The 458,223-nt window shown below is 41.7% G+C and carries 452 protein-coding genes, 4 pseudogenes, 3 riboswitches and 1 other annotated feature; of the genes and pseudogenes, 331 read left to right on the forward strand and 125 right to left on the reverse strand.

The window, feature by feature from the left end; genetic code table 11:
• Window positions 1–93 precede the first annotated feature (93 nt).
• Entirely contained in the window at window positions 94–1,077 is a 984-nt protein-coding gene (locus ACRRMM_RS09830) for a Gfo/Idh/MocA family protein (RefSeq protein WP_428828690.1), read from the reverse strand.
• Window positions 1,078–1,221: 144 nt separating this feature from the next.
• Window positions 1,222–1,581, reverse strand: a complete 360-nt coding sequence (locus tag ACRRMM_RS09835; RefSeq protein ID WP_007498034.1) for a MerR family transcriptional regulator — start codon at window positions 1,579–1,581, stop codon at window positions 1,222–1,224.
• 311 nt (window positions 1,582–1,892) lie between these two features.
• Between ACRRMM_RS09835 and yidA the strand changes: the two genes are divergently transcribed.
• Complete coding sequence (gene yidA, locus ACRRMM_RS09840) at window positions 1,893–2,705, forward strand: sugar-phosphatase (protein ID WP_428828689.1); 813 nt, start codon at window positions 1,893–1,895, stop codon at window positions 2,703–2,705.
• A gap of 35 nt (window positions 2,706–2,740) precedes the next feature.
• Here the strand turns inward: yidA and ACRRMM_RS09845 are convergent, their stop codons facing one another.
• Window positions 2,741–3,748 (reverse strand): helix-turn-helix transcriptional regulator, encoded by a 1,008-nt coding sequence (locus ACRRMM_RS09845; RefSeq protein ID WP_272511262.1) that lies wholly within the window; start codon window positions 3,746–3,748, stop codon window positions 2,741–2,743.
• 125 nt (window positions 3,749–3,873) lie between these two features.
• Here ACRRMM_RS09845 and ACRRMM_RS09850 point away from each other — a divergent pair, with 125 nt between their 5' ends.
• The 3 genes from ACRRMM_RS09850 to ACRRMM_RS09860 all read left to right on the forward strand — a co-directional run bounded on the left by ACRRMM_RS09850 (window position 3,874) and on the right by ACRRMM_RS09860 (window position 7,129).
• Complete coding sequence (locus ACRRMM_RS09850; RefSeq protein ID WP_342494391.1) at window positions 3,874–4,581, forward strand: class I SAM-dependent methyltransferase; 708 nt, start codon at window positions 3,874–3,876, stop codon at window positions 4,579–4,581.
• Window positions 4,578–5,675, forward strand: a complete 1,098-nt coding sequence (locus tag ACRRMM_RS09855; RefSeq protein WP_428828688.1) for a saccharopine dehydrogenase family protein — start codon at window positions 4,578–4,580, stop codon at window positions 5,673–5,675. Before ACRRMM_RS09850 ends, ACRRMM_RS09855 begins: the two co-directional genes overlap by 4 nt.
• A 182-nt stretch (window positions 5,676–5,857) precedes the next feature.
• Entirely contained in the window at window positions 5,858–7,129 is a 1,272-nt protein-coding gene (locus tag ACRRMM_RS09860; protein WP_428828687.1) for an MFS transporter, read from the forward strand.
• A 95-nt stretch (window positions 7,130–7,224) separates the two neighbouring features.
• Here ACRRMM_RS09860 and ACRRMM_RS09865 read toward each other — a convergent pair whose 3' ends face one another.
• Window positions 7,225–9,048 (reverse strand): acyltransferase family protein, encoded by a 1,824-nt coding sequence (locus tag ACRRMM_RS09865; RefSeq protein ID WP_125589275.1) that lies wholly within the window; start codon window positions 9,046–9,048, stop codon window positions 7,225–7,227.
• 239 nt (window positions 9,049–9,287) lie between these two features.
• Here ACRRMM_RS09865 and ACRRMM_RS09870 point away from each other — a divergent pair, with 239 nt between their 5' ends.
• The 11 genes from ACRRMM_RS09870 (at window position 9,288) to ACRRMM_RS09920 (ending at window position 19,971) form a co-directional block, all read left to right on the forward strand.
• Window positions 9,288–10,163 (forward strand): aldose 1-epimerase family protein, encoded by an 876-nt coding sequence (locus ACRRMM_RS09870; RefSeq protein WP_428828686.1) that lies wholly within the window; start codon window positions 9,288–9,290, stop codon window positions 10,161–10,163.
• A 60-nt stretch (window positions 10,164–10,223) separates the two neighbouring features.
• Window positions 10,224–11,168, forward strand: coding sequence for a sugar-binding transcriptional regulator (locus tag ACRRMM_RS09875; protein WP_171465926.1), 945 nt, complete (start codon window positions 10,224–10,226; stop codon window positions 11,166–11,168).
• Window positions 11,169–11,252: 84 nt separating this feature from the next.
• Window positions 11,253–11,924, forward strand: a complete 672-nt coding sequence (deoC, locus tag ACRRMM_RS09880; protein ID WP_428828685.1) for a deoxyribose-phosphate aldolase — start codon at window positions 11,253–11,255, stop codon at window positions 11,922–11,924.
• 167 nt (window positions 11,925–12,091) lie between these two features.
• Complete coding sequence (locus ACRRMM_RS09885; protein ID WP_268382032.1) at window positions 12,092–13,273, forward strand: NupC/NupG family nucleoside CNT transporter; 1,182 nt, start codon at window positions 12,092–12,094, stop codon at window positions 13,271–13,273.
• A 24-nt stretch (window positions 13,274–13,297) separates the two neighbouring features.
• A complete protein-coding gene (locus ACRRMM_RS09890) occupies window positions 13,298–14,599 on the forward strand; it encodes a pyrimidine-nucleoside phosphorylase (protein WP_035702607.1) in 1,302 nt (433 codons plus the stop codon).
• A gap of 547 nt (window positions 14,600–15,146) precedes the next feature.
• Window positions 15,147–15,590, forward strand: coding sequence for a MarR family winged helix-turn-helix transcriptional regulator (locus tag ACRRMM_RS09895; protein ID WP_045033720.1), 444 nt, complete (start codon window positions 15,147–15,149; stop codon window positions 15,588–15,590).
• A gap of 13 nt (window positions 15,591–15,603) precedes the next feature.
• Window positions 15,604–16,242 carry a nitroreductase family protein gene (locus ACRRMM_RS09900; RefSeq protein ID WP_017368360.1) on the forward strand — a complete coding sequence of 213 codons (639 nt, stop codon included), beginning with the start codon at window positions 15,604–15,606 and terminating at the stop codon, window positions 16,240–16,242.
• Between the two features lie 25 nt (window positions 16,243–16,267).
• Window positions 16,268–16,561: a putative quinol monooxygenase gene (locus tag ACRRMM_RS09905; RefSeq protein ID WP_046526801.1), complete on the forward strand. Its 294-nt coding sequence runs from the start codon at window positions 16,268–16,270 to the stop codon at window positions 16,559–16,561.
• Between the two features lie 189 nt (window positions 16,562–16,750).
• Window positions 16,751–19,132 carry an immune inhibitor A domain-containing protein gene (locus tag ACRRMM_RS09910; protein WP_428828684.1) on the forward strand — a complete coding sequence of 794 codons (2,382 nt, stop codon included), beginning with the start codon at window positions 16,751–16,753 and terminating at the stop codon, window positions 19,130–19,132.
• Window positions 19,133–19,339: 207 nt separating this feature from the next.
• Window positions 19,340–19,603, forward strand: coding sequence for an ORF6C domain-containing protein (locus tag ACRRMM_RS09915; RefSeq protein ID WP_008345710.1), 264 nt, complete (start codon window positions 19,340–19,342; stop codon window positions 19,601–19,603).
• Window positions 19,600–19,971, forward strand: coding sequence for a DUF1304 domain-containing protein (locus ACRRMM_RS09920; protein WP_007498006.1), 372 nt, complete (start codon window positions 19,600–19,602; stop codon window positions 19,969–19,971). Before ACRRMM_RS09915 ends, ACRRMM_RS09920 begins: the two co-directional genes overlap by 4 nt.
• A gap of 143 nt (window positions 19,972–20,114) precedes the next feature.
• Here ACRRMM_RS09920 and ACRRMM_RS09925 read toward each other — a convergent pair.
• Window positions 20,115–20,306, reverse strand: a pseudogene (locus tag ACRRMM_RS09925) (hypothetical protein); the annotation flags it as partial.
• A 227-nt stretch (window positions 20,307–20,533) separates the two neighbouring features.
• On the opposite strand from ACRRMM_RS09925, the gene ACRRMM_RS09930 reads away from it, so the two are divergent.
• From ACRRMM_RS09930 to ACRRMM_RS09980, 11 genes are all read left to right on the forward strand, one after another.
• Window positions 20,534–21,190, forward strand: coding sequence for a type 1 glutamine amidotransferase domain-containing protein (locus ACRRMM_RS09930; protein WP_017358640.1), 657 nt, complete (start codon window positions 20,534–20,536; stop codon window positions 21,188–21,190).
• Window positions 21,191–21,331: 141 nt separating this feature from the next.
• The gene (locus ACRRMM_RS09935) at window positions 21,332–22,459 is read left to right on the forward strand and encodes a hypothetical protein (protein WP_008345703.1); all 1,128 of its coding nucleotides are present in this window, start codon (window positions 21,332–21,334) and stop codon (window positions 22,457–22,459) included.
• A 56-nt stretch (window positions 22,460–22,515) separates the two neighbouring features.
• Window positions 22,516–22,619, forward strand: a riboswitch (TPP riboswitch).
• Window positions 22,620–22,706: 87 nt separating this feature from the next.
• On the forward strand, window positions 22,707–23,393 hold the full coding sequence (gene tenA, locus ACRRMM_RS09940; RefSeq protein ID WP_428828683.1) for a thiaminase II: 687 nt from the start codon (window positions 22,707–22,709) through the stop codon (window positions 23,391–23,393).
• Window positions 23,390–23,989, forward strand: a complete 600-nt coding sequence (locus ACRRMM_RS09945; protein WP_035702599.1) for an ECF transporter S component — start codon at window positions 23,390–23,392, stop codon at window positions 23,987–23,989. The genes tenA and ACRRMM_RS09945 overlap by 4 nt, the downstream gene beginning before the upstream one ends.
• The gene (locus tag ACRRMM_RS09950; RefSeq protein WP_074041773.1) at window positions 23,964–25,556 is read left to right on the forward strand and encodes an ABC transporter ATP-binding protein; all 1,593 of its coding nucleotides are present in this window, start codon (window positions 23,964–23,966) and stop codon (window positions 25,554–25,556) included. Before ACRRMM_RS09945 ends, ACRRMM_RS09950 begins: the two co-directional genes overlap by 26 nt.
• Window positions 25,546–26,280: an energy-coupling factor transporter transmembrane component T family protein gene (locus tag ACRRMM_RS09955; RefSeq protein WP_428828682.1), complete on the forward strand. Its 735-nt coding sequence runs from the start codon at window positions 25,546–25,548 to the stop codon at window positions 26,278–26,280. The genes ACRRMM_RS09950 and ACRRMM_RS09955 overlap by 11 nt, the downstream gene beginning before the upstream one ends.
• Window positions 26,281–26,813: 533 nt before the next feature.
• Complete coding sequence (locus tag ACRRMM_RS09960) at window positions 26,814–27,269, forward strand: methyl-accepting chemotaxis protein (RefSeq protein WP_255201823.1); 456 nt, start codon at window positions 26,814–26,816, stop codon at window positions 27,267–27,269.
• A 173-nt stretch (window positions 27,270–27,442) separates the two neighbouring features.
• Window positions 27,443–28,258 (forward strand): YwqG family protein, encoded by an 816-nt coding sequence (locus ACRRMM_RS09965; protein WP_035702594.1) that lies wholly within the window; start codon window positions 27,443–27,445, stop codon window positions 28,256–28,258.
• Window positions 28,259–28,483: 225 nt separating this feature from the next.
• Window positions 28,484–29,317, forward strand: a complete 834-nt coding sequence (gene licT, locus ACRRMM_RS09970; RefSeq protein ID WP_017368351.1) for a BglG family transcription antiterminator LicT — start codon at window positions 28,484–28,486, stop codon at window positions 29,315–29,317.
• A 325-nt stretch (window positions 29,318–29,642) separates the two neighbouring features.
• Window positions 29,643–31,550 (forward strand): beta-glucoside-specific PTS transporter subunit IIABC, encoded by a 1,908-nt coding sequence (locus tag ACRRMM_RS09975; RefSeq protein WP_428828681.1) that lies wholly within the window; start codon window positions 29,643–29,645, stop codon window positions 31,548–31,550.
• Window positions 31,522–32,940 (forward strand): glycoside hydrolase family 1 protein, encoded by a 1,419-nt coding sequence (locus tag ACRRMM_RS09980; RefSeq protein ID WP_144683306.1) that lies wholly within the window; start codon window positions 31,522–31,524, stop codon window positions 32,938–32,940. The genes ACRRMM_RS09975 and ACRRMM_RS09980 overlap by 29 nt, the downstream gene beginning before the upstream one ends.
• 54 nt (window positions 32,941–32,994) lie before the next feature.
• Here ACRRMM_RS09980 and ACRRMM_RS09985 read toward each other — a convergent pair whose 3' ends face one another.
• The 5 genes from ACRRMM_RS09985 to ACRRMM_RS10005 form a co-directional block, all read right to left on the reverse strand.
• Complete coding sequence (locus ACRRMM_RS09985; RefSeq protein WP_046344784.1) at window positions 32,995–34,119, reverse strand: 5-methyltetrahydropteroyltriglutamate--homocysteine S-methyltransferase; 1,125 nt, start codon at window positions 34,117–34,119, stop codon at window positions 32,995–32,997.
• Between the two features lie 87 nt (window positions 34,120–34,206).
• Window positions 34,207–34,319: riboswitch (SAM riboswitch) on the reverse strand.
• Between the two features lie 81 nt (window positions 34,320–34,400).
• Window positions 34,401–35,720: a gluconate:H+ symporter gene (locus tag ACRRMM_RS09990; RefSeq protein WP_008345676.1), complete on the reverse strand. Its 1,320-nt coding sequence runs from the start codon at window positions 35,718–35,720 to the stop codon at window positions 34,401–34,403.
• 50 nt (window positions 35,721–35,770) lie between these two features.
• A complete protein-coding gene (locus ACRRMM_RS09995) occupies window positions 35,771–37,192 on the reverse strand; it encodes a four-carbon acid sugar kinase family protein (protein WP_144683309.1) in 1,422 nt (473 codons plus the stop codon).
• A gap of 6 nt (window positions 37,193–37,198) precedes the next feature.
• Window positions 37,199–38,092, reverse strand: coding sequence for a 2-hydroxy-3-oxopropionate reductase (gene garR / locus ACRRMM_RS10000; protein ID WP_048001182.1), 894 nt, complete (start codon window positions 38,090–38,092; stop codon window positions 37,199–37,201).
• A gap of 200 nt (window positions 38,093–38,292) precedes the next feature.
• Complete coding sequence (locus ACRRMM_RS10005) at window positions 38,293–39,150, reverse strand: MurR/RpiR family transcriptional regulator (protein WP_196297668.1); 858 nt, start codon at window positions 39,148–39,150, stop codon at window positions 38,293–38,295.
• Window positions 39,151–39,311: 161 nt separating this feature from the next.
• On the opposite strand from ACRRMM_RS10005, the gene ACRRMM_RS10010 reads away from it, so the two are divergent.
• Window positions 39,312–39,989 (forward strand): DUF3298 and DUF4163 domain-containing protein, encoded by a 678-nt coding sequence (locus tag ACRRMM_RS10010; RefSeq protein WP_017368341.1) that lies wholly within the window; start codon window positions 39,312–39,314, stop codon window positions 39,987–39,989.
• A gap of 78 nt (window positions 39,990–40,067) precedes the next feature.
• On the opposite strand, the gene ACRRMM_RS10015 is transcribed toward ACRRMM_RS10010, so the two are convergent.
• Together ACRRMM_RS10015 and pepT are read right to left on the reverse strand one after the other, a co-directional pair.
• Window positions 40,068–40,247, reverse strand: coding sequence for a hypothetical protein (locus tag ACRRMM_RS10015; RefSeq protein WP_008345664.1), 180 nt, complete (start codon window positions 40,245–40,247; stop codon window positions 40,068–40,070).
• A 289-nt stretch (window positions 40,248–40,536) separates the two neighbouring features.
• Window positions 40,537–41,769, reverse strand: coding sequence for a peptidase T (pepT, locus tag ACRRMM_RS10020; protein ID WP_008345662.1), 1,233 nt, complete (start codon window positions 41,767–41,769; stop codon window positions 40,537–40,539).
• A gap of 226 nt (window positions 41,770–41,995) precedes the next feature.
• Here pepT and ACRRMM_RS10025 point away from each other — a divergent pair, with 226 nt between their 5' ends.
• From ACRRMM_RS10025 to ACRRMM_RS10045, 5 genes are all read left to right on the forward strand, one after another.
• Window positions 41,996–42,319, forward strand: coding sequence for a WXG100 family type VII secretion target (locus ACRRMM_RS10025; protein WP_008345659.1), 324 nt, complete (start codon window positions 41,996–41,998; stop codon window positions 42,317–42,319).
• A 4-nt stretch (window positions 42,320–42,323) separates the two neighbouring features.
• Window positions 42,324–43,520 (forward strand): DUF6861 domain-containing protein, encoded by a 1,197-nt coding sequence (locus ACRRMM_RS10030; RefSeq protein WP_407974547.1) that lies wholly within the window; start codon window positions 42,324–42,326, stop codon window positions 43,518–43,520.
• A gap of 12 nt (window positions 43,521–43,532) precedes the next feature.
• Window positions 43,533–44,291, forward strand: a complete 759-nt coding sequence (locus tag ACRRMM_RS10035; RefSeq protein WP_035702567.1) for a hypothetical protein — start codon at window positions 43,533–43,535, stop codon at window positions 44,289–44,291.
• Between the two features lie 21 nt (window positions 44,292–44,312).
• Complete coding sequence (locus tag ACRRMM_RS10040; protein WP_144625502.1) at window positions 44,313–44,831, forward strand: YfjD family protein; 519 nt, start codon at window positions 44,313–44,315, stop codon at window positions 44,829–44,831.
• Between the two features lie 105 nt (window positions 44,832–44,936).
• A complete protein-coding gene (locus ACRRMM_RS10045) occupies window positions 44,937–45,392 on the forward strand; it encodes a helix-turn-helix domain-containing protein (RefSeq protein WP_007497964.1) in 456 nt (151 codons plus the stop codon).
• 51 nt (window positions 45,393–45,443) lie between these two features.
• Here the strand turns inward: ACRRMM_RS10045 and ACRRMM_RS10050 are convergent, their stop codons facing one another.
• Window positions 45,444–45,791, reverse strand: a complete 348-nt coding sequence (locus ACRRMM_RS10050; RefSeq protein ID WP_017368336.1) for a helix-turn-helix domain-containing protein — start codon at window positions 45,789–45,791, stop codon at window positions 45,444–45,446.
• Between the two features lie 206 nt (window positions 45,792–45,997).
• Between ACRRMM_RS10050 and ACRRMM_RS10055 the strand changes: the two genes are divergently transcribed.
• From ACRRMM_RS10055 to ACRRMM_RS10080, 6 genes are all read left to right on the forward strand, one after another.
• Window positions 45,998–46,987, forward strand: a complete 990-nt coding sequence (locus ACRRMM_RS10055; protein ID WP_017358664.1) for an asparaginase — start codon at window positions 45,998–46,000, stop codon at window positions 46,985–46,987.
• A gap of 28 nt (window positions 46,988–47,015) precedes the next feature.
• Window positions 47,016–48,437 (forward strand): aspartate ammonia-lyase, encoded by a 1,422-nt coding sequence (gene aspA, locus ACRRMM_RS10060; RefSeq protein WP_017368335.1) that lies wholly within the window; start codon window positions 47,016–47,018, stop codon window positions 48,435–48,437.
• Window positions 48,438–48,580: 143 nt separating this feature from the next.
• On the forward strand, window positions 48,581–49,987 hold the full coding sequence (gene nhaC, locus ACRRMM_RS10065; RefSeq protein WP_017358666.1) for a Na+/H+ antiporter NhaC: 1,407 nt from the start codon (window positions 48,581–48,583) through the stop codon (window positions 49,985–49,987).
• A 294-nt stretch (window positions 49,988–50,281) separates the two neighbouring features.
• Window positions 50,282–50,707: a YwqH-like family protein gene (locus ACRRMM_RS10070; protein WP_008345637.1), complete on the forward strand. Its 426-nt coding sequence runs from the start codon at window positions 50,282–50,284 to the stop codon at window positions 50,705–50,707.
• Between the two features lie 37 nt (window positions 50,708–50,744).
• Window positions 50,745–51,011, forward strand: coding sequence for a YwqI/YxiC family protein (locus ACRRMM_RS10075; RefSeq protein ID WP_008345634.1), 267 nt, complete (start codon window positions 50,745–50,747; stop codon window positions 51,009–51,011).
• A gap of 284 nt (window positions 51,012–51,295) precedes the next feature.
• On the forward strand, window positions 51,296–51,721 hold the full coding sequence (locus tag ACRRMM_RS10080; RefSeq protein WP_007497950.1) for a YwqH-like family protein: 426 nt from the start codon (window positions 51,296–51,298) through the stop codon (window positions 51,719–51,721).
• Between the two features lie 47 nt (window positions 51,722–51,768).
• Here the strand turns inward: ACRRMM_RS10080 and ACRRMM_RS10085 are convergent, their stop codons facing one another.
• Window positions 51,769–51,966 (reverse strand): hypothetical protein, encoded by a 198-nt coding sequence (locus ACRRMM_RS10085; RefSeq protein ID WP_125589303.1) that lies wholly within the window; start codon window positions 51,964–51,966, stop codon window positions 51,769–51,771.
• A 138-nt stretch (window positions 51,967–52,104) separates the two neighbouring features.
• Here ACRRMM_RS10085 and ACRRMM_RS10090 point away from each other — a divergent pair, with 138 nt between their 5' ends.
• From ACRRMM_RS10090 to ACRRMM_RS10120, 7 genes are all read left to right on the forward strand, one after another.
• Window positions 52,105–54,063, forward strand: a complete 1,959-nt coding sequence (locus ACRRMM_RS10090) for a BglG family transcription antiterminator (RefSeq protein WP_428828680.1) — start codon at window positions 52,105–52,107, stop codon at window positions 54,061–54,063.
• 89 nt (window positions 54,064–54,152) lie between these two features.
• A complete protein-coding gene (locus tag ACRRMM_RS10095; protein WP_024719533.1) occupies window positions 54,153–55,463 on the forward strand; it encodes a PTS sugar transporter subunit IIC in 1,311 nt (436 codons plus the stop codon).
• A 15-nt stretch (window positions 55,464–55,478) separates the two neighbouring features.
• Window positions 55,479–56,543: a mannonate dehydratase gene (gene uxuA, locus ACRRMM_RS10100; protein WP_428828679.1), complete on the forward strand. Its 1,065-nt coding sequence runs from the start codon at window positions 55,479–55,481 to the stop codon at window positions 56,541–56,543.
• A complete protein-coding gene (locus ACRRMM_RS10105; protein WP_367637020.1) occupies window positions 56,540–57,973 on the forward strand; it encodes a glycoside hydrolase family 1 protein in 1,434 nt (477 codons plus the stop codon). The genes uxuA and ACRRMM_RS10105 overlap by 4 nt, the downstream gene beginning before the upstream one ends.
• 12 nt (window positions 57,974–57,985) lie before the next feature.
• A complete protein-coding gene (locus ACRRMM_RS10110) occupies window positions 57,986–58,309 on the forward strand; it encodes a PTS sugar transporter subunit IIB (RefSeq protein ID WP_428828678.1) in 324 nt (107 codons plus the stop codon).
• A 19-nt stretch (window positions 58,310–58,328) separates the two neighbouring features.
• On the forward strand, window positions 58,329–58,658 hold the full coding sequence (locus tag ACRRMM_RS10115) for a PTS lactose/cellobiose transporter subunit IIA (protein ID WP_035389946.1): 330 nt from the start codon (window positions 58,329–58,331) through the stop codon (window positions 58,656–58,658).
• 65 nt (window positions 58,659–58,723) lie between these two features.
• Window positions 58,724–59,578, forward strand: a complete 855-nt coding sequence (locus ACRRMM_RS10120) for a polysaccharide deacetylase family protein (RefSeq protein ID WP_428828677.1) — start codon at window positions 58,724–58,726, stop codon at window positions 59,576–59,578.
• Window positions 59,579–60,545: 967 nt separating this feature from the next.
• Here the strand turns inward: ACRRMM_RS10120 and fosM are convergent.
• From fosM to ACRRMM_RS10140, 4 genes are all read right to left on the reverse strand, one after another.
• Window positions 60,546–60,968 (reverse strand): FosM family fosfomycin resistance protein, encoded by a 423-nt coding sequence (gene fosM, locus ACRRMM_RS10125; protein WP_041091552.1) that lies wholly within the window; start codon window positions 60,966–60,968, stop codon window positions 60,546–60,548.
• Window positions 60,969–61,032: 64 nt separating this feature from the next.
• Window positions 61,033–62,124, reverse strand: coding sequence for a bifunctional diaminohydroxyphosphoribosylaminopyrimidine deaminase/5-amino-6-(5-phosphoribosylamino)uracil reductase RibD (gene ribD / locus ACRRMM_RS10130; protein ID WP_396467747.1), 1,092 nt, complete (start codon window positions 62,122–62,124; stop codon window positions 61,033–61,035).
• Window positions 62,111–62,872: a GTP cyclohydrolase II gene (locus ACRRMM_RS10135; protein WP_008345606.1), complete on the reverse strand. Its 762-nt coding sequence runs from the start codon at window positions 62,870–62,872 to the stop codon at window positions 62,111–62,113. The genes ribD and ACRRMM_RS10135 overlap by 14 nt, the downstream gene beginning before the upstream one ends.
• Window positions 62,850–63,743: a VOC family protein gene (locus ACRRMM_RS10140; RefSeq protein WP_428828676.1), complete on the reverse strand. Its 894-nt coding sequence runs from the start codon at window positions 63,741–63,743 to the stop codon at window positions 62,850–62,852. The genes ACRRMM_RS10135 and ACRRMM_RS10140 overlap by 23 nt, the downstream gene beginning before the upstream one ends.
• Before the next feature lie 179 nt (window positions 63,744–63,922).
• Between ACRRMM_RS10140 and ACRRMM_RS10145 the strand changes: the two genes are divergently transcribed.
• From ACRRMM_RS10145 to cydC, 15 genes are all read left to right on the forward strand, one after another.
• Window positions 63,923–64,255: a winged helix-turn-helix transcriptional regulator gene (locus ACRRMM_RS10145; RefSeq protein ID WP_007497926.1), complete on the forward strand. Its 333-nt coding sequence runs from the start codon at window positions 63,923–63,925 to the stop codon at window positions 64,253–64,255.
• Between the two features lie 371 nt (window positions 64,256–64,626).
• On the forward strand, window positions 64,627–65,085 hold the full coding sequence (locus ACRRMM_RS10150) for an NEAT domain-containing protein (protein WP_007497924.1): 459 nt from the start codon (window positions 64,627–64,629) through the stop codon (window positions 65,083–65,085).
• Between the two features lie 20 nt (window positions 65,086–65,105).
• Window positions 65,106–65,762: a heme uptake protein IsdC gene (isdC, locus tag ACRRMM_RS10155; RefSeq protein ID WP_035702537.1), complete on the forward strand. Its 657-nt coding sequence runs from the start codon at window positions 65,106–65,108 to the stop codon at window positions 65,760–65,762.
• Window positions 65,763–65,781: 19 nt separating this feature from the next.
• Complete coding sequence (locus ACRRMM_RS10160; protein ID WP_428828675.1) at window positions 65,782–67,590, forward strand: NEAT domain-containing protein; 1,809 nt, start codon at window positions 65,782–65,784, stop codon at window positions 67,588–67,590.
• A 76-nt stretch (window positions 67,591–67,666) separates the two neighbouring features.
• A complete protein-coding gene (gene isdE / locus ACRRMM_RS10165; RefSeq protein WP_428828674.1) occupies window positions 67,667–68,554 on the forward strand; it encodes a heme ABC transporter substrate-binding protein IsdE in 888 nt (295 codons plus the stop codon).
• A gap of 33 nt (window positions 68,555–68,587) precedes the next feature.
• Window positions 68,588–69,574 (forward strand): FecCD family ABC transporter permease, encoded by a 987-nt coding sequence (locus ACRRMM_RS10170; protein WP_007497915.1) that lies wholly within the window; start codon window positions 68,588–68,590, stop codon window positions 69,572–69,574.
• Window positions 69,561–70,331, forward strand: coding sequence for an ABC transporter ATP-binding protein (locus tag ACRRMM_RS10175; RefSeq protein WP_024719523.1), 771 nt, complete (start codon window positions 69,561–69,563; stop codon window positions 70,329–70,331). Before ACRRMM_RS10170 ends, ACRRMM_RS10175 begins: the two co-directional genes overlap by 14 nt.
• Window positions 70,332–70,357: 26 nt before the next feature.
• Window positions 70,358–71,107, forward strand: a complete 750-nt coding sequence (gene srtB, locus ACRRMM_RS10180; RefSeq protein ID WP_057078874.1) for a class B sortase — start codon at window positions 70,358–70,360, stop codon at window positions 71,105–71,107.
• Between the two features lie 18 nt (window positions 71,108–71,125).
• Window positions 71,126–72,064, forward strand: coding sequence for an ABC transporter substrate-binding protein (locus ACRRMM_RS10185; RefSeq protein ID WP_008345587.1), 939 nt, complete (start codon window positions 71,126–71,128; stop codon window positions 72,062–72,064).
• Window positions 72,061–73,074, forward strand: coding sequence for a FecCD family ABC transporter permease (locus tag ACRRMM_RS10190; RefSeq protein WP_008345586.1), 1,014 nt, complete (start codon window positions 72,061–72,063; stop codon window positions 73,072–73,074). Before ACRRMM_RS10185 ends, ACRRMM_RS10190 begins: the two co-directional genes overlap by 4 nt.
• A gap of 1 nt (window position 73,075) precedes the next feature.
• Window positions 73,076–74,197, forward strand: a complete 1,122-nt coding sequence (gene isdG, locus ACRRMM_RS10195) for a heme oxygenase (protein ID WP_046526783.1) — start codon at window positions 73,076–73,078, stop codon at window positions 74,195–74,197.
• Between the two features lie 328 nt (window positions 74,198–74,525).
• Window positions 74,526–75,941, forward strand: coding sequence for a cytochrome ubiquinol oxidase subunit I (locus ACRRMM_RS10200; protein ID WP_008345582.1), 1,416 nt, complete (start codon window positions 74,526–74,528; stop codon window positions 75,939–75,941).
• Window positions 75,928–76,944, forward strand: a complete 1,017-nt coding sequence (cydB, locus tag ACRRMM_RS10205; protein ID WP_428828673.1) for a cytochrome d ubiquinol oxidase subunit II — start codon at window positions 75,928–75,930, stop codon at window positions 76,942–76,944. Before ACRRMM_RS10200 ends, cydB begins: the two co-directional genes overlap by 14 nt.
• Entirely contained in the window at window positions 76,944–78,680 is a 1,737-nt protein-coding gene (gene cydD, locus ACRRMM_RS10210) for a thiol reductant ABC exporter subunit CydD (RefSeq protein WP_428828672.1), read from the forward strand. The genes cydB and cydD overlap by 1 nt, the downstream gene beginning before the upstream one ends.
• Window positions 78,670–80,406, forward strand: coding sequence for a thiol reductant ABC exporter subunit CydC (cydC, locus tag ACRRMM_RS10215; protein ID WP_428828671.1), 1,737 nt, complete (start codon window positions 78,670–78,672; stop codon window positions 80,404–80,406). The genes cydD and cydC overlap by 11 nt, the downstream gene beginning before the upstream one ends.
• Before the next feature lie 57 nt (window positions 80,407–80,463).
• On the opposite strand, the gene ACRRMM_RS10220 is transcribed toward cydC, so the two are convergent.
• Window positions 80,464–81,495 carry a pectate lyase family protein gene (locus ACRRMM_RS10220; RefSeq protein WP_335357947.1) on the reverse strand — a complete coding sequence of 344 codons (1,032 nt, stop codon included), beginning with the start codon at window positions 81,493–81,495 and terminating at the stop codon, window positions 80,464–80,466.
• A gap of 488 nt (window positions 81,496–81,983) precedes the next feature.
• Here ACRRMM_RS10220 and sigY point away from each other — a divergent pair, with 488 nt between their 5' ends.
• The 13 genes from sigY to ACRRMM_RS10285 all read left to right on the forward strand — a co-directional run bounded on the left by sigY (window position 81,984) and on the right by ACRRMM_RS10285 (window position 93,258).
• Entirely contained in the window at window positions 81,984–82,514 is a 531-nt protein-coding gene (sigY, locus tag ACRRMM_RS10225; protein ID WP_428828670.1) for an RNA polymerase sigma factor SigY, read from the forward strand.
• Entirely contained in the window at window positions 82,514–82,825 is a 312-nt protein-coding gene (locus tag ACRRMM_RS10230; protein WP_428828669.1) for a YxlC family protein, read from the forward strand. The genes sigY and ACRRMM_RS10230 overlap by 1 nt, the downstream gene beginning before the upstream one ends.
• The gene (locus ACRRMM_RS10235; RefSeq protein ID WP_008345569.1) at window positions 82,822–83,034 is read left to right on the forward strand and encodes a hypothetical protein; all 213 of its coding nucleotides are present in this window, start codon (window positions 82,822–82,824) and stop codon (window positions 83,032–83,034) included. The genes ACRRMM_RS10230 and ACRRMM_RS10235 overlap by 4 nt, the downstream gene beginning before the upstream one ends.
• A 308-nt stretch (window positions 83,035–83,342) precedes the next feature.
• Window positions 83,343–84,713, forward strand: coding sequence for an NADP-specific glutamate dehydrogenase (gene gdhA / locus ACRRMM_RS10240; protein WP_428828668.1), 1,371 nt, complete (start codon window positions 83,343–83,345; stop codon window positions 84,711–84,713).
• Between the two features lie 83 nt (window positions 84,714–84,796).
• The gene (locus tag ACRRMM_RS10245) at window positions 84,797–84,910 is read left to right on the forward strand and encodes a hypothetical protein (protein ID WP_008345567.1); all 114 of its coding nucleotides are present in this window, start codon (window positions 84,797–84,799) and stop codon (window positions 84,908–84,910) included.
• Window positions 84,911–85,021: 111 nt separating this feature from the next.
• Window positions 85,022–86,404 (forward strand): hypothetical protein, encoded by a 1,383-nt coding sequence (locus ACRRMM_RS10250; protein WP_035702513.1) that lies wholly within the window; start codon window positions 85,022–85,024, stop codon window positions 86,402–86,404.
• Between the two features lie 68 nt (window positions 86,405–86,472).
• A complete protein-coding gene (locus ACRRMM_RS10255) occupies window positions 86,473–87,087 on the forward strand; it encodes a class F sortase (RefSeq protein ID WP_017368312.1) in 615 nt (204 codons plus the stop codon).
• A gap of 242 nt (window positions 87,088–87,329) precedes the next feature.
• The gene (locus ACRRMM_RS10260; RefSeq protein WP_428828667.1) at window positions 87,330–89,273 is read left to right on the forward strand and encodes a BglG family transcription antiterminator; all 1,944 of its coding nucleotides are present in this window, start codon (window positions 87,330–87,332) and stop codon (window positions 89,271–89,273) included.
• Window positions 89,274–89,394: 121 nt separating this feature from the next.
• Window positions 89,395–89,700 carry a PTS sugar transporter subunit IIB gene (locus ACRRMM_RS10265; protein WP_007497889.1) on the forward strand — a complete coding sequence of 102 codons (306 nt, stop codon included), beginning with the start codon at window positions 89,395–89,397 and terminating at the stop codon, window positions 89,698–89,700.
• Between the two features lie 14 nt (window positions 89,701–89,714).
• Window positions 89,715–91,064, forward strand: coding sequence for a PTS cellobiose transporter subunit IIC (gene celB, locus ACRRMM_RS10270; protein ID WP_007497888.1), 1,350 nt, complete (start codon window positions 89,715–89,717; stop codon window positions 91,062–91,064).
• Window positions 91,065–91,090: 26 nt separating this feature from the next.
• Window positions 91,091–91,417: a PTS lactose/cellobiose transporter subunit IIA gene (locus ACRRMM_RS10275; RefSeq protein ID WP_008345561.1), complete on the forward strand. Its 327-nt coding sequence runs from the start codon at window positions 91,091–91,093 to the stop codon at window positions 91,415–91,417.
• Entirely contained in the window at window positions 91,414–92,742 is a 1,329-nt protein-coding gene (locus ACRRMM_RS10280) for a 6-phospho-beta-glucosidase (protein WP_007497885.1), read from the forward strand. The genes ACRRMM_RS10275 and ACRRMM_RS10280 overlap by 4 nt, the downstream gene beginning before the upstream one ends.
• 117 nt (window positions 92,743–92,859) lie before the next feature.
• On the forward strand, window positions 92,860–93,258 hold the full coding sequence (locus ACRRMM_RS10285) for a hypothetical protein (RefSeq protein WP_025208200.1): 399 nt from the start codon (window positions 92,860–92,862) through the stop codon (window positions 93,256–93,258).
• Between the two features lie 324 nt (window positions 93,259–93,582).
• Here ACRRMM_RS10285 and ACRRMM_RS10290 read toward each other — a convergent pair whose 3' ends face one another.
• Window positions 93,583–94,674, reverse strand: a complete 1,092-nt coding sequence (locus tag ACRRMM_RS10290; protein ID WP_008345553.1) for a branched-chain amino acid aminotransferase — start codon at window positions 94,672–94,674, stop codon at window positions 93,583–93,585.
• Between the two features lie 359 nt (window positions 94,675–95,033).
• On the opposite strand from ACRRMM_RS10290, the gene ACRRMM_RS10295 reads away from it, so the two are divergent.
• The 5 genes from ACRRMM_RS10295 (at window position 95,034) to ACRRMM_RS10315 (ending at window position 101,286) form a co-directional block, all read left to right on the forward strand.
• Window positions 95,034–96,461, forward strand: a complete 1,428-nt coding sequence (locus ACRRMM_RS10295; RefSeq protein ID WP_428828666.1) for a DUF1565 domain-containing protein — start codon at window positions 95,034–95,036, stop codon at window positions 96,459–96,461.
• A 117-nt stretch (window positions 96,462–96,578) separates the two neighbouring features.
• Window positions 96,579–96,688, forward strand: a riboswitch (SAM riboswitch).
• Window positions 96,689–96,861: 173 nt separating this feature from the next.
• Window positions 96,862–97,980, forward strand: coding sequence for a sugar ABC transporter substrate-binding protein (locus ACRRMM_RS10300; RefSeq protein ID WP_017358695.1), 1,119 nt, complete (start codon window positions 96,862–96,864; stop codon window positions 97,978–97,980).
• A 72-nt stretch (window positions 97,981–98,052) separates the two neighbouring features.
• Entirely contained in the window at window positions 98,053–99,549 is a 1,497-nt protein-coding gene (locus ACRRMM_RS10305) for a sugar ABC transporter ATP-binding protein (RefSeq protein WP_369456673.1), read from the forward strand.
• Entirely contained in the window at window positions 99,546–100,559 is a 1,014-nt protein-coding gene (locus tag ACRRMM_RS10310) for an ABC transporter permease (protein ID WP_017358697.1), read from the forward strand. The genes ACRRMM_RS10305 and ACRRMM_RS10310 overlap by 4 nt, the downstream gene beginning before the upstream one ends.
• A 94-nt stretch (window positions 100,560–100,653) precedes the next feature.
• Entirely contained in the window at window positions 100,654–101,286 is a 633-nt protein-coding gene (locus tag ACRRMM_RS10315; protein ID WP_007497867.1) for a GTP pyrophosphokinase, read from the forward strand.
• 51 nt (window positions 101,287–101,337) lie between these two features.
• On the opposite strand, the gene ACRRMM_RS10320 is transcribed toward ACRRMM_RS10315, so the two are convergent.
• Both ACRRMM_RS10320 and ACRRMM_RS10325 read right to left on the reverse strand, forming a co-directional pair.
• Window positions 101,338–101,487, reverse strand: a complete 150-nt coding sequence (locus ACRRMM_RS10320; protein ID WP_017358698.1) for a hypothetical protein — start codon at window positions 101,485–101,487, stop codon at window positions 101,338–101,340.
• 19 nt (window positions 101,488–101,506) lie between these two features.
• Window positions 101,507–102,592 (reverse strand): Rap family tetratricopeptide repeat protein, encoded by a 1,086-nt coding sequence (locus ACRRMM_RS10325; protein ID WP_008345544.1) that lies wholly within the window; start codon window positions 102,590–102,592, stop codon window positions 101,507–101,509.
• A gap of 529 nt (window positions 102,593–103,121) precedes the next feature.
• On the opposite strand from ACRRMM_RS10325, the gene ACRRMM_RS10330 reads away from it, so the two are divergent.
• The 3 genes from ACRRMM_RS10330 (at window position 103,122) to ACRRMM_RS10340 (ending at window position 105,326) form a co-directional block, all read left to right on the forward strand.
• The gene (locus ACRRMM_RS10330) at window positions 103,122–103,886 is read left to right on the forward strand and encodes a transporter substrate-binding domain-containing protein (protein ID WP_045033805.1); all 765 of its coding nucleotides are present in this window, start codon (window positions 103,122–103,124) and stop codon (window positions 103,884–103,886) included.
• Window positions 103,887–103,956: 70 nt separating this feature from the next.
• The gene (locus ACRRMM_RS10335; protein WP_007497860.1) at window positions 103,957–104,601 is read left to right on the forward strand and encodes an amino acid ABC transporter permease; all 645 of its coding nucleotides are present in this window, start codon (window positions 103,957–103,959) and stop codon (window positions 104,599–104,601) included.
• Window positions 104,598–105,326, forward strand: coding sequence for an amino acid ABC transporter ATP-binding protein (locus ACRRMM_RS10340; protein WP_025208197.1), 729 nt, complete (start codon window positions 104,598–104,600; stop codon window positions 105,324–105,326). Before ACRRMM_RS10335 ends, ACRRMM_RS10340 begins: the two co-directional genes overlap by 4 nt.
• A 91-nt stretch (window positions 105,327–105,417) precedes the next feature.
• Here ACRRMM_RS10340 and ACRRMM_RS10345 read toward each other — a convergent pair whose 3' ends face one another.
• Window positions 105,418–105,801, reverse strand: coding sequence for a VOC family protein (locus tag ACRRMM_RS10345; RefSeq protein WP_008345541.1), 384 nt, complete (start codon window positions 105,799–105,801; stop codon window positions 105,418–105,420).
• Between the two features lie 117 nt (window positions 105,802–105,918).
• On the opposite strand from ACRRMM_RS10345, the gene ACRRMM_RS10350 reads away from it, so the two are divergent.
• Window positions 105,919–107,100, forward strand: a complete 1,182-nt coding sequence (locus ACRRMM_RS10350) for a class I SAM-dependent rRNA methyltransferase (RefSeq protein ID WP_125589337.1) — start codon at window positions 105,919–105,921, stop codon at window positions 107,098–107,100.
• 37 nt (window positions 107,101–107,137) lie between these two features.
• Here the strand turns inward: ACRRMM_RS10350 and ACRRMM_RS10355 are convergent, their stop codons facing one another.
• Both ACRRMM_RS10355 and ACRRMM_RS10360 read right to left on the reverse strand, forming a co-directional pair.
• A complete protein-coding gene (locus ACRRMM_RS10355) occupies window positions 107,138–107,818 on the reverse strand; it encodes a CidB/LrgB family autolysis modulator (RefSeq protein WP_007497850.1) in 681 nt (226 codons plus the stop codon).
• Complete coding sequence (locus ACRRMM_RS10360; protein ID WP_017360157.1) at window positions 107,812–108,195, reverse strand: CidA/LrgA family holin-like protein; 384 nt, start codon at window positions 108,193–108,195, stop codon at window positions 107,812–107,814. Before ACRRMM_RS10360 ends, ACRRMM_RS10355 begins: the two co-directional genes overlap by 7 nt.
• Window positions 108,196–108,360: 165 nt before the next feature.
• Between ACRRMM_RS10360 and cidR the strand changes: the two genes are divergently transcribed.
• From cidR to ACRRMM_RS10380, 4 genes are all read left to right on the forward strand, one after another.
• Entirely contained in the window at window positions 108,361–109,248 is an 888-nt protein-coding gene (gene cidR, locus ACRRMM_RS10365; protein ID WP_017360156.1) for a cidABC operon transcriptional activator CidR, read from the forward strand.
• Between the two features lie 17 nt (window positions 109,249–109,265).
• Window positions 109,266–110,090 carry a hydroxyethylthiazole kinase gene (gene thiM, locus ACRRMM_RS10370; RefSeq protein ID WP_017360155.1) on the forward strand — a complete coding sequence of 275 codons (825 nt, stop codon included), beginning with the start codon at window positions 109,266–109,268 and terminating at the stop codon, window positions 110,088–110,090.
• The gene (thiE, locus tag ACRRMM_RS10375) at window positions 110,077–110,766 is read left to right on the forward strand and encodes a thiamine phosphate synthase (protein WP_081114246.1); all 690 of its coding nucleotides are present in this window, start codon (window positions 110,077–110,079) and stop codon (window positions 110,764–110,766) included. Before thiM ends, thiE begins: the two co-directional genes overlap by 14 nt.
• A 113-nt stretch (window positions 110,767–110,879) precedes the next feature.
• The gene (locus tag ACRRMM_RS10380; RefSeq protein WP_008345523.1) at window positions 110,880–111,254 is read left to right on the forward strand and encodes a nuclear transport factor 2 family protein; all 375 of its coding nucleotides are present in this window, start codon (window positions 110,880–110,882) and stop codon (window positions 111,252–111,254) included.
• 350 nt (window positions 111,255–111,604) lie between these two features.
• On the opposite strand, the gene ACRRMM_RS10385 is transcribed toward ACRRMM_RS10380, so the two are convergent.
• The 4 genes from ACRRMM_RS10385 to ACRRMM_RS10400 all read right to left on the reverse strand — a co-directional run bounded on the left by ACRRMM_RS10385 (window position 111,605) and on the right by ACRRMM_RS10400 (window position 115,095).
• Window positions 111,605–111,943: a DUF4288 domain-containing protein gene (locus ACRRMM_RS10385; RefSeq protein WP_017368294.1), complete on the reverse strand. Its 339-nt coding sequence runs from the start codon at window positions 111,941–111,943 to the stop codon at window positions 111,605–111,607.
• Between the two features lie 295 nt (window positions 111,944–112,238).
• Window positions 112,239–113,777 (reverse strand): solute symporter family protein, encoded by a 1,539-nt coding sequence (locus tag ACRRMM_RS10390; RefSeq protein WP_007497838.1) that lies wholly within the window; start codon window positions 113,775–113,777, stop codon window positions 112,239–112,241.
• The gene (locus ACRRMM_RS10395; protein ID WP_025208191.1) at window positions 113,774–114,088 is read right to left on the reverse strand and encodes a DUF485 domain-containing protein; all 315 of its coding nucleotides are present in this window, start codon (window positions 114,086–114,088) and stop codon (window positions 113,774–113,776) included. The genes ACRRMM_RS10390 and ACRRMM_RS10395 overlap by 4 nt, the downstream gene beginning before the upstream one ends.
• Before the next feature lie 335 nt (window positions 114,089–114,423).
• Window positions 114,424–115,095 (reverse strand): hypothetical protein, encoded by a 672-nt coding sequence (locus ACRRMM_RS10400; protein ID WP_048001151.1) that lies wholly within the window; start codon window positions 115,093–115,095, stop codon window positions 114,424–114,426.
• A 412-nt stretch (window positions 115,096–115,507) separates the two neighbouring features.
• Here ACRRMM_RS10400 and ACRRMM_RS10405 point away from each other — a divergent pair, with 412 nt between their 5' ends.
• From ACRRMM_RS10405 to ACRRMM_RS10415, 3 genes are all read left to right on the forward strand, one after another.
• Complete coding sequence (locus tag ACRRMM_RS10405) at window positions 115,508–115,675, forward strand: hypothetical protein (protein ID WP_428828665.1); 168 nt, start codon at window positions 115,508–115,510, stop codon at window positions 115,673–115,675.
• A gap of 225 nt (window positions 115,676–115,900) precedes the next feature.
• Window positions 115,901–117,028: a tetratricopeptide repeat protein gene (locus ACRRMM_RS10410; RefSeq protein ID WP_212338425.1), complete on the forward strand. Its 1,128-nt coding sequence runs from the start codon at window positions 115,901–115,903 to the stop codon at window positions 117,026–117,028.
• Window positions 117,018–117,302, forward strand: a complete 285-nt coding sequence (locus ACRRMM_RS10415) for a hypothetical protein (protein WP_017360144.1) — start codon at window positions 117,018–117,020, stop codon at window positions 117,300–117,302. Before ACRRMM_RS10410 ends, ACRRMM_RS10415 begins: the two co-directional genes overlap by 11 nt.
• A 324-nt stretch (window positions 117,303–117,626) precedes the next feature.
• On the opposite strand, the gene ACRRMM_RS10420 is transcribed toward ACRRMM_RS10415, so the two are convergent.
• From ACRRMM_RS10420 to ACRRMM_RS10430, 3 genes are all read right to left on the reverse strand, one after another.
• Window positions 117,627–118,295 (reverse strand): glycosyltransferase family protein, encoded by a 669-nt coding sequence (locus tag ACRRMM_RS10420; RefSeq protein ID WP_035389886.1) that lies wholly within the window; start codon window positions 118,293–118,295, stop codon window positions 117,627–117,629.
• Entirely contained in the window at window positions 118,288–118,977 is a 690-nt protein-coding gene (locus ACRRMM_RS10425) for a class I SAM-dependent methyltransferase (protein WP_017368290.1), read from the reverse strand. The genes ACRRMM_RS10420 and ACRRMM_RS10425 overlap by 8 nt, the downstream gene beginning before the upstream one ends.
• A gap of 298 nt (window positions 118,978–119,275) precedes the next feature.
• Window positions 119,276–119,416 (reverse strand): anti-repressor SinI family protein, encoded by a 141-nt coding sequence (locus tag ACRRMM_RS10430; RefSeq protein ID WP_099496932.1) that lies wholly within the window; start codon window positions 119,414–119,416, stop codon window positions 119,276–119,278.
• 458 nt (window positions 119,417–119,874) lie between these two features.
• Between ACRRMM_RS10430 and ACRRMM_RS10435 the strand changes: the two genes are divergently transcribed.
• Window positions 119,875–120,258 carry a GtrA family protein gene (locus ACRRMM_RS10435; protein WP_024719496.1) on the forward strand — a complete coding sequence of 128 codons (384 nt, stop codon included), beginning with the start codon at window positions 119,875–119,877 and terminating at the stop codon, window positions 120,256–120,258.
• 26 nt (window positions 120,259–120,284) lie between these two features.
• Window positions 120,285–120,542: a hypothetical protein gene (locus ACRRMM_RS10440; RefSeq protein ID WP_008345502.1), complete on the forward strand. Its 258-nt coding sequence runs from the start codon at window positions 120,285–120,287 to the stop codon at window positions 120,540–120,542.
• 34 nt (window positions 120,543–120,576) lie between these two features.
• On the opposite strand, the gene ACRRMM_RS10445 is transcribed toward ACRRMM_RS10440, so the two are convergent.
• Window positions 120,577–121,422 carry an AraC family transcriptional regulator gene (locus ACRRMM_RS10445; protein WP_007497828.1) on the reverse strand — a complete coding sequence of 282 codons (846 nt, stop codon included), beginning with the start codon at window positions 121,420–121,422 and terminating at the stop codon, window positions 120,577–120,579.
• Window positions 121,423–121,603: 181 nt separating this feature from the next.
• Here ACRRMM_RS10445 and ACRRMM_RS10450 point away from each other — a divergent pair, with 181 nt between their 5' ends.
• The 8 genes from ACRRMM_RS10450 (at window position 121,604) to qoxD (ending at window position 130,871) form a co-directional block, all read left to right on the forward strand.
• On the forward strand, window positions 121,604–122,782 hold the full coding sequence (locus tag ACRRMM_RS10450) for a galactokinase (protein ID WP_026050176.1): 1,179 nt from the start codon (window positions 121,604–121,606) through the stop codon (window positions 122,780–122,782).
• Entirely contained in the window at window positions 122,782–123,774 is a 993-nt protein-coding gene (gene galE / locus ACRRMM_RS10455; RefSeq protein WP_017368288.1) for a UDP-glucose 4-epimerase GalE, read from the forward strand. Before ACRRMM_RS10450 ends, galE begins: the two co-directional genes overlap by 1 nt.
• A gap of 31 nt (window positions 123,775–123,805) precedes the next feature.
• Window positions 123,806–125,326 (forward strand): UDP-glucose--hexose-1-phosphate uridylyltransferase, encoded by a 1,521-nt coding sequence (galT, locus tag ACRRMM_RS10460; protein WP_249669972.1) that lies wholly within the window; start codon window positions 123,806–123,808, stop codon window positions 125,324–125,326.
• A 7-nt stretch (window positions 125,327–125,333) separates the two neighbouring features.
• On the forward strand, window positions 125,334–126,416 hold the full coding sequence (locus ACRRMM_RS10465; protein ID WP_428828664.1) for a M24 family metallopeptidase: 1,083 nt from the start codon (window positions 125,334–125,336) through the stop codon (window positions 126,414–126,416).
• A 513-nt stretch (window positions 126,417–126,929) separates the two neighbouring features.
• Window positions 126,930–127,886, forward strand: coding sequence for a cytochrome aa3 quinol oxidase subunit II (gene qoxA, locus ACRRMM_RS10470; RefSeq protein ID WP_089374137.1), 957 nt, complete (start codon window positions 126,930–126,932; stop codon window positions 127,884–127,886).
• Between the two features lie 27 nt (window positions 127,887–127,913).
• The gene (gene qoxB, locus ACRRMM_RS10475; RefSeq protein WP_007497822.1) at window positions 127,914–129,872 is read left to right on the forward strand and encodes a cytochrome aa3 quinol oxidase subunit I; all 1,959 of its coding nucleotides are present in this window, start codon (window positions 127,914–127,916) and stop codon (window positions 129,870–129,872) included.
• On the forward strand, window positions 129,872–130,489 hold the full coding sequence (qoxC, locus tag ACRRMM_RS10480; protein ID WP_007497820.1) for a cytochrome aa3 quinol oxidase subunit III: 618 nt from the start codon (window positions 129,872–129,874) through the stop codon (window positions 130,487–130,489). Before qoxB ends, qoxC begins: the two co-directional genes overlap by 1 nt.
• 1 nt (window position 130,490) lies before the next feature.
• On the forward strand, window positions 130,491–130,871 hold the full coding sequence (qoxD, locus tag ACRRMM_RS10485; protein WP_007497818.1) for a cytochrome aa3 quinol oxidase subunit IV: 381 nt from the start codon (window positions 130,491–130,493) through the stop codon (window positions 130,869–130,871).
• A 77-nt stretch (window positions 130,872–130,948) separates the two neighbouring features.
• Here qoxD and ACRRMM_RS10490 read toward each other — a convergent pair whose 3' ends face one another.
• On the reverse strand, window positions 130,949–131,212 hold the full coding sequence (locus ACRRMM_RS10490) for a spore morphogenesis/germination protein YwcE (RefSeq protein ID WP_008345491.1): 264 nt from the start codon (window positions 131,210–131,212) through the stop codon (window positions 130,949–130,951).
• 475 nt (window positions 131,213–131,687) lie between these two features.
• On the opposite strand from ACRRMM_RS10490, the gene ACRRMM_RS10495 reads away from it, so the two are divergent.
• From ACRRMM_RS10495 to ACRRMM_RS10505, 3 genes are all read left to right on the forward strand, one after another.
• The gene (locus ACRRMM_RS10495; protein WP_007497815.1) at window positions 131,688–132,899 is read left to right on the forward strand and encodes an FtsW/RodA/SpoVE family cell cycle protein; all 1,212 of its coding nucleotides are present in this window, start codon (window positions 131,688–131,690) and stop codon (window positions 132,897–132,899) included.
• Between the two features lie 110 nt (window positions 132,900–133,009).
• Complete coding sequence (gene nfsA / locus ACRRMM_RS10500; RefSeq protein ID WP_008345486.1) at window positions 133,010–133,759, forward strand: oxygen-insensitive NADPH nitroreductase; 750 nt, start codon at window positions 133,010–133,012, stop codon at window positions 133,757–133,759.
• A 54-nt stretch (window positions 133,760–133,813) separates the two neighbouring features.
• Entirely contained in the window at window positions 133,814–134,818 is a 1,005-nt protein-coding gene (locus tag ACRRMM_RS10505) for an LLM class flavin-dependent oxidoreductase (protein ID WP_428828985.1), read from the forward strand.
• A gap of 11 nt (window positions 134,819–134,829) precedes the next feature.
• On the opposite strand, the gene ACRRMM_RS10510 is transcribed toward ACRRMM_RS10505, so the two are convergent.
• Window positions 134,830–135,057 (reverse strand): hypothetical protein, encoded by a 228-nt coding sequence (locus tag ACRRMM_RS10510; protein ID WP_017360133.1) that lies wholly within the window; start codon window positions 135,055–135,057, stop codon window positions 134,830–134,832.
• A gap of 81 nt (window positions 135,058–135,138) precedes the next feature.
• Window positions 135,139–137,562, reverse strand: coding sequence for a S8 family peptidase (locus tag ACRRMM_RS10515; RefSeq protein WP_052320532.1), 2,424 nt, complete (start codon window positions 137,560–137,562; stop codon window positions 135,139–135,141).
• 501 nt (window positions 137,563–138,063) lie between these two features.
• Between ACRRMM_RS10515 and ACRRMM_RS10520 the strand changes: the two genes are divergently transcribed.
• The 6 genes from ACRRMM_RS10520 to ACRRMM_RS10545 all read left to right on the forward strand — a co-directional run bounded on the left by ACRRMM_RS10520 (window position 138,064) and on the right by ACRRMM_RS10545 (window position 144,029).
• On the forward strand, window positions 138,064–138,342 hold the full coding sequence (locus ACRRMM_RS10520) for a hypothetical protein (protein ID WP_048002996.1): 279 nt from the start codon (window positions 138,064–138,066) through the stop codon (window positions 138,340–138,342).
• Between the two features lie 51 nt (window positions 138,343–138,393).
• On the forward strand, window positions 138,394–139,227 hold the full coding sequence (locus tag ACRRMM_RS10525) for a PRD domain-containing protein (RefSeq protein ID WP_026050173.1): 834 nt from the start codon (window positions 138,394–138,396) through the stop codon (window positions 139,225–139,227).
• A gap of 262 nt (window positions 139,228–139,489) precedes the next feature.
• Window positions 139,490–140,878: a sucrose-specific PTS transporter subunit IIBC gene (locus tag ACRRMM_RS10530; RefSeq protein WP_035702471.1), complete on the forward strand. Its 1,389-nt coding sequence runs from the start codon at window positions 139,490–139,492 to the stop codon at window positions 140,876–140,878.
• Window positions 140,879–140,897: 19 nt separating this feature from the next.
• The gene (locus ACRRMM_RS10535) at window positions 140,898–142,355 is read left to right on the forward strand and encodes a glycoside hydrolase family 32 protein (protein ID WP_277519095.1); all 1,458 of its coding nucleotides are present in this window, start codon (window positions 140,898–140,900) and stop codon (window positions 142,353–142,355) included.
• A 188-nt stretch (window positions 142,356–142,543) separates the two neighbouring features.
• The gene (locus tag ACRRMM_RS10540; RefSeq protein WP_008359596.1) at window positions 142,544–142,798 is read left to right on the forward strand and encodes a hypothetical protein; all 255 of its coding nucleotides are present in this window, start codon (window positions 142,544–142,546) and stop codon (window positions 142,796–142,798) included.
• Between the two features lie 154 nt (window positions 142,799–142,952).
• Window positions 142,953–144,029, forward strand: a complete 1,077-nt coding sequence (locus ACRRMM_RS10545; protein WP_035389870.1) for a chitobiase/beta-hexosaminidase C-terminal domain-containing protein — start codon at window positions 142,953–142,955, stop codon at window positions 144,027–144,029.
• Window positions 144,030–144,075: 46 nt separating this feature from the next.
• Here ACRRMM_RS10545 and ACRRMM_RS10550 read toward each other — a convergent pair whose 3' ends face one another.
• Together ACRRMM_RS10550 and ACRRMM_RS10555 are read right to left on the reverse strand one after the other, a co-directional pair.
• Entirely contained in the window at window positions 144,076–144,885 is an 810-nt protein-coding gene (locus ACRRMM_RS10550; RefSeq protein ID WP_017368275.1) for a bifunctional hydroxymethylpyrimidine kinase/phosphomethylpyrimidine kinase, read from the reverse strand.
• Window positions 144,886–145,011: 126 nt separating this feature from the next.
• Entirely contained in the window at window positions 145,012–145,317 is a 306-nt protein-coding gene (locus ACRRMM_RS10555) for a general stress protein (protein ID WP_017368274.1), read from the reverse strand.
• 127 nt (window positions 145,318–145,444) lie between these two features.
• On the opposite strand from ACRRMM_RS10555, the gene ACRRMM_RS10560 reads away from it, so the two are divergent.
• A complete protein-coding gene (locus tag ACRRMM_RS10560; protein WP_249669978.1) occupies window positions 145,445–146,272 on the forward strand; it encodes a glycosyltransferase family 2 protein in 828 nt (275 codons plus the stop codon).
• The gene (locus ACRRMM_RS10565) at window positions 146,269–146,955 is read left to right on the forward strand and encodes a uracil-DNA glycosylase (RefSeq protein ID WP_008343640.1); all 687 of its coding nucleotides are present in this window, start codon (window positions 146,269–146,271) and stop codon (window positions 146,953–146,955) included. Before ACRRMM_RS10560 ends, ACRRMM_RS10565 begins: the two co-directional genes overlap by 4 nt.
• A gap of 26 nt (window positions 146,956–146,981) precedes the next feature.
• Here ACRRMM_RS10565 and ACRRMM_RS10570 read toward each other — a convergent pair whose 3' ends face one another.
• Window positions 146,982–148,340, reverse strand: a complete 1,359-nt coding sequence (locus tag ACRRMM_RS10570) for an aldehyde dehydrogenase (protein ID WP_061420597.1) — start codon at window positions 148,338–148,340, stop codon at window positions 146,982–146,984.
• 172 nt (window positions 148,341–148,512) lie between these two features.
• Between ACRRMM_RS10570 and ACRRMM_RS10575 the strand changes: the two genes are divergently transcribed.
• From ACRRMM_RS10575 to ACRRMM_RS10585, 3 genes are all read left to right on the forward strand, one after another.
• Window positions 148,513–148,845 (forward strand): YwdI family protein, encoded by a 333-nt coding sequence (locus tag ACRRMM_RS10575; RefSeq protein ID WP_008343634.1) that lies wholly within the window; start codon window positions 148,513–148,515, stop codon window positions 148,843–148,845.
• Window positions 148,846–148,878: 33 nt separating this feature from the next.
• A complete protein-coding gene (locus ACRRMM_RS10580) occupies window positions 148,879–150,189 on the forward strand; it encodes a purine/pyrimidine permease (protein ID WP_007497786.1) in 1,311 nt (436 codons plus the stop codon).
• A 67-nt stretch (window positions 150,190–150,256) separates the two neighbouring features.
• A complete protein-coding gene (locus tag ACRRMM_RS10585; RefSeq protein ID WP_003215282.1) occupies window positions 150,257–150,628 on the forward strand; it encodes a DUF423 domain-containing protein in 372 nt (123 codons plus the stop codon).
• Between the two features lie 42 nt (window positions 150,629–150,670).
• On the opposite strand, the gene ACRRMM_RS10590 is transcribed toward ACRRMM_RS10585, so the two are convergent.
• The 3 genes from ACRRMM_RS10590 to ACRRMM_RS10600 form a co-directional block, all read right to left on the reverse strand.
• Entirely contained in the window at window positions 150,671–151,288 is a 618-nt protein-coding gene (locus ACRRMM_RS10590; RefSeq protein ID WP_007497783.1) for a cupin domain-containing protein, read from the reverse strand.
• A gap of 131 nt (window positions 151,289–151,419) precedes the next feature.
• Window positions 151,420–151,962 (reverse strand): spore coat protein GerQ, encoded by a 543-nt coding sequence (gene gerQ / locus ACRRMM_RS10595; RefSeq protein ID WP_007497781.1) that lies wholly within the window; start codon window positions 151,960–151,962, stop codon window positions 151,420–151,422.
• A 223-nt stretch (window positions 151,963–152,185) separates the two neighbouring features.
• Complete coding sequence (locus tag ACRRMM_RS10600; RefSeq protein WP_008343625.1) at window positions 152,186–152,860, reverse strand: YIP1 family protein; 675 nt, start codon at window positions 152,858–152,860, stop codon at window positions 152,186–152,188.
• 175 nt (window positions 152,861–153,035) lie between these two features.
• On the opposite strand from ACRRMM_RS10600, the gene ACRRMM_RS10605 reads away from it, so the two are divergent.
• From ACRRMM_RS10605 to ACRRMM_RS10660, 12 genes are all read left to right on the forward strand, one after another.
• The gene (locus ACRRMM_RS10605) at window positions 153,036–153,806 is read left to right on the forward strand and encodes a glycosyltransferase family 2 protein (RefSeq protein WP_050827643.1); all 771 of its coding nucleotides are present in this window, start codon (window positions 153,036–153,038) and stop codon (window positions 153,804–153,806) included.
• Window positions 153,807–153,812: 6 nt separating this feature from the next.
• Complete coding sequence (locus ACRRMM_RS10610; protein ID WP_428828663.1) at window positions 153,813–155,225, forward strand: CDP-glycerol glycerophosphotransferase family protein; 1,413 nt, start codon at window positions 153,813–153,815, stop codon at window positions 155,223–155,225.
• Window positions 155,226–155,246: 21 nt separating this feature from the next.
• Complete coding sequence (locus tag ACRRMM_RS10615; RefSeq protein ID WP_148779827.1) at window positions 155,247–156,425, forward strand: DegT/DnrJ/EryC1/StrS family aminotransferase; 1,179 nt, start codon at window positions 155,247–155,249, stop codon at window positions 156,423–156,425.
• A complete protein-coding gene (locus tag ACRRMM_RS10620; protein ID WP_311754353.1) occupies window positions 156,422–157,297 on the forward strand; it encodes a GNAT family N-acetyltransferase in 876 nt (291 codons plus the stop codon). The genes ACRRMM_RS10615 and ACRRMM_RS10620 overlap by 4 nt, the downstream gene beginning before the upstream one ends.
• 1 nt (window position 157,298) lies before the next feature.
• Window positions 157,299–158,423 carry an N-acetylneuraminate synthase family protein gene (locus ACRRMM_RS10625; protein ID WP_311754352.1) on the forward strand — a complete coding sequence of 375 codons (1,125 nt, stop codon included), beginning with the start codon at window positions 157,299–157,301 and terminating at the stop codon, window positions 158,421–158,423.
• Entirely contained in the window at window positions 158,413–159,153 is a 741-nt protein-coding gene (locus tag ACRRMM_RS10630; protein ID WP_311754351.1) for a glycosyltransferase family protein, read from the forward strand. Before ACRRMM_RS10625 ends, ACRRMM_RS10630 begins: the two co-directional genes overlap by 11 nt.
• The gene (locus tag ACRRMM_RS10635; RefSeq protein ID WP_428828662.1) at window positions 159,150–160,178 is read left to right on the forward strand and encodes a glycosyltransferase; all 1,029 of its coding nucleotides are present in this window, start codon (window positions 159,150–159,152) and stop codon (window positions 160,176–160,178) included. The genes ACRRMM_RS10630 and ACRRMM_RS10635 overlap by 4 nt, the downstream gene beginning before the upstream one ends.
• A gap of 2 nt (window positions 160,179–160,180) precedes the next feature.
• Window positions 160,181–160,921: a sugar phosphate nucleotidyltransferase gene (locus ACRRMM_RS10640; RefSeq protein WP_058213476.1), complete on the forward strand. Its 741-nt coding sequence runs from the start codon at window positions 160,181–160,183 to the stop codon at window positions 160,919–160,921.
• On the forward strand, window positions 160,918–161,883 hold the full coding sequence (gene rfbB / locus ACRRMM_RS10645) for a dTDP-glucose 4,6-dehydratase (protein WP_108611081.1): 966 nt from the start codon (window positions 160,918–160,920) through the stop codon (window positions 161,881–161,883). The genes ACRRMM_RS10640 and rfbB overlap by 4 nt, the downstream gene beginning before the upstream one ends.
• Before the next feature lie 3 nt (window positions 161,884–161,886).
• Window positions 161,887–162,741, forward strand: coding sequence for a dTDP-4-dehydrorhamnose reductase (gene rfbD, locus ACRRMM_RS10650; RefSeq protein WP_217816054.1), 855 nt, complete (start codon window positions 161,887–161,889; stop codon window positions 162,739–162,741).
• Entirely contained in the window at window positions 162,734–163,189 is a 456-nt protein-coding gene (locus tag ACRRMM_RS10655) for a dTDP-4-dehydrorhamnose 3,5-epimerase family protein (RefSeq protein ID WP_035702434.1), read from the forward strand. The genes rfbD and ACRRMM_RS10655 overlap by 8 nt, the downstream gene beginning before the upstream one ends.
• Window positions 163,190–163,281: 92 nt before the next feature.
• Window positions 163,282–164,073: an SDR family oxidoreductase gene (locus ACRRMM_RS10660; RefSeq protein WP_269379675.1), complete on the forward strand. Its 792-nt coding sequence runs from the start codon at window positions 163,282–163,284 to the stop codon at window positions 164,071–164,073.
• Between the two features lie 14 nt (window positions 164,074–164,087).
• Here ACRRMM_RS10660 and ACRRMM_RS10665 read toward each other — a convergent pair whose 3' ends face one another.
• The 6 genes from ACRRMM_RS10665 to ACRRMM_RS10690 form a co-directional block, all read right to left on the reverse strand.
• Window positions 164,088–165,281 (reverse strand): aminotransferase class I/II-fold pyridoxal phosphate-dependent enzyme, encoded by a 1,194-nt coding sequence (locus tag ACRRMM_RS10665; RefSeq protein ID WP_217816055.1) that lies wholly within the window; start codon window positions 165,279–165,281, stop codon window positions 164,088–164,090.
• Window positions 165,282–165,298: 17 nt separating this feature from the next.
• Window positions 165,299–166,720 (reverse strand): ATP-grasp domain-containing protein, encoded by a 1,422-nt coding sequence (locus tag ACRRMM_RS10670; protein ID WP_217816056.1) that lies wholly within the window; start codon window positions 166,718–166,720, stop codon window positions 165,299–165,301.
• A gap of 14 nt (window positions 166,721–166,734) precedes the next feature.
• Window positions 166,735–167,496, reverse strand: coding sequence for an SDR family NAD(P)-dependent oxidoreductase (locus ACRRMM_RS10675; RefSeq protein WP_007497757.1), 762 nt, complete (start codon window positions 167,494–167,496; stop codon window positions 166,735–166,737).
• Window positions 167,493–168,200: a cupin domain-containing protein gene (locus ACRRMM_RS10680; RefSeq protein WP_008343606.1), complete on the reverse strand. Its 708-nt coding sequence runs from the start codon at window positions 168,198–168,200 to the stop codon at window positions 167,493–167,495. The genes ACRRMM_RS10675 and ACRRMM_RS10680 overlap by 4 nt, the downstream gene beginning before the upstream one ends.
• A gap of 1 nt (window position 168,201) precedes the next feature.
• On the reverse strand, window positions 168,202–168,807 hold the full coding sequence (locus tag ACRRMM_RS10685; RefSeq protein WP_081114236.1) for a bacilysin biosynthesis protein BacA: 606 nt from the start codon (window positions 168,805–168,807) through the stop codon (window positions 168,202–168,204).
• A 149-nt stretch (window positions 168,808–168,956) separates the two neighbouring features.
• The gene (locus tag ACRRMM_RS10690) at window positions 168,957–170,189 is read right to left on the reverse strand and encodes an MFS transporter (protein ID WP_191219013.1); all 1,233 of its coding nucleotides are present in this window, start codon (window positions 170,187–170,189) and stop codon (window positions 168,957–168,959) included.
• A 145-nt stretch (window positions 170,190–170,334) separates the two neighbouring features.
• On the opposite strand from ACRRMM_RS10690, the gene ACRRMM_RS10695 reads away from it, so the two are divergent.
• Complete coding sequence (locus ACRRMM_RS10695; protein WP_008343601.1) at window positions 170,335–170,814, forward strand: Lrp/AsnC family transcriptional regulator; 480 nt, start codon at window positions 170,335–170,337, stop codon at window positions 170,812–170,814.
• A 15-nt stretch (window positions 170,815–170,829) separates the two neighbouring features.
• Here ACRRMM_RS10695 and ACRRMM_RS10700 read toward each other — a convergent pair whose 3' ends face one another.
• Window positions 170,830–171,990, reverse strand: coding sequence for an MFS transporter (locus tag ACRRMM_RS10700; RefSeq protein WP_048002987.1), 1,161 nt, complete (start codon window positions 171,988–171,990; stop codon window positions 170,830–170,832).
• Between the two features lie 67 nt (window positions 171,991–172,057).
• The gene (hemQ, locus tag ACRRMM_RS10705) at window positions 172,058–172,828 is read right to left on the reverse strand and encodes a hydrogen peroxide-dependent heme synthase (protein ID WP_017360102.1); all 771 of its coding nucleotides are present in this window, start codon (window positions 172,826–172,828) and stop codon (window positions 172,058–172,060) included.
• Between the two features lie 239 nt (window positions 172,829–173,067).
• On the opposite strand from hemQ, the gene pta reads away from it, so the two are divergent.
• The 14 genes from pta to ACRRMM_RS10775 all read left to right on the forward strand — a co-directional run bounded on the left by pta (window position 173,068) and on the right by ACRRMM_RS10775 (window position 183,547).
• Complete coding sequence (gene pta / locus ACRRMM_RS10710; protein WP_217816057.1) at window positions 173,068–174,039, forward strand: phosphate acetyltransferase; 972 nt, start codon at window positions 173,068–173,070, stop codon at window positions 174,037–174,039.
• Window positions 174,040–174,175: 136 nt separating this feature from the next.
• The gene (locus ACRRMM_RS10715) at window positions 174,176–175,027 is read left to right on the forward strand and encodes a MurR/RpiR family transcriptional regulator (protein WP_017368253.1); all 852 of its coding nucleotides are present in this window, start codon (window positions 174,176–174,178) and stop codon (window positions 175,025–175,027) included.
• A gap of 141 nt (window positions 175,028–175,168) precedes the next feature.
• Complete coding sequence (locus ACRRMM_RS10720) at window positions 175,169–175,840, forward strand: RraA family protein (protein WP_017368252.1); 672 nt, start codon at window positions 175,169–175,171, stop codon at window positions 175,838–175,840.
• A gap of 11 nt (window positions 175,841–175,851) precedes the next feature.
• The gene (locus ACRRMM_RS10725) at window positions 175,852–176,730 is read left to right on the forward strand and encodes a prephenate dehydrogenase/arogenate dehydrogenase family protein (RefSeq protein ID WP_046526754.1); all 879 of its coding nucleotides are present in this window, start codon (window positions 175,852–175,854) and stop codon (window positions 176,728–176,730) included.
• Window positions 176,731–176,773: 43 nt separating this feature from the next.
• Window positions 176,774–178,108 (forward strand): TRAP transporter large permease subunit, encoded by a 1,335-nt coding sequence (locus ACRRMM_RS10730; RefSeq protein ID WP_007497735.1) that lies wholly within the window; start codon window positions 176,774–176,776, stop codon window positions 178,106–178,108.
• A gap of 13 nt (window positions 178,109–178,121) precedes the next feature.
• Window positions 178,122–178,388, forward strand: a complete 267-nt coding sequence (locus ACRRMM_RS10735) for a hypothetical protein (RefSeq protein ID WP_046526753.1) — start codon at window positions 178,122–178,124, stop codon at window positions 178,386–178,388.
• A 174-nt stretch (window positions 178,389–178,562) separates the two neighbouring features.
• Window positions 178,563–178,961 (forward strand): YwqH-like family protein, encoded by a 399-nt coding sequence (locus ACRRMM_RS10740; RefSeq protein ID WP_008343584.1) that lies wholly within the window; start codon window positions 178,563–178,565, stop codon window positions 178,959–178,961.
• 4 nt (window positions 178,962–178,965) lie between these two features.
• A complete protein-coding gene (locus ACRRMM_RS10745) occupies window positions 178,966–179,244 on the forward strand; it encodes a YwqI/YxiC family protein (protein ID WP_008343583.1) in 279 nt (92 codons plus the stop codon).
• Between the two features lie 11 nt (window positions 179,245–179,255).
• Window positions 179,256–180,962 carry a T7SS effector LXG polymorphic toxin gene (locus ACRRMM_RS10750; RefSeq protein ID WP_217816058.1) on the forward strand — a complete coding sequence of 569 codons (1,707 nt, stop codon included), beginning with the start codon at window positions 179,256–179,258 and terminating at the stop codon, window positions 180,960–180,962.
• A gap of 14 nt (window positions 180,963–180,976) precedes the next feature.
• Entirely contained in the window at window positions 180,977–181,312 is a 336-nt protein-coding gene (locus ACRRMM_RS10755) for a hypothetical protein (protein WP_024719455.1), read from the forward strand.
• A 114-nt stretch (window positions 181,313–181,426) separates the two neighbouring features.
• Window positions 181,427–181,699 (forward strand): hypothetical protein, encoded by a 273-nt coding sequence (locus ACRRMM_RS10760; protein ID WP_191219010.1) that lies wholly within the window; start codon window positions 181,427–181,429, stop codon window positions 181,697–181,699.
• 65 nt (window positions 181,700–181,764) lie between these two features.
• Window positions 181,765–182,040: a hypothetical protein gene (locus tag ACRRMM_RS10765; protein WP_191219009.1), complete on the forward strand. Its 276-nt coding sequence runs from the start codon at window positions 181,765–181,767 to the stop codon at window positions 182,038–182,040.
• A 32-nt stretch (window positions 182,041–182,072) separates the two neighbouring features.
• On the forward strand, window positions 182,073–182,468 hold the full coding sequence (locus ACRRMM_RS10770) for an SMI1/KNR4 family protein (RefSeq protein WP_191219008.1): 396 nt from the start codon (window positions 182,073–182,075) through the stop codon (window positions 182,466–182,468).
• 233 nt (window positions 182,469–182,701) lie between these two features.
• Window positions 182,702–183,547, forward strand: coding sequence for a lipoate--protein ligase family protein (locus ACRRMM_RS10775; RefSeq protein ID WP_191219007.1), 846 nt, complete (start codon window positions 182,702–182,704; stop codon window positions 183,545–183,547).
• A 72-nt stretch (window positions 183,548–183,619) separates the two neighbouring features.
• Here ACRRMM_RS10775 and ACRRMM_RS10780 read toward each other — a convergent pair whose 3' ends face one another.
• On the reverse strand, window positions 183,620–184,453 hold the full coding sequence (locus tag ACRRMM_RS10780; RefSeq protein WP_100324660.1) for a hypothetical protein: 834 nt from the start codon (window positions 184,451–184,453) through the stop codon (window positions 183,620–183,622).
• Between the two features lie 144 nt (window positions 184,454–184,597).
• On the opposite strand from ACRRMM_RS10780, the pseudogene ACRRMM_RS10785 reads away from it, so the two are divergent.
• From ACRRMM_RS10785 to ACRRMM_RS10795, 3 genes and pseudogenes are all read left to right on the forward strand, one after another.
• Window positions 184,598–184,726 (forward strand): annotated as a pseudogene (locus tag ACRRMM_RS10785) (tetratricopeptide repeat protein); the annotation flags it as partial.
• A gap of 103 nt (window positions 184,727–184,829) precedes the next feature.
• A complete protein-coding gene (locus tag ACRRMM_RS10790) occupies window positions 184,830–187,106 on the forward strand; it encodes a glycosyltransferase (protein ID WP_191219006.1) in 2,277 nt (758 codons plus the stop codon).
• On the forward strand, window positions 187,103–187,336 hold the full coding sequence (locus ACRRMM_RS10795) for a DUF5970 family protein (RefSeq protein WP_191219005.1): 234 nt from the start codon (window positions 187,103–187,105) through the stop codon (window positions 187,334–187,336). Before ACRRMM_RS10790 ends, ACRRMM_RS10795 begins: the two co-directional genes overlap by 4 nt.
• Before the next feature lie 35 nt (window positions 187,337–187,371).
• On the opposite strand, the gene ACRRMM_RS10800 is transcribed toward ACRRMM_RS10795, so the two are convergent.
• Complete coding sequence (locus ACRRMM_RS10800) at window positions 187,372–188,172, reverse strand: RsfA family transcriptional regulator (RefSeq protein ID WP_007497717.1); 801 nt, start codon at window positions 188,170–188,172, stop codon at window positions 187,372–187,374.
• A 242-nt stretch (window positions 188,173–188,414) separates the two neighbouring features.
• Here ACRRMM_RS10800 and ACRRMM_RS10805 point away from each other — a divergent pair, with 242 nt between their 5' ends.
• From ACRRMM_RS10805 to ACRRMM_RS10820, 4 genes are all read left to right on the forward strand, one after another.
• The gene (locus ACRRMM_RS10805) at window positions 188,415–188,636 is read left to right on the forward strand and encodes a DUF1450 domain-containing protein (protein ID WP_003215259.1); all 222 of its coding nucleotides are present in this window, start codon (window positions 188,415–188,417) and stop codon (window positions 188,634–188,636) included.
• Between the two features lie 170 nt (window positions 188,637–188,806).
• On the forward strand, window positions 188,807–190,108 hold the full coding sequence (locus ACRRMM_RS10810) for an HD domain-containing protein (RefSeq protein ID WP_007497716.1): 1,302 nt from the start codon (window positions 188,807–188,809) through the stop codon (window positions 190,106–190,108).
• Between the two features lie 30 nt (window positions 190,109–190,138).
• Complete coding sequence (locus ACRRMM_RS10815; RefSeq protein ID WP_007497715.1) at window positions 190,139–190,639, forward strand: YwgA family protein; 501 nt, start codon at window positions 190,139–190,141, stop codon at window positions 190,637–190,639.
• 222 nt (window positions 190,640–190,861) lie between these two features.
• Window positions 190,862–191,674, forward strand: a complete 813-nt coding sequence (locus ACRRMM_RS10820; RefSeq protein WP_035389836.1) for a zinc-dependent metalloprotease — start codon at window positions 190,862–190,864, stop codon at window positions 191,672–191,674.
• Between the two features lie 52 nt (window positions 191,675–191,726).
• Here ACRRMM_RS10820 and ACRRMM_RS10825 read toward each other — a convergent pair whose 3' ends face one another.
• A complete protein-coding gene (locus ACRRMM_RS10825; protein WP_008343530.1) occupies window positions 191,727–191,912 on the reverse strand; it encodes a 2-hydroxymuconate tautomerase in 186 nt (61 codons plus the stop codon).
• A 107-nt stretch (window positions 191,913–192,019) separates the two neighbouring features.
• On the opposite strand from ACRRMM_RS10825, the gene ACRRMM_RS10830 reads away from it, so the two are divergent.
• Together ACRRMM_RS10830 and ACRRMM_RS10835 are read left to right on the forward strand one after the other, a co-directional pair.
• A complete protein-coding gene (locus tag ACRRMM_RS10830) occupies window positions 192,020–192,682 on the forward strand; it encodes a site-2 protease family protein (protein WP_050826697.1) in 663 nt (220 codons plus the stop codon).
• A 12-nt stretch (window positions 192,683–192,694) separates the two neighbouring features.
• Window positions 192,695–193,213, forward strand: coding sequence for a YwhD family protein (locus ACRRMM_RS10835; RefSeq protein WP_046526740.1), 519 nt, complete (start codon window positions 192,695–192,697; stop codon window positions 193,211–193,213).
• Between the two features lie 125 nt (window positions 193,214–193,338).
• Here the strand turns inward: ACRRMM_RS10835 and ACRRMM_RS10840 are convergent, their stop codons facing one another.
• Entirely contained in the window at window positions 193,339–195,408 is a 2,070-nt protein-coding gene (locus ACRRMM_RS10840; RefSeq protein ID WP_428828661.1) for a transglycosylase domain-containing protein, read from the reverse strand.
• Between the two features lie 225 nt (window positions 195,409–195,633).
• Between ACRRMM_RS10840 and speE the strand changes: the two genes are divergently transcribed.
• The 5 genes from speE (at window position 195,634) to argS (ending at window position 200,047) form a co-directional block, all read left to right on the forward strand.
• Window positions 195,634–196,464, forward strand: coding sequence for a spermidine synthase (gene speE, locus ACRRMM_RS10845; RefSeq protein WP_017360074.1), 831 nt, complete (start codon window positions 195,634–195,636; stop codon window positions 196,462–196,464).
• Window positions 196,465–196,533: 69 nt separating this feature from the next.
• Window positions 196,534–197,406: an agmatinase gene (gene speB, locus ACRRMM_RS10850; RefSeq protein WP_142153038.1), complete on the forward strand. Its 873-nt coding sequence runs from the start codon at window positions 196,534–196,536 to the stop codon at window positions 197,404–197,406.
• Window positions 197,407–197,482: 76 nt separating this feature from the next.
• A complete protein-coding gene (locus tag ACRRMM_RS10855) occupies window positions 197,483–197,830 on the forward strand; it encodes a hypothetical protein (RefSeq protein ID WP_035389831.1) in 348 nt (115 codons plus the stop codon).
• Between the two features lie 124 nt (window positions 197,831–197,954).
• Window positions 197,955–198,377 carry a DUF1934 domain-containing protein gene (locus ACRRMM_RS10860; RefSeq protein WP_007497707.1) on the forward strand — a complete coding sequence of 141 codons (423 nt, stop codon included), beginning with the start codon at window positions 197,955–197,957 and terminating at the stop codon, window positions 198,375–198,377.
• Window positions 198,374–200,047, forward strand: a complete 1,674-nt coding sequence (gene argS / locus ACRRMM_RS10865) for an arginine--tRNA ligase (RefSeq protein WP_017360071.1) — start codon at window positions 198,374–198,376, stop codon at window positions 200,045–200,047. The genes ACRRMM_RS10860 and argS overlap by 4 nt, the downstream gene beginning before the upstream one ends.
• A 639-nt stretch (window positions 200,048–200,686) precedes the next feature.
• Here argS and ACRRMM_RS10870 read toward each other — a convergent pair.
• Entirely contained in the window at window positions 200,687–201,655 is a 969-nt protein-coding gene (locus tag ACRRMM_RS10870; RefSeq protein WP_236810122.1) for a S66 family peptidase, read from the reverse strand.
• A gap of 151 nt (window positions 201,656–201,806) precedes the next feature.
• Here ACRRMM_RS10870 and cls (ACRRMM_RS10875) point away from each other — a divergent pair, with 151 nt between their 5' ends.
• The 3 genes from cls (ACRRMM_RS10875) (at window position 201,807) to ACRRMM_RS10885 (ending at window position 206,338) form a co-directional block, all read left to right on the forward strand.
• Window positions 201,807–203,309 (forward strand): cardiolipin synthase, encoded by a 1,503-nt coding sequence (gene cls, locus ACRRMM_RS10875; RefSeq protein WP_236810121.1) that lies wholly within the window; start codon window positions 201,807–201,809, stop codon window positions 203,307–203,309.
• Window positions 203,310–203,414: 105 nt separating this feature from the next.
• Window positions 203,415–205,130, forward strand: a complete 1,716-nt coding sequence (locus ACRRMM_RS10880; RefSeq protein WP_017368229.1) for an ABC transporter ATP-binding protein — start codon at window positions 203,415–203,417, stop codon at window positions 205,128–205,130.
• 209 nt (window positions 205,131–205,339) lie between these two features.
• Complete coding sequence (locus ACRRMM_RS10885; protein ID WP_407974526.1) at window positions 205,340–206,338, forward strand: S66 family peptidase; 999 nt, start codon at window positions 205,340–205,342, stop codon at window positions 206,336–206,338.
• Window positions 206,339–206,555: 217 nt separating this feature from the next.
• Here ACRRMM_RS10885 and ACRRMM_RS10890 read toward each other — a convergent pair whose 3' ends face one another.
• From ACRRMM_RS10890 to cls (ACRRMM_RS10900), 3 genes are all read right to left on the reverse strand, one after another.
• Entirely contained in the window at window positions 206,556–206,810 is a 255-nt protein-coding gene (locus ACRRMM_RS10890; protein ID WP_008343494.1) for a hypothetical protein, read from the reverse strand.
• A 73-nt stretch (window positions 206,811–206,883) separates the two neighbouring features.
• A complete protein-coding gene (gene uvsE / locus ACRRMM_RS10895; protein WP_041091396.1) occupies window positions 206,884–207,846 on the reverse strand; it encodes a UV DNA damage repair endonuclease UvsE in 963 nt (320 codons plus the stop codon).
• Window positions 207,847–207,858: 12 nt separating this feature from the next.
• A complete protein-coding gene (gene cls / locus ACRRMM_RS10900; protein ID WP_135226410.1) occupies window positions 207,859–209,055 on the reverse strand; it encodes a cardiolipin synthase in 1,197 nt (398 codons plus the stop codon).
• Window positions 209,056–209,198: 143 nt separating this feature from the next.
• On the opposite strand from cls (ACRRMM_RS10900), the gene ACRRMM_RS10905 reads away from it, so the two are divergent.
• The 6 genes from ACRRMM_RS10905 (at window position 209,199) to ACRRMM_RS10930 (ending at window position 216,080) form a co-directional block, all read left to right on the forward strand.
• Entirely contained in the window at window positions 209,199–211,310 is a 2,112-nt protein-coding gene (locus ACRRMM_RS10905; protein WP_017360061.1) for a (Fe-S)-binding protein, read from the forward strand.
• A 102-nt stretch (window positions 211,311–211,412) separates the two neighbouring features.
• Window positions 211,413–212,588 (forward strand): acetyl-CoA C-acetyltransferase, encoded by a 1,176-nt coding sequence (locus tag ACRRMM_RS10910; protein WP_052320305.1) that lies wholly within the window; start codon window positions 211,413–211,415, stop codon window positions 212,586–212,588.
• 19 nt (window positions 212,589–212,607) lie between these two features.
• Entirely contained in the window at window positions 212,608–213,471 is an 864-nt protein-coding gene (locus ACRRMM_RS10915) for a 3-hydroxybutyryl-CoA dehydrogenase (protein WP_007497692.1), read from the forward strand.
• A gap of 11 nt (window positions 213,472–213,482) precedes the next feature.
• Window positions 213,483–214,595, forward strand: a complete 1,113-nt coding sequence (locus ACRRMM_RS10920; RefSeq protein WP_052320304.1) for an acyl-CoA dehydrogenase family protein — start codon at window positions 213,483–213,485, stop codon at window positions 214,593–214,595.
• A gap of 16 nt (window positions 214,596–214,611) precedes the next feature.
• Window positions 214,612–215,754: an acyl-CoA dehydrogenase gene (locus ACRRMM_RS10925; protein ID WP_052320303.1), complete on the forward strand. Its 1,143-nt coding sequence runs from the start codon at window positions 214,612–214,614 to the stop codon at window positions 215,752–215,754.
• A gap of 128 nt (window positions 215,755–215,882) precedes the next feature.
• Window positions 215,883–216,080 carry a hypothetical protein gene (locus tag ACRRMM_RS10930; protein WP_017360056.1) on the forward strand — a complete coding sequence of 66 codons (198 nt, stop codon included), beginning with the start codon at window positions 215,883–215,885 and terminating at the stop codon, window positions 216,078–216,080.
• A gap of 13 nt (window positions 216,081–216,093) precedes the next feature.
• Here the strand turns inward: ACRRMM_RS10930 and ACRRMM_RS10935 are convergent, their stop codons facing one another.
• Window positions 216,094–216,567: a DUF2798 domain-containing protein gene (locus tag ACRRMM_RS10935; protein WP_253274088.1), complete on the reverse strand. Its 474-nt coding sequence runs from the start codon at window positions 216,565–216,567 to the stop codon at window positions 216,094–216,096.
• 377 nt (window positions 216,568–216,944) lie between these two features.
• Between ACRRMM_RS10935 and rpoE the strand changes: the two genes are divergently transcribed.
• Window positions 216,945–217,481: a DNA-directed RNA polymerase subunit delta gene (gene rpoE, locus ACRRMM_RS10940; RefSeq protein ID WP_035389808.1), complete on the forward strand. Its 537-nt coding sequence runs from the start codon at window positions 216,945–216,947 to the stop codon at window positions 217,479–217,481.
• A 238-nt stretch (window positions 217,482–217,719) separates the two neighbouring features.
• Complete coding sequence (pyrG, locus tag ACRRMM_RS10945) at window positions 217,720–219,327, forward strand: glutamine hydrolyzing CTP synthase (RefSeq protein ID WP_017360053.1); 1,608 nt, start codon at window positions 217,720–217,722, stop codon at window positions 219,325–219,327.
• A 42-nt stretch (window positions 219,328–219,369) separates the two neighbouring features.
• Here the strand turns inward: pyrG and ACRRMM_RS10950 are convergent, their stop codons facing one another.
• On the reverse strand, window positions 219,370–219,900 hold the full coding sequence (locus tag ACRRMM_RS10950; protein ID WP_035389805.1) for a DUF2529 domain-containing protein: 531 nt from the start codon (window positions 219,898–219,900) through the stop codon (window positions 219,370–219,372).
• Window positions 219,901–220,080: 180 nt separating this feature from the next.
• Between ACRRMM_RS10950 and ACRRMM_RS10955 the strand changes: the two genes are divergently transcribed.
• The 10 genes from ACRRMM_RS10955 to ACRRMM_RS11000 all read left to right on the forward strand — a co-directional run bounded on the left by ACRRMM_RS10955 (window position 220,081) and on the right by ACRRMM_RS11000 (window position 230,472).
• Window positions 220,081–220,455: a response regulator gene (locus tag ACRRMM_RS10955; protein WP_003214681.1), complete on the forward strand. Its 375-nt coding sequence runs from the start codon at window positions 220,081–220,083 to the stop codon at window positions 220,453–220,455.
• Window positions 220,456–220,633: 178 nt separating this feature from the next.
• Window positions 220,634–221,491, forward strand: a complete 858-nt coding sequence (locus tag ACRRMM_RS10960) for a class II fructose-bisphosphate aldolase (protein ID WP_007497678.1) — start codon at window positions 220,634–220,636, stop codon at window positions 221,489–221,491.
• Between the two features lie 111 nt (window positions 221,492–221,602).
• Entirely contained in the window at window positions 221,603–222,241 is a 639-nt protein-coding gene (gene fsa / locus ACRRMM_RS10965; RefSeq protein WP_003215343.1) for a fructose-6-phosphate aldolase, read from the forward strand.
• A gap of 246 nt (window positions 222,242–222,487) precedes the next feature.
• A complete protein-coding gene (locus ACRRMM_RS10970) occupies window positions 222,488–223,777 on the forward strand; it encodes a UDP-N-acetylglucosamine 1-carboxyvinyltransferase (protein ID WP_007497673.1) in 1,290 nt (429 codons plus the stop codon).
• Window positions 223,778–223,809: 32 nt separating this feature from the next.
• Window positions 223,810–224,775 (forward strand): class II fructose-bisphosphatase, encoded by a 966-nt coding sequence (gene glpX / locus ACRRMM_RS10975; RefSeq protein WP_007497670.1) that lies wholly within the window; start codon window positions 223,810–223,812, stop codon window positions 224,773–224,775.
• Window positions 224,776–225,139: 364 nt separating this feature from the next.
• Window positions 225,140–226,423, forward strand: coding sequence for a transcription termination factor Rho (gene rho, locus ACRRMM_RS10980; protein ID WP_007497667.1), 1,284 nt, complete (start codon window positions 225,140–225,142; stop codon window positions 226,421–226,423).
• 130 nt (window positions 226,424–226,553) lie between these two features.
• Window positions 226,554–226,754: a 50S ribosomal protein L31 gene (gene rpmE / locus ACRRMM_RS10985; protein ID WP_003215407.1), complete on the forward strand. Its 201-nt coding sequence runs from the start codon at window positions 226,554–226,556 to the stop codon at window positions 226,752–226,754.
• A gap of 87 nt (window positions 226,755–226,841) precedes the next feature.
• A complete protein-coding gene (locus tag ACRRMM_RS10990; RefSeq protein ID WP_007497666.1) occupies window positions 226,842–227,444 on the forward strand; it encodes a thymidine kinase in 603 nt (200 codons plus the stop codon).
• 279 nt (window positions 227,445–227,723) lie between these two features.
• Window positions 227,724–229,424: an oxaloacetate-decarboxylating malate dehydrogenase gene (gene malS, locus ACRRMM_RS10995; RefSeq protein WP_072367350.1), complete on the forward strand. Its 1,701-nt coding sequence runs from the start codon at window positions 227,724–227,726 to the stop codon at window positions 229,422–229,424.
• 91 nt (window positions 229,425–229,515) lie between these two features.
• A complete protein-coding gene (locus tag ACRRMM_RS11000; RefSeq protein WP_017368214.1) occupies window positions 229,516–230,472 on the forward strand; it encodes an AEC family transporter in 957 nt (318 codons plus the stop codon).
• 35 nt (window positions 230,473–230,507) lie between these two features.
• Here the strand turns inward: ACRRMM_RS11000 and racA are convergent, their stop codons facing one another.
• Window positions 230,508–231,059 carry a chromosome-anchoring protein RacA gene (racA, locus tag ACRRMM_RS11005; protein WP_342493154.1) on the reverse strand — a complete coding sequence of 184 codons (552 nt, stop codon included), beginning with the start codon at window positions 231,057–231,059 and terminating at the stop codon, window positions 230,508–230,510.
• A 210-nt stretch (window positions 231,060–231,269) separates the two neighbouring features.
• Here racA and prfA point away from each other — a divergent pair, with 210 nt between their 5' ends.
• The 21 genes from prfA to ACRRMM_RS11110 all read left to right on the forward strand — a co-directional run bounded on the left by prfA (window position 231,270) and on the right by ACRRMM_RS11110 (window position 248,248).
• Entirely contained in the window at window positions 231,270–232,337 is a 1,068-nt protein-coding gene (prfA, locus tag ACRRMM_RS11010; RefSeq protein WP_017360048.1) for a peptide chain release factor 1, read from the forward strand.
• Entirely contained in the window at window positions 232,327–233,214 is an 888-nt protein-coding gene (prmC, locus tag ACRRMM_RS11015) for a peptide chain release factor N(5)-glutamine methyltransferase (protein ID WP_366963058.1), read from the forward strand. Before prfA ends, prmC begins: the two co-directional genes overlap by 11 nt.
• Window positions 233,215–233,351: 137 nt before the next feature.
• On the forward strand, window positions 233,352–233,831 hold the full coding sequence (locus tag ACRRMM_RS11020) for a hypothetical protein (RefSeq protein ID WP_017360046.1): 480 nt from the start codon (window positions 233,352–233,354) through the stop codon (window positions 233,829–233,831).
• A 157-nt stretch (window positions 233,832–233,988) separates the two neighbouring features.
• Window positions 233,989–234,639, forward strand: coding sequence for a stage II sporulation protein R (gene spoIIR / locus ACRRMM_RS11025; protein WP_007497652.1), 651 nt, complete (start codon window positions 233,989–233,991; stop codon window positions 234,637–234,639).
• Between the two features lie 63 nt (window positions 234,640–234,702).
• Window positions 234,703–235,146 (forward strand): GNAT family N-acetyltransferase, encoded by a 444-nt coding sequence (locus ACRRMM_RS11030; RefSeq protein WP_052320300.1) that lies wholly within the window; start codon window positions 234,703–234,705, stop codon window positions 235,144–235,146.
• Between the two features lie 161 nt (window positions 235,147–235,307).
• Entirely contained in the window at window positions 235,308–236,360 is a 1,053-nt protein-coding gene (locus ACRRMM_RS11035; protein WP_080995717.1) for an L-threonylcarbamoyladenylate synthase, read from the forward strand.
• Window positions 236,361–236,420: 60 nt separating this feature from the next.
• Entirely contained in the window at window positions 236,421–236,975 is a 555-nt protein-coding gene (locus ACRRMM_RS11040) for a manganese efflux pump MntP (RefSeq protein WP_025208133.1), read from the forward strand.
• A gap of 63 nt (window positions 236,976–237,038) precedes the next feature.
• Window positions 237,039–237,497: a low molecular weight protein arginine phosphatase gene (locus tag ACRRMM_RS11045; RefSeq protein ID WP_046526722.1), complete on the forward strand. Its 459-nt coding sequence runs from the start codon at window positions 237,039–237,041 to the stop codon at window positions 237,495–237,497.
• 141 nt (window positions 237,498–237,638) lie between these two features.
• A complete protein-coding gene (gene rpiB / locus ACRRMM_RS11050) occupies window positions 237,639–238,088 on the forward strand; it encodes a ribose 5-phosphate isomerase B (RefSeq protein WP_003214714.1) in 450 nt (149 codons plus the stop codon).
• A gap of 12 nt (window positions 238,089–238,100) precedes the next feature.
• Window positions 238,101–238,640, forward strand: a complete 540-nt coding sequence (locus tag ACRRMM_RS11055; protein ID WP_428828659.1) for a TIGR01440 family protein — start codon at window positions 238,101–238,103, stop codon at window positions 238,638–238,640.
• A gap of 177 nt (window positions 238,641–238,817) precedes the next feature.
• On the forward strand, window positions 238,818–240,065 hold the full coding sequence (glyA, locus tag ACRRMM_RS11060) for a serine hydroxymethyltransferase (protein ID WP_026050167.1): 1,248 nt from the start codon (window positions 238,818–238,820) through the stop codon (window positions 240,063–240,065).
• Between the two features lie 147 nt (window positions 240,066–240,212).
• Complete coding sequence (upp, locus tag ACRRMM_RS11065; protein ID WP_003214553.1) at window positions 240,213–240,842, forward strand: uracil phosphoribosyltransferase; 630 nt, start codon at window positions 240,213–240,215, stop codon at window positions 240,840–240,842.
• A 498-nt stretch (window positions 240,843–241,340) separates the two neighbouring features.
• Window positions 241,341–241,724 (forward strand): ATP synthase subunit I, encoded by a 384-nt coding sequence (locus ACRRMM_RS11070; protein ID WP_007497639.1) that lies wholly within the window; start codon window positions 241,341–241,343, stop codon window positions 241,722–241,724.
• Between the two features lie 7 nt (window positions 241,725–241,731).
• Entirely contained in the window at window positions 241,732–242,466 is a 735-nt protein-coding gene (gene atpB, locus ACRRMM_RS11075) for a F0F1 ATP synthase subunit A (RefSeq protein ID WP_007497637.1), read from the forward strand.
• 48 nt (window positions 242,467–242,514) lie between these two features.
• A complete protein-coding gene (gene atpE, locus ACRRMM_RS11080; RefSeq protein ID WP_003214968.1) occupies window positions 242,515–242,727 on the forward strand; it encodes a F0F1 ATP synthase subunit C in 213 nt (70 codons plus the stop codon).
• A gap of 120 nt (window positions 242,728–242,847) precedes the next feature.
• A complete protein-coding gene (atpF, locus tag ACRRMM_RS11085) occupies window positions 242,848–243,360 on the forward strand; it encodes a F0F1 ATP synthase subunit B (RefSeq protein WP_007497634.1) in 513 nt (170 codons plus the stop codon).
• Complete coding sequence (locus tag ACRRMM_RS11090) at window positions 243,357–243,902, forward strand: F0F1 ATP synthase subunit delta (RefSeq protein WP_007497632.1); 546 nt, start codon at window positions 243,357–243,359, stop codon at window positions 243,900–243,902. The genes atpF and ACRRMM_RS11090 overlap by 4 nt, the downstream gene beginning before the upstream one ends.
• A gap of 16 nt (window positions 243,903–243,918) precedes the next feature.
• Window positions 243,919–245,427: a F0F1 ATP synthase subunit alpha gene (atpA, locus tag ACRRMM_RS11095; RefSeq protein ID WP_008343398.1), complete on the forward strand. Its 1,509-nt coding sequence runs from the start codon at window positions 243,919–243,921 to the stop codon at window positions 245,425–245,427.
• An 88-nt stretch (window positions 245,428–245,515) separates the two neighbouring features.
• Complete coding sequence (locus ACRRMM_RS11100) at window positions 245,516–246,382, forward strand: F0F1 ATP synthase subunit gamma (RefSeq protein ID WP_007497628.1); 867 nt, start codon at window positions 245,516–245,518, stop codon at window positions 246,380–246,382.
• Between the two features lie 24 nt (window positions 246,383–246,406).
• The gene (atpD, locus tag ACRRMM_RS11105) at window positions 246,407–247,828 is read left to right on the forward strand and encodes a F0F1 ATP synthase subunit beta (RefSeq protein WP_008343395.1); all 1,422 of its coding nucleotides are present in this window, start codon (window positions 246,407–246,409) and stop codon (window positions 247,826–247,828) included.
• Between the two features lie 24 nt (window positions 247,829–247,852).
• Window positions 247,853–248,248, forward strand: a complete 396-nt coding sequence (locus ACRRMM_RS11110) for a F0F1 ATP synthase subunit epsilon (RefSeq protein ID WP_008343393.1) — start codon at window positions 247,853–247,855, stop codon at window positions 248,246–248,248.
• Window positions 248,249–248,290: 42 nt separating this feature from the next.
• Here ACRRMM_RS11110 and ACRRMM_RS11115 read toward each other — a convergent pair whose 3' ends face one another.
• The gene (locus ACRRMM_RS11115) at window positions 248,291–248,767 is read right to left on the reverse strand and encodes a hypothetical protein (protein WP_017360036.1); all 477 of its coding nucleotides are present in this window, start codon (window positions 248,765–248,767) and stop codon (window positions 248,291–248,293) included.
• Window positions 248,768–248,937: 170 nt separating this feature from the next.
• Here ACRRMM_RS11115 and ACRRMM_RS11120 point away from each other — a divergent pair, with 170 nt between their 5' ends.
• The 6 genes from ACRRMM_RS11120 (at window position 248,938) to ACRRMM_RS11145 (ending at window position 254,428) form a co-directional block, all read left to right on the forward strand.
• On the forward strand, window positions 248,938–249,168 hold the full coding sequence (locus ACRRMM_RS11120) for a DUF1146 family protein (RefSeq protein WP_008343389.1): 231 nt from the start codon (window positions 248,938–248,940) through the stop codon (window positions 249,166–249,168).
• Window positions 249,169–249,296: 128 nt separating this feature from the next.
• Window positions 249,297–250,031 (forward strand): YwmB family TATA-box binding protein, encoded by a 735-nt coding sequence (locus tag ACRRMM_RS11125; protein WP_008343385.1) that lies wholly within the window; start codon window positions 249,297–249,299, stop codon window positions 250,029–250,031.
• A 32-nt stretch (window positions 250,032–250,063) separates the two neighbouring features.
• Window positions 250,064–251,371 carry a UDP-N-acetylglucosamine 1-carboxyvinyltransferase gene (murA, locus tag ACRRMM_RS11130; protein ID WP_007497616.1) on the forward strand — a complete coding sequence of 436 codons (1,308 nt, stop codon included), beginning with the start codon at window positions 250,064–250,066 and terminating at the stop codon, window positions 251,369–251,371.
• Between the two features lie 255 nt (window positions 251,372–251,626).
• A complete protein-coding gene (gene spoIID, locus ACRRMM_RS11135; RefSeq protein ID WP_428828658.1) occupies window positions 251,627–252,649 on the forward strand; it encodes a stage II sporulation protein D in 1,023 nt (340 codons plus the stop codon).
• Between the two features lie 324 nt (window positions 252,650–252,973).
• Window positions 252,974–253,672: a VWA domain-containing protein gene (locus ACRRMM_RS11140; protein WP_080934067.1), complete on the forward strand. Its 699-nt coding sequence runs from the start codon at window positions 252,974–252,976 to the stop codon at window positions 253,670–253,672.
• An 81-nt stretch (window positions 253,673–253,753) separates the two neighbouring features.
• On the forward strand, window positions 253,754–254,428 hold the full coding sequence (locus ACRRMM_RS11145; protein ID WP_048001217.1) for a VWA domain-containing protein: 675 nt from the start codon (window positions 253,754–253,756) through the stop codon (window positions 254,426–254,428).
• 51 nt (window positions 254,429–254,479) lie between these two features.
• Here the strand turns inward: ACRRMM_RS11145 and ACRRMM_RS11150 are convergent, their stop codons facing one another.
• Entirely contained in the window at window positions 254,480–256,828 is a 2,349-nt protein-coding gene (locus ACRRMM_RS11150; protein WP_019743252.1) for an FdhF/YdeP family oxidoreductase, read from the reverse strand.
• Window positions 256,829–256,910: 82 nt separating this feature from the next.
• Window positions 256,911–258,176 carry an L-lactate MFS transporter gene (locus ACRRMM_RS11155; protein WP_008343374.1) on the reverse strand — a complete coding sequence of 422 codons (1,266 nt, stop codon included), beginning with the start codon at window positions 258,174–258,176 and terminating at the stop codon, window positions 256,911–256,913.
• Window positions 258,177–258,310: 134 nt separating this feature from the next.
• On the opposite strand from ACRRMM_RS11155, the gene fdhD reads away from it, so the two are divergent.
• Entirely contained in the window at window positions 258,311–259,099 is a 789-nt protein-coding gene (fdhD, locus tag ACRRMM_RS11160; protein WP_052320294.1) for a formate dehydrogenase accessory sulfurtransferase FdhD, read from the forward strand.
• A gap of 10 nt (window positions 259,100–259,109) precedes the next feature.
• A complete protein-coding gene (gene moaA, locus ACRRMM_RS11165; protein ID WP_017360030.1) occupies window positions 259,110–260,117 on the forward strand; it encodes a GTP 3',8-cyclase MoaA in 1,008 nt (335 codons plus the stop codon).
• A gap of 254 nt (window positions 260,118–260,371) precedes the next feature.
• Here the strand turns inward: moaA and rpsN are convergent, their stop codons facing one another.
• The 4 genes from rpsN to ACRRMM_RS11185 all read right to left on the reverse strand — a co-directional run bounded on the left by rpsN (window position 260,372) and on the right by ACRRMM_RS11185 (window position 262,647).
• A complete protein-coding gene (gene rpsN / locus ACRRMM_RS11170; RefSeq protein ID WP_008343369.1) occupies window positions 260,372–260,641 on the reverse strand; it encodes a 30S ribosomal protein S14 in 270 nt (89 codons plus the stop codon).
• 16 nt (window positions 260,642–260,657) lie between these two features.
• Window positions 260,658–261,854, reverse strand: coding sequence for a GTP-binding protein (locus ACRRMM_RS11175; RefSeq protein WP_052320293.1), 1,197 nt, complete (start codon window positions 261,852–261,854; stop codon window positions 260,658–260,660).
• Between the two features lie 80 nt (window positions 261,855–261,934).
• Entirely contained in the window at window positions 261,935–262,084 is a 150-nt protein-coding gene (gene rpmG / locus ACRRMM_RS11180; protein ID WP_003214771.1) for a 50S ribosomal protein L33, read from the reverse strand.
• 140 nt (window positions 262,085–262,224) lie between these two features.
• A complete protein-coding gene (locus ACRRMM_RS11185) occupies window positions 262,225–262,647 on the reverse strand; it encodes a DUF5362 family protein (RefSeq protein ID WP_007497598.1) in 423 nt (140 codons plus the stop codon).
• 516 nt (window positions 262,648–263,163) lie between these two features.
• Here ACRRMM_RS11185 and ACRRMM_RS11190 point away from each other — a divergent pair.
• A complete protein-coding gene (locus ACRRMM_RS11190) occupies window positions 263,164–263,562 on the forward strand; it encodes a hypothetical protein (protein ID WP_007497596.1) in 399 nt (132 codons plus the stop codon).
• Between the two features lie 48 nt (window positions 263,563–263,610).
• Here the strand turns inward: ACRRMM_RS11190 and ACRRMM_RS11195 are convergent, their stop codons facing one another.
• Window positions 263,611–264,120, reverse strand: coding sequence for a hypothetical protein (locus tag ACRRMM_RS11195; RefSeq protein ID WP_017368198.1), 510 nt, complete (start codon window positions 264,118–264,120; stop codon window positions 263,611–263,613).
• A gap of 98 nt (window positions 264,121–264,218) precedes the next feature.
• Here ACRRMM_RS11195 and ACRRMM_RS11200 point away from each other — a divergent pair, with 98 nt between their 5' ends.
• Genes ACRRMM_RS11200 through ACRRMM_RS11210 form a run of 3 tightly spaced genes read left to right on the forward strand, consistent with a single transcriptional unit; the run spans window position 264,219 to window position 267,116 of the window.
• Window positions 264,219–266,018: an ABC transporter ATP-binding protein gene (locus ACRRMM_RS11200; protein WP_428828657.1), complete on the forward strand. Its 1,800-nt coding sequence runs from the start codon at window positions 264,219–264,221 to the stop codon at window positions 266,016–266,018.
• A gap of 1 nt (window position 266,019) precedes the next feature.
• Window positions 266,020–266,589 carry a MauE/DoxX family redox-associated membrane protein gene (locus ACRRMM_RS11205; protein ID WP_039962976.1) on the forward strand — a complete coding sequence of 190 codons (570 nt, stop codon included), beginning with the start codon at window positions 266,020–266,022 and terminating at the stop codon, window positions 266,587–266,589.
• On the forward strand, window positions 266,586–267,116 hold the full coding sequence (locus ACRRMM_RS11210; RefSeq protein ID WP_007497592.1) for a TlpA family protein disulfide reductase: 531 nt from the start codon (window positions 266,586–266,588) through the stop codon (window positions 267,114–267,116). Before ACRRMM_RS11205 ends, ACRRMM_RS11210 begins: the two co-directional genes overlap by 4 nt.
• 236 nt (window positions 267,117–267,352) lie before the next feature.
• Here the strand turns inward: ACRRMM_RS11210 and ACRRMM_RS11215 are convergent, their stop codons facing one another.
• Entirely contained in the window at window positions 267,353–267,850 is a 498-nt protein-coding gene (locus tag ACRRMM_RS11215; protein WP_008343345.1) for a GNAT family N-acetyltransferase, read from the reverse strand.
• A gap of 127 nt (window positions 267,851–267,977) precedes the next feature.
• Here ACRRMM_RS11215 and ACRRMM_RS11220 point away from each other — a divergent pair, with 127 nt between their 5' ends.
• Window positions 267,978–268,874: a M23 family metallopeptidase gene (locus tag ACRRMM_RS11220; protein ID WP_035389779.1), complete on the forward strand. Its 897-nt coding sequence runs from the start codon at window positions 267,978–267,980 to the stop codon at window positions 268,872–268,874.
• Between the two features lie 86 nt (window positions 268,875–268,960).
• On the opposite strand, the gene ACRRMM_RS11225 is transcribed toward ACRRMM_RS11220, so the two are convergent.
• The 5 genes and pseudogenes from ACRRMM_RS11225 to ACRRMM_RS11245 form a co-directional block, all read right to left on the reverse strand.
• Window positions 268,961–269,308 (reverse strand): P-II family nitrogen regulator, encoded by a 348-nt coding sequence (locus ACRRMM_RS11225; RefSeq protein ID WP_007497589.1) that lies wholly within the window; start codon window positions 269,306–269,308, stop codon window positions 268,961–268,963.
• Between the two features lie 19 nt (window positions 269,309–269,327).
• Window positions 269,328–270,536, reverse strand: a complete 1,209-nt coding sequence (locus ACRRMM_RS11230) for an ammonium transporter (protein ID WP_035389777.1) — start codon at window positions 270,534–270,536, stop codon at window positions 269,328–269,330.
• A 193-nt stretch (window positions 270,537–270,729) separates the two neighbouring features.
• Window positions 270,730–271,470 carry an amino acid ABC transporter ATP-binding protein gene (locus tag ACRRMM_RS11235; protein ID WP_035389775.1) on the reverse strand — a complete coding sequence of 247 codons (741 nt, stop codon included), beginning with the start codon at window positions 271,468–271,470 and terminating at the stop codon, window positions 270,730–270,732.
• Window positions 271,471–271,480: 10 nt separating this feature from the next.
• Entirely contained in the window at window positions 271,481–272,158 is a 678-nt protein-coding gene (locus ACRRMM_RS11240; RefSeq protein WP_007497584.1) for an amino acid ABC transporter permease, read from the reverse strand.
• Window positions 272,159–272,199: 41 nt separating this feature from the next.
• Window positions 272,200–273,088, reverse strand: a pseudogene (locus ACRRMM_RS11245) (transporter substrate-binding domain-containing protein).
• Between the two features lie 176 nt (window positions 273,089–273,264).
• Here ACRRMM_RS11245 and ACRRMM_RS11250 point away from each other — a divergent pair.
• On the forward strand, window positions 273,265–274,656 hold the full coding sequence (locus ACRRMM_RS11250; protein ID WP_428828656.1) for an MFS transporter: 1,392 nt from the start codon (window positions 273,265–273,267) through the stop codon (window positions 274,654–274,656).
• Window positions 274,657–274,689: 33 nt separating this feature from the next.
• Here the strand turns inward: ACRRMM_RS11250 and ACRRMM_RS11255 are convergent, their stop codons facing one another.
• The 3 genes from ACRRMM_RS11255 to ACRRMM_RS11265 all read right to left on the reverse strand — a co-directional run bounded on the left by ACRRMM_RS11255 (window position 274,690) and on the right by ACRRMM_RS11265 (window position 277,015).
• Complete coding sequence (locus tag ACRRMM_RS11255) at window positions 274,690–275,289, reverse strand: undecaprenyl-diphosphatase (protein WP_008343330.1); 600 nt, start codon at window positions 275,287–275,289, stop codon at window positions 274,690–274,692.
• Between the two features lie 109 nt (window positions 275,290–275,398).
• Complete coding sequence (locus tag ACRRMM_RS11260) at window positions 275,399–276,586, reverse strand: MFS transporter (protein ID WP_008343329.1); 1,188 nt, start codon at window positions 276,584–276,586, stop codon at window positions 275,399–275,401.
• 15 nt (window positions 276,587–276,601) lie between these two features.
• Entirely contained in the window at window positions 276,602–277,015 is a 414-nt protein-coding gene (locus ACRRMM_RS11265; RefSeq protein ID WP_428828655.1) for a MarR family winged helix-turn-helix transcriptional regulator, read from the reverse strand.
• Window positions 277,016–277,362: 347 nt separating this feature from the next.
• Between ACRRMM_RS11265 and spoIIID the strand changes: the two genes are divergently transcribed.
• From spoIIID to ACRRMM_RS11285, 4 genes are all read left to right on the forward strand, one after another.
• Window positions 277,363–277,641: a sporulation transcriptional regulator SpoIIID gene (gene spoIIID / locus ACRRMM_RS11270; protein WP_008343327.1), complete on the forward strand. Its 279-nt coding sequence runs from the start codon at window positions 277,363–277,365 to the stop codon at window positions 277,639–277,641.
• A 185-nt stretch (window positions 277,642–277,826) separates the two neighbouring features.
• Window positions 277,827–278,828 (forward strand): cell shape-determining protein Mbl, encoded by a 1,002-nt coding sequence (mbl, locus tag ACRRMM_RS11275; RefSeq protein ID WP_007497573.1) that lies wholly within the window; start codon window positions 277,827–277,829, stop codon window positions 278,826–278,828.
• A 134-nt stretch (window positions 278,829–278,962) separates the two neighbouring features.
• Window positions 278,963–279,802: a flagellar hook-basal body protein gene (locus ACRRMM_RS11280; RefSeq protein ID WP_017360018.1), complete on the forward strand. Its 840-nt coding sequence runs from the start codon at window positions 278,963–278,965 to the stop codon at window positions 279,800–279,802.
• Between the two features lie 30 nt (window positions 279,803–279,832).
• Window positions 279,833–280,651 (forward strand): flagellar hook-basal body protein, encoded by an 819-nt coding sequence (locus tag ACRRMM_RS11285; RefSeq protein WP_007497568.1) that lies wholly within the window; start codon window positions 279,833–279,835, stop codon window positions 280,649–280,651.
• A 14-nt stretch (window positions 280,652–280,665) separates the two neighbouring features.
• Here ACRRMM_RS11285 and ACRRMM_RS11290 read toward each other — a convergent pair whose 3' ends face one another.
• Complete coding sequence (locus tag ACRRMM_RS11290; protein ID WP_039962963.1) at window positions 280,666–281,721, reverse strand: tetratricopeptide repeat protein; 1,056 nt, start codon at window positions 281,719–281,721, stop codon at window positions 280,666–280,668.
• 219 nt (window positions 281,722–281,940) lie between these two features.
• Here ACRRMM_RS11290 and fabZ point away from each other — a divergent pair, with 219 nt between their 5' ends.
• Together fabZ and mscL are read left to right on the forward strand one after the other, a co-directional pair.
• Window positions 281,941–282,375, forward strand: coding sequence for a 3-hydroxyacyl-ACP dehydratase FabZ (fabZ, locus tag ACRRMM_RS11295; protein WP_007497564.1), 435 nt, complete (start codon window positions 281,941–281,943; stop codon window positions 282,373–282,375).
• A 126-nt stretch (window positions 282,376–282,501) separates the two neighbouring features.
• The gene (gene mscL / locus ACRRMM_RS11300) at window positions 282,502–282,897 is read left to right on the forward strand and encodes a large conductance mechanosensitive channel protein MscL (protein ID WP_008343317.1); all 396 of its coding nucleotides are present in this window, start codon (window positions 282,502–282,504) and stop codon (window positions 282,895–282,897) included.
• 193 nt (window positions 282,898–283,090) lie between these two features.
• Here the strand turns inward: mscL and ACRRMM_RS11305 are convergent, their stop codons facing one another.
• The gene (locus ACRRMM_RS11305; RefSeq protein WP_003215215.1) at window positions 283,091–283,501 is read right to left on the reverse strand and encodes a YwpF-like family protein; all 411 of its coding nucleotides are present in this window, start codon (window positions 283,499–283,501) and stop codon (window positions 283,091–283,093) included.
• Between the two features lie 117 nt (window positions 283,502–283,618).
• Here ACRRMM_RS11305 and ACRRMM_RS11310 point away from each other — a divergent pair, with 117 nt between their 5' ends.
• The 3 genes from ACRRMM_RS11310 (at window position 283,619) to ACRRMM_RS11320 (ending at window position 286,168) form a co-directional block, all read left to right on the forward strand.
• Window positions 283,619–283,975, forward strand: a complete 357-nt coding sequence (locus ACRRMM_RS11310) for a hypothetical protein (RefSeq protein ID WP_008343305.1) — start codon at window positions 283,619–283,621, stop codon at window positions 283,973–283,975.
• 390 nt (window positions 283,976–284,365) lie between these two features.
• Entirely contained in the window at window positions 284,366–285,226 is an 861-nt protein-coding gene (locus ACRRMM_RS11315; protein WP_342493558.1) for a Cof-type HAD-IIB family hydrolase, read from the forward strand.
• A 153-nt stretch (window positions 285,227–285,379) separates the two neighbouring features.
• The gene (locus ACRRMM_RS11320; RefSeq protein ID WP_017360015.1) at window positions 285,380–286,168 is read left to right on the forward strand and encodes an STAS domain-containing protein; all 789 of its coding nucleotides are present in this window, start codon (window positions 285,380–285,382) and stop codon (window positions 286,166–286,168) included.
• Between the two features lie 72 nt (window positions 286,169–286,240).
• On the opposite strand, the gene ACRRMM_RS11325 is transcribed toward ACRRMM_RS11320, so the two are convergent.
• Together ACRRMM_RS11325 and ACRRMM_RS11330 are read right to left on the reverse strand one after the other, a co-directional pair.
• Window positions 286,241–289,018, reverse strand: a complete 2,778-nt coding sequence (locus ACRRMM_RS11325) for a DEAD/DEAH box helicase (protein ID WP_008343293.1) — start codon at window positions 289,016–289,018, stop codon at window positions 286,241–286,243.
• Window positions 289,005–290,612 (reverse strand): SWIM zinc finger family protein, encoded by a 1,608-nt coding sequence (locus ACRRMM_RS11330; protein ID WP_017360013.1) that lies wholly within the window; start codon window positions 290,610–290,612, stop codon window positions 289,005–289,007. Before ACRRMM_RS11330 ends, ACRRMM_RS11325 begins: the two co-directional genes overlap by 14 nt.
• 186 nt (window positions 290,613–290,798) lie before the next feature.
• On the opposite strand from ACRRMM_RS11330, the gene ACRRMM_RS11335 reads away from it, so the two are divergent.
• Both ACRRMM_RS11335 and ACRRMM_RS11340 read left to right on the forward strand, forming a co-directional pair.
• A complete protein-coding gene (locus ACRRMM_RS11335) occupies window positions 290,799–290,942 on the forward strand; it encodes a hypothetical protein (RefSeq protein WP_003214884.1) in 144 nt (47 codons plus the stop codon).
• A gap of 114 nt (window positions 290,943–291,056) precedes the next feature.
• A complete protein-coding gene (locus tag ACRRMM_RS11340) occupies window positions 291,057–292,376 on the forward strand; it encodes a UDP-glucose dehydrogenase family protein (protein ID WP_342493147.1) in 1,320 nt (439 codons plus the stop codon).
• Window positions 292,377–292,416: 40 nt separating this feature from the next.
• On the opposite strand, the gene ACRRMM_RS11345 is transcribed toward ACRRMM_RS11340, so the two are convergent.
• The 5 genes from ACRRMM_RS11345 to alsS all read right to left on the reverse strand — a co-directional run bounded on the left by ACRRMM_RS11345 (window position 292,417) and on the right by alsS (window position 296,684).
• On the reverse strand, window positions 292,417–292,950 hold the full coding sequence (locus tag ACRRMM_RS11345; RefSeq protein ID WP_007497548.1) for a chromate transporter: 534 nt from the start codon (window positions 292,948–292,950) through the stop codon (window positions 292,417–292,419).
• Entirely contained in the window at window positions 292,950–293,510 is a 561-nt protein-coding gene (locus tag ACRRMM_RS11350) for a chromate transporter (protein WP_034647433.1), read from the reverse strand. Before ACRRMM_RS11350 ends, ACRRMM_RS11345 begins: the two co-directional genes overlap by 1 nt.
• Window positions 293,511–293,547: 37 nt before the next feature.
• A complete protein-coding gene (locus ACRRMM_RS11355) occupies window positions 293,548–294,024 on the reverse strand; it encodes an Lrp/AsnC family transcriptional regulator (protein ID WP_017360010.1) in 477 nt (158 codons plus the stop codon).
• Window positions 294,025–294,177: 153 nt separating this feature from the next.
• Window positions 294,178–294,939: an acetolactate decarboxylase gene (gene budA, locus ACRRMM_RS11360; RefSeq protein WP_410684629.1), complete on the reverse strand. Its 762-nt coding sequence runs from the start codon at window positions 294,937–294,939 to the stop codon at window positions 294,178–294,180.
• A gap of 44 nt (window positions 294,940–294,983) precedes the next feature.
• On the reverse strand, window positions 294,984–296,684 hold the full coding sequence (gene alsS / locus ACRRMM_RS11365; RefSeq protein WP_017368183.1) for an acetolactate synthase AlsS: 1,701 nt from the start codon (window positions 296,682–296,684) through the stop codon (window positions 294,984–294,986).
• A 150-nt stretch (window positions 296,685–296,834) separates the two neighbouring features.
• On the opposite strand from alsS, the gene alsR reads away from it, so the two are divergent.
• A complete protein-coding gene (alsR, locus tag ACRRMM_RS11370; RefSeq protein ID WP_008343276.1) occupies window positions 296,835–297,722 on the forward strand; it encodes an acetoin biosynthesis transcriptional regulator AlsR in 888 nt (295 codons plus the stop codon).
• A 59-nt stretch (window positions 297,723–297,781) separates the two neighbouring features.
• Window positions 297,782–298,399, forward strand: coding sequence for a flavin reductase family protein (locus ACRRMM_RS11375; RefSeq protein ID WP_428828654.1), 618 nt, complete (start codon window positions 297,782–297,784; stop codon window positions 298,397–298,399).
• A 36-nt stretch (window positions 298,400–298,435) separates the two neighbouring features.
• Here the strand turns inward: ACRRMM_RS11375 and rbsB are convergent, their stop codons facing one another.
• From rbsB to ACRRMM_RS11420, 9 genes are all read right to left on the reverse strand, one after another.
• Window positions 298,436–299,353: a ribose ABC transporter substrate-binding protein RbsB gene (gene rbsB / locus ACRRMM_RS11380; RefSeq protein ID WP_025208108.1), complete on the reverse strand. Its 918-nt coding sequence runs from the start codon at window positions 299,351–299,353 to the stop codon at window positions 298,436–298,438.
• 13 nt (window positions 299,354–299,366) lie between these two features.
• A complete protein-coding gene (gene rbsC, locus ACRRMM_RS11385) occupies window positions 299,367–300,320 on the reverse strand; it encodes a ribose ABC transporter permease RbsC (protein WP_007497532.1) in 954 nt (317 codons plus the stop codon).
• Window position 300,321: 1 nt separating this feature from the next.
• Complete coding sequence (locus ACRRMM_RS11390; protein WP_428828653.1) at window positions 300,322–301,803, reverse strand: sugar ABC transporter ATP-binding protein; 1,482 nt, start codon at window positions 301,801–301,803, stop codon at window positions 300,322–300,324.
• 15 nt (window positions 301,804–301,818) lie between these two features.
• A complete protein-coding gene (gene rbsD / locus ACRRMM_RS11395; protein WP_428828652.1) occupies window positions 301,819–302,211 on the reverse strand; it encodes a D-ribose pyranase in 393 nt (130 codons plus the stop codon).
• Entirely contained in the window at window positions 302,208–303,086 is an 879-nt protein-coding gene (gene rbsK, locus ACRRMM_RS11400; RefSeq protein WP_428828651.1) for a ribokinase, read from the reverse strand. Before rbsK ends, rbsD begins: the two co-directional genes overlap by 4 nt.
• Window positions 303,083–304,069, reverse strand: a complete 987-nt coding sequence (locus ACRRMM_RS11405) for a LacI family DNA-binding transcriptional regulator (protein WP_007497527.1) — start codon at window positions 304,067–304,069, stop codon at window positions 303,083–303,085. The genes rbsK and ACRRMM_RS11405 overlap by 4 nt, the downstream gene beginning before the upstream one ends.
• Window positions 304,070–304,186: 117 nt before the next feature.
• On the reverse strand, window positions 304,187–305,329 hold the full coding sequence (locus ACRRMM_RS11410) for a Ger(x)C family spore germination protein (RefSeq protein WP_428828650.1): 1,143 nt from the start codon (window positions 305,327–305,329) through the stop codon (window positions 304,187–304,189).
• On the reverse strand, window positions 305,319–306,416 hold the full coding sequence (locus tag ACRRMM_RS11415) for a GerAB/ArcD/ProY family transporter (RefSeq protein ID WP_428828649.1): 1,098 nt from the start codon (window positions 306,414–306,416) through the stop codon (window positions 305,319–305,321). The genes ACRRMM_RS11410 and ACRRMM_RS11415 overlap by 11 nt, the downstream gene beginning before the upstream one ends.
• Window positions 306,406–307,887, reverse strand: coding sequence for a spore germination protein (locus ACRRMM_RS11420; protein WP_146270852.1), 1,482 nt, complete (start codon window positions 307,885–307,887; stop codon window positions 306,406–306,408). The genes ACRRMM_RS11415 and ACRRMM_RS11420 overlap by 11 nt, the downstream gene beginning before the upstream one ends.
• 747 nt (window positions 307,888–308,634) lie before the next feature.
• On the opposite strand from ACRRMM_RS11420, the gene pgsB reads away from it, so the two are divergent.
• From pgsB to ACRRMM_RS11445, 5 genes are all read left to right on the forward strand, one after another.
• Entirely contained in the window at window positions 308,635–309,816 is a 1,182-nt protein-coding gene (pgsB, locus tag ACRRMM_RS11425; protein WP_007497522.1) for a poly-gamma-glutamate synthase PgsB, read from the forward strand.
• Window positions 309,817–309,831: 15 nt separating this feature from the next.
• Window positions 309,832–310,281 (forward strand): poly-gamma-glutamate biosynthesis protein PgsC, encoded by a 450-nt coding sequence (gene pgsC, locus ACRRMM_RS11430; RefSeq protein ID WP_007497520.1) that lies wholly within the window; start codon window positions 309,832–309,834, stop codon window positions 310,279–310,281.
• 18 nt (window positions 310,282–310,299) lie between these two features.
• A complete protein-coding gene (locus ACRRMM_RS11435) occupies window positions 310,300–311,466 on the forward strand; it encodes a CapA family protein (protein WP_017360004.1) in 1,167 nt (388 codons plus the stop codon).
• Window positions 311,463–311,633, forward strand: coding sequence for a hypothetical protein (locus ACRRMM_RS11440; protein WP_008343253.1), 171 nt, complete (start codon window positions 311,463–311,465; stop codon window positions 311,631–311,633). Before ACRRMM_RS11435 ends, ACRRMM_RS11440 begins: the two co-directional genes overlap by 4 nt.
• A 106-nt stretch (window positions 311,634–311,739) precedes the next feature.
• Window positions 311,740–312,963 carry a C40 family peptidase gene (locus tag ACRRMM_RS11445; protein ID WP_428828648.1) on the forward strand — a complete coding sequence of 408 codons (1,224 nt, stop codon included), beginning with the start codon at window positions 311,740–311,742 and terminating at the stop codon, window positions 312,961–312,963.
• 56 nt (window positions 312,964–313,019) lie between these two features.
• On the opposite strand, the gene ACRRMM_RS11450 is transcribed toward ACRRMM_RS11445, so the two are convergent.
• Both ACRRMM_RS11450 and ACRRMM_RS11455 read right to left on the reverse strand, forming a co-directional pair.
• Window positions 313,020–313,901, reverse strand: coding sequence for a Cof-type HAD-IIB family hydrolase (locus ACRRMM_RS11450; protein WP_428828647.1), 882 nt, complete (start codon window positions 313,899–313,901; stop codon window positions 313,020–313,022).
• A gap of 316 nt (window positions 313,902–314,217) precedes the next feature.
• Window positions 314,218–315,183, reverse strand: coding sequence for an LCP family protein (locus ACRRMM_RS11455; RefSeq protein ID WP_017360001.1), 966 nt, complete (start codon window positions 315,181–315,183; stop codon window positions 314,218–314,220).
• A 271-nt stretch (window positions 315,184–315,454) separates the two neighbouring features.
• On the opposite strand from ACRRMM_RS11455, the gene ACRRMM_RS11460 reads away from it, so the two are divergent.
• Window positions 315,455–316,819 (forward strand): sugar porter family MFS transporter, encoded by a 1,365-nt coding sequence (locus ACRRMM_RS11460; protein ID WP_089374136.1) that lies wholly within the window; start codon window positions 315,455–315,457, stop codon window positions 316,817–316,819.
• A 136-nt stretch (window positions 316,820–316,955) separates the two neighbouring features.
• The gene (locus ACRRMM_RS11465) at window positions 316,956–318,353 is read left to right on the forward strand and encodes a bifunctional glycosyltransferase family 2 protein/class I SAM-dependent methyltransferase (protein ID WP_052320914.1); all 1,398 of its coding nucleotides are present in this window, start codon (window positions 316,956–316,958) and stop codon (window positions 318,351–318,353) included.
• A 176-nt stretch (window positions 318,354–318,529) separates the two neighbouring features.
• Here ACRRMM_RS11465 and ACRRMM_RS11470 read toward each other — a convergent pair whose 3' ends face one another.
• The 5 genes from ACRRMM_RS11470 to kduI form a co-directional block, all read right to left on the reverse strand.
• Window positions 318,530–319,675, reverse strand: coding sequence for a Ger(x)C family spore germination protein (locus ACRRMM_RS11470; RefSeq protein ID WP_052320915.1), 1,146 nt, complete (start codon window positions 319,673–319,675; stop codon window positions 318,530–318,532).
• Window positions 319,672–320,772 carry a GerAB/ArcD/ProY family transporter gene (locus tag ACRRMM_RS11475; RefSeq protein WP_007499883.1) on the reverse strand — a complete coding sequence of 367 codons (1,101 nt, stop codon included), beginning with the start codon at window positions 320,770–320,772 and terminating at the stop codon, window positions 319,672–319,674. The genes ACRRMM_RS11470 and ACRRMM_RS11475 overlap by 4 nt, the downstream gene beginning before the upstream one ends.
• A gap of 3 nt (window positions 320,773–320,775) precedes the next feature.
• Window positions 320,776–322,242, reverse strand: a complete 1,467-nt coding sequence (locus tag ACRRMM_RS11480; protein WP_144716421.1) for a spore germination protein — start codon at window positions 322,240–322,242, stop codon at window positions 320,776–320,778.
• Between the two features lie 104 nt (window positions 322,243–322,346).
• The gene (gene kduD / locus ACRRMM_RS11485; RefSeq protein WP_052320916.1) at window positions 322,347–323,120 is read right to left on the reverse strand and encodes a 2-dehydro-3-deoxy-D-gluconate 5-dehydrogenase KduD; all 774 of its coding nucleotides are present in this window, start codon (window positions 323,118–323,120) and stop codon (window positions 322,347–322,349) included.
• A gap of 4 nt (window positions 323,121–323,124) precedes the next feature.
• Complete coding sequence (kduI, locus tag ACRRMM_RS11490) at window positions 323,125–323,952, reverse strand: 5-dehydro-4-deoxy-D-glucuronate isomerase (protein WP_052320917.1); 828 nt, start codon at window positions 323,950–323,952, stop codon at window positions 323,125–323,127.
• A 257-nt stretch (window positions 323,953–324,209) separates the two neighbouring features.
• Between kduI and ACRRMM_RS11495 the strand changes: the two genes are divergently transcribed.
• The 12 genes from ACRRMM_RS11495 (at window position 324,210) to ACRRMM_RS11550 (ending at window position 338,660) form a co-directional block, all read left to right on the forward strand.
• Window positions 324,210–325,220 carry a LacI family DNA-binding transcriptional regulator gene (locus ACRRMM_RS11495; protein ID WP_125589459.1) on the forward strand — a complete coding sequence of 337 codons (1,011 nt, stop codon included), beginning with the start codon at window positions 324,210–324,212 and terminating at the stop codon, window positions 325,218–325,220.
• A gap of 86 nt (window positions 325,221–325,306) precedes the next feature.
• Complete coding sequence (locus ACRRMM_RS11500) at window positions 325,307–326,323, forward strand: sugar kinase (protein WP_375830788.1); 1,017 nt, start codon at window positions 325,307–325,309, stop codon at window positions 326,321–326,323.
• The gene (locus tag ACRRMM_RS11505; RefSeq protein ID WP_048001911.1) at window positions 326,295–326,903 is read left to right on the forward strand and encodes a bifunctional 4-hydroxy-2-oxoglutarate aldolase/2-dehydro-3-deoxy-phosphogluconate aldolase; all 609 of its coding nucleotides are present in this window, start codon (window positions 326,295–326,297) and stop codon (window positions 326,901–326,903) included. The genes ACRRMM_RS11500 and ACRRMM_RS11505 overlap by 29 nt, the downstream gene beginning before the upstream one ends.
• 109 nt (window positions 326,904–327,012) lie before the next feature.
• Entirely contained in the window at window positions 327,013–327,468 is a 456-nt protein-coding gene (locus ACRRMM_RS11510) for a GNAT family N-acetyltransferase (protein WP_048001912.1), read from the forward strand.
• 70 nt (window positions 327,469–327,538) lie between these two features.
• Window positions 327,539–328,540 carry a sugar-binding protein gene (locus ACRRMM_RS11515; protein ID WP_216099176.1) on the forward strand — a complete coding sequence of 334 codons (1,002 nt, stop codon included), beginning with the start codon at window positions 327,539–327,541 and terminating at the stop codon, window positions 328,538–328,540.
• A complete protein-coding gene (locus ACRRMM_RS11520; protein ID WP_428828646.1) occupies window positions 328,537–329,979 on the forward strand; it encodes a histidine kinase in 1,443 nt (480 codons plus the stop codon). The genes ACRRMM_RS11515 and ACRRMM_RS11520 overlap by 4 nt, the downstream gene beginning before the upstream one ends.
• Complete coding sequence (locus tag ACRRMM_RS11525; RefSeq protein WP_428828645.1) at window positions 329,973–331,391, forward strand: response regulator transcription factor; 1,419 nt, start codon at window positions 329,973–329,975, stop codon at window positions 331,389–331,391. Before ACRRMM_RS11520 ends, ACRRMM_RS11525 begins: the two co-directional genes overlap by 7 nt.
• Before the next feature lie 99 nt (window positions 331,392–331,490).
• On the forward strand, window positions 331,491–332,759 hold the full coding sequence (locus ACRRMM_RS11530) for an ABC transporter substrate-binding protein (RefSeq protein ID WP_428828644.1): 1,269 nt from the start codon (window positions 331,491–331,493) through the stop codon (window positions 332,757–332,759).
• Between the two features lie 58 nt (window positions 332,760–332,817).
• Window positions 332,818–333,789 carry a carbohydrate ABC transporter permease gene (locus ACRRMM_RS11535; protein WP_428828643.1) on the forward strand — a complete coding sequence of 324 codons (972 nt, stop codon included), beginning with the start codon at window positions 332,818–332,820 and terminating at the stop codon, window positions 333,787–333,789.
• Window positions 333,786–334,607, forward strand: coding sequence for a carbohydrate ABC transporter permease (locus ACRRMM_RS11540; RefSeq protein ID WP_008343219.1), 822 nt, complete (start codon window positions 333,786–333,788; stop codon window positions 334,605–334,607). The genes ACRRMM_RS11535 and ACRRMM_RS11540 overlap by 4 nt, the downstream gene beginning before the upstream one ends.
• A gap of 146 nt (window positions 334,608–334,753) precedes the next feature.
• Window positions 334,754–335,704 (forward strand): mannose-6-phosphate isomerase, class I, encoded by a 951-nt coding sequence (manA, locus tag ACRRMM_RS11545; protein WP_428828642.1) that lies wholly within the window; start codon window positions 334,754–334,756, stop codon window positions 335,702–335,704.
• A 325-nt stretch (window positions 335,705–336,029) separates the two neighbouring features.
• On the forward strand, window positions 336,030–338,660 hold the full coding sequence (locus ACRRMM_RS11550; RefSeq protein WP_428828641.1) for a glucosaminidase domain-containing protein: 2,631 nt from the start codon (window positions 336,030–336,032) through the stop codon (window positions 338,658–338,660).
• 17 nt (window positions 338,661–338,677) lie between these two features.
• Here the strand turns inward: ACRRMM_RS11550 and ACRRMM_RS11555 are convergent, their stop codons facing one another.
• Together ACRRMM_RS11555 and ACRRMM_RS11560 are read right to left on the reverse strand one after the other, a co-directional pair.
• Window positions 338,678–339,865 carry a CDP-glycerol glycerophosphotransferase family protein gene (locus tag ACRRMM_RS11555; protein ID WP_428828640.1) on the reverse strand — a complete coding sequence of 396 codons (1,188 nt, stop codon included), beginning with the start codon at window positions 339,863–339,865 and terminating at the stop codon, window positions 338,678–338,680.
• Between the two features lie 11 nt (window positions 339,866–339,876).
• Window positions 339,877–340,647: a WecB/TagA/CpsF family glycosyltransferase gene (locus tag ACRRMM_RS11560; RefSeq protein ID WP_007499915.1), complete on the reverse strand. Its 771-nt coding sequence runs from the start codon at window positions 340,645–340,647 to the stop codon at window positions 339,877–339,879.
• Between the two features lie 370 nt (window positions 340,648–341,017).
• Between ACRRMM_RS11560 and tagD the strand changes: the two genes are divergently transcribed.
• From tagD to tagH, 6 genes are all read left to right on the forward strand, one after another.
• Window positions 341,018–341,407, forward strand: a complete 390-nt coding sequence (gene tagD / locus ACRRMM_RS11565; protein WP_008343212.1) for a glycerol-3-phosphate cytidylyltransferase — start codon at window positions 341,018–341,020, stop codon at window positions 341,405–341,407.
• A gap of 97 nt (window positions 341,408–341,504) precedes the next feature.
• Window positions 341,505–342,971: an alpha-glucosyltransferase N-terminal domain-containing protein gene (locus ACRRMM_RS11570; protein WP_008343210.1), complete on the forward strand. Its 1,467-nt coding sequence runs from the start codon at window positions 341,505–341,507 to the stop codon at window positions 342,969–342,971.
• Between the two features lie 47 nt (window positions 342,972–343,018).
• Complete coding sequence (locus tag ACRRMM_RS11575) at window positions 343,019–345,289, forward strand: CDP-glycerol glycerophosphotransferase family protein (RefSeq protein WP_017359982.1); 2,271 nt, start codon at window positions 343,019–343,021, stop codon at window positions 345,287–345,289.
• A 182-nt stretch (window positions 345,290–345,471) separates the two neighbouring features.
• The gene (locus tag ACRRMM_RS11580; protein WP_428828639.1) at window positions 345,472–347,838 is read left to right on the forward strand and encodes a CDP-glycerol glycerophosphotransferase family protein; all 2,367 of its coding nucleotides are present in this window, start codon (window positions 345,472–345,474) and stop codon (window positions 347,836–347,838) included.
• Window positions 347,839–348,012: 174 nt separating this feature from the next.
• The gene (locus ACRRMM_RS11585) at window positions 348,013–348,840 is read left to right on the forward strand and encodes an ABC transporter permease (protein ID WP_060832700.1); all 828 of its coding nucleotides are present in this window, start codon (window positions 348,013–348,015) and stop codon (window positions 348,838–348,840) included.
• 19 nt (window positions 348,841–348,859) lie between these two features.
• Window positions 348,860–350,464 (forward strand): teichoic acids export ABC transporter ATP-binding subunit TagH, encoded by a 1,605-nt coding sequence (tagH, locus tag ACRRMM_RS11590; protein ID WP_428828638.1) that lies wholly within the window; start codon window positions 348,860–348,862, stop codon window positions 350,462–350,464.
• Window positions 350,465–350,491: 27 nt separating this feature from the next.
• Here tagH and galU read toward each other — a convergent pair whose 3' ends face one another.
• Entirely contained in the window at window positions 350,492–351,373 is an 882-nt protein-coding gene (gene galU / locus ACRRMM_RS11595; protein ID WP_008343198.1) for a UTP--glucose-1-phosphate uridylyltransferase GalU, read from the reverse strand.
• Window positions 351,374–351,641: 268 nt separating this feature from the next.
• Between galU and wecB the strand changes: the two genes are divergently transcribed.
• Together wecB and ACRRMM_RS11605 are read left to right on the forward strand one after the other, a co-directional pair.
• Window positions 351,642–352,781, forward strand: a complete 1,140-nt coding sequence (wecB, locus tag ACRRMM_RS11600; protein ID WP_008343196.1) for a non-hydrolyzing UDP-N-acetylglucosamine 2-epimerase — start codon at window positions 351,642–351,644, stop codon at window positions 352,779–352,781.
• 129 nt (window positions 352,782–352,910) lie between these two features.
• Window positions 352,911–353,980, forward strand: a pseudogene (locus ACRRMM_RS11605) (IS1182 family transposase); the annotation flags it as partial.
• A 144-nt stretch (window positions 353,981–354,124) separates the two neighbouring features.
• Here ACRRMM_RS11605 and ACRRMM_RS11610 read toward each other — a convergent pair.
• Complete coding sequence (locus ACRRMM_RS11610; protein WP_008348305.1) at window positions 354,125–355,045, reverse strand: LytR family transcriptional regulator; 921 nt, start codon at window positions 355,043–355,045, stop codon at window positions 354,125–354,127.
• Between the two features lie 182 nt (window positions 355,046–355,227).
• On the opposite strand from ACRRMM_RS11610, the gene ACRRMM_RS11615 reads away from it, so the two are divergent.
• The 15 genes from ACRRMM_RS11615 to ACRRMM_RS11685 all read left to right on the forward strand — a co-directional run bounded on the left by ACRRMM_RS11615 (window position 355,228) and on the right by ACRRMM_RS11685 (window position 372,851).
• Entirely contained in the window at window positions 355,228–355,551 is a 324-nt protein-coding gene (locus ACRRMM_RS11615; protein ID WP_110487142.1) for a LytA, read from the forward strand.
• Between the two features lie 25 nt (window positions 355,552–355,576).
• The gene (locus ACRRMM_RS11620) at window positions 355,577–357,685 is read left to right on the forward strand and encodes a SpoIID/LytB domain-containing protein (protein ID WP_144739612.1); all 2,109 of its coding nucleotides are present in this window, start codon (window positions 355,577–355,579) and stop codon (window positions 357,683–357,685) included.
• Between the two features lie 22 nt (window positions 357,686–357,707).
• Window positions 357,708–359,198, forward strand: coding sequence for an N-acetylmuramoyl-L-alanine amidase (locus ACRRMM_RS11625; RefSeq protein WP_024719256.1), 1,491 nt, complete (start codon window positions 357,708–357,710; stop codon window positions 359,196–359,198).
• A gap of 139 nt (window positions 359,199–359,337) precedes the next feature.
• Window positions 359,338–360,828, forward strand: coding sequence for an N-acetylmuramoyl-L-alanine amidase (locus ACRRMM_RS11630; RefSeq protein WP_428828637.1), 1,491 nt, complete (start codon window positions 359,338–359,340; stop codon window positions 360,826–360,828).
• 144 nt (window positions 360,829–360,972) lie between these two features.
• On the forward strand, window positions 360,973–361,542 hold the full coding sequence (locus tag ACRRMM_RS11635) for a hypothetical protein (protein WP_019743577.1): 570 nt from the start codon (window positions 360,973–360,975) through the stop codon (window positions 361,540–361,542).
• Window positions 361,543–361,740: 198 nt separating this feature from the next.
• Window positions 361,741–362,400: a sugar transferase gene (locus tag ACRRMM_RS11640; RefSeq protein ID WP_008348294.1), complete on the forward strand. Its 660-nt coding sequence runs from the start codon at window positions 361,741–361,743 to the stop codon at window positions 362,398–362,400.
• A gap of 18 nt (window positions 362,401–362,418) precedes the next feature.
• A complete protein-coding gene (tuaB, locus tag ACRRMM_RS11645) occupies window positions 362,419–363,870 on the forward strand; it encodes a teichuronic acid biosynthesis protein TuaB (RefSeq protein ID WP_331832880.1) in 1,452 nt (483 codons plus the stop codon).
• Window positions 363,867–365,051: a teichuronic acid biosynthesis protein TuaC gene (tuaC, locus tag ACRRMM_RS11650; RefSeq protein ID WP_331832881.1), complete on the forward strand. Its 1,185-nt coding sequence runs from the start codon at window positions 363,867–363,869 to the stop codon at window positions 365,049–365,051. Before tuaB ends, tuaC begins: the two co-directional genes overlap by 4 nt.
• Before the next feature lie 75 nt (window positions 365,052–365,126).
• On the forward strand, window positions 365,127–366,464 hold the full coding sequence (gene tuaD, locus ACRRMM_RS11655) for a UDP-glucose 6-dehydrogenase TuaD (protein WP_017368147.1): 1,338 nt from the start codon (window positions 365,127–365,129) through the stop codon (window positions 366,462–366,464).
• A gap of 14 nt (window positions 366,465–366,478) precedes the next feature.
• A complete protein-coding gene (locus ACRRMM_RS11660) occupies window positions 366,479–367,408 on the forward strand; it encodes an NAD-dependent epimerase/dehydratase family protein (RefSeq protein ID WP_331832882.1) in 930 nt (309 codons plus the stop codon).
• Between the two features lie 39 nt (window positions 367,409–367,447).
• Complete coding sequence (tuaE, locus tag ACRRMM_RS11665) at window positions 367,448–368,914, forward strand: teichuronic acid biosynthesis protein TuaE (protein ID WP_353816932.1); 1,467 nt, start codon at window positions 367,448–367,450, stop codon at window positions 368,912–368,914.
• A gap of 61 nt (window positions 368,915–368,975) precedes the next feature.
• Entirely contained in the window at window positions 368,976–369,653 is a 678-nt protein-coding gene (gene tuaF, locus ACRRMM_RS11670) for a teichuronic acid biosynthesis protein TuaF (protein ID WP_331832884.1), read from the forward strand.
• A gap of 24 nt (window positions 369,654–369,677) precedes the next feature.
• On the forward strand, window positions 369,678–370,433 hold the full coding sequence (gene tuaG / locus ACRRMM_RS11675) for a teichuronic acid biosynthesis protein TuaG (protein ID WP_135226382.1): 756 nt from the start codon (window positions 369,678–369,680) through the stop codon (window positions 370,431–370,433).
• The gene (gene tuaH / locus ACRRMM_RS11680) at window positions 370,402–371,649 is read left to right on the forward strand and encodes a teichuronic acid biosynthesis protein TuaH (protein WP_050826656.1); all 1,248 of its coding nucleotides are present in this window, start codon (window positions 370,402–370,404) and stop codon (window positions 371,647–371,649) included. Before tuaG ends, tuaH begins: the two co-directional genes overlap by 32 nt.
• Window positions 371,650–371,783: 134 nt before the next feature.
• A complete protein-coding gene (locus ACRRMM_RS11685; RefSeq protein WP_007499956.1) occupies window positions 371,784–372,851 on the forward strand; it encodes a glycosyltransferase family 4 protein in 1,068 nt (355 codons plus the stop codon).
• A gap of 37 nt (window positions 372,852–372,888) precedes the next feature.
• Here ACRRMM_RS11685 and ACRRMM_RS11690 read toward each other — a convergent pair whose 3' ends face one another.
• Window positions 372,889–373,986 carry an LCP family protein gene (locus ACRRMM_RS11690; RefSeq protein WP_007499958.1) on the reverse strand — a complete coding sequence of 366 codons (1,098 nt, stop codon included), beginning with the start codon at window positions 373,984–373,986 and terminating at the stop codon, window positions 372,889–372,891.
• Window positions 373,971–374,639: a YigZ family protein gene (locus tag ACRRMM_RS11695; RefSeq protein WP_017357860.1), complete on the reverse strand. Its 669-nt coding sequence runs from the start codon at window positions 374,637–374,639 to the stop codon at window positions 373,971–373,973. The genes ACRRMM_RS11690 and ACRRMM_RS11695 overlap by 16 nt, the downstream gene beginning before the upstream one ends.
• Window positions 374,640–374,860: 221 nt before the next feature.
• Here ACRRMM_RS11695 and ACRRMM_RS11700 point away from each other — a divergent pair, with 221 nt between their 5' ends.
• From ACRRMM_RS11700 to ACRRMM_RS11815, 24 genes are all read left to right on the forward strand, one after another.
• Entirely contained in the window at window positions 374,861–376,036 is a 1,176-nt protein-coding gene (locus ACRRMM_RS11700; RefSeq protein WP_003213166.1) for a sensor histidine kinase, read from the forward strand.
• A 64-nt stretch (window positions 376,037–376,100) separates the two neighbouring features.
• Entirely contained in the window at window positions 376,101–376,790 is a 690-nt protein-coding gene (degU, locus tag ACRRMM_RS11705) for a two-component system response regulator DegU (protein ID WP_008348273.1), read from the forward strand.
• A gap of 211 nt (window positions 376,791–377,001) precedes the next feature.
• Window positions 377,002–377,844, forward strand: coding sequence for a DegV family protein (locus ACRRMM_RS11710; RefSeq protein ID WP_007499966.1), 843 nt, complete (start codon window positions 377,002–377,004; stop codon window positions 377,842–377,844).
• A gap of 119 nt (window positions 377,845–377,963) precedes the next feature.
• The gene (locus ACRRMM_RS11715; protein ID WP_428828984.1) at window positions 377,964–379,343 is read left to right on the forward strand and encodes a DEAD/DEAH box helicase; all 1,380 of its coding nucleotides are present in this window, start codon (window positions 377,964–377,966) and stop codon (window positions 379,341–379,343) included.
• Between the two features lie 64 nt (window positions 379,344–379,407).
• The gene (locus ACRRMM_RS11720; RefSeq protein WP_035701582.1) at window positions 379,408–379,701 is read left to right on the forward strand and encodes a late competence development ComFB family protein; all 294 of its coding nucleotides are present in this window, start codon (window positions 379,408–379,410) and stop codon (window positions 379,699–379,701) included.
• A gap of 101 nt (window positions 379,702–379,802) precedes the next feature.
• Window positions 379,803–380,384, forward strand: coding sequence for a ComF family protein (locus ACRRMM_RS11725; RefSeq protein WP_234717161.1), 582 nt, complete (start codon window positions 379,803–379,805; stop codon window positions 380,382–380,384).
• 56 nt (window positions 380,385–380,440) lie between these two features.
• Window positions 380,441–380,860, forward strand: a complete 420-nt coding sequence (locus ACRRMM_RS11730) for a TIGR03826 family flagellar region protein (RefSeq protein WP_017357864.1) — start codon at window positions 380,441–380,443, stop codon at window positions 380,858–380,860.
• A gap of 79 nt (window positions 380,861–380,939) precedes the next feature.
• Window positions 380,940–381,203 (forward strand): flagellar biosynthesis anti-sigma factor FlgM, encoded by a 264-nt coding sequence (gene flgM, locus ACRRMM_RS11735; protein WP_003213252.1) that lies wholly within the window; start codon window positions 380,940–380,942, stop codon window positions 381,201–381,203.
• A gap of 18 nt (window positions 381,204–381,221) precedes the next feature.
• On the forward strand, window positions 381,222–381,704 hold the full coding sequence (locus ACRRMM_RS11740; RefSeq protein ID WP_007499977.1) for a flagellar protein FlgN: 483 nt from the start codon (window positions 381,222–381,224) through the stop codon (window positions 381,702–381,704).
• A gap of 15 nt (window positions 381,705–381,719) precedes the next feature.
• Window positions 381,720–383,240: a flagellar hook-associated protein FlgK gene (flgK, locus tag ACRRMM_RS11745; protein WP_017368142.1), complete on the forward strand. Its 1,521-nt coding sequence runs from the start codon at window positions 381,720–381,722 to the stop codon at window positions 383,238–383,240.
• 8 nt (window positions 383,241–383,248) lie between these two features.
• Window positions 383,249–384,160, forward strand: coding sequence for a flagellar hook-associated protein FlgL (flgL, locus tag ACRRMM_RS11750; protein ID WP_017368141.1), 912 nt, complete (start codon window positions 383,249–383,251; stop codon window positions 384,158–384,160).
• 46 nt (window positions 384,161–384,206) lie between these two features.
• Window positions 384,207–384,785: a DUF6470 family protein gene (locus ACRRMM_RS11755; protein WP_035701576.1), complete on the forward strand. Its 579-nt coding sequence runs from the start codon at window positions 384,207–384,209 to the stop codon at window positions 384,783–384,785.
• 28 nt (window positions 384,786–384,813) lie between these two features.
• A complete protein-coding gene (gene fliW / locus ACRRMM_RS11760; RefSeq protein WP_007499985.1) occupies window positions 384,814–385,248 on the forward strand; it encodes a flagellar assembly protein FliW in 435 nt (144 codons plus the stop codon).
• Window positions 385,242–385,466, forward strand: a complete 225-nt coding sequence (gene csrA / locus ACRRMM_RS11765) for a carbon storage regulator CsrA (protein ID WP_008348252.1) — start codon at window positions 385,242–385,244, stop codon at window positions 385,464–385,466. Before fliW ends, csrA begins: the two co-directional genes overlap by 7 nt.
• Window positions 385,467–385,619: 153 nt before the next feature.
• Complete coding sequence (gene flaG / locus ACRRMM_RS11770) at window positions 385,620–385,961, forward strand: flagellar protein FlaG (protein WP_144610018.1); 342 nt, start codon at window positions 385,620–385,622, stop codon at window positions 385,959–385,961.
• 20 nt (window positions 385,962–385,981) lie between these two features.
• On the forward strand, window positions 385,982–387,511 hold the full coding sequence (locus ACRRMM_RS11775) for a flagellar hook-associated protein 2 (protein ID WP_048001932.1): 1,530 nt from the start codon (window positions 385,982–385,984) through the stop codon (window positions 387,509–387,511).
• Window positions 387,512–387,528: 17 nt separating this feature from the next.
• Window positions 387,529–387,933, forward strand: a complete 405-nt coding sequence (fliS, locus tag ACRRMM_RS11780; protein ID WP_007499989.1) for a flagellar export chaperone FliS — start codon at window positions 387,529–387,531, stop codon at window positions 387,931–387,933.
• Window positions 387,930–388,271, forward strand: coding sequence for a flagellar protein FliT (locus ACRRMM_RS11785; protein ID WP_008348246.1), 342 nt, complete (start codon window positions 387,930–387,932; stop codon window positions 388,269–388,271). The genes fliS and ACRRMM_RS11785 overlap by 4 nt, the downstream gene beginning before the upstream one ends.
• A 13-nt stretch (window positions 388,272–388,284) precedes the next feature.
• The gene (locus tag ACRRMM_RS11790; RefSeq protein ID WP_008348244.1) at window positions 388,285–388,665 is read left to right on the forward strand and encodes a hypothetical protein; all 381 of its coding nucleotides are present in this window, start codon (window positions 388,285–388,287) and stop codon (window positions 388,663–388,665) included.
• A gap of 33 nt (window positions 388,666–388,698) precedes the next feature.
• Window positions 388,699–390,384: a methyl-accepting chemotaxis protein gene (locus ACRRMM_RS11795; RefSeq protein WP_249670030.1), complete on the forward strand. Its 1,686-nt coding sequence runs from the start codon at window positions 388,699–388,701 to the stop codon at window positions 390,382–390,384.
• 189 nt (window positions 390,385–390,573) lie between these two features.
• Window positions 390,574–391,137, forward strand: coding sequence for a ribosome hibernation-promoting factor, HPF/YfiA family (gene hpf, locus ACRRMM_RS11800; RefSeq protein WP_007499992.1), 564 nt, complete (start codon window positions 390,574–390,576; stop codon window positions 391,135–391,137).
• Between the two features lie 198 nt (window positions 391,138–391,335).
• The gene (secA, locus tag ACRRMM_RS11805) at window positions 391,336–393,861 is read left to right on the forward strand and encodes a preprotein translocase subunit SecA (protein WP_035701569.1); all 2,526 of its coding nucleotides are present in this window, start codon (window positions 391,336–391,338) and stop codon (window positions 393,859–393,861) included.
• 67 nt (window positions 393,862–393,928) lie between these two features.
• Window positions 393,929–395,030 (forward strand): peptide chain release factor 2 gene (prfB, locus tag ACRRMM_RS11810; RefSeq protein ID WP_098680723.1). Its coding sequence is split into 2 segments (ribosomal slippage): window positions 393,929–394,000 and window positions 394,002–395,030, totalling 1,101 coding nucleotides; the frame shifts between segments, so codons are not numbered across the junction.
• A gap of 124 nt (window positions 395,031–395,154) precedes the next feature.
• On the forward strand, window positions 395,155–396,948 hold the full coding sequence (locus ACRRMM_RS11815; protein ID WP_048001934.1) for a M3 family oligoendopeptidase: 1,794 nt from the start codon (window positions 395,155–395,157) through the stop codon (window positions 396,946–396,948).
• A 215-nt stretch (window positions 396,949–397,163) separates the two neighbouring features.
• Here the strand turns inward: ACRRMM_RS11815 and ACRRMM_RS11820 are convergent, their stop codons facing one another.
• On the reverse strand, window positions 397,164–397,898 hold the full coding sequence (locus tag ACRRMM_RS11820) for an alpha/beta family hydrolase (protein ID WP_048001935.1): 735 nt from the start codon (window positions 397,896–397,898) through the stop codon (window positions 397,164–397,166).
• Window positions 397,899–398,087: 189 nt separating this feature from the next.
• On the opposite strand from ACRRMM_RS11820, the gene ACRRMM_RS11825 reads away from it, so the two are divergent.
• From ACRRMM_RS11825 to ACRRMM_RS11845, 5 genes are all read left to right on the forward strand, one after another.
• Entirely contained in the window at window positions 398,088–398,936 is an 849-nt protein-coding gene (locus tag ACRRMM_RS11825) for a YitT family protein (protein WP_048001936.1), read from the forward strand.
• Between the two features lie 48 nt (window positions 398,937–398,984).
• A complete protein-coding gene (gene cccB / locus ACRRMM_RS11830) occupies window positions 398,985–399,314 on the forward strand; it encodes a cytochrome c551 (RefSeq protein ID WP_008348231.1) in 330 nt (109 codons plus the stop codon).
• Between the two features lie 382 nt (window positions 399,315–399,696).
• Window positions 399,697–400,383, forward strand: a complete 687-nt coding sequence (gene ftsE / locus ACRRMM_RS11835) for a cell division ATP-binding protein FtsE (RefSeq protein WP_008348229.1) — start codon at window positions 399,697–399,699, stop codon at window positions 400,381–400,383.
• Window positions 400,376–401,266: a permease-like cell division protein FtsX gene (ftsX, locus tag ACRRMM_RS11840; RefSeq protein ID WP_017368131.1), complete on the forward strand. Its 891-nt coding sequence runs from the start codon at window positions 400,376–400,378 to the stop codon at window positions 401,264–401,266. Before ftsE ends, ftsX begins: the two co-directional genes overlap by 8 nt.
• A 114-nt stretch (window positions 401,267–401,380) precedes the next feature.
• On the forward strand, window positions 401,381–402,643 hold the full coding sequence (locus ACRRMM_RS11845) for a murein hydrolase activator EnvC family protein (protein WP_008348225.1): 1,263 nt from the start codon (window positions 401,381–401,383) through the stop codon (window positions 402,641–402,643).
• Between the two features lie 48 nt (window positions 402,644–402,691).
• On the opposite strand, the gene ACRRMM_RS11850 is transcribed toward ACRRMM_RS11845, so the two are convergent.
• Entirely contained in the window at window positions 402,692–403,432 is a 741-nt protein-coding gene (locus ACRRMM_RS11850) for a sulfite exporter TauE/SafE family protein (protein ID WP_008348223.1), read from the reverse strand.
• A 153-nt stretch (window positions 403,433–403,585) separates the two neighbouring features.
• Between ACRRMM_RS11850 and ACRRMM_RS11855 the strand changes: the two genes are divergently transcribed.
• The 3 genes from ACRRMM_RS11855 (at window position 403,586) to ACRRMM_RS11865 (ending at window position 406,988) form a co-directional block, all read left to right on the forward strand.
• Window positions 403,586–405,034 (forward strand): S41 family peptidase, encoded by a 1,449-nt coding sequence (locus tag ACRRMM_RS11855; RefSeq protein ID WP_008348221.1) that lies wholly within the window; start codon window positions 403,586–403,588, stop codon window positions 405,032–405,034.
• Window positions 405,035–405,378: 344 nt separating this feature from the next.
• On the forward strand, window positions 405,379–405,732 hold the full coding sequence (locus ACRRMM_RS11860; protein ID WP_007500014.1) for a swarming motility protein SwrAA: 354 nt from the start codon (window positions 405,379–405,381) through the stop codon (window positions 405,730–405,732).
• A 68-nt stretch (window positions 405,733–405,800) separates the two neighbouring features.
• Complete coding sequence (locus tag ACRRMM_RS11865; protein WP_428828636.1) at window positions 405,801–406,988, forward strand: PDZ domain-containing protein; 1,188 nt, start codon at window positions 405,801–405,803, stop codon at window positions 406,986–406,988.
• Window positions 406,989–406,997: 9 nt separating this feature from the next.
• On the opposite strand, the gene ACRRMM_RS11870 is transcribed toward ACRRMM_RS11865, so the two are convergent.
• The gene (locus tag ACRRMM_RS11870; RefSeq protein ID WP_007500018.1) at window positions 406,998–407,363 is read right to left on the reverse strand and encodes a winged helix-turn-helix transcriptional regulator; all 366 of its coding nucleotides are present in this window, start codon (window positions 407,361–407,363) and stop codon (window positions 406,998–407,000) included.
• A 227-nt stretch (window positions 407,364–407,590) separates the two neighbouring features.
• Here ACRRMM_RS11870 and ACRRMM_RS11875 point away from each other — a divergent pair, with 227 nt between their 5' ends.
• Together ACRRMM_RS11875 and ACRRMM_RS11880 are read left to right on the forward strand one after the other, a co-directional pair.
• The gene (locus ACRRMM_RS11875; RefSeq protein WP_432450824.1) at window positions 407,591–408,265 is read left to right on the forward strand and encodes an NAD(P)H-dependent oxidoreductase; all 675 of its coding nucleotides are present in this window, start codon (window positions 407,591–407,593) and stop codon (window positions 408,263–408,265) included.
• A gap of 91 nt (window positions 408,266–408,356) precedes the next feature.
• Window positions 408,357–408,581 (forward strand) — a binding site (T-box leader).
• 75 nt (window positions 408,582–408,656) lie between these two features.
• Window positions 408,657–410,006, forward strand: coding sequence for an amino acid permease (locus tag ACRRMM_RS11880; RefSeq protein ID WP_008348215.1), 1,350 nt, complete (start codon window positions 408,657–408,659; stop codon window positions 410,004–410,006).
• A 48-nt stretch (window positions 410,007–410,054) separates the two neighbouring features.
• Here the strand turns inward: ACRRMM_RS11880 and ACRRMM_RS11885 are convergent, their stop codons facing one another.
• The 8 genes from ACRRMM_RS11885 to ACRRMM_RS11920 form a co-directional block, all read right to left on the reverse strand.
• On the reverse strand, window positions 410,055–411,047 hold the full coding sequence (locus tag ACRRMM_RS11885; RefSeq protein WP_035701555.1) for a glycosyltransferase family 2 protein: 993 nt from the start codon (window positions 411,045–411,047) through the stop codon (window positions 410,055–410,057).
• 31 nt (window positions 411,048–411,078) lie between these two features.
• The gene (locus ACRRMM_RS11890; protein ID WP_428828635.1) at window positions 411,079–413,193 is read right to left on the reverse strand and encodes an ArnT family glycosyltransferase; all 2,115 of its coding nucleotides are present in this window, start codon (window positions 413,191–413,193) and stop codon (window positions 411,079–411,081) included.
• 150 nt (window positions 413,194–413,343) lie between these two features.
• Complete coding sequence (locus ACRRMM_RS11895) at window positions 413,344–414,762, reverse strand: HAMP domain-containing sensor histidine kinase (protein ID WP_217816129.1); 1,419 nt, start codon at window positions 414,760–414,762, stop codon at window positions 413,344–413,346.
• Window positions 414,759–415,445: a response regulator transcription factor gene (locus ACRRMM_RS11900; RefSeq protein ID WP_024719907.1), complete on the reverse strand. Its 687-nt coding sequence runs from the start codon at window positions 415,443–415,445 to the stop codon at window positions 414,759–414,761. Before ACRRMM_RS11900 ends, ACRRMM_RS11895 begins: the two co-directional genes overlap by 4 nt.
• The gene (locus tag ACRRMM_RS11905; RefSeq protein WP_057079000.1) at window positions 415,442–416,425 is read right to left on the reverse strand and encodes a YncE family protein; all 984 of its coding nucleotides are present in this window, start codon (window positions 416,423–416,425) and stop codon (window positions 415,442–415,444) included. The genes ACRRMM_RS11900 and ACRRMM_RS11905 overlap by 4 nt, the downstream gene beginning before the upstream one ends.
• Before the next feature lie 268 nt (window positions 416,426–416,693).
• A complete protein-coding gene (locus ACRRMM_RS11910; RefSeq protein WP_148779757.1) occupies window positions 416,694–418,028 on the reverse strand; it encodes an MFS transporter in 1,335 nt (444 codons plus the stop codon).
• A 40-nt stretch (window positions 418,029–418,068) separates the two neighbouring features.
• A complete protein-coding gene (locus ACRRMM_RS11915; RefSeq protein ID WP_008348201.1) occupies window positions 418,069–418,641 on the reverse strand; it encodes a TetR/AcrR family transcriptional regulator in 573 nt (190 codons plus the stop codon).
• Window positions 418,642–418,731: 90 nt separating this feature from the next.
• Window positions 418,732–421,257, reverse strand: a complete 2,526-nt coding sequence (locus tag ACRRMM_RS11920; RefSeq protein WP_428828634.1) for a PEP/pyruvate-binding domain-containing protein — start codon at window positions 421,255–421,257, stop codon at window positions 418,732–418,734.
• Window positions 421,258–421,541: 284 nt separating this feature from the next.
• Here ACRRMM_RS11920 and ACRRMM_RS11925 point away from each other — a divergent pair, with 284 nt between their 5' ends.
• The 3 genes from ACRRMM_RS11925 to uvrA all read left to right on the forward strand — a co-directional run bounded on the left by ACRRMM_RS11925 (window position 421,542) and on the right by uvrA (window position 426,947).
• Complete coding sequence (locus tag ACRRMM_RS11925) at window positions 421,542–421,787, forward strand: CsbA family protein (protein WP_008348197.1); 246 nt, start codon at window positions 421,542–421,544, stop codon at window positions 421,785–421,787.
• Window positions 421,788–422,077: 290 nt separating this feature from the next.
• A complete protein-coding gene (gene uvrB / locus ACRRMM_RS11930; RefSeq protein WP_035389639.1) occupies window positions 422,078–424,063 on the forward strand; it encodes an excinuclease ABC subunit UvrB in 1,986 nt (661 codons plus the stop codon).
• 7 nt (window positions 424,064–424,070) lie between these two features.
• Window positions 424,071–426,947, forward strand: a complete 2,877-nt coding sequence (gene uvrA, locus ACRRMM_RS11935; protein ID WP_098680729.1) for an excinuclease ABC subunit UvrA — start codon at window positions 424,071–424,073, stop codon at window positions 426,945–426,947.
• Between the two features lie 32 nt (window positions 426,948–426,979).
• On the opposite strand, the gene ACRRMM_RS11940 is transcribed toward uvrA, so the two are convergent.
• Entirely contained in the window at window positions 426,980–427,210 is a 231-nt protein-coding gene (locus tag ACRRMM_RS11940) for a hypothetical protein (RefSeq protein WP_008348188.1), read from the reverse strand.
• 197 nt (window positions 427,211–427,407) lie between these two features.
• On the opposite strand from ACRRMM_RS11940, the gene ACRRMM_RS11945 reads away from it, so the two are divergent.
• The 5 genes from ACRRMM_RS11945 to ACRRMM_RS11965 all read left to right on the forward strand — a co-directional run bounded on the left by ACRRMM_RS11945 (window position 427,408) and on the right by ACRRMM_RS11965 (window position 433,383).
• On the forward strand, window positions 427,408–427,743 hold the full coding sequence (locus tag ACRRMM_RS11945) for a hypothetical protein (RefSeq protein WP_008348186.1): 336 nt from the start codon (window positions 427,408–427,410) through the stop codon (window positions 427,741–427,743).
• Between the two features lie 11 nt (window positions 427,744–427,754).
• Window positions 427,755–428,846: a DUF4097 family beta strand repeat-containing protein gene (locus ACRRMM_RS11950; protein ID WP_007500040.1), complete on the forward strand. Its 1,092-nt coding sequence runs from the start codon at window positions 427,755–427,757 to the stop codon at window positions 428,844–428,846.
• A 6-nt stretch (window positions 428,847–428,852) separates the two neighbouring features.
• Window positions 428,853–429,047, forward strand: a complete 195-nt coding sequence (locus tag ACRRMM_RS11955; RefSeq protein ID WP_008348183.1) for a PspC domain-containing protein — start codon at window positions 428,853–428,855, stop codon at window positions 429,045–429,047.
• Window positions 429,048–429,434 carry a phage holin family protein gene (locus tag ACRRMM_RS11960; RefSeq protein ID WP_007500042.1) on the forward strand — a complete coding sequence of 129 codons (387 nt, stop codon included), beginning with the start codon at window positions 429,048–429,050 and terminating at the stop codon, window positions 429,432–429,434.
• A gap of 94 nt (window positions 429,435–429,528) precedes the next feature.
• Complete coding sequence (locus tag ACRRMM_RS11965) at window positions 429,529–433,383, forward strand: metallophosphoesterase (protein ID WP_428828633.1); 3,855 nt, start codon at window positions 429,529–429,531, stop codon at window positions 433,381–433,383.
• 26 nt (window positions 433,384–433,409) lie between these two features.
• On the opposite strand, the gene ACRRMM_RS11970 is transcribed toward ACRRMM_RS11965, so the two are convergent.
• From ACRRMM_RS11970 to nagA, 3 genes are read right to left on the reverse strand one after another with little or no spacing between them, the layout of a single operon-like run.
• Complete coding sequence (locus ACRRMM_RS11970; protein ID WP_017357890.1) at window positions 433,410–434,135, reverse strand: GntR family transcriptional regulator; 726 nt, start codon at window positions 434,133–434,135, stop codon at window positions 433,410–433,412.
• Window positions 434,136–434,153: 18 nt separating this feature from the next.
• Window positions 434,154–434,879 (reverse strand): glucosamine-6-phosphate deaminase, encoded by a 726-nt coding sequence (nagB, locus tag ACRRMM_RS11975; RefSeq protein ID WP_270110989.1) that lies wholly within the window; start codon window positions 434,877–434,879, stop codon window positions 434,154–434,156.
• Complete coding sequence (nagA, locus tag ACRRMM_RS11980) at window positions 434,879–436,069, reverse strand: N-acetylglucosamine-6-phosphate deacetylase (RefSeq protein ID WP_144666181.1); 1,191 nt, start codon at window positions 436,067–436,069, stop codon at window positions 434,879–434,881. The genes nagB and nagA overlap by 1 nt, the downstream gene beginning before the upstream one ends.
• A gap of 176 nt (window positions 436,070–436,245) precedes the next feature.
• Between nagA and hprK the strand changes: the two genes are divergently transcribed.
• The 7 genes from hprK (at window position 436,246) to ACRRMM_RS12015 (ending at window position 441,369) form a co-directional block, all read left to right on the forward strand.
• Window positions 436,246–437,178 (forward strand): HPr(Ser) kinase/phosphatase, encoded by a 933-nt coding sequence (hprK, locus tag ACRRMM_RS11985; protein ID WP_003212943.1) that lies wholly within the window; start codon window positions 436,246–436,248, stop codon window positions 437,176–437,178.
• An 11-nt stretch (window positions 437,179–437,189) separates the two neighbouring features.
• On the forward strand, window positions 437,190–438,014 hold the full coding sequence (gene lgt, locus ACRRMM_RS11990) for a prolipoprotein diacylglyceryl transferase (protein ID WP_017368118.1): 825 nt from the start codon (window positions 437,190–437,192) through the stop codon (window positions 438,012–438,014).
• Between the two features lie 16 nt (window positions 438,015–438,030).
• Window positions 438,031–438,975: a nucleoside recognition domain-containing protein gene (locus tag ACRRMM_RS11995; RefSeq protein ID WP_035389628.1), complete on the forward strand. Its 945-nt coding sequence runs from the start codon at window positions 438,031–438,033 to the stop codon at window positions 438,973–438,975.
• Window positions 438,972–439,622 (forward strand): pyrophosphatase PpaX, encoded by a 651-nt coding sequence (ppaX, locus tag ACRRMM_RS12000; RefSeq protein ID WP_007500058.1) that lies wholly within the window; start codon window positions 438,972–438,974, stop codon window positions 439,620–439,622. Before ACRRMM_RS11995 ends, ppaX begins: the two co-directional genes overlap by 4 nt.
• A 1-nt stretch (window position 439,623) precedes the next feature.
• Window positions 439,624–440,142 (forward strand): acyltransferase, encoded by a 519-nt coding sequence (locus ACRRMM_RS12005; protein ID WP_017368116.1) that lies wholly within the window; start codon window positions 439,624–439,626, stop codon window positions 440,140–440,142.
• Between the two features lie 69 nt (window positions 440,143–440,211).
• Window positions 440,212–440,640 (forward strand): Rrf2 family transcriptional regulator, encoded by a 429-nt coding sequence (locus ACRRMM_RS12010; RefSeq protein WP_048003036.1) that lies wholly within the window; start codon window positions 440,212–440,214, stop codon window positions 440,638–440,640.
• Between the two features lie 87 nt (window positions 440,641–440,727).
• Entirely contained in the window at window positions 440,728–441,369 is a 642-nt protein-coding gene (locus tag ACRRMM_RS12015; protein WP_035389623.1) for an NAD(P)-dependent oxidoreductase, read from the forward strand.
• 31 nt (window positions 441,370–441,400) lie between these two features.
• Here ACRRMM_RS12015 and ACRRMM_RS12020 read toward each other — a convergent pair whose 3' ends face one another.
• Entirely contained in the window at window positions 441,401–442,192 is a 792-nt protein-coding gene (locus ACRRMM_RS12020; protein ID WP_116306273.1) for a C39 family peptidase, read from the reverse strand.
• Between the two features lie 233 nt (window positions 442,193–442,425).
• Between ACRRMM_RS12020 and ACRRMM_RS12025 the strand changes: the two genes are divergently transcribed.
• The 17 genes from ACRRMM_RS12025 (at window position 442,426) to ACRRMM_RS12105 (ending at window position 458,118) form a co-directional block, all read left to right on the forward strand.
• Complete coding sequence (locus tag ACRRMM_RS12025; protein WP_428828632.1) at window positions 442,426–443,601, forward strand: ATP phosphoribosyltransferase regulatory subunit; 1,176 nt, start codon at window positions 442,426–442,428, stop codon at window positions 443,599–443,601.
• On the forward strand, window positions 443,594–444,241 hold the full coding sequence (gene hisG, locus ACRRMM_RS12030) for an ATP phosphoribosyltransferase (RefSeq protein ID WP_007500071.1): 648 nt from the start codon (window positions 443,594–443,596) through the stop codon (window positions 444,239–444,241). The genes ACRRMM_RS12025 and hisG overlap by 8 nt, the downstream gene beginning before the upstream one ends.
• Window positions 444,238–445,527 (forward strand): histidinol dehydrogenase, encoded by a 1,290-nt coding sequence (gene hisD, locus ACRRMM_RS12035; protein WP_428828631.1) that lies wholly within the window; start codon window positions 444,238–444,240, stop codon window positions 445,525–445,527. Before hisG ends, hisD begins: the two co-directional genes overlap by 4 nt.
• A complete protein-coding gene (hisB, locus tag ACRRMM_RS12040) occupies window positions 445,524–446,108 on the forward strand; it encodes an imidazoleglycerol-phosphate dehydratase HisB (RefSeq protein WP_007500075.1) in 585 nt (194 codons plus the stop codon). Before hisD ends, hisB begins: the two co-directional genes overlap by 4 nt.
• Window positions 446,108–446,746, forward strand: a complete 639-nt coding sequence (gene hisH, locus ACRRMM_RS12045) for an imidazole glycerol phosphate synthase subunit HisH (RefSeq protein WP_428828630.1) — start codon at window positions 446,108–446,110, stop codon at window positions 446,744–446,746. The genes hisB and hisH overlap by 1 nt, the downstream gene beginning before the upstream one ends.
• Complete coding sequence (gene hisA / locus ACRRMM_RS12050; protein ID WP_017357903.1) at window positions 446,743–447,480, forward strand: 1-(5-phosphoribosyl)-5-[(5-phosphoribosylamino)methylideneamino]imidazole-4-carboxamide isomerase; 738 nt, start codon at window positions 446,743–446,745, stop codon at window positions 447,478–447,480. The genes hisH and hisA overlap by 4 nt, the downstream gene beginning before the upstream one ends.
• Window positions 447,477–448,235 (forward strand): imidazole glycerol phosphate synthase subunit HisF, encoded by a 759-nt coding sequence (gene hisF / locus ACRRMM_RS12055; RefSeq protein WP_008348145.1) that lies wholly within the window; start codon window positions 447,477–447,479, stop codon window positions 448,233–448,235. The genes hisA and hisF overlap by 4 nt, the downstream gene beginning before the upstream one ends.
• Window positions 448,232–448,861 (forward strand): bifunctional phosphoribosyl-AMP cyclohydrolase/phosphoribosyl-ATP diphosphatase HisIE, encoded by a 630-nt coding sequence (hisIE, locus tag ACRRMM_RS12060; RefSeq protein ID WP_008348143.1) that lies wholly within the window; start codon window positions 448,232–448,234, stop codon window positions 448,859–448,861. Before hisF ends, hisIE begins: the two co-directional genes overlap by 4 nt.
• 130 nt (window positions 448,862–448,991) lie before the next feature.
• Window positions 448,992–450,452, forward strand: coding sequence for a tetratricopeptide repeat protein (locus tag ACRRMM_RS12065; RefSeq protein ID WP_212338563.1), 1,461 nt, complete (start codon window positions 448,992–448,994; stop codon window positions 450,450–450,452).
• A 364-nt stretch (window positions 450,453–450,816) separates the two neighbouring features.
• Window positions 450,817–452,190 (forward strand): PcsB-like coiled-coil domain-containing protein, encoded by a 1,374-nt coding sequence (locus ACRRMM_RS12070; protein ID WP_041091649.1) that lies wholly within the window; start codon window positions 450,817–450,819, stop codon window positions 452,188–452,190.
• Window positions 452,191–452,424: 234 nt separating this feature from the next.
• Window positions 452,425–453,375 carry a thioredoxin-disulfide reductase gene (gene trxB / locus ACRRMM_RS12075; protein ID WP_024719880.1) on the forward strand — a complete coding sequence of 317 codons (951 nt, stop codon included), beginning with the start codon at window positions 452,425–452,427 and terminating at the stop codon, window positions 453,373–453,375.
• Window positions 453,376–453,732: 357 nt separating this feature from the next.
• Window positions 453,733–454,197 carry an 8-oxo-dGTP diphosphatase gene (locus ACRRMM_RS12080; protein ID WP_008348133.1) on the forward strand — a complete coding sequence of 155 codons (465 nt, stop codon included), beginning with the start codon at window positions 453,733–453,735 and terminating at the stop codon, window positions 454,195–454,197.
• A gap of 39 nt (window positions 454,198–454,236) precedes the next feature.
• Entirely contained in the window at window positions 454,237–455,124 is an 888-nt protein-coding gene (gene rapZ / locus ACRRMM_RS12085) for an RNase adapter RapZ (protein WP_171465804.1), read from the forward strand.
• A complete protein-coding gene (locus ACRRMM_RS12090) occupies window positions 455,125–456,084 on the forward strand; it encodes a gluconeogenesis factor YvcK family protein (RefSeq protein WP_008348128.1) in 960 nt (319 codons plus the stop codon). It abuts the gene before it with no gap.
• 17 nt (window positions 456,085–456,101) lie between these two features.
• Window positions 456,102–457,052, forward strand: coding sequence for a DNA-binding protein WhiA (gene whiA / locus ACRRMM_RS12095; protein ID WP_008348125.1), 951 nt, complete (start codon window positions 456,102–456,104; stop codon window positions 457,050–457,052).
• Window positions 457,053–457,078: 26 nt separating this feature from the next.
• A complete protein-coding gene (locus tag ACRRMM_RS12100) occupies window positions 457,079–457,336 on the forward strand; it encodes an HPr family phosphocarrier protein (protein ID WP_008348124.1) in 258 nt (85 codons plus the stop codon).
• A 38-nt stretch (window positions 457,337–457,374) separates the two neighbouring features.
• Window positions 457,375–458,118, forward strand: a complete 744-nt coding sequence (locus tag ACRRMM_RS12105) for an arylamine N-acetyltransferase family protein (RefSeq protein WP_428828629.1) — start codon at window positions 457,375–457,377, stop codon at window positions 458,116–458,118.
• The last annotated feature ends 105 nt before the right edge of the window (window positions 458,119–458,223 follow it).

Genomic DNA, 458,223 nt, shown 5'->3' on the forward strand with positions numbered 1-458,223 from the left:
CGATACAATATCGAACTCATGCCTCGAAAGCTGTCTCATAAAAAAACCGCGTCTAAATTTAGGGGGTCACTTCACAGAAGGCGGTTTTTTTATTTAAGCATGATCCGCTGGGAAAACAATATCGGCGTCTTTCCTAGCGGCTTCAAGAACCTTCATGACAGAAAGACTGTCATCAAGCCATTCATAACACTTTTCGTCATTTCCGGTTTCAATGATATGCTGAAATGCTTCTGCTTCATAAAACAGGCGGTTTGAATTGGTTTGTGCATTGAGTGAAGTGACTTGGTCTCCTATATGCAGCAACACTTCCTCACAGCCATTCGCACCATTTTTCACATGTAGGAACCCTTTTTCCCCTTGAATCAAAGCGAAATTCATACTGCTTGTATCTTTGCTGCCAACACTTGTGGCGATGAAATCATTGTAAGTAAAAGTTAAAACACCAGATGTGTCGATGCCGTTTGGATGGCGGTTGGCCCGGTAACGAACGTCTTTCGGTGAACCAAATAGATTCATAATGAAATGAACATTGTAAATGTTAATATCCATGAGGGCACCGCCAGAAAACTCTGGGTTAAAGACATTCGGCGTTTCCCCGGCGAGCAGTTGATTATATTTACTTGAATATTGACTATAGTTGCATTGAACGAGTTTGATTCTGCCTAATTGATGAAGGTGTTTTTTGATTAAATGATAGTTGGGCATATGAACGGTTGTAATGGCTTCAAATAGGAAGAGCTGCTTTTCCTTTGCGAGAGCGATTAAGGCTTCTAGCTCTTTCACATTAGAGGTAAAAGGCTTTTCGCAAATCACATGTTTTCCGTGTTTCAATGCAGCCGTGGCATGCTCGCTATGTAAACGATTGGGTGATGCGATATATACCGCTTCTATGTGGGGATCTTCTAACATAGCGGTTAAATCCGTATAAGTCGTTTGCACCCCAAATTGATCTGCGAGTTTCTTTGCCGTGGCTTCCTTTCTTGAATAGACAGCGTGGCAAGAAGCACCTTCAAGCTGTTCAATTGCCTGGAGGAAACCTTCCACAATCACACCTGTTCCAATGGTTGCTATTCTCATTCTATTCATAACCCCTTCCATACGATTGATGTCACGTCAAGCTGTCTCTAGTATACCTGATGTTTTCATACAACGTGTACTTAACAGCTAGTCGCAGAGGGGTGCCAGTAAAAAATACCGGCACATCTTTGGCAGCCCTTACAATTAACTAATGTTAGCTAATGTTTGTTTTGTTAACAATTGAATGGCCGCCTTCCTCTTTTTTAACTCTTGAATGGATTTTTGAATATCTTCTACTTTTTGTTCGAGTAGCTGTTCCGCTTCTGTTTTCGACTGTTTCTCGAATAGTGACGTGATAATTTCTCGAATTTCTTTGAGTGAGAAATCTAGCTTTCTTGCTTCAGTGATAAAGGATAGCATGAGTACATATTTTTTATCATATAAACGATAGCCGTTATGTGCTCTCTTAGGCTCGGGGAGCACACCCTCATTTTCATAAAAACGAATGGTTTCAATATGTACACCAGACATTTTTGACAATTTTCCTCTCGTAAATGTAATCATTCCCTGCACCTCCTTTCTTTGCTATCCATCATACAATTAGATTTGCTAGTTTCAAAATATTCTCCGATGAACATTTGTTCCTTTTCATACTGTTAAAATGAGAGATCTGTTCTATTCACAGCGGATTTCATAGAATAGGTTATAATAGATGAGGATGAAGTGATTTTTTGTTACAGATAGGAACAAGTAGACAGTGTGAGAAAAAAACGATAGGCTAAAATAGGTACATAGTATGATGAACAGCATGTGATCATGTAGATGATCACTCAAAATAGTGACAGCACGTTTTGCTGAGAAAAGGGGAGCAGTGAATGTATAAATTAGTCGCAATTGATATGGATGGTACGTTATTAAATGATCAGCATATGGTGCCGGATGAGGTGTTTGCTGCGATTCAACAGGCGAAGGCAGAAGGCGTTAAAATTGTTTTATGTACAGGCCGGCCGATTGGCGGGGTGCATCGCTATTTAAAAGAGCTGCAGCTTGATCAAGATGGGGATTATGTCATCGCCTATAATGGAGCGCTTGTACAAAACAGCCATACAAATGAAGTCGTATCAGAATTAACTTTATCCTATGATGATTTGACTTCTTTATATGAACTGAGCCGTCAGCTGGATACACCTATGCATTATTTCGATTCAGCTCATCTATACACACCAAATCGGGATATTAGTGAATACACGGTACTTGAATCGTACTTAACGAAATTGCCGCTTAAGTATTTACCTGTCGAAGAGGCAGACCCATTCATGAGACTTCCGAAGATGATGTATATTGATCAGCCAGAACGTTTGGAAAAGACGATACAAGCCATTCCATCTGAAGTGAAGGATCAGTACATGATGGTAAAAAGCACAGATTTCTTCCTAGAAATTCTTCATCCTGATGTGAGCAAAGGGAATGCCGTGAAGCTTCTAGCGCATGAACTGGGGATTTCTCGTGAAGAAGTGATGGCGATTGGTGACAATGGGAACGACGTGTCGATGCTGGAATTTGCCGGCTGTGGCGTTGCGATGGGAAATGCCATTGATGATGTCAAAGCAGTTGCGGATGTTGTGACAAAATCCAATAACGAAGCAGGAGTCGCACATATCTTGCATGAGCGAGTCATCGGAAAATAAAGAAAGAGCGGTCTACCAATGAGGTAGCCGCTTTTTTATATGTGTGAGAAAAAGTAAACAAGCATACGTCTGCTGTTTAAATTTGTTTTTTCGAGCATCGCCTTTACATGATCATGCACCGTATGAGGCGAGATAAATAACGTACTGGCAATTTCCTTTGTGGATTGTCCTTTGATTAAGCAGTCAAGGACGTTCATTTCTCTTTCTGTCAGCCGATATGTTTTCGCTATATAAGGAAGGATGTCACTTGTTTGAGCTCGTTTAATATGAATCATGACAGCCTCTTCCTGCCCGGCTGCCTGTGCTAATCGAAATGCTTGAAGAGAGAGAAAACGCCCTGTCGGCATTCTGGTGATGCTGACCGCTGTTTGGTCACCGCCGCCATATAAAAGCTTAGCACCTAATGCTCTAAACGGACGGGGCATGACGGCACCGTCATGAATTTGCTCAAAGGTTTGGAAGGTGTGAAGCCAATGAAGTCCGGTTTCATTTCCATAAAGAAGATGGTAATCGTGTGAAAGAATGAGGAAGCCTTGGTGTTCCGCCGTTTCATCTTCTTCCGTTTCTCTTCTTTTAAAAAGTTCATCTCTCAGCTTGGCAGCTAGTGCTGGTGTTTGGCGACTAACCGCTTGTATGTCTTGTTCATGAAAAGGTTCCTTCTCCTTTTTCCGATAAAGGCTGGCAATTCCCCAGCATTCACCTTGAATCACAAGGGCTGCCCGCAATTCATCTGCCCATCCGTTAGGTAACAAAATGTGCTGGTATCGACCACTATTGGTGTATTCTCCGCTTTGGACGAGACTGGCAGCGTGGACAGGACCTTTCGCTAGATCTTCATGCTGGTGCACATCTTTTTTTAAATATTCATTTTGAAACAGCTCGTTATGTATGGCTTCAATCGGTTCATCTGTAAAAGAACCCGTCGAGAGGAGAGTAGCTGGATCAATGGTTGTGATACAGGCAGCATCAAAATCACAGATAGCAGCAAGTTCATCTCGAATGTTTTTTCTCAGCTGCTGAAAATGAGCGGCTGGATTGTTCATTTGATCTCCTCCTCAATATCCCCACTTTTAGGGATCGTTTTTTCTCATCTATCTTCTTACAATGAAGATAACATACCGTTAGTGTAAAGGAAACGAAGCAAAGCGGAAACTGGAGGAGAAGACATATGAGTGTAAATCAACATTGGCATGATCCTGTTGCTGAATCCTATGCGGCGACAATTGCACATAAAGTACCGGGCTATCATCTTTTGCATGAGCTGACAGTGGATAGAGTAGAAATCGAATTAATGGGAGCGGCTTCTCGCATGTTAACAGTCGGAGCAGGTGGGGGCGAAGAGATCATCAACATGCTTCAAAGAAATAAAGACTGGCATATCATAGGGGTTGATCCATCTCCAACCATGCTTGATATGGCCAAGCGCAGAGTGGCACAGCTTCATATGCAAGATCGCGTCACATGGTATGAGATGGCCTTAGACAAAGTGCCGGTTGAAAAGTCGTACGATGCAGCAGTAAGTTTGCTTGTCATTCATTTTGTAAAAGATCAGCTGCCCTTTTTACAGGAGATCGCCCGCCGGCTTCAGCCAGGGGCACCGCTCGTGCTGGCGTTTATTCAAGGAGACCCAGAAACGCCTGCATTTCAGCAGGAGCTTCATATGCTTTCTCTCTTCATGAAGCGTCAAGGCTTGGAAAAGGAAGTGTTTACGTCCTTCCGAGAAAGGCTGGGTGTCACAACATATCCCGTGTCTGAAGAAAAGATGACAGCACAATTAACCGAAGCAGGATTTCAAGACATCAGACCTTATTTTCAAGCTGGCATGATCAAAGGGATTGTTTGTAAAAGAGGCAATAGAAAGGCGGTTGGAAAATGAGGTCAAAAGTGATAGTGATAGGCGGCTATGGACATGTGGGGCAGCAAATATGTCTTCAATTAAGTGACGTGTATCCAGGGCAAGTCTTTGCGGCTGGCCGAAGTTATGAGAAGGCTGAACAATTTTCACGCCAAACGAATGGGCGTGTACGTCCATTTCAGATAGACGTAAGACAACCAGTGGATACGGACTGGATGGATGAAACGAAACTCGTGATCATGTGTCTTGATCAAGATGACACGTCATTTGCTGAAACATGCTTACGATCAGGCATTGATTATCTAGATATCTCGGCAAAAGGAGCCTATATTGAGAAGCTAGCAAAGGTCCATCAGCAGCAATTGAACGCAACGGCTGTGCTGAGCGTAGGTCTTGCACCTGGTCTCACCAATTTGCTTGCAGCGAAGGCGGCATCTATTCTGACCTCTGTGGAGCAAATTGATATTAGTATCATGCTTGGGCTAGGTGACCAGCATGGAAAAGCAGCTATTGAATGGACGCTTGATCATGTGCATACGGATTATGAGCTGACGAAGAATCATCAGCGAAAGAAAGTCAAAAGTTTTACTGGAGGGAAACGCATTGATTTTGGCAAAACGCTTGGAAAGCGGCAAGCCTATCAGTTCCCTTTCTCTGACCAGCAAACATTGCCTTCGACGCTCCATGTGCCTTCTGTGACAACAAGGCTCTGTTTTGATTCTGGCGTAGCGACACGTGCATTTGCTCTCACAAGGAAACTCGGAATGACGTCCCTTCTCACGATGCCGAAAATCAAGGAACGAGCCATTTCACTGATTCAATCTGCTCAAATGGGTACAGATCAATATGCAGTGAAAGTGGAAGCGGTAGGAATGAAGGGTAACGAAATTCATCAGGCAGCGCTTGGAATAAAAGGTCGCGATGAGTCTCAAGCAACGGCTCAAGTCGCAAGTGCTGCGGCACTGCATGTATTGAGCAGGCAGTTTCAGGCAGGTGTCTTTCATATCGAAGAATTATTTTCATTAGCGTATGAGAATGGTGATTTTGCGTTGGTGGATCAAAAAACGAAGGAAAAGCACGCATTAGCATTGAGAGCCAGCCTTTTAACGGCATAAAAGAAAACGACAAGAGATACGCATCAGCTCAAAAGTACAGGTCAGTCATGTGGGCGCTTTATTCATGATCCGAAAACAACCGCTTGCTCTCCATGTAAATGGCCGAGAGGCAATCAAAGATGGTAGTCGGAGCTGATATAATGGTTACATTGGGCAAATAAATCTCAAGTGGGTGTTTACAAGTGCTAGATACAGAAAAAGATGTAGTGAAGAATTATATAGATTCACCCCAAAAATTGAAAAATTTATATAGACGAGTATTGTTCGTTGTCAGTCTATCGCAAATATTTGGAGGGGCTGGAATAGCTGCAGGAATTACGGTAGGTGCCATTTTAGCGCAACAAATGCTTGGAACTGAAGCCTATGCAGGAGTCCCAATCGCTTTATTTACTTTGGGGTCAGCTGGGTCAGCTTTCATTGTAGGAAAGCTTTCGCAATGTTATGGACGACGCATCGGTTTATCGACAGGTTTTGTTGCTGGAGGGCTCGGAGCAATTGGCGTTGTGCTGGCAGCTATGATGAATAGTGTCACTTTATTATTTGCATCGCTCTTCATTTACGGAGCAGGAACATCCACGAACTTACAAGCGCGTTATGCTGGGACGGACTTAGCGAATTCTAAACAGCGTGCAACTGCCATTAGTACAACAATGGTCATGACAACATTTGGAGCAGTAGCAGGTCCGAATTTAGTTGAAGTGATGGGTAAATTTGCAGTGTCCATTGGTGTTCCAGCACTTGCCGGTCCTTTTATTTTATCAGCAGTAGCATTTATTGTAGCTGGTCTTGTCCTTTTTATTCTGTTGCGTCCTGATCCATTAGACATTGCCCGAAGAATAGCAACTTACAAAGCAGAACATGGTCATGGAAATAAAGCAGATGCTGCTGATAAAAAAACAGATAAAAAAGGGCTTACAGTAGGTGCCACAGTGATGATCTTAACTCAAATTGTCATGGTGGCACTCATGACCATGACACCGGTGCATATGCAGCATCATGGTCATGGATTAGCCGAAGTGGGCATTGTGATTGGTTTTCATATAGGTGCTATGTATCTTCCTTCACCTATCACGGGTGTACTTGTAGATAAACTAGGACGAACAGCTATGAGCATAGCGTCGGGCATCACATTGTTACTTGCTGGTTTATTGGCAGCATTCGCACCAAGTGATTCAATGATTCTATTAATCATTGCTTTGTCTTTACTTGGATTGGGATGGAACTTTGGTTTAATTAGTGGTACTGCTCAAATAGTGGATTCTACAGAACCATCATCCCGGGCAAAAACCCAAGGAACACTCGATGTTTTTGTTGCGTTAGCAGGTGCTTCTGGCGGTGCCCTTTCAGGAATGGTCGTTGCGAATACGAGTTATGCTACATTATCTTTAAGCGGAGGAATTTTATCGTTAATTCTCATCCCTGTCATCATTTGGTCTTTTAAAAGTAAAACATAATGCAGCTCTGTGCTCATCCATCACAAAAAAGACATGCCTCCAATCATAGGAAAGCATGTCTTTTTTGAATCTCTCTTCACAGGATGCTAGTCTTCTTATGATGCTGAGGACACATCTCCTTTTTTCTTGATACTGGCTTTAATGAGCTCAGTCAATGTGTCAGAGCCTTTTGTGGAAAGGTGAACACCATCTGGCTGAAAATAGGATGGCTGTCCGGTAGCGGCTGAATGCCAATCGACTAAGCTCACATTGTGATGTTGATTGGCCACACGCTCAATGACTGCATTCACATCATTTTCCCAAGATCTTGGAACGCGAGTGTTCACAAGAAAAATATGAGCCTTCGAGAAATGTTGAATGAATGAGGTCAAAGTCCCCTCTGTAAAATAACCATTTGTGCCAAGCTCAATAATAACAGCGGCATCAGCCTTGTTAAAAGAAGCATATTGAGGGGCGATGCGGATGGCTTCGTTCATTTGCCTTCCGACCCTTGCGTCAATGGTGATGGGTTCATAGGCCTTTTCTAAATTTGAAGCAATGTCTAACATGACGGAATCACCAATGGCAAGAACTTGGTGAAATTGTTTAGGATCCGCTGCTTTTTTCTCATGTTTGTCTTTCTTTTTCTTCACTTTTGATTCTGTCTGACCGCCTGCCTTTTGGGGCGCTGTCTTAATTTGTGTTACTTCCTTGGCATGTGGGGATGTATGAGACGAGCTAGACATGCCAATGGTAAATAAAATCAAAAGGACTGCGGCAATCCCAAGAAACACTTTGTTGGACATAGACCATTGCTTGATTCCTGTTTTCCAAATCGACCAAGAGGCAAAATAGTGTCTAAACCCGAGTTTACGAATCGGCTGTTCGATCAAACGATAGGAAGCCTCTGATATGAGTAGAATTGCGATGAGCTGCAATGTGACACGTCCTATGGAAGGCTGTCCAATCTCAATGACCGGTGTGGTCAGCACGATAATTGGATAATGCCATAAGTAGATGCCATAAGACCGCTTTCCGAGCCAAACGAGTGGTTGAAAAGACAGCCATTTCCCAATAAGACTGGCAGGATGGCAGACACACGCAATTAAGATCGCTGCATTCAAACAGAATAAAAGCATACCGCCTTGGTAGAGAAAGCCGTCAAATTCGTCGACTGCATAAACACATAAGAGGAAAATGACCATCGAACCGAATCCGGCTATTTGTAACATACGTCTGCCGACAGGAAGTAATTTCCTGCTGGAAAGTCTGTGCATGGGCCAGACAAATGCAAGACTGCACCCGATGAGGAGTGCAAACGCACGTGTGTCTGTTCCATAATAGATCCTGCTCGGGTCAGTATCCGGTGAATAGAGAATGGCCATCCATAACGCAGATACAAGTGCCAGACCAAAGGTGATCATAGGAAGATGGGATCTATTTTTCACCCATTTCAGTCCAGCAATCAACAGTACCGGCCAAATGAGATAAAATTGCTCTTCAATCGCCAAAGACCATAAATTTTTTAGTGGAGATACAGCATTGAAGCTGTCAAAGTAAGAGAGCTGATGAAAAATATACCACCAGTTACTCACATAAAAAAAGGACGATAAGGCATCGCCACGAATGGACATTAATGCATTTGAACCAGCAATGGCGCACCAGCTGACGATTAAAAAAATCATGACGTAGGCAGCTGGAAGCAGCCTTCTGATGCGGCCCATCCAAAAAGGCAGAAGCTCTTGATAGCCCAAATCCTGCTTATGCAGCAAGATGGTTGTAATCAAGTAACCAGAAATCACAAAAAACAAATCAACGCCAAGAAACCCGCCGCTTGCGGGTTCAATATGTAAGTGATAAGCAATGACCGCCAATACGGCAACAGCTCTCAGCCCATCTAATCCTAATATGTAACGTAAACGGTTTTCCTTGCTGTTCATGAAAAAGAATCCCCCATCAATGTCAAACGCGTCTTTTTTGTTGTCACTCCAAAAGAACAACGATTCTTTTATTTTATATAAGATTAGACGAATCAGCATTACATTTTGTTGGCGAATTTCTGTCTTTTTTAAAATTTTTTTATATGAGGAATTATTCTAAGGCTTGAGGGATTCTTATTTTTATACTCAAACCGAAAATCCCTGTCATAATAAAAGAAGAAGGAAAGGGGATGTGTTGAATGAGAACGATTGAAAATGATCTGTTATTGGTTCAAATCAATGAGAGAGGTGCCGAGGTGAGAGAGGTGCTTCATAAAGAAAGTGGACGTCAATATATGTGGTCTGGTGACCCTGCTTATTGGGGCAGGGTGTCGCCCGTCTTATTTCCGATTGTCGGACGGTTGAAGGATGATCAATACAAGATAGACGATCAAACGTATCAACTCTCGCAGCATGGATTTTTGCGTGATGTTGATTTTGAACTATTTGAAGAAGCAAAAGATCAGGTGGTTTTTCAATATCAATCAAATGGCCGTCACACGTCACAATATCCGTATGAATTTACAGCGCGCATCAGTTATGCACTGTCGGAAAATGGACTAACGATTTCCTGGGAAATTGTTCATGAAGGAGATGGCACGATGTATTTCTCGATTGGCGGGCATCCGGCATTTCATGTCCCGCTTGTTGAAGGCGAGCAGACAGCTGATTATTCACTCACATTGATACCTTCCACCGAACATGATCCAGTCCAATATGAACTTCATGATTCACTTGTGAGAGAGAAGGAGAAAGGTGTTGAGTTTGAGCCGATTCAACTTCGCCCAGAACTTTTTCAGAACGATGCAATGATCTTTAGTCATATTGATCAAGTATCATTGATTTCTCAAGCAGGTCACGGCGTTGAGGTCGATCTCAGTGGTTTTCCGTTCGTTGGTATTTGGTCTCCATATGATCAAGAAAAGGGAACAATGGCTCCTTTTGTTTGTATTGAGCCTTGGTATGGGATCGCTGATATGGAAGGGACAAATGTGCAGTATAAGGAGAAATTCGGCATTCAAACTTTAGAGAAGCAAGAGACCTTTCACGCAGCCTACACCATTTTCTTTAAATGAACATTTGTTCATGGTGAAGTGAACAATTTGTTATGATAGAGGAAAAAAGGAGGCGTACGAATGGATCGGGAGAAACAGCAATTAAGTATTGAAGCAGCAAGGCTCTATTACTTATCTGATTACAGTCAGCAGGAAATCGCCAAGCAGCTTGACCTGTCGAGGCCAACGGTGTCTCGTCTGCTTCAGTATGCGAAGGAAAAAGGGTACGTCCAAATTACAGTGATGGACCCATTTGAGGATTTAAATGAGCTGTCCTTATTGCTGAAAGAAAAATATGATCTGCTCGAGGCTCATGTGGTATTTTCACCAAAGGACGATTATCCAACGATTACGGATTACTTGAGCCGGTTTGGTGCAGATTATCTTCAAAATACGGTGAAAGACGGCGATATTGTTGGAGTGAGCTGGGGCACCACGATGTATCAAATTGCTCAAAAGATGCAACCTAAACAGGTAAAAGGGGTAGAAGTGGTTCAGCTGAAAGGTGGAATCAGCCATTCACATGTGAATACATATTCTGCGGAAACGATTCAGCTGTTTGCATCAGCTTTTCAAACGGCACCACGTTATTTGCCACTGCCTGTTGTGTTCGATAGTGCCGCCGTTAAAGAGATGGTTGAACAGGACAGACATATTCATCGCATTATTGAAATGGGCAAACAGGCAAATATCGCTGTGTTTACTGTTGGGACGGTAAGAGATGAGGCGCTTTTGTTTAGGCTTGGTTATTTCCGTGAAGAAGAAAAGACGTTGCTCAAGACATCCAGTGTTGGAGATATCTGTTCGCGTTTTTATGATCAAGAAGGACGCATTTGCAGTGAAGCGATTAACAATCGCACAATCGGTGTGGAGCTGGATGATTTGAGAACAAAAGAGCGCTCCATTCTTGTGGCTGGTGGACATCGAAAGGTTGCCTCTATCCATGGGGCGCTGAGAGGAAAATATGCGAACGTATTGGTGATCGATCAGCACACAGCAAGAGCTCTTTTAAATGTCACAAAATAGATGAACAAAATTTCATAACTATATTTACAATTGTTCAATAGTCATTTAAGATGAAAGTATCATATTTAAAAGGAAGTGTGAATCATGACAATAGCAAAGCTCATTGATCATACAGCACTAAAACCAGATACATCTAAAGCTGCGATCATGCAGTTACTAGAAGAAGCAAAGACATATCAATTTGCTTCCGTTTGTGTGAACCCAACTTGGGTATCTCTTGCGGCGAAAGAACTAGAAGGAACAGGCGTTGATGTCTGTACAGTCATCGGTTTCCCGTTAGGTGCAAACACAACAGCAGTGAAAGCATTTGAAACAAAGGATGCCATTGAAAACGGTGCAACTGAAGTGGACATGGTCATCAATATTTCGGCATTGAAAGATGGCGAATATGATGCAGTTGAACAAGATATTCGTGCCGTTGTAGACGCAGCAAAAGGCAAAGCCTTAGTGAAAGTCATCATTGAAACTTGTCTACTCACGGATGAAGAGAAAGTACAAGCTTGTGAACTTTCTGTAAAAGCTGGCGCTGATTTCGTCAAAACATCGACTGGATTTAGTACAGGCGGTGCAACAGCTGAGGACATCGCATTAATGCGTAAAACAGTTGGACCTGACATCGGTGTCAAAGCATCAGGCGGCGTAAGAACAAAAGAAGACGTAGAAGCGATGACAGCTGCAGGCGCAACCCGTATTGGTGCCAGTGCAGGCGTTTCCATTATTAAAGGGGATCAATCAGCTCCTTCTAAAGACTATTAATTCATACGATCCTATGGTAGGATAACAATCATGACTCATTAGATGATGAAAAAGTCATATGCGGAAGGATCTCATTTCTGGGATTTTCTTCCGCAATTTGTTTGCGAAATAGGGTTTGTTCCATACAAGCACATTAATGTAAACGAATTCATTCAAGGAGGAAAAACATGAAATACATCATTGGTATTATCGGTTTGCTGGTGATTCTCGCCATTGCATGGCTGGCAAGTAACGGGAAAAAGCGAGTGAAATTCCGTCCAGTCATTGTCATGATTGTACTGCAATTTATTTTAGGTTATATTCTGCTCAATACAGGTGTTGGGAACTTCCTAGTCGGGGGCTTTGCAAAAGGATTCCAAATGCTTCTAGGCTATGCTGGTGAAGGGATCAACTTCGTATTTGGCGGTTTAATGAATGATAATGCGTCAACTTTCTTTATCAATGTCTTGCTGCCGATCGTCTTCATTTCTGCCTTGATTGGTATCCTGCAACATTGGCGTATCCTTCCGCTGATCGTACGCGGAATTGGGTATTTGCTTAGTAAAGTCAATGGAATGGGGAAACTAGAATCTTACAACGCCGTAGCGTCAGCGATTTTAGGTCAATCCGAAGTGTTCATTTCCATTAAGAAACAGCTTGGATTATTACCTCAACAGCGTCTTTATACATTGTGTGCATCTGCGATGTCGACTGTATCAATGTCCATTGTCGGTGCGTATATGCAAATGATTAAACCGGAGTACGTTGTTACAGCACTTGTGCTGAACCTATTTGGTGGATTTATTATTGCGTCTATCATCAATCCTTATGAAGTGTCTAAAGACGAAGACATGCTTGAAGTCGTAGAAGAAGAAAGACAATCTTTCTTCGAAATGCTCGGCGAATACATTATGGATGGTTTCAAAGTAGCCATTGTTGTGGCTGCGATGTTGATTGGATTTGTTGCATTAATTGCGATGATTAATGGTATTTTCACAGCTGCCATCGGTGTTTCTTTCCAAGATGTACTTGGATATGTGTTTGCACCATTTGCGTTTATTGTTGGTGTACCATGGAGCGAAGCAGTACAAGCAGGAAGTATTATGGCGACCAAGATGGTGTCTAACGAATTTGTGGCGATGCAAATTCTTTCTGGCGATGCCTTCCATTTCACTGCTCGTACAGAAGCGATCATTTCTGTATTCCTTGTGTCATTTGCGAACTTCTCGTCTATCGGTATCATTGCTGGAGCAGTGAAAGGCTTGAATGAAAAACAAGGAAACGTTGTCGCACGCTTTGGATTAAAGCTGTTATTCGGTGCAACACTTGTCAGCTTCTTAACAGCAGGCGTTGTCGGTTTGATTTACTAAACTAAAGAAGGAATGGTGAAAACAATGAGAATGGTAGATATCATTGCGAAAAAACGTGACGGAAAAGAATTATCTTCAGAGGAAATTTCTTTCTTTGTCAAAGGTTATACGGACGGAACAATTCCTGACTACCAAGCAAGTGCCTTGGCGATGGCGATTTTCTTCCAAGATATGACGGATCAAGAACGTGCAGATTTAACACTCGCTATGGCAAACTCAGGGGACACAATTGACCTGTCTGCTATCGACGGCATTAAAGTAGACAAGCATTCAACAGGCGGTGTAGGCGATACAACAACGCTTGTACTCGCTCCTCTTGTTGCAGCACTTGATGTACCTGTTGCAAAAATGTCTGGGCGTGGTCTTGGACATACGGGTGGAACTGTCGACAAGCTAGAGGCAGTCAAAGGCTTCCACGTTGAAATTACAAAAGACGAGTTCATCGAGCTGGTGAACCGTCATAAAGTAGCGGTCATTGGACAATCAGGCAACCTGACACCTGCTGATAAAAAACTGTATGCCCTTCGTGATGTAACAGGAACTGTTAACTCCATCCCGCTCATTGCAAGCTCGATTATGAGTAAGAAAATCGCTGCTGGCGCAGATGCAATCGTATTAGACGTGAAAACAGGCGCAGGTGCTTTCATGAAAACACCTGAAGACTCTGAGAAGCTTGCAAAAGCAATGGTTCGTATCGGAAATAATGTTGGCAGACAAACGATGGCTGTCATCTCAGACATGTCTCAGCCGCTAGGATTAGCGATTGGAAATTCCCTTGAAGTGAAAGAGGCGATTGACACGCTTAAAGGCGAAGGCCCTGAAGACTTAAACGAGCTTGTGCTCACATTAGGAAGTCAAATGGTCGTTCTTGCGAAAAAAGCAGAGACACTTGATGAAGCAAGAGAAAAGCTAATTGAAGTCATGAAAAACGGCAAAGCACTTGAGAAATTCAAGGAATTTTTAGAAAACCAAGGTGGAGACGGCTCGATTGTAGATCAACCGGAAAAACTGCCACAAGCACCTTATCAAATCGAAGTGCCGGCAAAAGAATCAGGTGTGATCGCTGAAATCGTCGCAGACGAAATTGGTGTTGCAGCGATGATTCTTGGAGCAGGACGCGCAACAAAAGAAGACGATATCGACCTATCTGTTGGCATCATGCTTAACAAAAAAGTAGGCGATCGTGTAGAAAAAGGCGAATCTCTCGTGACGCTGCATGCAAATCGTGAGGATGTAGCGAATGTCATGGAGAAAATTTATGACAACATCCGCATTGATGACCATGCTGATGCTCCGACTTTGATTCATACAGTGATTACAGAATAAAGAGAAGAAGACAAAAGTGATGAATCGCTTTTGTCTTTTTTTATGTAAATTTTAGGTAGCGCTTCTTCTAGATATGATAAGTTAGATGAATGGGAGGGGATAAACCATGAGAATGCTCAAACTCATTCTCTTTATTTTTGTAGTCTTGATGATCATTGGATTTATCAGCTACTATGTGGGACCAACATCGACACCAAGTTCTTAAGGCGAGCAAAAGCTCGTCCCAGCGTGAAGACAAACCCTCGCATTCGGTGTCAGTCCTGCGCGCTGGTGCTCACGAATGTCAAATTCGCTCCGCAAAAGTAGCTGTCCTTTCTAGACTGCAAAGGTTTTCTTTCACGCTGAAAAGAAGACAAAGGGCTAAAATAAACTACATTTTAGCCCTTTGTCTACTGTCTGAGACGAGCAAAAGCTCGTCTTTTTTAATTGAAATAAAAAATTTCACTTTATGAAACAAACCTCTTGCAATCATGAAACAATGGGTGTATATTAGTTGACGAGTCAATGATTGATATATCAACTAATTGATCTGAATAGAAAAGAGGGGATGGCATTGACTGCATTTTGCTCTGAAGAAGCAGAGGTATTATATCGTTTGCAGTGTGTGAACCGTATGATGGGTGTGAAGTTCGAAGCATGCACGGGCATCAGCCAATCAAGACTGGAGTTGCTATCACTGTTATTCCAAGCCGACGAAATCAGCCAATCCGATTTGCAGAAAAAAGTAAATATTGATAGTGCGGCTGTGACGCGTCACTTAAAACAGTTAGAAACAAAAGGAATGGTCACGCGCAGAAGAAAGCCGGAAGATAATCGAGTCACGCTTGTTCGTCTGACAGATGAAGGCAGAACAAGAATCGAAGCTTCTAAAAAAGAAAAAGAACGATTTATCTCAGAAATGCTTGAAAACGTAAGTGATGAAGAACGAAAGCTTCTCACTGATGTGCTCATCCGTATACAACAAAACATCGAAAAGATTCAAACAACCTAAAGGAGTGTTACACATGGCTACAACATTAAAAACAAACGATTTTATGGATATTATGAAAGGGCGCCGCTCCATTCGTAACTATGATCCAGCAGTGAAAATTAGCAAAGAAGAAATGACGGAGATTTTAGAAGAGGCAACAACAGCACCATCATCAGTGAATGCACAGCCTTGGCGCTTCATGGTCATTGACAGCCCAGAAGGAAAAGAAAAGCTTGCACCACTCGCAAAATTCAACCAAACACAAGTAGCTACATCATCAGCTGTCATCGCTGTGTTTGCAGATATGAAAAACAATGAATACTTAGAAGAAATTTATTCAAAAGCAGTAGAAAATGGCTACATGCCGCAGGAAGTAAAAGAAAGACAAATTGCTGCATTAACTGCACATTTTGAAGCTCTTCCAGAGCAAGTGAATCGTGAAACGATCTTAATTGACGGTGGACTTGTGTCAATGCAGCTGATGCTTGCTGCTCGTGCGCATGGCTATGATACAAACCCAATTGGCGGATATGACAAAGAAGTCATCGCTGAAACATTCGGCTGGGATAAAGAGCGCTATGTACCAGTTATGCTTCTATCCATTGGGAAAGCAGCTGACGAAGGTTATGCTTCTTACCGTTTACCGATCGATCGCATCACAGAGTGGAAATAATTTTTTAAAAAAGGGAGACGATCATATGATTATTATTCATGCAGGGATGACCATTCATCCAGAGAAAGAAAACGTATTTCTAGAAGAAATCAACGGTTTAATGAAAGCTTCACAGGAAGAAGTAGGAAATGTGTCCTACAAGCTTTTCAAGGATACAGAGAAAGAAAACACCTTTTTAATGGTCGAAGTGTGGAAAGATGAAGCAGCGGTTCAAAGCCATAATGCAAGTGCACATTTCCAAGCCTTCGTCGCAAAGGCAAAAGAATTTTTAGCCGCTCCACTTGATGTTGTTGCATATCAAGGAGAGCAGCTTTCATAGAAAAACAACAAACACCCTAGGCATTTATAGCCTAGGGTTCTTTTATTTTCGACAATTCGTTCCACCTATTTCAATCTCGTATTGTGCATTTTCCACAAAGTTTCTGAAAATAAAATGTTTTTCGACTTAAGTATATTGGAATATGCTAGAATTAGATATTATTTATTACCAAATTAGGGAGGAACCAATATGAAAAAAGGGAAATGGACGAGCATCGCACTAACAGTTGTCCTCAGTTTAGGCACATTGACAGCTTTCAGCACCCCTCTATCTGCCCACACCTCAGAAAAGTCAACATCCTCAGATGGTGGTCATTATTCAGGTATTCCATTCGACGCAAGTGTTGTCAATGAAGACCGCCTCATCAAAGCCTTGAAAAAACAAGGAAAGATCAAAAAGAATGCCAATGAGGCAGAAACCCAAAAAGCATTAAAGAACTACTTAAAGAAAAAAGAAGAAGCAGCGATGAAACAAAGCGCAAGTACCTTAACAGAAGAACCTGAATTCCTAAAAGAATACAAACAAAATGTACATAATAAACTAGCCAAAAAGAAAAAATTAAAGAAGCATAAAGGAAAAGAAGGCAATCAAGTAAAGCCGGTGAAAAAGGAAAAATATAAAGGCGACGTCCGTAATGATAAAGTTTTGGTCTTATTAGTAGATTTTAAAGATTATAAGCATAATAGTATTAAAAAAGAAGAGACTGATATGTACTATGACAAGTATGATCAGCAGCATTACCAAGATATGCTTTTCGGAAAAAATGGCTACATCGGTCCAGATGGTAAAAGAAAAGTATCTATGAAGCAGTATTATGAAAAGCAGTCCGGTGGAAGCTACACGATTAGTGGAACAGTAGCTGGATGGTATACAGCCAAGCATGAAGCAGCATATTATGGCGGGAACGTACCAGACGAATCAGGCAGTGACGGCAGACCGCGCGAATTGGTGAAAGAAGCCCTCGAAGCAGCGGCAAAGGATCCAAATATTGACCTTGGTGAATATGATCAATGGGACCGCTATGATATGGATGGGGACGGTGTTTATAATGAGCCGGACGGTATCATTGACCACCTCATGGTTGTACACGCTGGCGTAGGTGAAGAAGCTGGCGGCGGACAGCTTGGCTCTGACGCGATTTGGTCGCATCGCTGGTCACTTGGTGATGTATTTGAGATTCCAAACACTGAATCAGAAGTGGGTCAAGGCGGAAAGTTAGGCGCTCTAGATTATACGATTGAGCCTGAAGATGGCGCAGCAGGCGTGTTCACACATGAATTTGGACATGATCTTGGTCTGCCTGATGAATACGATACACAATACACAGGCAGAGGAGAGCCCGTTTCTTATTGGTCTATCATGTCAAGCGGAAGCTGGGCAGGTAAAGTACCTGGTACGGAACCAACAGGTTTTAGTCCATATGCAAAAGAAATGCTTCAAAACTTGCATGGCGGCAATTGGCTTTCTGGAAAAACCATTGATGGTAAGACATTAACAAAAAGCAAAACAGTTTTAATCGATGAAGCAGCAACAAAAGGAACCAACCATGATGCGGTTCGAGTCGATTTGCCAGATAAAGAGATTGTGGTCACTCAGCCTGCACAAGGGCAATATTCATACTTCAGCGGAACAGGTGACAATTTGAATGCTACCATGACGACATCAGGGATTGATTTGTCGAAGGGAAGCAAAGCCGAGCTTACGTTTAAAGCATGGTACGATATCGAAGAAGATTATGACTATGCGTATGTAGAAGTTCGTGAAGCTGGGACAGACAAATGGACAACCATTGCTGGTAATATTACGAATGATCGAAATGAGGCAGGAGCGAATGAAGGCAATGGCATCGATGGAAAATCAGATGGATGGGTAGATGCATCCTTTGACCTTTCTGCTTATGCAGGGAAGAAGATCGATCTTCAATTCCGCTATACAACCGATGCAGGATATTCACTGCCAGGTTTATTTGTAGATGATCTAAAGATTACAGCAGATGGATCAAAAGTGTGGTCAGATGATGCCGAGGGAACGTCCACGTTCACTTTTAATGGATTCTCTCAATCTAATGGAAAACAATATGCCGCTCAGTATTATTTACTAGAATGGCGCTCTTATGCTGATGTCGATAAAGGCTTAAAGCATATCAAACGAGGAGCAAGTCTGATGAGCTATAATAACGGTTTGATCGTGTGGTACGTCGATCAATCGTACAGTGATAACTGGGTTGGAAAACATCCAGGGAACGGCTTCCTTGGAGTCGTAGATGCAGATCAACAAGTGTTGAAATGGAGTGACGGCTCTATTGCAGCGACAGGTTTCCAAGTACATGATGCAGCATTCTCTTTGAATCCAAGCACGAAGCTGAATATTGATTATACAGCGACAACAGGCTTAACCTTAGAGGATCGCTATATCCGCCCAACGCGTACATTTAGTGATAAAAAGAACTATGTGAATCCAAATAACCCGGATGCAGGACGTGATGTGCCAACATACGGCCTATCCTTTAAAGTCGTCGGACAAAGTAAGGACCGTTCTGTTGGAAAGGTATTAATTTCTAAAAGCAACTAAACAAAAAGCCGGATTCTATCCATGAATCCGGCTTTTTGATACGTTAAGACATGGATTTTTAGCATATGACTCGTCTTTGATCGAATGTTTGTTCTTTTTTATTTTGATATCCGAATGAAACCATTATATAATAGAGAATGGAAGGTTTTTCTTTCATTCAATGTTCTTTTTAGTTGTTAAAAAACCAAGAAAGGATGAGCGTTACCAATGAGTTGTGTCACTGCCAAGCAATTAAAGGTGATTCGAGGGACGATGCAGACTTTTTGCAGCCATTTAGAGTATGATGGCCACGGTAAGCTTCATATTAATACCATCATGGCTTTTATTAAAAAGGAATTTGGTGTAAGAAAAATGAAAGACATTCCACAAAGTCGTTTTCATGAGGCGTTAGAGCTAATCCAAGACTTTGATTTATACACGGACAAAATACAAATACGAGACCGTCTATCAGAAAGGAATTCACTAAATTGAATATTTTAGCAATGATTTTAGTAGGAATTGTCGCTTTAGAGCACATTGTCATCATGTTACTAGAAATGTTTTTTATGGAATCAAAAATGGCGAAAAGATCTTTCAATCTGCCTGAACACTTACAAAAGGATCCAAATGTGAAAGTGATGTTTGCTAATCAAGGGCTATACAATGGCTTTCTAGCTGCTGGACTCATTTGGGGGCTCATTCTTGGTTCGAATACCGTAGGATATATGATTCAGCTATTTTTCGTTCTTTGTGTGTTCATCGCAGCAGTATTTGGCGGGGTGACGTCTAATAAATCGATTATCATCAAACAAGGGTTACCAGCTTTTCTTGCATTAATTGCACTTATCCTGGCTATATAATCCTATCAGCGTGATAGAAAACCTTTGCAGTTTAGGAAGGACGAGCATCGGAGCGAATTTGACATTGGTGAGCACCGAAGCGCAGGACTGACAACGAATGAGAGGGTTTGTCTACACGGTAAAGCCGCCCCAGAGGGCGGCTTTTATCTTTTACGCATTCCCATCAAACGAATAATGGACGTAAGACAAAGGGCAACAGCGACAGCCAATATGATTTTTCCATACATGACGCCCGTAAGATTCATTAAAAAGACAGCCAATATGATACAGAGCGTGATGATAATCATCACAATCGAATATGTTTTCATCTCTTTTTCCACTCCTTTTAAATTCCCTCTAGCGCAAGAGGTCTGTCAATTGTTTCTCATATTATATCATTTCATCACAATTTTACATGAAATTCCCTGTCAATAGAATGTGACAGAATGATTAGATTTGAAGTGAGGCTATATTTTTTAAAAAATCGGGTATAACATAAAGAGTTGTATCCAAGTCTGATTGCTTGATATTTAATTGTGCAAAATATAAAATAGCCACATGATAAATAGAAAGGATGATAAAGTTGAGCAAAAACGTCTTATTAGTATCAACAAGCAGCTCAGAAATGAACGGACACCCAACAGGCTTATGGCTAGAAGAATTGGCCGAGCCATTTCATATCTTTAAAGAAAATGGACTCAACGTGCAAATCGTTTCAATAAAAGGTGGAACAGTACCGATCGATAAAAATTCAATTCCTGAAGGAGTTCCAGCACAATATCAAGATGTGTATGAATTACTTCAAGACACAAAGGCACTGACAGATGTAAACCCAGCTGAGTATGATGGCATTTTCTTTGCTGGAGGACATGGCCCAATGATCGACTTTGCGTCCAATCAATTGGTTGCCGATGCGATCTTAGCGATTTCAGACAAAAATGGAGCCGTTGGGGCAGTTTGCCATGGCGTTTCTGCCTTTGTTGATGTGAAGGATCGTGATGGAAAATCATTTATCGACGGCAAGAAAATAACAGGATTCACAAATGAGGAAGAGGATGCTGTTCAGCTGACATCTAAAGTTCCATTTTTATTGGAAACAAAACTTCGCGAGCAAGGGGCAGCATTTGAAAAAGGCGATGCATTTGCGCCATTCGCTGTTGTAGACGGACAAATTATTACTGGACAAAATCCAGGATCAAGTGCAGAAACAGCACGCTTATTTGTCAAAACCATTGCATAAATCATCAAATAAACCAGTCGTGACTCATACGGCTGGTTTTTTGTTATGAAAATTTCCTAAAAAAGTCCAAAACAAGTATTAGAAAAATGGTAAAATAATCACAGGGTAAAAAACCCAAATTAGGGAAAAGGGGATGTTCCTGTGAGAGCATTTTATGTCAAAATCACCGCCGCCTTACTGTCTATTTTATTGGTCACAACAGGTTTATTTTCACCAGCAATCAAAGCAGAAGATGCACCAAAATCAAGTGAAAAAGTATCGCCACTGACTGAAAAAGCCATTCAGCAAGTGCAAGAGTCGTTTGAAAAGCAGGATAAAGGGACTGCGGTTCAACAGAAGGAAGTAAAAAAATCATTTAAAGTAGATAAGAAAAAGGGAATAAGTATTAAACGAAAAGCGGCTGCAGATGGAAAGATGCGCACGTCTGCCGTTCGCTCTATTGATGGACTAGCCATTAATCAATCGGCAGTTTTAAACGAGGAAGATCCAGTTGATTTATGGTTCTTAAGTACATCGTCCCCTCAGGCGCTCATCAGCCGGATTACCTCTCCAAATGCTGATTATTTCGTTCAGTTATTTGTTATTGATTATGAAGAAGGACAAGCTTATCCAACGGATCTGATTCAACCAGCAGGCAGTCTGCTTGCGTTAAGCAATTTACCAGCGGGTGATTATGCGTTTGGTATTACTAGCGGTGGAGACTTTGGAGACTCATATACATTACAGGTGAATGCAAAAAACCCACCAAATTTCACAGGTGCTGAATCCCTGTCATCAACATTGCAATACTTTGTTGCTTCGTATGCCAATGGGGATGTTTTCGCAAATGGTACAAAAGTGTATAACAAACAATCTAAGACCGCCGATTATAAATGGGAGCGTGTATTTTATTTCTCATATGATGGAAAATATCAACAGAGAACGCATTCTGTTGACAGTGTAAAAGTGAAAAGTATTTCGGCACCAGTATCGTACTCTGCTCCATACGCGAGTTCCTCTGAGGCCATTCTTGTCTACTTAGATGTGGAGACATTATTTATGTATCATGAATCATCGTTTGCTAGTGGGCAGTACTACCATAGCAGCTTTGTTGATACTCTCGGAAAGACAACGCCAAGGCGTTTAGACATTGATGACCTGACAAATTACGGCGATCATATTTTGGCTGTTGATTTAAAGACAGGAAAGCCAATTGATTTCTTCAGTGTCCTTAATTTCTACTATGCAGCAGGGATTGAGAAGCTGCCAACGATCAATACATTGAATTAAGATCGGCGGTTGACATCAAATCGCCACATGTGTAGAGTAAAGATAATTAAATGACAAAAGTCCACTAGGGGAGTCATGTATGACTGAGACAAGAGGAAATCTTGGACCCTTTGAACCTGATCTAGTTTGTACTAGCGGAGGGAAGTGGAGCTGGACCTTGTCTTATTCATGATTGAATCGATAAGAAGGCCGCTCCATTTGGGGTGGCTTTTTCATTTATTCAACTGAAGAAGAGGAGGCTTTTTTTATGACATTTTCAATGCAATTAAGGCAAGAAGCAGAACCATTATTTGAAGCGATTTATCAGCATCCGTTTGTGAGAGGACTCGCAGCAGGAGAACTCGAAAAGGAACAGATCATTCATTATGTCAAACAGGATGCAGAATATTTAAATGCCTTTATTAAAATTTATGCGGCAGCCATCAGCAGATGTACAGACAGAGAGGACATTACCTTTTTCCATCAACAAATGGCTTTTGTCCTTGATAGTGAGACACATCCTCATCAAAACCTTTGCCGGGTGGCAGGTGTCGCTTATGATGAACTGCAAGGTGCATCTTTGGCGCCAAGTGCTCATCACTATATTCATCACATGCTGCAAGTCGCCGAGGAAGGGACGCTAGGAGAAATCATTGCGGTTTTGCTCCCTTGCCCTTGGACCTATTGGGAAATAGGCAAACGAATGCTTAAAGATGTTGAGCCCGACCCTGCCCATCCATTCTATGAGTGGATCACATTTTATGGCGGGTTAACGGACTCTGTTACAGTGGAGCTTTGCAAACGGCTTGATCAGTGGGCGGAAGAAGCAAGTGAGAAGGAAAAGAAGAAAATGAAACAGCACTTCATCTTAAGCTGTCAGCTTGAGTATAAATTCTGGGACATGGCCTTTACTGTCGAAGAGTGGCCTGTCCAAATGGAGGTGCATTCTTCATGACATGGAAGATGAAAGAAGTCGTTCTTGCTGTCATTTTATCTGTGGCATGCGGAGTCATCTATTTAGGGTGGTCGACTCTTTATTTACCGATTACAGCCCTTGTCGGTCCAGCAGGAGGCAACATCATGTTCGGAATTTGGGTCATTGCCAGTCCAATCGTTGCTTACATTATCCAAAAGCCTGGCGCTGCCCTCATCGCAGAAACAGCTGCCGCCGCCGTGGAATTACTGACAGGCAGCCACTTCGGTCTTTCTGCGCTTTTGATTGGTGTGTGCCAAGGACTTGGAGCAGAAATCGCCTTCGTTCTATTTGGCTATAAGCGATATCGCATGTGGACACTCATGTTGTCTGGTGCCTTTGCAGCAGTAGGGGCAATGGCATATAGCCTCATTGCCAATGGATTCGGCTATTACACGCCTCAAGTGTTACTCATGACCCTTGTCACTCAAGTCATTAGCGGCATGTTACTCGGTGGTTGCTTGGCAAAGGTTGTGGTGGATGCTTTATCTAAAACAGGTGTGCTGAATCAATATGCCATCATGAAAGAAAAACGAAGTAAGGGTGACCAGCATGGATTCATTTCTCGCGTGCAGTAATCTCACTGTCCGTTTTTATGAACAGGCGAATCCCGTTCTTCATCAAGTATCTCTTTCTATTCAAAAGGGGGAAAAGGTGCTGATTTTAGGACCAAGTGGAAGCGGGAAATCTACGCTGATTTCTGTGCTTGCTGGCATTATTCCAGAGCATATGGAAGCTGAAGTACAGGGAGAAGTGATGCGGCAAAGGCATACTGGTGTCATGTTTCAAGACCCAGATTCGCAGTTTTGTATGCACCGAGTCAATGAAGAAATTGCGTTTAGCTTAGAGAATCGATCTGTCCCTCGTGAACAAATGGATGATATGATTCAGCATCTCATGAAAAAAGTACAGCTAGATGTCGACCCAAATACAGATATTCATACCTTATCTGGCGGAATGAAGCAGCGGTTGGCGCTTGCTTGTTTACTAGCATTAGAGCCAGATGTCCTGTTCTTTGATGAACCGACTGCACAGCTTGACCCAGCAGGAAGAATGGAGATATTTCAATTGCTTCAGCAGCTTTCGGCTGAACAGAATCAGACGATGATTTTTGTGGAGCATGTGTTAGACGGTGTCATCGAGTGGATGGATCGGGTGATCTTATTAGATCATCAAGGCTGTATTATAGCAGATGGAACGCCAAAAGGCGTGATGAACACATTTGAGGGAGAAATGAAAGAAGCCGGCATTTGGCGTCCGAAAATATTTCCCGAGAAATGGTCCACTATCGTACAAGATCCGTTTCATCCACTGAGTCAAACACTCTTGCAAACCTTTGAGGCGAGAAAAGAACGTCACGAGACATCAACAAATCGAGAGACAATCATTCGCACAGATCATCTACAATTAAGCTACGGGAAAAAAAGCATTATAGATGACCTGCATCTTGATATAAAAGCAGGAGATTGGGTTGCGATCATTGGTGAAAATGGAAGCGGAAAAAGTACGTTTCTTAAACATGTCATCCGTTTAGAACCAATAAAAAAAGGTCACATTTTTTTAAAAGGAAAACACCTGAAAAAGTGGTCTGACCGAACATTATATGAAAAAGCAGGCTTTGTATTTCAAAATCCAGAACTTCAATTTATACAGGACACAGTGTTTGATGAAATTGCATTTGGTGGGAGACAGCGAAATTGGTCAGAGTCTGTGGTGCAAGAAAAAACGAATCAGCTATTGGCAGAGTTCGGCCTAGAGAAGCATAGAGACGCGCATCCTTTCACCTTAAGCTTAGGACAAAAAAGAAGATTAAGTGTTGCCACAATGCTTCTTTTTGATCAGGATGTTCTCATTTTAGATGAGCCGACCTTTGGGCAGGATGAGAAAACGGCGAGGGAGTTAATCCGGCGTTTAAAAGAACGGCAACGACAAGGCACCACCATTATCATGGTCACACATGATATGGAACTCGTTGATGAGTGCGCTGATCAGGTGCTTGTTTTTCATCAAGGGGAGCATGTTTATGATGGTACGCCTTTTGATTTATTTTCTCATCAGGAACTTGTCACTTCCTGTGAGCTGAGAGTGCCGATACATTATCGCTATATGGCTGAAAGAAAGGAAGTGATGACGATTGCAAAGTAATCACTCCTTTCTATCCACTGTAAATCCAGTCATGAAATTACTCGCCCATCTCCTTGCGATGTGCTGTCTGATGGCGATTTCTGATCCTAAAACGACGTTCATCATCTGGCTGTTTGCACTTGGAATTGGACTTGTCCTAGGCGGCTGGAATTTGAAATACCTCATCACCAGACTTGTACCTTATCTGCTCTTTTTCATTCTCGTGTTTTGGATGATCGCGGCCTTTGGCAAGGGAGATCATACAGTTTGGAAGTGGGCATGGTTTCATATTACAGAGGAGAGTTTAAGAAATGGGCTGACCATTTCTTTTAGAATGCTTGGCTTTGTGACATTTGGTCTCCTTTTTACATCAACAACTGATTTGACGGCCTTTATGATGAGCTTAATCCATCAATGCCGAATGTCACCCAAATGGGCATATGGGATGCTGGCAGGCTTCCGGTTTATCCCGTTGTTTCAAAGTGAATTGAAGCAAATGAAGGCTGCACATAAAATTAGAGGTTACAAGCAAAAAAACAGCTGGAAAGCCTTTATACGTTATGCACTCCCCCTTTTCACGCAAGGCGTACGGAAATCTGAACGACTAGCCATTGCGATGGAAGCAAGAGGCTTCACAGGGACGAGGGAGAGAACATATTATCATGTCATCAGCACTTCATGGATCGACTACATGTATCTTTTTTTCATCGTCATTAGTGTGTTGATATGCATCTTCTTCTTTTAAAAACAGCTACATTCTCTTGATAGAATGTGGCTGTTTTATATGTCTTAGGTCATTTGGTTGATATTAGTACACATTGCAGGCTGTAATAGATCATATAAAGAACCGATAAAGAGAGTGTACTGAGAAAAAGAGAGGATGAACGTGAGCGAATGTCACAGAGAATTGATAACATAATAGACGCTTTACCAATCGTTGGACTAGCTATGAGAGAGCAGCTAACCTTTTCTGTATTAGGGAAAGAGAAGGTTCTTTATTATCAGCAGCACGGGAACATTGACTTAGGGTTTAAAGCAGGGGACGTTGTAGCTCCCGGGTTCCAAAACTTTTCGATGTTGAAAAATGGGAGAGAGCCATCATTTATCCAGATTCCTAAAGAGGTGTACGGTATTCCTATGGACATCGTCGCCGTCCCGATTAAAGATGACAATGGTCAAGTGATCGCTGCCTTCTGTGTAGCATATGACCAAACGAATCAACAACGATTAGAACACATTATGACGGAAAGTAACGATGCTTCCGAAAAACTGGTCGCGATGGTACAGCAAGTGGCTGCACATTCAGAGGAACTACAAGCGACAAGTGAACAAATTCTACAAAATACAAAAACCACTGTCGAAAATTCCTCTAAAATCAACCAAGTGTCTAATCTCATCAAAGGTATCTCTGATCAAACGAACTTACTTGGACTCAATGCATCCATTGAGGCTGCAAGAGTCGGTGAAGCAGGAGCAGGCTTTGGGGTGGTTGCTACGGAAGTGAGAAAGCTGTCTACTCACGCGAAGCAAGCAACGACTGATATTGAAACAGCGCTAAAAGATGTGCAAGGCTCAATCAAAGGAATGGAAGAAGAAATAGCACAAATCGTGGCTTCTTCTGAACATCAAGCAGAACTCGTTGGCACTTTCACAAAAATTATTGAGGGGCTGCACGAAACGAACGAAACGATGAAATCATTGGCAACAGACTTAGTGAATTATCAAGTGAAATAAATAAACGAATCACAAAACCTCCAGCCGTATCGGAGGTTTTTTAACGTGTTGGAGTGAGTTTTTTGTCATGATATTGACCGGTTTTTCACTGACAGGGAAGTTACACTTCTGTATGATAGAAAAAGAGAGACCTGTTTTGATCATTAGACCTATACATAAGGAGGAAGCCCATCTTGACACAATCAGCAAAGCTGCAAGAAGTACTTGCGCCTTACCGTCCATTGTTAGATCAAACTGAAAAACCACTGATTCAATTACAGATAAAACAAGGAAAAACAGGACCATATGACAGCAAAATATCAGGTGATCCTTATTTCCCAAAAAACGACGAATATCCCGTTGATGGAGAAGGCCATCCTATGAAGCTGCTGGCACAAATCAATTTCGGCCAGCTGCCAAAGCTGAAAGATTACCCAGAAACAGGACTTTTGCAAGTTTTTATTTCTGTACATGATGATCTTTATGGGATGAATATTGACCATAAAACAGAGCAAAAAGATTTTCGGATCAAATTTATTGAGGAACCTTTCTTAGCTGAAGAAGACTTATTGACTGATTTTTCATTCGTGAAAATTCCTGACGATTTTTATTTTCCAGTTACGAAGGAAGGCGCGATTACAGGTGAATTATCAAGCGAAACGATCAGTGTAGAAGATTTCCGCTTTGAAAAAGTCACAGGAAAGCGAAGCTGGGATCTATTCGAAGATGCTGTTGGTATTGATGGTGATGAAGCAGATCAATTGCTAGATGAATTTTATGAGACAGCAAGTGGTTTTGGCCATAAAGTTGGCGGATACCCAGGTTTTACACAAGAAGACCCGCGTACCTATGTAGACCAAGAACATACTGTGCTATTATTGCAAATTGACTCAGATGATGAAGTGGACATGTTGTGGGGAGATTGCGGCATTGCCAACTTTTTTATCAAACCAGAAGACCTCAAACGAAAACATTTCGAAAATGTCGTCTATAACTGGGATTGCTCCTAATTTTGTAAAAAACACTCTTTTTGAAGAGTGTTTTTTGTCTATTTTTAGCCTTTTTGCCCCTAAATCGTCATTTCTGAGAGGTAATATGTCATTCTTTCTAGTTGACCGTATCAAAAAAAAATGTAAAATCATCTTAAAGTCCTCTTTTTTGAAAATAATAATAAAATGACATATCAATCAACAATGAAATGCTCGAAAAAGCGGAATGTACTGGGGGGGGATCAATTGATCATTTCGAAAGTAATCAACAATAATGTGGTCAGTGCGTATGATGACGAGCAGCATGAGCTGGTCATTATGGGCAGAGGGATTGCGTTTCAAAAGAAAAGCGGAGACCCAATTGACGAAGAACGTATCGAAAAAGTATTTTCCATTCAAAATAAAGATATATCAGAAAAATTCAAAACCCTGCTTTATGATATTCCGATCGAGTATATGCAAGTGTGTGAGGCAATTATCGATCACGCGAGAACGACCCTTAACAAAAATTTAAATGACAGCATCTATGTCACGTTAACGGATCATATTACCTTTGCTATTGAACGTCATCAAAAAGGAATGGACATTAAAAATGCCTTGCTTTGGGAAATCAAACGGCTGTACAAAGAGGAATTCATGTGTGGTGTAGAAGCTATTCGGATCATACAGGACAAGCTCAACATCCATCTTCCCGAGGATGAAGCAGGCTTTATTGCGATGCATATTGTCAATGCAGAACTGAATGAGGAAATGCCGAATGTCATTCAAATTACAAAACTGATTCAAGATATTTTGAACATCGTAAAGTATCATTTCCAAATTGATTTAGACGAAGAATCATTAAATTATTTCCGTTTTGTCACGCATTTGAAATTTTTTGGACAGCGTCTGTTTAACGAAACACAAATGGAAAATCAAAATGAGTTTCTGTATGAAGTGGTAAAGGAAAAAAATACAGCCGCTTTTCAATGTGCGGAGAAAATTAATGACTATGTTCAAAAAGAATACAACCGAAGTCTCATAGAAGATGAGATGTTATACTTAACTTTGCACATCGATCGAGTCATAAAAAGAAAATAAATCAAAAAGAAAGCGTTGACATATCAAAATTAACATGCTAATTTATAACTATAAACTCAATAACCCACAATCTTTTAGGATTGTTACTGGTCAAGCAGGCAAAACCTAAATCATTGTCCCTATCTTTGATAAGGCATGATTTAGGTTTTTTTGTATCTAAAGGCTTATAAAATTGAATAACGATCAATCGCTATGAAGGATTGTTACTGGTTAAGCAGGCAAAACCTAAATATCGATTAATGTCTGAATCGCTATTTTTCGGGCATTAATGGATGTTTAGGTTTTTTCTATATCAAGATGAAATCAACGATTGGAGGGTAACACAATGAACCACAAACAAACAGCAAAAGAAGTTCTAGAGCTTGTCGGCGGTGAAAAGAATGTAAAGCAAGTCACGCATTGTATGACAAGACTTCGCTTCAATTTATACGATGAAGGCAAAGCGGATAAGGAGAAGCTGCAATCAACAGATGGCGTCATGGGCGTGAATCAAAGCGGCGGTCAATACCATGTCATTATTGGCAACGACGTATCAAACGTCTATCAAGCAATGATTGCTGATTCTGGGTTATCAACAGATGTAAAGTCAGGCGATTCAGAAGAAGCATCAAAACAAAATGTGATTTCAAAGCTTTTCGATTTTATCTCTGGTGTCTTCACACCGATTCTTCCAGCCATTGCTGGAGCTGGTATGATCAAAGGAATCTTGGCATTAATGCTGACGTTCCAATGGATCTCAGATAAAAGCAGCACATATGCGATTTTAACAGCTATCGGAGACGGAGCCTTTTACTTCTTACCGATTCTGCTTGCTGTAAGCGTAGCCAAAAAAATTGGCACAAATCAGTATATCGCCGCTGCCATTGCAGCAGCCGCACTGCACCCGCAGCTCACTGCCTTACTAGGTGCAGGAAATACAGAATTTCTAGGCTTGCCAGTGGTTGCCGTTGTGTACTCTTCATCGGTGATTCCAATTCTACTCACTATCTGGCTCGGCTCATATGTGGAAAGATTCGCAGAAAAATATAGTCCGAAATCACTAAAAATCATTCTTGTTCCAACAGTTACACTTCTTGTCGTGGTACCAGTTATGCTTATCGCGGTTGGACCGCTTGGTGGGATTATCGGAAATGGCCTTTCAGGTGGAATTGATTTATTGTTCAAACATGCAGGTATTTTGGCCGGACTCTTAATCGGTGGCTTTATGTCACCATTGATCATTACGGGCATGCACTATGCACTACTTCCAATCATGATCAACAACATTACATTAAACGGTTTTGACTTCATTCTTCCAATGATGTTTGTAGCGAATATGGCACAAGCAGGCGCAGCATTCGGTGTCTTCTTAAGATCAAAAAACAAAACATTCAAATCATTGGCGATGTCTACAAGTATCACTGCATTAATGGGTATTACTGAACCTGCTATGTATGGTGTGAACATGCGATTGAAAAAACCGTTCCTTGCAGCCCTCATTGGTGCAGCAGCAGGCGGCGTGTTCATGTCCATCTTCAAAGTAAAGTCGTATGTGATATCTGGATCAGCAGGTCTCCCAGGTCTCCCAACGTTCATTGGACCGACATTTGTTTACTCCATCATTGGATTAGTGATCGGCTTTGTTGTAGCAACCATCATGACACTTGTTCTAGGATTCAAAGATGTACCAGTGAAAGATGATACAAAAGCAGACAAACCAGAAGAAAAGAAAGACACAGTAGCGCTTCAAAATGAAGTGGTACAAAGCCCGCTTGAAGGTCAACTAAAGCCGCTCAATCAAGTAAATGATGCAACATTCTCTAATGAAATCATGGGTAAAGGAACAGCCATTGTCCCAACAGTTGGACGTGTAGTAGCACCTTTCAATGGCAAGGTTGAAACCATTTTCCAAACAAAACATGCCATTGGTTTAAAGAGTGATCAAGGCACAGAGCTTCTCATCCATGTGGGGATTGATACAGTAAAACTTGGCGGTAAACATTTCACAAGTCATGTAGAGTCAGGTGATCTCGTTCAAGCAGGAGATCTGCTAGTTGAATTTGATATCAAGGGCATTCAGCAAGATGGCTATGATGTAACAACGCCAATTATCGTCACCAACACAAATGATTTTGCACAAGTTGATGCGAAAACAGATGGGGCGATTACAGTAAAAGAGACATTGCTTACAGTCAGTGTAGAAGAAAATGAGGAGGGCATTCAACATGACGAATTTAGAAAAAACATTTCCTAAAGGTTTCTTATGGGGCGGCGCAGTAGCCGCCAACCAAATTGAAGGCGCTTATAACAAAGATGGAAAAGGCTTATCGACAGCGGATGTATCACCACACGGGATTATGCACCCATTCGATGAATCAATGAAGGACCTTAACTTATATCATGATGCGATCGACTTCTATCATCGCTACAAAGAAGATATTGCCCTGTTTGCAGAAATGGGATTCAAGTGTTTCAGACTATCCATTTCTTGGCCACGTATTTTCCCAAATGGCGACGATGCGGAACCGAATGAAGCGGGCCTCGCTTTCTATGAAAAAGTATTTGATGAACTGCATAAGCATGGAATTGAGCCAGTTGTCACGATCTCTCACTATGAAATGCCACTTGCACTTGTGAAAAACTACGGCGGATGGAGAAACCGTAAGCTTGTGGGTCTTTATGAAACATACGCTAAAACATTGTTCACTCGCTTTAAAGATAAAGTGAAATATTGGATGACTTTTAATGAAATCAACGTTGTGTTACATGCTCCTTTCACAGGGGGTGGCCTTGTATTTGAAGAAGGCGAAGACGAGAAAAGCATTCAATATCAAGCAGCGCATCACCAATTTGTTGCAAGTGCTCTAGCTGTTAAAGCAGGACACGAAATCATTCCAGATGCGAAAATCGGTTGTATGATTGCAGCGATGACCACATATCCGTACAGCTCAAGACCTGAAGATATGTTTGCTGCGATTGATCAAGATCGTAAAACATTGTTCTTCTCAGATGTACAGGCAAGAGGCTATTACCCTGGATACATGAAACGTTATTTCCTGGAAAATAACATCAACATTGAATTCCAAGACGGTGACGAAGACATTCTAAGAAACCATACAGTCGACTATATTGGCTTCAGCTATTATATGAGTTTTGTGACAAGTACAGATCCAGAGGTTCTTGGACAAGTTACTGGTGGTAACCTATTTGAAGGCGTGAAAAACCCTTATCTAGAAGCAAGTGATTGGGGCTGGCAAATTGATCCAAAAGGACTTCGCACAACACTAAACCAACTATATGATCGCTACCAAAAACCATTGTTTATCGTAGAAAATGGATTGGGTGCTGTGGATCAAGTAGAAGAAGACGGCTCCATTCAAGACGATTACCGAATTGATTACCTCAGAAGTCATTTGCTTGAGGCAAGAGAAGCGATCGCAGACGGCGTTGATCTGATCGGCTATACAAGCTGGGGACCAATTGACCTTGTCAGTGCATCAACAGCTGAAATGAAAAAACGCTACGGCTTCATTTATGTCGACCGCGACAATGAAGGCAACGGTACATTAGATAGAAAGAAAAAGAAAAGCTTTGATTGGTATAAACAAGTGATTGCGACAAGTGGAAAGCATTTAGACGCATAAAAAAGAGAGACAAACCGCTGATAAAACGGTTTGTCTCTTTTTATTGTGAGTGGACTATGATGTCCACACTTGATCCGCAATCTCAATCACATGACGCAGCTTTTCCCATTGTTGCTCTTCTGTTAACAAATTGCCTTCCTCTGTTGAGGCGAATCCGCATTGTGGGCTCAAACAGATTTGGTTGATGTCCACATATTGAGCTGCTTCCTCGATTCGTCTTTTGATCTGTTCGACGGGTTCAAGTTCGCCGTACTTTGAAGTGACAAGACCTAGTACGATTTGAAGGTTTGGATTTTTCACATAACGCAGGGGTTCAAATCCGCCAGAACGGTCATCGTCGAATTCTAAAAAGAGACCATCCAAATCGAGACCGGCAAAAATCGTTTCTGCCGCTGCCTCATAACCACCTTCGGCTGCCCAAGTTGATTTAAAGTTACCGCGGCAAATGTGCATGGTGATCACTAAATCATCTGGTCGATCGGCAACCGCTTCATTGATTGTTTTCGCAAACGATTCACGCAGTTCATCTTCCTCGCGGCCAAAAGCTTTGATTTGTTCATGTCCTTTTTCAGAAAAGAACACAGCCCAAGCTGTATCATCTAGCTGCAAATAGCGGCAGCCTGCATCATAAAAAGCACGGATGGCTTTTTTATAAGCTTGTGCCACGTCATGGTGAAAATCATCTAAGCTGTCGTACACACCTTCTTCAAGCTTTCCACGGAAAAAGAGCATATTCGGACTTGGAATCGTCATTTTAGCCGTATGATCACCCGCGATGCTGTGAAGGAAGCGATAATCCTCTAGCATTGGATGATCAGTAAAATCAATCTTACCTGTTACTTTGATGCCTCTCGCTTTTGTCGTCGTATTGTGGAATTGAATGCCTTGGTCTGCTTCAAATCCTTCGACCCCATCAAGCCCTTCTAGAAAGTCAAAATGCCACCATGCACGTCTGAATTCTCCATCTGTGACAACCTCTAATCCAATTTCCTTTTGCTTCTCTACAATACGAGTGATTTCTTCGTTTTCAATTTGTCTGAGCTGTTCTGCTGTCAGTGTACCGTCTGCTTTTTGCTTGCGGGCTTCTTTGATGCGTTCAGAACGAAGTAAACTCCCTACTTGATCTGCGCGAAATGGCGGCTTTGTTGTTTTCTTACCAATGGTTTGTACTTGTGTCATGCTGAATCCCTTCTTTCTTCAGGTTATAAATCAAATAAAAAAGCTCTTCCTTGGATAAGGAAGAGCATCATATACTGTGAGATCTCTGCCTTATCTTCAAACAAGCTTCAGCTTGCTTAAGGAATTAGCACCATTCTGTTCCTAGGAACAGCGGTTGCCGGGTTTCACAGGGCCAGTCCCTCCACCACTCTTAATAAGGTTACCTTTGATTCAATTTTCTTAATAAACACAATTATTCAATCTTTTCGAGAAAAAGTCAATGGTTTTTCCTATTTATTTTCCTACATAAACAAATCAGCGACGAGAACACCGGCTAATCCAACAAGTGATAGAACAGTCACCATCAATGTCCACGTTTTAAAAGTTTGAGCCATCGACAAATTAAAGTATTCTTTGTAAATCCAGAAACCTGCATCATTCACATGAGAGAATGTTATACTGCCGGCGCCTGTTGCAATCACCATTAGTTCTGGGCTGACTCCCGTCAAACCAATTAGCGGTGCAGAAATGCCAGCTGCTGTGAGACCCGCGACAGTTGCTGACCCTAAAGAGACACGAAGGACAGCTGCAATCAGCCAAGTGAGGAGCAGAGGAGACAGTGTGCTTCCTTGCATAATCCCTGCAATGTATTGATCAACACCGCTGTCAATGAGCACCTGTTTAAAGGCGCCGCCGCCTGCAATGATCAATAGAATCATCGCAATGGAGCCAATTGAATCTGTAATCGACTTCATGACGTCCTGCATGCTCTTTCCTCTGCCAAGACCAAATGTGTAGATGGCAAGCAGCACAGAGATTAATAGGGCAATCGCCGGCTCACCTAAAAACTCAGCCGCCGGTAGCAGCGGGGAGGACGGGAAGAAAATTTCTAAACATGCTCTGAATGTCATGAGCAATACAGGTAAAATAGCGGTGAAAATACTAATGCCGAAGCTTGGCATTTCCTCTTCTGTAAATTCCTTTGGATTAAACAAGTCCTTTGGAATGTGTGCATGCAGTTGATCTTTCTTAAATAGTTTCGTAAACAAAAGTCCGCCTACTAAAACAGCAGGAATGGCTAAAATAATTCCAACCAATAAGGTTTGTCCCATGTTGGCTTGAAATACATTGGCAATGGCTGTCGGCCCTGGGTGAGGAGGGAGGAAGCCATGTGTTGTAATGAGTGCAGCGACGAGCGGCATTCCCACATACAACACAGGGAGTCTTGCGGCTTGAGCAATGGTAAAGACTAATGGAATAAGAATAATGAATCCGGTTTCATAAAATAGAGCAATTCCGATAACAAATCCAGTCAGCATCGTCGCCCATTGGATTTTCCCGATACCAAAGCGGTCGATGAGTGTCATGGCAATACGCTGAGCACCGCCAGAATCAGCCATCAATTTACCAAGCATCGCTCCAAAGCCAAGAACCAACGCCAGATGGCCGAGTGTACTTCCAAGCCCTTTTTCGACTGAAGCAATCGCTTCAAGTGGTGACATGCCTTCTAAAACGGCAACGATTAAAGAGACAATAATCAACGAAATGAAAGCGTTTAACTTAAAGACAACCATGAGTAAAAGTAATAACAAAACGCCAAGTCCGATAAAAACTAACGACATGATCTTTCCTCCTTTGTGCTGCATCAGGGAGCGTGAACGCTCCCTCTGCTTTATCCTTCAAGTATGTCTACTGCTTCTTTTAACGTATCCTTTGAGCCAACATTTCCCGGGAAAATCACATAAGACATGAATGGGAATTTGCTTTCTTCTCCTGTTTGCCAAACGGGAATACCTGGTTTGATTTGACCTGCGACAGTCGCACGTTTGACGCTGAGTCCTCTTGTTCCAATATCGCTTGAGGTGATTCCACCTTTGGCAATGAGGTACTTAGGGCGAATGGAGAGGCGCTGGACAATGCTTGTCACCGCATCACTAATCTGAACAGAGAGCTTCAATTCTTCCTCTCGGCGATTGTCTCCAAGATCAAGCCGTTCTCTCCTTGTATAAACAGCAACCGATTGTCCGGTTGTTAAAAGCCTTTCAGTTTGTTGAATCACGCGGTCCATTTCCTCTTGAAATGCTTCAGGTTCTAACACGAGGTGTGTATCAAATTCAATAAATGCGATGTCTTTATTTTGCTGCAGCGCTCGCAATTGTTCGGTTGTTTTTTTGACATGGGAACCGACCATGATGAGGCCACCGTGCGTGCTTTCTTCCTGTATTAAGTCTTGTCTAGCTAAAAGTGCTTGATCCTCAACACCGCCAAGCACTTTTGTGAGAGCTGCCGCACTTCTAAATAGAAAGTGCTGACCTGCTTTGATGGCATCTATGAGGGCAACGACAAAGACTTTGACATCGTCATAGTCCACTGCATTGACAACCACTTTTTGAAAATCCTTCACGGTCATCAGCTGATCCTTTATTTGTTCAATACGTAAAGCCCGGATATCTTCTAAAGAAATATAAGTAGTGTTTTCCTTAGTGAACGATCCGTTTGATTTCTCTTCGATCCATTCTCCGAGGTGGGAAGATTGAAATCCGAATGTACGATCCAATGCAAATTCTGTGTCACCAGCAGGAATTAATTCGTGATCTTCCTGTACGTAGTGAATATTGCCAATCGTAAAGCGGCCGCCTTCTTTAAAAAAGGGAAGAAGGATTTCGCCGTCAAATTGGCGGGAGCTTTGCTGTTCAATGGTCGTTCTGAGAATTTCAGTCTCTAGCGGGAAGTGTCCACGTAGGGTGGAGTCTCCCCGGCTGACAATGATGAAATCTTGATCAAGCCGTTCAGCCGTTTTCACAATCGTTGATGCGATCGTTTCATGAAGAACCGCCGTTTCTTTCTCTGTCATACTGCGAGAGTTGGTTAAGATAAAGAACATACGGCTGTCTTCAAGAAAACCAGCTTCAATGCTTTTCTCTGACCAATCGGTGAAAACAGAGACGCCGTGTACGGTTTGAATGCCTGTTGGGTCATCGTCTAATACAATCACTTTATGGTGAAAATGGTTTAGTGCTTGTTCGTATGCTGATTGAATGCGGTCTGAATCCGCTTTCGGAATGGCATTTAGTAACTCAATGCTTTGTTTCATAGAACCTCATCCTTTCTTCACTTCAACATGAGCCATTTTTTCGTAATATTGAACGATTCCGCCGTGATCAAGTCCAGACTTTCCGTCCGCTTTGAGGGCGTGGAAGATTTCTAGCAGCTGACTAGAAAGCGGGAGAGGAACGCCGATATCGTGGGCAGTTTCCATGACATTGGTTAAATCCTTTAAGTTGATGTCAATACGTCCGCCAGGCTCAAAGTTTCGTTCTAAAATGAGAGGAACCTTCGCATCGAGTACAGCACTTCCTGCCAGTCCACCTCGGATGGCTTCATACATTTTATCAATCGCAATGCCAGACTTAGCGGCAAGAACGAGTGCCTCGGACATGGCAGCGATATTTAAGTTGACGATGATTTGATTCGCAAGCTTAGCGGTTGTCCCGCTTCCATTTGAACCAACTAATACGACATCTGTGCCCATGGCATAGAGGACATCCTTTACTTGTTCAAAGATCTCTTCTTCTCCGCCCGCCATAATCGCAAGTGTCCCGTCTATCGCCTTTGGCTCTCCGCCACTGACAGGAGCATCGATAAATTCGACCTGATGCTGTTTTGCCAGTGCCGCTAAAGCTCTAGAAGTAACAGGTGAAATAGAGCTCATATCTATAATGATCGTGCCAGGTTTTGCTGTAGCCAATATGCCTTGTTCACCTGCTACGACTGCTTCTACATGCTCACCTTTTGGAAGCATCGTGATGATGATATCGCTTACAGATGCTGTCTCAGCAGCTGATGCAGCGGCATTTGCGCCCACTTCTTTTAATGCTAGAACAGCTTCTGTATGAATATCGAAAACAGTCACAGTATGACCGGCTTTTAATAGATTAAAGGCCATAGGTTTCCCCATAATGCCTAATCCAATGAATCCAATTTTCTTTGCCATTTTGTCCGCCTCCTATTTAGAAACCCCTTACAAAAAGCGCTTTCTTTTCTTTTTGTTAGTATATATACTATCGATTTAAATTAATAGTAGGAAATAAACTATTGTTCATTTAATGTACATGACGAAATAGGAATGTGTCAACGGAAAATATGAGAAAAGTCACAAAAAAAAGACCGGAAACAGCTCCGGTCTATGGTCGATTATGTTTTATTTTTAGCTACAGCTAATCGAGAACGTTTGACGTTGTCGATTGCATTTGATCCTAATTCTAAAACAGCTGTGACGTACAAAACATCAATAATCACAAGCTGATTAATACGAGAAATCATTGAGTCAGAACGATAGGTTGTTTCTCTCGATGAACTGAGCAGATGAAAGTCGGATTTCTTGGCGAGTTCTGATTTCGGATAGCTCGTAATCGAGGCGACCGTTGCACCTTTTTCCTTTGCAAATTGCACGGCATCAAGGATTTCTCTACTTTCCCCTGAATGTGAGATTGCGACGATAAAATCATGTTCCGTTGCATGTGTTGCAATCATATTCATCATATGAGGATCACTACATAGACTCACTTCAAAGCCAAGCTGGAGAAACTTATGATAGGCATCTCCGGCAATAAAACTGGAGGCACCTGCTCCAAAGAAGACGGTTTTATGAGCCTGTTTCATTTGCTCAATAAATTGTGTCACAGCCTTGTCTTCTAAAATATGTTTCATATCCTGAATAGAGTTGGTTGTTAACTCTATGACCTTATGTTTAATATCTGCGACACTATCAGATGCTTCGATCTCGCCGTATATGGATTGAGGCGTATTGGTCGCAATATCCTGCGCGACATGGACACGAAACACTTGATAGGACTCATAGCCAATTTTTCGCAGAAAACGGAAGATCGTCGTTTCACTTGTGTTGCATTCAGTAGCGAGTGCACTAATCGAATGAAGCACAACTTTCTGAGGGTTTTGTAAAATGTAATTGGCAATCTTTTTCTGGGTAGGGGACAAACTATGAAATGTTGTCCGGATATGACTGAAAATATTCTCTTCTATGATAAACACCACACTTCATCTAACATTCTATCTTAAGCATACAGGAACTTATGAAAACGGTAAACAAACCTCACATAAAAAATAAAGAATAATATGGAAAAGAACACTTCTTTTGGTTCTTTTGTCATGGTATACTCAATTGGTAATAGACAAAAATGGGGGTTTTTACTATGACAATGAAAAAAGGCCTAACGATCAGCCTGCTCATTTTTTCGCTGATTGTTTCATTGTTTGCGCCAGTTGGATCTGCGGATGCCAAACAAGTGAAAAAAGCAAAAGTAAGCACACACTATTATAAAAAGAAAAAAACGTTTAAATATGCACAGGTGAAAAACCTTAGTAAAGCGCATATGAAAACCATCAACCATGATTTAAAAGAAGATATCGCATTTTCCTATTCTACGTATTTGTTCTTAAAGGACGAAGCGAAAAAAGAAGGCATTGGGAAGATCACATACGAGAGATCGTTTAAAACGAAATTTAACAATGGGAAGAAACTAAGTATCCTAAACTATGATTACATGAATGACGGTAGCATGCACGGGGATACGATGGTTACGAGCATGAACTATGTGTTAACAAAGAAAAAAACAAAGCAACTGTACTTTACAGATGTGGTGAAAACAAAGAAAAAGCGTACAAAAGTAAGAGATTATATCTATAACTACACAAAGAAGCATAAAAGTAAATTCTATGCGAATCTGAAAAAAAGCGATATTCAAATCGGCTACGACACGCAGTACTACTTCACGAAAAAGGGAATCGCTGTTGTCTTCCAGCCATATGAAATTTCACCGTACTATGTAGGAATTCCTATGATTCAAGTACCTGCGAAGGTGTATAAATAAACAAGAGAAACGGCCATGAATTTGGTCGTTTTTTATACATAAAAAGAGCCCCTGGTGATGAGGCCCTTCTTTTTACATTTATACTTGTTTGGGTGCATCGTTTAGTGGGTGACGGCGTTTGCCGTTGTAGTGGCGGCGCATACGAAAGATTTCAAACTCCGAAAGCTCTGCGCTTTTTCGTTTTTGGGTGCGGTTATCTTTTTTGAAAGAGAATAGTAAGTAGCAGCAAAGTGAAGCGATAATCAATAAAATCATCATATGACATTCCTCCAATTCATCCTATTCTTTAAGTGTAGACAGGGTGAGTGATGTTTATAACTGAAAATAGTTAGCAAATAGCGTTTAGTTCTAAAGGTTTATTCTGGCTGCTTTTTTTAGGTCTAAAATACTGGTTGTTTTTAACTATTATATTTCCAGTTATTTCACTCGTCAAGAAGAATTTTTCTGGGGTTGTCTCTATTAGTACGATTAAGTGTCATAAAAGTTTCAGAAAATTGTAAACTTTTATTAAAAAACCGTTCCCGAACAGGAACGGTTGTAAACATGTTTATGCTTTTTCTTCAAATAAACGTGCAATTTCCACGATCACTTCTGACGCTTTCAGCATGTTCTCTACAGAGATGAATTCATATTTACCGTGGAAGTTTTCCCCGCCAGTAAAGATGTTTGGCGTTGGAAGTCCTTTATATGAAAGCTGTGAGCCATCTGTACCGCCGCGGATTGGTTCAATGACAGGTGTCACTGAGCGGTTTTCCATGGCTTCATGAGCGATGTCTACGATATGTTTGACTGGCTCAATTTTTTCTCTCATATTGTAGTATTGATCCTGAATGCTAAGGGTGATGCTGTTTTCGCCGTAGACCGCTTTTAAGTCGTTTGCGATTTTTTCAAACAGTGCTTTGCGCTTGTTGAATTTCTCTTTATCAAAATCTCGAATAATATATTGCAGCTCTGCTTCTTCTACTTCTCCTACAAACCTCGTGAGATGGAAAAAGCCTTCGTATCCTTCTGTGTATTCTGGAGATTCATCTGAAGGAAGTTTGTTGTGAAAGAGCATGCCGATCTTTGCAGCACTGACCATTTTGTCTTTTGCTGTCCCTGGATGGACGTTGTTTCCTTTAATTGATACTTTTGCACCTGCGGCGTTGAAGCTTTCATATTGAAGCTCTCCTAGCGGGCCGCCGTCAATCGTATAAGCATAAGAAGCGCCAAAGGCATCAACATCGAATTTGTGAGGTCCTCTGCCGATCTCTTCATCTGGTGTGAAGGCGACACGAATTTTTCCATGCTTGATTTCTGGATGCTCAATCAGGTAATGCATGGCGGTCATAATTTCTGCGATACCTGCTTTGTTATCTGCACCAAGCAGGGTCGTGCCATCAGTCGTGATGAGCGTATGTCCTTGGTATTTTTGTAAATTTGGAAACTGCGCTGGAGATAATACGATATGTAGATCTTCGTTTAACGTGATGTCCCCGCCTTGATAGTTCTCATGAATCTGCGGTTTCACGTTCTTGCCAGTGAAGTCAGTGGCTGTGTCGATATGAGCCAGGAAGCCAATGGTTGGCACTTCTTTGTCTGTGTTAGATGGAATCGTGCCCATGACATAACCGTTTTCATCCATTGTCACTTCTTGAATGCCGATGGATTTCATCTCTTCAACTAGCTGCCTTGCTAAGTTCAGCTGTCCTTCAGTGGATGGGCAGCTCTCTATGTCTGCATCAGACTGTGTATCCACTTTTACATAACTTGTGAATCGCTGGATCATTTCCTCTTTCATCAATACGTCACTCCTTTTGTAGAATATGTTCATTTTATCATGTCTTGAATGCGCTTCATAACAAGAAAGGTTTTCTCTGACAATTAGAGAGGAAAAAGACCTACTTTTATTTTGCGATGTGCTGAATGGTTCTTTAGGGTGATTTTTTTGGGTGTCTTTTTATTTATAATGAGGACATATAAAATCATCCATTTGTACGTTAATTTGGGAGAAAGGGGTGCGAAAGTTGGATTCTAGTCAAACACTTGCACTCGCTCAAAAGTTCCAGGAAGCTGCTGATGGCATTCGGCAGTCGAAGCAGCTACTTGAGAATCGGCTGAAGGCAGTTGGATCAGGCTGGCAAGGGGAAGCAAGAGATAAATTTGATCAAAGCTTTGAGGAAACAGTGACACGCTATGATCAATTTGAAAAGGACTTGCTTGAAACAAGTCAGGAACTGCGGGATGCTGCTGTCAAAATCGAGGAACGTAAAGCTGAAATCGCCAGAATGGAAGAGCTTGAGCGAAAAAGGCGAGAAGAACGGAGAGAAAGAAACCGAGAAGGGAGATGATGTGATGTCGCGTGACATTGTAGTAGATCCAGATCAGCTGACAGGGCTGGCGAATGATTTTGTAGGAGAGCTTTCGGCCATCGAAACAAAGCACCACGATTTACATAGTGAACTGGATGGCCTCATCCTAGGCTGTGATCCCCGTTATCGAAGCTGTTTTTCTGGAGTAGGAGATGCGTGGGGTTCTGGACAAGCCTTAATGAGCAAATTGAGCAGTGACGACATTGCTATTCGTCATGCAATGGATAAAATGGTCGAAGCTGATGATATTTTAAGGAAAATGTACAGTTTGTATGATCAATATGGTACACTCACGAGCTTAGCTGGTATTGTGATGATGCAGGCGAAATACTATGGGCTTGGCATGACAACCTTTATCAAAGAAAATGGCCGCTATGCTGCGCAACATTCAAAGCTCCTTCTTGATGTGACCGGACGGGTAGAAGGAACGAGATTTGACCGGCTGGCAAGGATTTGGCTGAGCAAAAAAGAATTATTAAAACGATCGAATTGGTCGATGGCTGACCTAGTCCATAAGAAATTTACGAAATTTTATCCTAGCGATACAGTTGCGTTCACGAACAGTGTACGTGATTTCACAAAAGGAAGTATCAATTGGAAGGACACAGCTGGCATCAAGTCTGTTCTGAAAAATGGTGCAAGGTTTGCGAAAGGAAATGCCATCATTGCAACGGTCGTCACGGGTGCAACAGAAACGGTTGGCTGCGGTCTGAAAATTGCGGAGAACTATGCGGAATTTGGGGATCAGCCAGAAGTTCTCAAGCGTGAAAATGCAAAGGCTGTTGGAAATGCAGTGAATAATACGGTCTTTATTGCAGGCGGATCTGTTGCAGGTGCCGTTGTGGGCGGCGCTCTTGGAAGCTTTGCAGGACCGATTGGAACAGTGGTTGGCGGTGCGATAGGATCAGCAGTAGGTGGCTTTATTGGTGAAAAAGTCGCCAAGCTTACTTCTGGTTTTGCAGAACAGGTCGCAGTGAAATTAAAAGACCCAATTCATGCGGTTGTCGATAAAGGAAAAAAAGCATTTGAACTGGCAGGTCAAGGTGTTAAAGCAGTCAATGACACCATTGATCAAGCAAATCAGGTGATACATAAAGGAATAGAAAAAACAAAAGAAACCGCAGATTCGCTGTTGAAAGGTGCAGGTGATTTCTTGAAGGGCGCATTTTCTTTTGGATAAGGAGAGATCAAGTTGGATCAGCTAAGTCTAAGTATCGAGGAACTCATCTTTAGTTTTTACAGTGAAGGCTATTTTGAGCAAGGGATGTCTTTAAAGGAAGCCTATTATCCAGATGTAGAGGATGAACGTCTTGGATTTTTATTTGAAATTGCATGTCGCTCTTTGCTGGCAAAAGACGTGCTGGAATTTCGAAATAGACAATACCGTTATAAAGAAGAATACCGGCATTTCATTCAAGCCATGAATGATGCATCACATACCGTGAAAGCTTCAAGGTTTGGTGCATTAGATGAAGAGGTCAGTACGTCCTTTCATACGACTCAGGCAGGTGTGTATGCGCATCATACGCTTTATGATCAACAAGTGCATCAGATTCACAAACTAAAAGAAGATCAGCAGACTGTGGAGCAAGTGACAACCTTTTTGAACATACACATGAGTGATCACCTCACACCAGTCATGAATTTGCAGGCGGAAGAATTTGAACTGCTGTTAGAACAAGCCAGTCAAGGGAATGAGGATTGCCCTTCTTTTCTAAATAAAGCAGAGAACCAAGAGCTTGTGCGGGCATTTGTTTCTGATGTAAGGGTCAGAAAAGGAAAAATGGATTCTTTGATGAAGGTCACTTATGATAAAAATAATACGCCGGATGTAGAGTCTATGATATTTGTTATTCCGGGGCAGAAGCATTCTTGGCTAGTGTCGGGCATGAAGGAAAATGAATTTCGGATAGAGACGGCTCATAGGGACGGATTACGTTCTATATTCTAATGGAGAAAAGGAGAATGGCGCTTGAATCCAAGTGAAGTAATAGAAGTGAGGAGCAGACCCTTTCTAAGAGTATGGGCATTCTTAGCAACGGGCGGGTTTGGCATCATCGGTATTTGGTTATTTTCAGAAGCTCTTACATTTGAATCGAATTATACGTTGTTTTTATTTTTAGGCGGATTATTAGGCATTGTCTATGGGTGGATCTCTTTTTTGATGATTCTTCCGGCTTTTACGAAGAGGGGAAATGTGATTTTTCGCATTCAGCGAGGAGAGAATGGCGCTGTTTTATACCGGCAACAAACAATCCCTTTTCAAGACATTCAATCTATAGATATGCGCAGGCATCGTTACAGTATCAGGGGATTTCTGTTCATGGATGTGCTCATTCGGAAAATGGATGGGAAATTGATCAAGATTCCGGCGTACAGTATTTTAGATGAAGAAGTATTTGAGCAAACGGTGAAACAAAACATTTATCCATATTTACATGAGACTGCCCAAGAAAATTGGAAACAGCAGCATGGTCATGGTGAAAAGTAGAATCAATAGATGTTTTCGCCATCATTCCATGAGGTGAGACGCCACTTTTTTTAAGAAATCGTGTATGATGTCAGTAAAGACTGAACAATCAAGAGGTGATGAGAGATGGACAAAGAAATGGTAATCGACCTCGTCACAGAACAAATGGCACGAATTCGAAAAGAAAAAAACTATACACAGGACCGCATGGCTGAGGTGCTTGGGCTATCCAAACGGCATTTGCAGCAGGTAGAAAAGAATCGTCTTCGCCTCAACTGGACGCAATCTGCGGCCGTATGTGCATTATTCAGGGATAGTGACATTTTAAAAGGGACACTTGGGGATGATCCGCTTGAGATTTTGGAAGTCGTCGCCCACGATGAATTGCATTTATCTGTTGAACGTACGATTGGCGGAAAGGTTTGGTGGCGGACGTCTGTGAAAAAAGGTACGTTTCGTCTCCAGCAAAATGTACTAAGCCAGCATTACCGCATCTTAGATGATGAGAATTATCGCTATTATAGTTCCTTTAATAAAGAAGAAGCGAAGCGGCGGTTAGAGGAATTAAGTGAGCTGTCGTAAGCAGAAAAAGAGAGGTACCTCTATGACAGGGACCTCTCTTTTTTGTGTTGTTTATACTTTCAGAGTGTTTTTCGCCCGAATAAAGGCAACAAGCTGTTTGATTTCTTCATCTGTTAGTGGAACGCCGTCTACATGGATGGTTCCTTCTTTTGCTTCCGTCAGCTCAATTTTGATATCAGAGATTTTGCGTTGGATCTCTGGCTCGTCCGTTCTACCAAGTAAAAAATCAATGGACGTATCATACAAATCAGCCAGCAGTTTCACTGCTTCAAGCGAAGGTCGTCGGTACCCAGATTCGTAACCGGCATAGGTGCTTTTGGCGATACCTAGGCGATCTGCCGTATGCTGGAGAGACCATTTTTTCTTTTTTCTAAGGGTGGTTAAACGATCGAGTATCATACATGAACGCTCCTTTATATACAACAACAGTATATCATATTTTGACAAAGAGTGTACGCGTTATGCGTAATAATTTCTTGATTAATTCGCGTTATGTGACTATAATGGCAATGAAGGTACGCGTAAAGCGTATATTATAGAATAGCACAAGCTGGCTTATAATATGTGTGACAAACGAAGTAATTTTACTGAAAGAGGTGGACCTGTTGAAGAAATTATTGCTTTTAACCACTGGTGGGACGATTGCATCTGTAGAAAGTGAAAATGGTTTAGCTCCAGGTGTTAAAGCTGAGGACCTTTTAAGCTATTTAAACGAAATTAACGCAGACTACACAATGGACACAAAGTCCCTAATGAGTATAGATAGTACCAATATGCAGCCTGAATACTGGGTTGATATCGCAACAGCCATTTATGAAAATTATGATCAATATGACGGATTTGTCGTCACGCATGGTACGGACACAATGGCCTATACATCAGCAGCACTATCGTATATGCTGCAAAATCCTGATAAGCCAATTGTCATTACAGGGTCACAAATCCCGATTACGTTTAAGAAAACAGATGCGAAGAAAAACATTACAGATGCGATTCGTTTTGCATGTGACGGTGTTGGCGGCGTATACGTCGTGTTTGATGGCAGAGTCATTCAAGGAACTCGCGCAATCAAACTAAGAACGAAAAGCTACGATGCATTTGAAAGTATTAACTACCCATATATTGCATCGATTGAAAATCATCAAATTGAATACAATAGCAAAGTAAAAAGATCATCAATGAAACCGCTTAAATTAGATGCATCCTTGAACACAGACGTTTGTTTATTAAAACTGCATCCAGGACTGAAGCCTGAGTTTTTAGATTCAATCAAAGGGTTGTACAAAGGAGTCGTTATTGAAAGCTACGGCAGCGGCGGAATTCCTTTCGAAGGAAGAAATCTTTTAGAAAAAATCAACGAATTGCTGGAAGAAGGCATTTCTGTTGTGATCACCACTCAGTGTCTCGAAGAAGGAGAAGACATGAGTGTGTATGAAGTAGGACGTAAAATCAATCAAGAACTGGTTGCTCGTTCAAGAAACATGAACACAGAAGCCATCGTGCCAAAGCTCATGTGGGCATTAGGTAAAACAACAGATCCACGAGAAGTGAAAAAGATTATGGAAACGCCAATCGCAGAAGATTTAGTGATTTAACTATTCTATAGAAAGCAGGTCATACGAGATGGTTCAAGCAACTTATCGTTACGAGAAGGATTTTCTAGGTGAAAAAGAAATTCCCGCAGACGTGTATTATGGTGTTCAAACGCTTCGTGCAAAAGAGAATTTCCCAATTACAGGATATCGCATGCATGAAGAACTCATTCGAGCATTTGCCATTGTCAAAAAAGCAGCAGCTCAAGCCAATATGGAAGTCGGACGTTTATATGAAGGAATTGGAAATGCGATCGTTCAAGCTTCAGATGAAGTGATTGAAGGCAAATTCCATGAATATTTCATCGTAGACCCGATTCAAGGCGGCGCAGGAACGTCTATGAATATGAATGCCAATGAAGTCATTGGAAACAGAGCCCTCGAGATCATGGGACATCAAAAGGGCGAATACATTCATTTAAGTCCAAACACACATGTGAACATGTCACAATCGACAAATGATTCGTTCCCAACGGCGATCCATATTGCAGTGCTCAAGCAGTTAGACATTTTACTTGAGACGATGCAGGCCATGCATGACGTATTTCAAAAGAAAGCAAAAGAATTCGATCATGTCATCAAAATGGGGCGTACTCATTTACAAGACGCTGTTCCGATCCGTTTAGGACAAGAGTTTGAAGCATACAGCCGTGTGCTCAGCCGTGATATTAAACGAATCAACCAATCAAAACAGCATTTATATGAAGTAAATATGGGTGCGACAGCTGTTGGGACAGGCCTCAATGCAGATCCTCGCTACATCGAAATCGTAGTGAAGAAGCTTGCTGATATTTCTGGACTGCCATTAGTAGGCGCAGAGCACCTTGTAGATGCGACGCAAAATACAGATGCATACACAGAAGTATCTGCTGCCTTAAAGGTATGCATGATGAACATGTCTAAAATTGCGAATGACCTTCGCTTAATGGCATCTGGCCCACGTGCAGGTCTTGCTGAGATTGCATTGCCAGCCCGTCAGCCGGGATCATCCATTATGCCTGGGAAAGTCAATCCAGTCATGGCAGAGCTCATTAACCAAATCGCATTCCAGGTCATTGGGAACGACCACACCATCTGTCTTGCTTCTGAAGCAGGCCAGCTTGAGTTAAATGTGATGGAGCCTGTTCTGGTCTTTAACTTGCTTCAATCTATTAGTATAATGAATAACGGATTCCGCTCATTCACAGATCATTGTTTAGCGGACATCGAAGCAAATGAAAAACGTTTGAAAGAATATGTCGAAAAAAGTGCAGGTGTCATTACTGCGGTAAACCCTCACTTAGGCTATGAAGCCGCGGCTAGAATCGCAAGGGAAGCCATTTTAACAGGACAATCGATCAGAGATCTTTGCCTGCAAAATGATGTGTTAACAGAAGAAGAACTTGATATTATTTTGAATCCTTACGAGATGACAAAGCCTGGCATTGCGGGTGCAGAGCTCCTAGAGCGATAATAATATCAAAAATTTTATTTTATTAATATGTGGAATTGCCTGTGAAATAGAGAAAAACAGGCAATTCACTTTCTTTCGAATTGACACACTTTTTTCACAATATTTTGAAAACGCTTAACGCACGCACAAAGGGAGGAAACAAAATGAAAACACCACGTCTACCGTCTATTTTAGAAGTCGTGTCTGTACTTGGCTTATTTTTAGCAATTGTTTTATCATTCACTCTTTACTTCAAATTAGATATTCAGCTAGCATTGTTCATCTCATGGTTTATGGTTATTGCTTTAGGAATTCGTTTAGGGCATTCGTACAAAGACCTTCAAAATGCGATCACAAAAGGGATATCAAATGGATTAGAGGCTGTTTTAATCTTAATTGCAGTAGGTGCACTTGTTGGTACATGGATTGCTGGCGGTGTTGTACCCACATTAATTTATTACGGACTGGAATTTATTCATCCTAATATCTTCTTATTAGCTACACTGATTATCTGTTCTATTATGTCTGTTGCTACTGGTACGTCTTGGGGGACAGTTGGAACGGCAGGTATTGCGATGATTGCGATTGGTGAAGGATTAGGTATCCCATTACCGATCGTAGCTGGGGCTGTTTTATCTGGCGCTTATTTTGGTGATAAATTATCTCCTCTATCTGATAGTACTGTGCTCGCTTCCTCTCTTTCAAAAGTGGACGTGCTGGCGCATGTAAGAGCCATGATGGTTTTATCCATACCGGCCTTTGTTATTACGGCTATTATGTTTACAATTACTGGATTTATGTATGGTGGAAGAAATATTGATCAAGATAAAGTAGAGTTTTTGAAACAAGCATTGCAGGATACATTCACGATTAATATTTGGATGATCATTCCGGCAGTCATTGTTGTCCTATTACTTGTATTGAAAAAACCGTCAATGCCTGTTATCGCAATTGGTGCACTGCTTGGGGCAGTCTGGGCGATGGCATTCCAAGGAATGAACCCAGCTGATGCGCTTGGTACAGCTTATAACGGCTTCTCTATTAATTCAGATGTAGATTTCTTAAATACACTGTTGAACCGTGGCGGTATTGTCAATATGTTAGGATCTCTAGTGGTCATTATTCTTGGACTTGGTTTTGGTGGAGTTCTTGAATACTTAGGCGTGTTAAAAGTGATCGTCGCAACATTCGAGAAAAAATTGCACAATGCAGGAAATGTGACACTGTCTACACTTGTAGTAGCATTCTTTGCGAATATCTTTGGTTGTGCAATGTATGTCTCATTAATTCTTACACCAAAAATCATGGAAAAAAGCTATGACAAATTAAAATTAGACAGACGTGTGTTATCTAGAAACTCTGAGGTTGGTGGAACACTTACGTCTGGTATGGTTCCATGGTCAGATAACGGAATTTACATGGCAGGGATTCTAGGCGTCTCGACATTCTCTTATTTACCATTTATGTGGCTGAGCTTTGTTGCCATTGGTCTTGCCATCATCTACGGATATACAGGGAAATTCATTTGGTACGTGAAAAATCAACAAGACTCAGAAGAATCGGCATCATAAGCCGCTGCAAAAGCCGCCCCTCCCCGGGCGGCTTTTGTTTGTCCTAGGACCGTAAGACTATGTGTGTTTCCAGAAGGGTGGTTGTGTATTTTGACCCCCTATAAAATAGGGCTTAAGGTGTGGTATGAAGCAGATTGAAAGCATATTTATACCATAAAAAGGGCATAAATACCTATTCAAACATGAGTCTTTGAACCTTATAATAACAATATTGGAAAAAGTGCGATTCACCATTACGCTCGTTTAGAGGGACTCTAAGCAGCGTTTTTATTTTTGACAGGAGGAGGAACCCATATGAGCTTATCGGATATGCTGTCTGCCCTTAACGGTGGCATTTCAAATAAAAAGGCAGAGATCGAAGAGAAAATTGCTCGACTCAAAAAGGCAAAAAGTAAGGTTGAACGTGAACAAGATGCCGCAGAAACAGACCTAAAACAAATCAAGCAGCCAAAGCTTGGGGCCTCTTGGAAAGGTGAGCGGAGCCAAGATTTCAAATCAGAACGAAATGAAGCGCATGATGCGCTGCAAACGATCGTAAGCGATAAATACCCACGCTACGTGAGCCGAATCGAATTCAAAATCAGTACACTAGAAGCAGAGCAGGCTGCCTTATCCTTTGCCAGCTCTTTAGCTGGAGATGCCGCACGTTTGGCTGAAAAAGGAGAAGACGCAGTAGAAGACGCAAAACGCTTGATCTCAAAAGCATGGAGCAGCTTGTAAGCGAGCTTCATGCTGAACCAATCTGGAGGATATCATAATGGGACAAATTAAGTTAAACTACCAAACAGTGATGGATAAACTAGATGAAGTCTCCCAAGCAGTTGAAGCTTTAACAATGAAAAAAGCAGCAGATAAAGCTGGTGAAAACAGCCTTGAATTTGTGACCAAGTGGACGGCACGTGAAGCTGAGGTGGGCGAAATGGTCTCAAGCTTTAAAGAAGCCTTGATCAAAAACGTTCAGGATACACGCTCAAATGTGAAGACGCTAAAAGAACAGGATGAAGCGATTGCGGCAAAATCATAAGCCCCAATCGTTTTATTGATAGCGTATCTGAGTACGATGTAAAATATAGTCGTAAAGACTCATATATAATTCGGGATTTATGACCTTAGATTATTCCGTTTTTCTTCCAAACACCATGTTAAAAGGACACCTTTTCCCTATTTAAGCCTAAGGCTTTTCACCTTATACTATACTTAATGAAAGCGAACGATAGAAATGTCAGGACTGGAAAAAGCAGATGATCTGCCTGGTTTCAAAAACACTGACGCCGTGCTTTCTTATGAGGTCTAATAGAGGTGGATGACATGAGTTTATCCGAGATGCTGCACCATCTGCATATGGGGATTGAAAACAAACGTGCAGAATTTGACGAAATGATCTCTCGGTTAAAGACAGCCAAAAGTAATATTCGAACAGAACAAGATCTTGCGCAGTCTGACATAAAGGAAATCAAGAAGCCTGCTCTAGATTCGTCATGGAAAGGTGAGAGAGGAACGGACTTTCACCGTCATCGGAAAGAAGCCTATCACGTGCTGCACGACATTGTGAACAATGAGTATGAAACCTATATTACGGAGATAGACCAAAAAATTATGCACTTTGAGTTAAAAAAAATGGAACTCGCTGTCGCTAGTAATTTTGCAGGAAGAGCCCAAGATGTGATGGAAAAAGGCGAGGATTTTGCAAAGGATGTCAAACATTTAATTGAACGGGGCTGGAAAGCTCTTTAATAAAATAAACGAAACAGCCGGCTGAACAAGCGGCTGTTTTTTTGGGTTTAGTCACATCCGCCGCTACCACCTGAATCACCACCGCAGGAGGTATCAGAAGCGTGATGTGTATACGAATCAGTATAGTTACTGGTTGTTGAACTGTGATGTGCAGAATGCTTAGAAGATGAACGCTTATCTTTTGGTGTAAACATGTGGGCGGTAATGGCGCCTAAAGAAGCTAGTATGATGATGATAACAAACATGATGTATCCCTCCTCTTGTTTCATATTCATACGTTTGATCCATAACAAAGTTCCCGGTCGGAAAGAAAAACTGGGCAAAGAGTTCTATTTTCGTTTATGATGATAGGCAAAAGTAATTGACCAAGGGAGGGGAAGTCTATGTTATCTCTACGTCAGGAGGAGCTGTTGAGGCGGTTAATGCAGGCAGAGCAGGAGCTGACAGGTGAAGAAATTGCACGCCTGATAGGCGTCACATCACGAACAGTTCGAACAGATATGAAAGCGCTTAAATCAGTGTTAGAAGCACATGGGGCAACACTTCATATGAAACGTGGAGCAGGGTATACATTGACTGTCGAAGATTATGGAGCATTTCGTACTTTTTTGAAAAACTCAATGAGAGAAAGAAATGAAAAAAAGAATCAAGTTATTCCAAATCAGCCGGAGGATCGTATCTCTTATTTATTGAGAAGGCTTTTATTGTCCGAAGACTATATGAAATTAGATGAATTGGCCGAGGAATTATTTGTGAGTGAATCTACTGTGAAAAATGACCTGAAAGCAGTCAAGCATATTTTCTCTTTACATGGACTCTCTGTTGCACACCGTCCTAAATATGGACTGAGGCTGACTGGAGATGAAATGAAATTAAGGTATTGTCTAGCTGAGCATGTGTTTCAGCAGGAGCATCCGAATCCTGCCCTTTTACCTGAAGAAACATATCAATTGATTCAAGATATGGTGCGTTCACGTACAAAGGCAAGCGGCCTTCATGTGTCAGAGATCGGTTTAAGCAACTTAGTGACACATATCGCCATTGCGTGCAAACGAATTGAAGAGAAAAAATTGGTCATGATGCCGGAAGGAGAACTCAAAGACATTCAAACACAGCCCGCTTTTCAAGTGGCGAGGCAAATGGCAGAAGATATGCGTCACGTACTCGGTATAGATTTTCCATTATCTGAAATGGCCTATATTGCGATTCATTTAATGGGGGCAAAAATGATGGCGTATGGAGAAACGGGCCACACGCTATTTCACATGCTTGATGAAGAGCATTTCCGTTTAACTCACCAATTACTTGGTTATGTCGAAGAGCACATGTCACTTGATATTCAGACAGACAAGGAATTGATTGTGGGACTAAGTCTTCACTTGAGATCAGCGATTCATCGGTTCCGATATGATATGAACATCCGTAACCCCTATTTATCAGACATAAAAAGGCATTATCCGATTGCTTTTGAAGCAGGTGTCTATATGGGAAGATGGTTGAAGGAAAATGAGAATGTAGAGATTCATGAAGATGAAATCGGATATTTGGCGCTGCATATTGGTGCTGCCATAGAGCGGACAAAAACTCAGACTGTGAGAAAAAAATGCTTGATTGTGTGCGCAACGGGTGTCGCGAGCAGTCAGCTTCTTCTCCATAAGCTGAAGGCCGCCTTTAGCGAAAGGCTAGAAATTGCTGGAACTGCAAGTGTCAGTGACCTTTTGTCGTATGACTTGAGAAGTATCGATTTGATCATTAGTACCATCCCGCTTCAGAACACACTACCTGTGCCAGTGATTGATGTACATACGATCCTCAGTGAAGACGATATGTTGAGGCTGAAACGATTTGTACAGGGGTCACAAGAAATGGGGGTCTTGCGATATATCAGTCCGAAGATGACTTTTTTTCAGCAAGATCTACAAACAAGGGAAGAGGTTCTTCAATTTTTCGTGAATGTATTGCAAGAACAAAACCGAATCCCGGATGATTTTGAACAGCTATTACTGGAAAGAGAGGAAGTGTCACCTACGTCGTTCGGTCATTTGGTCGCGATCCCTCACCCAATCAAACCGGCAACAGATGATACGTTTTGTGCGATCTGTACGTTGAGAAAACCAGTGTTGTGGGGCGACGATCGGGTACAGGTCGCCTGTTTGTTAAGTATACAGAAGACGTATCATAAAGAATTGCAGTCACTTTATCAATTTCTTGTGCGTTTGACAGAGCAGAAGGAAGTGGTGGAGCAAATCATCAAAGCTGCTTCATTTGAAGAACTGACGGCGGCGCTGCACGTGTTGGAACAGCCAGATGAAAAAAAAGGATACCCATTTCCGCATCTGTGAGGAAAAAGATTGGATGTTAATGAAAGCGCTTTTAAAATAACATCAAAAAGGAGGATGATCACGAGTTTTTGTAAAGGGGGAGACGGATCATGAGCTTTAAAGAGAGAGCGGCCGACGTCATGGGACATGTCGCTTATCGTATTACAAATCAGAAATATATTATGGCGATTAAGCAAGCATTTGTCACATTAATGCCAATTATCATTACGGGGGCATTTGCTGTACTGGTCGCAAATATGATCATGAGCCCGGAAACGGGGCTTGCCCATTTTGAGATATTCAGGTTTTTAGCAGAGCTTCAGCCAATTATGAAGGCAATCAATTATGCCACGCTGAACTTTTTAACGATCGGGGCTGTGTTCCTTATCGGGATTGAGCTCGGGAAAATCAATGGACACAAATCATTGTTCCCAGGATTAATGGCATTGATTTCATTTATATCCGTTATTCCGACGACACTTCTTCTTGAAGTCGATGGATCAATGCGTGAGGTTGTCGATGTGCTGGCGAGGCAATTCTCCGATCCAAAAAGCTTATTTTTGGGTATGATCATTGCCATCGTCTCTGTAGAGATCTTTTGTAAGCTTACCGAGGTGAAGTGGCTGCAAATTAAGATGCCAGATTCTGTTCCATCAAATGTGGCGACGTCTTTTTCTTCACTTTTCCCATCAATTATTACGATTACAATCATTAGTTCATTCGGGTTTGCGTTTCATCGTGTGACAGGCATTTATTTGCATGAAGCGGTGTATAACGTCGTGCAGCGTCCGCTTGAAAGTGTTGTGCAGGGACTGCCTGGTATTTTAACGTTAATGTTTGTGGCTCAATTTTTCTGGGTGATCGGTATTCATGGCAACCAAATGATTAAACCGATTCGCGAGCCGCTGTTATTAGGATCAATTGCAGTGAATATGACAGCATTTCAAGAGGGCAAAGAGATTCCAAATATTATCACGATGCCATTTTGGGATGTGTATATGAGCATTGGTGGTTCGGGTGTGACGATTGGTCTGTTGATCGCCATTTTTATAGCAGGAAGAAGGGAAGAGATGCGGAGCATTGCCAAGCTTTCATCAGGACCTGGACTGTTTAACATCAATGAACCAGTTATTTTCGGATTACCTGTCATGTTGAACCCTGTGATGGCGATTCCGTTTATCGTTACACCACTCGTGACAGGTACGATTGGTTATATCGCAACCGCTACAGGTTTTGCGGGGAAAGCGGTGGTGATGGTGCCATGGACGACACCTCCGATTGTGAATGCTTGGCTGTCTACCGCTGGCAGTATGGGGGCTGTCATCACACAGCTCATCTGTATTGTTGTCGCTGTTTTCATCTATTTACCTTTTGTCCTCTTATCCAACCGGAAGCCAGAAGCAGCACCTGATTCAGAATAGAAGGAGGGCTCATGAATGAACATGCAATTTAGATGGTATGGCAAAGAAGATCCTGTCTCCCTTTCATATATTCGGCAAATTCCCGGCATGAAAGGGATTGTCAGTGCAGTCTATGATGTGCCGGCTGGTGATCTGTGGCCGGAGGAAAGTATTGCTCATTTAAAAGCGGAAATCGAACGTCACGATCTTGCTTTTGAAGTCGTAGAAAGTCTCCCGGTCCATGAAGATATTAAGCTGGGAAAGCCTAGCCGGGATGTTTATATCGAGCATTATCAAGAAAATATCCGGCGATTAGCAAGGCATGGTGTGAAGGTCATTTGTTATAACTTCATGCCAGTCCTTGATTGGACACGAACACAGCTCGATTTCCCACTAGCTGATCAATCGACGACCCTTGTTTATTTTCAGCATCAGCTTGAACAGATGGATATAGAAAAAGATCAACTTTCCTTACCAGGGTGGGATACGTCTTATACGCAGGAAGAAATGAGAAAGTTGATGGCTGCATACAGGGCATTGGGTGCGGAAGGGTTGTTTGAGAACCTAGACTATTTCTTGGGAAATATCCTTCCAGTTGCAGCGGAAGAGAACATGAACATGGCACTGCATCCAGATGACCCTCCTTGGAACATATTTGGTCTGCCCCGCATTGTCAGCTGTGAAGAACAAATAGATCGTATCCTTCAGCTCGATGAACGCTCACAGCATGGACTGACCTTTTGTTCCGGTTCCCTAGGCTGTAATGCGAAAAATGATGTTCCTTCACTTGCGAGAAAGTATGCCAAAAAAGGGCGTATACACTTTGCTCATTTACGCAATGTCAATTTGTATGAAAACGGTGATTTTGAAGAGTCGGCACACCTGTCGTCAGCAGGCAGCCTCGATATGGGAGCGATTGTGAACGCATTGTTTAAGGAAGGATTTGCTGGCTATCTTCGGCCAGATCATGGACGAATGATCTTTGGTGAAACGGGCAGACCTGGCTATGGATTATACGACCGAGCACTTGGAGCTATGTATTTACAAGGGATGTGGGAAGGACTTCAAATTCACACGAAGAAAGGTCAGGTGGCAACATGAACAAAATCGACATACCCAATGACTTTATTCTAGGTGCTGCGGCTTCTGCTTGGCAGACGGAGGGTTGGAAAGGGAAGAAACCGCATCAGGATTCGTATATAGACCTTTGGTATAAGGAGGGGTATCACGTATGGCACGAAGGATACGGACCAGCAGGAGCAACGAATTTTTACGAGCGCTATCCTGAAGATGTCGCCCTTATGAAGGAAATTGGGTTATCTCATTACCGGACATCGATCAATTGGTCGAGGTTTCTCATCGATTACGAGAATGGAATTGTAGATGAGGCCTATGCTCGTTATATTGATGATTTCATCAATGAATTACTTGAAGCAGGTGTAGAGCCAATGTTTTGCTTAGAGCATTATGAGCTTCCTGCCGTTTTGCTTGAAAAGTACGGCGGCTGGTCATCTAAACATGTTGTCGAGCTGTTTGTTCTCTATGCAGAAAAGGTGTTTGAACGCTATGGAGACCGGGTCAAACATTGGTTTACCTTTAATGAACCGATTGTTGTTCAGACTCGTGTGTATCTAGATGCTATTCGTTATCCTTTCGAGCAAAATACGAAGAAATGGATGCAGTGGAACTATCATAAAGCCTTGGCGACATCAAAAGTGGTGAAGCTTTTTCAGGAAATGGGCTTGAAGGAATCAGCCGGTGCAAAAATCGGGGTCATTCTCAATCCAGAAGTGACGTATGCGAGATCGACTGCGTCGCATGATCAAGAAGCTGCCCGCATGTATGATTTGTTTTTTAATCGCGTGTTCTTAGATCCCTCCATTAAAGGCGAGTATCCAGAAGAACTGCTTGATGTATTGAAAAAGCATGACATTCTTTTCGATGCAACGGAAGAAGAGCTTCAGATCATTAAAGATCATACAGTCGATGTGGTCGGTCTTAATTTATACTATCCGCATCGCGTTAAGGCACCTAGCAAGGCTTGGAACGAAAACACACCGTTTCATCCATCTTATTATTACGATCTATTTGAGCTCCCAGGGAGAAAAATGAATCCATTCAGAGGCTGGGAAATCTATCCGAATATCGTCTATGATATGGGCATGAGAATAAAAGAAGAATACGGCAATATCGAGTGGTTTGTGGCTGAAAACGGTATGGGGGTCGAGCAGGAAGAGCGGTTTAAAAACGAAGACGGCATCATTGATGATCAGTACCGAATTTCATTTATCAGCCAGCATTTGAAAAAAGCCCTTCAAGCGAAAAAAGAAGGTTCAAACTGTAAGGGATATATGCTCTGGGCTTTTACGGATAATGTCTCGCCGATGAATGCATTCAAGAATCGCTACGGATTAGTAGAGATCCAACTGGAGAATGAACGGAATCGTCAGATGAAAGCGTCAGGATACTGGTACAAGACATTAATCCAAACGAGGAAATTAAGGGATGAACCAGATTTTATTTATCAATAGGAGTGATGGGATATGAAGCGAATCATTCTCGCTTGTGCAGCAGGAATGTCAACGTCGATTGTGGTATCTAAAATGATGGCAGCCGCAGAAGGAAAAGGGCTGGATTATGAAATTTATGCGATACCTGAAGGGGCCATTGCGGACGAATTAGAAGAGCATGGGGACGATGTAAAGGTCATTTTGCTAGGGCCGCAAGTTAGCTTTATGAGAAAGGCAGCAGAAAAAACAGCGGCACCTTATCATATACCTGTCGATGTGGTAAATGTAAGATTATATGGAACAGCGAATGGAGAAAAAATTCTAGAACATGCACTGAAACTAGCAAATGAATCTTGAGCAATCGGAGGAGAAGCAGATGACGGTATTAGAGGAAATGCAGGGAGCAGCCTTTCAAATCATTGCCCATGCAGGTGAGGCACGAAGCCATTATGTAGAAGCCATTCGTCTAGCAAGAGCGGATGACTTTGAAGCAGCGCAGCAGTTGATTGAAAAAGGGGAGGAAGCGTTTCGAAGCATCCATGACCTGCACTTGTCACTGATACAAAAAGAGGCGGCAGGGGAACAGCTTCCCTTTTCTTTACTGCTCATACATGCAGAAGACCAAATGCTCACAACAGAGACCATCCATCTGCTTGCCATTGAAATGATCGAAATGTGTAAAAAAATGTATACCCTGTCAAAATAGATATCAGTTATTAACCAATTTCTGTTATAATCATTCGGTAGATAAAGAGAAAGCAGGATTGGTGAATGAAAAAAACATGTATGTGGCTTGCAGTTGGTTTAGTCATGCTGCTCATTTCGGGCTGTATGGGTACGAAACAGCAAACAGAAGGAAACCAGCAAGCCATCAAAGAGGTAAAGGGTCAAGGACAAACGAAAGAAACAACAGAAACGCAGCAAATTGAAGCGGCAGAGATAGACAAACAAAACTGGATTCAGCAAAAGGAACCCGTTGCGCTTCCAATCTTGATGTATCACAGCATTTCTAGTGGTAATTCTTTACGTGTGCCAAAGAGCGAATTTGCAGCTCATATGAAATGGCTGAAAGACAACGGCTATGTCACGCTGTCGCCGAAAGAGGCATATCAAGTTCTCTCGACCAATTCGACACCAAGTGAAAAGTATGTTCTTATCACATTTGACGATGGATATACGGATAACTACACAAAGGCATTTCCGATTTTAAAGGAATATGGAATGAAAGCCACGATTTTTATGATCGAGCAGTCCATTGGCCGTCCGCATCATTTAACCGATGCCCAAATGGATGATATGGTGGAGCATGGTATTTCAATAGAGAGTCACACCATTCATCATTTAGAGCTCAATCGTTTATCACAGAAGCAGCAGGAAGAAGAATTAAAAGGATCGAAGGTATTCTTTGACCAGCGGTTTTCCCAACAAACGGTCATGGTCAGCTATCCGGTCGGTCGCTATAACGAAGACACGCTGAAGCTGGCGAAGGAAGCAGGATATGAAATGGCTGTGACCACTGAACCAGGACATGCGAAAAAGGAACAAGGCATGATGTCCTTACACCGCCTGCGCATTTCACCGGGACTTTCACCCGAAAGCTTTGGCAGGCTGATAGAGGGAAATTGATCAATATTAGATCACAGATGTTTCACATGAAACATTTTACGACACGTTTCGTGGATTAAATACGATTTGTTTGAGATAAATGTATGCAGAAAGAATCAGTTTTTTATATACTGATTCTTTTTTATTTAACTTAATAAGGTCTTACAGTTGCCAATAGAAAGTAGGAGGGCTTAGAAGAAAAGTACAGGTTATTATACTTGAAAGTTATTTTGAGTGTTGTTCAGTTTATTTGATTCATTGCATAACAAAAAGCTGTATAATTTATTTGAAATAATGAAAATTCTGCATTTGAAATGAATAAGTAAGATTAAAAAATAAGCTTAACTATGGTAACAAATTGTTACTTATGGTAACATATTGTTGCACAAGTTTTTTGTTCAACTCGGACTAAGTTGAACTAGTTTTCAAACTGAAGCACGAGAGCTTCAAGGTGAATTTCTTGAACGTTCACCATACAACTGAAAAGAAATTTAATTTGGGCACTCGGCTGACTACCGTGTGCTTTTTCTATGTATAAATTTAAAATGTGAGGAATACACTGAAATAATATGAAAAAATAAAGCAGCCCTCCAAAAAACAGAAACGAGATAGAACCAGCATTACCTTGACTAGGGGTAATGAAGGTGCCGCTTTATTTTTCATTATCATCTTAAGGGTTCATTCAGAACGTTCTCTTATCTAAAATCCATATGATGAACTGGACTAGAGTTCGGATTGAATTTAAGATAAGGAACCAAAGCTTGTACTTACAGGTACAAGCTTTTTTCTTTTTGTTTTTGCGTCTCTCAACGCGTGAACGCACAAGTTTTGTTCTCAAACTGACCCCTCCTTTCTAGGCATAAAAACACCTTTAGTATGGAAGGGGGGAGGACTATCGTTTGCAACACGTTTCTATGTATATTTTACCATCTTTCCTATTTAATGACGAATAGCACCTTGTTGTTTCCTCTCTGTTTTTCTTTGCGTTTCATTCATAAAACTCCATATGTGTTTTCTCTAGTTTGTAATAATCCAATCGATCTTTCAAGGTTCCTGTATGAAATTCAAATTTATGTCCATCAGGGTCTGTGAAATAAATCGACTTCTGATCTCTTTCGTCTCTTGGCCGGCTTGGTAAGATGTTGACGTTCAAATCTTTTAGTTTGTTATACATTGGATCTACATCCTCCTCATCAATAGAAAAAGCGATGTGTGTGTAAGAGTGATGGATGTCTTGACGAGGAATGTCTTTTTCTACATTGAGGGCAAGCCACAGGCCGTTCAAATCAAAGTAAGCTGTCGTTCTGCCCTTTGTTAACAATTTGGCATTAAAGACCTTTGTGTAAAAATCAATAGATGTCTCTAAATCAGAAACAGAAAATAATAAATGGTTTATTCCTTTGATGTTCAATTTAATCACCTCAAATTCAATGATGAGAAAAAAGCTTGCAGACTCAATCTACAAGCTTTGTTGTTTATTGATAAACAGGATAACCCATTATCTTTATATCTTTTCCCAGCGGTTCAAGAGAGAGTTGATCCAGTTCAATTGCATCACTCATGAGGCGTATGCCTTCGCCTCCGAAAAAAGAAGGAGAGAGTCGTCCGCCAATGAGCTTGGGCGCCATGTAGATGACGAGTTTATCGACAAGTTGCTGCTCCAAAAATGAGGCATTGATTTGTCCGCCGCCTTCAATCATCAGGGAGGAGATATTTCTTTCTCCGAGCACTTGAAGTACTTCTTGTAAGGGCACCCGGATATCGCTATCCGTCATGATGACGCTGACGCCAGCTGCTTCTAAAGCGGCTCGTTTTTCTTCATCGGCTTGTTTTGTTGTAAAGATCCATGTTGGCGCCATTTGATCTGTGACCACCTTTGCCGTCAGCGGGATAGACAGCTTAGAGTCTAAGACAATTCGAATTGGATGATGACCGTTTGGAATCCGTGCTGTTAATGAAGGATCGTCGTGAATGACGGTTTGCGCACCGACTAAGATCGCATCGTTGATACTGCGAATGTGATGTGCATCATAACGGGACGTTTCTGATGTAATCCACTTGCTGTCAGACGTAGCAGATGCAATTTTTCCGTCTAACGTAATGCCTGCTTTGAGTGTCACGAAAGGCGTTTTTTTCGTAATAAAGTGGTTGAACACTTCATTCATGAGAATGGATTCTTGCTCCATGACGCCTGTGATGACTTGAATGCCTGCATCTTGTAAAATGGCAATCCCACGCCCGGCAACAAGCGGGTTCGGATCCAGTGCAGCAACGACGACTTTTTCTACGCCAGCTTTCACAAGTGCTTCAGCGCATGGGCCTGTGCGGCCATGGTGGGAACAAGGCTCTAGTGTCACATAGATCGTGGCACCTTTTGCCTTGTCTCCAGCCATTTTAAGTGCATGAATTTCTGCATGTGGTTCGCCGGCCTTCATATGCGCCCCGACCCCAACAATTTCATTTTCTCGCACAATCACAGCCCCGACGAGCGGATTGGGAGATGTCTGACCTTTCATTGCTTCGGCATTTTCAAGGGCTAGTTTCATATATCGCTCATGATGTGGCAATCGTACGCACCTCTTGATCCGCCTTCATATGACCTGAGCGGTTAATTTTTGTCTGCAAGTATTTCTCATTGAACTCAGAGACATCACCCCAAAGTGGAATCCGTCCAGAAAGAGAAAGGCCTGCATGACTGATAGCATCCGTCTTTTTCGGATTATTGGTAATAAGTCTGACTGGCTTTGTACGCAATGTTTGAAGAACAGCAATCGCTTCTTCATATTGACGTGTATCATCTTCAAAGCCTAGTGCTTCGTTTGCTTCTACTGTATCGTAGCCGTTTTCTTGCAAGATGTAGGCCATAGCTTTACTGAAAAGACCGATCCCGCGTCCTTCATGGTTGGCTAAATAAAACAGTGCGCCTGCTCCATTGTCCTCAATCATTCGCATAGACTGTTTCAATTGGAACCCGCAATCGCAGCGTTTGCTTCCGAAAATATCGCCGGTGTGGCAGATGGAATGCATGCGGATCAGCGCTTCATCAGCATGTTCGAAATCTCCGTAAACAAGGACACTTGATTGCTGATGATCTGCAAGCTCACGGGAGGAAAGGCTTTCGATTAAAGCTTCATCTGATAATGGTTCTTTCCCGTCATCTTTTAACCATGAATACCAGTTAAACATGACCGTTCTACCGTCTAAATTCACTGGCAGTTTAATAGGTCCAGTGATATATATAAATCCGTCTTCTTGCTGTACTCGTTTGATTTTATCTTTTAAAATGGCTGTTTTAACCTCTGTGTGTTTGTCCATATTCTGCACCTTCTTTTTTGTCTGTTTCTTCAATCTGTAAACGAACGAGAACGCCAAATGGATCAATAAATTCGTTGCTTTTTCCTGTCGTGTTCATGTGAACACCTGCTTTTGTCAGACGTTCGACGACGGATGTTCTATCGTCTTCTTTTGGGAAAACCAGTGTATAGCTTCTAATTCCTGAAAAACGTGGATCAATGGCTCCTTTTCTCCCGCGTCCCCATGCATTAAAGGCAAGGTGGTGATGATAGACGCCACCAGCAACGAATAAGCTGGCTGGGGGAGCCATTCGGATATGAAAACCGAGCGTGTTCACATAAAAGGAATCGGCTTCTTCTGGGTTGAGATGGAAATGCAAGTGTCCCATGACTGTACCAGCCGGGAGTCCTTCCCAGGTGGAATCAGCGGCTTCTTGCAGGAGACCATCTCCATCAAGCGGAGCATTTCCGCCACCTTTCAGCTCTCCATGCTCACCTACCCATATGTCCTGAGGACGATCAGCATAAATCTCAACGCCGATGCCATCTGGATCACTTAAATAAATGGCTTCACTGAAAAAGTGATCGCTCGCTCCAATTAAAGGATAGCCTTTTTTGATCACATGCGCCAGCCATGTGCCCAGTTTTTTTCTGGTAGGTAATAAAACCGCAAAATGATAAAGTCCTGGCTCATGATCCGGCTTCTCTTTCAGCTGCACATCTTCTTTCAGCACAAGGATTGGTTCCTTTGCGTTGCTGCCAAGCGTGACAGTAGAATCCGTCTGTTCTAATAAAGTAAAACCTAAAATGTCTGTATAAAAAGGCAAAGAACGCTCAAAGCTGGACACATGTAATTCTGTTACACCTAATCTTACCTGCTCTATTGTATTCAAAGCTCGGTCATCTCCTTCATGTTATATGCATCTGCATGTTCAATGGTTTATTGAAAATTGATAAAAATGATTACTTTGTTACTTTTAGTAACTAAACTATATAATAGTTAGTGACTTATTTCAAGTAATTAATTATGTTATAATGAAAAAAAGTAGAGAAAAGCAGGAGGGAGTAAAGTATGGCTCAAGTAGATGGCTGCCCAATTACAGATGCCATGGAGATTTTAGGGAAGAAGTGGGTGATTCTGATCATCAATCAGCTTTTGACAGGGCCAAAACGTTTTTGTCAGCTAGAAAATGAAATGAACATCAGCGGACGGTTATTATCAGAAAGGCTGAAAGATTTAGAAGCTGAAGGTCTTGTTGAGAAAAAAGTATATCCCGACATTCCCGTGCGAATTGAATATGAACTAACAGAACAAGGAAAGAAAATTGAACCAGTCATACGGGAAATGTATGCTTGGTCTTTAGAGCGAAAAAATAGTGAAAAGGGTGAACATGTCCCTTCTTAATCGATTTCGATCAGTGTCCCTGATCGATTTTTTTTTGTGATTTTCCAGAAATCTAAGTCAATAGTATGAAAAATGATGTTGACAATAAATTCATTCATCATATAATATCAAGGAGAAGAGGGTTCTTTTCCCTGTAATGGAATGGGGAGGTTATGCCATGGTATCATGAATGGGACAGATTACCTAAACCGTGTATCACTACATCATGTAGCAGCAGACATCTTTGACTTGTCGAAAGCAAAGATTTATTTTTTAAACTCAATTGATAATGATTATCATAATCATTTATGAGTGTGATTCATACGCTGATAAAGGTTATTTTTTTTATTGTCTATTGAGAATAATTATCAATATCAATTAGGAGGATATATATGAAATCACTTCGTTCAGCATCACACGTCTTATTATTCTTTAGCTTTGTTCTATTGTTTGCTCTAGCCCCGGTCAGCTCTGCCTCAGCAGCAGGCTTAGCAGATGGTCAATATTCAGCACAATATGTGGTATGGAAAGCAGACAGTGATTCAACGTCAACAGCAAATACGTATTTTGAAAAACCAGCTAAGCTGGTTGTGAAGGACGGAAAAATCAAAGCGCAAGTCACGTTAACGAACAGCTCTTGGATTACAAGCTTTAAAACATTGGATCAAGGTGTCTACAAAGATGCGAAAGTGATCAGTACAAACACAGCTGCCAATAAGAGAACGGTAGAGTTCAATGTCAACAGCCTGACAGATGTTGTACCAGCTAAAGTGAGTGTGACTGTACCGGTCATTGGATATACAGGCAATTACGATATTCGCGTCAAGTTTGATGCAGCAACTGTTCAATAAAAAGGGAGGAAATTCATCTGATGAAAAAATGGATCAGGATGCCAGCCTTTGTGGCTGCATTATTGCTGGCACTTATACTGCCTTTTTCAAATGCACAGGCTGCCTCATTAAATGATGGTACATACTCCGTCAATTACACTGTGATGAAGGCCGAAGGAACTGCCGTTTCGATGGCAAATGATTACTGGCTGAAGCCGGCAAAAGTGATCGTGAAAAATGGCAAGCTGACTGTGCAAATGACCATTAAAAACAGCAGCTGGGTAACGGAATTTAAAGTGCCGGGAAATGGCGGCTATGTCGATACGACGGTTCTATCAACGAATAAGAAAGCCAATACAAGGCTTGTCCAATTCCAAGCACAGAGTTTGTCTAAACCAATCAAGTCAAAAATCCATGTCACAGTCAAATCCGCTGATTATGATCACGACTATACCATCCAGCTGAAATTCGATGAAAGCAGCATCAAGTCACTTTCTTCTGACAGTTCAAAAGAAACAGCAGGTGCAGCAAAACATCAAGAATCATCAAAAGAAACAACCAAAACAACTGATTCATCCACCAAAACAAAACAAGAAGAAAATCCTCAAACTGGTGATACAAGCCAGATGGGATGGCTCCTTGTGCTTGTCTTATGTTCAGGCGGGTTTTTAGCGAGAAAGTGGATCATCAAGCATTAACGGAAGGAAGTGTCATCTTTTGAAACGTCTTTTTCATCTACAGACAGCTATTCTGCTCGTTTTATTCAGTTTGTTGACTGCGTTTCAGCTGCCTCAAGGAACGGCTCAGGCGGCATCATTGGTTGATGGTGAATATACGGCCGGATTCACCATTTTAAAAAATGGCAGCACTGAAGCATCCATGATGGATACGTATACAGAAAAGCCAGCTAAGCTCATCATCGAAAATGGCAAGACGACTGCCTATCTTACGCTGAAGCAAAGCAAAGAAATCACAGATTTCAAGGTCGAACAAAATGGCTCTCTCGTCACCACTGAAACGGTCAGTGAAGATGAGACAGCGAATACGCGTGTGATCAAATTTGATGTAGCCGATGTATCAGCCAAATTAAATGGCTGGGTCAAAATTTACTGGGACTTAGGCGGCTTTATTTATGATGAGGCGTATGACGTACAGCTCGCTTTCGACGAGAGCAGTCTCACACTTGTCACGCCTGCGAAGCCAGACGATAGTGAAACAACACCAGATGATCAAAACGGTACGACGCCAGGCGACAGCGAAACAACACCAGATGATCAAAACGGTACGACGCCAGGCGACAGCGAAACAAAGCCGGATGATCAAAGTGGCACGACGCCAGGCGACAGCGAAACAAAGCCAGATGATCAAAACGGCACAACACCAGTTGATTCGACGCAGAACCAATTAAAAGATGGTGTGTATCGTATCAACTACAGTGTGCTGAAGGGCGATGAGGATGAGGCATCTCGGATGAGCCAATACTTCTCACATCCAGCATCGTTAACCGTTAAAAATGGAACGCAAACCGTTTCCTTTACGGTGAAGGATCATACGTCAGTTGATTCTTTGAAAATAGAGAAAAACGGTTCTTATCAAGAAGTGAAAAACGTGAGCACAGATCAAGCAAAGAACACAAGAGTGGTTTCATTTGAAGTGTCTGATCTGAAAAAAGCAGTTAACGGAAAAGTACACATTGTAGTAGCAGCAGCTCACTATGATCAAACGTACGATATTCGTTTTCAATTTGATTCAAAAAGTATCGTTCCACTGAAGGACGGTCAAATAGAGGAAGAAACACCGGCTACACCAGAAACACCAAAACCAAATAAACCAGCACCAGACACAACGAACGGCGGAACGAATCAAGAGACAGTTCAGCTAAAAGACGGGGTGTACAAGCTTCCTTTTTCAATGAAGAAAGCAGACAAAGATGAGCTTTCTCGCATGAACGATTACGTCGTGAGCCCTGCGACATTGGTGGTGAAAAATGGCCGCCATTTCGTTTCATACACTGTGAAGAACAGCTCAGCCATCACGTCGTTCCAAGTAGGAACCGGCGGTAAATTTGAAGAGACGCTAGTTGCAAAGGCTGATCAAAAAGCAGATACACGAGTGATTCAATATGAAGCAAAAAGTTTGAGTAGTGATCAGGCAGCACGCGTGAAAATTGACATTCCAGCTGCAAATTATCATGAGCAGTACGATGTCAAACTTGTCTATGATACGAAAGGCATCGCAAGTGGTGAAGGAAGCGGAATTGCGACGGTGATCGGAGACGATGAGAGCATCGGCTTTGTGAAAAATCCGAATGATCACGATTCTCAACCAAACCAGCTTGCGAATCTCGCACCAGAGGAAACGGGCGCAGAGCAGATGACCTTTACGCCATCAGATGACCAAACCAAGTCTGAGACAGGTCAGTTGAACCCGAAAACAGGAGATACTTCACTTCTTTGGGTGTACATTCTTTTATTCGGCGGGTCACTATTCGTGCTCGTCAGAAAGTATCAAACTCGTACAAGATAAAGAATCTATTTTAAGTGAGGTGCGCCATTCATCTCGGCGCATCCACTTCCTTTTTTCGAAAGGAGGCTTCTGTTTTTTGAAGCATCAAATGTTATGTACCCTGATCACGGCTCTATGTGTGTGCGTCTTCTTAACAGGCTGCTCACAATCAGCTGAAAGCTCAGCGAAAGGCAAAAAAAATGCAGCATCAAGTACCCGCATTGTGGCAACGACTGTAGCTGCTGCTGAGATCATGGATGCGCTAGAGGTGGATCTTGTCGGGGTGCCAACAAGTCAAAAATCCTTGCCGGCTCGATACAAAGGACTCCCAGCAGTCGGTAACCCAATGAGCCCGGACATGGAAATCATCCAATCACTTCAACCGACAGATGTCCTGTCTGTCACGACCCTTCAATATGATTTAGAAACGCCTTTTCAACAAGCTTCTGTCCCTGCGACATACCTCAACCTTGAGAGCCTGGACAAGATGGAGAACGCCATCACAAAGCTTGGAGAAAAATATGATAGAAAGACACAAGCGAAACGCATTGTGGATGATTTTGAACAAAAAAAGAAAGACATACAAGAGAGAACGAAAGGAAAGACGAAGCCATCTGTTCTCATTTTGCTTGGTGTACCAGGCAGTTATTTAGTGGCAACAGAGAATTCGTATATCGGTGATCTTGTGCGTATTGCAGGAGGAAAGAACATCGTAAAAGGTGAGAAAATGGAGTATTTGGCATCCAATACGGAGTATTTACAAAAAGCCAATCCAGATATCATTCTCCGAGCTGCACATGGGATGCCGGATGAAGTCGTCAAAATGTTTGATCAAGAATTTAAAACAAATGATATTTGGAAACATTTTCATGCGGTCAAACAAGACCGGGTGTACGACCTCGAAGAAAGCTTATTCGGGACAACAGGCAACTTAAAGGCAGCAGAGGCATTAGATGAATTGACTCGTATGTTGTACCCGTCATAAGCGGCGAATCTTAATGATAAAAGGACGTTCAAGATGAAAAAAACAGGGATTTTATTTCTGATAGTCAGTCTCTTACTAGCCGGCGTATTTATTTATTCCGCCATTACGGGGAGCATTCATGTTACACCGATTGAATTATTGGAAGGGCTTATGACCGGTCAACATGCACAGGTAGAAATCATTAAAGATTTAAGAATCCCCCGCATGCTCATTGCGATGTTTACAGGGGCGGCTTTATCTGTCTCCGGTGTCCTCTTGCAGTCTGTGATGAGGAATCCATTAGCAGATGCCGGTGTTATTGGTATTTCATCGGGAGCTAGCTTCTTTTCTTTAATGGCAATTACAGCGCTTCCTCAATTTTATTTCTACTCTCCTTTATTTTCAGTTTTAGGCGGGGCAATTGCCTGCTTCCTCGTATACGTGTTGTCTTGGAAAGGCGGCTTAAGCCCGATTCGAATGATTCTGGTGGGGATCGCCATCAATGCCATGTTTACAGGGATGGCAGAAGCGTTTGTGACCATTTGCAGCTATTTCAATATCACCATTAATCAGTCGGGGCAGTCGAATCTGACGATGAAAACGTGGGGAGATGTCCGTTTAATCGGTGTCTATGGCGTCATTGGGCTTGTGGTTGCGCTTTTCTTTAGCAGATGGTGTAACTTGCTTGCCCTTCAAGATAAGACGGCGAAAAACTTAGGATTGCGTGTGACCAGAATGCGCCTTTTGATTTCAATCACGGCGGTGTTATTAGCAGCGGTGACTGCTGCGGTAGCGGGCGTGATTGCCTTTGTCGGCTTGCTCATTCCCCATATCTCTAGAAGGCTTGTCGGCTCTGACCACCGGGTACTGATTCCATTTTCTGCGTTAAGCGGGGCCTTGCTCATTTTGACGGCTGATACGCTCGGCAGAACGCTTGTGGCACCAAATGAAATCCCTGCTTCTACAATCATGGCTGTCATTGGCGGGCCGTTTCTGATCTTTTTATTAAGAAGGGGGGATCGTCTGCATGGACATTCGTGAGGTGTCGTTTTCCTATGATCGGCAGAGGGACATTGTTCAATCGGTCACCACGAAGATCGAAAAAGGAAAAATTACGACCATTATCGGTCCAAATGGCTCGGGCAAATCCACGCTGCTTTCTTTGATGGCACATAACCATTGTCCACATAAAGGACAGATTCATTTAGATGGGCAAGAGCTGAATGCGTTCAAGCCAAGGGAACTCGCGAGAAAGCTGGCAGTCGTACATCAGCAAAATGAAGCGCCGCTCGATTTAACGATCGAACGAGTCGTGGCATTTGGGAGAACGCCCTACCAGACGATGCGCGGCAGTGACAAGGAAGAGGATGAGAAAGCAATTGAGTGGGCACTGTCCTGTACAAAGCTGACGGATAAGCGAAAAGTGCCTCTCGCCTCATTGTCAGGCGGAGAACGGCAGCGTGTATGGATTGCCATGGCTTTAGCGCAAAAAACACCGATCCTTTTCTTAGATGAACCGACGACTTATTTGGATATGTATTATCAATTTGACATTCTTGAGCTCATTCGAGAGCTCAATGTCGAGCATGGATTAACCATCGTGATGGTCCTGCACGATATGAATCAGGCGATTCGCTATAGTGATGTTATCATCGCCATGAAAGATGGACAAATTATTCGCGAAGGACGGCCAAATGATGTGTTAACAGAAGAGATGGTGCGGCACATTTATCATGTGTCCGTCACGATTAAGCAAGATGCAGAAACAGGGATGTATATCGTGCCTGTAGGCATATAAGTTGTGCAAAAAGCAGGTGAGACAGTGTGAAACGAGGGAAAAGGATCGGGCAGCGAATGCTGACGATCGTCTGTTTAGGTGTTTTCCTATATAGCGGTACTGCTATTGGCTTGGAGCTCTTTGGCTATTATCAAAATCGTCAGGTGCTTGCAAAAGCTCAGACACTTTACACACACAAGGATGGAATGAAACAGCGAAAACCTGGAGAAATCCGTCAGTCATTTGATGATTTGCGAAAGGTGAATGAAGACATTGTCGGTTGGATTGATATGAAGGACACGATGATTCAGTATCCAATTGTTCAGTCAAACGATAATGCATTCTATTTAACTCGTAATTATGTAAAGGATGACACACGGGCAGGCAGTATCTTTATGGATTATCGTAATGACGTCTTGCATGAAAGTCCCAATACAGTGGTGTACGGTCATCGGATGAGGGATGGGTCTATGTTTGCTGGTCTCACAAACTATTTGAAAAAAGATTTCTTCCAAGATCATCGCACATTTCAGTACGATACGCTGTATCAAAGCTATGAAGCAGAGATTTTTGCTGTGTATGAGACGACAGTCGATTTCGATTATATTCAGACTGATTTTCAGGATCTTGGTGAATATGCGCACTACTTGCAAGCTGTGCGTAAGAAGTCCATCTATCAAACGAAAACAGACGTATCCACAGATGACTTGATTCTCACATTATCGACCTGTGATCACGTGCTGGCACCTAAAAACAAGCGTCTCGTGGTACAGGCGAAGCTAAAGAAAGTTTACTAGAAAAGGAGAGACAGACGGTTGAAATGTTTACATGTGATTTGGGCAGGACTCGTCGTCGTGCTTCTCCTCGGCGGATGCAGCCAGGCGGCGCCTGTCGAGAATGGGAGCGGGCAAGGTGCGCTCAACATTCAGGATTTTGCCGGCAGAACATTATCGTTTCATGAATCACCTGAACGGATCGTCTCGTTGTCAACTGGCGACATGAGCATCATTTATGCCTTAGGTGGCCAGGTTGTCGGCCGGCCAACTGCCGAATTGCCAGACAATCTACAAAAGGCAAAGTCCGTACAATCAATTGGCACAACCCATCAATTTGATGTCGAGTTGATCACGAGCTTAAAGCCCGATGTGGTGCTTGGGAATGAATCATTAAACAGCAAGGATATCTCTACTATAGAAGGGATTGGTTCACAGCTTCTTTTGACAAGTGCCAACTCAGTGAAGGACATCCAGCGTCAAGTTACTTTATTTGGTGATTTACTTGGAAAGCAGCAAAAGGCCAAAGCGCTCAATGCTCAAATCGATCAGCGGATCAAGCAAGTGAAGCAGCCTGAGAAAAAAGTAAAGACACTCGTTGTATATGGTGCGCCCGGCACATATATGGCGGCACTTCCACAATCTTTAAGTGGTGATCTGCTGCGGATCGCTGGTGGGGCGAATATTGCTGAAAACGAACCAGCACTCGAAAAGTTTCCGCAATATGCACAAATCAATGCAGAAAAGGTAATCGAGGCCGATCCAGATCTCATTTTGCTGATGACACACAGCAATCCTGAAGATGTCAAAGCAGGCTTTATGAGTGAAATGAAGCAAAATGCGGCGTGGCACGATGTATCAGCTGTCAAAAATGGACACGTTGAGATTCTACCAAGTGACCTATTTGGGACAAATCCAGGCGCAGAAGTCATCAGAGCGATCGATGAATTAGAGAAGAAATTGAAGCGATTGTCATCATGAAGATGAATGCAGAACTAGATTTTCAAAAAAGGCAGTCAAGACGAAAATGGCTGTTACCAGGATTGTTTCTCTCTTTATGTGTGGGCGTCTGTCTAGGACTTGCGGTAGGTTCTGTCCAATTATCGCTGACGGATTTAATGGCTGTCTTCACGGGATCAGGTCTGCCTGTTCATGAAAAAATTGTCATGGATTTACGGCTGCCGCGTGTGCTCATTGGTTTTCTCGTTGGGGCCTGTCTCGCAGCATCAGGAGCGATTTTACAAGGAGTTGTCCGAAATCCACTGGCTGACCCTGGGATCATTGGTGTGACTGCGGGCGGCGGGTTAGCTGCTGTACTCAGCATGATTGTTCTTCCGCAATTCACGTATTTGCTTCCGGCAGCCGCTTTTCTGGGCGCCTTATTAGCAGCTCTTGTCGTGTATATGCTGTCATTTGATCAAGGGGTTTCACCGCTTAAATTGATCTTGGCAGGTGTTGCCGTCAATGCCTTGCTTGGTGCGGTGATGAATGGGTTTATGGTGCTTTACAGTGAGCGTGTGCAGGCTGTTTTGCCTTTTCTATCAGGGGGATTAAACGGGCGGAGCTGGCATCATCTTAGCTTTGTGTCGCCATATGCGCTGGCTGGTTTATGTCTTTGTTTTTTCGCCATTAAACCGTCCAATCTCCTTTTGCTTGGCGATGAATCGGCTCAGTTATTGGGTCTTCGAGTAGAGCGGACTCGATTTTTTCTCATTGCGCTGGCCGCTCTTTTAGCTGGAGCGGCTGTCAGTGTCAGTGGTTTAATCGGATTTGTAGGGCTTGTTGTGCCTCATTTTATCCGTCTTTTAATCGGAGATGACTACCGGTATTTGCTACCGATTTCAATGCTTGGAGGGGGCGTGCTTGTGGTCTTTGCCGATACAGCGGCACGGGTCTGGTTTACACCGGTTGAATTGCCTGTAGGGATCTTGCTTGCCTGCATCGGTGCACCTTTCTTCCTCTATTTATTAAAAAAGAAAGGGAGGGGTTAAGATGGATGTCATTGCAATGGATGACGTGAGTCTCAGTCAAGGCGGCTTTCGGCTGTCTTCCATTTCAGCAGCTGTTCCTAAAGGGAGTGTGACCGGAATCATTGGCCCGAATGGGTCAGGTAAGTCGACTTTTATCAAAGCGGCCGCACGACTGACCTCAATCGAAAGCGGCATGATTTACATTCACGACATCCCACAAAAAGAGATGACGGCACAGGAGATCGCCAAGGAGGTGGCAGTTCTCATGCAAACAAGAACCGCCATTCCATCGATGACAGTACGTGAGCTGGTCGCACTTGGACGCAGTCCGCATCGTTCCATCTGGAAAAAAAGCACCACGTCAGATCATGAAGCGATTGAGTGGGCGCTTGAGGTGACGAATAGCCGCACCAATGAAAACAGAATGCTCCATACATTATCAGGCGGAGAAAGACAAAAGGCATATATTGCAATGGCACTGGCTCAGAAGACAGAGACTATCATTCTGGATGAGCCAACCACTTATTTAGACATTGCGCATCAGCTTGAATTACTGGAGCTGCTCAAACAGCTGAATCAAACACATGGCATCACCATTTTAATGGTTCTCCATGACTTGCAGCAGGCCGCAAAATATTGTGACCGTCTCATTGCTATGAAGCGAGGTCAAGTGCATCAAATTGGCTCACCAAATGAAGTGTTAACAGAAGACTTTTTCAAGGAGGTTTTTGGGATTCAGGCGGAGGTTCACTTAGACGGACCGCATCCGCTCATTATCCCCATTGCCTCCATTCAACAACAAAAGGGAGATGAACCAAACATGATTATTGTAAACAACCAAGTAAGAGTAGAAAAAGGCAGTGCAGACCACCTTGTTAAACGGTTTAACAAGCAGGGACAAGTAGAATTTATGGAAGGCTTTTTAGGAATGGAAGTATGGGTCACTCAACAGACAACTGATTACGATGAAGTGACCATTCACACCCGCTGGAATCGAAAAGAAGACTTTGTGAATTGGACAAAATCTCAGGCATTTGGTGATGCGCACGCTCATGGAAAGGCGAAACCTGAAGGCCTGTTAAAAAACAAAATTACTTACTATGAAGTGCAAGTGACAAGACCTGCTTTACAAAAAAAAGCCTAAATATTCAAAAGCGCTGCAGCGAAGAAGCAGCGCTATTTTTTTGTGATTGTCTCTTTCCGTCACATATTTTTGACAAAGTATTCAAAAAACTGACACAATCCTATCCAAATTTTAGGTAAAATTTACTTTATTTTTGAAGCGCATGGGTGTAAAGTACAGGTATAAATAACTAACCGAATGAAAATCAAGAGTAAAATTTCACCGAGTGAACTATATCAAATGGACTTTCATTTGTGAATCATTGAACAAATAGTGAACTTTTTGTGAAATGGTGAGCATAAATATCTCGAATCATTCGGCATGCGAAAGTAAGGGAGGATGTAAGGCTGTGAGTGAGCTGTTTTTAGCAAGATTTCAATTTGCCTCAACGACATTATTTCATTTTATTTTTGTTCCTATGTCTATAGGTTTGGTATTTATCGTTGCATTGATGCAAACCCTTTATGTCGTCAAGAAAAAAGAGATTTATAAAAAGATGGCGAAATTTTGGGGTCACCTTTTCTTAATTAACTTTGCAGTAGGTGTGGTGACAGGGATTCTGCAAGAATTCCAGTTTGGGATGAACTGGTCCGATTATTCAAGGTTTGTCGGTGATGTCTTTGGTGCACCGCTTGCCATTGAAGCGCTATTGGCCTTTTTCCTTGAATCGACCTTTATTGGCCTTTGGATATTCGGCTGGGACCGTCTGCCGAAAAAAATTCATTTGTTATGTATTTGGCTTGTTTCTCTTGGTACGATCTTTTCGGCGTTTTGGATTTTACTCGCCAACTCATTTATGCAGGAGCCAGTTGGATTTGTGATTAAAAATGGCCGTGCAGAAATGAATGACTTTGGGGCGCTCGTGACAAATCCGCAACTTTGGGTGGAGTTCCCGCACGTTCTGTTTGGTGCATTGGCAACCGGTGCTTTCTTTATCGCGGGTGTCAGTGCCTATAAAATGATCAAAAAACAAGAAGTGACCTTTTTCAAAAAATCTTTCCAGATTGCCATGGTGCTTGCTTTCATTTCTGGCTTAGGTGTGGCGTTCTCTGGACATGATCAAGCGAAGCACTTAATGGAATCACAGCCGATGAAGATGGCAGCAAGTGAAGCCCTTTGGAAGGATAGTGGAGATCCAGCGGCTTGGACGCTATTTGCTAACATTGACACAGATAAAAAAGAAAACTCTGCGGAGATCAATATTCCGTTTGCTTTAAGTTACTTGGCTTATTCGAAGTTTAGTGGAGATGTGCCAGGCATGCTGACCCTTCAAAAAGAATATGAAGCCAAGTTTGGTCCTGGAGATTACATTCCTCCAGTCAAAACAACCTTCTGGAGCTTTAGAATCATGGTAGGTGCCGGCATGTTGATGATTTTTGCTAGTATGATTGGTTTGTATTTGAGCTTTAGAAAAAAACTAGAATCAAACAAATGGTATTTACGCTTCATGGTATGGATGATTGCGTTCCCGTTTATTGCAAACTCAGCTGGTTGGATCATGACGGAAATTGGGCGTCAGCCGTGGACAGTCTTTGGTATGATGACAACCGCACAATCCATTTCACCAAACGTATCGTACGGCATGTTGCTATTCTCAGTCATTAGCTTTACGACCATTTATCTGATTCTTGCCATCGTGCTTGCCTACTTATTCATTCGAGAAATTAAAAAAGGTGCACATTCTGAAGAGAATACAGATCAAAAGGATGAAACGGACCTGTCTACAGATCCATTTGATGGAGGCGCATATCATGGCATATCTTAACGAGATTTGGTTTATTCTTGTCGCAGTACTGTTTGTTGGATTTTTCTTCTTAGAAGGATTTGATTTTGGTGTCGGGATGTCCATGCAGCTGCTTGGAAAAGATGCACATGAGCGTCGCATTTTAATCAATACGATTGGCCCTTTCTGGGATGCGAATGAGGTCTGGTTGATTACAGCAGGCGGAGCTATTTTCGCCGCTTTTCCTCACTGGTACGCTACGATGTTCAGCGGATACTATATTCCGTTTACGGTTCTCCTGCTAGCGCTCATTGGGCGGGGGGTCGCCTTTGAATTTAGAGGGAAGGTCGAGAAGGCTTCATGGATCAAAACGTGGGACTGGGTGATCTTCTTTGGCAGCCTGCTTCCGCCATTTTTACTCGGCGTGCTATTCACAAGTATTTTACGAGGAATGCCCATTGATCAAAGCATGAATATGTACGCTGGATTTACAGACTTTGTGAATCTTTATTCAGTGATCGGCGGAATAGCCGTGACGGTTCTTTGCCTCCTGCATGGATTGATTTTCGTCACACTCCGCACTGAGGGTGATTTAAGAAATCGTGCAAGAAAGCTCGGTCAGCGTGTTTTATTGATTGCACTGCCGGTTCTTGTTCTATTTGTTGGTGTGTCTATTCTTGAAACAGACATTTATACCGTGCGTCCGATCATTACGATCCCTTTAACTGTACTCATTGTGGTTTGTTATGTAGCGGCTCTATTCTTTATGAGAAAAGAGCGTGATGGATGGACATTTTTATTCACAGGTGCAGGTATTATGGTGACGGTGACCATGCTTTTCACAGCATTATTCCCGCGTGTCATGATTAGTTCGGTCAACCATGCATTCGACCTCACCATTCAAAATGCTGCATCAGGATCTTATTCACTGACGGTCATGACGATTGTTGCCATTTCTTTGCTGCCTTTTGTGCTTGGGTATCAAATCTGGAGCTACTATGTTTTCCGTAAACGTGTAAGCGGTAAGGAGCCAATGACCTACTAATGGATAAACGTTTGCTTCAACTAAAAGGAATGAGGGGGCTTCTTGCCCTCTTAGGTATTGTGTCAATCATCCAAGGAGCAAGTATTATTTTTCAAGCACAGTGGCTGGCACATGCCATAACAACGCTGTTTGACGGGAAGAGCCTCATGCAGGCAACGCCTTATGTCTTGCTGTTTCTTGCTGCCTTTCTGGTGCGGCACGGTCTCACCTTGATGCGGGAGAAGGTCATGTTCACCTATTCTTCCCGAATTGGAGCAGACGTCAGAAAGCAGCTGTTAGACCAACTTTTTCGTTTAGGGCCAGCTTTCACGAAGAAAAAAGGAACAGGAAAGCTTGTGACATTGGCGATGGAGGGCATTGCCCAATATCGTCAGTATTTACAGCTGTTTTTGCCGAAAATGGTGAACATGGCAGTTATTCCGGTGATGGTGCTTGTCTATGTTTGGACATTAGATGAAACATCTGCTGTCATTCTGATTGTCACGCTGCCGATTTTAATTGTTTTTATGATTTTGCTAGGCCTTGTCGCTCAGCGTAAAGCGGCCAAACAATGGAGATCGTATGAGAAATTATCCAATCATTTTACTGATTCTCTCCGTGGCCTTGAAACGCTTCGCTACTTAGGGATTAGCAAAAAGCATTCTCGCAATATTGCAGAGGTCTCAAAGCGTTATCGAAAGGCGACGATGAGCACACTGAAAGTCGCCTTTCTTTCATCTTTTGCTCTCGATTTCTTTTCTATGCTGTCCATTGCGACTGTCGCTGTATTTCTCGGCTTGCGCTTAATTGAAGGAGATCTTTTGTTATTGCCGGCTTTGACCGCACTGATGCTCGCGCCAGAATATTTTTTGCCAGTACGTGAAGTAGGTAATGATTATCATGCGACGTTAAACGGAAAAGAAGCGAATGAGGCCATTCAAGTGATTTTAGAGGAAAAGGGCTTCCGAGAGCAGGAGACACAATCCGTGCAGCTGAACGAGTGGAATGAGCAATCTGAGCTCACACTGCAAGATGTCAGTGTCTTGCATGATGAGCATGCACCATATTCGATTCAGGATGTGGACCTCACTGTGAAAGGAAAGAAAAAAATTGGGATCATCGGTGCCAGTGGTTCGGGGAAATCGACGTTAACGGATGTTCTCGGCGGTTTTGTTGAACCGTCTGCAGGTGAAATCATCCTAAACGGAAAGCCGCTTGCTCATTTACAGCTGGCGGCATGGCAAAAAGAAGTTGTTTATATGCCGCAGCATCCTTATTTATTTCACATGACACTGAGAGAAAACATTCGTTTTTATGAACCGAATGCAACCGATGAAGACGTCGAAAGAGCGGTGGAAGAGGCAGGTTTGTCTCAGCTCGTAGCGGATCTCTCCAATGGACTGGATGAGGTCATTGGAGAACAGGGCAGAGGACTGAGCGGCGGACAAGCGCAGCGGATTGCACTCGCTCGCACAGTGCTCGGCCAGCGATCCATTATGCTGTTAGATGAACCAACGGCTCATCTGGATATTGAGACAGAGTATGAATTAAAGAAAACAATGCTTCCATTGTTTGAAAATAAACTTGTGTTTTTAGCCACACACAGACTTCATTGGATGACGGATATGGATGAAATCATTGTGATGGATCATGGGACGATTGCAGAGATGGGGACTCATGAATCATTAATGGAAAGAAAAGGTGTGTACTATCAATTGGTACAGGAACAAATGGGGGCGGTCACACATGGTCAGTAAAGGCTGGTTTATACCTTATATCAAGGAGAATCAAAAGCTGTTTGCCTTGGTGCTTTTTTTAGGGGCGATTGCGGTGTTTTCTGCTTCTATGCTCATGTATACGTCAGGGTTCCTCATTTCAAAAGCTGCCACAAGACCTGAGAATATCTTGATGGTCTATGTCCCAATCGTGGCAGTACGTACCTTTGGTATTTCACGCTCAGCGGCTCGTTATGCAGAGAGACTGGCGAGTCATCAACTCATTTTGACGATGATTGAAAAAATGCGGGTACGTCTTTATGATATGGCTGAACGAAGTGCCAAACAGACTAAGCTTGGAACAGGTGAAATGCTTGGGCTGTTATCAGAAGATGTGGAGAGATTACAGGATGCGTATTTAAAAACAATTTTTCCATCCATCGGTGCGCTGCTTTTATATGCCGCTTCAATTGGAGCCCTTGGGCTTTTTTCATGGCCTTTTGCCGGGTTGATGCTGCTTTATATGGCGCTGCTCGTATTTGTATTCCCATACATCACAGTACTTGTGAACCGGGCGAGACAAATTCAAATGAAGAAAGGCAGAAATGAACTGTACAGCCATTTAACAGATGCCGTCATGGGCGTGAGTGACTGGTTGTTTAGCGGCAGACAGAACGATTTTGTTGAAGGCTATGAACGAAAAGAAGCAAAGCTATTAGCACTCGAAGCGGCAAAGCATCGGTTTATCCGTCTGCGCCAATTTTTAGCACAGCTAGTCATTGGAGGAGCAGTCGTCCTTGTTGTGTATTGGAGCGGCTCGGTCGTTCAGGAAGGTTCTATGCCGCACACGCTCATCGCAGCCTTTGTGCTTGTGCTGTTTCCATTAACAGAAGCCTTTCTTCCGCTGTCAGATGCAGCAAGCGACATTCCTGTTTATCAGCATGCCGTCAGCAGATTAAATCATTATGAAAAGCAGTCGTATGAAGGATTAGTGGAGAGGGAGGCAGCAGACGAGACACCCGTCTCTTATGGCGCTGAAGCGGTCTGCTTTGATCAAGTCACCTTCGGATATGAAGTAGATCAACATGTATTAAAGCATTTTTCGTTTTCCCTGAAGCAAGGTGAATCGCTCGCTCTCTTAGGAAAGAGCGGTGCAGGCAAATCGACCATTTTAAAATTGTTAGAAGGGGCAGTCGTGCCAAATCAAGGGGTCGTCAGCATTCAGGGAAAACCGGTACAAAGCATTCAAGAGGAGATATCCTCCTATGTTTCTGTGCTCAATCAACAGCCCTATTTATTCGATACGTCTGTTTTAAACAACATTCGTTTAGGCTCACCAGAAGCGACAGAAGAGCAAGTAAAAGAAGCCGCGCGGCAAGTGCAGCTGCACGATTACATTGAGTCTTTGCCAGAAGGTTATCACACAGGTGTACAAGAGACAGGGGTTCGTTTCTCTGGTGGAGAAAGGCAGCGTATGGCTCTAGCTCGGATTTTGCTGCAAAACACACCGATTGTTGTATTAGATGAGCCAACCGTCGGGCTTGATCCACGCACAGAGCGTGAATTGCTTGAAACGATCTTCCGCGTGTTAAAAGGAAAAACAGTCATTTGGATCACCCATCATCTCACTGGCTGTGAGGCATGTGACCGTATGATGTTTATTGAAGGTGGACGCATTGAGATGGAGGGGCAGCATCATGATTTGCTGAAAGAAAATCTGCGTTATCAAAAGCTGTATGAAATGGACCGTCCATTTTCGGTCGTGTAAAAAATGGATGACAAGAACGTTCGGACAGAAGATTTCTGCCCGAACGTTTTTTTGAGATTAAGGATTTACTTTTCCTACACCCGCATTTGATACAACTTCTGATTTCACATTGTTCACGTTAAGCAAAGAGTAGTTATAAGGAGGGTTGTACGTACCTGTTGAAGACGTTGGCAGGCTACCTGTGCTGTTAATATAAGAGTTGTTGATGACATGCCAAGTACCAACTTTACTGCTGTCCCAGCTGCCGATGGCATTTTTCGTGTTTTCAAATACGTTGTGTTCAATTCTCATTTTCGCGCCCATACGTGAATTAATCGCTGTTGTTAGAATGTTTTTGTAATAGTTGTTATACACATGGCCTTCCCCGAAGCGCATAGACGGTACACGAGAGTTCAAGTTTTCAAAACGGTTGTTGTGGAACGTGATTTTTCTGTTGTAGTTATCGTTATCGGAGCTGCCCATCAGCATCGTTTTCCAGCTGTCATGGACATAGTTCCATGAGAACGTAATGTAATCAGAGTCATTTTTCACATCGAATAACCCATCATAGTCATCTTTATCAGAGTTTAAAGTGTTGTAGAGTTCATTATGGTCGACCCATACGTTTTTAGAGGCACCTTCGATTCCGATGGCATCTTTATCACCGATTTTGCTGTGATGGATTTTGAGGTTGCGGATGATGACGTTATTGGCGCGCCATACTTTAATACCAATCCCGTTAAATTCGCCCTTTGTCCCTTTACCGACGATGGAGACATTGTTTGTATCTTTCACATCAATTTTATTGGCTGAAGTATTAGAAGGAGTAATCGTTCCGTCTACCACGATTTTCAATTTTTCATTTGTTCCTTTGCTTTTGAGGGCAGCTAATAGTTCATTTCCGGTTTTCACCGTCACCGTTTTACCGCCTTCACCGCCTGTTGTACCGCCATTTAATGTGGAGAATCCTTGCTGATTAAAATTGGCCATAATCGAAGGGCTTTCTGGATATTTCGTTGCTGCTTTTGCCTCCCCATTTGGCGCAAATAATGAAGTCACGAGACCAACCGCTAACACACCAGCTAACATTGGAACTTTTTTCTTCAACATGAACATCTCCATTCTCTATTTTGTTTTAATGTAAACGTTTCCAAAATAAGCTGCGATTCAACCGCTCCTCCTTCCTTTGCCAGCATCGCCTCTTTCGGAATGTAGGAAGAGCATAGCACGCAAAAAGGTATCATCGGCTAAGAATTGGAACGAAGTATTCCACGATTTTCAAGGAAACTAAGGCAATGATTATTTCAATTTATCTACATGAGACAAGGATCATTGACGATAGGTATTGGGGTAACCTAGTGATTATGAAAAGGACGTTCTTCTTTTTAAGGAAAATCAAGATGATTACGAAAGCGTCATTTTGTTAGAGACAAAGACATGTCATAATCATTACATAAGAAAAAATTGGATATCAAATAGATCCGTGCGCTAAACAGCAGGTAAAAAAGGCTCCAATTAAAAAAAGAAGGTCTATTTTAAACGATGCGATCACTGGTGTCGTCTAATCAATAAGAGATAGAAAGGAAGGAGGGACGTGTTTGGAGCAGACCGAGGAGACTTTATGGATTAAGCGGGCAAAACAGGGGGATGATGCCGCATTTACCGCCCTTTATCGGCATCATTATTCGTTTCTTTACCGTTATTTGATGAAACTGACCCTTCAACAAGAGTTGACAGAGGAGATCATGCAAGAAACGATGCTTAAAGCGTACATGAAACTTTCTTCTTTTAGAGGAGATTCATTATTTTCAACATGGCTCATGTCCATTGCATCTAGACAATTTTTAGATCATCAAAAGAAAAGAAAACGTGAACAAACGAGAGAAGGAAAGGCGAATCAAGAAGCCATCCGCCGGTTCAAATGGGATGTTCAGCAAAAAGGCCATACTTGGCATGACATGTGGGATGCTCTAAATGAGTTAAAGGCTCAGGAGAGAGCACCGATCCTTCTCCATTACTATTATGGCTTTACTTACCCTGAAATCGCTTCGATGCTCGGGGTGAGAGAAGGTACGGTGAAATCTAGGGTTCATCATGGGGTCAAGAAAATTCGAAAGGAGTGGGACTGATGAAAGAAGATCGTTTCGCCGATCGTTTAAAAGAGGGGCTGCAGGAGCTCGATGAACAAATTGAAGTAGAAAAGCCGAGTGAACAAGCTTTGATGTTGATGCTAAAGCAGGCAAAGGAAAAAGAGAAAAAACGTTTTAAACAAGAAGTGCTGGCGTACACCATCGTCAGTCTGACCATCATGACACTTTTTGCAGCTGCCATTACTCATTTGCCCATCATCTTCATTCTTCTCCAAGTGGTGAGCGTGCCACTCTGTGTGGTTGTCGGCATCAAGGAATACCAACATATTAAAGGAGGGTCCTCCTTATGAGTCAGACGGAAATGATCATCTTATTGTGCGCATTACCGTTACTGTTTGCACAGGGATTTCTCTTATTTATGGATGCCAAGAAAAGAGGGCGTTATAAATGGTTCTGGGGCATCATTGGATTAATCAACTTCCCATCTTCTTCTATTTTATATTGGCTGTGTGTTGTCTTACCTGATCGTAAAAGAGGAGAAAAGCTCAGGAAAGATTGAAAGACGTTGTAAAACTTTTGACCTTTTTTTTGAATGATCATCATCTAGAAAAAATGAAAGTTTCATGAATGTGTCAAAGAAAGCGGGATGTTGAACGTCCAGTTCGTCATTTCTAGCACGATAGTCATTCTTTGAGCGGGTCATTTTCATGACGGAAGGTGATTCTGCTTGATCTATCTCATTTCGGCATCGTTTTCATCTGTTATCAATATTGATCAGTTTTTACAAATGGTGTTAAATTAATCTCAATATGCGTTAGAAAATCTAACAACCAAAGAGTGAGATATTGACAAGGAGGCAGATGAGACATGTTGACCTTAGATCGAGCAGCACAAACAGCACAAAGCTACATCCACCGTGTGCTAGAGGATGTAGAAAAACGGAATCCAGGCGAGGCGGAATTCCAGCAAGCCGTGAAAGAAATTCTGGAATCCCTCGTCCCGGTTTTTGCAAAACACCCAGAGTATGAAAAACAGGGGATCTTAGAACGCTTAATTGAGCCTGAGCGGCTTGTGATGTTTCGTGTACCGTGGGTAGACGATGAAGGCAAAGTACAGGTGAACAGAGGATTCAGGGTTCAATTTAATAGTGCCATCGGTCCTTATAAGGGGGGCATTCGGTTTCACCCATCGGTCAATGCAAGCATCATCAAGTTTTTAGGATTTGAACAAATCTTTAAAAACGCACTGACAGGTTTGCCGATCGGCGGAGGAAAAGGTGGATCAGATTTTGACCCTAAAGGGAAATCTGATGGAGAAATCATGCGTTTTGTTCAAAGCTTTATGAGTGAACTCAGTCGTTATATTGGACCTGATCAAGATGTACCGGCAGGAGATATTGGGGTAGGCGCACGCGAAATCGGCTATATGTTCGGCCAGTACAAAAAAATGCGTGGTGCGTATGAAGCCGGTGTCCTGACAGGAAAAAGTCCTGGTTTTGGAGGCAGCTTAGCGAGAAAAGAAGCGACCGGCTATGGACTGGTGTACTTTATGGAAGAAATGTTAAAAGCCCACGGAATGCAATTTGAAGGGCGATCTGTTGTTGTGTCTGGGTCAGGAAATGTATCGATTTATGCGATGGAAAAAGTATTGGAATTAGGCGGAAAGGTTGTGGCTTGTAGTGATTCAAGCGGAGCCATTTACGACCCTCAAGGCATTTCACTTGAGACAGTGAAGCAGCTGAAGGAAGTCGACAACCAGCGAATTGGTGCCTACATAGACATTCACCCGCATGCTGAATTGATTGAAGATTGCGAACAAATTTGGTCTCTTCCTTGTGACATTGCGCTGCCATGTGCGACCCAAAATGAAATTTCAGAGTCGCAAGCACAGCAGCTAGTGGCAAACGGTGTCATCGCTGTAGGAGAAGGGGCCAATATGCCGTCCACACTTGGGGCCGTCAAAGTATTTGAACAACATGATATTTTGTTTGCACCAGCAAAAGCGGCAAATGCTGGCGGAGTGGGTGTTTCGGCGTTAGAAATGGCGCAAAACAGTGCGAGAATGTCTTGGACTTTTGAAGAAGTAGATGGTCAGTTGAAACAAATGATGCAGTCGATTTATCGTCAGTGTACCGAGACTGCTGAAGAATACGGACACGCTGGAAACTTAATGGTAGGCGCAAATATTGCAGGATTTCGCAAAGTGGCAGATGCCATGATCGCACAAGGCGTCATTTAACTCCTGCTCTCCCGCACCTGTTTATTTCATCACAAGATCGGGAATCGTCTTGTAAGAATGACAATAAGGAGGCGCGGGAGAAAATGAAAAAGTGGCTGAAACAAATTGTCAAATGGGCACCAGTGATTTATCCAGTGGTGAGGAAAATATACAAAGAACGAAAAGCATCCAAAAGTCGTAACGTATCAGCCGGGTAATCCGGCTTTTTTTTATGAAATGAATGAAACAAAAAAATATGCTGTGGGAATGATCCATTTCACTTCTCTCTCCGTTAAGTACATAACAAACGGAAAGAGGAGGCAAAACAGATGAAAATGAAAAAAGCATTTTTAACGATCCCGCTTAGTGCAGCATTATTATTACCAACTGCTCAAATGGCAAGTGCACACGAAGGACATATGCATGGGGATGCAAAAAAGTCGTCATCATCACAAGAGGTGTCAAATAAAGCAACGGATCTTCGCGCAGCGCTTGATCAGCTCTTCTCAGAACATGCTTATTTAGCAGTGATCACTATGCAAAAGGGAATTGACGGCAGTAAAGATTTTGATCAAGCAGCAGCAGCGTTAAATGAAAACACGAATGATCTATCAGATGCGATCGCCTCTGTGTATGGAAAAAAAGCAGGGAAACAATTTAAAGAGATTTGGTCAAGCCATATCGGCTACTTCGTTGATTATGTACAAGCAACAGCGAAAAAAGATGAAGCAGGTAAAAAGAAAGCGGTCAAAGAGCTTGATCAATACCGCATGAAACAAGCTGATATGCTTGATAAAGCAACAGGTGGAAGATTGAAAGCAAGTGAACTTGAAGAAGGTTTAAAAATGCACGTCAATGAACTGCTAAAAGCTTTTGATAGTTACACAGAAAAGGATTTTGATACAACCTATGAAACGGTCAGAAAATCCATTCATCATATGTTTGAAGTAGGTAAAGGTGTATCATGGGCGATTACAGATCAATTTCCTGGGAAATTTGATCAAAAATCAGTCGATACTCCAGCCGCAGATCTTCGTGAGGATTTAAACTACTTGTTCTCAGAGCATTTGGCACTCGCGGTAGTGGCTATGCAAAAAGGGAATGATGGCAGCAAGGACTTTGACCAAGCGGCAGCAGCGTTAAATGAAAACACGAATGATCTATCAGATGCGATCGCTTCTGTTTATGGAAAAGATGCAGGAAAACAATTTAAAACGATCTGGTCAAGTCATATCGGATATTTAGTTGATTATGTTAAAGCGGATGCATCAGGAGACGAGCAAGCAAAAGAGAAGGCTGTTAAAGATTTAGATGCTTACCGTATGAAACAAGCAAAATTTTTAGATCAAGCGACAGATGGCCGCTTGAAGGCGGCTGACTTAGAAGCCGGGTTGAAAACCCATATTGATGAGCTCATCAAAACGTACACGTCTTATCACAATGGCGAATATGATCAGCTGTACCCGACTGTCAGAGAAGCATACGGCCATATGTTCATGGTTGGTCAAGATGTCGCATCAGCTATTGTCGATCAGCATCCTGAATTATTCAAATCCAACATGCCAAATGAGATGCCGAAAACAGGTATGGGAGGCACAGCCGGTCCATTAGGTATGTCATATGAAGCATTTGCTGGGATGATGGCAAGTCTCATCTTAGCCGGAGGTGCAGTGGGGGCGTTCTTCCTCATTCGCCGTAAACCATCAAATTAAACAATATCAAGACAAGAGGGAACGTGCACAATCGTGCCGTTCCTTTCTTCAAAAGGAGGTCGACTTGCGTGAAAAGATGGCTGTTTAGTATTCTGACGCTTCTCATCATCACGGGCTGCGCATCCCAATCAATAGATGAAAAGTCATCCTCTGAAACTGCATCATCTCCTGAGCCAATGACAGCAAAACAAGCCAAGAATCCATCTCATTCACACGACACGTTAAAAGATGAGCCATCGGGTATTGTCCCCGCTGACATCTCCATTCCAGCGATTGATGTCCAAGCAAAAGTGGAGAAAACGACTTTATCAAAGGATGGCAGTATGGGTGTTCCGCAAAATACAGATCACACGGCTTGGTTTGAAGATGGTCCGAAGCCTGGTGATAAAGGGAATGCTGTCATAAATGGTCATGTTGATAATAAATGGGGTCCAGCTGTTTTTTATCGATTAAAGGAGCTAAAAAAGGGAGACAAAGTCATTGTGACATCCTCGTCAGGGGAAAAGCGAACCTTTGAGGTTCTCAAGGTGAAAAGCTATCCGCGCGAAGAGAAACCAAATGCTTTTTTCGGGTACGCCTTTACACGGAATCTCAATTTCATCACATGTACGGGAACTTTTGATCATGCAGCCGGTACACATGAAAAAAGATTGGTTGTCTTTACACAACTGATTTCCTCATAAGAAAAAGGCGGATACACGGAGGTGTAACGCCTTTTTTTCATGATTTCCACAACAGCATCTTAGAAGAAGGTTCATAGGTCATTAGATATGGTTGATTGTATAAATAGGGGCGTTTGTCATATAAATGAGTTGGCAATTTTTATTTCTTTTCAGTAGAATATGAGTAATGAAGAGAACTGTAAGCGTATACAACCTGTCCAAACAAGGCAGATTCTCCACCCTAAATGAAGGAGGCCGACCTAATGCTGAGTAAAAGACTGGCGCACATTTTAAGTCAGCTGATGGCAGCTGAGACTCCTCTCACGAGCGCTGCGCTTTCTGTCAGTTTACAAGTGACAAGCCGCACCATCCGAACAGACATCAAGGAACTGAATGAGCGTCTAGCCCCTTATCAAGCAGCTGTATCAGCTGTTAGAGGCGCTGGCTATGAGCTGTTGATCAACGATGAGAATGCCTTTCGCCGTTTTATGAAGGAAGAAGTCGAACAGGAAGAACCGCTTGCTGTTCTTCCAGAAGAGCGAGTTCGATTTATTTTGAAAAAGCTGCTTCTAGCGGAATCATATGTGAAGCTGGAAGACTTACAGGAGCAGCTGTTTATTAGTAAATCGACGATGAGTAATGACATGAAATGGGTCAAACGTAAGCTCGAACCCTTTGATCTGAAGCTGGAAGCAAAGCCGAATAAAGGCTGCCGGATTAAAGGATCTGAGATGAAAATCCGTTATTGCATGTCAGAATATTTATTCAATGAACGGCGTTCCTATCAAACCATGCTGAACACGGCGGTTACGATTTTGCCGAAACATGAGCTGGAATTGATTCAGAGAACCATGATTGATTATATCAACGAGGAAAAAATGAATCTATCAGACATTTGCATGAATAATTTAATTGTTCATATTGCTATTGCCTGTAAACGGATTAGACACGGAAACTATGTATCTGTGCTGCCTGAAGAAATCAACGAAATCCCAAGGGCAAAAGAATACAAGGTAGCCAAAAAAATGGTTGAGCGTCTTGAAGGGTTGCTGGATGTCTCATTCCCACAAGAGGAAATCGTTTATATCACCATTCATTTGCTAGGAACAGCCAAAATGGTACAGTCTTTTTCAACGGGCGGTCAAAAACAAATTGTGGATGATGACACGAGCCGTCTTGTTCAGCTGATGCTGAAAGCCATTGATCAAAAATTGCAGCTGGATTTAGCGGGAGATGCGGAATTGCTGATTGGCCTCAGTTTGCACTTAAAGCCAGCGATCAATCGGTGTAAGTATGGAATGAATTTAAGAAATCCAATGCTTGATGAGATCAAAGCGGGCTATCCAATTGCCTTTGAAGCAGGGATTGTGGCGAGCAGGGTCATTGAAGAAGAGACAGGTTTGTCCATTCATGAAAATGAGATCGGCTATATGGCACTTCATTTTGGTGCGGCCTTAGAGCGCAGGAAAATGGAGATACCACCGAAGCGATGCCTGATTGTCTGTGCGTCTGGTGCAGGGAGTGCAAGGCTACTTCAAGATCGTTTGCGGTCACAATTTGGGTCAAAGCTGACCATTTTAGGAACAGCAGAGCTTTATTCCCTTCCGCATGTCTCTTTACATGCATTGGATTTAATTATTACGACCATTCCCATTCATATGGATTTACCGATTCCGGTCATTCAAGTGAACACGATTTTAGGAGGCAGTGATTTTTTAAAAATAGAAGATGCTTTGACAAGTGAAACAAGAGTGACATTAGCCACACAATATATGAAAAAGGAATTGGTCTTTACAAAACGCGCCTTTCAAACAAAGGAAGAGGTCATACACTTTCTCACGCAAAAGGTCATTGACATAGGCTTAGCGCCAGCAGAACTTACACAATCTGTGATGGAAAGAGAAGAGTCTGCACCGACTTCATTCGGGCATTATACAGCGATTCCGCATCCGATGACCCCGCTAACAGAAGAGACGTTTTGGGCGATCTGTACATTAGAAAAACCGATTATTTGGGGAGAGAAAAAAGTTCAATTTGTGTGCTTGCTTTGTGTCGAAAAAGAGAACGCCAAAGACTTAAAAGGCATGTACCGTCTGCTTGGAGAGCTTGTCCATCATGTGAAATTTATTCAGCACCTCATCACCTGTGACACCTTTGAAGACATGCTGGATGTCATGGATAAAAAAGCGCCTTCGTACAAGAACTAATGGTGTGATATTAACTTTTTCCGCTTCCTAAAGGAAAAAGTATGGGTGTTTATGAAAGCGGTTTCATAATATGATGAATGTGTAAAGAAAAGCTTCATACTTCAAAAAGGGGGCGTTTACAATGAACATTTTATTAGTTTGTGCAGCAGGTATGTCAACAAGCTTACTTGTCACAAAAATGGAGAAAAGTGCACAAGAACAAGGAAAAGACTATCGTATTTGGGCAGTATCTGGAGATGCTGCAAAAAATCATATTGATCAAGCCGATGTGCTTTTATTAGGACCTCAAGTTCGTTATTTATTACCGCAAATGAAAAAACTCGGAGAAGACAAAGGAATTCCAGTTGACGTGATTAATACCGTGCATTATGGCGTATGTAATGGTGCTGAGGTTTTAAAATCTGCTGAACAGTTAGTGAACGGATAAAGGGGGCGGAAGGGATGAATGGATTCAACCGATTTCTAGAAGAGAAGGTTATGCCGTTTGCAGGGAAGATTGCCGCTCAAAGACATTTACAAGCATTGCGTGACGGAATTGTTTTAACCATGCCTCTCATTATCGTCGGTTCACTGTTTCTCATTTTAGCCAACCTTCCGATTCCAGGATATAGCGATTTTATGGCAAGTGTCTTCGGAGCCGAATGGGCCACGAAACTATCCTATCCTGTGAATGCCACCTTTGACATTATGGCACTTGTTGCGACCTTTGGGATCGCGTACAGGTTAGCTGAAAAGTATGCAGTTGATGCACTGTCATCTGGTGCAATTGCTGTCGCAGCTTTCCTCCTAGCCACACCTTATCAAGTACCGTTCACACCTGAAGGATCAACAGAAGCTATCCTAGTGAATGGCGGTATTCCCGTCACACTGATGGGCAGTAAAGGGCTATTCGTTGCCATGATTATTGCCATGCTTTCCACCGAAATTTACCGCTTTATTGTACAGCGGAATATCGTCATCAAAATGCCTGATGGTGTACCGCCAGCAGTTAGTAAATCGTTTATCGCACTTATTCCAGGTTTTGTGGTCATCACGCTGATCTGGGTCGCTAGGCTTCTGATTGAGATGACACCTTTTGAGAGTATTCATAATATCATCACGGTCTTAATCGGCACACCACTATCCATTCTTGGTGGAAGCTTAGGCGGAAGTATCGTTGCCATCGGTGTGCAAATGCTCCTCTGGGCATGTGGTATTCACGGAGCCACCATTGTCGGCGGAGTCATGGGTCCGATTTGGCTCGGTGCGATGGATGAAAACCGTCTTGCCTTCCAAGCAGGAGAAGTGCTGCCGAATATTTTCACAGCGCAGTTCTTTGAAATCTTTATCAATGTCGGCGGAAGCGGTGCGACGCTTGCTTTGGTACTGACCATGATCTTGCGTGCGAGAAGTAAACAAATGAAACAGCTTGGCCGTCTTGCGATTGGGCCAGCCATCTTTAACATCAACGAACCGATCATTTTTGGAATGCCGATTGTGATGAACCCAATGCTTCTCATTCCGTTTATCCTTACGCCAATTATGATGATCATCACCACATATATCGGAATGAGCACAGGACTTGTAGCAAAACCGGCAGGGATCGCTGTCCCGTGGACAATGCCGCCAATCATTTCAGGCTATCTCGCAACAGGCGGGAAAATCTCTGGCGCGGTCATGCAGCTGATTAACCTTGCCTTGTCATTTGCGCTATACTATCCATTCTTTAGAATGTGGGATAAGCAGAAATTGAAAGAAGAAAATGAGCTTGAAGCAAAAGCATCAACAGATGAAAATGTCGTCAGCATGTAATAGAGGGAACAAGGGGGATGCGGCCGATGGAAATGGAACAAATTGTGTTTCAACTCATCTTGCACGGTGGTAATGGCAGAAGCTCGGCCATGGAGGCCATTACATGTGCAAAGCAAGGCAATTTTGATGAGGCGAAGCAAAAATTGCAGGAAGCACAAGACGCGTTAAATGAGGCGCATCACGCACAGACAGAGCTGATCCAAGGAGAAATCAGAGGAGAGAAAACCGACGTCAGTCTCTTGATGATTCATGCACAGGATCATCTGATGAACGCAATGACCGTCAAGGAGCTTGCGGCTGAAATCATTGAGCTCCATGAAAAAATGAAGCAATTCGGAGGTGTCAATTCATGAAAGACGGAATCAAAATTGTCACAATAGGCGGTGGATCAAGCTATACGCCTGAGCTGGTCGAAGGGTTTATCAAACGATATCAAGAATTGCCTGTAAAGGAATTATGGCTTGTGGATATTGAAGCAGGTCAGGAAAAGTTGAACATCGTGGGTGCCCTTGCAAAACGTATGGTTGAAAAAGCGGGTTTGCCGATTGAAGTGCACCTCACCCTTGACCGCCGAGCAGCTCTGAAAGATGCGGACTTTGTCACGACACAATTCCGTGTAGGACTGCTCGAAGCCAGAGCCAAGGATGAAAGAATCCCGCTTAAATATGGCGTCATTGGACAGGAAACGAATGGTCCAGGCGGGTTATTTAAAGGTCTACGCACCATTCCAGTCATATTAGACATCGTGAAGGATATGGAAGAGCTTTGTCCAGATGCTTGGCTGGTGAACTTTACAAATCCAGCAGGCATGGTCACAGAGGCGGTGTTACGCTACACGAATCTGAAAAAAGTGGTCGGTCTATGCAATGTGCCGATTGGAATCAAAATGGGCATTGCAAAAGCGCTGGATGTCGATGTCGAACGCATTGAAGTACAATTTGCAGGCCTCAATCACATGGTCTATGGCTTAGATGTGTATTTAGACGGGGTCAGCATTATGGATCAAGTGCTCGATGAATTAGGAAATCCAAATAGCCAGTGGTCCATGAGGAATATTGAAGCGAAAAACTGGGAGCCTTCTTTCGTCAAAGGCTTAGGGGTCATTCCATGTCCGTATCATCGTTATTACTATAAAACGAAAGATATGCTGGAGGAAGAACAAAAAGCGGCTCAAGAAAAAGGAACAAGAGCAGAGGTTGTGCAGCAAGTCGAGCATGAACTATTTGAGTTATATAAAGACCCAGATTTATCGATTAAACCGCCGCAGCTCGAAAAAAGAGGCGGGGCTTATTACAGCGATGCAGCATGTAATTTGATCAGCTCCATCTACAATGATAAACATGACATTCAACCGGTAAACACAGTGAACAGAGGAGCGATTGCCAGCATTCCGGCCGAATCAGCGGTTGAAGTGAACTGTATCATTACAAAGGACGGACCGAAACCAATCGCGACAGGTGATCTGCCTGTGGCTGTGAGAGGACTCGTTCAACAAATCAAGTCCTTCGAGCGTGTGGCAGCTGAAGCAGCTGTGACAGGAGATTACGAGACGGCTCTTGTCGCCATGACCATCAATCCACTCGTTCCATCTGATGAAATTGCAAAGCAAATCTTAGATGAAATGCTTGAAGCGCACCGTGAATATTTACCGCAGTTCTTCAAATCAGTGAATGCTTAAAATAAAATGGCCCCTTTATGGGGTCGTTTTTTATGATTTTTTCATATGGAAACCGGAGAAAGCAGTGTATGATAGAAAAAACAACATGTACTGCTTCAAAGAAAGGACGGTTAGAATATGGTGGCAATTGGTTTAATGCTTTACGGCTTTATCGTTCAACCTCTACTTAGTTACGGCACAGTGGTTTTGTTTTTGTATGGAATCATCGCTTCATTTATTGGTCTGATTCGGCATAGACAGGATGTGTGGATGTATGTTCTCCGCTTGCTCGTTTGTTTTACCATTCCAGTAACCAATCTGTTAATGTATTTCGCAACCATCGGTGGAGATGAAAGAGACTTTGATTTCCAGCCGATGCCGCCAGTTTATCATCTTGTTTTTATCCTAGAAATCATCATCGTCTTTTTACCAGAGATCTTTTTACTGATCGAGAGAAAGCGGAGTATCAAAGGGAAACAGTGGATATATGCAGGGGCCATTGTGGGGATATCGGTCTTGTTTTGGTGCACGATTTGATAAGAGGCTGACTGACATCTAAGTCTTTTTCGCCTTTTTGTTGCGTAACCTCTTTCGCCTCACCTTTACAAAAGTAATGGAAAGAACAAAGATAGAAATTCCGAGAAACTTAAATAGAAAACGGGTGAAGAACGATGAATCATCGAAACCTGTAGCGATGATGATTGATCCGATGCAAATCCCAAAGAACGCAAGTAAATAAGTAAAAAACATACCATCACTCCTTAAGCGTGGAATAGATCCATATTTTCCATTATGAGGTAGTGAAGGAGATAAAGAAACAAAAAAAGAACCCTTCATCAAATGAAAGGTTCTTTCGCTTGCTTATGCCTGCTTGACGACCGAATCGACTTCTACTGTCCAGCCGAAGATATCTGGCTGAGTTCCTTTTTGGATTCCGGTAATCGCTTCGTACAATTTCTTCGATACTTCGCCTGTTTGACCATTTTGAATGACGTATGGCTGATCGTGATAAATTAATTCACCGACAGGAGAAATGACGGCTGCCGTTCCTGTCCCGAAGATTTCTTCAAGTTCACCGGATTGATGTGCTTCAATTAACTCATCAATTGAAATTTTACGTTCTGTCACAGGGATTTCCCAATGCTTTAACAGCTCAAGCACAGAATTCCGTGTGATCCCTTCTAAAATGCTGCCGTTCAGTTCAGGCGTCACGATTTCTCCATTGATTTTAAAGAAGATATTCATACTGCCGACTTCTTCAATGTACTTTTTCTCGATGCCATCAAGCCACAGGACTTGTGAAAATCCTTTTGTTTCAGCAACTTGCTGTGCTTTCAAGCTCGATGCATAGTTTCCAGCTGTTTTGGCATTCCCTGTTCCGCCTTTAACAGCGCGGACAAATTCGTTTTCCACCGCAATTTTGACCGGATGGATGCCTTCTTTATAATAAGAACCTACTGGAGATAAAATGATGATCAGCTTGTAGGTGCTTGACGGTGCAACACCTAAATAGGGCTCAGTAGAAATAATGAATGGTCGAATATACAAAGAAGTGCCCTCTGCATCAGGTACCCAATCCTTATCAATGCGAATGAGTTCATTTAAGCCTTCTAAAACCGTTTCTGTATCAATTTGCGGGATACATAGGCGGTCATTTGATCTGTTTAAGCGTTCCATATTTTTTTCAGGACGGAATAAGAGAATCTTTTGATCCTCAGACACATACGCCTTCAAGCCTTCAAAAACAGATTGGCCATAATGATAAACCATAGAAGCTGGGTCCATTGGAATCGCCTGATAAGGAATAATTCTCGGATCATACCAGCCTTTATCAATTGAATAATCCATCACAAACATGTGGTCTGTGAAGATTTTTCCGAATTCAAGTTGATCAGATTGAGGTTTTGGTTTTTTTGTTGAACTAAGTTCAACGCGGATGGGTTGTTTTGGCATCGTAAATCTCCTTGCTGTTTGATTATTTGAAAATTCTAATAATATGAAATAATTATGATTCTATTCTATACCTTCAAAAAATATTAGCAATAGGTTTTCTGGAATTCAGACAAGAAAAATCTGTTAAAGCGCTTTCCTCCTCTCTGTCGTGGTTTTACTGAAGTTTCCCCTTAGAAATAAAATCCAATTTCGTTATTAACTGATTAATCTGACAATTTAAAAGCGATTTATTTTCCTGTAAGATATTCTTTCAACCATACACCTTTTGACTAGTACATTGCAAGGGGCATTGCCATATTTTAATCCTCTTTTTTTAAACCGATAAAGGTAGAAGAGAGTGGAAGGGAGCAAACAACGAGATGAAACGAATGATATCAGGTGCCTTTTTGATTTTATTGATGACCGCCATTAGTTTTGGCTGTCAAGCGATGACGGAGGAGGCTGGTGCGAAGCAAGGTACTGCCTATTACGTCGCAGCAAATGGGAACGACAAACATCCAGGGACAAAGCAAAAGCCTTTCCGTACGCTGAAAAAAGCGGCAAGTATCGCGAAAGCTGGAACAACAGTTTATATGAGAGGCGGTACATACAAAGAGAAATTGATTGTCCGCCATTCTGGAACAAAGAAAGCACCAGTTGTTTTTCAAGCGTATGGAAAAGAGAAGCCTGTCATTAGCGGAGCATCTCTTAAAGGAAATCAAGCAGACGGTGGTCTTGTGAAGATTGATCAAAAAAGCTATATCACCCTGAAAGGGCTGACAGTCGGTCATATTAAAACGAATCAAGAAGATGTGACACCCATCGGTATATTCATCACAGGCAGCGGCAAAGGCGTCAAACTGCTTAACAACCGTGTGTACGACATTCAGACGACACATCAAAATGGGAATGCTCATGGCATTGCGGTCTATGGAACGAAAGCACCTGCAGCCATTGAAGACATTGAAATCAAAGGAAACACTGTGGAAAAGTTAAAGCTAGGTTTTAGTGAAGCCCTTGTGCTAAACGGAAACGTTAAAAAATTCCGCGTGACACATAATACAGTCCGGCATACGGACAATATCGGGATTGATTTAATTGGTTTTGAGAATGTCGCACCTTCTAAAAAGTATGATCAAGTGCGAAATGGTGTCGTATCTAGAAACAAAGTTTATGAGATTACGAGTGTTGGGAATCCAGCGTACGGCAAGGACATCTCCGCAGGAGGAATCTATGTGGATGGCGGGAAAGACATCGTGATTGATCATAACATCAGCCATCATAATGACCTTGGGATTGAGGTCACAAGTGAACATAAAGGGAAGATGGCCGAACGCATTCGCATTGAGCACAATCAAGTATATTTAAATCGTTATACAGGCATCTCCATTGGCGGCTATGACAAGAAGCGGGGCGGAACCACAAACACAACCATCTCCCATAACATTTTGTACAAAAATGACACAGCCGGCTTAGAAGGCGGTCAATTGCTCATGCAATATCAATCGGTGAACAATCGAATCACGAATAATATCATGACAGCCAGTGCTTCGCATTATTTAGTCGTGAATCTCTACGAAGTGAACAAGAAAAATACATTCCAAAAGAATGTCTACGATGACCGCAAAGGTGCAAAAGCCTCTCAGTGGGTATGGCGAGGGAAATGGATGGAAGGCTACAAAACGTATCGCTCGAAAAGCGGTCAAGATAAAGGTTCAGCACACCTCAATCCCCAATTTGTGAATGAGAAAAAATATGATTTCCGTCTTAAGGCATCATCACCTGCTAAGAAAATCATCGGCAGTTAAACAAGGCATTCGGTGCAAATGATCATTTTAGAAATTTTCAAAAAAGTCATTGACATTGATGAGACATCACATTAAAGTAAAGAAGACATTTCAACTAAAACAAATTTCATAACGGATCTCTTATCAAGAGAGGCAGAGGGACTGGCCCTATGACGCCCAGCAACCGTTTCTATTTAAGAAATTGGTGCTAATTCCTGCAAAGCTGTTACAGCTTTGACAGATAAGAGAGGAAGACTTCCCGATACATGTTTCATGCAACGGTGATCAAGCCTCTCTTTATCAAGAGAGGCTTTTTTTGATCTCTTTTTTGAGAATCAAACGACGGGGTTCACAGGCATATTTCCACTTTTTTACCTAGTTTTCCGATGTGAAAAATAAAACAACTTGAGGAGGAACAGCAATGAAACGTAAATATTGGACATCATCTCTTGTATTATTGACGGTCCTGACCGTGCTATTATCTGGTTGCGGTACGGGATCAAGCGCAGGCTCAAAGGCTAATGCAAACGAAAAGGTTTCCTTTGACAATGTCCCGAAGCGATTTGCAAAAGGACAGGGAGCAAAAATTAAAGTCATCCGTAAAATTGGCGGGGACGATCATACTGCTCAGTTTTTAGCAGGAACGAAGGCAGAAGGGGAAGCGCTAGGCTTTACAGTAGATGTCTACACGGCAAATGGTGATACGGCGAAGTTTCATGATGCCATTTCTCAAGCACTAGAAGAAAACTATGATGGCTTTATCATCTCTCATGGGGATGATGAGGCGACCGTCGCTGATGTGAAAAAGATCACAGCGGAAGGCATTCCAGTTGTGGCGTTTGATTCAAATCCGAAGCTGAAGGATATCAAAGGAGTCACAGTGACGTCTCAAGATGACGAGCAATTAGCGAAAAAATCATTAGATGCACTCGTGGCTGATTTTAAAGGGAAAGCAAATATTGCGTATCTTTGGGTAGACGGATTCCCTCCAATGGTGAGACGAAACAAGGTGTACCAAGAAACGCTCAAACAGCATACAGGGATCAAGGAACTTGACCGATTTGGCGTTGCGGCCTCTGATACATCAGTTCAAACACAAAATGCGGTTGCGGCGATGCTGAATAAATATCCAAAGGGTAAACTGGATGCGATCTTTGCCACGTGGGATGCATTTGCGATTGGTGCCGCAAGAGCTTTGAAAGAAGCAGGAAGAACCGAAGTGAAAATATACGGTATTGATGTGTCTAATGCCGATCTGCAAGAAATGACGGCGAAAGACAGTCCTTGGAAGTACACTGCCGCTGTCGATCCGAAGCTCATTGGCGCAATTGACGTAAGGATTCTTGCGAAGAAACTAGCTGGCGAGAAAACGCCATCTTCCTATGACCTTGAGGCCTCTCTCATTTCACAAAAGCAGCTTCAGGATGCAGGAAAGGCCATCAATATGGTCAATCTTGCAGATGAAGTAAAAGGATTCGGTTCTTCGACTGCTTTTGAAGAAGACTGGATGAAGACCTTGAAGAAGCATTATGCAAAATAAACCACGTGCACTCTCTTTTCATAGAGGGTGTTTCGTTTTTCAATTGACGATCAGGAGAGAAGGAGGACACCTATGACAACGCCGCTTGTTCATATGAAAAACATCTCGATTGAATTCCCAGGAGTCAAAGCGTTAGATCAAGCAAATTTCACATTAAAAAAAGGCACAGTCCATGCCCTGATTGGGGCGAACGGTGCTGGGAAGTCAACGTTAATGAAAGTTCTCTCTGGTGCTCATTCACATTTTGAAGGAACCATCCACATCAATGGCGAGGCGGCGACCATTCATACACCGAAGGATGCGGCCTCATACGGTGTGCAGACCGTCCATCAAGAAGTGGATACAGCTCTAGTGCCTTATTTAAGTGTTGGCGAAAATATGATGATTCATGAAATGGAGAAAAAAACCTTCGTCCGCTGGAAAGAGATTCACCGCAAGGCAGCACAGCTGTTAAAAGAGATGAATATTGACATCTCGACGAAGCGTCTTGTGAGTGATTTGACACTGGCAGAAAAACAAATGGTGCTCATTGCCAAGGCTGTGTCGATCAAATGCAGCATTTTAATTTTAGATGAACCAACCGCTCCACTTAGTCATGCAGAAACAAGCAAGCTATTCTCAATGATTCATCAATTGAAAAAGAACGGCACAGGCATCATTTTTATTTCGCATCGCATGCCAGAAATTTTCAACATCTGTGATGAACTGACTGTGATGAAGAATGGAACCGATGTGGCGGCGCACCTCATTAAAGAAACTGATCCAAAGCAGGTCATTGAAGAAATGCTTGGCGCGCCATTAGAGGATCAATTCCCATCTCGTACACCGCTTGAGGATGCACCGATTGTGCTTGACGTGAAAGAGTTGCATGACCAACATAAATTAAACAACATTCATCTTCATGTGAAAAAAGGAGAAATTCTCGGGATTGCAGGATTAGTCGGTGCTGGTAAAACAGAATTGTGCAAAGCCCTATTCGGCGCCTCAGAAAAAAAGTCAGGCACTGTGCAGCTGCATGGTCAAACCATTCATATCAAGTCGCCTCATCACGCTGTGAGAGCGGGTATTGCCCTTGTGCCTGAAGAACGGAGAAAAGAAGGGATTCTAACAGAAGAAACTGTTGGATGGAACGTAACAGCTGCAAGTCTACGTTCGTTTACACGGCCGTTCAGCTTCTTACATCGTTCTAAGGAACGGAAGGCAGCAGATGGAATCGTCAAGCGGCTTGGCGTCAAGACACCTTCTCTTGAAGCGAAGGTGAAGCATCTATCTGGTGGAAATCAGCAAAAGATTGCGATTGGAAAATGGCTGTTGGCTGAGGCGGATGTCTATCTCTTTGATGAACCAACCAAAGGTGTAGACGTTGGAGCAAAAAAGGACATTTTCTCTCTCATTGCAGAACTAGCTGAAAGAGGAAAAGCGGTTATTTATGCTTCAAGTGAGCTTTCAGAAATTGCAGGAATCGCCGACCGAGTATACGTCTTATATGATGGCAGCATTGCCCGGGAAATGACGGCACCAATGACTGAAGAAGAGCTTTTATATCATTCAACAGGAGGACAATCATGAGTGAACGACAAGTTTCAGCCCCAATTCAACAAATCAAGAAACAGCGGCCATCCTTTCATCTGTTTGATTTCTTTTATCAATATGGCACCATCTTAACGATTGTCGTATTGATTGTTGTCTTTGCGGCAGCCAATCCGGCATTTTTACAGTCAGGAAATATCATCAATATTTTACGATCGATCTCGATTGTAACCATCATTGCGGTAGGGCTGACGATCTCCCTAGCAGTGAACGGCTTTGATTTATCTGTAGGCTCAGTTGCTACGTTATCAAATGCAATTGTGATCTCCATGTTTGTATGGTTCTCGCAAAACCCACTCATTGCGATCCTTTCTGCGCTGGCGGCTTCTCTTATTGTCGGTTTGCTGAATGCTTGGATGATTGTCAAAATGAAGATTCCAGATATGCTCATGACACTAGCCATGATGTTTATCATTCAAGGGCTGGCACAAACCTATACGAAAGGTGCGACCATTTCTGAAAATATGGTGCTGCCTGATGGCACTTTTTCAACTGGCACCATCCCTGCCTTTTTCAGCAAGATTGGGCAGGTACCCTATATCATTTTGATTATGGCGGCCATTGTGCTTTTTGCACATGTTTTTATGACTTACACAAAGCATGGGCGATTGATGTATATCATTGGTGGAAATAAAGAAGCCGCTCGATTATCTGGTATTCATGTGAACAAATACAAAATCGCAGCATATCTGTTGTCTGCCTTATTTGCGGCGATCGGTGGTATCGTGCTGGCATCAAGGGTGATGACAGCAGAAATTAACGCAGGAACGCCATATTTAATGGATGGGGTAGCTGCTGCTTTTATTGGGTTTTCAGTCATGGGAGCAGGTAAACCAAACGCATTCGGTACGTTTATTGGTGCGGTGCTCATCGGTATTTTGCAAAATGGACTTGTGATGATGTCTGTCCCGTATTATGCAATGGATATCGTGAAAGGATCTGTGCTTGCACTGGCACTCGCGCTGACTTATTACAAACAACGGGGGTAAGATGTACTTTTTTAAAACCATTTGCGTTCTCTCTCCGTCTAGTAAACGGAAAGCAGTGTAACAGCTGTTTGCCAAAAGGAGATGACAAAAAGAAATGAATATGTCAGCAACTCATGTAGAAGATTTGAAAAGTGTCATGGAAGACTGGAAAAATGAATTATTAGTATATAAATTTGCATTAGATGAAATGGATACAAAGTTTTCGATTATTAGTCAGGAATATAATTTAATCCATGGACACAACCCAATAGAGCATACAAAATCACGGATCAAATCCTTTGAAAGCATCGTGAATAAACTAGCGAGAAAAGGATGTGACATCACCACACAATGTGCCAAGGAGTACATACATGATATCGCTGGTGTCCGCATCATCTGCTCGTTTATTCAAGATATCTATAACATTATTGATGTTCTGAGGCAAAGAGAGGATTTAAAGATCCTTGAAGTGAAAGATTACATTCAGCATCCGAAACCAAATGGCTATCGAAGTCTTCATTTAATTGTTGAAATTCCTGTTTACTTAACGAATCGTGTGGAGCATGTGAAGGTTGAAATTCAGGTGCGGACCATTGCGATGGATTTCTGGGCGAGTCTCGAACATAAAATCTATTATAAACTGCAAAACGATGTTCCTCATCAGCTCACCGATGAACTAAAGGAAGCGGCAGATATCGCTCACTACTTAGATGAAAAAATGCAAAATATCAAACGAGAAATTGATTAACCAATAAAAAAGAGTAGCTGTTTTGAATGACAGCTACTCTTTTTAGTCTTATTAAGGGTTGGTGCCTCGATCTCTCTTTTGAATGATCGTACCGTCATCTTGCGATTGTGCAGACTGGCTCTCTTTTTGAGTAGAAGTGCCAATCAAAACACCTGTAATCAAGAACGTAAAAATCGCACTTGAGATCAGCCATTTTTTCATCATACATCACTCCATCTTCTTAACAAGTTTTGAATGACAATGCCTTGTTCTGAAAATAAATTGCTTCTTTCGGAAGACCATTTTCAGTTAAGTAGGCGGCTACATCCTGACAGATAGCCTCAAGATCAACAAGGAAATTCATAGATTCCAATTGATCACAATAAGAAATGATCTGCTCAATCATGTTGTTGGGCTGGAGCATCAATGTTTCTAAAATGGATAATTTAAGTGAAATGTTTCGTTGTTTTAAATTTTCTGCTTTTTGAAGTGAAAGCTGTACATAATAGTGGAACAAACCAGGCTTTTTCAGCTTAAACAGCGCTTTTGTGTAGGCATACAAGGCCAGTAAATAGCCGCCTGGGGAAGAAGTTTCGAATGACTCAATCAATAAAGCTTTTTCTAGGAGCGGCACAGCTTCACTGTATTCATTTCTTAGACTTTTAATAAAAGCTGCATTGCAATATGCGTGGCCAAGTAAATCCGGATCCTCCATCTGTTCTAGTGAGTAAATCACCTGTTGAAACAAAGTTTCTGCCTCATCATATTTAGATTGATCCGCATAATTCAGAGCAAGCATCATTTGACAGCTGATTGATTTTTTCACATAACATGGATCTGCGTCGTAAATAGACGAAGCCTTTTTTAAGTGGTGGATGGAGAGAAGTGTGGATCTTATATTATAGTATAGACATCCTGTTTTATAATGGAATTCTGCCTTTTCAATGTCATCATGTACGAGATCTAATTTATCCTCGGCCAATTTCAAATGGTGAAATGCTGTATCTTGATTCCCTCTGCGCATTTCATACATGCCTTTAAAGAAATAGAAATAGTAGCTGAGCATATCATCTGTACGAATCGCATTTTCATCCACAAAAAGACTGTGATCTAACGAAGCTGTATCTTCGACTAAATCTTTGAAACGGTATTCTAAAAGTTGATAGTAGAGTAAGACATCTTGATTCTCTTCCATTCGATCAAATGCTTGAAGAATCTCTTCTTTTAGCTGTATTGCTTCTTGTATGTCTCTTTTTTTCATCAAGACATACCAGTCATTTAGCATATTTGCTACATCAACGGATGACAAAACACCTGTTTCTGCCAATTGGTATCCTCCTTTCTTCACCTATTCATTTCTGCTGATTCTTATTTGTCTGAATCATCTTTCCATATTAAGTATCTTCTTATATTTTAAGCGGTCTATCTCAATTTGTAAAACATGTTTTTTGATGTAAATTCAACCAGTAGTGAAAAAATTAGGGAGTAGGGATCGAATTGTATACGCTTACATTTTTTTAGGTAAAAAGAGGATGTTGAAAAAAATATATCAGGATATCAATAGAGGAAGAGAGACAGTGAAAGAGGGTTTTTTCATAGGTGAGAAAGAAGTGGTATTGATAAAGGAGTGTTCGCGGTTTTTTGTGAGATTATATCACATGAATATTGTGAAACATGCTTCTTTCAGAATAAAATGAGTTATTCGCAAAAAAGTAAAATTTAAAGAGACTATCGATCTAGAATTGTATGGATCTTTGGTATTGATAAAAAATATCACACAGTATAGCTTTAGCGTGGTATAGTAAGATTGTTGTTGCGAATATTTAGACAAAACTGACAATTGGGGGTCGTGTTTTATGAAGAAATCGATGTTACTGATCATGGGACTAATTGTTGTGCTCGTCATGGCAGCCTGTGGTTCAAAATCGGACAGCGGTTCGGGAGAAGGCAAAGGCACATATAAAATCGGGATAGATACAACATATCCGCCATTTGAATTTGAAAAGGGCGGTAAATATGAGGGAATAGACGTTGATTTAATTAACGCCATTGCGAAAGACCAAGACTTCAAAGTGAAGCTTGAAGCAATGGATTTCTCAGGGATCATTCCAGCGATGCAAGCAGGTCAGCTTGATGTTGGAATGGGTGGTATGAGTATTACAGATGAGCGTAAAAAGAAAGTGGATTTTTCAGATCCATACTTCGATGCTGGTCTGACAGTTGTTGTGAAAAAGGACAGCAGCATCAAATCGATTGATGATTTAAAGGGGAAAAAGCTAGCTGTTAAAAATGGGACAACAGGTGCAAAATTTGCATCAGATAACGCAGACAAATATGGGTATGAAGTAGTTCAATTCAATGACAGTCCATCTATGTTCCAAGAAGTATCTAATGGAAATGCAGATGCTTTAATTGAGGATTATCCTGTCATTACGTATGCGATCGCACAGCAAGACTTGAAATTGAAAACAGTTGGAGACCGCTTGAATGGCGACCAATACGGGATCTCAGTCATGAAGGGGAAAAATCAGGACTTATTGAAGAAAATCAATAAAGGGCTTGAAAACCTAAAGAAAAACGGTGAATATGACAAAATTATTGAGAAATATTTGAAGTCATAACACAAGCGAGGCGCGCTCAGAGCGCGCTTTCTTTATGTGTCAACCGTATGTGAATTAGGGAGGGAGAAACATGGATACGATTGTTAATGCATTTCCGTATTTAATGGATGGTTTGCAAACCACTTTATATATCTTTGTTGTTGCTATCATTTTAGGTTTTATCATCGGGTTGATTGTGGCGCTATTCCGCCTGTCACCATTTAAAATCTTGAACTTTATTTCACTCGTTTTTGTCAATGCCATTCGAGGTACGCCATTTATCGTACAGCTATTCTTCATTTATTTTGGGCTTAATACACTTGAATTCATTTCGCTTGATCGAGTGCCAGCAGGGATTATTACAGTAGCGATTAATGCAGGGGCTTATTTCTCAGAAATTATTCGTGCAGGGATTCAGTCCATTGATAAAGGACAAACAGAAGCCGCACGCTCTTTAGGATTCACAGGTGGACAAAACATGCGTTTTATCGTTCTTCCACAGGCATTCCGCCGTATGCTTCCAGCCATTACTAACCAAGCTATCATCAGTTTGAAGGACACCTCTCTCTTATCGATTATCGGTATTGCTGATATCATGCAGCGGGGACAAGTTCAAGCATCGGCTACATTTGATCCTTTGAATGTCTGGCTTATTGTCGGTGTCATTTATTTCGTGATCATTTATTTACTTTCTCTACTGGCTAGCTACGCAGAAAGGAGATTTGATGTGAAATGAGTATGATTACGGTGAAAAACTTGAAGAAATCCTTTGGTGATAACGAAGTCTTAAAGGATATTAATGCAGTCATCGAGGAAAAAGAGGTTGTATGTGTCATTGGTCCTTCAGGATCAGGGAAAAGCACATTTCTAAGATGTCTCAATAAATTAGAGGATATTACGGCTGGGGAAGTTGTTGTCCACGGACATACGATTACAGACCCAAAAGTGAATATCAATAAAGTACGACAAGAAGTTGGCATGGTGTTTCAGCACTTTAATTTATTTCCTCATAAAACCGTGTTAGAAAATATCACGATCGCACCGGTGAAAGTAAAAGGGATGGAGAAGAAAGCCGCAGTCGATAAAGCATTAGACTTGCTTGAAAAGGTCGGTTTGAAAGACAAGGCCAAAAGTTACCCTAACCAATTATCTGGTGGACAAAAACAGCGTGTTGCCATTGCAAGAGCCTTGGCGATGGACCCAAAAGTGCTCTTATTCGATGAACCGACATCTGCTCTTGACCCTGAGGTCGTTGGGGATGTATTAGCTGTTATGAAACAATTAGCAGTCGAAGGAATGACGATGATTGTCGTCACACATGAAATGGGCTTTGCAAGAGAAGTGGGAGATCGCGTGATCTTTATGGATGGCGGATATATCGTCGAAGAAGACAAACCAGAAGCACTCTTTGGAAACCCGCAGCATGAGCGTACCAAATCATTTCTTAGTAAGGTGCTATAAAAAAAGAGTAAGAGCAGGTACACATGCTCTTACTCTTTTTCTTTTGTGACGAGAATGAATATACCGATTCACATGCATTTCCTAGGAAATATTATCGTTGGAAGAACTCAATCCACTCTTGGTCTGGCCCTCGGAAAAAGAAGTAGCAATAGCCATTGGGCAATGTTGTGATTTCTTCATCTATTAGCTCAATTTGCAGCTTTTGAATACGGTTGAATTCCGCGTGGATATTATCTGTTGTGAAGGCGAGATGGTGGACCTTTCCTTCAGATGGAAGGTCACTGCTATACCCTTGAATGAGTTCGATTTCCGTTTCTGCTTCGTCTTTAAAGCCAAGAAAGGCAAGTTCAATGACTCCGTTTGTATGAGTGATGCGATCCTTTAATTTCATGCCCACCACTTTTTCATAAAAATCAATGGACTGATCAATATTTGTCACCATAATCCCTGTATGATCTAAGCGTAATGTTGTCAAAAAAGAGCCTCCTCTATGTCGAGTTGATATTTTTCTCCTCATCTTATCATAATAGAAGTAACGTATACATTCATATGGTAGGATAGAGAGAGTCAATTTAGGATAAGGATGACACAAATGAAAAAAATCTCATTAAAACAAACATTTGCAGAACAAGTGAAAAAGGGATATCCGCTTATTTCAAAAGATGCTGTGTCGCGTGTGAATGGTGTACAGGAAGGCGAACTCATTGAATGGGTAGATGAAAGAGGCTCTTTTTTAGGGAAAGGATATTATGGTGTGCAAAATAAAGGCATCGGTTGGGTACTTTCCTTTGACGCTAACGAAAAAATAGATCAGGCCTTTTTTGTTTCTAAACTTGAACAGGCATCCAAAAGCAGAACTCATCTATTTCGTGATGCACAGACGACGGCTTTCCGTGTGTTCAATGGAGAAGGGGATGGAATTGGTGGAATCACGATTGATTATTATGATGGATTCTATCTCATCCAATGGTATAGCGAAGGTGTTTATACATTAAAAGAAGATGTATTGGCTGCGATTGAGCAGGTGTACCCTGACTATAAAGGCATTTATGAAAAGAAACGATTTGATACGTCTGGACAATATATCGAAGATGACGATTTTGTAAAAGGGGAGAAAGGTGAATTTCCTCTTATCGTCAAAGAAAATGGGATGAACGTGGCGGTTTATCTAAATGATGGTGCGATGACAGGTATTTTCCTTGATCAGCGTCATGTGCGAAAAGCAATTCGAGACCGCTATGCAAAAGGAAAGACCGTCCTTAATACGTTCTCTTATACCGGCGCTTTCTCTGTAGCAGCAGCGCTTGGCGGGGCAAGCCGTACGACAAGTGTAGATGTTGCAAACCGCAGTTTGAAAAAAACATCTGAGCAGTTTGAAGTGAATGGCATTGATGTAGACGGGCAGGATATCAAAGTCATGGATGTCTTTAAATATTTCCCGTTTGCGGCGAAAAAAGGCTGGAGCTATGATGTCGTGATCTTGGACCCACCCTCCTTTGCACGAACGAAGAAACACACATTCAGTGCAGCGAAGGATTATAAGAAACTATTAAAAGAAGCCATCCAGATCACAGCTGAGAACGGCGTCATTGTGGCGTCAACCAATAGCAGTGCATTTGGGATGAAAAAGTTTAAAGGATTTATTGCACAGGCCTTTAAAGAATCTGGGAAAACGTATCGTATTCTTGAGGAATATTCACTTCCTGAGGACTTCCGTACAACGAAAAATTATCCTGAGGGGAACTATTTAAAGGTTGTCTTCATCCAAGCATAAGAAAAAGCCATTTTCCGATAAGGGGAAATGGCTTTTTCTATAGGGCAAACGACATCAGGATAGGCGCTGCACATAATGTAATAATGGCCGAAATGATCATGGACACACTTGAGATCGTGCCTGAGACCGAGCTCAGTTCAAAGGCCTTCGATGTGCCTGCACCATGTGCTCCTGTACCAAGCAGAACGCCCATTGCAATGTCATTATCAATACGGAAATAACGGATAACCAATGGTCCAATGATTGAGCCAAATAATGCTGTTAAAATGACGAATACAGCCGTAACGGACGGCATCCCGCCAATCATCTCAGACACACTCATTGCAACAGGTGTTGTGACGGATCTTGGGACGAGGCTCTCGATCAGACTCGTATCCAAATGAAACAATTTGGCGATAAACGCTGTTGATAAAATCGCAACGATAGAACCGCAAGCCACATTTAAAATAATTTCTACTGCATGCTTCTTCAGAATGTGAAAATACTTATATAAAGGAATGGCAAATGCCACAGTCGCAGGTTGAAGCATATTTGTCAGCCATTTTCCGCCTTGATTGTAAGCATCGTAAGGAATGTTCACGATTAACAACAAGACCACAAGAACAACCGGTGTTACAAGTAAAGGGGAGACATAGACTTTCGGATGACGTTTATAAACCGCTTTTGATCCGAGATAGATCAGAATGGTTAGGATCAAAAATAGTCCACCAACTAACATAGCTTTTTTCGCTCCTTTCTTTTCGCAATCATCTGCGTCATTATGCCAGTCGAGAGCATGACCACAAAGGTACTAAGTAAAACCACAAGGACAATACTTGTGCCAGATTGAGAAAGTAATGTTCTGTAATCAATCACACCTACTGCTGAAGGGATAAAGAAGAGCAGCAGTTCTCCGAGCAGCCATACGGCGCCAAGTTCAATCCATTTTAATTTAATGATGTTAAAATGAAGTAATAAGAAAATGACAAGAATGCCTAAGATCGTGCCCGGAATTCTTAAATGCAAAAAGGCCGCCAGCACATTCATCAATTTCGCAAAAGCAAATAAAGCCATAATCTGAAGGGTAGCAATCAGCGACGTTTTGAGCAATTGCACTTTCTGTTCACTCCTTTTTCTATATAAATTGTTCACTGTTTCACAAAAACAACACAACGTTCTAATCGGTGAGCTTACTTTAAAGTGTACAGCACGTTCTATTATAGGTAAAATACATATATCGAATAGTTAGTATTCCTTTTGTCTATAGAAAGGATGAATCATGTGGACATCAGACATTTAACATATTTCTTAGAAGTGGCACGGTTAAAGAGTTTTACGAAAGCATCACAATCGCTCTATGTGTCGCAGCCGACCATTTCCAAGATGGTCAAAAACCTAGAGGATGAGCTAGGTGTGCAGTTGTTTTACCGTAATGGCAGACAGGTTGAAATGACAGATGCTGGACAAACCATGTATACACAGGCGAGTGAAATCACACAATCCTTTCAGAATTTAACGAGTGAATTAAATGATTTAATGAATGTGAAAAAAGGACATATCCGAATAGGACTGCCGCCCATGATTGGATCAAGCTTTTTCCCAAATGTGATGGGGGAATTCCGCCAGCAGTATCCAGATGTCACCTTTCAATTGGTGGAGCACGGCTCCATTAAAGTAGAGGAAGGGGTAGAGGATGGATCATTAGATATTGGTGTCATTGTTCTGCCTGCAAATGATAAAATTTTTCATACATACACCATCATTAAAGAGAATATGAAGCTTGTCACCCATCCATCACATCCGATGGCAGGACGTGGTGAGGTTCATTTGGCTGATTTAAAGGAAGAGTCTTTTATTTTCTTTCGAGAAGATTTCGTTCTGCACAGCCGAATCTTAAATGAATGTATGAATGCTGGATTCAGGCCGAACGTTATTTATGAAACGTCACAATGGGATTTCATCAGTGAAATGGTTGCTGAGAATCTTGGGATTGGGCTTCTGCCTGAACGGATTTGCCGTGATCTAGATCCAGATAAAGTGAGGATCATTTCCTTAAATCCGTCTATTCCGTGGCATTTGGGTGTCATTTGGCGAAAGGACCGCTACTTGTCCTTTGCTGCAAGAGAATGGTTAAAGCATACAAAATCCTATGTGTGGGATGCAGAGTAAAAGGGAGGACGATACAGATGAAATTAAGCTGCGTGTCTCATCTTTTGGAAAAGATTCGAGCGGAAAATCCGCTTGTCCATAATATCACCAACCAAGTTGTGACGAACTTTACAGCGAATGGACTGCTTGCTTTAGGTGCTTCTCCAGTCATGGCAAACGCCAAAGAAGAAGTGGCAGAAATGGCGCAATTAGCGGATGCACTTGTGCTGAATATCGGCACACTAACAAAGGATACAGTGGAGGCAATGGTCATTGCTGGACAAGCGGCCAATGAAAAAGGTGTACCGGTTCTATTAGATCCTGTTGGTGTTGGTGCGACAACGTTTCGGACGAGTGCGGCGAAACAGCTGTTACAGCAAGTGGACATCACTGTTGTTAGAGGGAATGCTGCTGAAATGGCTCATTTAATTGGAGTGAATGGCTGGCAGTCAAAAGGGGTTGATGCAAAAGGGGCAAATGGAGATGTATCGTCTTTAGCAAAGCAGGCGGCAAAAGCACTTCAAACCGTTGTGGCGATTACGGGGAAAGTGGATGTCGTGTCAGATGGAGAAGAGGTTCTATCTATTCATAATGGACACGAATGGTTAACCAAGGTGACAGGGACTGGCTGTTTACTCACCTCTGTCATAGGGGCATTTTGTGCAACAGGGGAACGTCCAATTCATGCGTCGGCATCAGCTCTGCTGTTTTATGGTGTCGCTGCAGAAAAGGCAGCTCAGCAGACAGATGAGAAAGGGCCAGGGACCTTTCAAATCGAATTGCTAAACGCGCTGTCCAATACAAATGGTCAAGATGTAATCACGTTAGGGAAAATAGGGGGAGTTTTGCATGACGAAGGTTGATCAGCAGCTAATCAAACAGCAATTATCGGTTTATTTTATTATGGGAACAGCGAATACAAGCCGGCATCCGCTTGATGTGGTAAAAGAGGCCATTCAAGGCGGGATCACGATGTTTCAGTTTCGTGAAAAGGGTGAAGGTGCTCTGCAAGGTGAAGAAAAGAAAAAAATCGCTCATCAGATTCAAGCACTTTGCCAAGAAGCGAATATTCCCTTTATCGTAAATGATGATGTACAGCTTGCAATCGATCTTGATGCAGATGGTGTCCATGTTGGGCAGGAAGATACACTTGCACTAGACGTACGGCAAAGGATCGGGAATAAAATATTAGGCGTGTCCACGCACAATCTAGATGAAGTGAGACAAGCGATGAAGGACGGGGCAGATTACGTTGGGATGGGTCCAGTCTATCCTACAGAAACAAAAAAGGATACACGCAGTGTCCAGGGTGTTTCTTTAATCAACGAAGTACGTCAACATGGTCTTCACATTCCCATTGTGGGTATCGGCGGTATCACATATGAAAATGCGGCACCAGTCATCCAAGCGGGAGCCGATGGCATTAGCATCATCAGCGCCATTAGCCAAAGCGCTGATCCGAAAAAAGCTGCGGAAGAACTAACATCTCTTGTCGAGTCAGAGAAAGCAGCTCTTTCATCTGTAAAAGACATGGATTAACTCATCCATGTCTTTTCTTATCTGCGTGAAAAATAGACAGAAGAGATACAATTGTGTACAATCTAATTGTTTGATTATTTTCGAAATGACAGGTAAATAAAGGAGAATGAATGATGGAAGTGCTCGATACGTATTTTCGCCGATATGATGAAGCGGGAAAAGGGCAAGAGCAAATGAACGAATTGTTGGCATTGTTTTCAGATGATGTCATGATTGTCTTAAATGGTGCTGAAAAGCCTGGCATCCAAGCGTTCACACAGTTTTTGAACACATTTTTCCACGTACATGAAGACATTAAGCACATGTGGGATGGCTGGGTGAAACGAGAAGATGGGAAGTATGAAACAAACTGGGCTGTTTGCGGAAAGTTAACAGACGGTCGTGTATATACAGCAGAAGGCATTGATATTGCGGAGCTGGATGATCAAGGAAAGATCGTTTATTTAGAAAACGTCCCGAAAAACCCAGAGTTATTCCAGCGATATTAAAAAGCCGGCAGAGCGGATATTATCCCCTCTAATTAGACAGTATGAGATAATAAGCAAGCATGAGGCTTGCTTATTATTAGATTTATTTATCCGTAAATAGCTTATCAATCAAACTTATAGCAACAAAACAAAATGGAAATGCAATGAAAATGTACAGAACGTTTTTAGGTACAAACATATTGTAATAATAGAAAAATACACTCATAAATAAAATCATCACTGCATACTTGATTATCCTCTTCACAACAAGTCCTCCTAATATATATCTACCCAACCATTATTAGTGCACTTATCCCTCTTATCTAACTGTATAGCAATTTGAGTTCACACACTGGTAGCTTAGACTTCTTTTATTTGTCTAACGAATAAGCGTCAATCGCTTCTTTAGCAGATGTTTCTTGATCAAAAAGAAGATATCGGCTGTACACTTCGCTTAAATGCAGGGGACCTTCGTCTAAGTCTTCGACTAGCTCAAAGATATCGAGTACGGCTACTAGTTTTGTAGTTGTTTGTCCATGATCTCCATTTTCAAATGTCTCATCTGGAAAATGGTCTTTGACGATTTGTTTCACTTTTCGATTGTTTTTTGCTCTCACTAAAATGATTCGTTCCTCAAAGATTTTATCCGGTCTCACCTTTGCTGAGGAGCGAGATTCAAATAATAATTTTGCTGAGTACAATTTATGCATATGTTTCACTTCTTCCTTGTAGGGTGAATTTCCAGTATGTGTTTAAAATGATAACATAAGAATAACAAGAGAATTGAAGTCTATGGGGGTAATAGGGTTGAAAAGAATCATTGATAACAGAGGAGAAGTTCATGAAATTCTGCTGATCATCATCACATGCTGTTCGTTGATCACGTTGAGGAAATGTGACAAGTTAGAAAGATATAAAGAGAGATTAAAAGGCCAATTTATCCCATATTGAATACAGTTTTGAAATTGCACTGAAAAAGCCGGCAGAGCAGCCGGCTTTTTCTCATCAATCTGTATCCATATGCATACCTGTGTGTGCTTTTACTTGAATTTCTGTAAAGGTGTCTTCATCTGCTTTTTCAGAGGAGAAAATGGTGCCTAAGTAAGCCGCAAGGAATCCAAGCGGGATCGAGATAATCCCAGGGTTCGATAGTGGGATAAGCGGCTCTCCTGTGAAAATGGCTGCCCCTGATGGGTCCCAGACGCTTGGGCTGAGTGACACGATCAGGAGTGCGCTCAGAAGACCTGTTAAGCTTCCTGCGATAGCCCCTGTTGAGTTAAATCGTTTCCAAAAGACAGTGAAGATAATCAACGGTAAATTCGCACTTGCTGCCACTGCGAAGGCAAGTGACACAAGAAAAGCGACGTTTAAAGATTGCGCAAATAATGCAAGAATGATGGAAAGGATGGCCACGCCGATAGAAGCAAAGCGTGCCGCCTTCACCTGTTCACGTTCACTCGCTTTTCCTTTGCGAATAATCTGGCTATAAAAGTCATGAGCAAAGGCAGACGCGGCGGATAAAACGAGACCGGTGACCACTGCCAGTATAGTCGCAAAGGCAATAGCGGAAACAAAGGCAAATAATAAATCTCCCCCTAGGGCCTGTGCAAGCAGTGGTGCAGCCATGTTTCCTGCTGCATCGGCTGCCGTAATTGCATCTGTTCCGACAAAAGCAGCGGCACCGAAGCCGAGGAAAACCGTCATTAAATAAAAAATCCCGATGATCCACGTAGCGGATAGAACAGATTTACGCGCAGAAATGGCATCCTTTACCGTATAAAAACGGATCAAAATATGCGGCAAACCTGCTGTTCCAAGCACAAGTGCAAGGTTCAGAGACAAGGTCTCTAAAGGCACATCATATTTATTTCCCGGGTGAAGAAAAGCTTCACCAAGCGGGGTCGCTGTTTTCATCTGTTCAAACATCTTCAGCAGGCTAAAATCAAACTTAGCAAACACAAGCAGCGAAATAATCAGCGTGCCCAGCATGAGAAGCACAGCTTTCGTGATCTGTACCCAGCTGGTGGCAATCATGCCGCCAAACACGACATAAATGGTCATCAAGACACCTACGATCAGCACCGCAATCCAGTAATCTATGCCAAGAAGCAGTTTGATTAATGCACCTGCCCCAACAAGCTGCGCAATCATATAAAAAGTCGAGACTGTGATTGTGTTAAATGCGGCTACTCCTCGAATGGCAGGACGCTTAAATCGTGCAGCAATCATATCAGCCATCGTATATTTTCCTAGATTTCGAAGCGGTTCAGCCACGACATAAAGGACGACAAGATACGCTACAAGAAAGCCAATACTATAGAAAAAGCCGTCAAATCCATTTAAGGCGATCATGCCGGCGATCCCTAAAAATGAAGCAGCAGACATATAGTCCCCGGCGATGGCAAGGCCATTTTGAAATCCAGTCAGTCCGCCGCCTGCGGTGTAAAAATCACTCGCATTGCTTGTTTTTTTCGCAGCAAAATACGTGATGACCAATGTGAGCCCTACGATCGCTATGAATAAAATAAAAGCGGTCATACTCATTCGTCATCACCTCTAGATTCAGTTTTTAAAGCGCTTACATATTTGTCGAACTGAGCTGCTTTTTTTGCATAAAGCCCACATAAAACCCATGTCATCACAAATTGCGTGAGGGCAAATAACCAAGCCCACGTGATCGCTCCAATTGCTGGCGTGTTCAAAAAGGTGAAGTAGGATGTAGCAACCGGAAGTGAAAAGTAAAAGAGAAAAAAGAAAATCGTCATCGGTACGATAAATCTGCGTTTTTCCTCAAGAAGTTTTCGAAAATCCTTTGAAGCGGCAACCTTCTTATAATGAACGTTTTTGTCTGCCATTGTTTCCTCCTTTGTACGAATTAGGGACAAGGTACTCCAATGCATATGAGACGATCTGGTTGTTTATGACAGTATATCATAAAAAAGGCACCCGAAAAGGGTGTTTAGCCTGATCAATTGTGGATATAAATATTGGGAAAATGAAAATAAACACAAGAAGCTGGAAATCAAATATAAGATCAAAGAAAAAAACTCTATGATATCCATTGTCACATGGTCTGTAGATTCGATTTAGCAAATGAAACATTTGAGGTCATAATGCGTTGGCATATTAATATCAAGAATTACATTACATAAACATGTAGAGAAGCAGGCTGATGGAGCCTGCTTCTCTTTTAATATTTTTTCCCAAGACGTGTCGTATGTGAAACTGTTTTAACATGCTTTTTACGCTTGGAATCTTTGTAGACAGATAAGACAAATTTGTTGTTCCAGTATCCATTTTTCGGGCTGTAGTATGTTTTGAATGTGTAATGAAAGACTTTTTGACCGGTTGATCCTGAAGCTGTAGTTACTGTTGTAGCGAGTATGGCTATTACTTTTAGTGTCAAGACTGCGCCAGCTACAGCACCGGTCCCTGTCGGTAATGCCAAAATTGTTGTTGTCACAAGAACGACAATAGCAAGAGTAACGTTGAATTTGTTTTTATAGGTTTTTACAAGTCTCCATTGATAATCTTTGTTTGATTTTGTGTTAAATTCGCCGTCTTCACTTAATAATTCTGGTCCAGCTTCTTTAAATTCTTTAATGTCTACTAGTTCATTGTTGATACGAAGTTCTTCTGTTGCCCGATCAAAAGAGACGGTATCTATTTGTTCACCATTATCAATCGTTATTGTTTGAGTGCTGCCTTTAACTACAGAATTGAAAGTATGTAGTTTGCCTTCAATTTCAGTTTGATAAGATTCTTTAATTCCTTGAGGTTCTAGGGTTACTGCGGCTACGGTTTGTAATGGAACTGTTAAAAATAGCGTCATGCCTAAAAGCCCGATTATGAACTTTTTCATTTTGGATATTTCCCCCTTGTTTTTTGTGCAATAATAAACATATGGATAAAAAATGCTTTTCTTTTAAAAAAAGTTAATTGAGGAGTGATTGATGTGTTTTGGAATTGGGTAGTAGGCATGATCGGGATAATCATAGGGGCTTGTATCTTTGCAACGGAGTTCGAAGATGCTACTTTCTTCACTCGCTTTATTTTCAAGCTTATTGCGATTTTACTTCTTGTGTTTTCAGTGGCTTTTATTAAGTGGCGGCGTAAAAAAATACAACAGCATAATAATTCATAGTACTCCCTCCTTTTTTGACATGTTTTCATCCTATCATTGATCGGTTTGAATTTGGGAATTCATTGGAAAATTTCTTTTTGGGTTGCGGTGACCGCAATTTAGGTTCTTTTATATGGGAGGCGAATGTATGATGACGGTAATATCAGTATTGATGATGTTAAATGGTGCTTGTTATTTTGCTGTTTATATGAAAAAACGTAAGAATAATAAAGAAAAAGAGATGGAGTATAAAGTTATTTTTGCTGTTGTTTTCTTTTTACTAAGTGTCCCATTCATCAATATGGTCATCACTGGATAATAAAGAACAGGCTGAAGAGCCTGTTTTTTGTTACTTAAAATACATGGCGCCTATTTCAAAAACACCACTGCGATTACGTATAAAAATCGATATGTCTTGTGCCCTACTTGCTTAAAAAGTGCTTGCGCTATGCCGAAAATTTTACAAATCAATGGATAAATAGGGTTTTATTAGGAGTTGTTATGCTAACATTTATTAAAAATTGGTTTTCTAGGGGGATTGTAAATGGCTTCTATACCGTCTCCAGTTGTAGCGATCAAGATAAATGAATGGTATAAGCAAATAAAAAGATTCAATGTTAAAGAGGCTCAGAAGCTAAGAGAAGAGGTTAGAAAAGAAATCGATGTCATGGAAGAAGATGAACAGGCGGTTCTTTATTTTCAGTTGATGGAGTTCCGTCATCAATTGATGACAGACTATGTGCAGCCTTCTAAAGAACCACTTGAAAAATCGGATTACTTGAAAGCTGTAGAAGGACAAGGAAAGAAGATGTCAGCCATTCTTGAATACTATTTTAATTTTTTTCAAGGGATGTATGAATTCAAAAAAGGAGAGTTTATTAGAGCTATTGTGTTCTATAAGCGCGCGGAAAAGCGCCTAGAGCAAGTAGGGGATGAGTTAGAGAGAGCGGAATTTTATTATAAATTATCAGAAGTGTTTTATCACATGAAACAGACACACGTGTCTATGTATTACGTTGGTCTTTCTTATGATACTTATAAGGCACATAAGAGCAATTCTCTTTATATGATTCGAGAAATTAATTGTCTAACTGTTATGGCAGGTAATTTCATTGATTTTGAATGCAGAGAAAAGGCGCTTCCTCATTTATTGTCAGCTTTAGAAAAATCTAAGGCAATGTCTAATAAGTCAATGATTGTGAAGTCATTATTTAATATTGGGTGTTGTTTTAAAGGATTAGGTGATTTTAATAGGGCACTAGCTTATTTTAATCAGGTGATTCTAGAAGGAGAGCCTATTAATGCTACAGAGTTGCTTTTGGTTTATTATGAATTATCGTTATTTCATTTGAGTCAAAAGGAATTTATTGAGGGTGAAAGATTTTTCAAAAGAGGCTTGGAAGAAGCGAAGAATAGAAAAAATGATCTATTTTTATCGTTACTGATGGTATTGGACATTTTATTTTTAAAAACAGCAAACCTAAGTGAAGTCTTGAGCTCATTGGAAAAATTAGAGAATGAGAGGGGTTATCCATACATGGAAGACCTAGCGCTCGAAGCGGCTCGGTACTATAATGAGAATGGGCGTATGGATGAATCTGTAAAAATGTATGAAAAAGTGATGTACGCCCGAAAACAAATCCAAAGGGGCGACTGTTCATATGAATTTTAAAACGGTTCTTACTGGTTTTTTGAGTGCTTCAGCATTGCTAGGTGTGATCTCATTATCATCTGTCGATTTTGATGTGAATTCAAGAAATGCTACTTCTCCAGAATCCACTGATCTGACTGTAAGAAATGCTACAGGCAGTAGCGTTACTACTGAGGATTTTCCTCTTATAACTTTATCTCAACAAGATAACGATTTTGCTGTGAGGAACGGAACCCGTTCTAGTGAAAATCCTGATGTTCGTTTTGGAACCCGTGATTCTAGATTATCTACTTGATGAATCAAACAGATCTTTAGGGTCTGTCAGGCTGTCGAGGAAATCTCGACAGCCTAATTGTCCCCATTAAAACTTACATCTCTCCATTTTATAATAGAGAAAAGCATATACAATAACGGATCGGAGTGGTTATCGGTTCTACAAATCAGATCCGAAAGCATGTTGAAAGCTGCACAAGATCTCAAAAGCACCAAAAGGCCATTTCAAGACATGTGTGGAAGGCCTTTTCATTCATTCTCACCTAACATCATGACGTGGAAAATAAAAAAGAATGTAGAAAAACATGAGTTTCTCTACATTCTGGGCACCCGAAAAGGGTGCTTTCTACCGATAATGCGCAAGAAATGTTTGTCTTGCTTTTTCATATGCTTCTGCATCAAAATGATCTCCGCATTTGTGAATACACCAGGGCTCCACTTGCCTTGCAATCCCAACCTCATATCCCTGCTGTGCAAACTCAAAAGACTGTGACACATCATAAAAATGAAAGCCGTCTAAAAGATCCTCACGCCACTTGATATCATATTGTGTTGCCATAAAAAGACCGTCAATAGCAGAAGCTTTGATATAACCTTGGGGCTCTGTCTGTGGATGACCAGATTCAAACGTCAGTAGCTGATAGGTGTCGTGCCGATATTCAATGACTTTCCCTCTGCAATCATGGCTCTCCCACCAGATTCCATTGTCTGGCACACTTTCTGCACCTATTACCCCAAGCATGCCAAGTGACGGATTTTGCAAGAAAAGTGGGATCAGCTCGAGAAGCATATGCTGTTTGACGATGAGTGTATCTTGATGAAGATAAATTTTAAACTGTGCAGGATGAGTGAGAGCTTCATTGTATCCAGAGGCCATACTTGATGCATGTCTAATGGGCAAAACCTCTACATGATACCCGTGCGGAGCAGGAAGTGAAGCGAGCTGCCGGAAGCAAGCTTGAAACATCGACTCATCATTTACACATAAAACAAATAAGATGGTGGGGCTACTCATTGAGTTGAACCGCCTCAACCACGTATTGATAGGCTGTCGCTGCCTCGTTAAAATCAAAACGGATGCCATGTTTTACGAGTAATTCATGTAGATCATTCATGACGCCCGTATAGGAAGGGTGTTGTACACGAATGGTTTCAAGCTCACGAACATGAAACCCGGCTGACTGAAAGAGGGCATGAATTTCGTGAAGGGTAAAGAAGCGTAAATGTGTTTGATCCATTAATCCTGCATCTGTATAAGAAAATCTCCCAGCCAGTAATTCTAAAACCGTTGAAATATGACCAATATTCGGAATGGAAGACAAGATGACCCCTTCCTTTTTCAGAAAAGGTTTGACCTTTTTTAAAACGGCCCAAGGGTCCAATAAATGTTCAAGAACATCTCCGAAAATGATGCAGTCAAATTGTTCATGCTGATAAGGCAGCGCCATCTGTTCAATATTGCCGCATAAAACATGATCCAGCGCTTTCTCAGCCTGCTTTGCTGCATCTTCAAAAGATTCAATTCCATATATGGTACGGTCTTGTTGTTTTAAGACTTTTCCAAGCTGGCCTGTGCCGCATCCGATATCCAAGATAGACGTCCATTCCTTGCGAATACGATGGACAATCACAGGGTTCACACCGTGATAATATTGATCCTTCTTTTGATGATAATAAGATAGGGAATCTGAACTCACGCGCCACCCACCTTTCTTCTTTCTTGTGTCTTATGCTTAATATATGGGTGGGGAGCTTGGTTTTATAACGAAAATGGGCAATTTTCATGAATGACAGCTAAAAAGGGGTCATATAAAGAACAGGGAACGGACTGTCCTCCTAAAAATAGAAAGACAGAACCCCATTGAGTGGAAGGGATTGGTATGATGAGGTGTTCAATTATTGTAGCGTATCGTCATGAAAGGATGTTTAAAAGGTCAATTGACAGGTTAGAACTTTAGCCAAAGCAATCTGAAAGACAAAGGATAACGGCGTTGATTACGGTTTGTTTATCATCTTCTGATCACCGTTGGATGTTAAAAAAGCTTGTATTTCCTCGATGCCTAGTCCAATTTTTTTCGCTTCTTGAATCAAATAAACCCACTCTTCGTCAACTCTTTTTTTCACTTGCGTATCCATAATATCCTCCAGTTCAATAAGACATATTCATCTGCAACCAATGACTTGAACAAACCGTCTAGTAACTGTACGTGTATGTGAATGGAGTACAAAAATAGATTTTTGTCGAAAAATGATGACATTTAACCTATTTTGTAAAATCTATCACCTACCACGTCCCTAAAAAAATGACTAAAAAACCCATAAATATTGAATTCTTACTTCTCATAATAAACAATTGTAAAGTCAGTTAAAAGATTATAAATTAAAATAATGATAAAGACCTAAATCATTTGACTCATATAAACCCATAAGGTTGACATATGCCATCAGCGAGAACAAATTTCATCTTTACAGGACGCACATATTGTTCGTTTGGGAAGTTCTTCTTAAGATGGTATTCTAAAAGAAACAGAATTCACCAAGAAGGAATGAAGAAAGACATGTATAGCCTTTTTCAAAAGTATCAAGAAGTTGTCATGTATCTGATCATGGGTGTGTGTACAACCATTGTCAACATAGTCAGCTTCTATTTATTCGTTGAGATGTTTTCTATGGATTACAAAACAGCAACGGTTGTTTCATGGGTATTTGCTGTGCTCTTTGCTTATATCACCAATAAGAAGTATGTCTTCAAGCAAAAGGCTCGTGACACAAAAAGCCTGATGCGTGAGCTTTCTTCATTTTTTAGTGTCCGTCTCATGTCTCTAGGTGTAGATCTGGGGTTGATGATTTTATTTGTGAGCCAAATGGCGCTCAACGAAACCGTCGCAAAAATTCTTGTTAACTTTGTGATTGTCGTGGTCAATTATGTCGCCAGTAAATGGTTCGTCTTCAAGAAAACAAAAGAAGATGCGATTTAACACATGAAAAAGATAGGTGATGTGAAATGAGCAGCAGGCCAGACGAATTATATGATGCCATATATCAACAAACAGAAAAGCAGCATGAACAAGTGTTGAGGCTAGTCAAGGAAATGACCGCACATCCAGAAGCATTTTCTGAGCAAGAAAAGGAAAAGATCAACCGAATGGACATTGCGCTTCAAACAGCAACGGACATTTTAGAAAATTTAATGACCCCTGATACGCAAATGACCATTGTTTTAAGACAAGGGAGAATTCGTGTTGACCTGACGAAAGCGTAAAAGAAGCAGCCAATTGAAAAGCGGCTGCTTTTTATTATGCATCGCTTGTTTCCCGGAGTTGCTTTGGAGACATGCCGATTTTCTTTCGAAAGACTTTATTCAAGTAATTCGCGTTTCGGTAGCCGCACTGTATGGCGATTTCTTCAATCGAGTATTTCGTTGTTTTCAGTAACGTTTCCGCCTTTTCTAAACGAATATTGGTTAAATAATGAATCGGTGTGAAGCCAGTGGCCTTTTTGAATTCCCTCGTAAAATGACTTTTGGATAAACGTGCCGCAGCTGCCATATCGTCAGGCCCAATCTCCTCGTGAAAATGGTGGCTTGCAAATAAGGCCGCTTGGACGATGGGCTCAGGCCATTTCTCCATTTGTCCCTCAAGCTTTGGCAAATATGAATACAGTTCCATGACAAATTGATAAGCAAGGCTAGACCCCTCAAATGGATTGGTAATCCGTCTTTCACTGGCTTCATCATAAATCTTCTTTAGCAGGCGGATCGGTTTGGAATTCGGATGAAAACGCATGACCTGCTTTCCTTGATCGATAAATTGATCAAAGCAAAGGTCACAGGCTTCCCCATAAAGTGTTAAATAGAGAAATTCCCAATGTTCACTGTCTTCTGGAAAATAGTATTGATAAGCACTGGGGCTTTTCACCAGAAAGGCCTGTCCAGGCAATACTTTGAATCGTTTCTGTCCGATTTCAATCATGCCGTGTCCAGACAGTGTGAGCTGAAAGATGCACTTGCCCTGATCCTTCCGCTCTACGCCATTCCAGCTGTATAACGAAGATGATTGAACTTCCCAGCCAACAGACCAGATTTGGGCCGGCAATGTCACATCAGAATGGTGAAAACGAAATGCAAATGCTTCCTTCTTCAAATTGGAAACCCTCCTTCACAGCAAAAAACAACCTTTTTCTATTTTGAATCATGTTACACCTCATATCACATCGTACCATTCACAGCAAAAAAAGGGTATTTTTTAACGATTTTTTTACCATTGAACTTCAGCTGACGGGGCAACTAAAATAAGATTATCAGAAGAGAAAAGGGGAATGGATATGATCGACACATTACGAGCAGCATTTCACCAGCAATTTGGAGATCAGGAAGAACTCCGCTATTTTTTCGCCCCAGGCAGAGTCAATCTGATTGGTGAACACACAGATTATAATGGGGGCCATGTCTTTCCATGTGCACTCACTCTTGGTACATATGCTGCGGGAGCAAGACGATCAGATGGACGCGTCAGAATGTATTCCTTGAATTTTGAAGAAGAAGGTGTGAAAGAGTTCGACCTTTTTGAAATCGCTTTCTCAAAATCGGACGGCTGGGCGAATTATCCGAAGGGAGTATTCCAACAGTTTATCGAAGCAGGCATGGATGTGAAAGAAGGCTTTGATATTGTGTATGCTGGCAATATTCCAAATGGCGCAGGTCTGTCATCTTCTGCCTCTATTGAGCTCGTCACGGCTGTCTTGATCAATGAATGGTCGTCATTCGGTGTAACGCAAATCGACCTAGCCCTTCTTGCGCAGCGTGCTGAAAATGAGTTTATTGGCGTGAACTGCGGCATTATGGATCAATTTTCAATTAGTCTTGGAAAAGATGGTCACGCTATTTTGCTCAATTGTGACACGCTTTCCTTTGAATACAGCCCATTTCGGCAAGAGGGTCTGGCACTTGTCATTGCCAATACAAATAAAAAACGAACACTTGCAGATTCCAAATACAATGAGCGCCGTTCGGAATGTCAATCTGCTTTAAGCGATCTTAGAAAAGAATTAGATATCGGTCATTTATGTGAGCTCACGGAGGATGAATTCGCTAAGCATGATCATTTGATACAAGATGAAACGTGTAGAAGACGTGCAAGACATGCCATCACGGAAAACGAGAGGACCATGAAAGCAGTAAATTTTCTGAAAGATGATAAAATGGAAGAACTAGGTGCACTCATGAAGGCATCTCACCTTTCTTTAAAGAATGATTATGAAGTCACTGGGCTTGAGCTAGATGCACTGGCTGAAGCCGCATGGCAACATCCAGGGGCGATTGGTTCCCGTATGACAGGTGCTGGCTTTGGGGGCTGTACCGTCAGCATTGTGAAAGAAGAGCTTCTGGACTCATTTATAGAAGAAACAGGTGCGATTTATCAAGAAAAAACAGGCATTCAAGCCTCTTTTTACACAGCTGGAATTGGAGGCGGCGCTAGAGAATTAACGAAGGAGGAATTTTGATGGCAATTTTAGTATGTGGGGGAGCAGGTTTTATTGGCAGTCATGCGGTAGCGGCTCTTTTGGCTAAAGGAGAACAAGTAGTAATTGTGGATAATTTGCAGACAGGTCATAAAGAGGCAGTCGTAAAGGGTGCCGTATTAGAAGAGGGAGATTTAAGGGATCATGCTTTTTTAAGACGGGTTTTTCAAACGCATGACATAGAAGCGGTCATGCACTTTGCGGCAGATTCACTTGTTGGAGAAAGTGTAACAGACCCGCTGAAGTACTATGACAACAATGTCGGAGGGGCAACGGCTTTACTTCAGGTGATGAATGAATTTGATGTGAAACGCATTGTATTCTCTTCAACTGCTGCGACATATGGTGAACCAAAGCGTGTACCGATCGTTGAAACGGATGAGACGAACCCAACAAATCCTTATGGGGAAACAAAGCTCGCGATTGAGAAAATGCTGAAGTGGTCTGAGCAGGCATATGGTATTGAATATGTTGTGCTTCGTTATTTTAATGTAGCCGGTGCTCATACAGAAGGGATTGTCGGTGAAGATCATCAGCCAGAAACGCATTTAATCCCGATTATTCTACAAGTGGCTTTAGGAAAGCGTGATCAAATCATGATTTACGGTGAGGATTATGAAACAGAGGATGGCACATGCATTAGAGACTACATTCATGTCATGGATTTAGTAGAGGCGCACATTCTAGCGGTTGAGCGTCTGCGTGAAGGAAAAGGAAGCGCGACGTACAACTTAGGGAACGGCACAGGTTTCTCTGTGAAGCAGGTCGTAGAAGCTGCAAGAGAAGTGACGGGGCATGCCATTCCAGCACAGGTGGCAGAAAGACGTGCGGGTGATCCAGCTAAGCTGATTGCTTCATCAGAAAAAGCGCTGAAAGAACTAGGATGGAAGCCGCAATATGCAGATCTCCACACCATCATTCAAAGTGCATGGGATTGGTTTCAGAAACATCCAGATGGCTATCAAAGTGAGTAACGTGTAGCAGGCAGGGGAGGAGACAAAGGGAATGGCGATTGATATTTTTGAAAAGCTAGAACAGCTGATTCAATATGGGGTTAATAAAGAGCTGATATCACCACTAGATATGGATTATACAAGGAACCGGCTGCTAGAGGTGCTTGGTCTCGATGATGCTGAGGCAAGAACAGTCTCAGGAGACAACGACCTTGAAGACATCTTAATGCCGATGCTCGATTGGGCAGTTGAAACAGGCCTTATTCCTGACGGGACAGATACGTATCGTGATTTATTAGATGCCAAAATCATGGGCTGCTTGGTGGCGCCTCCGAGTGTCATCTATGCAAAGTTTGAAGAGAAACGCAAGCATTGCGGACCAAAGGCAGCGACAAGCTGGTTTTATGAAATGCAGCAGCATGCCCACTATATTCATACAGGCAGAATCGCCAAAAATGTGCAGTGGTTTACACAGACAGAAGCTGGTGAGCTTGAGATCACGATTAATCTATCGAAACCGGAAAAGGACCCAAAAGCGATCGCTGAAGCCAAAAAGCTGAGTCAAAAGCAATATCCTCTTTGTCTCCTTTGTAAAGAAAACGTTGGGTTTGGGGGACGCATCAATCACCCAGCAAGACAGAATCACCGGATTATTCCGGTGACACTTACAAATGAGTCGTGGTTTATGCAATTCTCGCCGTATGTGTATTACAACGAACATTGTATTGTGTTCAAGGGCGAGCATGAACCAATGCAGATATCTAAAAAGACCTTCGAGCGTCTGCTTTCCTTCATATCTATATATCCGCACTATTTCATAGGATCAAATGCTGATCTTCCCATTGTTGGCGGCAGCATATTAAGTCATGACCATTTTCAAGGTGGTGCTCATGAATTTCCGATGGCGAAAGCAGAGATGGAAGAAGTGTTTTCTCTCGAAAAGTTTCCGAGGGTGAAGGCGGGTATTGTGAAATGGCCGATGTCAGTGATTAGGCTTCAAAGCAGCGACCAGCAGACACTTGCGGAGGTAGCGGATTTTATATTACATGAGTGGAAAATGTATTCAGATCCAGAAGCGGGGCTGTTCTCTCATACAGGAGAGACCCCGCACAATACCATTACACCAATCGCACGCCGTCATGGGGATGAGTACGAATTAGATCTCGTGCTACGAAATAATCGTACAGACAAGCAGCACCCAGGCGGAATCTTCCACCCGCACAAAGAAGTTCATCATATTAAAAAAGAGAATATCGGTTTAATTGAGGTCATGGGTCTCGCCGTCCTTCCTGGAAGATTAGCAGAGGAATTAAGCCAGCTAAAAGCGGCGCTGCTATCCAAAAACCCTCTTGAAGAAATCAAAGCCTGTCCGCCTATCATGAAGCACGAGTCATGGGCAGAGCGTCTGATCGAAGAGAATACCTTTACGAAGGACAACGTAGAAACCATTTTACAAAAAGAAATCGGCCTCATTTTTTCTCGTATACTCGCGCAGGCGGGTGTGTTTAAAAGAACAGAGCAAGGGAAAACAGCATTTAAACGTTTCGTTCAAACACTCCATACAGGCAGGTGATGAGTTGATGATTGAACAGGTAAGAACTTTAATGGAAGAAAAACAACTCGATGGTGTTCTGATTCAAAAGCGTAATAACTTTTCTTGGCTTACAGGAGGAAGAAGAAACCACATTGTGTTAAACACGCCAGAGGGCGTTTGTCAGCTACTTGTGTTGAAAGACGACATTGTTCTAGTTGTGAATCAAATGGAAGAAAAACGAATCATTGAAGAAGAAATGGCGTATTTTGACCATCCCTTTCAAGTCATCACAATGGATTGGTTTGAGGATGAGACTCCATACATTCAAACACTTATAAAAGACAAACGAATCGGTGCGGACATTCAAATGGAAGGAGTGGAGTGGATCGAACCCGATTTGTCTCGTGTTCGATCGATCCTTTCAGCTCCACAGCTCAGCCAATACGAAACCCTTTGTCATGACACAGCGGTTATTGTAGAAAGTGTCTGTCAAGAAATCGTTCCAGGACAGACGGAGCATGAAATTGCTTCGCTTGTTGCTCAAAGAGCGATCGGGCAGGGGATGACGATAGAAGTGCTACTCGTGGCGACAGATGACCGGATTCATCAATATCGCCACCCGATCCCAACAGAAAAAGCACTTCAAAAGCATGCACTGGTTGTCCTTTGTGCTGAACGGCATGGACTCGTGGCAAATGTCACAAGATCCGTTTACTTTGGACAGCTACCAAAGGAGCTTGAAGAAAACAAGGAAAGGCTTGCGCGAATCGACACGGTCATGAATGCGGCTACTCGTCCAGGGAACACCATTGGAGATGTATTGAAGGCCGGCATTGCTCAATATGAAAAAGAAGGATTTCCTGATAGCTGGAAAAAGCTTCACCAAGGTGGCAAGACTGGATTTGTGTCTAGAGAGATCATTGCAGTTCCTACATCGGTGGAAGAGATCCAGCTTCATCAAGTATTCACTTGGAATCCTTCCTTACCAGGATTGAAATCAGAAGATACGATGGTCGTCGAGAAAGAGGGGAATCGCTTTTTAACCTATACAGGCAAGTGGACGTATATAGACATAGAACATGAAGGAAGCATCTATAGACGACCAGACATTTTGGTGAGAGACGAATAATGAGAAGCCGGCGATGAGCCGGTTTTTTGCTGGAAGTCTTTAGTGAGTTTCCACTCATTTATCACCATTACCAATCATTACAGCGCATAGGGGGAGGATCGATACTTTCTTTTCTTGTCGACTTGCGTTAAAATGAGTAAGGTTTTTGTTAAATATGGGGATACCTATTTTAGAATTGTTTACCTAGATAAAATTTCATAAAGTTAAATTGAAATTTGACCAAACTTTTTTATTGTGGTAAACCTAAATTTGACAAAGTTCTTGATTGTTTGTCCTTTGCCTTCAACTCTCAACTTTTCAAATTCCTAGAAATTTATTGTGTGTGCAATAATATAAATTTATGGCGAATTTATGACATTTCAATAGAAATCTGTTGAAAAATAAATGAACTTTTGAAAAAAGGGGAGCTAACTCCAACAGATTTTGATAGCATTACAAAGGGAAGAAAAGTTTTCGAAGGCAGATGGCTTTTCACAATTATTCAGCAATTTATACATTATTTAAGGAAGGATGGTGATCTTCTTGTTCAGAGCCATTAAACCTATGCTTTTATTAGCGATGCTCGTGAGTGTTTTTGTATTAGGAGGTTGCAGCAATATCGCTGTTTTAGATCCTAAAGGACCAGTCGCAGCACAACAAAAAGACTTAATCCTTTTATCTATTGGATTCATGCTCTTTATCGTTGGTGCGGTATTTGTACTGTTTACCATCATTTTGGTTAAATACCGTGAGCGTAAGGACGTTGGAAACGCCTCTTATAACCCAGAACTACACGGGAATACGCTTCTAGAAGTTGTCTGGACAGTGATCCCAATATTAATCGTTGCTGCCCTTTCAGTTCCAACTGTAAAAACCATTTACTCTTTGGAAGAGGCGCCTCAAGCAACAAGTCATAAAGATCCACTTGTCGTTTATGCTACAGCAGTTGATTGGAAATGGATCTTCAGCTATCCAGAGGAAAATATTGAAACAGTGAACTACTTAAACATTCCAAAAGATCAGCCGGTTTTATTCAAAATCACTTCCGCTGATACAATGGCATCTCTATGGATTCCTCAGCTAGGCGGGGAGAAGTATGCGATGGCTGGAATGGAAATGGAACAATATCTTCAAGCTGATGAAGTAGGCACATATGAAGGAAGAAACGCCAACTTCACAGGAGAAGGCTTTGCTCAGCAAAAATTCAAAGTCAATGCGATGACGCAGTCTGACTATGATAAATGGGTAAATAAAACGAAAAAAGAAGCACCAAAGTTAACGAAGAAAACGTATGACTACTTGATGCTTCCTGATGCTGCAGATGTGCAGACATTCTCATCAACACATTTATCTTTTGCGAAGCACGGAGAGGATTCTGAATATGCACTCCAAGCACGCAAACGTTTAGGTTACCAATCAGTTTCTCCGCATTCCAAGACAGATCCTTTCGAGAATGTGAAGAACTATAAAAGAAAACTAGAAAACGAATAAACTGACTAAGGAAAGGAGGAGGCCGTTATGCATTTAAAATGGGATGAGTTTTTTGTAACTGGAGACCCATTAATTCTTGGTGCGCAAATTTCTATCGCTCTTACTTCCATTGCCATTGTGTTTGTTTTAACCTACTTCAAAAAGTGGAAATGGCTCTGGAAAGAATGGCTGACATCAGTTGATCATAAAAAGCTTGGAATCATGTATATCCTTGCTGCTGTGATTATGTTCTTCCGCGGTGGGGTAGACGGACTGATGATGCGCGCGCAGCTGGCGCTTCCTAATAATACGTTTTTAGATTCAAACCACTATAATGAAATTTTCACAACGCATGGTACGATCATGATTTTATTCATGGCGATGCCATTCTTAATTGGTTTAATCAACGTCGTGGTTCCTCTTCAAATTGGTGCACGTGACGTTGCATTCCCGTATTTGAACAACTTGAGCTTCTGGACATTTATGGTCGGAGCAATGCTGTTCAACATTTCCTTCGTTATTGGAGGATCACCAAGTGCAGGCTGGACGAGTTACATGCCGCTCGCCGGAAATGATTTCTCACCAGGACCTGGACAGAACTACTACTTGCTCGGGCTCCAAATTGCAGGTATTGGTACACTAATGACAGGTATTAACTTCATGGTGACCATCTTAAAAATGCGTACAAAAGGTATGACGCTTATGCGTATGCCGATGTTTACATGGACAACATTGATCACGTCTGTCATTATCGTTTTCGCATTCCCTGTTTTAACAGTTGCTTTAGCACTTATGACATTCGATCGTTTATTCGGTTCAGCATTCTTTACACTCGAAGCGGGCGGTATGCCAATGCTTTGGGCGAACCTTTTCTGGATTTGGGGACATCCTGAGGTATATATCGTTATCCTGCCGGCTTTCGGTATTTTCTCAGAAATCTTTGCGACGTTCTCAAGAAAGCAGTTGTTTGGTTACAAAGCGATGGTTGTATCGATTGTGGCAATCTCTGTTCTTAGTTTCCTTGTGTGGGTTCACCACTTCTTTACAATGGGGAACAGTGCAGCGGTTAACTCATTCTTCTCGATCACAACAATGGCGATTTCTGTACCAACAGGTGTGAAAATCTTTAACTGGCTCTTTACAATGTATCGAGGCCGTATCAGTTTTACATCCCCAATGCTTTGGGCACTTGGTTTCATCCCGAACTTCGTAATCGGTGGTGTGACTGGGGTTATGCTTGCGATGGCAGCTGCGGATTACCAGTACCATAACACGTACTTCTTAGTATCCCACTTCCACTATGTATTAATCGCAGGTACTGTATTTGCTTGTTTTGCAGGTCTTGTTTTCTGGTATCCGAAAATGTTTGGTTACAAGTTAAACGAACGAATCGGCAAATGGTTCTTCTGGGTATTCATGATCGGATTTAACATCTGTTTCTTCCCGCAGTACTTCTTAGGACTGCAAGGAATGCCAAGACGTATTTATACGTATGGACCAGAAGATGGCTGGACTGCACTAAACTTTATTTCAACAATTGGTGCATTCATGATGGGTATCGGATTCATCATCCTTTGCTATAACATTTACTACAGCTGGAGACACGCGAAACGTGAAGTGTCTGGAGACAGCTGGGGAGAAGGACGTACACTTGACTGGGCGACATCTTCTGCAATTCCGCCGCATTATAACTTTGCAGCACTTCCAGAAGTGACGACACCAGATGCATTCCATCATTGGAAGCAAAACAATGTAGACGTTCATCCTGAAAAAGAATTCAAGAAAATTCACATGCCGCACAATTCAGGCAGACCGCTGATCATGTCTGCATTCTTCGGACTTGGTGCATTCGGTCTTGTATTTGAATGGTACTGGATTGGCGTTATCGGCTTAATCGGTGTATTCGCAACAATGATTTTACGTTCATTTGAATATGACGATGGCTACTATATTCCTGTTGAAGAAGTGATTGAAACAGAGAAAAAGAATAAGGAGGCGCAGAAGTAATGGGACATAATGATAGCAGCTATGCAAATGCACCGCTTGAATATCAGTCTGAAACAGGACGTTTAAACATCCTTGGTTTCTGGATATTCCTTGGCGCGGAAATCGTGTTATTCTCAACACTTTTTGCGACCTACTTTGTTCTTCATGGCAGAACAGCTGGCGGCGTTTTGCCAGCTGAGCTATTTGATATGAAGCTTGTATTGATCATGACATTCCTGCTATTGGTGAGTTCATTTACATGCGGGATTGCCGTTCATGAAATGCGCCGTGGAAGTACAAAAGGGGTTGTCATTTGGACGATTCTGACACTGCTTCTAGGTGCAGGCTTCGTTGGTTTTGAGATTTTCGAATTCTTCCATTATGTACATGAGGGTGCGAGCATCCATACAAGTGCATACTGGTCTGCATTCTTTGTTCTTTTAGGAACTCACGGATTACACGTATCCATCGGTATCTTCTGGATTACAGGTGTCTTGTTCCAAATTAAAAAACGTGGATTAACACCACAAACAGCAGCGAAGATCTTTATCTCAAGTCTATACTGGCATTTCCTTGATGTTGTATGGATTTTCATCTTCACAGCTGTGTACTTGATCGGATTAGGGGGGCTTTTGTGATATGGCTGGAAAAACACATTCCTCAGCAGAGCACGAACACTTCCCTTGGAAACACGTAGTCGGCTTCATTCTCTCCATTGTGCTAACCATCTTAGCATTCTGGATTGCCATCGGAGCTGAAATTGGCAGTTCTGCAAAACTATGGATTATCTTTGGTTTTGCCTTCATTCAAGCATTCTTGCAGCTGTTCATGTTCATGCACATGACAGAGAGTGAGAACGGGACTGTTCAAGTCGGAAATACTTTGTTTGGTCTGTTCTGTGCGATCATTTTCGTCATCGGGTCTGTTTGGATCTTCGCGGCTCACTACAGCCACGGAGAGAACAGCAAAGACGGTTATTCACCATCTGCGCCAAAGCAGTCTGAGCATTCAGAGAAATAATAAAAAACCACTCATCTTTCATAGGTGAGTGGTTTTTATGCTGATTGTGATAACGCTTCCAATTGATGATGAGATATCTATCTGCTGCTGAATCTTTTGCGAATGAATGGAAGTCCATAGATGAGGAAAGCTGCAATGTGAGCCAGAATCACGTTAATGGCAAAGAATGCGATCATGAAGGTATGTCCTGCTGGAGATAAACTGCTTGTCATGTAAAGACCGAAGAAAATCCACATAATCATGATGGGTGGAATAGATGCTAATGCAATCTTTCTGTTTTCCAACCATAAAAACAGGGGTGTAGCTGTTGCAATACATAGGTACGCAAAGAACATATCCATCGTATCCAACTCCTTTGTAAGTTGATGTCCAAATTCAAATGAGAGGTCAGGATGCAATTGTGTCTGTTTTTAGGAGATATTGTGAACATTTTGTTACAAATATTATACCACAATTGACTTTGAAGTAAACTCAATAATTGGAAAATGGGCCTTATTCCGCAGAATTTGTTTTTTTCTTATACCTCAGTTAAGCTTATGCTGGCAAGATGTTCACCTTTCATATCGCCACATAAGTCATTGAATTTTCCCCTTAAAATCTGTAAAATAATCTTTTTAAAGGACTTATGATCGGTTGTCATGATAGAGTGGAAAGGAATTTTTTCCTATTGTTAGGATGAAAAGTATTTCATTTTTGAAAATAGAATGGAACCTTTCAGGTGTCACTTCCGTCATATTTAAGGTGAGTTGCTTTTGTGAAAATTTCAATCTAATATAAATAAGGGCTTTTATGTTTTGTAATAAGGGTGGTTAGTTCATGAACAAGCAGAATACATCTCCTTACTATCAGGGAGATTTGATTTTTATATTTTTAGCCTTCTTTGCCATCAGTGTCATCGCTATTTATGCTGCGGGACAGTTTGGGCAATATGGATCTAATGCATGGACCAGACAGATCATTTACTACATGGTCGGGGTCATCTGTATTGTGGCTATTAATTACTTCGATCTGGAACAATTAGAAAAGTTGAGCTTATATATTTTTATAGGCGGCATTATGCTCTTAATTCTTTTGAAAATTGCCCCTGCACAAATTGCAGGTCATGATTTTGCTCCAATTAAAAATGGTGCAAAAAGTTGGTTTGTGTTACCTGGAATTGGAACATTTCAGCCTTCAGAGTTCATGAAAATTGGTTTGATTATGATGCTCGCCTCTGTCATTGGGAAGGCAACCCCAAGAGGAAAACGAACATTAGAAGATGATATTTTCCTACTATTAAAAATTGCCGGCGTGGCCGCTGTACCAGTCGGACTCATCTTTTTGCAAGATGCAGGTACGGCTGCGGTATGTATGTTTATTGTCGTTGTCATGGTCTTTTTATCAGGGGTCAACTGGAAATTGATCTCTCTCATCGGTTCAGTGGTTGTGCTCTTAGTTGCCGCTGTGTTAGCCGTGATTATTCTATTCCCTGATTTCGCACAAAAGATCGGGATTCAGCAGTATCAGATCAACCGGATTACCGCTTGGCTGCCTGATAGTTCTACGACAGCCAACCAAGCCCAGACACAGGATGCATCTGGATCTGATAAATATCAAGTCGAGCAAGCCATTATGGCAATTGGGGCAGGACAAATTTTTGGGAACGGTGTTAAAAACTTAAAAGTGTATGTTCCAGAAGCTCAGACAGATATGATTTTCTCTATCATAGGGGAAGCCTTTGGTTTTGTCGGCTGCGCATTTGTGGTCATCATGTTCTTCTTCCTGATTTATCGGCTTGTTGTGTTGATTGACCGTATCCATCCTTATAGCCGGTTTGCGTCATTTTTCTGTGTAGGATATACAGCATTGATTGTCATCCATACATTCCAGAACATTGGCATGAACATAGGCGTCATGCCTGTAACGGGGATACCACTCTTATTCATCAGCTTCGGGGGAAGCTCAGTTTTATCAGTTCTGATTGGATTTGGTATCGCCTATAATGCAAGTGTTCAGTTAACGAAATATCAAAGTTATTTATTTAAATAAAACGGGTAAAGGGCAGTCTAAGCGTAGGCTGCCTTTTTGGCGTGAGTTCTAACTTTTGAAAAGCAATGTTCATTTGACTTATGATAGTAGGAGTGAAGGAGGTCTTCGAATTGAATAAAACGATAGAAACCATCTTAAATCATCGGTCCATCCGTTCGTTTACAGATGAGCGTCTGACAGACGAAGAAGTGCTGACACTTATCAAAAGTGCGCAGGCTGCTTCGACATCAAGCTATGTACAGGCGTATAGTATCATTGGTGTAACAGATCAGGAGAAGAAGGCGAAGCTTGCTGAACTGGCTGGAAATCAGCCATACGTTGAGAAGAATGGGCATTTTTTTGTTTTCTGTGCAGACTTGAAACGCCACGACTATATCGCAAAAAAAGCAGGGAAAAACCATCAAGAAGCGCTTGAGAATACTGAAGCCTTTCTTATCAGTGTGATTGATGCGGCGCTCGCTGCGCAAAATGTCAGTGTCGCAGCAGAATCTATGGGACTTGGCATCTGCTATATCGGCGGACTGCGTAATCAGCTGAAGGAAGTATCCGAATTACTTGAAACGCCTTCCTATGTGCTGCCGCTATTCGGCCTGGCCATAGGACATCCTGCCAATCCATCATCTCAAAAGGAACGGCTGCCCGTTGAGCTGATCTACCATGAAAACACATATCAGCAAGACGAAGCTCATGTGGATCGTTATTTAAAAGAATACGATGATCGTATTTCATCATATTATGAAGAACGAACAAACGGTGAGAGAAAAGATACATGGTCTGAGCAAATGCTTCGAGGCTTTAGCCAGCCAAAACGTGCCTTCCTCGGAGATTTTGTGAAAGAGAAGGGCTTTAATCGAAAATAAATTAGGAAATCCCCCTTTCGAGTGAGAGAGGGGGATTTCTGTAAGAGGTGCGACATCATGAAATTAAGTATACTGGATCAATCTCCTTTAATTGGAGATGCGACGCCTGCTGAGGCGCTGAAGCAAACAGTCGAGCTGGCGAAGCAGGCAGAGAAATGGGGTTATCATCGATTTTGGGTATCAGAGCATCACTTTTCAAACCGGCTCGCAGGATCGAGTCCAGAGGTGCTTCTCGGTCATTTATCAGCTGTGACGTCACATATCCGTATTGGCTCAGGCGGCGTCATGCTTCCCCACTACAGTGCCTATAAAGTAGCAGAGAACTTCAGAGTGCTCGAAGCCTTGGCTCCGGGCAGAATTGATCTTGGCATTGGACGTGCTCCTGGAGGTATGCCGATCTCCTCCATTGCCCTTCATCATGGAGAACGGAAGCGACTTGGTGATCAATACCCTGAGCAGGTAGAAGAATTGAAGGTGTATTTACATGATTTAGCCGATGAATTTTATCCGCTGCCTCACTTGACCGCTTCTCCGAAAGTAGATACTGCCCCAGAGGTATGGATGCTAGGTTCCTCTGGAGGAAGTGCACGGCTTTCCGCAAAAGCAGGTGCAGGCTATACGTTTGCTCTTTTCATTAATGGAGAAGGCGGAGAAGACTCTGTGTCGCAGTATATTAACCGATTTGAACCTTCAGAATTTGGTGCTGAGCCGCGTGTCAGTCTTGCGGTCTTCGTTTTATGTGCAGAAACAGAGGAACAGGCAGAAAAATTGGCTGTCAGCTTAGATTTATCATTATTAGCCAATGAGCAAGGACAGAACCTTGGCGGCTTTCCTTCATTTGAACAGGCAAAGGCCTATTCCTACAGTTCATATGAACAAAAACGAGTAGCAGCCAATCGACAGAGAATGGTTGTTGGCACACCATCTTCTGTGAAGCAGCAGCTGACAGCACTCGCAAAGGTGTATCGTACAGATGAAGTGATCGCTGTGACCATCACACATCACATGCAAGACCGTCTCACATCGTATCGTTTATTAAAAGAAGCTTTTGACGCATAACTTATGTAAATTTACCGTCTGCGCAGCCAATAAAAGGGATAGAGGAGCATCATGGTGAGAATAAAGGCAGCTGTCACCGCCAAGCTAAGCGGATAAATGCAGGTGGTATAGACAGTCAGTTCACATGCTTGATGAAAAGGACGAGGCTGTTTTGCATGTAAAAAGGTAAAAAAATAAACCAAGGTGATCGTGAGAAAAAAAGCCGTCATAAAAGAAACGATCCATAGCCATATCAACATGAATTTCTCTTTCCTCCATACATGATAGAAAAGCCTTGTTGAGCTGATGGGCTCATACAAGGCTTTTTATGTGATTCTTGTTTATTCAGGATAAATATCGAATGGTTCTTTTGTTTGAACCGTATCTGATTTGCCTTTCAGGCTTGCATACGCAAGCATTGTATACTCACCTGCTTCTAACTTCTGTCCTTTATTGATCGTGCCATTCCATTTCACACGATGCTCTCCTTTATCAACATGTTGATAAACTCCTGCTTCACCTAAATACTCTCCATCTGTCGAGTAGACGAGGAATGCAAGATTTTCAGCACCGCCTGGGAGATAGCTACTAATGACATAGCTTCCAGCACGGTTATCAGGCTCTACGGAAACCGAAGTGACGCGCGGGTAATCAGGCTCTTTTACAATCAATAAAGTAGGGATTTCAGTGACCTTTCTGCCATTTTCGCGAATGGTGATACTGCCTTGGTACGTTCCTTTTTTCGTTTTTCCATAATTCACTTGTACTGCGGAAGTAAAGGACCCTGTGGAATTCCCTTTTACTGTGATTTTTTTCGTGCCGTTTGTGCTAATGCCATTGCCATCGAACTTGTAATCAATGGTATAGGTTTTCGGTGCTTTTGACAGGTTTTCTACCTTGAACTTCTTCGTTTTGATTTGAACGCCCTTTTCTTTTAAGAAAGTGCCGTACGAATAGCTTGCATCAGACACAATAGAAGACGCTTGAAGTGATTCGATGATTCGAACGCTGCCTGTGCCCTGCGTATTGTGAGGGAACTGGCTGCCATTTGGGTCATACAATGTTTCTGCTGTATTCATCATCAGCGCTTTAATTTGCTCTGTAGAATACGATGGTTTTGCTTGTTTAATAATCGCTGCTACTCCGGCTACATGAGGAGATGCCATGCTTGTTCCTTGCTTCGATCCATAGCCGTATGGCTGAGAAGGATCGTGTGTCGGAATGGTGCTGACAATACTCACGCCAGGTGCTGAAAGATCTGGTTTGATCATCCACGTATCGACAACAGGTCCGCGAGATGAGAAGTCAGCGACTTGTTCACTTAACTCTTTCACAAATTGAATCGAGAAAGTTGTTGTATTGTTACCAGCCTCAATGGCTTTAACAAGTGCTGTTCCTTCCGCTTTTGACAGCTTAATCGTCGGAAGGGCTAGACCTGGTACATCCACAGGGATTTCTCCATCGGTATTGTTGTACATGACAACGCCGATCGCACCAGCAGCTTTCGCATTGTCCACTTTATCAACAAAGGCAATGGCTCCACGTTCAATCACTGCCACCTTTCCTTTGACATCGATGTTTTCAAAATCTTTTTCGTCACCGATGCCTGCTTGGACGAGTGTGACTTGTTTTTGGTCAAGTGCTTTTAAATCATTTTCTTGATAGTAGCCCATCACTTTTGCTGTTGAATAGTTCGGGAATTTCACGTTGTATAAACTGTACGGAAGCTGAGTGGCTCCGACAGAAATAGCATCTCTTGATGTCCCAGGAGATCCAACGGTCCAGCTGTTTGGCCCACTGTTTCCGTTTGATGTCACAGCAACAACCCCTTCAGACATGGCCCAATCCAGTGCGATGCTTGTTGCATAATCAGGGTTATTCACACTGTTCCCAAGAGAAAGGTTCATGACATCGGCTCCGTCAGTGACAGCCCGGTCGATGCCTGCAAGGACATTTTCAGTTGTTCCTGATCCGCCTGGTCCAAGGACACGGTAGGCGAGAAGGGTAGCGTCTTTAGCGACACCTTTAATTTGTCCATTTGCCGCAATTGTTCCTGCGACGTGTGTACCATGATCTGTCGATTCGCCTCTAGGATCTCCTTTTGGTGTTTCTTGTGGAGAATAGTCATTATCAACAAAGTCATAGCCTTTGTATAATCCGAAGTTTCCTTTTAAATCAGGGTGGGTATAGTCTACTCCAGTATCAATGACAGCGACTTTTACCCCTTTTCCAGAGTAGCCGGCATCCCATGCTTTTGGGGCACCGATAAATGGAGCACTTTTATCCATGAGTGGAGAGACATCCTCATTAGGAAGCTGGACGCTTTCCTTTTTCACTTCATCTGTTTGATATGTAACATCCGGATAAACGGCTTTTACTCCGTCAACTGCGAGCAGTTTCGGGATTTCGTTTGCAGGAAGTTTCATAGAGAAACCAGAGAAGACTTTTTCATATTCTTGACGAACACTCGCTTTATCTAACTTTTTGAGTGCTGCATTCTTTACTTTCGTTCGAGATTTTTTGAGGGAGGCCTTTGTTTGTGCTTCGCCTTCTTGCTTGGCTTCAACTAAGGATTTTTCCTTTAATTCAACAATGACAGTGGTGTGTTTTCTAGACTTAACATTGATTTCGCCGAAGATTTCTGCTTTTTCCAGTTCCACCTGTTTGTTCGATGGAGCGGCAGCAGCCTGACCTGAAAAGAATGTGGATAAGGTAAAAATAGTGGAGAACAATAGAACAGAAGAACGAGAGATTACTTTTTTCAATTAATTTTCCCCTTTCTAGCTGTGTATTTAGGGAGATAGCCTTTCTTTTTGTGGATAAATAGGAAAGATTCACTGCCCGTTATTAAGTATTCCATACGATGAAACCAATTCCTTTACTGAAATGGTCTTATTTTACATAGTCATAAAGAACTATTTTGTTTATAAAGTCACACTTATGCACAATAATCTGTTGATAACTCGATTATTCAGATATATATATGGAAAATAAAAAAATCTCATACACAAAATCTAGTAAGAGGGTGTTGATATGTGGATAAACCCTGTTGATAAGATGTGCTTATCTTTGGGATAGTGTGTGTATAAAATTTTCATAGAAACATTGTGGAACATGATCATCTTCTGCACTTTTCAACAAAACTTCTGAAAACTAGTTCGTTTTTTCACCCAGATTGTGACAAACCTCTCTTTTTTCTCGGGATATGATAGGAACAGTTAATTTGCTAGAACTGCTAGATTCTAAGGAAAGCGGAGGGATGTTCAGTGAAGAAATGGAAGAACTGGTTGAGTGTATGGTTTGGTTTTGTGATGAATGTGCTTGTGAATCCTGGTGAGCTGCTGAAGAAGCAAGGGGTGAAAGTGACAGCAGTGGATGGAGGATTCTTTCTTGCGGTGAATGAGAGAAAGCTAGAGAAACTGGCAGTTGAAAAGAAGAAGAAGCGCAGGATAGAAAAGCCGTTTCAAGAAAGTCTGATGATGCTTGATGAAAAGACAACGAGAGAGGCTCGTGCCGGTCCGTTCTTATCTTTACAGAAAAGTTGAAACAGGGTAAAATCCCACATAAGACACGTTATCTGTGGGAGAGGATGCCCCTTGAAGATATATAAAATATTGAATAACAATGCAGTGGTTGTAAAGGAGGGTGATCAGGAGAAAATTGTGATGGGGCCCGGAATTGCTTTTCAGAAGGGGAAAAATGACGTCGTTCCCGTTCAAAAAATAGAGAAGATTTTTGTTGTGCGTGAAGAAAATGAGAAATTCAAACAAATTCTTGCGACATTGCCAGAAGCGCATATTGAGGTGGCAGAGCATATTATTAGTTATGCAGAGGGTGAACTCATGATGCCGCTCAGTGATCATATCCACATTTCACTGACAGATCATTTATCCTTTGCCATTGAACGCGTTCAAAAAGGCATTGTCTTATATAATAAATTGCTTGGTGAGATCAAAGTCTTATATAAGCAGGAATATGATATTGGAAAGTATGCCATTCGTTATGTAAAGGAGCGGCTTGGGGTTGACCTGCCGGACGATGAGGCAGGGTATGTGGCACTTCATATTCATACGGCCAAAATGAATACGGAGTCCATGAAGAAGACGGTCAAATACACAACGATGATCAAAGAAATGATCGAGCATATCGAAAGCGTTTTTGAGCGCTCGATTGATGAGGATAGTATTTCATATCAGCGTCTTGTGACACATTTGAGGTATGCATTAGGCAGGTTGGAATCGAATGAAGCATTTCAAATCATGGACGATGACATGCTGACTTTTATCCAAACAAAGTATGATTCGGCTTACCGGTGTGCACTTGGACTGGCTGATTTGCTGAAAAAAGAATATGGACTTCATCTCCCTGAATCGGAGATCGGCTACATCACGCTGCATGTCCAGCGTCTGCAGGATGCCGAATTGGTGTAAAGGTTGTAGGTTGTGCCTGTCCGCAGGCTTTTTTTTATGCACACTACTCTAATTAGTGTATATGGGTCATTTGATTCGAAAAAATAGGTTGACGCAGGTCACGCTCTTATACTATGATGAAAGCGTAATCAAAAACCAATATCGTGGGATTGTGACTGTCAGGCAGGCAAGACCTAAAATTTGCGTAACGAGGGGACGTGTATGTCCTTTCATCGTTGGTGAATTTTAGGTCTTTTTTGTTTAAAAAAAAGGGGGAGACAACATGGATTATCAAAAAACAGCCAAAGAATTAACAACATTATTAGGCGGCAAAGAAAATGTCATTAGCGCAACACATTGTGCCACACGACTCCGATTGGTGATGAAAGATGAGGCGTTGATTGACAAAGATGCCATTGAAGAACTTGAGGGTGTGAAGGGTGCCTTCTCAAGCTCGGGTCAATTCCAGATCATATTTGGAACAGGTTCTGTCAACAAAGTATATGAGCCTTTTGCTCGTGAGGCGGGTCTTGAGGCAGACGACGAGAATCAAAAACCTGCCAGCCATGATGAAGCCGTGAAGCAAAAAATGAATCCACTTGCACGTTTTGCCAAGACGCTATCGAATATTTTTGTACCAATCATTCCAGCGATTGTAGCAAGCGGTTTATTAATGGGTCTATTAGGTATGATGAAAGCCTTCAAATGGGCTGATCCAAGCTCTGCCATCTTCCAAATGCTAGATATGTTCTCAAGTGCTGCCTTTATCATTTTACCGATTTTAATTGGGGTTAGTGCAGCCAAAGAGTTTGGTGGAAATCCATATTTAGGAGCTGTCATTGGGGGCATTATGATTCACCCGAGCTTGCTGAATCCATGGGGACTGACAGACGCAAAACCAGAATATATGCATCTATTCAACTTTGATATTGCGCTTCTTGGTTACCAAGGAACGGTCATTCCCGTGTTATTAACTGTGTATATCATGTGCGTGATTGAAAAGAACTTAAGAAAAGTTGTGCCGAACAGTATTGATTTACTTGTGACGCCGTTTGTGACGGTGATTGTGACTGGATTTGTGACGTTTATTGCTGTAGGACCGCTAGGGAGAATGCTCGGTACAGGGATCTCGAATGCACTCACTTATGTTTATGACCATGCAGGATTCTTAGCTGGACTGATTTTCGGAGGCGCTTATTCTTTAATTGTACTGACAGGTGTTCATCATAGCTTCCATGCGATTGAGGCAGGACTTCTGAATGATATTGGACGGAATTATTTGCTGCCGATCTGGGCCATGTCCAACGTCGCTCAAGGCGGAGCTGGGCTAGCGGTCTTTTTCTTAGCAAAGCGTGCAAAAACGAAAGAAATTGCTTTACCAGCAGCATTTTCTGCTTTCTTAGGTATTACAGAGCCGGTCATATTCGGTGTGAATCTTCGTTATCGTAAGCCATTTATTGCTGCAATGATCGGAGGTGCATTAGGCGGGGCGTTTGTCGTCTTCACGAAGGTAGCCGCCAACGCTTATGGTTTAACAGGGATTCCGATGATTGCCATTGCAGCTCCATTTGGTTTACAAAATGTGGTAAATTATGTTATTGGTATGTTAATAGCTGTTGCTGTTTCATTTATTCTTACCATCATCTTTAAAATCAAAGAAGTCGAAAAATAATCAAGGAGTGGTCACAGTGATGACAACAACGGACGCAGCACTTCGTCAAAAGGTAACAGATCGTATTCGAAACTATGAGCATTTGGTGAAAAAAGATGTGTACCGTCAGAACTTCCATTTAATGCCGCCAGTCGGTCTTTTAAATGACCCGAATGGATTGATTCAGTGGAAGGGAGTCTACCATGTGTTTTATCAGTGGCAGCCATTTAAAACAGGTCATGGGGCAAAATTCTGGGGTCACTACACATCAACCGATCTAGTGAATTGGCAGCATGAAGAGGCTGCCCTCACGCCAAGTGATTGGTTTGATCAAAATGGCTGTTATTCTGGCAGTGCAGTCATTGACGATGGTCGTATGTACGTGATGTATACCGGAAATGTCCGTGACGAGCAAGGGAACCGTGAGACATATCAATGTTTAGCTGTGTCAGAGGATGGGGTTCATTTTGAGAAAAAAGGTGTCGTGGCGACTTTGCCAGCGGGATTCACTGCACATTTTCGTGACCCGAAGGTGTGGAAGCGGAATGGAAAGTGGTACATGGTCCTTGGAGCACAAAGTGAAGATCTCAAAGGACATCTTGTTTTATTTACATCTGATACATTAGACAATTGGACGTTTCAAGGCATTATTGCAGGCAGTGGAAAGAATGGATTAGATCATTTCGGATACATGTGGGAATGTCCAGATCTGTTTGAATTAGACGGTCAGGATGTATTGATCGTGTCACCACAGGGGCTGAAGCCTGATGGATTCAAATACAACAATACACATCAATCTGGTTATTTTGTTGGTACATTGGATGATCGTACCTACCAATATACGCATGGAGCGTTTGAGGAGCTGGATCGTGGCTTTGACTTTTATGCACAGCAGACTTTCCAAGATGAATCGGGCAGACGCATTTTAATGGGATGGATGGGTGTACCAGATCAAGGGGAAGAGCATCACCCAACTGTCTCTTATCAATGGATCCATTGTTTGACGATTCCGAGAGAGCTTCGTTTAGATGATGAAGGGCGTCTTATTCAACAGCCGGTAAGTGAACTTCGATCTATGCGGACAAATGAGCAGGAGCATGTTTTTCACGTTAAACGATCTGTTCACTCCATTCCTGTTGAAGATTTGACGAGCGCAGAGGTATTCATTGATCAAATTGAAACACAAAAAGGATTTGAATGCTGTATCCGTGCTGCTGCTCGTATCATTTATGATAAAGATGAAGGCAAACTAACATTAGAGCGAGATCGATTTGAAGATCGAACAAAGGAAGTTCGTGAAGTAGAAATTGATGAATTACAGGATCTGCATATCTTTATTGATGCATCATCGATTGAGATTTTTGTCAACGGAGGCCGGGAAGTATTTACTGCACGTTACTTTCCTTCCCCGGGAAATAAATCAATCTCCATCAGTGGTAGAAATGAAACGAAGCTTAAATTGAAGACGTGGCATTTGCAAAAAGAAGCAGATCAATGATCTGCTTTTTTCTAGTGAGATCAGCCTGTATCTTAAAGCCTATATCATGTATATACAAGGTTGGCCTGAAGCGGTTTGATGACGTTTTACATATATGATAACAGGTTCAATTATGGTATCATTTTAAAATATATACAGCTGAGGCTGACGTTTATCCAAATGCGGTAGGACAAAAAGGGGTTGTTTACTTGAATTCAAAACAGCAGCCGACGACTAGAAAACGCTTGGAGACAATGGCAGATCATGTTGAAGATAAACGTGAAGAATATAAAGAATTGCTAATTCAAGTCCAATCTATTCTCGGTGAACCTTCTCTAGAGCAGGAAGAATTAAAAGAGAAGCTGTCAGATACGTATAAACAAATGAAAGAATATGCCTTATTTGTTGAATCCATTGAAGCCTTTATTCGAAAAATGGCGAAAGAATCTGATCAGCAAAAGTAGGTGAAAAATTATGGTGAAAGAGTGTACCTGGGTGCGGGTATGCTTTTTTTATTTTAGTCAGATTATTCAGAAATTTAAATGAAAGCGTTGACATTCCTTTTGTCATGATACAAAATAAATAAAAATTCATCTGAGCATATACAGGAGGAACGATATGAACCATGCAACCAAGAAATGTCTGATCACCTTTATCATTGTGCTATTTTCTATGAGTTTTCTTCATCCTTCCGTTTCATCTGCCCGAACGCAACACACATCATTTTTTACACCTACTGCCTCCGTACCATCTGGTCAATATTATCGCTCACAAGAGGTGGCACTCCAATCTCAGGTGCCAAAAGCTTCTCTTTATTACACAACAGATGGCAGCCAGCCGACAACTCAAAGTCAGCGATATACAAAGCCTATTCAAATTGATACCGATACGACTTTAAAAGTAAGCGTTTACAAAAATAGGCATCGCCTTGCTACGTCTACGTACAATTATCGTTTTGTCACACGAGAAGACATTGCCTCATCTTTTTTATCTTTTGAATATCAAGGAATGCCTTATCGATTATACATTCCGAAAAATCATAAGAGGGGTAAAGCTTATCCTCTCGTCTTGTTCTTACATGGAGGAGGGGAGCGGGGGACTGATAATCAAAAGCAGTTACTTGCAAATGATGGTGCAGTTTTATGGGCTTCTCCTGAAGTTCAAAAGAAACATCCTGCATACGTACTAGCACCTCAGGCTCGAAATGCTGTGGATGGGGGTTTTGCATTAACAAGAAACGCGCAAAATGAGATCGACCTGACAAATGTGTTTCAATTTTCACCAGATTTACACAAAGCGCATGAAGTGCTTCAGCATGTTTTAACTTCTTATAAGATTGATCAGAAAAGGATTTATGCGACTGGTTTATCTCAAGGCGGATTTGGCTCGTATCAGTTGAACATCACATATCCTCGTTTGTTTGCAGCGATGATTCCTATTGCGGGGGGTGCAGATCCAAGTAAGGCAGGAATTTTAGCGAACAAGCCAATATGGGCATTTCATGCAGAGGATGATTCCATTATTCCTATCAGTTATGCGAGAAATACAATTCAAGCGATTCAAAAAGCTGGTGGAAGACCGATTTATACCGAGTATGCAAGCAAGTATGGGTATGATCATGCATCATGGACACCTGCTTATGAGACGCCAGGCTTAACAGATTGGTTATTTGCACAGAGACTCAGCTTACGATAAACAAAAAAAACCGATTCATCCAAGCGGCGGATCGGTTTTTTTTGTTTTATTTGTCCAAACGATGTGCGGAATGTTTCGTTGGTCCGATGTATTCGTTTAGTTGGAAAGAGCCTTTAATGGCAGCTGTGATGAATTCTTTTGCTGCATAAATGGCTTCTTTCACGTCTGAGCCGTTGGCTAGTTCAGCTGTGACTGCGGCTGAGAATGTGCAGCCTGCGCCGTGTGTGTACTCTGTGTCGATCTTGTCTGTTTCAAGGCGTTCGAAGGTTTGTCCATCATAAAGCAAGTCAATTGCTTTATCTGGGCTTAGCTTACCGCCGCCAGTGATGACCACATATTTTGCACCAAGTTTATGGATGCGTTTTGCGGCTTCTTCCATTTGTTCCATCGTTTTGATCTCGCCAATGCCGCTTAATTGACCTGCTTCGAAAAGGTTAGGTGTGATAACTGTTGCCAGTGGTGTGAGCTTTTCGCGCAATGCTTCAGCGTGCTCTGGATAAAGGACTTCGTTCGCACCTTTACATACCATAACAGGATCAATGACGACATTTTTCAGCTCATATGTTTTGATCGTTTCAGCTGCGAGTTCAATGACGTCAACTGTTGGCAGCATACCTGTTTTTAACGCATCTACACCGATGCCTTCCACGATCGTTGAGAGCTGTGCGCGGATGGTTGATGTATCGATTGGAAACACTTGATGATCCCAGTTGTTATGAGGATCCATTGCAACGACAACGGTTAAAGCTGTCATCCCGTAGACGTTTTTTTCTTGAAACGTTTTTAAATCTGCTTGGATACCTGCACCGCCGCTTGAATCCGAACCTGCAATGGTGAGTGCTTTATTCATAGACATAGTTGCTGAACCTCCAATGTGATGTGTAACAGTTACTGTTCTATCCCTTATTATAATCAGCTTTTCCATTTATCACAATGAAACGGCATAAAAAAGCGTTCCACTCTTCATGGAACGCCTCATTCTTTATCTTTTACAAATCACCAATTTCCCTTTTTTCAGCTCCTCTAAAAGCGTTAAGGCTAATTCTTGATCGGCACCGGTCGACATGATTTTGGCCATCAGTTCATCATCCCTGGTGCGAATGACATTGGCGATCTGATCTAAAATCCCTTGATCGACAGCTGTCATGCTCTTTGCTTCCGTGTACTCAGTAACGGTATCAGAGCGTTCGGGGTCATACGCAAACACAAACACATCGTCCTTTGCTGATTGTATCTGTTCGATCGTCTGTTTGGCTTCTTTACTATTCTCAACTGTGAAAAATTCCATCATCATCACTCCTTTTCATCAAAAATTCCCATTTTCTCGATCAATCAAACCGCCTTTTATATCATGAGAAGAAAGCCGATTTATGTTTTAATGAAAAAGACGAATCTATTAAAGGAGTTAGGCCGATATGAAGATATCTTTATTAATTGTGACACATAACCGGCTGAGCGCATTGTGTGAACTGCTTGAATCCATCTCGAGACAAAGTGTACAGCCTTTTGAAATTGTGGTCGTAAATGATGCAGGAGAGCGAGTGGACGTGATTCAGGAACTCTATCCAGAGCTGCCAATCCGCTTGATTCATTTAGATGAGAATGTCCAGCATGTGAACGCAAGAAATGTTGGCGTGCGGGAGCTGACAGGTGACGTCATTATGCTGAGTGATGACGATGATTATTTTACACCTTGTCATATTGAACGTATGATCAAGGCGTTGGAAGACGCTGATTTTGTCTTTTCGGATGCGGAAATTGTTTCGTTTGAAGAACGAGGTGCGACTCGTTTTCCAGTATCAAGACGTTTGTTTGCTTATACAGCGGACATTGAGGACATGCGTGTTTTTTCTACATATGTTCCTTCTGGCAGTATGTACAAACGCCGCATACATGATGAGATCGGCTATTTTGATCCAGCGATGCATCACTACTGGGACTGGGACTTTTTCCTGCGTGTTACGCAGCATGCACGAGCCAAACGAGTGCCAGCTGCCAGTGTGATTTATGCGTTCTTTGATGGTGGGGGCAATCAGTCGAGTGATCTTGGTGAAACAAGGAAGAACTACTTAGATGACCTGAGTGAAAAGCATGGGCTCGGTGATTTGCCGACAGCGAATTTTGCTGTCCTATTAGAAGAACCAGCGATGAAAAATCGAGAATCAGAGAGTGAGATTGTATGGGATGGAAAACCGATGATCTCAAGATTGGCACAGCAGACAGAAGGAGGACAACCGCAATGAAGCCATTTTTAAATGATAGCTGGTGGGCTGTGATGAAAAGTGAATTTGAACAGCCGTATTATCAGGAATTACGTGAGTGGGTAAAGGAAGAATATCATACGCAGATCGTGTTTCCAAAGCCAGATGACATTTATCGTGCCCTCCATTTGACGTCGTATGAAGATGTGAAGGTCGTGATTTTGGGACAAGACCCTTATCATGGCCCAGGACAGGCACACGGATTAAGCTTTTCTGTTCAGCCTGGTGTCAAACATCCTCCATCTTTGAGAAATATTTTTCAGGAGCTAAAGGATGACCTCGGCTGTCCGGTCCCTAACCATGGCTCGCTCGTCAGCTGGGCAGAGCAGGGTGTCTTGCTGTTAAACACCGTGCTCACTGTAAGAAAAGGGGAAGCGAACTCGCATAAAGGCAAAGGCTGGGAACGTGTGACAGACCGCGTCATCGACGTCCTGAATGACCGAGATCAGCCAGTCGTTTTTGTGCTTTGGGGCAGACATGCGCAAAATAAAAAAGAACGCATTGATCAAAGCAAGCATTACATCATTGAGTCACCTCATCCAAGTCCTTTTTCCGCAAGAAACGGCTTTTTTGGCAGTCGTCCGTTCTCAAAAGTAAACGCCTATTTAAAGCAAATGGGGATCGATGAAATCAACTGGTGTATCAAGGACATCGAATCAAAATAGGACGAGGGAAAATCCCTTCGTCCTGTTTATTTTAAAAATTTACGGACAATGTCGAGTCCGTTTTTCGCATTTGGATAGCGGAAAGAAAAATCAAAGCGATTGGTCTGGCGCAGGACGCTTTTTTCATGCGTAAAGGTGAAAAAGCTTTCTTTTCCATGATATCGTCCGATACCACTTTCACCAACGCCGCCAAATGGTAAGTATGGAGTGGCGACATGCATCAGCGTATCATTGATGCAGCCTCCGCCAAATGAGAGGTTGTCTAGAATATAGTTTTCTGTTTCTTTATTTGTTGTAAATAAGTAAAGAGCGAGCGGCTTCGGTCTTGCCTTAATCATGTCAGCTGCCTCTTGAAGAGAGTCAAATGAGATGACAGGCAAAATAGGTCCGAAAATTTCCTCCTGCATCACAGGGTCTTCCCATGTAATGTGATCTAGAATGGTCGGTGCGATTTTGAGCTCTTGTTCATTGCGCTGTCCACCTGTCACAATCGTGCCATTAGAGAGAAATTGTGAAAGTCGATCAAAATGACGCTGGCTGACATTTTTTCCGAAATGCGGATTTGTTTCAGGCTGGTCCCCGTAAAAGTCACGGATACAGGTCGTCATTTCACGTAATAGGTCCTCTTTGATCGATTCATGAACAAGTAAATAGTCTGGTGCAATGCATGTTTGACCAGCATTCGTGAATTTACCAAAGGTGATTCGTTTTGCAGCGAGTTTGATGTCTGCATCAGGCATGACAATGCATGGACTTTTTCCGCCGAGCTCAAGTGTGACAGGTGTGAGATGTTTTGCGGCCGCTTCCATGACGACTTTGCCGACGGCTACACTCCCAGTAAAGAAAATATAATCAAAAGGCAGTTTCAGAAGCTCTGTGCTGACATCCACACCGCCTTCAACGACCGCTGCAAGATCTTCTTGAAACACGCTTTCCACAATCGTGCCAATCACGTTTGAGACGTGCGGCGTTAATTCTGACGGTTTTAAAGTAACGGCATTTCCCGCAGAAATGGCTCCAACTAATGGCGAAAGGGCCAATTGGAAAGGATAGTTCCAAGGGGCAATAATTAGAACACTTCCGTACGGTTCCTTAATGATCATACTTTTTGATCCGATATGGGTCAGAGGTGTTTTCGCGCGAGATGGTTTGGCCCATTTGTGAAGATGTTTGACGGTATGATTGATCTCTTCATATACCATGCCAATTTCTGTTGTATAGGCTTCCTGTTCGGATTTATGTAAATCATGGGCTAAGGCTTGTAATATGTCCTTTTCATGATGTTTAATGGCTTTTTTTAAATCGTTAAGAAGACGGATTCGATCTTGAACCGCTGGTGTTTGCACGTTTTTTTGTTTGTGAATGAGTTCAGTGAGTTTGCTCATCTTTCAGTCCTTTCAAAGACGATATTGTTTCTTTTTTATTATGTGTGAATCTTGGGTAAGGGTCAAATAAGAGGAACAGAAGCACACAGCTTTGAAAAAATGAGCCCATTCGGTTTGTTCATTTGGTAAAATAATGTTGGAAAACGAATTTTTTAGATTGGAGGGTCTACCCTTGAATATTCATATATCAAGTCTGCTTCAAAAAATGGAGGAAGCCATTCAAAAAGCAAAACAAAGTGGAAATGATGAAGAGGTGAAACGTCAAGCGGCGGTCATCTCTTCACTATGTGATGTCATTCTCGACACGTCATCACAGGTGCAAATGCCGCAGTCTTCGGTCATTTCACCACCTCCATCTATACAGACACCATCTGCACCGGCTGTGTCTACGGATCAAGCCATGCTAGAGAAATTGATGGGCACTAGCGGTGCAAAGAAATTTCAGCATAAAGAAGAGGGTCAACAAGAGAAAGATGGCAACGGTGACTCTATTTTTGATTTTTAATGGTCTTGTCACGACAAAGGGAAGGTGATCGGGTTGAAACTATTTTTGGGCGCCATTCAGTGGATGGCATTTTTTATCGCAGCTTCTATTGCTGTGCCGATTGCGATTGCACAAGCATTTGAATTAAATCAAGTGCAGTCGGCGGAACTGATTCAGAGTACATTCTTTTCACTTGGACTTGTGGCGATGGTGCAGTGTTTATGCGGTCATATGCTGCCGATCAATGAAAGTCCAGCAGGGCTGTGGTGGGGGGTATATACCCTTTATGCAGGCATGACAGGGACGATTTTTGCTACATATCCTGAAACCTTGCAAGCGTTACAAGGGGCGTTAATTTTTAGTGCTGCGTTCTTTTTTATTTTTAGTCTTTTTAAAATCATTAATTGGCTTGCGTCTTTATTTACGCCGGTTGTCACAGGTATTTATTTGCTGCTGCTTGTTGTGCAGTTAAGTCAGCCAATCATGAAAGGGCTGATGGGGATCGGCTATCGGGGAAATCAGGTAGATGGGCTTGTGTTTTGTCTATCGATCTTGATTATTGTCATCACCTTCATGATCAGCCGCTCAAAATGGCATTATTTAAGACAGTTTTCTGTGTTATTCGCACTTGCAGGCGGCTGGCTGTTATTTGCTTTACTCGGACTAGCGAAGCCTGTTCGCATTCCTGAGCAGATCATTGAGTTTCCAAAGCTGTTTCCGTTTGGCATGCCGGTCTTTGACAGTGGACTGCTTGTTACGTCCTTTTTTATTACGATCTTACTCATAGTGAATATGCTGGCAAGTATTCGAATTGTGGAAAGTTCCGTCAAGGCATTTGGTGAACTGCGTGAGCGGAAACGAGCCAGACCGGCTGGTTTTGTCGCCGCATTTGGTCATTTGCTGAGCGGACTGATTGGTGCGATTGCGCCTGTCCCTATTTCAGGGGCAGCGGGTTTTATACAAACAACCAAAATTCCATCGAGAAAGCCATTTTTCCTTGGCAGTCTGCTCATTGTCCTCATTAGTTTATTTCCATTATTGATGAGCTTTTTCTCTGCATTGCCTTCACCTGTGGGGCTGGCTGTGAACTTTGTGGTGTTCTCTTCTATGATTGGGATTGCTATGTCTGAATTCGATCAGTATGAAAAAGAAGACATCCCGCGCATTCGATTTGTGCTTGGCATCGCTGTTTTAGCAGGCGTGGGCGCAATGTTTGTGCCACAAGGTGCATTGAAAGGCATGCATCCTGTGCTGATTTCTTTATTGAGCAATGGTCTTGTGCTTGGCACGCTGATTGCGATTGTGGTCGATCAAGTGCTACTGCGAAAGAAGAAGAAATCCGACAATCTCGTGTCAGCATCATAGGAAAGTTGAATGTTGGATATGACCCGAGCTATGATAAACATAATTGATGAGATAAGGAGAATGACGAATGAAACTATTTTTCATATTAGGTGCCATTAACGCCATGCTTGCGGTTGGTCTTGGAGCCTTCGGTGCACATGGACTGGAAGGGAAAATTCCTGAAAAGTATATTGAGATATGGAATAAAGGGGTTCAATATCAGATGTTCCATGCCATTGGCCTATTTATTGTCGCCTTTCTGGCAGATAAGCTGTCAGGTGTTTCTCTAGTGCCGACCGCTGGCTGGGTGATGCTGGCAGGCATTCTTTTCTTCTCAGGAAGCCTTTATGTGCTTGCCTTGACTCAGGTGAAGATTTTAGGTGCTATTACGCCAATTGGCGGAGTGGCGTTTATCGCTTCTTGGATCATGCTAGTGATTGCAGCAGCAAAAAATTTATAAGCCAGAAAAACCGATGCTCTCATAGGGGCATCGGTTTTTTTCTTAACTCCAATAAGGAGAATAGTTCGGAGGTGCTTGATAATAAGGTACATAGTGAGAAGGCGGGACAGGGTGCGTTTGTGCCTCTTCCTCCCGGTGGCAGAAAGGTCCGATAAACACACCAGGCTTCACAGGCTGCGTCGCCTGTTTCCACTGCGTTTCGTTCATGCAATAAGTATGTGCCATGATGTGTGAAGGCGTGAGGGTTAGAAGGTCTGAACCTAAGATGACTTCTGGCGTCGATGCGTTAAAAATGGCTAACAAATGGGTTTTGTCCTGCAAGGCGACTTCATAATGCCACCAGCCTTGTGGCACATTGGCTACCTGCCCAGGGGTAATGGTGTAGGTGGACAGCTTTTTTGTAAAAGGGTTCAACATGGATACAGCAGCAGAGCCGGCGATACAATAAACAAGCTCGGCAGCATTTTGATGATAATGAGGCTCTACTACTTTGCTTTTACTCAAATATATATCCAGCAGAGATACTTGATCGAGCGAATTTAATTGTTTTTTTCCTAAAACATTAATCAGATTGTGTTGATCATATTTCACAAGGGGGCTTTGATTCAAATCAAATGAATATTTAACATTCGGCGATGTATAATCCAGCTCAACAGTCATTGATGTCACCTCTAGGCGTTTAATAAAAACTACTAGGCATCTTATGAGCCTTCCCCCGAAGGTGTGTCAAAAACCTAGACAAAAGAAAAAAGCAAGGGCGTCTGCACCTTGCTGCTAATATGACCTTGAGGTTATCTCGGAGAATACGTAGACATCGAGTATGGATAGTCATATTGAATTTCCCCATCAAACGTAATGTAATCAAGGTAGATTGTTAACAATAAGTATCGTGTCCCAGTTTTGTTATCACTAATGATAATGTGATCACGTCCTGCGGCCTCAATGACTCCTCTAAAAATCTTAGAGTTCCATTCTTTACTTGCCTCAAACGTCATATAGATCGTGGCTACTTTGCCGCGGTTTAATCGTAAAATATTTTCAATATAGGACTGCTCAAGCGGCAGCTGACCGGTGACATTCTGCTGATAAATCGGTCCAGAAGGAATTTGATAGGGCTGCCCGCCACTTTGCCCACCTTGGCCTCCTTGTGAAGTACCAGTAGACGGCATTGGCGAATACCCCTGCTGCATTTGACCTTGCATTTGACCCTGCGTTTGGGGAGGGACTGAATAACCCATCTGCTGCGCAGGATACGGATTTGCTCCATATTGTTGCTGGCGAAAATCTTGACCTTCGAAACCCGAACCTTGCCCAAATTGATTTTTCAATTTCATAACGTTCCTCCTCTTTCCTCATGGTGTTCTAAACAGAAGGCAGAAAAGCGCCTGTTGTTTGTATAGCATTCTTTTTCTCTTTCACACTATGAGACAGGAAGAGAGAATATGTACATTGAACGAAAAAAAGGAACTGCTTTGTGCAGTTCCTCAGTATTCAGACAAACCCCTTATTCGTACTGCCTAGATTGCAAAGGTTTCCAACAATTTAAGGAATGCCTGTTTACATCAACCAATTCATAGCCCGCTGGACGTCATAGAGAAGGGTCATCGTGAGAAAAAATAAGGCGATCGGTGCGATGGCAATGATAAAGGCCTGCCATATTCTCAGCTTCATCACAGCAACAAGGCCTAAAACAGCCATCCCAAATATCCATGCCTTGGTATACGCATCAACCAGTGGTAAAACGCTGAGATAATACCATACTTCATAGTGCTGGTCTAAATAGGGTGAGATTTTCACAAATGTATACGGACCAAGCAACCCCACAGTAATAATCCAAGTAAGAGCAAATAAGGTGGAAGGAAAAATGACCGTCAGTGTGCAAGCTTTGAGCACATCTCGATACGGCGCTTTACTGCCAAAAAACAGTCGTCCTAACCACTGTAAAATGAATGAACCGAAAAATAGAAGAAAATTGCCTACTAAAATACCAAAACCTGCTCCGTGTAACAGAATAAAAGGATATGGAATATGATTGCCCATATACTCACTAAAATACCCTTCGTACATCCAGCTAGTACCAGCGATACTTGCAAGGAGTATCATCAGCCACATGGGAATAGAGGTATGTTCATATGAGCGAATAATCGTTTTTGTCGCGACAAAAATTTTAAAGAATCGAAAAAAACCTTTTGCTTCCTCTTCTTGGGAGAGATCACTCTTCATATACTCCAATGTTCTTTACTCCTTTAATACACATAAATGATTACTTATATTACCAAAATTTTTACGTTTTTCAAAGATAGATCATGAAAAAAATCCAATTTTATAAAAAATAGGTCACTCTACAGTCTCTTTAAGAGGAGACACATATGATAACCATAGTTTAAAAGAGACCGAGGTGAAAACATTGACGAAAGTAACGGTCATTATGACGAGCTACAACAAAGCGGCCTACGTTGGCAGATCAATTGAAGCGGTGCTGCAGCAGACCTTGTCAGACCTTGAACTTTTTATCATGGATGATGGATCAAACGAACAAACCCTTGCTGCTATTGAGCCTTTCCGTAAAGATCCACGCGTCCATTTTATCCAAAGCGGGGTGAAAACGCTGGAGGAAAGAACGGCGAAAACACGCTATGCCGTCCTCATTAATCAAGCATTAGAACAGGCAAAGGGCGAGTATATTTCCTATGCCACAGATGACAATGTCTATGCACCAGACCGTTTAGAGAAGCTCACGAAATATTTAGATGCTCGTCCGAATGAAGAAATTGTCTATTCTAGTTCAAAAGTTATCTATTTAAATAGCGAAAAAGAGCCAGTAAAGGAAACGATTCGACCTGCGCAAACGGTGCAGTGGAATGCACCTTGTGCCATTGATCACTGCTCGGTTGTACATCGTGCATCCATTTTAACAAAGATTCGTGCTGAGTTTGGATCCTACTGGGACGAGAGTCCGCATTTTTATCGAATAGGAGATGCCCGGTTCTTTTTTAGATTAAATCACTTTTATCCGTTCTACCCTTTTGATGAGGTATTGGATACAAACTACATCACAGAACAGTCTATTCATTATCAGTTGGCAGAGGAAGAGAAAAACGATTTTATTCAAGCACTTCCTCCGCAGTCTACCTGCAGGGAGCTCCGCCATATATTAAAACAGAGACATGGGAGGTGACCTTAAGTGTCGCATTATATTCATCATTATTGGCAAGTGTACTTTGAGTATGTGAATCTGATGAAAGACTTATCTTATCGCCACATACCCCTTGGGTTAATCAGTAATTTTTATCAATACATCAGCCCTGAAGTAAGAGAACGTATGGAAGATAAGGCGTTTGGTGAAGAGCTGACAACAACTTGTCCAAAGCCGCAAGACATTCAGCCCTTTTTTGATCAGCATAAACAGCAGATCAAGCGTACCCCTTATCGTCCGAGTCATGGAAAGGTGCTGCTTCACTTTGAACACTTGCGTTTTACTGAACAAAATTACACGCGGTTCCATCCGAACCAAACAGTGGTGCTCGCGCGCTGGAAGAAGGCTGATTATTTCGGATTACCAGTGATCAGCAAGCCGGAATTAGCCGGAGAGGTTAATAAAGAAGCCCATGTTGAATATATTGAAAAAGCAAATGCTCTATTGAAACCTTACGCCCAGCATCCTGTCTTTGGCAATGTCTTTTTTAGAGAAAAGCTTCGGAAGGACCTTGTGCAATTTATTGATGTAATTGACCAAATAGAAACGCTATTTGAGATGCAGCCTATTGCAGCTGTTGTTGTTGGGACGACGGAGGATGCATATAGCCGTGTGCTCGCCTTACAAACTGTGAAGCGCCATCTCACAAGTATTTGTCTTCAGCACGGTGCGCTCATGGGAGACGAAGCCTTTTTGCCGATTTTCACCACCTGCCACGGGGTGTTTGGAAAATATGAAAAGGACTGGTATGTAGACAAAGGCTGTCAGCCTGAGCAGGTGGAGATCACAGGTCACCCGAGATTTGATTTGGTGCAGGAGCGAACACCGCTTCAACAGGAAATGGTCTTTCGTAAATTAAACTTCAACCCTGCCAAAAAGACTGTGCTCGTGGCAACACAGCCGTTTTCAGAAGCCTTTTACGGTGATGTTCTTAAAACAATTGCAAAAAGGAAAGACATTCAGCTGATTATGAAGCCGCATCCGTGGGAAATCGCTCGAAATCGATTAAATGACTACACAGCGATTGAGCGTGCGGGGAACCATGTGAGATTAATTAAAAAAGAGATCGACTTGTATGACCTCCTGCCGTATATGGATATGGTCATTACGCTCACATCAACAGTTGGTCTGGAAGCAATGCTCTTTAAAAAGAGTGTACTGATTGGAAAAATGACAGAAGGCAGAAGATACCCTTATTACGAGTCGCTTGGCAGCTGCCACATGGAAAACCCTATTGAGCTGGCCGAGAAAGCGATCCGTATTTTATCGGATGAACAAGAAATGAAGCTGGCGAAACAGCAAGGGGCTCGTTTCATTCAAGAACATTATCCGCATGCACAATCGACCGATGTTCTGCTTTCTCTGCTCAAAACAAAAACAGGCGTGGATTTTCAGAGATGAAGATAGGGGTGTGCAAGCGATATGGGACAAAAGAGAGCACAATTTCTTCCTTATGCACTGCCTTTTATTGAACAGGAAGAAATTGATGAAGTCATTGGAACATTAAAGTCCGGCTGGTTGTCCACCGGACCAAAAGTGAGACAGTTTGAAGAAGAGTTTAGGCAACTGACTGGAGCGAAGCACGCGATAGCAGTTAATTCATGTACAGCTGCTCTATTTTTAGCGTTAAAGGCGAGAGGCATTGGAGCTGGTGATGAGGTCATCACAACGCCTCTGACGTTCTGCGCAACAGCCAATACGATCATCCATACGGGGGCAGCCCCTATTTTCGTGGATATTGATCCGGCGACACTCAATCTAGATGCGAAAAAATTAGAAGCGGCCATTACACCACATACGAAAGCGGTTGTCCCTGTACATTTTGCTGGTCAATCGTGTGATATGGACCAAATTTTAGCGATTGCCAAAAAGTATGATTTGTTCGTGCTGGAGGATGCCGCTCATGCCCTTTATACGACCTATCACGATCAACCGATTGGATCAATTGGTGATGCGACCGCCTTTAGCTTCTATGCAACGAAAAACATAGCGACTGGTGAAGGCGGCATGCTGACGACAAATGATGATGCCCTTGCAGCTAGAATCAGAAGGCTGGCGCTCCATGGCATGAGTAAGGGAGCGTGGAATCGTTATGGAGAAAAGGGAACATGGTATTACGAGGTCGAGGAACCGGGCTATAAAATGAACATGTTTGACGTGCAAGCATCGTTAGGGCTCGTTCAGCTAAGACGGTTGAAGGATATGCAGACACGTAGAGAACAGATTGCGAAGACATACAATCAGACATTTCAACATGAAGCTGGTCTCATCTTACCGCCTGTACATGATGAGGGAAGACATGCGTGGCATTTATATGTACTGCAAGTTGATCCAAAAGAAGCACTGATCACACGCGATGACATGATTGATCAGCTGCAAAAGGAATATAAAATCGGCACGAGTGTTCATTTTATTCCCGTTCACTTGCATCCATATTATCAAGAGACCTACAACCATTCACCAGAGGATTTCCCTGAGGCACTCACTTATTACAAACGAACGCTTTCGCTCCCGCTCTATCCAAGTATGACAGATGAAGATGTGCAGGATGTCATCACCGCAGTTGTGTCTATTTTAAAAGACAAGAAGGCCTCTTCATGAAAGTCGTTCATGCAATAGACGATCAGGTGCTCGCAGCTTGGCTGCAAACATATGATCATGAATCGGAACGCATGGCAGGATTCAAGCAGTTTGCTCTTGTCAGCGGCGCTAAGCTCAAAGCAGTGCTGTTATACGAATGGTCCAAATGGGAGAGCGGCATTTTTGACAAGCATATTTTTCATGTGAAGTTTGTGGAAGCTGAATCAGCGCTGCTCTTTAAAGAATTGATGGAGAGATTCATCAATTGGATGAGAACAGAAAAATGTGATTTTTTCTTTTTACGGCTTGAGGCGGCTGATCTTGAAAAAAACCGCATTGTTCAAAAACTATCACATGTGTATTATGTCGGTGGTCTGACTAGGCTTGAGGCACCGCCTGCCCTCATGGAGATGCCATTATCAGATCAAGATGTGGTGATGGGTGTGCCAGATAAGAAGGATTACGATGAGGCGGTCTTACTAGGTGATCAGGCTTTTGTGAAAAGCCGTTATGCCCTTGATCCATATTTAGACCAGCGTGTTGTTCAGCATTTTTATCAGGAGTGGATGAGAAACAACTTACTCGGACGCGCAGATATCAACCTCGTTGCCAAGGTGAATGATGAAGTGGTTGGCTTGATTCAAGGTATGACAAAGGGTCATGAGATGGGGCTTGAGCTTTTTGCGATTAGACCGGATGTTCAAGGAAAAGGGATCGGAAAAAAGCTGTTTATTGAGATGATGAAAGTGTCTCATCACAGAGGGCATCACTTCATTTCTGCGGGGACACAGCTTCATAATACAACAGCCATCCAGCTGTACGAAAAGATGGGGTTTAGGACAACAAATGCCTTTTTGTATTACCATGTGTGGCCGAAAAAAGGAGAGAGGTAAGATGGCGCATTTCTATATCGGAGATCGCAAAGTGGGAGATAGTTCGCCTGTCTTTATCATTGCAGAGGCAGGCATTAACCATGATGGCAAGCTGGATCAGGCACTTGCTTTAATTGATGTGGCAAAAGAAGCAGGGGCTGATGCGGTGAAGTTTCAAATGTTTCAAGCGGATCGGATGTATCAAAAGGAACCGGGGTTATACGAAACGGCCAAAGGAGAAGAAGTGTCTATTTTTTCTTTAGTGGAACAAATGGAGCTGCCGCCTGAATGGCTGCCTGTCTTATTGACACGTTGTAAGGAAAAAGGACTGATGTTTTTAAGCACCGTGTGTGACGAAGAATCGGCTGATTTATTGAATCAAACGAATCCGCCTGCTTTTAAACTGGCATCCTATGAAATCAACCATTTGCCTCTTTTGCGTCATACGGCTTCTTTTCAAAAGCCGATCATTTTTTCAACAGCTGGGGCCACCATTGCAGATGTTCATGAAGCATACGAAACGATTACGAGCCAGCAAAATAAGCAAGTCGCCATCATGCATTGTGTGGCAAAGTATCCAGCGCCTAGAGCATATACGAACCTGCGGGTGATTCAAACCTTAAGATCCGCTTTCCCTGAAGCAGTCATTGGCTTCTCAGATCATAGTGAACACCCGACGGAAGCGCCAGTAGCCGCTGTGAAGCTCGGGGCAGCAATGATTGAAAAACATTTTACAATAGATAAAACATTACCCGGAGCGGATCATTCCTTTGCTCTTGATCCTGAAGAATTAAAGGAAATGGTTCAGCACATTCGAGCGGCAGAAAAGCAGCGGAATCAAGCAGAAATAGACGTTCATTCATTACCAGAGGAGCTTCTTGGCAGTTCTTATAAAACGACAACAGCCATTGAAGGGCAGATTCGAGAATTTGCGTATCGAGGAATTTTTACGACCAAAGGCATTGCAAAGGGTGAGACCCTCACGTCAGAAAATGTAGCCGTGCTGCGCCCTGGACAAAAAAATCAGGGATTGCATCCGCGATATATGCCGATTTTACTTGGCACAAAGGCTGTGAGAGACATCCCAGCTCATACAGGCGTTTCGTGGAAAGACGTACTCACGCAGGAGTCTCATGATGATGCATGATGTGCTTTTTGTCATTCAGGCTAGGATGGGGTCAACAAGACTGCCCAAAAAAGTGATGAAACCGATCGGCGGCATGGCGCTGATTGATTTGATTGTTGAGCGGGTGAAGCAATCAGATGATTACCATCACAACATGCAAAACCTTATGATTGCCACAACGGTCGAGCCAGAGGATGACTATTTGGCTCAATACTGTATGTCAAAGGGTTATAAGGTGTTTCGAGGTAGTGAGGCAGATGTGCTTGAGCGGTTTGCGCAGATTGCTCGCCAATTTGAACCTAAAACGGTTGTGCGTTTAACGGGAGACAATCCATTTATAGATCCTTCGCTTTTGTCGAAAATGCTTGAAAAACATAGACAGGAAAAGGCTGATTACACATATACGAACGGAACACCACTCGGTATTTCCGGGGAAATGATTGAGGCATCTATTTTATGTGAAATCGACAAATTTCCCCTCACTTATTCAGAACGTGAGCATGTCACGCTGTATATCAGAAAGCATCCCGAGCAATTTCACCTTCAATTATTCACACCGCCCAAAGAACTTGCATATCCTGCTTATCGATTCACGATTGATACAGAAGAAGATTATGTGTTTGCTACCCGTTTATTAGAGAAAGCTGGTGGTTCTATTGCTGTGCCGACAGCTGAGCTCATTTCCATCTGTGAACAACATCCAGACATTGTTCGTTTGAATCAATCTGTGAGACAGAAGGATGCTGAATGAACAAAAAAATCATGATTGTTGTTTATGGTGGTTTTTTAAGAGGAATGGGTCATGTCGTCAGAATGAAACGTTTGGCAAAAGAACTGCTTCAGGAAGGGAACGACTTATATTTCTATACAAATGATCAGATTTGTGTAGAAATGCTTTCGCACCCAGTGTGGCACGTTCACATGGTGTATGAGTCGAATGCGCTTCTCCAGGTCCAACAAGACATCAAAAAGCTAAAGCCTGACCTTTTAGTCATAGATGTCCTTGATTGTGATCTTCAGTTTCTTCAAACGATCAAAGACTCCTGTGGCAGTGCGAGGCTTGTCTTATTTGAGGAAAAAAGAGAGGAAGCCTGTCAGCTTGCAGACACGGTCATAAACGGCATTTATGGCGGTCTGGACGGGAAGCACGAGCAGCTTAATGGCACGGCTTATTATCATGGAACGCCCTATTTATTGTTAGATCATGAGTTTAAACGATTCAAAGACACATATGAGGTTCGAAAAGAATGTAAAAAGGTGGTCATCAGCCTTGGCGGTAGTGATCCGTGCGGCCTGTTATCAAAGGCTGTATCGGCGCTTCTTCAAACAAATCACCTAGACATTTTAGCGGTCGCAGGAAAAGCCTCTCACATCAAAGAGCAAGTGGAGGCGGAACATATCCAATTCATTCAACATACAGATCAACTACCGGTTCTTTTATCAGAAGCTGATGTGGCTATCGTAGCAGGCGGTATGACGTTATATGAGGTAATTTGTATCGGGGTGCCCAGCATTGTCCTATCGCAAGTAGACCACCAAGCAGTGACAGCGAGCATGTTTGCGCAAAAGGGAGCTTGTTTTCACCTTGGATTAGGTGCCCTTGTGGAAGAAAAAGACCTGTTGCAAGCTGTTCAAAAACTGTCTGACAGCTATTTTCTCCGCAGAAGCATTCATCTTAATGGACGTTCACTCATTGATGGAAAAGGAATCGAACGAGTGAAAAACATTCTTATACACCTCATGAATTCACACCAAAAAGAACATAAGGATGTGTAGATGTGAAGGGAGTTATTTTAGCAGGAGGAAAGGGATCACGGCTGGCACCATTAACGAAGATTTTCAACAAACACTTGCTGCCGGTTGGTCCATACCCGATGATTTATTGGTCATTATTCAAACTGAAAGAAGCAGGAATTGTAGATGTGATGCTGATTTCACAGGAAGAACAAATTCCGTTGTTTCAAAAGTTATTGGAAGATGATCGTGAACTTGGGATGAACATTGTGTATCAAGTACAGCCAGAAGCGTCTGGTATTTCCGATGGTTTATCCTATGCAAAGCCCTTTGCTCAAGGGGAAAAATTTGTGCTGATGCTTGGTGATAATGTATTTGAAGATTCATTACGCCCTTTTGTTGACGTCTTTCGGCAGCAAGAAAGCGGAGCCAAGGTTTTATTGAAAGAGGTGGCAGATCCAAAACGGTTTGGCATTGCAGAAATTGATCCTGCTCATCATCGAATTTTATCAATAGAAGAAAAGCCAGAGCATCCGACGTCATCTTACTGCGTCACGGGCATCTATTTTTATGATCAAGACGTCTTTCAATATATCGAGGAAATCTCGCCGTCAGATCGAGGTGAACTAGAGATTACTGATGTGAATAATCTCTACATCTCAAATAGCCAGCTGACCTATGATATGTTAAAAGGGTGGTGGATTGATGCAGGAACTCATGAATCTCTCCACGAAGCATCAACAAAAATGTTTGAAACGATGAAGGAAAAAGAGGGATACGAATGACGAAGTCTTATTTAATTACAGGTGGAGCAGGGTTTATTGGACTGAATTTTGTGAAGCTGCTGCTTCAAGAATCCGATGTCCGGCTGACCGTATTTGATAAATTAACATATGCCAGTCATCCAGAGGAGATGGAATATTTATCAAAGCTGCCTCATGTCCGTTTTGTCCAAGGAGATATCACGCTGCAAGACGAACTAGATCAAGTATTTGATGAAGCCTATGATGCCATCATTCATTTCGCAGCAGAATCACATGTCGATCGCAGTATTGAGTCAGCAGAACCCTTTATCCAAACAAATGTCCTTGGTACCTATCGTATGCTTGAAGCTGTCTTAAAGGGAAAGGCGAATAAACTCATTCATATTTCCACAGATGAAGTATATGGAGATTTGGAGCCGGATGATCCTGCTTTCACAGAACAAACACCACTCTCACCGAATAATCCTTATTCAGCAAGCAAGGCAAGTTCAGACCTGCTTGTGAAATCTTATATCCACACCCACCAATTACCCGCCATGATCACAAGATGCAGCAACAACTACGGACCTTATCAGCATGAAGAAAAATTAATCCCAACCATTATTAGAAAAGCGGTCAATGGTGAAAAGATTCCGATTTACGGAGACGGCCAGCAGATTCGCGATTGGCTCTATGTAGAGGATCATGCGAGAGCCGTAAAACAAGTAGTAGAAAACGGAACAGCCGGTCAGGTGTACAATATTGGCGGCGGCAACGAGAAAACAAATCTTGATTTAACCAAAACCATTCTCACACATCTAGGCATCTCTCATGATCAAATCGCGTTTATTCAAGACCGGAAAGGGCATGACAGGCGGTATGCCATTGATGCCAGTAAGCTAAAAGAAGAGCTCGGCTGGATGCAGGCAACTTCATTCGAAAAAGGTATCGAAAAAACGATCGATTGGTATCGTGCCAAATATGATCAAAGTGAAGAAGGGTGACCGATGAAAGTTTTAATCACCGGTGCAGGCGGCCAATTAGGGAAAGAATTGACGAAACAGCTGAAAGAAAAAGACATCACCGTCATTGCTTTAACAAGGAGTATGCTGAATATCGCAGATCAACAGGCAGTCAGACATGCAATGAGACATTTCCGTCCGGATATTGTTGTCAGTGCGGCTGCTTATACGTCTGTCGATCAATGCGAAACAGAAACGGAAAAAGCCTATCTTGTGAATGGGATTGGCGCCTACTATACAGCGCTTGAAGCTAAAAACGTAGGGGCAGATGTGTTACATGTCAGCACAGATTATGTATTTGATGGGCAAGCGGATACCCCTTATCAAATCGACGCACAAGCAGATCCACAAACCATTTATGGAAAGAGTAAAAAACTTGGAGAAGAATTGATTCATCTTGTATCAGATGAAGTGAAGATCATTCGGACATCGTGGCTTTATGGACATGAGGGACATAATTTTGTGAATACCATTCTTCGACTGGCTGAAACGAAGGATCATTTGCGCATCGTCAATGATCAGTTAGGGTCTCCTACTTATACAAAGGATGCCGCAGAAGCTTTGATTCACTTGTTTGACCAGAAAGCAGGTATTTATCATGTCAGTAACCAAGCAAGCTGTTCATGGTTTGACTTTGCGACAGAAATTGTGGCAGCAAGCGGTCTGTCTACGACAATTGAACCCATTTCCACTGAAGAGTATGGTTTCCAAACACCTCGGCCCGCCTACTCTGTTTTAGACCTGCAATCGATTGAAGCGACAGGCTGGAAGCCAAGACATTGGAAGGGTGCACTTCACGAATACTTGCAGAAAGAAGGGAGATTCGAGCAGCATGATTGATGGTGTACAAACGAAAAAACTCATGAAACATTGTGATGATCGCGGCTTTTTCGCAGAGCTTATTCGAGATGACGAACCGATGCTGAAGCGCTTTGGGCAGGCGTCGTGGTCGAAAAGTTTCCCAGGAGTCATCAAAGCCTTTCATTATCATGAAAAACAAGACGATGTTTGGTTTTTCCCAGCAGGTCATGCACAGGTCGTTTTATACGATTTGAGAGAAGATTCTCCGACAAAGGATCAAACCGATGTGTATTATATGGGAGAAGATAATCCGATGCTGCTCCTCATCCCAAAGGGAGTTGCCCATGGCTACCGCGTATTAGGAGAGACGCCGCTGCAGATTGTGTATTTTACAACAGAATCGTATGACCCAAAAAACCCAGATGAGAAGAGAATTGCGTGGAATGATGAGGCGATCGGATTTAATTGGGAAACGACATTTAAATAGAGAAGAGAGGCCTTTCGCAGGAGAAAGGTCTTTTTTTGTTGAAATACATTCTGTATGTGTCATTTTATGTATATTGATGAAAAGGGATGTGGATGAGTTTGTCTAAAAGAATTGCATTTGTAACAGGGGCAAGTACAGGCATTGGAAAGGCAATCGCAATAAAACTTGCCGCTCAGAGCGATATGAAGGTGATCATCAACTCTAGAAATATGGCCTCACTTGAACAGACGAAACAGCACATTCAAGATATGACAGAAACAAAGGAACCGCTGTCTCTATTCTGTGGAGATATGTCGGTTGAAGCGGTGAGGTCGGAAGCCTTTGAAGAAATAGAAAAGGAGTTTGGCAGACTCGATGTGCTGATCAATAACATTCCAGGAGGAAAACCAGATACATTTGATTCATGTGAAACTGACCAGATGCTGGCTGCTTTCTCCCAAAAAGCCATCGCCTACGTCGATACAATGAAGCGTGCAGCCGCATTGATGAAAAGACATGAATATGGACGGATCATTCAAATTGTCGGGAACCTGTGGAAGGAACCTGGTGAACAAATGTTTACGAATAGTATGATGAATGCAGCGATTATTAATGCCAGTAAAAATGCAGCCACACAGCTTGCGTCGTCTAGTATTACGGTGAATTGTTTAAATCCAGGTTTTATTGCAACCGATCGGTATGAACAATTTATCGGCAATATGATGACGAAGCAGGGAGTGTCACGAGAGCAGGCTGTACAAGCTGTCGCATCAGGTATCCCAATGCAAAGAGTGGGCTCAGCGAGTGAGATGGCGTCATTGGCAGCTTTTATGGCATCAGAGGAAGCTTCTTATATCACAGGTCAACAAATCTCCGTAGACGGTGGAACGATGAAAAGTATATAAACTGAAAAAACCCGCTATAGGCGGGTTTTTTGATGAAATCGAATGGGGAGGATGGACAGACGGTCGATAAAGAGAGCAAGCTCCTCAATCGGGGCAACCATGGAAATGCGTACATGACGGCTTCCATTGGCTCCAAATACTCCTCCAGGCGTGACGACAACATCGGCATGTTCGAGTAAATAGTCAGCAAAGGCATGAGAATGTTCAAAGTCATCAGGAATCGGAGCCCATAAATAAAAGGCGCCGGGTGGACGTTCGATTGTCCAACCAAGCTTTCTCGCCGCTTGCCGGATGAAGAAATTGATTCGTTCAAGGTATATCGCCCTTAATGATTGAATATGACGGTCATCACTTTGCAAGGCAGCAGTCGCTGCATGTTGAAATCCGCCATACATACTGACAAACACGTGGTCTTGGAAGGTGTTGATAGCTTGGATGATCTCCTCATTTCCAACAGCAAAAGCGACTCTCCATCCTGCCATATTAAAAGTCTTTGATAGAGAATATAATTCCACTCCTACACTTTTCCCGAGAGGAGTATTCATGAAGCTCACGGGTGTTTGTTCATAATGAAATGAACCATAGGCAAAATCATGAATAACATACAGCTCGTGAGTGGCCGCAAAGGCAGCAGCCTCTTCAAAGAATGCCTCATTTGCAACAGCACCCGTGGGGTTATTCGGATAATTCAAGAACAGTACTTTTGCTTTTTTGACTATGTCAGGATCAATTGAGGAGAGATCTGGTAAATAGCCATTTTTCTCTTCAAGTTTGATACTGTATGGCTTGGCGTCTGCCATCAAAATGCCTGAATGATATTCAGGGTATCCTGGATCGGGAACGAGTGCGATATCTCCTGGATCAAGCAGACACTGACTCATGACATACAGCCCCGTTTTTCCGCCAGTGAAAAGAGCAATTTCCTTCTGCGGATCAATCTCAGCACCGAATTCCGATCTATAAAAATCTGCAATGGCTTGTTTGAAAAAGTCAAAGCCTCTAAAAGGGGCATATTGTTGAAATGGCAAAACACCCGCTGACTCCTGTAGGGCACTCACGATATGGGGAGGAGTTGGTAGATCAGGGTTCCCCTGACCTAGATTCATGATGTTTGCTCCGTTTTTTGTCTTTTGAGCTATTTTTTCAAAGACGGTGCCGAATTTCTGTTCAGGCAGCCGTTCAATCATTTTAGATGCTAACATTTTCACCACAGCAGCCTCTCTTTCTATCCCTTCACTAATTCATCCATTAACTGAATCGTTGCCTGTTTCTGAATGTTGCGGATGGACGCGGCAACATCTTGTGAGGATGATCCTTTTAATTCAAGAGATACGATTCCATTAAAAGCTTCAAATAAATCAAGATCCACCATAGTCCCTTTGGCAGGGAATGATTGACTGACAATCGCAGTATCTCCAACGAATGCTTCCTGCGGAATAGACACATGATCAATGGTGATATGTGTGGATTCAGGTGGTATGTGCCCACTCTCTTTAAAATGCTGAGGATACAAGTGGCAGTCCGCTACATAAAATGTATGTCCAGAAAGCAGTTGTTTTGGCAGTACAGCCTTTTTTCCATCAACTAATACATCAATCAATAGCTTGGCCATATCGACGCCAAAGACCTTTTTAATATTCGGGATCATATTCCAGCCAGCGAATCGAGCCGCTGATTCGATCAGTCCAGTTTCTCGATTTTTCATGAGTTTGATTTCTGTATGGGTTGCACAATGTTCAAGACCTAGCCCTTCATTTGCCTTCCTTGCTGCTTCAATGATGATTTGCTTGGCTTCATTGTCTAAGATCGTCGGAGTGATATGAGCCGTTTCTGTAAAGCCGATTTGAGGGGTTTTATCATGTATGACAAAAGGGAGATATTCGCCCTCTACGACCAGCCCTTCTACACTGACATAATCAGCATATCCTTCATCTTCATACCAATCTTCGTAAGCACCCTCTAAATATGTTTCAGCGACAAACGGTGCTTCATACGTGACAGCGTCTGGGACTGGTATGGTTTCCAAATACGATTGTACTTGTAAAAACAAGTCATCACTTCCGGCTTTGTCATGAAACAAGGTGACGCCAATAGAACTGGCTAAATATGTAGGCTTTAAAATGAGCGGTGTTCCGATAGACTCAATGGCTTGTTGGAAATCAGATAAAGTCGTGACAGGCTGAGTTTTCACCGCTTTGACGCCAGAGGCATTGAATGCAGCCCTCATTTGGCTTTTATCACGCGCCATTTCGGCTGCCTTGACACCGGCACCTCGTAGCCCAAGACGTTCAGCGGCCTTTGCCATCGGTGCAATGAATAATTCATTATTGGTCGTGATTGCATCTGCTTTGAAAAAGGAAGCCACTTGAATGAAGTCTTCCACAACCTCTTCTTCTGATTTTGGATAATCATCATGTGCCCAGTAAATAGAATCAGGGTGTTCAAAAGAAGGGTGTGTCTCAAAATAATCACGGTCTTTGATGACCGCAATGGAGTATTTTTCGATTAGCTCGGCATGTCCCTTTGTAATCGCAAAGGGTCTTGGGATATAAGAAACGATATGGTATGATGCCGCCACGCTTTCATAAAACATATGGGGCGGGCACCCTCCTAAGTCAGCAATGACAAGTACAGTTTTTTTACTCAATGAAAGCACTCCTTTTATCTAGCGGTGTAACCGCCATCTGCAGTGACGACACTTCCAGTCATATAGCTGGATAGGTCAGAGGCGAGAAACAGCATCACGCCAGCAATTTCTTCAGGTTTCCCAAGTCGCAGCATAGGATTCACCTTTGCTTTTTCCTTTTTGACGATCTCGAGACTTTCTGTGTGATTGTCTAAAAAGGACTTTTCATTTAGTGGCGTATCAATGATGCCAGGGGCAATACAATTCACCCTGATTTGATGAGCGGCATAGTCGATGGCCATTGATTTGGTGAGCTGAATGACACCGCCTTTTGTTGCATTGTATGCCGGAATGTCAGGCCAGCCCACAAGACCTCCGACAGATCCGGTATTGATAATACTTCCACTCTTCTTTTCAAGCATATGCGGCAATGTATGCTTACTCATGAGAAAGACGCCGGTCAGGTTGACCTGAAGAATACGATGCCAATCCTCCAGTGCCATCTCATGAATGGGTGAGACAATTTCGATGCCTGCATTGTTAATGAGGACATCAATGGCACCGAATCGGCTCAGCACGCTCTGAACGGTTTGGTGACAGTCAGACTCCTTCGTAATATCTGTTATAAAAAATGCAAGGTGCTCATGCGGTAATGACTCAATGAGTTGGTTGCCGCTGCTTTCATTGATGTCAGCGACAGCTACTTTTGCTCCATGCTCGAGGAAGAGCTTGACAGCAGCAAGCCCAATCCCCGACGCACCTCCTGTAATGAGGACAACTTTTCCGTCTAACTTCATTTCTTCACCTTAGATGCTTTTGGTTTTAAGCGATTATAGCGGGGAGGGAAGAAGAGATTAATAGACTTTGAAGCTTCTGGCTTTGGATTGATGGCCCCGTGATCTTCCCGTGGGTCACAGAAATAGGTGGTGCCAAATTCCATCTTTTCTGTAAAGCCTTCGATTGTCATATCATACCCTCCGCTGATGCAAATACCGATTTGTTCATTTCTATGTTTATGAAAAGGCATTTCTCCACCGTTTCCAGGGATATTGGCAATCATCAGCTCCATCCAATCCTCCACAAAAAAAGTCACTTCCATGCCAGGGAGTAAATCCCGTGTTTTGAAAATGTCTAAGAAATAAGTGGGGGGAGCTGTATATTCTTCGTCATCCTTTAATCTCTTAATATCAATGGCGATCACTTCTTCATCTGTCAGATTTGAAGCGCCGTGAGGGACAAACGGTGGTGCGATATAGGCTGATTCTAATGGGGTGAGCAGTTGAGTCGATTGGCCGACAGTCATTTGAAGCTCACCTTTTAATACAATGCCGATTTGTGCTTCGGGATGTTCGTGAGGTTCAATGATTGTGTGGGGAGGGACGTATGAAATTAACACTTCCGTACCGCCTCTTACAGTGGAATATTGGATAACGCCATTATCCCATTCTAATTTTTTCGCTTGAGGAAAATATCGTTCTTGCGTCTTTTGTTCAGTTTGCATCTTATATCTCTCCTTTTCCGAATATGGACCAACTCATGGGTATACTTTTAAACGTTCGAATGAAGATGAGGCCATATGTGGCTCTTGCCACCTCATTCGTTAAAGCAAAATCAAATTCGCCGTCCCTTACTTTCTGCGCGGCAGTACTTGTAGAATTAACAAGTTCAAATTCAGCATTTTGGTGAATGAAATATTGAATTAAATTGACAGGTGCAGGATGTGAGACAATTTTTAAATGGTGGAGCATTTGTTCATTGAATGGGAAATCAGGTCTGACAGCCAAACCATACATGGGCGTGTCACATCTGAAAATTTGTAAAAGCTGTAGATCTGGTCTCATGTAGAAGTGTTTGATGCCTTCATATGCGTGTGGAACGAGAGTAAATTGAAGTGGTTGAGAGAGAGTATGTTCAATGCAAGTTTCGAATGTGTCATAAAGGGATAGTTTCGTATGAGTGCCGAGTGTAGTGGTGGATTGAGAGATGAAATGTTTTGCTGCGTATTCACTGCTTGTCCCCTTAGGGCCTAGTGTGTTGACTGTAAACATCTTAGATGAAGGGCTTGGCTCTTCTTTGAAATGAAACACATCATCATTCTTTAGGATCATGTTTACCATCCAATCTTTTTCAAATTTTTACTAGATTATAAAATTTAAAATTGGCAATTGTCAACAAATTTTATAAAAAATGTATTTTGCGATTATATTAAAAATTGATCTAAAAAACTGCACATATCGAGATGTGCAGTGAAATGTGCTTACGTTTCAAGTGTAGTTGGCTGTTTTTTCTGTAAGGCGCGTTCTCGTTTATAGCTGCCGAAGCTGATGATAAAACCAACAAGTGTGATCAATGCACAGACAAGACCTACCGTATGATATCCGAAATGGACATAAACGGGTCCCATCAGTGCGGAACCGAGCATAACAGCAAGGTTGGAGGCCAGGCTGTAAAAAGCCATCACTTTCCCGCGATGGGTTTGAGAACAGTCACTTAGAACGGTGCTTAAAAGCGTGACAGATAAGCTTTGCATGGCCCCCCAAATAAATAGGGCGAAAATCAGCAACATCCATGAGAATGGCGCATAAGGAAGCAAGGCTAGAACAATCGCAATTCCACCCAGCACAAAGACAAGGGAACGGGTTTTACCGAACCAGTCTGCTAATTTTCCAGTAAACATACTCATAGAAAAGCCGACGCCATAAGCCATAATAAGAAGTCCAGCAGTTGATTGTCCGCCATCAAACAGACTTTGCAAATAAGCACCTAAAAACGAGTACATGCCGTAAAATCCAAGCATATTGCAAAACGTCACAGTCAAATAGGCAGGCACACGATCAATTTTCAAAGCTCCCCATAAAGCGCCTGTTGTCTCTCTAGCTTGAGGTGCCTTCGGATCAGCTGCTCTGACTTGTTTTCTTGATTCAAGGATGACGAGCAGCAGGACAATGAGACTCATCATAGCGAAGATCCAAAACGTCCAGCGCCAGTTTAAACTCTGGCCGATAAAGGCGCCAATGGGCACACCAAGGACAAGAGAAAGAGACCAGCTCGATACAATGAGTCCCATCACTTTGCCGCGATATTCGTATGGAACCCGGTCGCCCACAAGAGCATAGGCTGTTGGCACAAATACACCTGTCGCCAGTCCTGAAATAGCACGGCCTGCAAAAAACACGGCCAAATTTGGGGCAGCAGCACACATCACTGTTCCAATTAAAAAGAAAGACAGCCCAATTATCAAACACAGCTCTCTTGAATATCGGTCCCCTAAAGGAACGAGTAGCGGAGCTCCAACCAGCACAGCTAACCCATAAATGCTGATGGAAAGAGCCAGAACATCAAGAGAGTGCTGAAAGGAGTTTGATAAATCAGGCAGCAGTGGTGAAATCACCAGTTCCTCCGATCCCGCCGCAAAAACGCCAAGTGTGAGTGCAATGGCAAGTGTGATGGGAAATGTTTTAGAAGCCTGGCTGTCTAAAGATTCTTTCATCAAGTGATCCCTCCATACTTGCTTTTTCATTCAATTCCGTTAAAATAAATTCTACCATTATTTAGTTTTATTTTACATTTCGTATCATAAGTATCATCATAAAATACTTTTCAAATGGAACGATTTTGGGATAGGAGCGTAACGAATGAAAATCACCGATGTGGATGTGCATATTTTAAACGAATTGAGAGAAGATGCCCGCTTATCAATGAGGGAATTGTCCAAACGAGTGAATTTATCGGCGCCTGCGGTAGCAGAAAGAGTGCGAAAACTAGAGGATGCAGGGATTATCGAAGGGTATTCTGTTCAAGTCAATTATAAAAAGCTGGGTCTGATGATAGACTGTTTACTGGAAGTCACCGTATTAAATGGGGAGTATCAGCGTTTTGTGACATTTATGAACCAGCATCCACGTGCGTTCTTTGCTTATCGAGTGGCAGGACAGTCCTGTTTTTTCATTAAGCTGTCTGTTTCTTCTCTTGAAGAAATTGAAGCCTTTATTCAAGATGTGTCTGGCTTTACAAAAACGGTCTCCCATATTGTCTTATCAGAGCATTCCTTTACCCATCCCATTCAGGAACGTGTGAAACAAATAGAAGAGCCAGAAATGACCGTGGTGAAATAGAAAAAGGACCTGCCCTCAGGTCCTTTTGATTCGTTTATCTGACTGATAGCTCATGATCGTAATGATCAATCCAATGAATGTTACACCTGCCGCAAAGAGTGGGACAAGCTGTAAATGTGTGATTTCGATAGCAAGACCGCCAAGCGCTGCACCGCCGGCATTTCCAATATTAAAGGCAGAATGACTGAGCGTTGATGCGAGTGTCGGGGCTTCATGTGCCATGTTCATCGTGCGGTATTGCAAGGTAGGAACGAGAATAAATGAAATAATTCCCCAAACAAAAATCGTCAGCACGGCAGGCACTTTAAAGGCAGATGTATATGTGAATAACAACAGAACAGCCATCAGCAAGATCAATGTGATGATAATACTCGGCATCAGCTTCCAGTCGGCAAGCTTTCCGCCGACTAAATTCCCAATGGTGACCCCAAGCCCAAAGAGGACAAGAATGAGGGTGACCCCGTTTTCCTGAAAGCCAGTCACTTGCAGCAGGATCGGGCTGATATACGTAAAGGCGGTAAACACACCCGCAAAACCGAATATCGTCATCGCAAAGGAGACGAGAACCTGCGGCTTTTTCAACACCGATATTTCATTTCGAATATCTAATACTTCTTCTTTCGATTGATTTGGTACTAAACTGATTATACCGATTAAGGAAATGAGACCAATGACGGCAATGACGAGAAATGACATGCGCCAGCCGAATTGATTTCCGATAAAGGTGCCAAATGGCACACCCAGTACATTGGCTACTGTCAGTCCTGTAAACATGAAGCTGATCGCACTTGCGCTTCGCTCCTTAGGAACAAGCCGTGCAGCCATAATGGCGCCGACACCAAAGAAGGTACCATGAGCAAATGACGTTAAAATACGTGCAACCATCAATAGATCATAAGAAGACGATACAGCTGCGACAGCATTTCCTGCTACGAAAAGAATCATTAATAGAATGAGGAGACGTTTTCTCGACATTTTTCCAGTTGATAACGTTAAAATAGGGCCGCCAACTGCCACACCGAGTGCATATCCGGTAATCAACTGACCTGAAGCAGAAATAGATACATGAAGATCATTTGCGACATTTGGCAAAAGTCCCATGATCACAAATTCAGTCATGCCAATCGAAAACGCACCGAGCGTTAACGCAAAAATAGCGATGGGGAAGTTTTTCATGATGAGATCACCTTTCTAAACAAATACATAAAAAAGCTTCGGAAAGATCCGAAGCCTCAAGAGTTTATCATACATGGAAATAAGACGCTAGCTGCTCGTTTGCTAATCGGTTTCCAACAAAGAAGGAACCAAATTCGCCGTAACGTGCACTCACTTCATCAAATCGCATTTCGTAAACCAATTTTTTAAATTGAAGCACATCGTCAGCGAAAAGAGTGACGCCCCACTCATAATCATCAAAGCCAACAGAACCTGTAATGATCTGTTTTACTTTCCCAGCATAGCTTCTGCCAATTAAGCCGTGACTTCTCATAAGGGATTTGCGCTCATCCATTGAAAGCATGTACCAGTTGTCATTGCCAGAACGTCTTTTATCCATTGGATAGAAACAGACATATTGAGAAGAAGGAAGCTCTGGATAGAGGCGCGCACGTACATGCGGGTTCTCGTAAGGGTCTCCGCCATCTCCGCCTCCTGCTAAGTAGTTGCTGAGTTCAACAACTGACACGTAAGAATAAGCTGGAATCGTAAACTCAGCTAGTCGTGTCTTGTTGAATTCAAGTTCAATTTCACCTAGTTCTTCCATGGTCGGACGTAAAATCATGAGCATAATATCTGCTTTTTGGCCGACAATACTATAGATTGTTTGGCTTCCAGCCTGATGGTGCTCGGCTGTTTTCCATTTTTCTAATAGACCTGTGAACTCATGAATGATCGCTTGACGCTCATCGCTTGTCAGTAGCTTCCAAGCCGTCCAGTCGATCGTTCTAAAATCATGCAGCGCATACCAGCCATCTAGTGTTTGAGCTGCTTCATTTGTTGTATGTTGTTCGCTCATTTCTTTCACTCCTATTTACAGTTTTCCATCTGTTCCAACTATAACATAGTTTGTCCAAATGAAGATGTGATCAAAACTTGAACGACGAAAACGCTTTTCTAGAAATTGATTTAATTAGTTTGAAAAATAAGAATTTAAATTGTAAGCGCTATAATGTAAGTTGGTAGTTTGAATTTATGTAGAAGAAGAGTATGCTTAAAAGAGAACGCTTTTTTTGTAAAATCAAGGAGGGTATTGAAGTGGCAGATATTTTTTCAACAGTTCAGGAAAAGGTTGCAGGTAAAGGAGTTAAGATCGTTTTTCCTGAGGGAATGGACGAACGCATTCTAACAGCCGTTCAAAAACTAGCAGATGGCAAAGTATTGCAGCCAATTGTTGTAGGTAAGAAAGAAGAAGTAGAAGCAAAAGCAAAAGAATTAGGTCTTACACTTGATGGTGTTGACGTGTATGATCCTCATACATATGAAGGTTTTGACGATCTTGTACAGGCTTTCGTCGAAAGACGTAAAGGCAAAGCGACAGAAGAGCAAGCGAGAAAAGCATTACTGGATGAAAACTACTTCGGTACAATGCTTGTGTATAAAGGTCTTGCAGACGGCCTTGTAAGCGGAGCAGCACACTCAACTGCTGATACAGTGCGCCCAGCACTTCAAATCATTAAAACAAAAGAAGGCGTAAAGAAAACTTCTGGCGTCTTCATTATGGCTCGCGGCGAAGAGCAATATGTGTTTGCTGATTGTGCGATCAACATTGCACCAGACAGCCAAGATCTTGCTGAAATTGCGATCGAAAGCGCAAACACAGCAAGAATGTTTGACATCGAACCACGTGTAGCAATGCTTAGCTTCTCTACAAAAGGTTCAGCAAAATCAGACGAAACAGACAAAGTATCTGAAGCGGTTCGCATTGCAAAAGAAAAAGCACCTGAGCTTGTTCTTGATGGAGAGTTCCAATTCGATGCAGCGTTCGTTCCTTCAGTGGCAGCGAAAAAAGCACCAGATTCCGTCATCAAAGGCGATGCTAGCGTATTTGTTTTCCCTAGCCTTGAAGCTGGAAACATTGGCTACAAAATTGCCCAGCGCTTAGGTAACTTTGAAGCTGTAGGTCCAATCCTACAAGGTCTAAATCAGCCAGTAAACGATCTTTCAAGAGGCTGTAATGCCGAAGACGTTTACAATCTTGCGCTTATCACAGCAGCTCAAGCACTATAAAATAGCTTCTCGACTAGAGCAGTCAGTACGATAGATTCGTGCTGGCTGTTTTTTTATATTGTCCAAATGTGTACAATAAAGAGTGAAAAGAAAACACGAATCGTAGATAAAGTCGATAGGATAGGCAGGTGCTATAATGGAGGATTTAATATATAAACTTCAGCATAAGGTCGCATTTTTAACCGATGCGCAGAGGAGAATTGCAGATTATATCGTACAAAATCCAATGGAAGTCGCTTTTTTAACTGTCGATAAATTGGCATCAAAAGTCGGGACGAGTACAGCAACGATCATGCGATTCTCTGCTGCGATGGGGTATTCCGGTTTTTCTGAGTTCCAAAAAGAGCTTCAGTTAGCTATGAAGCATAAAGCCGACCCTCAAACGAGACTTGAAGCGAATCTCAAGCATTCAAATAAGAATAAGCTCCTGCATGACCATGTAGAACTGCAATTTCAAAATATCCAGTATGCACTAGACAATATCACGGAAGAAACCTTTCAGCAGATTGTTGGGAAAATAGCCAGCGCACGCCACGTTTTGTGTACAAGTGTTCGAAGTGGAAGACCTGTTGGTGAGTATCTGTCACTCGGAATCAATCGGTTATTGGGGAATTGCCAATACATTGATGCAGACAAAAGCGACTGGGTGGATGATCTCGTTCATTTTCATTCTGATGATTTCATTATAGCGGTCAGCTATCCGCGGTATGCAAAACGCATGAAGGACTTGCTCGAAGTAGCGAAGTCTTATGGGGTGGAAGTGCTTTTAATTACAGACAGCTACAGCTCTCCATTAACCAAATATGCACAATATGTATTACCATGTTCCTCAGCAAGTGTAGGCTCTCATAACTCTGTCGTATCTGCTATCTTTATCGTCGATTACATTTTAAGTGCCTTAGCGATGAATGATCCTGAAAGAACAAAACCACGTTTAGATCAAATCAATCATATGTTAACGAAAATGAGTTACCACACAACACATTAGTCGTGTGGAACTCATTTTTTATTTTTTGAAAGCGCTTTACTAATTGAAAATGAGGTGGTATGATCATATCACAAAAGTAATAAATATTACTTTAATAAAAATAAATGTAATGAATATAACTCAAAGGGGATGATGGAAACAATGAGTACTGTTCATTTCGTGTCAAATGATCTTATCGCTAGGGCAAAAAAGCTTAACTCGACCTTGCTGTCAGATGTAATGGGATGCACCGGCGCGATGGATCATCAGATCAAACCAGTTGCGAAAGGCATGAATGTAGTCGGCACAGCTTTTACTGTTAGCTTACGGCCAGGGGATAATTTATTTCTTCATCAAGCGATCTACTCTGCTAAAGAAGGAGATGTACTGATTGTGGATGGAAAAGACCATAAGGGTCATGCCTATTTGGGGGAATTGATGGCACATTCAGCAAAGGCTGTAGGAATAGAAGGAATCGTGATTGACGGGCTTGTTCGCGACAAACTCTCTTTAGAGGAGCTGGCTTTTCCAATCTACAGTAAGGGATTTATGCCAAACGGACCTTATAAAGATGGTCCTGGGGAATTGAATCAAACCATCTCGTGCGGCGGTGTCAAAGTAGCCCCAGGTGATCTAGTGATTGCTGACGATGATGGAGTCGTCATCGTTCCAAAGGAAAAGGCGGAACACCTGCTGACACTAGCGGAAGAGAAACAAGCGTATGAACATCAGAGATTAAAAACGATTCAACAGTATGTGGACGAAGGAAAGCAAGACATCAGTCTCTTAGCACCGGCATGGCTGGAAGGCAGAATGAAAAAATTTCAAGGATAGGGGAATCTGTGATGAAGATAGGCTTTATCGGATATGGTGAAGCAGCATATGAGCTGTCAACGGGATTGAAAACAGAAGGATTAAATCAATTTTATGCGTATGATGTCCTATTAAAAAATGAGAAATTAGCTGGCTCGTTGAAAGAAAAAGCATCGCAGACAGGCGTTCAATTAACGAGCAGTATTAGCGAAGTCATTGAGAAATCTGATCTTGTGATTGCAGCTGTGCCAGCGAATAAAACCTTAGAAGTGGCACAATCCGTATCGGGAAGTTTGAAAAAGAATCAATTATATGTAGATGTATCGGCATCAACACCAGACATCAAAAAACAAGTAGCAAACGAAATTGAAAAGCAAGAAGCTCTATTTGTAGATGCCGCCATGCTAGGGCCTCTTCCAATCAACAAACACAAGGTTCCGATCACGGCAAGCGGCAGTGGAGTTGACCAATTCATGAAAGTGATGAATGCTTATGGCATGAATATCACAAAAATTAGTGACCAGCCAGGAGATGCTTCGGCACTAAAGCTAATCAGAAGCATTTATATGAAGGGGATTGTCGGTCTCTTGATTGAATTTTTGGAAATTTCCAAAAAATATAATGTGGAACATCAAGTGATTTCTTCACTAAGCGATACAATCGATAGCAAAAGTTTTGAAGAGACCATGAACCGTCTTGTGACAGGGAGTGCATTGCATGCAAAAAGACGGGCGGTTGAGCTGCTTGGCTCTATTGAAATGCTAGATGAAGCAGAGATTGATGCCAGCATGTCTCGGGCAGCACAACAGAAGCTTGAGAGATTAGCAGACTTTCACTTTGCTGAACGATTTGACGGGGTAAAACCTGCTAGCTGGGAAGAAGTCATTGACGTGATGCAGCAAGGGGAATAAATTGTAAGCGTTTTATTTAATAAAGGGGAGGCGAAGAAACGATATGGGTTTTATTGCGTTGATTGTGTTCATAGCTGTCATCATTATATGGAATGTTATGGTGAAACGGAATATGGGAGAAGCCATGCTACTAGGCTTTATTGCGACCACATTATTTGGCGGATTAGATGCGTTAAGACTTTTCTGGGATGGTTTAATATTTGCATCCACATATGAGGTGCTTTATGCAGCTGTCGCATTTGTATTCATGGCCTATTTAATCGAAAAGTTGGAATTAATTCATGCACTCTTACGAATCCTAAATTCGGTTGTAGGCAAACTTCCTGGTGGAGCGGCTTATATGAGTACGTTAGGTTCAGCAGTGTTAGGCGCTCTTTCAGGTTCAAATTCTGCAAACACAGCTGCGACTGGCTCTATCACGGCCTCTTGGATGATTAAATCCGGGTGGAGCCGGACCCATACGGCCACGATTCTAGCAGGGAATGGCGGACTTGGAGCGGCACTGCCTCCGAACTCTTCCATGTTTATCATGCTTGGGTTTGCACCAGTTGCCGCCCTTGTATCTGAGGGAGATTTATATATTGCCCTTCTAATAGGAGGACTGTATCAAGTCGTATACCGATTTATTTTGGTGTATCTTCTGGTGAAAAAGAATAAAATTCAGGCCATGCCGCCAGATGATATTCTTCCTTTCTGGGAAGCGGTAAAACAAGGGTGGAAGTCGATCTTTATTTTTTTCGGTGCCTTGATTCCTATCATGATCACCATTGGTCCGTTTGCAAACTACTTAAAAAGTAATCCAAACATCGGACCGGAGGCAATGGATCAAATTTCTTTAATTACGTGGATTCCGATTCTCATGATATTAATTAGTCTAACAATTGGAAGAAGCAAGGCGTCTGCTTTAGATTGGTCTCAATTTTTCAAATCAGCCATTCCTAAATTCACAACGATTGGCGCTTTGATGCTGTTTGCAGTGGCTGCTAGTCAAGTGCTTGCTGAATTAGGGCTCGCAGATGATTTGACGCAAATCACATCAGTACTTGCCATTCCGAAATGGCTCATGGTGCTCATTGTGGGTGTTCTTGTCACACTGGTGGCAGGCCCTCTATCTTCAACAGCGACATTAACAGCAGTTGGGCTTGTCTCATTTTCAGCTTTAATCTCAGTTGGAGTGGACCCAGTTGTGGCTGTAGTTGCCATTCTTGCTTTTTCATCAACTGAAGGCGCTTCCCCGCCTGCATCAGGGTCCATATTTATCGCTTCTGGTCTTGCAGGGGCCAGACCAGAAAAAACCTTTATCCCACTGATCCTCTATTATATGCTTCCGATCGTTGGTATTGGCTGGCTCATTGGAATGGAGATACTTCCCGTATAGAAAGGAGAAACAGATGAGAGTATTGATGGAATTGTTATTTAAAGTGCTGCTTGTCCTATTTCTAACGTCAGGAACGTTGTTGGTATTCGGTCAAATACTAGGAATTCTCTTGCAAAAGGGAGATATGATCATTGCTAGTACGAACCTATTTAAAAACCCAACACTGGTGTTAAGTGCCTTTTTTAGCCTTGTCGGGTTTTCACTCCATTATATCCCTGAGAAGAAAGACACCTCATTTAGCGATCATCCATCAGCATCAGCAGGTGATTCGCTCAAATAAGCATGAAAAGCTGGATTCAGTTGATGAATTCAGCTTTTTTGTGCGTGTGAATTAGGTATAAAAACCCAATACATACGATTCATTTTTTAGTGAATTCGTTTTCAATCATATGCCTCTTGTGCTAGTAAATGGTAACATAACGGAGGACTATTTGAGGAATAGAGGTGTTTGACGATGTCTGGAGCTATCATCGGTTATACAACAGCCTTGTATTCGTTAAAGGCAGACATATCCATAAAAAAAGAACAAATCATAGAACTGAACATGTGTCGAAAAGAAATAAAAGAAGCAAAGTCTGCTCTGGCAGATGCTAACAAGAAAATGACTCATCCAGATCTGACATCACATACATGGTTTGGCCATCTCGCAGATACGTTTGATGACATTCGAGACGAGATGGCATCCGCCAGTCAAGAGATAAAAAGTGTACAGCTGACCAATCTAGTGAACCGAATTGATGAGAAAATCAGCGACTTAAAATCAGAGATCCATTCATTAGAACATGAAATTCATTCGGTTGAAAGAAAAATAGAGAAAGAAAAGCAGAAACAACTGGAAGAAAAAAGAGGGTAGTCACATGAGCAGAGAAATTAAAATAGATGCCAGTCAGGTCAAACGAGTATTACAGCATGCAAAACAATCAGGCGCTCAAATGAATGCAACACTTCCAACAACCATCAAAGGAAGAAATCAGCTCCTGACGGCAGACACATTAGAAAAAATCAATCAGCAGCTGAACGAATTAAGTACATCCTACATAGACATTCTTCAGAAACAACTTGTACAAACAGAACAAGCGGTGAACACCATGATCGAAACGGACAAGGCGCTTGCTTCCAGCAGTAAAAGAAAATAAAGGAGAACGCAATGAAAACCCTTGATGCTTTTGCGCTAATAAACGGAATTGACCAAACGCTGAATACATTAAAACAGCAATCACAACAGATTAGCTCCATAGAAAAACAAATCCAACAGATCATCTCACTTGATGGCGCACTAAAGGGAGAGGCGGGACAAGCCATCCGCTCCTTTTATACAGAATGCCATATTCCCTTCCTGCAATTTTTTCAGGTTGTCATTGAGGAATACAGCTCTGCGCTCAAACAAACAAAGCAGGCACTTCATACACTTGAATCAAATCAGCACGGCTTTATATCACAAGCATTTATTGAACACGAACTTGATTCAGGTTTAAAAAAAGCAGAGCGAGCGATTTCTGACATTGTTTCAGATGTGAGCCAGGCGATCGGCAGGGTCAGTCATATCGTTCACTTGCCTCATGTAGACGAGTCTGCTTTTCAACAGAGCTATCAAAAAACGTGGCTTGAGACATCCAGAACCATTGGACTGCTCCATGCCTTTGACAGAGAACAAACAAGTGCTATGAATGAAACAACAAGTGCATTGCAAACAATGAAGCAATACATCAACACGCTAAGCACCATGTTCACCGGCCCAAAAATTGACATCACGAGCTATCAAAAGGGATCTATTTTCAAAGACACAAAAGAAGAAAAAATAAGCAGCACGATCAGCGGATTGAATGACAAAATAGACAACCCGAAAGACAATCCGATGATGATCATGTTGAAGAAATTGAGTGAGAAAGAACAGGCGAATGTGGATACGGTGGTTCATAGAGGTACCCTCCGAAACGTCAACAAGCAAGTCAAAGCAAACGATCCATTGCTTACGACATTACAAAAAGAAGCTGTGAGCAGGAAAAGTAAGATTCATAGAGACATCAGGGTCGTAAATGGTAAACTATATAACGTAAAAGGCGTCAAAAAGCTAAAAGAATTCGACATCGCTGATGAAGTCGTCACAGATCCGTCGGACATTGATTTTATAGGCGGGAGATACACCGTTTACGCCAATAAACAAATCATTCGAACGTATATCGCAAACGGCGAAGTAAGAATAGAAGAAGTCGACAACATCCCAGAAAGCCGTAGCCGCGGAAATGCCAAACGCATACTAGACGGTGAGGTCGTCTCAACCGCCGAAAACATCATTTTAGAATACAGCGGCATCTACGACGGCTACCGAGCCGTTACTGGTAAAGACCCAGAAACCAGCCGAAACATCAGCAGCACTGACCAAGCTTTATCCGCAGCCTCTATCATCCCAATCACGAAAATAGTGAAGGTTGGGAAATATGTTTTTAGGTTGGAGCAAGGGAAGAATGTGAAGAGGGTTAAAACACCTGCTTACGGTAAACAATCCGTACCTAAGGGACCTTACCGTGAAGTAAATGGTTTCCCTGCAAAAGTAAAATCAGGAGCTCAAGAAAAACATATTCCAGAAACACCAAATTACAAGCAAGAAGTAGCAAACGGAAAAAAGAAAAGCATTTTTTACGGAGATAATAAAAAGGCACAAGAATTGCTTGATAAATACGCTGGTAGAGGGGAATTCCTAAAAAACGGGAGAGAAGTTATAGATTTTGGTCAAAAGATAGGAAAGACTTATGATATGAAAACCCAAAAATATATAGAGACTACTAGAGGCACAATACATTATTCAAAAGATGGTGCTCATATCGTACCTTCAAAACCATTAGAATTAAATTAAAAAGGTGGATACATATGGACTATAACCCTTTAATAAAAACATTAGATGATTACGGCGGGGAAGAGCTGATATTAGAGTGGGGTAACGGATTAAAGATCATAGGGAAACCAGACACACTTTACGAAACTGATAATGGGTTAGAGGATGATGATATCAATTACGTTGAATATTATGCCGTTGCTTTTAGAGTAGAGAACATCATATCGTCTCCAAATAAAGAAAGCAGAGTGTATGATTGGTTGATAGGAGAAGAAAGGTCTTTAGTAGAAATATCCCTTTATGATGATCCACCTAATGCAGTGTATTTAGCAAACGGTCAAAAGTTATGGGAATTATCCCTTGAAGAATAAAAACAATAGGCGTAATAAGAGCCCTCTGTAAGAGGGTCTTTTGTATATTCGAAATATAACGATTCGAGCATCGGCTTTGTTTTTGTTCCAAAAAGCTGTAAATAGGAGAACAAAATGAACAAAAAACAAGAACTAACAAAACAAATCCAAACGGTCATCAACATCCTAGAAAAAGAATATTCGCAAGAGATCAATCAAGGTGTACTTGAATTAATATATAGAAGATACAAGAATGCCCAAAGAATCATGCAAGCAAATGATGATCTCCAAAAGGTCTTTATTATTGGCGGAGTTAGGGCTTACTTGGAAAGTCATAATGATTATCTAAATCCATTTTTAGATGAATTACATAAAGCGGAAAGTCTACTAAAAGAATTGTTGTATTGATTATATAGTGATAGGTAGAAGTCTTTGTATTAGAAAGCGATACAAAAACACAGAAAGGAATTCGTATGAATCAGAAAAAACACATCAACAAAAAAACATTCAATTGGCTATTAAGCATCAGTGTTCTTCTCGTCATTGGGACAGCTTTTATGAGAGGGGTTTATGTCCCACATGCCGGTTCGGATTATCGAGGTTTTCCCATTGATTGGCTAGTCCTGCATTCAAATTATGGTGTTGAATTTCTATTTTTAGGTTTTATACTCGATGTCATCATTTTCTATTTTCTATTAAAAGTGCTCCTGCGGGTGTATAAAAGAATTATGCCAAAATCAGCTGAATAAACGCTTGTACATCCTTTTAGGAGGCTTTCAAAATGATTCATTTTTCTCAGATTCCCAACCTGGTCATAAATAAACCAGCAAGTGATATACATATCAAAGAGGCAGAATCCCAGCTAAACATGCTGCTGCCCCATGCTTATAAGACCTTGCTGAAACAGACAAATGGATGTTCCGTCGAAGGCGATGTTCTTCTATACGGAACAGAAGACATAGTGGAACGCAATAAAACATGGGAAGTCCATCATTATGCCAGCGGCTATGTAGCCATTGGTGACGATGGCGGTGGGCGAGTACTTCTCATGCGACAGGCAGAAGAAGAGAAAAAAGTGTGGATTGTCGATGCTGGTGTGATGGACCCTCAGCATGCGGAATTAGTGGCTGAAGATTTGTTAAGCTGGGTAAGTCACGGCTGTTTCATAGAAGTTTAGTCTATTAAGGAGATGATCGATTTGCCGTGGAACACATTGATCGCTGCATGCCTCTTGGTTGGGGCTCCTGTCGTTTTGATTGCAGCTGTTTATTTCATTTCGAAAAGGAAGAACAAGAAAACCAAATCCAGTTGAAAAGCTCTGTGACGTTCCTTGTCATAGAGCTTTTTTCTCTCTCATTCTCCCTCCATGTTATAATAAACACAGTTTATGAACGAGAGGATATGCAGGACATGAAAAATGAACCTATTGAGTTATTGACGCAGCCGAAATGGCGAATCATAGATCAATCGAGCCTTGGTCTCTATGTAGACCCAAAGCAATCTTTTGCGATGGATGATACGCTTTGTGCGTCGGTCGGGAAAGGACTCTCACCAGCGACAGCGCGTTCTTGGGTGCACCACAATACGATCGTTCTTGGGATTCAGGATACAAGACTTCCATTTCTCCAAGAGGGTGTAAAGCTTCTTGAGGAAGAGGGATATCGCGTCATTGTGCGCAATTCAGGCGGTCTTGCTGTTGTGCTGGATGAAGGCGTACTAAATGTGTCTTTAATCTTTGCGGAACAAAAGAAGGGCATTGATATTGACCGAGGATATGATGCGATGGTGGAATTGATCCGCCGGATGCTGTCGCTGTATGAGGTGGACATTGAAGCCTATGAAATTGTCGGCTCTTATTGTCCAGGTAGCTACGATTTGAGCATCAATGGAAAGAAATTTGCCGGCATTTCTCAGCGTAGATTACGAGGAGGGGTCGCTGTGCAAATCTATTTGTGTGCAGATGGAAGCGGCCGGGAACGAGCTGATTTGATTCGCCGTTTTTATGAGGCGGCCTTAAAGGATAAACGGCATGAGGTGAAAGCGGTATTCCCTGATATACAGCCTGATACGATGGCATCCCTATCAGAATTAACTGGAGAACCCATTGACTGTGCGCTTCTCATGCGTCTTTTACTTGAAGAACTTCAAAAGCTGAGCGAGCAACTGACCGTTTCAGGGTTGACCACCGAGGAACAACTGGAGTTTGAGAAAAACATGACGCGGATGATTGAGCGGAATGAAAAGGTGTTTTCGTGAATGGGAAGCGAATTTTTGGAAATATATTTTAGATCGACAAAACAATCTAGTCATTTTGTCGATCTATCTCTATTATTTTAATTCAACTTTATAGCCAATATAAACGTTAGGATAAAAAGTGTATGTTCCAGGCTGATTAAATGTTAATGCAGATATTTTGAAGGCATACTTTTGTTTAACTGGATTCCATGATCCATTAGGGTAATAAGATGGGTAATTTCTGAAATTAGGGTATTTTGTGTCAATCCAGGTCATACTAGAATTTGGACGTATACTTCGTTTCAATGTATATAGACTTAGTGAATTTTGACCGCTGTCAGGACCATCAGTTCTAACTTCTGTTATGTAACTATTATCTGGAATTGAACTGTCATTTGATAGGTCGAAATATTGTAGCGAGCTAGTTTTATTAAATGAGGTAATAGAAGCTTGATTAAGAGTAATTCTTTTTTCCATAACTGGTGAATACAAAACAGGCATTCCTACAGTAACATTTAATTCATATGGAAATTGATTTTTATCATCATCAGAAGGATTAATGTAAATTAAATAATCTCCTTCTAAATCCGTAGGAAATTCAATTTGAGCTGTTCCTTCTTCATTGATTGTACTTTTTCCTATTCCTTTACTTTGTGAAATGACTTCACTCTTAGGATTAGTTATTTTGACATCAAATGTTTTAGAAGAACGAAGGGTTAGTTTTTCTGCCTTATTTATACCAAGGTAGACTTTATAAATTCGATGATCGTCTGTATTTATAATAGTTGTTTTAGCTTCATCCGGAATGCTAAAAGCATTACTTCTTTTTAATTCAATTGGGGCATTTGGTTCTTCTGCCGCCAGTGCATTAAAGGATATAGAGCTTAATAACATAGTGATCACTAATCCATATAAAAATTTCTTCATTTTTTAACAACTCCCTTTTGATTACTAATATGTATATCGGTATCTATTATTATAAATTAACATTAATTTCAATAACTTCTTTTTAATTATAATAGTTACATATTTTTGGGAAGGGAAATTGCGATGAAATCCAAAAAAATTTGAAAAGAACATAAGAAAGCAATGGAAATATTACTGAACTGTTTAACTGAGACGACAAATGATCCTGCTATTTTGAGTTATCGAAGGGCCATTGATTTTTATTCAAATCAGTTAGATCGATTGTGGAAATGATTTATATAGACATGGAGGGGCAATCTAATGGAAGAACCCCCTCCTTTGTTATGACATTTTATATGTGATAGTCCTTTATGACATAAGAAAGAAGGAAAATGTATTGTCATTCATCACCACGTATTACCCGCTGTTTATGCTGTGTATTTTGTCTCTGTTGTATATGATATATCGTATCCAGCCAATGGCCTCTACTGTGAAAAAAATCATCATTGTGCTTTGTGTGTTAACAAATGCTGCCTATATTTGCTGGCGCCTCTTCTTTACATTGCCGCATGAAGGTACTTTTAATATTGTCATGGGCATTTTGCTTGTTGCCTGTGAATGCATTGGGTTTATCCAGCTGCTTGTGTTTTATACACTGGTTTGGAAGCCTTCAAATCGGAAACAAGTCATGATCAGTGATCTTGACAGGCTGCCAACAGTTGATATTTTCATAGCTACATATAATGAACCGATTGAGGTGCTGAAACGCACTGTTGCAGGTTGTTTGAATCTCTCTTATCCGAAGGAAAGCTTTCAAATTTATTTATGTGATGATGGCAATAGGGAAGTTGTAGAGCAGCTTGCTTCTGAGTTTGGTGTTTATTATCTGACAAGAACAGATAACAGATTTGCTAAGGCAGGTAATTTAAATCATGCGATGTCTCAAACGGATGGGGAGCTGATTCTGACGCTTGATGCAGATATGGTCCCTCTTCCTTCATTTTTAGAAAAAACAGTGCCCTATTTTCATGATGGAGCAACTGCGTTTGTTCAAGTTCCACAGGCGTTTTATAACGAAGATCCTTTCCAATATAATATGTTCTCGAAAGATCGAATTCCAAATGAGCAGGACTTCTTCATGCAAACTCTCCAAGCTGGTAAGGATCGGTTTAATGCCGTCATGTATGTTGGGAGTAATACGGTTTTTAGAAGAACGGCATTAGATGAAATTGGCGGATTTGCTACTGGAGTGATTACAGAAGACATGGCAACAGGAATGCTTCTCCAGGGGAAATTCAAATCTGTGTCTGTCGGAGAAGTATTAGCCGTCGGTCTGGCACCTGAAAGCTGGCTTGATCTGTTAAAGCAGAGAGATCGCTGGTCGAGAGGGAACATTCAGTGTGCCCGTAAGTTTAATCCTTTGAAGGTGCGCGGCTTAACGCTGATGCAGAGAGTTCTTTATTTAGATGGCATTGTGTATTGGTTTAACGGTTTGTTTAAAATGATTTATATTCTCACACCGATTTTGTTTTTATTGTTTGGTATTCAAAGTTTCTGGGCAGATTTCCAGTCCGTTTTCATGTTTTGGCTGCCGGCATTCTTTAGCTCGTATTTAGCGTTTAAACTTGTGTCGAATCAAAAAAGAAGTATGTTTTGGAGTCATATTTATGAAAGTTCAATGGCATTCCACTTAGCTGGTGTGGCACTCAGTGAACTGTTCTTGAAGAAACGGGTTGAATTTCTGGTGACACCGAAGGGAATTCAAACGGACAAAAGGCATTTTCATTTGAAAACGATGATTCCCCATCTGATCTTCTTGTTGCTCTCATTGCTTGCCCTTGTGAAAATAGGTTACGATGTGAAGGTAAATGGGACGATGAACGCTGATCTCATGTTGATTAATATTTTTTGGGTGCTTTATAACGGTGCAGGCTTATTCATGGCACTGCTTGTGGCGTTTGATCGACCGCGTTATCGGAAATCAGAGCGATTTGTCATTGAAAAAGAGGGGCATCTTCGTTCTGATCATCAAGATCAGTCGATTGCTTGTTTTCTACTAGATATGAGTGATTCAGGTGCGCGTCTATCCATTCTATTGGACCAAGCGTCTTCTCTTTATCAAGGACAAACGCAATTATTCTTTTCAGAGGATGAAAGTGTGGCGTGTGACGTGGTTTGGAGCTATCCAGAGGGAGACAAGCTGATGGTTGGTGTTGCTTTTACTGACACACAAAAATCAGAGTATTTATCACTGATCCGTTTCTTATTCACACGAGAGCATGTAGCGATGACGGATCGTGAGAAAAAATCATATGCTGTTCGGACGTTTCTCCGCTTTTTAAGAGAAACGGAGAAGGTACCAAAGGCTCTGCGGCGCAAATGGATGAGAAGGCCATTGCAAGGTGTGACAGGCACGATCGCCTATGAGGACCGACTAGAAGAGAAGATGCCGGTGATCATACATGATATCAGTTTATCTGGGTGCAAAATTGAGTTTGAAGATTCAATTGAATTAAATGGAAAAGTACGGATCACCATTGACGCAGAATCTCTAACGGATCAGCCGGCGATTGCGATTTGGACATCACAAAAACGCAGACGTACAATGGCCGGACTCAAGTTTGTTCAGCCTGAAATCAAGCAGATAGAAGAAAGAGAGGGAGTGGTTTCTTGAAATCTAAAAATGGTGGTTACCTCTATTTATTATGGCTTCCTGTCATCATAGGAGCCGGCTACGGCATTTCGCTTTTCGTGCCGTTTCTTCAACCTTTACTGACGCTTGGTATCGCAGGGCTTTATATTTTTATCTTTGGTGATTTTCAGGTGAGGCAAGTTAGGTATATTTTTATGTTCGTCTTCTTGATCAATGTCCTTTTTAGTGTGATGCTATTTTTGGATATTTAAAAAAGTGCTTCCCGCAGGTGGGGAGCACTTTTTGGTTATTCTGCCATTTTTTCAAGGTTGCCGTTCCGATCCATTTTAAAGGTTGGTGCGGCACTGTCGTCCTCTTCAAACAAAACTAGTTTTCTTGCACGGTTCATGATTTTGACGAGTGTTTCATAATCTTCTTGAATCGTGAGCTGATCCTTTTCAAGCTTTTTCACTTCAGCTTCTAGCTGCGACACTTTATGTGAAAGTTCGTTGTTTTCTCGTTTTAACCGGCTGTTTTCCATCCGTAAGGCAGATGATTGCTGTCCATCGCCTTCATAGCGGCGTAAGAAATCAATGATATCCTCAATGGTTAACTCTTGGCGCTGCCCAAATGGATTGGCTTCTGGTTTTTTCTCTGTCACTTGAGAAGCCTGTGACAATAAATGTGATAAACTAGCTAACTCTTCATTGTAGCTTTGATCCACAAATTGAAGCTGTTCGGCTGTTTCGGCTGCAGGTGCAAACGTTTCTTCTTGCGCAGGTTCCAGTTCTTGAGAGAACTCTTCCTGTGTGATCGTTTCTTCAACTTGCGGCTGATAGAGCAAACGTTTTTTCGCAGGCTGTCCATTTCCGAGTGCACGCATGCGTTGTTTACGCTGTTTTTTGGCAAGTGCCAATGCTTTTTCATATTGATGCCTCACGACAGCATTCCATCTAAATCCGCATGCCGCTGAGGTACGGTTTAGCTTGTCTCCAACTTCTTCAAATGCGTTCAGCTGTGTACTGCCCTCTCTGACGTGACGTAAGACGGTTTCTGCCAGAAGGAGATCATTTTCCTCTGACCAAGCATCTTGTCTTTGTTTTGACATGTGTTTAAACCCCCATAAGATTTGATGGTATTAGATTAGCCAAGTTCAAGAAGGTTTATACAAGTTTGCTAAAAGGATAGTGGAAAATACTAGCTTTTATGTGAATACGTCTCTGTGCTGACAATGCTTCTTGCAACTCCAGTCGCTTCGATGTACAATGTTGGGTGGTATATTATTCACTCTTAGTTGTCCAACTGTTTCATATAGAATGAAGTTTCATCATTGAAAGGAAGCGTAAGAACATGGCTAATGAGTTTCGCGTATGTGACGATTGTGATGCGACGAACCTAAAAACGTTATTGCCTCGACTTAAATCGGTTGACCCTGATGCAAAAATTGAGATTGGCTGTCAATCGTATTGCGGTCCAGGACGAAAAAAGGCTTTTGCGTTTGTGAACAATCGCCCATTATCCGCACCAACAGAAGATGAGTTACTCGAAAAGGTTCAAAAAAAAGTCAAATAAATGTCACTGAATGTGTTCAGTCGACCTAAAAAGAGGTCCGTCCCTGTCAGGTCGGGCTTTTTACGTCCGTTCAATCTATGAGAACACATTCGCCAGCAAATTCAAGGATGTTTTCGGGAAAAGTTACCCGATATAATAGAAACACGTCTTAAAAAAAGAGGGACGAAACGATGGCGTATCCAAAAGGGAAATTATCCGAAGAAAAGGTATTTAAAGATCCTGTGCACCGCTATGTTCACGTACGGGATGCATTGATATGGGATTTAATCGGAACGAGAGAGTTCCAGCGCCTTAGACGAATTAAACAGCTAGGCACCACTTATTTAACGTTTCATGGGGCAGAACACAGCCGATTTAATCATTCACTCGGTGTATACGAGATTGTCAGACGAATTGTGGATGATGTGTTTAAAGGAAGACCCGAATGGGATGAAGGGGAGCGTGAGCTTGTACTGAGTGCCGCCCTGCTTCATGACCTTGGACATGGTCCGTTTTCTCATTCCTTTGAAAAGGTCTTTCATTTAGATCATGAATCGTTTACAAGAGATATCATTTTAGGGCAGACGGAAGTAAATGAAGTGCTGCGCCGGGTCAGTGACGATTTTCCAAAGCATGTAGCAGAAGTCATTGCCAAAACGTATCAAAACAAACAGGTGGTCAGTTTGATTTCAAGTCAAATTGATGCCGACCGAATGGATTACTTGCAGCGTGATGCTTACTATACAGGCGTCAGCTATGGTCACTTTGATATGGAACGTATTTTACGCGTGATGCGTCCAAGAGAAGATCAGATTGTGATGAAACAGAGCGGGATGCATGCCGTAGAGGATTATATTATGAGCCGCTATCAAATGTACTGGCAAGTGTATTTCCACCCAGTGACCCGCAGCGCGGAGGTCATTTTAACAAAAATCCTCCATCGTGCAAAAGAGCTGCATGAAACTGGCTACATTTTTACACATGCCCCGGTTCATTTTTATTCAATTTTTGAAGGAAATGTCACCACAGAGGACTATATTAAGCTGGATGAATCCATTGTCTTATTTTATTTTCAGGCGTGGGAAGATGAAGAAGATCACGTGCTGGCTGATTTGTGCCGCCGTTTTATGAACCGCCGTTTATTCCAATATACAGAGTTTAATCCTAACGAAGAAATGACGAAATATTTCAAGCTGACTGCTTTGTTCAAAGAAGCAGGAATTGATCCTGACTATTATTTAGTGGTCGATTCTTCCTCTGATTTGCCTTATGACTTTTATAGACCGGGCGAAGAAGAAGAGCGGCTGCCGATCCACCTTTTGACGCAAAGTGGTCATATTAAAGAACTGTCGAGACAGTCAGATATTGTTGACGCCATTTCCGGTAAACGAAGAACCGATCATAAACTTTATTTCCCGATGGACTTAATTGTAGATATGTCGGAAAAAGCTGAAGAAAAGAAGGCGATCATGAAGCTGCTTGGATTGGGATAAGGAAGTACTGAAAAAGGAGATGTCGGGAATTTGTTGAAAGAGCATGCAAAGTTGATGAAGGTGTTCTCTGAATCTGGGGAAATCGTTGGACGGAAGAAGCTGCAAAAAATGATTTACATAGCAAAAAAGCTAGATTTGCCTTTTTACGAGAAATACGATTTTCATTTTTATGGCCCCTATTCAGAGGAGTTGACGCTCAGAATTGAAGAGCTGTGCAACCTTGGATTCTTGGACGAAATGAAGGAAAAAAAGGGCGGATACTATCAATATCGCTATTCGCTGACGGACAATGGGAAAGAGTTTCTCGATCAGTGTGAAGTGGACATGCCTGACCTCAAAGTGCTGACGCAGCAGATGAATGAGCAATCGTCTCGTTTTCTAGAGCTTGTCTCAACGATTTTATACTTTGATGATCTGCCAAAAGATGAGGTAAAGGAAAAGGTCTTCACCATTAAAAGCAAGCAGCGCTATACGGACGAAGAATTTGAGGCAGCCCTTGCTTATATTGATCAGTTGAAGGAATTGAACTAACTTGCAAAAGCCCAATTTTTGGGCTTTTTTTGTTTTGTAAGACCCGGACCGAAAGCGCTATTTTCGAATGAAATGTGTGTCAAAATATCCGAAAAATTAGTGAAAATGACATGTTTCGACTTTCTTCCTGTATATCCAATTCCCTGTTTTTGACTGAATAGAAGGAAAATGGTGAATTTTCAGTGAATATATAACTTTGTGAAAAACAAAGGAGGGATAGGAATGAAAAAGCGTTCAGTCTTTTTGTCATTTTTATTGGTAGGTAGTTTGTTACCGGGGGTAAGTTCAGCTTCAGCACCAGTTGCAAGTGCAGGTCATGGGCATGATCATGGTCATGCACCGTTCGAAACACATATTAGTGAAGGGTTGCCAAAGGCAAACGATTTTAAAGATTTGACGAAGGCACCTCCTATTGAAAGAGATGTGACAACAAAAATTTTAGACGAGTCTGGTAAACAGGTAGGGTCTAGAACCTTTAAAGCAAATACAGGAGATTCGATTTCAACAAAAGCTAGTACAGGCAGTCAGAAAGTGACCGTCTATGCAGTAGCTGATGCGCAGTATCGTGCGAAATATAGTGATTGGCAGACGCGCATTGTCAGCATCATTGAGCAAGCGGATGTGACATTTAACCGTGATCATGATGTGGACTTTGTTGTACAAGCCGTAGGGTCTTGGACGTCTTCAGGATCAAATGCATCACAAATTTTGTCTAACCTTCAGCGTAGCTTTGATGGCAGAGGATACGATTTTGTCACAGGATTTACAGCAAATCCAAACTTTGATGCTGGCGGAATCGCTTATGTTTACAATAGTGCACCGAGCGGAAGTGCATTCAGTGTCAACCTTGATCAAGGAACAGCGAATACAGCAAAAGCGGCTACACATGAATACGGCCATAACTTTGGTTTGCCGCATGACCCTCAAGGCAGCGGAATTGTCTGCTTAATGAATTATGATTATTCTTACACTGTCGATTACTTCGATGCGGCTCATAAAAATCAAGTGAACCGTAATAAAGCTTGGTACAGATAAGGTAAGAGACAAAAGGACAAACACCGAAAAAGTGTTTGTCCTTTTTATATGCTTACAGGTCGCTCATTCGCTTTCCTGCTACAGCATAATGTTCTTTTTTCATTTCTTCAATAATGACAGAGACTTTTTCTGCACCTGCGCCTGTTGTTTCAACAACGGCATCTGTGACTTTCTCCACAAGAGCTCTTTTCTGCTCATCTGTTCTTCCTTCAAGCATTTGAACGGTGATAATTGGCATGGCGAAAACCTCCTTTTTCCTTTCATGCTACGCTTCCCTTTAGTTTAAGGGACTTCTTATAGTATACTGAATGAAGTAAATCATTGTATAGAAAGAAAGAGGGATTCATGCCTTTGGACCAATTTCTTGTTTATCCATTAGAACTGATTCCATATGTCGCCATTACGCTTGTTGTGGCTTTTACGATGCACGAGCTGGCGCATGCATATGTTGCGTATCGTTTTGGAGATCCGACAGCTAAAAATCAAGGGAGACTGACGCTCAATCCATTGAAGCACCTTGATGTTTTCGGGACGATCTTGATCTTTGTGGCTGGGTTTGGCTGGGCGAGGCCTGTACCTGTGAATCGGTACCATTTCAAAAACCCACGTCTCGCAGGGATATGTGTGTCGATCGCTGGACCATTAAGCAATTTGGTTTTGGCATTTTTGGGCTTTTGTGTGTATGCGCTTCTTCAGAAATTTGGTGGGGAGTCGCTCATTCGCTTTGAGCCGGGGGTCGATTATTTCTTCCAAATCTTTATTAACTTGAACGTGATTTTGTTCCTATTTAACTTATTACCGATCCCGCCGCTGGATGGATATCGTATTATTGAGGATGTTGTCAGTCCCGGCATCCGTGCAAAGATGACGCAGTTTGAACAGTATGGAATCATCATTTTCCTCATCTTCGTCATCACACCGCTAGGTCAGTTTGTTTTTGTTCCATTGATCGGAATGCGGGATCAAATCATATACTGGTTTAATCTTATTTTGAAGCCGCTGCTTTAGGAGGTTTAATGAATGGAAGGTAAAAAGAAGAAACCAATTGGTTTTAATATCATTAAAAAAACAGATGCAACGGATGGACATGGAGGTTTTGGGGCAGGTGCCCTCAGCCTTGATAATATCTCGCCAGTCATCATTGATGTGGAGGAAAAGGAAGCCGTCATTGATATTGGTGCGATGCATGCAAGAAGTGCCGTCGAAAAAGGAATTAAATTTTTAAAAACCAAAGAAGAGGTGCCTAACGGAAAACCGTATTGGCTCGTATGGGTGACGATTGACCGCAGAGAAGAGGGGCCATATTATGCAGGCGTCACAGCTTGTGAAATGACGGTTGACCGCTCGATCCGCAGAGGATATAAGTCGCTTCCTGAGCATGTGAATTTAATGGATAAATCCATGAAGCGTAAAATCGTTGTCAATCATATGGATGATGGTTCGAAAAAGGTGCTCGCTGATTTCTTGAAGAGTCACAATGAGGCGTTATGGGAAGCATCCACAGATGAATTAAAAGAAGGATTGGCTGTTCCTGAGTAATTGTGAAATTTTTGTGAAGAATGATGAATGGATACCAATTCCAGTCGTTTTTTCAGTAAACTGGTGTTAAAGCTAGGACATGGAGAATCCCGAGATGCAGATCTCGGGGTTTTTCATGTCCATTTTTAACGCTTCAGCCACTTTTCCCACCATTTCTTAGGCTGTTGATCCTGAGCCGTGTCTTGCTCAGATGCTTTGTTCTCGGCACCGTAGCAGACACCGGTCGGCTCCGTTCCTTCTATAAAATAGGTAAATACCTTTGATTCGCATCCTGGGCCTGCGAGATCACCCGTTTTTGGATTGATATATACGCCTTTTACACCGTCTGGCGGCATGAAGGAGGAGGCTGGCTGGTTTGAGAGGGCTGATTCCATAAAGGAAGCCCATATCTTTTTCGCATAGGCGGTTTCTGTGACCGAGTCAATGGTGCGTCCTTTATCGTAGCCGGTCCACACACCTGTGACGAGCTGGGGAGAGAAGCCGATCATCCAGCTGTCAGCGCCTGTCGTCCCCGATTTTCCTCCATAATTTCTGGTAAGATCTTTTGAAATGGTACGTCCTGTGACACTTGTATAGCCATTTAATTGATCATTGAACATCCCTGACATCATGTCAGTGGTAACAAATGCTGCTTTTTCATCTAGTACTTGCTCTCGTTTTTGTTTCTCCTCAAATAGTACGTTGCCCTTTGCGTCCGTTACTTTCGTAATAAAGGTTGGTTTGACGCGTTTTCCTCCATTGACCAGCATCGCGTAAGCATTGGTCATTTCGATTGGTTTGACAGGTGAGGTACCTAGCGCAAGTGAAGGCACTTGATCTAGTTTTTCGTGAATCCCAAACGTCTTGCCTGCACGTACGAGCTGTTCCATTCCTAAAAATAGATGGGTTTTGACCGCATAAATGTTATCAGATAGAGCCAAAGCCTGAAGCATCGTAATACCGTCATTGGCGTAATAGCCGTGATAGTTGCTTGGGGAATAAGCAGCGCCGCTTCCTTGTTCATCCAGTTCAAAAACGGTTTCCTCACTGCGCATCACCGTTGCTGGAGTGAACCCATTTTGCAAGGCCATGTAATAGAGAAGTGGTTTCATTGTTGAACCGGGCTGTCTTTTCGCTTGTGTGACCCGGTTGAATGGGCTTTTCTCATAATCTCTTCCCCCGATGAGTGCAAGCACATGACCTGTCTGGGGATGAATGGCGGTTAAGCCGATTTGGATATCTGATTCAGCATCCATGATGTTGGTTAAAGTCTTTTCAGCGATTTTTTGTAATTCAGGTTGTAAGGTCGTTTCGATATGAAGACCATACGTTTCAATTTGTTCCTCGGTTAAGCCCAGCGTTTGTTTTAGTTCACGAATCACATCATCATAAAAATATGGGGCCTGCTTTGCTTGCAGCTGCTTTTGCTTGAGCGGGCGATAGGACAGCTTTTCCTTGCTGGCATCAGCAGCCGCTTTTTTCGTAATCATGCCAACCTCTTGCATTTGCCTCAGAATCATATTCTTTCTTGCGCTGGCTTTCTCCTCATTCACATAAGGGGAGTAGAGAGAAGGCCCCTTTGGAATCCCGGCAAGCAAGGCAGACTCAGCTAAAGTTAAGTTCTTCGCTTTTTTTCCAAAGTAAAGGCGGGATGCCGCTTCCACGCCGTATGCGCCGTGGCCATAATAAATGGTGTTCAAGTATCCTTCTAATATCTCATCTTTTGTATAGTTTTGTTCTAAGCGGATCGTGTAAAAGGCTTCATTCCACTTCCGCTTCCATGTTTTATCATGATCTAAATATAAATTTCGTGCGTATTGCTGGGTGATCGTGCTGGCGCCTTGTACCTTTGCCATTGCACGAATATCTGCCACCGCAGCACCTGCCATTCGTTTCACGTCAAAGCCGTGATGCTGATAAAAGGTTTTATCCTCAACTGCGACCACCGCCTGCTGTATATGAGGGGACATGTCCTTTAACGGAACCCAGTATCTCTTTTCTCCAAAGCTTGATTCGCCAAGTTTAGACCCATCGGCTGCATAAATGGTCGTGGATTGGGGAACTTGAACAGAGGGAGCGCCTTGCCACTTAGCTAGTAAAAGAATCGTCAAAAAGACTGTGCCTGCAAATAGAAAAGCGAGCAAGCCGATAAAAAAACAGGCCCGAATCGTTTTCACGGTCATGCGGATTTTTTTATTACTCATGATTGTGTCCATGCAAAGCCCCCATTTTGACGGTTTTTTATCAGTATGGGACAAAGAAAACCGTTTTAAACAGGCGACTGCAAGGGTGTGTTTTAAAAATGAAGTTATCTCATGCGGTTCTTTACAATTTGATATGAATCCACTATACTTTTTTCTTGGACAATCGATATAGTCATAGCCGATAAAAGGCGCTAACAATAGATGTTTGTTTATTATTGGATGAGAGGAAGATGAACAATGAGCGAACTTTGGTATACAGAGAAGCAAACGAAGAATTTTGGCATTACATTGAAGGTGAACAAAACTCTTCACACAGAACAAACAGATTTTCAGCATTTAGAAATGGTGGAAACAGAAGAGTTTGGCAATATGCTGTTTTTAGACGGTATGGTGATGACATCAGAGAAAGATGAGTTTGTATACCACGAAATGGTGGCACATGTTCCTCTTTTCACTCATCCAAATCCGGAAAATGTTCTTGTCGTAGGCGGAGGAGACGGTGGTGTCATTCGTGAAATCCTGAAGCATCCAAGTGTGAAAAAAGCGACACTTGTTGATATTGATGGCAAGGTCATTGAATACTCGAAGAAGTTCCTTCCTTCAATTGCTGGGAAACTAGACGATCCTCGTGTAGAGGTGAAAGTCGGAGACGGCTTTATGCACATTGCGGAAGCTGACAACGAATATGACGTGATCATGGTTGACTCAACTGAGCCAGTTGGACCAGCTGTAAACCTGTTCTCTAAAGGTTTCTATGCAGGAATCTCAAAAGCACTCAAAGAAGACGGTATTTTCGTTGCACAAACGGACAACCCTTGGTTCACACCTGAGTTAATTACAAATGTACAGCGTGATGTAAAAGAAATTTTCCCGATTACCAAGCTATATACAGCGAATATCCCAACATATCCAAGCGGTCTTTGGACATTTACTATCGGTTCTAAGAAGTATGATCCACTTGCTGTAGAAGACAGCCGCTTCTTTGATATCGATACGAAATATTACACAAAAGAATTGCACAAAGCGGCATTCGTTCTGCCGAAATTTGTGAGCGACTTAATCAAATAAATCAAGCGAAGTGGAAATGCGCAAATGAAAGTTTGCGCATTTTTTGAAGCGTAAAAGGAGGAATCTTGCATGAGATTCGACGAGGCTTATTCAGGAAAAGTGTTTATTGGAAGTCATCCGACATGGGAAGATGCGAAAGTCATTTTATACGGGATGCCGATGGATTGGACCGTCAGTTACCGTCCCGGCTCACGTTTTGGCCCGAACCGTATTCGTGAAGTATCCATTGGATTAGAGGAATACAGCCCTTATTTAGATCGTGAACTGCACGAGGTGCCATTCTTTGATGCTGGCGACATCCCGCTTCCATTTGGCAATGCACAGAAAAGCTTAGATTTAATTGAAGAGTATGTTGACAGCATTTTAGAAAAAGGGAAGTTTCCATTAGGAATGGGCGGCGAGCATCTTGTGTCTTGGCCGGTTTTCCGTGCGATGTATAAGAAATACCCTGATTTGGCCATCATCCATATGGACGCACATACCGATCTTCGTGAGGAATATGAGGGTGAGCCGCTTTCACATTCGACACCGATTCGTAAAGTGGCAGGACTTATTGGACCTGAAAATGTATACTCTTTCGGCATCCGTTCTGGGATGAAAGAAGAATTTGAATGGGCAAAAGAAGCAGGTATGCACATTTCTAAATTTGAAGTGCTGGAGCCATTGAAGCAAGTATTGCCAAAGCTGAAAGGCCGCCCAGTTTATGTGACAATTGACATCGATGTACTTGACCCGGCACATGCGCCTGGTACTGGAACTGTGGATGCTGGCGGTATTACGTCAAAAGAATTACTGGCATCCATTCATGCCATTGCTGATTCTGATGTGCATGTCGTCGGTGCAGACCTTGTAGAGGTAGCGCCTGTATATGATCATTCCGATCAAACGGCGAATACAGCAAGCAAACTTTTACGAGAAATGCTGCTTGGATTTGTGAAATAACATTGATAGAGGAGCTTGTCATCTCACATGGACAAGCTCTTTTTTTACATTGGTGACATGATAAAGGAGGCAGGTCGTGTTTTCTTCTGTATTGATGGTATTACTCGCTTTATGTGTGTTAGCGGCAGGCTTTCTTACGCTGAAAAGAGAGCTTGCAGCGAGTCCGCCCACGTTCACCTCGAAAAAAGAGGCAAAGGATGAGATGGTTCATCTGTTTCAGGATCGAGGCTTTTTCTATCTCACTGGCATCGCGCTGTTTATGCTATTTGTTTATAAGCAAGGGCATCTTCTCCCATTTGATTTCTTTCAGGCATTTTTGGCAAGTTCAGGTATCCAAGCACTGTTTTATCTCATCAATCGAAAAAGCGCAGGGCTCAAGACTGGACTCGTGATAGGCGTGAGCTTCATTTTTCTTTTTTTCTAAAGAGACAGGTGAAGATCAAAAATGGGGTTTCATCCACACGAAGATGAGAAATGATGGGATGATAGGCAATCGGGATTATGGTATACTATTTTAGTTAAACGGGTCTTAGCAAAGGAAGTGCAAAATGACACAAAACCAAATTTCAATTCATGTAAAGTCAGTGATGAAACCAGAGACGGAACCGGCTGAAACGATCGAATTCCGAACAACTGGAACGTATCAAGAGAAGAATGACAAAACGTATCTCACTTACCATGAAGAACATGAAATGGGTCAAGTAAAAACTGTTGTCAAAATAAGTGAAAAAGAAATTTTTGTCATGAGATCAGGTGCAATTCAAATGAAGCAGCGCTTTCTCATTGGAGAAACGACCGTGACACATTACACGATGCCATTTGGCACACTTCAGCTCGATGTGCACACACATGGCATTGATCTTGATGTAGACAATGGGCTTCTGCACATTACGTACGATATGCTGACAGGTGAAGATCAAAAGCATTTACATACATTATCGATTTCATATAAGGAGGATTTACGTTCATGAATATCGCAGAACAGGTCAAAGATGCGTTAAAAGAAGAAATCATTGCGGCAGTCGTCAAAGCAGGACTTGCTGATGAAAGCCAGGTGCCGGATGTTCTTTTGGAAGTGCCAAAAGACAAAACTCACGGTGATTATTCCACCAATATGGCGATGCAGCTTGCTCGCATTGCGAAAAAAGCACCTCGTCAAATCGCCGAGGACATTGTGAATGCATTTGATAAAGGCAAAGCGTCAATCGAAAAACTGGATATTGCAGGTCCAGGATTCATCAACTTTTATATGAACAATCAATATTTAACGAAACTGATTCCGGCAGTTCTTGAAGCAAAAGAGGCTTATGGCGAAACGAATACAGGCGGCGGTCAAAAAGTGCAAGTCGAATTCGTCTCAGCCAACCCAACAGGTGACCTTCATCTTGGACATGCCCGCGGTGCAGCTGTAGGAGATTCTCTTTGCAACATCCTTGATAAAGCAGGCTTCGACGTGAGCCGTGAATACTATATCAACGATGCAGGCAATCAGATCAATAACCTTGCTCTATCTGTAGAAGTACGTTACTTTGAGGCGCTCGGTCTTGAAAAAGAAATGCCAGAGGACGGGTACAGAGGAGAAGACATCAAAGGCATCGGGCAGAAACTGGCTGATGAATTTGGTGACCGTTTCGTGCATGAATCAGAAGAAGAGCGTATGAAATTCTTCCGTGAGTACGGTTTAAAATATGAACTAGAAAAACTACGTGTCGACCTAGAGAATTTCCGTGTCCCATTTGATGTGTGGTATTCTGAAACGTCTTTATATGAAAACGGAAAAATCGAACCAGCGCTAGAAACACTTCGCGCTAAAGGCTATGTCTTTGAAGAAGATGGCGCAACATGGTTACGTTCAACTGATTTTGGTGATGACAAGGACCGTGTCCTGATTAAAAAAGACGGCAGCTTCACGTACTTGCTTCCAGATATCGCATATCACAAGGACAAATTAGACAGAGGCTTTGACCAGCTCATCAACATTTGGGGAGCGGATCATCACGGCTACATTCCTCGAATGAAAGCGGCGATCCAAGCACTCGGATATCCAGAGGACAAACTGGAAGTCGAAATCATTCAGCTTGTTCACCTTTACAAAAACGGTGAAAAGATGAAAATGAGTAAACGTACAGGTAAAGCCGTCACAATGCGTGACTTGATTGAAGAAGTGGGCTTAGATGCTACTCGTTATTTCTTTGCGATGAGAAGTGCGGCGACACATATGGACTTTGACTTAGACTTAGCGATTTCTACGTCTAACGAAAACCCTGTGTACTACGCGCAATATGCACATGCGAGAATTTGCAGCATGCTCCGTCAAGGGGAAGAAAAAGGCTACGAGCCAAACCTTGAAAAAGCAGATTTCTCTCACATTCAGTCCGATAAAGAATACGATCTTCTGAAAATCATCGGCAGCTTCCCAGAGGTTGTAGCAGAAGCAGCAGAAAAACGTATTCCGCACCGCGTCACAAACTATATCTATGATCTAGCATCAGCCCTTCACAGTTTCTACAATGCCGAGAAGGTCATTGATGTTGAAAATGAAACAAAAACAACAGCACGTCTATCGCTCATGAAAGCAACACAAATCACGCTTGCGAATGCATTAAAACTCATTGGCGTATCTGCACCGGAAAAAATGTAATGCAAAAAGCCCCGCTCTATTTTATGAGCGGGGCTTCTTTATATAAAAAACCCGCTATTCTCGAGAAATAGCGGGTTTTGAAAAATTAACCAAGCGTATTAATGATGTTAGAAATAGAATCAAATAATTGGCTAAGTACATCAGAGAACATAGAGCATATCCTCCTTTCGGAAAGCATGTAGTATGTGCGTGTCATAGGAATTACCCAAGTGTGTTAATAATGTTAGAAATAGAATCAAATAATTGGCTAAGTACATCGGAAAACATAGTTTGTATCCTCCCTTCAGCAAGCATGTAGTATGTGTGCGTTAATGGGATTATCCAAGTGTATTGATAATGTTAGAGATAGAATCGAATAATTGGCTAAGTACATCAGAAAACATAGTTTGTATCCTCCCTTCGGCAAGCATGTAGTATGTGTGCGTTAATGGGATTATCCAAGTGTATTAATAATGTTAGAGATAGAATCGAATAATTGGCTAAGTACATCAGAGAACATGTTTTTGCCTCCTCTCTTTTCTTTTTACATCTACTTAACGAAGGGGATGAAGGATTGGATCACTTTTTCTAAAAAAATTTTAAAAAGAAATAAAGGCATAGAAAAAGCACCCTCATATGTGGGTGCTTTTTAGGTTTTATTTATGCATGAACACGCCATTGTATTTGTCCGCCGTCGCAGGAGAGCTCGGCACTCCCGCCAATCGGCAAGGTGAAGACCGGCTGTGTATGTCCGATATCGACATCGTAAATCACTGGAATGTGTTGAAGCATTGGGTGCTTATCTAGAATGAACCTCAAATGTTCCTCTGTCATCTTGGATTTCTTTTGAAAACGTCCGATGATTAACCCTTTAATGGATTCGGCATGCTGCAAAAGCGAGGCAAGGTCTCTGGCGAATGTTTCAGGAAAGACCAAGTCATCATCTTCTACAAATAAGATGGCATCCTTGATGCGAGGCATAAAGGGTGTCCCTTGCAGTAAGTTCAGTGTACAAAGATTTCCGCCATACAAGGTGCCTTCAGCTGTTCCTTCCTGATAAATCCCCCATGTTGTCGGATGAAACTGCCTATTTGCTTGATCAAGATACCACGCATCATCACTCCACTTTGTAGAAGGGGTGACATCAAATGGCTCGCTACTCATCACGCACGCTTGAAACATGGCTGTCTGCTCCTCTTGTCCTTGTTCCATTTGGAAACTGGAGAAATGAGGGCCTGAGTACGTCACCATGTCACATTTGGCGGTAATGGCGTTTGCAAGTGCGGTAATATCACTGTAGCCGCAAAGAACTTTTGGGTGTTGACGAATCAAATCATAATCTATATAAGGCAAGAGCTCATTGCAGTTAAAGCCGCCGATTGCTGTCAAAATGCCGTCGACTTCATCATTTGAGAATGCCTCATGTAGATCAGATAAACGGTGTTCAATAGAAGAAGAGGAATGCAGATCACATTCAAACACGTGTTTTCCGAAAGAAATAGTAAATCCTAATGCCTCTAAATGTTTTTTGGCCTGAGCCATTCCTTCTTCTGATAAAATGCTGGCACTTCGGCTTGGAGCAATTACCCGAATGTGGCTTCCCTTTTTTAAAGCAGATGGTGTACGCATAAGTCATTCGTCCTTTCCTTCACATATTTTCCATTATATCGGATCAAAACGCTCCAGTCTGTAAAAGCTAAAAGAAAGCAGCAGATCGTGCGTTTCAGACAAGCTGTGCAAAGGGTATGGAAAAGAAAAAGACAGAATGAGGGCGGAGAATGTGAAAAAGAGGAGACTGGAATTTCTATTTTTATATTTCATGATATTCGGGGCATATGTGGTGTTTTGGTGGCCGGTTCCAGCGTGGGGTTTTCAGCTTTACGCAGCTAGTTATATCGCCATCATTTTATTTAGTATTATCTCGCTTATGCTAGAGAACCGGACATCACAGCACACGCTGTTATGGATGTATGTACTGATCTTTTTCCCGATCATCGGCTATATGTTTTATTTGTTCTCAGGACAGCTATATGTCAAAGGACATTTGTTTAAATCAAAGAGAATGTATAACCGAGAAAAATTACGCAGAATATCAGAGCTTGAGAGTAAACCGGATGAGACGCGTTTAACCGATAATCAGCGTGCTTTTTTTCATTACACAGAAAAAGCGACAGGGATGCATGTAAATACAAATAGTGATATGGAGATTTTAAAGAATGGAGAGGAAACCTTTCCACGTATTTTTGAAGAATTAAAAAAGGCAAAAACGTTCATCCATATAGAATATTACATGTTCAAATCTGATTTCCTCGGTCACCGGATGATGGAGATCCTGATTGAAAAAGTGAAAGAAGGAGTAGAGGTTCGCTTCATCTATGATGCAGCTGGCAGCATTCGCTTCTCACGAAAAGATATTAAACGATTGAAGCAGGCGGGGATAAAGGTCGCTCCTTTTCTGCCATTAAAATACGGATTCTTTAATCAAAAATTCAATTTCCGAAATCACCGAAAAATCGTGATTATTGATGGTGAAACAGGATTTGTTGGCGGGCTCAATGTCGGGAAGGAATATGTAGGACGCGATGAAAACATCGGCTTTTGGCGTGACACGCATACGATGTTAAAGGGTGAAGCCGTTCAGACACTTCACTCCATATTTATGCTGGACTGGGAGTATGTATCAGATGAAGTGTTAATTGATGATCCGAAATATCACACCCCGCATTCTGTGACAGGAGAAGATGTCATTCAGGTCGTGCCGACTGGACCTGATATGAAGGAAAGTATGAGTGATTTATATGACGCACTCATTTCGAATGCACAGCAATTTGTCTGGATTGCGACGCCTTATTTTGTCCCAAATGAATCCATTCGCACAGCGTTAAAAATTGCGGCGACAAGAGGGGTGGATGTGCGTGTGATGGTGCCTGAGATTAATGATGGATTTCTCACGCAATACGCCACACGATCTTATTTTTCTGAGCTTTTGAAAGAGGGCATCAAGGTATATCACTATCAAAAAGGATTCATGCATCAAAAGGTCATGATTGCAGACGGAGAACTTGCCTCTGTCGGAACGGCCAATGTTGATATGAGAAGCTTCCAACTCAATTTTGAGGTCAATGTCTTTACAGCGGCAAAGAAACCGATCGAACAATTGATGGCTCATTATGAGGAAGATATGAAAGAATGTGAGCAAATGGGGCCTGTTCATTTTTATAAAAGGGGCTTAAAGGAACGTTTAAAGGAATCGTTTGCGCGATTGTTTTCAGGTGTATTGTGAGGGCTTCCAGGGAAAGAAATCATTTCCTGATCTAGTATTTCGATAATGATTCCTCTATAATTGAAAATGATTATCAATTATAGAGGAAGTGAGGTTCTTTTACATATGCTAAAACGCTTTTTTGCCTATTACAGGCCCTATCGTGGTCTGTTCTTTTTAGATTTCTTTTGTGCTGTGGCCGTCGGACTCATGGAACTAGGTTTCCCGCTGATCGTGAACTACTTCATTGATACATTATTACCAACAGGGAACTGGACGGTCATTGCCTGGACCGCACTTGCGCTGTTTGTCATTTACGCACTCAGCTCAGTGATGCAATTTATCGTGTCGTATTGGGGGCACATGCTTGGCATTAACATTGAGACCGATATGAGAAAAAAGCTATTTGATCATTTTCAGCGTCTGTCCTTTAAATTTTTTGATAACAACAAAACGGGTAAGCTTATGTCTCGAATGACAAATGACCTCATGTACATTGGTGAGGTGGCGCATCACGGACCTGAGGATTTGTTTATTGCGATTATGACCATTCTTGGCGCCTTTGCCGTCATGCTCATGATTAACTGGCAGCTTGCCATTTTAACCTTCTTGATTATGCCAGTTATCATCTGGTTAGCCCTTCATTTTAATAAAAAAATGACACAGGCGATTACACAACTCAACAATGACATTGGAGATTTTCATGCAAGGGTTGAAAACAATATTGGCGGTATTCGTCTTGTTCAAGCCTTTGCAAATGAACATTTTGAGAAAAAGCGTTTTGCTGAAAATAACAACCGCTTTCGAAAAGCGAAACTTCTTTCCTATAAAATTATGTCAGTTAACGGATCAATCAGCTATATTCTCACAAGGCTTGTGACGCTGTTTGTCCTTCTGGCAGGTACATGGTTTGTTCTTCAAGGTCAATTAACGGCAGGCGGATTTATTGCCTTTGTCTTGATCACAAATGTGTTATTCAGACCCATTGATAAGATCAACACGGTGATTGAAATGTATCCAAAAGGCATTGCCGGTTTTAAAAGCTATGTCGATTTGCTTGAAACAGAGCCAGATGTGAAGGATACAGAAGGAGCACGTGATCTTTACGGCTTGAAAGGTGAAATTGAGTATCGAAACGTGACATTTGGCTACGATGAGCACAGTCATGTATTAAAGGATATCAACTTGAAGATTAAACAAGGGGAAACTGTTGCGTTTGTCGGGCCATCAGGAGCGGGGAAATCGACCATTTGTAGTCTGCTGCCTCGTTTTTATGATGTGGACGAAGGAGACATCACCATTGATGGTGTGAGCACAAAATCTATGACCTTGTCCTCTTTAAGACAGCAGATTGGCATTGTGCAGCAGGATGTCTTTTTATTCTCAGGCACCATTCGTGAAAACATTGCGTACGGCAACCTAGAAGCGAGTGATGCAGACATTTGGGAGGCGGTGCGACGTGCCCATTTAGAGGAGCTCGTTCAGCGTTTCCCAGAAGGGTTGAATACGGTCATTGGTGAACGCGGCGTTAAGCTATCCGGCGGTCAAAAGCAACGCCTGTCAATTGCACGGATGTTTTTGAAAAACCCGTCTATTCTTATTTTGGATGAAGCGACGTCAGCGCTTGATACAGAAACAGAAAAAGCGATCCAAGACGCACTAAGCGAACTGGCAGTCGGCCGGACGACACTCGTCATTGCTCACCGCCTTGCAACAATTAAACATGCAGACCGAATCATCGTCGTGACAGAGGAAGGCATTGAAGAACAAGGCCGCCATCAAGACTTAATCCAAATGGGCGGCGTCTATAGCAGACTGCACGAAGCGCAGTTTGGTCATTGAAGAGAAGTGATTGAATGAGTCCAGCTATTAAGCTGGGCTCTTTTTCGTATTGAGATATTTGCGACGCTGGTCATCAGTTTTACTGTCATCATATTTGGCCTGTTTAAGCTGTTAAATTGAAGTGTACTTTATTTTTAAATCGAGGCCCTTTTGAAAAAGGGCTTTTTTTGCTAGGATAGTAAAAACTCGTGTAGGAAGGATCTGATGGAATGAAGGGGCTTCGGCGTTTACAGAAGGGCGATAAAATAGGTATTTATTCTCCCTCAAGTCCAGCATCTGCTACCTCGCCTCTTAGGTATGAGCGGGCGAAGGAATGGCTTGAACAAAAAGGATTCATTGTGGTACCAGGATCATTAACAGGGAAAGAGGATCACTATCGTTCGGGAACGATTCAAGAACGAGCAGCTGAGCTGAATGAGCTGATGGCGAGAGAAGATTTGTCCTGTATCATGTCGATGATCGGGGGGACGAACTCGAATAGTTTGCTGCCTTATCTCGACTTTGAGCTGCTGATGAAGCATCCGAAAATCATGATTGGTTATTCAGATGCGACGGCGATTCTTTTAGCGGCTTATGAAAAAACGGGTCTGCCTGCTTTTTACGGGCCTGCACTTGTGCCGTCTTTTGGAGAGTTTGAACCATTTGTCAATCATACATATCAATCTTTCGAGGACATTCTCATTCATCCGCAGCCCATCCCATATCAGGTGAAAAAACCGCCCTTCTGGACGGACGAACGGATCAACTGGGAAGAGAAAATACGAGAAAAAGAAAAACGTCCAAACGATTGGATGTGCGTCATTGAAGGGCAGGCAGAAGGCAGACTGATCGGCGGGAACCTAAATGCCATGTATGGCATATGGGGAAGTGAATTCATGCCTCAAATCCAAAAGGGCGATATCCTTCTCATTGAAGATTGTATGAAAACCGCCTCCATCGTCGAAAAGAACTTCTCTCTGTTAAAGATAAATGGTGTGTTTGAACGGGTATCTGGTATCCTTTTAGGGAAACATGAGCTGTTTGATGATGAAGGGACGGGCAAAAGGCCGCACGATCTCTTACTTGAAGTACTGGGAGATACAAAGAGGCCGCTCATTGCGGAATTTGACAGTGCCCATACGCACCCGATGCTCACGATGCCAATCGGTACACAAGTAAAAATGAATGCAACGTCACGCGAGGTTTGGCTGACAGAAGCATGGATATAAGAAAAAGAGCAGCCCTAAGGCTGCCCCAGCGTGTAGACAAACCCTCGCATTCGGTGTCAGTCCTGCGTGCCGGTGCTCACGAATGTGACATTCGCTCCGCGCCGGTACTCGTCCTTCCTAGACTGCAAAGGTTTTCAACTACGCTGAAAAGAAGACAAAGGGATAAAATAAAGTTCATTTTATCCCTTTGTCAGCCTAAGGCTGCCTTTCTTTACGATTACGAAGCATTCTCTTTTTCAAATGGCTGAAGGAGGTCTTGTGCCTCTTTTCCTTCTACCACGATTAAATAGTCTGATTCTAAATGAGTGAGCCTAAAGGTCTCTAGCTCTACGATGTTCTTAATGTTGCACATTGTTTTTTTAGAATATACATATAAACGATGCTGAGCGTGCTGGCACTTTTCGTATAGAGAAATAAGCTTATGTAAATTCAATGCTTTCGCAGCAATTCGGATTGAATAGATTTGTGACATCTTCATATCCTCCTGTTAAATACTTTCTCACAATAGCTTTGTTACCCCCGTTGCGATAGAGGTAAACCTTTCTCTACGATTTCCACTCAATGGTGCCTCCGCCCGTCCGCCGATTGCCTCTGATCGCTGACAGCTCCTCAACAAGACGGAGTAAGGCCTGATCCTTTTTCTTTGCCTCAATCATAAAATCCACATCACGACCATACGGCTTTAAAGCTTGAAAAAGTGGCAATACAAAGGACATCTCCACTCCATCCGCATGGCTTCGTATCGCCTTTTCTGATTTAGGTGAGGATAAGTGGATTTTAGGCGGTATGCCAGTGTTTGCCCACGTGTCAAACACTCTTGGCAAAATGTCATCAAGTGCCGCATCATCATCTTTGTTTGCCATGTGATGGTGGTAATCAAATACAAACGGGATACCATGCTTTTCACAAACATCAAGCGTTTCTAATGACGTATAGGTTTTGTCATCATTTTCAAGCGTCATTCTCGCCTTGATATGTGCAGGAAGCTGCTTTATATTTTCATCAAAACGCTGTAAAGCAGATGCCTTGTCGCCATATGCACCTCCGACATGAATGTTCATATAGCCTTCCTTTTCAAGCTTCATGGCCTCAAGCATTTCATAATGATAGGTCATATCAATGACAGCATTTTCTGTAATGGATGGCTTTGGACTTGTGAACAAAGTAAATTGATTGGGGTGAAAGCTCACTCGTAATCCGTGCCGCTTTACGAGTTGACCAATCTCTAGAAATTCTTTGCGAAAGGGTGTCACAAAGTCCCACCGCACCTCAGGATGGGTGGCGAGCGGGACAATCGAGCTTGAAAAACGGTAAAGCGGAATATCATGGGCAATCGCAAAATAAAGCGTTCTTAATGTATTGACGAGGTTGGCTTTCGTCGTTCGTAATAGAGCCTCTGTCCTCTCTTCCTTTGAGAGCTTACTGTATCTTGCAAAGGTCAGCGACTTGGCAGGTGAAGCTTCCCATAAAGTGACGGCGTTGGATACATAACCAAATCGATAACGCATAGGTCAACTCCTTTATAAAAAATACGAGAACAGGGCGCCTATCCACTCAATTGGACGCGTGAGAAGTGGGCGTTGTTTGTATTTTTCTTCAGTCATCAGTTCTGAAACTTCCATGTGTTCACGAATCTTTTCCTCTACATGTGCGGTGAAGGCGGGATCATCAATGGCCACATCCACTTCTTCGTTGAAAAACAAACTTCGTTTATCAAAGTTCGCCGTACTGATCATACAACGGCTATGATCGATGAGAATGGCTTTCGCATGATAAAACCCTTTATAAAAACGATACACAAGACATCCGGCAGCGATCAGATCTTTCAAATAATGAAATCCAGCTTCTTTCACAAGCGGGTGATCTGCCTTCATTGGGATGATGATGTCGACAGTCACGCCTCGCTTCCGTGCGTCAAGAAGGGCGCTTAGAAGAGGAGCAGATGGAATAAAATAGGGCGTGCAGATGGTGATTTGCTTTTTCGCCTGTTGAATATCGTGAAGAAATAAGGCCTCTAAAGAAAAACCTGCCGTCGCACGTGTTGTGCACTGTAATGTTCCCGGTTCCAGTGTAGGAAAAACCTCGTATTGCAGCTGTTGAATACCAGATGAGCGGTACAAATCATTCAGAAACACATGCTGGAGGTCTGCGACAACCTGTCCTGTCATGCGCAGGTGATAGTCCTTCCAAATGCCAAACCTACCGTTTTTCCCTACATATTCATCGCCAATATTAAACCCGCCAATGTAGCCGATCTTCCCATCGATCACCGTGATCTTCCGGTGATTTCTCATGTTCAAGCGATAAATGAAAAAAGGAAAACGTGGTTTATTTAAAAAGTAAAATTGAATGCCGCTTTTTTCTAGCATCTGAATGGATGTTTGATCAAATGAATAGGAGCCTAACCGATCAGTGAGCAAAAAAACCGAAACACCTTGCTCTGCTTTCGCTTTAAGTGCTTGCAGAATCCTTTGCCCAATCTTGTCGTTCTTTACAATAAAGAACATCATATGAATAGAAGAAGAGGCTTGCTGTATATCCGTAAGCAGCTGATCAAACAGTGGTTCGCCATCATGATAAAAAACTGCATCGCCGCTTGTTTGGTCAAAAGACCGTTCAAAAGCATGGGTAGAAAAATATTTTCTCCCTATATAAAGATCTAGCCTGACGAGTAGAACAATGACGAAGACGACGAGTAGAATGATCCATGCGATCATGAAGGTTCCTCCTTTTTTACATATGACGATAGTGTACCCAAATGGGCAAAAAATATTGACTGAATACTCATTCATTATTTATGATAGAGGTACAACATGGAAACGGAACAAAGTGGGTCTTGGGGAATGAAAGGGGGAGCAAGATGAATAGCCTTTTAATTGTTAACTTGATTGCATTTGCGGCAGTGACCGCTTACGCTGTGTATTTGTTTATTTATCTCATTCGAACACGAGCGGCGTATATTCGTCTTGGCAAAAAAGAAGAATTTCAGAAAGACATGAAAAAACGCTTAGAACGTGTTTGGGTGAATGTGTTTGGGCAAAAGAAACTGCTCAAGGACAAGAAGAGCGGCATCATTCATGTGCTGTTTTTCTATGGATTTATTTTAGTGCAGTTCGGAGCCCTTGATTTTATTATGAAGGGACTTGTTCCAGACAGCGGGCTACCATTAGGTCCGCTTTACGGTGTCTTTACATTCTTCCAAGAGGTAGTCACACTTCTCATTTTAGTGGCGGTGGTTTGGGCGTTCCATAGAAGATATGTCGAGAAGTTAGTCCGTTTAAAAAGGGGCTTTAAGTCAGGGCTTGTCCTTTTGTTTATTGGCGGATTGATGCTGACCGTATTACTGGGAAACGGAATGAACATCATTTGGCATGGGCACTCACTATCAGCAACTGAGCCAATTGCTTCCGGCATTGCTTTCTTGCTGGGCTGGCTGTCACCACTTGCGGCAACAATTGTTTTCTATGTCGCATGGTGGGTGCATCTTCTTATTTTACTGACGTTCTTAGTGTACGTCCCGCAGTCTAAGCACGCCCATCTCATCGCTGGCCCGGTCAACGTATTTGTCAGCAGATTGGACCCGCCAGGCAAACTGCAAAAAATTGATTTTGAAGATGAGACACAAGAAACGTTCGGCGTTGGGAAAATTGAAGATTTCCGTCAATCTCAGCTGATCGATCTTTACGCTTGTGTGGAATGCGGACGCTGTACCAATATGTGTCCAGCGACTGGGACGGGGAAAATGCTGTCTCCAATGGATTTGATTTTACGATTAAGAGATCATTTAACAAATAAAGGGGCTGCCATTACATCAAAAACACCGTGGGTTCCGCAGCTTGCTTTCAAGCAGACGACAGGAAATCAGCTGGCATTACAGGCAAGAGGAGCCGGAGCGGAAGAATCTGCGGCGAGCGCAATGTATCATCCTTCTCTCATTGGTGAGGTCATTACAGAAGAAGAAATCTGGGCATGCACGACATGCCGAAACTGTGAAGATCAGTGTCCTGTCATGAACGAACACGTCGACAAAATCATTGATATGCGCAGATACTTAGTGCTGACTGAAGGAAAAATGGACGCAGATGCACAGCGTGCGATGACAAGCATCGAGCGCCAAGGGAACCCATGGGGATTGAACCGAAAAGAAAGAGAAAACTGGCGTGAACTAAGAGAAGATGTTCATGTTCCGACAGTGAAAGAGCTGAAAAAAGCAGATCAGACCTTTGACTATTTATTCTGGGTTGGATCGATGGGTGCATATGACAATAGAAGCCAAAAGATTGCTCTTGCCTTTGCAAAACTGCTCAATGAAGCAGGGGTTTCTTTTGCCATCCTAGGTAATAAAGAGAAAAACTCAGGCGATACACCGAGAAGACTTGGGAATGAATTTTTGTTCCAAGAACTTGCTGCAAAGAACATCGAAGAATTCCAAAAAAATGACGTAACCAAAATTGTCACGATCGATCCGCATGCTTACAATTTATTTAAAAATGAATACCCAGACTTCGGGCTCGAGGCAGAGGTGTACCATCATACAGAATTACTGGCAGAGCTAGTAAAAGAGGGGAAATTAACGCCTATTCATGAAGTGAACGAGGTCATTACTTTCCACGATTCTTGCTACCTAGGCAGATATAACGAGGTCTATGATCCGCCAAGAGATATTTTAAAATCCATTCCGGGTGTGACACTGAAAGAAATGGAACGGAATCGTGAATCCGGGATGTGCTGCGGTGCCGGCGGCGGTTTAATGTGGATGGAAGAAGAGACAGGTACTCGGATTAACACAGCGAGGACGGAGCAGGCCTTACAGGTACAGCCATCCATCATCAGCTCAGGATGCCCATATTGTTTAACCATGCTTGGGGATGGGACGAAAGCGAAGGAAGTAGAAGAGCAGGTCGGAACATTTGATGTCGCAGAACTTCTTGAAAAATCAGTGTTTGGCGAAACGAGAACGCAGGCTTCATGAAGGTGTCAGGCCGATGGATCTACTGTTCATCGGCCGATAGATACCGATGTTTTAAGAGCTGTGCAGCATTTATGTAAGCGGTAACAAATAGGAGGGGAAGAAATGAGCACGACGGTCATTGTATCTGGAGTGAGAACACCATTTGGAAAACTAGGTGGAACTTTAAGTCGTTTGACTGCTGCAGAATTAGGGGGGATGACGATAAAAGCTGCGCTGGAAAGAGCCTCAAATGTTCATGAAGTGGATGAAGTCATCATGGGCAGTGTCCTTCAAGGAGGACAAGGTCAAATTCCTTCAAGGCAGGCAGCTAGACATGCAGATCTTCCTTGGTCGGTTCCGACGCAAACCATCAACAAAGTCTGTGCTTCAGGAATGCGCAGTGTCACGACAGCCGATCAAATCATTCGAGCGGGAGATGCCAAGGTGATCGTGGCAGGCGGCATGGAATCCATGTCCCATGCTCCTTATCTTCTGAAAAAAGCACGATGGGGTTACAAAATGGGAGATGGTGCAGTACAAGATGCCATGATTTTAGATGGATTAACCTGTTCGTTTACAGGTGTTCATATGGGTGAGTATGGAAGCATGGCGGCGAAAGAGCTTGGCGTCACACGAGAAGAACAAGACCTTTGGGCGTTAAGAAGTCATGAACGAGCCATTGAGGCGCAAAAAAGCGGCTTTTTTAAAAATGAGATTATCCCCGTTACCGTCAAGAATAAAAAAGGAGATCAGCTGATTTCAGAAGATGAAGCCCCGCGGCGTGATACGTCATATGAACGTTTGTCAAAACTGATGCCCGTTTTCAATCAGGCAGGTACGATCACCGCTGGCAATGCACCTGGTGTCAATGATGGTGCAAGTGCGCTTCTATTAATGAAAGACACATATGCCATGCAGCAAGGTGAAAAACCTATGGCAGTTGTGCTTGGGCATGCGCAAGTAGCAGTAGAGGCAAAGGACTTTCCGAAAACACCAGCCTATGCCATCGAAAAAGTGTTAAAGAAAACAGGGAAGCGAGTAGAGGATATCGATTTGTTTGAAATCAATGAGGCTTTTTCAGCGGTTGCATTGGCATGCGAAAAAATGCTTGGACTGGATCGGCGGAAAATGAATGTGAACGGAGGGGCAGTCGCGATTGGTCACCCGATTGGAGCAAGCGGAACACGTATTATATTGACCTTGATCCATGCACTCAGACAAAGAGGCGGCGGGATCGGCATTGCGGCGATTTGCAGCGGCGGGGGTCAAGGTGATGCGATCATGATCAAGGTGGATTAAAAGGGAGGCGTTCATTGTCATGAGTATAGAAGAGACCGTCATGGTCGTTGGGGCTGGGCAAATGGGCTCGGGTATTGCCCAAGTATTTGCACAGTCAGGTTATACCGTCCTGCTCCATGATACAGAAGAGGAGCAGATTCATCGAGCCATTTCCTCTATGACCAAACAACTGACGAAACGAGCAGAAAAAGGAAAGCTGGCACATCAGGCCGTTCGTGATATTACACAGCGGCTGGCTGTTTCAACAGATTTAAAGGATGTACAGCAGACGCATTTAGTGATTGAAGCCGCATCTGAACAAATGAAGATCAAAAAACAAATCTTTGAAACCCTCGATCAATTTGCACCTGATGACACGATATTTGCGACAAATACGTCTTCCTTGTCGATCACAGAATTAGCAGCCGTGACGAAACGGCCTGAAAAAGTGATTGGCATGCATTTTATGAATCCAGTTCCCGTGATGAAACTTGTTGAAGTAATCCGTGCGCTACAAACGGATGATGCCACGTACCAATTTGTTTTTGACACCGCAAAGACATTAGACAAAACGCCAATTGAAGTGGAAGACTTCCCTGGGTTTGTGTCAAATCGCATTTTGATGCCGATGATCAATGAAGCCATTTATACCCTTTATGAAGGCGTGGCAGATGTAGAAAGTATTGACGGCATCATGACGCTTGGAATGAACCATCCAATGGGCCCGCTTCGTCTCGCCGACCTCATCGGGCTCGATACTTGTTTATTTATTATGAATACCCTTCACGAGGGTCTTGGAGATAGCAAATATCGACCTTGTCCTCTTTTGAAAAAATATGTGAACGCAGGCTGGCTGGGCAAAAAGACAAAGAGAGGTTTTTACACTTACCACGACCACTCATAGGGGGAGTCAAGATGGATGTGTTGCTGACAGAAAAACAACGTCTTTGGAGAAAACGAATAGCAGAATTTGCACGCCAGCATGTATTCCCTGAAATAGAAGCGATGGAACAGGGCGTGTTCCCGAAAACGCTTTTAGCTGAAATGGGTCGGCAAGGCTTTTTAGGCATTCCGATCCCAGATAAGTATCATGGATTAGGGGCAGATTTCACAACCTATATCATGGCGATTCATGAATTATCCAAAGTAAGTGCAACCATCGGTGTCATTGTATCCGTTCATACATCTGTTGTGACGATGCCGATTTTGGCGTTTGGAACGACTGAACAAAAAGAATCCTACGTTCCCAAGCTTGCGTCCGGGCAGAAGCTGGGCGCCTTTTGTCTAACTGAACCGAAGGCAGGATCAGATGCCTCTAGTATTCAGTTGAAAGCAGAGCGCACAAACGATCACTATGTGTTAAATGGAACGAAAATTTTTATCACAAGCGGCGGTGAAGCGGAAGTCTATCTTGTATTTGCGGTGACAGACCCTGCTTCTGCTAAGAAAAATATATCAGCATTCATTGTGGAGAAGGGGACACCAGGATTTACGATCGGAAAAGATGAGAAAAAGATGGGCCTGCATGGATCAAAAACAGTCACACTTCATTTTGACGGTGTTCGAATTCCAAAAAAACAGCTGCTCGGTGCAGAAGGAGATGGTTTTCGGATTGCCATGTCTAGCTTAAATGCGGGGAGAATTGGCATTGCGGCTCAAAGCCTTGGTATTGCAGAAGCCGCATTAGCTGAGGCGGTGACGTATTTAAAGCAGCATCCAGCTGGCCTTGAAACGACCATTCGGTTGGGCGATCTGGGCACCAAGCTGGAAGCGGCAAAACTTCTTGTCTATCAAGCGGCTTCTTATAAAGAGGCCAATCGCCCTGTCACGAAGGAAGCGTCGATGGCGAAGTTATTTGCATCTAAAACAGCGGTTGATATTAGTACAGAAGTCATCCATTTGCTTGGTCTAGCCGGTTACACGAAGCAATACCGAGCAGAGCGGTACTTTCGTGATGCGAAAATTTGTGAGATTTATGAAGGAACAAGTGAAATACAAAGGCTGGTTATTTGTAAACAGCTAATATGAAGTGAGGTGGCTCATGATGCAGTTCCAATTAAGTGACGAACACGAAATGATACAAAAAATGGTGAGAGATTTTGCGAAAAATGAAGTGGAGCCAACAGCAGCAGAGCGAGATGAAACAGAATCGTATGATCCCGCTATTTTTCATCAAATGGCGGAGCTTGGTTTAACAGGAATCCCTTGGCCAGAAGAAAATGGGGGGATTGGTAGTGATTATTTGGCCTATGTCATAGCGGTTGAAGAGCTCTCACGAGTGTGCGCCTCAACAGGCGTCACCCTATCTGCTCACACATCACTCGCCTCATGGCCGATCTATACATTCGGAACAGATGAGCAAAAGGAGACGTATTTAAAGCCGCTTGCAGAGGGACAGAAGATCGGCGCATACGCACTGACCGAGAGCGGCTCGGGCTCAGATGCCGGCGGAATGAAAACAACAGCAGTAAAAGCAGGGAATGAATACGTTTTGAACGGGGCAAAGATTTTTATTACCAATGGAGGCATTGCGGATTATTATATTGTGTTTGCTGTTACTGACCAGGATGCTTCATCGCGTAATACAACCGCTTTTATCGTAGAAAAAGAGTCGCAAGGCTTCTCGATCGGCAAAAAAGAAAGCAAACTGGGCATCCGCTCATCGCCAACGACAGAAATCATCTTTGAAGACTGTCGTATACCCGAAAGGAACCGGCTTGGTCAAGAAGGAGAGGGATTTAAAATAGCGATGATGACACTTGACGGCGGCAGAAACGGTATTGCCGCACAAGCTGTTGGTATTGCTCAAGGTGCTCTGGATGCAGCAGTCAATTATGCAAAGGAGCGCAAACAATTCGGTAAACCAATCATTCAGCAGCAAGGCATTGCTTTTAAGTTAGCGGATATGGCAACGGCAATTGAGGCCTCAAGACTGCTCACCTATCAGGCAGCATGGCTTGAAACGAAAGGGCTTCCGTATGGAAAAGAATCAGCTATGTCCAAGCTCTTTGCCGGTGATACAGCCATGAAGGTGACGACAGAAGCTGTACAAATCTTCGGCGGATACGGCTATACAAAGGATTACCCAGTCGAACGCTACATGCGTGATGCGAAAATCACTCAAATCTATGAAGGTACACAAGAAATCCAGCGGCTGGTCATCTCACGGAAACTGCTAGATATGTAGAAACGAAGTAAAGACCACCTGATATGAGGTGGTCTGTTTTTGTATCAAATGTGAAATCTCTCCAATATGATCTCATATCACCTGATTACTATAGTAAAATTAGGAAAAACAAAATGGAGGTTATCATGATGAACACAACATTTATTGGCATTTTAGGAATCGTCACAATGATCATATGGATTATGGTCTCCACAGAGCTTTCAAAGTCTCCAAAAAAGAAGGAAGAAAAAGAAAACAGCCGCAGAAAACTCATTGTACTCGTGTCTGCGGGCACTTTATTCACCGTACCTTTGGTTTTTTCACTCATTCAGAATATCCAGCTGTAACATATCCATTCGACTAAACCGCTGCTGTCTGTTTTAATTTCACCCATTTGAAAAAAACTAAACGGACAAGTGGTCCCATAATCAACATCTGCAAAGGGAACGCCAACATGACATTATGACCGAAAATCGTTAAGTAATCAGATAGAATCGATTGTGTTTGAAATCCTGTGCTGATGCTTTCAACGACATATCCGCATAAAGACATGAGACACACCATCCCAAACACGATAAAGATAGAAAGAGTGAGAATAAAATAGACTTTCTTGCCTTTTGGGGCAAAACGGCTGGCTGCTTTTTTTGCTGAAGGCCCAACAAGACACATCTCAATCAACAACGTGATGGCAAAACCGATCACATAGGTGAGTACACCTTCTAACCATGTCATATGTCCAAGCCGTCCATTTAGAAATAGGTTATAAAAGAACATCACTGAAAACATACAAAAACACATCAAGACACCAAATTGTATATCTTCTTTTTTTGTCATTGGCAATTCGATCAACCTCTCAAAATTAGTCTATTTATTATAGATTTCTGTTTCAATTCGTCGTAAGTGAACATTTTGTGAAGGAATAATTCCCCTTTTTTAAGAAGAGTAAATGACTTTGTATTCATCAAAAGAGAAGACAAAAAAGCATGCAAAACGTGTGCTTCACACATGAATTGTGCCAATTCGGCACAAATGATTGACCGCTAGAGGCTCCTCTTGTGAAAAAATCAAAAATTAACATCAATAAAGGTGGCATAAACTCCCCTAATTTGTTTATAATGAGAGGTATGGTTTGTCGTAAGAATAAGGTATAAATACTTATTATTTCACTGATAAATGGATACATACATGTAATAGAAAGGGAGTGTCTGACCTTGAGTTTGAAAGAATACTCACAGGAACAGCTCAAACAAATGTCTTTAGTTGAACTTGCTTATGAAATTTTCAGAGACAGCAAAACACCGATTACGTTTTCCGAGTTAATAGATGAAATGGTCCGTTTGCAAGGGATACAAAAATCTGATCTTGATGATCGACTTGCTCAATTTTATACAGACTTAAATATAGATGGCCGCTTTATTTCGTTAGGTGATCAGAGATGGGGACTTCGCAGCTGGTATCCAGTTGATCAAATCGAAGAAGAAGTTCAGCCAGCTGTGAAAACAAAAGCGAAAAAGAAAAAAACAAAAGCAGCTGTCGTTGAAGAAGACTTCGATGATATTGAAGAGGAAGAAGAAATCGACGAGCTTGAAGAAGATCTTGATCTTGTTGAAGACGACGAGGACCTTGACCTAGATGATGAAGAAATCGATGAAGAGATAGAAGACTTCGACGAAGATGATGATGAAGATGATGACGGCTTAACGGAAATTGATGAAGACGATTTAGACGATGATGAGGAAGACAAATAACCCTCACAAACCGGTCCTGAAAACAGGACAAAACCGTCTTGACTTTCCAGAGCGAACTATGTAGTATGTATTTTGGGCTCTCTAAAAAAGAGTACGTAAAGATACGTTCATTTACGCTCCCTTTCATTTATTTGAAAGGGAGCTTTCTTATTTTTCAAGAGATTTAGGGATACACTCTAAAAGGATGAAGCTGTGCATGTCTAGTCATGCAAGGGTAAAAAAGAGAGGAGCATACGAAATGACAAAGTATATTTTTGTAACAGGAGGAGTTGTTTCCTCACTTGGAAAAGGGATCACGGCTGCATCGTTAGGCCGCCTTCTGAAAAATAGAGGGATGGATGTCACCATTCAAAAATTTGATCCATATATCAACGTAGACCCAGGGACAATGAGTCCATACCAGCACGGTGAGGTATTTGTTACAGACGACGGTGCTGAAACAGACCTTGACTTAGGTCACTACGAGCGTTTCATTGACATTAACTTAAATAAGTACAGCAACGTTACAACAGGTAAAATCTACTCTACTGTTTTGAAGAAAGAGCGTCGCGGCGACTACTTAGGTGGAACAGTACAGGTTATTCCCCACATTACAAATGAAATCAAAGACCGTGTGTACCGTGCCGGAAAAGAAACGGGTGCAGATGTGGTCATTACAGAAATCGGTGGAACAGTAGGAGACATCGAATCCCTTCCATTCCTTGAAGCGATTCGTCAAATGAAGAGTGACATCGGCCGTGAAAACGTGATGTACATTCATTGTACCCTTGTTCCTTACATCCGTGCAGCAGGCGAACTGAAAACAAAACCAACACAGCATAGTGTAAAAGAACTTCGCAGTCTTGGTATTCAGCCAAACGTCATTGTGGTCAGAACTGAAATGCCATTGGCACAAGACATGAAGGACAAAATTGCGCTATTCTGTGATATTGATACGAAAGCAGTCATCGAATGTCAGGATGCAGATACCCTTTATTCGATTCCGCTTGATTTACAAAAACAAGGATTAGACAAGCTTGTATGTGAGCACATGAAGCTTGACTGTCAAGATGCGGACATGACGGAGTGGACGGCGCTTGTTGATAAAGTGCAAAACCTTTCAAAACAAGTTACGATTGGTCTAGTAGGGAAATATGTTGAGCTGCAAGATGCATACATTTCTGTCGTTGAATCACTTCGTCATGCGGGCTATGCATTTGATGCGGATGTTCAAATCAAATGGATCAACGCAGAAGAAGTCACAGCAGAAAATATGGCTGATTTCGCTCAAGATGTAGACGGCATTATTGTTCCTGGAGGCTTCGGAGACCGCGGAGTAGAAGGGAAAATCATTGCAACACAATATGCGCGCGAAAACAAAGTGCCATTCTTCGGAATCTGCTTAGGTATGCAAGTCGCATCTATCGAATATGCGAGAAACGTACTAGGTTTAGAGGGAGCACATTCCGCTGAAATTGATCCAGAAACAGCATTCCCAATCATCGACCTTCTTCCAGAACAGAAGGATGTTGATGACTTAGGTGGAACACTTCGCCTCGGCCTATACCCTTGTAAATTAAACGAAGACTCAAAAGCATTTGCTGCATACAATGACGAAGTCGTGTACGAACGCCACCGTCATCGCTATGAGTTTAATAACGAATTCAGACAGCAAATGGAAGCAGCAGGTTTTGTCTTCTCTGGTACAAGCCCAGACGGACGCCTTGTTGAAATCATTGAACTGAAGGATCACCCATGGTTCCTTGCTTCTCAGTTCCACCCAGAATTCATTTCAAGACCAACAAGACCACAGCCGTTATTTAGAGATTTCGTTGGTGCTTCACTACAGGCATCTGAATCAAAATAAAACAAAAAACTGCCGAGAATATCATCTTCTCGGCAGTTTTTTTTATTCATATTCCTCAACGATTTCTTTCACAGTAAACGATAGAGCATGGTAGACATATAAGCAGGTCATCAGTGCAGGATAGCCGAACCTTGTTCCATCTTCAGCAGGCACAAGTGGTTTTTTGAGCTGAAAATCAATGTGGACATCACAATGCTCTTCAATAAATGATGTCTCCTTTTGTGCAGGGCCGACACCGACAATAGGTGTGCCTTGTTCGTGCAGCTCTTTGACAAGGGATTGAATCTCTTGATCTTCTGGATCTGAATAAAATAAAAGCACCCTGTCACTTGGATGAAGTATGCTGCGCTCCTTTTGATCCAGCGGCAGAACCTTCGCACCCGGAAACGGCTCCTTGCTCTCAGATGCCTCTAAGGCTACAGCCGCCAGTTCATTCTTGCCATGAAAATACACGGCATGTCCACTGACAACGGCCTGAGCAAGAAGGCGTGCACCGTCTTCGATCGCTTCGGCCTGCTTATCTCCAATACGTGAAAAAATACCTGATAATTGGGTAGTGAAAATTTTTAACAAGACTCATTTCCTCCTTCTGTCAGATCATTTTATAATAGAATATAAAGAGAATATTAGGAAAAATGCTCAGAAAATGTCGTAAAGTAAACTATTATAATTAAAGGAAATGTGAAAATCAAACAGAATTATTTAACAACAGCTCTTTTTATGGCGAAAAATGAAAGCAATGGGGTGTAACAGATGAATGAGAAAATTTTAATTGTCGATGATCAGTACGGTATTAGAATATTGCTGAATGAAGTGTTTCATAAAGAAGGCTATCAAACCTTTCAAGCCGCTAACGGACTACAGGCATTAGATATTGTGAAAAACCATAGACCAAACCTTGTCCTGCTTGATATGAAAATTCCCGGAATGGATGGCATTGAGATTTTAAAACGCATGAAATTAATTGATGAAGACATTCGCGTGATCATTATGACAGCTTATGGCGAACTAGATATGATTCAAGAGTCTAAAGAGCTCGGTGCATTAACGCATTTTGCTAAACCATTTGATATTGATGAAATCCGTGATGCGGTCAAAGAATACTTGCCGCTCGAAACAAATGGCTAGATGGAAATGATTGAATCAAGTCATTCTGTTGCCGATTTGTCGAATAATTGGTATTCTAGATAAGAAGAAGAAAGCGATCTGACTTTGAAAGTTTACATATGGCGAGAAATTCTGGTCATGCTAGGGTGGAGAGCTTTTTTTAGTAAGCAAATTAGCTACATAGGGAGGATTTTTCATCATGCCTTTAGTTTCAATGACAGAAATGTTGAAAGACGCAAAGGAAAAAGGTTACGCTGTTGGACAGTTTAACTTAAATAACTTAGAATTCACGCAAGCGATTTTACAAGCTGCTGAAGAAGAGAAATCTCCAGTTATCTTAGGAGTATCTGAAGGAGCAGGACGCTACATGGGCGGCTTCAAAACAGTTGTCGCAATGGTAAAAGCGTTAATCGAAGAATATAATGTAACAGTTCCTGTTGCGATTCATTTAGATCACGGTTCAAGCTTTGAATCTTGTGCAAAAGCGATTCATGCAGGATTTACTTCTGTGATGATTGATGCTTCTCACCATCCATTTGATGAGAACGTAGCGACAACTGCAAAAGTAGTTGAGCTTGCACATTTCCACGGTGTATCTGTAGAAGCAGAGCTTGGAACTGTTGGTGGACAAGAAGACGACGTCATCGCTGAGGGCGTTATTTATGCTGATCCAAAAGAGTGCCAAGAGCTTGTAGAACGTACTGGTATTGACTGCCTTGCGCCTGCACTAGGTTCAGTTCATGGTCCATACAAAGGTGAACCAAACCTTGGTTTCGCTGAAATGGAAGAAATCGGTAAAACAACTGGACTTCCACTTGTTCTTCACGGCGGAACAGGTATCCCAACTGCTGACATCAAGCGTGCGATTTCACTTGGTACAGCAAAAATCAATGTAAACACTGAAAACCAAATTGCTTCTGCGAAAGCAGTTCGCGAAACACTTGCTGCAAAAACAGAAGAGTATGATCCACGTAAATATCTTGGACCAGCTCGTGACGCAATTAAAGCGACTGTTATCGGCAAAATGCGTGAATTTGGTTCTTCTAACCAAGCATAATTTGATGAGAACCGAAAGCCGCCTGAGTCACAGGCGGTTTTCTCCATATCATGAGAAAGCGCAATCAAATTTACATTTCAGACAATTTATTGATAGGAGAGTGGCACAGTTATGTTATTTTTCGTAGACACAGCGAATATCGCAGACATCAAAGAGGCACACGAGCTTGGCATTTTAGCAGGCGTGACAACAAACCCTAGTTTAGTAGCGAAAGAAAAGGACGTATCGTTCCACGACCGCCTTCGTGAAATCACTGACGTGGTATCAGGTTCAGTTAGTGCGGAAGTCATTTCTCTCAAAGCAGAAGAAATGATTGAAGAAGGAAAAGAGCTGGCTGCTATTGCACCAAATATTACAGTTAAAATCCCAATGACAACAGACGGTCTTAAAGCAGTCAAAGCGTTAACAGACCTTGGGATTAAAACAAACGTCACGTTGATTTTTAGTGCAAACCAGGCACTTCTTGCAGCTAGAGCTGGTGCGACGTATGTCTCTCCATTCCTCGGCCGCTTAGATGACATTGGCCAAAATGGTCTTGATCTCATTAGTGAAGTGAAAACCATTTTTGATGTTCATGGATTAGATACACAAATCATTGCTGCATCCATTCGTCACCCGCAACATGTGACAGAAGCTGCGCTTAGAGGTGCTCATATCGGCACAATGCCGCTGAAAGTCATCAAGCAGCTGACAAAACACCCATTAACGGATGCAGGCATTGAGCAATTTTTAGCAGACTGGAATAAATAAGTGATTGTGGCAGACGGATACGCATCCGTTTGCCGCAGTTTTCCTTAAATACGCTAAGAAATGTTTTGTGCAAAGAAGAGAACATCACAGCCTCGCAAAGCTTCGATTATTTTTCTTCCGACAAATTTCGTTTAACCTGTATTCTTTCTCTTGATATTGGCTAAATTTTGGACAAGACCTTTTAAAGCGCGACATCCACAAACAGTATAACTCCAACAGTGATCTTCTTTAAGAAGGGAGACAAATATGGAAAAGTTAAACATTGCCGGCGGTGACCCCTTGCGCGGGACCGTACATATTAGTGGTGCGAAAAATAGTGCTGTGGCACTGATTCCTGCCACGATTCTCGCTGATTCTCCAGTAACCATTGAAGGCCTTCCGCATATTTCAGATATTGACACATTACGAGATCTGTTAGAAGAGATTGGCGGAAAGGTCACGTTTGAAAAAGGTGAGATGGTTGTCAATCCTGCCTCCATGATCAGTATGCCGCTTCCTAATGGGAAAGTGAAGAAACTACGAGCATCCTATTATTTAATGGGCGCCATGCTCGGTAGATTCAAGCAGGCTGTCATTGGATTACCAGGGGGATGTCACTTAGGACCTAGACCGATCGATCAGCATATCAAAGGCTTTGAAGCACTTGGAGCCGAGGTGACAAACGAACAGGGTGCGATTTATTTGCGCGCTGAAAAATTAGTCGGAGCCCGTATTTATCTTGATGTTGTCAGTGTAGGTGCGACCATCAACATCATGCTGGCAGCCGTGCTAGCTGAAGGGAAAACAGTGATTGAAAATGCCGCAAAAGAACCCGAAATTATTGATGTAGCGACACTGCTTGCAAGCATGGGAGCTAAAATCAAAGGTGCGGGGACGGATGTGATTCGGATCGAAGGTGTGGAATCTCTTCATGGCTGCAGGCATTCCATCATCCCTGACCGCATAGAAGCAGGTACATTTTTAATTGCAGGTGCAGCGATGGGGGATGAAGTTGTGCTTGATAATGTGATCCCAACTCATTTAGAATCAATTACGGCGAAACTTAGAGAGATGGGATTCACAATTGAAACAAGCAACGATCAAATGCTGATCGTTGGCAGAAATGAAGGACTCAAGCCTGTCGATATCAAAACCCTTGTGTATCCGGGCTTTCCGACTGATCTTCAACAGCCGATGACGGCTTTGTTAACAAAAGCGAAAGGCACGAGTGTCGTGACAGATACCATTTACTCTGCCCGCTTTAAACACATTGACGAATTGCGTCGAATGGGTGCTAACATGAAGGTGGAAGGAAGATCTGCCATTATTACAGGTCAAACGCAGCTTCAAGGTGCAAAGGTCAAAGCAAGTGATCTGCGAGCAGGTGCTTGTCTCGTTGTTGCAGGGTTAATGGCAGACGGTGTGACCGAAATCACAGGGCTTGAACATATAGACAGAGGATATAGTATGCTTGAGGAGAAGCTTGAAGGCTTGGGTGCAACCATCTGGCGTGAAAAGCTGAATGACCAAGAAATAGAAGAACTTCAAAATTCATAAGGCTTTGACTGTGAGAGGAGATTTGGACAAAAATGGAAAGAAGTTTATCGATGGAACTAGTACGGGTGACAGAAGCAGCTGCATTAAAATCTGCTCGTTGGATGGGTAGAGGTTTGAAAGACGAAGCGGATGATGCTGCAACAAGTGCCATGCGTGATGTATTTGATACGATTCCGATGAAGGGAACTGTGGTCATCGGCGAGGGAGAAATGGACGAAGCGCCAATGCTTTATATTGGGGAAAAGCTTGGAAACGGATATGGACCTCGCGTGGATGTCGCTGTTGATCCATTGGAAGGAACAAATATTGTGGCAAGTGGCGGCTGGAATGCTTTAGCTGTTATCGCTGTTGCTGATCATGGCAACTTGCTGAATGCACCTGATATGTACATGGATAAGATCGCAGTAGGTCCAGAAGCGGTAGGCTGCATCGACATTGAAGCGCCTGTCATTGACAATCTTCGTGCTGTTGCAAAAGCAAAAAACAAAGATATTGAAGATGTTGTTGCGACAATTTTAAACAGAGAGCGACATGAAAAGATCATTGCTGAGCTGAGAGAAGCTGGAGCAAGAATCAAGCTGATCGATGATGGTGACGTTGCAGGAGCCATTAATACAGCATTTGATCACACAGGTGTTGATATTCTATTTGGTTCAGGTGGAGCGCCTGAAGGTGTCCTTTCTGCTGTTGCGCTTAAAGCACTTGGTGGAGAAATCCACGGTAAGCTTCTTCCACAAAGTGAAGAAGAGCTGAGACGCTGTGAGAAAATGGGGCTGGATGTTGGAAAAGTCCTCAGAATGGAAGACCTCGTGAAAGGCGATGACGCCATTTTTGCAGCGACAGGTGTAACAGATGGCGAGTTATTAAAAGGTGTTCAATTTAAAGGCTCTGTTGGAACAACACATAGTGTTGTCATGCGTGCGAAATCAGGTACTGTTCGATTCGTCGATGGCAGACACAGTTTAAAGAAAAAACCGAATCTTGTTATTCGTCCGTAATCTGAAAGCGGGTATTCTTTACCCGCTTTTCATATAGGTGTCAAATATATATCATTTTCTTTTTAAAGTTGAATATTCCCTGCAAATGAGGTAAAACTAAAGAGTGCTGCGAAATTTTCTGCGAATTTACTTCTTTTAAGCTTCAACAAGTTTAAATACTGCCGCATCATGACGATATACTCATTATCCTTCTCTATGTTGACAAAGCTCAATTTCACATTGTTCCTATCTTTATGATAAAACGAGTGGGAGCGTTACCATGAGAGCGAGGTCATTCCAACAAAAACGGAATTAAAAGCTAATCAAATACAATAGTCATGCATTCGTAATGAAATACATTGACTAGAAAAGTGTGGTGTCCATATTGAAAGATGTTTCGATTTCATCTTTGGAAAATATGAAATTAAAAGAGCTGTATGAGTTAGCAAAAAAGTACAAAATCTCTTATTACAGCAAACTAACAAAAAAAGAATTAATTTTTGCCATCTTAAAGGCGAACGCTGAGCAAGAGGATCTCTTATTTATGGAAGGGGTTCTAGAAATTATTCAGTCAGAGGGATTTGGTTTCTTAAGACCAATTAACTACTCCCCAAGCTCTGAAGACATTTATATTTCAGCTTCACAAATCAGACGCTTTGATTTAAGAAATGGTGATAAGGTGTCTGGAAAGGTACGACCTCCAAAAGAGAATGAACGCTACTATGGCCTCCTTCATGTCGAAGCGGTAAATGGGGACGACCCAGAATCAGCTAAGGAACGTGTTCACTTTCCTGCACTCACGCCGCTATTCCCTGATCGTCAAATGATTCTTGAAACACAGCCTAATCACCTGTCTACTAGAATTATGGATATGATGGCACCAGTTGGGTTTGGACAGCGTGGTTTAATTGTTGCACCGCCTAAGGCTGGGAAAACCATTTTGCTCAAAGAAATTGCCAACAGTATCTCTGAAAATCATCCAGAGGCAGAACTGATTGTTCTTCTTATTGACGAACGTCCAGAGGAAGTAACAGATATCGAACGTTCTGTTGCAGGGGATGTCGTTAGCTCAACCTTTGACGAAGTACCGGAAAACCACATTAAAGTAGCAGAGCTTGTATTAGAGCGTGCGATGCGTCTAGTTGAACATAAAAAAGATGTCATCATCTTAATGGACAGCATCACAAGGCTTGCTCGGGCATACAACCTGGTCATCCCGCCAAGCGGCCGAACGCTTTCCGGTGGTATTGATCCAGCGGCTTTCCACCGTCCAAAACGCTTCTTTGGTGCTGCGCGTAACATCGAAGAAGGTGGAAGCTTGACCATTTTAGCTACTGCACTTGTTGATACAGGATCACGTATGGATGATGTGATTTATGAAGAGTTTAAAGGAACAGGAAACATGGAGCTCCATTTAGACCGTTCTCTTGCAGAAAGAAGAATTTTCCCAGCCATCGACATTCGTCGTTCCGGTACAAGAAAAGAAGAACTGCTTGTGCCTAAAGAGCATCTTGATCGTCTATGGGCGATGAGAAAATCAATGTCAGATACACCTGATTTCGCTGAGAAATTCATGCGCAAAATGAGAAAAACAAAGACAAACCAAGAATTTTTCGATATTTTAACGCAAGAGTGGAAACAAGCAAATATGTCTGCATCAAGAAGATAGCTTCCTGAAAAAATACATTTGCAATCATAGACTTACACTGTTATAATTTTATCATGTGCGTTTCAGAATTTATTCTGAGATATTAACTCTGTTTCCGAATTGGATTCAGGGCGGAAGGAGATGACAGTAGATGAAAACAGGAATTCATCCTAACTACAAAAAAGCTACAGTCAAATGCGCTTGTGGAAATGAGTTTGAAACTGGATCAGTAAAAGAAGAGGTACGCATCGAGATTTGCTCTGAGTGCCATCCTTTCTATACAGGCCGTCAAAAATTCGCTTCTGCTGATGGACGTGTTGACCGCTTTAACAAAAAATACGGTCTTAAGTAATAATAGATACAATAAACAGGCAGGAATCCGTTCTTGCCTGTTTTTTTACGTGGATTGATGGAACTTTAAAACGGGGGAGAAGACCTTATGTATGTGATGAAACAAAGCGGTTGGCTTGAAGTCATCTGCGGAAGTATGTTTTCTGGAAAGTCGGAAGAATTGATTCGGAGAGCCAAAAGAGCCACCTTTGCCAAACAAGAAGTAAAAATATTCAAACCAGCGATTGATAACCGGTATAGCACAAGCTCAGTTGTGTCACATAACGGTTCATCCGTCGATGGGATTGCAGTAACCTCACCAAAAGACATAATAACGCACATATCAGAACGAACCGATGTCATTGGCATTGATGAGGTGCAATTTTTTGATGAGACAATCATTGATATTGTCACTCAATTGGCTGATAAAGGCTACCGAGTCATTGTTGCAGGCCTTGATCAAGACTTCAGAGGAGAGCCATTTGGTGTTGTTCCGCATTTAATGGCATGTGCAGAGCTTGTAACAAAACTTCAAGCAGTTTGTTCGGTATGCGGCTCCCCAGCGAGTAGAACACAACGCTTGATCGACGGTAAACCCGCATCCTATGATGATCCCATTATTTTAGTAGGTGCGCAGGAATCATACGAAGCACGATGCAGACATCACCATGAAGTACCAAAATTAGATGTTGGTACAACACTTGACAATTAAAAAAATAGCAAATGCCGCTGTGTTTCGTTTTTCGAGATTTTGGCTGAACACCCATCATTTGTACTTAAATAAATTAAATAACGCTACGAAAAAATTATCTAATTTTCAACGCTTGCGTTTTGGTATAAGCAGGCATAAAATGACTAACTGTAGTGTAAAGCATTTAAACGAAAAGTTCGATTTCTTGTCATAATTTTTTTGATTAAGGATTTTTCTCCTTGATCGTTCTTTGTATTAATAGTTCACTTTATTTATATTTTAGAAAGAGGGTAGTTTTTGATGAACAACGTGAAGAAAACAAAAGAAGGGTACCTCGAAACCACTTTGACAGGTAAAGATGTATTATCGATTCCAACGTTGAACAAAGGCGTTGCTTTCTCTGAAGAAGAAAGACAAGAGCTTGGACTAGAAGGATTACTTCCTCCAACTGTTCTGACTTTAGAACAGCAAGCAGAGAGAGCATACAAGCAATTTCTAGCTCAGCCAGATCGTCTTCGTCAAAACGTATACTTAAGTGATTTGCAAAACCGTAACGAAGTATTATTCTATAAGCTTCTAACGGACAAGCTTCGTGAAATGCTTCCTGTTGTTTACACACCAACTGTTGGTGAAGCGATTCAAGAATACAGCCATGAATACAGAAGACCTCATGGTGTCTACCTTTCAATCGACAACATTGACGGTATTGAGAAAGCATTTGAAAACTTACATGCAACAGCAGGCGACATCGACCTCATCGTAGCAACTGACTCTGAGAGTATTCTTGGAATTGGTGACTGGGGTGTTGGTGGTATCAACATCGCAATTGGTAAACTAGCTGTTTACACGGCTGCAGCAGGAATTGATCCAAGCCGCGTGATTCCAGTTGTGTTAGATGTTGGAACTAACAATGAAAAATTATTAAATGATCCATTGTACATCGGGAACCACCACAAACGTGTACAAGGTGAAAAATACGAAGAGTTCATTGATGCATATGTAAAAGCAGCACTTAAATTCTTCCCGAAAGCATTGCTTCACTGGGAAGACCTTGGAAACAAAAATGCGCGTAACATCATGAAAAAATACAACGACAACATCTTAACTTTTAATGATGATATCCAAGGTACTGGTGCCATTACTTTAGCGGGTGTTCTTGCAGCTGTCAAGAAAACTGGTACTCAATTGAAAGATCACCGTGTGATGATTTTCGGAGCTGGATCTGCTGGAATCGGAATCGCCGATCAAATGCGTGACACAATGGTTCTTGAAGGTCTAAGTGAAGATGAAGCAAACAATGCATTCTGGACGTTAGACTACAGAGGATTGCTAACAGATCAGTTTGAAGATGAAGTGCTTGATTTCCAAAAACCATACCTTCGTTCTTCTGATGAAGTAGAAGGCTGGGCTCGTGATGAAAAAGGACAAATCTCATTTGCTGAAGCAGTTCGCAAGGTGAAGCCAACCATTCTTATTGGTACATCAGGTCAAGGCGGCGCATTCACTGAAGAAATTATTAAAGAAATCGCAGCTCATACTGAGCGTCCAGTGATCATGCCGATGTCTAACCCAACTCCACTTGCTGAAGCAGTACCGGAAGATCTATTCAAATGGACAGACGGTCGTGCGCTTGTTGCAACTGGAAGCCCATTCGAAAATGTCGAGTATAACGGAATTGAACATGAAATCGGACAATCAAACAATGCGTTCGTTTTCCCTGGACTTGGTCTTGGTTCAATCGTAACGGAATCAAAAATCATCACAAAAGGCATGTTCGTTGCTTCAGCGGATGCGATTGCTGAAATGGTTGATCATGATAAACCAGGTGCTGGTCTACTTCCAAGCATTGATAAGTTACAAGAAGTTTCTATCAAAGTAGCTATTGAAGTGGCAAAAGCAGCAATTAAAGATGGTGTCGCAAGAAAAACACCTGAAAACATTGAACAAGCTGTGAAAGATGCTATGTGGATTCCTGAATATAAAAAAATTGTAAGAGCATAATAAAATGTGTAACGCGGCATTGTTTCGGGTAATGTAAGCAATGCCGCTATAAAATAAGAAACATGTAAAGGATTCAAGGAGGAATAGTAAGATGGACTTTTTAAATATTTTGATCCTCCTAGCACCGATTTTTTTCGTTATCGCGCTGGGTTGGTTCGCAGGGAACTTCGGCAGCTATGACGCTAAATCTGCAAAAGGTGTAAGTACACTTGTTACAAAGTATGCTTTGCCAGCGCACTTTATCGCCAGCATTCTGTCAACACCAAAAGATAAATTCTATAGTCAAATTCCATTTTTCGTTGCATTGATTTTCGGAATCGTAGGCTTTTATATCATTATCCTTTTAGTTACGAAATTTGCTTTTAAATATGATTTAACAGATTCATCTGTTTTCTCATTAAACTCAGCACAACCGACCTTTGCATTTATGGGGATTCCGGTCTTGGGCAGTTTATTTGGGGCTCAAGAAGTTGCAATTCCGATTGCTATTACCGGAATAGTTGTAAATGCATTGCTTGATCCAATTGCTATTATTGTGTCAACTGTCGGTGAAAAAACAAAAGGAAAAGCCAAAGACGGCGAAAGTTTCCTAAAAATGACGACGAAAGCGATTTTGCACGGTTTATCAGAGCCGCTTGCGCTTGCACCGTTAGCAAGTATCATTCTTGTTCTTTTAGGATTTAAACTTCCTGAAATCGGACATGAAATGCTAGAGGAAATTGGAAGTGTGACATCAGGGGTTGCGCTCTTTGCAGTCGGTGTCACAGTCGGTATCCGCAAAATTAAACTGAGCTTACCAGCTTTCAGTATCGCATTGCTCAAAGTAGCTGTACAACCGTTGCTTATGTATTTTATCGCCATTCTTATGGGTCTTTCGGCGGATGAAATTACAAAAGCTGTATTGCTTGTTGCCTTCCCAGGTTCAGCTGTTGCGGCCATGATTGCCACTCGATTTGAGAAACAGGAAGCAGAAACAGCATCCGCATTTGTGATCAGTGCGATCATGTCACTCATTACACTACCGATCATTATCGCACTTACCGTATAATATAGTAGAAAGGCTGCCTCGTTAGGCAGCCTTTCTTAGCGAAATGAATGAAACAGAGGGAAGAGCACACGCTTTTTTTTCATTTCGGGGTGTGCCTTTTCCTTTTCTTCTTCTTTTGATGGTTTTGGTTTTGTCAATGTGGCTGTGAGGCGTTCTAATTTTGCAGTTAATTCTTCAATTTCTCTTCTGTGCTGGAGGAGCTGGTAGGAAACGCCTTCATCTGCTTTCTTAGCGAGTTTCCGTTCTAATTCTTGAAAACGGGCTTCAATATGACTGAAATGTGATTGCTCTTGAAGGAGCTGTTTCACTTGTTCTTCTAAGGCTTCTATCCGTTTTGATGAGTCAGAAGTTTCTACAGCAGGTGATAATTGCTGGGCGGTTTCTTCATGGATCGGCAGTCTAATGTCATGGAGAATCACACCTTCGTTCATTTGGTGTTTGACCTCTTTGAGCAGCTGGACAATGTCATCGTGAAATTCGTAATGTCCAAGTTCATTCCGGGCGACAGGGATGTTGAGCTGTTTGACCCAGCGCTGAATGGTTTTTGAAGATACACCAATTTCCTTTGCAACCTCATTTGTATTCAAACCAAATGCCCTCCCTTTTTTCAATTATAAGTACCATTCTCTTTCGGGAGCATCCGTTCCTTCACGTTAGACAAAACAAGTAACCAATCGCCAAAGATCGTGTTTTCTAGTGAAAAATTGCAGAAAATCAATTGTTTTGGAAATTTTTTTGACTGTCATACCCCGCTATACTATAATTAGACTGTTACGCACAAAACAGAGGTGAAGACCATGTTAGACCGTTTAAAATCAATTGAAGAACGCTATGAAAAGCTAAATGAATATTTAAGTGACCCTGAAGTGGTGAACGACCCTAAGAAGCTTCGCGAATACTCGAAGGAACAATCTGATATTCAAGAAACTGTTGAGGTATATAGACAATATCGTGCGGCATACGATCAGCTAAGTGATGCGAAAGCCATGCTTGAAGATAAGCTGGATGCCGACATGCGCGACATGGTCAAAGAAGAAATTTCAGAGCTCACAGATGAAACAGAACGTTTAGAAGACGAGCTGAAAATCTTGCTCATCCCGAAAGATCCGAATGACGATAAGAACGTTATTGTGGAGGTTCGTGGTGCAGCGGGTGGAGAAGAGGCTGCGCTGTTTGCAGGAAACCTGTACCGTATGTACAGCCGTTATGCTGAAATGCAAGGCTGGAAAACGGAAGTTATGGAAGCGAGTGTCACTGGAACTGGCGGTTATAAGGAGATCATCTTTATGATTAGCGGTAAAGGTGCATATTCTAAACTAAAGTTTGAAAACGGTGCACACCGCGTGCAGCGTGTTCCTGAAACTGAGTCAGGCGGCCGTATTCATACATCAACAGCGACAGTTGCTGTATTACCTGAGGCTGAGGAAGTTGAAATTGATATCCACGAAAAAGATATTCGTGTGGATACATTCGCATCAAGCGGACCAGGGGGACAAAGTGTTAATACCACAATGTCTGCTGTTCGTTTGACTCACCTTCCAACCGGTGTAGTGGTTTCCTGTCAGGATGAGAAATCACAAATCAAAAACAAAGAAAAAGCGATGAAAGTTTTGCGTGCGAGAATTTATGATAAATTCCAGCGTGAAGCACAAGCTGAATATGACCAAACCCGTAAATCTGCTGTTGGAACAGGGGATCGTTCAGAGCGTATCCGTACGTACAATTTCCCGCAAAACCGCGTGACGGACCACCGCATTGGATTGACGATTCAAAAGCTTGATCAAATTTTAGAAGGAAAACTTGACGAGGTCATTGATGCATTAATTATGGAAGACCAAGCAAGAAAACTTCAAAATGCAAAATAAAGAGCGAACGATCTTTGAAGCCCTTAAATGGGCTTCTTCTTTGTTAACGGAAGCGGGCAGAGACCAAAACGCAGCAGAGTTAATGTTGATGCATGTGCTGGGATGGAGCAGAAGTGAACTTCTTGCCCGTTTTCATGATCCACTGCCAGAGGAGCAAGATTCACAATTCAGTGAGTTCGTTGCGCAGCACAAGCGTGGAGTGCCTGTGCAGCATTTAACGGGTGTTGAATTTTTTTATGGGCGTCCTTTTGAAGTAAACAAACACGTTCTGATTCCTCGTCCTGAAACGGAGGAAGTGGTGCTGGCGGCATTGAATATGATGAATCGTGTGTTTCCTAATGATCAACCGCTCAAAGCAGTTGATGTAGGAACAGGTAGCGGTGCAATTGCGATTACGTTAGCTCTTGAAAAAGAATCTCTCACTGTGACAGCGACGGATATTTCACATGAAGCACTTGAAGTAGCAAAGCGAAATCAAGAAGCGCTTGGTGCAGACGTTCATTTTGTCCAAGGGGATTTACTTGAACCGATTATGTCTCAAGGCATCAAAGTCGATGTGTTTATTTCCAATCCTCCTTATATTGCGGCAGAAGAAATGGATGGATTATCAGAGGTTGTCACAAAGCATGAACCTGTTAATGCGCTGACAGATGGGCGTGATGGCCTGTGGTTTTATGAGCGTATCGCCTGTGATCTCCACAAGGTACTTCATCAGCAAGCGGTGGTTGTCTTTGAAATAGGACATACACAAGCACAAGATGTAAAAGCGCTTCTTTTGCAGGCGTTCCCTTCAGCTGATGTTCATATCATCAAGGACATCAACGGAAAGGATCGAGCAGTTTGCGCACACATTCAAAACGGAAGTCCGGCTGAATAAAGTCGGACTATTTTATTATGTAAAGATGAAACTTATGGTAAAAGGGAAACGTATATATAGAAGAATGAACATTCTGATCATGGTTTTTTACATAAATTTGTTTTGAAGGAGCGAATGGTGTGAACAGAAGGTATGCGATGGTGTTGGTCATCGTCAGTGTACTATTGATTGTGAGTGCTTGCGGTAAACCGAGCTTTAAAAAAGAAGCAGCAGCATTTGGGGAAAACTATAAAAAAGCACAATACACAGTGAATCGAACGGATGACCTATCTGACATGAAGGAGAAGTTGAAGGATTATTTAACCGAGCATGAATATCAAGAATATACACAAGACAGCATGTTTCCAAGTGTATTAGAAGCAGCAAAAGATCAAGATTGTCAAATTAAACTGAAAAAAATTACGTTTACACCTTCAGATGAAAGCGATGACAGGATTGAATTTGACTATGAAATGATCATTCAATTTATTGACCATAAAGGAAAGGTCAAAAAGGAAATCGAGAAAAAAGGCGCAATGACAGTCATCAAAACAGATTCGGGTTTAAAAATCAGCCGAGATTGGGATGGGAGATTGTACCCTTCCGATTACCAATCCTCACTAAAAAGCCGTTCATAAGTTGAACGGCTTTTTGCGTGCAGGAGAAATGTTGATTCGCTCCTCTCATAAAGAGGCTGACCTCATAATCTATTAAAAAAATCATTTTTGCTGTTTACGAGATGCGTTTCCTGGACACAATGTTTGTAGCGAAAAGAAAAAGTGGGGGGAACACATCATGTTCAAAAGTAAAATGATGATTTGTCTTTATATGTTTCTATTATTATGTGGTGCTTTTGCAAACCTTGGAAAAGAGGAGACGGCGGCTGCTTCTGCCAATCAGCCTGTTGTGATTCCAGATGAAGCCATTCGTTTACGCATTTTAGCCAACAGTGACCGGTCGGCAGATCAAGATGTGAAACGAAGTATTCGAGATGAGGTCAATGCCAATATAACGGAGTGGGTGAAAGACCTCACATCCATTGAAGAAGCTAGACGTGTGATTCGTTCAAAGCTTCCAGACATCAATCGTATTGCCAAAGCAAAATTAAAGGAACAACACATTGATCAATCCGTATCGGTCAGCTTTCAAAAAGCTTCATTTCCAACAAAGCTTTATGGCAACTTTGTTTATCCTGCTGGGAAATATGAAGCCATTTTGATTACGTTAGGGGAAGGAGACGGAGCCAATTGGTGGTGTGTGTTATTCCCACCTCTCTGCTTTATCGATTTTTCAAACGGAGAAGCGATCGCCTCACCAGAAGGAGATGATAAAGAGCAGGTAGCCGCAGAGCCATCAAATGAATCTGTCAATGAAGTGGTAAAAGAAGAAGAGACGGGTGAAGTGAAATTCTTTCTGTTCGAATGGGTCTCTAGTCTTTTCTCTTAAAAAAGGTCTAAATCTGTTTTTGCCTCATAGAGTTGAAGTAAGAGAACAAAAAGAGGTGAAAGCATGTATTATCAATTAAGAATAGCGACAGAAGAAGATGCTCCGGCCATTAATGCTTTTCTTGAAAAAGGCCAAGCAAAAGGCGGGGTGACGATTGCAGAGCGTACGTCATTTGTGGTCATGGAAGATGCAGACGGTGAGCTTGCAGGCTGTTTAGGTCTTGAACGACTAAATGAACAAGAAGGATTGCTAAGATCACTTGTGATATCAGATAAACTTGGTCAGGGGCATATCGTTTCTCTGTTTCAAAGTGTTCAAACGCTAGGGGAAAAACAAGGTGTGGAAACCTTTTATGTAGTAGCTAATCACTCCTCTTCGCATGATTTTTTAGCGCTGATGGGCTTTACGCCTATAGAGGAAATCCCAGAAAGTGTGTGGGTATCTGCGCATGCAAAAGAGTCGTTGGGAAAAGAGCAGGCGGTTGTGCTGCAAAAAACAGCTAGTTAATCACAAAACACCGGACTTATTCACATACTTATCCACTTTAAAACAAGCGTTATCCACAAATTGTGGACAACGCTTGTTTTATTTAGCATCATCTTTTATACTTTCAAAAGGATAATTGAGATATATCAACAGTTTTATCTTTTTTAAAAGGAGTTTGTATGATGTTAAATACAAAAAGGTGGTCTGTGGATTTAAAAAAGGATTTATCCACATACTATCCACAAATTGAACAAGCAGCTCTGTTGTTGCGGAAAAATGAAGTGGTCGCTTTTCCGACAGAAACGGTTTATGGACTAGGGGCAAATGCAAAAGAGACAGAGGCTGTGAAAAAAATTTATGAAGCGAAAGGACGCCCAAGTGATAATCCGTTGATTGTTCACATTGCGGACGTTCAACAGCTTCATGAATTTGCGCAAATAGAAAATGAAAAAGTAACAGCGCTGATGGATGCCTTTTGGCCAGGCGCTCTCACCATTGTTCTACCTTGTAAGCCGGGCACATTATCAAAGCAGGTGACGGCAGGTTTATCTACAGTAGGCGTAAGAATGCCTAATCATCCTGTTGCGCTTGAACTCATCCGAGCAGCTGGTCTGCCAATTGCCGCGCCAAGTGCCAACCGTTCGGGAAAACCGTCGCCGACACTTGCGGATCATGTCGCGAGTGATCTTGATGGGAAAATTGCTGGCATTGTCGATGGTGGTTCAACAGGTATTGGTGTGGAGTCAACGGTTGTATCCTGTATAGACGAGATTCCAGTGATCTTAAGGCCGGGCGGTATTACAAAAGAAGCGTTAGAAGAGGTCGTAGGAACAGTCAACATAGATCCAGGGCTGACGAAAAAGGATGAGGCGCCTGTATCGCCGGGAATGAAATACACACATTATGCACCTGAAGCACAAATGTATATATTTCATGGAAGTGATGAAGACATGCAGCTGCACATTCAGAAGTACCGAGCTGAAGGGCTAAAAGTAGGTGTGCTGACGACAGAAGAAAAGAAGGAATGGTTTGCGGCAGATGTTATCTTTAGCTGTGGATGGAGAGAAAAGCCTGAAACGGTTGCGGCAAACTTATATCGTGTGCTGAGACAATTTGATGAAACGGATGTAGACTTGATCATTTCAGAAGCCTTCTCAGAGCAGGGAGTTGGTTCTGCGATCATGAACCGTCTGCAAAAAGCGGCAGGAGGGCGTACCCTCTCTTCATTCAAATAGTTCTAACCTCTCTTGGACAAACATAGGTTAAAGGAGAATGCGTGTCCAAGGGGGATTTACATGAATGAACTAGCTGGCGAATTGCTGACACTCAGTATCATGGCTTTTGCACTTGGAATGGATGCCTTTTCGGTTGGACTCGGCATGGGGATGATTCAGCTGAGATTCCGCCAGATCCTTTATATTGGACTTGTCATTGGGATATTTCATATGTTTATGCCTCTTTTTGGCATGCTGACAGGTCAGCTTTTATCTGGCTGGCTTGGGCTCCTAGCAACCTATATTGGCGGGGCGCTGCTTTTGGTGCTGGGTCTTCAAATGATCATCGCTTCTATCCGAAAAGAAGATAAGCCATTTATCGCACCTGTTGGGGCCGGTCTCGTTCTTTTTGCAACAAGTGTGAGTTTAGATAGTTTTTCCGTTGGCTTAAGCCTGGGGATTTACGGTTCTCGGGTGTTGATGACCATTTTATTGTTTGGCTTTTTTAGTATGATGCTCACATGGCTTGGATTATTACTCGGTAAACAGGTTCGGTCATGGGTAGGTTCATACAGCGGGGCGCTTGGCGGATTGATTTTACTAGCCTTTGGAATCAAATTATTATTTCCGCTCTAGCCAGTCTCCTTACATAACATGTAGAATGAAATGCTATATAATAGAAGAAAAGGAGGTCGAAAGATGAATATCTTATTTGTTTGTACGGGAAATACTTGCAGAAGTCCGATGGCTCAAGCCCTTTTTTCCTCCATTGCAGATGAAAAAGGCTTACAGGTCACTGTAAAATCAGCGGGCATCTTCGCCTCTGATGCAGGGAAGGCTTCTCCTCAAGCAGTCGAAGCATTATTTGAGAAAAGCATTCCACTGAACCACTCATCGTCTAAACTAACAGAAGAACTTCTTCATGAAGCAGATTATGTCTTCACCATGACGATTCAGCATAAACAGTTGATTGTGGAGCAATATGCTCATGTGAAAGACAAGGTCTTCACTCTAAAAGAATTTGCGACAGGATCAGAAGGTGACGTGTCGGATCCATTTGGAGGGAGTCTCTCCATTTATCAGGAGACACGAGATGAACTAGAAACGCTATTGTATCAACTTGCTAAAAAGCTTAAACAGGATCACCAATCCTCATAAATGGACAACCTGTAAAACCGTTGCGCAAACGGTTTTTCTGCTTTTGTTTGCAAATGACTAGGCAGAGGTTAAAATATAACTGTAAATAAAGATTGAATGTAAGACATGACAGATTAACTCACCCTTAGGAGGAATTGCCCGATGAAAGTAGCCATTGCATCCGATCACGGCGGAACGAATATTCGTGAAGAAATCAAACAACTAATGGATGAATTAAAGATTGAATACATTGATATGGGTTGTGAATGTGGATCAGGTTCTGTAGACTACCCTGACTATGCTTTTCCTGTAGCCAATATGGTGGCAAACGGAGAAGTTGATCGCGGCATTTTGATTTGCGGGACAGGTATCGGTATGAGCATTTCAGCAAACAAAGTGAAAGGCATTCGCTGTGCACTGGCGCATGATACATTCAGTGCAAAGGCGACGAGAGAACATAACGATACAAATGTTCTTGCGATGGGAGAACGAGTCATTGGACCAGGATTGGCAAGAGAGATTGCCCACATTTGGCTGACAACAGAATTTACTGCAGGACGTCATGCTGTGCGGATTGGTAAAATTGCTGATTACGAAGAAAAGCACCTGTAAGGAGCGCTTAACATGAACATTGGTCAAGATTGGCTTGAGATGTTAAAAGAGTTTCATCAAACAGTTGAACTGCGAGCTGGCCACATTTTAGTGATTGGCTGCAGTACGTCAGAAGTGGCTGGCGAGCACATTGGGACAGCGGGAAGTGAGCAAATTGCTGAAGCTATTTATCAAGAGCTCGATCAACTGAGACGCGAGACAGGAATTGAATTGGCCTTCCAATGCTGCGAGCATTTGAATCGTGCCCTCGTTGTGGAAGAAGAGGTGGCGTGCCGGCTTAACTTAGAAATTGTAGCGGCAGTACCTGTCCGTAAGGCGGGTGGTTCTATGGCGGCTCATGCGTATCAGCAAATGGAACACCCTGTGCTGGTTGAATCCATTTCAGCACATGCAGGTATTGATATCGGTGATACATTCATCGGCATGCACTTAAAGCGGGTAGCCGTACCGGTCCGTCTCAGCCGTCATCAAATAGGACAAGCACATGTGACGTTTGCAAAAACTCGTCCAAAGCTGATTGGCGGAGAACGAGCCATTTATACAAGATCATAGTTCGGATATATTTCTAATATAATGTTGAATGATGAAGACGCTTCGCCCTTTGAATATTCGGGTTTTCATAAAAAATAAGTCGATTTTCCAAAAAAAACTTTTACATTTTACTCAAAAACCGTGTACAATGAGATGGTGAAAACATCGAATGGAAATAGATTGGAGAGGATTTCGCTGATGAAACATTTACCTGAGCAAGACGCACAAGTATTCAAAGCAATTCAACTAGAGCGGAAACGCCAGCAGGACAAAATCGAATTAATTGCATCAGAAAACTTCGTAAGCGAAGCAGTCATGGAAGCGCAGGGCTCTGTCTTAACAAACAAATATGCAGAAGGTTACCCTGGTAAACGCTACTATGGCGGCTGTGAACATGTAGACGTTGTAGAAGATATCGCACGTGACCGCGCAAAAGAAATTTTTGGCGCTGAGTATGTGAACGTACAGCCTCACTCAGGAGCTCAAGCGAATATGGCCGTATACTTTACAATCCTTGAGCATGGCGATACAGTGCTAGGCATGAACTTATCACATGGCGGGCATTTAACACATGGAAGCCCTGTAAACTTTAGCGGCGTACAGTACAACTTTGTAGAATACGGTGTAGATAAAGAAACACAACATATCGACTACCAAGATGTACTTGAAAAAGCACGTGAGCATAAGCCGAAACTAATCGTAGCGGGTGCAAGTGCTTACCCACGTCAAATTGATTTCAAAAAGTTCCGTGAAATTGCCGATGAAGTCGGTGCTTACTTTATGGTGGACATGGCTCACATCGCGGGTCTTGTTGCAGCAGGTCTTCATCCAAATCCTGTTCCTTACGCTGACTTTGTGACAACGACAACTCACAAAACATTGCGCGGACCTCGCGGCGGAATGATTCTATGCCGTGAAGAGTTTGGTAAAAAGATCGACAAATCGATCTTCCCTGGTATTCAAGGTGGACCACTCATGCATGTGATCTCTGCAAAAGCTGTTTCTTTCGGTGAAGTATTGAACGGAGATTTCAAAACATATGCACAAAATGTGATTGATAACGCAAAACAACTAGCTGAAACCCTTTTATCTGAGGATATTCAGCTTGTATCTGGTGGAACAGATAACCATCTTGTTCTCATCGACTTGCGCTCTCTTGGCATTACAGGAAAAATTGCAGAAAACGTTCTTGATGAAATTGGTATCACGGTGAACAAAAATGCAATTCCATATGATCCAGAGAAACCATTTGTTACAAGTGGTGTACGTGTAGGTACAGCAGCAGTGACAAGCCGTGGCTTTGATCAAGAAGCGATGAAAGAAGTCGGTTCCATCATTGCGCTTGCTCTGAAACATCATGAAGATGAAGCGAAATTAGAAGAGGCGAAAAAGCGTGTATCTGATCTGACAGCTCGTTTCCCTCTATATCATGAATTAGATTATTAAAATGCAGACCCATTTGCCTATTTTTGGCATGTGGGTTTTTTTTGTAGGATTTGCGAATCATATTGAAAGATGATGTCTTTTTATGTAGAATTGTAGGAAGTGTGCAAAGTTCACCGGAAGATGACAGAAAAGGAGTTGTAGCAAGCAATGGCAAAGGTTTATGTATTTGATCACCCGCTTATTCAGCACAAACTTACATATATTCGTGACGTTCATACAGGAACAAAAGAATTTAGAGAGCTAGTGGATGAAGTCGCAACATTAATGGCATTTGAAATCACAAGAGACTTACCGCTTGAAGAGGTAGATGTAGAAACACCTGTACAAGTCGCTAAATCAAACGTGATCTCAGGTAAAAAACTCGGAGTTGTGCCGATTTTAAGAGCAGGTCTTGGAATGGTAGACGGGATTTTGAAACTCATTCCAGCTGCCAAAGTGGGACATGTCGGTTTATACCGTGATCCGAAGACATTAAAGCCTGTTGAATATTATGTGAAGCTTCCATCTGATGTGGAAGAGCGTGAATTTATCGTAGTAGACCCAATGCTTGCAACGGGCGGATCAGCAGTAGAAGCATTAAACAGCTTGAAAAAACGCGGTGCGAAAAACATCCGCTTCATGTGTCTGATTGCTGCGCCAGAAGGTGTAGAAGAAATGCAAAAACATCATCCAGATGTTGATATCTACATTGCAGCATTAGATGAGAAGTTAAACGAAAAAGGTTACATCATCCCAGGTCTTGGTGATGCTGGTGACCGTATGTATGGAACAAAATAAGAATGATTCATGAAAAGCCCACATGCAAACGTGCATGTGGGCTTTTTTGAAAAATATGACAAACGGTTGATATCGTTCTTAGAAAAATCAATGTATACTGAACATTAGCAGTTTTTTTGAATGAATGTCACATCTCTCCTAAAGTTTGATGAAATTGTGAACATTTTGTGTGCTCTCTCATTATAGAAAAGTTTTTTAACTTTCAACGGATTGACACATCATAGACGCTATTGTATGCTAAACGAGGGTATTATGGTAAGGTTTTCATAGCCTATAGCACTCTACTAATCCTCATTGTGAACCCTTTAATAATCAGGGTTTGTATCAGCGAATGAAGCAGAATCCCATAGATCTAAAGATTTCAAGTCTGATTGCACAATTAGACCGATGGGTGATTGATTTTTTTCAAACAGGACGGCTTATCATAAGCGTCTTCTACGCAGTTTTCATCACCATTTATCACCTTTTTTACAATATTTTTCATCGGGAGTCAGATGAATGAACGATCCAAACGTCATTTTCCGCAGACAGAGTAAATATATGTTCTATTTATTGGCAATTTTTGTGTTTGGCTATGCCATGCCTGGTTTTAAACCACTGTTTCTTGGTTTCATTATCGGCACAATTTTTGCTTTCTTTAATTTATTCCTGCTTATTCGGAGAATGCATGCTTTTGATCGAGCAGTTAAAAAAGGAAAATCTATTCGTTCAATGGGAAGTACAGCCAGGTGGGCCAACGCAATTCTCGCAGTAGCGATTGCTTGGCGTTACCCTAACGAAGTTCATCTGGCAGGTGTTGTTATAGGATTAATGACAATATATCCTGTCATTATGATAGATTCCTTCATTCAACTTAAACGTTCTACTATGGAAGAGAGGTGAATACTCTTTGGGTCACAGTTCAAAAACTACAGAATTTTTAGGGTTAACGTTCAACTTATCCAATGTTCTCATGATTACGATTGCTAGTATCATCGTTCTTCTCATAGCGGTGCTGACTACTCGTGTTCTGGCTATTCGTCCGACAAAGGCGCAGAACTTCATGGAATGGATTGTTGATTTTGTTCGAAATATCATAGGTAGTTCGATGGACATGAAAACAGGAGCCCCATTTCTAGCGCTTGGCGTTACATTACTCATGTACATATTTGTTTCAAACATGCTTGGACTGCCATTCTCGATTACGGTCGATCACAACTTATGGTGGAAATCACCAACTGCTGATCCTGCAATCACAATGACACTAGCGGTTATGGTCATGGGATTGACACACTACTATGGTGTTAAAGCAAAAGGAGTCAAGGAATATACAAAAGACTACTTTAGACCAATCCCACTTTTAGTACCGCTGAAAATTATTGAAGAATTTGCAAACACATTAACACTTGGTTTGCGTCTTTATGGAAATATTTTCGCTGGAGAGATTCTTCTTGGTTTACTTGCAGGACTTGCGACTAATTTCTATTCGCAAAACCTTGCACTAGGTATCATTGGTACATTAGGTGCCATCGTGCCGATGATTGTATGGCAGGCATTCAGTTTGTTTGTCGGTACCATCCAGGCATTTATCTTCACCATGCTGACAATGGTGTATATCTCCCATAAAGTCAGCGACGAACACTAAAAAATTGAGAGTCCAAAAAGGACGTTATTTTAAAGGAGGAGCTTTTTAATGAATTTAATAGCAGCAGCAATTGCAATCGGTTTAGGAGCACTAGGAGCAGGTATTGGTAACGGTCTAATCGTATCTAAAACAGTTGAAGGAATCGCTCGTCAGCCAGAAGCTGGTAGAGAACTAAGAACACTTATGTTCATCGGGGTAGCTTTAGTTGAGGCACTTCCAATTATCGCTGTCGTTATCGCATTCTTGGCATTCTTTGGTTAATATGTGAGAAGCGTTCTAATATGAATTTTAATGGCGAAGATCAGATTAGTTCGAAACTTCGCCATTCCTTTATGTTTTGTTTCTTAACATATTATTTAAAGAAGGGAGTTGCCGTACTAAATGTCTCAGTTACCAGTAGTTTTAGGAGCAGGTCTAAACACCGGAGATATCATATTCCAGCTGATCGCTATGCTCATCCTGCTTGCACTTTTAAAGAAATTTGCGCTTAAGCCTTTATTAGGGATTATGAAACAGCGTGAAGATTATATAGGAAATGAAATTTCAAGTGCTGAAGAAAAGCACGTTCAAGCTGAAAAGCTTCTTGAAGAACAACGTGTCTTATTGAAAGAAGCACGCGAAGAATCACATACACTCATCGAAAATGCGAAAAAGATTGGTGAGAAACAAAAAGAAGATATCATTCAAGCAGCGCGTCAAGAATCAGAGCGCTTGAAAGAGTCTGCTAGAACTGAAATCGTGAAAGAAAAAGAACAAGCTGTGGCTGCACTGCGTGAGCAAGTTGCATCACTATCTGTATTAATTGCTTCTAAAGTGATTGAAAAAGAACTTGATGAGCAAGCACAAGAGAAATTGATCCAAGAGTATCTTAAAGAGGCAGGCGAAAGCCGATGAGCGTGACTATTGTCTCTAAGCGTTACGCTTCTGCTCTTTTTGACATCGTTCTTGCTTCTTCGGCAGTAGACGAAACTGAAAAAGAGCTGAATGAGATCAAAAAAGTTCTGAAGGCTGACCAAGAATTAAATGACTTTCTTGTTCATCCGAAGATTACGGCAGACAAAAAGAAACATCTGATTGCAGAAGCTTTCAAAGGTGTTTCGACATATGTTTTGCACACAATGTATTTACTGATTGACCGCGGGCGCACGAATATTTTTCCTGAAATGGCGTCTGAGTTTGTGAAACTTGCAAACCGTACGAAACAAATAGACGATGCGATCGTGTATTCAGTTAAACCGCTCAGCGGAGCTGAAATTCAATCTTTATCTGAAGTATTTGCCAAAAAAGCCGGAGTCACATCACTGCGTGTTGAAAACGTGATTGACAAGGATCTAATAGGCGGAGTGAAAATCCGTATCGGAAACCGCATTTATGACGGCAGTGTCAGCGGAAAGCTTTCCCGCATTGAACGTCAGCTTGCAGGCGAAAATCGTTAGAAGGGGTGAAACCTTAGTGAGTATCAAAGCTGAAGAGATTAGCGCGCTGATAAAGCAGCAAATCCAAAACTATCAATCTGAAATTGAAGTAAAAGATGTCGGTACAGTCATTCAAGTAGGGGACGGTATCGCGCGTGTACATGGCCTTGACAACATTATGGCAGGAGAGCTTGTTGAGTTCTCTAACGGTGTAATGGGTATGGCTCAAAACCTTGAGGAGTCTAACGTAGGTATCGTAATCTTAGGACCTTACAAAGATATCCGTGAAGGTGACGACGTAAAACGTACAGGTCGTATCATGGAGGTTCCAGTAGGGGAAGAGTTAATCGGACGTATTGTGAACCCACTTGGTCAGCCTGTTGATGGACTAGGTCCAATTTTAACAAGCAAAACACGTCCAATCGAAAGTGAAGCACCAGGCGTTATGGATCGTAAATCGGTACATGAGCCGCTTCAAACGGGAATTAAAGCAATTGATGCCTTGATTCCAATCGGACGCGGACAGCGTGAATTGATCATTGGGGATCGTCAAACAGGTAAAACATCTGTTGCAATCGATACGATCCTGAACCAAAAAGATCAAGACATGATCTGTATCTATGTAGCGATCGGACAAAAAGAATCAACTGTTCGTGGTGTTGTTGAAACACTTCGTAAGCATGGTGCGCTTGACTACACAATCGTTGTCACAGCTTCTGCATCACAGCCAGCTCCACTTCTTTACCTTGCTCCTTATGCAGGTGTAACGATGGGTGAGGAATTCATGTATAACGGCAAGCATGTGCTTGTTGTGTATGATGACCTTTCTAAACAAGCGGCAGCTTACCGTGAGCTTTCATTATTGCTTCGTCGTCCTCCAGGCCGTGAAGCATTCCCTGGTGATGTTTTCTATCTTCACTCTCGTTTATTAGAGCGTGCAGCGAAGCTTAGTGATGAAAAGGGTGGCGGTTCTATCACAGCATTGCCTTTCGTAGAAACGCAAGCTGGTGATATCTCTGCATATATCCCAACAAACGTTATCTCAATCACAGATGGACAGATCTTCTTACAATCTGACCTCTTCTTCTCAGGCGTACGTCCAGCGGTAAACGCAGGATTGTCTGTATCTCGTGTAGGTGGTTCTGCACAAATCAAAGCGATGAAAAAGGTAGCAGGTACACTTCGTTTGGATCTTGCTTCTTATCGTGAGCTTGAAGCATTCGCTCAGTTTGGATCTGATCTAGACCAAGCGACTCAAGCCAAATTAAACCGTGGTGCTAGAACAGTTGAAGTCTTAAAACAAGACTTGAACAAACCGCTGAAAGTTGAAAAACAAGTAGCGATTCTTTATGCACTGACAAGAGGATACTTAGATGATGTAGCGATTGCTGATGTCAAACGCTTTGAAGCTGAGTTATTCATGTACATTGAAGAAAACCATAAAGACTTGTTTGACACAATCTCTCAAACAGGAAACATGCCTGCTGATGAAGAGTGGAAAGCAGCGATCGAAGGCTTTAAACGTACGTTTGCACCAAGCAACTAATTAGTAATCTTTCCGAGAGAAAAAGATTCTCTTTTTCTCTCTTTTCACGTAAATGAACACGGATTCCTGAAAAAAGGTGGTGAAATCTTTGGCCTCATTACGCGATATTAAGTCAAGGATCACGTCAACAAAAAAATCGAGTCAGATCACAAAAGCGATGCAAATGGTATCAGCTGCGAAACTGAATCGTGCTGAAAATAATGCGAAGTCCTTTGTTCCATACATGGAGAAAATCCAAGAAGTCGTTGCGGCAATCGCAACTGGAACAAGTGCTAAGCACCCAATGCTTCTTTCAAGACCTGTTAAGAAAACAGGGTATCTCGTCATTACATCTGATCGAGGACTTGCAGGACCTTTTAACAGCTCGATTTTACGTGCCGCTTACCAAGCCATTCAATCTCGTCATCAATCTGCTGATGAATATGCGGTGATTGTGATTGGTAAAATCGGACGCGACTTCTTCAAAAAGCGTGGTATTCCAGTTATTTCTGAAGTAACAGGGCTTGGAGACGAAGTAGCGTTTGCTGATATTAAAGAATTAGCAAGCAGTACAGTGCAAATGTTCTCTGATGAAGCGTTTGATGAGCTTTACATGTTCTATAACCATTTCGTCAGTGCCATTTCACAAGAAGTAACAGAGAAAAAATTATTGCCGCTAACGGACCTTTCGGCCGCAGCGACACCAAATAAACGTTCCGCATCTTATGAGTTTGAGCCTTCTGAAGAAGAAATTCTTGAAGTTCTCCTTCCTCAATATGCAGAGAGTTTGATTTTCGGTGCGCTTCTTGACAGCAAAGCAAGTGAACATGCTGCAAGGATGACAGCAATGAAGAGTGCAACAGACAACGCAAAAGAATTGATCGACAGCCTGACACTCTCTTACAACCGTGCTCGTCAAGCAGCGATTACACAAGAGATTACAGAAATTGTCGGCGGAGCAGCTGCCTTAGAATAGAAATAATTGTCAGGAGGGAATGCAATGAAAACAGGACGCATCAGTCAGATCATGGGACCAGTCGTAGACGTTCGTTTTGAAGACGGTCACTTGCCTGAGATTTATAATGCGATCAAAGTTTCGCATAAAGCGGAAAGCGAAAGTGAAGTTGATATCGACTTAACTTTAGAAGTAGCACTACATTTAGGTGATGATACAGTGAGAACCATCGCAATGGCATCAACAGACGGTGTGAAGCGCGGTATGGAAGCTGTAGACCTTGGAAAACCAATTTCAGTACCAGTTGGTAACGTAACACTTGGACGTGTATTCAACGTACTGGGAGATAACATTGACTTAGATGAGCCACTTGGTGTGGAAGCGCAAAGAGACCCAATCCACAGACAAGCGCCTTCTTTTGATCAACTTTCTACAGAAGTTGAAATTCTTGAAACAGGTATCAAAGTTGTTGACCTTCTTGCTCCTTACATCAAAGGTGGAAAGATCGGTCTATTCGGTGGAGCCGGTGTTGGTAAAACCGTTCTGATTCAAGAATTGATCAACAACATCGCACAAGAACACGGCGGTATTTCTGTATTCGCTGGTGTTGGAGAGCGTACACGTGAAGGAAATGACCTTTACTACGAAATGAAAGATTCTGGCGTTATCGAAAAAACAGCGATGGTCTTCGGCCAAATGAACGAACCACCAGGTGCACGTATGCGTGTAGCTCTAACTGGTTTGACAATGGCAGAGCATTTCCGTGATGAACAAGGTCAAGACGTATTGTTCTTCATCGATAACATCTATCGTTTTACACAAGCAGGTTCTGAAGTATCAGCCCTTCTTGGACGTATGCCTTCAGCGGTAGGTTATCAGCCAACTCTTGCAACAGAAATGGGTCAGCTTCAAGAGCGTATCACGTCTACAAACGTAGGATCGGTTACATCGATTCAAGCGATCTATGTACCTGCGGATGACTATACAGATCCAGCTCCAGCTACAACGTTCGCTCACCTTGATGCAACGACAAACCTTGAGCGTAAGTTGACAGAGATGGGGATTTACCCAGCGGTAGATCCACTTGCTTCAACATCTCGTGCCCTTGCACCTGAGATTGTTGGCGAAGAGCATTATGCGATCGCGCGTGAAGTTCAGCAAACATTGCAACGTTATAAAGAATTGCAAGATATCATTGCCATTTTAGGTATGGATGAATTATCTGAGGACGATAAGCTTGTGGTACACAGAGCTCGTCGTGTTCAATTCTTCCTATCTCAAAACTTCCACGTAGCAGAACAGTTCACTGGCCAAAAAGGTTCTTATGTGCCATTGCAAGAAACTGTTAAAGGCTTCAAGGAAATCTTATCTGGTAAATACGATCACCTTCCAGAAGATGCATTCCGCTTAGTCGGCCGCATTGAAGAAGTGGTTGAAAAAGCCAAAGAGATGGGTGTAGAGGCCTAATCTGGTCCTTAGGAGGGTAAAAGCATGAAGACCGTTCAAGTCAATATCGTTACTCCCGACGGCCCAGTGTATGAAGCGGATGTGGAAATGGTCAGTGTAAGAGCAGAAAGCGGTGAGCTTGGGATTTTAGCTGGCCACGTTCCAATGGTTGCTCCGCTAAAAATCGGTGCAGTTCGCTTAAAACATAGTGGATCAACTGAATTGGTTGCAGTAAGCGGTGGATTTGTTGAAGTTCGCCCCGAAAAAGTAACCATTCTTGCTCAGGCTGCTGAAACATCAGACAAAGTTGATGTCGATCGTGCAAAATCAGCGAAACAGCGTGCTGAAGAGCATTTGAACCACCCGAATGAAAGTGATGTACGCAGGGCGGAACTCGCATTAAAACGGGCATTAAACCGTTTAAATGTAGCAGGGAAATAAAACAGAAAATCCTTCTTATCACTGTGATAAGAAGGATTTTTTTTAGGATGACATGAGAGATTGATACATCGACACATACGGATGAGATGCTTGCTTTTCAAGATATAACTGCTCGCAAAATTGCGTACTGCAATGCCATGTTTTATTGTTTCTGCGTAAGCCAAGCGTATATTGGTGCGAAGAGTCCATATAAGGCCGCACGACCCAGTCAGCATCTGAATGATGCTTGATGACAACCTCTCCCATGTACACACTCAACATCGCTTCCAATGCATCAATAGGCATTTTCCACTCAGCAAAAAGCTGCTGACGGAAGGCATCGAAGTATAATGACTCTAACTGATAAAGGCTTTCCTCTGAGTAATCCAAAGAAATGTTATGAAAATGACACAATTGTGCTAATTCTTCTAGCTGTGTCTGTCTATAATCAAAGTAGAAAGCAATGGCTTCCCATTCATGTTCAAATGAGGGAACCAGTTCTCCGTACAAATCAACAAAGTCAGGAAAAGAATCTTTCAAATATGATCAGCTCCTTCCACCGCAGTATATCATCTCCTTCGCATCAGAATAAGAGGGGATTCACTCTAAATGTAGCTCTTTTTTCCAAATGATTCATCTTTCCGATTTTGGAGGATATAATGAAAGGGAGTTTTCCTTTACAGAAATCAATAAAAGGAGGATTCAAGTGTATGGAAGACGTAGGACAACAAGCAATTGTCAGTATTGTGATCCACCTATTTTTTATCGCCATTACGTGGTGGGCATTGCTTGCGGTGAATATTGATCCACTGATTAAAAAAGGAAAAATTATTCAAGCTAGATTGCTCATGATGCTGCTCACGATTGCTATTGCATCGGCAGTCAGCAATTTCTTCCTTGATTATTTAAATTTCTCCAGACAAATCCCTTATATGTTTTAACATAAAAGGTTTGGTCACTGCCTTCTGCGGGAACGTAAAAAGAAGTGTCAAAAATATGGCCTTTGATGACTTTTCCACGTATGCATTGATCTCCTTGCGGCAACACTTGTAGCAAGGGGGAATGACAAGTGAGAAAGTATTTAAAAGGTTGGCCATTATTTGCATTTATTCTTTTTTTTGTTCTGATGATTCAAGGTGTTCGGGCGGAAGAAACATCCACGCTCGCCCAAATAGCAGAAGGTATGAAAAACCAGCAAATCGAAGTAAGTGGATGGACGCTTCATGCCAAAACAAATATAGACATTTCATCCGAACAATTTTCAAAAAAAGTGAAACGTTTGAAAGACGAACTACGACAGTATGAGTGGACCGAAAAAAAAGAGAAACATGTCACCAAAGTCACAGGAATTTACAAAGATGAAAAAAATGATACATTATCGAAAATTTTACTCGTGAAGACCGACACAAAATCAAACCAAAAGTCGTATTTATTATATGAGCAAAAAGGTGCTCGCCCACTGAATACCTGGGAGCATACATATGATCAGTTCGTACGTCATGCAAAAAGCATATTACAAGAAAAATTTGTGATTTTTACTTGTCTCGATGGTCATGTAAATGGTATGATGGATGTTGTTTTGCAAAAAAAAGCTGAAATGATAGCAAATGAATTTCAAGCAAAACCAGTTGAGTATCTCGTTGAGTCTAATTTTGTGTCGCTTTCCGCTTACACAGAGAAGTGGGAACAGTTCATTATGACTTCAAATGATAAAATGAATGTTCAAATTGCCATCAGAAGTTCGGAAATGAACGAAAATCATACGATTACGGTTGGCACACCAATCGTAACGACTGAATATTAATATAGAGAATTTGGGACGCGGAGGGGAAGACCTTGGAAAAAATCATCGTCCGCGGCGGTCAAAAGTTAAACGGCACAGTTAAAGTAGAAGGCGCAAAAAATGCCGTTTTACCAGTTATCGCTGCATCTTTGTTAGCAAGTACAGAAAAAAGCGTAATTTGTGATGTACCTACGCTCTCCGATGTATATACAATCAATGAAGTGTTACGTCATTTAGGAGCAGAAGTACATTTTGAAAATAACGAAGTATCAGTAGATGCATCTCATGCACTAGAAACTGAGGCTCCGTTTGAGTACGTCCGTAAAATGAGAGCATCTGTGCTCGTCATGGGACCACTTTTAGCTAGAACAGGTCATGCAAGAGTTGCATTACCTGGTGGTTGTGCGATTGGTTCAAGACCAATTGATCAGCATTTAAAAGGCTTTGAAGCAATGGGAGCTAAAATTCAAGTAGGTAATGGTTTCATCGAGGCTGAAGTAAATGGCCGTTTAAAAGGTGCAAAAATCTATTTGGATTTCCCAAGTGTAGGGGCAACTGAAAACATCATCATGGCAGCAGCATTGGCTGAAGGAACGACGATTTTAGAAAACGTAGCAAAAGAACCTGAAATTGTTGATTTGGCAAACTACATCAATGCCATGGGCGGTAAGGTTCGCGGGGCTGGAACTGGTACAATCAAAATCGAAGGTGTAGAAACACTTCACGGTGCAAAACACAACATCATCCCTGACCGAATTGAAGCTGGTACGTTTATGGTGGCAGCAGCCATTACTGAAGGAAATGTTCTTGTAAAAGGCGCTGTGCCTGAGCACATGACTTCACTTGTGGCAAAAATGGAAGAAATGGGTATTCAGATCATTGAAGAAGAAGAAGGTTTAAGAGTCATTGGACCATCTGAGCTCAAGCCAATCGATCTAAAAACAATGCCGCATCCTGGGTTCCCAACGGATATGCAATCTCAGATGATGGCGCTATTGCTTCGTGCGAACGGAACAAGCATGATCACAGAAACTGTGTTTGAAAATCGTTTTATGCATGCTGAAGAATTCCGCCGCATGAATGGCGATATTAAAATTGAGGGTCGCTCTGTGATTATCAATGGACCTGTTCAACTTCAAGGTGCTGAAGTGGCAGCGACTGATTTAAGAGCAGGAGCAGCACTTGTACTTGCTGGATTAGTGGCAGAAGGTCATACACGTGTCACTGAATTGAAGCATATTGATCGTGGATATGTGAACTTCCACCAAAAACTAGCAGCAATCGGTGCAGATATTGAAAGAGTAAATGATGAATCAGCAGATGTGACACAAGAACAAGTTGTATCAGATCTGAACGCGTAATGATAAAAGAAATCAGTGTGTCCATTTGGGCATGCTGATTTTTTTTAGAATCATAGACTGGTTGCATTTTCAAAAGCTTATCATTAGTGTATCCAATCATTTTAAATTTTATTCATAAAGACGAACAGTCAATCAAATGATGAAGAGCACAAACATATCATCAAAAGACTTGTCCAATGAATGAAAGAAGCTGTCATATTAGCTTGTCCTTGCCCATAGGATAAAAGAGATTCAATGACAAATGGGGGCAGCCAAATGAAACCAATGATATGGACAATCGCAGGAATTTGCATCATCATTTTAATGATTCCAACCTTACTCGTGTTGCCGACGTTCCAAGGAAAATCAGCGGCCAGCCAACACGTAGCAGCAGAACCATCAGTTAAAAAAGAAGTGAAAGGTTCAGTCAAATTGAAACAATCACCCGTCTCCATTCCCGTCTACCGTTCAGCGCATCAGCAGGTAGAAAACATCCCCTTAGAAGAGTATGTGATCGGTGTCGTCGCTTCTGAAATGCCAGCCGATTTTGAAATTGAGGCGCTCAAGGCACAGGCACTCGCCGCTAGAACGTATATCGTCAGACAAATGATCATTGATAAAACCGTCAAATCTCCACAAGGTTCTCTTGTAGATGACACTCAAATGTTCCAAGTGTACAAAAATAAACAGGAACTGAAGAAAATTTGGGGAAAAGCGTACAATTGGAAATTAAAAAAGGTCACAGAAGCTGTCGCCAGTACACAAGGGAAAGTACTGACGTATGACGAAAAACCAATTGATGCTTCCTTCTTTTCAACAAGTAATGGGAAAACCGAAAATGCAGAAGCTTATTGGAAAAATGAAATCCCTTATTTGAAAAGCGTCTCAAGCAAATGGGACGAAAAATCACCCAAATTCCAAAACAAGAAAACCATCACAGTGAGCGAATTTCAGCAAAAACTGGGTGTGACCCTTGGCCAACAGCAGGTGGGAGAAATTGTAGAACGTACACCAGGCAATCAAGTAGCCAAAGCCGTCATTAACGGAAAAACATTGTCGGGTAGAGACATTCGCGAATCACTAGGATTGCACTCTGCGGACTTTACATGGGAACGAAAGGGTCAGCAAATCGTAATTACGACAAAAGGGTATGGCCATGGTGTGGGCATGAGTCAGTATGGTGCACATTATATGGCACAGTCAGGTAAAAAAGTAGAGGCGATCGTGAAACATTATTATCAAGGGATAAAAATTGAATCAGCTGATCGCTTTCTGAACACATATATGGCTAAGAAATAAAAGCAAAGATGCCTCAAAATGGGGGCATCTTTTTTTATGTGTGAAGAGGTTTGAACAGAATGTGACAAATTGCGACTTAAGACGCACCTCAGGAAATCTTAAACATTTACATCCCGACAAGAACCGATGGCCGATACAAAGCCCCTCGAAAGAATGAGAAAACGAGGGTGACAAAAGAGTCTTTAGGTGAAAATATCTAGACATCTGACAGAATTTTAGTGATTTTGATGAAAGAGAAAAAGGGATCGAGTCCTATACCATTCCAAGACAGAATATTTTACGATTAAGATGTTTCAATCAAATACATAAGGAGGAAGGAAAAGCATGTTGAAAAAAGTATTTACACTCGTAACCTTAGCTGTATTGACATTATCAATGTCAATCTCTTCACCAGTATTTGCAGAAGCAGCATCAGCCAAAAAACATAAGAAAGATGTAAGAGTGACCATCTTACTTGATGCAAGTGGAAGTATGGCAAGAAAAGTGGATGGAGAGCGCAAATTCGATTTAGCAAAACAAGAGGTATTTAAATTTGCTCAGTCTCTTCCGAAAGATGCTAAAATCCGTATGAGTTTGTTTGGGTCTGAAGGAAACAACAAAAACTCAGGTAAAGCTCAATCATGTGAAGTCATTAGAGGCGTTTATGGCGTTCAGCCTTATGAAAAGGATAGTTTCGAAAACTCTCTAAACGGTCTTGGACCAAATGGCTGGACACCGATTGCACGTGCTCTTGAAAGTGCAAAGCAAGCAGATAAGCAGCTTCATAAAGGAACAAAACACATTGTGTACTTAATTACTGATGGTGAAGAAACTTGTGGTGGAGATCCAGTGAAAGTAGCGAAAGAGCTTCATAACTCAAAGGGATCTACTGTAGTCAATGTGATTGGATTAGACTTTAACGATGGCTATGAAGGTCAATTGATGCAAGTAGCTAAAGCTGGTAAAGGTCATTACTACCAAGCAAGCACAGGGAAAGAAATGGGTTCTATCCTTACAGCAGAATCATTAAAACTACACGAATAACTTGCTGAAGAAAAGGGAAACGATTGATTGATGCTTTCGTTTCTCTTTTTCTGTACAAATGAAAAAAAGGGAGATTTTTTAATGAAAAGAAATATTATATTAACCATTTTAGCGAGTCTTGTTCTGCTTCTTTCTTCACCAGCTCATGCTGTAACGAAAAAGGAGCCTGCTCATGTGGTGATTTTACTTGATTTAAGCGGAAGCATGGCACAATCGGTTGAAGGCGAAAAGAAAATCGATATCGCAAAACGCTCGATCCAAAGTTTCGCAAGTATTTTATCAGAAGATACACAAGTCTTGCTTCGTGTTTTTGGTCATGAAGGAACGAATAAAAATGCAGGAAAAGCCGTTTCTTGTGCAAGTTCCGAAGCAGTTTATGGATTTGGAACATATGAGCAAGCAGCCTTTCAACAAGCGCTAAATGTGTATGGTCCAACAGGCTGGACACCACTTGCCAAAGCATTAACTGATACGAAACAAGATTTTGAAGATCACCAAGCTGAAGGAAAAAATATTGTATATGTTGTCAGCGATGGTGAGGAAACATGTGGCGGAAGCCCATCACAAGCAGCGAAGCAATTACATGAAGAAGGTATTGACACAATCGTCAATATCATTGGCTTCGATGTAAATGAAAAAGAAGCAAAAAGTCTAAAATCTGTTGCCAAAGCTGGTGGTGGACAATATCAACCAGCAGCAAATGCAGAAGAATTAAATCATATTCTTCAAAAAGAAGCGAACGCTTTTGGTCAATAAGATGTGAATAGACAGCTGGGGAGAAACCCCCAGCTGTTTTTTCATAAAGGATCAATTTAAAGTCGTTTCTAATTCATCAATCCGTTTCTCCACGTAGTGCTGATCTTTTCTTGCATGAAAGGTTTCGGCTTTTTCTAATATCGCGGTGGTATTGTATTCTGGAATCTGGGAATAGCTTTCGTAAACTCCTTTTGGTATTAACACGTTTCCTTCAGGCCAATAAACTGCAATATTTCCACGTTTCAGCTCTCCGAATTGAGCAACTCCTTGGTAGGATCCATATTGATTGAAAAGGACAACAGGATCGCCTTCTTGGACGTAAAGCTCTTTCGCATCTTCTTCATTCATCAAGATAGAATGCCGCTTTCCACCATTAAAGGCATCCTTTTCACTGTAAATCATAGAGTTGAATTGCTTGCCTCGTCTTGTCGTGATATTGAAATGCCCCTCAGTTTTTCGATATTGGGGCAGCTGTGCTGGGAGCAGGTGTCCTTTTCCATCCGGTGTTGGACACACCCCATCTTCGCAAAGCCATGCGCCACCCCATTGAAAGACATCCCCTTTATGACGCAAATGCTGGATCCCATCATAGTTCCGATTTGCGATGGCAATCTCACGACGAATGTCTTCAGCATGGTCAAAATGAATCAGCTTCGCATCTTCTGGACGAACCCTTTTTGCTAGGTCAATATAAATGTCCCATTCAGCTCTGGCTTCTTCAATGCGTGGCCCTTCAATTTCCGGACTGAAATACACCATGCGTTCCGTACTGGTTGATGTACCGCCGCCTGGCTGTTCATATCTTGTCATTGCAGGCAGAACAATCACAGTCTCTTCTGCTTCTACCAGTGTAGAGGTGTTCAAAATAATATCTTGATGGACACGGAGTTCAAGCTCGGATAGTGCTTTTTCAATCGCTTCAGGATTTGGCATTGTTTCTAAAAAGTTTCCACCGCTAGTAAACAGCATCTTCAGCTTTTGCGGGTGTTCTTTTGGAAGAGCCATTTTTTCAAATGATTGCCCAATCGTGTCACCATGCCATTTTGGAATATCAAATCCCCATATCTTCTCGATTCTTTTAATATTCTCTTCATCAAAATCACTGCCGGGCAATACGAATGGATCGGCACCCATTTCGCCTGAACCTTGGACACCGCTATGGCCACGAATAGGCATAACGCCACAATGTTTTCTGCCAATAAATCCGCGTAACATGGCAAGGTTTGCGACTTGTGATATATTATCAGTTGCAAAACGATGCTGAGTGAGACCCATACTCCAAATAAACACGCCTGAATTGGCATTGGCAAGCAGTACAGCGAATTCCTTCATTCTTTCTTTAGATAAGCCTGACGATGCTTCGAGATCCGCCCATTTTAACTGAGCGACATGCTGCTTTACATCTTTTATGCCGGTTGTATGCGCTTGGATAAATTCATGGTCAAGAGCGGAATGAGGCGCTTGCTCTTCCATTTCAAACCAATGTTTGATGACACCATTCATAAACGCAATATCGCCGCCTATATTGACTTGATAAAAATCATCCGCTATTTTTGTGCCGAATAAAGCACTTTCTGGGATAGAAGGGACCCAATATTTTTCCATTGCAGGCTCTTTATATGGATTGATGACAATGATCTTGGTTCCTTTCTTTTTAGCGGCGTACATATATTTAGTGGAAACCGGCTGGTTGTTTGCTGCAACAGAGCCCCAAAAAATCAATACATCTGTTCCAATCCAATCACTGTAATTACAGCTGGATGCACCTATACCAAGGGAGCGTTTAAGAGCGGTTTTGCTTGGTGAATGGCAAATACGAGAAGCATTATCGATATGATTTGTTCCAATATATCGCGCAGCTTTCGCCGCAGTATAGTACACTTCATTCGTAATCCCTCTAGCTGTTAAATAGAAAGCAAGCTGACGTTTATCAATCGATTTGATTTTAGCGGCGATTTGATCTAATGCACCATCCCAAGAAATGCGTGTAAAGGCATTCTCACCTTTTTTTCGAATCAGAGGATAAGGAATACGCCCAAGTTTTCGAAGAGACGTGCTATCCATTTGTTTGAGCCGCTCAATATCTTCGAACCATTTTGGATCAATAGCTGGCATTGTGTTAAGCCGTAGCACATTCAGTCTTGTTGTGCATATATGGGGTCCTGCTAGTGTTTGATCGTATAAACCTGATACACCAAGAGCACAGCCGTCACAAACGCCCTGAGTCAATATACGGTACGCATAGGGGAGGTTATCTTTGTTCTCCCATGCCACTTTCATTGTGTCTCGAATGTGTTTCGGTTTTACTTTTCCAAGCCCCATAGGAGCAAAAGAGGCCCATAGCTTTGGTGAGGGTTTTTTGTTGAGTTTAATAGGCCCCTTGTGTTTTGTTTTTCCCATGATATCGTCACCCTCCTATTACTTTGTAAAGCGTTTTCATATCTAAAAATTACCTGTAGATTGTCATTCTGTCAAATTCATATTAAGAGCGGACCGTGACAGAAGAAGGAGCAGTAAGATTTGATTCACGAAGTTGTTTAATATCCTTCCGAATGAGAAGAGATATGATAAACGCAATGAAAAATAGGCCAGAGAAGACCATGAGACTTTGTGTGTAATTGCCTGTAATGTCACGAATAAAGGAGGAAAATAAAGGTCCTGCTAAACCAGCAGCGGCCCAAGCGGTGAGAATATAACCGTGTATGGCACCTAGCTGCTTCGTACCAAATAAATCTCCTATATAGGCTGGAATTGAAGCAAACCCTCCTCCGTAGCACGTATAAATGATCGCCATCACGATTGAAAAGATGAGCGGATCTTTTAAGTAGGGAAGTAAGGGAAAAGCAATGAGCTGTATAGTAAAGAAAATCGTATACGTATTTGGCCTTCCAATATAATCAGAGAAAGACGCCCATCCGATCCGTCCTAGCCCATTAAAGGCACCTAAAATTCCAACAAGAGTAGCTGCTGCACCGGCCGTGAAACCAACACTTTCTTGAGCAAGCGGTGATGCTACAGAAATAATGGCAATTCCGCATGTGATATTAATAAAGAGCATGACCCACAAATAATAAAAACGCCGTGTTTTAATGGCTTCATTTGCTGTGAGCTGTGATAAATCTTGAGGAATTTTCCTTTGGCTTGTTTTTAGCACGTTAAATTGTTTGACATCATCAGGTGTTGGTGGTGATAAATAAAGAGATGAAACGACCATGATGATAAAATAAGAGATTCCGAGAATATAGAAGGTATTTGCAATATCAACTTTTTCAATGAGAAATTGAATAATGGGACTGCAAATCAGAGAAGCAAATCCAAAACCCATAATGGCTAAACCCGTTGCGAGTCCTCTTCGATCTGGAAACCATTTGACTAATGTTGAAACTGGTGCAATATAGCCTACACCTAATCCGATTCCAGCGAGTACACCATAAAATAAATAGAGGAGAGGTAATGAAGACATGTGAACAGCAAACCCTGATCCAGTCATCCCAATGCCGAAGAAAATAGCTGAGAAGAGCCCTGATGCCCTCGGCCCATACTTTTCAACGAAATGCCCCATAAAGGCAGCTGATAAACCTAAAAATAAAATAGCGATGCTAAATGTCAGGCTTATTTCTGTTAATGACCATTGAAAGGTTTGATGTAAAGGATTCGTAAAAACACTCCATGCATAAACAGATCCGATAGATAAATGAATCCCCACAGCACTTGTAGCGATAAGCCAACGGTTTTTTGTTTTGTTCATTGTGTTCCCTCCATATAAAGCAAACAAAAAGTTTGATAAGATAGAAATATGTTACATTTTTATGACTTTTTAAAATAATATCACAATTCGTCTGGTTCATATAACTAAATTTGTGTTGAAAGGAAGATCAGATCATGAATCCTTCTGTTAAAACGAAACGACGCATACACCAATATCGCAGAGGTCAAATGACATGTAAAACAGATGAAGTTGTAGAAGAATTCCCTTTAACCGTGCTGGTGAATAGTGAAGAGTTTGTCACACTCGTTTGTTCACCGGATCATTTGAAAGAATTGGTGATCGGTTTTTTAGCTTCAGAAGGAGTCATTCGATTTGAAAAAGAGATTAAAAGGTTTACAATAGATGAAAGTATGGGTTTTGCATATGTTGACTTACATCACTCAACTCAGTTCCAATCCTCAGATTTTACAAAACGAGTGATCGGATCTTGCTGTGGGAAAGGAAGACATTTTTATTTTCTCCAAGATGTGAAGACGGCAAAAACAGCCATTGACCGAATCAGTATTTCTGCTGAAACTTGTATTCATTTAATGAAATGTTTACAGGAGGAAAGTCAGTTATTTCAACATACTGGTGGTGTCCATAATGCTGGACTGTGTGATACAGAAAAGCTATTCATCACTAGGACGGATATCGGACGGCATAATGCGTTGGATAAAATCTATGGATATTGTTTACTTCATAAAATCCCACTGAGAGATAAAATCCTTGTATTTAGCGGCCGGATATCGTCTGAAGTTCTGTTGAAGGCAGCAAAATTAGGAGTATCAATCGTCATATCAAAATCAGCTCCTACTGAGTTAGCACTTAAAATGGCAGAAGAATTAAATATAACAACAGTTGGATTCGTAAGAGGAGAATCTTTTAATATCTATACTCATTATCAGCGTATTACAGAATAGGAGGCTAAGTATGGTCAGTATTTTGGATAAAAGACATCGACCATTGCGCGATTTAAGAATATCCGTAACAGATCGCTGTAATTTTAGATGTACGTACTGTATGCCTGCTGAAATCTTTGGACCAGATTATCCTTTTTTAGATAAAGAAGAGCTGCTTAGCTTTGAGGAAATTGAACGACTTGCTGCGCTTTTTGCAAAGGAATTAGGTGTGGTGAAATTACGTATTACGGGTGGTGAACCTTTAATGCGTAAAGATTTGCCCGTTTTGATAGAAAAACTCGCAAAAATTCCAGGTATTGAAGACATCGCGATGACAACCAATGGAACGCTGTTACCGTTGTACGCAGATAAGCTAAAGAAAGCAGGTCTGAATAGAGTCACCATTAGTTTAGATTCTTTAAATCCAGATCGTTTTAAGCAGATGAATGGAAGACACATTTCTATCCAAAAAGTATTTGATGGGATAGAGGCTGCAAAAAAAGCTGGACTTGCTATTAAGATCAATATGGTTGTCCAAAAAGGTGTGAATGATCAAGATATCTTACCAATGGCAGCCTATTTTAAAAAAGAAGGACACATTCTACGATTTATTGAATTCATGGATGTTGGCAATACGAACAAATGGAATCTCAAGCATGTATTGACGAAAAAAGAGATTATGGAGCTAATTCATTCAAAATACCCTATCAAACCAGAACCTCCTCGATATCAAGGGGAAGTAGCCAAGCGTTATTTTTATGAGGATGGGTCAGGAGAGATTGGCATTATTTCTTCCGTTTCAGATGCTTTTTGTGGATCGTGTAATAGAGCTAGACTATCTGCACGTGGCGAATTATTCACCTGTCTTTTTGCATCATCGGGCTTTGATCTGAGACGATTTATCCGTAATTCAGAAAATGATGAATATCTAGTGAACATATTGAAGGAACTTTGGTCAAACAGACAGGATCAATATTCAGCTGAGAGAGAGCAAAAGAAAGATCAGAAAAAAGTTGAGATGTCCTACATCGGCGGGTAATGACAACAAAGTATCATGATCATCGATTTTTGAAAAGAAGAGAAAATGCTATAATCACTGTTGAAAATCTTCTTTTAACATCAGGACAATTTTTCCTATAAGCTCATCCCCATAAAAAAACAGCAGAGATTCTGCTGTTTTTTTAAAATGCTATTTTGTACCTCAAAATTGACGGAGTAAGGATGAAAAAAAGATTTTTATTCATTTTGTCCTACTTTACATTGACAGGAACTATGCTAAGATCAAATCAATATTTACCAACTCGATTTTTTCACTCCTGGAATCTGTCCTTTATAGGCAAGCTCACGAAAAGCAATTCGAGACATTTTAAATTTTCTCAAGTAACCTCTAGGACGGCCAGTTAATTCACAGCGGTTTTTTAAGCGAGTGGGTGAAGAGTCTCTAGGTAGTTTCTGCAAAGCTTCATAGTCACCTTTTTCTTTTAGCTCTTTCCTTAATTGTGCATATTTCAAAACGAGCTGCTGCCGCTTTTTTTCTTTTGCTATTTTTGATTTCTTTGCCATTTAAAACCCTCCTGGTTTAAGTGTGTATGTTCCATTGAAAGGGGTCTTCAAACGTTGTCCAATCTTGATCAAATTCTTCAGGTGTGAGTAAGCATTGATCTAGTGTACGAATAATATCTGCTTTAGGTAAATCTACACCGATAAAGACAAGTTTTGTATGTCGATCACCAAACTCTGCATCCCACTCATCTAGAATTTCTGGTTCCTGATTTAAGATCCGTGATCGTTCTTGCTCAGGTAAGGCAGCAATCCAGTATGCGATTGGTTCAATTGCAACAGATTTTCCGGCTTGTGAAATTAAAATGGTTAAATCATGATGTGTCGCTAGCCATATAAATCCTTTCGCTCGAACAATCTGCTCTGGCATTTGATCTAACCATGCATTCAGTCTGCCAGTATGAAAAGGAAGCCTTCTTTCATAAACAAAAGATGAGATTTGGTATTCTTCTGTTTCAGGCGTATGCTGAGAGTGTCCAGCATTAATTTCTTTGATCCAGCCCGCAGAAGCACTAGATTTTTCAAAATTGAATAAACCAGTATTCAAAATATCACTAGGCTGTACGTTACCTTTAGAGGTTCTAATAATGGCTGCTTCTGGTTGAAGTTTGGTTAACACGTGCTCAAGCCGATCTAGTTCTGATGCTGATACAAGATCACATTTATTGATAATGAGCACATCACAAAATTCAATTTGATCAATAAGTAAATCGGAAATCTCTCGTTCATCATCATCTGAAACTGCTTCTTTACGATCCAATAAACTTTCTCCTGACTGGAAATCTGTCCAGAAACGGTTTGCATCTACCACCGTTACCATCGTGTCTAATCTGCAAAAACGTGTCAAATCTATGCCCATTTCTTCATCAATGTAAGAGAAAGTTTGAGCGACAGGAATTGGTTCACTAATACCTGTAGATTCAATGACAATATAATCGATATTCCCAGCCTTACAAAGGCGTTCTACTTCAATTAATAAATCTTCTCTCAATGTGCAACAAATACAACCATTAGATAGTTCAACCAGTTTCTCATCTGATCGAGAGAGTTCTCCGCCTTGCTTAACTAATTCTGCATCAATATTTATTTCGCTCATGTCATTGACAATAACAGCTACTTTTAGCCCTTTACGATTCTGTAGAACATGATTTAATATCGTGGTTTTTCCAGCTCCTAAAAAGCCGCTTAGAACTGTGACAGGTATTCTCTTATCCATTTGGTTTAGTCCTTTTGAACATAATCATTTTGTATGCCGCCTCGCTTAAATAGTAATTGTTACGATTTGAATCCCGAAAATTATTTTGTTTCCCGATGAAGGGTGTATTTCTTTAATCGTGGAGAATATTTTTTTAACTCCAATCTGTCTGGGTTCGTTCGTTTATTTTTTGTAGTGATATAGTTTCTGTCACCTGTTTCTGTACAGGCTAAGGTGATTTTCACGCGCATAAGTGCTATAATCCTCCTTTATTCCGTAATGATTACGATTTGTATTTTAAAATGATAAAGGCTGATTGTCAAGTTTAGTATCAAGGCTATGCCAACTCAAATAAAAAAGGGGTATCGCATTTTATTGATACCCCTTTCTATTAATAAAAGTCACCAAGTTCTTCTTCGTAATAATCTTCGTACTGTTGGACATCGGTAGGAAGCTCTTGGAGAAAGGCTAGCCCGCCTAGTATAAACATCAAAACGATAGCGATGAATGAGAGAATAACTGCGGCAATACTTGAAATGGCAAACAGTGTCTGCATTTTCATCATCTTAGCATATTGTTCCAATAATTCTTCGTAAGAAGTATCAGGCGCTTGAATCAATTGTTCAGCTGCTTTCACGGATTTTTGGACATGAATTCCCATCATAATCAGAAAAACGCCAATGGCAGCAGGAAGAACAAGCCAAAACCCACTGAGGATGGATAGACCACCTGAAATATAGAGAAAGATGCTCCCAACCTTTCCCCACTTTGTTATTGAATGAAGAGATTGAATGATTTTCTCAGTTTGTTGCAATTGTGTTCACTCCTTTATGTATTCACTCTATATCATACTTGAGCAAGTAGTACTTTAGGAAGAGTGAATTGACCTTATTTCTATCTTTTATTTACTTTTTATGGATAAATAAATTATTTTCGAATACGAAAAAAGTAACAATTACTACAATTATAATCGAAAAATTTTGTCGTAAATAAGAAAAGTAGTTTGAAGTAATTAGAAAATTTATCAAAATATGTTGTTAGTTGTCTATCAATTGGTTATTATTGTATTGTATTACCATAAAAATTGGAAGGTGGAATTCATATGTTAGATCGAATTTTAAACAAAATGACCAATGTTCAACCTGCAGCTGCTAGATGTATTTTGCAAAGATTGGTAACTTCTTGCCAATCAGCACCAACTTGTTTCCTTCAAGGCGTTGGAACTTTCCGTTACTATGTGGATCGTGACACAGGTGAGATTTGTACTAGCCAAGAACGCGTTAAATGTGGCTGCTAAATTTAAGTATCTTATTTATTAGGGTGTGAACGCATGAGCATAACTCCAATTTCATTAGTAACAAATGCTATGCAGACGTCAAATAAGCGTCAAGCTGGCCATACATCAAATTCTTTTTTGACCCAAGCAGCGCAAATTGTTCAAGGCGACCATTCTCCAGAAGAGAGAAAGGCGTTATTTCAACAACTGACTTTAGTTCAGCAAGGAAAAGATTTAGAGCTTCATGTTTCTAAATTAAAGGAACTAGAGAAAGAGGTTCAAAAAGAGGGGTCTTCTTCCGTTACTGTGAATCAGCACGGTGATCAAGTTGACATTTCAAATGAAGCTCGCAGTGAGTTTGAACAAGCTGAGGAACAAACATCCGCTTCAAGCGAAGCTAATGAAATCGCTGCAGAGGAAAAAGGGAAGGATGTTCAGCCGAATTCACAATAATAAAAAATGAGGCATGTGTTTGATGCTCTTCACATGCCTCATTTATCTTTAGTTTGCAGCTAGTCTTGAATAAAGACCGTCTGGAAAAGGTGCTGCATATGAGATGGTATCATTGTCTTCTACCATAATGTAGAACGGAAACTCCTGAATTTGGAATGCGTTTATCAATTGTTCGTCTACCGGAATAATTCGCAAGTTTGTTTCGTTATCACGATATAATTCTTGGTCCTTTTTTTGCCCGTTTTTCAACAAAATACTCAATGAAACGTTTAGTTTACGCTGCTTTTTTGTTTCTAGGAATTGTTCGAGTGATGGAATGCAGTGCGGACATGCTGTGTCAGTGAAGATCAGTAATTGTTGTGTACGATTTGTTTGCAGCAGATCATTCATGTGAATGGGTGATGGCTGTTCGAGAAGTGGATGCGCAAGTTTCTGCCCCACGTGTTCTATAGGTAAGATGATAAGCTGCATCTGTTGTTTTAAATAGATGATAATTCCAGCCGTTAATAGAAGACTGCAAATCATAAGAGCGAGCTGTAAAAGAAAAATTGAATTCATCGTATATCGTCCTCTCAAAGTGAAGTTAAGCAAAGCTATCATATTATAAATATCAAAAATATGTCAATTATACTAAATGGTGTAAGGTGGAGCATCTCATGAGTACAGTGAACCATTGTTTATATGCAATCTCCTATACTTGGAAAAAAAGTCGTTCTTATCTTCTTTTAACTTTGTTCATTCAAATGATCGTTGGTTTTATGCCTTTGGCTAGTGTCTGGATTATTCAAACTTTGATTAATGAAATTATTTTATTTATGACGTCTTCAGGTGACATTCAAAAGGTTTTGTGGTTATTTGGACTGCAAATGGTCATTGTGATTTTAGGATATGGGCTTCAATTCATTCTTCAGCTTAGTCAACAGAAAGCGACAAATCTGATTGGTCTGCATTTGAAAGGTGAATTGCTTCAAAAAGCGATAAGACTACCGTTTATTACGTTTGAGCACCCGTCCTTTTACAATGAAAGTCAACGTGTGATGAACAGTCATCAGCATGTTCTCAGTATGGTGAGAAGTATTTTTACAATGATGAGCGCGTTGATTACTGTTGTATCACTTCTTATCTATATGATCGGTATTCATTGGGGCTTAGCGGTCATATTGTTCTTGTTTACCTTGCCTGTATTATGGATTGAACTTTTCTTTGGAGGCGCACGTTATCGATTAAATCGTTTGTTAACGGCTAATGATCGAAGAGAAATGTATGTGTCTGATCTCGTCGCACAGCGAGATTCTTTAAAGGAAGTTCGTTTATATGGAATAGGGAATTATCTTCTTCAAAAGTGGAGAGGTCACTACATTAAAAGTGCAGATGAAAAATATAATTTGCTGAAACGCCAAGTGCGCTGGGAGATGGCAGGCGGGTTGCTCATGACATTGGCCTATGTGTGCTGTGGTTTATTGATTGTCTTTCTTATTTTTCAAAAAAAATTAGCTGCGGGTACGTTTGTTGCAGTGCTACAAGCTGTACAAAACATTCAAAGTGGGTTTCAAGATTTAACGAGGGAATGTTCTAGTTTATATGAAACGAGCCTATATGTTGATGAAATGAGAGCTTTTCTAAAGAGAGAAGAGGAAATGCATGAACAGACGGAAGAGGCAGCGTCGCTTCAGGGAATTGAGCATATCCAGTCCATTACATTAGACAATCTCTCTTTTACTTATCCGAATATGAAAAAACCAGCGATTGAGCATATTCATTTTCATATGAATAAAGGTGAACGAATTGCATTAGTAGGAGATAATGGGTCCGGTAAAACCACTTTAATCAAATGTTTAACCGGCTTATACGATCCAGATCAACAGAATATGCACAAAGTCAATGGAGAGGATATTTCCACCATCCATAAAAAGACCTATCATGCGAGAATGGCTGTTCTTTTTCAAGATTTTATGAAGTACGAGTTCACTGTGAGAGAAAACATAGGGTTTGGCCGTATTGATGATATAGAAGAGGAAGAGCGGTTGATTTCAGCCGCCCGTCAAGCAGGTATAGAGAAAAGAATTAATGAAATGGAAGACACATATGATGCGCAGCTAGGTCGCTTTTTTGAAGAGGGACATGAATTGTCTGGCGGACAATGGCAAAAGCTTGCGATGGCGAGAACCTTCTTTAGAGAAAGTGATTTTATTATTTTAGATGAACCGACCTCTGCTCTCGATCCATTGTCGGAGATCTCACTCATTCGAAAGTTGTTCGATCATACGCAGGATCAAGGTGTTTTGTTTATTACACATCGTATGGGAGCGGCCCGCTTAGCAGACCGTATCATCGTCATGAAAGATGGTGCTTTCATTGAAGAGGGCAACCATGATGAACTGATGGCATTACACGGAGAATACAGAAGGCTATACGAGGCACAATCTCAACTATTTCAACAAAAGGAGATGGTGTAAGGTGAGTGTCTTTTATTTCATAGGAGTCTATTTACTAGGAATCATTTTTGCGGGTGCATGGCTCGATAAAGCAAGGAAACAGAAGGCACATGTCCAGCAGATCAATGCTTATCGGTTGTTGCCGCCTTCTTTTGCGGCACCTATGTTTTATTTATTTTTGTTAATTGAATTGGTTTGTACGGTTCATTTGTTTATATGGAACATGTCTGTCCTGCCTGCAATTGGCCTTACAGCCCTGTTATGTATTTATACTGGAGCGGTTACGTTCAATTTAATGAGGGGGCATCGTGATATTTCGTGCGGTTGTGGAGGATTACTGGAAAACGATCGCCTGCATTGGGGGATTGTGATTCGTAATCTGCTGATGCTTACTCTTGTGGCTGGGTTATTTTATGTACATCCTAGTGTTGAAATGATTTCATTGCGGTTGAAAATGATTTGTTTTCTCATTGCAGCGGCTGTCTGTTTGATCATAGCGGTCAGCCAAGAAATTGTACTATTGAAGCGAAAGTGGATCGACTCATTCCAGATTGCAGATGGATCAATTATAGAAGGAGATAAAATGAAATGACAGATATTTTATTAATCATTGTGTTATTAATTGTCATTGCCCAGCTGGCTGTCGTGTTTTTGCTTGCCCGTTTTATCGGGAGATTTATGAATAAAATAAAGTCCCTTGATGGAATTGAATTGAAGGAAGCGGATATTGGTGACCCGGCTCCGTTATTTCGCAGTTATTCGCATGTAGGTGAAAAGGTGATCTTGAAGGAGTATTTGCAAAATGGGCGAGCTGTGATGCTGTTATTTGTGAATTCTACTTGTATGACTTGTAAAAGTATTTTGTCTGATGTGCAGCCTCAAACTTCACATGATGATGCTCATGTGATTGTTATTAATGGAGATGAACAAGCCGATGATGCCTCGCTTCTTCAATTGCTGCCGGAGCAAGCTGTTTATATGCGCTCATCACAAATTATGGAGTTATATGGGGTAACAGTTGTTCCACAAGCGCTTCTGATTGATGAACATGGTATCATTCTGAAAAGAAAATCGCTTCAAAATGCGAAGCAATTTGAGCAGTTGGTGCATGCTTCATAAAAAAAGCGTCTCTTTCTTCAAGAGACGCTCCAGCGTGTAGACAAACCCTCGCATTCTTTGTCAGTCCTGCGTGCTGGTGCTCACGAATGTGAAATTCGCTCCGCGCCAGTACTCGTCCTTCCTCGGGCTGCAAAGGTTTTCTATCACGCTGAAAAGAAAACAAAGGGCTAAAATCAAGTTCATTTTAGCCCTTTGTCAACAATCTAAAGCGTCTCTTTCTTCAAGAGACGCTCCGTTTATAATTCTTTTCCTAAAATATCTAAGTCGTACCGATTGCCGTCCATTTCTGCGATGCGTGGCAAATGTCCCCAAGTCTCAAATCCGTGCTTCTTAAATAATTTGATGCTGGCTTCGTTGTGGCCGAAAATAAAGGCAAGTAACGTTCGGATGCCTAATGAGGGTGCCAATTCGAGCGCCTCTTGTAAGAACAGTGACCCTAAACCTTTTCCTCGATAGTTTTGGTTCAAGTAAATACTCATTTCAACAGTACCGTTGTATGCAGGTCTCCCGTAAAACGTTTCAAAACTGAGCCAGCCGTAGATATTTCCTTCCTCATCTGTTTTCACATAGAGAGGACGTTTCTCTGAATGATTCAAAAACCACTGACGGCGGTCTTCTACTGTAACAGGTTCTGTATCGGCCGTTACTTCTCTTGAAGCAATCGTTGAATTGTAGATATCGACGATCTCTTTGAGGTCATCTTCTGTTGCCATGCGGTTGAAAGTTTTCACCATATGTACCCCCATCTTTTTTCATTCATCATACATACTATTGATGCGATTGCGCAAAATAAAAAGAAAAATGATTTCGTGTGTATATATTTTTTGAAAAGTGTTCAGAATGTTGCTGAGGTGATGAAAAATGAGAGAGGAAGAAAAGAAACGTACTTCCAAAATCACAAAAGTTCAGCAATTTTTCCGTAAGCGCTGGGTATTCCCTGCTATTTACTTGGTCAGCGCAGCGGTCGTGTTAACAGCCGTTCTTTGGTATCAAGCTGTATCGAAAGATGTGAAAGACCAACTATCTGATGGAAATCAAACAGGACAAGAACAGCGTGATGATGCCGTTGAAGTTGGAAAGCCAATTGAAAATGTTGCTATGCCGGTCCAGAATTCTGAGAATGTTTCTGTCGTGAAAAAGTTCTATGAAGCAGATGCTGATCAAAAAGAAAAAGAAGCAGCACTTGTAAACTATAATAACACCTATACCTTAAGCAAAGGTATTGATCTTGCAGATAAAGATGGCAAAGTGTTTGATGTCACAGCTGCTCTTAGTGGAACAGTCGTTCAGGCGAAAAAAGATCCAGTTCTCGGTCACGTTGTTGAAATTGAACATGAAGATGGATTGTCTACTGTGTATCAATCGTTGTCTCAAGTGAGTGTAAAAGAAGGCGATGAAGTAAAGCAGAATGATGTCATCGGTGCTTCTGGTAAGAATCTATATGGTGCTGAAAGCGGCAACCATGTTCACTTTGAAATTCGTATGGAAGGTTTAGCGCTTAATCCGCTTAGCTTCATTGATAAGCCTGTTTCTTCCATTGAAAAAGCAGCGCAAGAAGTGACGGAAGAAGCAAAAGAACCTGCTCAGCCAAAAGCTGATGACAAAATGAAGGAACCTGCTGCTGACGATAAGGCAAAAGAGCCGGCTGAAGAAAAATCTGAAGATAAGTCTGATGAGAAGGGGAAATCCTCTGATCAAGAAAAGTCTTCTGATTCCTCTAAAGACCGCAGTCAGTCAGAAGAAACAAAACAATCTTAATGTCATGTCAGATCCTCTGTGTAGATAAATGCACAGAGGTTTTTTTCTGTCTTTAAAAAAACCTCCGCCATATGGCGGAGGGGATGCTATAAGGCGGCAGGTCCTTCTTCACCTGTCCGAATGTTGATTGTATTTTCTATCTCATATATAAAAATCTTCCCATCCCCTGGTTCGCCTGTACGAAGTACCTTTTGAGCCGTTTCCACGACCTGTTCAACAGGTACTTTGCTTAAGACGATTTCAATCTTTAAACGTTCGTACACATTGCTTTCCTTTTTGACGCCACGGTATAGTTCCGTATGTCCCTTTTGTAATCCGCAGCCGTGCACATTGGAAAAGGTAATCGAGGTGACACCAATCTTTCCAAGCTCCACCTTTAATGTTTCAAAATTAGCTGGACGTGTGACAATCTCCACTTTATACATTTTGCTCATAGAGACACCCCTTTTTTCTTTAATCTTGATATGCTTTTTCGCCGTGCATCGTTAAATCAAGACCGACTGATTCTTCTTCTTCAGTTGCGCGGATCTTGAAGAAGATGTTGACGACTTTGATGATCACGTATGTGACAACTGCAACAAAGACGTATGTGGCCACGATGGCGACAACTTGTTTCCAAAGTAAGCTTGGATCGCCGTAAAATAAGCCGTTGGCTCCGCCATCATTGACAGATGTAGTGGCGAAAAGGCCTGTAGCAATGCCTCCCCACGTACCGCCGATTCCGTGGAGACCGAATGCATCCAGTGCATCGTCATAGCCGAACTTGGCTTTGAGTGAATAGACGCCCCAGAAACAAACGATTCCGCCGATGATTCCGATGATGATCGAAGCGAATGGTGTGACAAAACCTGCGGCAGGTGTAATCGCTACTAGGCCTGCAATGGCGCCAGAGATTGCACCTAGCATCGTTGGTTTTTTGTTGATCATCCATTCGACTAACAGCCAGCCGATGATTCCTGCAGCAGCTGCTGTATTCGTGTTAATAAAGGCATACATGGCGACACTGTCTAATGTGAGGGCACTTCCTACGTTAAACCCAAACCAGCCAAACCAAATCACAGCTCCGCCAAGAAGTGTGTAGATCAAGTTATGCGGAGAAGAGTTTGCCGCTTCTTTTCGCTTCCCGAGAACAATGGCTACGACTAGACCAGCCACACCGGATGATATGTGGACGACGTTTCCACCGGCGAAGTCAAGTGCTCCCATTTCGCCAATCCAGCCGCCACCCCATACCCAGTGTGCGACTGGAGCGTATACAAATGTGACCCAAAGGAGTGTAAACACGACCACCGCTGAGTAACGAATACGTTCAGCGAAGGCACCAGAGATAATGGCTGTTGTGAGGACGGCAAAGGTCATTTGGAACATCATGAACAATGAATGTGGAATCGTATCACTATATGAACCAGGTTCAAAGCCAACGCCTTTTAGTCCAACCCAGTCAAAGCCTCCGATCCATGCATTGCCTGGCGCAAAGGCCAGTGAATAGCCAAACACGATCCAGACGATAGAGACAATGGCTAGTGAGGTTAAGCTGTGCATTGTCGTACTTAACACGTTTTTACTTCTCACAAGTCCTCCGTAGAATAAGGCTAAACCCGGTGTCATTAACCACACGAGTAGTGCGCAGAAGAACATAAATACTGTATCACCCATTTGCATGCTGCATTCCCCCGAATCATTCAGAATTAATAGATTTCTTAATTCTTCATTATAGAGAGAAAAGTCATATATAACATATTCATGTAAGTTTATCTAACATGGTTTTTTGGTCATTATCAATATAAATGGATGAAAAGTTCGTAAAAAATGAGAATAAACGTGTATGAACGACGAAAAATAAAGGGCGTTTGACCTATAAAATCGAACTGAGAAACAATTTGGTTCGCTCCTCTTGAGGAGAATCAAATAATTCTGATGGGGTACCTTGTTCGACAATTCGTCCTTCATGCATATAAACAACTCGGTCAGCTACTTCTTTTGCGAAGCCCATTTCATGAGTGACGATGACCATTGTCATGCCTTCTTTGGCAAGACTTTTCATGGTTTGCAGCACTTCGCCTACAAGCTCTGGGTCCAGCGCAGAAGTAGGCTCGTCAAATAACATGACATCGGGCTTCATGGCGAGAGCTCGTGCGATGGCAACGCGCTGTTTTTGACCGCCTGATAGCTTTGAAGGGTACACTTTTGCTTTATCCGCTAGTCCGACTTTCTCTAATAAGATATTGGCTTCAGTTATCGCTTGTGCTTTCTTTGTTTTTTTCACCATGACCGGTGCTTCGATGATGTTTTCAAGCACGGTTTTGTGCGGGAAGAGATTAAAATGCTGAAACACCATGCCTATTTTCTGCCTCATTTCATTTAATTGATCTCGTTTTGGATGAACGGGACTGCCATCAATGATGATCTGACCGTCATTTTTTATTTCTAAAAAATTCATACAACGGAGCAAGGTGCTTTTCCCAGAGCCGCTTGCACCAATTAAGACGACGACATCATTTTCATATACAGTGAGATCGATATCTTTTAAGACATGCAGCTCTCCAAAGTATTTATTCAGTTTTTCAACACGAATGATCTCTTTTGATTCTGTCATGCTTCTCCTCCTAATGATCACTGACTGAAAGTTTCTTCTCAACGGTTTGCACAGCGAATGTTAACAGCAGGACAAGAACTAAGTAATAGACAGCCACGACAAGTAAGTACGTCATGTTGTCAAAACTGTTGGAACCTTGAGTGGTGGCTATGTTAAAGAGTTCATTGACGCTGATGAAGGCGGCAAGTGATGAATCTTTTAAGCCGATAATAAACTGATTGCCGAGAGGGGGGAGGGCACGCCGCATCGCTTGCGGGAGAATGATACGTCTCATGGTTAGAAATCGCCCCATGCCAAGAGAACGTCCTGCTTCTTTTTGACCTTGATCGATTGATTGAATCGCACCTCTAAATATTTCTGCTATATAGGCACCGTTATGGAAGGCAAGCGCAATAGAGGCTGCCCAAAAGTCGGGTATATTTAATTCTGTCAGCCCAAAATACAGGATAAAAATCTGCACAATGAGTGGTGTCCCGCGTACAAGGAAGATATAGGCATTTGCGATATAACCGAAAACGGCTACGCGGGATATTTTTAGTAAGGCAAAGAAAAGCCCGATGAACATGCCGATGAAAATACTGATGACAGTGAGTTGTAAGGTGAGCAGCATTCCTTCTAAGAAAACGCCTCTAGAATCAATCAGCGTTTGAAAAAAGTGTGATAAGGTAGGCAAAACAATCATCTCCATTTGAAGAAAGTGCGCCTAGAGAAAGGCGCACAATCGTGGTTTTAATCCTGTTTGACGGTAATATCTTCGTCAAAATACTTTTCGCTAATTTGTCTTAATGTTCCGTCTTTTTTGAGTGCATCAATCGCATCGTTGATTTCTTTTATGATCTCTTTATTGTCTTTAGAGACAGCGATTGCTTGCTCACTTTGCCCGAGTCTTTCTTGTGCTTCAATTTTAAGTTTTTTCTTCATGGCTTCTGCACCTGTGGCAAAATCAGTGACGACCGCATCGTGTTTGCCGTTGGCTAGTGCTTCTAAAGCGACAACATCACTGTCGTAATATTTTGGTTCCTGCCCGCTATGTTCTTTGGCAATATCCGCATAGGACGAACCTTTAGAGACAGCGATTTCTTTGTTTTTTAAGTCATCTGCACTGTGAATGTCTGCGCCGGGTCTTGTGAAGATTTGCGGACCGGAGTAGTAATACGGTTGAGAAAAAAGGACGTGTTTTTTTCGTTCCTCGTTGATGGTATGACTTGCAACGGCCGCATCAAATTTGCCTGCTTTGACGCCTTCGACGATGCCTGCGAATTTATATTTTTTCTGTACAGGCTCTAGGCCCATCTTGTCACTAATCGCATTGCCGACATCAATATCAAAGCCGGACATCTGGTTTCCATCCATGTAACTGAATGGGTGGAATTCACCTGATGCTGCAAAAATAAATTTCCCATCCTCCAAAATCGGTGACCCTTTCGCTGTAGAATTACGTTTATCTCCGTTTCCATTTGTTTCATTTGAACTACACGAAGACAGAAGTAATACTGCAACCGAGAAAAGGGCTGGGACCCAAAACCGTCTTTTTTTAATAATAAGCTATCTCCTCCTTTTCAGCCGTTCTCCGTATAAGGAGAAAGTAGGCTTTTAAATATGTGTAGCATCTTACCATTTGTTCCTCATATTCTCAATTTTATATGCGCTTTTCCAACACTTGCCCTTTTTAGAATGTATGTCTTGCTTTTCGGAGAGAGAACTTGAATTGCTAAGGGTAAAAAAGGGAAATGAATCTCATAATAACGAGGAGATAGACAAAGAACGTGTATGTCAAAAGAAGGGGGCGGGTGTATGATCAAATGGAAAAACAACCGAAAAGTCTTTTTAACGGCGATTGCTTTTGGCACGATGTTAAATCCATTGAATTCCTCAATGATTTCTTTAGCCTTGCATCAAATTCAGCATGAGTTCGGATTGTCGTTTACGACGGTATCTTGGCTCATTTCAACCTTTTATTTGGCCAGCGCGGTCACGCAGCCGGTGAGTGGACGAATTGGAGATCATGTGATGAGCCGGAGAACTTTATTTTTATTTGGACTAGTTCTAGTGGCAGTCTCAGCCATTTGTGCGCCGTTTGCCCCGACTTTTGCGGTGCTGATTGTGATCCGGCTTCTTCAGGCGATTGGAAGCAGTGCGATCTATCCTTCAGGTGTTGGACTGATTCGGGATCATGTGAAGGAACGACAAGCTTCTGCTTTAGCGGTATTGTCCATCTTTGCTTCAGCGATGACAGCACTCGGGCCGACACTTGGCGGGTTTTTGATGACGATCGGCAGCTGGCCGGCGATCTTTTTAGTGAATCTGCCATTCATATTGATTAGTTTTTTTCTAGGCCTTTCCTTGTTTCCTAAGGAGAAAAAGAAAAAATTGCGTATCGGAGACACTGTCCGAAAGCTTGATTTGCCAGGGATGTTTCTATTTACAGTTTGTATTGTCCTTTTGCTTTCTTTTTTATTATCACTATCTGATGGTATTCAGTATGTACAGGGCATTCTCTGTCTTTTGAGTGCGGGTGCTTTTATATGGTGGGAGCATCAGGTGGATGAGCCATTTATCCAAATTCGGATGTTCAGGCAGGAGAAACGGCTTTCACTTGTGTATGTGCAATTTATCATTTTAAATATTTTCTTCTATTGTCTCTTTTTTGGCTTGCCAAGTTATTTTCAGGATGAATTGGGCTGGCGTGTGGAGATGACGGGTCTCTTTATGCTTTGCATGTCTGGCGTGAGCATTATGGTATCGCCGCTGACTGGCAAGTGGGTAGATCGCGGCGATGAACGGCATCCTGTTTTGGCAAGTGCTGTGCTCATGCTGGCCGGCGCTTCCGCCATGACTTTCTTTTTTATTCCTGCGCCATTCTGGGGGAAAGGACTGGTTCTTGCTTTGCTTGGACTCAGTTACGGGATTGGAAATGTTGCGCTTCAAGCTGCGATGTTAAAAGCGAGCCCTCAACAAATGATTGGCACGACCTCTGGGCTTTTTCAAACATGCAGGTACCTTGGTTCCATTCTATCATCTGCCGTGCTTGGCATGCTGTTTGGTGAGGAAATTGCAGGTTCTCATTTTGACCAATTAGGCTGGACATTGATCATGATTTCTCTTGTCGGCATTAGCGTCAGCCTTTATTTTTCGAGTATGGTCAGAGGAAAACAAACAATGAAAAAAGCGGCTGGGATAAAGTAGAAGAGAGGTCTTCCATACTTTATCGCAAGCCGCTTAAGAGTTGGACAGGTCTGACCCTTGGTCCTTTTGCTTCCTTCTGAAAATTTTGCCCACAATGTTCTCGTAAAATGTCACGATACGGTCAATTGGAGAGTCAAAGAACTTCCATAATTTATTCATGATAAAGACAACCACAATCGATACGATCAAGCTGCCTAATACATCAAATGGATAATGATGACCGACCCAGATGCGGGAGAACCCTGTCAGTAATCCAAAAACAAGCAAAATATTGCCGAGTTTTTTATTACGGGATCGAATGGCTAGTGAAAGAGCCAGTGCACCTGTTGTGTGGTCACTTGGGAAGGAAGCGTCTGCTGAGTGCGGGATGAGTGTGTCGACTTTGTGCGCCACAAACGGCCGCTCTTCATAATAAAACAGCGTAATGGCAAAATTGACGATGAGTGCCACGATGCCTGTTACACCAGAAAAGAAGACATGCTTCTTAAATTTGTGATTACCTAAAAACCAGCAAATCAATAAGACGAGGGCATATACGAGAATGGCCTTTTTCGTAATGAAAATCATGGCCTGATCTAAAAACTCAGAATGATGAGCCATCCCGTGTATGACTTTAAACAATTCGTAATTCAAAACATCACCTATACTTTCGCTTAACGCCAACTATTTTTCAAAAGACCTATCTGTTCATTTGAAATATCCTATATTTTAGCATGTTTTCAGTGAAGTTTAAAACAGTATCCTATTCTGATAGGGAAACCTTTTGTGCTTTTGCTTCTTGCGGTTTTCGTTCGCTCCAATAAAAAACGCCCATGCTGAGTAACACGACAACGCCAGCAATGAGATATACATTTGAAAAATCTGTGAAGCTGACAAGCAGTCCGAAGACAAAGGATCCAGCGGCAATCCCCGTATCATACAAGGTAAAGAAAGTTGCTGTGGCGTAGCCTGTACGGTGTGCTGGTGAGTGCTGTATCGCAAGTGTTTGTAGACATGGCACCAAAGAGCCGTAGCCAAGGCCGATGACAGCGCCGGATAAAAGAAGCATGGTGGCTGTTTGTGTAGCGGTCAGCATCCATAAACCAATCGCAAAGAGAGCAATAGATGGGTAGATCACAATATGAGGCCCGACTCGGTCAAACAGTCTGCCTGTAAATGGACGTGATCCAAGCATTGCAGCTGCAAAAACAATGAAGAAATAACTGCTTGCACCCATCAGATGAAGTGAATTGGCATAGACTGAAATAAATGAAATGATCGGCGAGTAACAGAAGGAGATAATGATTCCAACTGCTGCCGTTTTTAAAGCGCCTTTTTCAAACAGATGAGAAAAAGTGAATCGAAAGACGACACTTCCGCCATTTTCAGGCTCTGGCTGTCTAATCAGCATCGTGAAAGCTGCACCGATGGAGACGATGATGGAAAAGAGCAGAAATAAAGAATGGAATCCGATTTTTCCTACTTGATTCAGTGCGATAAACGGACCGATGACCACGGCGAGGTTCATCGACATCACAAAGTATCCAAGGCCCTCTCCTCGTTTATGTTTCGGAATCATATCAGCTGCAATGGCACTTGCTACGGTTGTCAAAATGCTGAAGAAGATTCCTTGCACGAAACGCAGCATGAGAAGTGTTTGGAATTGATCAATTGGAATGTATAAATAAGTGAGCAGGGCAAAAGCCGTTGAAGAAAAAATCGCCATGCGTTTCTTGCCGAATTTCTCAATAATGGCCCCTGAAAATGGTCTTGTCACAATTGCTGATAATAAGAAGACCGTCACAAGGAGGCCGCCCTGTGATTCTGTTCCATTTAATTCATCCATTGTGTAAATGGGGAGTAAGGTCAAAAGGGCATAAAAAGAGGTGAATGTAAATAAATTCACCAGGACAATCATGATAAAGTCTTTTGTCCAAATGCGTTCGTTCATGGTGTATGTCACTTCCTATTCAGTTGATAATTTGTGTAGTAGTTTATGGAGGAGCTGTTTTTCTTCGTAGGTAAAATCTGAAAGACATTCTTCTTCAAATTGTTCCATCGTCTGTTTGATTTTTTTAAACTTTGCTTTTGCATCGTCTGTCATGACGATGAGATTCTCACGTTTGTCTTTTCCTTGGACTCGTTTCACCCAGCCGTTTGCTTCTAGACGTGTCACGGTTCTTGTAATCGTCGGTGCTTCGACGTTCAAATAGGTCCAAATGTCTTTTTGCGTTTTAGGGCCGAATGTATCCAAACAAAAAAGTACAGTCCACTGGGACATGTACAAGTCATAAGCAGCAAGCGCTTCGTTCGCTTTTTTAGACAGCAGCCGCGCGCTTTGATGTATTTGATGTAAACACTCTCTGTTTAACGTATCCATAGGCTCACCTTTATTCATTATTTATCTAGGTAAATAAAATCACCTTTCCTATTTTACGTGTTACACCGATGCTTGTAAAGTGAAAATTTTCGGCACTCGAAATGATTTTTTGTTTTGTCTTTTCTGATAAATCCCTTGTCCCATCTTCATTTTTAGCATATTCCCTATGCAATGCTAATACACTGTTACAAACCTGACAAAGAGAGTGTTTGAGGTGAGGGATCGTGTTTGGCATTTACTACCTAATGGATGAGAAATTAAGACGAACAAGCGCCGCTGAAAATGGATAATATTGATACGGATCTCATTTCACACTTCTCACATCCATTTTAGGGAGGTCGAGTGGTGTGCACGATTACATCAAAGAGCGAACAATCAAGATAGGAAAGTATATCGTGGAGACAAAGAAAACCGTTCGTGTAATTGCGAAAGAATTTGGAGTCTCTAAAAGTACTGTACACAAGGATCTAACAGAAAGACTGCCAGAAATTAATCCAGATCTGGCTAACGAAGTGAAGGAGATACTGGATTATCATAAATCAATCCGTCACCTGCGAGGGGGAGAAGCCACAAAGTTAAAGTATAAAAAAGAAGAAATTTTAGAAGGTGAGCCTGTAAAACAGTAAGCTTTAGTTCTTTGTTCATAAACATGATATATATATCTTCCTCTTATCGGTAGTTTCTAACCACAAATTTTGTAAAGACTTTTGTAAAGAAATATCTTTTTTTCTGCAAATTATGATAGAATATATAATTAGGGCAGAATGTGGTATTTGCTATGGAAACAGATTTTCAAGGAGGATATATATAGATGTTTGCTAGGGATATTGGAATTGATCTTGGTACTGCAAATGTACTGATTCATGTCAAAGGAAAAGGAATTGTGTTAAATGAACCATCTGTTGTCGCTCTTGATAAAAACAGCGGGAAAGTATTAGCTGTTGGAGAAGAAGCGAGACGTATGGTTGGACGTACGCCTGGGAATATTGTTGCGATTCGTCCATTAAAAGATGGCGTAATTGCTGATTTTGAAGTAACTGAAGCGATGCTCAAGCATTTTATTAACAAATTGAATGTGAAAGGGCTGTTCTCTAAGCCGCGTATGCTCATCTGCTGCCCGACAAACATTACATCTGTTGAGCAGAAGGCAATCAAAGAAGCTGCTGAAAAAAGCGGCGGGAAGCATGTATTTCTTGAAGAAGAGCCAAAAGTAGCAGCAATTGGTGCTGGTATGGATATTTTTCAGCCAAGTGGAAACATGGTCGTAGATATTGGAGGCGGAACGACAGATATCGCTGTCATCTCGATGGGTGACATTGTAACCGCCTCTTCTATTAAAATGGCTGGAGACAAATTTGACCTGGAAATTCTAAACTACATTAAAAAAGAGTACAAGCTGTTGATCGGTGAGCGAACTGCAGAGGACATTAAGATCCAAGTTGCAACGGTATTCCCAGACGCACGTCACGAAGAGATCTCGATTCGTGGACGAGACATGGTGACAGGATTACCAAGAACGATTACCGTCACAAGCAAAGAAGTAGAAGAAGCATTACGTGAATCTGTATCTGCCATTGTTCAGGCTGCGAAACAAGTTCTTGAAAGAACACCACCTGAATTATCAGCTGATATCATTGACCGCGGCGTTATCATTACTGGTGGCGGAGCGCTTCTAAACGGGCTTGATCAATTGCTTGCAGAAGAGCTGAAAGTACCAGTTTTCGTTGCAGAAAATCCAATGGATTGTGTAGCAGTTGGTACTGGCGTGATGCTTGATAATATGGACAAGCTGCCAAAGCGTAAACTCAGCTAATGATTTCCCTCATTCTTTTTAGAAAGAATGGGGGATTTTTATTAAAGAAGCCTGCCAATATGCCGATATATTTCATAGAAGATTGTGTACTGATGATTTTAGGTCATGTGAAAGAATTTGAATGAGGTGAGCACGTGTTAAAAGGACTATACACCGCAACATCTGCCATGATCGCTCAAGAGCGGCGGACAGAAATGCTTTCAAATAATATCGCAAATGCGAATACTCCAGGCTATAAAGCAGATGAAGGGGCCATGCGCGCATTTCCAGAAATGTTGCTAAGCCGAATGGAATCAGGACGTTTCCAAACATCTTCAGGCAAAGGCTTTAGTATCCCGCAGCAAACGGCGATCGGCGGAATTAATACGGGAACATACATGCAGGAATTGATTCCCCAATTTACACAAGGAACATTAAAAACAACGGATCAAACAACTGATATCGCATTAGTAGAAAATAATGTACCCATCAACCCGGAGACAAATCAAAAGTCAGCGCTTTTTTATGCTGTGAATACACCAGAAGGCGTTCGTTATACGAAAAGCAGTTCCATTACATTGAATGATCAAAATCAGCTGACGATCAATGGACGTGCCCTTCTTTCCGTGACGGGCCAGCCGATTACAGTTCAAAGTGAGAATTTCAAAGTGAACGCAGATGGAACCGTGAGTGAAAACGGACAAAACCTTGGACAAATTGATGTACGTGTTGCAATGGATACAAGAAACCTTGCGCGTGAAGGAAATGATTTATACCGTACAGCTGATAACCAGCCTCTTCCAAGTGCGGTCAATAACGGTCAAATGTCCTATACATTAAGCCAAGGTGTATCAGAGCTGTCGAACGTTGATGTGACGAAATCATATACAGAAATGACAACAGCCTACCGCGCGTTTGAAACAAACCAAAAAGTGGTTCAGGCATATGATAAAAGTTTAGAAAAAGCAGTGAATGAAATCGGAAGAGTGTATTAATGAAGAAATGAAAGAGAGAGGAGGATTCTCATGCTTAGAACGATGATCAATGCAGCTGTGTCGATGAACGAGGTGCAAAAGCAGCTTGATATCATTAGTAATAACATCGCAAACAGTGAAACAACAGGGTATCGCGCGAAAAACACCCGTTTTTCAGAGCTGGTCAGACAACAGTTTAATCAGGTAGATGAAAAAAATGAGCAGGTGGCAAACAGTCGTCTGACACCTGCTGGTTTAAGGCTTGGAACTGGTACGATGGTCAATGCATCCATTAACTCATTGCAAGGTTCTATTAAAGAAACAGGCCGTGACCTTGATGTTGCATTTGGTGCGCCATCTCAGTATTTGCAGGTCAATGCTGGCGGTAACATCCGGTATACAAGAGATGGCTCTCTTTATTTACAGCCAGGAAATAATCGGAATCAAGTCCAGCTGGTGACAAGCGAAGGCCATCCGATTCTTGACGAAAACGGGAATGAGATTGTCTTAAATGCGAATTTCCGTGATATTTCTATCGATAAAAATGGCCGGCTTACAGCTATTTCTCGAGGCAATCAACCGAATCAGCAGGTGAATCTTGGGGTTGTTCAAGTGAATAATTCTTCAGCACTCATCTCTGAAGGAGAAAATTTGTTCTCAGTCGACGGCAACTATCAAGGCGCTTTAACGGCACTGAATGGGGCAAACCGTCAGGCCATTCAACTTCAGCAAGGTGCACTTGAAACGTCGAATGTGGACATGTCTAAAGAATTAACAGACCTCATGACAACACAGCGTTCGTATCAGATGAACTCAAGAACCATTACGATGGGCGATCAGATGCTAGGACTCATTAATACCATTCGATAATGAGCAGGCGGATGTCAGCCTCTCATGATAAAAAAGGCGGCTCGCTCAAAGTCGCCCTTTTTTTTATAAAAATCTGAGACATCTGCAAGCAGATCTTCAAGATCAATCCAGGCTTCTTTTCGTTCAAGACATGTGACGAGTGTAGCAATCTGTTCATCTGCCTTGGGCGTTTGGCTGTAGAGAAGGAATAAAATTTGGAACTTGATTCTTAATAGATCAAATTGGGCATCAACGGCTTCTTTTAGACCTTTTTGAATATACTTCATTCCTTCATCAGTTAAATTCTCTTTAAAGCAGGAACGCACAGTTTCATAGAGACACGATACATAGGAGTGGGCAGATTTCCGGTATGCTGGGAGCCGAAGCGCTTTTTTAAAGTATTCTAGTGCTTCCTTATGACGATTCTGTCTCGACTTGATAAAACCAGCGTCATAATACACGATACCAAGCAATTCTTGGTCATCAATCATTTTCACGTATTCGATAATTTCAATAAAAATAGCTTCTGCTTCTTCATATTTTTTTTGATCACTAAAGTTAAGTGCGAGCACAATTTTGCACCGATAAATGCTGTGGATATCCCCGTGCTTTGCAAAGATATCCATGGCTTTTTCAACATGTCGAATGGATAACAGTGAATAGCGGTTGTTATAATAAACACCACTTGTACGGAAATGAAACTCCGCTTCCTCTAGCTCATCGTCTAGCAGGGGAAGTTTCTCTTCTGCTTTTTCAAGATAATGAATGGCATCATTTTGATCGCTCTTTAAAGATTCGTATAAACCGAGAAAAAAGTAAAAATAATATTGCAGTTGATCATTCATTTGATCTTTGTGGAGCATGAGTTCATGCTTCAGTTTTTCTAAGTCTTCTGTTTGGTTCATCCAGAGCTGATGGCGAAAAAGCATAAGCTGATAATGTAAATGAAGCTCCTGTTTCTTTGACAATCTACGTTTATATTTGGTTAAGGACGTTTTGATCTCTTCAGCCTTCGAAAAGTGTCGATGTTTTAGCATTGTATACCACGAATGGAGAAGTTTTTTAATGGATTTATCGCTTATAAAATTCATTTTTACCCTCTTATTCAATCAATGATGTAATATATATTACCATATTTGTGAAAAAACGATGAGTGTAGAGTGGATTATATTTCATGACAATAGGTAATAATAGATGTTATTTTTTACCATAATTGTTGGCTAGACATTGAAAAATGACTGCATTCATAATATACTTCAATAGGAATCAAATGAAGATTAGCGATATAGAAAAGAAGGAGAGATCAAGACATGCTTGATGCTCAGCAAATTCAAGACATTATTCCACACCGTTATCCATTTTTATTGGTTGACCGTATTTTAGAAGTTGATGGTGAGAAAAGAGCGGTTGGAATCAAAAATGTCACAGTAAATGAAGAATTTTTTAATGGCCATTTCCCAGGATACCCCGTCATGCCAGGTGTGCTTATTGTAGAAGCGCTCGCTCAAGTTTTTGGGGTCATCATGTTAGGTAAAGAAGAGAACAAAGGGAAAATTGGTTTGTTTGCAGGGATTGACAGCTGCCGATTCAAAAGACAGGTCAAGCCCGGCGATCAGCTACGTTTAGAGGTTGAAGTCACGCGTCTTCGCGGTCCAGTTGCCAAAGGAAAAGCAGTTGCAACAGTAGATGGCGAAGTGGCATGTGAAGCAGAACTGACATTTTCTATCGGTCCGAAAGTATCGTAATATGTCTGACGGTTCATCTTGTATGAACCGTTTTTTATATGGAAACATTCAGCCCAAGCGGATAAGGACTTGCTTTTTTGACAAAAAAACGTCATATTAGACAAAAAAAGATGAAGGTGATAAAGAATGCTGAAAGAATTTAGAGAGTTTGCCGTCAAGGGGAATGTAATTGACCTGGCTGTCGGTGTCATCATCGGGGGAGCATTTGGCAAAATTGTCACTTCTCTTGTGAATGATTTAATTATGCCGCTTGTTGGTATTATTGTTGGGGGGCATGATTTTAGTGGATTGTCTATTAAAATCGGTTCTGCTCAAATTTTGTATGGAAGTTTCATTCAAACAGTGGTCGACTTCTTGATTATCTCCTTTTCCATTTTTATCTTTATTCGTTATTTAAATAAATTAAAACGGAAAAAGGTAGAGGAAGAAGAAGTGGTTGAAACGCCAGATCAAACGGAAGTGTTGTTAACCGAAATTAGAGATTTATTGAAAAAACAAAGCCAATCGAAAGATGTGCAATAGAAAAAGAGCGGCTCATCCCGCTCTCAGCGTGTAGACAAACCCTCGCATTCTTTGTCAGGGCTGTGCTCCGGTGCTCGCCCTTCCTAGACACTTCAAAGGTTTTCTATCACGCTGAAAAGGAAGACAAAGGGCTAAAATAAAGTTCATTTTAGCCCTTTGTCAACCATCTAAGAGCGGCTCATCCCGCTCTTTTTTATGTGTTCTGTTTAAAAGCATCCAGCAGTTTTTCTCCTGATAGCCCCTCTTTGACGAGGTCTTTTAATACTTCTTCGGTTTCTGTTCTGTAACGATTTGTGATCATTTTACCGTCGAGTAATACAGATATGTTTTCTTCTAAGGCAACGATGTTTTTGACTTGGACCGATAGATGAACAGGGCGGTTGTTTTCTTTTGTAATCGTCACGAGAATCTTTACTTCTGTATGCTGCTGGAAGAGCACCTCAAACACTTGTCTATGCTTCTTTGGAATCAGTGCCTCGATCATCCAGTGATTTTCGCCATCTTCTTTATTAATGATTAAGCCGTCACGAAGGGGAATGCTGGACATTTTATCTTGCTTTGGATCAAGTTCGATTTTTAAATCAATCAGCCTAAAGGTTTTCATATTTATCACCTCACAAGCGTTCATTATTCGTAAGTATCATTATAGCATACAACATCTGTATAAATGAAACCGCTGCCTACTCAGAACTAGCTGCATATAAGTGAAAGGAGATGTTTTATGGAGTCCTATCAACTTCGAAACATACATATTGGTGAGGAAAAGGAAAGCAATGTGAGGGTCTATACATGGGGAGATATTCTCTCATTTTGTGATGTGTATATGGAAGAAGGGGAGTCCCTCACTTTTCAATACGTGACAGACGATCAAATGGACTGTTTTGAATTTCAATTGTCAATTCATGATGGAAGGCTTTGTTTTTATTGGTTCGCGTGGGACGGGTCTGACTATATTCACATGCCTTCTAGTAATTGGATTCATTCAGATGTTTTTTATCAATTTATGAAAAATAAGTATTTCGTCAAACAAAATAAGATGATGTTTTATACACAAGCGGTAAAAAGTAAAAATGATTGAGGAAATAAAGAATTTGAAGAACGATTTTGTCATTTTCGTTTTTTGTCTCTTGTGCTATTTCTCAGTAGACTAGGGTTAGCTGAAAGGAAAGGAGGCAAAAGGCAAAGGTCTAGCATCTCGTGGCCCCCTCTAGCTATAGCTGATAGACTTTGCCTTGTACACATATTCACTGCGTAATAGTAGAACCAAGGTTTCTTTGTATCAGTCATGTGTCCCCTGTGAATCCCCTTATGCGTATCCGGTCATGTAGCGTGACCGGGTACTCTTATATTCATTGATAAGCCGATCATTCCTTGCAAATAGTGGATACTCATTTCATAATGATGATGGATTTGATAAACGGAAGGTCAACTGAAAATGCAGGCAAAAAAGGAGAGACCGATGACAAACATTCAATTAATCGCAACGGATTTAGACGGAACTTTATTGAACAGTGAGCACAAAGTGAGTCAGGAAAACGAGCAGGCGTTAAAGGAAGCAGCGGCGAGTGGGATTGAGGTTGTCGTTTCAACAGGAAGAGCGTATTTTGATGTGAAATCTATTTTTGATCAGCTTGGGATGAATACGTGGGTCATCAGTGCAAATGGAGCTGTGATTCATGATCTAGAAGGTCAGGTATATCATTCGGCTGTTCTAGAAGAAGAAAAAGCAAAACACATCTTATCATGGCTTGAAGAGCGTGATTATTACTATGAAGTGTTTACGAATGAAGCCATTTACACACCAAACCGCGGCAGGGAGCTTCTGGCGATAGAAATGGACCGCTTAAAGAGTGCAAATCCAGAAACGGATCAGCGTGTTCTTGAGCAAGCGGCTGAAGTTCAATACAGCCAGTCAGGTTTTGCTTATATTGATACATATCAAGAATTGTTTCGTGAGGATCAGAAGCTTTCATTTTATAACATCTTAGGTTTCTCATTTTTTCAAGACAGATTGAAAGCCGGATGGGATGCGTTTGGACATGATTCTGAATTAACATTGGTTAGTTCGGCTGATCATAACTTTGAAATTGGAGCAAAGGAAGCGTCGAAAGGGCAGGCGTTAACCAGGCTGGCAGAAAACCTCGGTATTCCATTAAGCCAAACAGCGGCTGTAGGAGACAGTTTAAATGATGAATCGATGATTCGGGCAGCTGGGGTTGGAATTGCAATGGGGAATGCGAGAAAGGATATAAAAGAATTAGCTGATCACGTCACGTTAACAAATGATGAACATGGTGTGGCACATATGATTCAACATCTTTTGAAATAATTGAATCGTATGGATTTGTATAAATGACATAGGATGAAGCGCATTCTACAAAAGAGGAATTCAGAACTACTTCTATTTACACCTGCTATGGAACATCATATAATTTAATTATGAATATAACCCGCTTGTAAGGAAGTTAAGGAGAGTAAACGAATGGCGCTGGAATCTTATAAGTCCGACAATCTGCATTTAATCAAGGAAGCCTTAGACTATACTCAGGTTGGCCTGACGGTGACGGACCCGTCTTTACCTGATAATCCTTTAATATATGTGAACAAGGGCTTTTTAGATATGACAGGCTATCAAGAAACCGAAGTATTAGGAAAGAACTGTCGTTTCCTTCAAGGAGATGAAACTGAACAGATTGCTCTCAAACAAATTAGGGCAGCCATTGAAAACAAAGAGGCTGTCACTGTACAGTTGAAAAACTATAAAAAATCTGGTCAAATGTTTTGGAACGAGTTAAGTGTGGCGCCTCTATGGATTGATGAAAATGAAGGGAAACGCCTTTATTTCGTCGGTCTGCAAAAGGATGTTACGAAAGAGAAGGAACAGCAAGAGCTTCTTGAGCAATCTATTGATGAAGTATTGAATATTTCTGTCCCGATTGTTCCGGTGAAGGATGGTATTTCTGTACTGCCGATCATTGGTACGTTAACAGCGCCAAGATTTGATAAAATCATCTCAACGGTCTCCACTTATATCTCTCAATCCAAAGATGATTACTTCATTGTGGATCTGTCTGGTTTATTAGAGGTGGATTCATTTGTGGCGGATGCGATCTTTAAGCTGAACGATTTGATTTTAATGACTGGCACTGAACTGATCGTGACAGGTATTAAACCAAATCTTGCGATGAAAATGGGAGAAATGAGAGAGGACTTCCGTGAGTTGAATACGTATATGAATGTGAAATCTGCATTGAAAAAGCTACAAATTTAAGCATTCCTTTATATGAGATTAAAAAAAGAGGACTTTTCATCAAGTTTGAGAAAAGTCCTCTTTTTGCTGTCATTAAGATGATTGAGCGGCTGCACTTAACGTGAATAAATCTTCTAGTTCGTTCGTTGACAGCTCTGTAATCCAGCTTTCACTTTGGATAATTTGATCATTTAACGTTTGTTTTGTTTCGAGCATTTGATCAATTTTTTCCTCTATCGTGCCGGTTGTGATCATCTTATGGACGTGAACAAACCGCTTTTGCCCGATGCGGTAAGCACGGTCTGTTGCTTGGTTTTCTACAGCAGGATTCCACCATCTATCGTAGTGAATGACATGATTGGCGGCGGTTAAGTTTAGTCCGGTTCCTCCTGCTTTTAAAGAAAGAATTAAGATGTTGAACTCTTTTTTCTGGAAGCGTTCCACCATTTTGTCCCGATCATGTTTTGATAAGCTCCCATTTAAAAATTGAACTGGTTCTCCAAACATCTTTTCAGCCAGCTGTTTGATCATGTTGCCCATTTCAATATACTGCGTAAAAATGAGACAGCTTTCTCCTTGTTCGTGTATGGCTTTTAACAGCTCTGCTAATTTATCCATTTTTAATGAACGTTTCAACAATTTCACGTCTGTTCCGCTCTCTTTTAAATAAAGAGCAGGGTGATCGCAAATTTGTTTGAGTCTGCCAAGCATACTTAGAATGATGGCTTTCCGCTGCATCCCTGTTAATGAGGCCATATGTTCGAATGTATCTTTGACCAGCTGTTCATATAAAGATGCCTGCTCTGCAGATAACGGGATGAATTCTTTTTCTTCTAGTTTCTCTGGCAGATTGAGTGCGACTTCTTCATCTTGTTTTGTTCGTCTTAATAAGAATGGCTTGATCAGCTGCTGCAGCTGTTGGATTCTTTTTTCTTCACGGTCTTTTTCAATCGGAAGGACGAACTTTTTATGAAAACTGGTCAGGCTGCCGAGATATCCTTTGTTCACGAAGTCGAAAATAGACCAAAGCTCTGTCAAACGGTTCTCCATCGGTGTCCCGCTGAGGGCAATGTGGTGCTGTCCTTTTAATTGCCTAATGGCTCTCGATTGTTTCGTATGGGCATTTTTAATGTTCTGGGCTTCGTCTAAGCAAATGGTATTCCATTTGGCTGCTGTTAATTCATCACGGTCAGAATGTGAGAGACCATACGAAGTGAGGACGATATCTGTTGACTCGTATGCTTTTGTAAAGTTCTCACCTTGTGGACGTGACGGTCCATAATGCAGAGCGACATTTAAATGTGGTGCGAATGTTTCAAGCTCTCTTTGCCAGTTCCCTAATACGGAAGTCGGTGCAATGATGAGAGATGGAGCGGCGTCTTGTTGATGCTCCTTCAAATAGGTGAAATAAGCGATCATTTGAATCGTTTTTCCAAGACCCATATCATCTGCTAAACAAGCCCCGAATCCATGAGACCTTAAGAACAGAAGCCAGTTGACACCGTGCTGCTGATACGGGCGCAGTGTGCCCTTAAAGGACTCACTCATCTCGTAGGATGGCAGCTCTTGTGTATCATTTAACTGATGAACAAGCCCTCGTAATTGAGACGAAAGTTCAAATTGAATATGGGCAAAGGCCGAACTGTCTAGTAGCTCAGGAATCGACTCAGAAGAGGCCTCTTGGTCTGCGAGTTCACGCGACAAAATATCCGACATATGAAGTCCTTCGTTCTCAGCGCGCTCCATCCATTTCTTCATTTGCTGGATAAAGGTCGGATCGATTTTAATCCATTGTCCACGAATGTTGACAAGACGACGTTTACTTTGAACAAGCTCGTTGAACTCATCTTCTGTCAACTCAATACCGTTTGTGGCAAAGCGCCAATTAAAGTCCATAAGGGCATCCATTCCAACGTGCGATTCGCCTCGTGGTGTGGAGGAAATCCGTGCTTTTAGCATCATGGTGCTTTCTTTGACGATCTGCCACCATGATGGGAGCAGGATCTCAATCCCCATGTTCACAAGTGTTTCACTCGCTTCAGATAGGAAGAGCCACGCTTCTTCTTCTGACATGAGGGTGGTACCAGATGTGAATGAGAGCCAAGGGACAATCTGACCGAACCGCTCCAGCTCTCTGGTGATTTTTTCTTGAAACGGACGCCATGATTTTTTTAAAGAACGGATGCCTTCAAAGAAATGCAGATCACTGTTTTTCTTATCACGCAAAAACAATTCAATTTTCCAATCATCCCCGTCGAAATCAGGCTCATTTAAACGCAAGCCGACAGTGAAAGGCGTCTCATCATCAATCCAGCCGATCGTTTCCAAGAAATCCTGTTCATCTAAAAAATGTCCTTGGAAGGAGGAAAGAGCAGGCGATTGTGCAGTCATTCGGTTCCATTTGTGCTGCAGGGCATCATCATACTGAATGTAATCCTGTACGGCAAAGGAGAACCAATCAGCTGTGTAGCCATCTAACAGACCTTCTTTGTCTTTAAAGCGAAGCATGCCTTGTGTCCATGCCTCGAAATCTGGGACAAAATCTTCATCCTCGATGAATTCGTAAATGGTTGAGGCTGTTTTCATAAGCGGCTCTGTTTCATCCGTTAACGTCACATGGCTGAAAGTATTGAATGAATTTTTCCCTAGCAATTCAACGGTCATCCAAGGACTTAACAGGAAGGCAGGTGTGCCAATAAAGCTCACATCTTCTAAGAATGTTCCGTAAAAAGATGATTCGTGCCATTGGAAAAGCTGCCTCTTCATTTCATTTAGCGGTACAGGCTGTCCGTCCTCTGCTTGCGCTGAAATGGTGAAAGAGAAATCTTCGGTTTGTTCTGCATGAATGACAATTTGTTTATGGCGTGTCATCAATTAATTTTCCTTTCTTCATTTCCTCTTGGAACGCACGCAGCCGTTTTGTTGAATCTTGCAGCTGCTGTACATATCTTTCCCACACCGCGGTTTTTTTCGTTTTATGATAAAGCGTACGCAGTTTTTTGAGCATTTTCACAGATTCCCGGTAAGCACTTCGATTCTTTTGATCGAGAAGCAGTGAGATTTCCCGGTGGTACGAAGGAATGAGTGCTTCAGGCTCTTCCTTTGCAATCTGTTTGATCAGTTCTTTCTCCAATTCACTGATGGAGAAACCAACGAGGCTGTGTATTTCAATCCATTCTGCATAGCGTTCTTGTGCATATAAGAGCTGACTATATTCAGTAAATGCATAAGGCATACAGATTTGGAGATAGCGTTCATACAAGAAATGATCTTTCGTCTGTTTAAAGTACGCGTCTAAATAAAAGAAGAAATCGCTGACGGCTCCACGCAGTTCTCTATAAGATAGGTCAAGCTGGCAATATTCTTCTAATACATATGTGATCTCTTGATACCAAAGTTTGAGACGCTTCCAGTCCTTGCGGTTTGTGAGATCCTTTAGCCAATTGAGCACATTTGGCAGCATATCTGCATTGAGCAATTTTAATTGCTGAAAAAGTCTTTCGTCTTCTTTTAGCAAATAATCCATATGCATCAGCCCAATGGTGCGCTCAACCGTTTGCTCCTGCTGTTGGGCGCTCTTGAGTAATTCTGTTTCTTTTTTGACCCATTTCCCTCTATTTAATATAGTTCCCCACATTTCCATAAAGACCGCAACTCGTTCATGCTGGAAAGGTCCGCTGATTTGAAGAAGTGTCCGAACGGCAGTTGGTGTGTTTTCAAGAAACGGATCGAGGGAAAAGGAAAGGGCGTATGTCCTCAAATGATCCACTGAATCAAAAATGGTGTTCATGAGCTGTTCTACATATGGATTCATTGAATAAAAGTCTTTTTCGGCATCAAGGCGGCCGAGGTCGATTAGCTCATGGAGCCTTAACCACACATCGATGGACGTATGAATCGCATACAAACTCTTGAATTCAGGTGAAGTGGGTGCGTGTTTTTTCAGGATCGATAAATAGCCGTAATACAAATGTTGTGGTGTTTGCTGGTGCTTCGGTGTCCGTTTCAGCCAGAGGTGAAATTCCTCCTGGAAAAAATTCAGCCAGCTCTGAAGTGATTGTTCATCTGGGCGCTTCACTTGGAAGTGCTGGCGAATGAGTTCTTTGCTGCGCTGTAATTCATCCTTCTCTGACCAATTTTCTGTAAAGCCGGTCACACTCTCTACTTGAGCGTATAGCGAAAAGAAAACAGCGAGGATGTGTTTACATAGTCCATCAGCTGGACATGAACAGCTGCTTCTCACTGGAAACAGCACATGAAGGTGGACTCTTGCTGCCACGACATCATGTACATAAGCTGACCATTCGGTATCAGACTCTTGCTTGAGCCGATATACGCTGTCCTGTCTATAAGTAATCAATGCTTTTTTGATGAGTTGCTTGTTTTCATCTGTTGCAGGAAGAAGTTCTTTGATCTGTTCGGCTGTTTGTTTGATTTCTTCTTCGTTGATGTTGTGCTGAAGCATTTGATCCGCTCCTAACCAAGTAAAAGATTCCAATTCTTTTATTATAGCTCAATGGTGATTTATAAAAAAGTTTTTCATGAAAATGGTCATAAATTTCAAAAGCTGTCGAATGATGTATTAGAGTATTGCATAAACCAACCATACAGCATATAATAATGAAATTAGTGGAATCGAAAGGATACAGACATGGATAATAAGGGTTTAAATCAAGAAGAGTTTTTAAAGATTTTGATGTACGCTCATGATATTGGTGAAAATTCCAATGATGTCACAACAAAAGAAATGCTTGAAAATCTGATTGCTCATATTCGAAATGGCCTTGTTTCATAAAAGTAACCCCCTGCTCTCTCAGCAGGGGGTTTTTGTATGCTTTTATGAATGGAACGAAAATTCCCGGCATACGATGACATTACAAGCATAAGGAGTATGGGGAGCTGATGTGTCATGAAGGTTGCGATTGCAGGCTGTGGATATGTAGGGCTTGTCACAGGGGTGTGTTTAGCAGAGGCGGGACATGATGTGACATGTATGGATATTGACCGGCGGAAGGTCATGCAGCTGAAGCAAGGGAATCCTCCGATGTACGAGCCGGGATTAAAAGAACTGCTCAAACGGAATATGGAGCAAGGACGCATTCGTTTTCACATGAATGGAGCGTCAGCCTATTCGCAGGCTGACGTGTTAATGATTGCTGTCGGTACCCCGCAGCAGGCAGACGGTCAAGCAGATTTGCAGTATGTCTTTCAAGCGGCAAAGGAGATGGGCTTACAAGCAAAGCCAGGCGCAGTGCTTGTCGTGAAAAGTACAGTGCCTGTCGGAACGGGCGATCAAATTGATCATTTGATTCATCACGTGTTAGGTCGTAAGGAGCCATTATCTATCGCATCGAATCCAGAATTTTTACGAGAAGGGTCTGCTATCTCAGATACGCTGCGAGCGGATCGGCTGGTGATTGGAGCCGAAACAAAGAACGGATTAGATCAGCTAGAGTCTATGTATGCGGATTTCCACATTCCATTCGTGAGAACAGATCGGAAAAGCGCAGAGATGATCAAATACGCATCAAATGCATTTCTTGCCACAAAAATCAGCTTTATGAATGAAATTGCTTCGATTTGTGGAAAAACGGGAGCTGATGTTGAGAGAGTTGCAGAAGGGATGGGACTCGATCAGCGGATTGGTGCTTCGTTTCTTAGGGCAGGCATTGGTTACGGAGGTTCCTGTTTTCCGAAGGATACAAATGCCCTTGTCCAAATTGCAGGGCATGTGTCCCATGATTTTGAGCTATTGAAGGCTGTCATCAAAGTCAACAATGAGCAGCGAGCAAGTTTTATTCGAAGTGTGAAGGAGCGGATGGGAGAAAACTTGGAAGGGAAGAGAATGGCTCTCCTTGGCCTTTCCTTTAAGCCGAATACAGATGATATGAGAGAGGCGCCGTCGATCCCAATCGCTCATCAGCTCCATCAATTAGGAGCGGAGATCGTGGCCTATGATCCTGCTGCCGCCCGCAATGCGGCTCAAGAACTGCCTGATCAAGTCTTTTTTGCTCAAACGATTGAAGAGGCGATCAAGGATGCTGATGCTGTCTGTATACTAACAGAGTGGGCGGATATTCAGTCCTTTCCACTTTCAGCTTATAAAGATTTCATGAGGCAGCCGATCATTTTTGATGGCCGGAATTGTCATACGCTTGAAGCGGCAGAAGTAGCTGGGGTCGAGTATCATTCTATTGGGCGTAGGCCTGTCTCTCCTATTTATATGTAAATGAAAAAACCGATAACAGTGAGATTATCGGTTTTTTTCGTTAATGAGGAAGAATGAATCCGCCATATAAAAATGCAGCCACAATCAGAAAGGCAGGGTGCAATTTGAATTTGGTCATAAAGAAAAATGAAATGGCAGCAATGGCAAGTGATTGCGTCCAGCCAATGGCTTTCACGGCATCTCCGCCAATTTCCCATGTTAATAAAAGCATCATCATCGCAATGACAGGCTGTACAGATAGAGTCATGCCTTTGACGACAGAAGATTGGCGAAAACGATCAATGAGTTTTAGCAATAAAATCAATCCAATAGCAGACGGCAGGACCGTCGCAAGCAGTGCAACGATAAAGCCTGGCCATCCCATGACATCATAGCCTACATAAGCCGCAATTTTCGTAGCGATTGGACCTGGAAGTGCGTTGGCTAATGCGAGCATATTGGAGAACCCTTCGTTTGTCATCCAATGAAAATGATTGACGATTTCTTCATAATTGAGCGGAATGGAGGCAGGTCCTCCGCCATACCCCAACAGATTGGATAAGAAGAATGCCCAGAATAAAAAGAGAATTAGCATCACGAAGACACTCCTTTCTCTTTATTTGTTCGAGTCCAGCGATCTTTCAGTTTGAAATGAAAGGCACCATAACATAAAAAGATGATGACAATGATTCCTGGATGAATCGAGAGTACTTGAAGACCGACAAATGCCAAAAGGAATAGGACGATTCCGAAGATCATGCCGAAGCCCTTCAACGCTTTTTGTCCAAATTCATATGCCATCATTCCTAACAGAACGGCAATCACTGGTGTCACAGCACCGATCATATTTTGAATGATGACTGAAGAGCTTAAGACGCTGACAAGTGTAACAAGTGCCACCATAGCGAGACATGTCGGTAAAATATGTGCAGCTGTTGCAACAATGGCGCCAGATACACCTTTTAATCGATAGCCGAGGTATGCCGACATTTTCGTAGCAATCGGTCCGGGTAATGCGTTGGCGATGGCGAGTGTTTCTCCAAATTCGTCATCATTGATCCATTTGTATTTGACGACCGCTTCATGGCGAATGAGCGGGATCACGGAAGGTCCTCCGCCAAATCCCAGAATACCGGTTCGCACCATGGCGATCATGAGTTCAAGATATGATTGCAAGTGGTTCAACTCCTATCTACAATTTCATGCCCATTCGGCTTTTGTATCGTTTAATGAGCATTTGACAGTCAACACTGACGACGCCTTCAAGTGGGTACAGCTTCTTTGTCAGGAACGTCTCCATTTCCTGTTCATTTTGAAAAATGCCATGCATATGCAGCTTGCTTGGTCCTGTCATATGATAAAGGCTTGTGACGGCTGTTTCCTGCTCAAGCTGAAGGGCGACTGTTTCTAAACATTTCGGCTCAACCTCTACGTTAAAAAAGACAGAGACATGAATGCCGATCTTTGCTGGATTAATGACAGCGGTGAATCGTTCAATGACACCTGCTTCAATGAGCTGCTGAATACGGGCTTGTACAGCAACACGGGAAAGGCCGACTTGTTTCCCTAGATCCGTGTAGGACATACGCCCGTCCTCGTGTAATAAGGAAAGAATTTGTTTATCTCTTTCATCTAATGTTAAGTTTGGAATGCGATATTCATGTGCCATCGTATAACCACCTTTCTTCTGTTGATATTCTATCATATTTTATTACGAATAGAATGTTTGATTTTTAATTGAGTAACGAAATGAAATGATGAAAGAAGATAATATATCTTTTTGTATGAAAAAACACCCCAGTATCACCGGGGTGTGTTCATTTTATTTTTCTGGGCTGCTTTCCGCACTGGCAATTTGCTGTGCAAGGTCAGCACGATCAATGTCTGCTTGGAAGAACTCCTGCGTATTTGGAAGGTGTAAATTCATGTGACGTTTTTGGGAAATTCGGATGGTCACTTGATCCACAGAGTAATCAAATACATGCCCGCCTACGCTGCGATCATCATCAATAAAGTGGAGATGATATCCGCTTACCGCAATGCCATGTGCGTACTGTGGTGTACGGAAGCCTGCGATCGTCCCGCGAATATGTTCAAAATCGAAAATAGGCTGTGACTTGACTGCCTCTACCATCGGAACGTAAGGTTTTTCCTGTTTTTCAACCGTACGGGTTTGAACCTTTTTGAATGACCCATCGATGCGGATCGCATAAAAGACATTTTTGCTTGGTAAGATTCGGTCGATTTCTTCCTCTAGCTCTTTGGACGTCATCGGTGCATCAATTCGATGAACGATGTCCGTTTCAAAGAATGCTAGAGAGCAGAATGGTGAATAATCTTGATCGGTTACTGGTGTGGCTGTTCCATCAGAGCGCAGTCGATAAAAAGCGCCATCAAAGCCGATTAGTTCCCCATCTAATTGATTGAATGTGCCAATGCCAAAATCACCGTGCTCGGGAATATGTGATAGGGAGAAATCTCCATCGTATACGGCTTCCAGCAAGGAGGTCATGGTTGATACTTGATAGACCTCTTGCTTTTTGTCCTGCGGTATTGTGTTGTTTTGTTGATTCATTGGGTGCATCATACCCATATCCGCTCACTCCTTTAAAGTAATGTATCGAAGTCTTATCTGACGTTCGTTGTGTGTTTTTCACGAAAGACTTCTGGCCATTTTTGACTGGCGAGGTCTGGGTTGTCTTGATAGTCTATCGGAATATCAATAATAACGGGTCCTTCTATGTTTATACCCTTTTGAAGGACAGTTGAAAGCTCTTCAGGTGAGTTGACACGTAATCCAGTTGCTCCAAAGCTTTCTGCATATTTCACTAAGTCGATCTGACCGAACTCAACACAAGACGTACGGTCATACTTCATTTCCTGCTGGAATGCCACCATATCGTATGTGCTGTCGTTCCAAACGAGATGAACGAGATTTGTTTTCATGCGCACGGCTGTTTCTAATTCCATGGCGGAGAAGAGAAAACCGCCATCACCTGAGACTGAAATGATCTTTTCATCTGGATTCAATATGGAGGCTGCAATTGCCCATGGTAATGCCACGCCAAGTGTTTGCATTCCGTTACTCACTAGGAACGTGTTCGGTTCATAAACACGGAAGTGGCGAGACATCCAAATGGCATGAGATCCGATATCACATGTCACTTTCGTGTCATCTGGGATGATACGTCTCAACGTATGAATGACATCCAGCGGGTGTGATAAATGACTTTCTCTTTCTGGTGCTTTTTCGATATCACTTAACAGCTCTTGTAATTCTGTGACCAGATCTACGTTCTTTTTGCATAATGAAAGTGGAACGCTGTCGTGGGCTAGATGTTGCACCGTTTCAGATATATTGCCCACAAGCTCAAGCGTCGGTTCATAGAAATGGTCAATATCTGCCTGCATGTCATCTACATGGATGATGTGACGCTGCTGCGGTTTCAAATTCCAATGCTTCGGATCGTATTCGATTGGATCAAAGCCAATAGTTAAAATCACATCCGCTTTCTCAATGAGAAGGTCCCCTGGCTGATTACGGAATAAGCCGATTCTGCCCACATATTGAGGCTCAAGCTCTCTTGAGAGAACGCCGGCTCCTTGGTACGTTTCGACAAATGGGATACCAAGTGTTTTTAATAATGTTCTTGTCGCATTTGCCGCAGCTGGACGGCTAGCTTTCATTCCCACAATTGCAACAGGTAAGTGCGCATTTTGAATTTTGGCGATGGCCGAACTGATGAGAGCATCCGGTGCAGGACCTAGTTCTGGAGAAGGGTGAGCAGACACTGGTGTTTGTGTGGTGTGTTCGGTCACGACATCTTGTGGAAAGCTGATAAATGCTGCTCCAGCTTGACCTCTTTGTGCCGCGCGAAAAGCATTTGTTAATGCTTCTGGTATATTGTTTACGTCTTGTACTTCAACGCTATATTTTGTCACTGGTTTGAATAATGCCGCATTGTCGAGTGATTGATGTGTTCGTTTGAGTCGATCCGCACGGATGACGTTTCCAGCAATTGCAACAACAGGGTCACCTTCTGTATTGGCTGTTAATAGACCTGTCGCTAAATTGGATGCGCCAGGACCTGATGTGACGAGACAAACGCCTGGTTTGCCAGTTAAACGACCGACAGCTGCTGCCATGAATGCCGCATTTTGTTCGTGTCTGCATAGCACAAGCTCTGGACCTCTGTCTTTTAATACATCAAATACTGCATCAATTTTTGCACCTGGAATCGCAAAAACATGGGTCACACCTTGGGCAATGAGCGTATCGACAATCAACTCTGCTCCTCGTTTTGTTAGGGGTTGTGTTTGAGAATTCATTTACCCCGCACTCCTTTCGGCAAGTAAAATTTTTTATGAAAATATATTTTCATGATATGATTTACTATACATTTCACAAAATAAATTTTCCAATATATGTTTAACGTAGTTTTAATATGTTTCACGAATAAGTGTTTGAGGAGTGAAAGGATGGAACTGAGACATTTGCAGTATTTTGTCACAGTCGCGGAGGAGCTGCATTTCGGCAGAGCGGCCGCACGATTGAACATGACACAGCCTCCACTTAGTCAGCAAATTAAGCAGTTTGAGGAAGAATTGGGATTTCCTTTGTTTCACCGGTCTAAAAGGGTGGTGGAGTTAACAGCTGCTGGAAAGGTTTTTTTACATGAGGTCCGGGGGGTGCTGCATCAGCTTGATAAAGCCGTTGATCATGCCCGGCATACGGCAAGAGGGGAGCTTGGGAAGATTATCATCGGTTTCGTTGGTACAGCGACATATGATATTCTGCCGCCAGTTGTCCGTGAATTCAGAGAGCTGTACCCCTCTGTCAGTATTGAGCTGCAACAGCTCTCTGTCCCGCAGCAGCTTGAGGCGCTTTTGAATGGTGAGATTGATATTGGTTTTTTGCATCCTACATCACCGCAAGAAGAATTGGTCAGTCGTTTAATGAAGCAAAGTGAATGTATTTTTGCGATTCCGAAAAACCATCCGCTGGCGGAAAAAGAAGCGGTCACGATTGAAGATATTCGTGATGAGCCGATTATTTCTTTATCAAAGGAATCATGGCCGTCCCTTTATCAGCATTTTGTCCTACTTTGTGAAAAGTACGGATTTTCACCCAATATCGTGCAGGAAGCAGCAGAATATCAAATGGTCATTGGTCTTGTCACAGCGGGAATCGGAATTGCTATCATTCCAACATCGGCCCGGCGTTTATTTAATTTAGATGTGGTGTATCGGTCAATTGAAGGTGAGCAGCTACTCGCGGAATGGACCATTTCTTATAGACGAGAAAATCATAATCCGGCATTGTTTCATCTTGTCCATCATATTCTCCATCGTGCTGAGCCGGAATAAGGGAAGAGAGAACGGGGTATGGTATGATGTCGTTACATACAAGAGGAGGCATGTCTGAAGTGATTACATTACAAATGGATCAGTTGTCACGAAAAGAAGCATATAAAGTATTATCTGGTTCCGTCGTTCCAAGACCCATTGCATTTATTACAAGCCTTTCTAAAGAAGAAATCGTCAATGCTGCACCATTTAGTTTCTTTAATGTCATCAGCGGTCATCCTCCGCTGATCGCTGTTTCTATTGGACGTCGTCAAGGAGAGATGAAAGATACAGCAAAACATATCATCGACAGGGAAGAATTTGTTGTCCATGTGAGTGATGAAGCGATGATTGAAGATATTAATGAAACAGCTGCTACTTTGCCAGAGGAAGAGAGTGAGCTGACTCGTACCGGTCTTCATCAAGTGAAGAGCAGCGTGGTGTCAGTGCCAGGAATCAAGGAAGCACGCATTCGCTTTGAATGTCAGCTGGAAAAACATCTGACCTTTCAAAATGATGAAGGGGAGATCACAGTCGATCATATCATTGGCCGGGGGGTGTGTGCGCATTTAGATGAATCCGTCTATGATGCGGAAAAAGGATATATTTTTACGAATGAATTAAAGCCAGTTGCGCGCCTAGCAGGGAATGATTATGCCCATTTAGGCACGCCATTTGTACTGAAGAGACCGGAATAACATCTAAAACCCCCGAGGCTATCGGGGGTTTAGTGTTTATTTCTTTTGTTCTAGTTTCAATGGAGCGGCGATATTTTTTTCTACCTTTTTGCCTTTTAATACATCGTCCGCAGCGCCGACTGCCAGTTGACCGATCAGCTCTGGCTGCTGCGCGACTGTTGCAGATAGTTTTCCTGCTTTGATCGAGTTGAGTGCATCTTCGTTACCGTCAAAACCAACGACAAGAATGTCTTTTCCAGAGCTTTGGATGGCCTCTAGTGCGCCAAGCGCCATTTCATCATTGTGGGCAAAAACGGCTTTGATGTCAGGGTTTCCTTGAAGAAGGTTTTCCATCACGTTGAGCCCTTTTGTCCGGTCGAAGTCAGCGGCTTGTTTTGCTGTGACATCTAACTGTTTGTCTGCAATTTGATGGAAACCTTTTCCTCGTTCACGTGTCGCAGAAGCACCTGGTACACCTTCTAGTTCAGCCACTTTTGCTCCTTTACCGACTTTGTCGATGATAAAGTTAGCGGCCATTTCGCCGCCTTTGATGTTATCGGAAGCAACGAGCGCTTCAACCTTTCCGCTTTCTGCCGAACGGTCTAATGTGATGACCGGTATGCCTGAAGCATTCGCAGATTCGACAGCCGTTGATATGGCAGAGGAATCGGCTGGGTTAATGAGTAATGCATCAACCCCTTGTTGAATTAAATCTTCTACATCACTCGTTTGTTTGGCTGAATCATTTTGTGCATCGGCAATGACAACTTCGATGCCAAGCTTTTTCGCTTCTTTTGTCACGCCGTTTTTAAGAGAAACGAAGAATGGGTTATTTAAAGTCGAGATCGACAGTCCGATTTTCATGTCTTTTTTCTTGCCATCCTTTGTTGATTTGGCCCACTCTGGCGGTTCAAGCGAGCAGGCAGAAAGCATGAATAGTGAGAGAGTCACGATCAGGATTACATATTTTTTCATAGCAGCTGCCTCCTTAAGCAGATTTCTTTCTGTCGAGTAGGACTGCAATTAAGATGACAATCCCTTTCACAACAGACTGATAGAATGATGAAACACCAAGTAAGTTCATACCATTGTTCAAGACCCCGATAATGAGTACCCCGATGAGTGTGCCGACAATTCGCCCTCTTCCGCCGGATAGGCTTGTCCCGCCAAGTACAACGGCAGCAATTGCATCAAGTTCATACGACGTACCAGCTGTTGGCTGGGCTGAGTTGAGACGAGATGTTAAGATCGCACCTGCTAAAGCAGACATAAAGCCGGCTAAGGAATAAATCATGATTTTGACGCGTGGTACTTTAATACCTGAGATGAGGGCTGCTTTTTCATTTCCGCCAATGGCATACGTTCTTCTGCCAAAAGGTGTTTTATGAAGCAAGACCCAGAGTACGATAAAGGTGAGAAGCATGGTGATCGCTGGAACAGGAATGCCTAAGAAATATCCACGGCCAAATAGCTGAAATGCATAGTTAGAGCCAAGCCCTGTAATTGGGTTTCCGTCTGTATAAACAAGCGTCAATCCTCTGAAAATCGTCATCGTCGCAAGTGTTGCGATAAAAGGAGCCATTTTTCCTTTTGTGATTAAAAGACCGTTGATCATTCCAAGGATGGCACCGATGATACATCCAACGATGATGGCAAGAATCGGGTCCAAACCAGATACAATAAAGCCGGCAGTCAGAGCACTAGACAGCGCTAGAATGGCACCGACAGACAAATCAATTCCTCCGGTTAAAATAACAAATGTCATGCCAAAGGCAATGAGGGCGTTAATGGAGATTTGTCTGAGTAAGTTTAAAATGTTTAATGGTTCTAAAAAGGCCGGATTTAAAATAGAAACAATGGCAACAAGGATGATGAGTCCTAAGAATGGCCCAAGCTTTTGCATGATGTTGTCAAATCGTCCATTTGAAGTAAGTGGTTTCATGTTACTTCCCTCCTGTAGCTAATGTCATAATTCGTTCTTGTGTAGCTTCTGTTTTACTTAATTCTCCGCTGATGGTTCCTTCATGGATGACAAGCACTCGATCGCTCATCCCAAGAACTTCTGGGAGCTCAGAGGAGACCATCAAAATGGCAACACCTCGATCTGTCAGCTCGTTCATGAGCTGATAAATTTCTCGTTTCGCCCCGACGTCGACACCTCTTGTCGGTTCATCTAGAATGAGTACCTTCGGTTGAATGCCGATCCATTTGGCGATGACGACCTTTTGCTGATTTCCACCGGACAGGCTGCGTGCAGAGATTTCAGATGAAGCGGTTTTGATCGTGAGTCGTTTGATGAGAAGATCAACAAAGTCCTGCTCGTTTTTCTTATCGATCAGCCCCTTTGGTGAGAAGCTGTCTAAGTTAGGCAAGCCGATGTTTTCCCGAATGGATGCATCCAGCATCAGTCCTTCATCTTTACGATCCTCCGTGATAAAACCGATGCCAAGTTTGACTGCATCACTTGGTTTTTTAATGACAGCCTTTTTCCCATGAACCCAAATTTCCCCTTGATCCAGGGGATCGAGTCCAAAGAGCGACCGCATCATTTCCGTCCGGCCAGCACCCATTAAGCCTGCAACACCGACAATTTCCCCGGATTTGACGGAAAAATTGATATCTTGAAAGCGTCCTTTTCTCGTTGCTTGTTTTACCTCTAGGACGATTTCTCCTGTAGAAGGTGTGCGCTCAGGGTAACGATCGGTTAATTCGCGGCCGACCATTTTTTTGACGACTTCATGGAAATTCGTGTCCGGTATCGCTTTCGTATCGACCGTTTTTCCGTCACGCATGATCGTAATCCGGTCACAGATGGCAAAGATTTCTTCCATACGGTGAGAAATGTAGACGATGGAAACGCCTTCTTTTTTGAGTGATTCAATGACCTGAAATAGCTTTTCAATCTCACGGTCTGTGAGAGCAGCTGTTGGTTCATCCATAATAATGACCTTTGCATCGGTCATTAACGCTTTCGCAATCTCAATCATCTGCTTTTGGCCGACAGAACAGCTTCCTGCCTCTTGATCGAGCGATAAGTTGACAGACAATCGGTCGATCTGCGCTTGGGCGAGGGCTTTCATTTTTTTGGTGTCTAGGAGACCAAGTTTTGTATAGATTTCTTTCCCGATAAATAAATTCTCGAGTACCGTCATATCAGGCCATATATTCAGCTCCTGATGAATGAAGGCGATCCCGTTCTGCTCGGCTTCTTTCGGATTCTTGAAAGCGGTTTCTTTTCCGTCGATTTGAATCGTTCCTTGATCCAGTGAATAGAGTCCTGTCAGCAGATTCATTAACGTTGATTTTCCTGCCCCGTTTTCACCCATTAGTGCATGGACTTCACCTGTGACGAGGTCAAAGGAGACCCCGGCGAGAACGGTGTTTTTTCCAAAGGCCTTATGGATGTTATGCATTTCAATGTTCATAAGTGGCTCCTCCTTTTAAAAGATGACACCGGCATGAAGAATGCAGTTTGCGTATGGGGTGGCTTCACCCGTGCGAATCACTGCTTTTGCCTGTTTGGTCATGTCTTTGAACGTCTCGTGATCGACTTCATCTAACGGATGTGAGAACGCTTTCTTTAGAAATAAATGATCTCTCTCATTGGCTTCTTTGATTTCACTGGCGATTGTGACGTGTTCAACGGCCATTTCCTCAAGAAGGAGGGAAGTAACCTCCTGAAAGGATGGTGTGCCGATGGATAATGCAAGGTCGATCTTGACCGGGCCTTCTGGAATGGGCAGGCCACAGTCTGCGATGACAATCGTATCTGTATGACCAAGGTCAGCAAGCACCTTGGCGATATGACTATTTAAAATACCATTTTTCTTCATTTCTTATTCTCCAATTCTTCTCTTGCTGGCATGCCGCCTTGGGCGCCAAATTTTGTGACTGAGATAGATGCGGCTAAGTTGGCAAAGGCAAGTGCGTCGTATAGGGATTTTCCTTCTGTTAGTGCTACAGCTAGAGCGCCGTTAAAAGTATCCCCAGCCCCTGTTGTGTCGACGGCTTTCACAGGATAGCCCGGTACCAACACTTCTTTTGATCCATCAAAGTAACGAACACCATTTTTTCCTTCTGTAATGAGTAATTTGTTTGGATATTGGCGCAAAGCTTCTGCTATGGTGAGTCCATCAAACATAAGAGCTGCTTCGTGTTCGTTTGGCGTGATATAGGCAGCTTGATCTAATATTTGCTGAGAGACTTTGCGAGCTGGTGCGGGATTTAAGATGACTGGAATCCCTTTTTCGTTGCAAATGGCGCAGACGGCTTCGACTGTTTCTTCAGGAATTTCCTGCTGGATAAGGACGATTCCGATATCTTCAAGAGAAGAAAGAGCATCTTTTACATAGTGAGGTGTTACCTCATTGTTTGCTCCTTTGACGACAACAATGCTGTTATCTCCTTCAGCTAGAATGATATGAGCTGTTCCGCTTTCCATTTCGGTAACCGGTTTCATATAGGTGGTGCGAACACCTTGTGCTTGCAAATTGCTCATAATGTCCTGACCATACGCGTCATCACCAATTCGGCCGATCATATATACATCTGCACCGAGCCTTGCGCTTGCTACTGCTTGATTTGCTCCTTTTCCCCCAGGGACCGTTTTAAATGATTCGCCTAGGACGGTTTCTCCTGCACTAGGACGTTTATTCGATGTAACAACTAAATCCATGGAACAACTTCCTACGACAACTATTTGACTCATTGTGAATCCACCTTTCTTGTGGTCTCTCGTTCAATAAAAGAGACGGGCATTTGAATAACTGCTTGATCTATAGGCTGTTTCTGAATGGCTTTAATGATCAGCTTTGCGGCTTCTTTCCCCATATCATAGGCAGGCTGCCGAATCGTTGATAAAGAAGGGAAGAGCAGTTCGCTTTGCGGAATATCATCAAATCCAATGATTTGGACGTCTTCTGGAATGGCTTTTCCAATACGAAGCGCTTCGTGCACGACGGCTGCTGCGACGATGTCATTACTGGCAATGATGCCATCTGTTTCAGGGTACAGCTTGAAAAGAGCCTTGGCGCTTTTTCGGGCTTCCTGAAAAGAAAAAGAAGCGTTAGACATCACATGAAAGTTAGCACCTTCTTCAGTCAGAACATCAAGTGCGCCTTTGAATCTTTGCCGCGCCGTTTGAAGATGAGCGGGCCCTTTTAGCAATGTAATCTGCTGACTGCCGCGTTTGATTAATTCCATTGCAGCCATTTTCCCGCCAGCCGTAGCATCTGCAAACACAGAAGGCGCATTTGGAACGGTACGATCTAAGAAGACAACAGGCAGTTCATCATCATTGTACAAATCCGATTCAGGTTCGTTTGTGACAGCGATGACACCGACCACCTGGTTTTGCTTAAAGGTTTGTAAATAGGCCATTTCCTTCTCCCGATCTTCATCACTGTTTCCGAATAATAAGCGAAAACCGTGTGCATGAATCTCATCCTCAACGCCTCTAGCCAGCTGAGGGAAGAAGGGGTTTGTGATATCAGGTAAGATGAGACCAACTAATCTTGATTCTCTTTTAAAAAGGGATCGTGCCACTTCATTGGGGAAGTAATTTAGCTCCTGCATCGCTTGTGTCACACGGGTTTTCGTATCAATATGGACGTATCCAGTATCGTTGAGCACGCGTGAAACAGTCGCAACTGACACTTGAGCAGCTTTTGCAACATCTTTAATTGTAGCCAATGGAGTGCCTCCCTTCTTTGATGTGTAACCGTTTACACAGATAGATTATCACGAAAGCATTAAAAAGACAATCTTAAAAAAATAAAAAAAGAAAAGAAAGAGGACGTCTTCCTTTTCTTAACTAATAATGCCTGTTTGGGTAATGTTCACTTTGATTTTTGGGATGATTTTCACTTTTGGATAATCGGTGACCCAATTCATTTTCATATACTCATCATAATGTCTGACTCTGTATTTTCTGCCGAGGCTTAGCACATCGGAATTCGCATCTTGCAGGGCAGCGATAATTTTTTCTGCTTCTTTTGTCAAGATGGTTGAAAGTCTTTTGTTGAGGATTTCAATTTTTTTGTCAGTATCAAGGTTATCTTTCGGATACTCAATGACAGAAGTATTAAATTCAAATTTGAGTGAGTATGTTAAGTTTCGATGATCAGGATTTAGAATCTCGATGTCTCTCTTTACATCAGTGACTTGAATCGTAATGTAATTGTTTTCTTTTGACTTCATGTCGCTTCGCACTTTTTTTGTGAAGTTGGCATACTTGCCCATTTTTCCGTCCATGACGGTGAGTAAAATCGCATCTTGACCATACAACTCGCCTTTCTTCTTCTCATTATCAAATAGAGCAACCCCTTTTACACTGATTAATTTCTTCGATTGATCAAAATAGATTAACGGCAGTGTGAAGTCCTCTCCAGTTTGAAGCATTTTAGATCGAATACTTTGAATGTTTTTAGGTGCTACTTGGGAGGAGCGTGATGCAGTTGTGATTAAGTTATTTAAATAGTCACTCACGATGAGTTTTTCCTTCAGCAGCGAGTTAATCACTTCTTCACAGGTTCCCCCTTGAACAACGGCAAGATTTGCAAGGAGAGGGCTTTTTGGATCACGATAAAACATATCTAAGTAGGGTAGAAGACGCTTTTGGGCAAATTCATCACCGATCAGCATCACCCGCATTTTCGACATGTCTATTTTTTGATCCACAATCCGGCTGAAGTTGGTTCTTGCTTTTCTTAAAGTAGGTGCTTCCGTTGTGAGAAGAGTGGTTAAAAAGCTACCTGTATTTCCTTGTTCCATACTTTGAGACTGCTGCACTTTTCGATAAGTGATTGAGTACTTCGCATTGTCATCCTCTCCTTGATCAACAGCAGAGGTTAACACAAGAGAGATGTTCTTTAATAGGTTCTGATCCCAGCAGCCAGGCATGAATATGAGAGACACACACATGAGCAACGTCAGTATGTACTTATGACGCATGTGATTTCACCTTCCCTTTGCGATGTTTGATAAAGATGATAATGGCCATAAAGATTGGGAGTGTGTAAATAAATGAATATTGAGCGATGGTGGTAAAATCATTAAAACGCTGAATTCTAAAATTATCGGTTGCAAGGTAACAGCTAGCCGCATAAATAAAAATGGAAAAAAATAACACATATTTTTTGTGTTCTTTCTTCTTAAGAATACTTGCCACGCCATTCGCGCAAAAGTAAAGGTAATTACTGAGAGTAGCTAAAATGACAAATACCCAAAAACTAAGGAAAATTAAATCCGTCCGTTCAATCACACCGAACGAAATGGTTTTTAACAGATACAGAACAGGGTTGGGAATGATTTTAAGCTCAATCGGACTGAAGAACATAAAACAAATCAATGTAATAAATAGGTAGTAAAGCGTCGTGCATATATTGGCAATGGTCATGACTTTATATCGTTGTTTAATGCTTCCTTTCATCAATGGAGAGATAATGAGGATCATCTCGAACCCGTTCATTGAGAGTACAACATCCTTTAATCCGAGCTGAAATTGAGAAAAATCAGTTTGAAATAAAGGCAGGAGGTAATCGATATTGGTTCCTTTTAATGAATAGAGCATGATGAGAGATAGCATGAGCAAAAAGGGTGTCAAAACGAAGTTAAACCTGACAATGGCCGTAATTTGCTCCTTTGCAATGTAAATGATGGAGATCATCAGTAATAGATTAATGACCCAATTTGGTGTGAGCGGCAGCACCCAAATGCCAAGAATTCTTGTGAAAATGGATAAAACAACAATGCAGACGGAGGCGAAGTATAACGTATAAAGCGCCACCAAAGTCCGGCCGATCCATTTTCCGAACACTTCAATTAAGGCTTGGAAAAATGATGTATCAGGATACTTCTGAATGATGTAAATAAAAATGGTGTTAATGATTTGGATGAAAAAACAGGCTAAGATAATCGGCATCCACCCATCGTGTCCCATGTCTTTCATCAGCAAATGGGGAAGAGCTAAAATACCGACGCCAATTTGAGATTGAATGATAAAAAAGACAGCTTGAGGTGGAGATATTTTATTTTTCATCTTTATTTTTCCATCCTCTCAAATTTTCAATTTGCTCTTTCTTTTTTGGATTTAAGTAAACAGGGCGCTTTTTGTACATCCACATCGGTAATCGAATCACAGTGTCTTTTAAGTCCTGCCAGTTAAATGGAGCCACTGGTGATAAGTACGGAACACCTAGTGATTCGAGGCGGCATAAATTCATCAATACGATCGACAGGCCAAATGAAATGCCAATAAACCCAAACATCGATGCCATGAACATGAGGGGAAAACGCAGCATCCTGATGGTAGACGTCATTTCAAACGAAGGAAGAACAAAGGAAGCAACAGCGGTCACGGCGACCACAACGATAAGAACATTCGAAATGAGCCCAGCTTTAACTACCGCATCTCCAATGACCAAACCACCTACGATTCCAATGGTCTGTCCAATTGGCTTTGGCAGACGCACCCCAGCTTCGCGTATGAGCTCAATCGTAATCTCCATGAGCATAGCTTCTATTAAAGGCGGAAAAGGAATGCCGATAATGGAATTTTTCATCGTAATCGCTAATTCATCCGGGACTACCTCATAATGAAAACCAATGACCGCAATATAAAAAGAAGGCAAAATCACAGCGATGATACAGGCAATATAACGAAGAATACGAATAAACGTAGCTGGAATCCAACGACTATTATAGTCATCTGGTGATTGAAAGAAACTAAAGAACGTAATAGGCAAAATGATAGCCATTGGGCTGCCGTCCATTAAGACGACAATTCTTCCTTCAAGAATGGCGGATCTCACTTTGTCAGGTCGTTCTGTGTCAATAAGCTGCGGGAAGATGGAATACGAATCATCCTCAATCGCCTCTACAATAGAACCGGGGCTAAGCAGCGTGTCTACTTTAATAGAAGAAATTCGTTTGTTAACCTCATCTATCTTTTCTTGATTGGCAATATCAGAAATGTAAACCGTCGCAACCTTTGTTTCAGATTTTGTACCGACCTTATGATACTGGATTGCAAGTTTTCGATCATTTAAGTGTGAACGCAGCAAATATAAATTGGTATCTAAACTCTCAACAAACCCATCATGTGCGCCTGCAATAATACTTTCAGAAGAAGGTTCAGAAATGGAACGCAGCGGCGGCTGTCCAACAGCAAATATTTTGATCTGTGCGGATTTTTCATCAAGGAAGGCAATACTTCCGGCAATAATGCTGTCGACAATCAGCGTCAAGTCACCTGTTTCGAGTGAACTAAGAGATTTTGCATAGTCCTGTTTTCCAGGAGGGCCAAGCAAGTTGCCAATAATGAAGTTGTTTAATTTACTTTCATCCACTCTTGTTTTAATAAAAAATAGCACTGATTTCGTTTCATTCACCATCAATTCCCGGTATTCAAAATCAGCGCTTTGTTGAAATGCTTTTTTCAGAATCCGAATTTTTTCCTCAAAACCACCTGATAAAAAGTGTAAGCGTGTTTGCTCATTCGTATTTGGCATCTTTAGCCTCCTCTCACAGATTTTTTAACCATAGTGTAAGCCGAGAAGATGATTTTATGCGTCAACTTTGGGGAAAGCATGACACGCACCGACAACTTTCAACTAAAATCACATTAAAAATGTTAAGAAATGATGAATCATGATAAAAAGAAATGAATAATGTTTCATTGTTTAGGTCATAAGGAGTGAATATCGTAAAGAGAGGCTATAACAAAATGATTAATCTTTGACATCTTATCCCAATTTTTTGTGACCTGAAAATAAGCAGATGACTTGATTTTTTGAGAGGTGACCTTTGTCATAGGTCAACACATAGCGTTCTGACCAATGAGGATGACTTTCTAACCTGTTCATTTAAAAATATAAAATATTCTAAAACACGCACTATTCATTTAAAGCACTGATATGACTGATTTCGTAGAGATGAAAGGACTTTAAAACATTGATTCAAAATACATCTTAATAATTGTCGAAAAATTTAGGGAGAAAAGGACAAAAGATTTTTCACTGTTTGATGGTAACGCTTTCTCTTGTTTGAAGCAGAAATTCATTCGTCATTTTGTCCGTCTTTTGGCCTTTTCATTTGAGCGTGAGATAGGCAAATACGCCTTCTGATTAGAGGAATTTGGCATACGAGGAAGTGAAAGATTATGTTACATAATACCGATTGTGATTTTATGCTGAACCTATATACTGTTGATTGAATTTACATATCACACTCATAAAAAAAGGAGATGTAGATAAGCGATGTGGTTAATCGTTATAGCCTGTGTCATCATGTTAGGGATTGGCTTTATTGAAAAGAAGCGTCATCAGAAAAATATCGATGCCCTGCCGGTACGCGTCAATATTAATGGTATACGCGGAAAGTCTACCGTTACAAGATTGACAACCGGTATCTTAATGGAGGCAGGTTATAAAACTGTCGGCAAAACAACAGGAACGGATGCAAGAATGATTTATTGGGATACGCCAGAAGAGAAACCGATTAAAAGGAAACCGCAAGGACCAAATATCGGAGAGCAGAAAGAAGTTATGAGAGAAACCGTTGAAAGAGGAGCAAATGCCATCGTCAGTGAATGTATGGCGGTGAATCCAGATTACCAAATTATCTTTCAGGAAGAGCTGCTTCAAGCGAATATTGGCGTGATCGTAAACGTTCTTGAAGATCATATGGATGTGATGGGGCCAACTCTTGATGAAATAGCTGAAGCCTTTACAGCGACAATTCCTTACAATGGGCACTTGGTTATTACGGATAGTGAATATACAGATTTCTTTAAAGAGATTGCGAAAAAACGCAATACTGAAGTGATTGTTGCAGATAATTCCAAGATTACAGATGAGTATTTACGGAAATTTGAGTACATGGTATTCCCTGATAATGCTTCACTTGCACTTGGTGTTGCACAAGCATTGGGAATTGATGAAGATACGGCATTCAGAGGCATGTTAAATGCGCCGCCTGATCCAGGAGCGATGAGAATTCTTCCATTAATGGACGCAAAAACACCTGGACATTTTGTAAATGGATTTGCGGCTAATGACGCAGCATCTACATTGAACATTTGGAAGCGTGTGAAGGAAATTGGGTATCCAACAGATGAACCGATTATTATCATGAACTGTCGTGCGGATCGCGTAGATAGAACGATCCAGTTTGCGGAGGATGTACTTCCTTATATTGAAGCAAGTGATCTTGTCTTAATTGGTGAAACGACAGATCCAATTGTGAAGGCATTTGAGGATGGAAAAATTCCGGCTGACCACTTACACAACCTTGAATATCAATCTACAGAACAAATTATGAACATGCTTGAGAAAAAGCTTCATAATCGAGTGGTTTATGGAGTCGGCAATATTCACGGCGCCGCTGAACCTTTAATCGAAAAAATTCAAGAATACAAAATTAAGCAGCTTGTCAGCTAGGAGGAAATATAGAAAATGTTCGGATCAGATCTTTATATCTCGTTAATTTTAGGTGTTCTACTCAGTTTAATCTTTGCAGAAAAAACAGGAATCGTACCAGCTGGGTTGGTTGTTCCAGGTTATCTGGCGCTCGTCTTTAACCAGCCAGTCTTCATTTTAGTTGTTTTATCTGTCAGCTTGTTGACGTATGTGATCGTTCGTTTTGGTCTATCGAAATTTATGATTTTGTACGGACGCAGAAAGTTTGCGGCGATGCTGATTACAGGGATTGCCTTAAAGCTCATATTTGATTTCTTCTATCCAGTGGTTCCGTTTGAAATAGCAGAATTCCGCGGAATCGGAATCATCGTGCCTGGATTGATTGCGAATACGATTCAAAAGCAAGGTCTTACGATTACCCTTGGAAGCACATTACTTCTAAGTGGTGCAACATTTGCCATCATGTATGTTTACTATCTATTTTAAGATAAGGTGTGTCCAATGATGAATAAAAAATTGAGCTTTCAGGAAAAGCTGCTGAAAATCACAAAGAACCAAAAGAAAAAGACGAATAAACACGTACTGATTGCTTTACCGATTGTCATTGCTTGTACATTTCTATTTACATTTATCGGGAAAGCACAAGTACCAACTGTAGAAAAGAATCCAGAAAACATCCTGACCGCTTCGTTTGTCGGAGATATTATGTTTGGAAGAAATGTAGAGAAAGTAACAGACCGCTATGGAAAGCAGCACCTGTTCCGCTATGCGAAGCCGTATTTTGATGTTTCAGATTATGTAACTGGGAATTTTGAGCATCCAGTGGCTTCAGATAAGGAACAGGCAGCACAAAAGAATATTCATTTGAAAACAGATGAAGATTCTGTACAAGCGTTAAAGGATTTGAATTTCTCTGTACTAAACTTTGCGAATAACCATGCAGCAGACTACGGTGAAAAAGGCTTAAATAACACGATTGATGCCTTTGAAAAAGCTGACATGGATTATACAGGGGCAGGGCGCAACGTCAATGATGCGAAGCAGAACATTTCATATAAAGAAGTGAATGGCGTTAAAATCGCTACCCTTGGTTTTACAGATGTATATGGAAAAGATTTTAAAGCAACAAATCGCAAGGCAGGTATTCTACCAGCTGATCCATCTATCTTTATTCCGATGATTTCACAAGCTGCTGAAAAGGCAGATATCGTTGTTGTTCATGCGCACTGGGGACAGGAATATAACAATGAAGTAAACGACAGACAAAGAGAGCTGGCAAGAGCGATGTCAAAGGCAGGTGCTGATATCATTATCGGTGCACACCCGCACGTTCTTGAGCCGATGGAAGTCTATAACGGAACAGCGATCTTCTATAGCTTGGGGAACTTTATTTTTGACCAAGGCTGGTCAAGAACACGTGATTCTGCCATTGTTCAGTATCATCTGAATGAAGATGGAAAAGCGACATTTGAAGTGGTTCCAATGTACATCAAAGAAGCGACACCTGCTCCAGTCAAAGCAGGATCTCTTGAATCAAAATCGATTATCCGTATGCTGACAAATGGCACGAATGCGGATTGGAAAGAAAAAGACGGACATATTTTCTTTGAAGTCGATCACTCTGATAAAGTTCAAACATTAAAAGAAAACGAGGGGAAGGATAAAAAATGAAATTCCTTAAAGCAAGCTGGCCGTTTGTTGCGTTAATTTTAGTCTTTGTCTTTATGTCTGCTTTTAAATTCAGTGACAGCCTCACGGATCATGAGAAACAAAAGATCTCGGTTGAAATGCAGAAAATTGAACAGCAAAAGCAGTCAAAAGCGGAAGCGAGTAAATAAAGAAATGATGATGAAAAGAGCACGCGAGGCGTGCTCTTTTTTGACGGAAAAAGGTGTAAAATGAAAGGGGTCATGTCGAAACTATAAAAGAAAGGAGGAAGAGAGGATGAAATGGAAAGGAATACTGCTTGGAGGATGTGCCATTGTAGGACTCATGCTTATGTCTCAAACAGAGGTGTCTGCTCAAACAACATCTCCTTTAAAACAAGCGGAAACGCTGATAGGCACGCCTTATCATAAAGGAGGAATCGATCCGAAAACGGGCTTTGATGCGTCTGGTTTTATACAATATGTATACAAAACAACAGGTGCATTTGATTTGCCGCGAAAGGTGATCGATCAATACCAAATCGGTGAAAATGTATCATGGGAAAAAGCAAAGCCCGGAGACCTTGTCTATTTTCGCAGTCTTGAAGAAACAAAAGACATCCCGACACACGTTGCTTTGTACGCTGGAAATGATCAAGTGATCCACATCACACTCAGTCAAGGGGTGGTGAAAACAGATGTCAGCAAAAGCAAATATTGGACCGATCGGTTCTATGCGGTCAAACGGCTGCCTGTCTCCCAAGAGATGTCGGATGATCAACTGGTGAAAGATGCGATGAAATATTTAGGAATCCCTTATGTATTCGGGGCATCAGATCCAAAGGCAGGCTTCGATTGTTCAGGTTTTTTACAATATTTATTTGAAAAATCACTTGGGATTTATTTACCAAGAAGTGCTGAGCAGCAATGGATGGTTGGAGAGAAAGTAGCACGAGACGATATTCGCCCTGGAGACTTTGTTTTTTTTAGCAACACGTATAAAAAAGGAATTTCACATGTAGGCATGTACATCGGAGGAGACCGCTTTATTCATGCGAGCCGTTCGGAAAGTGTGACGATTTCTTATTTGTCTGAATCGTATTGGCGTGAGAAATGGACAGGTGCGAAACGATTAACTGAGCTGAAGCTAGCGAAAGAAGACCCAGTCGTATCAAAAGCCGCTACGTATATTGGAGAAGTACCTTATGTAAAAGGTGGTGCGAGCCCAAAGCAAGGCTTTGATACAGCAGGATTCACGCAGTATATCTATCAAGAAGTGCTTGGAATGGAGATGCCTCGCTATGCGCCGGGACAAGTTAAAGCAGGTACACCTGTGAAACGATCGGAACTAAAGCCAGGAGATCTTGTCTTTTTTAAAGGGACTTCGTTGATGCCAGCCATTTATGCTGGTTCTAATCAAGTCATTCATGTGACGGTTTCAAATGGCGTTGTCATTACCAATATGAAAACAAGTACGTATTGGAAGGATAAATATGAGACGGCTGTTAGAATTAAAAAATAAAGAAAAAGCCCGATCAATGCTCAGATCGGACTTCTCGACTTCTCACTAGGCGCTGATCAGACAAGCGTCTTTTTTTCTTGAAATTGATTCTGCAAAAGCAGATCAATAAAATAGGCGACGCCATCTTCATGGTTGCCTTTTGTGATATAGGTGCTTTTTTCTTTAATGACATCCACCGCATTCCCCATCGCTATTCTGTGTCCTGCTTCATCGAACATGGATAGATCATTAGGGCTGTCACCGATCGCATAAATATTGGATCGGTCAACGCCATAATGGGCTGCAAGTTTCTTGAGGGCATGTCCTTTGCCTGACTCTTTTGGCAGTACCTCAATGATATGTTCTCCAGATGAGGTCAAGGAGAGCTCAGGCATCTTAGAAAGAAGATCTCGTGCCTCTTCCAGCTTATTCATATCAAATGAGAAGCATAGTAATTTATAAGTTGGTTCATTCGACTCAAAAATTTGACGGATGTCATCGACAGGTTTGATGCCAAACTGTTTAAATTGAGTCATCGCCCCTTCCCATAAATCAGCTACATCCTCGTTAGGATTGGCGCTTTTGATCATATCAAATTCAGCTTTGAGCTTTTCTTTTCCATCAAATGGGGAAAGGAGGGCATCGTCTGTATAGACCTCGAAATAAATGTTCCGCTCCACTAATTCCTTTGCAGCACGTCTTCCAGCTTCTTGATCAAGGGTGATTCTGCTGAAGAGCTTGTACCCTTCTGTATGGACAGTTCCTCCATTTGCCGCAATAATGGGAATGTCTAAATCCCCAAGAAGCTCTTTTACATCAAAAGTCGCGCGCCCTGTACAAATGGTCACAATATATCCAGCTTCCTTCGCACGAATCAATGCCTGCCGGTTTTGAGCGGATATTTCACTTTTCGTATTTAAGAGTGTACCGTCTAAATCAATCGCAATCATTTTTTTCATTGCTGTTATATCCTCCTTCATTCATGCAATAGCCTCTTCAAAGTATGTACGATTTCCTTCATTCTCATGAAAGAGTCGGATCGTGGATTCCTCTCTTTAAGGCTAAACAAAAACGGTCAATTGATCAAGGATATAAGAAAAAGCGCCCAAAAGGACGCTTTTAGCGTGTAGACAAACCCTCGCATTCTTTGTCAGTCCTGCGCTCCGGTGCTCGTCCTTCCTAGACTGCAAAGGTTTTCTATCATGCTGAAAAGAAGAAAAAGGGCAAACACCTTTTTCAACACATAAAAAGCGCCCAAAAGGACGCTTTCTGTGTTTATGATAATTCAAGCTGTTTCTTTAATTCCGTTTTGACTTCGTTCAGTTGGTTTTGATCCAATTGGTAATAATAAACGCCATTTGGCTGGTAATCAGATCCTTTTAGTTGAATCGTATCAACAGATTTCAATGAAGTGAGTAGTGGGAAAAGACCGACTAGTTCTTTCATTGACAGGTTAGTTGAGACGTTATCACCTAGAGTATCTATGATATTGTCATAAGACGGAATGGACGTTACTGATTTTGATTTATCGAAAATGGCTTTTAAAACTTCCATTTGACGCTGTCCGCGCATGAGATCACTGTCTGCTTTTCTTGTTCTCACATAAGCGAGAGCTTGATTACCATCTAGTGTGTGAGTACCTGTTTGCAGCTGAACTTTGCCCTTTGTATCTTTAAGAATCTGTTTCACAACATATTCATCTTTAATGTTAACGGAAACACCGTTTAATTCGTTCACAATTTCCTTAAACGCTTTGAAATTACTTTCAATTACAAAGTCGACAGGGATATCTAGTAAATTCTCAACTGTACTCACCGTGAGGTCTGCATCACCAAATGCGTGTGCATGTGTAATTTTGTCATAACCATGACCTGGAATATTAACATATGAGTCCCTTGGAATACTTAATAATTTCACGGTTTTATTCGTACGATTTACTGTCGCTAATACCATTGCATCGCTTCGTGCTTGTTTGACGGTTTCGCCTGGTCTGCTGTCAATGCCAAGCAGCAAGACAGAAAAGCTGTCTTTCCCAGGATCAAATGCTTCAATCCGTTTGACAGATTGTGCACCGCGGTCTAGAGAGACTTGTGCTTTTTTTGCAGCCGATGTCACTTTATAGTAGGCATAGCCGGTGACAGAAGCGGTTGTCAGTAAAAGAATACCAAAAATAAAAAGAGTGACTTTCACCCATGGTTTTAAACGCTTTTTGCCTTTGCGTTTACTTCTTGTTTGATCCATATATTTTAAACCCTCGCTATGATTTTATAGTAAAGATGTCCTTCTTCATGCTTACAAACTAAAACAAATATACCTTAAAACGGGATATAGTGCGACATTTTTTTCACTAACGCTTAATTGACGTTTCCTTATCTAAAAAAGTTTCAATGATACGCAAATGAAATATATTTGTCATAAAACATCGAAATGTTTGAAATGACAGGAAGTGAGGAAAATGATTTTTCATAGAGAAACATCCAGTCATTACATAGATAAAAGAGGGGTTATGATCATGAAAAATCGGAATGGGTGGCTTTATTTCTTCGGCGCACTTGGCGGCGCCTTATATGGTTACGATACAGGTGTCATTTCTGGCGCTATCTTATTTATGAAAGAGGATTTAGGTTTAAATGCATTTACAGAGGGACTTGTGGTCAGCTCGATTTTAATTGGGGCGATGCTCGGGTCTTCTCTTTCTGGAAAACTGACAGATCAATTCGGACGGAAAAAAGCGATAATCGCCGCAGCCATTTTATTTATTATCGGCGGATTTGGAACAGCCCTTGCACCGAATACGGAGGTCATGGTCTTATTCCGAATCGTGCTAGGACTTGCTGTCGGATGCTCGACGACGATTGTTCCATTATATTTATCTGAACTTGCGCCAAAGGAATCAAGAGGGGCACTTTCCTCATTAAACCAACTCATGATCACATTTGGTATTCTTCTTGCCTATATTGTGAACTACGTTTTAGCAGATGCAGAGGCATGGCGTCTGATGCTTGGAATTGCCGTTGTTCCTTCTGTGCTCTTGTTATGTGGTATTTTGTTTATGCCAGAAAGTCCTCGCTGGCTGTTTGTCCAAGGACAGGCGGACCGGGCGAAAGAAATATTGTCAAAACTTAGACAAAGCAAGCAAGAAGTTGAAGACGAGATTGCGGATATTCAAAAAGCAGAAAGTGAAGAAAAAGGCGGTCTTAAGGAATTACTCGAACCATGGGTGCGCCCCGCTTTAATTGCTGGTGTCGGTTTAGCCTTTTTACAGCAGTTTATTGGGACAAATACGATCATTTATTATGCACCAAAAACATTCACAAGTGTCGGCTTTGGCGATTCAGCAGCCATTTTAGGAACTGTAGGAATTGGTGCAGTCAATGTTGTCATGACGTTTGTTGCGATTAAAATCATTGATCGTGTCGGGCGGAAAGCGTTACTCCTATTTGGAAATGTAGGGATGGTTCTTAGTTTGATTGTTCTAGCAGTGGTCAATCGTTTTTTCGAGGGATCAACAGCTGCAGGGTGGACGACAATTATATGTTTAGGACTTTTCATCGTCATTTTTGCTGTCAGCTGGGGCCCGGTCGTATGGGTGATGCTGCCGGAGCTGTTCCCAGTACATGTCCGGGGAATCGGTACGGGGGTATCGACCTTCCTACTGCATACAGGGAATTTGATCATCTCGCTCACATTCCCAACCTTATTAAGTGCAATTGGCATCAGTAACCTTTTCCTTATTTATGCAGCCATCGGCATAGGTGCCTTCTTATTTGTGAAATATTTAGTCACAGAAACGAAAGGGAAAAGTCTTGAAGAGATTGAAGAAGATTTAAAAAAGAGAAACCGTGCCGTCGTCAATGATGAAGGGGAAACGGTATGAAAAAAGACCAGCTGCCTCATGCAGCTGGTCTTCCTTTGTTAAACAAACGTTTAATCAAGAAAGGACAATCACTCATCTTCTGAACGTGCTGCCTATGACATACATATGGAACAGGCGGGCGAAAGGTGGAAATGAGATGAAAGGAAAAACGAGCATTGTGATGCTGACGTACAATGAACTGCACCTAACGAAAAAATGTATCGACAGTATCAAGAAGCATACTCGGCGTGATGAATATGAACTCATTATCGTGGATAATGCTTCATCAGACGGAACAAAGGAATATGTGAGACAACTGGAAGATGTCGTGTTGATTGACAACGAGAAGAATCAAGGCTTTGCCAAGGGCTGTAACCAAGGGGCGAAAAAGGCAACAGGAGATAGTATTCTTTTTTTAAATAACGACACGATTGTGACCGAAAACTGGCTTTTGCCTTTAAGAGAAGCCCTTTTTGCATCAGAGCGTATTGGCATGGTAGGGCCTGTCTCCAATTATGTAAGTGGTCCTCAGCTCGTTCAGCCATCTTACACAGATGTGAAGGAGCTTCCTGCCTTTGCGAAGGCATATACGGCTTCGAAAAAAGGTCAAAGAACATATGTGCATAGACTTGTTGGTTTTTGTTTGCTGGTCAAAAGAGAGCTGATCGAGGATGTAGGGTTATTTGATGAGCGGTTTGTATATGGATCATTTGAGGATGATGACCTTTGTCTGCGTTCGTTGCTAAAGGGATACCAGCTGCAAATCGTCCATGATTCATTTGTACATCATCACGGTCATGCCACATTCAATGCCAATGAAGAAACGAATATCTCTACATTGTTTGCGGAGAACAGGCTTCGATTTTTAGATAAATGGGGTATTGATTTAAACCTGATCTCCCCCCATCCATATTTTGCAGCACTGCTCCCTGAGGATGCCGGATGTGTGCTGGATGTTGGCTGCGGTGCTGGGGCGACAGGGCTTGAACTGATCAACCGGCAGTCCGTTGACATGTACGGAGTAGAGGCGGATGCATTAAAAGCAGAGATGGCAAAGGCGTATTACAAAGAAGTGATTGAGACAAAAGCGGAGGCGTATCCTTGGTCAGAGAAAGAAGCTTTTTTTGATGCTGTGATCTTTTCTGATGTGTTAGAGCATGTGTCAGATCCATGGCAGATGATTGCTCAAGCGCATGCGTCTTTAAAACCAGGTGGCGTGATCATTTGCTGCTTACCTAATATGATGCATGCGGAAGTACTGCTGCCTTTAATGGCAGGTGATTTTACGTATCAAGATGTGGGGATTTTAGATCGAACACATATGAGATTTTTCACACCAAATACAATGCGGGCGCTCTTTCCAGACCATTTGTTTCATCGCGTGATTGAACAGCCCATCAATGTGCCAATTGATCAAAACGTTCAATTGTTTTTTGACGAAGTGGCGAGAGTAGGAGAGTCACTTGGCTTTCAAACAAAAGCCTTATCTGATCAAGTGACGCTCTATCAGCTTTTGATCGTTGCACGTAAAAAAGGCGGTCCCCCCTCCGGGTAATCCGCCTCAGCGTGTAGGGTGTAGGCAAACCCTCGCATTCTTTTTGAGTCCTCTGCTCCGGTAATCGTCCTTCCTAGACTGCAAAGTTTTTCTATCACGCTGAAAAGAAGACAAAGGGCTAAACAAAGTTTTTTAGCCCTTTGTCAACCATCTAAGGCGGTCATTCGCCTTTTGTGCTACCATTTAAAGCTTTTCGTTGCGCCTTCTGCACCAAAATTCAAAATGCTGACTTTTACGTCATATGCAATGTCTACTTCTTGAAATAGTGTATCCCATTCGTTGCGGTGCTGATCCCAAAAGTCTGGATACTTGATGCGCACCTGCCGATTTAAAAGGATCGGGTCAACACCAACTTCTTTTTGCATGTGGTGGACAGCTTTTTGAATGCGCTCTTTGATTTTGCGTTCAAAAATGCGCTCAAATCGTTTGATGTATTGCTCATCGTATGAGTTTTCAGGGGGATATTGATCTTCTGATAGTTTCCCGTTTGTTTGTACACTAATTTTAAAGGAAATCTTTCCGTTCTTCAGATAGGGTTCAATCTTGGACTTTGCTTTCTTGATTTCATACGTAATCGGAAAGCCTTTGTAGGTGGCGGGTACGACTCCGCCTGAGATGCGATTCATGACCCAGTTTAAAGATTGGACATCTTTTGCTGGAATGAATCCTATCAGCTTTCGCGTTTTCCCATGGATAATGCCTGCACCATCATAGGTGAGTTCTCCGTTTACGACATCCACACTTTGGACAAGAAAGCTTGTACCCATCTGAAAGTAATCCGACGCTCGGCCAATACGTGTTGGCAGTAAAATCTTCCCGTTAAAGCTCCGGTTTTTTGATGTTTCAAAAATATGCTCGACTGGAACCCTTTGTTGTGATTTTAATTTTTGATTGATGACTTTTGATGCCTCATGGCGTGACACTAAGAGGTAGCTGCTTCTTCGAACCTCATCATCTCGTATAAAGTGGTTGAGTGTTCCTTGAATATCATGATGCTCGGCTTGATTTTTGCCAAACAAAAAGATTTTAAGGTGATCACTATAAATCGGCGGGTCCTTCAAAGCGACATTGCTGACTGCTTCCAGTACATTTTTCCCCTTTGAGACGACATTCACATAGCCAGGGGAATCTGCTTCTTGTGTTCCGCCCATTTTAGGGACAAGGTTTTGATAGGTGAGTTTGACTCCGTTATCATCTTCCTCGTCAATGCCAACACCGCGCACAAACGATAATTTCTCAATATCTTTTAAGTCCCAGCAACCTGTCGATAAAAGCAAAAGACAGAAAGACAAAAAGATGAGCAATAAACGCCTCCCTTTCATGCAGATCGACCTCCCCATTTTTTACGTATCATGAGCAGAATAGCTGTTATAAAAGGAATCGCCAAAACAGCGAATAATGCATAGCCGAGTAAAGTCGAGTAGTAAAAGACTTCATTGATATTTCTCGGAAAAAGAGAGAGAGCTGAGGTCAGCAAAAACAGCAACCATAGCAGTCTCGTTAAATTGGTTGTCTTAAACACCGTTTGACATCCTTTAATCGCAAATTGGAAAAAGCCAAGCATACAAATAAACTGCTGGCACGTCCAGATCGTCAGTAAGAAAATATCAAAGCGTTCAATGAAGACCCCTTCTAGTTCTAGCGCTTGAATGAGTGAGACAGTGGGCCAGGTGAGTGATTTCGTTTCTCCAACCGTCATGGAACCAATCACAATAAAGAGCGTGAGGGAGTAAATAAGTGTGGTGATCCCTACACCGATCGCTGCGGCCCATTTCGCTTTTGACCATTTGTCTTTATAGATAAGCGGTACGACAAACAAAATGACTTCAAAGCCTGTAAATTGAATAAATGTTTGAGAGAACAAATTACTAAAATCTTTAAACCCGTGAGCCATTACCGGGCGTAAGTAATCAAAATCAAATATTTTCAAACTAAACAGCATGAGCCCAATGTAAATGATCATGGTCATCGGATAAATATATGTCACCATTTTCACTACCGGAAAAATGCCGCTTTTTAAATGATAGATCGCCACCAGTAAAAAAATCATCACAATCACTGTCATCGGGGTCGATTGCAACAGGAAAAATTGAACCACTTCCCCCAGTACACGCGCCTCAAAGCCAACAATGGCTAGTAAATAACCGATCAGCATTAGGTTAAAGATCGTACCAAAGAAGGCACCGGCTCCTTTTGTATTCGATTCAAAAATGGTATCCGGTGCATTCTTCTCCGCAATCCAACCTAGCAAAAAAGCAACGAAAGCAAAGATGACTCCCTGTATTAATACAATGATCCAGCCATCAGGGAATCCTGAATTGGCAGAACTGCGAGGAATGGTTAAAATTCCAGCGCCTATCATTGTAGAACTGCACAGAATGGTGACTTGTAACAATGATAGCTTCTCAGCTCTGTACATCGTTTACTCTCCTTGTCTTTTGAGATTTTTTGTCTTGGCTGTTTTCGGTCTCGATTTAAATAGCCCTATTGGTAAACGAACGTACGTATCTTTTAAATCTGAAAACGGTGAAGACAAAACAGGTGTGAAATAGTCAAAACCAAAGGTCTTTAGCTGCATCAAGTGACAAAGTACAAATAAATAACACATGATGAGGCCGTATAATCCAAACATGGCTGAACTGAAGATCGCCATAAACCGCAGGATGCGTAAGGGAAAGCTGAAATCATATGATGGAGCAGTAAAATCGGCTAGTGCCGTCAGAGACACAATAATCACCATTAAAGCACTGACAATATTGGCTTGGACAGCCGCCTGTCCAATAATGACGCCGCCAATCAGTCCAATCGTCTGCCCAATCGCCCTAGGAAGACGAAGTCCAGCTTCCCGCAGCAGTTCAATCGTAAACGACATCAAAATGGCTTCCACTACAGGAGGAAAGGGCACATTTTGCCGGCTGCCTGCGATGGTCAGTGCCATTCGTGTTGGTAATAAACCAGGATGATAGGAAACAAGGGCGATATAGAGTCCCGGTAAAAAGATCGTCAAAAGCACGGCAATATAACGGAGCAAACGCAAAAGAGTCGCACTTGTCCATCTTTGATAATAATCCTCCGGTGATTGCATCAAGGCAGTGAGAGTCATCGGCATAATGAGGGCAAAGGGCGTCCCATCGAGCAAAATAGACACCTTTCCTTCTAGCACAGAGGCAATCACCCGATCAGGACGTTCTGTATTTTGAATCTGCGGAAAAATAGAGACATGACTGTCTTCAATCAGCTGTTCTATGTAGCCGCTCTCAGGAATATCATCCATTTTGATTTGCTTCATACGAGAGAATACATCATCTACTAGTTTGGGGTCTGCGATATCACGAACATACACAAGAGCAGCAGATTTCTTGTTACGAGTACCTATGTTCACCTTTTGAATGACAAGATTCGGGTCGTTTGCTCTTTCACGAAGCAATGCCGTGTTTTTTTCAAGATTCTCAATGAATCCAATCCTTGGTCCTCTAACAAGGACTTCTGATTGCGGCTCCTCTACTTCTCTAAATTGAAAAAGATTCGTATGGAGCGCAAGCGCTTGAGTGGCCCTATCCACAAATAAAATAGCCCTGCCGCTGTATAACTGCTGGGTGGCAAGGTTCATATCTTCCAGCACATCATTTTGAATACCAAAAAACGTTTTAGAAAGGGAAGAAAGTGTGGTGTGGTCGACCTCAGTGATGGTCAGTTCCTTTTGCATAGGTGAAATGATTTGTTTGGAAAGCATCTCAAATTCTGTGAGTCCTTCAACGTACACGAGACATGCAGAGACAGCGGAAGGACCAAATGAAAAAGAGTGGAACACGATATCATCACTTTTGCCGGCAAAGCTTTTGACACGCTGAATGACGGACTCTATATCTTGTTCAATACGACTTTTCATAATACCTCACCCTCATGTCTTTTTTTATAGAGTGACTCGGAAGGAGAAGAATTATGCAAATAGAAAAAAGAGAATCCCCTAAAATAGGAATTCTCTTCACATGTTTATCTCGCCAGCCAGCCGCCATCTACGGCTAAAATATGACCGTTCATATAATCAGAGGCAGGGGAGCTGAGAAAGACGGCGGCACCTGCTAGATCTTCAGGCCGTCCCCAGCGTCCAGCGGGGATTCGTTTCAGAATCTCTTCATTCCGGTTCGCATCGTCACGAATGGCTTGCGTGTTATTGGTTGCAATATAACCAGGCGCGATCGCATTGACCTGAATATGCTGACTTGCCCATTCATTTGCAAAAGCTTTCGTCAAACCTGCGACAGCATGCTTACTTGCTGTATAAGCGGGAACAAAGACACCGCCTTGAAATGATAGAAGGGAAGCGATATTGACAATTTTCCCTTGCCCTTTTTTCAGCATCTGCTGTCCGACCTTTTGCGTGAGGAAAAAGAGACTGTTGATATTCACATCCATCACAGTATGCCAGTTTTCCTCTGAATATTGAGCGGCCTCTTCTCTTTTAATGGTCCCAGCATTATTGATCAAAATATCAATTGAATGCTGCTTTAAAAGGGCATCAACATCCCGCTTTGCGGACTTAGGATCTGAAAAGTCTACTTGAATCGCATGAAATGATCTGCCGGTCTGTTCGACAAGTTCTTTTGTTTCATCAAGCGGCGTATGGTGGTAGGTGCCGATGATATCTGCACCTGAACGGGCAAGCGCTACGGCAATACCTTGCCCAATTCCAGTTCCAGGACCTGTGACAAGAGCTGTTTTGCCTTCGAGGGAAAAGAGGGACGCTACATAGGATGTCGACGTCATCTCATTACCTCAGCTGGTCCATCGGGACAAAGTCCATATCTTTAAACGTATAGTTTTCTCCCGCCATTGCCCAAATAAATGAATAATTTGCTGTACCTGAGCCTGAATGAATGGACCAGGCAGGTGAGATGACGGCTTCTTCATTTGCCACAACGAGATGTCTCGTTTCAGATGGCTCCCCCATAAAATGAAAGACACGTGCGTCTTCCTCTATATCAAGATATAAGTACACTTCCATCCGCCGGTCATGTATATGAGCAGGCATCGTGTTCCATGTGTTATTGGTTTCAAGCTGAGTGATGCCCATCATAAGCTGGCAGCTTTGGATGCCGTCTGCATGAATGACCTGATACAGATTCCGTACGTTCGAGGCGGATGCTTCCCCTAAATGATTCGGTGTTAATTCAGCGATCGCAGCCTTTTGTGTCGGATACGCTCTATGAGCGGTGGCTGACACAAGATAAAATTTGGCCTGCTCACCTGATGAACTAGCAAACTGTACATGTTCGTGTCCAAGTCCAATATATAAGAAATCTTTATGCTCCAGCATAAATGACTCACCATCGACTGTAACCGTACCTTGGCCGCCGACATTTACAATGCCAATTTCCCGTCTTTCAAGAAAATATTCTGTACGTAAAAAGTCGCCCGCATCTAGCTTGATCGGTTCTGATGTCGGCATAACACCGCCAATCACTACACGGTCCTCATGCGAATAATACAGCTTCAATTCACCACTGACAAAAAGTGTCGGAATATGAAAATGACGACGAAGTTCCTCTGTTGTAAAACGCTTGACCTGCTCAGGATGTACAGCATAACGATTTTCCATTTGAGATAAGCCTCCCTTTCCATCTGAAACATATGATTATTTTATTTGGTATCGGTTTCAAGGAAAATTCTAGAGGAAAAAGAGAGCGGCGTCAACCGTTAATTTGTAATCGCTTTCTTTATTTGTATAAAAGCTTTTTTTCTTCATGTTCATGAAAAAAATCTTCTGATACAGCTCAACTTGTGGTATGCTTTTTTTAAGTTTATTTGAAATCGGTTTCGAAACAAATGAGAAGATCGATCTTGGGAGTTTTTTGTATGAAAGAGAAAAAGCAAACGAAAGTCACCATTAACGAAGTTGCAGCATATGCAGGTGTCTCAAAATCAACGGTATCCAGATACATCAATGGCAGAACAAATGAGATTTCTCCTGAAAAGGTAAAAAAGATAAAAAAAGCCATTGAGGAGCTCCATTATCGTCCGAGTCAGCTTGCCCAAGGATTGAAAGTAAGAAAGAGCAAGGTCATTGGTTTTATTGTGGCTGATATTACGAACCCGTTCTCTGTTGCGACACTTCGTGGTGTGGAAGAGATTTGTGATGAATATGGATACAGCATCATGGTGTGCAACACAGATAATCGTCCAGAAAAAGAACGAGAAATGCTACTGAAGCTGCATGCTCATTATATTGAAGGGCTGATCATCAATACGACCGGTCAAAACAATGACATTTTGCAAGACTTTAAGCAAAACGGTGTACCGATTGTTCTTGTTGACCGTAAGTTACCTGAACTCAAGGTCGATACCGTTACAACGAATAACCGTGACATCACGGCTCGTCTACTTCATCAGATGTATGAAAAAGGCTACGAACATATCGCTTTCTTTACTGAGCCGGTCGATGGGATTAGTCCACGTGAAGAACGAAAAGAAGCCTATGAACAGACGGCCATGAGTCAACATAAGACACCTATGATTGCAGAAATCAATTTGAAGCAAAAGGAACAAATGCGAGATGAGATTTGTCGTTTTTTACAATCAAACCATCAGAAAAAAGCGATTTTAGCAGGCAATGGATTACTCATGCTGAAACTCATCAGTGAACTCGTCGATCTTGGGGTGAAGATTCCTGAGGAGATAGGCATTGCCGGATTTGATGATACAGAATGGTATAAGCTGATCGGGCCAGGCATCACTACGGTGGCGCAGCCATCTCATGAGATGGGGAAAGCGGCGATGCAAAAAATCAAGACGCGTCTTGAAGGGGATAAGAGTGCACCCCAGACCATTCAACTTGATGGAGAAATCATTGTGAGAAAATCTTTATAAACGTCAGGCAGAGAAGAGTATACATACGTGCATGCTCTCTCTTTTTCAACTGTTTTGAAACCGGTACCAAGAAAGGGGAGAAATCAGTGAAAGCATTGGATGTGATCACATTTGGGGAATCAATGGCGATGTTTTATGCAAAAGAAATTGGCGAGCTTCACCAAGTGCATACGTTTCAAAAAGCACTTGCTGGTGCAGAGAGTAATGTTGCGGTCGGCTTGGCAAGATTAGGCTTTAGCGTAGGCTGGATGAGTAAGGTCGGGGCGGACTCACTTGGTACATTTATTTTAGAAGAGCTTCAAAAAGAAGGGGTCGATACGAAGGCAGTGCTCCGTTCAAATGATGGAGCCAAAACAGGGATATTGCTTAAATCAAAAGTCATCGATGGAGACCCTGATGTGACGTACTACCGAAAAGGCTCTGCTGCGAGCACATTGAACGCAAGCGATTTCCCGTCCACTTATTTTCATCAGGCAGGACATCTTCATATGACCGGAATCCCGCCTGCTGTGTCTAGTGAAATGAGAGCGTTTTCTTTTCATGCCCTTAAAGAAATGAAAGAAGCAGGAAAAACCATTTCCTTTGACCCGAACCTGAGACTTCAACTATGGGAAGAGGAAGAAGACATGATTCATACGGTGAATCAGATGGCTGCTCAAGTAGATTGGTTTTTCCCAGGGCTTGCAGAAGGTCAAAGACTCACAGGATGTCATGAGCCGGAAGCGATTGCGGATGTTTATTTGCAAAAAGGTGTCAAGCTTGTGGTCATTAAACTGGGAGCGGAAGGAGCCTATTTCAAAAGTGCATCCGGCCAAGGTGTAGTGGATGGTTTCCATGTGTCTCATGTCGTGGATACAGTCGGAGCTGGTGATGGATTTGCAGTGGGAGTGATGAGCGGTCTGCTGGACGGATTATCATATGAAAAATCGGTGACAAGAGGCAATGCCATTGGAGCACTTGCAGTCATGTCCCCAGGAGATCACGAGGGACTGCCGACTCGGGAAGAGCTTCAGGCATTTATAAAAGAAGCCAAACGATATCAAAGGCGACACGATATGAAGGGAGATGAGAGGTATGGGAAAGTCAGCAAGTATGAGCGTTAAAGAGAAGCTCGCAGCTTTTAAACTCATTGCGGTGGTCAGAGCAGGTAGTGAAGCAGAGGGGATAGAGATGATTGCTCGTTTAAAGAAAAAAGGGGTGCGGGCCATCGAAGTGACATATACCACGCCCAATGCAGAGCGGATCATTGCATCTTACCAGCATGACCACGACTTGATTGTCGGAGCCGGAACGATTACAACGCTTGAGCAGGCACAATCAGCCATTGAAGCCGGCTCTCAATTTATCGTCAGTCCAGGATACCTTCCTGTCATCGGAGAGCACCTATCTTTTCACGATACACTTTACGTTCCAGGTGTTTTGACCCCGAGTGAAATTATGCAGGCAAAAGCAAATGGATACAGCGTGTTAAAGCTTTTTCCGAGCGGCTCTTTCGGTTTGTCTTATATGAAAAATTTGCAAGGCCCGTTTCCAGAGGTTGAGTTCATCCCAACAGGAGGCATTCATCCAGTCGATGTGCCAAAGTGGCTTGAAGCAGGAGCCGTGGCAGTAGGTGTCGGTAGCCAGCTTGAAAACAGTACAGCGGAAGAATTACAGGCTGTTCTTTCTTCCACCATCATGTAGTTCACATAAACAACCGGCGGATGACTGCCGGTTGTTTGTTCGTTTATCTGACAAAAAAGCTCAGAAGACGCATCTTTTCACGTAAAATGAGCATAAAGGAGAGGTCGATATGTACATTCAACAAGATGAACTAAAAGATGGTCAAATTGAACAATTGATTCAAGCTCATTTAGAAGAGATGAAAAAACATTCACCGCCAGAAAGCATTCATGCCCTTCCGTTAGACGATCTGAAAAAACAAGATGTCACAGTATGGAGTGCAAGGGATGGCGAGGTGCTTCTTGGCTGCGGAGCCATCAAGGAGCTATCGAGTGAACATGGTGAACTCAAATCGATGAGGACGGTAGCAGCCCATATGCGAAAAGGCGTGGCGAAGTATCTGTTGACCCACCTTCTCCAAGAGGCGAAGCGGCGGGGTTATAAAAGAGTGAGCCTTGAAACAGGTGCGATTGCTTTCTTTGAACCGGCAAGAAAATTATATGAAAGCTTTGGATTTCAATATTGTCCGCCTTTTGGTTCATACCAAGAAGATCCGAACAGTTTATTTATGACAAAGGAATTATAGAGGTCGAGAGAGTATGCTTTTATAAGCAGCTCTTTTTTTATGCGGCAACAATGGAAGGAGGGGAATGTGAATGAAATGGTCGAAGTTGTTCGGTATGGGCGCATTTCTCACATTTTGTGTTATATCTGTTCTTTTTTTATCTGTATTAGGTCAAGATTTAGTTAAAATTGAAAGCGCTTCTGATGAGACAGTATCAACTTACCAATATCACTTTGTTCTTGTACCGGAGGAACTTGATAATGAATATTGGCAATTGGTGCAAAAGGGAGCTGCTGATGCGGCAGAAGTTCATCGGGTGTATCTTGAATACCTAGGTCCAAAGCAGGCTGATTTGGATGATCACCTGAAAACCATTGATATGGCAATTGCTGGTCATGTGGATGGCATTATGACGCAAGGTCTTGATGCAAAGAAATATAAACCGCTCTTTCAAAAAGCAAGAGAGAAAGGTATAGATGTCGTCACAGTCGATACGGATGCAGAGGGGAGCAAGCGCCAAGTGTATGTCGGAACAGATAACTATTATTCCGGTTTTATCGCCGGACAGGCACTCATCGCCGATACAAAAGGTGAACAGTATGTGGGCATTGTGACGGGACGGCTTGATGCGATTCACCAGAAGCTTCGCGTGAAGGGGTTTCGAGATGCCGTTTCTGGTGAGAAACGCATTCATATTGCTGGAATAGAAGAGTCGGCGATTACGAAATCAGGTGCTTCCGGTGCTGCGTATAAATTGTTAAATGATCATACGCAGCTCACCGCATTTTATGGAACAAGTGCATTAGACGGTGTCGGCATTATTCAAGCAACAGAGCAATATCATTCGTCTAAAGATGTCTATGTGCTCGCATTTGATACTCTGCCTGATACGATTCAAGCGCTGGATGATGGGAAAATTGATGCAGTGGTTGTACAGCACCCTTATGAAATGGGCTATCAAGCGGTTGAATCTCTTGTTCGTTTGCAGCAAGGGGATAAACAAGAACCGCTTCAGTACACAGGGACGAGTGTGATTCGGCGAGGAGACCTGCCCCTTCATCAAACGGAAAGACCACAGGGGGTTCAGCCATGAGAAAAATACGAAGTAAATTATTATTGGCATTTTTAATTCTTGTGCTCCTTGGTAATGTGGCCGCTTTTTTTGTGTATTGGAGCAGTTCAAAAATCACATCAGAATATAGCAAGAGCTTTCGTTCCTTTCTCCTGCTGAATGATATTTCGACAGAGGCAAAAACGATGTATGAAAAGGTCAACGCCTTTGCCATCGAAAAGGATCAGGCGTTTGCCAAGGGGTATGCTGAATCAAAACAGAAAATGACATCATATGACCAAACATTACTCAAAGATGCAGGGCTTCATGCCGCCATCCCCTCCATTGAAAAATATCAATATATGATGCGGACGCTCATAAACGAAAGTGATGCCACAATGAATCATGTCAAAGAAGGGAAAATCAAAGAATATGCTGCAAGTGTGAAAGAAGTAAGAACCGTGTCCTCTTATATCCAAGAGCAGACAATGACTCTTTTGGATGATGAATTATCTGAGTATCAAGTACTCTACCAATCCCTTCAAAAAAGACATCAAACGTATGCGCTTTTTACTCTATGTCTGTTTACATTATCGATAGGCATCGCTTTATGGATGGCCTATATCATTGCGGGTGGAATTTCAAGACCGATCGTTCATCTGTCTCGAAGTGCCAAAGAAGTATCAGAAGGAAATTTTGACGGTCCGAATTTGCATGTGTCATCTAAGGACGAAATCTCTGTGTTAAATCATGCCTTTGAGCGAATGCGGCGAGAGATGAAGGTCATGATTGAAGAGATGAAACAAAAGGCCGCTTTAGATCAGAAAATTAAAGACATGAAGCTGAAAACACTGCAAAATCAAATGAATCCACATTTTTTATTTAATACATTAAACATCGTTTCACGTATGGCGTACTTAGAATCAGCTGATGCGACATCGAGATTGATACAATCCGTTTCTACGCTGATGCGGTATTCGCTATCTCCTCTCAGCGCATCTGTTACGTTAGAACAAGAAGTGAAAGTGGTAAAAGAATATTTTCATATACAAGAAACAAGATTTTCTGATCGTATTACATGCAAAACGACCATAGATGAGTCGTGTCTATCTGTTCACATTCCGAGCCTCACATTGCAGCCGCTTGTCGAAAATGCCTTTATTCATGGGGTAGAACCAAAAGAGGAGGGGGGGCTTGTAGAGCTCTCTATTGATCGAGATGATGGCTTTGTCATGATTCGGATTCGGGATAATGGACTTGGCATCAGTGATCAAGAGAAAAAGAGATTGCTATCGCAAGAGGAAGAAGATCATCAAGACACACATAGTAAAGGTCACTCGACAGGAATTGGTCTTCGAAATGTGATGTCGAGGCTGTGTTTGTTTTATGGAGTGCAGGATGCCCTTCAAATTGATTCAAAGCCAAACGAAGGGACCACTATTCAATTGACAATACCAATCAAGGAGGAACGAGCATGCTGAACGTGCTGATTGTGGATGATGAAAAAATTGAACGAATGGCGATGCGTAAGTTCATGACCGAATGGCTGCCAGACTGTCATATTGCAGGGGAAGCTGCGAATGGAAAAAAGGCGGTGGAATTGGCGCGGTCTAAGCCAATTGACCTTGTGCTCATGGATATTCAGATGCCAGGCATGGATGGACTCACAGCGATCAAACAGATCAAGGCAAACTGTCCTCATACTAAATTTATTATGCTGACAGCCTACGATACGTTTGATTATGCCAAGCAAGCCATGCAGGAAGGGGTCAAACAATACCTTGTCAAACCAGCTGATAAAGACGAAACCATTACAGCGATTCGTTCTGTTGCGGCAGAAATTCAGCAGGAGGTCTCCCTGCGGCAGGCGGAGAAAGTCAATCAGCAGTCAAAATGGCTGGAAGCCCATGTGTTGAACGGTCAATCTTATACTTCAACAGCGTTTGAGCGGCTGTTTCAGGATTTTCAAGCAGGTCTAGTGATCGCTGTTCAGCGGACAGGCGGGGATCAACTCCTGAATCATTTGCAGGAGTCTGCTCTTTTTCAAGCAGTGCCTATCCAAGTGAGCGGTGAGCTGTTTACATGCTTGATTTACAGCCATCAATCACCTGGTCACCTAAAGGCGAATGTACTGCAAGCCATTCGCGCTGCTATGACAAGCGAGCAGCATTCCTCTGTCGTTGGCATGGGTCATCCTGTCTCAAATCCACTTCAACTTCAGAAAAGTGCAGCAGAAGCGAAGCTTTCCTATTATCAGCGAAAAAAAGATGACGGCGCTGTTCGTTATGGCTTTTACCATACAGATAGACAATCTTACGTATTGATCAACTTGCCTGAGCTTGCCGATGACATGATGCTGGCACTAGAAGAAGGGAGAAGAGATGATGCTATTGCTTACTATGATGCCTTCCAATTAGAAGGGGCAACCATTTCTCATGTGAAAGAGCTGCTCATTTTACTCAAATCACGACTTCGTGCAGATGTGCCTATTCTGGCTATCGCTACAGAAACAGAATGCCGCCAATGCTGTGACCATTTATTTGATCTGTATGAAGCAAGAACCCAGACGGTGAATGATATAGAACGGGCGAAACGATACATTCAAACACATTTTTGCGAACATATCACGCTGGAGCAAACGGCCGCCTATGTTGATTTAAGCCCGACGTATTTCACCAAACGCTTTAAGGATGAGACAGGTCTGACGTTTAAAGAATATGTGACGACCTGTAGGATGGATAAAATGAAGAAGCTACTGAAAGAGAGTTCGCTTAGTTTAAAAGAAATCACCTATCAAGCAGGATATACTGATCCGAATTACGTCAGTCGTGTGTTTAAAAAAATGGTTGGCTGTTCACCGAAGGAATATCGAAAACAGGTCGTAAAAAAATGAAGAATTTCATAAAAAAGTGAAGAAGTTTGCCTGAAAAAAGGCAAGGATCTGCCAGTATACTTATTTTGATAACGCTTACAAAATAGGGATGGGGGATCCATGATGAAGTTTAAAATAGGTTTTACTTTATTGGCACTCTGTATGCTGGTCGTCTCTGCTTGCAGTTCATCGACGAACTCAGATGCAAAAAAAGAGGGCGGAGCGGAGAAACTAGAAATTTTCTCTTGGTGGACTGGTGCAGGTGAGGAAGACGGGCTGAAGGCACTCATTCAATTGTTTGAAGAGAAAAATAAAGACATTCCAATTGAAAATGCAGCTGTCGCTGGTGGCGCTGGTACGAATGCAAAGGCTGTTCTAACAAGCCGGATGCAAGGAGATGATCCGCCAGCTACTTTCCAAGTACACGGGGGAGCAGAGCTGAATGAGAGCTGGGTAGCCGCAGGTAAAATGGAGCCGCTGGATGACCTTTATGAGAAAGAAGGCTGGAAGGATAAATTTCCAGAATCACTGATTGACCTTGTGAGCAAAGACGGGAAAATCTATTCCGTTCCAGTGAATATTCACAGAGGCAATGTGCTTTGGTATAACAAAAAAGTATTTGAAGATCAGGGCTTACAGCCACCAACGACGTTTGATGAATTTTTCAAAACAGCCGATGCCTTAAAGAAAAAAGGGATTACACCACTTGCGCTTGGGGATAAAGAACCTTGGGCAGCGACTCATTTGTTTGAAAGCGTTCTTCTAGGTGTACTAGGTGCAGATGACTATCAAAAACTTTGGGCGGGCGACTTAAAAATGGATGATGCAAAAGTGAAGGAAGCGGCAGACATCTTTGGACGTATGCTCGAATACGTCAACGACGATCATAGCTCGCGTAACTGGCAGGATGCCTCACAGCTCGTGGCAAAAGGGGAAGCTGCAATGAATGTCATGGGCGACTGGGCAAAAGGATATTTTGTGAATGATCTAGATTTGAAGGTAAATAAAGACTTTGGATACGTGGCAACTCCTGGTACGGAGGGCAGCTTTATGGTCATCACGGATACATTCGGACTGCCGAAGGGTGTCAAACAGCCAGAAAACGTGAAAAAATTCTTATCTGTCTTAGGATCTGTGGAAGGACAGGATGCGTTTAATCCGCTGAAAGGGTCAATACCGGCACGTGTGGATGCAGACGTATCAAAATATGATGAATACGGAAAATCGGCAATGAAGGCGTTTAAAGAGTCAAAGCTCGCACCGTCTCTTGCGCATGGCTCAGCTGCTGAAGAAGGTTTTGTCACGAAGGCGAACCAAGCCGTCAATATCTTCGTGACACAAAAAGACAGCAGCCAGTTCGTTTCTTCTTTAAAAGATTCAATGAAATAAAGATGAAAGAGGCGGCCGTTAGGCACCGCCTCTTTTTTAAAAAAAGGAGTGTAGCTTCATGTGCATGGACACATCGCCGACCACAAAAACACCAGCAGCAAAAGTGAAACGTGTTCGGAAAAAATGGAATGGAGACCAGCTGCTTGCCCTGCTATTTTTAGCACCGTCAGCTGTTTTATTATTCATTTTTGTTTACGGATTTATTGGCTGGACAGGATATGTTTCATTATCGAACTGGACCTCGCTTGTTCCTGATTTTTCTTTCGCAGGTATGAAAAATTATGTCATGCTGTTTCAAGATTTTCGCTTTCAGTCAGATCTTCGAAACACGGTCTTTTTTACTTTATTCTTTATTGGAGCAGTCATTGCTTCTGGGCTTGTACTGGCCATTTTACTAGATCAGAAGATCAAGGGGGAATCACTTTTTCGGAATCTCTTCTTCTTTCCGATGGCCCTTTCCTTTGTTGTCACAGGTGTTGTGTGGCAATGGATCCTAAATCCATCAACTGGGGTGAATCTGTTTTTAAAAACTCTCGGCATCCAGCCCAAGTGGTACACGGATACGAACATTTTAGCTGGATTTGTCTGGGGGAAAATTGAGTTTGGTGTACCGGCAGCAATGATTGCAGTTGTCATCGCTGCTGTGTGGCAGATGACAGGGTTCTCACTTGCGATGTATTTGGCTGGTCTTAGAGGTATTCCAGAGGAAGTGAGAGAGGCTGCTAGAATGGATGGCGCAACCGAGTGGCAAATCTACTGGAAAATCATTTTTCCGCTGTTAAAACCAATCACAGCGAGTGTCGTCATTATTATGGCACATATTTCTTTAAAGATCTTCGATTTGATTTACTCGATGACAGGACCAGGTGCAAACTTTGTCACCGATGTGCCAGGTGTTTATATGTTTGAAATGACCTTTAGAGGAAACCATTATGCAGGTGGTGCCGCCATTGCGATCGTTATGCTGATTTCTGTTGCGGTCTTTATCGTGCCGTATCTCCTGTCTAGCCGGAAGGGGGCTTCATCATGACCGCAAGAGGGTTTGTCCGTCCAGTTCTTTATGCGTTATTAATACTGTGCAGTTTGTTTTTTCTCATGCCTGTTTATGTCATGCTCGTCACAAGCTTAAAGCCATTAGGTGAAGTCACCCTTGAGCGAATGTGGTCGCTTCCATCTACACTTGATTTCTCAAGCTACAAAATTGCTTTTGAAAAGTTATCACCCAATTTAATGAATTCTCTTTATCTAGTCATTCCTGCTACCTTATTGTCAGCTGTATTAGGTGCGATGAATGGCTATGTGCTGTCTAAATGGCGCTTTAAAGGATCAGAAGTGGTGTTTACCTTCATGTTGTTTGGTATGTTTATTCCATATCAAAGTATCCTCATTCCACTTATTCAATTTTTACGTGAAATCGGCTTGTATAACTCCATTCCGGGACTTGTGCTTGTTCATGTCGTATATGGCCTGCCAATCACAACACTCATGTTCCGCAATTTTTATGTAAGCATTCCTGATGAAATGATTGAATCAGCGAAGATGGATGGTGCCGGATTTATCGGGATCTTCAGACATATGATTCTGCCGCTTTCCATCACAGGGTTTGTCGTGGTTGCCATTTGGCAATTCACAAATGTGTGGAATGAGTTTCTATTTGCGGTCACTATGACCACGGCAGAGAATCAGCCGGTCATGGTTGCACTGCAAAATTTATCAGGCAGTCAAATTGTGCAATGGAATGTTCAAATGGCAGGTGCCATCTTGGCTGCGCTGCCAACACTTTTGGTCTATATTCTACTCGGAAAATACTTTGTGAAAGGGCTTCTTGCAGGCTCTGTCAAAGGGTAAATTGATTTTCTTGTTATCGTTTTCATTCGGTGTACTGAAAGGATTGACTTCTCTTTAGATAGCGTCATAATAAAAGTTGAGACTTGCTAGTTTTCATCTTGCTAGGCAAGGATTATAAAGGGTAGCAAAGGGAGGAGTCATCCTGAATGAAGCAGTCACCAATTTTTTTACTGCCTGAATTGAAGGAGAGAATATGGGGAGGTACAGCCTTAAGGGATCAATTTGGCTATGATATTCCTTCTGATCAAACGGGAGAATGCTGGGCAATTTCTGCTCATCCAAACGGACCAAGTGTCGTGCAAGACGGTCCATATAAAGGGAAAACGTTGATCGAACTATGGGACAATCACAGAGAATTGTTTGGGGGAATAGAAGGCGATCGCTTCCCGCTCTTAACAAAAATTTTAGATGCAAACCAAGACTTATCCGTTCAAGTTCATCCAGATGATGATTATGCGGAAAGACATGAAAATGGCGAGCTTGGAAAAACAGAGTGCTGGTATATCATTGACTGCAAAGAAGGCGCAGAAATGATCTACGGTCATAATGCAAGGACGAGAACTGAGCTTGTGACCATGATGAACAGTGGAGATTGGGAAGGCCTTTTGCGGCGAGTGAAAATTAAGCCGGGTGATTTTTATTATGTGCCAAGCGGTACCATTCATGCGCTATGTGAAGGCACACTGGTTCTTGAAACGCAGCAAAGTTCAGATACGACCTATCGGGTGTATGATTATGAACGAAAAGACCAAAATGGCCATGAACGTGAACTTCACTTCACGCAGGCCATTGATGTCACAACGGTTCCTCATGTAGACGGTTATGCAGATGAATCAGTAGAAACTCGTGCAGGGGTGACCATTAGAACATTTGTAGAAGCAGAATATTTCTCTGTGTATAAATGGGAAATTGATCAAAAAGTAGAGCTATCGCAAGATTATCCGTTTTTGCTGTGCAGCGTTATTAATGGGGAAGGGTCCTTAGAGCATAATGGGCATACATATCCGCTGCCAAAAGGAGCCCATTTTATCCTGCCTGCTGAAACAGGGAACTTCACAATTGAAGGATCTTGTGAACTGATTGTGTCACATATATAAAGAAAAAGAGGAAGAGGACTTCGAGAGGTCCTCTCAGCGTGTAGACAAACCCTCGCATTCTTTGTCAGTCCTGTGTGCTGGTGCTCACGAATGTCAAATTCGCTCCGCGCCAGTACTCGTCCTTCCTTGACTGCAAAGGTTTTCTATCACGCTGAAAAGAAGACAAAGGGGTAAAATAAAGTTCATTTTACCCCTTTGTCAACAATCTGAGAGGACTTCGAGAGTCCTCTATTTTTCTATTGCATAAAAGACTTGAAAGAGACTTGTTTTTGTCGATAAAGAGATTAGTAGACTATTATGCAAAGTTAAGAGAGGGACAGGGAACGTGAAAAAAACCATCAAGATTATGTTACTCGCAGCTGCCTTTGGTATGACATTACACACAGGCAAAGAAGTGCAAGCAGCCTCCTATGTCGATCAATCCATTTATACGATTAGCACCTCAAAAGTATTTACAACAGAAGCAGAAGTGAAAAAAGCGGTTGACACGTTGAAAAAGGATAAGAAGTGGACAGCCACTTATCAAACTTCAGGAAATACATCGACTTATCAACTGACTGCCTCAGGATATGACTCACAAGCAGCAGCGAGTGCAAGTGCCGCTGCATTAAAAAAAGAGTTAGGCATGAGCGGTACGGTGTCTCCAGTAGGTGACCGCCTTCCTTTACAGAAAATCGTATCTGATCCAATCAACGATGAAAGTCAGGCGAAAAAACTTACGCTCGAGCTGATAAAAACATCAGGACTCAATAGCACGTATGAAGCTATCAATCAAAGTAGACCATCTTATCAGGTCATTTCAGGAGCCATTGATTCTGAAACGAAAGTCAAAAATATTCAAACCGAACTACAAAAACAGGCCGGAGTCACGAGTACATACCAAACTGAAAACAAGGCCGGCACCGTGTATCAGCTGATCTCAGGCAATATTGTTGGACAGAGTAAGGCAAATACCATCCTGCAAGGTTTTCAAAAGGAATCTGGTTTAAAAGCAGTACTCCAAACGGTAGCAGCAGGCAAACCGTATTACATCGTCACATCTGCTACACAAACGAATCAGTCTAAAGCGCAAACCCTTCTGACCCAGCTGCAAAAAGAAGCGAAAATCAGCGGAAAGATTCAGAAGGCTGGAGCTGTTAAAAATGTATATAGCATGGAATCAGGCTATTTCAAAGACAATAAAGAAGCAGCCTCAGCGGCGGCTCAGATTAAAAAACAAGCTGGTGCGTCAGGTACTGTGCAGCGAGTAGGAAAAACGAAAAATTATATCGTAAAGCTCAATCAATTAAATGACACAACTTACGCAAAAACAGTTGCCTTTTTCAAGAAAAAGAAATGGCGCTATACGTCTAAAAAGATCTCCTCTACACAGCCATATCAAGTAGTGACTGGGAATCTTTTGGGCGATGATCAAGCGAAAAAAGCAACGGCATTTTTCCAAAAGAAAAAAGTATCCGCCACAACGAAAAAAACAGGCAAAGCATCTGACAGCACGTATCGACTTGTTGTGAATCAGGCAACAGATCAGACAAAAGTAAATAAAGGTGCTACATACTTAAAGGCACAAAAGGTGACAAGCAGCATCACAACAGGCAAGGGACAAGCCGTCAGTAAAGCATACAGCCTAATGACAACTCCTGTATATGATCAAAGCAAAGTGAAGCAGGCACAAGAGATCATGAAAAAAAATGGAGTTGCCAGCAGTACAAAAACATTAACAGAAGCTGTTAAGCAATACCGTATTACGACAGAGGCGACTGTGAATCAGACAAAACTGAATCAAGCCTTAAGTTATTTAACAAAACAAAAAATGAAAGCAGCCGCTCAAAAAACGGGTGCAACTGATTATGGTCAATATCAGATCAAAACAGGGGTTATTTCGACTGCTGCCTTAAGAGACCAAGGCATGACATTCTTCAAAAAGCGAAATGAATCAGCTGCTTATACAACAACGACAAAACCGGCATATAAAATCAACATCACACAGCAGTTTACAGGGTTACCAAATGCGAATGCGGCCATTGCTTTTGTGAAAAGCCAATACGGCTGGACAGCCACTGCGACCAAAATCAAAAATGGTCCAATGGTGATGCAGACGAATTATAACCTCACAGTCAATGAGATGGTAAACAAACAAATGAAGGTATCGCCGCAGACAGATGGTGCAGCCTATGTCTATGCGACATATGTAGACCCAGCGACGTCCACAGTGAATACAGACGGGCTAAATGTCCGTTCTACACCTGATTCAAGTTCGACTAGCAACATCGTCGCACAGCTGAACAAAGGGACAAAAGTGAAGCAGCTTGGAAAAGAAGGCAACTGGATCAAGATCAGCCTCGGCTGGAGAAATGCGAGTTCAGCAGAAGTATTAAAATATGTAGACCCAGCGAATATCGCGGAGGGCACTCAATCTTATTTTCAATTTCTCAAACTCTCTGAAGCTGCAAACCTCAACCCGACTGAAGTGAATACGAAGATTTTAGCAGGGAAAGGCATTCTTGCCGGAAAAGGACAAGCCTTTATCACAGCAGCGAAAACGTATCATATTAACGAAATTTATCTCATTTCTCATGCGCTGCTTGAAACAGGTAACGGAAATTCCATTTTAGCGAATGGTACGATGTTTAATGGGAAAAAAGTATATAACATGTATGGTATAGGCGCATATGACAGCAATCCGAATTATCTCGGAGCAAAATATGCGTATGAACAGCAATGGTTCACACCAGAGGCAGCCATTATTGGCGGGGCAAAATTCATTGGCAACAGCTATATCAATAACGCCACATACAAACAAGATACCATTTACAAAATGCGGTGGTCTGCGACAGCGACTCACCAATATGCAACAGATATTGGCTGGGCTTCTAAACAGGTCACTCGTATGTATAGTTTGTATAACTTACTTGATAACTATACGCTGTATTATGATATCCCCGTGTATAACAAATAAAAAAACGTCCGTGCTTCTTAATGAGAAGCCGGACGTTTTTTGTGTAAGAGCTGATGTTCAATAAAGGAAAGAAGCTGCTGACTTGATTTCCCTTTTGAATATTGGTTCCATTCCTCAGCAAAGGTTTTCAATAAGTCTTGATTGGCTGATTCGTTTAGCCCCTTAAGCTCCTTTAAGAGCATATCTTGAGTGACGCAAGTCTTTCCTGGAATAATGTCTTCATAACGTTCGACTAAACCGCGTTTCATGCGATAAGTCTCTAGATCGTAAGTGAAGAACAAAACAGGCTTTCGGAGCAGCGCATATTCAAACACAATGGACGAATAATCTGTAATCAGGACATCGCATACAGAGAGCAATGGAAAGAGCGGCTGATCGGACACATCAAATATCCACTCACCATCTGTTTCTGCTCTGGCTAAATGTTTCACTGCAGGATGAAGTTTGACGAGCAGGATATAGTCACCCTTCAGCTCTCTATGCAATTGTTCTTTAGAAAAAGGTAAGACAAGACCGTCCATTGCAAAGTCCCGGTAGGTCGGCGCATACAGCAGCACTTTTTTGCCTTTTGGAAAAATATCCGTCTGAAAGGAAATAGGGCGCTCATCATAGTACGCATCTGTGAATGGTACACCTGTTGGCAGAAAACGATCGTCCTTGACGCCAAATGAAGTTTTGAAAATCTCGCGCATGTGATCTGAGCCTGTAACGATATAATCGAAAGACGCATAGACCCGCTTGAAACGCTGCAGATCACGAGAACTACGGTGATGATTTGAAGCGTCTTCAAGACCGAACTTTTTCAAAGCACCATTGGCGTGCCACACTTGAATACAAGTGGTAGAAGGTCTATTTCTTAGCACACTTGTCATCAGAAAATAATTATCTGTGACGACAACTTTGCTTTTTAGCATCGTATAGATACATTGAATGAGATGGAAGGGATTTTTTTCATGAAAATAGCGAAATGACACATGAGGCACGTCCTTTTCTATCACGGAAGCATGCTTCGTATAGAGGACAGTGAGCTTCATTGTCATATTCGCCTGTTGTTGATAAGTATCGATGAGAGCAGCTGCATTCTCTTGGAATGAAACAAGCAGCGTCACCTGATTGTCACGAGGTTTCACGCCGCTCATGAGCCATCCAGCAAAAGAAACAAAAGCTGCATAGAATGAGATGATCATTGAGCGTATATTCATCATGTATCAGTCTCTCACAGCTGCTTCGTCTGATCTTTTACTTGCTCAGGATAGTAGCGCTTTTTCCCTTTGTTTTCTTTTAATACAGCAAAAGCGTATTTTGGGATATTCAGCATTCGTTTCCATCTCCACGGATTGACAATGAGTCTGTACAGCCATTCCGTATTTGTTTTAATCATCCAGCGTGGTGCACGCTTCACCGTTCCGCTAAATACATCAAAGCTTCCGCCTAAACCGATGCAAACAGCTTGCGGGAACAAATGACGGTATTCATAAATAAAGTTCTCTTGGTTTGGATAACCTAAAGCAACAAACACCATATCTGCTTTTGAACGAGCAATTTGTTTTGCCACAAACCGTTTATCCGCTTGATAACCATCACAGCTGCCTGCAATCACCACATTCGGATATTCTGTATCAATTCGCTGTTTGACAGCCTCGAGCACTTCTTCTTTCGCCCCATATAAAAAGATACTTTTAGATTGCTTGTTTGCGAGATCAAGCATAGACATGAACACATCAAAACCTGCAATTCTTGATTTCAATGGACTTTGCGTCATGCGTGACATCAACACAACACCTACACCATCCGGCAGTACATAATCCGCGGAAGAAACCACTTGATGATATGCATCATCCTTCATGACAGCATAGCCGATCTCTGGATTCACTGTCGCAATCATGGCGCCTCTTCTCTGGGAAATATGATGCTGGTTGATATAGCTAATAAATTCATCTAAGTCACCATTAACATAAGAAAGGTTAGAGACCACTTCTGTTTGCATTGTTCAGACCTCCTTTTTCATTTTGTTATCTATGAAACGTTCATTGTAAATTCATTCTTCGCCTACTCATCATTTTATCACAGTTGCTCCATGAAATATTAACAATAACTTTACAATCCTTTAAATTTCGTGACATTTTGATAACTTCATATGGAAGGTGCTTCATAAAACATTGATTTTTCGGACTTTACGTTCCGTGCCCATTAAATTGGAAATAGTTTGTCTTTACATCTGCTTAACGTTTGTTAGGCGCTGTGATATAATGAGGTTCCGAAGAGCGAAAAACACGATCGAAGATAATAGGATTACGGATAAACATTACTGCTTGAAGCAGTCGAATAAGGAATGAAGAAAGGAGTTTATGTTTGCAATGAAGAAAGTTATTACTTACGGTACATTTGATTTATTACACTGGGGGCACATTAAGCTGCTAGAGCGTGCAAAGCAGCTTGGAGATTACTTAGTGGTAGCCATCTCGACAGATGAATTTAATTTACAAAAATCCAAAAAGGCTTATCATAGCTACGAGCATCGAAAGCTGATTTTAGAAACCATTCGTTATGTAGACGAAGTCATTCCAGAAAACAGCTGGGATCAAAAAGTCCGCGATGTACAAGAGCATGACATTGATGTCTTTGTCATGGGAGATGACTGGGAAGGTAAATTCGATTTCTTGAAAGAGCATTGCGAAGTCGTTTACTTGAAGAGAACAGAAGGTATCTCGACAACACAAATTAAGGAAGAAATTGCGGGACTTTAATAGATCGAAAAAAAGTACTTCTTATCTTTTGGTGAGAAGTGCTTTTTCATGTAAAATACAATGAGCAAGTTATCATGATTTTTAAGGAGAGCTTCCTTTGTTTCAAAATTGGATGAAGAAAAAAGTTGAAGATACATTGGATCAACCTGAACAAAATGAAACGATGACATTAGTTGAAATTCCTGACATGGACTACTACTTTATTGTAGGTGACGTACCAAATGAGGAAGACGGCTTAACGAAGTCTTTAAAAGCAAGAATAGAGCCATTGGCTGAGAAACATAAACGTACTGCGATGTTAACTTTGAATTTCGATGTAAATGTGAAGGAACGTATTCGCCGCTTGGAGGAGACCTTTCATCCTCAAATTGACATCCTGAATGTATTTGAACATTACATTCTGCCAGAGAGCGGAAGTAAAAGGTATTATTCGGAGTTTATTGCGGGTGAAGTACCTCAATCCATCAATGAAGCAGTTATCCCGGCAGATACATCGACCATTCAGGTGACGAGATATGAACTGCCTTCTTCCCCAATCTGTATGATTGATCAATATAATGAAGAGCAGCAATTAGTGAAGAGAGAAGAATACAATTGGCAGGGAGCTTTACGCAGAGTTCAAAGCTTTGTTCCTCATACAGGTGCTCTCTATTTAGAAGAATTGATCAAGGACGATGGCAGCATTTTTATGGAGATCATCTATGCTGGTGATGCAAAAAAGAATCCAGTCCGTCACATTAATTGGTATAAAAAAACAGGAATTCAAACATTTACAAAGAAGACGGATATAAAACAACAATGGCTATCCAGCATTCAATTACAAAATGACCGGTTAAAACTGATGGTCACAGAGGACCGGGACCAGGACCGCCATTTGTTTAAAATAGATCAACCGGAATCAACTTATTATGCTGCTTTTGTGCATGAAGCCCATTATGAGGAAAATCCGCACCATATCAATTCTCAATATGGAGAATTATTTAAACAAATAAGAAAACAGCAAGTGGATGCCGTCTTCTTTGGCGATACTAAGCATAAAGAAGATGTTGAGAAGGTTTTAGGAGAACAAACTTATTTCTACCATGTGCCTTCTGATGAAATGTCAGCTTGGAAAACAGTACTTCATCAGATGCTGGAAAACCGTATACGTAAAGATGAGCTGAGAAAGATCGTGGATCGCACGAAATGGGTGCTGCATGATCTTAGCTCTGAACACCATGTTCTTCATCTTCAGCTTAAGATGACAGACGAAATGAGCCAAGCGGATCATGTGGAAATTGATTTTGCAGGATATGATCGAGTGAATGGAGCTGAAATCATTTCTCAAACAATTGATGAGAATGATCAAGTCAGTTTCCCAATTGGTCATTTTCAAACAAAGAAAAACATCGAAACCAACCAAACAAAATTTGTGGATTTTTACATCCGCTTTAAAACAGAAGAACTTCAAGAAGTTTTGCAACGTCTAGAAGTAGAGGGAGAGCTCCTTACCAATAAACCATCTTCAATTGATGGTTGGTCGTATCAAACGAAACAGGGGAACTATTCTTGGAAAGTAAAATAATGATACAAATAACGGTAAGATTTTTGAACAGAGGAGATTAACGATTAATGATTGAAGAGGGAATCCATAAGAAGAGTGTCGTTGAAGGTTTAAAAAATCATCATGAAAAATTGGAAATGCTCGTTCGCATCTACGATGACATGCCATTAGCAGATAGAGAGTTTTATCTGTTTATGAGGGAAAGGGTCTCAAAACAAGAACTATTCCTCCCGCTTGTTCATCAAGAAGAGAATCTATTCAAATTGGTACTGAGTGAAGCATCGCTTCCGCTTGCGTTAGAGCAAGGCCAGACATACAACTTATATGTCACGGACTATCTGAGCGCAAACAAAGAAGAGGACGAAGACGAGCTCGAAGACTCAGCCTATGATTCTGATTCGGAAGAAGAGGATGAAGACGCAAAAGAAGCGGATACCAGCGCAACTTCCGAAATAGAAGAAAAAACACCATATTATAAACGTCGTTTGAAAATGGAAATTGAAACGCCAGAGCTGACATTTTTAGAAAATAAAGAAGCGCTGTTGTATGTTATTCCATATCGTACAGACAAAGGCAATGCTTCATTGAAAATCAAACGGGAGCTCAAAGTTGTGAAATTCCATCATATCGAGCTCAACAAAGAATGCACGCTATCTTTATCTGGGTATGCAGGCGTTCTAAGTGCAGAGCATCCTTATCAGATCAAAGAAGTAAAGCTTCTATTGAAGAAAAATGGTGAGGAACCAGTTGAGCATCGTTTTCCTGTCAAGATGACACATAAAAAAGATGAAGTCATTCAATATCGTGACGACCATCAAACACCACAACTGTATCAATTTTCAGCAGAAGTTCCTTTAGAGGAGTTAACTTATTCCTTAAACAAACGGTTTGTCTATCGCTTCTATTTTGAGTTTATTTGCGATGTTAACGGAGTGGAAGAAACGTTAACAACAACTTCTTTAGTGCTTGGAGATCGTTCAAACAAACTCAAAGGACTTGTTCAAATTCATAAAAGAAACGATGTACCGATTCGATATGAAGTGTACAGAAAGAAAAAAAGACAAACTTTAGGCATCCGAATTAATGATTACACCATGAAGACACGTGCTAAGTACTACGTAAAAAGCAAGTGGAAGAAATTCAAGAAGCAAGTGGGTAAGATTAAAAAAGTTCGCAATCGCCTTGTGACAAGTACTTTCCAAACGACCTTTACACTGGCGAGTAAACTGTCTGTCAAAAAGAAAACCGTTATTTTTGAGAGCTTTAATGGGAAACAATTCAGCTGTAACCCGCGTGCTATTTATGAATATATGAAAGAAAATCACCCTGAATATACGCTGATCTGGAGTGTTAAAAAAGGTCATGAAGCACCATTTAAAGAAAAAGGCATCTACTATATCAATCGTCTGTCATTGAAATGGATTTTTGCAATGGCAAGAGCTGAGTATTGGGTCGTAAACAGTCGTTTGCCGCTATGGGTTCCAAAACCAGAACACACCCAATACTTACAAACATGGCACGGCACGCCATTAAAACGACTGGCGATGGACATGGACGAAGTGCATATGCCTGGAACAAACACGAAGAAGTACAAAAAGAATTTCACGAAAGAAGCATCGAATTGGGATTATCTGATTTCTCCTAATGCATACTCGACCGAAATTTTTACCCGTGCGTTCCAATTCCAAAAGACCATGATTGAGTCAGGATATCCGAGAAATGATTTTCTTCACAATCAAAACAATGAAGAAACAATGAGAGCGCTCAAACAAAAAATGAACTTGCCGCTTGATAAAAAATTGATTTTATATGCACCGACATGGAGAGACGATCAATTTTATAAAAAAGGGCAGTACAAATTTGATTTAGACCTTGATCTGCATGAGCTACGAGCATCTATCGGAGAAGAATATATCATCATCCTTCGTATGCACTATTTAGTAGCGGAAAACTTTGATCTCGGACCATATGAAGGCTTTGCCTATGACTTCTCTCATTACGAAGACATTCGAGACCTTTATATGATTTCCGACCTACTCATTACAGATTACTCTTCCGTGTTCTTTGATTATGCAAACCTTAAACGTCCGATGCTGTTCTATGTACCAGACATCGAAACATATCGTGACAAGCTCAGAGGATTCTACTTCGACTTTGAACAAGAAGCACCAGGACCACTTGTAAAAGAAACATCACGCGTGATTGAATGGGTAAGAGAAACAGAACAGCCGACATTTACATTACCACCTTCATTTACGCCGTTTTATGAAAAATTCTGCTACCTAGAGAGCGGAGAGTCATCGAAGCGTGTGGTGGAAGTAGTGTTTTCTGAAAAATAGTAAAAAAAGTACCGTTCCTCTCATGTAGAACGGTACTTTTTTGTTTTTTTTATTCCATTGTACACATATTTAAAAGTAATGGTAAAAATAAAAAAACATAGAAATTTAACAGTAAACATGCTAAATTTAGATAAGATTATCCGGTATTGTAAATATGCTGAAAATAATATAGAGGTGCTTCAATGTACAAACTTTATCATAATTTTATAGAAATTCTAAATTTAGATGAACATAAGCTAGTAATATATATTGACGAAATAGAGAAGTTGTCAACTTTTGAATTTAAAGAGTTAAATGTAAACGATTCAAAGTGGATTTGTAAAATTGATGTAAAGGATCAAATGATTTTTGAATCCACAATAGATCATTCTAATGAAATGATTTATCTCTATGCTAAGGATCAAAATTTGTATATCTTGAAAGAAAGCTCTGACATGATTCAGCCAAAACAAATACATTCAATTGAAATTAACAATCAATTTGAAAAAATCTATGTTAAACAATTAGGATTAGACCGCTATGGCTTGTACAGTGGAGAAAAGGAACTGTTGTTATTCTCAGGGCTGCTAAATGTAGATGAGATTAATCAAAATTACAAAATGGATTTAGCAATTGATGGAGAAGAAAAAAGATTTGTGGACATCTCCTTTATCATATATGGTCTTTTCCACTTTGTTATTACGTACGATTGTCAAAATAAAGAACTAAATGTTAGAAAAATCTTGTTTGATGTGATGCAGGAACATAAAGAGATTGAAGTGACTGTAAATAACCGTAATCAAATCAAAATTCTAAATAAGGTAACTGAGCAAAAGAAAATCGTCAACTTTAGACTCGTTCCTACATATCAGCCGCTTAAGATTTTCGGTAAAGATACATTAGAGCAATTCAAAGAAGATAACATTCTTAATATTCTAGTGATAAATAAACAAAGATATTACATATATGTAAGAACAAATGGTGTTTATTTAGTAAGAGGAAATCCATATCTTGTCACAAAACACACTTCTAGATTACGTATTTTTAGTTTGTTTAATAGCTTCTATGTTTATGGAAGACTGACTCATTACGCATATAATTCAGACCAGAAGTATGAATATCTTTATATTAGAAACTCTGAGCACCAATTGGCGAAATTTACAAGACCATTTAGAAAGATCAAGTTTCTGAAAAGATATGGCTTCTTTAAAATTTCGTTAAATGATCTTGATTTAGATAGCAGAATCCACAATAACTTGTTCGTAGGAAATGATCACCGGATTATCCATAGTTTAAGATTGAAAAAAAGAGATAAAAAGGTTAAGACATATATCACGAAAAAGAATGGGGACAAGCTACAAGTACTAAGAACAAATCTTTTTGGAAATGTCACGTCAACTATTATTCCTTATTCTGAGGAATATTCTTTATTTAGTAAGGTCAAAATAAAAGTAGCGAGCATTTTATCATCGTTTTATAAAGACAAAAAATATGGTGTCAATTTGTTTTTTGAGAAAAAGAGTGACAAAGCAGATGAATCAGCTATTAGGGTTTATGACTATGTTCAAGAGAATTGTCAAACAGACTCAAAGAATTACTTTATTCTCAATAAGAAATCCAGTGCCTATCCAGCATTGAAAGCGAAATATGGAAAAGGAATCATTCCGAAATATAGTCTGAGACACTATTTAAGTATTTTTAATGCCAGCTATTTTATTTCAAGTGAGCTATCTAACCATGTTCTGAATGATAGACTATATATTGATCATCTTAGAGAGAGAATCATGAGTGTTCCGCTTGTATTTTTACAGCATGGCATTATGTTTGCTAAGCCAGTTGATAATCCAATGGCTTTTGGATTCCATAAAGACAAGAACCAATACAATATTTATAAATCAGTCATCAGCTCTGAATTAGAAGCCGGTGAATTTTATAAAATGAACTATGACCGTGATGATTTAATTTTGACCGGGCTCGCGACCTTTGACCATGCAAAGTTAGTAGAGGATGCAGATAAAATTGCCTTCATGCCAACTTATCGATATTGGGAAGAGGGGCTTATTTATACGAATAGAATTGAGGAAACCTCTTATTATAGAGTTCTAATCAAAATCATCAAAAGCTTTGAAGAAGCAGGCTTGCTTGATCGTCTTTTAATTGTACCGCATAATAAATTTTCACAATATGTGTATCAGAATTTACCGCAGTATAAACATATTATTTCTGATAACCCTTCAGAAGCGCTAAAAGTGTCGAAAGTGTTTATTACAGATTATTCTTCTGCTATATATGATGCGCAATATAGAGGTGCCTACCCGATCTTTTATTGGGAAGAGAAAGATTACTTAATTAGACAGTACAAGGCCATTCCGCCTGTGAACGAAGAGAATGCACCAGGTCCAATTGCATATAACACTCAAGACCTGATTCGTATTGTCAAACATGCAATCGATCATCAGTATGTGGTAGAAGATGAGTATAAAGAAAAATATTTGAAGATCAATAGCTTTAACGATAATCAAAATACAAAAAGAATTACTGATTTCTTAAAAGAGCATCAAATCATCTAACATCTGAGGGGCCCCCTGAATCTACGATCGCAAGGATTCAGGGGGATTTTTAGTTTCCAGAATAAATGATACGACTTTTGTTATAAGATGAAATGTGAATCGTTATCTGTTACAATTATGAGCGGTGCTTTTTAAAAAAGTGATCCCAAAAACTTATATCTAAGGAAGATTAGAATGAACGCAATGTTGACGATACTGAAGGAGCAAATCAGCTCATTTTCGCTGATTATGCGACTTGCTGTTTATGAAACAAAATCAAAATATCAGATGAATTATTTAGGTGTTTTATGGCAGTTTTTAAATCCATTGATTCAAATGCTGGCTTACTGGTTTGTTTTTGGTTTAGGCATTCGTGGAGGACAGCCAATTGTCATTGGAGGCATGGAGATTCCATTTATCATCTGGATGCTTGCTGGATTAATACCTTGGTTCTTCATTAGTCCGACGATCCTTGATGGATCAAACAGTGTGTTTAAACGCATTAATATGGTATCAAAAATGAATTTTCCGATTAGTGCGCTGCCGTCTGTGGTCATCATGTCCAATTTGTTCAGCTATTTTGTCATGATGGGTGTCTATCTGATTGTGCTGATTTCTTATGGCATATATCCTGACGCGCATTGGCTACAATATATTTACTACCTTATATGTATGATCGCGTTTATGTTTTCGTTTAGTTTGTTTAATTCAACAATTAGTGTACTCGTAAGGGACTATCAATTTCTTTTACAATCAGTGACACGTTTACTTTTCTTTTTGCTGCCGATTTTTTGGAATATCTCAGAGAAGCTCACTGGAGACAAAGCATGGATAGGAGATATTTTAAGATTAAATCCTCTTTTCTACATTATTGATGGTTTCAGAAATAGCTTGTTAAAGGGAGAATGGTTCTTCCATGATGTGAAATATACGCTTTATTTCTGGCTGATTACGCTTCTTTTTTTAACAGTCGGTTCATTGCTTCATATGAAATTTAGGGATAAATTTGTCGATTTTCTTTAAAAAGTAAGGAGATTATACGATGAAACTAAAGGTTTCGTTTCGAAACGTATCCAAGCAATACGTCTTATATAAAAAGCAGTCTGACAAGATCAAAGGGCTGTTTTTTCCTAATAAAAATGAAAAAGGTTTCTTTGCCGTTCGTAATGTGTCGTTTGATGTCTATGAAGGAGAGACGATTGGTTTTGTAGGGATCAACGGTTCTGGGAAATCCACGATGTCGAATCTTCTAGCGAAAATCATTCCACCGACAAGTGGTGAGATTGATATGGACGGCCAGCCATCGTTAATTGCCATTGCGGCAGGGCTGAACAATCAGTTAAGCGGTAAAGACAACATTCGTTTAAAATGCTTAATGATGGGTCTGACAAATAAGGAAATTGACGATCTTTATGAAAAAATCGTAGAGTTTGCGGATATTGGAGACTTTATAGATCAGCCTGTAAAGAGCTATTCAAGCGGAATGAAATCCCGTCTTGGTTTTGCTATTTCAGCACATATAGATCCAGACATCCTCATTATTGATGAGGCACTGTCTGTAGGAGACCAAACCTTCTATCAAAAATGTGTGGATCGTATCACCGAATTCAAAGAACAAGGAAAGACGATCTTTTTTGTCAGTCACTCCATTAGTCAAATCCAAAAAATCTGTGATCGGGTGGCTTGGATGCATTATGGTGAACTTCGTATGTTTGATCATACGAAAAAGGTTGTGAAAGAGTATAAGGAGTTTGTTGATTGGTTTAACAAGCTTTCCAAGAAAGAAAAAAAGGAATACCAATTGAAGCACAAAGAAGGTCGAAAAGGCGTACAAAAGACAGAGAAGGTGTCTCGTTATCATGAGAACGGGAAACGACGTTCATTTTTTGGACCGGCATTTCAAGTGACCATGATAGCTGTTTTAACCATCTTACTTGCCCTTTCAATGTTTTCGGATCGCCCGCTTCGTACACTGGCAACATTTGGTGCAATTCCTTCAGGTAAAACAGAGGCGCCTCAGTCAACGAACCATGAGACGAAAGGTGCACCTAATGATATGAAAAAGATTGACCAACAGGCCATAGTTAAGGCAGATCCAATGACGGTTTATACAGACAGGGCCCTGAAAAAAAAGGCAGACGTCACATTATCGTTTGGACAAGAAGTAAAGGCTGTGGCTAAAAATAAACAAGCCGTTCAAATCAAAACAGCATCAGAGACGTATTATGTGAAACCTGATGCGCTACAAAACGCAGATGAATTGAAGCCGTTATCCATCGGACCAGCACAGTTCAATTCCTACGTATCACCCGCATCTGCGGGTTCGTATGAGTACTTACTTTCTTTCCTTGGAAAAGAAGAGTCTGTGCTGAAGCAAAGAATGCAAACACTTAGCTCGGTCAAAAGTGAGCAAGGTGATACCGTTGAGCGGCTGACCACTGAGAAAACCGATTATGTGATTCAAAATGGCCAGGCAAATACGATGGTGTTCCGCGAGATCATGCCTATCTCTCCTTCAACACTTGGACTGACAGAACAGAATGTCTGGATGAATGAGAAACAAACGAAGTTCGCAGTAAAGGGCGAACATAACCTGTTTGTCATTGATAATGAACAGCATACGCTGACCGTTTCAGCGATCAAATAAAAAAGCTGCCGATGCCGGCAGCTTTTTTTAATTCACTTCTTCTTTTTCAAGAAGTTGTTTCATAAATGGAATGAGTTTTTTCTTGAGCTCTTCATCTTGAAGGGCAAACTCTAGCGTCGTTTCAATGAAACCTTGCTTCTCTCCGACATCATATCGTTTTCCTTCAAAATCATAGGCAAATACACGCTGGATGTCATTGAGCTTTTGAATGGCATCTGTCAGCTGAATTTCTCCTCCTGCACCAATTTCTTGTTGATCAAGGTACATAAAGATCTCCGGCGTGAAAATGTAGCGCCCTAAAATGGCTAAATTGGATGGTGCGGTTCCTTGCGGCGGCTTTTCAACAAAGTTTTTCACTTGGTAGCGGCGCCCTTCTTGGGTAAGAGGGTCAATGATCCCGTAGCGATGCGTATCGCTGTCCGCTACCTGCTGAACGCCGATCACGGACGAAAGGGTTTTTTCATATTCATCCATCAGCTGGCGAAGTCCAGGTGTTTCGGCTTGGACGATATCATCACCTAATAAAACAGCAAAGGGTTCATCACCGATAAAGTTGCGTGCGCACCAAACGGCATGTCCGAGTCCTTTAGGTTCCTTTTGGCGGATGTAATGAATATCAGCAATATTAGAGGACTTTCTCACTTTTTCTAAAAGTTCACTTTTTCCTTTTTCTTCAAGGTTGCGCTCAAGCTCTGGCGCAAAATCAAAATGATCCTCAATGGCTCTTTTCCCTTTTCCAGTGACAATAATAATGTCTTCAATTCCTGACTCAACAGCTTCTTCAATAATATATTGAATAGTTGGTTTATCAACGATTGGCAGCATTTCTTTAGGCATAGCCTTTGTGGCAGGGAGGAAACGTGTCCCGAGACCTGCAGCTGGTATAATGGCTTTACGTACTTTTTTCAATGAACTTTGCACCTTCCTTACATAGATAACCGATTTAATAATCAATGTTAGTTCTTGGTCGTCTTTATAAAGTGTAACTTACAAATCATAGGAAAGACAAATGATTTCACTAAAAATGATTTTTAGATAGTTTACATTTTATATGTTAAATGTAAAGGAGAATAAATGATAACGTTAATTCAATGTAAATTTCTTTTTTATATCATTAAATTTATCCTCCAAATTGTGTATAATTGAAAGTATTATACTAGGAAAGAGGCATAAACAAGTGAAAAAACTAAATGTAATGACTATTTTCGGTACTAGACCTGAAGCAATCAAAATGGCTCCACTTGTCCTTGAACTTAATAAACATCCACAAATAAATTCAATTGTCACTGTAACAGCTCAGCATAGAGAAATGCTAGATCAAGTTCTTGAGGCATTTTCTATTACGCCAGACCATGATCTAAACATCATGAAGCAGCGCCAAACATTATCTGAAATTACATCAAATGCATTGTTGAAACTAGATCAATTATTCCAAGAAGAAAAACCTGATATTGTGCTTGTTCATGGCGACACAACGACAACTTTTGCAGGAAGCTTGGCCGCATTCTACCACCAAATTTCTGTCGGCCACGTCGAAGCTGGCTTAAGAACACACAATAAATACTCACCGTTCCCTGAGGAATTGAACCGACAAATGACAGGCACTATTGCTGACATTCATTTTGCCCCTACGGCTGAGGCGAAGCAGAATCTTTTAGTAGAAAATAAAAAAGAAGAGACCATCTGTGTGACAGGGAATACCGCCATTGACGCCCTGCAAACAACAGTCACAGAACAATATCAACATCCAATTTTAGAGAAGATCGGTTCAGATAAAATGATCTTATTAACGGCTCATCGCAGAGAAAATCTTGGTCAGCCGATGAAGAACATGTTTAGAGCGATTCGCCGTGTTGTCGAAGAATTTGAAGATGTTCAAGTCGTATACCCTGTTCATTTAAATCCTGCTGTTCGTGATGCTGCTCAGACAGAATTCAGTGATCTTGATCGTGTGCACTTAATTGAGCCGCTTGAAGTGGTTGATTTTCATAACTTCGCTGCTGCGTCGCACTTTATTTTAACGGATTCTGGCGGTGTACAAGAGGAGGCGCCTTCTCTAGGAAAGCCAGTACTAGTGCTGCGCGATACAACAGAACGCCCTGAAGGTGTGAAAGCTGGTACGCTGAAGCTCGCAGGTACAGATGAAGAGACCATTTATAACATGGCAAAACAGCTTCTAGTCGATCAGAAAGAGTACGATAACATGTCAAAGGCTTCTAACCCTTATGGTGATGGACAAGCGTCGAAACGAATTGTCCAAGAACTCCTTCATCGTTTTGGTTTAAGTGATGAAAAACCAGCCCCATTTCAATCATAAAAAAAGAAGACTACATTCCTGTAGTCTCAGGCTGTCGAGAAAATCTCGACAGCTTTATTTTTTCCCTTAAATTTTCCACTATCCCATTTTATAATAGAGAAAAGCATACTAAAGGAAGGTGTTTTTCTCATGTTCCACACTAGAAATTCTTCTCAGCACGAAGCCGAATTTGTTTTGCTAGATCAATTGGTCGAAGAGGATCACCTGCTTCGTAAAATTGATCAGTACATTGATTTTTCATTTATCATAGACAAAGTAAAACCATATTATAGTGAGAATAAAGGTCGTCCCTCACTTGATCCACTTATTTTGTTTAAAATGATGTTTATCGGATACCTGTACGGTATCCGTTCTGAAAGACAACTTGAAAAAGAAATTTACTATAACATGGCGTATAGATGGTTTTTAGGTTTAAACATCAATGACCCCGTTCCCCATCACTCGACCATTAGCTGGAATCGTCGTACTCGATTTAAGGATACAACCATTTTTCAAGACATTTTCGATGAAATTGTTCTTCAAGCCATCAATCACGATATGGTTGGAGGGCGCGTTCTTTTTACTGACTCCACTCATCTTAAAGCCAATGCCAATAAACATAAATATACAAGAAAAACGATTGAACAAGATACCCAGAACTATATAAATGAATTAGAAGAAGCGATCCAAGAAGATCGGGTGGCACACGGAAAAAAGCCCTTAAAGGTAAAAGAGGAGGTGAAAACGGAAAAAGACATTCGTCAAAGTACGACTGATCCTGAAAGTGGCTATCTTTATCGTGAAAACAAACCAGAAGGCTTTTTCTACCTAGACCACCGTACAACGGATATGAAGTACAATATCATCACAGATGCTCATGTCACGCCTGGCAATGTCCATGATTCCGTTCCGTATCTTGAACGATTGGATCACCAAATCGCACGATTTGGTTTTCAAGTAGACGCAGTTGCCCTTGATTCTGGTTATTTGACCAGCCCAATCTGTAAAGGTTTATCTGATCGCCATATTTTTGGTGTCATCGCACATAGACGTTTTCATCCAACAAGAGGATTATTCGAGAAGTGGAAATTTCAGTATGATTCTGAACACGATCAATACATATGCCCGAATGGTGAAAAGCTTTTATATACCACGACTGATCGAAAAGGTTATAGGTTCTACAAATCAGATCCTAAAAATGCACATCGTGTCCTTTCCTTGCAAAGCTAGGATAGGTGTGTGGGAGGCCTTTTTCATGTTTTTCCTTCGATCTCATCTATCATAATGATGGTGAAAATAAAAAAGATTGTAGAAAAACATGAGTTTCTCTACAATCTGAGACTACATTCCTGTAGTCTTCTTTTTTACTGCTCCAAACTATCCTTCAATTCCTTCTTCACTTTCGCTAAACTGCTGTCATCAAGCTGATAGTAATAAATATTATTGATTCTTGCGCCTGTACCTTTCAGCTCGTGCTGTTTCACATTTTGTCTTGCATCACGATAATCATTCATCATCGTCCACATGTCGTCAAAGGACATATTCGTTTTCATGTTGTTTTCAACGACTTTAAACATATCGCCGAATTTCGTAATAGATGAAATGTTAGCGCCTTTTGCAATGATGCCTTCAATGACTTGACGCTGTCTTTGCTGACGGCCGAAATCACCTTTAGGATCTTGCTTTCTCATTCTTGTATAGGCAAGGGCTTGATCGCCGTTCAGGTTAATTTCTCCTGTACCAAATGAATGGCCATCATAGCTGAAAGCAAACGTGCTGTTCACCGTAATGCCGCCAAGTGTATCCACAATGTCTTTAAAACTTTCCATATTCACTTTTACAAAGTAATCTACAGGTACATCAAGCAGTTCCTCTACTGTATCTGCAGCCATTTGTGTACCGCCGAAAGCGTAGGAGTGGTTGATTTTATCCATTGTGCCTTTTCCGACAATTTTTGTATACGTATCACGGGGGATACTCACCATCTCAGTTGTTTTCGTTTTCGGATTCACAGTCATGTATATTAATGTATCTGCACGGCCTCGGTCATTCTTTCTTTCATCGACACCCATGACTAAAATGGAGATCGGGTCTTTTTTACTTAAATCGACATCTTTGTCACGCTTATCTGACTTCTTTAAGTTCTCTTGAATGCCTGCGACAGTGGATGCGGCTGTATTCCAAAGATGATACGCGTATCCGCCAGTGGCTAATACGAATAAGCCAATAATCGATAAAACAATCCAAAGAACCTTCTTTTTCTTTCTTTTTCTCTCAGCTCTCATAATGTCCCTCACCTTTTCTATGATTCTTCCATGATTATAGGTTTACGAATCTTGATAAACAAGTTATTTTTTTACTCTGAACCTAGATATAGACGTTGTAACAAAAAAAAGGTTTCAAAAAACCTTAAATTTACCTTAAAATATTAAGTTATAAGACGATACAAAGACATGAGGTGAAAAAAATGAAGAAAATCGTCGTTTTACCGTTCTTAATACTACTACTAGGTATCTTGCTCACAGCATGTGGAACGGCTGAGCAATCCTCAGGAGAAAACAAGACAAGCAGTTCAACTCCTCAGGTGCTGGAAGAAAAAGCTGAATTTATTGGAATGGCTGATGCACATACAGTCGAAGTAAAAAAAGTGAATACGACCTTAAGCTATGAATTTACGGATAATTTTAAAGATGTATTAAATGAATTTAAACCAGGTGACAAAGTAGAAATCTCTTACTTTATCAATGACAAAGGTCAAAAAGAAATTCAAAAGATTGAAAAACAGAAGTAAAAAAAGATGGGCGGGATGAACAAAATTGAAGAAAACAGGCATTACACTTATCGTTCTCATGACACTGACACTACTAATTGCACCTTTTCAGTCTGCCATGGCCAGCTCGACAATTTCAGTGAAATTGTCTAATTATATCGGAAACAAAAACAGCATGGATTTCTCAACAACGGGGGAATACAAACTATCAGGATCAAATGTCGCTGTGACGAAAAGATACGACGGCAAAAATCGTTACGAAGTAGCCAATAGTATTGCTTCTGCAGGATGGAAAAATCCTTCAACCGTTGTGATTGTGAGCCGAGATGCTTTTGATCATGCCATTTCTGTATCGCCGTTAGCATACAAATTAGGCGCCCCAATTTTGTACACGAACATTGAAAAGCTAACGAAGACAACCGAAAATCAGTTGAAAAAGATGAATCCTGATAACATCTTAATTGTCGGGAATACGAAAAGTATTTCAACAGCTGCTGAGAAATCAATCAAAAAGTATGGAAAAGTGAGACGCATTAGTGGGAAAGACAAATTTGAAATTTCCCAAAAAATCGCCAAAGAAATGGGTAACTATAAGCAAGCAATTGTTGTCGGCGGGAACTCATTCATGAATGGGATTGCAATTGCATCCTATGCATCGAGAAAAGGATACCCAATCCTATTAACAAAAAAAGATTCCATTCCGTCTTATAAAATGCCAAGTAAAGTCATTATCATCGGCAGTACAAAAAGTACGGGACAAAAAGTAGAAAATCAAATCAAGAAAACCTCACAGGTGACACGAATCAGCGGTGCCAATCGCTATGAATTATCTGTGAATATCATTAAAAAATTAAACATTAATGCAGATAAAGTGTACTTGGCAAAAGCCTCTAGCTATATTTATGCAATGCCTTTGTCGCAATTGGCTGCAAAATCTAACAGTACCGTTGTGTATGTGAAGCCGGATTCTGTCACAGCGTCATTAAAAGCATTGCTGAAAGAAAAAGGTACATATGCTTACCATCTTGCTGGTAGCACAAGTGCGATTACAGATAGTTTAAAAAATTCTTTAGCCAAACAAGTCTATCTGAAAAAAAATCAGAACTACCAATTGAATATTTCTAACGGAAAAATTTCATTAAAAGGCATTAAGACGTATAACACATTAAGAGTTGTTCCTGAGAAATATTCAACCAAAAATGTCCTTCAAATCGCAGGGAAGCCTTACTTAGGTAACGTCAACTTTGCCATTGAATCAGGATATATCAGGCCGACTAATGAAAATATTCCATTTGAAGACTATCTAAAAGGTGTTGTGCCAAACGAAATGCCTGCGAGCTGGCATGTTGAGGCATTAAAAGCACAAGCTGTTGCCGCTAGAACGTATTCAGTGAAAAGTATTGGAAAAGTCGTACCTGATACAACAGCCTTCCAAGTATATGGAGGATATAACTGGTACACAAATTCGACAAAAGCTGTGGATGCCACAAAAGGCAAGGTTCTGAAATACAACAATCAACTTATTTCAGCCACCTATTATTCTAGTAATGGCGGATACACTGAGGCGAGTGAAGAAGTATGGGGGAATGCACTGCCATACTTAGTCGCCAAGCAGGACACAAAAGATCCTGTCAATGCGTGGACACTGAAGTTGTCTAAAAAGCAATTAGGCACTACGTTGACTACAAGTAAAGCAGCTTCTGAGTGGTCTAAGGCAAAAGAAGCCAATGCTGCCGACCTTGCTGGTCTAAAATCATGGCTGTTGAAAAATAAAGAAACAGCTGCATCTGACATGAGAATTGCATCTATTTCAAGCCTAACATTCTCAGGAAAAACAAAAGGTCAGCGTGCGAAGACCGTTTCAATCAAGCTGAATTACCATCTGAAAAACAAAACAGGTACGTATACAGTGAACAAAAGTACAACGGCAAGTATGAAAATGACAGAGTTTAGAACAGTCATGGGCGCAACAAAGGTGAAAAGTACGTTTGCGTCAGTAAAGAATAATACAAATGATTTCACGATTTCAGGAAAAGGTTATGGTCACGGCATTGGGATGAGTCAATACGGCGCCAAAGCTAGAGCTGAATCTGGAAACTCGTATTCTTCTATACTTTCGTTCTACTATCCAGGTACAAAACTAACAAACTATTAAGAATAAAAGGAGGACTTAGAAGATGCGCTCAATGATCAAAACAGCCATCCTCAGCCTCATCGCCATTTTCGTTATTGTTCCAACAGCTTCAGCAGATAACTCGGTCTCCCGAATTGATGGTGGGAGCCGGTATGCTGTAGCAGCAAACGTAGCGAAAAAAGGATGGGGAACAGCAAGTACAGTTGTTTTAGTGGGGAAAACTGCATATGCAGATGCAACAGCAGGAATTCCACTGGCACATCAAAAAAATGGACCAGTTCTTTACACAAATAGTACAAGCCTTTCTGGAGATACAAAAAAAGCCTTAACGGCTTTAAAAACGAAGACAGTTATTGTTTTAGGCAGCACATCAAGTGTGTCAAACAATGTGGTCAATCAAGTAAAGAAAATGGGCATCTCTACACAACGTATTTCAGGAAAAAACAGATATGAGCTATCGGCAAATATCGCGAAAAAAATGAAAACGCCAGCTGGCGTCGTTGTGGTTGAAGGGTCATTCTATGCACATGGAATTGCCATTGCACCTGTAGCGGCACAAAAAGGGTTCCCAATTCTATATACAGATAAAAAGGGCCTTCGTTCTGAAATCGCTTCTGTTGCAAAAGCAAGCAATGTGAAACAAACCATTGTCGTAGGCGGAGAGAATTACGTCACAAAAGCAGCTTATAATCAATTAAAATCTCCAACGCGAATCAAAGGCTCTACTCGTTATGACGTGGCTGCGAATATTGTGAAAAAATACAATATGAGCACAAATAATACCTATGTAGGAAGAGGGTTTGGCTATGCCACTTCATCTTCTGCGGCAGGAATTGCAGCAAAGCAAAACAAAGCATTGCTCCTAACGAATGAAAAGACGCTGCCAAAGGTAACAAGAGCGACGATTAGCAGCAAAAAAATCACCAAATTCACTGTCGTTGGCAGTACAAATACAGTGACACCAACTGTCGTGAATCAATTGAAAAATCCTGTCGTTGGCAAAAAAGTATTCATTGACCCAGGTCATGGCGCTCATGATTCAGGAGCGGTAGGCTACGGATTATATGAGAAGAACTTAAACTTAGATGTAGCCAAACGTCTAAATACAAAGTTAAACAACGCAGGTGCACTTGTGACGATGTCAAGAACATCAGACACATTCGACAGTCTTCAAACACGGGTGAGCAAAGGTGCGTCAGCAAATGCAGATATCTTCATCAGTGTCCATGCGAACTCAAATGATAACAGCAGTGCAAATGGAACTGAAACGTATTATGACAAAACATATGCGGCAACAAACAGCTTGAAGCTTGCGCAAAATATTCAGCCTAAAATGGTCAGTGCATTAGGAACAAGAGACCGTGGCGTGAAGACAGCTGCCTTCTACGTCATTAAATATTCTAAGATGCCAAGTGTTCTCTTAGAAACTGGTTTTGTTTCCAGTCCAGTTGATTCAAATATTTTGAAATCCGCTACTTATAAAGATCGATTAGCGTCAGGTATTTCAAGCGGTGTTTCAGGCTATTTTAGATAAGAAAACATACAGATGAGGGGTGCCTAAGATACACCTCTTAGGCTGCTCGAGAAACGACTCTCGGCAGCCTTTTTTCAAAAGTACATGAAGTGTTTCCGGGTTCCAGGATGAAGGGTTCAAAACCAAGGAGGTTGACTTCATGCATTCTTATATCAAATGTTTTGTTTTAATTGTGGTTTCACTATGTTTATATGCACCAACAGCATTTGCGCAGCACAATGTATCGAAAATTGAGGGAAGTAATCGATATGAGGTGGCAGTTAACGCTGCAAAACGAGGCTGGTCGACAGCACCTACAGTTGTTTTAGTAGGCGGTGAAGCTTATGCAGATGCGCTAAGTGCTGTGCCGTATGCCTTTCAGCAAGGAGCCCCAGTGCTGTTAACGAATACTAGCAGTCTTTCAGGTGCAACTAAGTCAGGTCTTCAGCAGTTGAAAACGAAGCGTGTCATCATTCTTGGCGGAACCGCAAGCATTTCGCAAAAAGTCGTAGCGCAGCTAAAAGCAATGAATCTATCCGTATCGCGAATACAAGGAAAGAATCGATATGAATTGGCGGCAAACGTTGCTAAGCAAATGAAGAGTGCTGATACAGCTGTGATTGTGAATGGTTCTGCTTATGCAGACGCTGTGGCGATTGCTCCGTATGCTGCAAAACAGGGCTTTCCTATTTTATTAACCGATGCAAAAGGGCTGCGGCAGGAAACAGCCAATCTATTAAAAAGCAAAGCGGTGAAACGGACGATTGTGATTGGCGGGGAAACAAGTGTCAATCAAGCAGCCTATCAAAAGCTGCCATCACCCGTGAGAATCAGCGGAGCTAATCGGTATGAAGTGGCAGCCCGAATTGCGAACACATACCCGATGAAGACAACCCAAACGTATATGAGTAACGGCTATGCATATGCCGATGCGGCAGCTGCGGCAAGTACGGCAGCCAAGCAAGGGCAAACCCTTCTTCTTACAGACACTCAATCAGTGCCAGATGCGATTCGTCGTGTCATTGGGTCTAAAAAGATTTCAACATTTACAGTGTTGGGCGGAACATCAACCATACGAACCAGTGTGATCACACAGCTGAAAAATCATGTGTTAGGTGAAACCATCTTTATTGATCCAGGTCATGGTGCACAGGATGCTGGAGCGGTAGGAAATGGGCTGTTTGAAAAAAATGTTAATCTGGATGTCGCGTTAAAACTGCAAGCAAGGCTCAAACAAGCGGGTGCGCTGACGGTCATGTCTAGAACATCTGATACATTTGATTCCTTGCAAACACGTGTAAGCAAAGGATCACAGGCTGGTGCGGATGTGTTCATCAGCATCCATGCCAATGCAAATGATCATAGCGGTGCAAATGGAACAGAAACGTATTATGATGCGACGTATGCTTCGGCCAATAGTTTAAGGCTGGCACAAAAGGTACAGCCCCAGATGGTGAAAGCCCTTGGCACAAGAGATCGCGGTGTGAAGACAGCAGGATTCTACGTGATCAAGTATTCAAAAATGCCCAGCATCTTGCTTGAAACGGGGTTCGTAACTAGTCCGATTGATGCCAGTATATTAAAATCAACGACTGCCAAGGAGCGGCTGGCTTCAGGAATCGCAGCAGGTGTATCTCAATATTTTGAATAAAATAGATCGGATGAATGATATGTCAAGTTAAAAATACATTTCATTTCAGGTTATTTTTGTTATAATCGAAACATAGAGGGTGGATTTTTCACGTATTTGCCTTCCAATGACAGCAAATCGACAAATCATGAAGAGGTGACGATCTTGAAAAAATTAATCACAATGCCGTTTTTAGTCTTACTTTTAGGTGTAATGCTCACAGCATGCGGCACATCAAATCAGTCAAACGATAACAATACGGATAACAGCAAAAAAGAAACAACTGAAGCAGCAGATCAAAAGAAAGAAAATGCAACAGACGAAAAGACGGAAGACAAGTCTGCAAGTGAAAAAGCAGATGATGAAAGCAAAGAAACAGCTGCTCAAACAGAAGACCAAGCAGGTCAATCTGATGAAGATGCAAAAGAAAGCTCAAGTAAGGAAATCACAAAAGAAGAAACGACAAATGATCAGTCAAAAGCTGAATCTAAAACAAAAAAAGAATCTACAACGAAGAAAAATGAAGTCACCAAAGAAGGCACATATGTCGGTTTGGCTGATGGACATACAATTGCTGTCAACATTGATGGAAAAGAAGTAGCCATTCAATTCGGAAATACATTTTCTAAACAAGTGAACAGCCTAAAAGAAGAATCAAAAGTGAAAGTAACTTATACAAAAGATGCAAACGGAACGCTTAGACTGAAGACGATCGAATCCGTAAAGGCAAAATAAAAAAAGACACGTAGACCCGCAGAAATGCGGGTCTTTTTTACGTTTAAAAGGGCATAACTTGATATAAGGGCACATTCTTAACACACTTTTACAAGACTTAACAGCCCATTTACATTTGCTTAATGTTGCTCTGCTAAACTGACTTTCATAGAACATCTCTTTACACAACAACTACTTTGAATGGTGAGGTGCAGGTCAGTGAGCGCAGAGAAAGCGATGAACCTTTACAGAGAATATGAAGTGAGACGAAACCACTCTTTTGCTTTAACAGAACATATGGTTCGATATTTATTTGCAAAACGTTTCATAGATGTCGTGTTCTCGTTCATCGGATTGATGTTGAGTACGCCAATCATTTTACTGTTTGCCCTTTTAATCAAGCTAGAAACACCAGGGCCAGCCTTTTATATGCAGGAAAGGGTCGGAAAAGACGGTGTCTACTTTAAATTATGGAAGCTCAGATCGATGAGAACCAACGCAGAAAGCGGAGGAGCGAAATGGGCGCAAAAAAATGACCCTCGTATCACCAAAGTGGGGGCATTCATCAGAAAAACAAGAATTGATGAACTGCCGCAATTTATCAACGTGTTAAAAGGAGAAATGAGTATTGTAGGTCCACGTCCTGAAAGACCAATGTTTACTGCCGAATTTAATCGGACGATTCCAGGCTTTACAAAAAGACTGACAGTGAAGCCGGGGCTGACTGGTCTTGCTCAAGTAAATGGGGGATATGAAATGAGTCCAAGTGAGAAATTATCACATGACTTACAGTATATTCAAAACTTGACATTTTCTCTCGACACGAAGATTATGGTAAAAACGTTAAAAGTCATCGTGACTGGTGACGGAGCCAGATAAGTAAAGTAGGGAAGAGAAATGGCAAGTATGAAAAATCGCCTGCTGGGCGGAGCAAAATGGACAAGCTTGTCCGCATTGATCATTACCATCATCCAAATTGCACAGTTCGCCTTTTTAGGAAACGTAATGTCACTGAAAGAATTTGGACTCGTTGGCATGATCACAACGGTCACAATATTTACACAGATTTTACTTGATCTAGGCATCGGTGCTGCGATCATTCAAAAGGAACAAACGACGGAACGTCAATTATCTACATTATATTGGATCAACTTGCTGACGGGAATTCTCTTGTTTTGTGTATTGATCCTTGCAAGTCCCTTGATTGCCGCCTTTTATGCCAGACCTGAGCTGGAAGGCTTGCTCAAGTTATTATCCATTATGTTTCTCATTGCACCAATTGGTCAGCAATACCAATACATGATGCAGAAAGATTTAGCCTTTAAAACCTTAAGTACGATTGAGACGATAGCGACGATCATTTCGCTGATTGTTCTACTGATCCTAGCCTTTTTTATCAATCCAATTGTGGCCTATGTGATCTCTCAAGTGCTGCTTCAATCAGGAAAAGGTCTCATGTATGCAGCGGCTTATTGGAAGAAGTGGCGCCCAGCACCCGTTTTCGCATTAGGGGAAGTGAAAGAGTTTTTCTCCTTCGGGGCTTTCCAGCTTGCGTCAAGACTAGTCAATCGGGCAGGCTCAAATATCGACATGATTTTAATAGGACGGTTTCTTGGAGCAGAAGCTTTAGGGATTTACAGCCTGGCTTATCAAATCGTCACAATCCCGGTGCTGAAAATTAACCCGATTGTGACGAGAGTGGCTTTCCCAGTTTTCGCAAAAAGTCAGCGTGATCATTCTAGGCTGCGTGAGGGCTTCCTCAGTATGACGAATATGCTCGCACTCATTAGTTTTCCACTCCTCATCGGTCTTGCTGCCGTATCAGATAGCTTTATAGAAGTGGTGTTTGGAGAGAAATGGCTAGTGGCGGTCCCGGTTTTGAATATTTTGTGCATTGTTGGTCTACTCCGTGTGCTGATGAATCCAAATGGTTCCATCCTTCTTGCAAAAGGGAGAGCGGACTTAGCTTTTTATTGGGATACAGGCATGCTCATCGTATATGGATGCGCCTTATATGCAGGAGTCCATACTGGCAGTCTATTGACTGTAGCTTGGGTCTACTCAGGGGTCAGCCTGCTGAACTTCATTGTCGGCAGGTGGCTGATGGCTTATGTCATTCAGCTAAATATGAAGGTGTATGTAAAATCACTCGTAAAGCCTGCTGTCATGACGCTGTTAATGGCCGCCTGCGCAGTGACTGTTCATCAAGGGATGAAGCTGACATCAGCGGATATACTGCTTCAATTACTACTCACGATTGGTTTAAGTGCGGCTTTATATAGCTTGCTGCTTGTCAAAATGTATCCGCAGATGGCAGGGAAATTTTGGAGAAGAGGTCGTTCGTCATGAAGGTGCTATGGCTGACAAGTGTATATCCTAGTGAAAAACATCCAAGTGAAGGCGTCTTCCATGAAACGCAAGTGCAGGAGCTGGTCAAAAAAGGCGTAGAAGTGAGCGTGATTTGTCCTACTCCTGTCAATCCGCCCATCTTACGGATGCTTAAAGCTTCCTATCGTCAGAGAAAAGATCTTCCCGAGCAGGAAGTGAGGTGCGGCGTGCCGGTTTACAGACCGCCCTATACAGCGCTGCCTGGACAGCTAAAATGGGCTCAGCCGAGTAAACGAATCGCAGCTTCTGTCCTGCGCGCAATGGAGCGTTATGAACTGTCACCGGATTTCATCCATGCGCACTTTGCCATGCCGTCTGGCGGCGCAGCAGCTGTGATCAAAAAGGAAGCAAACATCCCTTATCTTCTGACCTTACACGGCAGTGATGTGAACGTCTATCCAACCTATAGCCAAGGGGCGCTTGCAGCCTTCGAAGCAGCAGTAAAACAGGCGTCTGCTGTTCTCACAGTGAGTGAAGAGCTGGCAAAGAAAACACATGACATGACAGAGGTGGATGCACAATGTCTCCCGCTGGGAATTCCGCTCAAGTCATTTTCTAGAACACCAGGGGATCAAACAGCGATCAGAAAGCAGATCGGTTTACCGCTTCACGACAAGCTCGTCGTTTTTGTCGGCCGTTTAGTTAAAGAGAAAGGTTTGCTTGAATTAGCGGAAGCTGTCAGCGGGATGGAGGGTGTAAAAGCCGTCTTTGTCGGAAAAGGCCCCCTCGCAAAGGAGCTGGCCGAACGGGCGGGAGAATCCATTATACTCCCGGGGCAGGTGCCGAATAAACAAGTCAAACATTATTTAATGGCAGCTGACCTGTTTGCCCTTCCATCCTACAGTGAAGGAATGCCGACTGTCGTCCTTGAGGCGCTCGCTTTAAAACTGCCTGTCATCGCAACACGGGTTGGTGGTCTCCCATCACTATTTTCTACCTATCAACATCTGCTCATTGAACCGCGTTCAACGAGTCAGCTAAAAGAAGCGATTCACGCTTATCTTTATGAAAACAGATGGAACGAGCAAGTGAAGAACGATCTTCACCACATCGTCCATACAGATTATTCATCATCACATAATGCTACGCTCCTGATTCAGCAATATGAAAAGGTGCTGAATCAATCAACATCCACCGTTTAAACAGGATGAAATGTGCAAAGACTGATAGATAAACAGTTTGGAACGACCAATATGCTTTTACTGAGAGGATGAAACATGTTGAAGAAAATTGCTGTGATTGGAACAGGATATGTCGGGTTAGTATCGGGTACTTGTTTTGCTGATATCGGAAATCGCGTCATTTGTTGTGACATCGACGAATCAAAAATCAACAGCTTAAAAAGCGGTCTCGTTCCAATTTATGAACCGGGCTTAAAGGAATTGATTGAGAAGAATACAGAAGAGGGAAGATTGTGTTTTACAACCAATATTCCCGCTGCAATTCGAGAATCAGAGATTATTTATATTGCGGTAGGAACACCAATGACACCTCAGGGGGAAGCGGATTTAACATTCGTGAAAGCTGTGGCTCAAACGGTTGGGGAACACCTGAATGGCTACAAAATCATCGTGAATAAGAGCACAGTGCCGGTTGGAACAGGACGTCTTGTTCAAGCCATTGTTCAAAAGGCTTCACGCAGTAAATATCCATTTGACGTCGTCTCCAATCCAGAGTTTCTGCGGGAAGGTTCAGCTATTCAAGATACGATGAATATGGAGAGAGCGGTGATTGGCTCTACAAGTGCACATGCATCCACGATCATTAAAAAATTGCATGATCCGTTTCAAACAGAAGTGGTTGAGACCAATCTAGAAAGTGCAGAAATGATTAAGTATGCGGCAAATGCCATGCTCGCCACAAAAATCTCATTCATCAATGACATTGCGAACATTTGCGAGAGAGTTGGTGCTGATGTGGAAAAAGTCAGCGAAGGCGTTGGGTTAGACAGCCGGATCGGGCATAAATTTTTAAAAGCAGGCATTGGATTTGGTGGTTCTTGTTTCCCAAAAGATACGATGGCTCTTCTCAAAATTGCCGAAACAGCTGGCTACCGGTTCAAGCTGATCGAATCTGTCATTGAAACTAACAACCACCAAAGAGCCCATCTTGTCAGCAAACTGATGAGTGTGTTCGGTGATATTAAAGGAAAAACGATTTCCGTTTTAGGGCTCGCATTTAAACCAAATACAAACGATATGCGTTCAGCGCCAGCACTAGATATTATCCCAATGCTGAGAGAGCTCGGAGCTTTTGTCAAAGCCTATGATCCAATTGCTTATGTAGAAGCAGAAAGAGAGCTTGGCCCGCAGGCGGTCTTCAGCAATGATCTCTATGAAACAGTGAAAGATACAGATGCTTGTCTCATCTTAACGGAATGGGATGACGTACAGAAGATGGATAAGGATCAGATCAAGCAGCTGCTTCGTTCTCCCATTTTAATTGATGGAAGGAATTTGTTTGATCCAGCAGAAATGAAAGAGAGAGGATTTATTTACCAGTCCATCGGCCGCCCAGGCGTATGGGAAACAGAATTGGTATCGAAGGCACAATAATAGGGGGAACTTGGATGAAGAAAGTATTGGTCACTGGGGGAAGTGGATTTATAGGATCTCATACGGTAGAGGCTTTATTAGAGAAAGGATATGAGCCTATTGTTCTTGATAACTTTTCAACTGGATCGAAGGAAAATATCGCTCATCTATCCGTACAATGCATTGAAGCAGATGTCACAAAATCAGAAACGGTCGATTTGATCAAACACATTGCACCAGATTATATCATTCATCTTGCAGCGCAAGTGAGTGTAGCCGTTTCGGTTCAACATTTCGTCTACGACGAAGAGGTCAATATTAAAGGTTCGCTGCATGTGATCAAAGCAGCGGCTGAAGCCGGGGTGGAGAAAGTGGTGTTTGCCTCATCGGCAGCAGTCTATGGAGACCCAGTCTATCTGCCGGTCGACACAGCTCATCCACTGCAGCCTGGTTCACCTTATGGCTTGTCGAAACTGACAGTTGAACGATACTTAGAGATGGCAAAATCACTCTATGATGTGGACTATTGTATTATGCGGTACAGCAATGTATATGGTCCGCGCCAAGACGCACTTGGTGAAGGCGGTGTTGTCTCAATTTTTTCTGATAAGTTTGCAAAGCATGAGGCACCTTTCATCTTCGGAAACGGGGAACAAACAAGAGATTTCATCTATGTAGGCGATCTAGCCGCAGCGAATGTTGCAGCTTTAACAGCTCAATCAAACGTTTGTTTAAATATCTCAAGTGGTCATTCCATCACGGTGAATGAGCTGTTTCAAACGATGAAGCGAGTCACGAGATCAGATCTTGAACCGATTTATAAGCCTCAGCGTGCAGGAGATATTGTGCATAGTACATTGGAAAATGAGGAAACGAAACAAGTCTTAACATGGGAGCCTGTTGTGAGTTTACAAGAAGGTTTGGCTCGTACTATTTCCTACTATGAACAGGAAGTAAAGGCTTAATCCCTCAAATCGGATGGGTTGCTTAGGAGGAACATGGGTATGAGTGTGAAACAAACAGCATGGCAAATCATAATCGGATGTATGTTATTAGCAGCAGGTATCGGGCTTGTACAAATGGCATCCGCACAGTCTATCGGGTTAAAGAAGATGGTGGTCATTCCGGTTTTGATTGTGGTGCTCATGGTGGCTGCTATATGTATGAAGCTCTACATGAATGGTGAACACATATTCATGTCAGCCATTTACCTTTTAATTGCATTAACATTTCTCAATAATGCTTTTTTCTCTATTAGTGTTGGGTTCTTTAGTCTCTTTCTCTACCGCATCATGCTCTTGGCTGTCTTTGCTTTATTCATATGGCGGATGAGAGACAAAGGAACGTACATATCCCAGTGGCAGCAAATTCGTGTTAAAGGCATTCTTGGTTTTTTCGCTGCATGGTTTCTTTACGGGCTCATCTCACTGCTTTGGGCTCATTCGGTCACAGACGGCCTGAAATATATGTCTCTTCTTGCGATGGGAATGGGTTTTGTCTTTCTTGTGGTCATGTACATTCAGCGAATGGATCAGATCGTGACTTTTTATAGTATTTGGCTAGTCATGACTGTATTTGTGATGGGAATCGGGTTCTATAATCACTTGACCTTGAATCATTTACCGAATACCTCATTGTATCTTGGACCAGCGTACAAACAGCACTATCCTACGGCTGTCTTCTTTAACCAAAATGACTTTGCGACGTTTTTATCTATTAGCTTTTTCTTATATGTGGCGTGTATGCGCCAAGTGAAAAATGGTTATATCAAAGCGTTCGGATTACTAGGAGCCATCTTAGCGCTGTATCTCATTTTGTTAACAGAATCGCGCGCCAGCTTGCTTGGCATATTAGCTGGAGCGGCAATCTATGTATGGTTGCTGATGCCTCGCTTTTTAAAAAAGTGGTCCATCATGGCAGCAGGCGGGCTTGTTATCATCTGTATCGCCATTTTTTCAGCCAAAATCTATTCTATCTTTTATGACTTGTTTCTCGCTTCTCAGGTCGCTCATTCTTTTAGCGAACCACTTCCGTCCAACATTGCCCGGGCGAATTTAATCAAAAACGCTTGGCATTTCTTTACGAATTCATACGGTTTCGGAGTCGGAGCGGGCAATGTGTCTTATTACTTAGCTCACTTTTCTATCTTTGATACAGATCAGGTCGTTGAAGTTCACAATTGGCTGCTAGAGGTGATGACGAATTTTGGGTTTGCCGTCATGCTAGGTTATATCTCAGTGTATGCCTATCTCATGTTCTCACTGTACAAACAATACCAATTGGCTGACACGAGATCAGCCAAGATGATCATTGAAGGTCTATTTGCTGCCATGCTGAGCTTTCTCGTCTCAAGTATCAGTCCTAGTTCCGTCTCGAATTTATATTTCCACTGGGTGTTTCTAGGGCTGGTGATCGCAGCGGTCAATATCATGAAAAATAAACAGCGCTTCAAGCCGTGGGCAAACGTGTGATGCTGAGTTTGTATGGCTACACTAGTGAAAAAGCAAATACGTCAATGTTGGGAGAATGAGCATGTCTGGTTTGATGTTAAGAATAGGGAAGCGAATGAAAAAATATATCGTCTGGCTTGTGCTGCTGCCTGTCGCATTAGCTACTTTTGGTTTCTTTTTTGCCAAAGGGACAGTAGAACAGTCTAGTTACACAGCTGCTGTGACCTTGACGCTTGGGAAATATGACGACGGTGTGTATAACAATCTGTCAGAAGTGACATCTCTATTAAAAAGCGATGCATTTCTGAATCAAGCACTCCGTGATGTAAAGGAAGAAGAAAGGCAGAATGTGAAAAATCGTTTGATTCTCACTAACCAATCCGATACACAATTGCAGTTGTCGTTTACAGATGCTGATCAAGCTCGAGCTTTGGCGGTAGTGAAACAAGTGTCAGATACATTTTTAAAGCAGGACAAAGCCTTATTTACGAAAAGACAGCAAGTCATTGAAAGAAGACTATCCGCTCTTGAAGATGAATCTGTCAGCAATGACTCCAAAGTCGATAAAGAACGATTTTTATATGAATTGGAATCGACAAAGCTCGGGATGAAGCAGGCAAAGATTGTCGATCCTGCCCAAGTACTTGATGAAGGGAACAAAGGGATGTCAGCGAAAAAACGAGCACTGCTTGGACTTGTCATTGGCCTTAGCATCTCGCTTATGTTTGTGGTGTTACCTGAAGTGTTCAAAGAATCTTAATGATGAACTGGAGATGAGTCTTAGGTGAACAATCAACCGTTAGTATCAATTATTACACCGGCGTATAATGCGGAACGTTATTTAACGGATACAGTTCATTCCGTCCTTGCCCAAACCTATTCCAACTGGGAGCTGATCATTGCAGATGATTGCTCAACAGATGGCACAAGGAAGTTGTTAGGGGAATTAAGTCAGACGGACGACAGAATCAACGTCATTTATTTAGAGGAAAACGGGGGAGCCGCTATTGCTAGAAACACAGCCATCAAACAGGCGAAAGGCCGCTTTATCGCTTTTTTAGATAGCGATGATATTTGGAAACAGACAAAGCTCGAAAAGCAGGTCAAGTTTATGTTAGAAAATGATCATGCCTTTACTTTCACGGCATATGACATCATTTCAGAAAATGGAGAGCCGTTACAAAAAACCGTCACAGCGCCGGCTCAGTTGAACTACAATGAAGCTTTAAAAAATACGATTATCGGCTGTTTGACGGTGATGCTCGATCTTCAACAAGTAGGACACGTGGAAATGCCAAACATTCGAACAAGGCAGGACTTAGCCACATGGCTCTCTATTTTAAAAAAAGGATTTACTGCCTATGGAATGAGTGAGCCGCTCAGTGAATATCGCATCGTGGGAAACTCGATTTCTAGTAACAAGTGGAAAGCAGCGAAAAAAACATGGTTTGTCTATAGAGAAATTGAGCAGCTTCATTTTGTGAAAGCATCTTGGTGTTTTATGCACTATGCCACAAATGCTGTCAAAAAGCGTTTATAAACAGAAGGGAAAAAAGGTGATAAAGGTGAAAGCAGACTCGATCATACATGTGATTGTCGCAACGGGAGAATGGGGCCACGATGGCTTAAGGTACAGACGGCATCGACTGGCGGAATTTCTTGCATCTGATCCAGAAACGAAAGAGGTCATCTGGGTATGCCCATCTTCCACTCGTCATTCAACTCCCTTTCAGCCTATAACGGATCGAATGAAGCAAATGACCATTCCTGATGTGCTCAAGAGCAAGTTTTTTCGCTTTGGCCGTTATCAAGATATGTTTTATTTTCATAAATTATCTCCTCTTCTTGAGCATTTGCGTCAAGAAGAAAAGCAGGGCATAGCCGTCTGTTTATGGTATACGTTTCCGGGATTTCCGCTCTTATCTTCTTTATTTGAATGGAAACATATTGTGTATGATTGCAGTGACCTGTGGGGAGAGCCCATCAGCGGAAAAAACAACATTCTCTCTTATATGAGACAGCGAGTCATTGTAAAAGCTGAAAACCGCATTATTAAATATGCACACAGCATTACATGCTCTTCACAATACTTACATGATCAAATCAAAAAAAGGCTCATGGGTGAACCGAAAGATGTCTTTACAGTAGAAAATGGCGTCGAGTATGATGTGTTTGCAAAAAGCAACCTCCCTAGCAGGGAAGACGTGCTAGAGGGAAGAGAGGGAACGGTTCTTGGCTTTATAGGTGGGATCAAGCCGAAGCTCGATTTTGACATGATCGCTCAAGCTGCTCGAATGCAGCCAGATTGGACATTTTTATTTGTCGGTCCGGATGGAACGAATGGAGATCCATCTTTTCAGCATGCACTCAAACTGCCCAATGTCATATGGACAGGAGCAGTCGCACCAGAAGAAGTGCCTGCTTATATGAAATTAATTGATGTAGGGATGATGCCATACAAACAGTCTCCTTACAATCAAGCGGTTTTTCCGCTCAAGCTGTATGAATTTTTAGCTGCCGGAATCCCTGTTGTTGGTTTAAATCTTCCATCAACGGAAAGGCTAAAAGAGAATGATGTGTATGAATATGTAGAGGGCGAAGATCCAGCTCTCTTCGTCGAAGCCTGCCAGAAAGTGATCAGTAAAAAAGATGACATGACATGCAGACATCTAAGACAAAGCCGGGCAATGAAAAAAGATTGGCACGCACTGTTCACAAACATGGTGGAATTAACGAATATTAAAGAAAACGCATAATTCATTCAGGATTGTGCGTTTTTATTTGTTTCTTCTTCTTAGGGGGAGCTTGTGATCATCCTATATTCAATTGTATAATGGAAAGAGCGGCCAATATACAAAATACAGATTTCAATTTAGAAGGAGACTGACCTATGGATTACGAACGCGCCTTATTAGCGTTTTTTGTCTCTCTGGCTACAGTTTTAATTGTGACACCAATCGTCAAAAAGTTTGCAATTAAGATTGGTGCAGTGGACCAGCCGAATAAACGAAAAGTTCATGATAGAGTAATGCCTCGAATGGGCGGTTTGGCGATTTTTATTGGGGTAGCGGCTGGAGCACTAGCAGGCGGGCTGTTTCTACATAATAAAATTACAGCTATATCAGTTGGCGCTGTACTCATCGTCATTTTAGGTATATTTGATGATAAATATAATTTAAGTGCAAAATTTAAATTTCTTGTGCAAGTTCTCGTTGCTTGCTTAATCGTGAGCACGGGCTTAAAAATGGACTTTTTCTCTGTTCCTTTCTTAACAGATCGACTGGAGTTAGGATGGATGGCATATCCCCTGACTGTACTATGGATTGTTGGAATTACAAATGCGATCAATTTAATTGACGGATTAGATGGACTGGCTGCCGGAATTTCGGTTATCGGTTTAACCACGATTGCCGTCATGGCATTTTCTGCGGACAAGATCCTGATTCTTTCGTTATCTCTTGTCGTCATTGGCAGTACCATCGGTTTTCTTTTTTATAACTTCCATCCAGCAAAAATATTTATGGGTGATACAGGTTCGTTATTTTTAGGCTATATGATCTCAGTCCTGTCACTTTTAGGATTGTACAAAAGTGTTACTTTGTTTAGTGTTGTTGTCCCTGTAATTATTTTAGGTGTGCCTATTTTTGATACGACCTTTGCGATCATCAGACGAATATTGAATAAACAGCCTATCTCAGCACCTGACAAATCACACATTCATCATCGACTGATGGCCTTTGGCTTATCACATCGAATGGCAGTGATTGTGATTTACATGATTGGCCTAGTCTTCAGCTTAAGCGCGATTTTGCTGACAAGTGCCACCATTTGGCTGTCATTGATCATTATCTTTTTACTGGTCATGTTTATGCAAGTTATCGCTGAAGTCACTGGTTTGGTGAACGAAGAGTTTAAACCATTTACGAAATTCTACAAACGTATGGTCAAAAGACAATAAAAAACAGCCCGCTTCCAAGGAACGGGCTGTTTTCCTATTATTGTCCTGATGTGCTGGTCGAAGGGGCCTGGGTATCGGCTGACCCTGTTGCATCAGAAGATGAATCGGTTTGTGTATTTGTTTCAGTTGAGGACGATGACTCAGCAGGAAGCTTTAAATGCGTCCTTAACTCATTTTGCACCTCAGCCAAGTTGGTTTGATCTGGCTCAAAGAAGTATGTTCGATTTGGTCCTAAATAAAGGTCTGATCCTTTAATAGATAATGTTTCAGTATCGTCTCCTTTGAAACCACTGTAAATTTGCTGTAGAGCAAGTCCTTCTGTGATGCGGAAGTTGGTTGTTATATGATCACTTACTTCTTTTGCGATATTATCCACGTTTGCAATGTTATGAGGTTTCGCCATTTGATCAATCATGGCACGTAAGATTTGTTTCTGACGATCGTTACGCCCGAAATCACCACGTGGATCTTGTTTTCTCATTCGCGCATAAGCAAGTGCCTCTTCCCCGTTTAAATGCATATTCCCTTTTTTAAAGTAAATCTTTTTCGATTTTTTGACGTCACTTTTTTCATTGAAGTCAAATGGAACGTCTATATCGATTCCCCCAACTTCATCAATGACATCCTTAAAACCGTCAAAGTCCACTGTTGCATATTTGTCAATTGGGATATGCAAGAATTGTTCGACAGTTTCAATCGTTTCGTCTTTACCGCCTTTAGCAAATGCCGCATTGATCTTTACTTTATTTCCCGTTGTGTCACTAGCAAGCTGTACTCGTGTGTCACGGGGGATACTGACCATTTTCATCGTTTTATCCTGAGGATTAATCGTTGCGACGATGAGTGAATCTGAACGGCCGTGATCACCATTTGTGGCGTAATCCTCTATACCAACAAATAGGACAGAGAAAGGTTTTTTCTTTATATCAATGACAGCATCACGGAGTTTCGATTTCTCCCCACGCTCTAATTCATCATAAGTTTTGTCAGCAGCCTGGAGTGTATTCACAATCTTATAAACTGCAAATCCGCCCATGCAGATGAAGAGAAGCAAAAATAAGACCAGAATCCGTTTGAAAATCTTTTTCTTCTTACTCTTTTTCTTTCGTACACGCACTTTTACTCGTTGTGCCATTCATCTGTCTCCTTTATCGGACCAACGTCCTTTTCTAAATAAATCAATTCGCCTTCTTTAGTAACACTCTTTCCATTCGTTAACTCAGTCATCCATTCAATGAACTGCTCTGTTTGTGTTTCTTCTACATACGTTTCAAAAATCACATCTTCTGCATAATGGATGTCTTTTAGCTGAAAAGATGAGGCTCTAAGCTCATTCTCTACCTTTCCAAGCCATGTATAATCTATTGTTGTGTGCATCGTACGCATTAAACAGCGTTCTACCATACCAACATGATTGATTGCTTCAGACACAGATTTTCCGTACGCGCGAATTAATCCACCGGCACCTAGCTTAATACCGCCGAAATAACGAGTGACGACAACAACTGTATCTTTCAGCTTGCGTTTTTTAAGCACTTCAAGCATGGGTACCCCTGCCGTACCGCTTGGTTCACCATCATCATTTGCTTTTTGAATCAGATCATGTTCACCGATCAAATAGGCGGAACAATTATGAGTGGCGTTCCAATGTTGTTTTTTTATGGATTGTATAAAGGCTTGTGCTTCTTCTTCTGAGACAGCACGTTGTATATGACAAATAAAACGTGATTTTTCAATGACGATCTCATGCTCGCCACGGCTTTTTACTGTGAGATAGCGGTTCAGCAAAAGACATACCCTCCTGACAAGCAAATTGTAAGGCTAGAGAAAATTTGCATTGGTTTTAGAATTTTACAGCGTATTTTGTTATGATGATAGGAGCGGAAAAAGGGTCGTCATAAAAATTTCATGATTTATACGCATTCTTTCATTATAATTCGACATAAAATGCAGATCAATGACATTTATAATAAAAAAAGATGACATCACTGTTACGGGAGGGAAAAGCCATGACAACACCTAAAATGGATCCGAAGTTATTGGATTCAATCATCATGAAAATGCTAAGTACAGTTGATGGCAGTAAGGACGAAGTATTTAGAATCGGCGAACAGTCCCGTCAACAATATGAAAGCCTAGTAGAAGAGCTCAAGCAAATTAAACAGCAAGTCAACGAAGTAATTGATTTTGGGGATAAACTAGAAGTACATACGAGACATGCTAGAAATCGATTATCTGAGGTCAGCAGAAACTTTAACAAATTCAGCGAAGAAGAAATACGAGAAGCCTATGAAAAAGCACATAACCTGCAAGTAGAATTGACCATGATCCAGCAGCGCGAAAAACAGCTCAGGGAAAGAAGAGATGATCTCGAAAGACGATTGTTAAGCTTACAAGACGTCATTGAACGTTCAGAAACGCTTGTGAGCCAGATCACGGTCGTCCTCAACTACTTGAACCAAGATTTACGTCAGGTCGGTGTTTTACTTGAAGATGCTCAGGCAAAACAAGATTTTGGACTAAGAATTATTGAAGCCCAGGAAGAAGAGCGCAAAAGGGTATCACGAGAAATCCATGATGGACCTGCTCAGATGCTGGCAAACGTGATGATGCGTTCAGAACTAATAGAACGAATTTTTAGAGACCGTGGAACAGAAGAAGGCTTTAAAGAAATTAGAAGTCTAAGACAGAATGTGCGAAATGCACTGTACGAAGTGAGAAGAATCATTTATGATTTAAGACCGATGGCTTTAGATGATTTGGGTCTCATTCCGACACTGCGAAAATACTTAAACACAATTGAAGAATATGATGGAAAAACCAAAATTACGTTTCAGTGCTTAGGTGATACTGAAAGCGAAAGAATTGCTTCTCAATTTGAAGTGGCACTATTTAGACTAGCTCAAGAAGCTGTCACAAATTCTTTAAAGCATTCTGAAGCAGAAGAAATCTCTGTGAAGGTTGAAGTGACGAAAGACTTTGTCACCTTAATTATCAAAGACGATGGAAAAGGCTTTGATATGAAGGATGTTAAAACAAATAAAAACAAATCCTTTGGGTTACTTGGTATGAAAGAGCGCGTAGACTTACTAGAAGGTAAAATGACCATAGACTCAAAAATAGGTCTAGGGACATTCATCATGATTAGAGTACCGTTAACATTACAAAATAAAATTGTAAAATAGAGACAAAAGACATATTGACCATAAAGTTCAGGTGTAGAACAATAAACATGGGGAGGCGTAGCTTGTGACTAAAGTAAATATTGTAATTATCGATGACCACCAATTATTCCGTGAAGGTGTCAAACGGATTTTAGATTTTGAACCTACTTTTGAAGTAGTTGCAGAAGGAGACGACGGTGACGAAGCTGCACGTATCGTAGAACACTATCATCCGGATGTTGTCATTATGGACATTAATATGCCGAATGTAAATGGTGTGGAGGCTACAAAACAGCTAGTAGAGCTTTATCCCGAATCAAAAGTCATTATCCTATCTATTCATGACGATGAAAACTATGTGACACATGCATTAAAAACAGGAGCAAGAGGCTACTTGTTAAAAGAAATGGATGCAGATACCCTCATTGAAGCAGTAAAAGTAGTAGCTGACGGAGGCTCTTATTTACATCCGAAAGTCACTCATAACTTAGTAAATGAATTCCGACGCTTAGCAACAAGCGGCGTTTCAGCACATCCACAGCACGAGGTATATCCTGAAATTCGCAGACCACTTCATATCTTAACAAGACGTGAATGTGAAGTTCTTCAAATGTTAGCTGACGGAAAGAGCAATAGAGGTATTGGTGAGTCGCTCTTTATTAGTGAGAAAACAGTCAAAAACCACGTGAGTAACATTTTGCAAAAAATGAATGTAAATGACCGTACTCAAGCTGTTGTTGTAGCAATTAAAAACGGCTGGGTAGAAATGAGATAATGTTCCGGACAAGTACTCCTTTTTCGCCTGTTTTTAGTTCTCTCACATTCAAGTTAGAGAGCAATGATAGGCAGGTAAGGAGTCTTTTTCGGATATAGCGGGCTTGCCTATTGATTAGGCAAGCTTTTTTGATTAGTATTATAAATCTAGTGAAAAACAATGATCATTCTTTTTTAAAAAGCAACTTAACGGATAAGGAAGGTATTTAAGAATGAAAATAGCCGTTGTAACAGACAGTACTGCTTATATACCACAAGAACTACGTGATAAACATCATATTCATATGATCCCTCTGAATGTCATCTTTGGTACTGAATCATACCGTGAAGAAGTAGAAATGGATTGGAAGACATATTATGAAGAAGTCAAGAAACATAAAGATCTTCCAACAACCTCTCAGCCTGCTTTCGGTGAACTTATAGAATTATATGAAAAACTTAGCGAAACATATGATGCTGTGATTAGTATACATCTGTCAAGCGGAATTAGTGGAACATACAATAGTGCGGCCTCAGCGAATGAACTAGTTGACGGAATCGACATTTATCCGTTTGATACAGAGACTAGCTGTATGGCGCAAGGTTTTTATGTGTTAGAAGCTGCTGAAAAAATCCAAGATGGTGCTTCTCCAGAAGAAGTGATTTCCCATCTCAATTATCTGAAAGAAAATCAAAGAGCTTATTTTATGGTAGACGATTTAACTCATTTACAACGAGGCGGCAGATTAAATGGTGCTCAGGCTTTTATTGGAAGCCTCTTAAAGGTAAAGCCTATCTTGCATTTTGACAACAAGCTAATTGTCCCTTTTGAGAAGATTCGTACACGCAAAAAAGCCATTTCACGTATTTTTGAATTATTTGATGAAGATGCATCACGTGGTGTTCCAATGAGAGCAACTCTGATACATGGTAATAGAGAAGAAGAAGCAGATGAATTAATTGCGCACTTATTAGAAAAGTATCCTCATGTTGAATTTTATAAAAGCTACTTTGGTGCCGTGATTGGCACTCATCTAGGCGAAGGCTCTTTAGCACTTGGCTGGATCATCAGATAGATATCAAAATCCCCTTTTCTCATGGAAAAGGGGATTTGTTTTTCTATTTTTACAATTAGACGAAAGGCCTTCTCTTTGTACATAATGGGTCAACATGAATGGAAAGGTAGTGCGTGAAATTGAATCTGGAAAAAGCATTGGAACTCAGTCACAAGCTACAATCAAGGCACCTTCTTCCTGTTGAATGTCAATGTACACAGTCCGAATTGGAGTGGCTGGAGAATCAAGGATTCATCCATAGAACACCTGCTGTCAATAGGGTGGCGAGTGGTTTGATCTGCTGCCGGTGCGGTGTATCAAACAAGCGCTACTTTGCCCTCTCTCCGTGTGAAACATGTAAAAAAGACTGTGTATACTGTAGATCCTGCATCATGCTGGGAAAAGTAAGTGAATGTGGCTTTCTCTATGAATGGACGGGTCCACAAAAGAAAGAAACAAGACAAGTTGAATTAACATGGCAGGGAGAACTTTCTAAAGGGCAAAAGAGAGCGTCCGATAGGCTAGTAGAAGCAATCCAAAACAAATTTGATCTGCTCGTTTGGGCTGTTTGTGGTGCGGGGAAAACGGAGGTGCTTTTTCACGGAATAAAATATGCGCTAAATAACGGAATGAGTGTTTGTATTGCGACGCCTAGAACCGATGTTGTACTTGAGCTTGAACCTCGAATGAGAAAGGCATTTCAAGGACTGAATATAGCTGCACTTTATGGCGGGAGTTCTCAAAGATTTCAAATGGCACCGCTTATGATCGCTACAACCCATCAGCTAATGAGATATAAAAACGCTTTTGATGTCCTCATTGTAGACGAAGTCGATGCTTTTCCTTATTCAATGGATGAACGGCTTCAGTTTGCTGTTTTAAAGTCAATGAAAAAAACAGGAGTTAGAATTTACTTAAGTGCCACACCATCTAAAAAAATGCAAAAGGATGTTGCTTGTAGACAATTAGAAGCGATCAAAATTCCTCTGCGCTTCCACCAAAAACCGCTGCCTGTCCCAACATTTCAATGGGTTGGAGATTGGAAAAAGAAATTAAAAAGAAATCGGCTTCCAGCATCTACAATGAACTGGCTGCATGAACATATCACAAAGAAAAAAAGAGTGCTACTCTTTGTTCCTTCTATTTCTACTATGAAGAAGGTAACTCATATTCTTCAAGTTCAATGTGTAAATGTACAGGGAGTTTCTGCCGATGATCAAGAAAGGAAGCAAAAAGTCCAGCATTTCAGAGATCATAGATACGATGTATTGGTTACAACAACTATTCTAGAAAGAGGCGTTACCATTCAAGATGTTCAAGTGGGCGTATTAGGTGCGGAATCTCCTATTTTTACAGAAAGTGCACTTGTCCAAATTTCTGGTAGAGCAGGGAGACATCCAGATTTTTTTAATGGAGACGTGTACTTTTTTCATTTTGGTTTAACGAGAAGTATGAAACAAGCAAAGAAACATATCGTAAAAATGAATAATACAGCTGAAAAAGAGTTTTCTGAAAAATAGTGTGGGTTCAACTAAATCATGGTACATTATATTCACAAAACACAAATGGCAGGAGAGACAAAATATGCTACTCAACGCAAAAGAAATACTACTTAAAGAAATTCTCTATCAATATCTCAACCAATTAAACATGATTTGTCATTGTGAAAAATGTATAGAAGATGTATTAGCCATTTCTCTAAATCAAGTGAAACCGCAATATATAACAGATATCGATAAAATATCCTACAGTAAATCCGAGATGGTGGATAAACAGAAAAATACGGCGATGCTCGTCATTCTGACAGAAGCTGCTTCAACGGTCACAACATATCCAAGGTGCGAAAATCATTTGCCGTTGAACAAAGAAAATCGTTGATTTGTCCAATTTGTGAGAGCCATTTTGTGGCTGCTTTTACATGGAAATCATTCCTACTATTAAATGAAGATTGTTTATGTGTAGCATGTAAGGACCACCTGATGAAGATTCAAGGTCCTACTTGTCCCAAATGCGGAAGAGCGCAATTAAATGATCAATTGTGTCAGGATTGTTCAAGGTGGAATAAACGACGGGATTTTGCTGAGATTCTTGTGATGAATCGATCTGTTTATGCTTACAACGACTTTATGAAAGATATTCTAGCTCGATTTAAATTTCGAGGTGATACGGCTTTAGCTGATCTATTTAAAAAAGATGTACAGTCAGCGTTTAAACGTTCTTTTTCAATCAAAGAACCGGTCCTTGTCCCAATTCCTTTGAGTAAAGAGAGATTAAAGGAAAGAGGATTCAATCAGTCAATGATGCTTGCTTCCATGATTGGCGGACCTATATTGGAGCCACTTATAAAAGTACATCAAAGTAAGCAGTCTAAGAAAAGAAAAAATGAACGTTTACATCAACAGAATTTGTTCCAATTAAGGCAGTCAAACCCGATCGTTCTAAAGGATGTCGTGTTAATCGATGACATTTATACAACTGGGGCGACAGTCTATCATGCAGCAAAAATTTTAAAAGGAGCAGGCGCCAAAAGTGTTTCCTCTTTTACGTTGATTCGTAGTTAAAAATCATGACAATCAACCGATATTAAGAAAAGAAAATAACGTAAGGGGTTTTGGTTATGAATCAATTGGCAAACTGTCCACAATGTAATCAGTTATTTTTAAAAACCACCATCCAAACGGTTTGTAACAAATGCTTTGAAGAAGAAGAACGTTCTTTTGATATCGTTTATAAATTCTTGCGTAAGCAAAGTAATAGACAATCAACCATTGCTGAAATAGTAGACGCAACAGAAGTTGATGAAGAATTAATCCTGAAATTTATCCGTTTGAAAAGACTTCAAATTAGTCAATTCCCGAATATCAATTATCCTTGTGAAAGATGCGGCCAACCGATCAGGAAAAACAAGCTGTGTAGCCATTGTGAAAAGGATATAAAGACGCAAATCAGCCAAATGGACCAAGAAGAAGAGCGTAAAAGGGAGATTGAATCTAGGAAAAAAGACACCTATTATGCCATTAATCCTAAAAACGACTGATTCCCTAAACTAAGTTGCAGTTTGGTCGATAAAATGGATAGAATCAAGACAGACTGTAACGGAAAGCGAGAGGAATCCCGTGAAAATTAATCGATATGGAACACAACCAGTAAATCCTTACAAGAAAACATATGAGAAACAAACGTTGCAATCGAATCAAGCAAAATCAACTGACAAAGTCGAAATTTCTAAAAAGGCAATCGAAATGCAAAAGGTGCCGAATATCATGAAAGAACGTCAAGATAAAATAGACCAAATTAAAAAAAGCATTGAAGCCGGAACATATCAAGTAGATACAAAAGGCATTGCAGATAAAATGTTGAATTTTTATAAACAACAATAACAAAAGGGAGTAGCGTGAATGTCAGTAAAAATAATGATTGAAGAACTGCACCGTCTCTACGGATTACATGAACAGCTTCTAAAGCTGTCTAAGAATAAAACAGAAATGCTGAAAAATAACGAGATCGATGCTCTTTCAGAGGTTCTGAACCTTGAGCAAAAATATATTCAGGCCATTTCACAATTAGAAGAAAAGCGGATTGAAGCAGCAGTTCAATTTTTACAAAGTGATCAATCGCCGACAATCACCGCATGTATCGAAAAAGCTACAGGAACGGATCAAGAAGAGCTTATTTCGTTATATGAGAAGCTGAATGACATCATGGTGGAACTGAAAGATGTAAACGAACTGAACAAACAGCTTATTCAGCAGTCACTTCAATTTATTTCACTGACATTCGATCTTGTGAATCCTAACAAAGAAAATATGAATTACGGACAAAATGGTCTTGAGAGTTCAAAGCCTAAACAGCATAGGGCTTTGTTTGATTCAAAGGCGTAAACAAGGAGGATATCTATGGGTTCTACATTCATGGGACTAGAAACGGCAAAACGAGGAATCACAGCCCAGCGTGCAGGGCTGTATGTCACATCAAACAACGTATCCAATGCAAATACTGATGGCTACTCAAGACAGAGAGTTACCTTTAAAGCAGAGAATCCTTACCCAGTGATTTCAGTTTATGATGGCAAGACATACGGCCAAATGGGGACAGGTGTCCAAGTTGGAACTGTTGAAAGAATTCGAGACAGCTTTTTAGATCTTCAGTATAGAGATCATAACAATAACCTGTCTTATTATGCGACGAAGTCTGATGCTCTTTCACAAATGGAAGGAGTGATGAATGATTTAACAGATGAAGGCTTGAATAGAGCCTTTGATAATCTCTGGAAATCATTACAAGTCTTATCGGAATCGAAAAATGCTGATACTGCTTCAGCCCGTACAGTTGTTAAGACAAGTGCTCAGGCTTTAGTAGATCAATTCCGCCTGCTAAATTCTTCTTTAACAACGATACAAAAGAATTTGAAAACTGAACTCGATTCAACGGCAAAAAATGTGAACACCCTATTAACTCAAATTGATGAAGTGAATAAACAGATTGCAACAGTTGAGCCAAATGGTTATCTTCCCAATGATCTTTATGATACCCGAGACGCTCTTATAGATCAGCTTTCCTCACTTGTTGATATTAAAGTGAGCTACAACCCTTCTGGAGGAAATGCTCTGGAAATTGCTGAAGGAACCGTTAACATCGACATTATCGGTGCTAATGGACAATCTGCTGGTACAATTTTAAATGGCATTACCAATGAAAAATCTGAATTACAACTTTCCTATGATAATACGACAGGACTTGTTAACTCACTCCAATTTGGAACGACAACCATCGCAGCTGATCAATTACAAGTGAATGGTAAAGTAAAAGCACTTGTTGAGGCGTATGGCTACATGTCTAATGGAGCTGAAAAAGGCATGTACCCAGATATGCTTGCTGAGCTGGATGAAGTAGCAAAAGTATTTATGGATACTTTTAACGATGTCCATAAGCAAGGGTACACGTTAAATGGCACAAGTGGACAAGACTTTTTCGATATTGAGAATAACAATGATTTGAATAAAGGCTTGGCAGCACGTATCAAAGTGAGTGACGTGATTTTAGCATCGACAGATAACATTGCTGCATCTCTTAATCAAACGCAAGGTGATGGTTCGAATGCTACGAAATTAGCTAATATTCAAAACTTAAAGCTGCCAATCGGCGGAACTACCACAACGATTCAGGATTACTATCAGAATGTCATTGCCGAAATGGGGATACAAGCTAAAAAGAACATGACCCTTGAAAGCAGTTCAGCAGCTCTTGTGAATTCAGCCAATGAACGCAGGATGTCAACTAGTTCTGTATCTATTGATGAAGAAATGACGAACATGATCCAATTTCAGCATGCGTATAATGCAGCTGCAAGAATTATGACGTTACAAGACGAAGTATTAGATAAAATAATAAACGGCATGGGTGTCGTAGGAAGGTAGGGTAACTGATGCGAGTCACGCAAGGTATGATTTCTCAAAATTCACTTCGGAATATTAGTAAAAGTTATGAAAAACTCTCTAAAATTAATGAGCAGGCACAGTCTGGAAAACGTTTCACAAAAACGTCTGATGATCCTGTGGCAGCAGTGAAAAGTCTTCAGTATAGTACAGCCATGTTTCGAAATGAGCAATACCAAACTAATTTAAATGAGGCACGAAACTGGATTGATACATCTGAAACAAGTGTCACTGAAATCATTGATATCATGTCAAATATACGAGATAAAGTACTCGATGCGGCCAATGGAACAAAACAGCCAGAAGATTTAGCTGCTATCGGAGTGGAAATTGGTCAGATGAAGAATCAAATCATTGATGCAATGAACACGCAGATGTTAGGTAAGTTTGTTTTTAATGGGACGAATACAAATGTTAAACCAGTTGTAGAGAATGCAGATGGTACGTTTACATTTAACTTTGAAAACTATACAGATGCAAACGTGGTTCAATCGAACATTTCTGATGGAATCACATTAAATGTGAATTCAAATCCTCTTTCAGCTTTTGGTGGGCAATCTGCCAGTGGTCAAAATGTCATTGAAATGCTGACTGATTTAGAAAACTCATTAAAAAATGGAACGTTTACAAATTCTGATGATGCATTAGGAAATATCGATCAGTTTAAAGAAGTGATGAGTGCTGAGCGTTCAGATCTTGGGGCTAGATCCAATCGTATCGACTTAGTCGGGAGCCGTTTGACTTCGCAATTTGAAGTGCTGAAAAAGGCTAAATCAGATGCCGAAGATGTAGAAAGTGAGAAAGCCATTCTTGATCTTCTTCAACAAGAGACTGTAAATAGAGCTGCTTTAGCGACGACAGCTAAAGTGATTCAGCCATCCCTTGTCGATTTCTTAAGATAAGAAAAAGCATCCGTTGGGTGCTTTTTTGCATCATGGAGGTGAACCTATGCAAATCCCTAGATTGTTAATGGAGCAAACTTATGCAAAGCTGCAAATGTCGACAACCCCTTCCAGGCAAGAAGTAGAGCAGCCAAGAGCTGAGCTTGAGATTCAGCAGCCAAGAGCTGTCATGAATATCACAAGGACACCGTCGAAATTAACCATAGATCAAACCGAGGCATTTGCCGATATGGATATTAAGTCGATTTTTAGACGTTCAGAGGAATGGGCTGCGGAGGGGAAACGTGCGATTGGAGAAGGAATGGGGCGTAGAGCGGAAGAAGGAAGTGAACTCATCAAGATCGAGAATGGTGGGAATGCGATTGCTGAGTTTGCGAAAATCAATGGCAGTCCTCCAGCAAAACAATTCAACATCGGTGTGATTCCTTCATTTTTTAGTGTGAAAATTCACTATCAGCCATCTGAACTTAAAATTGATGTGGAGCCGCAAAAAGCTATTATAGAGGCAACACCTCATAAACCAATTGTTAACTACCAGCCAGGTAAAGTTCATATTGATATGTTACAATACCCAGAATTAAAAATAGAAGTTGACGAAACAGGTCAAAATGGTGATAAGGTATAGTTAAGAAAAATGAAAAAGGTCGTGAATTATGATCATTCAAACAAAATACCATGGTGAAGTGACGATTAAAGAGGAGCAAATCATTCACTTCTCTAATGGGATACCAGGATTTCTGGATCAAAAACAATTTGTCATTTTACCTTTATCAGAGGAATCCCCATTTTTAGTTCTCCAATCTTTGGAAAATGCGGAACTAGGCTTTATTGTCAGCAGCCCATTTTTGTTCTTCAATCAATATGAATTTGACTTAGAAGAATCGGTTGTAGACATTCTTGGGGTGGAAGATGCCAATGATGTGGAAGTCATGGTTATTTTAACAATGGGATCTTCTATTGAAAAAACGACAGCCAATTTAAGAGCGCCTATTATTGTAAATCGGAAAAACATGAAAGCCAAGCAGGTCATTTTGCATGATTCAGCCTATCATACAAAACATTTGCTAGAGGTGGCTTCCTCATGTTAGTTCTATCTCGTAAATTAAATCAATCGATTCAAATAGGCGACGATATTGAAGTCAAAATTATTGCGATCGAAGGCGATCAAGTAAAAGTCGGAATTGAGGCTCCTAAGCATATTGATATTCACAGGAAGGAAGTATACCTGTCTATTCAAGAAGAAAACAGCCGTGCTGCTAGCTTGTCCTTCGATTTACTTTCTCAATTATCCTCACAAAAAAAGTGAGGATTTTTTTATCCTATTTGTCGATCCTCCTCCGTGTGAAACCGTAGAAGTACACCATCTATATGAAACTTTAACAAATCGGTCCATCTATATTTAATTTAATAATTCAAAGCCGATATAAAAGATAGATTAAAGCACAGGAGCTGAATAACTATGTCTGTTGGTAAGTTGACTTCGCTAGAGCCACTGATTGATGCATTTCAAACCCGTGTTACGAATCATCAAAATGACAATGCAAACAACGATTTACAAGCAAATGGAAAAGTCGTTTCAAAAGAAGAAATTGAAAAAACGCTTCAAGGAGCAAATAAGCTGATTGAACCTACTCAATTTCATCTTCAATTTGAATTACATGAAAAACTCAATGAATATTATGTCAAAGTCGTAGATAACCAAACTGAAGAAGTCATTAGAGAGATTCCTTCCAAAGAATGGCTTGATTTCTATGCGGCAATGACAGAGATTGTCGGTTTATTTGTCGATAAAAGAATGTAATTGAAGGGAGAACATAAACCATGGTTAATCGAATTACTGGATTTTCTAATGTATTTGATATTGATGAAATCGTCTCAAAGTTAATGAAAACTGAGCAAGCACCACTTGATAAAATGACACGACAGAAACAAACACTTGAATGGCAAAGAGACAGCTATCGCGAGGTCAATTCAAAGGTTAAAGAGTTAGATGATTTGATCAACAGTTTAAACTTAACGCGTCCAAGTACATATGGCGCAAAAAAGGTGACAAGCTCAAATGAATCTGCTGTCACAGCAACTGGATCAACAAATGCTGTCTCTGGCTCAATTAATGTGACCCAATTAGCGACAGCATCCGTATTCAAATCTTCTAGTCCATCTGGATTTACTGCTTCAAACGGTACGTTTACGTTTGAGGTGACGACACCAGATTCTACAACACCAAAAACAGTGACCATTAATACGACTGATACAGATACCCTTGATACAATCGTGACAAAATTGAACAGCTCTCAACTTGGTGTCACCGCTTATAAAGGCCAGATCTTTGATGGAACCAACTACGTAGATACGATCGCTCTGACTTCGCGTACGACTGGTGAAGGTGTCAGTATTAAGGCGGCAGATGGTAATTCTGCTTCATTTTTAACGCAACTAGGCTTCCAAGTGGATGGAGATAACAAATTAGTTGCCACCACTCAAGGACAGAAAGCGCAATACGAAATTAATGGTCTCAAAATGGAAAATAACAATAATACTTTCACGCAGGCTGGTATCACATATGAGCTGAAAGGAACAACAGATAAGCCTGTCAGCTTGAACGTTTCAACAGATGTCGATGCCATCTTTGATAAAATCAAACAATTCGTTGATAAATACAATGAACTTGTTGAATTGGTCAATGGTAAAGTGAATGAAAAACGAAATAGAGACTATCAGCCATTAACGGCTGAAGAGAAAAAAGCCATGTCTGAAAAAGAAATTGAGTTATGGGAAACAACAGCTAAAACGGGCTTGCTGAGAAGTGATTCTATTTTACGAGGTGGTGCCTCTAAAATAAGAAGTGATTTTTATGCTGATATTACGACAAGTGATGGGAATAAAATTCACATGACACAAATCGGTATTTCCACATCATCTTCGTATAAAGATGGCGGGAAGCTTGAATTAATTAAGGATACGAATGGAATAGAGAAATTAAGAAAAGCCATTGAAGAAGACCCAGAAAAGGTAAGTCAAATGTTTATCTCGGGTTCTTTAAATGTTGATTCTAAAGACAAAGACAAAGCACAGCAGCAATATAAAGAACAAGGAATCATCTATCGTGTCAAAAATTCCTTATCAGCCTTCACGAAGAGTATACAAACAAAAGCTGGTAGTACAACAATGGAGCTAAAAGAATACGGACTTGGTAAGGATTTAGATTCTTTGGCAAAACGAATGGATACATTCCAAGATCGTTTAAAAATGGTGGAAGCTCGTTACTACAAAAAGTTTAACGCCATGGATAGTGCGATTCAAAAGCTAAACAACCAATCTGGCTATCTTTCTCAACTGCTTGGACAATAATTGGAGGTTTATAACATATGGCAATTCAGAACCCTTATGCCGCCTATCAGAAAAATTCTATTGAGACCGCAACACCGGCCGAGTTAACGCTTATGCTTTATGAAGGATGCTTAAAGTTTATTAGACTAGCAAAGCATGGCATTCAAAAAGAAGATGCTGAAATGAGAAACTTGAACCTGAAAAAGGCTCAAAACATCATCCAAGAATTAAATGTCACCTTAAATCGTACGTATGATGTATCAAAGAGCATGGCAAGTATGTATGACTACATCTATCGAAGACTGATTGAAGCCAATCTGCAAAATGACGAAGAGATCCTGAATGAAGTAGAGAAATATGTGACTGATTTCCGAGATGCTTGGAAGGAAGTCATTCAAACCGATCGAAAAGGTCGTCACCACTCTATTGGGGGATCTCTATGAGTATTGTGGACCAACTGCACGACCAAACGTTAAAAATGGCAGCGGAAATAGAGGCCAATCCGCAAAGCGAAACACTCGTTGAAGACTTTGATGCTTTTTTAGTTGAGAGAGACGAACTAATGAGAGACATTCAACATGAGCTTTCCGTTCAAGAAAAAGAGAAAATCAAAGAAATCATTCAAACAGATCAACTGATGGCCAAGCAATTAACGGAGATTCAAAATGGGATCAAGGCAGATATTCAAGCCATTCAACGTAAGAAAACAAAACAGCTGAATTATCAAAATCCGTATCAGCCCATGACAAGTGACGGCGTATACTACGATAAACGGAAATAAATAGGTGAGACCTGTGGCGTATCGTTCAGATGACTATATTTTATTAACCACATATTATGACCTTCTATATACGATAGAAGAGAGTCTAAAATATTTAGATGAAATTGAGAAGGATTTCGCTAAAACAGAAGGGGATCGGATCTTTAATGATCTGATCCATGCCTTCTTTCATTTAGAGACAACACATCCGCTTCTGCTTTCAATTATTGAAAATGAGCACTTTGCCAAGACGATTCGATCGTTTGACCAAATTTTTTTAAGTTTCGATATACTAGCTTTCTATACATTCCCTTCAAATCACTTCCAGTCATTCCTTACATCATATTTTATACCTGAATATAGAAAGTGGATGGATGAAATACATGCCTGTATGAGGCCGTATGTCATTCATTAATTTTTGTTCAATTCAGACCATTCGGAGGAATTTATGAGACTAAAAAATCAATTTTTATTTGGGCTTATTGTCATATGTGTATTGTTTGTCAGTATTTTAGGATTTTCTAGCTTTATCTATTACAAAACAGATCAATCATATAAAGCACTCCTCACCAAAGAAGTAAAGCTGTACCAGACCTCACTGGAATTAGAGGCACTGCTGCAAAAGCAAGAAGCACAAATTAAAACGTATGTGGTTGTTCAAGATGCTGAAAATTTACAGAAGATTGAGCAAACATATGAAGAAATCAATAAGAAAACAGCTGAAGCATCAAAAATGAGCACCGTTAAACAAGCAAAAAATCTGTTAGATCAAATTTCCGAAAAAAATTATCTTTACTACACCTCAACAAATCGATTATTTAATTCATTGAATATGCAAAATCAAAAAGAATTCAACACCCGCCTCAGTCAAGAATTACAACCTATCGAACAAGAAATACATACCTTTACAAAAGAATTTGCTCAAACACAATTGAAACAGCGTGATCAAAAAATCAGTCAGCTCAATGAAGAAAGTAACCAATTATTGCTGACGCTTATTCTCGTTAGCGCAGCGATTATAGTCGGCTTTTTAGTCATTGGCACAAGGTTTGTTCATCGTATGACAAAACCGATTGTCTCTGTCACACATGCAGCAAGAAGAATGGCAGATGGTGACCTCACACTTGAAGAGATTGAAGTAACCTCTAAAAATGAAATTGGCCAGCTCGGTACGGCTTTTAACCAAATGACCGCTCATTTGCGTCAGCTCATCCTACAGGTGCAAAATGGATCAAGGCAATTAGCTGATTCTGCTGCGCAATTTGAAGAAACCATCAGTCAAACCATTTCGGCTAGTGAACAGACGTCTAGCTCGATTGAACAGGTCAGTGAAGCTTCACGTGAACAATCGGATGCAGTAGGAAAAGTAGCTTCTTCAATTCAAGAAGTTTCGACTGGTATGCATAATGCGGCTGAACATACGTCTGATGTTTCGGGTCACTCAATTTCAGTGACTGAAAAGGCTGAAGAGGGCGCATCCCTCATTCAACAATTTGTGAAACAAATGAGTTCTATTAAGGAATCTGTGAATGAACATCATTCTACAATGGCCAATGTACAAGTACAGTTTACCGGCATTCAAGGCCTGCTGGGGAATATTCATGCCATTGCAGATCAGACAAATTTACTTGCTTTAAACGCAGCCATTGAAGCAGCAAGGGCTGGGGAACATGGACGAGGTTTTGCGGTTGTTGCAGATGAAGTCAGAAAGCTGGCGGAAGAATCAAGTCAGCTGACTGATCAAATTAGTCAGTTACTCGCCAACGTGAACAAAGATACTGAAAGATCGTCTCAATCTATGACGAAAGTGGAACGAGATGTAGCAGAAGGTGTGAAAGTATCGCAATTGTCTGAACAGAGCTTTCAAGAAATTCTGGAATCCATCCGTGATATCTCGATGAAAGCAGAGGAGCTTTCTGCTACGACAGAGCAAATCTCAGCTAGTACAGAAGAAATTTCTCAAACAATTGGTGTGATAGAAGAAGGAGCCAAGCGAAATTCTGAGGAAACAGAGTACATGTCGGCGGCTGTTGAAGAATCACTAGCGGCGAATGAGGAAATGAAAGCAGCTGCGGAGGATTTAAAATCTTTGTCTCAATCACTGAAAACATCTATTTCATCTTTCAAGATTTAACAGTGCGATGGTCTTTTTCAAGAATCAAGCGAATATATATTCATCACCTATCAAGTAGAAGCTGAAGCACCGCAGGATTCGACAAATTTCAATAAAAATTCACATTTTTTTTACGTTTGAGCAGGAGAAAAGGAGGGAAAAGTAGAAATAAGTTTACATATCCTTAATTTTAAAGGAGGCGTTCTTTACATGAATTACAATGTCCGAGGAGAAAACATCGAAGTAACACCTGCACTAAGAGATCATGTCGAGAAAAAAATTGGAAAGCTGGAGCGTTATTTTGAGTCAGATGTTGATGCTTCAGTCAACGTGAACTTGAAATTTTACAACGATCAAGAATCTAAAGTTGAGGTTACCATTCCAATGACTGATCTAGCACTTCGAGCAGAGGTGCATAATGAGGATATGTACAATGCAGTAGACCTAGCAACCAGTAAATTAGAACGTCAAATTAGAAAACATAAAACGAAAGTGAACCGTAAATTCCGTGAGCAAGGTGCGAAAAAGCATTTATTTGCTGGAGGAAACGGTGCTTCCGAAGTAGCAGTTCAAGATGACGAAGAAATTGATGAAACAGAAATCGTCAGACAAAAACGCTTCAATCTAAAACCAATGGATAGCGAAGAGGCCATTCTCCAAATGAACATGTTAGGTCACAGTTTCTTTGTCTTCACAAATGCTGAGACAAATTTGACCAATGTGGTATACCGCCGAAATGACGGTAAATACGGACTCATTGAGCCGAACGCTTAATCATTCGTTCCTTTTGATCCGAAAATGACCTAAAAAAAGTAAACCCGTTCCCTTCATTAGGGGCGGGTTTTTTGTGCTAAATCATTGCAAATTCTTTGGAAATCAAGGAAGGTATGGTATGATAAATGCAGGTAAATATGGACCTGTCAAACTTTTGGACATGCCGAAAAATTGCATGAAATAGAGGAGCGTTATTATATGCTTGGAATCTTAAACAAAGTGTTTGATCCTACGAAACGTACGATCAGCCGATATGAAAAAAAGGCAAATGAAATCGAAGCTCTCGCTCAAGATTTCGAGAAATTATCTGACGAGGCTTTACGAAATAAAACGATCGAATTTAAAGAAAAACTTGAAAAAGGACAATCTGTAGACGACCTTTTGGTTGAAGCATTTGCAACGGTTCGTGAGGCTTCCCGCCGCGTGACAGGAATGTTCCCATTTAAGGTGCAGCTCATGGGGGGGATTGCCCTACATGAAGGGAATATCTCTGAGATGAAAACAGGTGAAGGGAAAACGTTGACATCAACGATGCCTGTTTATTTGAATGCTCTTTCTGGAAAAGGCGTCCACATTGTGACAGTCAACGAATATTTGGCAAGCCGTGATGCAGAGGAAATGGGCAAGATTTTCGAATTTCTTGGATTAACGGTTGGCTTGAACTTAAACAGTTTAGACAAAGATGAAAAAAGAGAAGCGTACGCTGCTGATATCACGTATTCAACAAACAATGAGCTTGGCTTTGATTATTTACGAGATAACATGGTGCTGTATAAAGAGCAAATGGTTCAAAGACCACTTCATTATGCCGTCATCGATGAAGTTGACTCCATCTTAATTGATGAAGCGAGAACACCTCTTATTATTTCTGGACAAGCTGCAAAATCGACGAAACTTTACGTACAAGCAAATGCCTTTGTTCGTACGTTAAAAATAGAAGACGATTTCACTTATGATATTAAAACAAAAAGTGTACAGCTGACGGAAAGCGGAATGACGAAGGCGGAAAAAGCATTCGGCATTGAGAACTTGTTTGATGTCAAACATGTCGCTCTTAACCACCATATCGCGCAGGCTCTTAAGGCGCATGTTGCGATGCAAAAAGACGTTGATTATGTTGTGGAAGATGGCCAAGTCGTCATCGTTGACTCCTTCACAGGACGTTTAATGAAAGGACGCCGCTATAGTGAAGGTCTGCACCAAGCCATTGAAGCAAAAGAAGGTCTTGAAGTGCAGAATGAAAGCATGACACTTGCAACCATTACGTTCCAGAACTACTTCCGTATGTATGAAAAGCTATCTGGTATGACAGGTACAGCGAAAACGGAAGAAGAGGAATTCCGTAACATTTACAATATGCAGGTTGTCACAATCCCAACCAATAAACCGGTTGTGCGTGATGACAGACCTGATTTAATTTACCGCACAATGGATGGCAAATTTAAAGCAGTAGCTGAAGACGTCGCACAGCGTTATATGACAGGACAGCCGGTCCTTGTCGGAACTGTTGCGGTTGAGACATCTGAATTGATTTCAAAACTGCTTAAAAATAAAGGCATCCCTCATCAAGTGTTAAACGCGAAAAACCATGAGCGTGAAGCACAAATTATTGAGGAAGCTGGACAAAAAGGTGCCGTCACAATTGCGACAAACATGGCGGGACGTGGAACAGACATCAAGCTTGGCGAAGGTGTGAAAGAACTAGGCGGTCTTGCTGTTATTGGGACAGAGCGTCATGAATCACGCCGTATTGATAACCAGCTCCGTGGTCGTTCTGGTCGTCAAGGAGACCCAGGGATTACTCAATTCTATCTCTCAATGGAAGATGAATTGATGCGCCGATTTGGTGCAGAGCGGACAATGGCGATGCTTGATCGCTTCGGTATGGATGACTCTACTCCAATTCAAAGTAAAATGGTCTCAAAAGCTGTTGAATCTTCTCAAAAACGTGTTGAGGGGAATAACTTTGATTCCCGTAAGCAGCTTCTGCAATATGATGATGTTCTTCGTCAACAGCGTGAAGTCATTTACAAACAGCGTTTTGAAGTCATCGATTCTGATAACTTGAAATCGATTGTGATCAATATGATTCAATCGTCTATTGAGCGGGCTGTTGGATCTTACACGCCGAAAGAAGAACTTCCAGAAGAATGGAAATTAGATGGTCTTGTTGAATTAATCAACACGAACTATTTAGATGAAGGTGCCATTTCGGTCAAAGATATCTTCGGTAAAGAAGCAGATGAGATCACCGAATTCATCATGGAGCGGATTAAAGAGAAATATGATGCAAAAGAAGAGACATTTGGCGATGAACAAATGCGTGAATTTGAAAAAGTCATCGTTCTTCGTGCAGTAGATTCGAAGTGGATGGATCATATCGATGCAATGGATCAGCTGCGTCAAGGAATCCATTTACGTGCATATGCACAAACCAATCCGCTTCGTGAGTATCAAATGGAAGGATTTGCGATGTTTGAGCATATGGTCGCTTCAATTGAAGATGACGTCGCTAAATATGTGCTAAAATCAGAAATCCAAAACAACCTAGAACGTGAAGAAGTCGTTCAAGGACAAACAACTGCTCATCAGCCTCAAGAAGGCGATGAGGAGAAAACAGTGAAGAAAAAGCCGGTGCGTAAAGTGGTGGATATCGGAAGAAACTCACCATGTCACTGCGGAAGCGGCAAGAAATATAAAAATTGTCATGGGAAGACAGAATAAGTAATGGAAAGAGGTGAAAACCTCTTTCTATTCATGTCAGCCCCCATACATCTATGAGGTGAAGGATATGGAATTAGTAGAAATTAGACAAGAGCTTGAAAATATGGCTAGCAGGCTAGCTGATTTTAGGGGGTCTCTTTGACCTCGATACAAAAGAAGCGAAAATTGCAGAGCTTGAGGCCACGATGTCAGAGGCTGACTTTTGGAATGACCAGCAAAAAGCGCAAGGTGTCATTAATGAAGCCAATGCACTGAAGGATTATGTGAATACATATCATGAGCTCAGTGAATCTCATGATGAGCTGCAAATGACGCATGATTTATTAAAAGAAGACTACGATGAGGATCTTCATGCAGAGCTTGAAAAAGAGCTGAAGAACTTAACAAAACAATTTAACGAGTTTGAATTGCAGCTTCTTTTAAGTGAACCGTATGACAAAAACAATGCCATTCTTGAGCTTCACCCGGGTGCAGGTGGAACGGAATCACAGGACTGGGGATCGATGCTCCTCAGAATGTATACCCGCTGGGCAGAGCGCAGAGGCTTTAAGGTTGAAACCCTTGATTATCTTCCAGGGGATGAAGCGGGAATTAAGTCTGTGACATTGCTGATTAAAGGACATAACGCTTACGGTTACTTAAAAGCAGAAAAAGGTGTCCATCGTTTAGTCCGTATTTCTCCATTTGATTCATCTGGCCGTAGACACACATCTTTCGTTTCCTGTGATGTCATGCCAGAATTTAATGAAGAAATTGATATCGATATTCGTACAGAGGATATTAAGGTGGATACGTATCGTGCAAGTGGTGCAGGGGGTCAGCACGTCAATACGACGGACTCTGCGGTTCGTATCACACACATCCCAACAAATGTCGTCGTGACGTGCCAAACGGAAAGATCCCAAATCAAAAACAGAGAACGTGCAATGAAAATGCTGAAATCTAAGCTTTATCAAAAACGGATCGAAGAACAACAGGCGGAATTGGATGAAATCAGAGGAGAACAGAAAGAAATTGGCTGGGGAAGCCAAATTCGCTCGTATGTCTTCCACCCATATTCCCTTGTAAAAGACCATCGTACCAACACGGAGATGGGAAATGTTCAAGCGGTGATGGATGGAGATTTAGATTCCTTTATCGATGCGTATTTACGTTCAAAATTATCATAAAAACTCGGCTTCTTGCCGGGTTTTTTTAATTGTGAGAAAATATAATGAATATAAAGGAATACATATGCCATACTGACTCTATATCCTTTGTATGATGAAATTAGCAATTAAAGGGGGAAATAATTTGGGATTAAAACCATTACAAGAGACGTGGGATTTAGATGCCTTTTTTAAAGGAGGCAGTTCTTCATCAGAATTTATCACATACTTAGAGCATATACAGCAGCTATTAGATGAGTTACGACAAAAGGTAGATGCCTTTTCAAAAGAAGATACACAAATTAAAAAAAAGTTAACAGCTGTCCTTGAAACGTATGAAATCACATATAAAAAATTAGCACAAGCAGGTTCATTTGTATCTTGTCTACAATCTCAAAATACAAAGGATATGAAGGCGGGCAGTCTCCGAGGGTCTATTGCCAAGCTGGAAGCTGAATTAGGAACCATTCTAGCCGGGTTTGATCAATCACTTGCTGCGATTCCCACTAGCCAGTGGGAAGAATTAATGGATTCAGCCGCTTTTTCAGATGTTCGTTACATATTAAATGAACGAAGAGAACATGTGAAAGATCAACTGCCTGTTGAACAGGAAACACTCATTCAAAAGCTAGCAGTAGATGGGTATCATGCGTGGGATGAACTTTATTCTAGCTTGGTGAACAAAATTACCATTCCATTTGAGCAAAATGGTGAAACACAAATGATCTCTGTAGGCCAAGCAGAAAATGCGATGGATGATTCAGACCGTGAAGTGAGAAAAGCCGTCTATCATAATTTAGAACATGCATGGACACAGGATGAACATTTGTTTGCAAGCACACTCAATCATCTCGCTGGTTTTCGTCTACAAGTATATGAAGCAAGAGGATGGGATCATATATTAAAAGAGCCCCTTGATATTTGCCGGATGAAACAAGAGACGCTCGATACAATGTGGTCTGTCATTGATGAACATAAGCAGCCATTCATTGATTATTTACAACGTAAAGCTGACATGCTTGGGGTTGATAAACTGAGCTGGTTTGATGTGGGAGCGCCTATTGGAAGTGAGACAAAAACCTATTCTTATCAAGATGCAGCCGCTTTTATTATCAAGCATTTCGCAGGGTTTGGAAAAGAGCTCGCTGCTTTTACTGAAAAAGCTTTTAATGAACGCTGGGTAGAAGCTGAGAATCGCCCAAACAAACGAGTGGGCGGTTTTTGTACGAATTTCCCTGATAGCGGAGAATCACGTATTTTTATGACCTTCTCAGGGACTCCATCCAATGTAGCGACACTAGCACATGAGCTTGGTCATTCGTTCCATCAGGAAGTCATGCAGGATGTTCGGATGTTGAATCGTAAATATGCGATGAATGTAGCTGAAACTGCGTCGACATTCGCAGAAATGATTGTGGCAGATGCTTCATTAAAAGAGGCGGCCAATGAAGAAGAGCGTCTCAGTTTGCTAGAGGATAAGCTGCAGCGCAGTGTGGCATTCTTTATGAATATTCAATCACGCTTCTTATTTGAACAACGCTTTTATGAAGAGCGCAAACAAGGAGAAGTGCCAGCTGACCGCTTGAATGAGTTGATGGTAGAAGCACAGAAGGAAGCCTTTGGTGACTCTTTAGATGAATACCATCCGCATTTCTGGGCGTCTAAACTGCATTTCCATATTACAGGGGTCCCGTTTTATAACTTCCCTTACACCTTCGGGTACATGTTCTCTCTAGGTATTTACGCGAAAGCATTGCAGGCTGGGGCATCATTTGAAGAGAAATATATTGCGCTATTAAAAGATACAGCGTCAATGACTGTAGAAGATTTGGCATATAAGCACCTAGGTGTCGACCTGACTCAAAAAGCATTTTGGGAAGAGGCCATTTCACTGGCTGTGGCAGATGCTGAAGAGTTTTTAGAAGCGACGAAGGCATAAAAAATGAAAAGCTCCCATTACGGGAGCTTCAGCGTGTAGACAAACCCTCGCATTCGGTGTCAGTCCTGCGCTTCGGTGCTCACGAATGTCAGATTCGCTCCGCACCGATGCTCGTCCTTCCTAGGGCTGCAAAGGTTTTCAATCACGCTGAAAAGAAGACAAAGGGCTAAAATCAAGTTCATTTTAGCCCTTTGTCAAAAATCTTGCAGCTCCCATTAAGGGAGCTTTTTTGCTGGTTTTAACCATTCCAGCATCGTCTGAACGATGTCTTTTTGTTGCGTGAGGACTGGAATGTCTGCAGGCTGATCCCCTTTTTGTTTGCCATACATGCCAAATTGCGCATGATTACCGCCTTTTATCTCATGATACACCGTTTGAGAAGGCAGCTGCTTTTTCGATTTTTTGATTTTTTCTCGTGTTGCGAGACCATCTTTTTCGCCTGATATAGATAATACTTGCAAGGAAGCCTGTTTCAAATCATCTGATGCAGGATAGGAGGCAAGGAAAAAGAGGCCGTCCAGCTTGCTTTGATTTTTCTCTGCATACATAGCGGCAGCTGTTCCGCCTAGTGAATGCCCGCCAATGTACCAATGCTTGATGGCTGGATGATTTTTGAGGATATCGTCTGCTTTCTTCGTATTAAATATTGCGAAGGAAAATGGCATGTCTGGGATAAAGACCGAATAGCCTTTCTTCATCAGCGCATTCCCAAGATAGGCATACGCAAGAGGTTCAACTTTTGCCCCAGGATATAGAATGATGCCAGTATCGCTTTTCGATGCTTCAAATGAATATACCCCGTTTTTATGATCGACCTGCTCAATGTTCATCTGCTTTTTTAACGCTTCCGATGGTCCATATGTAAAGCGGCTCCATGTATAGAAAGCACCAAAAGCTAAGATGATGAGTGCAAGTAATGTAATACCGGTGATCTGCAGTATTTTCTTCATCGTATGTCCCTTCTTTCTCATGTACATATTAAATATACCATCATTTACTCTTCTGCCAAACGGCAAGTACGCTGATCCGGCTGTGTGATAAAGTATTAATCCATTAGCACTGCATTTGGCTGTTATTTACAATCCGAATGAGAGGGCTTAAAATAGGTGTGCATTCAGAAGTAACGGAGGAAGAAAGACATGAAGCAGGAACATTCTCAATTTTGGATTGAAGTGAAAAATTATGTACTCATTTTAATAGGATCAGCTATCGTAGCGGTTGGCTTTAATACGTTATTATTACCAAATCAGATTGCTGCTGGCGGTGTGAGTGGAATCAGTACCATTATGCAGTCATTCGGTTTTGAAGCTGCATATGTACAATGGGGTCTCAATATTCCGCTCTTTATCGCAGGCTTTTATTTATTAGGTGGAACATTTGGGATAAAAACGCTCGTTGGTTCTGTTTTTTTACCTTTAATGGTGTTCTTAACAAGACACATTGCTCCTGTCACCCATGAAGCACTGCTTGCCGCAATATTTGGCGGTGTAGTGATTGGGATCGGAATTGGGCTCGTTTTCCTCGGCAATGGTTCAACGGGAGGAACGGCTCTTGCGGCCAAAATCATCAATAAATATACAGGGCTGACGTTAGGTACTTGTTTAGCGATGATGGACGGTTTGATTGTTTTGGGGGCCATGACTGTTTTTGGGATTGAAGAAGGGCTGTACGCTGTGATCGGAGTGTTCATTTCTAGTAAGACGATTGATGTCGTACAGGCTGGCTTTAGTCACTCGAAGATGGCTATGATTATTACGGGCCATGAGGATGAGGTCAGACAGGCGGTGTTTGATCAAATTGATCGTGGTGTAACGAAGATTTCAGCAGTAGGTGGATACACCGACCATGACCGGCCTATTTTAATGTGTGTTGTAGGGCAGTCACAATTCACAAAGTTGAAACAAGTGGTAAAAGCGATCGATGCATCAGCGTTTGTCATCGTCATGGATGCAAAAGAGGTGCTGGGTGAGGGTTTTAAAAGGGCGTAAACAAGGATATAATAACGTTGACCAAATGATTGTAAGGGAGGGAAATACATGAAAAAGAGCGGATTAACGCTTCTTTTTGTCGCTATGCTTTTTGTACTTGCGGCCTGTGGAGGAAATTCAAGCAGCAGTGACAAAGAAGGCAGTAAAAGTGCTTCAAGTGTGAGCAGTGGTGAAGAGATTTATCAGCAAAACTGTATTGGCTGTCATGGAAAAGACTTATCTGGCGGAGGCGGCCCAAGCCTGAAAGAAGTCGGGAAGAAATATAATGAAAGCCAAATTGCAGATATTGCCCAGAACGGTAAAGGATCTATGCCAAGCGGAATGGTAGATGAAAAACAAGCAAAAGAAGTTGCCAAATGGCTTGCAGAGAAAAAATAAAACCTTTGTCTAATCGACAAGGTTTTTTTATTTTCTATTTGTAGAAAAAGACTTTTGAATAGTATGAAAACGTATTATATTAAATTTTATTTAAAAAATAAGGGTAAAAAGACACATTTTTCGGTTTTAGTTGCTCTATTTACCTTTTATTTATAAGTTTTGAAATATAAATGTAATACCATTGCGTCGATTCATGACGTATAATTGGAGTTGTTGAAATTTAGACGATTCAATTTTTTCATCTTTTTGGATGAAAAGGACATAAATTGCTTGTGCGTATCGAAGGGTATGTGCGTGACCATACATAACGTTTTTTGACGAGAAGTGTCAGAACATCATGATAAGCTGTTTGACAGCGAATAAGAAAAGATTAGGTGATTACATGATTGAAATGAAGGAAGTCTATAAGATCTATCCTAATGGTGTAAAGGCGATCAATGGAATCAATGTCTCTATCCATCCAGGAGAGTTTGTGTATGTTGTTGGTCCCAGTGGCGCTGGTAAATCCACGTTCATTAAAATGATGTATCGTGAAGAGAAACCAACAAAAGGGAAAATCTTAATTAATAACAAAGATTTAGGCTCGATGAAGGAAAAAGAAATTCCTTATGTGAGAAGAGAAATTGGCGTAGTATTCCAAGATTTCAAACTGCTTCCAAGTCTCACGGTCTTTGAGAACGTGGCATTTGCTCTTGAAGTCATTGGTGAACAGCCAAGTATTATTAAGAAAAAAGTGCTTGAAGTACTTGATTTGGTGCAATTAAAGCACAAAGCTCGTCAATTTCCAGATCAGCTTTCCGGCGGTGAACAGCAGCGTGTATCGATCGCTCGTTCGATCGTCAATCATCCTGAGGTTGTCATTGCAGACGAACCGACAGGAAACCTTGATCCAGATACTTCATGGGAAATCATGAAGACGCTCGAAGAGATTAATAACCGCGGAACAACAGTCGTCATGGCGACACACAACAAAGAGATTGTAAACAGCATGAAGAAACGCGTCATCGCAATCGAAGATGGAATGATTGTGCGTGACGAAGCAAGAGGGGAGTACGGAATTTATGATTAAAACTCTCTCGCGGCATTTACGTGAGAGCTTCCGTTCACTTGGAAGAAACACGTGGATGACATTTGCATCAATTAGTGCGGTCACTGTCACATTGATTTTAGTTGGGGTTTTTCTTGTCATTATGCTCAACTTGAATAACATGGCATCGAACGCTGAGAAAGAAGTAGAAGTAAAAGTTCTCATCGATTTAACTGCGAATCAAAAGCAGCAGGATGAATTAAAAGCAGAAATTGAGAAGATTCCTGAAATCAGTGATGTGAAATACTCATCCAAGGATGATGAACTAAAAGCACTGATTAAAAGCTTTGGTGAAAATGGACAATCTATGGGACTGGTTGATCAAGAAAATCCATTGAATGATGCGTTTATTGTGAAAACAACAGATCCCCACGATACACCAAAAGTAGCGAAGAAATTAGAAAACCTAAAAGGGACGTATAAAGTCACTTATGGAAAAGAAGAGGTCAGCCGACTCTTTAATGTTGTCGGAGTGGCGCGTAATGTCGGCATCGCACTTATTATTGGGCTTTTATTTACAGCGATGTTCTTGATTTCCAATACGATCAAAATTACGATTTTTGCTAGACGTAAAGAAATTGAGATTATGAAACTAGTAGGTGCAACGAACTGGTTTATCCGCTGGCCGTTCTTCATCGAAGGATTACTACTTGGTGTATTTGGCTCGATTATACCAATCGCTGTATTGCTTGGCACGTATCAATATGCTGTCGGCTGGGTGGCGCCAAGGGTACAAGGTTCATTTATTTCAATGCTTCCATACAATCCGTTTGTCTATCAAGTATCACTGGTCCTTCTATTGATCGGTGCCATTATCGGTGTGTGGGGAAGTTTAACGTCCATCCGTAAATTCTTGAAAGTATAAATCTATTTATATTGATGGCAGCACTCGAGGATTCTATAGAAGATGTGACCGGTTGATCCAATTCATCCGGTCGACTCTTCATGCAGGCAGTTGTCATGGGAGGGGAATATCGTTTTGAAAAGAAAGCTGATGATGGCTGGAATGGCAGCGTTTATTGGAACAACGTGGCTATACATTCCAGGGAACGAAAATCGTGCATTCGCATACGAAGACCTAGATCAAAAACGTCAACAAATTGAAGAGAAAACATCGAAGACTGAATCAACCTTGAAGAAAAAGAAATCAGAACTGGCAAAGCTTGAAAAGAAAGAATCAAAGCTAAAGCAAGAAATTGAAAAAATTGACCAAAAAGTAAGTGCCGCAACTGAAAAAGTCGCTGAAAAAGAAAAAGAGGTCAAACAGACGAAACAAGAGATCAAAAAACTAAAAAAAGAGATTGAAGTCATCAACGAGCGAATTGAAAAGAGAAAAGCGATTTTCAAAGATCGAATTCGTTCTATGCAAAAAAGTGGCGGTACAATCAACTATTTAGATGTGCTGCTAGGTGCTCGTAGCTTTAGTGATTTTGTCAGTCGTGTGGGAGCTGTTACAACCATTGTCGAAGCAGATAAAGACATGATTACAGAACACGAAAATGATTTGGAGCTAGTGGAGCAAAAAGAAGCAGAGCTAAATAAACAGCTAAGTGGACTTGAAACATCTTTGAAAGAGCTTGAAACGTTGAAAAAGGACCTATCTAAACAGCAAAAAGAAAAAGGAAAAGTCCTTGGTCATGTAACGGAAGAAAAAGAACATGCACATGATGAACTAGGAAAGCTTGAAAATGAACAAGAAATTCTAGCGAATCAAAAAGCGGCGGTAAAGTCTGAAGAGGCACGTCGTCAAAAAGAAGAAGCGAAGAAAGCAGAACAAGCAGCTGCTGAAAAAAGTGCACCTGCACCAAGTGGAGGATCTGATCAAGTGTCAGATACACCAGCAAGTAGCTCAGGTTTCATTAAACCAGCTGCAGGCCGTTTCTCATCAGGCTTTGGCGGACGTTCTGGCGGACAGCATTACGGATTAGATATCGCTGCAAAAGGCACTGTATCTGTCGTTGCAGCCGCATCTGGAACAGTCACGAACTCAAGCTACTCGTCGAGTTATGGGAACGTGGTGTTCATTACACATAACATCAATGGCCAAACGTATCAAACGGTATACGCTCATCTTTCAACAAGAAGTGTGTCAACAGGTCAAAGAGTCGAGCAAGGTCAATTCCTTGGATATATGGGCAACACAGGTCAGTCTTATGGCCAGCATCTTCATTTTGAAATTCATAAAGGATTATGGAATGGCGCGAAATCAAATGCAGTCAATCCAGCGCAATATATCCGCTGACAAACAGCCGATAACAGCATGTTATCGGCTTTTTTCATGTAGATGAAATTAAAATAACAGCAGTAATCCGGCAATAATAGGTGTTAAAAGCACAGCGGATTTTAATAAAAGTTTTGGCGCAAGGCGTGTAAATTTTGCCCCAATAAAAGCCCCTAATACGGTACCGATTAAGATCTGAACGAGCAGGATAAAGTCAACATAGCCTTCTGAAATATAACCAATCCCACCGCCAATAGAGATTGGAATAATCACTAGCATCGTTGTGCCAACAGCTTGTCTAATAGACAGCTTCAGCAAAATCAAAAGCCCCACTTGAATAAATGGTGCTGATCCGATACCGAACATCCCTGAAAGCATCCCTGATACAAGGCCTAATATAATGCCCCTGATCAGCAATTGGCGTGAAGAAAGCGGCTGCTGCTCAGCATCTTCTTTTAGGACAAACAATTTGATCATCATAAAAACAGCAGATAAAAAGAGCATACCAGCTGTTAAATAGTGCAGGCTATCCTCTGGAATAAAAGGAGCCACTTTTGCTCCGGCAAATGAAGCAATACAAGCTAGTGCACCGACAATCAAACCTGATTTGAGCTGAATATTTCCTTCTCGGTAGTGGCTGTATGCACCAGATAAAGTCGTAAATGCCATAGCAGCTAAAGATGTCCCAAGTGCAGTATGGATTGGTACATCAAAGATTAACGTCAGCAATGCGATGACAAAACCAGCCCCGCCAGCTCCTACAAACCCTAGTAAAATTCCTAATAAAAGCATAGTCAATATAATATACATAGCGATGACTCCTTCTCGATCGTAACAAAATAAAAATTACACCTAATGAAATGATTAGTCAAGCCTCCCTAGGAGAATGTCTTTACATGAAATCCCTTCTTCTGGCATATAATAACTCAGGTCATCAGGAAGAGTTGAAGAAGGAGGCCAAATATGAAAAAACAAATCGCATCCATCATGGCAAGTGTCATTCTCATCATCAGTGCAGGGGTTGTGACGCATAAAGAGGCGACTCAGGCGGAGTCACCGAAAGCGGCTGCTGCAGTGGCTGGACAAGCTCAATCAAGTGATCGAGCGAAGGAAAACGGAATGGAGAAAATTGAGAAAGCCTATGACCTCATTTCGAATGAATATGTAGAGGAAGTGGATCGTCAAAAGCTGCTTGAAGGTGCCATTCAAGGAATGCTTTCAACCTTAAATGATCCGTATTCAGTATACATGGACAAGCAAACCGCAAAGCAATTTTCGGATTCACTTGATTCCTCATTTGAAGGAATTGGGGCAGAAGTTGGAATGGATGAAGGAAAGATTATCATTGTCTCTGCCTTTAAAAAATCCCCTGCAGCAAAGGCGGGTCTGAAACCGAAAGATGAAATCATCAGCATTGACGGTGAGACGATGAAAGAAAAAAGCCTAAACGATGCTGTACTGAAAATAAGAGGAAAAAAAGGAACGTCTGTCGCCTTGAAAATCAGACGAAATGGAATTGAAAAAGAGCTAACATTCCATATCAAACGAGAAGAAATCCCGCTTGAAACCGTAACGGCTTCAATGAAAGAGGTCAATGGTCATAAAACAGGCTATATCGCGATCTCTAGCTTCTCTGAAGATACGGCGAAGGATTTCACGGCAAGCTTGAATAAGCTCGAGAAAAAGGGCATGGAAGGCCTTGTGCTGGACGTGAGAGGAAATCCTGGCGGCTATCTACAAAGTGTGGAAGATATTTTGAAACATTTTATCACAAAGGATCAGCCATATATTCAAATTGCAGAACGGAATGGCGATCGAAAACGATATTTTTCAAAACGAAAAGAACAAAAACCATACCCGGTCAATGTCTTAATTGATAAAGGAAGTGCATCCGCTTCTGAAATTCTGGCTGGTGCTTTGAAAGAAGCAGGGAAGTATGAAGTGGTAGGTGACGTTTCCTTTGGTAAAGGAACTGTGCAGCAGGCGGTACCAATGGGAGATGGAAGTAACATTAAATTAACGCTGTATAAGTGGCTGACACCGAAAGGGAATTGGATTCACAAAAAAGGCGTTGTGCCGACCATTGCGATTCATCAACCAGATTACTTCACCGTTGGCCCGCTCCAGCTGAAAGAACCGCTTCAGCTTGATATGAACAATGAAGAAGTCAGACAAGCACAGACATTGTTAAAAGGGTTATCATTTGACCCTGGCAGAGTAGATGGATATTTTGACGAAGAAACGAAAAAAGCTGTACTCGCATTTCAAAGCACATACAATCTCGATAAATCTGGTGTGATTGATTTAAAGACAGCGAAAATGATGAACAAGATGGTAGATGAAGTGAAATCTTATGAAAAGAATGATCTTCAGCTGCAAACTGCACTAAAAGCACTATATCTCAAAAAATAAAGAGGCGAATAAATGCCTCTTTTTTTTGGTTCATAAGTGTTACGAACATGTAATAATTTATTCTTAAAAATATATTATATCGAGAAATATATTCATTTATTTTACAAAAAACATAACATTCCTTCGAATTTACCCGATAACATATTTATATAAGAGACTTTCTGTTGATTTAAACATGTCATGAAAATGAAACTTTTGAAAGTTGTATGTTACATAAATAATTCTTACAATAAAAAGTAGCACTCATTTTAAATATTTTATTTTTTGCGGATATTCAGCTTAAGCATTGAGCTGTACCGAGGTTTGCGCTTTTCTTAAAAGAACTAGTAAATGGGGGTACACAATTGAAAAGGGCAAGTATTGTGAGAGAGAAAAAATATTACGAGTTGGTAGAGGAGCTTAAGAGTCGTACGAAAGATGTGACGTTTTCGGCTACAAAGGCATTAAGTCTACTCATGCTGTTAAGCAGGTACTTGGTCAATTACACAACGGTAGAATCAGTCGACGAGATCGATGAAGACTGTGCTGAGATATACTTCAATTATTTAATGGATAATCATAAGAGACTTGGTATAAACTTAACCGACATCAAGAGGTCCATGCAGCTTCTCGGCGGCATACTAGATGTAGATGTGAATCACTATTTAAAAGATTTTTCACTGTCGAATGTCACACTTTGGATGAATCAGGAGAAATAAACCTGATGTCAAGCATCGATTTATTTGATAGAATAAGAGAAAATGCTTGACTTGGGCGGTGAACGATAATGAGCTCGGAGTGGATGGGAGCCGGATTAAAAGCGGTCGGTCTGTTTTTAATCCATCCTCTTTTTTATTTTATGGTATTAATCAGCCTATTATATGGCTACATCCGCGTAAAGCGGGAGAGAAAAGCGTTTCAAACAAGAATAGAAGATGTTTACGATGAACTGAAATTTACATATTCAAAGGGATGGGTTCCAGGAATTTGTCTATCGATCATATCTGTAGGCTTAGGGATTTCCCTTCCGCCTGGATTCATCGTGCTGATTGCAGCGATGACCATCGTTTTCTCTCTATTCTTTAAGGCGAGTGCGCTTTCGTCTGCATACACACTCGGTTTCAGTTTTATTGCGGCATTTGGATTGATGTCTGTTCAAGTGAGCCAATCTTGGCTGCCGCAGCTTTCAATGATGAATGCATCAGCCGTTGTGATCCTGTTAGGGCTACTGTTAATGACCGAAGGCATCTTAGCCTATCGAACGGCGCATTTACGTACATCGCCTGCAATGGTGATGAGTGCGAGAGGACTTTTGATCGGCCAGCAGCGAGCGAACCGTCTGTGGCTTCTACCACTTGTTTTGCTGATGCCGGCAGGTGAATGGACTTCTTCTCTGCCATGGTGGCCTGTGCTTCAAGTGCACGATCAAAGCTTTTCATTTATTGTGATCCCTTACATCATCGGCTTTGGCCAGCGTATTCAAGGATCGCTGCCAATTGTGAGTATTCAAATTACGTCACGCCGTATTATGATGCTCGGTCTAGCTGTAGCTGTAGTAGGTGCGGCAAGTATTTGGTTTGAGCCGATTGCGTGGGGAGCTGTTGTTCTAGCGATTGCAGGAAGAGCCTTTTTATCATGGAAGCAGAGGGTGAATGACAACGCTGCACCATTCTTTTTCTCTAAGCGGAATCAAGGGCTTATGGTGCTTGGTATCATTCCGAATACCCCTGCGGCTGATTTAAAGCTTGAGATTGGAGAAATGATTACAAAGGTCAATGGAATCGAGATCAAAACCGTTTCAGAATTTTATGAAGCACTACAAACCAACCGTGCTCTGACAAAGCTCGAGATCATTGGTCTCAATGGTCAGACAAGATTTGAGAAACGCGCCTCTTACGAAGGGGAGCATCACCAGCTTGGTATCCTGTTTGTGAAGGACGATCTTCAGCAAGAGCCAACGGCGATTTCATCTTAAAAAAAGCTGCTAGAGATGGCAGCTTTTTTCTTTTGGGTGCGTTTCTCTCCCATAGGATTCACCCCATTCACGCATGGCAAAGATAATGGGTTTTAACGTATTTCCAAGAGAAGTCAGTGAATACTCGACACGAGGAGGAACTTCCTCATAGACTTCACGGTGAACAATCCCGTCTTGTTCAAGTTCTCGTAATTGCAACGTCAGGACACGCTGCGAAATTCTTGGCAGAAGCCGGCGTATTTCGTTGTAACGCTTTGGACCGCAAGTCAAATGATAAAGGATGACGCCTTTCCATTTCCCTCCGATGACATTTGTAGTGATAGACACGGGACAGCCATGATTCACAATACTGACTGGATTGGATGGTACACTCATCTCAACATTCCTTTCTAAAACGAAAATGGTCATAAACGAACATGTTTGTGCCTAACGAACAAAAATGTGCGTACTTGAATCAATGGAAGCTTTTCTTTTACCATAGAGATAGGACATCACACATTCGGGTTGTTTGTTTTCCTATCATAACAATTTCTATGAGGGAATGGAAAGAAATTGGATTGTGGGAACACACCTGTTCATTAGATTTAGAAAGGATGAATAAAATGCGAGACAAAGAGCAGTTAAAAAAAGAAATCATTGAGGCGTATGAATTCCGTCATGCGACAAAAGAGTTTGACCCAGCGAAAAAGATTCCAGAGGATGATTTTGCATTTATTTTAGAAACAGGAAGACTTTCTCCAAGCTCTGTAGGATTTGAGCCTTGGAAGTTCCTCGTTGTTCAAAATGAAGCATTCAGAGAAAAATTAAAAGAGTATACTTGGGGGGCGCAAAAGCAGCTTCCAACTGCCAGCCATTTTGTGATCATCTTGGCAAGAACAGATGCCCGCTATGATTCAGCATATGCAGAATACATCAACAAGCAAATCAAAGGAATGACAGACGAAACGTTTGAAATGGTCAAGGGGCGCTACAGAGAATTCCAAGAGAACGATCTTCATCTGCTAGAAAATGACCGTACATTATTTGATTGGGCTTCAAAACAAACGTATATTGCCTTAGGTAACATGATGACAGCTGCGGCACAGATCGGCATTGATTCATGCCCAGTTGAAGGATTTAGCTACGAACACATCCATCGTATCTTAGAAGAAGAAGGGTTGCTGGAGGATGGTCAATACGACATCTCTGTCATGGCAGCCTTTGGTTATCGTGTCACTGACCCAAAACGCGGCAAAACACGTCGCCCGATGGATGAAGTAGCTGTTTGGATTCGTTAATCGCTGTTTGTCTGAAAAAGGCTGTTGACAATTGCGTGGTTAGTCAGTATATTTAAAAAATAAAATCTTTGACGAATATACAAATTTGACTATAAACGCTTTGACTTGAGAATAGTAAATGAACATCCGTTTTTTAAGAGAGCTGCGGGTCGGTGCAACGCAGTAAAACGAATCATTGAACTCGCTCAAAGAGCGGTAAGACTGAATGAATAGTAAGTCTTTACGTGTGACCTCCGTTATCGGGTTTTAAGTTGGATTCAGCCGTGGCTGAATCAATAAGAGTGGTAACGCGGTTGCAAGGTCAGTCGTCTCTTCCAGGAGATGGCTGGCCTTTTTATATGCTTTTATCTCATATTTGTCTGAAGATTCAAATTTAAAGGAGCTATAGAAAATGGAAAAGGAACATGTGCAGTTAAAACGAACAATGACATCAAGGCATATTATGATGCTTGCGCTTGGCGGTGCCATCGGTGCTGGTCTGTTTAAAGGAAGCAGTTCTGCCATTGATATTGCGGGTCCTGCTGTCATTTTGGCATACATGATTGGTGGTCTTATTTTATTATTTATTATGCAAGGACTTGCCGAAATGACCGTTGCACGACCTGGAGCAAGAACATTCCGTGACTTGATTGAACCTGTGTTAGGAAAGTATCCGGCCTATTTCTTAGACTGGATCTATTGGAAGATGTGGGTGCTGAACATTGCAGCAGAAGCGATTGTGTCGGCCATCTTTATTCAGTACTGGTTCCCACAAGTACCAATCTGGATGCTTGTGTTAATCATTTCACTTGTGGTCACAATCATTAATGTTTGCTCAGTCAAAATGTTTGCTGAAACGGAGTATTGGTTAGCTTCTATTAAAATTGCTGTCATCATCTTATTTATTATCATTGGATTTACCATGCTATTTGTCTCATTCGGACAGCATGCAGCACCTGGACTGTCTAACTTAACGGATCACGGTGGATTTTTCCCAAATGGTACTGGCGGATTAATTGCAGCAATGCTGGTTGTCGTGTATTCATATGGTGGGACGGAGATGATTGGGGTCACGTTAGCAGAAACAAAAAACCCTGAAAAAGTCATCCCAAAGGCCATTCAAAGTACGTTTGTACGCATCATCGGTTTTTATGTACTGCCGTTCTTTATCATTGTCAGCTTAATCCCTTGGAATCAAGTAAACAATGAGCAAGTAAGTCCATTTGTGACAGTGTTTGCAACAATCGGAGTACCGTATGCTAGTGACATCATGAATGGTATTATCTTACTAGCGATTTTGTCTTCTATGAACTCTGGATTGTATGCTTCATCACGGGTGCTTTATACACAGGCAATGGATGGCCGTGTATGGAAAGGATTCTCCAAGCTGTCAAAACAGCAGGTACCTGTTCGAGCCATCCTTGTATGTACATCTACCTTGTATGCAGCTGTATTGATTTCTCTTTTTGTAGGAAGTCAAACGTTTAATTACTTAATGGGTTCTTTAAGTTACACAGTTCTATTCATCTGGTTTATCATTGCCGTCGGTCATTTGAAATCTCGAAGCGTCGCACAGCCAGGCGGATATCGCGTGAAACTGTATCCTTTCACAACGTGGTTTTCCGTTATTGCGATCATGGCCATTTTTGTCGGCGTTGTATTCAATACACCAATTGTTCAAACGCTGGTCACCATGGGCATTTATTTAATCATTACACTTTCTTTCTTTATTAACAGAAAACGGTTTGAAACAGCCGTCTAATTTATTAAAAAGCGTGCAGGACCTTCTGAAGGGTCTCGCACGCTTTTTTTAATGCTGTTTATATTGCTTGAAGTGGACAGGGGATTGAACGGGATGTGGCTTTGCCTGAAGGCCATAGCTCTCCCTGACGATATAAAGCGGCCGGTCCTTGGCTTCATCGTAGATTCGGCCGATATACTCCCCGATCATGCCTAACATAAAGAGGATGATCCCACTAAAGAATAGCTGAATGACAATTAATGAACTCCAGCCGGTGATGGTGCTGTTAGTAAAAAGCTTTAAATATAAAACTAGAAACATCGAAATGAAGCCAATAGCTGAAAGGGCAATACCTGCTACGCTGGCTAGCTTTAAAGGTTTGTAAGAAAAAGATGTGATCCCATCCATCGAGAGCTTGAGCATTTTTTTGAGAGGGTACTTTGTTTCTCCTGCCAACCGCTCATCCCGAACATATTCTACCGCAATCTGTTTGAAGCCAACCCAGCTCACTAATCCGCGGACAAATGGGTTTTTCTCGCGTATTTTTCTCATTTCATGACACACTTTACGATCCATCAATCTAAAGTCGCCGGTGTCAATAGGAATATCTACTTCGGTGATTTGACGTAGCACTCGGTAGAAAAGGGAAGCCGTGTACTTTTTGAAAGCTGTTTCGCCTTTTCGTTGCGTGCGGACCGCGTATACGACCTCATAGCCTTCCTTCCATTTTTCAATCATGTCTAAAATCAATTCAGGTGGATCTTGTAAATCCGCATCAATCACTACGACAGCTTCTCCCTTTGCATAATCCATTCCCGCTGTAATGGCAATTTGATGCCCAAAGTTACGAGAAAAATCAATAAGTCTCACATGCGGATCAGTCTGGCAGTACCCTTTAATCAGTTCAGCTGTTCGATCCATACTGCCGTCATTGACGAAGAGAAGCTCATATGCTTCTCCCGTCGAATCCATGACGGTCTTGAGGCGCTGATACGATTCATGGATCACAAGTTCTTCATTATACACTGGGACTACAACAGAGTATTGTATGTTCTTTTCCATCAGTCATCGTTCCTCCCTTTTAATAGATGAATTAATCAACGGATAGTTCATAAAGAGTACCGCTCTCCATTCCGCCCATTCGTCCATTTGACTGATCATTTTGTTCGGATTGTTGGCTGCCTGTTTGCTGGTTCGTTTTGGATGTAGAGCTATTCTGCCATTTAGAAGCAGTTACTTCTTTGCCATTTTTTTGAATCCAAGTAAGAATGTCAGAGCTGCCGCCTCTCATACCAGAAAGATAGAAGTATTTGATTTTGCCGTCTTTAACGAGCTGTTTGAATTCATTAAGCGTGAGAATGTTATCAGATCCACTAAATCCACCTAATGCCATAACAGCTTTTCCTGTTCTAATAATGTAAGGCGAAGCAGTGGTTGCATCTGTTGTCCCGAATAGGAATTCTTCTCCCGTATTGTTTTTTTCCAGATAGCTGATCAGCTTTTCATTGACTTGTGAACTCATGCTGCCACTTGAAGTTGCAAGCTGAGGACCAGCCTCTGGCAGCATACTGTTTCCTCCGTAAAGAAGAGGTGTGCTTGCCCAGTATAGTGGTGCGAGCAGCATCCCAAGGATGGCAATGAGAGACATGAATTGTTTTAGTTTTTCTTTCCCTTTTATCAAGAGCAGAGAAAGGATGGTTCCAACACCAATGATACCTACTGCGATACTTAGTCCAAGTCCGATCGTGCTTGTAAAAGTGGATAGGATAAAGATTTCAAATGCGGTTGTGACGAATATCGCAATTGGAAGCAACCATTTTTTAAAGCCAGTTCCTGTTTGGAACAATTGAGTCATAGAAACCCATCCTGCTCCTGCTAATACAGCAATTGGCGGTGCCAGCATGATTAAATAATAGTGATGGAAAAATCCAGCTACACTGAAGAATGCAGCAACAGGTATAAGCCAAGCTAACCAAAATAGTGTTTCTTTTTGTTTTGTATTGAGACGTCTTCTTTCAAAGGCTGTCGAGAAGAAGATACCAATCGCACCGAAGAGCGCAAATGGAAGCAGCCAGCTGATTTGATCGGACAGTTCAGATTGGAACAGACGTAATGGCCCTTTTGTTCCTGTTCCAAACATGCCAGAACCACTTCCCATTTTTCCGCCCCCACCATTTGGCGGTCCATCACCATTACCGCCTGAAGGCATATCAGGTGGTGTTGAGCCGTTTGCACTGCTTGGTGGTCCTTGCATTGAAGGCTGTTCCTGACTGGATGATTGGTTTGAATTATCTGAGTTGTTTTGAGTTCCATTTGATGGCGGCTGAGGCATGGTGGATGAATTATTGTCATTTTGCTGATCACCCTGCTGTGAAGGTGGCTGTCCCTCACCCTGATTTGTGCCGCCTCCTCCGCCAGACTGTTGACCAGTCAACCGCTGCAGACCATTGTAACCAAAGGCTAATTCTAGTGCTGAGTTTGATTGACTTGATCCCATATAAGGACGATTGTCTTTGGAAGTGAGATCAACCGCTATAGACCATGAAGCAGATACACCTAAAAGAACAATCATCGAAATCATCAGCGATAACAACTTTTTCTTCCATGTCGTTCGATAGGCGATGATGTAAAACAGGACGAGAGCCGGTACAATCATATACGCTTGTAGCATTTTTGTATTAAAACCGACACCGATCATTGCAAAAGAAGCAATCGCCCAAAGCACTTTCTGCTGTTTCACAGCCTTGAACATCATGGCTGTTGCGAGTAAAAGAATAAAGACGAGTAAGCTGTCAATGTTATTTGTACGAGATACAGCAACTGCGATTGGTGTACACGCCATAATCAGTGCTGACACTCTTGCAGCAGCCAGGCCAAATGTAGGTTTGACTAGGCGGTAGATTAAATAAACAGATCCAATGCCAGCTAAAGCTTGGGGTAAGATCACACTCCAGCCATGCAGGCCAAAAATTTTGGCACTGATCGTTTGCAGCCAGAAGGCGAGCGGTGGTTTATCCACCGTGACATAACCTGAGGGATCGAACGAAGCAAAGAAGAAATTATGCCAGCTTTGCATCATACTTGTGACCGCCGCTGTATAATAAGCGTTCACCGTATCGTCGTTCCAAATGTTATAAATGTTTAAAATGGCAGATAAAATCAATATGAAAAATAAATAAAGATCAAATTTCTGAAAGCGTCTAATCAAAAGCTTGTCACTCCTTTTTCTTAACTTGAAAAAAGTGTAACAAGCAAATATGAATAAATTGTTAATAAAAAAAGGCCAATTCTTTATTTTTCTGTTGTATAAAAACAGCTCTAGAAAAGAGCTGTTTTGTTTAAAAGATGTCATCTTATTTTATGAGGAGACAGGCGGAGTTTCAGTGGTCTCTGCACTTGGTAATTGTATAATAGCGGTCGTACCTAAGCCTTGTTCAGATTGAAGAACGAACGTGCCACGATGTTTTTTTATAATTTGATAAACAATGGCTAGTCCAAGACCAGAGCCGCCATCTTTTCTTGTGCGGGCTTTATTCACTCGATAAAAACGCTCAGAGACATGAGGGAGATCTCCTTTTGGAATTCCGCTGCCTTCATCTGTAATTCTCAATTCAGCAGTTTGTTGGTGAACGAATAATTCAATCGAAATCGATTTTCCTGATGGCGTGTAATGGATGGCATTGTCCAATAAATTACGAACGACTTGCTCAAGTCGATCGCTATCACCATAAATAATACAATCCTCTTCGAGTTCGCGATTGAACGAGATTCTCTTTTGACTAGCAATGAATGTCATTTGATCAAGAACATCATGAATAAGCTGCGCAAAGACGATCGGCTCCATCGTTAGTGGGTAAGATTCCCCCTCTAACTGTGCGAGATCAAGAAGGTCATGTACGAGCCGGCTTAATCGTGTGGATTCGTCTTGAATAATCTGCATGCCTTTCTTTTGATCAATAATGCCTTCTTCAATTCCTTCGGCATAGCCTTTCATATAACTTAAAGGCGTTCTCAGTTCGTGAGAGACATTAGCAAGGAACTCTCTGCGATGCTGTTCAACTTTTTCTAACGTAGAGGACAGTTTATTAAAGGAACGGCTCAGCTGATTTAGCTCATCCCCTTTTTTGGTCACAGCCATGCGTTTTGAAAAATCACCAGATTCCATTTCCATTGCAATTTCTTTCATTTGATTGATCGTCCTTACGACTTTATTAGAACTTTTATATCCAATGAAGAAAATCAAAAGCAAGATAATTAAAATAGAGATGCCAAGCGTTAATCGAATTTGAACAAACGGTTCATACACATCAGATAAAGGCATAGAGAGGAAAATGGTTCCTGATAAATCATTTTTGTTTGAGAACACAGGGATGGCAATCCCGAGAATATCTTGATGAAACTGGGGGTGTTCTCTAATTAACACAACTGTTTCCCCCTGAAGAAGTTTTTGGCGTTCTTTAAACGTAATGAGGTTATCGTTTGTATTCGTATCAAAAGGAATACCGCTTGAAAGCTCCATAGGATCATCAGTAAAAATAACACTTGCCTGACTTGAGTCATTTGCCCACTTCATTCTGTCAGTAAAATATGTGTCTTTCCCGTGTTTGTGATAGATTTCTGCCAGCTTCTTTCCTTGTAAACTTAAAGAGTCAATCTGTTTATCTATATATAAGTGCTGGTATAAGTAATAAGTCAGGGCAAGAGCTGAGGCAGCAACGATGCCTATAACGGAAAGGATTAAGAAAAGCACTTTCCTTTTAATAGATAATGGCTTCATTTGTCCTCCTCAAACTTATAGCCGACACCCCAAACGGTCTTAATATACCGTTCCGCTTCCTTTAATTTCAGTCTTAGTGTTTTAATATGTGTATCGACTGTTCTTAAAGAGCCACTAGGTGAGTGTGATTCCCACAATTTTTGATAGAGCTGTTCACGGGAAAAGACTTGGCCTTGATTGAGCAGAAGAAACATAAGTAAATCAAATTCTCTTCTTGTTAAATTGATGGGCTTTTGCTTGAGATAGACTTGTCTGCCGTCTTGATCGATCTCCAAGTCACCAATCATGATTCGACTGCGCTTTAAAGAAAGACCTCTAATTCGTCTTAATGTCGTTTCAATTCTAGCTGCAAGCTCACGTAGACTAAAAGGCTTCATGATGTAGTCGTCTGCGCCAATTTCCAGCCCCTTAATGCGATCTTCTTCATAACTTCTAGCTGTTAAAAATAAAATGGGGATTTGGGAGGTTTGCCTGATGCGCTGGCAGACTTCGAATCCATCCATATCTGGCATCATAATATCCAATACAACAAGGTCAATGGCCTCTTTTTCAAGCTGATGTAAGGCGCCCGTGCCATTATTTGCAGTTATCACGTGAAAGCCTTGTCTCTGCAAAAAGGATCCGATTAACTCAAGCATATCTAATTCATCATCTACTATTAAAATATTCATCTGTTCTTTCATTTCTTTTCCTCCAACATGATAGCATAAGGTCCTGCTGGGATGTTCAGTCGGTTCTTCAACATAAATGTATGTTTGTCGATGACGGATACTGAATTGTCATCTAAGTTACTGACATATATAGATGAGGAATCAGCAGTGATATAATTCGGATTTTGACCGGTCTCAACAGAGGAAAGCAGTTTGTTTTTCTCGGTATTTACTTTATATAGTGTGTGGTCTCCATGACATAATACATATAAAGTAGAAGAGTTTTTTTCTGAAAAAAATGCGACTGGCATAACACCTAGTTTGATTTCTCGCTGTTTTTTACCTGTTTTAGGGTCGTAAGCAAAAATGCTCTTATTTAATGTGCCCGGTTTACCGTGCCCTCCAACCCAAATGGAATGCCCATCAAAATGAATGCCAGATGGCCGTTCTAGGACGGAAATCGTTCGTATCTTTTTTTTCTTTTCAATATCAATGACTGAAACAGAATGACTTTTTGCATTTAAAACAAACAACGTTCCTGAAGAAGACAACGCCATAGAAGAGGGGAATGTCCCGGTCTTCACAGTTGCTTTTATTTTCTTGTGCACTGTATCGATAAAATAAACGACATTTTTCTCTGAATCGGTCACAAGTAAAGTGTTGGTATCCGCATCATACGCAAGTGAAGTCAGACCTTTATTCATATCCATATAGTCCGCTGCTGTTCCTTTTTTTAAATTGATTTCTATAAGAGATTGTCCTTCCTTACTTGATGCAATGATCACGTCTTTGTTGATGTGAACAAGATCAGTGAGAGGATGTTTTAAATCAACGGAAGAGACAATTTTATTTTTTTGTAAATCAACGATTGAAAAGGAGGCTTTTTTTAGTTGAGAAATGACAGCAATTGATTGAGAGCTGCCAGGGGGCGTAAATTGCTGGTCTTTTCCGCAGCCTGCTAGGAAAAATAGTAGAGCTGACAAGCATATTAAAAAATATTTCACTCGTTTCATCCTTCTGCTCCTTTGGTGCTCTATTTTCAAAAAGCATAACACAAAAATTGTGAAAAAAAATCGAAGTTATGAATGCTGGAAGATATGAAAAGAAGTTTTTAGGTGGGGAAGTAGAGGTAAATGAAAGCTGAAATTTCTTTTTCGTTTATTCATATGACATTTTTTCATGAGTAAAAGATCATTTTCACAGTTTGATCATTGTATTCATAATCGGTTACAGTAACAAATAATCATAGCTCCCCCGCCCTAAATAGAGCGAAGGGAGTCGTTAAGCAGAGTGTTCAGATGAATGAGAAGTGGATTTCGTTTTTAGACGATGAGAGAGGAGGAAACCAAGAATACCTGCGCCCATTAATACGATAAATAAAGATTGAAAACCACTTAATATACCAATTAAAGTAGATGAAATGATACTTCCGAAATATCTAAAGGTAGAAAAAATCCCAGATGCAGAGCCGGATAAACTCTGATCAACAGATGTTAAAGAAGCCATCTGCATGCTAGTCATGCCAATACCTGATGAGATCCCCCCAGCGACTAATGTGATGATAAGGAGTGGTAAATTTGGGTAGCTGCTTAGTGTGATCAGCATAACACCGGATAAAGTAAGACAGAGAAATGAAAATCGAATCATTTTTTTGGCACCTTTTATTGGATGGAGCTTTGCCCCGAGTAATCCACTAATCGACATACAGAGTGAAAAGATCGAAAGGAAAATCCCGCTTTGTGTATGAGAAAGCGCGAGTTTTTGCTCCATAAACAGCGGCATAATGAGAAGAATCGCGTACATCACAAAATTACTAAGCATGATAGAAAGGTTAGCGTTCGTAAAGGTACTGTTTTTAAATAATGTCAAATCAATGATGGGATTTGTAACTTTCCGTACGTGTTTGAAAAATAAAGGAATGGAAATGACCGCTAGAACGCCATAGATCATGTATTCGTTTAATACTTGGCTTTTAGTAAACAAAATGAGTGTGGCGATCCCGATTGTTAAGTATAACGAACCGATGATATCTACATTGGCTTGTAAACGCGTATGTTTCATCTTCGGAATCATAAAAACGCCTGTCACAAGTGTGAGAATCAAAAATGGTATATTCACTAGGAAAATGGAATGCCAGTCAAAGTTCTGAATGAGAATAGAGCCAATAAAAGGTCCAAGTGCGGCACCAATTCCCGCTCCAAAACCGAAAAATCCCATAGTTTTAGAAAGCTTTTCATGTGATACTGTTGCTCGAATTAAAGCAATGCTGTTCGGCGTTAATATAGCTCCGCCTGCCGCTTGAATTGATCGGAAGCTAATAAGAAAAGCAAGATTAGGTGCGAAAGCACATCCAATGGAGCCAATCAAAAAGAGTATCACACCAGCTAAATACATGCTGCGGTGGCCGTATATATCTCCCAGCTTACCCGCAATAGGTTGAGTGACTGCCATGACAATTAGATAAATCGTGACCACCCAAGTAATGTTTGATATGGATTGATCGTAATAAGTTGATATAGATGATAGAGCGACTGCGATCATGGTTGAATTGACTGGAACTAAAATAGCTCCAAGCAGCAAAGAATAAATGATCAAGTTCTCTTTTTTAAGATTCAATGTGTTTACCACCTTTGTAAAAAAGAAGAATTTCACCCAATTAAGTGGGGGAAATTCCTCTCATGAAAATGTGTGTGCATGTCTCAATAAAGTCTTCTTTTTGTGTTAAAACAAGCTGAATGTCTTGCTCTAGCTGTTGAATGAAAAAGCCAAAATACGTGCTAATAAATATATCTGCATAGATGTCTTCTTTTCCCTCTAATACACGATGCTGAGCACTCATTTTTTTGAAATAATGAATCAGCATGTCTCTCAATTCTTGAGGATAAATTTTTTCATGGTCTGTTAAATCTTTAAACATAGCCGGTTCTCTCATGCTGATATAGATAAATTCTTTTTTTGAAGTCAAATCTTCAAGGAAATAGCTACCGAGAAATTTTAAATCGGTGTATAAATCGTCTTTAAATTCAGCTTCAAGGGTTTTGGTCGGTGTTGATTTCATTTTCATAATGGCAGCAATCACGCCGCGTTTGTTTTTAAAGTTACGAAAAATTGTCGCTTCACTTACATTCGCTTTTGTAGCAATTTCTTTTGTCGTTGTTTTTTGATAGCCCTTTTCAGACAATAATTCCATTGTTGCGCGAATGATCCGTTGATTTGTTGATTTTAACAAGCATACTCACCTCAGGTTATGAATGTGTTTGCAACAAAGTAAGTATACCGATAAAATCTGTGACCGCCAATATGATCCAAACAGTGACGACTATGCCCGTGAATGCTGATTTAATAACTGGATACGCCCATTGGCTCCATCTACTGTCACGAGGTCGCCAGATTTTAGTTTTTCAGTTGCGATCCGTGTGCCTAAGACAGCCGGTATCATATATTCTCTAGCGATAATAGCGGAATGGGACAAAATACCGCCAGAATCGGTGATGACTGCTTTGGCGTCTCTAAATAAGCTGGTCCATAAAGGTGTCGTTGTTTTACAAACTAAAATGTCATCTTTTTCAAATTGTGAAAATTCATCAGCAGATGTAATGACTCTGACTCTTCCAGAAGTAATGCCGCTAGATGCACCAATTCCATAGATTGCATCGTCTGTGTTGTTTGCATTTTCCCTTAGAGAACCAAGCATTCTTTCTACTTGCTGCAATTCAGCTTCAGAAGGCGTTCCTGTATAAGCTGGTGGTTGGATGGATTCATTTTCCTTCATTTCAATTTTTCTTTGCTGAATGATCGAATCGTATGTGGTCGAAGTTGTGAGCGCATTGAGTACTTCATCATCGTAAAGATACCAAAGGTCTTCTTGATGAGGGATCGCTCCTTTTTGAACAAGAAGTTCACCAATTTTTAAGAGATAGAGTCTCGCTTTTGCATCTAACATGGCATCAATGTAAAAGTGATGATCATCTCGAATATTGGCTGCATGGAGTGCAAAATGATAAAGTTCTTCAAATTTTGTTTTAAACGCTTCATCTGTCACTTGACTGATAAACTGTTCATACGTTTCTTGCCTTTTGATCACGGCTTGTGCAAATTCTTCATCAAAATCAGATTGGTGCCGAATGTTGTTTCTAATGATGTCCAAGACAAATTCAGGATTTTCCACCCATGTTTCCTCTGTGAAATCATGGCTTTTAACAGACCGCCAACCATAGACTTGGAGAAAATCTTCTACTTTGGAAATGAAGTTTTTCCCTTTTTCTGTATGATTGAGTGCATATAATAGTTCAGCATTCGCTGAATGATCTGTAAATGCTTGAAGAAGTTCCGAATCTTGAAGAACGTCTTTTGCCAAGTGAGATAGCTTTTGATCTGTTTCAAGAGACTTGTTCATCACACCTATCATCATTTCATGCAGCAGGACGACTTGTGTTTGATCGCCAGTATATGAGACAAGCATGTCTTCAATGATCGCTGATAGAATGACTTGAGGTATGACAATGTCAAAATGGTCGTCATACGCTCTTAGATAAATCTCTTTTAATTCTTGAAAACCATTAATGGCTTCATCAATTGTTAGCGGTTGAGTGATTTGCCGATCAAGTTTTTCGTATAATGGGAACAAGTTTTGCTTTAAAATGCGATACATTCTTTCGCTTAAACGAGGAAACATTTCGAATAGGCTCTCGTCAAAAACTGGTTCCGCTGACGCTTCTGGCATAGACGGTGAAGAATACAAATGGCCTCTATAAAGCTTGATATCTTTAATGTTAAGGTCTGGTACTTGATACTTCTCTCCGTTTTTCTTCATCCCGTTTTTTAAAGCAGGTATGATCAAACTTGAAAAAAGAGGACTTGTGGGTCCAGGCATATGATCGTCCATTGAGATCCAGAAGTCTTGCAGCTCTTCAGGTTTCATTTGAAAGGCTGCACCTGAGGAGCCATTTGCTGTATTGGAAAAAGAAGCAGTAATCGGTCTTGCTTGAAGTAAATAAAAAGTACCATCTGACATGCCGAATTCGATATCTACTCCATGTCCATAAAGGGCTTCTACTTGTTTTGTCATTTTCGTGATTTGGATCAATTGATCATCTCGAAGACAAAATTGGCCAGCCATCTCTTCACCTACGGGTTGTTCAATGACACCCTCTTGACAGGGGACAATTTGCACTTCTTTTGTTCCTAGTGATTTTTCAATAGAGTACGTTTCTTTGTTTACAATAAATGTATCTGGCGTCACAAGGCCGGAGACGATGGCTTCTCCTAGTCCATAGCTTGCAGTCATCATGACTTCGTTTGTTTTTCCTGATACAGGATTCTCACTAAAGATGACACCAGAGATGTCAGAATGGATCAATCCTTGTACAACAACAGCCATGAGCGGCATCTCTTCCTCGTTCTCAATCATTTCTTCCTTATATTCTGCGACTCTTGCTGCGAAGTAAGACGACCAACATTCTTTGACGGCTTGCAAGAACTCTTCATTTGTTTTGATATTTAAATAGGTCTCGTATTGACCTGCAAAGGAGGCGCCTTCGAGATCTTCCGCAACAGAAGAGGATCGCACTGCAACGGATGGATATGTTTTCAACAATGATTGAAAGGATGAAAGTAATTCTGTCTCCATTTGTGAAGGAAACGAAGCTTCTGTGATTTTTCGGGCAAGGTTTTGATCAGTTGGATGGAAATTGTGATATGAAAGAAAGCTTGCAAAGCTGTTCGTTTTAATAATAAATCCATCTGGAACTGGCAGTCCGTGATTGTTTAATTTAATTAAATTCACGCCTTTTGCCCCTGCGAGTGATGCGGATTCTTCAGCCGCATGAAATAATACTGAATACATGGGAATGCCCCCTTATCCAAATAGCCAATGGTTTCATTTGTCTCTTTTTGTTTTTTAAAATGATAGTGCGCACTATCATTTTCATCATAGAATTTATTGGATGTAACTGTCAAAGACGTAAAGACCTATCTTTAGAAAGGGGACGTTTTCACTAATTTTCCTCCTCATCTATATCAAAAGTCTTCAACCGAGAAGAAAAAAGCTGAAATTGAAAACTGTGAATTGTTCATTATGCCAATCTTTACTATAATCAAGGGAGTAGACCATGTAGAGGGAGGGTTTTTGTGATTACAAAAGCCATATTTGCACTTGTTTTTCCTTTCTTGCTCGTTATTTTATTTTCAAAGGTTACTTATAATCATTACGTTGGCATTGCATTAACAGCAGCGCTTTTATTTGCTTCGTATATGAAAGGCTATACAGAAACCTACTTTATCGTAGGATTAGATATTATTTCTCTAGTGGCCGGGGCATTGTTTATGGCCAAGAAAGAAGTCGAAAAAAGAGAGAAGGCTGAAAAACATCATTGATGTGATCCCTCTTGATGAAAAGAAAATGTTTTTGATTGCAGGAGCTGTGCTTACGATTCTAGTGAGTGCAGCTTTCTTTTTTGTGGTTTTTCTGCTGATCGAATATCTCGCTCCAAAATGTTCCATACTGAAAGGAAGGTTTCTTTAGAGGGTTATGAGCCACGGCAGAGAGGGTATGGTTGTATTGGAAATAAAAATCAAGTCAGACACGAACTTTAGTTCGTATTTTTGTGTTCTTTTATGATAATATATTCATTAGATAGATTTCGTAACGAAACGGAGGCTTTGATGTGAGTGACCGCTTTGAATTAGTTTCTAACTATCAGCCCCAAGGAGATCAGCCAAAAGCCATTGAAAAGCTTGTGGAGGGCATCCATCAGGGGAAACAGCATCAAACGCTGTTAGGTGCTACAGGTACGGGAAAGACCTTTACTGTATCCAACCTGATCAAAGAAGTGAACAAACCAACACTTGTCATTGCGCATAACAAGACACTTGCCGGACAATTATACAGCGAGTTCAAGGAATTTTTTCCAAATAATGCTGTTGAATATTTTGTGAGTTATTATGATTATTACCAGCCTGAGGCGTATGTTCCTCAAACTGATACATTTATTGAAAAGGATGCCAGCATTAATGATGAGATCGATAAGCTAAGGCACTCCGCCACATCCTCATTATTTGAGCGGAGAGATGTCATCATCATTGCCAGTGTGTCCTGTATTTATGGCTTAGGTTCTCCTGAAGAATACAGAGAGCTTGTGCTGTCTTTACGAACTGAAATGGAAATTGAACGCAATCAGCTGCTGCGTAAGCTTGTGGATATTCAGTATTCTCGTAATGATATAGATTTTCAGCGCGGAACCTTCAGAGTTCGAGGAGACGTCGTTGAAATTTTTCCTGCTTCACGAGATGAGCATTGTATCAGAGTGGAGTTTTTCGGTGATGAAATTGAACGTATTCGTGAAGTAGATGCTCTCACTGGAGAAATTCTCGGTGATCGTGACCACGTTGCTATTTTCCCAGCATCTCACTTCGTCACAAGAGAAGAAAAGATGGAAAAAGCGATTATTAATATTGAAAAAGAGCTTGAGGAACAGTTGGAAAAGCTTCGTGAAAACGGGAAACTGCTTGAAGCACAGCGTCTTGAGCAGCGGACAAGGTATGACCTTGAGATGATGAGAGAGATGGGCTTTTGTTCAGGGATTGAGAACTACTCAAGACATCTCACCTTACGTCCGCCTGGTTCAACACCTTATACATTGCTTGATTATTTTCCGGATGATTTTATGATTGTTGTCGATGAGTCACACGTGACCATCCCGCAAATTCGCGCCATGTACAATGGGGACCAGGCAAGAAAACAAGTGCTTGTTGATCACGGATTCCGTCTGCCGTCAGCACTTGATAATAGACCACTCACATTTGATGAGTTTGAAAAGCACATTAACCATATTGTGCATGTATCCGCAACACCTGGCCCATACGAGCTTGAGAAAACGCCAGAGGTCGTGGAACAAATTATTCGTCCAACCGGTTTGCTTGATCCAATCATTGAAGTCCGTCCGATTGAAGGACAAATCGATGACTTAATTGGGGAAATTCATGCAAGAGTTGAGAAAAATGAGCGTGTGCTTGTGACGACTTTAACGAAGAAAATGTCTGAGGATCTGACAGATTATCTGAAAGAAATCGGAATCAAGGTCAATTATCTGCACTCAGAAATTAAGACACTCGAACGGATTGAGATTATTCGTGATTTACGTCTCGGAAAATATGATGTGCTTGTAGGGATCAACCTTCTTCGAGAAGGCTTGGATATTCCAGAGGTGTCGCTCGTGGCGATTTTAGATGCGGATAAAGAAGGCTTTTTACGTTCAGAAAGATCCCTCATCCAGACGATTGGTCGTGCTGCAAGAAATGCAGAAGGCCGAGTTATCATGTATGCAGACAATATGACGAAATCAATGGACATTGCCATACAAGAAACAAAGCGGAGACGTGAGCAGCAAGAAGCGTATAATGAGAAATTTGGTATCACTCCGCAAACGATCCATAAGAAGATTCGAGATGTGATCAAGGCAACAAAAGTACATGAGGATTCAGAAGAATACGAAACAAAAGCAGCACCAAAGTTGTCAAAAATGAGCAAAAAAGAACGAGAAAAAGTGATCGAAAACGTCGAGATGGAAATGAAAGATGCAGCAAAAGCGCTTGATTTTGAAAAAGCAGCAGAATTAAGAGATCTATTGCTAGAGCTAAAAGCGGAAGGATGAATGCCTGATGGCTATGGAACGAATAGAGGTGAAAGGGGCAAGAGCCCACAACCTTAAAAATATTGATGTCAATATCCCGCGCGATCAGCTAGTGGTCATTACGGGTTTATCTGGTTCGGGAAAATCGTCGCTTGCCTTCGATACCATTTATGCAGAAGGTCAGCGTAGGTATGTTGAATCACTGTCAGCCTATGCACGTCAATTTCTCGGTCAAATGGACAAACCAGATGTAGATGCGATTGAAGGGCTTTCTCCAGCGATTAGTATTGACCAGAAAACGACAAGCAGGAACCCTCGATCAACCGTTGGGACTGTTACAGAAATTTATGATTACTTGCGTCTATTATATGCTCGAGTCGGAAAACCGATTTGTCCTATTCATGGGATCGAAATTACATCACAGACGATTGAGCAAATGACAGACCGCATTTTAGAGTATCCAGAACGAACGAAACTACAAGTGCTTGCTCCGGTCGTATCTGGACGTAAGGGAACTCACGTGAAAGTACTTGATCAAATTCGGAAGCAGGGCTACGTTCGAGTCAGAGTTGATGGTGAGATGGAGGACCTGTCAGAAGAGATCGAGCTTGAAAAGAATAAAAAGCATTCCATTGAAGTGGTGATTGATCGAATTGTCGTGAAAGAAGGCGTGGCGGCACGGTTGTCTGATTCTCTTGAAACGGCACTCCGACTTGGTGAAGGTCGTGTGATGATTGATGTGATTGGACAAGAGGAGCTGTTATTTAGTGAGCATCATGCTTGTCCGCACTGTGGATTCTCTATTGGGGAACTTGAGCCAAGAATGTTCTCGTTTAATAGCCCTTTCGGTGCCTGTCCAAGCTGTGATGGGCTTGGTTCTAAACTAGAAGTAGATCCAGAGCTTGTGATTCCGAATAAGGATTTGACTTTACGTCAGCATGCCATTGCCCCATGGGAGCCTCAAAGCTCACAATATTACCCGCAGCTTCTTGAGGCGGTATGTACACACTATGGAATTGACATGGACATTCCAGTAAAAGATATTCCGGCGCATTTATTTGATAAAATTTTATATGGCAGCGGCTCTGAGCTGATTTATTTTAAATATGAAAATGATTTTGGTCAGGTCCGTGAAAATGAAATCGAGTTTGAAGGTGTGCTTCGTAACATTGAACGGCGCTACAAGGAAACGAGCTCCGATTATATTCGGGAGCAAATGGAAAAATATATGGCCAATCAGCCATGCCCGACCTGTAAAGGATACCGCCTGAAAAAAGAAACGCTTGCGGTTCTCATCAATGGCAAACATATCGGAGAAATGACCGATTTGTCTGTATCTGATGCCCTTGATTTCTATGAGAAAATTGAGTTGTCTGAGAAAGATTTGCAGATTGCCCAGCTCATTTTACGTGAAATCAAAGAGCGCTTATCCTTCTTAAATAATGTCGGATTAGATTATTTGACATTAAGCCGGTCTGCTGGCACATTATCAGGCGGGGAGGCGCAGCGGATTCGTTTGGCGACACAAATTGGATCAAGACTGACAGGCGTTCTTTATATTTTAGATGAACCATCGATTGGTCTGCACCAACGGGATAATGACCGGTTGATTGGAACATTGAAAAACATGCGTGATATTGGAAACACACTGATTGTCGTAGAACATGATGAAGATACGATGCTTGCTGCTGATTATCTCATTGATATTGGACCAGGTGCAGGGGTTCATGGAGGAGAAGTGATTTCAGCTGGAACGCCAGAAGAAGTCATGAAAGACCCAAAATCGTTGACTGGACAATATTTATCTGGTGAGAAATTCATCCCGCTTCCGATCGAGAGAAGAAAGCCTGACGGCCGCTTCATTGAAATTAAAGGGGCAAAAGAAAACAATCTTAAAAACGTGAATGCGAAGTTTCCTTTAGGTGTCTTTACCGCTGTGACAGGTGTGTCAGGATCAGGGAAAAGTACACTTGTGAATGAAATTTTATTGAAATCCCTTGCCCAAAAACTGCACAGAGCAAAAGCGAAGCCAGGACAGCACAAAGAAATCAAAGGAATGGATCACTTAGACAAAGTCATTGATATTGATCAATCTCCAATTGGCCGTACACCAAGATCCAATCCTGCTACGTATACAGGTGTATTTGATGACGTGCGGGATGTTTTTGCGCAAACCAATGAAGCGAAGGTACGAGGCTATAAAAAGGGGCGATTCAGCTTTAACGTGAAAGGTGGACGCTGCGAAGCGTGTCGTGGAGATGGCATTATTAAAATTGAAATGCACTTTTTACCTGATGTATATGTGCCTTGTGAAGTGTGTCACGGGAAACGTTATAACCGCGAGACGCTAGAGGTCACGTATAAAGGGAAAAATATTTCCGATGTGCTTGAAATGACGGTAGAGGACGCACTTCAATTTTTCGAGAATATCCCGAAAATTAAGCGGAAGCTGCAAACGATCTTTGATGTTGGATTAGGATACATTACACTTGGGCAGCCTGCCACGACATTGTCTGGTGGAGAGGCGCAGCGTGTGAAATTGGCATCTGAGCTTCACCGCCGTTCAAACGGAAGATCCTTGTATATTTTAGACGAACCGACAACCGGTCTTCATGTGGATGATATTGCTAGGTTGTTAAAAGTGCTCCAACGCTTGGTCGAAAACGGGGATACGGTATTGGTCATTGAGCACAACCTTGATATTATTAAGGCAGCCGATTACCTTGTTGATCTAGGACCAGAAGGCGGTGCTGGTGGAGGAACGATTATTGCTTCAGGAACACCTGAACACATTGCTAAAGAAGAAGCTTCTTACACCGGTCGATACTTAAAACCGATTTTAGAGCGTGATCGTGAGCGAATGAAACAGTTAGTCAAAGAAACAGAAAGTGTGACATCCTCATAAAGAAAAACCCCTCGGAAAGAGGGGTTTTCCTTTTATTGCACATCTTCCTTTGGCATTAAGTTACTGAGGTGCGTTAAATCCTTTAAAATATGAGTGCTGCTACTATCGAGCAGTACTTTTAAATAACGGATATCACCATACTTCGGATGAGACGGATGAATGGCCTCTAGCTCCTTGATCATATCGCTGTTCATGCTTTTCTGTTTCTGTATAAGGTCTAAAAGCGTTTGTGCCGTGTGGTTAGCATTATGATGATCTGTCAAAATAATTACCCCCTATAATGATAATCACCATCTTTTCAACATATTTTAAAGGGTAATCCATGAAGAATCTACACTTAGGTGCAAAAAGAAATAATTTGTGTCTAAGGACATATGTAAATCGAATGAGTTTGAAACTTTTTATACGCCATAAACGTATGAGTTAGAAAGGAATTTTCATCATGAAGGAGCGAATATATATGAACAGAGATCAGTCGATCATTGCATCTATTTGTTATTTTAGTGTATTTTTCATGCCGTTTATTGTACCGATCGTGGCATATTTTGTAGTGGATCAAAAGGAAACGAAACGGCATTCGCTGCGTGCATTGTGGTCACATGTTTTGCCAGTCGCAGCGTGTGTGCTGCTGGTTTTTGGAGCTATCCCCTTTTTATTGACGACACAGGCAAGCGACTCACTCGTTCCAGTGTTCACCGTACTTATCTTGTCCTTTTTAGTCGCCATTGGCTTTTTGATCTCTGTCATTTGGAATATCATTCAAGGTATTAAAGTGCTTCAATCCATCAAATCGTAGGAGGGCTTTGTATGAATGAAAAAGAACGCATTTTAAAATTAGTAGAAGACGGGACATTATCTGCAAAAGAAGCAATTACGCTACTTGAAAAATTAGAAGAAAATCAGTCCATTTCACTAGAAAAATCAACGGCTGATCATACCTTTCATGAAGAAAAAGCTGGCACAGAGAATAAAGGAACTGGTACTGAAAACCTCGGTGCAAAGCTGTTTGGATGGTTAGATTCGGCGGTGAAAAAGGTCAAAGATGTCGATCTTGATTTGAACTTTGGACAGTCCGTCGACGTTGAACACATTTTTCAATTCAAAGACGCGGCACTATCTCATTTAGATATTCAATTGGCAAACGGCAGTCTCAATTTGATGCCTTGGGATGATGGGGATGTTCGGGCAGAGTGTCATGCGAAAATTTACCGTGCAGAGGATGGAGAGCAGGCCAGACAGCAATTTCTTCAACATCTGGATTGCGGGCTTGAAGGGGACAAATTTTTTATCCGAACTGAAAAGAAGACCATGAAGGTCAATGTCACCCTGTATGTACCACGTATCCAATACGATAAGATCAAAGTCAAACTGTTTAATGGACCGATTCGCGGGGAAAAGCTAAAGACAAAAGAACTGGCTGCAAAAACAACAAATGGAGTCGTCTCTTTTGCCTCTTTACAAGCAGAAAAAGTTGGAATTGAAACAGCAAATGGACAAATCAAACTGGCTGATCACGAGTGTGGTATGATTGAAGTAGAAACCATTAATGGGCTCATTGACCTGCGCGGGAAAAGTGAATCAATTGATGCACAGAGCTTCAATGGGAACATTGCTGTTCAGCTGTCAGATGAGAAATGCCGTTCGATCTATGCAAAAACGACAACAGGCAGTGTGGACGTTCAGATTCCGCGTGCTTGTGCAGTGACTGCGGAGCTGAAAAGCAATCTCGGATCGATCTCTCATGAGCTGCTTGATGCAAATATGATTAAAGAGAAAAATGAAACGCTGCAAAAAGAGAAAATGATCAAAGCCAATCAACAGGCGGAGCACAATATATCCATTTTTGCAGAAACAAAAACAGGCTCAATCCAAGTAAAGCACCAATCAGACAAGGAGTGATTCTACATGAAGAAGCTTTATCGTTCAGCGACAGATAAAAAAATAGCGGGTGTTGTCGGTGGACTTGCTGAATACTTAAGTGTCGATGCATCCCTGCTTCGTATTTTAACGGTGATCATCGGATTTATGACAGCATTTATGCCGATATTCTTGATCTACTTCATCTGGTATTTTGTTGTTCCGGAAGAAGGCACTAACTAAATGCTTAGATGGATCGTTAGTATTTTCGTCAATGCATTACTTTTAATCGTCATTGCTGGATATTTTGATTCAGGCATTCTGCCAGGCCTTGGTAGTGTGTATATTGAAGGCTTTGGCGCAGCGATTGTAGCAAGTATTATTTTGTCCTTGCTCAATATTTTAGTGAAGCCGTTTTTGATCATTTTAACGCTGCCAGTGACAGTACTTTCACTAGGATTGTTCCTCTTTGTCATTAATGCCATCACACTGATGATGACCTCAAGCTTTATGGGAGATAGTTTTAACATTGATGGGTTTGGAACGGCCATTTGGATGGCTGTCATTTTATCCATTTTCCATCTGCTCATACAGAAAGGAATCGTGGAACCGTTAGCGAAAAAAAGCTAACGGTTTTTTTGTGTGAATTTATATCGTTTCCCCGTTCCATCTGTCATAAAAACCGTCTTCAGGAGACACAATATCCGAAGGGAGGCGGTGCACGATGGTGAATGTGAGCAGACAAATCATTCTTTTTCTTTTTTTGAGCATTCTTTTTTGTTTCAGTCAGCCTGCTTCAGCAGGATCTTTGACACAAACACAAGTGAACATACGAAATAAGCCCTTTTCACCTTTTATCTTTGATCAATTTCAAGTAGATGTCCGTCCGGTTCAAGGAAAAAAACGTGATCTTCAATTTAGGGCATCTATTAGTCAGTCAGAGCAAATTTTGTCTGCAAACTTGTACTATAAACAGAGTGATGAACTAGGATATCGATTGATCCCAATGGAACGATTGCCGGGGATGAAACCAGAATTCACAGCGAAAATCCCGACAGATCAATTGTGGAATCCAACAGTTCATTACTATACAGAATTCCTGACGCAGAAGTCTGTCATCAAAACAACCGAACAAGCAGTTCACTTAAACGGATTTGAAGAGGACCTCTCACAAATTCCTGAGCTATTGATGACAGAAATCGTCGTGAATTCAAAAAACCGCAAAGGCAAGGATGCTTTTGAATTCATCGAGGTGTATAACACAACACATGCACCTATTTCACTTCGACATTACCAGCTTCGCTATCGCAATCCAGCGCAAGGCGTGGAGATGGATGATATATATTCATTCCACACAAGTCCGATCACCATTTCTCCTGGAAAACCGTATGTATTTTGGCTTAGAAAAAAAGGGCAGGAGCATTTAACGGTAGCGGACTTTAATGCGATGTACAAAAGTCATTTAAAAGAGGGCGAGCATCTATCGGTCATTGAGAGTAAAGGATTGTCCAATTCTAAATCCCGCCTTGTTTCTATCACAACAAATATAGGAGAAGAGGTATCGTCGGCATCCTATCGTTTAAAGCCTTCATTGTTTAGCGAGCACAGATCGTTACTGTTCAAGTACCCAATGGATGGTACGACACAAATGAAGCTGATCTCGAAAGTGGAGGAAGAGCCGACACCCGGAAAAGTGTTAAAAGCACAAATTCCAACTGAAAAAAAAGAAATATCACAAGATGTTCATAAACCTGTGATCGAAGATATGACAGACAATCAACCGATAAAACCAACTGAAGGCATTGAAATGAGAGCAGATGTGCAGGATGATCAGTCCGTCAAAACGGTCAAATTGCGATATCGAACCAATCGTCATGAAGATTTTAAAGAGGTGCTGCTTCAAAAGGATCATAATGATCGGCTGTTTCACTATATTATTTATTCACCTGAGCTCATCGGTAAAGATCGATTGGAATATCAGATTGAAGCGTCTGACGGCGAAAATCAAGCAATGACAATGAAAAAAACAATTGATGTGGAACAAGTAAGCAAGGCTCACGGCCTTCGATTGAATGTAGAAGAAGGAGATACGGTTTCAGGCGTATTTCACTTAAAAGCAACAGCAGATCAGAAAAAAAGCATAAAATTAATGATAGATGGAAAACCGATTCGACAAGTATTCCCTGCACTTGAAGCAGATCCATATCTTGCATTTGATGTCAAAGGGACAAATTTATATTTTAAGAATGGTGTGTCTATAGGTAAGCACTTACTTTCCATTTTTGATGATTCGACAAAAGTGTATCGCACCTATACGATACCAATACCAGAAAAACACTTAGAAAAGGCAGGTCCACAAACGATATCATTCCATGCTGGGACGAAGTCATCGCCGTTTGACCGATTTCCTGGAGAAAATCACGATGATTTTGAATTGAAAAATGTCCAGATGATTTTATCGAATGGAACTCAAATTCTGCCTCTAAATGCGAGCCGGCATGAGGAATGGAAAATGGGCGACGGTAGCAGCGCTAAGAAGGTAAGAGCATTTCAGTTTCAAATCCCGAAGCAAGCATATGCTTCAAGCTATATTCAGTGGGATACAAGAAGGCTTAGAGAAGGAGTACATGTTGTTCAGGCTAAAACCGCAGACGAATCTCAATCTGTACGTGTGAAAGTCGATAACACGGGTCCGAAAATCAAGAGTAATATACAGGCAAAGGACCAATATAAAGGCGTCTTTACGTTAAAGGCAAAGGTGACGGATCGTTGGAGTGACATAGCGGAGATGAAGGCATATTTAGATGGAAAACCGATCTCTTTGCCTTATCAAACGTCCTCTAGCGAATTAGAACCTGGGGAGCACACATTGAAGATAAAAGCAAAAGATGCCGCTGGAAACAAATCAACTTTGAAAAAGGTTTTTAAGACGGTACATGAACACCCTGAAACGCCAGAGAGAGTGTCAGATAGGACAAAAAAGGAATCATCTAAGCAAACAGTGCTAACCAATGATCCTACTAATGATCAGTTAGATTACTCCTTTTACCGTGCCTATCAATATACATCGCTGCATCCGTCCATGAAGATTTTCAAATATGCAGCGGAAACAGAGCCGCCAAAACATTTAAATGAAACAAGGGAAATGATTTTTTCTGATCGAGAAAGAAATCGCATTGCATTTGCTGATGGTAAATCAGTGGAAACGAAAGATCTACAGCATTTTCCTTATCATCGCTTTCAAATCAAGGTTCATCACGATGTACGTGAAAAGGATGTTGTCGAGGCTGTATGGAAAGGAAGCTCATTATCAGGGAGAAAGGTAACGATGTACGCTTGGAATCATCAGCAAGAAAAGTGGGATAAAATCACTCATCACTTTGCCAAGGATGAAAAGGAATTTTACCTGAAAGGGCTGCTGTCAGTCAGACAGTATATGAAAAATCAAACGTTTGATTTGCTTGTACAAGATGAGATCAGTAAGGCGTTAAAGCCTTATAAGATGGTGTGGATGTCTGATACTCAATATTATGCCAGAAGTTATCCTCACATCTTCAAAAAAATAGTCGAGTGGATCAGAGATCAAAGGGACCCATTAAATATTCAATATGTGTTCCATACAGGTGATATTGTGGATGATTCAAAGGATAAGCAATGGAATCGTGCCGATACTTTTATGCGTGTGTTAGATCAGCATCAGATTCCTTACGGTGTATTAGCTGGTAATCATGATGTCAGACACAAAGACGGCCATTATAGGGAATATGGGAGATACTTTGGAGCGAAACGCTTTGAAGACAAGCCGTATTACGGTGAATCCTATCAAAACAATCGAGGTCATTATGATCTTATCTCTGCTGGTGGCAATGATTATATGATGGTGTATATGGGCTGGGGGATTAAGCAAAATGAGATTGACTGGTTAAATCGAGTCATTTCTGAACATCCAGATCGCATTGTCATTTTAAATTTCCATGAGTATTTGTTAGTGAGCGGCAATCGAAGCCCAATTGGAGATTTGATCTTCCATCAAGTGGTAAAACGTCACCCGAATATTGTCGCAGTATTTAGTGGCCACTACCACGGAGCCAGTCGAAAAGTAGATGAGATTGACGATGATCATGATGGAAAAGTGGACAGAAAAGTATATCAAATCCTTGCAGATTACCAGTCAGGTCCTGAAGGCGGTCAAGGTTTTATGCGGCTGATCACTGCGGATCAAGAAAAAAATCAGCTTCATTTCACCACATACTCACCCTACTTGAATCAAGAACATTTCTATGATCCAAAAACGTATGGAGATCAAGATGAATTTTCAATTGATGTCGATTTAACACCAAAAATGAAATCCGTTAAAACCAATTATTTTGAATTGAATGTCTACACAAACGTTCTTCTTGGAGAGGTCAAAGGTGTGAAAAGTGGTAAAAAAGCAAGCTTTGAATGGAAAGGGTTAAAGCCAAATCAAGAATATTATTGGTACACTGTCGCAAAAGACCGTTTCGAAGGGAAAGCGATTTCTCCTATATGGAAAATTCATACAAAAAATGATGATCAATCAACATTTCTTAGGAAATAAAAAACTGTGCTTTCAGGAGCACAGTTTTATCTTTCCATTGTGTGAGTGAGCTTGTATCGATCCCCTCTATAAACGGACATGACATACTCGAATGGAAGGTCATTTTGAAAATAAGTTGTTCTTGCAATGGAGAGAACAGGGTCCCCTAATGAAATAGACAGCACGTTAGCCTCTTCCTTTGAAGCAACATTGGCTTCAAGCTCCTGCTTGGCATGAGCGATGGTTAGACCTGTGTTCGCTTCTATATATTCATATAAAGATCCAGTTAAATGTTCCTTTGTGAGCTCGCCAGCAAATTTTTCAGGAATATAACTCGTTTCAATAGCCATTGGTTCATCGTTTGCAAGGCGGATTCGTTTTAATTCATAGACATCTTCACTGTTCGACAGTTGTAATGATTGCAGCAAGTGCTCTGGGCATGCGACTTTTTTGAAATCAATCAACTGACTTGAAGCTTTGAGCCCACGTTGACGCATATCTTCTGTAAAGCTTGTTAAGCCCTGAAGCGGTTGTTCAAATTTCTTTCGGCTAACAAATGTTCCTTTTCCTTTTTGCCGGTATAAATATCCTTCGTTCACAAGGTTCGATAAGGCTTGTCTGACAGTCATTCGGCTAATACCAAAGCGTTCGGCATATTCTCTTTCAGAAGGAATGAGTGTATCAGGTGCTAATGTTCCATCCTCAATCTGCTTTTTCAAGTTCTCCATAATCTGATGGTACATGGGGATAGGTGACTGCTTATCAATAAACATGTGAAAATCCTCTCGTGTTTAGCGTAGTGAACCAGCTTCTCGATCAATAAAAATCGTCACATCTTCATGAAGTTTCAGAGCAGATGCAGGGAAGTCTGGGTGAATCTCTGTTTGTTCTAAATATTGTATCACGTCCGCTTTTGATTTTCCTGATGCGAGAAGGAGAATTTTTTTACTTGAAAGAATGCTTGCAATTCCCATTGTAATGGCATGTGTAGGTACCTCATCTATAGAAGAAAAGTACCTTGCATTGGCTTGGCGAGTGTGTTCATCTAATTGGACGACATGCGTCTTTGAGTCAAAAGGAGTACCAGGTTCATTAAACCCGATATGTCCATTTTGTCCGATACCAAGAAGCTGAAGATCAATACCCCCTAAATCTTCAATGAGCTGATCATACCTTAAGCACTCTTCTTCCAAGTGAGCAGCAGCACCATTGGGGAGGAAATATTGATCTGATGGGAGATCAATATGGTCGAATAAATGACGCTTCATGTAAGTCATATAACTATTTTCATGATTTGGATCAATTCCCACGTACTCATCCAGATTCACTGTTCTTGCTTGTTTGAAAGACAATTGTTCTGTTTGATGCAACTGAATTAACTCTTTATAAGTATCAATTGGTGTACCGCCAGTTGCCAGACCGAGAACCGCATCTGTTTTTGATTTAATGGTACGTGCAATGAAAGCAGCTGCTGCTTTTCCTAATTGATCTTTATCTGCAAATTCGATGATGTTCATCAGTGTGTGGCCTCCTTTTTTTCATAAACGATTTGTCCATGGCAGATCGTCATCATGAGTTCGCCAGCTTCATCCCAAATGACCAAGTCTGCCAGTTTTCCAACTTCGATCGAACCGAGCTGATGATCGATCCCGAGCTGAGTGGCTGCATTTGTTGAGGTCATTTGAGCAATTTCTGTCCATCCACATTGTGTGATCTGTCTCATACGTTTGACCCCATCTTTCATTTGTAAAATCGATCCTGCAAGTGTTCCATCTGCTAGCAATGCTTTTTCACCGCTGACTGTCACAGTCTGTCCGCCAAATTCGTAGGTTCCCTCTCCAAGTCCTTTTGCACGCATTGAGTCTGTAATCATGATCAAACGTTCACTTCCCTTAGCCAAATACGCAAGCTTTACGGAAAGAGGATGTGAATGAATGCCATCTGTAATCAGCTCAGTCAAAAGCTTTTCGTTTGTAAGCGCAGCTCCTGCAACATTTGGCTCACGATGCTGAAATGAACTCATCGCATTATAAAGATGCGTGACATGACGCGCGCCGTGCTTTGCTGCTAGTTCAATCATGTCATGAGGAGCATTTGTATGTCCAATAGAAGGAATGATATTTTTTTCTTTTAGCAGGGAAAGAAATGCAAAATCAGTATCTTCCTCAGGTGCAAAAGTGACAATTCGAATCAGCTGATCAGATGCACTCAGCCATTTCTCAAAAAGAGGAAGGTTAGCCTGTGTAATCCATTGAGCAGGCTGCGCTCCAGCTTTATCTTTAGAAATAAAAGGACCTTCTAGATGAATGCCTAAACATTGTGCCTGACTTCCAGCTTGCTTTTTATTATAGGGTCTCCACTGTGCGACATTTTTAAGTGCTTGCTCAATCTCTTGATGATTTTGTGTAATGGTTGTTGCTAAAAAGCTTGTCGTTCCTTCTGCGGGTAAGTGATCAGCAAGTGTATTCATGGCTTCTGGTGTGGCATCCATCATATCTGCACCATATCCCCCATGGATGTGAATATCAATCATTCCGGGGAGTAAATAAAAGTTTTCCCGGGAAATATATACTTTTTCATAATTTCCTGTCGGCGGTGATGTTGAAATATAGTCGATCTTGCCATCGCGTAAACCGACAAAACCGTTTTCAATGATTTCTGTCTTTGTCACAATATGAATATTGGAGAGCAATAAAGAACTGCTCATGATTGTGCCCCCTTATTCTCGTCGTTAGATTCAGTTTACCTTTTTTAAGTATAGTTGTCTATACCAGTAAATGTGATGAAACAGGATCAGGATAAAATACTATTTTGGGTTCATCATTGAAAGTGATAAAATAGAGCTGTATTTCTGAAACGCCTGCGATAAAAGGAGGAAGAAGCGTGCCGAAAGTTCGTACGAAGGACATAATGGAACAATTTCATCTTGAACTGGTAAGTGGGGAAGAAGGGATTAATCGTCCCATTACAATCAGTGATCTTTCCAGACCAGGTATTGAAATGGCTGGATATTTTACATATTACCCAAAAGAAAGAGTTCAACTTTTAGGGAAGACAGAGCTTTCTTTTTTTGAACAGCTCCCAGAACGCGAACGAAAGCAGAGAATGATGTCTCTTTGTACAGATATTACCCCTGCCATCATTTTGTCACGAGATCGTGAAGTACCAAAGGAATTGATCGAAGCTTCAAATGAAAATGGAGTGCCGGTTTTACGCTCAAGCTTAAAAACGACAAGACTTTCAAGTCGATTAACGAACTTCTTAGAAAGCAAGCTTGCACCAACGACTGCGATTCATGGCGTACTCGTAGATGTATATGGTGTAGGTGTACTGTTAATTGGAAAAAGTGGCGTAGGAAAAAGTGAAACGGCTTTAGAATTGGTGAAGAGAGGACACAGGCTGGTTGCAGACGATTGCGTGGAAATCAGGCAAGAGGATCAGGATACGTTAGTTGGAAGCGCACCAGAGCTGATTGAGCACCTTCTAGAAATCCGTGGATTAGGCATTATTAATGTGATGACCTTATTTGGAGCGGGCGCTGTCAGAAGCTATAAGAGAATTACGATTGTTATGAACCTTGAGCTTTGGGAACAAGGCAAACAGTATGACCGTTTAGGACTTGAGGAAGAAAAAATGCGGATCATCGATACAGATGTTCCAAAGCTGACCATCCCTGTACGTCCGGGACGAAATTTAGCGGTCATCATCGAGGTAGCTGCTATGAACTTCAGATTGAAACGAATGGGACATAATGCAGCGGAACAATTTACAAGTAAACTTGCCGATGTCATTGAAGACAATGGCCAGGATGAATAGGAGCTGTCTATATGAATGAAGCAATTCAACCAATTGATCCGATTGCTTTTCAGCTCGGACCTATTTCGGTTCATTGGTATGGTGTGATTATTGGGGTCGGAGCGCTGCTTGGACTCTGGCTCGCATTAAGGGAGTGTGAAAAAAGAGGCATCAATAAAGATATGTTTATTGATCTCATCTTATTTGCCATACCTATCGCCATTATTTGTGCACGAATTTATTATGTATCCTTTGAATGGGATTATTATCAGCAGCACCCAAATGAAATCATCAAGATTTGGAATGGCGGAATTGCCATACATGGTGGACTGATAGGGGCGGTGCTGACAGCGATTGTCTTTACTAAAGTGAGGAAGGTGTCCTTTTGGAAAATCGCCGATGTCGCAGCGCCTAGTATTTTACTAGGGCAAGCCATCGGGCGCTGGGGGAACTTTATTAATCAGGAAGCGCATGGTGAGGCTGTTTCAAGAGCCTTTTTAGAAAATTTGCACCTGCCTGAGTTTATTATTAATCAGATGTACATTGACGGGACCTACTATCACCCTACGTTCTTATATGAATCATTATGGAATATCGCAGGCGTTTTGATATTAATCTTATTACGTAGAACATCATTGCGTCGAGGCGAAATTTTCTTGTCTTATTTAATCTGGTATTCAATCGGCCGTTTCTTCATTGAAGGAATGAGAACAGACAGCTTAATGCTGACTGAGCATCTTCGAATTGCACAGATGATTTCGATTGCCATATTTGCAGTGGCTGTTTTGCTGATTGTGTTTAGAAGAATCAAGGGATATGCATCTATACGGTATAAAGAGAACAACTCATCAAATTAAGCAAGGGGGATAAGAGATGGGTGAGACATGGAAAAACGGCTTGAAAGCAGGGTTATCGACAACTTGGACACTTGGAAAAGTCATTTTTCCGGTTACCATTCTCGTTAGTATCTTGCAGCATACACCTGTGATGGATTGGATGATACAATTCATCCGTCCATTTATGGGTCTGTTTGGTCTTTCAGGGGAAGCGGCCATTCCGCTTGTTTTAGGAAATATGCTGAACTTGTATGCGGGTATTGCAGCCATCTTGACATTAGAGCTGCCGGTGAAGGAAGTGTTCATTTTAGCGGTCATGCTCTCTTTTTGTCACAACTTGATCATCGAATCAACAGTGGCGGCGAAGGTTGGGCTGCGGGTGTCTGTCATTTTGCTAGTCAGAATCAGTCTTGCCGTCGTGTCAGCAGTTGTCATTCATCTCGTTTGGCAGGGAGGCGAGGAGCCGGCGCAATATGGTTTGCTGACAGCTGCTCAGTCGGCTGATGTGCCTTCTAGCTGGTATATGATCGTACTTCTTGCTTTACAGAAAGCTGTTCTTGGTGTGCTGCAGCTGGCTTGTATTGTCATTCCTCTCATGATCATCATTCAATTCATGAGAGACTTAGGGTGGCTCCATACGCTGTCTAAGTGGCTGTCTCCTTTTACGAGAATGCTTGGAATGAAAGAAAATACGTCTATGACGATGGTGGCTGGTTTAACCATTGGTCTTGCCTACGGGGCAGGCGTCATGATGAAGGCAGTGGAAGAGGACGGTGTCAGCAAAAAGGATTTAACGCTTGCTTTCATTTTCCTTGTGGCGTGTCATGCGGTGGTCGAAGATACACTCATTTTCATTCCATTAGGTATTCCAGTCTGGCCGCTTCTTCTTATTCGCCTTATTTCTGCTATTTTATTGACAGCTGCCATCAGCTATATTTGGCGGAGGCGGGAACATGCAGCTGTTAGAAAGGAAGCTATATGAACCAATCAACTATTAACACAGTGCTATTTGATTTAGATGGCACATTAATCAATACAAATGAATTAATTATTGCTTCATTTCAGCATACGCTTGATCATTATTATCCTGGTCAATACAGCCGTGAGGATATCCTTCATTTCATTGGTCCATCATTATTTGATACATTCTCTGCAATGGATCCGAATCTGACAGATGATATGATCCAGATGTATCGAACGTTTAATCATGAACAGCATGATCTGCTTGTGACAGAGTATGAGACGGTGTTAGACACGTTGAAAATTCTTCAGGATCAGGGGTTTAAGCTCGGAATTGTGACAACAAAAATCCGTGATACGGTCTTAATGGGATTAAAGCTGACTGGGTTGGAGCCATTTTTTGAGGTCATTGTCACACTTGATGATGTACAAAATGAAAAGCCGCATCCAGAACCAGTTCAACTGGCATTATCCAAGCTCGGCAGTGATCCGCATGAGGCGATCATGGTTGGTGATAATTATCACGATATTTTATCTGGTCAAGCGGCAGGGACGAAAACAGCAGGTGTTGCTTGGTCTATTAAGGGAGAAGAAGCCCTGTTAAAGCATCGCCCAGATTATATGCTGCAGAAAATGAGTGATCTCTTGGCGATTGTTGGAGCTGATTAAGTTGAGAAAAACAGATCGTTATCCTGTCAAAGGGGTCAATTCGCTTAGACAAGTCTATCGAACGGTCCCCTTTCTCAAGGTTGTGAAAAACTTTATCTTTATTCAAATGGCAAGGTATACGCCTTTTATGGGAATGAAAAATTGGATTTATCGCACCTTCCTTCGAATGAAAGTCGGGGAGGATACGGCGTTTGCTTTAATGGTGATGGTCGATCTCATGTTTCCTGAGAAAATCACTGTCGGTCGAAATAGTGTGATTGGTTATAACACAACCATTCTGTCCCATGAGTATTTGATTAAAGAGTATAGGCTTGGGGAAGTCTATATTGGTGATGAAGTCTTAATTGGGGCAAATTCAACGATCCTACCTGGAGTGACAATTGGTGATGGTGCAATTGTTTCGGCGGGAACTCTTGTGAACAAAGATGTTCCGGCAGGCTCCTTTGTTGGAGGTAATCCAATGCGGATGATATATACAAAAGAGGAAATGGAAGCACGTCAATCTACGTCTGCTGAGTAGCTCGGCAGACTTTTTTGTTGACATTCTAACATGGTGTAACTATAATGATTACAACAGAGGTGAGAAAACATGAAAATCAGCAGCAGATTTACTGTCGCTGTCCATATTCTGGCCTTGCTATCACTTGAAAAAGGATCATTACAGACATCGGAGGATATCGCAGGAAGTGTCAATACAAATCCAGTGGTGATTCGCCGTATCATGAGTAAGCTCAAAAAAGCAGGCCTAATCTCAACGAGTCTTGGCAAAGGCGGTTCTCAATTGAACCGAAGTGAGGGTGACATCACACTGCTCGATGTGTATAAAGCGGTTGAAGTTGTGGATGAGGGAGAGTTGTTTCAAATTCATGAAAGCCCAAACCCTGACTGTCCGATCGGTGCAAATATTCAAGCTGTACTAGAATTAATTTTGTGCCGTGCTCAAAGTGCGATGGAGCAAGTGCTTGCTGAGATCAAATTAAGTGAATTAACGCAGGTTTTAATCAAAAAAATTGGATGATCTATTCAATTTTTTTTACCTCTGTTGTAACCATTTTGGTTACATCTTAAGTGATCAAAATAACCTTATATTGTAGGAGGAATTTACATGAACATTGGAATCATTGGCGCAACAGGTAAAGCAGGACAACACATTTTAAAAGAAGCTCAATCGAGAGGGCACGAAGTAACGGCAATCGTTCGAGATGCACAAAAAGTGACTAATTCATCAGCAGCTGTTTTAGAAAAGGATGTTTTTCACTTAGAGGCAGGAGACGTCAAAGGTTTTGATGTGATCGTAAATGCATTTGGTGCCCCAGCAGGACAAGAGCACCTTCATGTAGAAGCAGGAAAAAAACTCATTCATCTCTTAAAAGAGACACCAGAAACGCGTTTAATCGTTGTGGGAGGCGCTGGAAGTTTATTTGTAGATGAGGCCAAAACAACTAGACTGATGGACACACCGGAGTTTCCAAAGGAATACTTTGCTACTGCTTCACACCAAGGAGAAAACTTAAAAGATCTTCAAAAGACCGAAGGATTAAAATGGACATTTTTAAGTCCAGCAGCCTTCTTTAATCCAGCAGGCAAACGGACAGGTGCTTATGTGAAAGGCAAAGACCATCTTATCGTTAATTCGAAGGGTGACAGCTATGTGAGTTATGCTGACTACGCCGTTGCGCTTGTCGATGAGATAGAACAAGCTGCTCATGTTGGAGAACGTTTTACTGTGGTTTCTGAAGCAGAATAAGAATATAAAAACCCCGCTAAATAGCGGGGTTTTATGCTTTAATAATAATCGCCTGACTGCCCATCTGTTTCCAAGAATCTTCAAACTGTTCACGATCGACTTTTTGATTCTTCTCTCCGTAAGGGTTATTTAAGTAGACGTGATCTTTGTCGTAGCCTGTGATGACTACGCTGTGCATATTAAAGCTGATATCTATTTTCCCATTTGGTGTATTCCATGTTTCAATGTTATCTGTTTTGGCAAAGGTCGAAGTGGTAATGACCCAGACAGGATAACCTTTTTCAAGTGATTGGTAAATGGCCTTTTTAACTGGCTTGCCGGTTAAGTCAACGGCTTGATTACCTACATATTTTTTCGCAAGCTGATAAATGGGTTCATGGTACACACCAAGACCTGGCCCATTCTCCATATCGCCTACAAACCCGTCATGAGGGTCTCCCTTTAAGCCATTCTCATAATTGAGCGGGACACGCTTAATCTCGTTTGCCAATGCGTTTTTCGTTATATGCTCATAGCCGCTGTAATGAAGAAGCATGGCTAAGCTCGTGACTTCGCATCCGTTATAAAGCTTTGGTGCATCCATTTGATTAAAGAGGATGACGTCCATGGCTTTTTTATTTCCTTTTAAACTAGATTGTGTCGTTTCTGTTTTTTTCGTAGAACGCGTTTCTTCTGCTGCTAGTGCGGTATCATTTTCTTTTTCTTTGGCTTCTTGCGGTGACGTTGTTTTCTTGACTTGGTCGAATTGTGAAATGAAAATAAAGCCGAAATAAACAAGACATGCGCACAACAAAGTTAAGATTAATGTCTGGATGAATTTCACTGTAATCTCCTGTGTTATTCAATATTTTTAAGTATTATAGCATGTTCCTAAAGCAAAGAGATCAAAAAGGATTAGGTGTCATTTTAATGTAATATATGAACAAATGATTAAGGAAAAAAAGGGGAAAATAAAAATGATTGATTTAATCACTTTATTTTGTTAGCATATTATCATATTAGCGAACTAAAGGATTCGGAATTTTTTGTTTTAATGTGTTGGAGGTGCAGAAGAACATGTTTATGTTTGAGAAACCGTATGGTATGCGTGATTCATTACCAGGATTGTACGAGACGAAGAAAAAAGTGAGACATTCTTTAACAGAGGTCATGAATGGTTGGGGTTACCGATTGATGGAGACACCAACGCTTGAATTTTACGATACAGTCGGTGTTCAATCGGCGATTACAGATACACAGCTCTTTAAGCTTTTAGATCAGAACGGGCAAACCCTAGTACTCAGACCTGATATGACGGGACCTATTGCGAGAGTAGCGGCATCAAAGCTCCATGAACAGGCGTATCCGCTTCGAGTCGGTTATGCAGCCAACGTGTTTCGGGCACAGGAAAGAGAAGGCGGAAGACCTTCTGAATTTGAGCAGGTCGGTATTGAGTTGATCGGTGATGGTTCGATTAGTGCAGATGCTGAAGTCATAGCGCTTGTCGTGTTTGCATTAAAAAATGCTGGACTTCAATCCTTCAAAATTGCGATCGGGCATGTGGCTTTGGCTGAGACCTTGTTTTTAGATGTACTAGGGAATACAGAGCGGGCGAACGTATTGCGCCGATTTTTATATGAAAAGAATTATGTGGGATACAGGCAGCATGTCAAACAATTGCCGCTCTCATCCATCGATAAAACAAGGCTGCTCCAGCTTTTAGAGCTGCGCGGCAGTCAAGAAGTGACCCAGCAGGCTGAAGAAATTGTGGTGTCACAAGAGGGCAAAGAAGTGCTGGCGGAGTTAAAGGCGCTGTGGGAGACACTTGAAGATTACGGCTGTACAGAATATATCCGTTTGGATTTAAGCATGGTTAGTCATATGAGCTACTATACGGGGATTTTGTTTGAAGTATTTGCAGATCATGTTGGGTCTGTGATCGGAAGTGGAGGAAGGTATGATCAATTGCTTGCTCACTTTGATGCACCCGCACCCGCTACAGGCTTCGGACTTCGATTAGACCGTCTTCTTGAGGCGCTCGACGCAAAAGAAATAAATGAGCCCCAAGAGGCTGTGATTTTTAGTAAAGAACAGCGGCTTGAAGCATTTGATTTTGCAGAAAAAGAGCGGACAAAGGGCAAAAGGATTGTTCTCCAAGACTTAGCAGGTATTGAAAATATCGATGCCATGACCAAGGCATTTGAGCAAGTGACTTATTTTATCGGCGCTAGAAAGGAAGAGCAAAATGGGTAAAGTGTTGACAATGGCAATGCCAAAGGGGCGGATATTTGAAGAAGCAGCAGGGCTATTAAGACAGGCTGGATATCAGCTGCCGGAGGAATTCGAAGATTCAAGAAAATTAATCATTGATGTACCGGAAGAAAATCTTCGCTTCATTTTAGCGAAGCCAATGGATGTGACGACATATGTAGAGCACGGTGTAGCAGATGTGGGCATTGCAGGCAAAGACGTCATGCTTGAAGAAGCACGGGATGTGTACGAAGTGCTCGATTTAAACATTAGCAAATGTCATTTAGCTGTAGCGGGCTTGCCAGGAGCCAGCTGGGGCGGTGTCGCACCGCGTGTGGCTACAAAGTACCCAAATGTCGCTTCTTCTTATTTTAGAGAACAAGGTGAGCAGGTGGAGATCATTAAGCTAAATGGTTCCATTGAATTAGCACCGCTCATCGGGCTTGCCGATCGAATTGTTGACATTGTCTCCACCGGTCAAACACTTAAGGAAAATGGACTTGTCGAAACGGAACATATTTGTGACATTACGTCACGTTTTATTGTCAATCCTGTGAGCTATCGAATGAAGGATGCGGTAATCGATGAAATGGCGCAGCGTCTGGCAAGAATCATCGAAGGAGAAGGGGAGGAAACATCATGAACATCACCTACATACAAGATGGTGAGACAGACACTCTCTCACTCAAGCGTTCTCTAGATACAGGAACGGAAGAGCAGCGATTGGCTGTTCAGCGAATAATCGAAGAAGTGAGAAAAAATGGTGACGAAGCGGTACGGACTTTCACGAAGCAATTTGACGGTGTCTCTATTGAACAGCCACTTGTGACGGAGGATGAAAAGACAAAAGCCTACGAACGTTTGGACCCGGAGATGATCAAAATCATCCAAACGGCGATCCGGAATATTCGAACATACCACGAGCGTCAGCTAACCTCCTCTTGGTTTTATCACCAAAAGGACGGCTCAATGCTAGGTCAGAAAGTAACATCGCTCGATGCGGTCGGTGTATATGTCCCAGGCGGAACGGCCGCCTATCCATCATCTGTTTTAATGAATGTGATCCCGGCACTTGTAGCCGGCGTTGAGCGAATTGTCCTTGTGACACCGCCAGGAAAAGACGGTCGTCTGTCTGACGCTGTACTAGTAGCAGCGAAGGAGCTGGGCATTTCAGAAATGTACAAAATGGGTGGTGCTCAGGCGATAGCCACTCTTGCATATGGAACGGACAGTATCCAGCCTGTTGATAAAATCACCGGTCCAGGAAACATTTATGTAGCACTTGCCAAACGGGAAGTATTTGGTCAAGTAGACATTGATATGATTGCGGGCCCAAGTGAAATTGCTGTTTTAGCAGATGAAACGGCAGCTGCACATGAGGTGGCAGCTGATTTGCTTTCACAGGCAGAGCATGATGCGTTGGCATCTAGTATTTTGGTGACACCATCTAAAGGATTGGCTGAAGCAGTGCAAGCAGAGGTGCAAGCGCAGCTTGATAATTTGCCAAGGAAATCAATCGCAGCACAATCTATTCAAGACCATGGTTATATTTACGTGACAGAATCTTTGGATCGTGCAGTTGATATCGTGAACCAGTTAGCCCCAGAGCATTTAGAAGTGCTGACGGCGTATCCAGCATCACTACTTGGTCAAATCAAGCATGCTGGAGCGATTTTCTTAGGGCGTTACAGCCCAGAGCCGGTAGGGGATTACTTCGCAGGACCGAACCATGTGCTGCCAACAAACGGGACGGCAAGATTCTCCAGTCCGCTTGGCGTCACGGATTTCCAAAAGAAAACGAGCATCATTTCATATAGCAAAGAAGCTTTTGAAACACATAGCGAAAGCATTGCGGCTTTTGCAAGATTAGAAGGGCTTGAAGCACATGCAAGATCGATTGAAGCGAGAAAGCGGGAGGAATCAAAATGAGACAGGCGGAAACAGCGAGACAGACAAATGAAACGAACATTTCGTTAGCGCTAGAGATTGATGGTGAAGGAAAAGCAGATATTCAGACAGATGTCCCTTTTATGACGCATATGCTCGACTTATTCACAAAGCATGGGCACTTTAACTTATCTGTAGATGCAAAAGGAGACACAGATGTCGATGATCACCACACAACAGAAGATATTGGCATTGTGCTTGGGCAGATGTTTAAAGAAGCGCTCGGTGATAAGAAAGGAATTAAGCGCTACGGCTCTAGTTTTGTTCCAATGGATGAAACACTCGCCCAAGTCGTCGTGGATTTAAGCAATCGTCCTCATTTGGAAATGAGAGCCGATTTCCCTAGTCAGAAGGTCGGCACCTTTGATACGGAGCTGGTTCATGAGTTTCTTTGGAAATTTGCCCTTGAAGCACGAATCAATCTGCATGTGATCGTTCACTATGGAACCAATACCCACCATATGATTGAAGCCATTTTTAAAGCGATGGCACGCGCCTTAGATGAAGCAACAACCATTGATCCGCGTGTGAAAGGGATTCCGTCGACAAAGGGGATGCTCTAATGATCGGTGTCATTGATTACGGAATGGGAAATTTGTTCAGCGTATCAAAAGCGCTGGAACGAGCAGGTGCCCGTTATATTGTCTCCGCTGATGTGGAGGAGCTCAAAAAGGCAGATGCTTATATTCTGCCTGGGGTCGGTTCGTTTCGTGATGCGATGCAGTTGTTAAAACAGACAGGACTTGAGGGATTTATCCACCAAGTCGTGCAGGAAGGAAAGCTGCTATTTGGCATTTGCCTTGGGATGCAGCTGTTATTTGAAGAAAGTGAAGAGGCAGGGCGTACGAAAGGGTTGGGACTGCTAAAAGGGCGTGTCGTTCTTTTAAAGGATCATGACCAAGATGGGCAAAGGCTGAAGGTGCCTCATATGGGGTGGAATGAGCTCACATTTCACCAGCCGTCACCATTATTTGACGGTGTGCCGGAAGGATTTGCATACTTTGTTCACTCTTATTATGTGAGCGGCATGAATCCAGAAGACCTATTGGCAAGTGCGTCCTATGGTGTGCAAGTACCTGCTGTTGTTGGGAAGAGGAATGTGTTTGGAACGCAGTTTCACCCTGAAAAAAGCAGTACAACAGGAATGGCACTGCTGAAACAGTTTATTCAATTAGCAAACGAACAGAGGGTGAGCAAATGAGTGATTTTACATTATATCCAGCAATTGATATGAGAAATGGCAAATGTGTACGACTTGTGCAAGGAGACTATGACCAAGAAACCATTTATGGAGATTCACCGTTAGACATGGCGAGACGGTTTGCAAATGAAGGAGCGAAATGGATACATCTCGTTGATTTAGATGGCGCAAAAGCAGGAAAACGCGTGAATCACGAGCATGTGCTATCGATTGCTTCCTCATTAGATGTGAATGTCCAAATTGGCGGCGGCATTCGGACAGAAGAAGATGTTGCATTTTATTTAAACAATGGCGTATCAAGAGTCATTCTTGGCAGTTCAGCAGTGTCAAACCCGGTTTTTGTGAAAAAAATGCTGGCGCAATATGGGGAGAAAATCGCCATTGGCATTGATGCACGAAACGGTTTTGTATCGACTGAAGGCTGGCTTGAAACGTCGGAAGTGAAGGCGGAGGAACTTGGTCAGGAACTGGCAAAGGAAGGCGCAGAGGTCTTCATTTTCACGGATATTCAAATGGATGGCATGCTGTCTGGTCCAAATGTGGAAAGTACGGTTCGATTAGCAGAAGCAACTGGCAAACAAGTCATTGCCTCAGGTGGTGTCAGTGCAGTGAGTGATCTGCAAAAGCTGTCAGCCCAAAAGCAGACAGGTGTGTCTGGTGCCATCATTGGCAAGGCGCTGTACACAAAGCAATTTACTTTAGCTGAAGCGTTTGAAGGGCTTGACAGCATATGATGACAAAACGAATCATTCCATGTCTTGATGTAAAGGAAGGGCGTGTTGTCAAAGGGATCCAATTTCTAGGTTTGAAGGATGCTGGTGATCCGGTCGAATTAGCGCAGATCTATGACGAGGAAGGTGCGGATGAACTCGTCTTTCTTGATATATCTGCCTCTCATGAAGGCCGAAAAACGATGGTGGATGTGGTCAAACAAGTGGCATCCACTCTCGCTATCCCGTTCACGGTGGGCGGCGGGATTAACCACCTTGATGACATGAAGCGTATATTAAGAGCGGGGGCAGACAAGGTGTCTGTGAACACAGCGGCTGTTTTAAGACCGGAGCTAATAACAGAAGGAGCCGACTTTTTTGGTTCACAGTGCATCGTTGTTGCGATTGACGCGAAATACGATGAAGAGAAACAAGCATACATGGTCTATACGCACGGAGGACGCCGTCAAACAGATTTAGAAGTGAGTGACTGGGCGAAAGAAGCCGTGCGAAGAGGAGCAGGCGAGATCTTGCTGACTAGCATGGATGCCGATGGTGAGAAAACGGGCTTTGAGCATCGTTTGACGAAGCTTGTATCAGAAGCAGTCACAGTGCCAGTTATTGCTTCAGGAGGTGCTGGCAATGCGCAGCATATGCTGGAGGCTTTTACGAAAGGTGAAGCTGATGCCGCACTCGCAGCCTCTATTTTCCATTATAAAGAAACCTCCATTCAAGAGGTGAAGACATATTTGAGAGAACACGGGGTGAAGGTAAGATGAAACAGGCAAACGAATTAACCTTTAATGATGCAGGTCTCATTCCTGCCATTGTACAGGATGCTCAAAGCAAGGAAGTTCTTACTTTGGCGTATATGAATCAGGAATCCTATGAAAAAACATTAGAGACAGGGGAAACATGGTTTTTTAGCAGATCGAGAAATGAGCTTTGGCACAAAGGAGCCACATCTGGACACACCCAGCGTGTTACATCTATTCGCTATGACTGTGATCAAGATGCCCTGCTTGTTCTAGTGACACCAAGCGGCCCAGCCTGCCATACAGGCAGCTATAGCTGTTTTTCAGAAGAGGGCGTGAAACAGCAAAGGGGAGAACAAGACCGCTTTGCCATTTTAAATGAACTGGAACAGGTCATTGCAAAGCGGCAGACGGAAATGCCAGAAGGAGCTTATACAACCTATCTTTTTGAAAAAGGAGTCGACAAAATCCTGAAAAAGGTAGGGGAAGAAGCATCTGAAGTTATCATTGCGGCGAAGAACCGTGATCAAGAAGAATTGACATGGGAAACAGCAGATCTCCTGTATCACCTTCTTGTGTTATTACGTGAACAGCAGCTGCCTCTTGATGATGTATTAAAGGTATTGAAAAAGCGCCATCAAGGGGAATGAAAAGCTGGGGGTACCCCCGGCTTTTTGCTTTTAAATGAAAAACAAATCCTTCCTTTCCTTTTGTTCTATGTGACGACTCATGAAGTATGTTATACTACACACGGTACACTGTTCGAAATGGAGGGTATCGGTGAGTAAATACACTTCTCAAAATAATCACACACAAGTCGTCCAGCTATTCCAAGATGGGCATTACTTTTTTCATAAAGGTCTAAAAGCATATAGAGAAAGAAATCTGTCTAGGGCAAGTAAGCTGATCCAGCGGGCCATCGTACTTGAGCCTGAAAATGTAGAAATGCTGTCGCAGCTTGCCATTATTTATACTGAAATGGGTCATTACCAACAATCTAATGAACTGCTTGATTTTATCCTTGAACACTTGGATGAGAACATGTCAGAGTGTCACTACTTTAAAGCCAATAATTATGCGAATCTCGGTTTGTTTCAAGAGGCATATAGATGCGCCACTGCTTATGCTGCGCTGGAAGAAGACGGGGAATTTGCAGATGAAAATGACGATCTCCTCGATCTGCTTGATATGAGTGACGATGTTGATGAAGATTTTCCTTATGATCAGGATGATCTGATTGTAAAGCAGGATCAAGCCAACCATTTGCTAGAAAGCGGCAGGCTGGATGAAGCAATCGAGATGCTGGAACAGATGATTGTTGAGTATCCAGAGTTTTGGTCAGCGTATAATAATCTCGCTTTGGCCTATTTTTATTCTGGCCAAATCGATCAGGCAAAAGAAATGTTGAACCGGGTCCTTCATGAAAATCCCGGTAATCTGCATGCCCTTTGTAATCAGCTTGTTTTCTATCATTATGAAAAAGAAGAAGAAAAGGTCAATCTGTTAGCGAAGCAATTAACGCACGTGTATCCAATATTAAGTGAACAGCGTTATAAGCTTGGCGCAACATTTGCCCTTGTTGGAGAATTTGAATGGGCATTTAAATGGCTGTATTCTTTGTATAAAACAGGTTTCCAAGGTGATAGTACGTTTTTATACTGGCTGGCAAGTGCAGCCTATTATACGGGCCACAAAACGCTGGCGCAAACCGTTTGGGATAAGATGGTGGAAGAAGATATTGATGCAGATGAAATCAAGCCGTGGCAAGACAAACCAGAGGAGTCTGAGCCAATGGTTTCAATTGAGGAACGACTCACTGCCTACTATGTCAGCAAACAAAAAGGTGAACGTGACGTCTTGCAATCTGTTCTTGATTCCCGCGCTGCGAAAACGGCCTTTGAACAGCAGTTTATTGAGTTACTTTTATATGAAGATCAAATGGAAGAACGATCGTTTTCAGAAGATGCGGTCTTCGCAAAACAGGCGGCATCTGCTTTGGAAGAAGCGGTGCAGCCTGATAGCCACATGCCATATTTTTGGTTATTCCATATTATTCAGCAAGCACGCGCTTCAGGCGTAAAGAAGAAAAATGCCATTGCATGGGCAGCAGCTTCTTATTATCTATGGATGAATGAACAAGAAGAATCAGCTGTCAGCAAAAAAGAGATCTCAGCTTCTTTTCAGATCAGCGTTCAAACGCTGTCAAAATATGAGGATATTATTTGTGCGTTCATGGTTTGAATAGGTAAATAGATTCAGATAACAGCAGCATGGCCGAAAAGGTCATGCTTTTTTCTTGGATAAAAAGGTGGGATTTGCTAGGATTTGGCGAAGTATGACAATCTCGACATCTATTTGAAACATAAATGTAATAAAAATATTAGCTCATTTTGTCGATGTGTCATGTATAATGAAACTCGTGGATTAAAACAAAGACATATATTTAAATATTTTACTATACATAATGCAACACCTAGTGATAGAAACAATCTGGTCAACATCTGACTGAATCATCAGGAAGAAAGACACAGGAAGCACAGATTGGTCGCAGAGAATTTGCTGCTTTCTCATGTCGCTTGGGAAATTGTCAAAGGAGGAACTATACGTGAAAAAGTTTATTACTTTCGGTTTAGCTTCGGTGATTGGAGCGAGCGGTTTATTTATTCCATTTACTCATGAAGCAAATGCACAGAACTTTGAACAAAAGAAACAAGAACTAGACAGCAAGCAGTCAGAGGTAAACAAGAATCTTCAAAAGAAAAAAGAAGAGCTTTCAAAGCTTGAGGCAAAACAAGAGGCACTTGCGCTAAAGCTAAAAGAAATTGACGAAAAAGCTTTAAAAACAAGTGATCAAATCGAAGAAAAACAAAAAGAAAACGAAAAAACAAAAAAAGAAATCAAAGCACTGAAAAAAGAAATTGCTGATACAGAAAAACGTATCGAAGAAAGAAACGAATTCTTGAAAAAGCGTGTACGTGCGCTTCAAGAAAGCGGTGGTTCTACGAAATACATAGATGTATTACTAGGAGCAAAAAGCTTTAGCGATTTCATCAGCCGTGCAGGTGCTGTATCTACATTAATCAACGCAGACAGCGAAATCATTAAAGAACAAGAAAGAGACAAAGCAGAATTACAAAAGTCTGAAAACGAATTAAATACAAAGCTTGAAGATGTTCAAAAGACGCTTGCAAAGCTTGAAACACTTCAAACAGACTTAAATAAACAGCTGGATGAGAAAGACAAGCTATTCAAGCAAGTGAAAAAGCAAAAAGGAAGTGCCTCTTCTCAAATCAGCGAGTTAAACACTGAGGCAAACAGCATTGCATCTGAAAAAGACGCAACAATCGCTGCTCAAAAACAAGCTGAAAAAGAAGCAAGAGAAGCTGCTCAAAAAGCAAAAGAAGAAAAAGCACAAAAACAACAGCAGCGTCAAGCTAGTGTTCAAGCAGAAGACAACAGCTCTAATAACGACAGCGGTTCTTCTTCAAATAACAGTGGATCTTCAAATAACAATAGCAGCAGTTCACCAAGCAAAAAGCCATCTTCTGGCGGTGGATCACCTGTCAGCAATAACGTAGGCGGTATCGAAGGTGCAATCAGCACAGGTTCTACGATTGTAGGACAATCTCCATATAAATGGGGCGGCGGCAGATCACAAGCCGATATTGACGCACGTCGTTTTGACTGTTCTTCATTCGTTCGCTGGGCATTTGCATCAGCAGGCATCAACCTTGGACCAGTTGGCGGTACAACAACAGATACGCTTGTAGGTAAAGGAAGAGCTGTAAGTGCATCTGACATGAAACGCGGAGACCTTGTGTTCTTTGATACGTATAAAGTAAATGGACACGTTGGTATTTACTTAGGAAACGGTACATTCTTGAACGATAATAGCTCTCGCGGTGTTTCAGTTGACTCTATGAGCAACGTTTACTGGAAAAAAGCATTCAATGGCGTTGTAAGAAGAGTCGTTGAATAAATCATTACTTACTATATAACCGTAAACAGGCTTCCTTAAACAGCAGTTTAAGGAAGCTTTTTCTTTTTTTGAAGATATGAGCAAATGATTCGCTTATTACCCGCAGATTTAATAGGATATGGGTAAGGAATAAAAGCTAAGAGTGGAAATGATGCTCTCTGTCATGAATGGAAGCATCACCCAAGGGCATTCTAATAAGAAATGCTAGCAGCAATTGAAGAGGGAGTGACAGTTGTGTCAGAAGAAAAAATCTACGATACGATCATCATTGGAGCGGGTCCTGCCGGAATGACAGCCGCTGTTTATACATCACGGGGAAATCTTTCAACACTGATGATTGAAAGAGGAATTCCAGGCGGCCAAATGGCGAATACGGAAGATGTCGAGAACTATCCGGGCTTTGAAAGCATCTTAGGGCCGGAACTTTCAAATAAAATGTTTGAGCATGCAAAGAAATTCGGTGCCGAGTATGCGTATGGCGATATTAAAGAAATTGTAGATGGTGAAGAGTACAAAATCGTCAAAGCTGGTTCCAAAGAATACAAAGGACGCTCTGTCATTATTGCGGCAGGTGCTGAATACAAAAAAATCGGTGCACCAGGCGAAAAAGAACTTGGCGGCCGCGGCGTATCATACTGCGCGGTATGTGATGGAGCCTTCTTTAAAAACAAAGAGCTTGTCGTGATTGGCGGAGGAGACTCAGCAGTAGAAGAGGGTGTTTACCTCACTCGCTTTGCGTCTAAAGTCACTATTGTCCATAGACGCGACAAACTACGTGCCCAAAGCATCTTACAAGCACGTGCATTTGATAATGAAAAAATCGACTTTATGTGGAACAAAACCGTTAAAGAAATCAATGAAGAAAACGGGAAAGTCGGCAGTGTGACATTAATTGATACCGTGACAGGTGAGGAAGAAGACTTCAAAACAGATGGCGTCTTTATCTACATCGGTATGCTGCCGCTGTCTAAACCATTTGAAAATCTAGGGATTACAAATGCAGAGGGCTACATTGAGACGAACGAAAGAATGGAAACAAAAGTTGAAGGAATCTTCGCAGCTGGAGACATTCGCGAGAAAACACTTCGTCAAATCGTCACAGCAACAGGTGATGGAAGTATTGCAGCACAGAGTGCACAGCATTATGTAGAAGAGCTTGCTGAAAAGCTAAAAGCAATGAAATAAACAGCTGTCGTAAATCCTTAATATTGCGTCACGGGCTTTTAACTGGAATGTAACACGGGTGAAATAATTATCCGTTATGATAAAACTAGTAATTGACCCCCTTTTATAAGGAATACATGTTTGGCACGGATGTGAATCCGTGTCCTTTTTTTTGCTTAAAATCAGAAATTCACGAGATGTTCACAAATGACGCATGGAGAACCGTTACATGTTGTAAAATAAAGAATAGATAAAGTGCCCGTCACCATATTCATACGAAAACCTGTCTGTTTTCAGTGAAGAACGGGCATGTTCATTGTGGGAGTCATGATGAACCTGTATAATAAGAAAAAGACATAAAAGAGTAGGTGACAGCTGATGCAACGAGTAACCAATTGTGTGCTGCATCACGAAGATCAAGTTCTCTTGCTGCAAAAGCCAAGACGAGGCTGGTGGGTAGCACCTGGCGGCAAAATGGAGAGCGGAGAATCGGTCAAGGATTCAGTCGTTCGAGAATTTAGAGAAGAAACAGGCATTTATATTTTAAATCCGCAGCTAAAAGGCGTGTTTACCTTTATCATAAAAGAAGGCGATCAAATCGTTCAAGAGTGGATGATGTTCACCTTTATGGCAGATTCCTTTACAGGAAAAAACGTATCAGAGTCGGAGGAAGGCATTTTAAAATGGCATGATGTAAAAGATGTGCCCAGCTTGCCGATGGCTCCAGGAGATTCCCATATTCTTGACTTCATGTTGAAAGGGAAAGGACTTCTCCACGGCACTTTTACGTATACACCAGATTTTGAGCTGATTGCTTATCGATTAGATCCTCAAGGAGACTAATAAATGAACCGTTTTCATAAAGAAGGAGAGGGAGCAGGCATGAATACGCACAAACAAGATGATATTCAGCTTGTGATTATTACAGGGATGTCAGGTGCGGGGAAAACCGTTGCCATCCAAAGCTTTGAAGACTTAGGTTACTTTTGTGTGGATAACTTACCGCCATCACTTTTACCGAAGTTTCTAGAACTCATGAAGGAATCCAATTCAAAGATGAGCAAGGTGGCCCTTGTGATGGATTTGCGCGGACGTGAATTCTTTGATAGCTTAATTGCAGCCTTAGATGAAATGAGTGATCTTGGTTGGATCACACCAAGAATATTATTCTTAGATGCAAACGATAAGGTACTTGTCTCAAGATACAAAGAAACGAGACGTTCTCATCCCCTTGCTACAACAGGTTTGCCGCTCGAAGGAATTGCTATGGAGCGTGAGCTGTTAGAGGAGTTAAAAGGCCGGGCTCAAATGATTTTTGATACATCGGATTTAAAACCGAAACAGCTTCGAGAAAAAATTGTCGCACACTTTGCCACAAGCCAAGGGCAGGTGTTTACAGTGAATGTGATGTCCTTCGGTTTTAAATACGGTCTGCCAATTGATGCTGATCTTGTATTTGATGTGAGATTCCTGCCGAATCCTTACTATATTGAGAGTATGCGTCCACAGACCGGAAATGATGAAGAAGTACGCTCCTATGTCATGAAATGGAGCGAGACACAAAAATTCACAGAGAAACTAATTGACCTTCTCAGCTTTATGCTTCCGTCCTATAAACGAGAAGGGAAAAGTCAGCTGGTGATCGCTATTGGCTGTACAGGCGGACAGCACCGATCAGTGACGCTAGCGAACTACTTATCGGAGTATTTTAAAAATGACTACTATACTCATGTCACTCACCGGGACATTGAAAAGAGAAGCAGAAAATAGATGACGACACTTCCAAAGGTGGTCATTCTTGGCGGGGGCACTGGCTTATCTGTTTTGCTCAGAGGGCTAAAAACAAAGCCAGTGGATATTACCGCTATTGTAACGGTTGCTGATGATGGAGGCAGCTCAGGCAGACTGCGACATGATTTGAATATTCCGCCTCCAGGCGATATTCGAAATGTACTTGCGGCACTCTCTGATGTCGAACCGCTTGTAGAAGATTTATTTCAGCACCGTTTTAATAAAGGGAATGACTTAACAGGCCACTCTCTCGGCAATCTCATTCTTGCGGCTATGACGAATATAACCGGTGATTTTTTTCATGCCGTCACAGAAATGAGCAAGGTCTTAAATGTGAGAGGAAAAGTATTGCCAGCAGCGAATTCAAGTGTTGTTCTTCATGCGGAATTAGAAAACGGGCAAGTGGTAACAGGAGAATCAAAAATCCCAACCTATGGTGAGCGAATTAAACGAGTGTTCCTCACACCCGATACGATTGAGCCGCTCCCAGAATCGATTCAAGTCATTCGTGAAGCCGACTTGATCGTCCTTGGACCTGGCAGCTTGTATACAAGTATCTTGCCAAACTTGCTTGTACCGCATATTGGCGAAGAAGTGATTCGTTCTAAGGCGAAAAAAGTCTATATTTGCAATGTCATGACACAGCCGGGGGAAACGCTTTCCTACAGTGCAGCTGATCATGTGCAGGCATTAAACGATCATATGGACCGACCATTTATCGATACGATATTTGTGAACAATAAAGAAATTCCAGAAGAAATCAAAGCAAAATATGCAGAAGAACAGGCGCAGCCTGTACAGTTCGACACAGATGTACTCAAAGCCATGGGACTAGAAGTCATCCCTGGGGAAATTATTACATATGACCAGCATGTGATTCGTCATGATACGCTGAAAGTAGCTGCGCTGCTTGTCGATTTGCTGCATCAGAAAAAATAGGAATGGGGGTGGCAAGGATGTCATTTGCATCCGAAACAAAAAAAGAGCTGACTAATCTGGAAGTGAAGGACTGCTGCACAAAAGCAGAGCTTTCTGCCCTCATCCGTATGAACGGTTCATTATCTTTTTCTAATCGAAAATTGATTTTAGATATACAGACAGAGAACGCAGCCATTGCAAGACGTATTTATACCCTTTTGAAAAAGAAATACGATGTGACTGTCGAGCTGCTCGTTCGTAAAAAAATGAGATTAAAAAAGAATAATGTGTATATTGTCAGACTGGTAGAACGAGCGAAAACCATTTTAGAGGACCTAAAGATATTAGGGGAACAATTTGTATTTGAACGCAACATTTCAGAAGAACTTGTGAAGAAAAGATGCTGCAAGCGTTCCTATATGAGAGGTGCTTTTTTAGCAGGAGGTTCTGTGAATAATCCAGAAACCTCTTCGTATCACCTTGAGATTTTTTCACTATACAAAGAACATAATGATGCCCTTTGTGAGCTCATGAATCAATTCCATCTAAATAGTAAAACACTTGAACGCAAAAAAGGCTTTATCACATACATGAAGGAAGCGGAGAAAATTACGGAATTCTTAAGTGTTGTGGGTGCTCATAACTCATTGCTTCGTTTTGAAGACGTGCGCATCGTCCGAGATATGAGGAATTCTGTGAACCGGCTCGTCAATTGTGAAACAGCAAACTTGAATAAAACGATCGGTGCCTCACTACGCCAAGTTGAAAATATTCAATTCATTGATGAAAAGATTGGACTAGACGCCCTGCCAGATAAGCTGCGTGAAATTGCGCAACTGCGTATTGACTACCAAGAAGTCACACTAAAGGAACTTGGCGAAATGGTGGAAAGCGGCAAGATCAGCAAATCAGGCATTAATCACCGTTTAAGAAAGCTAGATCAAATTGCAGAACAATTAAGAAACGGACAAGCTGTTACACTCAAATAGGGAAATAAAAAAGGGAGGCAGATCATATGGTGGAAAAAACGGTCACAATTCAGCTGAAAACGGGTTTGCAGGCACGTCCGGCTGCTTTGTTCGTTCAAGAAGCCAATCGTTTTGGTGCTGATATTTTTCTAGAGAAAGATGGAAAAAAGGTCAATGCGAAGAGTATTATGGGACTGATGAGTCTTGCGATCAGCTCTGGGGTCACCGTCAAACTAATAGCTGATGGAGCAGATGAACAAGAAGCCATCGATGCGTTAACGGATTTTATCAATCAAGAAAACTGAGTCTCTTCAAGGGCTCAGTTTTTTTAGGAGGGAAAGTTGTGATTCAATCAGCCTTTTTACAGAAAATTGGATACGAAGCCGTGTCCATTACGTTTGATCAATTGCCTGATTTACTAAGGAAGATGGCTTATACCTTTCCTTTTGAAAATAGATCTGTGGTGGGTAAACACGCTTATGCTTTGGATCAAGAAGGTTTGAAGCATCATCTTCTGGAAGGCAGCAGAGGGGGGCTTTGCTATGACCTCAATCCGCTCTTATATTATGTCTTAAATGAGGCAGGTCTCGCTGTACAGCTCGTTCAAGGGACCGTATATAACAAAGAAGCAGAGAAGTGGGCACTGGATGGGACGCATGTAGCCATCGTCCTTCAACATCACCATGAGCGCTACCTCATTGATGCAGGATTTGGTGTGAATTTACCCCTTCAGCCCGTCCCTTTTACAGGTGAATGGGTGGAAGCACCGTTCCTTCGTTTTCGCGTGAACGCAGAGGAAACAGAAAAAGGAACCCATCTACTCCAATTGGATAGGGGAGCGGGTGCTGAAACAGGTTATGCTTTCACATTGAAAGAAGTCGGTGAAGATAAACTTGTGCAATTGAGGCATGAGATTTATGAAAATGAAGCCTCTCCTTTTAACAAAAGACCGCTTGCATCCAAACTGACACCAACAGGTCGTGTGATCGTGACAGAGGATCATGTCACGATACATGAACAGGACGAAGTATCGAAGAAACCACTCTCACAACCGTTTGAGGAGTATGTACAAAAACTGCTTCCGTGAACAATATGAAAAAAGACAGCCCTTTTGACTGTGAAGTGACCCCCTAAATTTAGACGCGGTTTTTTTATGAGACAGCTTTCGAGGCATGAGTTCGATATTGTATCG

It is taken from the genome of Bacillus sp. XT-4 (assembly GCF_050864245.1).
GTDB lineage: Bacteria > Bacillota > Bacilli > Bacillales > Bacillaceae > Bacillus > Bacillus altitudinis.

Excerpts from the sequence above, each read along its gene's own strand:
- ACRRMM_RS09830 (WP_428828690.1), bottom strand. The coding sequence starts at position 1,077 with ATGAGAATAGCAACCATTGGAACAGGTGTGATTGTGGAAGGTTTCCTC.
- ACRRMM_RS09835 (WP_007498034.1), bottom strand. The coding sequence starts at position 1,581 with ATGATTACATTTACGAGAGGAAAATTGTCAAAAATGTCTGGTGTACAT.
- yidA (WP_428828689.1), top strand. The coding sequence starts at position 1,893 with ATGTATAAATTAGTCGCAATTGATATGGATGGTACGTTATTAAATGAT.
- ACRRMM_RS09845 (WP_272511262.1), bottom strand. The coding sequence starts at position 3,748 with ATGAACAATCCAGCCGCTCATTTTCAGCAGCTGAGAAAAAACATTCGA.
- ACRRMM_RS09850 (WP_342494391.1), top strand. The coding sequence starts at position 3,874 with ATGAGTGTAAATCAACATTGGCATGATCCTGTTGCTGAATCCTATGCG.
- ACRRMM_RS09855 (WP_428828688.1), top strand. The coding sequence starts at position 4,578 with ATGAGGTCAAAAGTGATAGTGATAGGCGGCTATGGACATGTGGGGCAG.
- ACRRMM_RS09865 (WP_125589275.1), bottom strand. The coding sequence starts at position 9,048 with ATGAACAGCAAGGAAAACCGTTTACGTTACATATTAGGATTAGATGGG.
- ACRRMM_RS09870 (WP_428828686.1), top strand. The coding sequence starts at position 9,288 with ATGAGAACGATTGAAAATGATCTGTTATTGGTTCAAATCAATGAGAGA.
- ACRRMM_RS09875 (WP_171465926.1), top strand. The coding sequence starts at position 10,224 with ATGGATCGGGAGAAACAGCAATTAAGTATTGAAGCAGCAAGGCTCTAT.
- deoC (WP_428828685.1), top strand. The coding sequence starts at position 11,253 with ATGACAATAGCAAAGCTCATTGATCATACAGCACTAAAACCAGATACA.
- ACRRMM_RS09885 (WP_268382032.1), top strand. The coding sequence starts at position 12,092 with ATGAAATACATCATTGGTATTATCGGTTTGCTGGTGATTCTCGCCATT.
- ACRRMM_RS09890 (WP_035702607.1), top strand. The coding sequence starts at position 13,298 with ATGAGAATGGTAGATATCATTGCGAAAAAACGTGACGGAAAAGAATTA.
- ACRRMM_RS09895 (WP_045033720.1), top strand. The coding sequence starts at position 15,147 with ATGGCATTGACTGCATTTTGCTCTGAAGAAGCAGAGGTATTATATCGT.
- ACRRMM_RS09900 (WP_017368360.1), top strand. The coding sequence starts at position 15,604 with ATGGCTACAACATTAAAAACAAACGATTTTATGGATATTATGAAAGGG.
- ACRRMM_RS09905 (WP_046526801.1), top strand. The coding sequence starts at position 16,268 with ATGATTATTATTCATGCAGGGATGACCATTCATCCAGAGAAAGAAAAC.
- ACRRMM_RS09910 (WP_428828684.1), top strand. The coding sequence starts at position 16,751 with ATGAAAAAAGGGAAATGGACGAGCATCGCACTAACAGTTGTCCTCAGT.
- ACRRMM_RS09915 (WP_008345710.1), top strand. The coding sequence starts at position 19,340 with ATGAGTTGTGTCACTGCCAAGCAATTAAAGGTGATTCGAGGGACGATG.
- tenA (WP_428828683.1), top strand. The coding sequence starts at position 22,707 with ATGACATTTTCAATGCAATTAAGGCAAGAAGCAGAACCATTATTTGAA.
- ACRRMM_RS09945 (WP_035702599.1), top strand. The coding sequence starts at position 23,390 with ATGACATGGAAGATGAAAGAAGTCGTTCTTGCTGTCATTTTATCTGTG.
- ACRRMM_RS09950 (WP_074041773.1), top strand. The coding sequence starts at position 23,964 with ATGGATTCATTTCTCGCGTGCAGTAATCTCACTGTCCGTTTTTATGAA.
- ACRRMM_RS09960 (WP_255201823.1), top strand. The coding sequence starts at position 26,814 with ATGGTACAGCAAGTGGCTGCACATTCAGAGGAACTACAAGCGACAAGT.
- ACRRMM_RS09975 (WP_428828681.1), top strand. The coding sequence starts at position 29,643 with ATGAACCACAAACAAACAGCAAAAGAAGTTCTAGAGCTTGTCGGCGGT.
- ACRRMM_RS09980 (WP_144683306.1), top strand. The coding sequence starts at position 31,522 with ATGACGAATTTAGAAAAAACATTTCCTAAAGGTTTCTTATGGGGCGGC.
- ACRRMM_RS09985 (WP_046344784.1), bottom strand. The coding sequence starts at position 34,119 with ATGACACAAGTACAAACCATTGGTAAGAAAACAACAAAGCCGCCATTT.
- ACRRMM_RS09990 (WP_008345676.1), bottom strand. The coding sequence starts at position 35,720 with ATGTCGTTAGTTTTTATCGGACTTGGCGTTTTGTTATTACTTTTACTC.
- ACRRMM_RS09995 (WP_144683309.1), bottom strand. The coding sequence starts at position 37,192 with ATGAAACAAAGCATTGAGTTACTAAATGCCATTCCGAAAGCGGATTCA.
- garR (WP_048001182.1), bottom strand. The coding sequence starts at position 38,092 with ATGGCAAAGAAAATTGGATTCATTGGATTAGGCATTATGGGGAAACCT.
- ACRRMM_RS10010 (WP_017368341.1), top strand. The coding sequence starts at position 39,312 with ATGACAATGAAAAAAGGCCTAACGATCAGCCTGCTCATTTTTTCGCTG.
- ACRRMM_RS10015 (WP_008345664.1), bottom strand. The coding sequence starts at position 40,247 with ATGATGATTTTATTGATTATCGCTTCACTTTGCTGCTACTTACTATTC.
- pepT (WP_008345662.1), bottom strand. The coding sequence starts at position 41,769 with ATGAAAGAGGAAATGATCCAGCGATTCACAAGTTATGTAAAAGTGGAT.
- ACRRMM_RS10030 (WP_407974547.1), top strand. The coding sequence starts at position 42,324 with ATGTCGCGTGACATTGTAGTAGATCCAGATCAGCTGACAGGGCTGGCG.
- ACRRMM_RS10045 (WP_007497964.1), top strand. The coding sequence starts at position 44,937 with ATGGACAAAGAAATGGTAATCGACCTCGTCACAGAACAAATGGCACGA.
- ACRRMM_RS10050 (WP_017368336.1), bottom strand. The coding sequence starts at position 45,791 with ATGATACTCGATCGTTTAACCACCCTTAGAAAAAAGAAAAAATGGTCT.
- aspA (WP_017368335.1), top strand. The coding sequence starts at position 47,016 with ATGGTTCAAGCAACTTATCGTTACGAGAAGGATTTTCTAGGTGAAAAA.
- nhaC (WP_017358666.1), top strand. The coding sequence starts at position 48,581 with ATGAAAACACCACGTCTACCGTCTATTTTAGAAGTCGTGTCTGTACTT.
- ACRRMM_RS10070 (WP_008345637.1), top strand. The coding sequence starts at position 50,282 with ATGAGCTTATCGGATATGCTGTCTGCCCTTAACGGTGGCATTTCAAAT.
- ACRRMM_RS10075 (WP_008345634.1), top strand. The coding sequence starts at position 50,745 with ATGGGACAAATTAAGTTAAACTACCAAACAGTGATGGATAAACTAGAT.
- ACRRMM_RS10080 (WP_007497950.1), top strand. The coding sequence starts at position 51,296 with ATGAGTTTATCCGAGATGCTGCACCATCTGCATATGGGGATTGAAAAC.
- ACRRMM_RS10085 (WP_125589303.1), bottom strand. The coding sequence starts at position 51,966 with ATGTTTGTTATCATCATCATACTAGCTTCTTTAGGCGCCATTACCGCC.
- ACRRMM_RS10090 (WP_428828680.1), top strand. The coding sequence starts at position 52,105 with ATGTTATCTCTACGTCAGGAGGAGCTGTTGAGGCGGTTAATGCAGGCA.
- ACRRMM_RS10095 (WP_024719533.1), top strand. The coding sequence starts at position 54,153 with ATGAGCTTTAAAGAGAGAGCGGCCGACGTCATGGGACATGTCGCTTAT.
- uxuA (WP_428828679.1), top strand. The coding sequence starts at position 55,479 with ATGAACATGCAATTTAGATGGTATGGCAAAGAAGATCCTGTCTCCCTT.
- ACRRMM_RS10105 (WP_367637020.1), top strand. The coding sequence starts at position 56,540 with ATGAACAAAATCGACATACCCAATGACTTTATTCTAGGTGCTGCGGCT.
- ACRRMM_RS10110 (WP_428828678.1), top strand. The coding sequence starts at position 57,986 with ATGAAGCGAATCATTCTCGCTTGTGCAGCAGGAATGTCAACGTCGATT.
- ACRRMM_RS10115 (WP_035389946.1), top strand. The coding sequence starts at position 58,329 with ATGACGGTATTAGAGGAAATGCAGGGAGCAGCCTTTCAAATCATTGCC.
- ACRRMM_RS10120 (WP_428828677.1), top strand. The coding sequence starts at position 58,724 with ATGAAAAAAACATGTATGTGGCTTGCAGTTGGTTTAGTCATGCTGCTC.
- ACRRMM_RS10135 (WP_008345606.1), bottom strand. The coding sequence starts at position 62,872 with ATGGACAAACACACAGAGGTTAAAACAGCCATTTTAAAAGATAAAATC.
- ACRRMM_RS10145 (WP_007497926.1), top strand. The coding sequence starts at position 63,923 with ATGGCTCAAGTAGATGGCTGCCCAATTACAGATGCCATGGAGATTTTA.
- ACRRMM_RS10150 (WP_007497924.1), top strand. The coding sequence starts at position 64,627 with ATGAAATCACTTCGTTCAGCATCACACGTCTTATTATTCTTTAGCTTT.
- isdC (WP_035702537.1), top strand. The coding sequence starts at position 65,106 with ATGAAAAAATGGATCAGGATGCCAGCCTTTGTGGCTGCATTATTGCTG.
- ACRRMM_RS10170 (WP_007497915.1), top strand. The coding sequence starts at position 68,588 with ATGAAAAAAACAGGGATTTTATTTCTGATAGTCAGTCTCTTACTAGCC.
- ACRRMM_RS10175 (WP_024719523.1), top strand. The coding sequence starts at position 69,561 with ATGGACATTCGTGAGGTGTCGTTTTCCTATGATCGGCAGAGGGACATT.
- ACRRMM_RS10190 (WP_008345586.1), top strand. The coding sequence starts at position 72,061 with ATGAAGATGAATGCAGAACTAGATTTTCAAAAAAGGCAGTCAAGACGA.
- isdG (WP_046526783.1), top strand. The coding sequence starts at position 73,076 with ATGGATGTCATTGCAATGGATGACGTGAGTCTCAGTCAAGGCGGCTTT.
- cydB (WP_428828673.1), top strand. The coding sequence starts at position 75,928 with ATGGCATATCTTAACGAGATTTGGTTTATTCTTGTCGCAGTACTGTTT.
- cydD (WP_428828672.1), top strand. The coding sequence starts at position 76,944 with ATGGATAAACGTTTGCTTCAACTAAAAGGAATGAGGGGGCTTCTTGCC.
- cydC (WP_428828671.1), top strand. The coding sequence starts at position 78,670 with ATGGTCAGTAAAGGCTGGTTTATACCTTATATCAAGGAGAATCAAAAG.
- ACRRMM_RS10220 (WP_335357947.1), bottom strand. The coding sequence starts at position 81,495 with ATGTTGAAGAAAAAAGTTCCAATGTTAGCTGGTGTGTTAGCGGTTGGT.
- ACRRMM_RS10230 (WP_428828669.1), top strand. The coding sequence starts at position 82,514 with ATGAAAGAAGATCGTTTCGCCGATCGTTTAAAAGAGGGGCTGCAGGAG.
- ACRRMM_RS10235 (WP_008345569.1), top strand. The coding sequence starts at position 82,822 with ATGAGTCAGACGGAAATGATCATCTTATTGTGCGCATTACCGTTACTG.
- gdhA (WP_428828668.1), top strand. The coding sequence starts at position 83,343 with ATGTTGACCTTAGATCGAGCAGCACAAACAGCACAAAGCTACATCCAC.
- ACRRMM_RS10245 (WP_008345567.1), top strand. The coding sequence starts at position 84,797 with ATGAAAAAGTGGCTGAAACAAATTGTCAAATGGGCACCAGTGATTTAT.
- ACRRMM_RS10250 (WP_035702513.1), top strand. The coding sequence starts at position 85,022 with ATGAAAATGAAAAAAGCATTTTTAACGATCCCGCTTAGTGCAGCATTA.
- ACRRMM_RS10260 (WP_428828667.1), top strand. The coding sequence starts at position 87,330 with ATGCTGAGTAAAAGACTGGCGCACATTTTAAGTCAGCTGATGGCAGCT.
- ACRRMM_RS10265 (WP_007497889.1), top strand. The coding sequence starts at position 89,395 with ATGAACATTTTATTAGTTTGTGCAGCAGGTATGTCAACAAGCTTACTT.
- celB (WP_007497888.1), top strand. The coding sequence starts at position 89,715 with ATGAATGGATTCAACCGATTTCTAGAAGAGAAGGTTATGCCGTTTGCA.
- ACRRMM_RS10275 (WP_008345561.1), top strand. The coding sequence starts at position 91,091 with ATGGAAATGGAACAAATTGTGTTTCAACTCATCTTGCACGGTGGTAAT.
- ACRRMM_RS10280 (WP_007497885.1), top strand. The coding sequence starts at position 91,414 with ATGAAAGACGGAATCAAAATTGTCACAATAGGCGGTGGATCAAGCTAT.
- ACRRMM_RS10285 (WP_025208200.1), top strand. The coding sequence starts at position 92,860 with ATGGTGGCAATTGGTTTAATGCTTTACGGCTTTATCGTTCAACCTCTA.
- ACRRMM_RS10290 (WP_008345553.1), bottom strand. The coding sequence starts at position 94,674 with ATGCCAAAACAACCCATCCGCGTTGAACTTAGTTCAACAAAAAAACCA.
- ACRRMM_RS10295 (WP_428828666.1), top strand. The coding sequence starts at position 95,034 with ATGAAACGAATGATATCAGGTGCCTTTTTGATTTTATTGATGACCGCC.
- ACRRMM_RS10300 (WP_017358695.1), top strand. The coding sequence starts at position 96,862 with ATGAAACGTAAATATTGGACATCATCTCTTGTATTATTGACGGTCCTG.
- ACRRMM_RS10305 (WP_369456673.1), top strand. The coding sequence starts at position 98,053 with ATGACAACGCCGCTTGTTCATATGAAAAACATCTCGATTGAATTCCCA.
- ACRRMM_RS10310 (WP_017358697.1), top strand. The coding sequence starts at position 99,546 with ATGAGTGAACGACAAGTTTCAGCCCCAATTCAACAAATCAAGAAACAG.
- ACRRMM_RS10315 (WP_007497867.1), top strand. The coding sequence starts at position 100,654 with ATGAATATGTCAGCAACTCATGTAGAAGATTTGAAAAGTGTCATGGAA.
- ACRRMM_RS10320 (WP_017358698.1), bottom strand. The coding sequence starts at position 101,487 with ATGAAAAAATGGCTGATCTCAAGTGCGATTTTTACGTTCTTGATTACA.
- ACRRMM_RS10330 (WP_045033805.1), top strand. The coding sequence starts at position 103,122 with ATGAAGAAATCGATGTTACTGATCATGGGACTAATTGTTGTGCTCGTC.
- ACRRMM_RS10335 (WP_007497860.1), top strand. The coding sequence starts at position 103,957 with ATGGATACGATTGTTAATGCATTTCCGTATTTAATGGATGGTTTGCAA.
- ACRRMM_RS10340 (WP_025208197.1), top strand. The coding sequence starts at position 104,598 with ATGAGTATGATTACGGTGAAAAACTTGAAGAAATCCTTTGGTGATAAC.
- ACRRMM_RS10350 (WP_125589337.1), top strand. The coding sequence starts at position 105,919 with ATGAAAAAAATCTCATTAAAACAAACATTTGCAGAACAAGTGAAAAAG.
- ACRRMM_RS10355 (WP_007497850.1), bottom strand. The coding sequence starts at position 107,818 with ATGTTAGTTGGTGGACTATTTTTGATCCTAACCATTCTGATCTATCTC.
- thiM (WP_017360155.1), top strand. The coding sequence starts at position 109,266 with ATGAAATTAAGCTGCGTGTCTCATCTTTTGGAAAAGATTCGAGCGGAA.
- thiE (WP_081114246.1), top strand. The coding sequence starts at position 110,077 with ATGACGAAGGTTGATCAGCAGCTAATCAAACAGCAATTATCGGTTTAT.
- ACRRMM_RS10380 (WP_008345523.1), top strand. The coding sequence starts at position 110,880 with ATGGAAGTGCTCGATACGTATTTTCGCCGATATGATGAAGCGGGAAAA.
- ACRRMM_RS10385 (WP_017368294.1), bottom strand. The coding sequence starts at position 111,943 with ATGCATAAATTGTACTCAGCAAAATTATTATTTGAATCTCGCTCCTCA.
- ACRRMM_RS10390 (WP_007497838.1), bottom strand. The coding sequence starts at position 113,777 with ATGAGTATGACCGCTTTTATTTTATTCATAGCGATCGTAGGGCTCACA.
- ACRRMM_RS10395 (WP_025208191.1), bottom strand. The coding sequence starts at position 114,088 with ATGGCAGACAAAAACGTTCATTATAAGAAGGTTGCCGCTTCAAAGGAT.
- ACRRMM_RS10400 (WP_048001151.1), bottom strand. The coding sequence starts at position 115,095 with ATGAAAAAGTTCATAATCGGGCTTTTAGGCATGACGCTATTTTTAACA.
- ACRRMM_RS10405 (WP_428828665.1), top strand. The coding sequence starts at position 115,508 with ATGACGGTAATATCAGTATTGATGATGTTAAATGGTGCTTGTTATTTT.
- ACRRMM_RS10410 (WP_212338425.1), top strand. The coding sequence starts at position 115,901 with ATGGCTTCTATACCGTCTCCAGTTGTAGCGATCAAGATAAATGAATGG.
- ACRRMM_RS10415 (WP_017360144.1), top strand. The coding sequence starts at position 117,018 with ATGAATTTTAAAACGGTTCTTACTGGTTTTTTGAGTGCTTCAGCATTG.
- ACRRMM_RS10420 (WP_035389886.1), bottom strand. The coding sequence starts at position 118,295 with ATGAGTAGCCCCACCATCTTATTTGTTTTATGTGTAAATGATGAGTCG.
- ACRRMM_RS10430 (WP_099496932.1), bottom strand. The coding sequence starts at position 119,416 with ATGGATACGCAAGTGAAAAAAAGAGTTGACGAAGAGTGGGTTTATTTG.
- ACRRMM_RS10435 (WP_024719496.1), top strand. The coding sequence starts at position 119,875 with ATGTATCTGATCATGGGTGTGTGTACAACCATTGTCAACATAGTCAGC.
- ACRRMM_RS10440 (WP_008345502.1), top strand. The coding sequence starts at position 120,285 with ATGAGCAGCAGGCCAGACGAATTATATGATGCCATATATCAACAAACA.
- ACRRMM_RS10450 (WP_026050176.1), top strand. The coding sequence starts at position 121,604 with ATGATCGACACATTACGAGCAGCATTTCACCAGCAATTTGGAGATCAG.
- galE (WP_017368288.1), top strand. The coding sequence starts at position 122,782 with ATGGCAATTTTAGTATGTGGGGGAGCAGGTTTTATTGGCAGTCATGCG.
- galT (WP_249669972.1), top strand. The coding sequence starts at position 123,806 with ATGGCGATTGATATTTTTGAAAAGCTAGAACAGCTGATTCAATATGGG.
- ACRRMM_RS10465 (WP_428828664.1), top strand. The coding sequence starts at position 125,334 with ATGATTGAACAGGTAAGAACTTTAATGGAAGAAAAACAACTCGATGGT.
- qoxB (WP_007497822.1), top strand. The coding sequence starts at position 127,914 with ATGCATTTAAAATGGGATGAGTTTTTTGTAACTGGAGACCCATTAATT.
- qoxC (WP_007497820.1), top strand. The coding sequence starts at position 129,872 with ATGGGACATAATGATAGCAGCTATGCAAATGCACCGCTTGAATATCAG.
- qoxD (WP_007497818.1), top strand. The coding sequence starts at position 130,491 with ATGGCTGGAAAAACACATTCCTCAGCAGAGCACGAACACTTCCCTTGG.
- ACRRMM_RS10490 (WP_008345491.1), bottom strand. The coding sequence starts at position 131,212 with ATGGATATGTTCTTTGCGTACCTATGTATTGCAACAGCTACACCCCTG.
- ACRRMM_RS10495 (WP_007497815.1), top strand. The coding sequence starts at position 131,688 with ATGAACAAGCAGAATACATCTCCTTACTATCAGGGAGATTTGATTTTT.
- ACRRMM_RS10510 (WP_017360133.1), bottom strand. The coding sequence starts at position 135,057 with ATGTTGATATGGCTATGGATCGTTTCTTTTATGACGGCTTTTTTTCTC.
- ACRRMM_RS10530 (WP_035702471.1), top strand. The coding sequence starts at position 139,490 with ATGGATTATCAAAAAACAGCCAAAGAATTAACAACATTATTAGGCGGC.
- ACRRMM_RS10535 (WP_277519095.1), top strand. The coding sequence starts at position 140,898 with ATGACAACAACGGACGCAGCACTTCGTCAAAAGGTAACAGATCGTATT.
- ACRRMM_RS10545 (WP_035389870.1), top strand. The coding sequence starts at position 142,953 with ATGAACCATGCAACCAAGAAATGTCTGATCACCTTTATCATTGTGCTA.
- ACRRMM_RS10550 (WP_017368275.1), bottom strand. The coding sequence starts at position 144,885 with ATGTCTATGAATAAAGCACTCACCATTGCAGGTTCGGATTCAAGCGGC.
- ACRRMM_RS10555 (WP_017368274.1), bottom strand. The coding sequence starts at position 145,317 with ATGGAATTTTTCACAGTTGAGAATAGTAAAGAAGCCAAACAGACGATC.
- ACRRMM_RS10560 (WP_249669978.1), top strand. The coding sequence starts at position 145,445 with ATGAAGATATCTTTATTAATTGTGACACATAACCGGCTGAGCGCATTG.
- ACRRMM_RS10565 (WP_008343640.1), top strand. The coding sequence starts at position 146,269 with ATGAAGCCATTTTTAAATGATAGCTGGTGGGCTGTGATGAAAAGTGAA.
- ACRRMM_RS10570 (WP_061420597.1), bottom strand. The coding sequence starts at position 148,340 with ATGAGCAAACTCACTGAACTCATTCACAAACAAAAAAACGTGCAAACA.
- ACRRMM_RS10585 (WP_003215282.1), top strand. The coding sequence starts at position 150,257 with ATGAAACTATTTTTCATATTAGGTGCCATTAACGCCATGCTTGCGGTT.
- ACRRMM_RS10590 (WP_007497783.1), bottom strand. The coding sequence starts at position 151,288 with ATGACTGTTGAGCTGGATTATACATCGCCGAATGTTAAATATTCATTT.
- gerQ (WP_007497781.1), bottom strand. The coding sequence starts at position 151,962 with ATGAAATTGAAAAATCAATTTGGGCAAGGTTCGGGTTTCGAAGGTCAA.
- ACRRMM_RS10615 (WP_148779827.1), top strand. The coding sequence starts at position 155,247 with ATGGGACAAAAGAGAGCACAATTTCTTCCTTATGCACTGCCTTTTATT.
- ACRRMM_RS10620 (WP_311754353.1), top strand. The coding sequence starts at position 156,422 with ATGAAAGTCGTTCATGCAATAGACGATCAGGTGCTCGCAGCTTGGCTG.
- ACRRMM_RS10625 (WP_311754352.1), top strand. The coding sequence starts at position 157,299 with ATGGCGCATTTCTATATCGGAGATCGCAAAGTGGGAGATAGTTCGCCT.
- ACRRMM_RS10630 (WP_311754351.1), top strand. The coding sequence starts at position 158,413 with ATGATGCATGATGTGCTTTTTGTCATTCAGGCTAGGATGGGGTCAACA.
- ACRRMM_RS10635 (WP_428828662.1), top strand. The coding sequence starts at position 159,150 with ATGAACAAAAAAATCATGATTGTTGTTTATGGTGGTTTTTTAAGAGGA.
- rfbB (WP_108611081.1), top strand. The coding sequence starts at position 160,918 with ATGACGAAGTCTTATTTAATTACAGGTGGAGCAGGGTTTATTGGACTG.
- rfbD (WP_217816054.1), top strand. The coding sequence starts at position 161,887 with ATGAAAGTTTTAATCACCGGTGCAGGCGGCCAATTAGGGAAAGAATTG.
- ACRRMM_RS10655 (WP_035702434.1), top strand. The coding sequence starts at position 162,734 with ATGATTGATGGTGTACAAACGAAAAAACTCATGAAACATTGTGATGAT.
- ACRRMM_RS10660 (WP_269379675.1), top strand. The coding sequence starts at position 163,282 with ATGAGTTTGTCTAAAAGAATTGCATTTGTAACAGGGGCAAGTACAGGC.
- ACRRMM_RS10675 (WP_007497757.1), bottom strand. The coding sequence starts at position 167,496 with ATGAAGTTAGACGGAAAAGTTGTCCTCATTACAGGAGGTGCGTCGGGG.
- ACRRMM_RS10680 (WP_008343606.1), bottom strand. The coding sequence starts at position 168,200 with ATGCAAACTGAACAAAAGACGCAAGAACGATATTTTCCTCAAGCGAAA.
- ACRRMM_RS10685 (WP_081114236.1), bottom strand. The coding sequence starts at position 168,807 with ATGATCCTAAAGAATGATGATGTGTTTCATTTCAAAGAAGAGCCAAGC.
- ACRRMM_RS10690 (WP_191219013.1), bottom strand. The coding sequence starts at position 170,189 with ATGAAAGAATCTTTAGACAGCCAGGCTTCTAAAACATTTCCCATCACA.
- ACRRMM_RS10695 (WP_008343601.1), top strand. The coding sequence starts at position 170,335 with ATGAAAATCACCGATGTGGATGTGCATATTTTAAACGAATTGAGAGAA.
- ACRRMM_RS10700 (WP_048002987.1), bottom strand. The coding sequence starts at position 171,990 with ATGAAAAACTTCCCCATCGCTATTTTTGCGTTAACGCTCGGTGCGTTT.
- hemQ (WP_017360102.1), bottom strand. The coding sequence starts at position 172,828 with ATGAGCGAACAACATACAACAAATGAAGCAGCTCAAACACTAGATGGC.
- ACRRMM_RS10715 (WP_017368253.1), top strand. The coding sequence starts at position 174,176 with ATGGAGGATTTAATATATAAACTTCAGCATAAGGTCGCATTTTTAACC.
- ACRRMM_RS10720 (WP_017368252.1), top strand. The coding sequence starts at position 175,169 with ATGAGTACTGTTCATTTCGTGTCAAATGATCTTATCGCTAGGGCAAAA.
- ACRRMM_RS10725 (WP_046526754.1), top strand. The coding sequence starts at position 175,852 with ATGAAGATAGGCTTTATCGGATATGGTGAAGCAGCATATGAGCTGTCA.
- ACRRMM_RS10730 (WP_007497735.1), top strand. The coding sequence starts at position 176,774 with ATGGGTTTTATTGCGTTGATTGTGTTCATAGCTGTCATCATTATATGG.
- ACRRMM_RS10735 (WP_046526753.1), top strand. The coding sequence starts at position 178,122 with ATGAGAGTATTGATGGAATTGTTATTTAAAGTGCTGCTTGTCCTATTT.
- ACRRMM_RS10740 (WP_008343584.1), top strand. The coding sequence starts at position 178,563 with ATGTCTGGAGCTATCATCGGTTATACAACAGCCTTGTATTCGTTAAAG.
- ACRRMM_RS10745 (WP_008343583.1), top strand. The coding sequence starts at position 178,966 with ATGAGCAGAGAAATTAAAATAGATGCCAGTCAGGTCAAACGAGTATTA.
- ACRRMM_RS10750 (WP_217816058.1), top strand. The coding sequence starts at position 179,256 with ATGAAAACCCTTGATGCTTTTGCGCTAATAAACGGAATTGACCAAACG.
- ACRRMM_RS10755 (WP_024719455.1), top strand. The coding sequence starts at position 180,977 with ATGGACTATAACCCTTTAATAAAAACATTAGATGATTACGGCGGGGAA.
- ACRRMM_RS10760 (WP_191219010.1), top strand. The coding sequence starts at position 181,427 with ATGAACAAAAAACAAGAACTAACAAAACAAATCCAAACGGTCATCAAC.
- ACRRMM_RS10765 (WP_191219009.1), top strand. The coding sequence starts at position 181,765 with ATGAATCAGAAAAAACACATCAACAAAAAAACATTCAATTGGCTATTA.
- ACRRMM_RS10770 (WP_191219008.1), top strand. The coding sequence starts at position 182,073 with ATGATTCATTTTTCTCAGATTCCCAACCTGGTCATAAATAAACCAGCA.
- ACRRMM_RS10775 (WP_191219007.1), top strand. The coding sequence starts at position 182,702 with ATGAAAAATGAACCTATTGAGTTATTGACGCAGCCGAAATGGCGAATC.
- ACRRMM_RS10780 (WP_100324660.1), bottom strand. The coding sequence starts at position 184,453 with ATGAAGAAATTTTTATATGGATTAGTGATCACTATGTTATTAAGCTCT.
- ACRRMM_RS10800 (WP_007497717.1), bottom strand. The coding sequence starts at position 188,172 with ATGTCAAAACAAAGACAAGATGCTTGGTCAGAGGAAAATGATCTCCTT.
- ACRRMM_RS10805 (WP_003215259.1), top strand. The coding sequence starts at position 188,415 with ATGGCTAATGAGTTTCGCGTATGTGACGATTGTGATGCGACGAACCTA.
- ACRRMM_RS10810 (WP_007497716.1), top strand. The coding sequence starts at position 188,807 with ATGGCGTATCCAAAAGGGAAATTATCCGAAGAAAAGGTATTTAAAGAT.
- ACRRMM_RS10820 (WP_035389836.1), top strand. The coding sequence starts at position 190,862 with ATGAAAAAGCGTTCAGTCTTTTTGTCATTTTTATTGGTAGGTAGTTTG.
- ACRRMM_RS10825 (WP_008343530.1), bottom strand. The coding sequence starts at position 191,912 with ATGCCAATTATCACCGTTCAAATGCTTGAAGGAAGAACAGATGAGCAG.
- ACRRMM_RS10830 (WP_050826697.1), top strand. The coding sequence starts at position 192,020 with ATGCCTTTGGACCAATTTCTTGTTTATCCATTAGAACTGATTCCATAT.
- ACRRMM_RS10835 (WP_046526740.1), top strand. The coding sequence starts at position 192,695 with ATGGAAGGTAAAAAGAAGAAACCAATTGGTTTTAATATCATTAAAAAA.
- ACRRMM_RS10840 (WP_428828661.1), bottom strand. The coding sequence starts at position 195,408 with ATGGACACAATCATGAGTAATAAAAAAATCCGCATGACCGTGAAAACG.
- speE (WP_017360074.1), top strand. The coding sequence starts at position 195,634 with ATGAGCGAACTTTGGTATACAGAGAAGCAAACGAAGAATTTTGGCATT.
- speB (WP_142153038.1), top strand. The coding sequence starts at position 196,534 with ATGAGATTCGACGAGGCTTATTCAGGAAAAGTGTTTATTGGAAGTCAT.
- ACRRMM_RS10860 (WP_007497707.1), top strand. The coding sequence starts at position 197,955 with ATGACACAAAACCAAATTTCAATTCATGTAAAGTCAGTGATGAAACCA.
- argS (WP_017360071.1), top strand. The coding sequence starts at position 198,374 with ATGAATATCGCAGAACAGGTCAAAGATGCGTTAAAAGAAGAAATCATT.
- ACRRMM_RS10870 (WP_236810122.1), bottom strand. The coding sequence starts at position 201,655 with ATGCGTACACCATCTGCTTTAAAAAAGGGAAGCCACATTCGGGTAATT.
- ACRRMM_RS10880 (WP_017368229.1), top strand. The coding sequence starts at position 203,415 with ATGCTAAAACGCTTTTTTGCCTATTACAGGCCCTATCGTGGTCTGTTC.
- ACRRMM_RS10885 (WP_407974526.1), top strand. The coding sequence starts at position 205,340 with ATGAAGGGGCTTCGGCGTTTACAGAAGGGCGATAAAATAGGTATTTAT.
- ACRRMM_RS10890 (WP_008343494.1), bottom strand. The coding sequence starts at position 206,810 with ATGTCACAAATCTATTCAATCCGAATTGCTGCGAAAGCATTGAATTTA.
- uvsE (WP_041091396.1), bottom strand. The coding sequence starts at position 207,846 with ATGCGTTATCGATTTGGTTATGTATCCAACGCCGTCACTTTATGGGAA.
- cls (WP_135226410.1), bottom strand. The coding sequence starts at position 209,055 with ATGATCGCATGGATCATTCTACTCGTCGTCTTCGTCATTGTTCTACTC.
- ACRRMM_RS10905 (WP_017360061.1), top strand. The coding sequence starts at position 209,199 with ATGAATAGCCTTTTAATTGTTAACTTGATTGCATTTGCGGCAGTGACC.
- ACRRMM_RS10910 (WP_052320305.1), top strand. The coding sequence starts at position 211,413 with ATGAGCACGACGGTCATTGTATCTGGAGTGAGAACACCATTTGGAAAA.
- ACRRMM_RS10915 (WP_007497692.1), top strand. The coding sequence starts at position 212,608 with ATGAGTATAGAAGAGACCGTCATGGTCGTTGGGGCTGGGCAAATGGGC.
- ACRRMM_RS10920 (WP_052320304.1), top strand. The coding sequence starts at position 213,483 with ATGGATGTGTTGCTGACAGAAAAACAACGTCTTTGGAGAAAACGAATA.
- ACRRMM_RS10925 (WP_052320303.1), top strand. The coding sequence starts at position 214,612 with ATGCAGTTCCAATTAAGTGACGAACACGAAATGATACAAAAAATGGTG.
- ACRRMM_RS10930 (WP_017360056.1), top strand. The coding sequence starts at position 215,883 with ATGAACACAACATTTATTGGCATTTTAGGAATCGTCACAATGATCATA.
- ACRRMM_RS10935 (WP_253274088.1), bottom strand. The coding sequence starts at position 216,567 with ATGACAAAAAAAGAAGATATACAATTTGGTGTCTTGATGTGTTTTTGT.
- pyrG (WP_017360053.1), top strand. The coding sequence starts at position 217,720 with ATGACAAAGTATATTTTTGTAACAGGAGGAGTTGTTTCCTCACTTGGA.
- ACRRMM_RS10955 (WP_003214681.1), top strand. The coding sequence starts at position 220,081 with ATGAATGAGAAAATTTTAATTGTCGATGATCAGTACGGTATTAGAATA.
- ACRRMM_RS10960 (WP_007497678.1), top strand. The coding sequence starts at position 220,634 with ATGCCTTTAGTTTCAATGACAGAAATGTTGAAAGACGCAAAGGAAAAA.
- fsa (WP_003215343.1), top strand. The coding sequence starts at position 221,603 with ATGTTATTTTTCGTAGACACAGCGAATATCGCAGACATCAAAGAGGCA.
- ACRRMM_RS10970 (WP_007497673.1), top strand. The coding sequence starts at position 222,488 with ATGGAAAAGTTAAACATTGCCGGCGGTGACCCCTTGCGCGGGACCGTA.
- glpX (WP_007497670.1), top strand. The coding sequence starts at position 223,810 with ATGGAAAGAAGTTTATCGATGGAACTAGTACGGGTGACAGAAGCAGCT.
- rpmE (WP_003215407.1), top strand. The coding sequence starts at position 226,554 with ATGAAAACAGGAATTCATCCTAACTACAAAAAAGCTACAGTCAAATGC.
- ACRRMM_RS10990 (WP_007497666.1), top strand. The coding sequence starts at position 226,842 with ATGTATGTGATGAAACAAAGCGGTTGGCTTGAAGTCATCTGCGGAAGT.
- malS (WP_072367350.1), top strand. The coding sequence starts at position 227,724 with ATGAACAACGTGAAGAAAACAAAAGAAGGGTACCTCGAAACCACTTTG.
- ACRRMM_RS11000 (WP_017368214.1), top strand. The coding sequence starts at position 229,516 with ATGGACTTTTTAAATATTTTGATCCTCCTAGCACCGATTTTTTTCGTT.
- prfA (WP_017360048.1), top strand. The coding sequence starts at position 231,270 with ATGTTAGACCGTTTAAAATCAATTGAAGAACGCTATGAAAAGCTAAAT.
- prmC (WP_366963058.1), top strand. The coding sequence starts at position 232,327 with ATGCAAAATAAAGAGCGAACGATCTTTGAAGCCCTTAAATGGGCTTCT.
- ACRRMM_RS11020 (WP_017360046.1), top strand. The coding sequence starts at position 233,352 with ATGGTGTTGGTCATCGTCAGTGTACTATTGATTGTGAGTGCTTGCGGT.
- spoIIR (WP_007497652.1), top strand. The coding sequence starts at position 233,989 with ATGTTCAAAAGTAAAATGATGATTTGTCTTTATATGTTTCTATTATTA.
- ACRRMM_RS11030 (WP_052320300.1), top strand. The coding sequence starts at position 234,703 with ATGTATTATCAATTAAGAATAGCGACAGAAGAAGATGCTCCGGCCATT.
- ACRRMM_RS11035 (WP_080995717.1), top strand. The coding sequence starts at position 235,308 with ATGTTAAATACAAAAAGGTGGTCTGTGGATTTAAAAAAGGATTTATCC.
- ACRRMM_RS11040 (WP_025208133.1), top strand. The coding sequence starts at position 236,421 with ATGAATGAACTAGCTGGCGAATTGCTGACACTCAGTATCATGGCTTTT.
- ACRRMM_RS11045 (WP_046526722.1), top strand. The coding sequence starts at position 237,039 with ATGAATATCTTATTTGTTTGTACGGGAAATACTTGCAGAAGTCCGATG.
- rpiB (WP_003214714.1), top strand. The coding sequence starts at position 237,639 with ATGAAAGTAGCCATTGCATCCGATCACGGCGGAACGAATATTCGTGAA.
- ACRRMM_RS11055 (WP_428828659.1), top strand. The coding sequence starts at position 238,101 with ATGAACATTGGTCAAGATTGGCTTGAGATGTTAAAAGAGTTTCATCAA.
- glyA (WP_026050167.1), top strand. The coding sequence starts at position 238,818 with ATGAAACATTTACCTGAGCAAGACGCACAAGTATTCAAAGCAATTCAA.
- upp (WP_003214553.1), top strand. The coding sequence starts at position 240,213 with ATGGCAAAGGTTTATGTATTTGATCACCCGCTTATTCAGCACAAACTT.
- ACRRMM_RS11070 (WP_007497639.1), top strand. The coding sequence starts at position 241,341 with ATGAACGATCCAAACGTCATTTTCCGCAGACAGAGTAAATATATGTTC.
- atpE (WP_003214968.1), top strand. The coding sequence starts at position 242,515 with ATGAATTTAATAGCAGCAGCAATTGCAATCGGTTTAGGAGCACTAGGA.
- atpF (WP_007497634.1), top strand. The coding sequence starts at position 242,848 with ATGTCTCAGTTACCAGTAGTTTTAGGAGCAGGTCTAAACACCGGAGAT.
- ACRRMM_RS11090 (WP_007497632.1), top strand. The coding sequence starts at position 243,357 with ATGAGCGTGACTATTGTCTCTAAGCGTTACGCTTCTGCTCTTTTTGAC.
- atpD (WP_008343395.1), top strand. The coding sequence starts at position 246,407 with ATGAAAACAGGACGCATCAGTCAGATCATGGGACCAGTCGTAGACGTT.
- ACRRMM_RS11110 (WP_008343393.1), top strand. The coding sequence starts at position 247,853 with ATGAAGACCGTTCAAGTCAATATCGTTACTCCCGACGGCCCAGTGTAT.
- ACRRMM_RS11120 (WP_008343389.1), top strand. The coding sequence starts at position 248,938 with ATGGAAGACGTAGGACAACAAGCAATTGTCAGTATTGTGATCCACCTA.
- spoIID (WP_428828658.1), top strand. The coding sequence starts at position 251,627 with ATGAAACCAATGATATGGACAATCGCAGGAATTTGCATCATCATTTTA.
- ACRRMM_RS11140 (WP_080934067.1), top strand. The coding sequence starts at position 252,974 with ATGTTGAAAAAAGTATTTACACTCGTAACCTTAGCTGTATTGACATTA.
- ACRRMM_RS11145 (WP_048001217.1), top strand. The coding sequence starts at position 253,754 with ATGAAAAGAAATATTATATTAACCATTTTAGCGAGTCTTGTTCTGCTT.
- ACRRMM_RS11150 (WP_019743252.1), bottom strand. The coding sequence starts at position 256,828 with ATGGGAAAAACAAAACACAAGGGGCCTATTAAACTCAACAAAAAACCC.
- ACRRMM_RS11155 (WP_008343374.1), bottom strand. The coding sequence starts at position 258,176 with ATGAACAAAACAAAAAACCGTTGGCTTATCGCTACAAGTGCTGTGGGG.
- fdhD (WP_052320294.1), top strand. The coding sequence starts at position 258,311 with ATGAATCCTTCTGTTAAAACGAAACGACGCATACACCAATATCGCAGA.
- moaA (WP_017360030.1), top strand. The coding sequence starts at position 259,110 with ATGGTCAGTATTTTGGATAAAAGACATCGACCATTGCGCGATTTAAGA.
- rpsN (WP_008343369.1), bottom strand. The coding sequence starts at position 260,641 with ATGGCAAAGAAATCAAAAATAGCAAAAGAAAAAAAGCGGCAGCAGCTC.
- ACRRMM_RS11175 (WP_052320293.1), bottom strand. The coding sequence starts at position 261,854 with ATGGATAAGAGAATACCTGTCACAGTTCTAAGCGGCTTTTTAGGAGCT.
- rpmG (WP_003214771.1), bottom strand. The coding sequence starts at position 262,084 with ATGCGCGTGAAAATCACCTTAGCCTGTACAGAAACAGGTGACAGAAAC.
- ACRRMM_RS11190 (WP_007497596.1), top strand. The coding sequence starts at position 263,164 with ATGAGCATAACTCCAATTTCATTAGTAACAAATGCTATGCAGACGTCA.
- ACRRMM_RS11195 (WP_017368198.1), bottom strand. The coding sequence starts at position 264,120 with ATGAATTCAATTTTTCTTTTACAGCTCGCTCTTATGATTTGCAGTCTT.
- ACRRMM_RS11200 (WP_428828657.1), top strand. The coding sequence starts at position 264,219 with ATGAGTACAGTGAACCATTGTTTATATGCAATCTCCTATACTTGGAAA.
- ACRRMM_RS11210 (WP_007497592.1), top strand. The coding sequence starts at position 266,586 with ATGACAGATATTTTATTAATCATTGTGTTATTAATTGTCATTGCCCAG.
- ACRRMM_RS11215 (WP_008343345.1), bottom strand. The coding sequence starts at position 267,850 with ATGGTGAAAACTTTCAACCGCATGGCAACAGAAGATGACCTCAAAGAG.
- ACRRMM_RS11220 (WP_035389779.1), top strand. The coding sequence starts at position 267,978 with ATGAGAGAGGAAGAAAAGAAACGTACTTCCAAAATCACAAAAGTTCAG.
- ACRRMM_RS11225 (WP_007497589.1), bottom strand. The coding sequence starts at position 269,308 with ATGAGCAAAATGTATAAAGTGGAGATTGTCACACGTCCAGCTAATTTT.
- ACRRMM_RS11230 (WP_035389777.1), bottom strand. The coding sequence starts at position 270,536 with ATGCAAATGGGTGATACAGTATTTATGTTCTTCTGCGCACTACTCGTG.
- ACRRMM_RS11235 (WP_035389775.1), bottom strand. The coding sequence starts at position 271,470 with ATGACAGAATCAAAAGAGATCATTCGTGTTGAAAAACTGAATAAATAC.
- ACRRMM_RS11240 (WP_007497584.1), bottom strand. The coding sequence starts at position 272,158 with ATGGAGATGATTGTTTTGCCTACCTTATCACACTTTTTTCAAACGCTG.
- ACRRMM_RS11250 (WP_428828656.1), top strand. The coding sequence starts at position 273,265 with ATGATCAAATGGAAAAACAACCGAAAAGTCTTTTTAACGGCGATTGCT.
- ACRRMM_RS11260 (WP_008343329.1), bottom strand. The coding sequence starts at position 276,586 with ATGAACGAACGCATTTGGACAAAAGACTTTATCATGATTGTCCTGGTG.
- ACRRMM_RS11265 (WP_428828655.1), bottom strand. The coding sequence starts at position 277,015 with ATGGATACGTTAAACAGAGAGTGTTTACATCAAATACATCAAAGCGCG.
- mbl (WP_007497573.1), top strand. The coding sequence starts at position 277,827 with ATGTTTGCTAGGGATATTGGAATTGATCTTGGTACTGCAAATGTACTG.
- ACRRMM_RS11285 (WP_007497568.1), top strand. The coding sequence starts at position 279,833 with ATGCTTAGAACGATGATCAATGCAGCTGTGTCGATGAACGAGGTGCAA.
- ACRRMM_RS11290 (WP_039962963.1), bottom strand. The coding sequence starts at position 281,721 with ATGAATTTTATAAGCGATAAATCCATTAAAAAACTTCTCCATTCGTGG.
- fabZ (WP_007497564.1), top strand. The coding sequence starts at position 281,941 with ATGCTTGATGCTCAGCAAATTCAAGACATTATTCCACACCGTTATCCA.
- mscL (WP_008343317.1), top strand. The coding sequence starts at position 282,502 with ATGCTGAAAGAATTTAGAGAGTTTGCCGTCAAGGGGAATGTAATTGAC.
- ACRRMM_RS11305 (WP_003215215.1), bottom strand. The coding sequence starts at position 283,501 with ATGAAAACCTTTAGGCTGATTGATTTAAAAATCGAACTTGATCCAAAG.
- ACRRMM_RS11310 (WP_008343305.1), top strand. The coding sequence starts at position 283,619 with ATGGAGTCCTATCAACTTCGAAACATACATATTGGTGAGGAAAAGGAA.
- ACRRMM_RS11320 (WP_017360015.1), top strand. The coding sequence starts at position 285,380 with ATGGCGCTGGAATCTTATAAGTCCGACAATCTGCATTTAATCAAGGAA.
- ACRRMM_RS11325 (WP_008343293.1), bottom strand. The coding sequence starts at position 289,018 with ATGACACGCCATAAACAAATTGTCATTCATGCAGAACAAACCGAAGAT.
- ACRRMM_RS11330 (WP_017360013.1), bottom strand. The coding sequence starts at position 290,612 with ATGCTTCAGCACAACATCAACGAAGAAGAAATCAAACAAACAGCCGAA.
- ACRRMM_RS11335 (WP_003214884.1), top strand. The coding sequence starts at position 290,799 with ATGGATAATAAGGGTTTAAATCAAGAAGAGTTTTTAAAGATTTTGATG.
- ACRRMM_RS11340 (WP_342493147.1), top strand. The coding sequence starts at position 291,057 with ATGAAGGTTGCGATTGCAGGCTGTGGATATGTAGGGCTTGTCACAGGG.
- ACRRMM_RS11345 (WP_007497548.1), bottom strand. The coding sequence starts at position 292,950 with ATGCTAATTCTCTTTTTATTCTGGGCATTCTTCTTATCCAATCTGTTG.
- ACRRMM_RS11350 (WP_034647433.1), bottom strand. The coding sequence starts at position 293,510 with ATGATCGCCATGGTGCGAACCGGTATTCTGGGATTTGGCGGAGGACCT.
- ACRRMM_RS11355 (WP_017360010.1), bottom strand. The coding sequence starts at position 294,024 with ATGGCACATGAATATCGCATTCCAAACTTAACATTAGATGAAAGAGAT.
- budA (WP_410684629.1), bottom strand. The coding sequence starts at position 294,939 with ATGCACCCAATGAATCAACAAAACAACACAATACCGCAGGACAAAAAG.
- alsS (WP_017368183.1), bottom strand. The coding sequence starts at position 296,684 with ATGAATTCTCAAACACAACCCCTAACAAAACGAGGAGCAGAGTTGATT.
- alsR (WP_008343276.1), top strand. The coding sequence starts at position 296,835 with ATGGAACTGAGACATTTGCAGTATTTTGTCACAGTCGCGGAGGAGCTG.
- rbsB (WP_025208108.1), bottom strand. The coding sequence starts at position 299,353 with ATGAAAAAATATGTAATCCTGATCGTGACTCTCTCACTATTCATGCTT.
- rbsC (WP_007497532.1), bottom strand. The coding sequence starts at position 300,320 with ATGAAACCACTTACTTCAAATGGACGATTTGACAACATCATGCAAAAG.
- ACRRMM_RS11390 (WP_428828653.1), bottom strand. The coding sequence starts at position 301,803 with ATGAACATTGAAATGCATAACATCCATAAGGCCTTTGGAAAAAACACC.
- rbsD (WP_428828652.1), bottom strand. The coding sequence starts at position 302,211 with ATGAAGAAAAATGGTATTTTAAATAGTCATATCGCCAAGGTGCTTGCT.
- rbsK (WP_428828651.1), bottom strand. The coding sequence starts at position 303,086 with ATGAGTCAAATAGTTGTCGTAGGAAGTTGTTCCATGGATTTAGTTGTT.
- ACRRMM_RS11410 (WP_428828650.1), bottom strand. The coding sequence starts at position 305,329 with ATGCGTCATAAGTACATACTGACGTTGCTCATGTGTGTGTCTCTCATA.
- ACRRMM_RS11415 (WP_428828649.1), bottom strand. The coding sequence starts at position 306,416 with ATGAAAAATAAAATATCTCCACCTCAAGCTGTCTTTTTTATCATTCAA.
- ACRRMM_RS11420 (WP_146270852.1), bottom strand. The coding sequence starts at position 307,887 with ATGCCAAATACGAATGAGCAAACACGCTTACACTTTTTATCAGGTGGT.
- pgsB (WP_007497522.1), top strand. The coding sequence starts at position 308,635 with ATGTGGTTAATCGTTATAGCCTGTGTCATCATGTTAGGGATTGGCTTT.
- pgsC (WP_007497520.1), top strand. The coding sequence starts at position 309,832 with ATGTTCGGATCAGATCTTTATATCTCGTTAATTTTAGGTGTTCTACTC.
- ACRRMM_RS11435 (WP_017360004.1), top strand. The coding sequence starts at position 310,300 with ATGAATAAAAAATTGAGCTTTCAGGAAAAGCTGCTGAAAATCACAAAG.
- ACRRMM_RS11440 (WP_008343253.1), top strand. The coding sequence starts at position 311,463 with ATGAAATTCCTTAAAGCAAGCTGGCCGTTTGTTGCGTTAATTTTAGTC.
- ACRRMM_RS11445 (WP_428828648.1), top strand. The coding sequence starts at position 311,740 with ATGAAATGGAAAGGAATACTGCTTGGAGGATGTGCCATTGTAGGACTC.
- ACRRMM_RS11450 (WP_428828647.1), bottom strand. The coding sequence starts at position 313,901 with ATGAAAAAAATGATTGCGATTGATTTAGACGGTACACTCTTAAATACG.
- ACRRMM_RS11455 (WP_017360001.1), bottom strand. The coding sequence starts at position 315,183 with ATGGATCAAACAAGAAGTAAACGCAAAGGCAAAAAGCGTTTAAAACCA.
- ACRRMM_RS11460 (WP_089374136.1), top strand. The coding sequence starts at position 315,455 with ATGAAAAATCGGAATGGGTGGCTTTATTTCTTCGGCGCACTTGGCGGC.
- ACRRMM_RS11465 (WP_052320914.1), top strand. The coding sequence starts at position 316,956 with ATGAAAGGAAAAACGAGCATTGTGATGCTGACGTACAATGAACTGCAC.
- ACRRMM_RS11470 (WP_052320915.1), bottom strand. The coding sequence starts at position 319,675 with ATGAAAGGGAGGCGTTTATTGCTCATCTTTTTGTCTTTCTGTCTTTTG.
- ACRRMM_RS11475 (WP_007499883.1), bottom strand. The coding sequence starts at position 320,772 with ATGTACAGAGCTGAGAAGCTATCATTGTTACAAGTCACCATTCTGTGC.
- ACRRMM_RS11480 (WP_144716421.1), bottom strand. The coding sequence starts at position 322,242 with ATGAAAAGTCGTATTGAACAAGATATAGAGTCCGTCATTCAGCGTGTC.
- kduD (WP_052320916.1), bottom strand. The coding sequence starts at position 323,120 with ATGACGTCGACATCCTATGTAGCGTCCCTCTTTTCCCTCGAAGGCAAA.
- kduI (WP_052320917.1), bottom strand. The coding sequence starts at position 323,952 with ATGGAAAATCGTTATGCTGTACATCCTGAGCAGGTCAAGCGTTTTACA.
- ACRRMM_RS11495 (WP_125589459.1), top strand. The coding sequence starts at position 324,210 with ATGAAAGAGAAAAAGCAAACGAAAGTCACCATTAACGAAGTTGCAGCA.
- ACRRMM_RS11505 (WP_048001911.1), top strand. The coding sequence starts at position 326,295 with ATGGGAAAGTCAGCAAGTATGAGCGTTAAAGAGAAGCTCGCAGCTTTT.
- ACRRMM_RS11510 (WP_048001912.1), top strand. The coding sequence starts at position 327,013 with ATGTACATTCAACAAGATGAACTAAAAGATGGTCAAATTGAACAATTG.
- ACRRMM_RS11515 (WP_216099176.1), top strand. The coding sequence starts at position 327,539 with ATGAAATGGTCGAAGTTGTTCGGTATGGGCGCATTTCTCACATTTTGT.
- ACRRMM_RS11520 (WP_428828646.1), top strand. The coding sequence starts at position 328,537 with ATGAGAAAAATACGAAGTAAATTATTATTGGCATTTTTAATTCTTGTG.
- ACRRMM_RS11525 (WP_428828645.1), top strand. The coding sequence starts at position 329,973 with ATGCTGAACGTGCTGATTGTGGATGATGAAAAAATTGAACGAATGGCG.
- ACRRMM_RS11530 (WP_428828644.1), top strand. The coding sequence starts at position 331,491 with ATGATGAAGTTTAAAATAGGTTTTACTTTATTGGCACTCTGTATGCTG.
- ACRRMM_RS11535 (WP_428828643.1), top strand. The coding sequence starts at position 332,818 with ATGTGCATGGACACATCGCCGACCACAAAAACACCAGCAGCAAAAGTG.
- ACRRMM_RS11540 (WP_008343219.1), top strand. The coding sequence starts at position 333,786 with ATGACCGCAAGAGGGTTTGTCCGTCCAGTTCTTTATGCGTTATTAATA.
- manA (WP_428828642.1), top strand. The coding sequence starts at position 334,754 with ATGAAGCAGTCACCAATTTTTTTACTGCCTGAATTGAAGGAGAGAATA.
- ACRRMM_RS11555 (WP_428828640.1), bottom strand. The coding sequence starts at position 339,865 with ATGATGAATATACGCTCAATGATCATCTCATTCTATGCAGCTTTTGTT.
- ACRRMM_RS11560 (WP_007499915.1), bottom strand. The coding sequence starts at position 340,647 with ATGCAAACAGAAGTGGTCTCTAACCTTTCTTATGTTAATGGTGACTTA.
- tagD (WP_008343212.1), top strand. The coding sequence starts at position 341,018 with ATGAAGAAAGTTATTACTTACGGTACATTTGATTTATTACACTGGGGG.
- ACRRMM_RS11575 (WP_017359982.1), top strand. The coding sequence starts at position 343,019 with ATGATTGAAGAGGGAATCCATAAGAAGAGTGTCGTTGAAGGTTTAAAA.
- ACRRMM_RS11580 (WP_428828639.1), top strand. The coding sequence starts at position 345,472 with ATGTACAAACTTTATCATAATTTTATAGAAATTCTAAATTTAGATGAA.
- ACRRMM_RS11585 (WP_060832700.1), top strand. The coding sequence starts at position 348,013 with ATGAACGCAATGTTGACGATACTGAAGGAGCAAATCAGCTCATTTTCG.
- tagH (WP_428828638.1), top strand. The coding sequence starts at position 348,860 with ATGAAACTAAAGGTTTCGTTTCGAAACGTATCCAAGCAATACGTCTTA.
- ACRRMM_RS11610 (WP_008348305.1), bottom strand. The coding sequence starts at position 355,045 with ATGAGAGCTGAGAGAAAAAGAAAGAAAAAGAAGGTTCTTTGGATTGTT.
- ACRRMM_RS11615 (WP_110487142.1), top strand. The coding sequence starts at position 355,228 with ATGAAGAAAATCGTCGTTTTACCGTTCTTAATACTACTACTAGGTATC.
- ACRRMM_RS11625 (WP_024719256.1), top strand. The coding sequence starts at position 357,708 with ATGCGCTCAATGATCAAAACAGCCATCCTCAGCCTCATCGCCATTTTC.
- ACRRMM_RS11630 (WP_428828637.1), top strand. The coding sequence starts at position 359,338 with ATGCATTCTTATATCAAATGTTTTGTTTTAATTGTGGTTTCACTATGT.
- tuaB (WP_331832880.1), top strand. The coding sequence starts at position 362,419 with ATGGCAAGTATGAAAAATCGCCTGCTGGGCGGAGCAAAATGGACAAGC.
- tuaC (WP_331832881.1), top strand. The coding sequence starts at position 363,867 with ATGAAGGTGCTATGGCTGACAAGTGTATATCCTAGTGAAAAACATCCA.
- tuaD (WP_017368147.1), top strand. The coding sequence starts at position 365,127 with ATGTTGAAGAAAATTGCTGTGATTGGAACAGGATATGTCGGGTTAGTA.
- ACRRMM_RS11660 (WP_331832882.1), top strand. The coding sequence starts at position 366,479 with ATGAAGAAAGTATTGGTCACTGGGGGAAGTGGATTTATAGGATCTCAT.
- tuaE (WP_353816932.1), top strand. The coding sequence starts at position 367,448 with ATGAGTGTGAAACAAACAGCATGGCAAATCATAATCGGATGTATGTTA.
- tuaF (WP_331832884.1), top strand. The coding sequence starts at position 368,976 with ATGTCTGGTTTGATGTTAAGAATAGGGAAGCGAATGAAAAAATATATC.
- tuaH (WP_050826656.1), top strand. The coding sequence starts at position 370,402 with ATGCCACAAATGCTGTCAAAAAGCGTTTATAAACAGAAGGGAAAAAAG.
- ACRRMM_RS11685 (WP_007499956.1), top strand. The coding sequence starts at position 371,784 with ATGGATTACGAACGCGCCTTATTAGCGTTTTTTGTCTCTCTGGCTACA.
- ACRRMM_RS11690 (WP_007499958.1), bottom strand. The coding sequence starts at position 373,986 with ATGGCACAACGAGTAAAAGTGCGTGTACGAAAGAAAAAGAGTAAGAAG.
- ACRRMM_RS11700 (WP_003213166.1), top strand. The coding sequence starts at position 374,861 with ATGACAACACCTAAAATGGATCCGAAGTTATTGGATTCAATCATCATG.
- ACRRMM_RS11710 (WP_007499966.1), top strand. The coding sequence starts at position 377,002 with ATGAAAATAGCCGTTGTAACAGACAGTACTGCTTATATACCACAAGAA.
- ACRRMM_RS11720 (WP_035701582.1), top strand. The coding sequence starts at position 379,408 with ATGCTACTCAACGCAAAAGAAATACTACTTAAAGAAATTCTCTATCAA.
- ACRRMM_RS11725 (WP_234717161.1), top strand. The coding sequence starts at position 379,803 with ATGAAGATTCAAGGTCCTACTTGTCCCAAATGCGGAAGAGCGCAATTA.
- ACRRMM_RS11730 (WP_017357864.1), top strand. The coding sequence starts at position 380,441 with ATGAATCAATTGGCAAACTGTCCACAATGTAATCAGTTATTTTTAAAA.
- ACRRMM_RS11740 (WP_007499977.1), top strand. The coding sequence starts at position 381,222 with ATGTCAGTAAAAATAATGATTGAAGAACTGCACCGTCTCTACGGATTA.
- flgK (WP_017368142.1), top strand. The coding sequence starts at position 381,720 with ATGGGTTCTACATTCATGGGACTAGAAACGGCAAAACGAGGAATCACA.
- flgL (WP_017368141.1), top strand. The coding sequence starts at position 383,249 with ATGCGAGTCACGCAAGGTATGATTTCTCAAAATTCACTTCGGAATATT.
- ACRRMM_RS11755 (WP_035701576.1), top strand. The coding sequence starts at position 384,207 with ATGCAAATCCCTAGATTGTTAATGGAGCAAACTTATGCAAAGCTGCAA.
- fliW (WP_007499985.1), top strand. The coding sequence starts at position 384,814 with ATGATCATTCAAACAAAATACCATGGTGAAGTGACGATTAAAGAGGAG.
- csrA (WP_008348252.1), top strand. The coding sequence starts at position 385,242 with ATGTTAGTTCTATCTCGTAAATTAAATCAATCGATTCAAATAGGCGAC.
- flaG (WP_144610018.1), top strand. The coding sequence starts at position 385,620 with ATGTCTGTTGGTAAGTTGACTTCGCTAGAGCCACTGATTGATGCATTT.
- ACRRMM_RS11775 (WP_048001932.1), top strand. The coding sequence starts at position 385,982 with ATGGTTAATCGAATTACTGGATTTTCTAATGTATTTGATATTGATGAA.
- fliS (WP_007499989.1), top strand. The coding sequence starts at position 387,529 with ATGGCAATTCAGAACCCTTATGCCGCCTATCAGAAAAATTCTATTGAG.
- ACRRMM_RS11785 (WP_008348246.1), top strand. The coding sequence starts at position 387,930 with ATGAGTATTGTGGACCAACTGCACGACCAAACGTTAAAAATGGCAGCG.
- ACRRMM_RS11795 (WP_249670030.1), top strand. The coding sequence starts at position 388,699 with ATGAGACTAAAAAATCAATTTTTATTTGGGCTTATTGTCATATGTGTA.
- hpf (WP_007499992.1), top strand. The coding sequence starts at position 390,574 with ATGAATTACAATGTCCGAGGAGAAAACATCGAAGTAACACCTGCACTA.
- secA (WP_035701569.1), top strand. The coding sequence starts at position 391,336 with ATGCTTGGAATCTTAAACAAAGTGTTTGATCCTACGAAACGTACGATC.
- ACRRMM_RS11820 (WP_048001935.1), bottom strand. The coding sequence starts at position 397,898 with ATGAAGAAAATACTGCAGATCACCGGTATTACATTACTTGCACTCATC.
- ACRRMM_RS11825 (WP_048001936.1), top strand. The coding sequence starts at position 398,088 with ATGAAGCAGGAACATTCTCAATTTTGGATTGAAGTGAAAAATTATGTA.
- cccB (WP_008348231.1), top strand. The coding sequence starts at position 398,985 with ATGAAAAAGAGCGGATTAACGCTTCTTTTTGTCGCTATGCTTTTTGTA.
- ftsE (WP_008348229.1), top strand. The coding sequence starts at position 399,697 with ATGATTGAAATGAAGGAAGTCTATAAGATCTATCCTAATGGTGTAAAG.
- ftsX (WP_017368131.1), top strand. The coding sequence starts at position 400,376 with ATGATTAAAACTCTCTCGCGGCATTTACGTGAGAGCTTCCGTTCACTT.
- ACRRMM_RS11850 (WP_008348223.1), bottom strand. The coding sequence starts at position 403,432 with ATGTATATTATATTGACTATGCTTTTATTAGGAATTTTACTAGGGTTT.
- ACRRMM_RS11855 (WP_008348221.1), top strand. The coding sequence starts at position 403,586 with ATGAAAAAACAAATCGCATCCATCATGGCAAGTGTCATTCTCATCATC.
- ACRRMM_RS11865 (WP_428828636.1), top strand. The coding sequence starts at position 405,801 with ATGAGCTCGGAGTGGATGGGAGCCGGATTAAAAGCGGTCGGTCTGTTT.
- ACRRMM_RS11870 (WP_007500018.1), bottom strand. The coding sequence starts at position 407,363 with ATGAGTGTACCATCCAATCCAGTCAGTATTGTGAATCATGGCTGTCCC.
- ACRRMM_RS11875 (WP_432450824.1), top strand. The coding sequence starts at position 407,591 with ATGCGAGACAAAGAGCAGTTAAAAAAAGAAATCATTGAGGCGTATGAA.
- ACRRMM_RS11880 (WP_008348215.1), top strand. The coding sequence starts at position 408,657 with ATGGAAAAGGAACATGTGCAGTTAAAACGAACAATGACATCAAGGCAT.
- ACRRMM_RS11885 (WP_035701555.1), bottom strand. The coding sequence starts at position 411,047 with ATGGAAAAGAACATACAATACTCTGTTGTAGTCCCAGTGTATAATGAA.
- ACRRMM_RS11895 (WP_217816129.1), bottom strand. The coding sequence starts at position 414,762 with ATGAAGCCATTATCTATTAAAAGGAAAGTGCTTTTCTTAATCCTTTCC.
- ACRRMM_RS11900 (WP_024719907.1), bottom strand. The coding sequence starts at position 415,445 with ATGAAAGAACAGATGAATATTTTAATAGTAGATGATGAATTAGATATG.
- ACRRMM_RS11905 (WP_057079000.1), bottom strand. The coding sequence starts at position 416,425 with ATGAAACGAGTGAAATATTTTTTAATATGCTTGTCAGCTCTACTATTT.
- ACRRMM_RS11920 (WP_428828634.1), bottom strand. The coding sequence starts at position 421,257 with ATGTATTCAGTATTATTTCATGCGGCTGAAGAATCCGCATCACTCGCA.
- uvrA (WP_098680729.1), top strand. The coding sequence starts at position 424,071 with ATGGCTATGGAACGAATAGAGGTGAAAGGGGCAAGAGCCCACAACCTT.
- ACRRMM_RS11945 (WP_008348186.1), top strand. The coding sequence starts at position 427,408 with ATGAACAGAGATCAGTCGATCATTGCATCTATTTGTTATTTTAGTGTA.
- ACRRMM_RS11950 (WP_007500040.1), top strand. The coding sequence starts at position 427,755 with ATGAATGAAAAAGAACGCATTTTAAAATTAGTAGAAGACGGGACATTA.
- ACRRMM_RS11955 (WP_008348183.1), top strand. The coding sequence starts at position 428,853 with ATGAAGAAGCTTTATCGTTCAGCGACAGATAAAAAAATAGCGGGTGTT.
- ACRRMM_RS11960 (WP_007500042.1), top strand. The coding sequence starts at position 429,048 with ATGCTTAGATGGATCGTTAGTATTTTCGTCAATGCATTACTTTTAATC.
- ACRRMM_RS11965 (WP_428828633.1), top strand. The coding sequence starts at position 429,529 with ATGGTGAATGTGAGCAGACAAATCATTCTTTTTCTTTTTTTGAGCATT.
- ACRRMM_RS11970 (WP_017357890.1), bottom strand. The coding sequence starts at position 434,135 with ATGTTTATTGATAAGCAGTCACCTATCCCCATGTACCATCAGATTATG.
- nagB (WP_270110989.1), bottom strand. The coding sequence starts at position 434,879 with ATGAACATCATCGAATTTGCAGATAAAGATCAATTAGGAAAAGCAGCA.
- nagA (WP_144666181.1), bottom strand. The coding sequence starts at position 436,069 with ATGAGCAGTTCTTTATTGCTCTCCAATATTCATATTGTGACAAAGACA.
- lgt (WP_017368118.1), top strand. The coding sequence starts at position 437,190 with ATGAATGAAGCAATTCAACCAATTGATCCGATTGCTTTTCAGCTCGGA.
- ACRRMM_RS11995 (WP_035389628.1), top strand. The coding sequence starts at position 438,031 with ATGGGTGAGACATGGAAAAACGGCTTGAAAGCAGGGTTATCGACAACT.
- ppaX (WP_007500058.1), top strand. The coding sequence starts at position 438,972 with ATGAACCAATCAACTATTAACACAGTGCTATTTGATTTAGATGGCACA.
- ACRRMM_RS12010 (WP_048003036.1), top strand. The coding sequence starts at position 440,212 with ATGAAAATCAGCAGCAGATTTACTGTCGCTGTCCATATTCTGGCCTTG.
- ACRRMM_RS12015 (WP_035389623.1), top strand. The coding sequence starts at position 440,728 with ATGAACATTGGAATCATTGGCGCAACAGGTAAAGCAGGACAACACATT.
- ACRRMM_RS12025 (WP_428828632.1), top strand. The coding sequence starts at position 442,426 with ATGTTTATGTTTGAGAAACCGTATGGTATGCGTGATTCATTACCAGGA.
- hisG (WP_007500071.1), top strand. The coding sequence starts at position 443,594 with ATGGGTAAAGTGTTGACAATGGCAATGCCAAAGGGGCGGATATTTGAA.
- hisD (WP_428828631.1), top strand. The coding sequence starts at position 444,238 with ATGAACATCACCTACATACAAGATGGTGAGACAGACACTCTCTCACTC.
- hisB (WP_007500075.1), top strand. The coding sequence starts at position 445,524 with ATGAGACAGGCGGAAACAGCGAGACAGACAAATGAAACGAACATTTCG.
- hisH (WP_428828630.1), top strand. The coding sequence starts at position 446,108 with ATGATCGGTGTCATTGATTACGGAATGGGAAATTTGTTCAGCGTATCA.
- hisA (WP_017357903.1), top strand. The coding sequence starts at position 446,743 with ATGAGTGATTTTACATTATATCCAGCAATTGATATGAGAAATGGCAAA.
- hisF (WP_008348145.1), top strand. The coding sequence starts at position 447,477 with ATGATGACAAAACGAATCATTCCATGTCTTGATGTAAAGGAAGGGCGT.
- hisIE (WP_008348143.1), top strand. The coding sequence starts at position 448,232 with ATGAAACAGGCAAACGAATTAACCTTTAATGATGCAGGTCTCATTCCT.
- ACRRMM_RS12080 (WP_008348133.1), top strand. The coding sequence starts at position 453,733 with ATGCAACGAGTAACCAATTGTGTGCTGCATCACGAAGATCAAGTTCTC.
- rapZ (WP_171465804.1), top strand. The coding sequence starts at position 454,237 with ATGAATACGCACAAACAAGATGATATTCAGCTTGTGATTATTACAGGG.
- ACRRMM_RS12090 (WP_008348128.1), top strand. The coding sequence starts at position 455,125 with ATGACGACACTTCCAAAGGTGGTCATTCTTGGCGGGGGCACTGGCTTA.
- whiA (WP_008348125.1), top strand. The coding sequence starts at position 456,102 with ATGTCATTTGCATCCGAAACAAAAAAAGAGCTGACTAATCTGGAAGTG.
- ACRRMM_RS12100 (WP_008348124.1), top strand. The coding sequence starts at position 457,079 with ATGGTGGAAAAAACGGTCACAATTCAGCTGAAAACGGGTTTGCAGGCA.